This is a genomic window from Halorubellus salinus (assembly GCF_020567525.1).
Taxonomy (GTDB): domain Archaea; phylum Halobacteriota; class Halobacteria; order Halobacteriales; family Natrialbaceae; genus Halorubellus; species Halorubellus salinus.
In genome coordinates this window covers 391,933-766,718 of record NZ_JAJCVI010000002.1, presented here as the reverse complement: position 1 = coordinate 766,718, position 374,786 = coordinate 391,933, and the positions used below count along the sequence as shown (strand labels likewise).

At 68.8% G+C, this 374,786-nt stretch carries 385 protein-coding genes, 6 tRNA genes and 1 pseudogene (1 of these 392 running past the window's edge); 217 read left to right on the top strand and 175 right to left on the bottom strand.

The window, feature by feature from the left end; all coding sequences use genetic code 11:
• Window positions 1–286 (top strand): DUF7519 family protein (locus LI336_RS08355; RefSeq protein WP_227132648.1); only part of this gene is annotated, 286 nt, incomplete at its 5' end.
• A 102-nt stretch (window positions 287–388) separates the two neighbouring features.
• Window positions 389–1,099, top strand: a complete 711-nt coding sequence (locus LI336_RS08350) for a phosphoribosyltransferase family protein (protein WP_227132647.1) — start codon at window positions 389–391, stop codon at window positions 1,097–1,099.
• 36 nt (window positions 1,100–1,135) lie between these two features.
• Here the strand turns inward: LI336_RS08350 and LI336_RS08345 are convergent, their stop codons facing one another.
• On the bottom strand, window positions 1,136–3,121 hold the full coding sequence (locus tag LI336_RS08345; protein ID WP_227132646.1) for a DEAD/DEAH box helicase: 1,986 nt from the start codon (window positions 3,119–3,121) through the stop codon (window positions 1,136–1,138).
• A gap of 95 nt (window positions 3,122–3,216) precedes the next feature.
• Here LI336_RS08345 and LI336_RS08340 point away from each other — a divergent pair, with 95 nt between their 5' ends.
• The 4 genes from LI336_RS08340 (at window position 3,217) to LI336_RS08325 (ending at window position 7,521) form a co-directional block, all read left to right on the top strand.
• Window positions 3,217–3,966 (top strand): YqjF family protein, encoded by a 750-nt coding sequence (locus tag LI336_RS08340; RefSeq protein WP_227132645.1) that lies wholly within the window; start codon window positions 3,217–3,219, stop codon window positions 3,964–3,966.
• A 250-nt stretch (window positions 3,967–4,216) separates the two neighbouring features.
• Window positions 4,217–5,653 (top strand): NCS2 family permease, encoded by a 1,437-nt coding sequence (locus tag LI336_RS08335; protein ID WP_227132644.1) that lies wholly within the window; start codon window positions 4,217–4,219, stop codon window positions 5,651–5,653.
• A gap of 84 nt (window positions 5,654–5,737) precedes the next feature.
• A complete protein-coding gene (locus tag LI336_RS08330) occupies window positions 5,738–7,162 on the top strand; it encodes an arylsulfotransferase family protein (RefSeq protein WP_227132643.1) in 1,425 nt (474 codons plus the stop codon).
• A 104-nt stretch (window positions 7,163–7,266) separates the two neighbouring features.
• The gene (locus LI336_RS08325; protein WP_227132642.1) at window positions 7,267–7,521 is read left to right on the top strand and encodes a glutaredoxin family protein; all 255 of its coding nucleotides are present in this window, start codon (window positions 7,267–7,269) and stop codon (window positions 7,519–7,521) included.
• Between the two features lie 111 nt (window positions 7,522–7,632).
• Here LI336_RS08325 and LI336_RS08320 read toward each other — a convergent pair whose 3' ends face one another.
• On the bottom strand, window positions 7,633–8,616 hold the full coding sequence (locus LI336_RS08320; RefSeq protein WP_227132641.1) for a transcriptional regulator: 984 nt from the start codon (window positions 8,614–8,616) through the stop codon (window positions 7,633–7,635).
• Window positions 8,617–8,799: 183 nt separating this feature from the next.
• On the opposite strand from LI336_RS08320, the gene LI336_RS08315 reads away from it, so the two are divergent.
• Window positions 8,800–10,122: a tRNA(Ile)(2)-agmatinylcytidine synthase gene (locus LI336_RS08315; protein WP_227132640.1), complete on the top strand. Its 1,323-nt coding sequence runs from the start codon at window positions 8,800–8,802 to the stop codon at window positions 10,120–10,122.
• A gap of 27 nt (window positions 10,123–10,149) precedes the next feature.
• Here LI336_RS08315 and LI336_RS08310 read toward each other — a convergent pair whose 3' ends face one another.
• The 4 genes from LI336_RS08310 to LI336_RS08295 form a co-directional block, all read right to left on the bottom strand.
• Window positions 10,150–10,479: a TfoX/Sxy family protein gene (locus LI336_RS08310; protein ID WP_227132639.1), complete on the bottom strand. Its 330-nt coding sequence runs from the start codon at window positions 10,477–10,479 to the stop codon at window positions 10,150–10,152.
• 63 nt (window positions 10,480–10,542) lie between these two features.
• The gene (locus LI336_RS08305) at window positions 10,543–11,076 is read right to left on the bottom strand and encodes an NUDIX hydrolase (protein WP_227132638.1); all 534 of its coding nucleotides are present in this window, start codon (window positions 11,074–11,076) and stop codon (window positions 10,543–10,545) included.
• Between the two features lie 37 nt (window positions 11,077–11,113).
• Window positions 11,114–12,238 carry a pyridoxal-phosphate dependent enzyme gene (locus LI336_RS08300; RefSeq protein WP_227132637.1) on the bottom strand — a complete coding sequence of 375 codons (1,125 nt, stop codon included), beginning with the start codon at window positions 12,236–12,238 and terminating at the stop codon, window positions 11,114–11,116.
• 2 nt (window positions 12,239–12,240) lie between these two features.
• Entirely contained in the window at window positions 12,241–13,197 is a 957-nt protein-coding gene (locus LI336_RS08295; protein ID WP_227132636.1) for a succinylglutamate desuccinylase/aspartoacylase family protein, read from the bottom strand.
• A gap of 142 nt (window positions 13,198–13,339) precedes the next feature.
• Here LI336_RS08295 and LI336_RS08290 point away from each other — a divergent pair, with 142 nt between their 5' ends.
• Window positions 13,340–14,305, top strand: a complete 966-nt coding sequence (locus tag LI336_RS08290; RefSeq protein WP_227132635.1) for a DUF7536 family protein — start codon at window positions 13,340–13,342, stop codon at window positions 14,303–14,305.
• 74 nt (window positions 14,306–14,379) lie between these two features.
• On the opposite strand, the gene LI336_RS08285 is transcribed toward LI336_RS08290, so the two are convergent.
• Window positions 14,380–15,696, bottom strand: coding sequence for a potassium channel family protein (locus LI336_RS08285; protein ID WP_227132634.1), 1,317 nt, complete (start codon window positions 15,694–15,696; stop codon window positions 14,380–14,382).
• Window positions 15,697–15,865: 169 nt separating this feature from the next.
• On the opposite strand from LI336_RS08285, the gene citZ reads away from it, so the two are divergent.
• The 6 genes from citZ (at window position 15,866) to LI336_RS08255 (ending at window position 20,928) form a co-directional block, all read left to right on the top strand.
• Entirely contained in the window at window positions 15,866–17,002 is a 1,137-nt protein-coding gene (gene citZ / locus LI336_RS08280; protein WP_227132633.1) for a citrate synthase, read from the top strand.
• A 213-nt stretch (window positions 17,003–17,215) separates the two neighbouring features.
• Entirely contained in the window at window positions 17,216–17,674 is a 459-nt protein-coding gene (locus LI336_RS08275) for a pyridoxamine 5'-phosphate oxidase family protein (RefSeq protein ID WP_227132632.1), read from the top strand.
• A gap of 212 nt (window positions 17,675–17,886) precedes the next feature.
• Window positions 17,887–18,267, top strand: coding sequence for an IS200/IS605-like element ISHla16 family transposase (gene tnpA, locus LI336_RS08270; RefSeq protein WP_227132631.1), 381 nt, complete (start codon window positions 17,887–17,889; stop codon window positions 18,265–18,267).
• Window positions 18,264–19,538: an RNA-guided endonuclease InsQ/TnpB family protein gene (locus tag LI336_RS08265; protein WP_227132629.1), complete on the top strand. Its 1,275-nt coding sequence runs from the start codon at window positions 18,264–18,266 to the stop codon at window positions 19,536–19,538. Before tnpA ends, LI336_RS08265 begins: the two co-directional genes overlap by 4 nt.
• 539 nt (window positions 19,539–20,077) lie before the next feature.
• A complete protein-coding gene (locus tag LI336_RS08260) occupies window positions 20,078–20,473 on the top strand; it encodes an ArsR/SmtB family transcription factor (RefSeq protein WP_227132627.1) in 396 nt (131 codons plus the stop codon).
• The gene (locus LI336_RS08255) at window positions 20,470–20,928 is read left to right on the top strand and encodes an arsenate-mycothiol transferase ArsC (protein WP_227132625.1); all 459 of its coding nucleotides are present in this window, start codon (window positions 20,470–20,472) and stop codon (window positions 20,926–20,928) included. The genes LI336_RS08260 and LI336_RS08255 overlap by 4 nt, the downstream gene beginning before the upstream one ends.
• A gap of 50 nt (window positions 20,929–20,978) precedes the next feature.
• Here LI336_RS08255 and LI336_RS08250 read toward each other — a convergent pair whose 3' ends face one another.
• Window positions 20,979–21,632, bottom strand: coding sequence for a bacterio-opsin activator domain-containing protein (locus tag LI336_RS08250; protein WP_227132623.1), 654 nt, complete (start codon window positions 21,630–21,632; stop codon window positions 20,979–20,981).
• Window positions 21,633–21,861: 229 nt separating this feature from the next.
• Here LI336_RS08250 and LI336_RS08245 point away from each other — a divergent pair, with 229 nt between their 5' ends.
• Window positions 21,862–22,878 (top strand): AIR synthase family protein, encoded by a 1,017-nt coding sequence (locus LI336_RS08245; protein WP_227132621.1) that lies wholly within the window; start codon window positions 21,862–21,864, stop codon window positions 22,876–22,878.
• A gap of 75 nt (window positions 22,879–22,953) precedes the next feature.
• Complete coding sequence (thiD, locus tag LI336_RS08240) at window positions 22,954–24,381, top strand: bifunctional hydroxymethylpyrimidine kinase/phosphomethylpyrimidine kinase (RefSeq protein WP_227132620.1); 1,428 nt, start codon at window positions 22,954–22,956, stop codon at window positions 24,379–24,381.
• 21 nt (window positions 24,382–24,402) lie between these two features.
• Here thiD and LI336_RS08235 read toward each other — a convergent pair whose 3' ends face one another.
• Both LI336_RS08235 and LI336_RS08230 read right to left on the bottom strand, forming a co-directional pair.
• Complete coding sequence (locus tag LI336_RS08235; protein ID WP_227132618.1) at window positions 24,403–24,963, bottom strand: response regulator; 561 nt, start codon at window positions 24,961–24,963, stop codon at window positions 24,403–24,405.
• A 76-nt stretch (window positions 24,964–25,039) separates the two neighbouring features.
• Window positions 25,040–25,234, bottom strand: coding sequence for a hypothetical protein (locus tag LI336_RS08230; protein WP_227132616.1), 195 nt, complete (start codon window positions 25,232–25,234; stop codon window positions 25,040–25,042).
• Window positions 25,235–25,366: 132 nt separating this feature from the next.
• Between LI336_RS08230 and mutS the strand changes: the two genes are divergently transcribed.
• The 8 genes from mutS to LI336_RS08190 all read left to right on the top strand — a co-directional run bounded on the left by mutS (window position 25,367) and on the right by LI336_RS08190 (window position 39,201).
• Entirely contained in the window at window positions 25,367–28,165 is a 2,799-nt protein-coding gene (mutS, locus tag LI336_RS08225) for a DNA mismatch repair protein MutS (protein ID WP_227132614.1), read from the top strand.
• A gap of 287 nt (window positions 28,166–28,452) precedes the next feature.
• Entirely contained in the window at window positions 28,453–30,417 is a 1,965-nt protein-coding gene (locus LI336_RS08220; protein ID WP_227132613.1) for an AMP-dependent synthetase/ligase, read from the top strand.
• Window positions 30,418–30,594: 177 nt separating this feature from the next.
• Window positions 30,595–32,580: an AMP-dependent synthetase/ligase gene (locus tag LI336_RS08215; protein WP_227132612.1), complete on the top strand. Its 1,986-nt coding sequence runs from the start codon at window positions 30,595–30,597 to the stop codon at window positions 32,578–32,580.
• A 227-nt stretch (window positions 32,581–32,807) separates the two neighbouring features.
• Window positions 32,808–34,805, top strand: coding sequence for an AMP-dependent synthetase/ligase (locus LI336_RS08210; protein WP_227132611.1), 1,998 nt, complete (start codon window positions 32,808–32,810; stop codon window positions 34,803–34,805).
• A 260-nt stretch (window positions 34,806–35,065) separates the two neighbouring features.
• Window positions 35,066–37,042, top strand: coding sequence for a cation:proton antiporter domain-containing protein (locus LI336_RS08205; RefSeq protein WP_227132609.1), 1,977 nt, complete (start codon window positions 35,066–35,068; stop codon window positions 37,040–37,042).
• Window positions 37,043–37,160: 118 nt separating this feature from the next.
• Entirely contained in the window at window positions 37,161–37,511 is a 351-nt protein-coding gene (locus LI336_RS08200; protein WP_227132608.1) for a hypothetical protein, read from the top strand.
• A 69-nt stretch (window positions 37,512–37,580) separates the two neighbouring features.
• Window positions 37,581–38,816 carry a PAS domain-containing response regulator gene (locus LI336_RS08195; RefSeq protein WP_227132607.1) on the top strand — a complete coding sequence of 412 codons (1,236 nt, stop codon included), beginning with the start codon at window positions 37,581–37,583 and terminating at the stop codon, window positions 38,814–38,816.
• Window positions 38,817–38,913: 97 nt separating this feature from the next.
• Complete coding sequence (locus tag LI336_RS08190; RefSeq protein WP_227132606.1) at window positions 38,914–39,201, top strand: hypothetical protein; 288 nt, start codon at window positions 38,914–38,916, stop codon at window positions 39,199–39,201.
• A gap of 65 nt (window positions 39,202–39,266) precedes the next feature.
• Here the strand turns inward: LI336_RS08190 and LI336_RS08185 are convergent, their stop codons facing one another.
• The 4 genes from LI336_RS08185 to LI336_RS08170 form a co-directional block, all read right to left on the bottom strand.
• Complete coding sequence (locus tag LI336_RS08185; RefSeq protein WP_227132605.1) at window positions 39,267–40,745, bottom strand: carboxypeptidase M32; 1,479 nt, start codon at window positions 40,743–40,745, stop codon at window positions 39,267–39,269.
• Window positions 40,746–40,840: 95 nt separating this feature from the next.
• Window positions 40,841–41,701 carry a phosphatase PAP2 family protein gene (locus LI336_RS08180; protein WP_227132603.1) on the bottom strand — a complete coding sequence of 287 codons (861 nt, stop codon included), beginning with the start codon at window positions 41,699–41,701 and terminating at the stop codon, window positions 40,841–40,843.
• On the bottom strand, window positions 41,698–43,191 hold the full coding sequence (locus LI336_RS08175; RefSeq protein WP_227132602.1) for a YihY/virulence factor BrkB family protein: 1,494 nt from the start codon (window positions 43,189–43,191) through the stop codon (window positions 41,698–41,700). The genes LI336_RS08180 and LI336_RS08175 overlap by 4 nt, the downstream gene beginning before the upstream one ends.
• 90 nt (window positions 43,192–43,281) lie before the next feature.
• A complete protein-coding gene (locus tag LI336_RS08170) occupies window positions 43,282–44,400 on the bottom strand; it encodes a tRNA (guanine(26)-N(2))-dimethyltransferase (RefSeq protein WP_227132601.1) in 1,119 nt (372 codons plus the stop codon).
• A 156-nt stretch (window positions 44,401–44,556) separates the two neighbouring features.
• Between LI336_RS08170 and LI336_RS08165 the strand changes: the two genes are divergently transcribed.
• Window positions 44,557–45,429 (top strand): TIGR01548 family HAD-type hydrolase, encoded by an 873-nt coding sequence (locus tag LI336_RS08165; RefSeq protein ID WP_227132600.1) that lies wholly within the window; start codon window positions 44,557–44,559, stop codon window positions 45,427–45,429.
• 146 nt (window positions 45,430–45,575) lie between these two features.
• The gene (locus LI336_RS08160) at window positions 45,576–46,025 is read left to right on the top strand and encodes a hypothetical protein (RefSeq protein ID WP_227132599.1); all 450 of its coding nucleotides are present in this window, start codon (window positions 45,576–45,578) and stop codon (window positions 46,023–46,025) included.
• 271 nt (window positions 46,026–46,296) lie between these two features.
• Here LI336_RS08160 and LI336_RS08155 read toward each other — a convergent pair whose 3' ends face one another.
• Window positions 46,297–47,142 carry a response regulator gene (locus LI336_RS08155; protein WP_227132598.1) on the bottom strand — a complete coding sequence of 282 codons (846 nt, stop codon included), beginning with the start codon at window positions 47,140–47,142 and terminating at the stop codon, window positions 46,297–46,299.
• Window positions 47,143–47,328: 186 nt separating this feature from the next.
• Here LI336_RS08155 and npdG point away from each other — a divergent pair, with 186 nt between their 5' ends.
• Complete coding sequence (gene npdG / locus LI336_RS08150; protein ID WP_227132597.1) at window positions 47,329–47,997, top strand: NADPH-dependent F420 reductase; 669 nt, start codon at window positions 47,329–47,331, stop codon at window positions 47,995–47,997.
• Between the two features lie 113 nt (window positions 47,998–48,110).
• Here the strand turns inward: npdG and LI336_RS08145 are convergent, their stop codons facing one another.
• Window positions 48,111–48,380, bottom strand: a complete 270-nt coding sequence (locus tag LI336_RS08145) for a thioredoxin family protein (protein WP_227132596.1) — start codon at window positions 48,378–48,380, stop codon at window positions 48,111–48,113.
• A gap of 185 nt (window positions 48,381–48,565) precedes the next feature.
• Between LI336_RS08145 and LI336_RS08140 the strand changes: the two genes are divergently transcribed.
• From LI336_RS08140 to LI336_RS08115, 6 genes are all read left to right on the top strand, one after another.
• Complete coding sequence (locus LI336_RS08140; protein WP_227132595.1) at window positions 48,566–48,727, top strand: preprotein translocase subunit Sec61beta; 162 nt, start codon at window positions 48,566–48,568, stop codon at window positions 48,725–48,727.
• Window positions 48,728–48,830: 103 nt separating this feature from the next.
• Window positions 48,831–49,430: a pyridoxal 5'-phosphate synthase glutaminase subunit PdxT gene (pdxT, locus tag LI336_RS08135; RefSeq protein ID WP_227132594.1), complete on the top strand. Its 600-nt coding sequence runs from the start codon at window positions 48,831–48,833 to the stop codon at window positions 49,428–49,430.
• Between the two features lie 91 nt (window positions 49,431–49,521).
• Window positions 49,522–49,971 (top strand): bifunctional nuclease family protein, encoded by a 450-nt coding sequence (locus LI336_RS08130; protein WP_227132593.1) that lies wholly within the window; start codon window positions 49,522–49,524, stop codon window positions 49,969–49,971.
• Complete coding sequence (hisE, locus tag LI336_RS08125; protein WP_227132592.1) at window positions 49,968–50,309, top strand: phosphoribosyl-ATP diphosphatase; 342 nt, start codon at window positions 49,968–49,970, stop codon at window positions 50,307–50,309. The genes LI336_RS08130 and hisE overlap by 4 nt, the downstream gene beginning before the upstream one ends.
• A gap of 120 nt (window positions 50,310–50,429) precedes the next feature.
• The gene (locus LI336_RS08120) at window positions 50,430–51,536 is read left to right on the top strand and encodes an N-acetylmuramoyl-L-alanine amidase (RefSeq protein WP_227132591.1); all 1,107 of its coding nucleotides are present in this window, start codon (window positions 50,430–50,432) and stop codon (window positions 51,534–51,536) included.
• 95 nt (window positions 51,537–51,631) lie between these two features.
• A complete protein-coding gene (locus tag LI336_RS08115) occupies window positions 51,632–52,597 on the top strand; it encodes an NOG1 family protein (protein ID WP_227132590.1) in 966 nt (321 codons plus the stop codon).
• Window positions 52,598–52,683: 86 nt separating this feature from the next.
• Here the strand turns inward: LI336_RS08115 and LI336_RS08110 are convergent, their stop codons facing one another.
• Both LI336_RS08110 and LI336_RS08105 read right to left on the bottom strand, forming a co-directional pair.
• Entirely contained in the window at window positions 52,684–53,448 is a 765-nt protein-coding gene (locus LI336_RS08110; protein ID WP_227132589.1) for an SIMPL domain-containing protein, read from the bottom strand.
• 35 nt (window positions 53,449–53,483) lie between these two features.
• Window positions 53,484–54,905, bottom strand: a complete 1,422-nt coding sequence (locus LI336_RS08105) for a TIGR00341 family protein (protein WP_227132587.1) — start codon at window positions 54,903–54,905, stop codon at window positions 53,484–53,486.
• Window positions 54,906–55,236: 331 nt separating this feature from the next.
• Here LI336_RS08105 and engB point away from each other — a divergent pair, with 331 nt between their 5' ends.
• Window positions 55,237–55,854 (top strand): GTP-binding protein EngB, encoded by a 618-nt coding sequence (gene engB / locus LI336_RS08100; RefSeq protein ID WP_227132586.1) that lies wholly within the window; start codon window positions 55,237–55,239, stop codon window positions 55,852–55,854.
• Window positions 55,855–55,896: 42 nt separating this feature from the next.
• On the opposite strand, the gene LI336_RS08095 is transcribed toward engB, so the two are convergent.
• Together LI336_RS08095 and LI336_RS08090 are read right to left on the bottom strand one after the other, a co-directional pair.
• Complete coding sequence (locus tag LI336_RS08095; protein ID WP_227132585.1) at window positions 55,897–56,472, bottom strand: GNAT family N-acetyltransferase; 576 nt, start codon at window positions 56,470–56,472, stop codon at window positions 55,897–55,899.
• Between the two features lie 392 nt (window positions 56,473–56,864).
• On the bottom strand, window positions 56,865–58,217 hold the full coding sequence (locus LI336_RS08090) for an eIF2B alpha/beta/delta subunit family protein (protein WP_227132584.1): 1,353 nt from the start codon (window positions 58,215–58,217) through the stop codon (window positions 56,865–56,867).
• A gap of 56 nt (window positions 58,218–58,273) precedes the next feature.
• On the opposite strand from LI336_RS08090, the gene LI336_RS08085 reads away from it, so the two are divergent.
• From LI336_RS08085 to LI336_RS08075, 3 genes are all read left to right on the top strand, one after another.
• Window positions 58,274–58,759 (top strand): YfcE family phosphodiesterase, encoded by a 486-nt coding sequence (locus LI336_RS08085; RefSeq protein WP_227132583.1) that lies wholly within the window; start codon window positions 58,274–58,276, stop codon window positions 58,757–58,759.
• A 122-nt stretch (window positions 58,760–58,881) separates the two neighbouring features.
• On the top strand, window positions 58,882–59,640 hold the full coding sequence (locus tag LI336_RS08080; protein WP_227132582.1) for a coenzyme F420-0:L-glutamate ligase: 759 nt from the start codon (window positions 58,882–58,884) through the stop codon (window positions 59,638–59,640).
• A complete protein-coding gene (locus LI336_RS08075; RefSeq protein WP_227132581.1) occupies window positions 59,630–60,658 on the top strand; it encodes a 5,10-methylenetetrahydromethanopterin reductase in 1,029 nt (342 codons plus the stop codon). Before LI336_RS08080 ends, LI336_RS08075 begins: the two co-directional genes overlap by 11 nt.
• Window positions 60,659–60,852: 194 nt before the next feature.
• Here LI336_RS08075 and LI336_RS08070 read toward each other — a convergent pair whose 3' ends face one another.
• Window positions 60,853–61,071: a DUF8024 family protein gene (locus LI336_RS08070; RefSeq protein ID WP_227132580.1), complete on the bottom strand. Its 219-nt coding sequence runs from the start codon at window positions 61,069–61,071 to the stop codon at window positions 60,853–60,855.
• Between the two features lie 66 nt (window positions 61,072–61,137).
• Between LI336_RS08070 and LI336_RS08065 the strand changes: the two genes are divergently transcribed.
• The 6 genes from LI336_RS08065 to yciH all read left to right on the top strand — a co-directional run bounded on the left by LI336_RS08065 (window position 61,138) and on the right by yciH (window position 66,785).
• Complete coding sequence (locus LI336_RS08065; RefSeq protein ID WP_227132579.1) at window positions 61,138–61,443, top strand: DUF7573 domain-containing protein; 306 nt, start codon at window positions 61,138–61,140, stop codon at window positions 61,441–61,443.
• An 80-nt stretch (window positions 61,444–61,523) separates the two neighbouring features.
• Window positions 61,524–61,718: a cold-shock protein gene (locus tag LI336_RS08060; protein ID WP_227132578.1), complete on the top strand. Its 195-nt coding sequence runs from the start codon at window positions 61,524–61,526 to the stop codon at window positions 61,716–61,718.
• 235 nt (window positions 61,719–61,953) lie between these two features.
• Window positions 61,954–62,946: an AAA family ATPase gene (locus LI336_RS08055; protein WP_227132577.1), complete on the top strand. Its 993-nt coding sequence runs from the start codon at window positions 61,954–61,956 to the stop codon at window positions 62,944–62,946.
• Window position 62,947: 1 nt separating this feature from the next.
• Window positions 62,948–63,952 (top strand): DUF58 domain-containing protein, encoded by a 1,005-nt coding sequence (locus tag LI336_RS08050; RefSeq protein ID WP_227132576.1) that lies wholly within the window; start codon window positions 62,948–62,950, stop codon window positions 63,950–63,952.
• Between the two features lie 121 nt (window positions 63,953–64,073).
• Window positions 64,074–66,335 (top strand): transglutaminase TgpA family protein, encoded by a 2,262-nt coding sequence (locus tag LI336_RS08045; protein ID WP_227132575.1) that lies wholly within the window; start codon window positions 64,074–64,076, stop codon window positions 66,333–66,335.
• A 156-nt stretch (window positions 66,336–66,491) separates the two neighbouring features.
• Window positions 66,492–66,785, top strand: a complete 294-nt coding sequence (gene yciH, locus LI336_RS08040) for a stress response translation initiation inhibitor YciH (protein WP_166039521.1) — start codon at window positions 66,492–66,494, stop codon at window positions 66,783–66,785.
• Window positions 66,786–66,906: 121 nt separating this feature from the next.
• Here the strand turns inward: yciH and LI336_RS08035 are convergent, their stop codons facing one another.
• Window positions 66,907–67,293 carry a rhodanese-like domain-containing protein gene (locus LI336_RS08035; RefSeq protein ID WP_227132574.1) on the bottom strand — a complete coding sequence of 129 codons (387 nt, stop codon included), beginning with the start codon at window positions 67,291–67,293 and terminating at the stop codon, window positions 66,907–66,909.
• 57 nt (window positions 67,294–67,350) lie between these two features.
• Window positions 67,351–68,100 (bottom strand): helix-turn-helix domain-containing protein, encoded by a 750-nt coding sequence (locus LI336_RS08030; RefSeq protein WP_227132573.1) that lies wholly within the window; start codon window positions 68,098–68,100, stop codon window positions 67,351–67,353.
• Between the two features lie 159 nt (window positions 68,101–68,259).
• Between LI336_RS08030 and LI336_RS08025 the strand changes: the two genes are divergently transcribed.
• The 4 genes from LI336_RS08025 to LI336_RS08010 all read left to right on the top strand — a co-directional run bounded on the left by LI336_RS08025 (window position 68,260) and on the right by LI336_RS08010 (window position 71,249).
• Entirely contained in the window at window positions 68,260–69,303 is a 1,044-nt protein-coding gene (locus tag LI336_RS08025) for a transcription initiation factor IIB (protein WP_227132571.1), read from the top strand.
• 57 nt (window positions 69,304–69,360) lie between these two features.
• Complete coding sequence (locus LI336_RS08020) at window positions 69,361–69,696, top strand: thioredoxin family protein (RefSeq protein WP_227132569.1); 336 nt, start codon at window positions 69,361–69,363, stop codon at window positions 69,694–69,696.
• Window positions 69,697–69,809: 113 nt separating this feature from the next.
• Window positions 69,810–70,484: an alpha/beta hydrolase gene (locus tag LI336_RS08015; protein WP_227132568.1), complete on the top strand. Its 675-nt coding sequence runs from the start codon at window positions 69,810–69,812 to the stop codon at window positions 70,482–70,484.
• A gap of 93 nt (window positions 70,485–70,577) precedes the next feature.
• Window positions 70,578–71,249 (top strand): cob(I)yrinic acid a,c-diamide adenosyltransferase, encoded by a 672-nt coding sequence (locus tag LI336_RS08010; protein ID WP_227132567.1) that lies wholly within the window; start codon window positions 70,578–70,580, stop codon window positions 71,247–71,249.
• 30 nt (window positions 71,250–71,279) lie between these two features.
• On the opposite strand, the gene LI336_RS08005 is transcribed toward LI336_RS08010, so the two are convergent.
• A complete protein-coding gene (locus tag LI336_RS08005; RefSeq protein WP_227132566.1) occupies window positions 71,280–72,632 on the bottom strand; it encodes a phosphoribosylamine--glycine ligase in 1,353 nt (450 codons plus the stop codon).
• A gap of 141 nt (window positions 72,633–72,773) precedes the next feature.
• Between LI336_RS08005 and LI336_RS08000 the strand changes: the two genes are divergently transcribed.
• Window positions 72,774–74,030, top strand: coding sequence for a hypothetical protein (locus LI336_RS08000; RefSeq protein ID WP_227132565.1), 1,257 nt, complete (start codon window positions 72,774–72,776; stop codon window positions 74,028–74,030).
• A gap of 64 nt (window positions 74,031–74,094) precedes the next feature.
• Here LI336_RS08000 and LI336_RS07995 read toward each other — a convergent pair whose 3' ends face one another.
• From LI336_RS07995 to LI336_RS07980, 4 genes are all read right to left on the bottom strand, one after another.
• Complete coding sequence (locus LI336_RS07995) at window positions 74,095–74,661, bottom strand: DUF4112 domain-containing protein (protein ID WP_227132564.1); 567 nt, start codon at window positions 74,659–74,661, stop codon at window positions 74,095–74,097.
• Between the two features lie 64 nt (window positions 74,662–74,725).
• On the bottom strand, window positions 74,726–75,187 hold the full coding sequence (locus LI336_RS07990; protein ID WP_227132563.1) for a transporter: 462 nt from the start codon (window positions 75,185–75,187) through the stop codon (window positions 74,726–74,728).
• A gap of 26 nt (window positions 75,188–75,213) precedes the next feature.
• On the bottom strand, window positions 75,214–76,140 hold the full coding sequence (locus tag LI336_RS07985; protein WP_227132562.1) for a hypothetical protein: 927 nt from the start codon (window positions 76,138–76,140) through the stop codon (window positions 75,214–75,216).
• A 121-nt stretch (window positions 76,141–76,261) separates the two neighbouring features.
• A complete protein-coding gene (locus tag LI336_RS07980) occupies window positions 76,262–76,816 on the bottom strand; it encodes a metal-dependent hydrolase (protein ID WP_227132561.1) in 555 nt (184 codons plus the stop codon).
• Between the two features lie 239 nt (window positions 76,817–77,055).
• Here LI336_RS07980 and LI336_RS07975 point away from each other — a divergent pair, with 239 nt between their 5' ends.
• Window positions 77,056–77,298 (top strand): glutaredoxin family protein, encoded by a 243-nt coding sequence (locus LI336_RS07975; RefSeq protein ID WP_227132560.1) that lies wholly within the window; start codon window positions 77,056–77,058, stop codon window positions 77,296–77,298.
• Between the two features lie 92 nt (window positions 77,299–77,390).
• Here the strand turns inward: LI336_RS07975 and LI336_RS07970 are convergent, their stop codons facing one another.
• Window positions 77,391–78,281: a ribonucleotide-diphosphate reductase subunit beta gene (locus LI336_RS07970; protein ID WP_227132559.1), complete on the bottom strand. Its 891-nt coding sequence runs from the start codon at window positions 78,279–78,281 to the stop codon at window positions 77,391–77,393.
• A gap of 108 nt (window positions 78,282–78,389) precedes the next feature.
• Here LI336_RS07970 and LI336_RS07965 point away from each other — a divergent pair, with 108 nt between their 5' ends.
• Window positions 78,390–80,138 (top strand): MutS-related protein, encoded by a 1,749-nt coding sequence (locus tag LI336_RS07965; RefSeq protein ID WP_227132557.1) that lies wholly within the window; start codon window positions 78,390–78,392, stop codon window positions 80,136–80,138.
• A 234-nt stretch (window positions 80,139–80,372) separates the two neighbouring features.
• On the opposite strand, the gene LI336_RS07960 is transcribed toward LI336_RS07965, so the two are convergent.
• The 7 genes from LI336_RS07960 to LI336_RS07930 form a co-directional block, all read right to left on the bottom strand.
• Window positions 80,373–80,609 (bottom strand): DUF8132 family protein, encoded by a 237-nt coding sequence (locus tag LI336_RS07960; protein ID WP_227132555.1) that lies wholly within the window; start codon window positions 80,607–80,609, stop codon window positions 80,373–80,375.
• Window positions 80,610–80,828: 219 nt separating this feature from the next.
• Entirely contained in the window at window positions 80,829–81,290 is a 462-nt protein-coding gene (locus LI336_RS07955) for an Hsp20/alpha crystallin family protein (RefSeq protein WP_227132554.1), read from the bottom strand.
• Window positions 81,291–81,403: 113 nt separating this feature from the next.
• Window positions 81,404–82,816 (bottom strand): dihydrolipoyl dehydrogenase family protein, encoded by a 1,413-nt coding sequence (locus tag LI336_RS07950; RefSeq protein WP_227132552.1) that lies wholly within the window; start codon window positions 82,814–82,816, stop codon window positions 81,404–81,406.
• Between the two features lie 90 nt (window positions 82,817–82,906).
• Window positions 82,907–83,869, bottom strand: coding sequence for a bifunctional 2-dehydro-3-deoxygluconokinase/2-dehydro-3-deoxygalactonokinase (gene kdgK1 / locus LI336_RS07945; protein WP_227132550.1), 963 nt, complete (start codon window positions 83,867–83,869; stop codon window positions 82,907–82,909).
• Window positions 83,870–84,019: 150 nt separating this feature from the next.
• Window positions 84,020–85,057, bottom strand: a complete 1,038-nt coding sequence (rtcA, locus tag LI336_RS07940; RefSeq protein ID WP_227132547.1) for an RNA 3'-terminal phosphate cyclase — start codon at window positions 85,055–85,057, stop codon at window positions 84,020–84,022.
• A gap of 3 nt (window positions 85,058–85,060) precedes the next feature.
• On the bottom strand, window positions 85,061–87,280 hold the full coding sequence (gene mutL, locus LI336_RS07935; protein WP_227132544.1) for a DNA mismatch repair endonuclease MutL: 2,220 nt from the start codon (window positions 87,278–87,280) through the stop codon (window positions 85,061–85,063).
• Window positions 87,281–87,331: 51 nt separating this feature from the next.
• Window positions 87,332–87,667 carry a hypothetical protein gene (locus LI336_RS07930; protein ID WP_227132541.1) on the bottom strand — a complete coding sequence of 112 codons (336 nt, stop codon included), beginning with the start codon at window positions 87,665–87,667 and terminating at the stop codon, window positions 87,332–87,334.
• A 122-nt stretch (window positions 87,668–87,789) separates the two neighbouring features.
• Here LI336_RS07930 and LI336_RS07925 point away from each other — a divergent pair, with 122 nt between their 5' ends.
• Window positions 87,790–88,263, top strand: a complete 474-nt coding sequence (locus LI336_RS07925) for a hypothetical protein (protein ID WP_227132539.1) — start codon at window positions 87,790–87,792, stop codon at window positions 88,261–88,263.
• A 51-nt stretch (window positions 88,264–88,314) separates the two neighbouring features.
• Here the strand turns inward: LI336_RS07925 and glnA are convergent, their stop codons facing one another.
• Window positions 88,315–89,667, bottom strand: coding sequence for a type I glutamate--ammonia ligase (gene glnA / locus LI336_RS07920; RefSeq protein WP_227132537.1), 1,353 nt, complete (start codon window positions 89,665–89,667; stop codon window positions 88,315–88,317).
• A 125-nt stretch (window positions 89,668–89,792) separates the two neighbouring features.
• Between glnA and lrp the strand changes: the two genes are divergently transcribed.
• On the top strand, window positions 89,793–90,254 hold the full coding sequence (lrp, locus tag LI336_RS07915; RefSeq protein ID WP_227132535.1) for an HTH-type transcriptional regulator Lrp: 462 nt from the start codon (window positions 89,793–89,795) through the stop codon (window positions 90,252–90,254).
• A gap of 115 nt (window positions 90,255–90,369) precedes the next feature.
• Here the strand turns inward: lrp and LI336_RS07910 are convergent, their stop codons facing one another.
• The 3 genes from LI336_RS07910 to thsB form a co-directional block, all read right to left on the bottom strand.
• Entirely contained in the window at window positions 90,370–91,305 is a 936-nt protein-coding gene (locus LI336_RS07910) for a hypothetical protein (protein ID WP_227132533.1), read from the bottom strand.
• Window positions 91,302–91,766, bottom strand: coding sequence for a hypothetical protein (locus LI336_RS07905; RefSeq protein ID WP_227132532.1), 465 nt, complete (start codon window positions 91,764–91,766; stop codon window positions 91,302–91,304). Before LI336_RS07905 ends, LI336_RS07910 begins: the two co-directional genes overlap by 4 nt.
• Before the next feature lie 145 nt (window positions 91,767–91,911).
• Complete coding sequence (gene thsB / locus LI336_RS07900; protein ID WP_227132530.1) at window positions 91,912–93,579, bottom strand: thermosome subunit beta; 1,668 nt, start codon at window positions 93,577–93,579, stop codon at window positions 91,912–91,914.
• Between the two features lie 267 nt (window positions 93,580–93,846).
• Between thsB and LI336_RS07895 the strand changes: the two genes are divergently transcribed.
• Together LI336_RS07895 and LI336_RS07890 are read left to right on the top strand one after the other, a co-directional pair.
• Window positions 93,847–94,134, top strand: coding sequence for a hypothetical protein (locus LI336_RS07895; protein WP_227132528.1), 288 nt, complete (start codon window positions 93,847–93,849; stop codon window positions 94,132–94,134).
• A 177-nt stretch (window positions 94,135–94,311) separates the two neighbouring features.
• Window positions 94,312–96,129 carry an alkaline phosphatase D family protein gene (locus LI336_RS07890; protein WP_227132526.1) on the top strand — a complete coding sequence of 606 codons (1,818 nt, stop codon included), beginning with the start codon at window positions 94,312–94,314 and terminating at the stop codon, window positions 96,127–96,129.
• Window positions 96,130–96,228: 99 nt separating this feature from the next.
• Here the strand turns inward: LI336_RS07890 and LI336_RS07885 are convergent, their stop codons facing one another.
• The 8 genes from LI336_RS07885 to LI336_RS07850 form a co-directional block, all read right to left on the bottom strand.
• Complete coding sequence (locus tag LI336_RS07885) at window positions 96,229–96,981, bottom strand: SOS response-associated peptidase (protein WP_227132524.1); 753 nt, start codon at window positions 96,979–96,981, stop codon at window positions 96,229–96,231.
• A 91-nt stretch (window positions 96,982–97,072) separates the two neighbouring features.
• Window positions 97,073–98,509: a PAS domain S-box protein gene (locus LI336_RS07880; protein ID WP_227132522.1), complete on the bottom strand. Its 1,437-nt coding sequence runs from the start codon at window positions 98,507–98,509 to the stop codon at window positions 97,073–97,075.
• An 81-nt stretch (window positions 98,510–98,590) separates the two neighbouring features.
• A complete protein-coding gene (locus LI336_RS07875; protein WP_438267272.1) occupies window positions 98,591–100,009 on the bottom strand; it encodes a LamG-like jellyroll fold domain-containing protein in 1,419 nt (472 codons plus the stop codon).
• Between the two features lie 239 nt (window positions 100,010–100,248).
• Window positions 100,249–101,508: an RNA-guided endonuclease InsQ/TnpB family protein gene (locus LI336_RS07870; RefSeq protein WP_227132512.1), complete on the bottom strand. Its 1,260-nt coding sequence runs from the start codon at window positions 101,506–101,508 to the stop codon at window positions 100,249–100,251.
• A gap of 180 nt (window positions 101,509–101,688) precedes the next feature.
• A tRNA-Ser gene (locus LI336_RS07865) sits at window positions 101,689–101,770 on the bottom strand.
• 56 nt (window positions 101,771–101,826) lie between these two features.
• The gene (locus LI336_RS07860) at window positions 101,827–103,932 is read right to left on the bottom strand and encodes a PGF-CTERM sorting domain-containing protein (RefSeq protein ID WP_227132511.1); all 2,106 of its coding nucleotides are present in this window, start codon (window positions 103,930–103,932) and stop codon (window positions 101,827–101,829) included.
• Window positions 103,933–104,012: 80 nt separating this feature from the next.
• Complete coding sequence (locus LI336_RS07855) at window positions 104,013–104,210, bottom strand: DUF7981 family protein (protein WP_227132509.1); 198 nt, start codon at window positions 104,208–104,210, stop codon at window positions 104,013–104,015.
• Window positions 104,210–104,587, bottom strand: a complete 378-nt coding sequence (locus LI336_RS07850) for a Rid family detoxifying hydrolase (RefSeq protein ID WP_227132508.1) — start codon at window positions 104,585–104,587, stop codon at window positions 104,210–104,212. The genes LI336_RS07855 and LI336_RS07850 overlap by 1 nt, the downstream gene beginning before the upstream one ends.
• Window positions 104,588–104,677: 90 nt before the next feature.
• Between LI336_RS07850 and LI336_RS07845 the strand changes: the two genes are divergently transcribed.
• The 3 genes from LI336_RS07845 (at window position 104,678) to LI336_RS07835 (ending at window position 106,983) form a co-directional block, all read left to right on the top strand.
• Window positions 104,678–105,658 (top strand): hypothetical protein, encoded by a 981-nt coding sequence (locus LI336_RS07845; RefSeq protein ID WP_227132506.1) that lies wholly within the window; start codon window positions 104,678–104,680, stop codon window positions 105,656–105,658.
• A gap of 25 nt (window positions 105,659–105,683) precedes the next feature.
• Window positions 105,684–105,902 carry a hypothetical protein gene (locus LI336_RS07840; RefSeq protein WP_227132504.1) on the top strand — a complete coding sequence of 73 codons (219 nt, stop codon included), beginning with the start codon at window positions 105,684–105,686 and terminating at the stop codon, window positions 105,900–105,902.
• 145 nt (window positions 105,903–106,047) lie between these two features.
• Window positions 106,048–106,983, top strand: coding sequence for an ABC transporter substrate-binding protein (locus tag LI336_RS07835; protein ID WP_227132502.1), 936 nt, complete (start codon window positions 106,048–106,050; stop codon window positions 106,981–106,983).
• 30 nt (window positions 106,984–107,013) lie between these two features.
• Here the strand turns inward: LI336_RS07835 and LI336_RS07830 are convergent, their stop codons facing one another.
• The 3 genes from LI336_RS07830 to ubaA form a co-directional block, all read right to left on the bottom strand.
• Window positions 107,014–107,862 (bottom strand): DUF4097 family beta strand repeat-containing protein, encoded by an 849-nt coding sequence (locus LI336_RS07830; protein WP_227132501.1) that lies wholly within the window; start codon window positions 107,860–107,862, stop codon window positions 107,014–107,016.
• 99 nt (window positions 107,863–107,961) lie between these two features.
• Window positions 107,962–108,555, bottom strand: coding sequence for a methyltransferase family protein (locus LI336_RS07825; RefSeq protein ID WP_227132499.1), 594 nt, complete (start codon window positions 108,553–108,555; stop codon window positions 107,962–107,964).
• 81 nt (window positions 108,556–108,636) lie between these two features.
• The gene (gene ubaA / locus LI336_RS07820; RefSeq protein ID WP_227132497.1) at window positions 108,637–109,452 is read right to left on the bottom strand and encodes an SAMP-activating enzyme E1; all 816 of its coding nucleotides are present in this window, start codon (window positions 109,450–109,452) and stop codon (window positions 108,637–108,639) included.
• 198 nt (window positions 109,453–109,650) lie between these two features.
• Here ubaA and LI336_RS20290 point away from each other — a divergent pair, with 198 nt between their 5' ends.
• The 7 genes from LI336_RS20290 (at window position 109,651) to LI336_RS07795 (ending at window position 115,974) form a co-directional block, all read left to right on the top strand.
• Entirely contained in the window at window positions 109,651–109,827 is a 177-nt protein-coding gene (locus LI336_RS20290) for an HVO_0416 family zinc finger protein (protein ID WP_303646363.1), read from the top strand.
• Window positions 109,828–110,010: 183 nt separating this feature from the next.
• A complete protein-coding gene (locus LI336_RS20500) occupies window positions 110,011–110,169 on the top strand; it encodes a DUF7563 family protein (RefSeq protein ID WP_418934290.1) in 159 nt (52 codons plus the stop codon).
• Between the two features lie 135 nt (window positions 110,170–110,304).
• Window positions 110,305–112,161 carry a UvrD-helicase domain-containing protein gene (locus tag LI336_RS07815; RefSeq protein WP_227132495.1) on the top strand — a complete coding sequence of 619 codons (1,857 nt, stop codon included), beginning with the start codon at window positions 110,305–110,307 and terminating at the stop codon, window positions 112,159–112,161.
• 7 nt (window positions 112,162–112,168) lie between these two features.
• The gene (locus LI336_RS07810) at window positions 112,169–113,341 is read left to right on the top strand and encodes a M24 family metallopeptidase (RefSeq protein WP_227132493.1); all 1,173 of its coding nucleotides are present in this window, start codon (window positions 112,169–112,171) and stop codon (window positions 113,339–113,341) included.
• Window positions 113,342–113,477: 136 nt separating this feature from the next.
• A complete protein-coding gene (gene arsN2, locus LI336_RS07805; protein WP_227132492.1) occupies window positions 113,478–113,936 on the top strand; it encodes an arsenic resistance N-acetyltransferase ArsN2 in 459 nt (152 codons plus the stop codon).
• Window positions 113,937–114,214: 278 nt separating this feature from the next.
• On the top strand, window positions 114,215–114,706 hold the full coding sequence (locus LI336_RS07800) for a hypothetical protein (protein ID WP_227132490.1): 492 nt from the start codon (window positions 114,215–114,217) through the stop codon (window positions 114,704–114,706).
• Window positions 114,707–114,882: 176 nt separating this feature from the next.
• A complete protein-coding gene (locus LI336_RS07795) occupies window positions 114,883–115,974 on the top strand; it encodes a nucleotidyl transferase family protein (RefSeq protein ID WP_227132488.1) in 1,092 nt (363 codons plus the stop codon).
• A gap of 27 nt (window positions 115,975–116,001) precedes the next feature.
• On the opposite strand, the gene LI336_RS07790 is transcribed toward LI336_RS07795, so the two are convergent.
• On the bottom strand, window positions 116,002–116,265 hold the full coding sequence (locus tag LI336_RS07790) for a DUF7533 family protein (protein ID WP_227132486.1): 264 nt from the start codon (window positions 116,263–116,265) through the stop codon (window positions 116,002–116,004).
• A gap of 115 nt (window positions 116,266–116,380) precedes the next feature.
• Between LI336_RS07790 and LI336_RS07785 the strand changes: the two genes are divergently transcribed.
• Window positions 116,381–116,998: a riboflavin synthase gene (locus LI336_RS07785; RefSeq protein WP_227132484.1), complete on the top strand. Its 618-nt coding sequence runs from the start codon at window positions 116,381–116,383 to the stop codon at window positions 116,996–116,998.
• A 45-nt stretch (window positions 116,999–117,043) separates the two neighbouring features.
• On the opposite strand, the gene LI336_RS07780 is transcribed toward LI336_RS07785, so the two are convergent.
• Entirely contained in the window at window positions 117,044–118,174 is a 1,131-nt protein-coding gene (locus LI336_RS07780; protein WP_227132483.1) for a PrsW family intramembrane metalloprotease, read from the bottom strand.
• A gap of 186 nt (window positions 118,175–118,360) precedes the next feature.
• On the opposite strand from LI336_RS07780, the gene LI336_RS07775 reads away from it, so the two are divergent.
• From LI336_RS07775 to LI336_RS07765, 3 genes are all read left to right on the top strand, one after another.
• The gene (locus LI336_RS07775) at window positions 118,361–118,534 is read left to right on the top strand and encodes a hypothetical protein (RefSeq protein ID WP_227132481.1); all 174 of its coding nucleotides are present in this window, start codon (window positions 118,361–118,363) and stop codon (window positions 118,532–118,534) included.
• Window positions 118,535–118,707: 173 nt separating this feature from the next.
• Window positions 118,708–119,145: a DUF7532 family protein gene (locus LI336_RS07770; protein WP_227132480.1), complete on the top strand. Its 438-nt coding sequence runs from the start codon at window positions 118,708–118,710 to the stop codon at window positions 119,143–119,145.
• Window positions 119,142–120,593, top strand: coding sequence for a ribonuclease FAU-1 family protein (locus tag LI336_RS07765; RefSeq protein ID WP_227132478.1), 1,452 nt, complete (start codon window positions 119,142–119,144; stop codon window positions 120,591–120,593). The genes LI336_RS07770 and LI336_RS07765 overlap by 4 nt, the downstream gene beginning before the upstream one ends.
• A 127-nt stretch (window positions 120,594–120,720) precedes the next feature.
• Here LI336_RS07765 and LI336_RS07760 read toward each other — a convergent pair whose 3' ends face one another.
• Complete coding sequence (locus LI336_RS07760) at window positions 120,721–121,110, bottom strand: DUF5611 family protein (RefSeq protein ID WP_227132476.1); 390 nt, start codon at window positions 121,108–121,110, stop codon at window positions 120,721–120,723.
• 37 nt (window positions 121,111–121,147) lie between these two features.
• Window positions 121,148–122,323 (bottom strand): DUF7093 family protein, encoded by a 1,176-nt coding sequence (locus LI336_RS07755; protein ID WP_227132475.1) that lies wholly within the window; start codon window positions 122,321–122,323, stop codon window positions 121,148–121,150.
• Window positions 122,324–122,541: 218 nt separating this feature from the next.
• On the opposite strand from LI336_RS07755, the gene LI336_RS07750 reads away from it, so the two are divergent.
• The 3 genes from LI336_RS07750 (at window position 122,542) to LI336_RS07740 (ending at window position 124,293) form a co-directional block, all read left to right on the top strand.
• Complete coding sequence (locus LI336_RS07750) at window positions 122,542–122,751, top strand: dodecin family protein (protein WP_227132473.1); 210 nt, start codon at window positions 122,542–122,544, stop codon at window positions 122,749–122,751.
• Window positions 122,752–122,851: 100 nt separating this feature from the next.
• Window positions 122,852–124,063: a threonine ammonia-lyase gene (gene ilvA, locus LI336_RS07745; protein ID WP_227132471.1), complete on the top strand. Its 1,212-nt coding sequence runs from the start codon at window positions 122,852–122,854 to the stop codon at window positions 124,061–124,063.
• Between the two features lie 2 nt (window positions 124,064–124,065).
• Window positions 124,066–124,293 carry a hypothetical protein gene (locus LI336_RS07740; protein ID WP_227132469.1) on the top strand — a complete coding sequence of 76 codons (228 nt, stop codon included), beginning with the start codon at window positions 124,066–124,068 and terminating at the stop codon, window positions 124,291–124,293.
• Here the strand turns inward: LI336_RS07740 and LI336_RS07735 are convergent.
• From LI336_RS07735 to LI336_RS07710, 6 genes are all read right to left on the bottom strand, one after another.
• Entirely contained in the window at window positions 124,275–125,348 is a 1,074-nt protein-coding gene (locus LI336_RS07735) for a metal-dependent hydrolase (RefSeq protein WP_227132468.1), read from the bottom strand. The genes LI336_RS07740 and LI336_RS07735 overlap by 19 nt on opposite strands.
• 100 nt (window positions 125,349–125,448) lie before the next feature.
• Window positions 125,449–125,796: a hypothetical protein gene (locus LI336_RS07730; protein WP_227132466.1), complete on the bottom strand. Its 348-nt coding sequence runs from the start codon at window positions 125,794–125,796 to the stop codon at window positions 125,449–125,451.
• A gap of 28 nt (window positions 125,797–125,824) precedes the next feature.
• The gene (locus LI336_RS07725; protein WP_227132464.1) at window positions 125,825–126,775 is read right to left on the bottom strand and encodes a hypothetical protein; all 951 of its coding nucleotides are present in this window, start codon (window positions 126,773–126,775) and stop codon (window positions 125,825–125,827) included.
• Complete coding sequence (locus tag LI336_RS07720) at window positions 126,772–128,061, bottom strand: outer membrane protein assembly factor BamB family protein (protein WP_227132462.1); 1,290 nt, start codon at window positions 128,059–128,061, stop codon at window positions 126,772–126,774. The genes LI336_RS07725 and LI336_RS07720 overlap by 4 nt, the downstream gene beginning before the upstream one ends.
• A gap of 84 nt (window positions 128,062–128,145) precedes the next feature.
• The gene (locus LI336_RS07715; RefSeq protein WP_227132666.1) at window positions 128,146–129,519 is read right to left on the bottom strand and encodes an NAD-dependent succinate-semialdehyde dehydrogenase; all 1,374 of its coding nucleotides are present in this window, start codon (window positions 129,517–129,519) and stop codon (window positions 128,146–128,148) included.
• A gap of 102 nt (window positions 129,520–129,621) precedes the next feature.
• Complete coding sequence (locus LI336_RS07710; RefSeq protein ID WP_227132461.1) at window positions 129,622–131,484, bottom strand: Rieske (2Fe-2S) protein; 1,863 nt, start codon at window positions 131,482–131,484, stop codon at window positions 129,622–129,624.
• 160 nt (window positions 131,485–131,644) lie between these two features.
• On the opposite strand from LI336_RS07710, the gene LI336_RS07705 reads away from it, so the two are divergent.
• The 3 genes from LI336_RS07705 (at window position 131,645) to LI336_RS07695 (ending at window position 133,575) form a co-directional block, all read left to right on the top strand.
• Window positions 131,645–132,520 carry a redoxin domain-containing protein gene (locus LI336_RS07705; RefSeq protein ID WP_227132459.1) on the top strand — a complete coding sequence of 292 codons (876 nt, stop codon included), beginning with the start codon at window positions 131,645–131,647 and terminating at the stop codon, window positions 132,518–132,520.
• A 137-nt stretch (window positions 132,521–132,657) separates the two neighbouring features.
• Window positions 132,658–133,101: a nuclear transport factor 2 family protein gene (locus LI336_RS07700; RefSeq protein WP_227132458.1), complete on the top strand. Its 444-nt coding sequence runs from the start codon at window positions 132,658–132,660 to the stop codon at window positions 133,099–133,101.
• 147 nt (window positions 133,102–133,248) lie between these two features.
• Entirely contained in the window at window positions 133,249–133,575 is a 327-nt protein-coding gene (locus tag LI336_RS07695) for a hypothetical protein (protein WP_227132456.1), read from the top strand.
• 185 nt (window positions 133,576–133,760) lie between these two features.
• Here the strand turns inward: LI336_RS07695 and serS are convergent, their stop codons facing one another.
• Together serS and LI336_RS07685 are read right to left on the bottom strand one after the other, a co-directional pair.
• Window positions 133,761–135,143 (bottom strand): serine--tRNA ligase, encoded by a 1,383-nt coding sequence (gene serS, locus LI336_RS07690; RefSeq protein ID WP_227132454.1) that lies wholly within the window; start codon window positions 135,141–135,143, stop codon window positions 133,761–133,763.
• A gap of 123 nt (window positions 135,144–135,266) precedes the next feature.
• The gene (locus tag LI336_RS07685) at window positions 135,267–135,581 is read right to left on the bottom strand and encodes a HalOD1 output domain-containing protein (protein WP_227132452.1); all 315 of its coding nucleotides are present in this window, start codon (window positions 135,579–135,581) and stop codon (window positions 135,267–135,269) included.
• Window positions 135,582–135,798: 217 nt separating this feature from the next.
• Between LI336_RS07685 and LI336_RS07680 the strand changes: the two genes are divergently transcribed.
• On the top strand, window positions 135,799–137,214 hold the full coding sequence (locus tag LI336_RS07680; RefSeq protein ID WP_227132450.1) for an arylsulfotransferase family protein: 1,416 nt from the start codon (window positions 135,799–135,801) through the stop codon (window positions 137,212–137,214).
• 42 nt (window positions 137,215–137,256) lie between these two features.
• Here the strand turns inward: LI336_RS07680 and LI336_RS07675 are convergent, their stop codons facing one another.
• From LI336_RS07675 to LI336_RS07665, 3 genes are all read right to left on the bottom strand, one after another.
• Complete coding sequence (locus tag LI336_RS07675; protein ID WP_227132448.1) at window positions 137,257–138,081, bottom strand: MBL fold metallo-hydrolase; 825 nt, start codon at window positions 138,079–138,081, stop codon at window positions 137,257–137,259.
• A gap of 95 nt (window positions 138,082–138,176) precedes the next feature.
• The gene (locus LI336_RS07670; protein WP_227132446.1) at window positions 138,177–139,574 is read right to left on the bottom strand and encodes an ATP-binding protein; all 1,398 of its coding nucleotides are present in this window, start codon (window positions 139,572–139,574) and stop codon (window positions 138,177–138,179) included.
• Window positions 139,575–139,601: 27 nt separating this feature from the next.
• Window positions 139,602–142,358, bottom strand: a complete 2,757-nt coding sequence (locus LI336_RS07665; protein ID WP_227132444.1) for a flippase activity-associated protein Agl23 — start codon at window positions 142,356–142,358, stop codon at window positions 139,602–139,604.
• A gap of 131 nt (window positions 142,359–142,489) precedes the next feature.
• Here LI336_RS07665 and LI336_RS07660 point away from each other — a divergent pair, with 131 nt between their 5' ends.
• Together LI336_RS07660 and LI336_RS07655 are read left to right on the top strand one after the other, a co-directional pair.
• On the top strand, window positions 142,490–143,635 hold the full coding sequence (locus LI336_RS07660; protein ID WP_227132443.1) for a thiolase family protein: 1,146 nt from the start codon (window positions 142,490–142,492) through the stop codon (window positions 143,633–143,635).
• Between the two features lie 114 nt (window positions 143,636–143,749).
• Window positions 143,750–144,400 (top strand): hypothetical protein, encoded by a 651-nt coding sequence (locus LI336_RS07655; RefSeq protein WP_227132441.1) that lies wholly within the window; start codon window positions 143,750–143,752, stop codon window positions 144,398–144,400.
• A gap of 45 nt (window positions 144,401–144,445) precedes the next feature.
• Here LI336_RS07655 and LI336_RS07650 read toward each other — a convergent pair whose 3' ends face one another.
• Both LI336_RS07650 and LI336_RS07645 read right to left on the bottom strand, forming a co-directional pair.
• Window positions 144,446–145,354, bottom strand: a complete 909-nt coding sequence (locus LI336_RS07650) for an NADP-dependent phosphogluconate dehydrogenase (RefSeq protein WP_227132439.1) — start codon at window positions 145,352–145,354, stop codon at window positions 144,446–144,448.
• 135 nt (window positions 145,355–145,489) lie between these two features.
• Window positions 145,490–145,654 carry a DUF7331 family protein gene (locus LI336_RS07645; RefSeq protein WP_227132437.1) on the bottom strand — a complete coding sequence of 55 codons (165 nt, stop codon included), beginning with the start codon at window positions 145,652–145,654 and terminating at the stop codon, window positions 145,490–145,492.
• 113 nt (window positions 145,655–145,767) lie between these two features.
• Between LI336_RS07645 and LI336_RS07640 the strand changes: the two genes are divergently transcribed.
• A complete protein-coding gene (locus LI336_RS07640) occupies window positions 145,768–146,205 on the top strand; it encodes a PaaI family thioesterase (RefSeq protein ID WP_227132436.1) in 438 nt (145 codons plus the stop codon).
• A gap of 108 nt (window positions 146,206–146,313) precedes the next feature.
• A complete protein-coding gene (locus tag LI336_RS07635; protein ID WP_227132434.1) occupies window positions 146,314–146,703 on the top strand; it encodes a DUF6199 family natural product biosynthesis protein in 390 nt (129 codons plus the stop codon).
• 122 nt (window positions 146,704–146,825) lie between these two features.
• Here the strand turns inward: LI336_RS07635 and pepF are convergent, their stop codons facing one another.
• A complete protein-coding gene (gene pepF, locus LI336_RS07630; RefSeq protein ID WP_227132432.1) occupies window positions 146,826–148,616 on the bottom strand; it encodes an oligoendopeptidase F in 1,791 nt (596 codons plus the stop codon).
• Window positions 148,617–148,731: 115 nt separating this feature from the next.
• Between pepF and LI336_RS07625 the strand changes: the two genes are divergently transcribed.
• Entirely contained in the window at window positions 148,732–150,060 is a 1,329-nt protein-coding gene (locus tag LI336_RS07625) for a M28 family peptidase (protein ID WP_227132430.1), read from the top strand.
• Between the two features lie 28 nt (window positions 150,061–150,088).
• Here the strand turns inward: LI336_RS07625 and LI336_RS07620 are convergent, their stop codons facing one another.
• On the bottom strand, window positions 150,089–150,316 hold the full coding sequence (locus LI336_RS07620) for a hypothetical protein (RefSeq protein ID WP_227132429.1): 228 nt from the start codon (window positions 150,314–150,316) through the stop codon (window positions 150,089–150,091).
• Between the two features lie 110 nt (window positions 150,317–150,426).
• Entirely contained in the window at window positions 150,427–151,269 is an 843-nt protein-coding gene (gene truA, locus LI336_RS07615) for a tRNA pseudouridine(38-40) synthase TruA (RefSeq protein WP_227132427.1), read from the bottom strand.
• Window positions 151,270–151,564: 295 nt separating this feature from the next.
• On the opposite strand from truA, the gene LI336_RS07610 reads away from it, so the two are divergent.
• Complete coding sequence (locus LI336_RS07610; RefSeq protein ID WP_227132425.1) at window positions 151,565–152,047, top strand: hypothetical protein; 483 nt, start codon at window positions 151,565–151,567, stop codon at window positions 152,045–152,047.
• Here the strand turns inward: LI336_RS07610 and hisS are convergent, their stop codons facing one another.
• From hisS to LI336_RS07585, 5 genes are all read right to left on the bottom strand, one after another.
• Window positions 152,048–153,352, bottom strand: a complete 1,305-nt coding sequence (gene hisS, locus LI336_RS07605) for a histidine--tRNA ligase (protein ID WP_227132423.1) — start codon at window positions 153,350–153,352, stop codon at window positions 152,048–152,050.
• A gap of 145 nt (window positions 153,353–153,497) precedes the next feature.
• Window positions 153,498–154,088, bottom strand: coding sequence for a DUF7411 family protein (locus tag LI336_RS07600; RefSeq protein ID WP_227132421.1), 591 nt, complete (start codon window positions 154,086–154,088; stop codon window positions 153,498–153,500).
• Window positions 154,089–154,436 (bottom strand): DNA-binding protein, encoded by a 348-nt coding sequence (locus LI336_RS07595; protein ID WP_227132419.1) that lies wholly within the window; start codon window positions 154,434–154,436, stop codon window positions 154,089–154,091.
• 67 nt (window positions 154,437–154,503) lie between these two features.
• Window positions 154,504–154,959, bottom strand: coding sequence for a 30S ribosomal protein S19e (locus LI336_RS07590; RefSeq protein ID WP_227132418.1), 456 nt, complete (start codon window positions 154,957–154,959; stop codon window positions 154,504–154,506).
• A gap of 106 nt (window positions 154,960–155,065) precedes the next feature.
• Window positions 155,066–156,100, bottom strand: coding sequence for a lysylphosphatidylglycerol synthase transmembrane domain-containing protein (locus LI336_RS07585; RefSeq protein WP_227132416.1), 1,035 nt, complete (start codon window positions 156,098–156,100; stop codon window positions 155,066–155,068).
• A gap of 163 nt (window positions 156,101–156,263) precedes the next feature.
• Between LI336_RS07585 and thiL the strand changes: the two genes are divergently transcribed.
• Complete coding sequence (gene thiL / locus LI336_RS07580; protein WP_227132414.1) at window positions 156,264–157,163, top strand: thiamine-phosphate kinase; 900 nt, start codon at window positions 156,264–156,266, stop codon at window positions 157,161–157,163.
• Window positions 157,164–157,238: 75 nt separating this feature from the next.
• Here thiL and LI336_RS07575 read toward each other — a convergent pair whose 3' ends face one another.
• Complete coding sequence (locus tag LI336_RS07575; RefSeq protein WP_227132413.1) at window positions 157,239–158,405, bottom strand: site-2 protease family protein; 1,167 nt, start codon at window positions 158,403–158,405, stop codon at window positions 157,239–157,241.
• A gap of 185 nt (window positions 158,406–158,590) precedes the next feature.
• On the bottom strand, window positions 158,591–158,839 hold the full coding sequence (locus LI336_RS07570; protein ID WP_227132412.1) for a DUF7123 family protein: 249 nt from the start codon (window positions 158,837–158,839) through the stop codon (window positions 158,591–158,593).
• Between the two features lie 476 nt (window positions 158,840–159,315).
• Here LI336_RS07570 and pyrH point away from each other — a divergent pair, with 476 nt between their 5' ends.
• Both pyrH and lysS read left to right on the top strand, forming a co-directional pair.
• Window positions 159,316–160,032, top strand: a complete 717-nt coding sequence (gene pyrH / locus LI336_RS07565; RefSeq protein ID WP_227132410.1) for a UMP kinase — start codon at window positions 159,316–159,318, stop codon at window positions 160,030–160,032.
• A 147-nt stretch (window positions 160,033–160,179) separates the two neighbouring features.
• Window positions 160,180–161,868 (top strand): lysine--tRNA ligase, encoded by a 1,689-nt coding sequence (gene lysS / locus LI336_RS07560; RefSeq protein ID WP_368408354.1) that lies wholly within the window; start codon window positions 160,180–160,182, stop codon window positions 161,866–161,868.
• Between the two features lie 4 nt (window positions 161,869–161,872).
• On the opposite strand, the gene LI336_RS07555 is transcribed toward lysS, so the two are convergent.
• The 5 genes from LI336_RS07555 to LI336_RS07535 all read right to left on the bottom strand — a co-directional run bounded on the left by LI336_RS07555 (window position 161,873) and on the right by LI336_RS07535 (window position 165,889).
• Entirely contained in the window at window positions 161,873–162,403 is a 531-nt protein-coding gene (locus LI336_RS07555) for a DUF367 family protein (protein ID WP_227132408.1), read from the bottom strand.
• 68 nt (window positions 162,404–162,471) lie between these two features.
• Window positions 162,472–162,903: a hypothetical protein gene (locus tag LI336_RS07550; protein ID WP_227132407.1), complete on the bottom strand. Its 432-nt coding sequence runs from the start codon at window positions 162,901–162,903 to the stop codon at window positions 162,472–162,474.
• 87 nt (window positions 162,904–162,990) lie between these two features.
• On the bottom strand, window positions 162,991–164,535 hold the full coding sequence (locus LI336_RS20375; RefSeq protein WP_368408353.1) for a DUF5787 family protein: 1,545 nt from the start codon (window positions 164,533–164,535) through the stop codon (window positions 162,991–162,993).
• A gap of 57 nt (window positions 164,536–164,592) precedes the next feature.
• Window positions 164,593–164,853 carry a hypothetical protein gene (locus tag LI336_RS07540; protein ID WP_227132405.1) on the bottom strand — a complete coding sequence of 87 codons (261 nt, stop codon included), beginning with the start codon at window positions 164,851–164,853 and terminating at the stop codon, window positions 164,593–164,595.
• A 160-nt stretch (window positions 164,854–165,013) separates the two neighbouring features.
• Window positions 165,014–165,889: a DUF7351 domain-containing protein gene (locus LI336_RS07535; protein ID WP_227132404.1), complete on the bottom strand. Its 876-nt coding sequence runs from the start codon at window positions 165,887–165,889 to the stop codon at window positions 165,014–165,016.
• Between the two features lie 171 nt (window positions 165,890–166,060).
• On the opposite strand from LI336_RS07535, the gene LI336_RS07530 reads away from it, so the two are divergent.
• The 6 genes from LI336_RS07530 to LI336_RS07505 all read left to right on the top strand — a co-directional run bounded on the left by LI336_RS07530 (window position 166,061) and on the right by LI336_RS07505 (window position 171,051).
• Window positions 166,061–167,902 carry an SLC13 family permease gene (locus LI336_RS07530; protein WP_227132402.1) on the top strand — a complete coding sequence of 614 codons (1,842 nt, stop codon included), beginning with the start codon at window positions 166,061–166,063 and terminating at the stop codon, window positions 167,900–167,902.
• A 181-nt stretch (window positions 167,903–168,083) separates the two neighbouring features.
• A complete protein-coding gene (locus tag LI336_RS07525; protein WP_227132400.1) occupies window positions 168,084–169,319 on the top strand; it encodes a translation initiation factor IF-2 subunit gamma in 1,236 nt (411 codons plus the stop codon).
• A 7-nt stretch (window positions 169,320–169,326) separates the two neighbouring features.
• Window positions 169,327–169,707: a type II toxin-antitoxin system VapC family toxin gene (locus LI336_RS07520; RefSeq protein ID WP_227132398.1), complete on the top strand. Its 381-nt coding sequence runs from the start codon at window positions 169,327–169,329 to the stop codon at window positions 169,705–169,707.
• A gap of 2 nt (window positions 169,708–169,709) precedes the next feature.
• Window positions 169,710–170,279 (top strand): DNA-directed RNA polymerase, encoded by a 570-nt coding sequence (locus LI336_RS07515; protein ID WP_227132396.1) that lies wholly within the window; start codon window positions 169,710–169,712, stop codon window positions 170,277–170,279.
• Window positions 170,280–170,477, top strand: a complete 198-nt coding sequence (spt4, locus tag LI336_RS07510; RefSeq protein ID WP_227132394.1) for a transcription elongation factor subunit Spt4 — start codon at window positions 170,280–170,282, stop codon at window positions 170,475–170,477.
• A gap of 10 nt (window positions 170,478–170,487) precedes the next feature.
• Window positions 170,488–171,051 carry a GTP-dependent dephospho-CoA kinase family protein gene (locus tag LI336_RS07505; protein WP_227132392.1) on the top strand — a complete coding sequence of 188 codons (564 nt, stop codon included), beginning with the start codon at window positions 170,488–170,490 and terminating at the stop codon, window positions 171,049–171,051.
• Window positions 171,052–171,203: 152 nt separating this feature from the next.
• Here LI336_RS07505 and LI336_RS07500 read toward each other — a convergent pair whose 3' ends face one another.
• A complete protein-coding gene (locus tag LI336_RS07500) occupies window positions 171,204–173,786 on the bottom strand; it encodes a methyl-accepting chemotaxis protein (protein WP_227132390.1) in 2,583 nt (860 codons plus the stop codon).
• 145 nt (window positions 173,787–173,931) lie between these two features.
• On the opposite strand from LI336_RS07500, the gene LI336_RS07495 reads away from it, so the two are divergent.
• The 4 genes from LI336_RS07495 (at window position 173,932) to LI336_RS07480 (ending at window position 176,610) form a co-directional block, all read left to right on the top strand.
• Window positions 173,932–174,237, top strand: a complete 306-nt coding sequence (locus LI336_RS07495) for a 30S ribosomal protein S24e (protein ID WP_227132388.1) — start codon at window positions 173,932–173,934, stop codon at window positions 174,235–174,237.
• Window positions 174,238–174,241: 4 nt separating this feature from the next.
• Window positions 174,242–174,376 (top strand): 30S ribosomal protein S27ae, encoded by a 135-nt coding sequence (locus LI336_RS07490; protein ID WP_227132387.1) that lies wholly within the window; start codon window positions 174,242–174,244, stop codon window positions 174,374–174,376.
• A 161-nt stretch (window positions 174,377–174,537) separates the two neighbouring features.
• On the top strand, window positions 174,538–176,205 hold the full coding sequence (locus LI336_RS07485; RefSeq protein WP_264475286.1) for a bifunctional N(6)-L-threonylcarbamoyladenine synthase/serine/threonine protein kinase: 1,668 nt from the start codon (window positions 174,538–174,540) through the stop codon (window positions 176,203–176,205).
• Between the two features lie 132 nt (window positions 176,206–176,337).
• Window positions 176,338–176,610: a DUF5808 domain-containing protein gene (locus tag LI336_RS07480; protein ID WP_227132385.1), complete on the top strand. Its 273-nt coding sequence runs from the start codon at window positions 176,338–176,340 to the stop codon at window positions 176,608–176,610.
• 24 nt (window positions 176,611–176,634) lie between these two features.
• On the opposite strand, the gene LI336_RS07475 is transcribed toward LI336_RS07480, so the two are convergent.
• Window positions 176,635–178,263, bottom strand: a complete 1,629-nt coding sequence (locus LI336_RS07475; protein ID WP_227132662.1) for an NADH-quinone oxidoreductase subunit D — start codon at window positions 178,261–178,263, stop codon at window positions 176,635–176,637.
• 182 nt (window positions 178,264–178,445) lie between these two features.
• On the opposite strand from LI336_RS07475, the gene LI336_RS20370 reads away from it, so the two are divergent.
• The 4 genes from LI336_RS20370 to LI336_RS07455 all read left to right on the top strand — a co-directional run bounded on the left by LI336_RS20370 (window position 178,446) and on the right by LI336_RS07455 (window position 181,218).
• Window positions 178,446–179,099 (top strand): helix-turn-helix domain-containing protein, encoded by a 654-nt coding sequence (locus tag LI336_RS20370; RefSeq protein WP_227132383.1) that lies wholly within the window; start codon window positions 178,446–178,448, stop codon window positions 179,097–179,099.
• A 104-nt stretch (window positions 179,100–179,203) separates the two neighbouring features.
• Complete coding sequence (gene rdgB / locus LI336_RS07465) at window positions 179,204–179,779, top strand: RdgB/HAM1 family non-canonical purine NTP pyrophosphatase (protein ID WP_227132381.1); 576 nt, start codon at window positions 179,204–179,206, stop codon at window positions 179,777–179,779.
• 387 nt (window positions 179,780–180,166) lie between these two features.
• Window positions 180,167–180,943, top strand: coding sequence for an SDR family NAD(P)-dependent oxidoreductase (locus LI336_RS07460; protein ID WP_227132379.1), 777 nt, complete (start codon window positions 180,167–180,169; stop codon window positions 180,941–180,943).
• Between the two features lie 71 nt (window positions 180,944–181,014).
• The gene (locus LI336_RS07455; protein ID WP_227132377.1) at window positions 181,015–181,218 is read left to right on the top strand and encodes a hypothetical protein; all 204 of its coding nucleotides are present in this window, start codon (window positions 181,015–181,017) and stop codon (window positions 181,216–181,218) included.
• On the opposite strand, the gene LI336_RS07450 is transcribed toward LI336_RS07455, so the two are convergent.
• The 3 genes from LI336_RS07450 to LI336_RS07440 all read right to left on the bottom strand — a co-directional run bounded on the left by LI336_RS07450 (window position 181,215) and on the right by LI336_RS07440 (window position 183,688).
• A complete protein-coding gene (locus tag LI336_RS07450) occupies window positions 181,215–181,685 on the bottom strand; it encodes a DUF7384 family protein (protein WP_227132375.1) in 471 nt (156 codons plus the stop codon). The two genes, LI336_RS07455 and LI336_RS07450, sit on opposite strands and share 4 nt — an antisense overlap.
• Window positions 181,686–181,830: 145 nt before the next feature.
• Window positions 181,831–182,718 (bottom strand): dihydrodipicolinate synthase family protein, encoded by an 888-nt coding sequence (locus LI336_RS07445; RefSeq protein ID WP_227132374.1) that lies wholly within the window; start codon window positions 182,716–182,718, stop codon window positions 181,831–181,833.
• Window positions 182,719–183,028: 310 nt separating this feature from the next.
• Entirely contained in the window at window positions 183,029–183,688 is a 660-nt protein-coding gene (locus LI336_RS07440) for a potassium channel family protein (RefSeq protein WP_227132372.1), read from the bottom strand.
• 177 nt (window positions 183,689–183,865) lie between these two features.
• Between LI336_RS07440 and pan2 the strand changes: the two genes are divergently transcribed.
• From pan2 to LI336_RS07375, 13 genes are all read left to right on the top strand, one after another.
• On the top strand, window positions 183,866–185,107 hold the full coding sequence (pan2, locus tag LI336_RS07435; RefSeq protein ID WP_227132370.1) for a proteasome-activating nucleotidase Pan2: 1,242 nt from the start codon (window positions 183,866–183,868) through the stop codon (window positions 185,105–185,107).
• A 161-nt stretch (window positions 185,108–185,268) separates the two neighbouring features.
• Window positions 185,269–185,802 carry an amino acid-binding protein gene (locus tag LI336_RS07430; RefSeq protein ID WP_227132369.1) on the top strand — a complete coding sequence of 178 codons (534 nt, stop codon included), beginning with the start codon at window positions 185,269–185,271 and terminating at the stop codon, window positions 185,800–185,802.
• Window positions 185,799–186,749, top strand: a complete 951-nt coding sequence (locus tag LI336_RS07425) for a homoserine dehydrogenase (protein ID WP_227132368.1) — start codon at window positions 185,799–185,801, stop codon at window positions 186,747–186,749. The genes LI336_RS07430 and LI336_RS07425 overlap by 4 nt, the downstream gene beginning before the upstream one ends.
• Window positions 186,750–187,036: 287 nt before the next feature.
• Window positions 187,037–188,302, top strand: a complete 1,266-nt coding sequence (gene tuf / locus LI336_RS07420; protein WP_227132366.1) for a translation elongation factor EF-1 subunit alpha — start codon at window positions 187,037–187,039, stop codon at window positions 188,300–188,302.
• A gap of 3 nt (window positions 188,303–188,305) precedes the next feature.
• Window positions 188,306–188,614, top strand: coding sequence for a 30S ribosomal protein S10 (gene rpsJ / locus LI336_RS07415; RefSeq protein WP_227132365.1), 309 nt, complete (start codon window positions 188,306–188,308; stop codon window positions 188,612–188,614).
• 96 nt (window positions 188,615–188,710) lie between these two features.
• Window positions 188,711–189,343: a rhomboid family intramembrane serine protease gene (locus tag LI336_RS07410; RefSeq protein WP_227132363.1), complete on the top strand. Its 633-nt coding sequence runs from the start codon at window positions 188,711–188,713 to the stop codon at window positions 189,341–189,343.
• A gap of 30 nt (window positions 189,344–189,373) precedes the next feature.
• Window positions 189,374–189,445, top strand: a tRNA-Ala gene (locus tag LI336_RS07405).
• Between the two features lie 174 nt (window positions 189,446–189,619).
• A complete protein-coding gene (locus LI336_RS07400; protein ID WP_227132361.1) occupies window positions 189,620–189,955 on the top strand; it encodes a DUF6166 domain-containing protein in 336 nt (111 codons plus the stop codon).
• Entirely contained in the window at window positions 189,952–190,542 is a 591-nt protein-coding gene (locus tag LI336_RS07395; protein ID WP_227132359.1) for a hypothetical protein, read from the top strand. Before LI336_RS07400 ends, LI336_RS07395 begins: the two co-directional genes overlap by 4 nt.
• A complete protein-coding gene (locus LI336_RS07390; RefSeq protein WP_227132357.1) occupies window positions 190,539–191,033 on the top strand; it encodes a PD-(D/E)XK family putative nuclease in 495 nt (164 codons plus the stop codon). The genes LI336_RS07395 and LI336_RS07390 overlap by 4 nt, the downstream gene beginning before the upstream one ends.
• Complete coding sequence (locus tag LI336_RS07385) at window positions 191,033–191,401, top strand: hypothetical protein (protein ID WP_227132356.1); 369 nt, start codon at window positions 191,033–191,035, stop codon at window positions 191,399–191,401. The genes LI336_RS07390 and LI336_RS07385 overlap by 1 nt, the downstream gene beginning before the upstream one ends.
• A complete protein-coding gene (locus LI336_RS07380) occupies window positions 191,398–193,098 on the top strand; it encodes a hypothetical protein (RefSeq protein ID WP_227132355.1) in 1,701 nt (566 codons plus the stop codon). Before LI336_RS07385 ends, LI336_RS07380 begins: the two co-directional genes overlap by 4 nt.
• A gap of 460 nt (window positions 193,099–193,558) precedes the next feature.
• Window positions 193,559–193,804 carry an SgrR family transcriptional regulator gene (locus tag LI336_RS07375; protein WP_227132354.1) on the top strand — a complete coding sequence of 82 codons (246 nt, stop codon included), beginning with the start codon at window positions 193,559–193,561 and terminating at the stop codon, window positions 193,802–193,804.
• A gap of 973 nt (window positions 193,805–194,777) precedes the next feature.
• Here LI336_RS07375 and LI336_RS07370 read toward each other — a convergent pair.
• From LI336_RS07370 to LI336_RS07290, 17 genes are all read right to left on the bottom strand, one after another.
• Window positions 194,778–197,150, bottom strand: coding sequence for a hypothetical protein (locus LI336_RS07370; protein ID WP_227132352.1), 2,373 nt, complete (start codon window positions 197,148–197,150; stop codon window positions 194,778–194,780).
• A complete protein-coding gene (locus LI336_RS20365; RefSeq protein WP_227132351.1) occupies window positions 197,147–197,506 on the bottom strand; it encodes a helix-hairpin-helix domain-containing protein in 360 nt (119 codons plus the stop codon). The genes LI336_RS07370 and LI336_RS20365 overlap by 4 nt, the downstream gene beginning before the upstream one ends.
• Window positions 197,499–197,762 (bottom strand): hypothetical protein, encoded by a 264-nt coding sequence (locus LI336_RS07360; protein ID WP_227132348.1) that lies wholly within the window; start codon window positions 197,760–197,762, stop codon window positions 197,499–197,501. The genes LI336_RS20365 and LI336_RS07360 overlap by 8 nt, the downstream gene beginning before the upstream one ends.
• On the bottom strand, window positions 197,759–199,573 hold the full coding sequence (locus LI336_RS07355; protein WP_227132347.1) for a hypothetical protein: 1,815 nt from the start codon (window positions 199,571–199,573) through the stop codon (window positions 197,759–197,761). Before LI336_RS07355 ends, LI336_RS07360 begins: the two co-directional genes overlap by 4 nt.
• Window positions 199,573–200,895, bottom strand: a complete 1,323-nt coding sequence (locus tag LI336_RS07350) for a hypothetical protein (RefSeq protein ID WP_227132345.1) — start codon at window positions 200,893–200,895, stop codon at window positions 199,573–199,575. The genes LI336_RS07355 and LI336_RS07350 overlap by 1 nt, the downstream gene beginning before the upstream one ends.
• Window positions 200,892–201,905 carry a hypothetical protein gene (locus LI336_RS07345; RefSeq protein WP_227132343.1) on the bottom strand — a complete coding sequence of 338 codons (1,014 nt, stop codon included), beginning with the start codon at window positions 201,903–201,905 and terminating at the stop codon, window positions 200,892–200,894. Before LI336_RS07345 ends, LI336_RS07350 begins: the two co-directional genes overlap by 4 nt.
• Entirely contained in the window at window positions 201,902–202,459 is a 558-nt protein-coding gene (locus LI336_RS07340) for a hypothetical protein (RefSeq protein ID WP_227132342.1), read from the bottom strand. Before LI336_RS07340 ends, LI336_RS07345 begins: the two co-directional genes overlap by 4 nt.
• Complete coding sequence (locus tag LI336_RS07335) at window positions 202,456–202,746, bottom strand: hypothetical protein (RefSeq protein ID WP_227132340.1); 291 nt, start codon at window positions 202,744–202,746, stop codon at window positions 202,456–202,458. The genes LI336_RS07340 and LI336_RS07335 overlap by 4 nt, the downstream gene beginning before the upstream one ends.
• 87 nt (window positions 202,747–202,833) lie before the next feature.
• Window positions 202,834–203,097: a hypothetical protein gene (locus tag LI336_RS07330; protein WP_227132339.1), complete on the bottom strand. Its 264-nt coding sequence runs from the start codon at window positions 203,095–203,097 to the stop codon at window positions 202,834–202,836.
• Window positions 203,094–203,312 carry an amino acid transporter gene (locus LI336_RS07325; protein ID WP_227132337.1) on the bottom strand — a complete coding sequence of 73 codons (219 nt, stop codon included), beginning with the start codon at window positions 203,310–203,312 and terminating at the stop codon, window positions 203,094–203,096. Before LI336_RS07325 ends, LI336_RS07330 begins: the two co-directional genes overlap by 4 nt.
• The gene (locus tag LI336_RS07320) at window positions 203,309–204,211 is read right to left on the bottom strand and encodes a hypothetical protein (protein ID WP_227132335.1); all 903 of its coding nucleotides are present in this window, start codon (window positions 204,209–204,211) and stop codon (window positions 203,309–203,311) included. Before LI336_RS07320 ends, LI336_RS07325 begins: the two co-directional genes overlap by 4 nt.
• Window positions 204,196–204,600 (bottom strand): hypothetical protein, encoded by a 405-nt coding sequence (locus LI336_RS07315; protein WP_227132333.1) that lies wholly within the window; start codon window positions 204,598–204,600, stop codon window positions 204,196–204,198. The genes LI336_RS07320 and LI336_RS07315 overlap by 16 nt, the downstream gene beginning before the upstream one ends.
• Entirely contained in the window at window positions 204,590–205,315 is a 726-nt protein-coding gene (locus LI336_RS07310) for a hypothetical protein (protein WP_227132332.1), read from the bottom strand. Before LI336_RS07310 ends, LI336_RS07315 begins: the two co-directional genes overlap by 11 nt.
• 14 nt (window positions 205,316–205,329) lie before the next feature.
• Window positions 205,330–206,328 carry a hypothetical protein gene (locus tag LI336_RS07305; protein ID WP_227132330.1) on the bottom strand — a complete coding sequence of 333 codons (999 nt, stop codon included), beginning with the start codon at window positions 206,326–206,328 and terminating at the stop codon, window positions 205,330–205,332.
• A 131-nt stretch (window positions 206,329–206,459) separates the two neighbouring features.
• The gene (locus LI336_RS07300) at window positions 206,460–207,218 is read right to left on the bottom strand and encodes a hypothetical protein (protein WP_227132328.1); all 759 of its coding nucleotides are present in this window, start codon (window positions 207,216–207,218) and stop codon (window positions 206,460–206,462) included.
• Window positions 207,215–208,798, bottom strand: coding sequence for a S8 family serine peptidase (locus tag LI336_RS07295; RefSeq protein ID WP_227132326.1), 1,584 nt, complete (start codon window positions 208,796–208,798; stop codon window positions 207,215–207,217). Before LI336_RS07295 ends, LI336_RS07300 begins: the two co-directional genes overlap by 4 nt.
• Window positions 208,795–212,967 carry a S24/S26 family peptidase gene (locus tag LI336_RS07290; protein ID WP_227132325.1) on the bottom strand — a complete coding sequence of 1,391 codons (4,173 nt, stop codon included), beginning with the start codon at window positions 212,965–212,967 and terminating at the stop codon, window positions 208,795–208,797. Before LI336_RS07290 ends, LI336_RS07295 begins: the two co-directional genes overlap by 4 nt.
• Before the next feature lie 218 nt (window positions 212,968–213,185).
• Here LI336_RS07290 and LI336_RS07285 point away from each other — a divergent pair, with 218 nt between their 5' ends.
• Window positions 213,186–213,383 (top strand): DUF1905 domain-containing protein, encoded by a 198-nt coding sequence (locus LI336_RS07285; RefSeq protein WP_227132323.1) that lies wholly within the window; start codon window positions 213,186–213,188, stop codon window positions 213,381–213,383.
• Here LI336_RS07285 and LI336_RS07280 read toward each other — a convergent pair.
• Together LI336_RS07280 and LI336_RS07275 are read right to left on the bottom strand one after the other, a co-directional pair.
• Window positions 213,380–213,877, bottom strand: a complete 498-nt coding sequence (locus LI336_RS07280) for a hypothetical protein (protein WP_227132321.1) — start codon at window positions 213,875–213,877, stop codon at window positions 213,380–213,382. The genes LI336_RS07285 and LI336_RS07280 overlap by 4 nt on opposite strands.
• A 139-nt stretch (window positions 213,878–214,016) precedes the next feature.
• Window positions 214,017–214,652, bottom strand: a complete 636-nt coding sequence (locus tag LI336_RS07275; protein WP_227132319.1) for a DUF4145 domain-containing protein — start codon at window positions 214,650–214,652, stop codon at window positions 214,017–214,019.
• Window positions 214,653–214,794: 142 nt separating this feature from the next.
• Here LI336_RS07275 and LI336_RS07270 point away from each other — a divergent pair, with 142 nt between their 5' ends.
• Together LI336_RS07270 and LI336_RS07265 are read left to right on the top strand one after the other, a co-directional pair.
• Window positions 214,795–215,208 (top strand): hypothetical protein, encoded by a 414-nt coding sequence (locus LI336_RS07270; protein WP_227132318.1) that lies wholly within the window; start codon window positions 214,795–214,797, stop codon window positions 215,206–215,208.
• Window positions 215,209–215,394: 186 nt separating this feature from the next.
• On the top strand, window positions 215,395–215,997 hold the full coding sequence (locus LI336_RS07265) for a site-specific integrase (protein WP_227132316.1): 603 nt from the start codon (window positions 215,395–215,397) through the stop codon (window positions 215,995–215,997).
• Window positions 215,998–216,088: 91 nt separating this feature from the next.
• Here the strand turns inward: LI336_RS07265 and LI336_RS07260 are convergent, their stop codons facing one another.
• The 4 genes from LI336_RS07260 to LI336_RS07245 form a co-directional block, all read right to left on the bottom strand.
• On the bottom strand, window positions 216,089–216,565 hold the full coding sequence (locus LI336_RS07260) for a type IV pilin domain-containing protein (protein ID WP_227132315.1): 477 nt from the start codon (window positions 216,563–216,565) through the stop codon (window positions 216,089–216,091).
• A gap of 66 nt (window positions 216,566–216,631) precedes the next feature.
• On the bottom strand, window positions 216,632–217,075 hold the full coding sequence (locus tag LI336_RS07255) for a type IV pilin domain-containing protein (RefSeq protein ID WP_227132313.1): 444 nt from the start codon (window positions 217,073–217,075) through the stop codon (window positions 216,632–216,634).
• Window positions 217,075–217,482, bottom strand: coding sequence for a type IV pilin domain-containing protein (locus LI336_RS07250; protein WP_227132312.1), 408 nt, complete (start codon window positions 217,480–217,482; stop codon window positions 217,075–217,077). The genes LI336_RS07255 and LI336_RS07250 overlap by 1 nt, the downstream gene beginning before the upstream one ends.
• 18 nt (window positions 217,483–217,500) lie before the next feature.
• Window positions 217,501–217,887, bottom strand: a complete 387-nt coding sequence (locus tag LI336_RS07245) for a type IV pilin domain-containing protein (protein WP_227132310.1) — start codon at window positions 217,885–217,887, stop codon at window positions 217,501–217,503.
• 407 nt (window positions 217,888–218,294) lie between these two features.
• Here LI336_RS07245 and LI336_RS07240 point away from each other — a divergent pair, with 407 nt between their 5' ends.
• The 4 genes from LI336_RS07240 to LI336_RS07225 all read left to right on the top strand — a co-directional run bounded on the left by LI336_RS07240 (window position 218,295) and on the right by LI336_RS07225 (window position 221,708).
• Window positions 218,295–219,146, top strand: a complete 852-nt coding sequence (locus LI336_RS07240) for a sister chromatid cohesion protein PDS5 (RefSeq protein WP_227132308.1) — start codon at window positions 218,295–218,297, stop codon at window positions 219,144–219,146.
• Window positions 219,147–219,262: 116 nt separating this feature from the next.
• The gene (locus LI336_RS07235; RefSeq protein WP_227132307.1) at window positions 219,263–220,267 is read left to right on the top strand and encodes a Cdc6/Cdc18 family protein; all 1,005 of its coding nucleotides are present in this window, start codon (window positions 219,263–219,265) and stop codon (window positions 220,265–220,267) included.
• Between the two features lie 429 nt (window positions 220,268–220,696).
• A complete protein-coding gene (locus LI336_RS07230) occupies window positions 220,697–221,263 on the top strand; it encodes a winged helix-turn-helix transcriptional regulator (protein ID WP_227132305.1) in 567 nt (188 codons plus the stop codon).
• 175 nt (window positions 221,264–221,438) lie between these two features.
• Window positions 221,439–221,708, top strand: coding sequence for a hypothetical protein (locus LI336_RS07225; protein WP_227132303.1), 270 nt, complete (start codon window positions 221,439–221,441; stop codon window positions 221,706–221,708).
• Between the two features lie 3 nt (window positions 221,709–221,711).
• On the opposite strand, the gene LI336_RS07220 is transcribed toward LI336_RS07225, so the two are convergent.
• Window positions 221,712–221,990, bottom strand: coding sequence for a winged helix-turn-helix domain-containing protein (locus LI336_RS07220; protein ID WP_497007369.1), 279 nt, complete (start codon window positions 221,988–221,990; stop codon window positions 221,712–221,714).
• Window positions 221,991–222,229: 239 nt separating this feature from the next.
• On the opposite strand from LI336_RS07220, the gene LI336_RS07215 reads away from it, so the two are divergent.
• From LI336_RS07215 to LI336_RS07145, 15 genes are all read left to right on the top strand, one after another.
• Window positions 222,230–222,679, top strand: a complete 450-nt coding sequence (locus tag LI336_RS07215) for a hypothetical protein (protein ID WP_227132300.1) — start codon at window positions 222,230–222,232, stop codon at window positions 222,677–222,679.
• Window positions 222,676–222,894: a hypothetical protein gene (locus LI336_RS07210; protein WP_227132298.1), complete on the top strand. Its 219-nt coding sequence runs from the start codon at window positions 222,676–222,678 to the stop codon at window positions 222,892–222,894. Before LI336_RS07215 ends, LI336_RS07210 begins: the two co-directional genes overlap by 4 nt.
• Window positions 222,891–223,148, top strand: a complete 258-nt coding sequence (locus LI336_RS07205; protein ID WP_227132297.1) for a hypothetical protein — start codon at window positions 222,891–222,893, stop codon at window positions 223,146–223,148. The genes LI336_RS07210 and LI336_RS07205 overlap by 4 nt, the downstream gene beginning before the upstream one ends.
• Entirely contained in the window at window positions 223,145–223,525 is a 381-nt protein-coding gene (locus LI336_RS07200; protein ID WP_227132295.1) for a hypothetical protein, read from the top strand. The genes LI336_RS07205 and LI336_RS07200 overlap by 4 nt, the downstream gene beginning before the upstream one ends.
• Window positions 223,522–223,989, top strand: a complete 468-nt coding sequence (locus LI336_RS07195; protein WP_227132293.1) for a hypothetical protein — start codon at window positions 223,522–223,524, stop codon at window positions 223,987–223,989. Before LI336_RS07200 ends, LI336_RS07195 begins: the two co-directional genes overlap by 4 nt.
• The gene (locus LI336_RS07190) at window positions 223,979–224,173 is read left to right on the top strand and encodes a hypothetical protein (protein ID WP_227132292.1); all 195 of its coding nucleotides are present in this window, start codon (window positions 223,979–223,981) and stop codon (window positions 224,171–224,173) included. The genes LI336_RS07195 and LI336_RS07190 overlap by 11 nt, the downstream gene beginning before the upstream one ends.
• Complete coding sequence (locus tag LI336_RS07185) at window positions 224,170–224,685, top strand: sigma-70 RNA polymerase sigma factor region 4 domain-containing protein (protein ID WP_227132290.1); 516 nt, start codon at window positions 224,170–224,172, stop codon at window positions 224,683–224,685. Before LI336_RS07190 ends, LI336_RS07185 begins: the two co-directional genes overlap by 4 nt.
• Window positions 224,682–225,290, top strand: coding sequence for a J domain-containing protein (locus LI336_RS07180; RefSeq protein ID WP_227132289.1), 609 nt, complete (start codon window positions 224,682–224,684; stop codon window positions 225,288–225,290). Before LI336_RS07185 ends, LI336_RS07180 begins: the two co-directional genes overlap by 4 nt.
• Before the next feature lie 68 nt (window positions 225,291–225,358).
• The gene (locus LI336_RS07175; RefSeq protein ID WP_264475330.1) at window positions 225,359–226,354 is read left to right on the top strand and encodes a tyrosine-type recombinase/integrase; all 996 of its coding nucleotides are present in this window, start codon (window positions 225,359–225,361) and stop codon (window positions 226,352–226,354) included.
• A 619-nt stretch (window positions 226,355–226,973) separates the two neighbouring features.
• Window positions 226,974–228,749 carry an L-lactate permease gene (locus LI336_RS07170; RefSeq protein ID WP_227132285.1) on the top strand — a complete coding sequence of 592 codons (1,776 nt, stop codon included), beginning with the start codon at window positions 226,974–226,976 and terminating at the stop codon, window positions 228,747–228,749.
• Between the two features lie 168 nt (window positions 228,750–228,917).
• Window positions 228,918–229,427 (top strand): LUD domain-containing protein, encoded by a 510-nt coding sequence (locus LI336_RS07165; RefSeq protein ID WP_227132283.1) that lies wholly within the window; start codon window positions 228,918–228,920, stop codon window positions 229,425–229,427.
• Window positions 229,424–231,631, top strand: coding sequence for an LUD domain-containing protein (locus LI336_RS07160; RefSeq protein WP_227132281.1), 2,208 nt, complete (start codon window positions 229,424–229,426; stop codon window positions 231,629–231,631). The genes LI336_RS07165 and LI336_RS07160 overlap by 4 nt, the downstream gene beginning before the upstream one ends.
• A complete protein-coding gene (locus tag LI336_RS07155) occupies window positions 231,628–234,675 on the top strand; it encodes an FAD-binding and (Fe-S)-binding domain-containing protein (RefSeq protein WP_227132279.1) in 3,048 nt (1,015 codons plus the stop codon). The genes LI336_RS07160 and LI336_RS07155 overlap by 4 nt, the downstream gene beginning before the upstream one ends.
• Window positions 234,676–234,969: 294 nt before the next feature.
• Window positions 234,970–235,557, top strand: a complete 588-nt coding sequence (locus tag LI336_RS07150; RefSeq protein ID WP_227132277.1) for a mechanosensitive ion channel family protein — start codon at window positions 234,970–234,972, stop codon at window positions 235,555–235,557.
• A 69-nt stretch (window positions 235,558–235,626) separates the two neighbouring features.
• A complete protein-coding gene (locus tag LI336_RS07145; RefSeq protein ID WP_227132275.1) occupies window positions 235,627–236,388 on the top strand; it encodes a CehA/McbA family metallohydrolase in 762 nt (253 codons plus the stop codon).
• 139 nt (window positions 236,389–236,527) lie between these two features.
• On the opposite strand, the gene LI336_RS07140 is transcribed toward LI336_RS07145, so the two are convergent.
• From LI336_RS07140 to kynU, 5 genes are all read right to left on the bottom strand, one after another.
• On the bottom strand, window positions 236,528–237,667 hold the full coding sequence (locus LI336_RS07140) for a hypothetical protein (protein ID WP_227132273.1): 1,140 nt from the start codon (window positions 237,665–237,667) through the stop codon (window positions 236,528–236,530).
• 74 nt (window positions 237,668–237,741) lie between these two features.
• Window positions 237,742–238,590 carry an SDR family oxidoreductase gene (locus LI336_RS07135; protein WP_227132271.1) on the bottom strand — a complete coding sequence of 283 codons (849 nt, stop codon included), beginning with the start codon at window positions 238,588–238,590 and terminating at the stop codon, window positions 237,742–237,744.
• A gap of 123 nt (window positions 238,591–238,713) precedes the next feature.
• Window positions 238,714–240,018, bottom strand: coding sequence for an RNB domain-containing ribonuclease (locus LI336_RS07130; protein WP_227132269.1), 1,305 nt, complete (start codon window positions 240,016–240,018; stop codon window positions 238,714–238,716).
• A 180-nt stretch (window positions 240,019–240,198) separates the two neighbouring features.
• A complete protein-coding gene (locus LI336_RS07125) occupies window positions 240,199–241,359 on the bottom strand; it encodes a PAS domain-containing response regulator (protein ID WP_227132267.1) in 1,161 nt (386 codons plus the stop codon).
• A 164-nt stretch (window positions 241,360–241,523) separates the two neighbouring features.
• A complete protein-coding gene (gene kynU, locus LI336_RS07120; RefSeq protein WP_227132265.1) occupies window positions 241,524–242,816 on the bottom strand; it encodes a kynureninase in 1,293 nt (430 codons plus the stop codon).
• Window positions 242,817–242,935: 119 nt separating this feature from the next.
• Between kynU and LI336_RS07115 the strand changes: the two genes are divergently transcribed.
• Window positions 242,936–243,961 carry an alpha/beta hydrolase gene (locus tag LI336_RS07115; protein WP_227132263.1) on the top strand — a complete coding sequence of 342 codons (1,026 nt, stop codon included), beginning with the start codon at window positions 242,936–242,938 and terminating at the stop codon, window positions 243,959–243,961.
• Between the two features lie 145 nt (window positions 243,962–244,106).
• The gene (locus LI336_RS07110; protein WP_227132261.1) at window positions 244,107–245,270 is read left to right on the top strand and encodes a PrnB family protein; all 1,164 of its coding nucleotides are present in this window, start codon (window positions 244,107–244,109) and stop codon (window positions 245,268–245,270) included.
• A 6-nt stretch (window positions 245,271–245,276) separates the two neighbouring features.
• Here the strand turns inward: LI336_RS07110 and LI336_RS07105 are convergent, their stop codons facing one another.
• Complete coding sequence (locus LI336_RS07105; RefSeq protein ID WP_227132260.1) at window positions 245,277–245,597, bottom strand: hypothetical protein; 321 nt, start codon at window positions 245,595–245,597, stop codon at window positions 245,277–245,279.
• 81 nt (window positions 245,598–245,678) lie between these two features.
• Complete coding sequence (locus LI336_RS07100; protein ID WP_227132258.1) at window positions 245,679–245,975, bottom strand: DUF7562 family protein; 297 nt, start codon at window positions 245,973–245,975, stop codon at window positions 245,679–245,681.
• Between the two features lie 132 nt (window positions 245,976–246,107).
• On the opposite strand from LI336_RS07100, the gene LI336_RS07095 reads away from it, so the two are divergent.
• Window positions 246,108–246,587, top strand: coding sequence for an RNA-binding protein (locus LI336_RS07095; protein ID WP_227132257.1), 480 nt, complete (start codon window positions 246,108–246,110; stop codon window positions 246,585–246,587).
• 38 nt (window positions 246,588–246,625) lie between these two features.
• Here the strand turns inward: LI336_RS07095 and LI336_RS07090 are convergent, their stop codons facing one another.
• A complete protein-coding gene (locus LI336_RS07090; protein ID WP_227132255.1) occupies window positions 246,626–247,339 on the bottom strand; it encodes a DUF1028 domain-containing protein in 714 nt (237 codons plus the stop codon).
• A gap of 89 nt (window positions 247,340–247,428) precedes the next feature.
• The gene (locus tag LI336_RS07085; protein WP_227132253.1) at window positions 247,429–247,836 is read right to left on the bottom strand and encodes a DUF7994 family protein; all 408 of its coding nucleotides are present in this window, start codon (window positions 247,834–247,836) and stop codon (window positions 247,429–247,431) included.
• Window positions 247,837–248,038: 202 nt separating this feature from the next.
• Here LI336_RS07085 and LI336_RS07080 point away from each other — a divergent pair, with 202 nt between their 5' ends.
• The gene (locus tag LI336_RS07080; protein ID WP_227132251.1) at window positions 248,039–248,401 is read left to right on the top strand and encodes a cell division protein SepF; all 363 of its coding nucleotides are present in this window, start codon (window positions 248,039–248,041) and stop codon (window positions 248,399–248,401) included.
• Window positions 248,402–248,482: 81 nt separating this feature from the next.
• On the opposite strand, the gene LI336_RS07075 is transcribed toward LI336_RS07080, so the two are convergent.
• The 7 genes from LI336_RS07075 to LI336_RS07045 form a co-directional block, all read right to left on the bottom strand.
• Entirely contained in the window at window positions 248,483–248,860 is a 378-nt protein-coding gene (locus tag LI336_RS07075; protein WP_227132249.1) for a NifU family protein, read from the bottom strand.
• Between the two features lie 122 nt (window positions 248,861–248,982).
• A complete protein-coding gene (locus tag LI336_RS07070; RefSeq protein WP_227132247.1) occupies window positions 248,983–250,515 on the bottom strand; it encodes an LVIVD repeat-containing protein in 1,533 nt (510 codons plus the stop codon).
• Between the two features lie 147 nt (window positions 250,516–250,662).
• On the bottom strand, window positions 250,663–252,201 hold the full coding sequence (locus LI336_RS07065) for an LVIVD repeat-containing protein (protein ID WP_227132245.1): 1,539 nt from the start codon (window positions 252,199–252,201) through the stop codon (window positions 250,663–250,665).
• 99 nt (window positions 252,202–252,300) lie between these two features.
• Window positions 252,301–253,278 carry an ROK family protein gene (locus LI336_RS07060; RefSeq protein ID WP_227132244.1) on the bottom strand — a complete coding sequence of 326 codons (978 nt, stop codon included), beginning with the start codon at window positions 253,276–253,278 and terminating at the stop codon, window positions 252,301–252,303.
• A gap of 161 nt (window positions 253,279–253,439) precedes the next feature.
• On the bottom strand, window positions 253,440–254,120 hold the full coding sequence (locus LI336_RS07055; RefSeq protein ID WP_227132242.1) for a TIGR00266 family protein: 681 nt from the start codon (window positions 254,118–254,120) through the stop codon (window positions 253,440–253,442).
• 111 nt (window positions 254,121–254,231) lie between these two features.
• Window positions 254,232–254,975, bottom strand: a complete 744-nt coding sequence (locus LI336_RS07050; RefSeq protein ID WP_227132240.1) for a TIGR00266 family protein — start codon at window positions 254,973–254,975, stop codon at window positions 254,232–254,234.
• Window positions 254,976–255,064: 89 nt separating this feature from the next.
• Window positions 255,065–255,511, bottom strand: coding sequence for a universal stress protein (locus tag LI336_RS07045; protein ID WP_227132239.1), 447 nt, complete (start codon window positions 255,509–255,511; stop codon window positions 255,065–255,067).
• 184 nt (window positions 255,512–255,695) lie between these two features.
• On the opposite strand from LI336_RS07045, the gene LI336_RS07040 reads away from it, so the two are divergent.
• A complete protein-coding gene (locus tag LI336_RS07040) occupies window positions 255,696–257,951 on the top strand; it encodes a PAS domain S-box protein (RefSeq protein ID WP_227132232.1) in 2,256 nt (751 codons plus the stop codon).
• A 20-nt stretch (window positions 257,952–257,971) separates the two neighbouring features.
• Here LI336_RS07040 and LI336_RS07035 read toward each other — a convergent pair whose 3' ends face one another.
• Window positions 257,972–258,553: an LURP-one-related/scramblase family protein gene (locus LI336_RS07035; RefSeq protein ID WP_227132230.1), complete on the bottom strand. Its 582-nt coding sequence runs from the start codon at window positions 258,551–258,553 to the stop codon at window positions 257,972–257,974.
• A 117-nt stretch (window positions 258,554–258,670) separates the two neighbouring features.
• Between LI336_RS07035 and uvrA the strand changes: the two genes are divergently transcribed.
• The 5 genes from uvrA (at window position 258,671) to LI336_RS07010 (ending at window position 265,680) form a co-directional block, all read left to right on the top strand.
• The gene (gene uvrA / locus LI336_RS07030; protein WP_227132229.1) at window positions 258,671–261,694 is read left to right on the top strand and encodes an excinuclease ABC subunit UvrA; all 3,024 of its coding nucleotides are present in this window, start codon (window positions 258,671–258,673) and stop codon (window positions 261,692–261,694) included.
• Window positions 261,695–262,034: 340 nt separating this feature from the next.
• Window positions 262,035–262,523, top strand: coding sequence for a type IV pilin domain-containing protein (locus LI336_RS07025; RefSeq protein WP_227132227.1), 489 nt, complete (start codon window positions 262,035–262,037; stop codon window positions 262,521–262,523).
• A 66-nt stretch (window positions 262,524–262,589) separates the two neighbouring features.
• Window positions 262,590–263,630, top strand: coding sequence for a beta propeller repeat protein (locus LI336_RS07020; RefSeq protein ID WP_227132226.1), 1,041 nt, complete (start codon window positions 262,590–262,592; stop codon window positions 263,628–263,630).
• 59 nt (window positions 263,631–263,689) lie between these two features.
• The gene (locus tag LI336_RS07015) at window positions 263,690–264,781 is read left to right on the top strand and encodes a geranylgeranyl reductase family protein (protein WP_227132224.1); all 1,092 of its coding nucleotides are present in this window, start codon (window positions 263,690–263,692) and stop codon (window positions 264,779–264,781) included.
• A 2-nt stretch (window positions 264,782–264,783) separates the two neighbouring features.
• Window positions 264,784–265,680: a metallophosphoesterase gene (locus tag LI336_RS07010; RefSeq protein WP_227132222.1), complete on the top strand. Its 897-nt coding sequence runs from the start codon at window positions 264,784–264,786 to the stop codon at window positions 265,678–265,680.
• A gap of 52 nt (window positions 265,681–265,732) precedes the next feature.
• Here the strand turns inward: LI336_RS07010 and LI336_RS07005 are convergent, their stop codons facing one another.
• From LI336_RS07005 to LI336_RS06975, 7 genes are all read right to left on the bottom strand, one after another.
• Window positions 265,733–268,729, bottom strand: a complete 2,997-nt coding sequence (locus tag LI336_RS07005; protein WP_227132220.1) for a PAS domain S-box protein — start codon at window positions 268,727–268,729, stop codon at window positions 265,733–265,735.
• The gene (locus tag LI336_RS07000) at window positions 268,722–270,170 is read right to left on the bottom strand and encodes an ATPase domain-containing protein (RefSeq protein WP_227132219.1); all 1,449 of its coding nucleotides are present in this window, start codon (window positions 270,168–270,170) and stop codon (window positions 268,722–268,724) included. The genes LI336_RS07005 and LI336_RS07000 overlap by 8 nt, the downstream gene beginning before the upstream one ends.
• Window positions 270,171–270,306: 136 nt before the next feature.
• A complete protein-coding gene (gene ygfZ / locus LI336_RS06995) occupies window positions 270,307–271,449 on the bottom strand; it encodes a CAF17-like 4Fe-4S cluster assembly/insertion protein YgfZ (RefSeq protein WP_227132217.1) in 1,143 nt (380 codons plus the stop codon).
• Window positions 271,450–271,546: 97 nt separating this feature from the next.
• Complete coding sequence (locus LI336_RS06990) at window positions 271,547–271,840, bottom strand: DUF6432 family protein (RefSeq protein ID WP_227132215.1); 294 nt, start codon at window positions 271,838–271,840, stop codon at window positions 271,547–271,549.
• A gap of 54 nt (window positions 271,841–271,894) precedes the next feature.
• Window positions 271,895–272,245, bottom strand: coding sequence for a DUF8060 family membrane protein (locus tag LI336_RS06985; RefSeq protein WP_227132213.1), 351 nt, complete (start codon window positions 272,243–272,245; stop codon window positions 271,895–271,897).
• Complete coding sequence (locus LI336_RS20360) at window positions 272,242–273,267, bottom strand: DUF7490 domain-containing protein (RefSeq protein ID WP_227132210.1); 1,026 nt, start codon at window positions 273,265–273,267, stop codon at window positions 272,242–272,244. The genes LI336_RS06985 and LI336_RS20360 overlap by 4 nt, the downstream gene beginning before the upstream one ends.
• 87 nt (window positions 273,268–273,354) lie before the next feature.
• Complete coding sequence (locus LI336_RS06975) at window positions 273,355–274,932, bottom strand: MATE family efflux transporter (RefSeq protein WP_227132208.1); 1,578 nt, start codon at window positions 274,930–274,932, stop codon at window positions 273,355–273,357.
• A 54-nt stretch (window positions 274,933–274,986) separates the two neighbouring features.
• Here LI336_RS06975 and LI336_RS06970 point away from each other — a divergent pair, with 54 nt between their 5' ends.
• The 6 genes from LI336_RS06970 to LI336_RS06945 all read left to right on the top strand — a co-directional run bounded on the left by LI336_RS06970 (window position 274,987) and on the right by LI336_RS06945 (window position 279,557).
• Window positions 274,987–275,385: a gamma-glutamylcyclotransferase family protein gene (locus LI336_RS06970; protein ID WP_368408362.1), complete on the top strand. Its 399-nt coding sequence runs from the start codon at window positions 274,987–274,989 to the stop codon at window positions 275,383–275,385.
• A 364-nt stretch (window positions 275,386–275,749) separates the two neighbouring features.
• Window positions 275,750–276,664: an MBL fold metallo-hydrolase gene (locus tag LI336_RS06965; RefSeq protein WP_227132204.1), complete on the top strand. Its 915-nt coding sequence runs from the start codon at window positions 275,750–275,752 to the stop codon at window positions 276,662–276,664.
• Between the two features lie 213 nt (window positions 276,665–276,877).
• Entirely contained in the window at window positions 276,878–277,417 is a 540-nt protein-coding gene (locus tag LI336_RS06960) for a universal stress protein (protein WP_227132202.1), read from the top strand.
• Between the two features lie 2 nt (window positions 277,418–277,419).
• Window positions 277,420–277,950, top strand: a complete 531-nt coding sequence (locus tag LI336_RS06955) for a GNAT family N-acetyltransferase (RefSeq protein ID WP_227132200.1) — start codon at window positions 277,420–277,422, stop codon at window positions 277,948–277,950.
• A 69-nt stretch (window positions 277,951–278,019) separates the two neighbouring features.
• On the top strand, window positions 278,020–278,829 hold the full coding sequence (locus tag LI336_RS06950; protein ID WP_227132198.1) for an N-acyl homoserine lactonase family protein: 810 nt from the start codon (window positions 278,020–278,022) through the stop codon (window positions 278,827–278,829).
• Window positions 278,830–279,017: 188 nt separating this feature from the next.
• A complete protein-coding gene (locus LI336_RS06945; protein ID WP_227132196.1) occupies window positions 279,018–279,557 on the top strand; it encodes a 2'-5' RNA ligase family protein in 540 nt (179 codons plus the stop codon).
• A gap of 25 nt (window positions 279,558–279,582) precedes the next feature.
• On the opposite strand, the gene LI336_RS06940 is transcribed toward LI336_RS06945, so the two are convergent.
• Both LI336_RS06940 and LI336_RS06935 read right to left on the bottom strand, forming a co-directional pair.
• The gene (locus LI336_RS06940) at window positions 279,583–281,124 is read right to left on the bottom strand and encodes a hypothetical protein (protein ID WP_227132194.1); all 1,542 of its coding nucleotides are present in this window, start codon (window positions 281,122–281,124) and stop codon (window positions 279,583–279,585) included.
• On the bottom strand, window positions 281,117–281,965 hold the full coding sequence (locus LI336_RS06935) for an ABC transporter ATP-binding protein (RefSeq protein ID WP_227132192.1): 849 nt from the start codon (window positions 281,963–281,965) through the stop codon (window positions 281,117–281,119). The genes LI336_RS06940 and LI336_RS06935 overlap by 8 nt, the downstream gene beginning before the upstream one ends.
• A gap of 186 nt (window positions 281,966–282,151) precedes the next feature.
• Here LI336_RS06935 and LI336_RS06930 point away from each other — a divergent pair, with 186 nt between their 5' ends.
• Window positions 282,152–282,733 (top strand): 2Fe-2S iron-sulfur cluster-binding protein, encoded by a 582-nt coding sequence (locus tag LI336_RS06930; protein WP_227132190.1) that lies wholly within the window; start codon window positions 282,152–282,154, stop codon window positions 282,731–282,733.
• A gap of 35 nt (window positions 282,734–282,768) precedes the next feature.
• Here LI336_RS06930 and LI336_RS06925 read toward each other — a convergent pair whose 3' ends face one another.
• A complete protein-coding gene (locus tag LI336_RS06925) occupies window positions 282,769–283,047 on the bottom strand; it encodes a hypothetical protein (protein WP_227132189.1) in 279 nt (92 codons plus the stop codon).
• 159 nt (window positions 283,048–283,206) lie between these two features.
• Between LI336_RS06925 and LI336_RS06920 the strand changes: the two genes are divergently transcribed.
• The 6 genes from LI336_RS06920 to LI336_RS06895 all read left to right on the top strand — a co-directional run bounded on the left by LI336_RS06920 (window position 283,207) and on the right by LI336_RS06895 (window position 287,652).
• Window positions 283,207–284,649, top strand: a complete 1,443-nt coding sequence (locus LI336_RS06920) for an MATE family efflux transporter (RefSeq protein ID WP_227132661.1) — start codon at window positions 283,207–283,209, stop codon at window positions 284,647–284,649.
• 46 nt (window positions 284,650–284,695) lie between these two features.
• A tRNA-Arg gene (locus tag LI336_RS06915) sits at window positions 284,696–284,768 on the top strand.
• A gap of 214 nt (window positions 284,769–284,982) precedes the next feature.
• Window positions 284,983–285,447 carry an SRPBCC domain-containing protein gene (locus tag LI336_RS06910; protein ID WP_227132187.1) on the top strand — a complete coding sequence of 155 codons (465 nt, stop codon included), beginning with the start codon at window positions 284,983–284,985 and terminating at the stop codon, window positions 285,445–285,447.
• 126 nt (window positions 285,448–285,573) lie between these two features.
• A complete protein-coding gene (locus LI336_RS06905) occupies window positions 285,574–286,542 on the top strand; it encodes a DUF7351 domain-containing protein (RefSeq protein WP_227132185.1) in 969 nt (322 codons plus the stop codon).
• A gap of 133 nt (window positions 286,543–286,675) precedes the next feature.
• Complete coding sequence (locus LI336_RS06900; RefSeq protein WP_227132184.1) at window positions 286,676–287,119, top strand: cupin domain-containing protein; 444 nt, start codon at window positions 286,676–286,678, stop codon at window positions 287,117–287,119.
• Window positions 287,120–287,124: 5 nt separating this feature from the next.
• A complete protein-coding gene (locus LI336_RS06895) occupies window positions 287,125–287,652 on the top strand; it encodes an ester cyclase (RefSeq protein ID WP_227132182.1) in 528 nt (175 codons plus the stop codon).
• Between the two features lie 41 nt (window positions 287,653–287,693).
• Here LI336_RS06895 and LI336_RS06890 read toward each other — a convergent pair whose 3' ends face one another.
• Window positions 287,694–288,629 carry an EamA family transporter gene (locus tag LI336_RS06890; protein WP_227132180.1) on the bottom strand — a complete coding sequence of 312 codons (936 nt, stop codon included), beginning with the start codon at window positions 288,627–288,629 and terminating at the stop codon, window positions 287,694–287,696.
• Between the two features lie 234 nt (window positions 288,630–288,863).
• Here LI336_RS06890 and LI336_RS06885 point away from each other — a divergent pair, with 234 nt between their 5' ends.
• The 4 genes and pseudogenes from LI336_RS06885 (at window position 288,864) to LI336_RS06870 (ending at window position 292,244) form a co-directional block, all read left to right on the top strand.
• Window positions 288,864–289,856 carry a hypothetical protein gene (locus LI336_RS06885; RefSeq protein ID WP_227132178.1) on the top strand — a complete coding sequence of 331 codons (993 nt, stop codon included), beginning with the start codon at window positions 288,864–288,866 and terminating at the stop codon, window positions 289,854–289,856.
• A gap of 365 nt (window positions 289,857–290,221) precedes the next feature.
• Window positions 290,222–290,779, top strand: a pseudogene (locus LI336_RS20355) (helix-turn-helix domain-containing protein); the annotation flags it as partial.
• A 140-nt stretch (window positions 290,780–290,919) separates the two neighbouring features.
• Window positions 290,920–291,318 (top strand): CHY zinc finger protein, encoded by a 399-nt coding sequence (locus LI336_RS06875; RefSeq protein WP_227132176.1) that lies wholly within the window; start codon window positions 290,920–290,922, stop codon window positions 291,316–291,318.
• A 146-nt stretch (window positions 291,319–291,464) separates the two neighbouring features.
• Window positions 291,465–292,244 carry a hypothetical protein gene (locus tag LI336_RS06870; RefSeq protein WP_227132174.1) on the top strand — a complete coding sequence of 260 codons (780 nt, stop codon included), beginning with the start codon at window positions 291,465–291,467 and terminating at the stop codon, window positions 292,242–292,244.
• A gap of 24 nt (window positions 292,245–292,268) precedes the next feature.
• Here the strand turns inward: LI336_RS06870 and LI336_RS06865 are convergent, their stop codons facing one another.
• Complete coding sequence (locus tag LI336_RS06865) at window positions 292,269–292,763, bottom strand: deoxyuridine 5'-triphosphate nucleotidohydrolase (RefSeq protein WP_227132172.1); 495 nt, start codon at window positions 292,761–292,763, stop codon at window positions 292,269–292,271.
• A 121-nt stretch (window positions 292,764–292,884) separates the two neighbouring features.
• The gene (locus LI336_RS06860; RefSeq protein WP_227132171.1) at window positions 292,885–293,160 is read right to left on the bottom strand and encodes a hypothetical protein; all 276 of its coding nucleotides are present in this window, start codon (window positions 293,158–293,160) and stop codon (window positions 292,885–292,887) included.
• Window positions 293,161–293,468: 308 nt separating this feature from the next.
• Between LI336_RS06860 and LI336_RS06855 the strand changes: the two genes are divergently transcribed.
• The 7 genes from LI336_RS06855 to LI336_RS06825 all read left to right on the top strand — a co-directional run bounded on the left by LI336_RS06855 (window position 293,469) and on the right by LI336_RS06825 (window position 299,379).
• Window positions 293,469–295,445, top strand: coding sequence for an aconitate hydratase (locus LI336_RS06855; protein WP_227132169.1), 1,977 nt, complete (start codon window positions 293,469–293,471; stop codon window positions 295,443–295,445).
• A 153-nt stretch (window positions 295,446–295,598) separates the two neighbouring features.
• Complete coding sequence (locus LI336_RS06850; protein WP_227132167.1) at window positions 295,599–296,210, top strand: TetR/AcrR family transcriptional regulator; 612 nt, start codon at window positions 295,599–295,601, stop codon at window positions 296,208–296,210.
• On the top strand, window positions 296,207–297,268 hold the full coding sequence (locus LI336_RS06845) for a proline racemase family protein (RefSeq protein WP_227132165.1): 1,062 nt from the start codon (window positions 296,207–296,209) through the stop codon (window positions 297,266–297,268). Before LI336_RS06850 ends, LI336_RS06845 begins: the two co-directional genes overlap by 4 nt.
• Before the next feature lie 58 nt (window positions 297,269–297,326).
• The gene (locus LI336_RS06840; RefSeq protein WP_227132163.1) at window positions 297,327–297,833 is read left to right on the top strand and encodes an HPP family protein; all 507 of its coding nucleotides are present in this window, start codon (window positions 297,327–297,329) and stop codon (window positions 297,831–297,833) included.
• Window positions 297,834–297,859: 26 nt separating this feature from the next.
• Window positions 297,860–298,384, top strand: coding sequence for a ribosomal protein S18-alanine N-acetyltransferase (gene rimI / locus LI336_RS06835; RefSeq protein ID WP_227132162.1), 525 nt, complete (start codon window positions 297,860–297,862; stop codon window positions 298,382–298,384).
• Between the two features lie 74 nt (window positions 298,385–298,458).
• Window positions 298,459–298,941: a DUF5810 domain-containing protein gene (locus LI336_RS06830; RefSeq protein ID WP_227132160.1), complete on the top strand. Its 483-nt coding sequence runs from the start codon at window positions 298,459–298,461 to the stop codon at window positions 298,939–298,941.
• A 24-nt stretch (window positions 298,942–298,965) separates the two neighbouring features.
• Window positions 298,966–299,379: a DUF5809 family protein gene (locus tag LI336_RS06825; RefSeq protein WP_227132158.1), complete on the top strand. Its 414-nt coding sequence runs from the start codon at window positions 298,966–298,968 to the stop codon at window positions 299,377–299,379.
• 26 nt (window positions 299,380–299,405) lie between these two features.
• Here LI336_RS06825 and hisH read toward each other — a convergent pair whose 3' ends face one another.
• Window positions 299,406–300,077, bottom strand: coding sequence for an imidazole glycerol phosphate synthase subunit HisH (hisH, locus tag LI336_RS06820; protein WP_227132156.1), 672 nt, complete (start codon window positions 300,075–300,077; stop codon window positions 299,406–299,408).
• Window positions 300,078–300,322: 245 nt separating this feature from the next.
• Between hisH and LI336_RS06815 the strand changes: the two genes are divergently transcribed.
• The 4 genes from LI336_RS06815 to LI336_RS06800 all read left to right on the top strand — a co-directional run bounded on the left by LI336_RS06815 (window position 300,323) and on the right by LI336_RS06800 (window position 305,662).
• The gene (locus LI336_RS06815) at window positions 300,323–302,599 is read left to right on the top strand and encodes a PKD domain-containing protein (RefSeq protein ID WP_227132154.1); all 2,277 of its coding nucleotides are present in this window, start codon (window positions 300,323–300,325) and stop codon (window positions 302,597–302,599) included.
• Window positions 302,600–302,845: 246 nt separating this feature from the next.
• A complete protein-coding gene (locus LI336_RS06810) occupies window positions 302,846–303,814 on the top strand; it encodes a substrate-binding domain-containing protein (RefSeq protein WP_227132152.1) in 969 nt (322 codons plus the stop codon).
• A 61-nt stretch (window positions 303,815–303,875) separates the two neighbouring features.
• On the top strand, window positions 303,876–304,631 hold the full coding sequence (locus LI336_RS06805) for a phosphonate ABC transporter ATP-binding protein (RefSeq protein WP_227132150.1): 756 nt from the start codon (window positions 303,876–303,878) through the stop codon (window positions 304,629–304,631).
• Window positions 304,628–305,662, top strand: coding sequence for a PhnE/PtxC family ABC transporter permease (locus LI336_RS06800; protein ID WP_227132148.1), 1,035 nt, complete (start codon window positions 304,628–304,630; stop codon window positions 305,660–305,662). Before LI336_RS06805 ends, LI336_RS06800 begins: the two co-directional genes overlap by 4 nt.
• A gap of 1 nt (window position 305,663) precedes the next feature.
• On the opposite strand, the gene LI336_RS06795 is transcribed toward LI336_RS06800, so the two are convergent.
• The 3 genes from LI336_RS06795 to LI336_RS06785 all read right to left on the bottom strand — a co-directional run bounded on the left by LI336_RS06795 (window position 305,664) and on the right by LI336_RS06785 (window position 307,117).
• Window positions 305,664–306,278, bottom strand: coding sequence for a uracil-DNA glycosylase (locus tag LI336_RS06795; RefSeq protein WP_227132146.1), 615 nt, complete (start codon window positions 306,276–306,278; stop codon window positions 305,664–305,666).
• A gap of 81 nt (window positions 306,279–306,359) precedes the next feature.
• Window positions 306,360–306,944 (bottom strand): endonuclease dU, encoded by a 585-nt coding sequence (locus LI336_RS06790; RefSeq protein WP_227132144.1) that lies wholly within the window; start codon window positions 306,942–306,944, stop codon window positions 306,360–306,362.
• Window positions 306,941–307,117, bottom strand: coding sequence for a DUF5786 family protein (locus LI336_RS06785; protein ID WP_227132143.1), 177 nt, complete (start codon window positions 307,115–307,117; stop codon window positions 306,941–306,943). The genes LI336_RS06790 and LI336_RS06785 overlap by 4 nt, the downstream gene beginning before the upstream one ends.
• A gap of 107 nt (window positions 307,118–307,224) precedes the next feature.
• On the opposite strand from LI336_RS06785, the gene LI336_RS06780 reads away from it, so the two are divergent.
• Window positions 307,225–307,839 (top strand): MBL fold metallo-hydrolase, encoded by a 615-nt coding sequence (locus tag LI336_RS06780; RefSeq protein ID WP_227132142.1) that lies wholly within the window; start codon window positions 307,225–307,227, stop codon window positions 307,837–307,839.
• 81 nt (window positions 307,840–307,920) lie between these two features.
• Here the strand turns inward: LI336_RS06780 and LI336_RS06775 are convergent, their stop codons facing one another.
• A complete protein-coding gene (locus LI336_RS06775) occupies window positions 307,921–308,070 on the bottom strand; it encodes a 50S ribosomal protein L40e (RefSeq protein WP_227132140.1) in 150 nt (49 codons plus the stop codon).
• A 263-nt stretch (window positions 308,071–308,333) separates the two neighbouring features.
• Here LI336_RS06775 and LI336_RS06770 point away from each other — a divergent pair, with 263 nt between their 5' ends.
• Complete coding sequence (locus LI336_RS06770) at window positions 308,334–310,118, top strand: site-2 protease family protein (RefSeq protein ID WP_227132138.1); 1,785 nt, start codon at window positions 308,334–308,336, stop codon at window positions 310,116–310,118.
• 144 nt (window positions 310,119–310,262) lie between these two features.
• Here LI336_RS06770 and LI336_RS06765 read toward each other — a convergent pair whose 3' ends face one another.
• Together LI336_RS06765 and LI336_RS06760 are read right to left on the bottom strand one after the other, a co-directional pair.
• A complete protein-coding gene (locus LI336_RS06765; protein WP_227132136.1) occupies window positions 310,263–311,864 on the bottom strand; it encodes a PGF-CTERM sorting domain-containing protein in 1,602 nt (533 codons plus the stop codon).
• Window positions 311,865–311,939: 75 nt separating this feature from the next.
• On the bottom strand, window positions 311,940–312,464 hold the full coding sequence (locus tag LI336_RS06760; RefSeq protein ID WP_227132128.1) for a PadR family transcriptional regulator: 525 nt from the start codon (window positions 312,462–312,464) through the stop codon (window positions 311,940–311,942).
• A 126-nt stretch (window positions 312,465–312,590) separates the two neighbouring features.
• Here LI336_RS06760 and LI336_RS06755 point away from each other — a divergent pair, with 126 nt between their 5' ends.
• The gene (locus LI336_RS06755) at window positions 312,591–314,141 is read left to right on the top strand and encodes a heme-binding protein (protein WP_227132127.1); all 1,551 of its coding nucleotides are present in this window, start codon (window positions 312,591–312,593) and stop codon (window positions 314,139–314,141) included.
• A gap of 64 nt (window positions 314,142–314,205) precedes the next feature.
• Here LI336_RS06755 and LI336_RS06750 read toward each other — a convergent pair whose 3' ends face one another.
• From LI336_RS06750 to LI336_RS06735, 4 genes are all read right to left on the bottom strand, one after another.
• Entirely contained in the window at window positions 314,206–315,114 is a 909-nt protein-coding gene (locus LI336_RS06750) for a hypothetical protein (protein ID WP_227132125.1), read from the bottom strand.
• 679 nt (window positions 315,115–315,793) lie between these two features.
• Complete coding sequence (locus LI336_RS06745) at window positions 315,794–316,852, bottom strand: aldo/keto reductase (protein WP_227132124.1); 1,059 nt, start codon at window positions 316,850–316,852, stop codon at window positions 315,794–315,796.
• Between the two features lie 84 nt (window positions 316,853–316,936).
• Window positions 316,937–317,389 (bottom strand): hypothetical protein, encoded by a 453-nt coding sequence (locus LI336_RS06740; protein WP_227132123.1) that lies wholly within the window; start codon window positions 317,387–317,389, stop codon window positions 316,937–316,939.
• Between the two features lie 112 nt (window positions 317,390–317,501).
• Window positions 317,502–317,915, bottom strand: a complete 414-nt coding sequence (locus tag LI336_RS06735; protein ID WP_227132121.1) for a hypothetical protein — start codon at window positions 317,913–317,915, stop codon at window positions 317,502–317,504.
• A 114-nt stretch (window positions 317,916–318,029) separates the two neighbouring features.
• On the opposite strand from LI336_RS06735, the gene LI336_RS06730 reads away from it, so the two are divergent.
• The 3 genes from LI336_RS06730 (at window position 318,030) to LI336_RS06720 (ending at window position 319,885) form a co-directional block, all read left to right on the top strand.
• Window positions 318,030–318,938 carry an acyltransferase gene (locus tag LI336_RS06730; protein ID WP_227132119.1) on the top strand — a complete coding sequence of 303 codons (909 nt, stop codon included), beginning with the start codon at window positions 318,030–318,032 and terminating at the stop codon, window positions 318,936–318,938.
• A gap of 212 nt (window positions 318,939–319,150) precedes the next feature.
• Window positions 319,151–319,462: a DUF7577 domain-containing protein gene (locus LI336_RS06725; RefSeq protein ID WP_227132118.1), complete on the top strand. Its 312-nt coding sequence runs from the start codon at window positions 319,151–319,153 to the stop codon at window positions 319,460–319,462.
• 267 nt (window positions 319,463–319,729) lie between these two features.
• Window positions 319,730–319,885 (top strand): DUF7331 family protein, encoded by a 156-nt coding sequence (locus tag LI336_RS06720; protein ID WP_227132116.1) that lies wholly within the window; start codon window positions 319,730–319,732, stop codon window positions 319,883–319,885.
• Window positions 319,886–320,649: 764 nt separating this feature from the next.
• Here LI336_RS06720 and LI336_RS06715 read toward each other — a convergent pair.
• Window positions 320,650–320,720: transfer RNA gene (locus tag LI336_RS06715), tRNA-Gly, on the bottom strand.
• Between the two features lie 135 nt (window positions 320,721–320,855).
• On the opposite strand from LI336_RS06715, the gene LI336_RS06710 reads away from it, so the two are divergent.
• A complete protein-coding gene (locus tag LI336_RS06710; RefSeq protein ID WP_227132115.1) occupies window positions 320,856–321,653 on the top strand; it encodes an NAD+ synthase in 798 nt (265 codons plus the stop codon).
• A gap of 48 nt (window positions 321,654–321,701) precedes the next feature.
• Here the strand turns inward: LI336_RS06710 and LI336_RS06705 are convergent, their stop codons facing one another.
• Both LI336_RS06705 and LI336_RS06700 read right to left on the bottom strand, forming a co-directional pair.
• Window positions 321,702–322,457: a hypothetical protein gene (locus tag LI336_RS06705; protein WP_227132113.1), complete on the bottom strand. Its 756-nt coding sequence runs from the start codon at window positions 322,455–322,457 to the stop codon at window positions 321,702–321,704.
• A gap of 81 nt (window positions 322,458–322,538) precedes the next feature.
• On the bottom strand, window positions 322,539–323,243 hold the full coding sequence (locus LI336_RS06700) for an enoyl-CoA hydratase/isomerase family protein (protein ID WP_227132111.1): 705 nt from the start codon (window positions 323,241–323,243) through the stop codon (window positions 322,539–322,541).
• Window positions 323,244–323,304: 61 nt separating this feature from the next.
• Here LI336_RS06700 and LI336_RS06695 point away from each other — a divergent pair, with 61 nt between their 5' ends.
• The 3 genes from LI336_RS06695 to LI336_RS06685 all read left to right on the top strand — a co-directional run bounded on the left by LI336_RS06695 (window position 323,305) and on the right by LI336_RS06685 (window position 325,478).
• Window positions 323,305–323,988, top strand: coding sequence for a DUF7114 family protein (locus LI336_RS06695; protein ID WP_227132109.1), 684 nt, complete (start codon window positions 323,305–323,307; stop codon window positions 323,986–323,988).
• A gap of 56 nt (window positions 323,989–324,044) precedes the next feature.
• Window positions 324,045–324,116: transfer RNA gene (locus tag LI336_RS06690), tRNA-Thr, on the top strand.
• Window positions 324,117–324,221: 105 nt separating this feature from the next.
• A complete protein-coding gene (locus LI336_RS06685) occupies window positions 324,222–325,478 on the top strand; it encodes an RNA-guided endonuclease InsQ/TnpB family protein (RefSeq protein WP_227132108.1) in 1,257 nt (418 codons plus the stop codon).
• Window positions 325,479–325,549: 71 nt separating this feature from the next.
• On the opposite strand, the gene LI336_RS06680 is transcribed toward LI336_RS06685, so the two are convergent.
• Entirely contained in the window at window positions 325,550–326,623 is a 1,074-nt protein-coding gene (locus tag LI336_RS06680; protein WP_227132106.1) for a succinylglutamate desuccinylase/aspartoacylase family protein, read from the bottom strand.
• Window positions 326,624–326,726: 103 nt separating this feature from the next.
• Here LI336_RS06680 and LI336_RS20100 point away from each other — a divergent pair, with 103 nt between their 5' ends.
• The 3 genes from LI336_RS20100 to LI336_RS06670 all read left to right on the top strand — a co-directional run bounded on the left by LI336_RS20100 (window position 326,727) and on the right by LI336_RS06670 (window position 329,199).
• The gene (locus LI336_RS20100; protein ID WP_264475283.1) at window positions 326,727–326,852 is read left to right on the top strand and encodes a hypothetical protein; all 126 of its coding nucleotides are present in this window, start codon (window positions 326,727–326,729) and stop codon (window positions 326,850–326,852) included.
• A gap of 83 nt (window positions 326,853–326,935) precedes the next feature.
• Window positions 326,936–328,453 carry an Hvo_1808 family surface protein gene (locus tag LI336_RS06675; RefSeq protein ID WP_227132104.1) on the top strand — a complete coding sequence of 506 codons (1,518 nt, stop codon included), beginning with the start codon at window positions 326,936–326,938 and terminating at the stop codon, window positions 328,451–328,453.
• A 155-nt stretch (window positions 328,454–328,608) separates the two neighbouring features.
• Window positions 328,609–329,199, top strand: a complete 591-nt coding sequence (locus tag LI336_RS06670; protein ID WP_227132097.1) for a 50S ribosomal protein L15e — start codon at window positions 328,609–328,611, stop codon at window positions 329,197–329,199.
• Between the two features lie 114 nt (window positions 329,200–329,313).
• Here LI336_RS06670 and LI336_RS06665 read toward each other — a convergent pair whose 3' ends face one another.
• Window positions 329,314–329,874, bottom strand: coding sequence for a hypothetical protein (locus tag LI336_RS06665; RefSeq protein WP_227132096.1), 561 nt, complete (start codon window positions 329,872–329,874; stop codon window positions 329,314–329,316).
• Between the two features lie 121 nt (window positions 329,875–329,995).
• Between LI336_RS06665 and LI336_RS06660 the strand changes: the two genes are divergently transcribed.
• A complete protein-coding gene (locus LI336_RS06660; protein WP_227132094.1) occupies window positions 329,996–330,865 on the top strand; it encodes a DMT family transporter in 870 nt (289 codons plus the stop codon).
• A 13-nt stretch (window positions 330,866–330,878) separates the two neighbouring features.
• On the opposite strand, the gene LI336_RS06655 is transcribed toward LI336_RS06660, so the two are convergent.
• The 3 genes from LI336_RS06655 to LI336_RS06645 all read right to left on the bottom strand — a co-directional run bounded on the left by LI336_RS06655 (window position 330,879) and on the right by LI336_RS06645 (window position 332,371).
• On the bottom strand, window positions 330,879–331,352 hold the full coding sequence (locus tag LI336_RS06655; RefSeq protein WP_227132092.1) for a luciferase domain-containing protein: 474 nt from the start codon (window positions 331,350–331,352) through the stop codon (window positions 330,879–330,881).
• Window positions 331,353–331,442: 90 nt separating this feature from the next.
• Entirely contained in the window at window positions 331,443–331,988 is a 546-nt protein-coding gene (locus LI336_RS06650; RefSeq protein ID WP_227132090.1) for an NUDIX hydrolase, read from the bottom strand.
• A complete protein-coding gene (locus LI336_RS06645) occupies window positions 331,985–332,371 on the bottom strand; it encodes a hypothetical protein (protein WP_227132088.1) in 387 nt (128 codons plus the stop codon). The genes LI336_RS06650 and LI336_RS06645 overlap by 4 nt, the downstream gene beginning before the upstream one ends.
• A gap of 274 nt (window positions 332,372–332,645) precedes the next feature.
• Here LI336_RS06645 and psmA point away from each other — a divergent pair, with 274 nt between their 5' ends.
• The 4 genes from psmA to LI336_RS06625 all read left to right on the top strand — a co-directional run bounded on the left by psmA (window position 332,646) and on the right by LI336_RS06625 (window position 338,214).
• Window positions 332,646–333,404: an archaeal proteasome endopeptidase complex subunit alpha gene (gene psmA, locus LI336_RS06640; protein WP_227132087.1), complete on the top strand. Its 759-nt coding sequence runs from the start codon at window positions 332,646–332,648 to the stop codon at window positions 333,402–333,404.
• A complete protein-coding gene (locus LI336_RS06635; protein ID WP_368408352.1) occupies window positions 333,401–334,090 on the top strand; it encodes an Ntn hydrolase family protein in 690 nt (229 codons plus the stop codon). The genes psmA and LI336_RS06635 overlap by 4 nt, the downstream gene beginning before the upstream one ends.
• Window positions 334,091–334,218: 128 nt before the next feature.
• Entirely contained in the window at window positions 334,219–334,905 is a 687-nt protein-coding gene (locus LI336_RS06630; protein WP_227132085.1) for an MBL fold metallo-hydrolase, read from the top strand.
• A 90-nt stretch (window positions 334,906–334,995) separates the two neighbouring features.
• Complete coding sequence (locus LI336_RS06625) at window positions 334,996–338,214, top strand: PAS domain-containing protein (protein ID WP_227132083.1); 3,219 nt, start codon at window positions 334,996–334,998, stop codon at window positions 338,212–338,214.
• A 59-nt stretch (window positions 338,215–338,273) separates the two neighbouring features.
• On the opposite strand, the gene LI336_RS06620 is transcribed toward LI336_RS06625, so the two are convergent.
• Both LI336_RS06620 and LI336_RS06615 read right to left on the bottom strand, forming a co-directional pair.
• On the bottom strand, window positions 338,274–339,620 hold the full coding sequence (locus LI336_RS06620) for an MFS transporter (RefSeq protein ID WP_227132082.1): 1,347 nt from the start codon (window positions 339,618–339,620) through the stop codon (window positions 338,274–338,276).
• 130 nt (window positions 339,621–339,750) lie between these two features.
• Window positions 339,751–341,004, bottom strand: coding sequence for a trans-sulfuration enzyme family protein (locus LI336_RS06615; RefSeq protein ID WP_227132081.1), 1,254 nt, complete (start codon window positions 341,002–341,004; stop codon window positions 339,751–339,753).
• A 204-nt stretch (window positions 341,005–341,208) separates the two neighbouring features.
• On the opposite strand from LI336_RS06615, the gene LI336_RS06610 reads away from it, so the two are divergent.
• The 6 genes from LI336_RS06610 to LI336_RS06585 all read left to right on the top strand — a co-directional run bounded on the left by LI336_RS06610 (window position 341,209) and on the right by LI336_RS06585 (window position 346,927).
• On the top strand, window positions 341,209–342,564 hold the full coding sequence (locus LI336_RS06610; protein WP_227132079.1) for an MFS transporter: 1,356 nt from the start codon (window positions 341,209–341,211) through the stop codon (window positions 342,562–342,564).
• Entirely contained in the window at window positions 342,561–343,442 is an 882-nt protein-coding gene (locus tag LI336_RS06605; protein ID WP_227132077.1) for a polymer-forming cytoskeletal protein, read from the top strand. The genes LI336_RS06610 and LI336_RS06605 overlap by 4 nt, the downstream gene beginning before the upstream one ends.
• A gap of 246 nt (window positions 343,443–343,688) precedes the next feature.
• Window positions 343,689–344,768 carry a metal ABC transporter substrate-binding protein gene (locus tag LI336_RS06600; protein WP_227132075.1) on the top strand — a complete coding sequence of 360 codons (1,080 nt, stop codon included), beginning with the start codon at window positions 343,689–343,691 and terminating at the stop codon, window positions 344,766–344,768.
• Window positions 344,765–345,589, top strand: coding sequence for a metal ABC transporter ATP-binding protein (locus LI336_RS06595; protein WP_227132074.1), 825 nt, complete (start codon window positions 344,765–344,767; stop codon window positions 345,587–345,589). The genes LI336_RS06600 and LI336_RS06595 overlap by 4 nt, the downstream gene beginning before the upstream one ends.
• Window positions 345,590–345,726: 137 nt before the next feature.
• On the top strand, window positions 345,727–346,644 hold the full coding sequence (locus LI336_RS06590) for a metal ABC transporter permease (RefSeq protein WP_368408361.1): 918 nt from the start codon (window positions 345,727–345,729) through the stop codon (window positions 346,642–346,644).
• A 112-nt stretch (window positions 346,645–346,756) separates the two neighbouring features.
• Complete coding sequence (locus LI336_RS06585; protein WP_227132070.1) at window positions 346,757–346,927, top strand: hypothetical protein; 171 nt, start codon at window positions 346,757–346,759, stop codon at window positions 346,925–346,927.
• 512 nt (window positions 346,928–347,439) lie between these two features.
• On the opposite strand, the gene LI336_RS06580 is transcribed toward LI336_RS06585, so the two are convergent.
• The gene (locus LI336_RS06580; protein ID WP_227132068.1) at window positions 347,440–348,348 is read right to left on the bottom strand and encodes an RIO1 family regulatory kinase/ATPase domain-containing protein; all 909 of its coding nucleotides are present in this window, start codon (window positions 348,346–348,348) and stop codon (window positions 347,440–347,442) included.
• A gap of 38 nt (window positions 348,349–348,386) precedes the next feature.
• Entirely contained in the window at window positions 348,387–348,902 is a 516-nt protein-coding gene (locus LI336_RS20350) for a BBE domain-containing protein (protein WP_227132066.1), read from the bottom strand.
• Here LI336_RS20350 and LI336_RS06570 point away from each other — a divergent pair.
• Window positions 348,844–349,539, top strand: a complete 696-nt coding sequence (locus LI336_RS06570) for an SDR family NAD(P)-dependent oxidoreductase (RefSeq protein ID WP_227132064.1) — start codon at window positions 348,844–348,846, stop codon at window positions 349,537–349,539. The genes LI336_RS20350 and LI336_RS06570 overlap by 59 nt on opposite strands.
• 40 nt (window positions 349,540–349,579) lie before the next feature.
• Here LI336_RS06570 and LI336_RS06565 read toward each other — a convergent pair whose 3' ends face one another.
• Window positions 349,580–350,344 carry an MBL fold metallo-hydrolase gene (locus tag LI336_RS06565; protein ID WP_227132063.1) on the bottom strand — a complete coding sequence of 255 codons (765 nt, stop codon included), beginning with the start codon at window positions 350,342–350,344 and terminating at the stop codon, window positions 349,580–349,582.
• Window positions 350,345–350,476: 132 nt separating this feature from the next.
• On the opposite strand from LI336_RS06565, the gene LI336_RS06560 reads away from it, so the two are divergent.
• A complete protein-coding gene (locus tag LI336_RS06560; RefSeq protein WP_227132062.1) occupies window positions 350,477–350,674 on the top strand; it encodes a hypothetical protein in 198 nt (65 codons plus the stop codon).
• 149 nt (window positions 350,675–350,823) lie between these two features.
• On the opposite strand, the gene LI336_RS06555 is transcribed toward LI336_RS06560, so the two are convergent.
• Window positions 350,824–351,114: a DUF8101 family protein gene (locus LI336_RS06555; protein ID WP_227132060.1), complete on the bottom strand. Its 291-nt coding sequence runs from the start codon at window positions 351,112–351,114 to the stop codon at window positions 350,824–350,826.
• Window positions 351,115–351,252: 138 nt separating this feature from the next.
• Between LI336_RS06555 and LI336_RS06550 the strand changes: the two genes are divergently transcribed.
• The 6 genes from LI336_RS06550 to LI336_RS06525 all read left to right on the top strand — a co-directional run bounded on the left by LI336_RS06550 (window position 351,253) and on the right by LI336_RS06525 (window position 357,340).
• Complete coding sequence (locus LI336_RS06550) at window positions 351,253–352,089, top strand: lipoate--protein ligase family protein (RefSeq protein WP_227132059.1); 837 nt, start codon at window positions 351,253–351,255, stop codon at window positions 352,087–352,089.
• Window positions 352,090–352,161: 72 nt separating this feature from the next.
• Window positions 352,162–353,073: a deoxyribonuclease IV gene (locus LI336_RS06545; RefSeq protein ID WP_227132058.1), complete on the top strand. Its 912-nt coding sequence runs from the start codon at window positions 352,162–352,164 to the stop codon at window positions 353,071–353,073.
• A gap of 190 nt (window positions 353,074–353,263) precedes the next feature.
• Window positions 353,264–354,334 (top strand): hypothetical protein, encoded by a 1,071-nt coding sequence (locus LI336_RS06540; RefSeq protein ID WP_227132056.1) that lies wholly within the window; start codon window positions 353,264–353,266, stop codon window positions 354,332–354,334.
• A gap of 81 nt (window positions 354,335–354,415) precedes the next feature.
• The gene (locus LI336_RS06535; RefSeq protein WP_227132054.1) at window positions 354,416–355,219 is read left to right on the top strand and encodes a class I SAM-dependent methyltransferase; all 804 of its coding nucleotides are present in this window, start codon (window positions 354,416–354,418) and stop codon (window positions 355,217–355,219) included.
• A 96-nt stretch (window positions 355,220–355,315) separates the two neighbouring features.
• Window positions 355,316–356,179 carry an ArsR/SmtB family transcription factor gene (locus LI336_RS06530; RefSeq protein ID WP_227132053.1) on the top strand — a complete coding sequence of 288 codons (864 nt, stop codon included), beginning with the start codon at window positions 355,316–355,318 and terminating at the stop codon, window positions 356,177–356,179.
• Between the two features lie 63 nt (window positions 356,180–356,242).
• On the top strand, window positions 356,243–357,340 hold the full coding sequence (locus tag LI336_RS06525; RefSeq protein ID WP_227132051.1) for an aminopeptidase: 1,098 nt from the start codon (window positions 356,243–356,245) through the stop codon (window positions 357,338–357,340).
• Window positions 357,341–357,540: 200 nt separating this feature from the next.
• On the opposite strand, the gene LI336_RS06520 is transcribed toward LI336_RS06525, so the two are convergent.
• Window positions 357,541–358,191, bottom strand: a complete 651-nt coding sequence (locus tag LI336_RS06520; RefSeq protein WP_227132049.1) for a DUF7095 family protein — start codon at window positions 358,189–358,191, stop codon at window positions 357,541–357,543.
• Between the two features lie 100 nt (window positions 358,192–358,291).
• On the bottom strand, window positions 358,292–358,747 hold the full coding sequence (locus tag LI336_RS06515) for a DUF4442 domain-containing protein (protein WP_227132047.1): 456 nt from the start codon (window positions 358,745–358,747) through the stop codon (window positions 358,292–358,294).
• Between the two features lie 119 nt (window positions 358,748–358,866).
• Between LI336_RS06515 and LI336_RS06510 the strand changes: the two genes are divergently transcribed.
• A complete protein-coding gene (locus LI336_RS06510; protein WP_227132046.1) occupies window positions 358,867–360,204 on the top strand; it encodes a zinc metalloprotease in 1,338 nt (445 codons plus the stop codon).
• Between the two features lie 182 nt (window positions 360,205–360,386).
• Here LI336_RS06510 and LI336_RS06505 read toward each other — a convergent pair.
• A tRNA-Tyr gene (locus tag LI336_RS06505) sits at window positions 360,387–360,460 on the bottom strand.
• A 177-nt stretch (window positions 360,461–360,637) separates the two neighbouring features.
• Between LI336_RS06505 and LI336_RS06500 the strand changes: the two genes are divergently transcribed.
• The 3 genes from LI336_RS06500 to ftsZ all read left to right on the top strand — a co-directional run bounded on the left by LI336_RS06500 (window position 360,638) and on the right by ftsZ (window position 362,857).
• Complete coding sequence (locus tag LI336_RS06500) at window positions 360,638–361,237, top strand: double zinc ribbon domain-containing protein (RefSeq protein ID WP_227132044.1); 600 nt, start codon at window positions 360,638–360,640, stop codon at window positions 361,235–361,237.
• 232 nt (window positions 361,238–361,469) lie between these two features.
• Window positions 361,470–361,643, top strand: coding sequence for a transcriptional regulator CdrS (gene cdrS, locus LI336_RS06495; RefSeq protein ID WP_227132043.1), 174 nt, complete (start codon window positions 361,470–361,472; stop codon window positions 361,641–361,643).
• Window positions 361,644–361,645: 2 nt separating this feature from the next.
• Complete coding sequence (ftsZ, locus tag LI336_RS06490; protein ID WP_227132042.1) at window positions 361,646–362,857, top strand: cell division protein FtsZ; 1,212 nt, start codon at window positions 361,646–361,648, stop codon at window positions 362,855–362,857.
• A 159-nt stretch (window positions 362,858–363,016) separates the two neighbouring features.
• On the opposite strand, the gene ncsA is transcribed toward ftsZ, so the two are convergent.
• Complete coding sequence (gene ncsA, locus LI336_RS06485; RefSeq protein ID WP_227132040.1) at window positions 363,017–364,021, bottom strand: tRNA 2-thiolation protein NcsA; 1,005 nt, start codon at window positions 364,019–364,021, stop codon at window positions 363,017–363,019.
• Window positions 364,022–364,296: 275 nt separating this feature from the next.
• Between ncsA and LI336_RS06480 the strand changes: the two genes are divergently transcribed.
• Genes LI336_RS06480 through LI336_RS06450 form a run of 7 tightly spaced genes read left to right on the top strand, consistent with a single transcriptional unit; the run spans window position 364,297 to window position 370,270 of the window.
• A complete protein-coding gene (locus tag LI336_RS06480) occupies window positions 364,297–364,977 on the top strand; it encodes an HAD family hydrolase (RefSeq protein ID WP_227132038.1) in 681 nt (226 codons plus the stop codon).
• Window positions 364,974–365,909 (top strand): adenosylcobinamide-phosphate synthase CbiB, encoded by a 936-nt coding sequence (gene cbiB / locus LI336_RS06475; protein WP_227132036.1) that lies wholly within the window; start codon window positions 364,974–364,976, stop codon window positions 365,907–365,909. Before LI336_RS06480 ends, cbiB begins: the two co-directional genes overlap by 4 nt.
• A complete protein-coding gene (locus tag LI336_RS06470) occupies window positions 365,906–366,742 on the top strand; it encodes an adenosylcobinamide-GDP ribazoletransferase (protein ID WP_227132035.1) in 837 nt (278 codons plus the stop codon). Before cbiB ends, LI336_RS06470 begins: the two co-directional genes overlap by 4 nt.
• Entirely contained in the window at window positions 366,742–367,341 is a 600-nt protein-coding gene (locus tag LI336_RS06465; protein ID WP_227132659.1) for an NTP transferase domain-containing protein, read from the top strand. Before LI336_RS06470 ends, LI336_RS06465 begins: the two co-directional genes overlap by 1 nt.
• Window positions 367,338–368,369, top strand: coding sequence for a nicotinate-nucleotide--dimethylbenzimidazole phosphoribosyltransferase (locus LI336_RS06460; RefSeq protein WP_227132033.1), 1,032 nt, complete (start codon window positions 367,338–367,340; stop codon window positions 368,367–368,369). Before LI336_RS06465 ends, LI336_RS06460 begins: the two co-directional genes overlap by 4 nt.
• 27 nt (window positions 368,370–368,396) lie before the next feature.
• Entirely contained in the window at window positions 368,397–369,467 is a 1,071-nt protein-coding gene (locus LI336_RS06455; RefSeq protein ID WP_227132032.1) for a threonine-phosphate decarboxylase, read from the top strand.
• Complete coding sequence (locus tag LI336_RS06450) at window positions 369,464–370,270, top strand: adenosylcobinamide amidohydrolase (protein ID WP_368408351.1); 807 nt, start codon at window positions 369,464–369,466, stop codon at window positions 370,268–370,270. Before LI336_RS06455 ends, LI336_RS06450 begins: the two co-directional genes overlap by 4 nt.
• 63 nt (window positions 370,271–370,333) lie before the next feature.
• On the opposite strand, the gene LI336_RS06445 is transcribed toward LI336_RS06450, so the two are convergent.
• On the bottom strand, window positions 370,334–370,786 hold the full coding sequence (locus LI336_RS06445; protein ID WP_227132030.1) for a hypothetical protein: 453 nt from the start codon (window positions 370,784–370,786) through the stop codon (window positions 370,334–370,336).
• Window positions 370,780–371,433, bottom strand: a complete 654-nt coding sequence (locus LI336_RS06440) for a SatD family protein (RefSeq protein WP_227132028.1) — start codon at window positions 371,431–371,433, stop codon at window positions 370,780–370,782. The genes LI336_RS06445 and LI336_RS06440 overlap by 7 nt, the downstream gene beginning before the upstream one ends.
• A gap of 452 nt (window positions 371,434–371,885) precedes the next feature.
• Between LI336_RS06440 and minD the strand changes: the two genes are divergently transcribed.
• The 3 genes from minD to LI336_RS06425 all read left to right on the top strand — a co-directional run bounded on the left by minD (window position 371,886) and on the right by LI336_RS06425 (window position 374,102).
• The gene (gene minD, locus LI336_RS06435; protein WP_227132026.1) at window positions 371,886–372,662 is read left to right on the top strand and encodes a cell division ATPase MinD; all 777 of its coding nucleotides are present in this window, start codon (window positions 371,886–371,888) and stop codon (window positions 372,660–372,662) included.
• Window positions 372,659–373,204 carry a DUF8054 family protein gene (locus tag LI336_RS06430; protein WP_227132025.1) on the top strand — a complete coding sequence of 182 codons (546 nt, stop codon included), beginning with the start codon at window positions 372,659–372,661 and terminating at the stop codon, window positions 373,202–373,204. Before minD ends, LI336_RS06430 begins: the two co-directional genes overlap by 4 nt.
• Before the next feature lie 136 nt (window positions 373,205–373,340).
• Window positions 373,341–374,102: a histidine kinase gene (locus LI336_RS06425; protein WP_227132023.1), complete on the top strand. Its 762-nt coding sequence runs from the start codon at window positions 373,341–373,343 to the stop codon at window positions 374,100–374,102.
• Between the two features lie 38 nt (window positions 374,103–374,140).
• Here LI336_RS06425 and LI336_RS06420 read toward each other — a convergent pair whose 3' ends face one another.
• A complete protein-coding gene (locus LI336_RS06420; protein WP_227132021.1) occupies window positions 374,141–374,737 on the bottom strand; it encodes a hypothetical protein in 597 nt (198 codons plus the stop codon).
• Between the two features lie 16 nt (window positions 374,738–374,753).
• Window positions 374,754–374,786 carry the 3' portion of a DUF3179 domain-containing protein gene (locus tag LI336_RS06415; RefSeq protein WP_368408350.1) on the bottom strand. Its footprint extends 1,548 nt past the window's final position, so the window shows 33 of its 1,581 coding nt (coding positions 1,549–1,581); its start codon lies off the right edge, out of view; the stop codon is at window positions 374,754–374,756.

Genomic DNA, 374,786 nt, shown 5'->3' with positions numbered 1-374,786 from the left:
CGCGGGACTCGGCGGCGCGGCGCCGGTCGCGACGGCGCTGGGCGCGTGGGGCGCGCTCGTCGCGTGGGACGCCGCGTCGTACGCGCTCGCGGTCGACCAAGCGGTCGGGACGGCAGCGGACCGCGGGGTCGCCCTCGCGCACGTCCGGGACGCGACGCTCGTCGGCGCCGTCGGGCTCGCGGTCGCCGCCGCCGCGTTCCTCGCGGGCGCCGGCGGGACGCCCGTCGTCGCCGTCGTCGCCGTCGTCGCCGCCGTCGCGCTCGTCCTCGCGCTCGTCCTCGACTGAGTCTGGCCGTCGCCAACCAGCCACCGCTCCTGCACGGACGTGCGTACAGTCCTCGCTCTCCGATTCGATGTATTCATAGTTGTGCAACCGCGCATATCGGCCATGAATCGAGCAGAGAAGGCCGCACTCCAGCTTCGCGCGGTCTCCGTCCTCCGGATGCTCAAGGAGACCCGCACGTACGACGAGCTCGCGGCCCTTACGGACCTGCCCGCCGGCGACCTGAACCGGTACGTGAACGGGCACGTCCTCCCGAGCGCCGACCGCGCCCGCGAGGTCGTCGAGGGCGTCGGCCGCGACGAACTCGCCGCCGAACTCGAGGAGCGCGTGCGCGTCGACGACGAGGGCTACGTCGACAACTCCGCCGCCGTCTTCGACCAGTCGTTCCTCGACCTCGCCGCGCCCGTCGCCGCCGACGCGTTCGACTTCGAAGCGCCCGACGTCGTCCTCACGGCCGCCACCGACGGCATCACGCTCGCCGCCGCGATGGCGAGCTACTTCGGCGCCCGGTGCGCGTACGCGAAGAAGACGAAAGAGACCGCCGTCGAGGACTTCGTCGAGGCGCGCCAGCGCCTCCAGTCCGGCATCGAACTCACCTACTACCTCCCCGAGCGCGCGCTCGACGACGGCGACTCCGTGCTCGTTGTCGACGACCTCATCCGGAGCGGCGAGACCCAGGAGCTCCTCCTCGACATCGCGCACACCGCCGGCGCGGACGTCGTCGGCGTGTTCGCGCTCATCGCCGTCGGCGACGACGGCGTCGACCGCGCCCGCGACCACACGGACGCACCCGTCGGCGCCCTCACGCAGTTCTGACCGCGAACGCCCGCGCCGCGAGCGCGAGCGGTCGAGTCAGACGTCGACGGCGACGAGTTCGTCGCGCGTCTCGCGGATGACGGCGGCGACGTTCGAGAGGTCGGCGTCGACGTGCTCGGTGAGGCTCTCGGTCGCGGTCAGCAGCCACTCCGCGCGCTCGACCGAGCGGCGGACGTCACCGGGCTCGACGCCGTACTGCTCGCTGAGCGACTCCACGTCCATCCCGTCGGCGACGTCCTCCAGGAGAAGCGCGGTCTTCAGCGAGTCCAACCACGCCTGGTAGTCGCCGTCGAAGTCCATCACGTCCCGCGCGAGCTCGTCGCGCCGGCGCATCGCCGCGTCGCTCACCTGCCCCGCCTCGTCGTCGCGGACGTACACCGTCGGCATGTCCCGCGTATCGCAGACCAGTTCGAGCACGGTGAGCGCGGTGACGTGGGGGAGCGTCGACGCGCGCTCCAGGGCCTCCACGACGCTCGCCCCGGTGACGGGGTCGACGTACACGCGCGACACGAGGTCGCCGAGCGGCGTCGCACGGACCGACTGGCCCTCGCGCGCCAGCATCCCGACCGCGTCCAGGTACGTCAACACCTCGTCGACGACGTCGTCGATACCGCCGTCCTCGCCGTCGTCGACTTCCCCCCCGGCGTCGCCGTCGCCCGTCTCACCGCCGTCGCCGTCGACGCCCTCGCGCCGCTGGTGCGCGTAGAACGTCTCGTCGAGCAGCTCCAGGATGGCCGCCCGCGAGTCCGCGAACCCGCTCGCGACGCTCGCGAGGACGTGCGTGCGGAGCGCGCGCTGACTCCGGAGCTTCGACCGCACCGGTTCTGGCTCCGCGTCGACGTAGCGCTCGCGGACGTCGTCGACCTCGTGACTCTCCGCGACGACGACCGCTTCCCCGTAGGGGTCGAGGTGTGGACGGCCCGCACGCCCGAACATCTGGTGGACCTCGAGCACGGACAGCGGCTCCATCTCCGAGCCGTTCCAGCGCTCGTGGTCGCGCACCACGACGCGGCGCGCGGGGACGTTCACGCCCGCCGCGAGCGTCGGCGTCGCGACGATGACCTTCAGGTCGCGGTCGCGGAACGCGCGCTCGACGACCCGGCGTTGCTCGCTCGCCAGGCCCGCGTGGTGGAACGCGACGCCGTGGGCGACACAGCGCGCCAGCTCCACGCCCGTCGCGGTGCGGGCCGTCGACTGCAGTTCCTCCGCGACGTCCGCGGGCGTCGCGTAGAACTCGTCGACGAGCGTGCTCGCGAGGTCCTGTGCGCCGCGGCGCGAGTTCACGAACACGAGGCACTGGCCGTCCTCGCCCTCGACGACGTCCGACGCGAGCGCCCGCGCCGCCCCCCGGTCGCCCGCGGGCACCCGTCGGACCTCGCCGTCCGAGAAGCGCATCGCGTCGTCGGCGTACACGCCCGTCTTCAGGTCCACGGGCCGCCAGTCCGACGCGACGAGTGCCGCGTCCAGCCAGTCCGCGATCGCTCGCGCGTTCCCGACGGTCGCCGACAGCCCGACGAGCTGGACGTCCGGCGTCAACCGGCGGAGCTTCGCGATGGTGACCTCGAGCGTCGGGCCGCGTCCCTCGGCGTCGAGGAGGTGTATCTCGTCGACGACGACACAGGAGAGCGCCGCCACCCAGTTCGCGCCGTTCCGGATGGCGGAGTCGACCTTCTCGCTGGTCGCCACCACGACGTCGTGCTCGGCGAGGTCCTCGTCGGTCGCGTCGAAGTCACCGGTCGCCATCCCGACGCTCACCCCCGGGAGCGCGTCGAACTCCTCGAACTTCTCGGTCGCGAGCGCGCGAAGCGGCACCACGTACAGGGCGGGGCCGTCCGCTGTCAGCATCGCGAGTTCCGCGACGAGCGTCTTCCCGCTCGCCGTCGGGATCGCCGCGAGCACGCGCTCGCCGTCGCAGACGCCCGCCTCGACGGCCGCGACCTGCGTCGGGTACAGCTCCTCGACGCCCTGGGACTCGAAGTGCGCGACGAACTTGTCGTCCAGTGGGAGGTCGGCGACGTCCATCTGCCAGCGATTTCGGCGCCACCACGTATAAATAATCGTCCGAGCCGGGTTCGACGAGCGGCCTCCTTACGGGCCTCCGGCCCGTACCGTCGACCATGTTCCCCGACCTACCGGTGGCGATGGGGTGGCGGAACCTCGCGTTCCTGAACTATCCGGTGGAGCCGGCCGTCGTCGACGAACGCCTCCCGGACGCGCTCGCCGTGGACACGTACGACGGCGACGCGTGGCTGTCGGTGGTGCCGTTCACGAACGTCGCGGTCCGCCCGAAGGGCCTCCCGCGCCAGCTCGGGTTCGCGCTCCCCGAACTGAACCTGCGGACGTACGTCCGGCGCACCGAGGAGGACGGTGGCGGCGCGCCCGGCGTCTACTTCTACAGTCTCGACGCGGACGGCGACCTCGGCGTCGCCGCCGCACGGGCCTTCCATCACCTCCCGTACTACCGTGCGAACATCTCGCTGGACGAGGCCGACGGTGGCGGCGTCCACTTCGCGTCCCGACGCACGCATCCCGGCGCTCGGCCCGTGAACTTCGACGCGACGTACCGCCCGACGAGCGAGCCCGCGGCGGGCCTCGGCGGCGACCCCGAGGACGCGCTCGACGCTCGGCCCGGGACGCTCGCGGAGTTCCTCACCGAGCGCTACCGGTACTACACCGAGACGCCCGGCGGCGAACTGCGCTCTGCGGGCATCCAGCACCCGCGCTGGCCGCTCGCGACCGTCGAGGTCGACGTCCGCGAGAACCAGGTGTTCGAGGCGAACGGCTTCCCCGTCCCCGACCGCGAGGGCCCGCACTACTACAGTCCCGGCGTCGACGTGACCGCCACCGGCAGCAGGCGCGTGGACTGACTCGGAGCAGCGACCGGTGCGTGGATTGACCGGGTGCTCGGCGTGGTACCGTCGTGCTCGTCGCGCCGCGGGACCGAACCAGTCTCCGGCGGGACGTGGGATTGACCGCTGCTGATACTTCGGATTCCTCAGACAGGTCTCGGAACGGAATCTGTCAGAAACCACTTTCTATCCACGTTCGTGGATAGAGACGCCGATTCTCAATCGAAAGCATTTAAGATAATGGTCTTGAGTTGGTCGAACGTGAATCATGGCTCTGGGTGAAAGCATCGCCGCGTACTTTGGCTTCGACGACCACGGTACAGACTACACGACCGAACTCCTGGCGGGCTTGACGACGTTCCTCACGATGAGCTACATCATCATCGTGAACCCACTCGTCCTCTCCGCCGCCATCACGCCCGACAAACTCGGCGTCGCGGACGGCATGCACATCCCCCTCCTCGCAGTGACGACGATCCTCTCCGCCGTCGCCGCGATGCTCGTCATGGGCGTCTACGCGAACCGACCGTTCGGCCTCGCCTCGGGCATGGGCCTGAACGCGTTCTTCGTCACCGTCGTCCTCTCCCCCGCACTCGGGATCACGTGGCAGACCGCACTCGCCGCGGTCTTCCTCGAAGGCATCCTCTTCATCCTCCTCACCGCCGTCGGCGCTCGCGAGTACGTCATCAACCTCTTCCCCGAACCCGTCAAAGCCGGCGTCGGCCCGGGTATCGGGCTGTTCCTCGCCATCATCGGCCTCCAGTTCATGCGGATCACCGCACAGGACGCCGTCGACATCCTCACGTTCAACCCCATCCTCGCCCAGGACCCCGTCGCCGTCGTCTCCATCCTCGGTATCCTCCTCACGTTCGTCCTCTACGCCCGCGGCACCCGCGGGTCGATCGTCCTCGGCATCGCCGGCACTGCCGTCCTCGGATACGCCGCCGCCGCACTCGGCTTCGAACCCGCGCCCAACGAGGTCGGCCAGTTCTACACGCTCGCCGAACAAGCCCTCGCCCCCGGCATCAGCAGTATCACGTACGACGCCGCAGCGTACGACATCTCGCCGCTCGTCGGCGCGTTCCTCACCGGCTTCACTGACGTCTCCGGCCTCACGTTCGCGATGGTGCTGTTCACGTTCTTCTTCGTCGACTTCTTCGACACCGCCGGCACGCTCGTCGGCCTCTCGCGCGCCGCCGACATGACCGACGAAGACGGCGAAGTCCCCGACATCGACGAACCCCTCATGGCCGACGCGGTCGGGACCACCGTCGGCGGCATCCTCGGGACCTCGACCGTCACGACGTTCATCGAATCCTCGACCGGGATCGAGGAAGGCGGCCGCACCGGCTTCACGACGCTCGTCGTCGCCGGCCTCTTCCTCCTCACGCTCCCGTTCATCCCGCTCCTCTCGGCGCTCCCGGCGTACGCACCCTACGTCGCGTTCATGATCGTCGCCGTGTTCATGTTCCGGAACGTCACCGACATCGACTGGAGCGACAACGCACACGCGATTCCCGGCGCGCTCACCATCGCGCTCATGCCGCTCACGCACTCGATCGCCACCGGCATCGCCGCCGGCCTCCTCACGTACCCGCTCGTCAAGACCGCTCAGGGCGAGGCTGACGACGTCCAGGTCGGCCAGTGGCTGCTCGCCATCGCGGTCGTCGTCTACTACGTCGTCCGCACGAACACGCTCGCCTGAACCCGCTCCCGTCGTCGGTTCTTCCCCCAGCACCGTCACCGGATACCACGAGGCTTATACCGACCGTCCCGTTTCCTACGTCTAATGTCCGTCCGCTCCGCTCTCGTGGACGCGCCACGTCGCCACAAGCTCAGGGCGCTCCTCGCCGTCGTCGTCCTGGCGCTCGTGGTCGGCGCCGGCGTCACGAGCGCGAACTACGAGCCCCCCGAACTCGAGGCCGGAACCGTCGAAAGCGAAGCGAACGGCACCACGTACGTCGCCGTGCAAGGCTTCCACTTCGACGGCGAAGGCAACCGGAAGAAGCCCGCGCGACTCGTCGCGTTCGACGAACGCGCCAGCACGAAGTGGGTGTACGACGGCGGCGAGAGCGTCTCGTGGTTCTACGACGTCGACCCGCTCCCGAACGGGAACCTCCTCGCCGTCAACACCAAACCCGGGAAGACGCTCGTCTACGAGTTCGACCCGAACACCAGGGAGCGCGTCTGGCAGGAGACCCTGAACATCACGGACACGCACGACGTCGACCTCATCAACGGCGACCAGCTCCTCGTCGCGCACCTCCGTGCGAGCGAAGGGTCGACGAGCGACGAAGGCGCGTTCATCTACAACCTCACCACCGACGAACGCACGTGGGAGTGGGACTTCGCCGACCACTACCCCGCCAGCACCGACGACGGCATCTCGAACACCGGCGACTGGTCGCACGTCAACGACATCGACAAGATCGCGCCCGGCGAGTACATGCTCTCCCCGCGGAACTTCGACCAGGTCATCGTCGTGAACAAGTCCACGAAGAACGTCACGATGCGCCTCGGGGCCGACGGGAACCACGAGATCATGGACGAACAGCACAACCCGACGTACCTCGAGAGCGAGAACGGCACCCCGACGATCCTCGTCGCCGACTCCGAGAACGACCGCGTCGTCGAGTACGCGTGCGAGTCCCGGTACGCGAATGGCACCTGCGACTGGAATCAGGTGTGGGAGGTCGGGAACGGCCAGTTCGACTGGCCGCGGGACGCCGACCGCCTCCCGAACGGGAACACGCTCGTCGTCGACACCCAGAACCATCGCGTCGTCGAGGTGACGCCGTCCGGCGAGATCGTCTGGGAGACGCTCGCACCGTGGGCGCCGTACGACGTGGAACGTGCCGCGTACGGCGACGAGGCGATGGACGCGTCCCGCCCCACCATCCGCGACATGGGCGCGAGCGGGTCGTACCAGCTCTCGGGGAGTGCGGGCCTCGTCCCCGGCACGGGCGGGTCGCTGAGCTTCTCGGACTGGGTGACGCGAACGTTCGGTGAACTCCCGGTCGTCGGCGGCGGGGCGAACGCGTTCGCCGACCAGTGGGACGTCGTCTCCGAGTGGGTGCGTCCCGTCTGGCTCGACCCGTGGGCGTTCGTCGCCCTCGCCGTCGCCGGCATCCTCGCCGTCGCGTGGACCGTCGGCGAACTCGCGTACTGGCAGCGCGCCCGCCTCGCCCGCATCCGCGACCGCGTCGCGAACTGACTCCTGAATCGCGTCGCGAGCCGCGACCACCGAGCCCGTCGCTCCTGCACGATACGTGCACGCGACCACGCTCCTCTTGTCCCCGGAACTCGTTCCCTCGACCGATGACACTCGAACTCTACGAACTCCCGGGCTGTCCGTACTGCGCGAAGGTGATCTCGAAGCTCGACGAACTCGGCCTCGAGTACGAATCCCACGAGGTCCCGAGTTCGCACGCAAAGCGCGACGAGGTGAAGGCCGTCAGCGGCCAGACGGGCGTTCCCGTGCTCGTCGACACCGAACACGACGTCGAGGGGATGCCGGAATCCGACGACATCGTCGCGTACCTCGAGAAGACCTACGGCGACGCCGCCGCCTGAGGCGCCGACCACCGCGTTCTCACCGAGTCGATTCGCGCGACAGCTACCGCTCTCGCCCACGTCCCTGCATCGAACAACGAGAGACGCCAGAACCAGCTTCGAGCGGGCGAGTCAGGCGGGTTCCTCGACGTCGGAGCGCTCCCGGATGATGTCCCGGAGCGTCTCCGCGTCGTCGACGTCCTCGACCTCGTCCATCTCGATGATCGCGGTGCCATCGACGCTCTCGCGCTTGGACCGGTCGACGAAGTACACCGACCGCGTCCGCGTCACGTTCCCGATCGAGGCCATGATGCGAGCGCGCTTCTCCGCGGTCCGATTGAACTCGCTGTGACCCGTGAGGACCGTCGACTCCGCGTCGCCACGACCCCTGCCTTCCTCGTCCTCGCTCACGGCCTTGAACGGCGCACGGAGCGTCGGATGCACGCTGAACCCGGCACGACGCAGGACCGCGACGACGGGTGCGTCGTCCGGGTCCGCTTCCGGGTCCTCCGGCATCGGGTCCGCCTCCCGGACCTCCTCGGCTCCCTCCATCACGTCGACCGGCGCCGTCAACGGTGCGTCGAACAACTCCTCCAATCGCTGCGCGATCTCCACGCTCGCGTTCATCCCGTCCTCGTACTTCGAGACCGTGCGTCGCGACACGCCGAGCTCTTTGGCGAGCTGGCCGAGACTCATCTCCGCCTCCTGGCGTTCGTTCGCGAGCAAGTCACCGTCCAACGTCACGTACAACCCACCTGGTGCGGCGTAGATGAGCGGCGGGATGCCGTCGACGAACAACTGGACGGCGGTGTCCGGCGAGATGACGGGGACGCCGTGCCGGAAGTACGTCACGTCCGGCTTCAGGTCCTCGTCGCGCGTCCGTAACCCGACGACGATTGGCGTCGCGTCCAGGTACGTGCCGAGGCGACGCAGTTCCGCGCCCGTCGCGGCGTCCAGCGCGTCCACGTTCGCGAGCACCTTCACCAGGAGGATCTCCTCGCCGCGGCGGGCGACCAGGTCGAAGCTCTTGGGGCGAACCGCGCACCGGTCGCTCACGACGAACCCGGCGTCGCCGAGCATCGCGGTGATGTTCCCCAGTAGTGCCTCCCGGGACATACCCACACGTAAGCTGGCGATGCCATATATGCGTTGTGACGCGCGCAGACGCGTCCAGTCGGGCGATTCACCGATCCCCCCGGCGAATCACTTAAGTAGTATCGTGGTGGGGCGCGAGCCGGTCGATGGTCGACGCAGCCAGCCCGAAACGGGTTTGTCGGGGCGAGGCCGTACGGTCTCCCGATGACGGTCGTTGGCGTCGACGACACCGACTCGCGAGTGAGCGGGATGTGCACGACGTACGTCGCGCACTCGATAGCGGCCGCGCTCCGCGACCGCGGTCACGACGTCGACCGCGTCGTGCTCGCCCGCCTGAACCCGGCGGTCCGACACAAGACGCGAGGGAACGCGGCGCTCGCGGTGCATACCGACGCGCCGGTCGCGGTCGCTCGCGGCGTCGCGAGCGACGTCGTGGACGACTGTGCGCGGGTGGACGCTCCGGAGACGAACCCGGGACTCGTCGTCGCCGCCGGCGACCCAGGTGACCGCGATGCGGTCCCGGACGCGGTCGGGGCGTTCGCGGCGGACGCGGTCCGCGAGCTCCACGACCCGGCGGACGCGCGGGCGCTGGCGGCGGACTGCGGGTTCGCGGTCGAGTCCTGGGGCGACGGACAGGGCGTCGTCGGCGCGCTCGCGGCGGTCGGTGCGTCGCGGGCGTTCGACGACTGGACGACCGAGCACATCGCGTACCGCGAGCGCGACCGCTGGGGGACCGACCGCGACGTGGACGCCGAGGCGTTGTTCGCGGCCGCCGACCGCGCGTACCCCGACGCGTGGGATACCGTCGACCGCGAGACCGGCGACCTCGTGTGCGTTCCACGGACGCCCTGCCCCATCCTGCTCGCGGTCCGCGGGGACGACGCCAGTGCCTGCAGTCGGGTGGTCGACGACACCACCGCTGCGGCCGGGACGGAGCCCGTCCGGTCGCGCGAGACGTTCGTCACGAACCAGGGAACGGACGCGCACCTCCGGACGGGAACGTCCCTCGCCGACCTTCGGGACGACCGCGCGTACCGCGTCGACGCCGTCGTCGCGAGCGACCCGGAGACGCGCCGCGGCGGGCACGTCTTCGTCGGGCTCGCCGGCGCAGACGCTGCCGTGGGCACTGGCGACGACGAGTCGGTCGTCCGCGAGGCGGCGGCGTTCGAGCCGACGAAGCACTTTCGCGACCGCGTGCGCTCGCTCGTTCCAGGCGACCGCGTCACGGTCTGCGGCGAGGTTGGCGACGGAACGCTGAAGCTCGAGAAGTTCGCGCTCCGCGAGCGCGTGGAGACCGAACCCGCGACGCCGGACTGCCCCGAGTGCGGGCGGTCGATGAAGTCCGCGGGCCGCGACCAGGGCTATCGCTGCCGGGACTGCTCGACGAGCGCGCCCGGGAAGGTCGAGGTGCCGCTCGAACGCGACCTCGAACGCGGCTGGTACGAGGTGCCGCCGTGCGCGCGCCGCCACCTCTCGAAACCACTCGTCAGGGGCGGGTTCGACGCGCTCACGCACCCCGAGCGCTGACCCGAGCGGGTCGGATGCGGCCGTCGGCTACTTCGCCGGAAGGGATTCCGCGTGCGCCAGACACCGGTCCACCCACGATCCGAGGGCGTCGTCGCTCGCGATCCCGGGCGGGTCCACGAACACCATCCCGGTCATCGGTCGCCCCGTGAAGTCCATCTCGCGAGCGTGCGGTTCCGCGAGCGCGTCGTCGTACGCGTCCGCGCCGACGCGAGCCACGAACGCGTCGTCGGCGACCCCGCAGACCACGTTGCCCTCGAGCATGAACGCGATACCGCCGAACAGCTCCTTCTCGGTGAGTCCGTGGCGGTCGCCGAGCGTCTCCCGGACCCGGTGCGCGAGCCCGTCGTCGTACGTCATGCAGGAACTGACGCGCTACGGACCTAACCCTTGCTCGCAGCACACCGATCGGCCGCGGCCGGGCTACTCGCCGGTGACGTGCGTCCAGGCGCGCTCGAACCGCTCGTCGTGTGGGTCGTGGAAGACGTGGTCGCTGGCCGCGAACTCCTCGGGCGTGAACCAGCCGACCGCCTGGACCTCGTGGCCGGCATGAGGCGTCCCGGTCGCGTGACGAGCGTGGACGGCGTACCCGACGGAGACGACGTGCTTCCCGTCGAACGGCGTCGCGGTGAACGTCCCGAGTAGTTCGACGGCGTCGGGGTCGACGCGGACGCCCGTCTCCTCCTCGAGTTCGCGAGTCCCCGCGACCGCCGGGGTCTCCTCGACCTCCATGTAGCCGCCGGGAACCACCCACTCGCCGACGCCCGGTTCGATGGCACGCTGCGCGAGGAGCACCCCGCGGTCGGGGTCGACGACGGCGACGCCCGCGCCCGGGACGGGGTTCCGCCACTCGACGCGGTCACAGCCCTCGCAGTACTTGCGGTCGCGGCCGTCGACGTGCCTGGTGTCGAGTTCGATGCCACAGCGCGGACAGTACGTCGCTTCGTAGGTCATCATCGATGAAAGTCGGGAGGGCTTCGAGCGAGGGCGGGATTCAGAGGGTCTTCAGGCCGCTGCCGGTGAGCGGAACGACGACGTCGTGGTCGGCGTGAAGGACGTCCGCGTCCTGGAGTTTCCTGAGGGCAGCGGGCGCGACGGCGCACGTCGGTTCGACGTAGAAGCCGTCGCGGTGGAGGTCGTCGAGCGTGTTCTCGACGATGTTCTCGCCGAGTGCGATGGCGTCACCGCCCGAGGACTCGATCGCGTGCTGGATCTCGTCCATCCGCGCCGGCTCGCGGATCTGGATGCCGTCCGCGATCTCGTTCGGAGCTTCGGGTTCGTCCTCGCCGTGCACCTCGGTCGTCCCGAGTTCGCCGTGGCGCGCCTCCACGACGGGCGCGTACCCCGCAGCTTGCGCGGCGAACAGCGGCGGGACGTCGTCGATGATACCCGCTTCCGCGAGCACGTCGAACCCGCGGTACGCACCGAGGAGGAGCGTGCCGTGGCCGCACGGGAGGACGACCGCGTCCGGCGCCTCCCAGTCGCGCTGCGCGACGACCTCGAGCGCGAACGTCATCGTGCCCGCGTAGAACGCCGGGTTCCACGCGTGACTCGCGTACCAGCCGTCGCCGTCCTCGACCGCGTCGATCGCGGCCGCCGTGACGTCCTCGCGACTTCCCTCCACGCGAACCGGGCGCGCACCGGCGCGCTGGATCGCCATCAGCTTCGACTGCTTCACGTCCGCCGGCACGTAGATGTCCGCCTCGATGCCGGCGCGAGCGGCGTACGTCGCGATCGCCGCGCCCGCGTTCCCCGAGGAGTCCTCGACGACCTTCTCGACGCCGAGGTCGACGGCGCGCGACAGCGTCGTCGTCGCCCCACGGTCCTTGAACGACCCGGAAGGGAACAGGTACTCGAGCTTGAAGTCCGCGCCCCAGTCGGGCGCGTCGACGAGCGGCGTGAACCCTTCGTCGAAGCTCACGCGACGTTCGACGGGCATGAACTCGTGGAACGTCCACAGCCCCCGGCGCGTATCCAGTTGCGATACCGGGAGCGGGTCGCCGCCGGGCACCGGCTGGTCGGCGAGGTCCAGAGCGTGCCCGCACGAGCACCGCCACGGTTCGTCGACGTCGGCGTCGTACGTCGCGTCACAGCTCGGACAGATGAGGTCGCGTACCATAGCTAGTAGGAGTCGATGTCGGTGCCGACCGAGCAGACGTACTCGCCGGACGCCACCTGCGGGAGGCGTCGCGTCCGCCAGAACACGCCGGCGGAGTCGGCGGTCACTTCGGCCTTCCGCGTCCCGAACGGGTCGGTGACGGTGAACAACCGGTCGCCCCTGGAGACGTCCTCGCCGAGGTCGACGTGGAAGTCGACGAGCCCGCCCGCGGGCGACCCGTACTGGTCGAAGCTCTTCGCGCGCGTCTGCGTCGCCTGTTCGGCGGTGCCCTCGAGGAAGTCGTAGTAGTGGAGGACGTTGAACACGCCGTCGACCCCGACCCGGATCGACTCCTCGTCGAACCCGACGCTCCCGCCGAGCTCCGGGTCGATGGTCGGAACGCCCTCGTCGGGCGCGGCACGCGCCAGCTGGCCGTCCGGCCCCTTCTGGTCGAGGATGTGGCCGGCGCCGAACACCTTCGCGAGCTCCAGGCACTTCTGGTGGAGGCGATGTCGTCGCCCGCAACGCACCCGGGCTTCGTTTATCATCCGACTCGTCGACCCCTGGTGGAGGTCGAGCACGAGGTCCGCGTCGCGAGCGACGTCGAACGTCGCCGCGGCGATGCGTTCGCTCGAGGACCCCTCGGTGTCGCCGGGGTACGCGCGATTCATCTTCGTATCGTCGATGGGGTTCCGGTGTTTCGAAACCTGGAACGCGTGATAGTTCACGATGCCGACGATACGTATCTCGCCCGCGAGCTCGCTCGGGTCGACTCGGGGGACGACCTCGCGGAGGACGCCGACGCCGTTGAGTTCGTCGCCGTCGCTCGCCGCTTGCATGTAGAGCGTTCGTCCGTCGTCGGCGCCGTTGATGACGCAGACCGGGAGCCCGATGGGGCTCCCGTCTCGCGTCTCGCCGACGGTCAACCGCCCGGTGTCGACCTCGCCCGGGCCGGCCGTCGCGCTGCCCAGCGTCGTCATTACCGGAACGGAGCGCCCGACGTGCCTTTATTGTTCGGATGCACGGGGGTGACGGGAGAACCGGAGGCCGTGACGTCCCGCGGCCGCCGCGTCGCGCTCGGGAATCGTCGGGGCTTTGTGCGCGCCACCCGTATCGTCGCGCGTGTCAGACGCTTCGTCGACGTCGCCGGACGCCGAGGAGCCCGCCGCGAGCGACGGCGGGACGGGCGCGGTCGACGACCGCCCCGAGCGACCGCCGAGTGCGCGACTCGTCGACGCGCTCGGCGTCGTCGACCACGCCAAGCGCGGGCTCGCGGTCGGCCTCGCGCTCGCAGCGGTCGTGTTCGGGTTCTTCGTCGTCCTCCCGCTCGTCGACCCTGGGACGCCGGCGCGCGCCGAGTCCCCGGTGCTGTACGTCGCGCTCGCGTTCGTCGTCGCGACCGCTGCGACGCTCCTCGTCGCGAGCGCGCTCGCGGTTCGCGCGGTTGCCGGTCGCGTCATGGACTACGCGAAGTGGACGCGCCGCGGCGCCATCGTCGCCGCCATCGGGGGTGCGTGGTGGTCGCTCACCGGCGCGCTCGCGCTCGCCGTGACCGCCGACGTCGCCCCCGCGAGCGTCGAGACGGTCGTCCTCGCGACGCTCCCGCTCCCCGTGCTCGCGCTCGCCCTCGGCGCGTGGAGCGCGCTCGCTCGCGTCGGCGGCACCGGCGGGAACGGAACCGACTCGTTCGACCACGTCCTCGCACGACCACGGGTCGCGAACGCCGGCGCCGTCCTCGCACTCGCCGGCGCCGCCCTCGTTCACGTCGCCACGTTCCTCGAAACGGACGCGTTCCTCGCCGCGACAGCCCCCGGCGCGACCAGCCTCTTCGCCGTCGGGACGGTCGTGCTCGCGGTCGGCACCGCCGTCCTCGCCGACTCGCTCGCCCGACACGCCGACCTCGGCACGCTCGCGGCCGGCGCCGGGACGCTCGCGGGCATCGCCGGCGGGCTCGTCATCGCTGCAACGGTCACCGTGACCGCGGCCGTCGCCGCGTTCGGCGCGCTCGTCGTCCTCGGCGTCGCCTGGCTCCTCCTCGGCGTCGCCGTCGCCCGCGACCCCGGCACCTACCCCGAACGCCCCGTCTGAGACTCGAAACCCGCTCAGTAATCCAGCAGACAGAAACGGCCGCCTGGGGGCGGCCGTACGCTCGACGGAGTCCGTCAGTCCACTTCCAGAGATTCGTCGCCAGCGAGCGCTGCGAGTCGCTCCGCGCCCGCCCGCGTCCCCTTCGCGACGAACACGTCGCCGGTGTGGAGCCTCGTCTTCGGGCCCGGTGACGGCTCCCACTCGCCGCCGTCCTCGTCCCGGTGCCTGACCGCGACGACGCGCATCCCCGTCTCCGTCGCGACCTCGCGCTCGCCGAGCGTAGCCCCCGCGAGCGCGCTGTCCGGCGCGACCTCGAGGCGGACGACGACCTCGTCGCTCTCGAACACCGCCTCCGCGACCACCGGATGCGTGCCCAGTCCACGAAGGACGCCCTCCGCGATCTCCAGCGCCGCGTCGCTGATGACCTCCGTCGACCCCGCGAGATGCACGAGCCCGCGGAGCGACACCGGGTCGTCGACCCTGGCAGCGGCGCGCAGCGTCCACGCCTCGAACCGCGACTCCAGCGCGTCGACCTCCGCCTCCAGCTCCGAGACCTCCTCCGCGAGGTCCGCGCTATCGTAGAGGACCGCGCCGTACGCGAGGTCCACCGCGACCTCGCTCACGTTCTTCATCAGGACGATGGCGTCCACCGCCCGCTCCAGATCGTCGATACCGGCCTCGACGTCCGCCGGCGGCTCGTAGGGCTCGCCCGACGCGGTCTCCGACACCGCCGCCACCTGGTCGTCCGGCCCCCGGAGCACGAGCACGTCCCCGGTCTGGAGGACGGTATCGCGGTCGGGATTCAGGAGCCAGTCGCCGCGACCCGGCGGGCGCTCCGCAGCCTCCCGCGTCGTGGACGCTGCCTCGTCGTTCCCGCCCGCTCGCCCCGTCGACGGCCCGTCGTTCTCGTGCGCTCGCCCACCGCCACGTCGGATGGCGATGATGCGCACGCCCGTCTCCGTCTCAAGGTTCACGTCCGCGAGCGACCGCCCCGCGTACCGCGAATCGGCGACCAGGTCCGTGCGCGCCACCGTCTCCACCGCCTCCGGGAGCACCGACCGGAGCGCGTCCGGCAACCCGATCTCCTCGAGGACGACCTTCGCGATGTCTCCCGCGGCGTCACTGATCTTCTCGGTCGCGCCGACGACCGCGAGCACGGGCGCGAGCGCCTCCGCGTCCTCCGGACTCCGCGCCGCGACGAGCAAGCTCATCCGCGCTCGCATCTGGAGGACGTCCATCCGGTCCTCGAGCGCGAGCACCTCCTCCGCGACCGCTGGACTCCCGAACAGGACCGCCGAGTACGACAGGTCGATCATGAGCTCGGCGGTGTCCTTCATCTCCGCGAGCACCGCCTTCACGCTCACCGGTTCGTACTCGACGCTCCCCGTCATACCTGGACCAACGCCGGGCCGCGAAAAAAGCGTTCGCCCGCGTCCCACGGTCGACGACCGCGGCGAACGACGAGAACTGGATTCGTAGTGAAACGCCGAACAACCGACTTCGCGGGGCTTACGTCGTGAACGACAACCCTTTTCGGCCACCCCCGTCAAGCTTCACGGTATGTCTGACGACCTGAAGAAGGGGCTGGAGGGCGTCCTGGTCGCTGAATCGGCGCTGAGTTTCATCGACGGCGACGAAGGACGACTCATCTACCGCGGGTACGAGATCGAGGATCTCGCTCGCGGCGCCAGCTACGAGGAAGTCCTCTACCTCCTCTGGCACGGGGAGCTCCCGAATCGGGAGCAGTACGACGAGTTCCGTGATACGATGGCCGCGGAGCGCCACGTGGACGACGGCGTCATCGACACCGTCCGCGAGCTCGCCGAGCAGGACGAGGAGCCGATGGCGGCCCTTCGCACAGGCGTCTCGCAGCTCTCCGCGTACGACCCGGACGCGGCCGCGGACCCGACGGACCGCGAGGCGAACCTCCGGAAGGGTCGGCGCATCACCGCGAAGATCCCGACCATCCTCGCGGCGTACGACCGCGTGCGGAACGGCGAAGACGTCGTGGAGCCGCGCGAGGACCTCTCTCACGCCGCGAACTTCCTCTACATGCTGAACGGCGAGGAGCCCAACGACGTGCTCGCGGAGACGTTCGACATGGCGCTCGTCCTGCACGCCGACCACGGCCTGAACGCGTCGACGTTCACGTCGATGGTCATCTCGTCGACGCTCGCGGACCTGCATTCGTCGATCACGGGCGGTATCGGCGCGCTCTCCGGGAGCCTGCACGGTGGCGCGAACCAGGACGTCATGGAGGCGCTCCTGGAACTCGACGACACGGACATGGAGCCCGTGGAGTGGGTCGAGCACCTCCTCGACGAAGGCCGTCGCGTCCCCGGGTTCGGGCATCGCGTGTACAACGTGAAGGATCCGCGCGCGAAGATCCTCGGCGAGCGCTCGAAGGAGCTCGGTGAGGCGGCGGGCGACCTGAAGTGGTACGAGTACTCGACGAGCATCGAGGAGTACATCATGGACGAGAAGGGTCTGGCGCCGAACGTCGACTTCTACTCGAGTTCGACGTACTACCAGATGGGTATCCCCATCGACATCTACACGCCCATCTTCGTGATGAGTCGCGTCGGCGGCTGGATTGCGCACGTCCTCGAACAGTACGAGGACAACCGCCTCATCCGGCCGCGCGCTCGCTACGTCGGCAGCGAGCACGAGGACTTCGTGGCACTCGACGAACGGTAACCGACTCGACGAGCATACGGCCGCCGCCAGGCGGCCGTTTCTGGTCGTGTGGTGCTGACGCGGTGCTGATGCGGTGGTGCGGTGCTGTTCTGCTGGTCTGGTTCTGTTCTGGAGCGGTGCGGTGGCGTTTCTTCGTGGGTTGGTATCGGTGGTGGTTCTCGCGCGGTGGGTTCGTGGGGTGGTGCTATGGTCGTGGCGGGCGTAGTGTTCGGTATGAGGAACGTCGAGTTCGTGTACACGCTCGGGATGGACGAGGCGGAGGTCGAAGAGTACCTGTCGCGAGCGGAGACGGGCGTGCTGTCGCTCGCGAGGGACGACGAGGCGTACGGGGTGCCGGTGCACGTGCACTTCGACGGCGAGGACGTGTTCGTTCGGCTCGGCGAGCGCGAGGGGAGCGAGAAGCTGGAGTTCCTGGAGGCGACGGCGTCCGCGTCGCTGGTGGTGTACGATGCGGGCGAGGAGGAGTCCTGGAGCGTGTTGCTCCGCGGTGAGTTGGTTCGGGAGGGCGAGGCGTCGGCGACGGCGATCAACGAGCGGTTCGGGCCGATGCGCATCTTCGGTGAGACCGTGCAGGACCTCGACGCGGCGCTGTACCGGTTCGACGCGGAGAGCGTGACGGGCCGCCGGACGTCGCTCGATAGCGCGACCGAGGTCGTCGACCCCGAGGAGTGACCGACTGATCGCGAGGGACGACCGACGGAGCGGCCGAACCGGTGCTGTCGGCTGCCACCGACCAGCGGGTTTACCCGTCACGGAAAGTTCGAGGCAAAAGCCTCGCCCTTCAGGGCGGGGATGAAGCCGACCAACAGTATTCAACCACGACGACAGCACAGACGGGGTTCCAACGCAGTCTTTAAGCCGACCAACCTTGATAGTATGCATAGATGGTAAAGAGTACCCGTCACGCGAAATACGAACTCTACTACCACATAGTGTTCGTGCCGAAGTATCGACGTTCGCACCTGACGGGGAAGACGAAGGAACGTCTCGAAACCATCTTCGCGGAAATCTGTGAGGACAAAGACCTCGAACTGGCCGAGTCCGAGGTCATGCCCGACCACGTACACCTGTTCATCGGGAGTCCACCGAAGAACGCCCCATCCCTCATCGTCAACTGGGTCAAGGGTATCTCCGCCCGCAAGTACAACCAACGGTACGACGACCGCGTGAAGTGGACTCGCTCCTACTACGTCGGTACGGCGGGAAGCGCATCGAAAGGCGCTGTCGAACAGTACATCGCTGAACAGGAAGGTGACGACGAATGAAGCGCGTCAACACCTTCGAGGTCGTTCCACAGACCGAGAACGACAAAGAGTGCCTCCTACGGCTACTCGACGCCTCCGCCTCGCTGTGGAACGAGTTGACCTACGAACGTCGTCAGAACTACTTCGGTGACGGCGACGTGTGGGACACCTCCGAATACCGTGGACAGTACAACGGCGTCGTCGGTAGCGCGACCGTCCAACAGGTCACGCGCAAGAACAGCGAAGCGTGGCGGTCGTTCTTCGCCCTCACGGAGAAAGGCGAGGACGCCAACCCGCCGTCGTACTGGGGCAACGAGGAGGACGGACGCGAACTCCGTACCTACATCCGAAACAACCAGTACACGATTCAGTGGAGCACGCGAAGCCGTCTCGAAATCCCCGTCGGGCAAGAACTGAAAGACGAATACGGACTCGGCTACCACGAACGACTCCGCCTCGAAGTCCAAGGCAACCCGAAGTGGGACGGCAAACAGGGTCGTCTGGAACTCGAATACGACGAGGTCAGCGACACGTTCAGGGCTTTCCAACCAGTCACCGTCCCTGATTCTCGACTGGACTCACCACTGGCTTCGGAAGAAGCCGCCCTCGACGTTGGCGCAAACAATCTCGTCGCGTGTTCCACGACCACTGGGAACCAGTATCTCTACGACGGTCGGGAGTTGTTCGGACAGTTCCGCGAGACAACAGACGAGATCGCCCGCCTCCAGTCGAAACTCCGTGAGGGACGCTACAGTTCCAAGCGGATTCGGCGGCTGTACCGACAGCGGACGAAGCGTCGTGACCACGCACAGAACGCGCTGGTACGCGACCTCGTTGAACGACTGTACGACGAGGGAGTGGCAACGGTGTACGTGGGCGACTTGACCGACGTGCTGGAAACGCACTGGTCGATGCGAGTGAACGAGAAGACGCATAACTTCTGGGCGTTCAAGAAGTTCAGCGACCGTCTCGCGTGTGTCTGTGAGGAGTACGGCATCTCCCTCGAAGTTGAGTCGGAAGCGTGGACGAGTCAGACGTGTCCCGAGTGTGGCGACCACGAGAAGACGGTTCGCCACGGAGATACGCTGACGTGTCCATGCGGATTCGAGGGTCACGCCGACCTCACGGCGTCAGAGACGTTCCTTCGTGAAAACAGCGATACGGAAGTCAGGCCGATGGCACGGCCCGTGGGATTCGAGTGGGACGACCACAACTGGTCGGGGAAACCACACCCTCACGAAAGTCCCAAAGAAGTGCGCACAAACCCGCAAGTTGCCTCCGTGGGTCGGTAGCCGAACCCCCAACGGAGGAATCCTCGCGCTTTAGCGCGGGGAGGATGTCAAATAGGCGTAAACCTCCGCGGTCGCTGTGCGGTTGCGGTAGCGGTCGCGGTGGCGGTGCGGTCCTGGAGAAGCGTCCGGCGGCCGTCGGTTCACCGGGTCGAGCCGTGCGGGACCGGAGGGGCCGCTGGCAGTCGGCGCGGAGCGCCGGCGACTGGGGTCGCCGCAGCGCCCGCAGGGCGCGAGGTGACCCTCCGCAGGAGAAAGACGGTTAGTCTGCGCCGCTGGATTCGCGCCAGCCGCAGTGCGTGCAGTGTGTGGACCCGCCCGTGTGGTTGGTGGGGTGGGTACATCGGAGACACGTCATTGGTTGCTTCACCTCCTTCGAGTGGGGGAGGCGACGTCGGGGCTTGAGGGTTGCGGGAGTCTGCGTGGCAGTGGCTCGGGGGTTTCGTGGTGGTTTGGGTGTCTGGTGGTGGTGGTCTGAAAGGTGGTTGTGTTGGTCGTGGGGAACCGATATCTTGATTGAACGTCTGTGCAAGTGTTCGGGTATGGCGTCGAACAGATTGGAGCGGTTCGTGGCGGCGACCGACGACGAGTGTTGTCCGGCGGACGTCGAGGAACGTCGTCGCGAACTGTCGGGGTTCGCGGCGACGGCGGACGAGCGGTCGCGGGCACGGGACCTCGACGTGCTCCGGACGCTCGCGGACGATACGCGGTACCGCATCGTCCGCATCCTCGAGGCGGCGGGCGAGGAGCTGTGCGTCTGCGAGTTCGCGCCGTTCCTCTCGGTGAGCGAGAGCGCGGTGAGTCACGCCCTCGGTGACCTGACGACGGCGGGCCTGCTCGACCGCCGGAAGGAGGGCCGGTGGCGGTACTACGGGACGACCGAGCGTGCGACGGCGCTGTTGTCGGCGCTGGACGCGACTGCGGAGGGCGCGCGATGAGCGACGGATCGGTCGAAAGCGACGCGTCGGCGGGTCGAACGACGGTGGGGTTCGTGTGCGTGCAGAACGCTGGCCGGAGCCAGATGGCGACCGCGTTCGCGGAGCGCGAACTCGCGGAGCGCGAACTCGACGGCGACGTCGATATCGTCACCGGTGGGACCGACCCCGCAGAGCACGTGCACGACGTCGTCGTGGACGTCATGGCGGACGTCGGCATCGACCTCGCCGACCGCACGCCCAGGGAGGTGACGTTCGACGAGATCCAGGCGTGCGACTACGTCGTCACGATGGGGTGTGCGGCCGAGGACGTCTGTCCGGCGTCGTGGGCGGGCGAGAACCGCGACTGGGGACTGGACGACCCGGACGACGCGACGCGCGAGGAAGCGGTCGCGATCCGCGACGAGATCGCCGCGCGGGTCGCGGCGCTGTTCGACGAACTCGCGGCCGCGAACTGAGCCGAGATCGGATCGTCGAGGGCGGCGCGTGCTCGGCGACCGCCCCCTCGCTATCGTTCCGGGATGTTCAGCGCGTTCCGCGTGAGCGTCTCGACGCCACGACGGATGCGTTCGGACACCGCCTGGTCGCTGATGCCCAGTAACGCCCCGAGGTCCGCGGTCGTGATGCCACGTGGGACGCGGAAGTACCCGGTCTCGACGGCGGTGACGAGTGCGTCCACCTGCGCGGTCGTCAACCCGAAGTCGGGGTCCGTCGATTCCGCTGCGGTGTAGACGCGACCGACCTCGAGCGGGATGCCGGCGTCCGTGGTCGTTCGCTGGAAGTCAGCGAGCAGCGCGGTGGACGGGAACCGGAGCCGGAACCGCCAGCGGCCGTTTCGCGCGCTCGCGGCGAGCACCTGTCCCTCGTGCTCGACGAGGAGTTCGAGGATGTCGTCGACGGCGTCCTCGGTCCAGGTGATGCGGTAGAGGTCGCCCTCGTCCTCGTCGGGGACGTGCACGACGCCCTCGACCGCGGGGTTCGCGGCGAGCGTCTCGGCGAACACCCCCGGGTCGGCTTCGCCGCGAACGCGACAGTACGGGAACAACCCGTCGTCGAGCGGGACGATGCGCTCCAGGTCGACGGTCGACCCGTGCGAGACGGCGAGCGCCCGACCGACGACGAAGTCGTCGCCGCCGGCCGTGAACTCTGCGATGACGCTCATGGCTAGAGGGAGGGTGCGTGACGTGATACGTATTGCCCCTCAGGGGGCGAGAACCGACCTCGAACGGGCGAAATCGGCTACGAGTGCCTTGGCGGGACGGGATGGGGCGGGAGCGGGACGGGATGGGACGGGAGCGGGGCGGGATGGGACGGGAGCGGGACTGGATGAGACGGAAGCGGGGTGGGGTGGGAATCGCCACGGCTATCGGGGCGCCGACGCGAGTACGAGCATGGACCTCGGGAAGGTCGACCGCGATTTCCTCGATGCGCACGTCCTCGACCACCTCGGTGCGTCGCGCGACGACGTCGCGCTCGGCCCGAAACACGGCGTGGACTTCGGTGTGCTCGACGTCGACGGGACGGCGCTGGTCGCCGCGACGGACCCCGTGTCGATACTGCCCGCGCTCGGCTGGGAGCGCGCCGCGGCGTTCGCGCTCTCCATCGTCCTCGCTGACGTGGCTGTTTCCGGCATTCCGCCGAGTCACCTCGCGATATCGTTCTCACTGCCGCCGGAGATGACCGACGAGGCGTTCGCGGCGGTCTGGGAGACGGTCGACGCGGAGTGCCGAGACCTCGGCGTGAGCGTCCTCACGGGACATACCGCGCGCTACGGCGGTTGTTCGTTCCCGTGGGTCGGAGCGGCGACCGCGATGGCGGTCGGCGAGCACGACGACGTCGTCCGCCCTGACGGCGCTCGCCCCGGCGACCGCGTGCTCGTGACGAACGGCCCGGCGGCGGAGGCGACGGGTCTCCTCACGACGCTGTACCCGGAGGGGTTCGAACTCGACGAGACGACGCTCGCGGCAGCGCAGTCGCGGCTCGACGACGCGTCGTGCGTCCGCGAAGCCCTTCGGCTTGCGGCGGCGACGGACGTGCACGCGATGCACGACGCCACCGAGGGCGGCCTCGCCGGCGCGCTGAACGAGGTGGCGGCGGGCGCTGGCGTCCGCATCGACGTCGACCGCGACCGCGTCCCGCTCATGCCCGGCGTCGAGGCGACGTGCCGCGAACTCGACGTCGACCCGTGGGCGTGTACGTCCGCGGGAACGCTCGTCGCGACCGTCCCCCCAGGCGTTGTGGACGACGCGCTCGCGGCGCTCCGCGACGAGGGCGCGACCGCCGCGGCGATCGGACGCGTCAGCGACGGCGCTGGCGTCTACGTGGACGGCGACCGCCTCGAACATCCGGACGTGGACCCGTCCTGGGCGGCGTTCGAGGCGCTGGCGGCCGAGTACGGCGACGCCTGACGCTCCGGCACCAGCGACGACGGGTCGTCCAGCGAGACCGACAACGACAAGGTGGTACTACTTGGTGGTTATCGTATGCGTGAGCCTGCACCAGTCACACGTCCGGTCGCGTTGACCGTCGCCGGTAGCGACTCCGGTGGCGGCGCTGGCGTCCAGGCGGACCTCCAGACGTTCGCCGCGCACGACGTCCACGGCACGAGCGCCATCACGGCCGCGACCGCCCAGCACACGCGCGGCGTGGACTCGACGCACGTCCTCCCGCCCGACGAGGTCGCCGGCCAGGTCGACGCCGTCACCGACGACTTCGCGGTCGCCGCGGCGAAGACCGGGATGCTCGCGACCGCCGACGTCGTCGAGACCGTCCACGACCGGCTCGCCGACGTGTCCGCGCCCGTCGTCGTCGACCCCGTGATGGTCGCGACCAGCGGCGACCGCCTCCTCGACCGCGCCGCCGAACGCGCGTACGACGACCTGCTCGCGGACGCCACGCTCGCCACGCCGAACGTCGACGAGGCCGCGGTGCTCGCGGACCGCGACGTCGACAGCGTCGCCGACGCCCGCGACGCCGCCGTCGCCATCCGCGACACCGGCGTCGACGCCGTCCTCGTCACCGGCGGCCACCTCGACGAGAGCGACGACACGGCGGACCGAGCCGACACCGTCACCGACGTCCTCGTCGCCGACGACGACGTCTACACGTTCGAGCATCCACGAGTCGCGGACGCCGCCACCCACGGTTCCGGGTGCACGCTCTCCGCCGCCATCACCGCCAACCTCGCACGCGACAGCCCCGTCACCGGCGAAGGCACCCGGAACGACACCGACGACGGCGTCCAGACGAGCGCGCTCGTCGACGCGGTCGAAGACGCGACCGACCTCATGGAGCGCGCCGTCCGGTACCATCACGACGTCGGCGAGGGCCCAGGTAGCGTCCAGCATCTCGTCGACGCACGCACCAGCAGGGACGTCACCCGGGTCGCTCGCGACGTCTCCCGCGTCGTCGCCGCACTCGAGAACGCGACCGCTCCCGTCCCGGAACTCCTCCCCGAGGTCGGCACGAACGTCGTCGGCGCCCCACCGCACGCCGACCGCGTCGCCGACACCGTCGCCGTCGACGGCCGACTCGCGACCACCCACAGCGGCGTCCGCGCGACCGGCGGCGTCCGCCCCGGCGCCTCCAGTCACGTCGCGCGGTTCCTCCTCGCCGCCCGCGAACACCACCCCGAACTCCGGTACGCCGTCAACGTCCGCTACGACGACCGCGTCGCCGACGCGCTCGAGGACCTCGACTGGCCCGTCAGCGCGTACGACCGCCGCGACGAACCCGCCGACGCCCCCGGCACGATGGACTGGGGCGCCCACCAGGCGTACTCCAGGGACGACGACCGGCCCGTCGCCGTCGTCGACCGCGGCGCTCACGGCAAGGAACCGATGACGAAACTCGCAACCGAGACGCCCGACGCGCTCGTCGACCGACTCACCGCGCTCGCAGCGCGACGCTGACCCGCCGATAGCAGCGACGACTCACGCGCGCGGGATCGCTCGGAACGCCCGTGCGACGTCGTCGAACTCCTCCAGGGCCGCCTCGAGGTCCTCGCGGAGCGCCGCCTCCCGCGTCTTCAACTCGCCGTACGCGTCACGATCCACGAGGTCGCGTTCGGCCGCTGTCGCCTCCAGCACGCCGAGTTTCGCGACGACGCTCATGTACTCCGTGAGCCGGTCGTCGTACGCCTGCGCCTCCAGTTGCTGGTCGACCACGTCGAGCAGGACGTCCGTCTCGACGGGCTTGCAGAGGTAATCGTCGAACGGGAGCTTCAGGACGTCCATCTCCGGGTCGACCGCCGTCACCATCACGACGCGACAGTTCACGCGCGCCGCCTTCACCTCGCGGAGCACCTCGTCCCCCGTCTTGTCGGGCATCCGTCGGTCCAGGAGCACGACGTCGACGTCGTCGTCGACGAGTTCCAGCGCCTCCTCGCCACCGTACGCCGTCCGTGTCTCGTGCCGGCGTCCCACCACCCGCGAGAACATGTCGGCCAGCCGGACTTCGTCGTCGACGACGAGCACGCACGCGTCCTCAGTCATGTACGAGCGACGTACAGGGCCACTAACCATGAACTACACGGCAGCTATTTATAAGTAAACGCGGGGTGGGTGGGGTTCAGAGTCCGATCGACGCGAGCACGAACGTGGTCACCACCAGACAGATTCCGAGTGCCCCACCCATCAGGAACGAGATGCCGACCTCCACGCGGAACACCACGCCGAGCGCCGGCGTCGCCAGGAACGCCACCACGAAGTACGCGAGGGCGCGAATCAGCCGATTCCGGTCGTGGTCGTTCCCACCGCGAGCCATACCCCGAACCGGTGCTCGCACCCGAGTTAACTCTTGTGACCCCCCTCGACCCGGACCCAGAACCGACTCGAATCGACGACCACGTTCCACGGAACGGAGCGGTTTTACGCCCGGCGGAACTCAGGGACGCGTATGCCAGCGGCGACGGGAATCGTCGGCGAGTTCCTCGCACTCAAGGAGGAGGCCGACGCGGACGTGCTCGCGATGCAGGTCGGTGACTTCTACGAGTTCTTCGGCGACGACGCGGAACTCGTCGCGGACGAACTCGACCTGAAGACCAGCGAGAAGTCCAGCCAGGGCGGGTCGTACCCGATGGCTGGCGTCCCCGTCGCCGACCTCACGCCGTACCTCAAGGGCCTCGTCGAACGCGGCTACCGGGTCGCGGTCGCCGACCAGCACGACGGCCCCGACGGTCCCGAACGCGCCATCACGCGCGTCGTCACACCAGGGACGCTCCTCGAGACCACGGACGCGGACGCGCGCTACCTCGCCGCCATCGTCGACGACGGCGACGCGTACGGCCTCGCGTTCGCGGACGTCACCACCGGCCAGTTCGTCGTCACCAGCACTGACGACGTCGACGCCGCGCTCTCGGAATGCTACCGGTTCGACCCTGCCGAGGTCATCCCCGGACCCGCCGTCAGAGACGACGACGCGCTCGACCGCCTCCGCGAGCACACCGACGCCAGACTGACGCTCCACGACGACGACGCGTTCGCACCCGGCAGAGCGACCCACGTCGCGCGCGAGCACTTCGGCCGGGAGACGTTCGAGAGCGTCGGCGCGACCGACGCCGCCGTCCGCGCCGCCGGCGCCGTCCTCGCGTACGTCGACGCGACCGACGCCGGCGTCCTCGCCTCCATGACGCGAGTGCGGACGCTCGCCGACGACGACCGCGTCACGCTCGACGCCACCACCCAGCGCAACCTGGAACTCACCGAGACGATGCAGGGCGGAAGCGAAGGGTCGCTGCTCGCGACCGTCGACCACACCGTCACGAGCGCCGGCCGCCGCCTGCTCGCCGCGTGGCTCCAGCGGCCGCGTCGCGACGTCGACGCCCTCCGCGACCGCCAGGCCGCCGTGGACGCACTCGCCACCGCCGCGCTCGCACGCGACGGGCTCCGCGAACACCTCGGGGACGCGTACGACCTGGAACGACTCGCGTCGAAGGCCACGAGCGGGAGCGCCGACCCACGGGACCTCGCTCGCGTCCGGGACACGCTCGCGCTCGTGCCCGTCGTCCACGACCGCATCGCGGAGGACCCGACGCTCGCCGACAGCCCGCTCGCGACCGTCCTCGACGGCGACACGCGCGAACCCGCCGCCGAACTCCACGCCGAACTCGACGCCGCACTCGTCGACGACCCACCACAGACCACGACCCAGGGCGGCATCTTCGCGCGCGGCTACGACGACGCCGTCGACGACGCTCGCGACCGCCACGAGGCCGCCCAGGAGTACTTCGACACGCTCGAAGCCACGGTCAAACGCGAGACGGGGCTCACGCACGTCACCGTCGACCGGAACAAGACCGACGGCTGGTACGTGCAGGTCGGGAAGAGCGAAGCCGACGGGATGCCGGAGCGATTCCGCGAGGTGAAGACCCTGAAGAACTCGCGGCGGTTCGTCACCGACGAACTCGAGGAACGCGAGCGCGACCTCCTGCAGCTCGAGGACCGCCGGAGTGACCTGGAACGCGAACGCTTCGAGACCCTTCGCGAGGACGTCGCGGACCACGCGGCACTTCTGCAGGACGTCGGGCGAGCGTTCGCGCGCGTCGACGCGTTCGCGAGCTTCGCCGAGCACGCCGTCGCGAACGACTGGACGCGCCCCGAGCTGACGACCGCGGACGTCCTCGACGTCGACGCCGGCCGACACCCCGTCGTCGAGCAGACCACGGAGTTCGTCCCGAACGACGTCCACCTCGACAGTGATCGACGGTTCGCGGTCGTCACCGGCCCGAACATGAGCGGGAAGTCGACGTACATGCGCCAGACCGCGCTCGTCGTGCTGCTCGCGCAGGTCGGGAGTTTCGTCCCGGCGGACGCGGCGACGGTCGGCGTCGTCGACGGCGTCTTCACGCGCGTCGGCGCGCTCGACGAACTTGCACAGGGCCGGTCGACGTTCATGGTCGAGATGACCGAGCTCGCGAACATCCTCCACACCGCGACCGAGGACTCGCTCGTCATCCTCGACGAGGTCGGCCGCGGCACGGCGACGTACGACGGCATCAGTATCGCGTGGGCGGCGACGGAGTACCTCCACAACGAGGTGCGCGCGAAGACGCTGTTCGCGACGCACTACCACGAGCTGACGACGCTCGCCGACCACCTCGAGCGCGTCGTGAACGTGCACGTCGCGGCGGACGAACGCGACGGCGACGTGACGTTCCTCCGTACCGTTCGCGAGGGGCCGACGGACCGCTCGTACGGTGTGCACGTCGCGGACCTGGCTGGCGTTCCGAGTCCGGTGGTCGACCGGTCCCGGGAGGTCCTCGATCGGCTGCGCGAGGACGAGGCCATCGAGGCGCGTGGGAGCGACAGCGGGTCGGGTAGGGGTACCCAGCAGGTCGTGTTCGACCTCGAGAGTGGGAGTCTCCGTGCGAGCGACGACGGTGACGGTGCAGGGTCGGCGTCCGCGGACGGCGGGGCGACAGGCGCGGACGGGAGTGGCGCCGACGCGGACGGGAGTGGCGCCGACGCGGACGGGAGTGGTGCCGACGCGGACCATGGACGCGACGGCGTCGACGAAGCCGTCGAACGGGCCGCTACCGACCGTGGCGACGAGGAACTGTCCGAGCGCGAGCGCGAGGTGCTCGCGGAGCTCGCCGACGTGGACGTGGCGGCGACGGCACCGGTCGAGCTGTTGTCTCGCGTGCAGGCGTGGCAGGAGCGGTTGGACGACGACGAGTCACGGGCGGACGAGGAGTAGCGGCTGGACGACGGGTCGCGAGCGGACGAGGAGTAGTTGCCGCTGCGGATGGCTCTGGGGGCCTGCGGGCGACGCTGCGTGGCGTTGTTCGCGCGTCGAGTCGTCGCGCTGGCCCGGGGTGGGCGTCGAGGGTCACGTTCGTTCACCTCGCGGCAGGGGGTGGGTCGACGCGCGGCGACTGGTCAGGGCACGCTCGCGTTGGCCGCGGCTTCCGACTTGAAGCCCCGGTGCGTAAACGGTCGTTCGGTTCAGGGGTTTTATCGTACCTGGGTGGATAATCGTGTGGTATGGACTGGCGGGACGCGGAGATGGAGTACGAGGACGAGGTCATCGGAGAGACGAACCTCGCACGATTGTTCGAAGATAGTGCCCAACGGAACGCGAACCGGCCCGCCCAGATGTACAAGGGCGGCGTCTACGACCGTGCGATGACGCAGTCGGTACTGCCGGGGGCGCCGGACGGCGAATTCCGTGCGATCAGCTACGAGGACATGCGGACGATCGTCGCGCATTTCGCGACCGGGTTCCGCGAACTCGGCGTCGAGCCGAGCGACCGCGTCGGGTTGTTCTCGCACACTCGCATGGAGTGGGCGCAGTGCGACTTCGCGCTCCTGTCGGCGGGCGCTGTCGTCACGACCGTGTACGCTGGGTCGTCGAAGAGCCAGGTACAGTACCTGCTTTCGGACCCGGACGCGACGTCGGTCGTCGTCGAGAACGAGGACATGCTCCAGCGCGTGCTCGCGGTCGAGGACGACCTCGACCTCGAGTTCATCGTGTCGATGAGCACGCTCGAGGAGCGCCGGCATCAGCGTCGGGACGACATCTACACGATCGACGAGGTCCACGACCTCGGGGCGAAGCACTTCGACGAGGACGCGTACCTGGAGTGGGTCGACGAACGCGACGTCGACGACCTCGCGAGTCTCATCTACACGAGCGGGACGACCGGACAACCGAAGGGCGTCCAGCTCACGCACGGGAACTTCCGGTCGAACGTGAACATGATCCGGAAGCGGTTCGGGCCGCGCCCGGACCGCGAGGGCCAGCCGAGCATCGACGCGAACACGCGCGCCGTCTCGTACCTGCCGCTCGCGCACGTCTTCGAGCGACTGGCGGGGCACTTCCTGATGTTCGGGTCCGGTGCGTGCGTGGCGTACGCGGAGAACCCGGACACGCTCCAGGAGGACTTCTCGCTCGTGTCGCCGACGGCGGCGACGAGCGTCCCGCGCGTCTACGAGAAGATCTACGACGCCATCCGCGAGCAGGCGACGGAGTCGAGCGTGAAGGAACGCATCTTCAACTGGGCGACGGACGTGGGCGTCGAGTATCATACGACCGACGACCCCGGGTTCGCGTTACGTGCGAAGGCGAGCGTCGCGGACCGACTCGTGTTCCAGCAGGTCCGGGATGCGCTCGGCGGGAACATCGAGATGCTCATCTCGGGTGGGGGGAGTCTCTCCGCGGAGCTGTGTGCGCTCTATCACGGGATGGGCCTCCCGATCCTGGAGGGGTACGGGTTGACGGAGACGGCGCCGGTGCTGACGGTGAATCCGCCCGAGCAACCCGAGATCGGAACGATCGGGTATCCGCTCCCGGGCGTGGACTTGCAGGTGGACGAGGACGCGGTCGAGCAGGCGCCGTTCGCTGACGACCCCGGCGAGGTCGGCGAACTGCTGGCGCGAGGGCCGAACGTCACGGAGGGCTACTGGAACAAGCCCGAGGAGACGGATGCGGCGTTCACGCCCGCGGAGGACGGCGGTGACGACTGGTTCCGTACCGGCGACGTCGTGCATCGGCGCGAGGACGGGTTCGTGGAGTTCCGCGAGCGCTCGAAGCAGATCCTCGTGTTGTCGACGGGGAAGAACGTGGCGCCGGCGCCCATCGAGGACGCGTTCGCGTCGAGTCAGGTCGTCGAGCAGTGCATGGTCGTCGGAGACGGTGAGAAGTTCGTCGGCGCGTTGATGGTGCCGAACTTCGAGTACCTCCGCGAGCAGGCGGCCGACGACGACGTGACGTTGCCCGAGGCGGACGCGGCGGCGGCCGAGCACGAGTACGTCCGGGACTGGATCTCCGAGGAGGTCGACCGCGTGAACCCGGACTTCGAGTCCTACGAGCAGATCAAGCGGTTCCGCGTGATCGACGAGGAGTTCACGGAGGAGAACGACATGTTGACGCCGACGATGAAGAAGAAGCGCCGGAACATCCTGGAGCGCTACGCGGACGCGGTCGCGTCGATGTACGCCGAGGACTGACGTCGTCGCGCTGCGCCGGTGCACGAGGGTCTGGCGTCGTCGGGCTGATACCTCTCGTGGGCGGGTGTGAACCGTGCGAGGCGGCCGTCGGTGGGGGTCGTCCTCGCCCGGTCGCGTGTGACGTCGTGTCACTCCACGGCTACAATCCTTTTTGATGCGCCTCCCGTCGACCATGCCATGGATTGGCATGAAGCAGAGCGAGTTCACGACGGGGAGCACGTTCGGATGGAGACGCTCGCGGAGATGTTCGAACGGTCCGCTGGCCGGAACCTGTCGGACCCGGCCCAGAAGTACAAGGGTGGGGTGTACGAGCGGTCGCTCGCGAACGCGGACGTGGTCGATGCTGCCCCAGACGGCGAGTACGCGACGCTCTCCTACGAGGAGATGCGTGACGTCGTTCGGTCGCTCGCCGCGGGGTTCCGTTCACTCGGACTGGAACCGGGACAGCGCGTCGGGATGTTCGCGGACACCCGCATGGAGTGGGCGCAGTGCGACCTCGCGCTCCTCGCTGCCGGCGGCGTGGTGACGACCGTGTACAAGTCGTCGTCGCCCGAGCAGGTCCGCTACCTGCTCTCGGACTCGGGGGCGTCCGGCGTTGTCGTGGAGAACCAGGAACTCCTCGAGCGCGTACTGGAGGTCTCGGACTCGCTCGACGTCCGGTTCGTCGTCTCGCTCGACGAGTTACCCGCGGAGTACGACGACCGGGACGGCGTCTACGAGCTCGCGGACGTCTACGAGGAGGGCCGCGAGCGGTTCGACGAGGCCGAGTACCAGTCGTGGCTGGACGACCGCGACATCGACGACCTCGCGAGTCTCGTGTACACGAGCGGGACGACGGGCCCGCCGAAGGGCGTGAAGCTCACGCACCGGAACTTCCGCGCGAACGTCAACCAGATGGTGACGCGATACGGGCCGCGACCGGACAAACCGGATTCGGTCCCACAGGTCCGGCCGGACTCGGTCTCCATCTCCTTCCTCCCGCTCGCGCACGTCCTCGAACGGCACGCCGGCCACTTCTTCATGTACAACCTCGGTGCGTGCGTCGGGTTCGCGGAGAGTCCGGACACCCTCAAGGAGGACTTCCCGAAGCTCGAGCCGACGGTCGCCAACAGCGTGCCGCGCGTCTACGAGAAGCTCTACGACGGCATCCGCGAGCAGGCGCGCGAGTCGGCGTTGAAGGAACGCATCTTCGAGTGGGCGACGGACGTCTCCCGCGAGGTGTACCGCACCGAGCGGCCGGGCGTCGGCCTCCAGTTCAAGTACTGGCTCGCGGACAAGCTCGTGTTCCAGCAGATAAAGCAGGGGCTCGGCGGGAACATCGAGGCGCTGTTGTCGGGTGGTGGGACGTTGAGCGACGACCTCAACCAGCTCTATCACGGGATGGGGTTGAACATCCTGGAGGCGTACGGGTTGACGGAGGCGGCGCCGGCGGTTGCGGCGAACCCCGCGGAGGACGTCAAGATCGGGACGATCGGGCCGGCGATCGTCGACCAGGAGTACCAGATCGACAAGTCGGTGGTGCCGGAGGGCGAGTTCGACGACGCGCTCGGGCAGACGGGAGAGCTCCTCATCCGCGGAGCGAACGTCACGGACGGGTACTGGAACAAGCCCGCGGAGACCGAGGAGGCGTTCACGCCCGCCGAGGACGACGGCGACGACTGGTTCCGTACCGGGGACATCGTGACGGAGCGACCGGACGACTACCTCGTGTTCCGCGAGCGCGCGAAGCAACTCGTGGTGTTGTCGACGGGGAAGAACGTGGCGCCGGCACCCATCGAGGACGCGTTCGTGGCGTCGGAGGTCGTCGAGCAGTGCATGGTCGTCGGGGACCAGCGGAAGTTCGTGTCGGCGCTGCTCGTGATTTCGCCGGCGGGCGTCCGCGAGGTCGCGTCGCGGGCGGGCGTGGACGTTCCCGCGGACCCGGCGGAGATGGTGTCGGACGAGACGGTCCGCGGGCTCGTGCAGGACGCTGTCGACGAGGTGAACGAGCGCTTCGAGGCCCACGAGACGATCAAGGACTTCCGGCTCGTCGCCGAGGAGTTCACGGAGGACAACGACCTGTTGACGCCGACGTTGAAGAAGAAGCGCCGGAACATCCAGGAGCGCTACGAGGACCTCGTCGAGGAGATGTACGCGGACGAGGAGGCGCGCGTCGAGGCCTGAACGGGTCGTCGCTCTGCGGCGTGAGTTGGTTCGCGCGACGGGGTCCGCGACGACGGCCGCTTGCTGGGTCGGTGCGTGCTCGTCCACGGTGCGATTCGGCGACCTTGCTCACGAAGGGAACTGATGGGTGTTGTGGCCGTCGACGCCCGCGTGCGATTTCTTTCGGCCTTGGTGGCCGGTAACAAGGGGTATGATTTATCGGGTTTCGGCTTTTTCTTCGACCGAACATGAGTTGGGCGGAGGCAGAGCGAACGTTCACGGACGAGCTGGTGGGGATGAATACGCTCGCGGAGATGTTCGACGAGACGGCGACGCGGCAACCGGACCGGCCCGCACAGCGGTACAAGGGTGGGGTGTACGACCGGTCGCTCGCGAACACGGACGCGGTCGACGCGGCTCCCGACGACGAGTACGCGACGCTCTCCTACGAGGAGATGCACGACGTCGTCCAGTCGCTCGCCGCGGGATTCCGCGCGCTCGGCGTCGAGAGCGGGCAGCGCGTCGGGCTGTTCGCGGACACCCGCATGGAGTGGGCGCAGTGCGACTTCGCGCTCCTGTCGGCGGGCGCGGTCGTCACGACCGTGTACAAGTCGTCGTCGTCCGCGCAGGTCCGCTACCTGCTCGACGACCCGAGCGCGGCCGGCGTCGTCGTCGAGAACGCGGCCCTCGTGGAGCGCGTGCTCGAGGTCTCGGACTCGCTCGACGTCCGGTTCGTCGTCTCGCTCGACGAACTGCCCGCGGAGTACGACGACCAGGACGGCGTCTACGAGCTCGCGGACGTCTACGAACAAGGGCGGCGACGGTTCGACGAGGCCGAGTACCAGTCGTGGCTGGACGAGACCGACGTCGACGACCTCGCGAGTCTCGTGTACACGAGCGGGACGACCGGGCAACCGAAGGGCGTGAAGCTCACGCACCGGAACTTCCGCGCGAACGTCAACCAGACGTACAAGCGGTACGGACCGCGCGACGACAAGGGCGCCGAGTACCCGGTCGTCGACAACGAGACGCGGACGGTCTCGTACCTGCCGCTCGCGCACGTCTTCGAGCGACTCACCGGGCACTTCCTCCAGTTCGGTGCCGGGGCGTGCGTGGCGTACGCCGAGAGCGTCGACACGCTGAAGGAGGACTTCCAGGCGGTCGAACCGACGACGGCGACGAGCGTTCCGCGCGTCTACGAGAAGATCTACGACGCCATCCGCGAGCAAGCCCAGGAGTCCGGGTTCAAGGAGCGCATATTCAACTGGGCGACGGACGTCTCCAGGGACTACTACCGGTCGGACCGTCCGGGAACGGGCCTCAGGCTGCGGTACTGGCTCGCGGACAAGCTCGTGTTCAGTGACGTCCGGCAGGCGCTCGGCGGGAACATCAACTACCTCATCTCGGGTGGGGGGACGTTGAGCGAGGAGCTGTGTACGCTCTATCACGGGATGGGGCTCCCGATCTACGAGGGGTACGGGTTGACGGAGGCGGCGCCGGTCGTCTCCTCGAACCCGCCGGAGGACCCGAAGATCGGGACGATCGGACCGCCGCTCCCGGGCGTGGAGACGAGGATCGATACGAGCGTCGTTCCGGAGGACGAGTCCGTGGACGCGCTCGGCGAGATCGGGGAGTTGCTCGTGCGCGGTGACAACGTCACCGACGGGTACTGGAACAAGCCCGGGGAGACCGAGGAGGCGTTCACGGCCGCCGAGGACGGTGGCGACGACTGGTTCCGGACGGGTGACATCGTCCAGCAGCGACCGGACGACTACCTCGTGTTCCGCGAGCGTGCGAAGCAGATCCTCGTGTTGTCGACGGGGAAGAACGTGGCGCCGGCACCCATCGAGGACGCGTTCGCGTCGAGTCAGGTCGTCGAGCAGGTGATGGTGACGGGCGACGGTGAGAAGTTCATCGGGGCGCTCGTCGTGCCGAACTTCGAGTTCCTCCGCGACGCCGCCGAGCGCGAGGGCGTCGACGTCCCCGAGGACCCCGAGGCGATGGTGGCTCACGAGCGCGTTGTCGAGGTCGTCCAGGAGGAGGTCGACGAGGTGAACGAGCGCTTCGAGAAGCACGAGCAGATCAAGGAGTTCCGGCTCGTCACCGAGGAGTTCACGGAGGACAACGACCTGTTGACGCCGACGATGAAGAAGAAGCGCCGGAACATCGAGAGCCGGTACGAGGCGCTCGTCGGCGAGATCTACGGCGAGCGCGACCGGCAGACCCAGGCTGCGGCGGACGACTGACCGGGGCTCCGGTGAAGCGGGCGCGGGCGAGACGTGTGCGTTCCTGCTCCTGGTGCCGTCCGGATGGGGTGGGGCGATGCGTCGGGAGGCCTCGGATGCAGCGCTAACCCGTCGCACGGTCAATTTTGCCGGTGCAACCGGCCGAACGTCAGCCAGGAACGCCAACTTCTGAAAGAATTGGACGAACGTACAGAAAAACCGACTATCGTTGCGTCCGCAAACGACCCCTTTAAGGGTTCGGCGCTGTTCGTGCCCGATACATGCTCGGCCTCGAGATCGCGCCGGTGCTCGCCACGGGCAGCGACGGCGTGAACCTCCTGACGTTCGTCGCCCTCATCGTCGCACTCGGCGTCGGCTCGCAGGTCCTCGGCGCGCGCTTTCGCGTCCCCAGCGTCCTCTTTCTCATCACCGCCGGCATCGTCGTCGGGCCGTCCGGCCTCGGACTCATCACGCTCGACACGTTCGGCGGCGCCGGGCCACTCTCGACCATCGTCGGCCTCGCGGTCGCCATCATCGTCTTCGAGGGCGCGTTCCACCTGAAGATCGATAAACTCCGGGAAGCGCCGACTGCGACCCTGCGATTGGTGACCGTCGGCGCCGTCATCGCGTTCGTCGGCACCGGCATCGCCGTGCACTTCCTGCTCGGCGCATCGTGGACGATCTCGTTCCTCATCGGGTCCCTCCTGGTGGCGACCGGCCCCACCGTCATCACGCCCATCCTCGCGGTCGTCCCGGTGCGCGACCGCGTCGCCGCGGCCCTGGAGACCGAAGGCATCGTGAACGACGTCAGCGCCGCCATCATGGCGGTCGTCATCTTCGAGACGCTCCGGCTCGACGCCCCGACCGCCACCGACTACGTCAGACTGTTCGCGGAACGCCTCGGAACCGGCATCCTCGTTGGTCTCGTCGTCGCAGCGGTCCTCTACTACCTCATCCGGTACGTCGACCTGTCGCCGGACAACGCGCCGCAGAACGCGCGCCTGCTCACCATCGCCGGCGCCATCGTCGCGTTCGCCGTCGCGAACCAGATCTTCACCGAAGCGGGAGTCGCCGCGGTCGCGACCGCCGGCCTCGTCCTCGGGAACGCCGACCTCCCATACGAGGCACAGATAGAGGAGTTCAAGGGCGACGTGACGCTGCTCGTGCTGTCGTTCGTGTTCATCGCGCTCGCAGCGCTCCTCGACTTCGACCAGTTGTTCGCACTCGGTTGGCAGGGGCTCGCGGTCGTCGTCATCGTCGCGCTCGTCCTCCGGCCGCTGCTCGTGTTCGCGTCGACGACCGGCGACCGGCTCTCTTTCAGCGAGCGGATGTTCGTCAGTCTCGTCGGCCCGCGCGGCATCATCCCGGCGTCCGTCGCGACGCTGTTCGCGCTCGAACTCGAGAGTCTCGCCAGCGAGACGCGGGAAGCCGCCGAAGCCGCTTCGGGCGCCGAAGCACAGGCGCTCGCACAGGAAGCCGACGCGCTCCTGGCGAGCTCCGACATCCTCGTCGGCACCGTCTTCCTCGTCATCCTCATGACCGTCGTCTTCGAAGGCGGTCTCGCCAGACAGATCGCGGAATACCTAGATGTGATACCAATGCGTGTACTCGTCGTTGGAGGTGGTAAGGTGGGTCGTTCGCTCGCCGAACGCCTCGAAGACCGTGGAGAGAACGTCGTCCTCATCGAGAACGACGAACAGATCGTCGAAGTCGCGCGAGAAGAGGGGTTCACCGTCCACAGGGGTGACGGGACCGACACCGACGTCCTGCGGGCGGCGGGCGCGGAGAACGCGAAGATCGTCGTGGCGGCGACCGGCGACGACGACGTGAACCTGCTGGTCGCCCAGCTCGCGGACTCGAAGTTCGACACCGAGAAGGTGCTCGCTCGCGCGAACAACCCGGAGAACGTCGAAGCGTTCGAGGACCTCGGCGTCCGCACCATCTCGTCGACGATGGCGACCGCGTGGGCGCTCGACAACCAGATCGAGCGGCCGGCGCTCGCGAACTGGATGACGCACATCGGTGACAACGGCGACGTCCAGGAGGTCCAGGTCACGAGCGAGAAACTCGCCGGGCGGACCGTCCGCGAGGTCGGGCCGGAGCTCCCCGACGGCTGTCTCATCGCGCTCGTCGAGCGCGACGGGGAGACCGAGGTGCCGAGCGCTGACTTCACGCTCCAGCGGGGCGATTCGATAACGCTCCTGGGCCGGCGCGAGGGCGTCCGCGAGGCGATGTCGGTCTGCAACCCCAGCGATTGACTGCGACGTCGCGGGCTGCCAGCCAGCCCTCGTTCCGCGGAGGTGTCGGCCGACCGAACCGTACTTGCCGGTGGACGGCGTACGAGCGGAGTGTGAGTGACCGCGTCGGGTGGTCGTCGTGACGAATCCGTTCGAGGAGTGGCGACGCGACCTCGAAGCGGCCGGCGAGCTGACCCCGGACGTCGTCGGACGGCTCGTGGACGTGCACGGCGACCGCGGGCAGCGCGCCATCGAAGCGGTCAGCGAAGGCCGCGTGAAGGAGTACCGGGACTTCGTCGTGGTCGTCGGGCACCGCGAGGAGTACGTCGTCGAGGGCGATGGCTGCACGTGCAAGGACGCGGAGTACAACCTCGACCCGGCGGACCCGACCGAGCGCTGCTGGCACGCGCTCGCCGCCGTCATCGCCGACGCCATCGACGCGACGGAGTACCACGACATGTGGTACTCCGAGGTCCGCGAGTTCCTCTAGGTCGCCGCCTCGACGACGAGATCTGTCCGGACAGAACACTTACACGGTTCCTCGCTCAATCTCACCGCGATGACCGTTGGTGTCGAGCGCAACCGGGGCGGTGACGTCCGCGTGTTGCACGCCGAGGACGACCCCCAACTCGGCGCGCTCGCCGGAGAGTTCCTGGAACGCGAGGGTGAACTGGCCGTGACGCACGTCGAGGACGCACCGACTGCACTCGAGCGGCTCGCGGCGGAGGACTTCGAGTGCATCGTCAGCGACTACGACATGCCGGGGATGACCGGTATCGAGTTCCTCGACGCCGTCCGCGAGGACCACCCGGACTTGCCGTTCATCCTCTTCACGGGGAAGGGGAGCGAGGAGGTTGCGAGCGACGCCATCTCGAAGGGCGTCACGGATTACCTCCAGAAGGAGACGGGAACCGAGCAGTACGAGGTCCTCGCGAACCGCATCGAGAACGCGGTCGACGGGTACCGCACGGAGCGAGAGCTAGAGCGGCGCGTGAAGCAACTCCGCGAGAGCGAGCGACGGTTCCGGACGCTCGTCTCGAACCTCCCGGGGATGGTGTATCGCTGTGAGAACGAGCGCGGGTGGCCGATGACGTTCGTGAGCGACGGCGCGGTGGAACTCACGGGGTACACGCCCGACGAGTTGACGTCGGACGCCGTGGACTGGGGCGAGGACGTGCTCGTCGACGCGAACCGCGACGAACTCTGGGAGGCCGTGCAGGCGGCGCTCGACGCGCGCGAGCCGTTCCAGGTGGAGTACGAGCTCCGGACGGCCGACGGCGAGTCGAAGTGGGTGTGGGAGCGCGGCCGCGGGGTGTTCGAGAACGACGAGCTGCTGGCGCTCGAGGGGTTCATCACGGACGTGACGGACGAACGACGCCTCCGCGAGGACCTGCGACGCGAACGCGACCTCACTCGGCAGCTCGTCGAGACGAGTCCCGTCGGGATCATGGTCCACGAGCTCGACGGGACGTACCACCTCGTCAACGACCGCGTCCTGGAGATCTTCGACACGGCCCGGGAGGCGGTGATGGGTCGGACGTACGACGACGACGAGTGGGAGCTTCGAACGCCAGACGGCGACCCGCTCCCCGAGGCCGAGCACGGGTTCGCGAAGCTCAAGGCCAAAGCCGAGGGGACGAGTCCGAGCGACGACGTTCGCCTGACGAACCTCATGCATTCGGTGGTCCGCGACGACGGCGAGCGCCTGCTCGTCTCCGTGAACGGCGCGCCGCTGTACGACGACGACGACGAACTGGAACTGCTCGTGTTCACCATCCAGGTCGTCGACGAGTGACGAGCCGACGACGAAACCGGTCGTCGACGCGGAACGTAGTCCAGCGACTCGCCCCCGCCACGTGGTTTTTAGGCTCCGGGCTGCGTGACCAGTCGCCGTGAACAGGTACCAGGTGCTCGGTGGGGCGCTAGCGCTCGCAGCCGTCGCGAACCTCGCACTCGCTCTCGCGAACCTACTCGACCCGGCGGGGTCGCTCGCGTTCGCGGCGTCGGAGGCTACGGGTGCGGTGATGCTCGCGGTCGTCGCCGTCCAGGTGGGCACGGGCCACGAGCACACCGACTGGGCGGCGTCGCCGTTCGGCGAGCATGGCCCAGAGATCGTCGCGGTCGTCGTCGGCGCGAGCGGCCTGCTCTTGCTCGCGGTCGGCGTCGGGCGACTCCTGTAGGTCCAGGGTTGGCGACGGTCACGGCGCCGCGTCGAATCGCGTCGTGACGTCGAATCGCGTCGTGGCTAGAGGTCGTAGAGGTCGGTGTACTTCTCGGTGACGTAGTCGAGGAAGTACTCGGCGGTAAGTGGTTCGCCGGTGGCTTCCTCGACGAGTTCGGGCGTCGTGTACCGACGGCCGTGCTGGTGGACGTGCTCGGTGAGCCAGTCGTGGATGGGTTCGAGGTCGCCGTCGCGGACGAGCGCGTCGACGAGGAGGTCCTCGCGCATCGCGTGGTCGATCTGGGCGGCGAGCACGCTCCCGACCGTGTAGTTCTGGAAGCCCGCGAACCCGTAGCTCCAGTGGATGTCCTGCAGGCAGCCCTCGGCGTCGGTGTCGGGGACGACGCCGAGGTAGTCGTCCATCTTCTCGTTCCACACGTGCGGTATCTCGTCGACCGCGAGGTCGCCGTCGACGAACGCGCGGTCGATCTCCGAGCGCAGGATGATGTGCATGTGGTACGTGAGTTCGTCCGCTTCGACCCGTATCAGGTTGTCCGGGCGGACCTTGTTCGCGGCCTCGTAGAGCTCGCGCGCGGAGACGTCGTCGTGCCGGGGGAAGTGCTCGACGAACCGGTCGCGGTTCGCGTCCCAGAACGCCTTCGTGCGACCGACGTGGTTCTCGTAGAACCGACTCTGGGACTCGTGGACGCCCGACGAGCGCGGTTCGCCGAGTGGCGTGGCGTACGCGTCGTCGCGGAGTCCGAGCTGGTAGGTCGCGTGCCCGAACTCGTGGACGGTCGCGGTGAGCGCGTCCAGAGGTTCGTCGTCGCTGTACCGCGTCGTGATGCGGGCGTCGTACTGCGTCCCGGACATGAACGGATGCGGTGCCTCGTCGAGACGGCCGCGGTCCCAGTCGTACCCGAGGAAGTCGAGGACGTCCCGCGAGAGCGCTTCCTGTGTCTCGTGGTCGTACTCGCCGTCGAACGGCCACGCGACGGTGGCGTCGCTCTCGCGGATGTCCTCGATGAGGGGGACGAGTCCCCCGCGGAGTTCGTCGAACACGGTCTCGACGCGTTCGAGGGGGAGGTACGGTTCGCCGTCCTCGAACATGACCTCGTACGCGGGCTTGTCGGGGTCGATGTGTGCGGCCCGCTCGCGATGCAGTTCCTTCAGGTCGACCAGCGAGTCCGCGAACGCGTCGAAGTCGCCGTCGCGCTTCGCGGCCTGCCAGGTCTCCTGGGCCTCGCTCTGCAACTGGGTGAGGTCGTCGACGAGGTCGCTCGGCACCTCCGCGTTCCGCTCGTAGTCGCGACGGATCTCGCGGACGACCGCGCGCTCGGCGTCGTCGAGCTCGGACTCGTCGACGTCGTCGAGTAGTCGCCCGGTCTCGTCGTCCGTGAAGTGCTCGTGACGGACCGCGGACAGCGCCGCGGACTGCTCGGCGCGCGCGGGCGTCCCGCCTTCGGGCATCGTCACCTGCTGGTCCCAGTTCAGGAGCATCGCGGCGTTCCCGAGGTTCGAGTACCGTCGGTACCGGTCGAGGAGGTCGTCGTACGCGCTCATGCGAGAACCAGCGCCATCCAGCCGCATCGTCGTTTGGGTAGCGGCACCACGCAACGCACGCCGTCGTCGGTGCGTTCAGCCGCCGACGACCGCGCCTAGCGTTCGAGGTCGTCGAACGCGGGCACGGCGATGGCCGCGCTCACCGCGACGACGCTGACGACGAACGCGAGCACTGGCGTGATGCCGAAGACGAGCAGTGGCGTCGCGGTGAGTGCGCCGATGCCGACGGCGACGAGCGCGCGCTCGGCGGTCCCGACCGAGAGCGTCCACGGCTCTTCGGGGAGGTCGACGCTCAGCCACATGAGGCCGACGGCGACGACCACGCCCGCGGCGGCGAGCACCTCCGGCGTCCCGGGGAGGACGGCGGCCGAGAGGAGGGCGCCGACGCTCCCGACCGCGAGCGCGCCCTTCGGCGCCTCCAGCCAGCCGTCCGCGAGTCGGGCGGCGCCGATGACGACCGCGGCGAGCGCGATGCCGCCCGCGACGTCCGCGAGGTAGTGCACGGCGAGGAACAACCGGGAGCCGCCGACGAGCGCGACCATGACCGCGGCGACGGCGAGCCACTTCCGGCGGTTCTCGGCGTCCATCGCGGCGCCGCCGTACGCGGCCGCGGCGATGGTCGTGTGCCCGCTCGGGAACCCGGACTCGTCGGTGTCGAGCAAGCTCTCGTATATCGCGTCGAACGGCGCCGGCACCGTCGAGACGGGCGCGCGCAGTTCCGCGGGCGGCCGGGGGAGCGCGAACAGGTGCTTGAGCGCGAGCATCGCCGCGAACGCCGTCGCCACCACTATCGCGAGGCGCATCCCTGCCTCCCGGTTTCGGAACCAGTACCGGCCGAGGACGAGCGCGACGACGATAGGTGCCTCCGCGAGCGTCGTCGCGAGCAGGACGACCGGGAGCGCCCACGGCGGGACGAGGCCGGCGAGGAACTCCGCGACGCCGACGCTCCGCGTCATGACCGCCAGTCGCCGATGGCGTCCCGCAGCCGTCCCGGCGCACGGACGGCGTTCACGCCGAGGCCGACGAGCAGCATGAGGACGTAGAGGCCGAGCGTCGACAGCCAGATGACTATCATCGCGAAGATCGCCCAGCCGTCGCCGAGGTACGGCGTGTAGAACGCGCCGATGGTCATCACGGTCCCGTACAGGAGGACGAGGTACGGTCCCCAGCCGCGGGCCTTCCCGCGGCGGACGCGCCGGCGGACGTACCGCTTCAGGTCGCGTTCGATCTCGTCCCGGTGGAGGGTGCGGTCGTCGACGTCGTCCTCGAAGGACTCGAGCTCCTGCCGGAGCTCCTCGATCTCCTCGCGTAACGCCTCGGGGTCGGACTCGTCGTCATCGTCGTCGTCGGACGCGCTCCCGCCGGACGAACCGGGTGCGTCCCCGCCGGGTGCGCTGGACGGCACGTCGTCGGACGCACCCGGCTCGCCCTCGTCGGAATCGCTGGACGGCGCGTCGTCGGATTCGCCGGACGCGTCGGCCGCTCCGGTGTCGACTGCGTCCGAGTCCGTGGCCGTGGACGACGCGTCGTGGTCGTCACTCGCCTCGCCGTCCCGGGAGTCGTCGCGGTCGTCGTCCCCCATTGCTGGTTCGGTGTGTCGCAAGCCCGCACTTTGAAGGTGCCGGTCGACGGTCGCGGAGACGTCCGATTCGACCGCGGGGAGCGTCCTGCCCGCGAGCACGGCGTTGACGGCGGCGCCGACGAGGAGGAGTATCGAGCCGACGTAGAGCCACGTGACGACGACCAGGGCCGCGCCGAGGACGCCCCAGACCGCGAAGCTCTCCGCGTTCTGGGCGTACAACCGGAAGAGCCCGGAGAACGCGGTCCAGCCGACGGCCGCGAGGAGCGCGCCTGGTACCGCCTCGGTGTACTCGACGTCGACGTCCGGGAACAGGTAGTAAAGCGGGTAGAACGCGGCGGCGAGCACGAACACCTCGACGAGGAACCCGGCGCGTTCCAGGTACGGGATGTCGACGAACGCGAGCGTGGCGACGAGCGCGACGCTCGCCCCGATGGCGACGCCGACGGCGGCGAGCGCGACGATACCGTCGACTATCGCGTCGAGGAACCCGGGCGTGCCGTCGTTCCCGTAGACGAGCGAGAACGCGGTGTCGAGCCCGCGGAACACCTTCAGGGAGCTCCAGAGGAGTGCGACGACCCCGACGAGCGTCGCACTGCCGCGTCCCGTGGTGGTGGTGAGCGTCGACAGGAGGACGTCCTGGCTCGCGGGCGTCAGGACGCTCCCGAGGACGGCGACGAGGTCGGTCGCGAGTGCGTCCCCGCCGAGGACGCTCGCGACGACCGCGGTCAGGACGACGAGCGGGACGACGGAGGCGAACGCGTAGTACGCGATGGCGGCGGCGAGGAACGTGATCTGCTCGCTGCGAGCGAGCGCGATCGTCGCCCGGCCGACGCCGACGGTCCGACTGATTCCTACCGAGAGCACGTGAGAGCGTTCGCCGACGACGGGGAAAAGCGTCCGCCCGACGTGACGGGGGCTCGCCGGACGGCTCGGTTGCTCGGGATTCCGGCGTGGTCAGGGGCCGAGGTCGCTCGTCGCGTCTCGCATCGCGTCGATGCTCGCGGTCGTCTTGAACGTCGTGCCGCCGTAGTGCGCGGGGCTGGCGTCGTGGCCGGCGTCACGGACGGCGTCGAGGAAGTCGTCCATCGCGGGCGCGCCGACGCCCCACTGCTTGCAGAGGCGGTGCTGGTCGTAGTGACTCGGTTCGTCGAGTTCGCGTTCGAGCGTCGCACAGAGCTCGCGGGCGTTCTCGGCGGTCCCCATGTCGTCGGTGACGCGGTCGCGGACGGTCGCGGCGAACTCGCGGTCGACGTACGCGTCCAGCCAGAGCGGGCCGGCGGCGGAGATGCGGTTGCTCTCGCAGCGCGGACACTGCTCGGGTGGGTCCGCGACGAGGCCGCGGGAGGACTCGCGGTAGAGGCAGTCCTCGCAGTGATAGAGGTAGCCCTGGGCGTCCTGCACGCTCCGGTTCGCGGCCGAGGCCTTGTGCGTGCAGTCGAGGTACGTGCGGACGTAGTGGCTGGTGGCGTGCGTGAAGAGGGGGTCGACGCCGACGTCGAACCGCCCGGCGGTTCGCGCGAGCGCACCCAGCAAGATGCGCAGGCCCATCTCGGCGTGGTAGTCGGTGTTCCGGGGGACCGCGCTGTACGAGCGGACGCCGGAGTCGAAGTGCGCGCCGCACAGCGGCGCGGTGTCGGTCGCGGTGATGCAGACGAGGTCCCGGGTGTTGGCGAACGCCGCGTCCGCGAACGGCATCGGCGACCCGAACGGGTCGACGTCGACGACGTCGAAGTACTCGTCCCACAGCAAGGCGTTCACGTCGCGTTCGACGACGCGGCCGTCGAGGCCGTTCCGCGCGAGGTTCGACCGGGCGAGCTCGACCGCCTCGGGGTCGACGTCCGTGCAGGTCACGTCCCAGCCCTGTGCTGCCGCCCGAGCGCCCCTGATACCGGTCGCGGTCATCGCGTCCAGGTACGTCTCCGCGCGCTCCTCGCGCTCGCGGTACGCGTCGAGGACCGCGACGGTGAGGTCGCGATTCAGTTCCTGCACGGGATTGAAGAACACCGCGTCCGTCTTCCCCTCCCCTTCCTGTTCGGGTACCTCGACCGTCACCGCACCCTCCGTGACCTCCATGCCCGACACCTGACCGTGGACGCGCAAAAGGAATCCGGAGTGAACTGGTCGCACGAGCAGCCGGCGACCGCGAGGTCGCCGGTTCGCCGTTGCGGGGCGTGGGAGGCAAGGAGCCGAGTCGGGACGCTCTTGGGCTCGCCCCACGTCGGGCCGCGTATGGACGTTGACGCGGTCGTGCTGGACGTGGACGGCGTACTCGTGGACGTCGCCGACTCGTACCGGCGCGCCATCGTCGAGAGCATCGAGACGGTGTACGGTCGCACCATCAGGAAGGCGGACATCCAGGCGTTCAAGGACGCTGGTGGGTTCAACAACGACTGGGAGCTCACGGACGCCGCGGCGCTGTTCGTGCTCGCGAAGGGCGAGGGGTTCGCGCCCGGTATCGACGCGTACACGGACCGCATCGCCGCCGAGGGCGGTGGCGTGGACGCGGCCGAGCGCGTCGTGCGCGCGGAACTGGGCGGGAACGCGACCGAGCGCGTGCGCCGCGACTGGGACCGCGAGCGCCTCCGGGACGTCTTCCAGCAGCTCTACCTCGGCGCGGACCTCTATCGCGGCATCGAGGACGCCGAACCGGACCCCGATATCGCGGGCGACGGCTTCATCCACGACGAACCCGTGCTCGCGTCCCCGGCGACGGTCGACGAGCTGACGCGCCGGTTCGACGTCGGCGTCGTCACCGGTCGACCCGCGGCGGAGGCCGAGATCGCGCTGGACCGCGTCGGCCTCGACATCCCGCTGAAGCACCGGTTCACGATGGACGACTGGGAGGAGGGGAAACCGCATCCGTACGCGCTCACGACGCTCGCCGACCGCTTCGCCGCGGACTCGATCGCCTTCGTCGGCGACACGCTCGACGACGTCGAGACCGCGGTGAACGCCGCCGACGCGGACCCGAACCGCGACTACCACGGTATCGGCGTCCTCACCGGCGGCCTCACCGGCGACGCCGGCCGCCGGAAGTACGAGAACGCGGGGGCGAGCGCCGTCCTCGACTCCATCGAGGACCTCCCCGGGTTCCTCGACTGACGCTCCCCGGGTCCTCGACCGACGCTCCTCGCGTTCCTCGACCGACGCTCCCTGTGTCCACGACTGGCCTTCGCGTTGGCTCCGTCGGGCCGATACATCTCAACCACAAGACAAGATTTAGGCCGCCGTGGTCGGTAGGGACGCGCATGCCGGAGTCCTCCACCAGCACCGTCGCGCCCACCTCGCGCGTCGACCGCGTCCTCGGGGCGCTCGTCACGTTCGCGGGCGGCGCCGTCGTCGGGTTCGTGCTCGCGGTCGTCCTCGCCCCGGACGCGACCGCGACCTCGTTCGTCGTCCCGCTCGTGGTCGCCGCCCTCGCCGGCGCCCTCGCCACCGGCGTCCTCGTGTTCGCCGGCGGCTACGACCGCCTGCTCGTCCCCGTCGAAGGACGACGCTGGGCGGTCGAACTCGCGTTCGCGCTCGCGCTCGTCACCGCCGCCATCGGTCTCGCGGACGTCGCCGACGTCGCCAGCGACCTCGTCGTCGCCGGGATCGTCGTGTGCTCGCTCCTCGGGACGCGCTGGCTCGGCAACGCTGTCGCCGACGCCCGCGGCTGGTACGACCGCGACGCCTACTACCGGACCCAGGACGGCTGACCGCGACCGACCGCTCGCGCTGGCGGCCGCGGACCCACCCACGGCCCGACCGCATCGGTCGTCGAGACGAGACGATTGCTGTGTCGTCCTCGGGCGAGTTCTCGCGTGCAGTTCGCGTCCGACGCCGCGCCCGTCCCGCTTGCAGTTCGCGTCCGACCCCGCCCCCGTCCCGCTCGGGGCGACGCTCACGTTCCTCGCGACGAGCGCTCTCGGTGCAGTCGACGGGACGACGCTCGCCCCCGACGCCGACGCGGAGTAGCGCCCGGGAGCGCTAGAACTTGCGGGGTGGGCGCGCGATGCGCGACTGGAGCTGGCGGAACTGGCTGGTCGCGGTGTCGAGTTCCTTCGAGAGCGCCGCGACCGCGCGCTTCGCGGCGTGCTCGTCGGTGGTGTCCGCGAGGAACACGGAGACGCCGTCCTCGCTCGGGTACGCGGCGACCTCGAACCAGCGGTCCTCCGCCGGGTACTCGAACTCGAACGTCGCCGGTTCCTGCGCCTCGCGAGCCGCCTCGACGCGCTCGCGGAACTCGCCGTCGAGCCCCGGGAGCACGAACCACGCCTCCTCGCCGACGACGTCGTCCTCGACGACGTCGAGCAGTTCCTCCACGCGGTCGTTCACGTACGTGACCTCCCACTCGCGGCCGAGACCGAGGAACGCCTCGTTGATGCGTTCGTAGACCTCCCGGACGCGGCGGTCGGCGTCGCGCGCCGCCTCGTCGGCACGACGGCGGTCGACGAGCGAGAGGACGCGGTTCCCCAGCAGCGCGACCGTGCTCTCGTCAGCGCCCTTCTGGAGGTAGTCCGTGACGCCCGCGCTGATCGCGTCCGCGGCGATCTCCTCGCTCCCGTGGCCGGTGAAGAAGACGACGGGAACGTGCGGGTCGGCGACGCGGATGCGCTTCAGGAGGTCCAGGCCGTCGTCGCCCGGCATCCGATAGTCGGTGACGATGCAGTCGACGTCGTCGTCGAGCGCGTCGATGGCGTCGTCGACGCTCGTCGTCGTCTCGACGTGCAGGCGGTCGAACTCGCGTTCGAGCCGCGTCTGCACGAGTTCGAGGATCCGTTCGTCGTCGTCGACGTGCAGCACGTGTACGGCCGGGCTTCGGGGGGATTCCATGACGAACGTACACCTCCTACCAGCATAAACTAGTACTGTAGGTGTCATCTACTGGGAGGTAGTCGCCGAATACTGACACCGGCGACCAGGCTCGACACCGTCGCCTCGCTGCCAGCAGCGACCAGATCTTTCGACAGGACGACCGTGTTCCAAACGCTTAATCGCACGCCACACGCACGATGACGCATGCGAATCGCACTACTCGGCGGTACCGGCGACATCGGGCAAGGGCTCGCGCTCCGCTGGGCGTACGACACCGACCACGAGGTCATCATCGGCTCGCGTGACCCCGAGAAGGCGCGAGCGAAAGCCGAGGAGTACGAGACCGAACTCGACTCGCGCGGCCGCGAGGTGTCGGTGAAGGGGTTCGAGAACGCGATGGCGGCCGACCGCGCGGACGTCGTCGTGCTCGCCGTCCCGCCGTACCACGTCGGCGATACGGTCGACGCCGTCGCCGACAAACTCGACGCCGAGACCGTCCTCGTCTCCCCGGCGGTCGGGATGAAGGGCGACGAGGACGGCATGCACTATCACGCGCCGAGTGCGGGGAGCGTCACCGCGCTCGCCGCGCGCGCCGCCCCCGACGACGTCCCCGTCGTCGGCGCGTTCCACAACCTCAGCGCCGACCGCCTCGCGAACCTCGACGTCGACCTCGACCTGGACACGCTACTGGTCGGCGACGACCCCGACGCGAAGGACACCGTCTCCCAGCTCGCCGCCGCCATCGAGGGACTCCGACCGCTCGACGCCGGCCCCATCGCGAACGCGAGCGAGGTCGAATCGGTGACGCCACTCGTCATCAACATCGCCCGCCACAACGACGGCATGCACGACGTCGGCGTCAAGTTCCAGTAGACACCTGCTGCGACCACTCTGCGGCCGACCCAGCCACCGCGACCGTTCCAGGGAAGCCGACCCAGCGCGGTCGCTCGCGACCGTCGAAGAACGAAGGGAACTGGTGACGTCGCTTACGCGCCGGCCTGCTCGAGGGCGTCCTCGAGGTCCTCGCGCTGCGTGACGCCGACGAACCGCTCGACGATGCCGTCGTCGTTCTCGACGACGAGCGTCGGGAGCGACCGAACCTGGTACTCGTTCGCGACGTCCTGCTCCTCGTCGACGTTCACCTTCTCGACCTGGAAGCGGCCCTCCCAGTCCGCCTCGAGCTCATCGAGGATGGGGTCCTGGGTCTTGCAGGGGCCACACCAGTCCGCGTAGAAGTCCTTGAGTGTCACCGTCATCGTGTCGATGCGAACTTGCCCACCGGACCGGTTAAGGGTTTGGTTGACGGGTGGTCGCCTCGTCCAGCCGACCACGGAGACCCGCCGCTCGTTGCCCGATCGCGGTCGAACGCGACGCGACTCACGCGAATCACGCGAATTCGCGGGTCGAAAGGTTTAGTGGGTCGCGCCGCCGAGAGACGTCTATGAGCAGTGGTCAGAACTCCGGCGGCCTGATGTCCAGTGCGGGCCTCGTCCGGTACTTCGACGCCGAGGACCGTAACGCAATCCGCATCGACCCCCGTACCGTCGTCGCCATCGGCGCGCTCTTCGGCGTCTTCGTGCTCGTCCTGTCGGCCGCACTCTGAAGCAGGGCCGTTCTCGTCGGCCGCACTCTGACGCGGACGCCGGCTCGAATCGCCCGCGGACGGATGCCGTCCGTTTTTGTTCTCACGTCGCCTAGCGTCGGTCATGACACTGATTGCGGGCGTCGTCGCCGTCCAGGGCGACGTCTCCGAGCACGCCGACGCCATCCGGCGCGCGGGCCGCGCGCACGGCGAGGACGTGGTCGTCCACGAGATACGCCAGTCCGGGACCGTCCCCGAGTGCGACGTCCTCCTGCTCCCGGGCGGCGAGTCGACCGCCATCTCGCGACTCCTCCACGACGAAGGTATCGCGCCGGAGATCGTCGCGCACGTCGACGCCGGGAAGCCACTGCTGGCGACGTGCGCGGGCCTCATCGTCGCGTCCCGGGACGCGAAGGACGACCGCGTCGACGAACTCGGGGTCCTCGACGTCTCCGTCGACCGGAACGCGTTCGGCCGCCAGAAGGACAGCTTCGAGGCACCCCTGGACGTCGCAGGGCTCGACGACCCGTTCCCCGCGGTGTTCATCCGTGCGCCCGTCATCGACGCGGTCGGCGACGACGTCGACGTGCTCGCGTCCTGGGACGACAACCCCGTCGCCGTGAGACAGGGCGCGGTCGTCGGGACGAGCTTCCATCCCGAGCTGACGACCGACTCGCGCATCCACGACCTCGCGTTCTTCGACTCGGTCGCGGTCGACGCCTGACCGGCGCACGCTCCCGTCGACGACCACCGTCTCGAAGCGAGACCCGCCCCGAGTAGGTGTGTTTTTCCCGCTGGCGAGCGACCGAACGGCTATGCATGCGACGATTGACTCGGTTCGCGTGGCAGCGACCCACGACGGGCCGGCACCAGTGGTCCTCCTCGCGGTCGACGACCGGGACGACGTCGTCCCCATCTTCGTCGGCGGCGAGGAGGCGCTCGCCATCGCCCGCGGGATGGACGCGACCGACATCGGGCGACCGCTCACGCACGACCTCCTGCTCGACGTCATGGAGGAACTCGGCGGGCGCGTCGAGAAGGTCGTCGTCAGTCGCGTGGAGGACAAGACGTACATCGCGGACCTCCACCTGGCGACGCCCCGCGGCGAGACGATCGTCGATGCGCGCCCGAGCGACTGCTTGGCGCTGGCTGCGCGCACGAACGTCCCCATCGAGATGACCGAAGCCGTCTTCGAGAGCGGCCGGAGCGACCCCGCGGAGTTCGACGAGTTCGACGACGTCCGCGAGGTGACCGACTACCCATGACCGACCCCGACGCCGACGACGCCGAGGTGGGCGAGGAGACCGCGGGGGAGTCCGCGGACGAGATCCTCGAGGAGCTGTTCGCGGTCATCGAGGACCGCAAGCGCGAGCTTCCCGAGGACTCGTACACGGCGTCGCTGTTCACGCACGAGAAGGGCGAGAACGCGGTCCTGGAGAAGCTCGGCGAGGAGACGACGGAGCTCGTGCTCGCCGCGAAGGACGACGACCACGACGAGATGGCTCACGAGAGCGCGGACATCGTCTACCACCTGCTCGTGCTGCTCGCGATGAAGGACGTCCCGCTGGACGCGCTCCGCGAGGAGCTGGCGTCGCGCCGGTAACGACCGCCACCGACGGACACACGGGCCACAACCGTTGGTGATAGCTATTGGAAACTGCCTTGTCGTTGCTCGCGGTTCAACAAGCTTCAACAATCCGTCCTCGGTATGCGTTCGCGTCCCATGAACGGGTCTCGACGAGACATCCTCCGCGCGACCGGCACCGGACTGGGCGCCCTCGCACTCGGCGGCCTCGCGACCACCACCAGCGCAGCGACCGACCCCACCGACGACTGGCGGCCCGCCGACGACAGCAACTTCGAGTACGCGGACCGTACGGCAGGCGACGTCCGCTGGATCGTCGTCCACACCATCGAAGGAAGCGACGGGAGCGCCATCAACTGGTTCCAGAACCCCGACGCGAACGTCTCCAGTCACTACGTCGTCGGGAACCAACCCGGACAGATAACGAAGATGGTGCGCCTCGACGACGTCGCGTGGACGCAGGGCAACGGCCCCTACAACGACACCGGCGTCTCCATCGAACTCGAAGGGTACGCCGACGAGACCGAGTTCAGCGACGCCATCTACCAGCAGACCGCCGACATCATCCAGTACGTCTGTGACGCGTACGACGTCCCCGCCCAGCACCCGACGTACGACCTCGCGCCCTGTAGCGCGTACGACGGCGAGGGCGGCGTCATCGGGCACGAACAGGTGCCGTCGCCGTACGACTGCGACCAGGTCACCGGCGGGAAACAGGACCCAGGCAGCACGTTCGACTGGGACTACCTCATGTCGCTCGTCGACGACGGCGACAGCGGCGGTGGCGGCAGCGACCCGACGTTCACCGACGGCGACGTCGTCCACAACACGGCCGACCTCAACACGCGCGAACAACCCGGCACCGACGCCGCGCTCGTCGACACCATCCCCGCCGAATCCCCCGCGGAAATCGTGAACGGGCCCGTCGACGAGGACGGCTACACGTGGTGGGGGCTGCACTGGCAGGACCAGGACGTCTGGGGGTGGTCGGTCGAACAGTACCTCGACGCCGGCACCCCCCAGGAGTTCGTCATGGACGAACTCGTCGAGACCACCGCCGACGTCTACGTCCGCGAACAACCCGGACTCGACGCCACCGCGATCAAGGTAATGCCCGCGGACACCGACGGCCAGGTCGTGAACGGACCCGTCGACGAGGACGGCTACACGTGGTGGGGCGTCCACTTCACCGACGGCGAGGACCTCTGGGCGTGGTGCCCCGGCGAGTTCCTCGACAGTCGCTGACGCCTCGACACCGACCGACTCGCAGGTACGCCGCGGCGTGACACGCCCACGCCCCGATAGACGCGTTTTTACGTCCTAGTCGTGTACGCTTGGACATGATTTTCGAGAACCTCCCCACGACACCACGGTCGGAGGAACTCATCGACAAGGCGTTCTCGCGGGCGGCGCGCTCCGGACGCGCGAAGTCCGGACTGGAGGCCCAGCAGTCGATGCTGACGACCGCGTCGAACATCCTCTCGGACAACCTGGAGAACGTCGTCACCGCGTGGCCGGACTTCTCCACCATCGACCCGTTCTACTACGAGCTCGCGGACGCCATCGTCGACGTCGACGCGGTCCGCAAGAGCCTGAACGAGGTGACGTGGGCGAGTCGGAAGACCGCGGAGATCCGCGACGAGTACCAGTCGAAGCTCCGGAAGACCGACACGGACACCGCACGCAAGCACCGGAAGCAAGCGTTCGCGCGGATGGCGGACGTCGTCGAGGAGATCGAGGACGACCTCCTCCGTCTCGGTGCGGCGCGCGACGACCTGAAGACGCTCCCCGACATCGATCCGGACGAGCCCGCGATCGTCGTCGCCGGCTACCCGAACGTCGGGAAGTCCTCGTTCGTGAACGCCGTCACGGCCGCTCGCGGCGAGACCGCGAGCTATCCGTTCACGACCAAAGGCATCGGCGTCGGGCACTTCAAGCGCGGCCACCTCCGCTACCAGATCGTGGACACGCCCGGGTTGCTCGACCGACCGGAGGACGAACGGAACGACATCGAAGCGCAGGCGGTGTCGGCACTCACGCACCTCGGCGACTGCGTGTTGTTCATCGTGGACGCGAGCGCGGACTGTGGGTACCCGCTCGAATCCCAGCTCGAACTCCTCCACGAGGTCGAATCGCGGTTCGACGACGTTCCCGTCCTCACGATCTGTAACAAGAGCGACCGGTCGACGGACGTGGACGCGGACGCGTACATGAGCATCACCGAGGACGAGAACGTCGACGCCGTCCTCGACATGGCGGTGGACGTCATCGACTACGAGCCCGAACTTCCCTTCGACGAGAACTGACCGCGGCCGACTGCCGCTTCGACGAGAACTGACCGCGGCCGACTGCTGACTCCCGACTGCTTTTCTCGAGCGTGGGTGCCCGGTAGCTACTCGTACGTGTAAGCGACGGTGACGGTCGCGGTGACGGTGACGTCACCGGGTTCGAACGTGGTTGCTGCGCCGTCGGCGCCGGCGTCCTCGGCGTACCCGCGGTAGTACGGCGTCGCGTCGACGTTCGTGGTGCTCGCCCCGGCGAGCCCGTCGATGGTGACACCGGCGGCTGCGGCGAGGACGTCCGCGTCGGCGCGCGCACTCTCCATCGCCGCCGCAAGCGCGTCACTCCGGAGGTCGGCGCGGGCCGCGTCACTGAGCGTGAACGTGACGCCGTGCACGCGACTCGCGCCGCCATCGACGACCGCGTCGACGACCGCACCCGCAGCGTCGACCGCGGTCGTCTCGACGCGGAACGACTGCGTGGCCTGGTAGCCGACGATCTCGCGCGACTCCCGCGAGTAATCGTAGCGCGGCGACAGGTGATAGCCGGCGTTCTCGAGCGTCACGTCGACGGCTTGACCGTCGCGGTCGACGACGTCGTCGAGCGCGGCACGGAGCCCGTCAGCGTCCGCCGCCGTTGCACGGGCAGCCGCCTCGGCGGTGTCGCCCTCGCCGACGACGGCGACGTGGACGACGACGAGGTCCGGTGCGGCGGTGACGCTCGCGGTCGAACGCACGTCGATACTGTTCGTCGCCACGCCGTCACTCCCCGCGAGTGCGGGCGTCGCGTCGTTCGACGTACTGGCGAGCGAACCGAGGCAGCCCGCGGTCGCGACGACGAACGCCACCGCAAGCACCTGTAGAACTCGTTGATGCATACCCTCCGTACGCTCGCCGTCGAGATGAACCTACGTCACCGTGAAACCGCGATTTCACCTAACTGAGGTGCGTGTACGGTTGGTTCTGCCGAGCGCGTGACGGTGGCGTGGTCGGGTGTCGCCACGGACGCGGTTCCCGACGCGTCGACCCGGGGCGCGCGCTGGGTCTCCACGAACCTGACCTCGACCGTGACGCCGTTCGCTTCGCCCGCGATGGCGGCGCGGACGTCCGCCGCGAGCCCCGGATAGCTGGCGTCTGGCGGCACCGATACCGTCACCACCACGTGCTCCGGCATCGGGTCCGTGGGCTGCTCCCAGAGCCGGTCGGTCTCGGTCGTCTCCAGGTCGACGAGACGAACGCGGTCGTAGGCGTCCTCGTCGAGGACGCGCTCGACGTCGTCGCGGACGTCCTGTTCGGCGATGGCGGTCGCGTACGAGACGTACGTCGTCCCACCGAGGAACACGGACAGGAGGACGATCGCGGAGAGGAGGACGCCGATGCGGAACAGCGTCGCGGTCCGCGCCTGGTCGCGACGCAGCCAGTTGTCCGGCCGGTACCCCGAGTACCAGAGCGTCGACATCGCCGCGAGGTTAATCGAGAGGACGTTCACGGCGACGAGCACGCTCGCGCCGAGGACGACGACGGGGAGCCCCCACGCGATACCGATCCCGATGACGGCGGTCGGTGGGACGAGCGCGACCGCGATCATGACGCCGACGAGGCTCGCGGACACGCCCGACCGCAGCGACACCGCGCCGGCGATACCGGCACCGAGGGCGACCGCGAGCGACAGGAAGTCCGGCGTGAGCCGCGAGGACACCTGCTCGATGGTCGTCGGGTCCAGTCCCGGTGGCACGAAGTGCACGGTCTTCACGAACCACGCGAACGCCGCTGCGGCGCCGATTGCGACCGCGAACCCGAGTATCTGGAGTTTCAGTCCACGACCGAACAGCGCTTCGTCGTCGATGACGCTCCCGACCGCGGTCGCCATCGCCGGCCCGATGAGCGGCGCGATCACCATCGACCCGACGACGACCGCCGGCGAGTTCAGGAGGATACCGGCGGTCGCGATGACGACGCTCACGACCGTCATCAGGACGTACGTCGTGAACGTCGGCGCGAGGTCCTGGGCGCGCGACGCGAGTTCCTCGCGCGCGATGCGGTCCCCGGTCGTGTCCTCGTCCGCCTCGTATCGTGCTTCGAGCGCCTCGAACTTCTTCGAGAGCACGGTCTCCGCGTCGACGACGACCGTGTAGGACTCGCGCTCCAGGCCCGCTTCCCGTAGCGATTCGAGCACGGGCTCGACCGCGGCTTGCGGGAGCGGGAACGACACGACGGCGGTGTACTCGCGGCCGCTGGTCTCGTCGGTGACGGCGTAATCGATGCCCTCGTCGTCGAGCACGCCGAGGACCGTCTCGCGTTTCCCGGCCGGCACCATCACTTGGACGAGTCGCACGAGTCACGCGACGCGACCCGCGGAGAAATATGTCGGGGGTCCTCCTCGACCGAACCGGGCGCCCTGGTCGGTTTCTCGCGTCGTCGCTCGACGCGCCGCGTCGTTGACCGGGCGCGTTGCTGGCGGCTGGGCGTCGTGGCGAGCAGGTGGCACGCTCCGCGCCCCGGTGCTGTGCCACGCTCCCGCCTCGGGCGACCGGGGTCGACTCACGGCACGCCCCGGCGGTCGCCGCGCCTTCGTACTTGAACGCTCGGTCGCCAGCGCGGACCCGCTCGGTCGGACGACGAGCGCAACGAGTCATGCTTTTCCCCGTCGGTCGGGTACGAGTGGTATGTTCGAGACGCGTCCCGACCGTTCGGACGAGGTCGTCCTCGTCGGCCGGTCGAACGTCGGGAAGTCAACGCTGATGCGGGAGATAACGGGCCACACGTTCGATACCGGCCAGAAGCCGGGGGTGACGCGAGAGCCGAATCACTACGACTGGGCCGGTGACGACTTCGTGCTCACGGACCTTCCCGGGTTCGGGTTCATGTCCGGCGTCCACGAGGACCACCGCGAGCAGATCAAGGACGACATCGTCGCGTACCTCGAGGAGAACGCGGCGAACTTCCTCGTCGCGGTCATCGTCGTCGACGGGAAGAGCGTCGTCGACATCATCGACCGCCACAGCGGCGAGGACGAGATCCCCTACGTCGTGGAGATGTTCTACGTCCTCGAGGACCTCGGCGTCCCGACCGTGGTCGCGGTGAACAAGATGGACAAGGTCGACGACGACGAGGAACGCCTGAACGACCTCTGTGACCGCCTCGGGTTGTTCCCGCCGTGGCAGCAGTGGCAGGACACGATCGCGCCCATCACCGCCAAGCGCGGGCAGATTCAGCCGCTGAACGACGCCGTTCGCACGCACCTTCACGAAGCCAAGCGCGACGACCTCTTCAAGTTCTTCTGACGGTCGTCCGGTCGATGCCGCCGCTCCTGGCTGGCGTCGCGCTCACCGGGACGTCGCCCGGGCCTCCGCGGACTGGACGCTCGCCACCTCGGGTTCGAGCGACTTCTCCATCACGCGGACGTCGAGCGTCGCGGTCACGCCGTTACCCGTCGTTTCGAACGACGTCGACCCGGTGACGGCGTAGTCGTGGTGCTCGTAGAAGCCGACCGCGTTCAGGGAGGACGCGACCGAGAGCGATTCGAGCCCGTCGTCGCGAGCACGCGCTTCGAGCTGCGAGAGGAGCATGGAGCCGACGCCTTCGCCGGCGTACGTCGGACTGACGTACACCGCCGCGACCTCGCCCGCGTCGACGTCCAGGTGCGCGAACCCGGCGACGTCGCCCTCGCCACCGCCCGGGGAGCGCTCGACGCGCGGGCCGCGTGTCACGTCCGGCGACGTCACCGCGACCACGAACACCGAGTCCGCGTCAGCGAGGTCGTAGTCGCAGTGACAGCGGTCGCCCGCCCACGCCTTCGCCGTCTCCTCGTCGTACGCTTCGGCGCCGAGTTCGCGCGCCGACCGCCGATGCAGGTTCGCGACAGCGCCACGGTCCAGGTCCGTCATGCGTCGTACGTTCATACCCACACGAAGAACACCCCTACAAGAACCAGCGGCGGTCCTGCAGGTCGCGACTGTCACACCTGTCGAACCACTCGGAATCACGCGACGCGAACGCCGTCGCTCGCGGTCGGTCGGAATGGCGGCTCGGGTGAAAATCCCTCGTCAGACGGGGCTCGGTGGGGGTAACGCTTCGTCACTGCCGCCACCAGTACGTTCACGCGGCGGCGTCTTGCGCGTTTCGACTCGCCGTCGACGCCCGCAGCAATCCGACGCGCGCAGTCGCCCAACGCCCGACCCGTGCGTTCAAGTCGGATGCCGCGGCGACGAACGACGTGCCCTGACCGGCGTCGTGCGACGGCCTCGCGAAACCCGACGACGTCCCGTCGCACGAACCCGCCGCGAACCGACCGCTACCGTCGGTTCGCCGTCGACGCGTCGTCGTTGTCCGCCCCCTCCCTGGCAGCAGCCGCGTTCTCGCCGGCGTCGTCCGCATCCACGCTGTCGCCGTCCCACGCCGCGAGCGCCGCGAGTTCGTCCGCGACGTCGCGCACGTCGCTCGGGTCCAGCTCGCCGCGTTCGGTGACGACCGCGTCCACGAGGTGCGCGGGCGTCACGTCGAACGTCGGGTTCGTCACGTCCAGCGGCGCCGACCCGTCGTAGACCGCCGACCGCCGCCCTGACTCGAGGTTCACCGTGTCGTCAGTGCGGACCTTGTCCGTCGCGCACGTCACGAAGAACGGCACCTCCTCGTGGGCCGCCGCGACCGCCGCCAGTCGCGTCCCGGTCTTGTTCACGACGCGACCGTCCGCGAGCACCGCGTCCGCGCCGACGAGCACGCAGTCCACGTCCGCGGTCGCGAGCACGTGCCCGATGGCGGCGTCCGTGTGCAGGGTCGTCGGTGCGTCCGCGAGCAGTCGCTCCGCGACACCGACGCCCTCGTTCCCCGGCCGGGACTCCGCGACGAACACTTCGGTCGGGGCCGCGTCCTGGAGCGCACGAACGACCGTTCCCGAGCGCGAGAGCGTCAGGACCGTTCGGTCACCGACGAGTGCCGCGGCGCGTTCGGCCGCCTCGACGTCCACGCGGACCGCGCGGTTGATGCCGTCCATCGCCGCCGTCTCCAGGCTCGCCGCGTCCGCGTCCGCGGTCGCCATCGCGCGGTTCACACGGTTCTCGAGGACCGCCATGCTCGGGCGCGCTCGCCGCAGTCGTCGCGCCAGGTCGCGGACCTCGTCCGTCGCTGCGTCCGCCGACGCGCCTTCGGCACGCAGGACGCCCGCACGGTCGCGGAGCACCTCCAGTGCACGAACCGACAGCGCCGCCGCGCCGTGTTCGTCGTCGGCCGTGACCGAACGGACCGACGGTGCGACGCGCTCGTACGCCGCCCACAGGCCGGGCACGCAGTCACGGTGGAGCATCTCGGTCGCGTGCACCCACTCGCAGGTGTCGTGCTCCTCGCTCACGGTGACGTCGCGGTCGTCGACGTCGAACAGGTACGGGTGCACGACCCAGTGCGTGTCGAGGTCGTCGTCGCGAACGTCGACGGTCGACCCGGTACGCACCAGATCGACGGCGTCGGTCTCGAACCCGGCCTCCTCGTGGAGTTCGACGAGCACCTGTTCGTCCGGGTCGCCTTCGGCGTACCCCGAGATGCCGCCCCACCGTTCGGTGTACGTCCCGACGTGCTCGCTGCGTCGACACAGCAGGACGTGGCCGTCGTGCCTGACGAACGCGGTGACGACGTGGGTCTCCTCGTCGGTCATACGCGCTCGTTCGACCGCCCCGGGGAACTTAGTTCCGACTCGCCGTACCCTCGCGTATGCGACTCGTCGTCTTCGGCGACACGCACGTGCCGTCTCGCGCGAGCAGCATCCCCGAGTGGGTCGCGGACGTCGTCCGTGACGCCGACCACGTCGTCCACACGGGCGACTTCGACGCGGAATCCTCGTACCAGGCGGTCCGCGAGCTGGTGCCGGACGTGACCGCGGTCGCGGGGAACATGGACCCTGCGAGTCTCGGTCTCCCGGACGTCGAGGTGTTCGAGCGCGAGGGCGTCCGGTTCGCGGTCACGCACGGGACCGGTCCAGTGGCGTCCTACCGTGAGCGCGTCGTCGACGTCGGCCGCGAGCACGACGCGGACGTCGTCCTTTCGGGGCACACGCACGAGGTCCTCGACGAGACCGTCGACGGGATCCGCCTCCTGAACCCGGGGAGTGCGACCGGGGCGGCGCCGGCGACGCGCACGACGTGCTACGAGCTCGACGTCGCGGACGGGAGCGTGGACGCGACGCTCCACGAGCGCTGACGGGCGAGCGCGGCACGACGACGATGAGACCGTCGAGCGCGGCACGACGACGATGCGGCCGTCCCGTGGATAGCTCGTCCGGTACCGGTTGGCCTTTGAGGGCGGCTCCCGGACGCTCGTGCATGGAACTGCTGTCGGTCCCGGACGTCCCGGAGGTCCGTGAGGGCGACGACCTCGCGGCGCTCGTCGACGCGCGCTTCGACCTGGCGCCGGACGACGTGGTCGTGGTGGCGTCGACGGTCGTGTCGAAGGTCGAGGGACGCGTCGCGGACCTCGCGGAGTACCCGGCGGGGCCGCGTGCTCGCGAGATCGCCGACCGGCTCGCGGACCTGACGGGCGAGGAGAAGGACCCGCGGTTCGCGCAGGCGGTGCTCGAGGAGTCGACGGAGCTCCTGATGGAGGCGCCGTTCCTCCTGACGGAGACGCGGTTCGGGCACGTGGGCGTGAACGCGGGCATCGACCGGTCGAACGTCCCCACTGGCGACGTCCTCCTGTTACCGGAGCGGCCGGACGAAAGTGCGGCTCGCATCCGCGATGGGCTGGAACACGAGAACCCCGTGGTGGTGACGGATACGAGCGGACGGCCGTTCCGGCACGGACAGACCGGGGTCGCGCTCGGGTACGCGGGGATGCCGGCGAGTCGGGACTACCGCGGGGAGACGGACCGCGACGGGCACGAACTCGAGGTGACGGTGCAGTGCGTCGTCGACGAGCTCGCGGCGGCGGCGAACCTCGTCTGCGGGGAAGCGGACGCGGGGACGCCGGTGACGGTCGTGCGCGACTGGGACTTCGGCGACCTGGACGGGAGCGAGAACCTCTATCGGTCGGTCGACTCTGACTTCGTCCGGCAGGCCTTGCGGGGGTGGGAGTATGACGGGTGACGGTGACGCGGAGGACGGTATCGTGGGGAGCGACGACGTCCGGTTCGGTGTCGAGGTGACGCCCGAGCATCCTCTCGAAGACCTCGTCGGGTTCGCGGAGACGGCGGAAGCGTCCGGGTTCGACGCGGTGTTCGCGTCGAGTCACTACAACAACCGCGACCCGTTCGTCGCACTGTCCCGGATGGCTGGGGCGACCGAGCGCGTTCGCCTCGGGCCGGGCGTCGTGAACCCCTACGAGACGCATCCGGTGACGCAGGCGTCTCGTGTGGCGACGCTCGCGGAGGCGAGTGCCGGCCGCGGGATGTACGGACTCGGCGCGGGCGACCGGTCGACGCTCGCGAACCTCGGCGTCGACCAGGACCGGCCGCTCCGGCGCGTCCTGGAGTCGTTCAAGGTCGCCCAGGACCTGTTCGACGGCGAGCGCGTCGAGCACGACGGAACGTTCGTCGCGGACGGTGCGCGATTGAACTACGAGCCGCCGGGCGAGGTTCCGGTGTTCGTGGGCGCGCAGGGCCCGCACATGACGCGGATGGCGGCGAAGCACGCCGACGGCGTGCTCTACAACGGGTCGCATCCGCGGGACGTCGCGTGGGCGGCCGACCGCGTCGCGGAGGGTCGCGAGGAGCGCCCCGAGGCGTACGGTGACGTGTCGTTCCTGGCGTACGCGAGCGTGAGCGTTGCCGAGGACGAGACGGCGGCACGCGAGGCGGCTCGAATCCCGGTCGCGTTCATCGTCGGTGGTGCGCCGCCGCCGGTGCTCGACCGTCACGGTATCGACCAGGACCGTGCGGTGTCCGTCGGCGACGCGGTCTCGGCTGGCGAGTTCGGGGATGCGGGAGCGGCCGTGACGGACGCGATGCTGGACGCGTTCTGTATCGCAGGGACGCCAGCGACCGTCGCCGACCGCTTCGACGCCATCCTCGACCACGCGGACGGCATCGTCGCCGCGGCGCCACTCGGCCCGGACGTCGAAGCCGCGATCGAGTTGAGCGCCGAAGCGCTCGACCGCGCGCGGTGACCGTCGTCGACGGGATTACGGGCGCGCGCGCGGCTGCTGGCGTCGTCGGTGAGCGTGCGCTCGGGGCTGCTGGCGTCGTCGGTGAGCGTGCGCTCGGGGCTGCTGGCGTCGTCGGTGAGTGCGAGGAGAGCGTGACCCGTGCCGGTGACGTGGTCGTCAGCAGTCGGTCGTCCGGGCTTCGCGCTTCGTCGCGGTCAGTTCGCGCCCGGGGGTGGGGACTGCGAGAAGCTGTCGCCGAGTGCGTCGAGGATGCTGCCGAGGACGAGTGCGCCGAAGGCGAGGGATGCCCCTGCGGTGATGAGGCCACCGATCGCGACGAGTGCGGCCGATATCGGGTCGACGCTCGCGGCGGTCCCGAACGACTCCACGGCGGTCTGCAGTTCGGACACGAGCCAGAACGTTCCGTTGCTCATACTCGATGCTTCGAGCGCGGGTACTTGTCCGTTGCGCTCAAGACCCGGCCGCTCCTGGAACGTGATATGACCGAGGACGCTTCTATCGACGAGTTCGTCGACCGCGATGCGGCGGACGCGACCGACGCCGACGCTGCCGACGACGACGCCGTCGACGAACGGACTGCCGACGCTGACGCGTCGAGTGACGGAACCGAGTCGGGTGATGGAACCGAGTCGACCGTCGACGAGCGCGTGGCGTCGGCGTCACCGGCGGCGTCGACGTCGCGGTTCGAACCGGACGGTGCGGCGTGTGCGTCGTGCGGCGAGGTCGTCGAGCGGCTGTGGCTCGCCGACGGCGACGACGTCTGCGAAGCGTGCAAACCCTGGTAGAACGGTCGCTTCGACCGCGGAAACCGCGGAATCTCCCTCGTGACAACCTTTATGCTTGCCAACGTCCTTCATGGAAGCGTATGCCAACAGGTACGGTCGACTTCTTCAACGACACGGGCGGTTACGGCTTCATCGACACCGAGGACGCGGACGAGGACGTCTTCTTCCACATGGAGGACATCGGCGGCCCCGACCTCGAAGAGGGACAGGAGGTAGAGTTCGACATCGTGCAGGCCGACAAGGGCCCGCGCGCCGAGAACCTCACGCGCCTCTAATCGCAGGATAGCTTCGGACAAACGAAATTTTGTGTCCCCGGCAACGTTACATGGCAGCGACCGCTACACACTGGCAGTACGTGGTGTGTCACGCTCGGGCACGGGGCGCGCGGATTCGACCGTCGGTAGCGTCGGCGACGCCCAACTGTCGCGAGGGTCGGACGCACTGCGACGGGATTGACCGCCCTCCAGGTCGGTTGCCGGTTCTCACACCGGTGCTGTCAGACGATAATTCATGACGGACGCTAACACTCCAGATGCGACGCCACAGTCGAGTCGCCCAGAAACAGCCCCGGAATCGCTCCCGATCGAGGAAGCCGCGCAGGTCAGTCGGGACGTCATCTCGAACGTCGAGGACGTCATCGTCGGGCATCACGACGAGATCGAGCACGTCGTCACGGCGATGCTCGGTCGCGGGCACGTCCTCCTCGAGGACGTCCCGGGCGTCGGGAAGACGATGCTCGCGAGGGCGCTCGCGGCGTCCATCGAGTGCTCGTTCAAACGCGTCCAGTTCACGCCGGACCTCCTGCCGTCGGACATCACGGGCGTGAACGTCTTCAACCAGAAGACCCGCGAGTTCGAGTTCCAGAAGGGGCCGGTGTTCGCGAACGTCGTCCTCGGCGACGAGATCAATCGCGCGCCGCCGAAGACCCAGAGCGCGCTCCTGGAGGCGATGGAGGAACAGCAGGTGACGGTCGACGGGACGACGCGGATGCTCCCGCAGCCGTTCACGGTCATCGCGACCCAGAACTCCGTGGAACCCAATCGCACCTACGAGTTGCCGCTCGCGGAGGTCGACCGCTTCATGAAGAAGTTGCACCTCGGGTATCCGGACGCGGCCGAGGAGTCGGAGGTCGTCGCGCGCGCCGTCGGCCATCACCCCATCGAGTCGTTGACGTCGGTCACTGATACCGAGACCATCCGGCGGGCGCGCGAGACCGTCGCGAACGTCACGGTGAAGGAAGCGGTCCGCGAGTACGGGACGCGACTCGCGGCGTACACGCGCGAGAACGCGAAACTCGGCGTGTCACCGCGTGGCACCATCGCGTTGATGCGGGCGGCGCAGGCGCGAGCGGTCGTCCGTGGTCGCGGGTACGTGACGCCCGAGGACGTGCAGACGGAGGCGCCGCGCGTGCTCAGTCACCGCATCCGCCTGTCCGCGAGTGGCCCGCAGGACCAGGGCGAGCAGGTGGTGGCGGACGCCATCGAGACGGTGCCGGTCGAGTAAGATGCGGTTGACTCGACGCGGGAAGGCGGCGCTCGGCGTGGTCGTTCTCGGCGTGCTCGCGTCGTTCGTGTTCGGCGCGCAAGCGCTCGGCGTCATCGTCATCCCGGTCCTGGTGGCGGTCGTCGGTGCGGCCGTCCAGGTGCGGCGTGCGGGCCGGCCCGAGGTGACGCGCCGCGTTCCCGACCCGGGGTTCATCGACGAGACGAAGCAGGTGACGTTGTCGTTCGACGTCGGGTCGCCGGTCGCGGCGACCGTCGAGGACGACGCGGACGCCGGCCTCGAACTCGACGGTGCGTACTTCGAGGCGACGCTCGGGACGCGTTCCCTCGCGTACGACGTGACGTACCGCGACCGCGGCGAGCACGACCTCGGGCCGCTCTCGGTCCGTATCGTCGACGTCCTGGGGCTCGCGGAGGCCGAGCACCGGTACGGGCATCGCGACAGCGTGCTCGTGTATCCGCGCGTGTACGCGCTGACGGGGTCGACGCGGCACGAACTCAACCTCCTGCCGGAGGGCGGGTTCGAGCACAACCGCGAGGAGTTCGACAGTCTCCGCGAGTACGACCGCGGGGATTCGCTGCGTGACGTGCACTGGAAGTCCAGTGCGAAGCGCGCGGCGAACGACCTCGTCGTGAAGCAGTTCGTGAGCGAGGAGGACGTCGGCGACGTCCACATCGCGTGCGAGAGCGCGGACGGCTGGGACGACCACGTCGCGGAGGCGACCGCGAGCATCGCGCTCTACCTCCTCGATTCGGGCATCCGCGTCGGCCTGTCGGCGCCGAACGGCGAACTGGAGGCCGACGCGGGCGCGGACCAGCGGGAGGCGCTCCTGTCGTTGCTCGCGACCGTCGGGCCGGGGAAGGTCCCCGACGAGCATCGGGCGCGCGCGAACGTCGTCGTCACGGGCAGCGAGTCCACGGGCGTTCGCGTCGAGATGGCGGACCGCGAGGTCCCGTTCTCGTCGTTCGTCCGCGACGCACCGGCTCGCGAGGAGGTGCGAGCATGAGTACTCCCGACTACTCAGGTTCGCGAGGAGGTGCGGGCACGCGTACTCCCGACTGCTCCGGTTCGCGAGGAGGTGCGGGCACGCGTACCCCTGACTGCTCCGGTCACCGGGAGGTGTCCGTATGAGTACCGTCGACCGGCTCGGGGCGCGGTTCGCGTCCGACGCGGAGAGCGACTCGAGTCGCTTCCGCGTGCTCGCGCTCGCGGGCGTCACCGGTATCACGGCGACGTACCTCGCGGTCCTCTTCGAGTTGACGTCGGTGCCGTCGGTCGGTGGGACGCCGGAGCTGGCGGCGGTCGTCCTCGGTGCGTTCGCTGGCGGGTACGCGCTCTCGCGAACGGTCGGCGAGCGCGTCGCCGCCATCCTCACCGTCGTGCTCGTGTTCGCGGGCGGACTCGCGTACCTGCTCGCGACGCCGCTCGGCGTGGTGTCGCTGACGACCCGTGGCGGCCAGATACTCACCGACGCGTTCGCGCTCCTCACGGGGTGGCGCGTCCTGAAGCTCGTCGAACCGACCGTGTGGATCCTCGGGTTCGCGCCCGCGCCGGTGTTCATCACGACGTACCTCGCGCTCCGGCGGCGGTACGTCGCCGCGGTCGGCGTCGCCGGCCTCGCGCTCGCCGTCCTCATCATGACCGGCGACGCACCGGTCCTGCTGGGTCGCGTCCCGCTGTTGTTCGGTGCGGTCGCGGGCATCGCGGCGGTCGGGTTCGGCGAACTCGAGAAGCGCGGTGGGACGCTCAAGCAGGTGGACGTGCTCGTGCTGCTGTTCGCGGCGATGCTCGTCATCTCTTCGGTGCCCGTCCTCCCCGGGAGCCCGCTGCTGTTGCCGCGCGCGGGCGGGGAGGGCGCGGCGACCGTCGAGGGGAGTCTGACCGCGGAGACCGGGCGCGCGCCGATCGTCGGGTCCATCCGGCTGTCGCCGGAGGTCCGGTTCAAGGTCGAGGCCGACCAGGGCCAGTACTGGCGGGTGGCGACGTACGACCGCTTCACGGGCCAGACGTGGTTGCGGAGCGGCGAGTCACGGGACTACTCGCCGAGCTTGCTCGACGAACCACCCGGTGAGACGACGCGGGTGAGTCAGACGTTCGAGGTGCTCGCGCCGGCGAAGGTGATGCCGGCGGCGAACCAGCCCGTGGAGGTCCGCGGGGACGTCCGCGAGTTCACGAAGGTCACGCTCAACGGCGGCATCCAGTCCGACGTCCGGTTCCGCGAGGGCGACCGGTACAGCGTCGTCAGCGCGGTGCCGACCGCGGACGAGGAGACGCTGCGCGCGACCGGGACCGAGTACCCCTCGCGCGTCGAGAACCGCTACACGGAAGCCCAGGGGCTCTCCGAGACGTTCACGGAGCGGACCGAGCGCATCGTGTCCCAGGCGGACGCCCAGAACCCCTACGAGACCGCGGTCGCCATCGAGGACTGGCTGGAGGGGAACCGCGAGTACTCGCTGGACACGGACCGCCCGAGCGGGAACATCGCCGAGAAGTTCCTCCTGGAGATGGAGCAGGGGTACTGTACGTACTACGCGACGACGATGGTCATGATGCTCCGGAGTCAGGGTATCCCGGCGCGGTTCGCGGTCGGGTACACGCCCGGCCAGCAGGTCGACGACAACGAGTGGCTCGTCCGCGGGTCGGACTCGCACGCGTGGGTCGAGGTGTACTTCGAGGACGTCGGCTGGGTGAAGTTCGATCCGACGCCGGCCGGCCCGCGGCAGGAAGCGGAGGTCGAACGCATCGAGGATGCTCGCGAGGACGGTGACGAGAACGTCGACGTCGGCGACAGCGAGCAGGCGCCGTTGACGACGACGACGCCGTCGACGACGCCGTCGCCGAACGCGACGGACGTGAACCGCTCGGAGCAGACGTTCCGGAACCCGAACCTCGGTGGGACGACGGCCGCTGGTGGCGGGAACTTCACGCTGGAGACGGGCGGGGCGACGACGAACGGCAGCGACGGTGGCGACGAAGGTAGCGGTGGCGGGCCGATCCCACCGGAGACGCTGTTCGTCGCGTTCGTCGCGCTCATCGGGCTCGCCGCGGGCGCGCACCGCTCGGGGGCGACCGACCGCGCGCTCCGCACGGCGAAGATCCACTGGCACGGCGGGCGCGTCGACCCGGAGACCGACGTCAGGCGCGCCGTCGAACGCCTGGAGCTCCTGCTGGAGCGTCATTACCGGCCGCGGCACGTCGACGAGTCCCCGCCGGCGTACATCGAGGCGTTGACGCGCGCCGGTCTCGACGACGAGGTGACTCGCGTCGGCGAGCTCTACGAGCACGCGGTGTACGGGAACGGCGTCAACGAGGCGGAGGCGGACGAGGTCGTCGCGCTCGTCGACGACACCGTGCGAGCGCACACGCCACTGCTCCGGCGACTCCGCTAGCGCCCGAACGCGGTCGTTCGCGCCGTCGCCGTGACCAGTGGTGCTTTATGCCGGCGAACCCCCGGGAAACGCGCCGACACGACCGGGTTCGAGTTTTATTCGGGTCCGGGAGTCCCGATAGTGTTTAATATGGCGACGCCGTAACTTCGAATCGTAATGTCGGAAGTCTGCTCGACGTGCGGGCTCCCCGAGGAACTCTGCGTCTGCGAGGACGTGGCCAAGGGAGATACGGAGATAACCATCCGCATTGACGAGCGCAGATACGGGAAAGAGGTAACGGTCATCGAAGGGTTCGAATCGAAGGACGTCGACATCGACTCCCTCTCGTCGGACCTGAAGTCCAAGTTCGCCTGTGGCGGGACCGTCGAGGACGGCCACATCGAACTCCAGGGGAACCACTCGGGCCGCATCGAGGACTTCCTCCGCGACCGCGGGTTCAACGTCGCCTGACCTCCCTCTCCTCGGTTCGTTCACCACTCGCGAGCGACGGCGTCGTCGGTCGCGTTCGGTGCGTCGCCGGTCGCGTTCGGTGCGTGGTCGTCGAGTGCTGGCGTGAACGCGAGCGACAGCGTCAGAAGGGAGCGCTGGGGCCGTCGGTGGATTCACCGCCGGCGTCGGCGGATCTGCCGTTGCCGTCGGTGGTGCCGGTGGCGAACTCGCCGTCGTACGCGGTGAGGCCGCCGGCCATGCTCTCGACGGGGGCGTCGACGCCCTCGTAGGACGCGATGAGGCGTGCGGCCTGCACGCTCGACTTGCCGTGCGGGCAGACGGTGACGACGCGGTCGGCGTCGGGGAGTGCCTCGACGGCGTTCGTGAGCTCCGGAAGTGGAACGTTCCGCGACCCCGGGATGTGCCCGCGGGCGTAGCTCGACGGGTTCCTGATGTCGACGATGCAGAGGTCGACGTCGTCGTCGGCGGTGAGTTCTTCGACGTCCTCGGGAGCGACTTCGCCGTCCATTCGTGGAGGTGCTTGGGTCGGGGTGGTGTTAAGGAGCGCGCTCTCTCCCTGGGGTCCTCAGGGTGCGCGTTCCGGAACCTCGTCGTCGACGTCGAGGCAGCCTTCGGTGAACTCGGTGGCGAGCCAGGTTTCGGCGTTCTGGAGGCGGTACTGGAGCGTCGAACGTGGGATGCCGGCGTCCTCGGCGACCTCGGCGAGCGTGCACTCGCGGGGGGTCTGGTAGTAGCCGGCGTCGACCGCGGCTTCGAGGGCGGCGCGTTGCTCGTAGGGGAGTTCGTCGCGGTCGTCGTCGCCGTCGCCCCAGTGGGTGGGGTCGCCGGTCTGACTGAGGGAGATGCCGATGGTGTCGGGGAACGACTCGCGGACGTGGTCGAACAGTTCGCCAGCGCCGGTGCCGTCGCGCGTGAGGATGCGCCAGACGTACTCGTTCCCGCGACGGCGCGTCTCGAAGACGAGGCCGGGGCCGAGGTGTTCGCTCGCGGGGTAGGGGAGCGCGGGGCAGGCGTCGATTCCCTGGCGGTACGTGTAGACCGTGGCGGTCGTCGGACTGGTCTCGAGGAGTTCGTGTTCGCGGTAGGAGTCGCAGGCGCCTTCGGGGCACTCGTTGCAGCGGTTCGCGTCGAGGACGAGCTCCTCGAGGGCGTCGATGGCGTGCTCGGGACCGGAAAAGCGGTCGATGCGCCACATGTCCTCGCCGACGACGTTGCAGGCGACCGAGCGCGCGATGGCCTCGGGGTGGTCGATGAAGACGTCCGCGATGGGGTCGACGCCGCGGTCGTACTCGATCGTGAAGACGTACTCTCTCACGCCCGGCAGTTTGGCATATGCCAACCTAACTGTTTCGCCGGTGGTTATTTAAGGGCGTATAATCGCGTGACTTGAGCGGTAAGTCTCTCACTCCCCCGACGAGTTCGTTTGGCGTATGCCGAACGAACCTATTCGGGGCTGTCCGAGAAACGAGTGTGTATGACGACCCAACGCTTCAGCACTCGACGCTCGCGAGCGGACGAGAGCCCGACGCGGACGCGACCCGGCACACGCGCCCGGGACAACGAGGCCGACGAAGCCGACGAACGCGAGCACGAGCACGACGAGAGCGTGACGACGTGCCCCGAGTGCAGCGGGCACCTCGCGGTCGACGAGGAACGCGGGGAGACCGTCTGCGAGGACTGCGGGCTCGTCGTCAGCGAGGACGAGGTCGACCGCGGCCCCGAGTGGCGCGCGTTCGACGCCAGCGAGAAGGACCAGAAGTCCCGCGTCGGCGCGCCGACGACGAAGATGATGCACGACGACGGCCTGTCGACGACCATCGGCTGGCAGAACAAGGACGCGTACGGCAACAGTCTCTCCGCGCAGAAGCGAAAGCAGATGCAGCGCCTGCGGACGTGGGACGAGCGCTTCCGCACCCGCGACAGCCAGGAACGCAACCTCAAGCAGGCCCTCGGCGAGATCGACCGGATGGCGTCGGCGCTCGGCCTCCCGAAGAACGTCCGCGAGACCGCGAGCGTCGTCTACCGGCGCGCGCTCGAGGACGGCCTCCTGCCCGGCCGTAGCATCGAGGGCGTCGCCACCGCGAGCCTGCACGCCGCCGCCCGCCAGGCCGGGTCGCCCCGCACCGTCGACGAGATGACGCGCGTCTCGCGCGTCGACGAACAGGAGTTCACGCGTACGTACCGCTACATCGTCCGCGAACTCTCGCTGGAGGTCCAGCCCGCGGACCCCGCGAGTTACCTGCCGCGGTTCGCGAGCGACCTCGACGCGCCCGACGCCGTCGAACGTCGCGCCCGCGAGCTCGTCGAGACCGCGAAACGCGAGGCCGTGCACTCCGGGAAGTCCCCGGTCGGTATCGCTGCCGCCGCCATCTACGCCGCCGGCCTCCTGGAGGACGCCGACCTCACGCAGCGCGAGGTCGGCGACGCCGCCGACGTCAGCGAGGTCACCATCCGCGACCGCTACCGCGAACTCCTCCGCACCGCCCAGAACGCCCGGCAGGGCCAGGCCGCGGACTGACGCGCTCCTCGCCTCCGGGCCGTGGATTGAAACGCTCTCACCACGTATCAAGTTCCGATGAGTGACACGCAGAAGCCCACGTATCTCGCCGACGAAGCCGAACTCGACGCGTTCCTCGCCGAGCACGACCGCGTGCTGCTGGAAGCCTACACGGACGGCTGCGGTATCTGCGCGTCCATGGAGCCGGTGCTCGGGAACGTCGCCCGTGCGACCGACGTCGCGGTGGCGCTCGTCAACCCGCGCGACGACCCGCCGCTCGTCGAGCGCCTGAACGTCACGAGCGTCCCGTTGCTCGTGTACTACGAGGACGGCGAGCCCGTCCGCCGGGTCGCCGATGGGTTCCAGTCCGCCGACGCCGTCCTCGAGTTCGTCGACGAACCCGCCGCCGCCTGACCGCGTCGGCCAACGAGGCGGTCGTCCCTGGCCGGGAGCCAACCGGCTAAACCGCTCGCACACGTACCTCGGGGTATGACACGGACGCAGTTCAGGACCGGGGAGCGAGCGCGATGAGCGGTCTGAATCCCCACAGTGGCGACGATCCGCACGGCGACCAGCCGGTCGCGACCGCGGGCGCGGACCTCGCGGACGCGACCGCGGCCGTCGTCTGCGCGCACGGGCGGGGCGCGACCGCGCAGTCGATGCTCCAGCTCACCGGGCAGCTCGGGTTCGACGACGTCGCGTCCCTCGCGCCACAGGCCGCGGGTCGGACGTGGTACCCGAACCCGTTCACGGCGCCGCGCGACTCGAACCAGCCGGGGCTCGACTCCGCGCTCGCGAAGCTCGACGCCGTCGTCGGAGACGCCGTCGACGCGGTCGGCCGCGAGCACGTCGTCGTCCTCGGGTTCTCGCAGGGCGCGTGCCTCGCGAGCGAGTACGTCGCGAGCAACGCCGCCCGCTACGGCGGCCTCGTCGTCTTCAGCGGCGGCCTCATCGGTCCCGACGTCGACGTCGACCAGTACGCGACCGGCGGCGACGACCCGCTCGCGGCGACGCCCGCGTTCCTCGGGTGCGACGCGAACGACCCGCACATCGACCGCGAGCGCGTCCACGAGACCACCGAGGTCCTCCGCGCGCTCGGCGCCGAGGTCGACGAACGCATCTACGACGGCATCGGGCACGGCGTCGTCGAGGACGAACTCGACGCCGCCATCGCTATCGTCGACGCCGCACGCGAGCCCTGAGCGATCGTACGCGAGCACTGACTGGCGGTCGGGCGGACCGCGCGCCGGAGCGAACCCCGTGGACTGAAGCGACCCGCGGCCGTCGGTCGAGTCATGAGCGACGACGACGCCTCCACCCGGGACGACGACGCCCCCATCACGCCCGCCCCCATCGAGCCCGCCGCGCCCGAGGCCTTCGGCCGCACGCAGGTCTGGTGGGGTGACGGGAAGGGAAAGACCACCGCCGCGCTCGGCATGGGCTTTCGCGCCGCCGGCCACGGCTACCGCGTGCACCTCTGCCAGTTCATGAAAGGCGGCGCCGCGAGCGTCGAGGACGTCCGCGGCGAGTACAACGCCATCCACGCCATGCCCGGCTTCACGTACGAGCACTCCGGGCACTACGGCTGGCACGCGATGAACGACGGTACCGAAGACGTCGACCACGAAGCCCGCGCGCAAGCCGGCCTCGAGCGCGTCCACGAGCTCCTCGACGCCGCCCACGACGCCGACCTCACCACGCCCTTCGACCTCGACGCGCCCGCCGACGACGGCGTCCACATGCTCGTCCTGGACGAGCTCTGCTACGCCGCGAACCGCGACCTCGTCGCCCCCGACGACGTCGCCGCCCTCGTCGGCTCGAAGCCGGACGGGCTCGAACTCGTCCTCACCGGCGGCCACGAGGAGCCGACGTACGTCACCGACGTCGCGGACCTCGTCACGAACGTCCGCAAACAGCAACATCCGTTCGACGACGGCGTCCGCGCCCGCAAAGGAACCGAATTCTGACGGCCGACCCAACCGGGTCGTGAGCGAGCGTCACTGCGGCCCGAGGTAGCCCCACGCGTGCAGGCGGTCGCCCTCGCCGTCGATCCAGCGTTCGCCGATGTCGTCGCGATAGTACAGGTTCGGGACGAGGACGTCCTCGACGCGACCGTAGCACTGCTCGCGCGCCGCCCCCATCGTCTCGCCCATCCCGGTGACGACGAGCGGCATCCCGGTCTCGCCGGCGACCCGCCACTCGCCGTCGACGTCCGCGGTCGGCTTCCCGTCCGGCGTCACGCGCTTCGCGTCCTCGATGTGCACGCCTTCGGGCGGTCGACCGTCCTCGGTGTCGAACACGAGCGCGGCGTTCCGCGAACTCTCGTCGTACGTCTTCTGGTCGTCGAACGGGAACGGCGGCAGCACCACGCGCACTGCGACTTGGAACCCGCGATGGACCGTCGGCTCGGGACGCCTGCCGTGCGCGAGGTCGAAGAGGAACCCGCCACTCCCCGAGAGCAGGGACTCCTCCTGGAGCGCGATCGTCGGATACCCGAACCGCGGCGTGAACTCCAGGGGGTAGACGCCCTCGTCGGTCGCGATACAGTTCAGGTCGATACTCCCGACGTACCCCTCCGCTGCGAGCCAGTCCTCGAGCTTCCCGAGGGTCTCCTCGAAGAGACGGTTCCGGCCCGCCCAGAACATCGCCGTCCCCATCTCGCCCGTCGACGGCCCGACGTTCCCCGGGAACAGCTTCTTGTGCTCGAAGTTGAAGTTGATCGGGTCGACGAACTCGCTGCCGTCGAAGAACCCGCAGACGGCGACCTCGACGCCGTCGATGCGGCGTTGCAGCTGGAAGCCCTTCATGCGGTGGCCCCACGCGGACTCGTACGCTTCGAGGACGTCGACGACGTCGCTCCCGTCTCGCTCCCGGCCGACGTACACGAGTCGCTTGACGTTCTGGACCTCGCCGAGGGGCTTGACGACGTACGGCGCCGGGTTCGACCGGACGTGCTCGATGGCGTCGTCGAAGTTCGTGAACTCGCGGTGCTCGACCGTCTCGATACCGGCTTCCTCGAGGACCGACATCGCGTACCCGCGGTCCTCCTCGAGGCGGTCGGTCGCGGGCGTTCCGCCGACGACGGCGTGACCGTCGGCGCGCAGCTTCTCGGCGAGCGCGCCAGTGCCGACCTCGTCGCCGACCCAGATGTCGTCGAACACGACGACGTCCGCCCAGTCCACCTCGGCGCGCCAGTCGTCGACCTTCTCCACGAACCCGTCCGCGATGTCGCGGTCCACGTCGTGCTCGACGTAGTACTTCACGTCGTGTCCCTCCCGACCGACCTGCCACGCGAGGTCGCCACAGAGCGCGGCATCGAGCGAGCAGAACAGGAAGTTCCTCGAAGGCATACCGCGCCGGTACTCCCGGCCGGGACAAAAGCGTTCACGCGGTCGGTCCGGACGCTGCAGCATTCTCGCGGTCGGTCTGCACGCCGCGACCGCGTCGCTCGATGCGAAATTTCTTCCTTCGCGCTCGGGTCGGTTCGAACGATGGGACTCCCGCTTCGGCGCGTTCCCGCGTTCGGCGTCGACGTCGTCGCGCTCGCGGCGGTCGTCGTCCACCCGTTCCCGCTGTACGTCGTGCTCGCGGCGTACTGGCTCGACCTGCTGGCCAGCCTCGTTCGCATGGGTGTCGAGACGGCGGTTGCCGCGCCACGGGAGACGTACTCGCCGACGGTGCCGCCCGCGGTCCACCGGAACGGTGACCCGGGCGCGTTCCGGTTCCTGACGCCGAAGCTCGGTCGGCTTCGCCCGGCGAGCTGGCTGCCGTCGGTCGCGCCCGGGAACGTCGCGCCGACGCTCGCGGCCGGCCTCGCCGCGGCGACTGCCGGCATCGCCGTCGCGGTCGCCGGGACGGTCGTCGACCCGCCGTTCTCGGTGCTATCGTGGCCGACGAACGGCGTCCTCGCCGCCGGCGCGCTCGCGGTCGCGGTGAAGCACGGCGTCGTCCTCCGTCGGTTCCTCTCGGTGGCGCGCGTTCCGGCGGACCGGACCCTCCGACTCGGGCCGTGGCTCGGGTCCGTCCTGTTGGCGCTCCCGGTCGTCGCCGTGGACGCCGTTCACGCCGACGCCGGGTTCGACCCCACGACGGGGTTCGCGGCGCTCGCGGTCGTGATCGTCGCTGGCCGGGTCGCGGTCGAACTGCGGCGGGACGCCAGGACGACCCGGACCGAGCCGTTCCGGCTCCCCGACGCCACGGGACGACCGGTCGAGCGGTTCCAGGTCGACCGACGCGCCGTCCGGATCGCCGGCCTGCTCGACGGGGTCGTTCCCCGACTGGACCGTGGCGTCCTCAACGTCACCTCTCGACTCCTCGCCGTCCTCGTCCTGGCGTCGGCCGGCTTCCTCGCGGCTGGTGCGCTCGGCCGCTCGCCAGCGGGCGCGGCCGGCGTCGCCGTCACCGCCGCCCTCGCCGTCACCGCGACCACGTTCGGGCTCGCCGGCGTCGTGCACTTCGACCTCGCGTTCGGCGCGACCGAGTACCACCTCTACGACGACGAACTCGTCGCGTACGACCGGCGGCTCGACGCCGTCCAGTGGCGCGCGTCGTTCGACGAGGTTCGGGGTGTCAGCGTCGAGGACGGGTTCTGGCGGGCGCCGCCCGGGACGGACGCGGCCACGGTCACGCTCGACCGCACCGATCTCGACACCGACGCGTCCCCGTACGGGTTCTCCCGGCAGACGCTCGCGTACGTCGACCGCCCCGAGCGCGTCGCTGACCGACTGCGGCACGCGATAGCGGACTGACGCGGGTGAGCGACCCCCGCGGCGACGCGACGGCGCGGACGCCCCACCACCCGAATCGACGGAACTACTCCGCGTGCTCGTCCTCGACCTCGATGGGTATCTTCACCGGCCCGTCGCCGTCGTCCGCGTGCGACTCGTCGGGCGTCGCCGCGTCCACGACGTCCTCGGTCGCGTCCGCCGCCCCCTCGAGCGCGTCCGCCGCCGCGTCCTCGACGCTCGCGAACACCGTCTCCGACGCGCCGTCCGCGAGGTCGTCGAGCGCGAGTGCGAGGTTCCGCCGGTTCGACTTGAACACGACGTCCACGACCGTCCCGACGTACGGAATCGCGCCACCCGCGACGTCTATCGTGACGTTCGCGAGCATCTCCACGAGCGTCCCGTAGGACACCCCGAGACGCGCGGACTCCAGCACGATGTACATCGACACGCCCGCCGCGACGACGTCACCGACGCCCGGGAGGACGCCGAGCACCGGGTCCGCGCCCACGCGGAAGTCGGTTCCCGGGAGACGCACCGCGTCGTCCATCACCTTCGCGACGAGACGCATCCGGTCGACCGCCGCCTCGTCGACACCATCCGGTACTGGGCCGTCGTAGGGCTCCTCGAACGGGTCGCGCTCGTCACCAGTCATATTCTGACCTATGGCATCACGACACAAGAAGACACGGCCCAAGAACCGGTCGCCGAACGCTCGCTCAGAACAACGCCGGCGCGAACCGGATGAGGACCGCATCGACCAACAGCAGAACGCCGACGAGCGTCGCCGCGCGCAGCACCGCCGTCGCGCGCTTCGCGGGCGTCCGAACCTTCAGATCCTCGGCGCCCTCGAGCACTCTGGACGCACCGACCTCGACGAGTCCCGTCAACGCCACCCACAGCACCACCATCCCGAGGACGAGATGCCCGCTCGTCGACGACAACAGCGACCGCTCGTACTCGGCCAGCGATATCATGTACCCACCCGAGAGCAGCAGGAGGACCGATGCGAGCCGCGACCCGACCTGGAGCCGCTGCGTGAACCGTTCCAGTGGCGCTGCGTTCAACGACCCCTCCCGAGCGAGCGGGAGCACACCGAACGCGAAGAACGACACCGACCCCACCCACATCGCCGCGACGACCAGATGGATCGTGCGAACGACGACTTCGACCATAACCATGCGGATACCGTCCGCCCGCCGACCGGTTAATCCTTCTCCTCTACGGCAGCCGCACACGCCCCGCATAGCAACTCGATGGTCGACGACGCCGACCCGATGACGGTCTCCAGGTCGTCGACGTCGTGGTACGCTTCACAGCGCTCGCAGCGCGCCGTCGGCGCCGCCTCGTCGGCGAGCAACGAATCGACCGTGACCTCGTCCGTCGGCGAGTCGAACGCCGCTTCCGGGTCGAGGTCGCTCGCCGGCTGTGCGGGCGTCGCCGGCGGTCCGTCCGTGAGCGCGGGCGGCGCGTCGTCGTCGAACAGCGGGGAATCCGGGCCGTCGAGGTCCGTCTCGACGGTCGACGACGCGTCGTGGTCGCTCTCGTCGCCCGCGGACGCCGCCTCCTCGACGGTCGCGAGCGCCTCGCTGAAGAACTCGCCAGCGAGGTCGTCCGGGAGGCCAGTGTTCCCGTAGAGGGCCGTGACGAGTTGCTCGCGGAGCTCGTCGGGAGCCAGTCCCTCGCGCTCCCCGACGACGTGTAGCGCATCGGCTTCGCGAGCGTCCGCGTCCGGCATCCCCTCCGGGTTCCGAACGTACCGGTCGACGACCGCGGTCAGGCGCCCTGCGACCGTCGAATCCGCACTCCAGCGCGTCGGGAACGCCGCGTCGATGTTCGCGCGGCGTTCGTCGCGCAACTCGGCCACGACGCCCGTCGGGGACGCCAGTTCCGTCGTCGGATCCACCGCATCGTCCTCGTCGGGTACGCTGGGACGGTCGACGCGGTCGAGTGCGGTCTCTCCCGGGACGTCGAGACGACCGGCCGCGATGTCGCAGAGCACGCTCAGGCTCTCCTGCATCGACGAGGAGTCGTATCCCCGACACTCCGCGTAGACGTTGTCGATGCGGTCGGCGAGTGCCGCGGGAATCCGCACCTCGACGAACCCCTCGGCCCGGTCCTCTCGCTGTGCCATTGGAGAAACCATCGCACCCCAACCCCATAAATTTCACTCATCTGCTGGCGCGTTTTAATTTCTGAGGTCCGGTTCGTTGGAGATACACCCTGCGTACGAAAGCAACCCACCGATGTCGGCGCTACTGGAGGTACCGTTCCTCGAGGGCCGGCAGTCGCTTGCGAACGAGCACGTACCCCACCGACACCGCGACGCCCGCGAGCACGGCCTCTCGAATCCAGCCGTCGAACACGACCCACCCCGGGACCGCGAACGTCACCGCGACCGCCAGGTCCTCGGGCGCCCCGTCGTACCGCACGTACCGTCGCGGTGCCGCCCAACGCCCTTGCGTGTGCAGGAACACGCCACGTTCGTCCTGCGCCAGCCACGGCCGCGCCTCCGTCCCGCCACCGAAGACGTCGCTCGCCGAGTGCACCGCTGCGGACACCAGGAACCCCGCCACGCCCACGGTCACCGGGAGCGTCGCCGTCGCCGCGACCACCACCGCGAGCACTGCGAGTACCGCGTAGTACTCCGGGAAGTGCAGGGTCTTCCGGTGCTCCGCGAGGAGGTCGAGGTCCGGGAACACCCCACCGGCGAGCGCACCCGCTGCGGCGGCCGTCGCGTACTCCCCACCTGCCGCGGCGTACGCGCTCGCCAACGCCAACCCGACGAACGCGTGCGTCGTCGCCATCATCGTCCCTACGTACCCGGTTCAGCCTCAAAACGTCGTCGTCGACACCGGGCGTCGAACCACCCACGTAGTCAAGTACGAAGCCGCGGCCAACGCCACCGTCACCTGACGACAGCGACGCGACGGTCGAGGCGGGAGCCCGGGCCGCCGTCGCGTCACACCCCACGGCCCGGCTGCTCGCCCCATACCGACGCAGCAACAGGACCCCCAGACCCTTCTACGACCAAGACCTAAACGGACGCGTGACGCGAACGCTCTACCAGCTCGACGGCTGCCCGTGGTGCGAGAAGGTCGCGGACCGCATGGACGAACTCGACCTCGACTACGACAGCGTCTGGGTCGACGCCATGCACTCCGCTCGCAACGAGGTCAAGCGCGTCTCCGGCCAGCGCGCCGTCCCCGTCCTCGTCGACGACGCCCACGGCGTCACGATGAACGAATCCGCGAACATCCTCGAGTACCTCGATACCACGTACGGCGAGTAACCGGCCGACCCAGCCGCGTGACCGGCCGACGCCGTCCAGGGAGCTCCAGCTGTCTCACCCGGACGGGGGTCAGCGTTCCGGACGACGGTCAGTCACCCGTCGAGTTCGGTCAACGTCTCCACGTCCGGCACGTCCTTCGCCGCGTCCACGATCTGCGCCATGCGCTCGGCGTGCTTCTCGGCGGCGTACGACGCGAGGTCCTCCCCTCCCATCGCGACCGCGTTGTCGTCCACCGCCGTCGACACCGCGTCCTGGACGAGCATCGCGAGCTCACCGGTCAATTGGTGCAGGAGCGACGGCGACACCGCGCCCGCGGCGACCAGGTCCTTCAGCTTCCGCATCCCGAACCCGACGTGGCGGCCCTCGTCGCTCCGGATCCGCGAGAACCCCTCGACGAGCCCCGGGAGCTCCGGGAGTCCCTCGACGTCGCCACTGAACGACGTCTGGACGCCGTAGTAGCCCGTCTGCGCGAGGATGCCCTCGACCGTGAGGTGATAGTGACAGTACGCTCGCGCCCGGTTCTCGGGGGTGTCGTCGTCGAGGAGTTGCGCCATCGCCGCCTCGTTGCGCTCGAAGAGCTCGTCGTACGCGTCGTTGAACCACGCCGGGTCCCGGGGGTCAGAGCGCTCCAGCCCGCGGCGGTCTTCGGCTTCGTGGACGACGCGCGTCCAGTACCGGTGGAAGAACTCCGCGTGCTTGGCTTCCTCGTAGAGCTGGGTCGTCACGAACAGCTGGTCGTTGACGTCCTCGAGGACGACGGCGAGCGGCGACAGGTCCTCGGTGACCGCCTCCTCGCCCGCGCCGAACAGCGCGAGCGTCCGGCGGAGCGAGTCGAACGCCCCCGCGTCGAGGTCGGCGATGCGGTCGACGTCCGCGTCGAGGTCGACGTCCACGGGGTCCCAGTGGCGGGACACGGCGTTCCGATAGTACCGGAAGGAACTCGCGTCCTCGTCGATGCCCGCCGGTAGTGCATCCTCGGTCATACGTGACGGTTGGCGCGCTCGCGAAATCAATCCCCTGGGCTGCCGTCCTCGGGGGTGTGGTGGGACGGTTGCGGGGTTTTGATTACGTCGCGCTCGCAGGCTTGGGGTATGCGACTGGAGGAGTACTGGGGGGTCGGCCCGAAGACGCGGGCGTTGCTCGTGGAGGAACTGGGCGTCGACGCGGCGATCGACGCCATCGAAACCGGGGACGTGAGGGCGCTCGTGGACGCGGGCGTGCCGCGCGGACGAGCGACGCGCATCCTTCGACGAGCGACCGGTGGGTCGGGGATGGACGTGCTCGCGACCAGCGACGCGCGCGAGGTGTACAAGGACCTGCTGTCGGTCGCCGGGTCGTTCGCGTTGACGGCGCGGGCGGCGGACGCCATCCACGTGCTGACGCCGCTCGCCGACCGGGACGGGATGCGGGACCGGCTCGCGGACGTGGAGGCGGCACGCGCGTCCTGGGAGGCGCTGTCGGACGACGACCGGGAGGCGGTGGTGGCGGCGTTCGACGCGTACGACGACGCTGACGGTGGAGAGAAGGCGAGCGTCGAGGCGGCGATCGCGCTCCTCGACGCGGACGTCGTCGAGGACGACGGCGTGTTCGCGCCGCTCTCGGGACTGGACCGCGACGCGCTCGTGGACGCGTCGCGAGCGCTCGGCGCGCTCCGCGAGGGCCACGTCGCGAACGGGGCGGACGACCGCCTCGACGACCTTCGCGAGCAGGTTGCCGCGGTCGAGACGCTGGAGGCGAACGCGGGGTCGGTCGTCGAGGCCATCCGCGGGGACGGTGCGCGGACTGCTGGTGGGTTCCAGGACGCGTTCGTCGACCACGTCTGCGCGGAGACCGGCGTGGAAGCGACGACGGTCCGGGACGCGGCACCCGAGGAGGCGCGGGACGCGACGGACTTCGTCAACGAGGCGCTGCGGGTGCTCTCGACGGACCGACGGGAGGCGGTCGCGGAGCGCGAACGCGAGGTCCGCGTGGCGCTCCAGGGCGCGGTCGCGGACGCACGCGAGGACGTCGACGCCGCCGTGTCGGCGGTCGACGACGTGGCGTTCGAGCTGTCGCTCGCGCGGTTCGCGGCGGCGTTCGACCTGACCGCCCCCGAGTTCGTGACGGACGCGGTCGCGGTCGAGGGTGCGCGGAACCTGACGCTCGCTGCGAACGACGGGGAGTCGGTGCAGCCGGTCCGGTACGCGCTCGGCGAGCACGACCTCGGGGCGCCACCGGGCCGCGAGCGCGTGAGCGTGCTCACCGGGGCGAACTCCGGCGGGAAGACGACGCTCCTGGAGACGCTCTGCCAGGTCGTCCTGCTCGCACACATGGGGTTACCGGTGCCCGCGGACCGTGCTGCGGTCGGCCAGTTCGATTCGGTGGTGTTCCACCGGCGGCACGCGAGCTTCAACGCGGGCGTCCTCGAGTCGACGCTCCGGAACGTCGTCCCGCCGTTGACCGCGGAGGGTCGGACGCTGATGCTCGTCGACGAGTTCGAGGCGATCACGGAACCGGGGAGTGCCGCGGACCTCCTGCACGGTCTGGTGACGTTGACGGTGGAGAAGGCGGCGCTGGGGACGTTCGTGACGCATCTCGCCGACGACCTGGAGCCGCTCCCGGAGACGGCGCGCGTGGACGGTATCTTCGCGGAGGGATTGACGCCGGAACTGGAGCTGGAGGTGGATTATCAGCCGCGGTTCGGGCAGGTCGGACGGTCGACGCCGGAGTTCATCGTGTCGCGGCTGGTGGCGAACGCGGACGACCGGTCGGAGCGCGCCGGGTTCGAGACGCTCGCGGAGGCTGTGGGGCACGAGGTCGTGCAGCGAACGCTCGCCGACGCACGGTGGAGCGAGTCCTAGGGGCGAGGTACTGTCGTCGTCGAGGATGGGGGGTCGTCGTGGGGTCGTCCACGACGGTCCGGGGGAAGGTGTGAGTTCCCGGTTGGTGTGGGTTTTCGATTGGTGTGGGTGTGGACCCGGTTGGGTCCGGTCCGCGTGAGGGTTCGGATGGGGGTGGTGGGTCGACGGGGTCGGGGCGGTCGTCCTGTGTCTGGCCGTCACCGGTCAGATCTGCTTGTTGCTGGTCGGTATCGGTCAGGTCTTCTTGTTGCTGATGATGACGCGGTCGGTGCTTCCGCGATGGTGGATGAGCGAACTGAGGCCGCTACGGAGCAGCACGAGTCCGACGAGCAGGAGCGCGATCGCGCCGAGCAGGTACTCGGTCTCCGGGAGGCCGGTCCCGAGGAACGGTCCTTTCATCAGGAACCACGAGGCGATGCTGGTGGTGAGCAGTCCAATCGTGCCGAGACAGGCGCCGAATTTCCGACCCATATCAGCAATGGTGATTAGCAAGATTACTAAAGGTATCTAATATTTCCTTACCAATCGGTTACGTACATTAAAAGCGTTAGCGGGTCGAAGATTTAAGTCTCGGAACAGAAATGGGCGGGTCCGGTCCTCGTTCCCGAGACTCGTCGGGCGCCGAGGGTCGACCCGCGGTCCGAAGCGACCGTACCGAGGCGTCCCAACTCGACGCCGGGGTGAACGTCTCTAGCGGATGTCGATGTCGTGGCCGAGGGCGTGTTCGCCCTCGAGCATCGGGAGGGTGACCTCGAGGACGCCGTTGTGGTAGGACGCCTCGATACCCTCGACGTCGATCTCGCCGGGGATGGCGACCGTCTCGTTCGTGCTGCGCGAGTGACGGACGTACGACGTCTCGGACTCCTCGCTGATCTCCGTGACGGCGGAGATCTTGAGGTGACCGTCCAGGTAGACGAGGTCGATCTCGTCCTTCTCGAACCCGGGGAGGTCCATGACGAACACGTACCTGTCGTCCTCCTCGTGGAGGTTCGTCATGTGCTCGATGCCGTCGGTCGTGCGGCCCTCGAGCATGGGACTCGTGCGGCCCTCGAGCATGGGTGTGCGGTCACCGAACGCGCGGTCCATCCACATGCCGTCGAACATTCGGTCCATCTCCTCGAACATCCGGCTCATTTCGTCGAAGTTTCGCATTTGTAATCACCACCACGTACGTCGTGTGAGGAGATAAAGACGTAGCGAGACGGACTAACACGGCGCTAGACGCGCTGGAACGGCCGTATCGGTTTCTGGCTATCTGGGGGTTGTCATTCGCCGATCGCGGCGCTCGCGTCCCGGACGAGGCCGTCGAGGATCTCGGGCGTCGTCGGATGGTACGCGCGATCCGGTATCTCGCGGACGTCCAGTTCCATCTCGACGGCGAGTTGCATCGGCTTCGCCATGACGTCGGCGTGATAGTGCAGGCCCTGGTAGCCGAGGACGGTCCCGTCGTCGGCGTCGACGACGAGGCTCGCGCGCCCCTCGGGGACGTCCTTCGTCTCGAACACGCCGTCGTCGCTCGCTTCCCGCGTCACGTGAACGTAGTCGATGCCAGCCGCTTGCGCGCTCGCCTCCGAGTGCCCGACTCGCGCGTAGGGATACACGCCGAGCGCGGAGAACACGACGTGATGGTGGACGTTCTCGTACGGTTCGATGGCGTCGTGGTCGCCGCGGTCGTGCGCGAGGAGGTTCTCGGCCGCCTGGAAGCCCTGTTCCTTCGCCACGTGGAGGATGGGTTCCCTCCCGTTGACGTCGCCGACGACGAACACGCGGTCGTCCTCGCGTGCCTGCATCGTCTCGCGCACCCAGTCCCGACCGGGGTCGAGGCTCGTACGTTCGAGGCCGAGGCCGTCGACGTTCGGGCGGCGGCCCGTGAACAGGAACAGTTCCTCGGCCTCGACGACGTCCGGGTCGCCGTGCTCGTCGGAGACGTGGAGGCGGACGCCGCCGTCGTCGGTCGACTCGACGCGCTCCTCGTACGTGTGCCGGCGGACGTCGACGTCCCACTCGCGCTCGTAGACCTCGAGGAGGTCGTCGCCGAACGCGGGGTCGGCCTCGTCGAGCGGGCGCGCGTCGTGCTCGACGACGGTGAGGTCGGTGCCGCCGGCCTCGGCGATGTACGGCACGAGCTCCAGGCCGACGTACCCGAACCCCATGACGACGCCGGAGTCCGGGAGCGAGCGTGCGTCGAGGACGTCCTTGCTTCCCATGTAGTCGACGTCGTCCATCCCGGGGAGGTCGGGGACGTTCAGCGCGGAACCGGTGGCGACGACGACGTAGTCGGGTTCGATCCGCTCGTCGCCGACCGCGAGGACGCGGTCGTCGACGAACCGCGCGGTCTCGTGGTGGAAGGTCACGTCGTCGCGCTCGGCGATGTCGTGGATCGCGCCGCGGCGGTGTTCGGCGAACCCGAGGACGTGGTCGTCCTTCGTGTCGACGACCGCGTCGAGGTCGACGTCGGGGAGGTCGCCGTCGAGTCGATGGTCGTGTCGCGCCTGGAAGCGATGCGCGCCCGCGGAGATGACCTCCTTCGACGGCATGCAGCCGCGGAGGATGCAGAGCCCACCACCGGGCTCGCCGTCGTCGACGAGCGTCAACTCCACCCCTGGTTCGTCGGCGAGCGCGCCGGCGACGGCGGCGCCCGCACTCCCGTACGCACCCACGATAGCGACGTGTGTCATGGCGGGCACTCTGCGGGCGAGCCTGATAGGCGTTCGCCCGCCGTGTACCGAACGTGCACGAAGAACAGCTGCGAGCGGCGGCGCCGGAGCTTACCGCGAGATGGCTTCGCCGCCCTCGTTGACGACCGCGTCGACCTCGGGTTTCGTGACGGTCGCGACGTCGCCGGGGATGGTGCGTTTGAGTGCCGCCGTCGCGGCCGCGTACTGCAGTGCCTTCTGGATGTCCGCACCGGAGAGGCGCTGCGCGAGGAACGCACCCGCGAACGCGTCGCCGGTTCCGACCGCGTCCACGGTATCGGTCTCGAACGCCGGCTGCTCGTGGATGACGTTGTCGTTCCACGCGAGCGCGCCCTGGTCGCCGCGCGTCACGACGACCGTCTTGAAGTCGAACTCGCTCGCGAGGTGGTGTGCGAGCTGGGTCGCGTCGCCCTCGTAGTTCAGGATGGCTTTCGCGTCCTTCAGCGCGATGATGAGGACGTCCACGACCTGGAAGAACTGCGTCACGGTCTTCCGGGCCTCCTCGGGCGACCAGAGCTTCGAGCGATAGTTCACGTCGAACGCCGTCATCGTCCCCGCCTGCTGGGCGGCGTCCAGGAGCGTCGCCGCGGTCTCCCGCAACTGCGGGCTGAGCGCGGGCGTGATACCGGTCGTGTAGAACGCCTGTGCTTGCCGGATGCGGTCCACGTCCAGCTCGTCGGGCGTCGCCGTCGTCACCGCGGCGTTCTCGCGGTCGTACACGACGTTCGACCCGCGCGGCCGCCCGGCGGACTCCAGGTAGTACGTGCCCTGTCGGACGTCGTCGTCGTCGGTCCACACGACGTCCGTGTTGATGCCGTACTGTCGGAGGCCGCCGTCGACGCGATGCCCGAGCGCGGTGTTCGGGAGCTTCGACATCCACGTCGTCACTGCGCCGAGGCGTTCGGCCGCGATGGCGGTGTTCGATTCCGCGCCGGCCGCCCGCACCTCGAACTCGCGAGCGGTCTCCAGTCGTTCGTCGTTCGGTGGCGAGAGCCGGAGCATCGTCTCGCCGAACGTCACGAGGTCGTCGCTCATCGCACCACCCCAGGGGAGCGTACGCCAGTCATATCCCTACCAATGGAAGGCACCGGTATAAGTCTCCCCCGCGGCGCAAGCGTTCGCGAGAGCGTCAGCCGGCGAGGTGACTGCCGTCCGCTGGTCGTGGTCGGTGGCCGTCCTGTGGCGTTACTCGCCGACGAGGACGCCGTCCTCGACGTGGACGTCGTAGCCGAACTCGCGAGCGACCGCGCAGTTCGTCCGGACGTGGTCCGTGACGGCCGCGGGGCGGACGCGACCGCCGGCGAGTGCGAGCGGAAGGACGAGCTGGTCCGCGGCGTAGGCGTCGACGACCGGGGGTGCGCGAGGGCCGCCTGCGTGCGGGCTCGTCCGTTCCTGTTCGACGAACGCGAGCGCGTCCGCTGCAGCGTCCGCGCCGACGTCCTCGGCTGGCTTCCCGGGTTCGCCGAGCGCACTGAAGCCCGCGACGGTGTGCTCGTACGCGAGGGCGACGAGGACGCTCGCGCCCGTGGACGGCGACTCGACCGTCCGCGGGTTCGTCGCGGTGACGTCGACGTTTTCCGCGTCGAGTTCGTCGACCGCGGCGTCGACGAGTCGCTCGGCGACGTCGGCGTCAGCGAGGTCGCGCGACGCGACCGCTTCGACGCGCGCCCCCTCGAACGCGCCACGGGCGTCGAACGCGACGCGCGCCGTCGTCTCTGGCTCGACGCGGAGCGTCGCCTCGCCACCGCCGCGAGGGTAGAACCCGTGCCGGGAGACGTCGACGCTCGCGCGCCAGCCGACTCGGTCCGCGAGCGGGAGGCGGACGTGCCGGTAGTAGTCGACGGTCGGCGACCACGCGACGTCCGTCCCGCCGGTCACCGTCAGCTCGATGGGGTCGTCGACGACGACGCCGAGCGGGAGGACGGTCTCGAACACGAGCGTCGCCGCGCCCGCGGTCCCCACGTCGACCGCGACCGTGCCGCCCGCGGGCTCGCCGGGGTCGAGGACGACGGTCTCGCTCCCGAGTTCGGCGCCGTCGACGTCCGCGTCGCACACTTCGGCGGCCGCGTCGACGCACGCGAGATGCTGGTGCTTCAGCCCTGGATTCGGGCGGTCACCGCGGACGTCCTCGACGGTGACCGCGTCGCCGGTGATGGCCGCGAGCGAGAGCGCCGACCGGAGTATCTGGCCGCCGCCCACGCTCCCGTCTATCGTCACCCCCATCGGTCAGAGCTCGCGGCGGCCGGCGTGGCCCGGGTAGTCGCGCTCGAAGCGGTCCTCGAGGTCGCCGTGGTCGATGCGGACGACGGTCGGGCGACCGTGCGGGCACGCGAACGGGTTCTCGCAGTCGTCGAGCGCCGCCAGCAACTCGACGACGGACCCTTCGGTCAGGCTCGTGTTCGCGGTGACCGAGGGATAGCACGCGAGGTCGGCGACGAACGCGTCCGCGAGCGCGTCGACGGTCGCCGCGCCGTCGTCGTCGCTCGCGACGAACCCGGAGAGGACGTCCCGGACGTCGCCGGGGTCGAGCGTCTCGTCGAACACCGCGGGCACCGTCGTCACCGTCACCTCCCTGTCGTCGGTGCGTTCCGCGTGGAATCCGAGCGTCGCGAGCGCCTCGCGGTACGCGGGGAACGCCTCGGCCTCGCCCGCGGTCAGCTCCAGGGTCACGGGTTCGGCGAGCGCTTGCGCGGTCGCGTCCGCCTCGAACGCCGCCCGCAGGCGCTCGTAGTTCACGCGCTCGTCCGCCGCGTGCTGGTCGACGAGCACGAGCCCGTCGTCGGTCTCCGCGACGAGGTACGTGTCGCGGTACTGGCCGAGGACGCGCATCGACGGCAACCGGTCGTACTCGCCGTCGGGCGTCGCCGTCTCGCCCGTCAGCGTCCGCTGCTCGACTGCGCCACCGAACCGCCCGTCGGCGTCGCCACCGCTCGCAGAGCGGCCGTCGGCGTCGGAGCGCGGACCGTCGCCGCTGGCGCGGTGCTCGCCCGCTGCCGGCGACGACCCGCCTGCTGTCGACGACGCCCCGCTCGCTGTCGGCGTCGACGTGCTCGACTCGGTCTCGGCGCGCTCGTTCGAGGCCGACGAGTCACTGCCCGCGTCCGTGGTGCTCGCCGAACCGACAGTACCGCTGGTCGACGCCGAATCCTCGGGCCCAGCGGTGGACGCGGACCCGGCGTCTGCCACCGGGTCCCGATCCGCGTGCGCCTCGCCGGACGACCGGTCGCGCGTCGTGTCGTCGTCCACCGGCGCGGACGCGTCCGGAGCGACCGTGCCAGCGGTCGCGTCGTCGCCGGGGGTCGCGTCGCCGCCTTCGACGTCCTTGCTCGCCGCGTCGGCGTCGCCTGCTTCGTCGTCGAGGTCACTCGCGGTCGTCGGTTCGACCGCCGCCTCCGGTCGCTTCGAGCGGCCGCGCGGCGCCGACGATCGGACGAGGCCGGCGTCGAGCAGCGTCTCCTCGACCGCGGCGCGCACCTGGCGCTTCATCGCCGCCTCGTCCGCGAACCGGACCTCCATCTTCCGCGGATGGACGTTCACGTCCACGTCGCCCGCGGGCACGTCGAGGAAGAGCGCGGTGAACGGGTAGCGGTCGGCGTCCAGTTGCCCGCCGTACGCCTCGATGACCGCCTCGCGGACCGCGCTCGCCGAGACCGCGCGTCCGTTCACGAACACCGAGACGTACTCGCGCGCACTCCGGTTCGTCTCCGGGTCCGACACGAGCCCGTGGACGTCGTCGAGCGGTCCCTCCGGGATGTCCACGTCGTCGACCGCGTGCATCGCCTCCGCGACCTCCCGCCCGTACACCGCCATCACGGTCGCGAGCCGGTCCCCGCGCCCGGGCGTCGCGAACACCTCGCGGCCGTCGTGCTCGAGGGACACCGCGACCTCGGGGTTCGCGAGCGCGTACGACCGCACCACGCGGTTGACGTGCGCGAACTCCGTCGGCGTCGTCTTCAGGTACTTCTCGCGAGCCGGCGTGTTGTAGAAGAGGTCCACGACCTCGATGGTCGTCCCCGCCGGACACCCGACCTCGCTCACGGACTCGACCTCGCCGCCCGCGTAGACGAGCTCGGTCCCCGTCTCCGCGTCGTGCGGGCGCGTCCGGATGGTCATCCGCGACACCGCACCGATGGTGTGCAGGGCCTCGCCGCGGAACCCGAGCGTCGACACGCCCGCCTCCAGGTCGTCGACGTCCCGTATCTTGCTCGTCGTGTGCTCGCGGACCGACGCGCGGACGTCCGCCTCCGTCATCCCGTGCCCGTCGTCGCGCACCGTCACGCCCCCCGTGCCGCCGTCCTCGACGGCGACCGCGACGCGGGACGCGCCCGCATCCAGCGCGTTCTCGACGAGCTCCTTCACCACCGACGCCGGACGCTCGACGACCTCCCCGGCCGCGATGCGCTCGACGGTCTTCGCGTCGAGCTCGCGGATGTCCGTCCCTGTCATGTCCGGGTCGACGGGCGGCGGCGTCAAACGCGTGACGGTCGATTGGCCTGATTACCGGCCGTCGTCGTCGAGGAGTTCGCGTGCGATGCGGTCGCGGTCGGCCATCGCGCCGTCCACGGCGCCGGCCGGGAACGGCCCAACGCCGAGCGAGCCCAGGCGCTCCGTGCGCGCCGACCAGACCGCCGAAAGCGCCACCGTGCTCCCGGGTTCGACGGCCGGGAGGTACTCGGCGGGCATCGAGACCGCGCCGTCCTCGACCACGTGCAGCGTCCGCAGTCCCTCGTAGGCGCTCCGTGCGTCCGCGTCGAGGTCGCTCGGCCAGAACTGCGGGACGAGCACGACCCGGTCGCCGTCCCGTTCGACCCTGAACGTCGCCTCCGTGTCCATACGGCACGCTAGCGACTCAGCGCGCTAAACGTTGACGAATAACGTGATTGGATGGCGGTGAGCCGCTCGCAGTCGGTGCCCCGTCCGTCAACCGGATACCGCTCGCGAGCGAACCAACCGGTATGCAACCATCAGTCGCCCCAGTAGGCTTCGAGGTCCCGCTCCGGTTCCTCCTCGGGGTCGGTGCCGCCGTCGTCGCGACGCTCGCGATGGACGCCGTCATGGCGCGTCGCCCCGAAGGCACCACGCCACCGACCGTCGCCAGCGGCGTCCTCACCGACCGCCACCCCGACCACGCCCCCGACCGGCTCGCGACCGTCGTCCACTACCTCGCCGGCGCCCTCAGCGGCGCGCTCTACGTCTGGCTGCTGTACGCGACCGAGGCCGCGTTCGACGCCGACGGCGCCCTCGTCACCGCCGTCGCCGCGGTCGTCCTCCTCGCCCTCATGGTCGGGTTCTTCGCCGTCGTCGTCCTCCCGCGTTCGCGCATCCAGCGCGGCCGCGTCGCCGCCGTCCGCCGGGACTGGACGGTCGCCGCGGGAGCGTACGTCCTCGTCCTCGCGCCGCTCGTCGCGCTCGCGAGCACGCTCCTCTAAGGGAGTCGTCGTCGTCGTCCGCGAAAAAACGAACCGTGACCGCGGGTCGCCTCAGAACGTCTCGAGGTAGCGGTCCTTCTCCCACTCGGAGACGGAGACGCGGTAGTCGTTGAACTCCGAGCGCTTCGCCTCCAGGAACTTCTCCGTGACGTGCTCGCCGAGCGCGTTCTGGACGACCTCGTCCGCCTCGAGCGCGTCGAGCGCCTCGCCGAGGTTCGTCGGGAGCGTGTCGATGCCGTACTCCTCGCGCTTGGCCTCGTCGAACTCGTAGATGTTCTCGCGGACCGGGTCGTCGCACTCCATGCCCTGCTCGATGCCGTCGAGACCGGCGTGGATGAGCGCCGCGAACGCGAGATACGGGTTACACGACGGGTCCGGGAAGCGCGCCTCGATACGCGAAGCCGCGGGGACGCGCGCCGCCGGCTTCCGGATGAGCGCCGAGCGGTTCCGGTCGGACCACGCCACGTACACCGGCGCCTCGTAGCCCGGCACCAGGCGCTTGTAGGAGTTCACGGTCGGGTTCGCGACCGCCGCGATGGCGGGTGCGTGCTCGAGGATACCCGCCGTGAACTGCTTGGCGGTCTCGCTCAGGTCGAACTCGTCGTCGCCGTCGTGGAACGCGTTCTCGCCGTCCTGGAACAGCGAGAAGTGCGTGTGCATCCCGCTGCCGTTGATGCGCGCGATGGGCTTGGGCATGAACGTCGCGTGCAGGTCGTGCTCGGCCGCGATCGCGCGGACGACCGACCGGAACGTCGCGACGTTGTCAGCCGTGGACAGCGCGTCGTCGTACGTGAAGTTGATCTCGTGCTGGCCCTGCGCGACCTCGTGGTGGCTCGCCTCGATCTCGAACCCCATTGATTCGAGGCCGAAGATGATGTCCCGACGGACGTCCTGCGCGAGGTCCTTCGGCGCGAGGTCGAAGTACCCGCCGGCGTCGTTCGTCTTCGTCGTGGCTCGACCGTCCTCGTCCTCCTCGAACAGGAAGAACTCCGGTTCCGGTGCGGCGTTCACCGTGTACCCGAGGTCCTCGGCGCGCTCCATCGCGTCCTTCAGGACGCCGCGCGGGTCGCCCGAGAACGGCTCGCCCGTGGACGTGTCGATGACGTCGCAGATGAGGCGCGCGGCGCCACCGTCCTCCTTGGAGCGCCACGGCAGCACGGCGAACGTCTCCGGGTCGGGGTCCAGGCGCATGTCGGACTCCTGAATGCGAACGAAGCCGTTGATGGAGGACCCGTCGAAGTAGATGCCCTCCGTGAACGCCTTCTCCGCCTGGCGTGCCGGGACGGACACGTTCTTGACGGTCCCCAGGATGTCCGTGAACTGCAGACGCAGGAAGTCGATGTTCTCTTCGTCGATGGTCTCCAGCACCGCTTCCTCCTTCTCGGAGAGGTTGCCGCTTGTCATCTTATGCTCGCTTCGACAAACTACTTCCAGTACAAAAACCTTAGTGCTGTAAGCAAACTTTCGTCCATCTCGCACCGACTGTACGTTCGTAAAGTTCTAAACCCTCCGGGGCGCACGTTGGGGCAATGACCTACGAAAATCTCGACGCGAAGCTAGTGAATGCACTTCTCGGCGATGGCCGCGCGAGCCTCCGGTCGCTCGCCGAGGACCTCGACGTCTCCGTGACCACCGTCTCGAACCACCTCAGCGACCTCGAGGACCAGGGCGTCATCCGCGGGTACACGCCCATCGTCGACTACGACGAACTCGGATACGACGTGACGGCGTTCATCCAACTGAAGGTCGAGGGCAGCGCGCTCCCCGACATCACCGAGCGCCTGAAGGGCCACAAGCAGATGACCTCCGTCTACGAGGTCACCGGCGACTACGACGTCGTCGCCGTCGGGAAGTTCACCGACACCGACGGCATGAACGCCCAGATCAAGGAACTCCTCACCGACCCCGACATCAACGAGTCGAACACGAGCGTCGTCCTCAACACCGTCAACGAGAACGAACAGTTCACGCTCGACATCGAAGAGGAGTAACACGGCTCGCACGAGCATACGCCGGCCGCCAGGCCGGCGTTTCTCGTTGGAATCGCCTCACGAGCAGTCGGTGACGGCGAGGTCGTCGTCTCGTCGTTCGCTCCGACCCGTGGGGTTAGTAGTAGAAGAAGTCCCGCCAGAGTTCCTTGAGCGTCGGTGGCCCGACGCCTTCGGGTCGTTCGAGGTCGACTGTCCCGTACTCGCTGAACTCGGTGACGACGACGTAGTGCCGTGTTCGTTCGACGTCCTCGTACTCGCCGTCGGCCGTCTCGACGGTGACCTCGTACGTCGCGACCCGGTGCTCGACCATCCGCGTCACGCGCCCGGACTCCTTGTCGACGAACACGCGGATGGAACTCCCCTCGTGGACGTCGCGTGCGTAGAACATCTGTCGCGTCTCGTAGTACTCCTCGTGGTCGTCGATGCCGAGGACGAGCGTCGATGCGTTCTCGCTGACGACCCGCCAGTCAGCGTCGCTCGCACCCTGGAGGAAGACGTTCCCGCCGTATGCGAACTCCCACACGTTATCGGGCGACGACGCCGAGAACGCACCTCCACGGAACGGCGGGCTTGGGTCTTCGAACTCGCGGGAACCGAGCGAGCTTCCCTCCGGGTAATTGGCGCCGATCTCGGCGCGGCCGTCTGTGACGTAGTACTTCCCAGGCAGGACGGCGAGTGGGAACCAATACGGAGTGTACGACCGCTCCCATCGCTTCGCGTACGACCCCGTCCAGACGCGTTGCCCGAAGAACTGGCGATCCGAGTAGTCGTAGAGGTACTCGTACGCGAACAGGGGACGTCGCTCGCTCTCGTTCTGAACGTGAACGCGCGTGACGGTGCGGTGGTCGACGTGCTGGAACGCCTCGTTCGCGGTCGCGATCATCTGCCCGGGTTCGGCATCGGGCGAGATACGGTGCTCGGCGGGCGGTCCGTGGACGTCAGCGATGCGGACGTACCCGACGACGCTCCCGGTGACGAGGAGCACCCCGAGGTATGCCGCGACGAGCGTCCGCCAGCGAACGTCGGCGTCGAGGAGCCACCGCCATTTCACCGGAGACCACCGGATTCCACTGACTGCGAGTCCGCTACTGTCCCGAACTCCCGACTCCCGTACACGCCGCTCGGATTCCCGTCGGGGTCCCACGCGGTAACACTCACCTCACCTGGTGGGCCGTCCACGTCGATCTCCAGTGAATCGCCCGGCTCCAGCGGGAACGACTGCTTCGGTTCGGCTGGCATTCGTTTTGGAAGGTCGGCCACCGAAACCCACACGACGTTCGGACGACCGGACATGGTCACGGCGACTCGACCGACGTTCTCCGGCGTCACCGTCGTCCCCATGTCGACCACGCACCGAAGCGTCTCCGCCGCGTCGTCGTACGAGAGGTCGACGTGCAGCTGCGGTCCAGTCGCGAGGTTCGTCGTCGGGGCCGCGCGGTCACGAGGGAACGCCGCACAGCCACCGAGCGCGCTCGCGCCGAGCGCGGCCAACACTCGTCGTCGCGTCGACATACCTCGAACCCCTCACTCGCTCTTGAAAAACATATTCGCTGCACGGAGCCACGGCTCAGCGCTTCGGCGTCCGAAAGAAGAAAACGGCGTGTTCTGAGTCAGTACGTCGGCCGAGTGGTGGGGTGTGAAGTTACCTGACCGGAGTTCACATCGCGCCGCCCATGCCACCCATGCCGCCCATGCCGCCCATGCCGCCGCCAGCGCCGCCTTCGTCGTCGCCCTTGTCCGTCGACAGGTCGCCGGCGGAGATGATGTCGTCGATTTTGAGGACGAGGTTCGCGGCCTCGGTGGCAGACGTCAGCGCCTGCTCCTTCGCGTGCGCGGGCTCGACGACGCCGGACTCGAACGTGTCCTCGACGTCGCCGCTGAAGACGTTCAGGCCGGCGCGGTGCTGGCCGTTCTCGTGTGCCGCGCGGAGCTCGACGAGCGTGTCGATGCTGTCGAGACCGGCGTTCTCGGCGAGGACGCGCGGGATGAGTTCGAGCGCGTCCGCGAACGCTTCCACGGCGAGCTGCTCGCGTCCCTCGACGGAGTCGGCGTAATCGCGGAGGCGGTTCGCGACCTCGACCTCGATTGCGCCACCGCCGGCGACGACGCGGCCGTCGCGGACGGTCGACGCGACGACGTCCAGCGCGTCCGTGACGCCACGCTCGAGTTCGTCGACGACGTGCTGCGTGGAGCCGCGGAGGAGGAGCGTCACGCCGTGTGCGTTCTCGTCGCCCGTGACGTAGAACAGCTCGTCGGCGTCGTCGCGGTCGACGTCGGCGTGCCCGATGTCAGCCGGGTCGACGTCGTCGAGGTCGCTGACGACCGCACCGTCGACGATCTCGGAGAGGAACTCCATGTCGGACTTCTTCACGCGACGGACGGCGAGGATGCCTTCCTTCGCGAGGTAGTGCTGGGCCATGTCGTCGATGCCCTTCTGGCAGAAGACGACGTCAGCGCCCGTGTCGATGATCTGCTCGACCTTCTGCTTGAGCTGGGCTTCCTCCTGCTCGATGAACTGCTGGAGCTGGCTCGGGTCCGTGACGTTGACCTCGGTGTCGACGTTCGCCTCCTCGACCTCGACGGCCTCGTTGAGGAGGAGGACGTCCGCGTCACCGACGCTCTTGGGCATGTCGTCGTGAACGGGGTCCTTGTCGATGACGGCGCCCTTGAGGAGGTCGCTCTCGCTCGCGGAGCGGCCCGTCTGCGTCTCGATCTTCAGGAAGTCCATGTCGACGAGCGTCTCGTCACCCTCGGTGTCGACGGCGACCTGCTGGATGGCGTCGACGATGAGCCGGCCGAGGTGCTCCTTGTCGAGTTCCGCGCCCTTGCCGGTCATGGACGTCTCGGCGACCTTCTGGAGGAGCGCCTCGTCGTCGGGTTCGACGTGCTCTGCGATGTCGTCGACCTCGGTACGAGCCTGCTGGCTCGCGAGGTGGAAGCCCTTGATGATGGCCGTCGGGTGGATGTCCTGCTCGAGGAGGTCCTGGGCGTTCTTGAGGAGTTCGCCCGCGACTGCGACGGCGGTCGTGGTGCCGTCACCGGCCTCGTCCTCCTGCGTTTCGGCGACCTCGATGATCATCTCGGCCGTCGGGTTGTCGATGTCCATCTCCTTGAGGATGGTGACGCCGTCGTTCGTGATGGTGACGTCGCCCATCGAGTCGACGAGCATCTTGTCCATCCCTTTCGGGCCGAGTGTGGAGCGGACGGCCTCCGCGACGGCGCGAGCCGCGGAGATGTTGTACTCCTGCGCGTCCTTGTCCTTGACGCGCTGGGATTCGTCCGACATTACGATCATGGGCTGGCCTTGGGCCATTCGCTGACTCATTGTACCCGAATCTATGATTGTGATTCGTAATAAAGGTTGCACATACGATTTCTGCCATCAACTCCGGCTGTTCGTGAGTGACGATGTAAAACGCAGTACGGTGGCGGTATACGTAGGTTAGTGTGTCGAGTGTTACCAAGCTTCGAGACGTGCCGATGGCGTCCGTATCCGGTAGTTTAAGTACTCCTGTCGCGGGTGTCGTGCGACCCCGAAGATCCGCGAGCCACACGACAGGCGACGACCCGACGCCCAGCAACGACGACGAGGATGCGACCGACAGCGACGACGCGGACGAGACCAGTCGTCGTCGACTTCCCCGGCGACTGGGACGCCGAAGTCGTCGAGGACCTCGCGATGGACAACGACGAGCACATCCAGTTCCTGAACTCCCTCGACCACGGCTACGCGGTCGTCGAGTTCACGCGCGACGAGGCGCGCTACGCCGCGTGGGGCGTCGACGTCGAGGAGAACAGCGATGCCACCGAGCGCGAGAACCCCGCCGAGTCCACGACCTCCGACGGCGAGGCCGAACTCGTCGAGCACTACGAACTCTAGTCCGGTAACTCGTAACGACCGCCTGACCGACGTCTCGTCGAGGAGGGCGTTGCGGGCGGTCCGGCGGCGCTGTCTGCGTATACGGGCGCGTTTCCGTTCGACAGTCACCGCTTGTCGGGTCCCGTGCGCGAACAAACCAGTCGATAACTATCTCGCTGGCGTGCCACGCCAGACGCGATGGACCCAGGGACCGGCTGTGGCGACGAGGATACGGGGACCGGCCGCGGCGACGAGGATCGGACCACGGCGTCGGCGGACGACGGGGTGTGGTCGTCTGATGGGCGCGGTGGGCGACGTCGATTTCTCAGGTCGGTCGCGGCCGCGACGGTCGGCGGTGGCCTCGCGGCGATCCTCGGCAATCGCGACATCGTCCAGCCGGTCGCTGCGGCCGACCTCGCCCGGCGCGAGGCGGGCACGCTCGACGTGGACGCGAGCACCGACACGGACGCCGTGTTCCCGCAGTCCGTGATGAGTGGCGGGCCGACGCCCTCGGGCGCCATCGTCTGGACGCGCCTCTCGCCCGCGGCCGCAGCGCGCAACGGGACGCTCGTGTGCCAGGTCGCGTCCGACCCGGACTTCGACGACGCCGTCGTCTCGAGGGTCGTTCCCGACGGCCGGTTCTCCGCACGCCACGACCACGTCGTTCAGGTCGACCTCGACGGCGAACTCGCCGCGGACTCGTACTACTACTACCGGTTCGTGTACGACGGCACGCCGACGCGAACTGGGCGACTGCGGACGCTCCCGGAACCAGACGCGACCCCCGACTCGCTCAGGGTCGCCGTCGTCTCCTGTCAGGACTACCAGAACGGGTACTACGGTGCGTTCCACCACATCGCCGAGGAGGACGTCGACTACGTCCTGCACCTCGGGGACTTCATCTACGAGTCCGCGAACGGTCAGTACACGACGCCCGGACGGCGCGTGCCCGACGACCGCGCCCTGTCGCTCCCGAGCGGCCGACCGCTCGCCGAGACCCTCGACGACTTCCGGTACCTCTACAACCAGTACAAGCGCGACCGGTTCCTCCAATCGACGCTCGAACGACACACGCTCGTCGCGGGCTGGGACGACCACGAGATCGGGAACAACCGCTACTGGGACTACGTGACGGACGCACCGGTGCTGCCCGCCAAACGCCGCGGGAGAGACCCCGAGTTCGCGATGGATCTCACCGCGAACGGCATCCAGGCGTGGGTCGAGCACATGCCGATGCGCGTCGACTACGACCCGGACGCCGACCACCTCCACGACCAGCTCCGGCTCTGGCGGCGCGTCCAGTTCGGTGACCTCGTCGACCTCGCGGTCACCGACGAGCGCCTGTTCCGCGACGGCCCGCCGTGTGAGGAAGGTCGCGTCGTCTGGTGTTTCGAAGAGGATGCACGAGGGCGAACGATGCTCGGTCGCGAACAGCGACGCTGGTGGAAGGAGTGGACCGCGAACTCGACGGCGACGTGGACGGTCTGGCTGAACGAGGTCCTGACGATGCCACTCACGCAGGGCGAGGGCTGGAACCAGATAGAGTTCCTCCACGACGCCTGGGACGGCTTCCAGCACGAACGTCACCGGCTCATGCGGCACCTCCGCCGGCGCGGCCCGCGGAACTTCGTGACGCTCACGGGCGACCTCCACTGCGCGATGGCCGGCGTCCAGCACGCGCACTACGGCGAGTTCGGGCGCGGCGACCGCGGCCCGCGCGTCGGCGTGGAGTTCCTCGCGCCCGCCGTGAGCAGCACGAACGCCGCGGACGTCTTCAGCGACCGCTCGTGGTGGGACCGGACGGACCTCCACGACCTCGTTCGCGAGGAGAACGAGCACCTGTCGTTCGTGAACTGGCACGAACACGGCTACGCCGTCGTCGAGTTCACCGACGCGGAAGCCACCTACACGGCGTACGCGGTCGACGCCAGCGAGAACAGTCCCGACGCAACCCGCCGCGAACTCGCCACGTACGTCGTCCCCGACGGCCGCCCGAAACTCAGACGGCGGTCGTGAACGCCAGTCGCGTGGCGGTCGTGAACGCCAGTCGCGTGGCGGTCGTGAACGCCAGTCGCGTCGCGCTCCCGCTCCGGGCCCCGGGACGCCCGGGCGGGGTCAGACGTCGACGGCCTCCAGCAGCCCTGGGGACTCGTTCCCCGGGTCGTTGACGGCGGTCGATACCGGGTACGAGCGCATCGCGCCGTCGTACGGTTCCAGGAGCGCTTGCGCCTCGTCGGGGTCGCCGTGGAGCCACGTCGTCTCGTCCTCGCGGTCGAGGACGACGGCCATGCGATGATGGAGGTCGGCGACGACGTCGTTCGGTTCAGTCGTCAGGACGGTGAAGGACTCGACGCGCCGCCGCCGGTCGTCGTCGCCGTCGGCGCCGAACGCGGCGAGACTCGACTGCGCGACCTCGCCCTCCCAGACCTCGTAGAGGCCGGCCATCGCGAACACGGACTCGTCGGCGAGCGTGACGCGGTACGGTTGCTTCCCGCCGCCGCGCTCGACCCACTCGTAGAAGCCGTCCGCGGGGACGAGGCAGCGCCGACGCTCGAAGGCGTCGCGGAACGACCGCTTCTCGCGGACCGTCTCCGAGCGCGCGTTGATGGGGCGGTTCGCGTCGTCGGGTTCGCCCACCCACGACGGCACCAGTCCCCACTCGGCGAACGCGAACTCGCGTCCTCGGTCGCCCGCGTCCCGAACGTCCTCGGGCGCGTGCTCGGGGTCGACGTCGACGCCCGTCCGGACGACGGGCAGGGACTGTCGCGGTGCCGCGTTGTACCGCTTCTCGTAGTCGTCCGGAACCTGCACGCCGAAGCGCTCCGCGAGGTCGCCGGCCTCGACCGTCAGCGTGTATCGACCACACATACTCCCCCGTTCGGTCGGCGCGTGCATATGCGCACCGTCGCCGAACCCGCGAGTCCCCGGCACTGACGCGAATCCCCGGCACTGGCGGTGCTCACGCGCGGCGGTCGTCCTCGTCCGCGAGCGGCAGTCGCACGACGACGACCGTCCCCTCGGGGCCAGTGTCGACCGTGACCGTCCCACCCTCGTCCTCGACGAGCCAGTTCACGAGCCAGAGCCCGAGGCCGTCGCTGTGACTCAGCGGCGTCTCCGCGGTCGCGTCGAACACCTCGCGCTCGTGCTCCGGGATGCCCGGGCCGTCGTCGTGTACCTCGACGACCGCCCACGGCCCGCCGTCCCTGGGATGCTCCTCGCGCGCGACGACGTCCACCCGTTGCGTGTCGCCCTCGTTGTGCTCGGCCGCGTTCTCCAGGACGTTCTCGAACACGAACGGGACGCGGTCGCTCACCGACACCCAGAGCGCGTTCGGCGCGAACGTCGAGAACGTCGCGTCGTACGTGTCCTCGAGGTCGTCGACGGTCCGCCGGAGGTGCGCGCCGAGGTCGAACGGCTTCTTCGTCACGTCCGTCTCGAACGCGCGCTCCAGTTCGCGAGCGCGCTCCCCGAGCGCCACCAGGTCGTGGGCCGCCTCCGCGATCTCGTCGGCCGCCGAGAGGTGGTCCGGGAGCGTCTCCGCGTACCCCGCGACGATGTTCGCCGTCGTCCGGATGTCGTGCCGGAGCACGCGGTTCAGGACCGACAACTGCTCGGCCTGCCGGCGGAGCTCGCGCTCACGGCGCTCCCGACCGGAGACGTCCCGGCCGACGCCACAGAACCCGATGACGTCCCCGTCCGCGTCCGTGAGTCGCGTCCCCGTCAACTCGTAGGGCGCCGCGTCGCCCGTGGCGGTCTCCAGGTCGACCTCCACCGTCGCCGCACCCGTCTCCAGGATGACTGCGATGGCGCGCGCGATTCGTTCGCGGTCCGCGTTCACCACGAAATCCGGCGCCGGACGCCCCTCGAGCTCCGCGTCCGAGAGTCCCGTGACGTCCGCGAACGCCGAGTTCCAGTACCGACACCGCCCCGTCTCGTCGAACACGTAGAACGCGTCCATCATCGAGTCCAGCGCCTGCTCGAAGAACTCCTCGGCCTTCCCGAGCGCACGCCGAGAGCCCGCGTACTCGACCGCACGATGCACGCGATGCGCGAGCACGTCGCCAGCGTCAGCGCGCGTCACGTCCACGACCTCGTCGGCGCCAGCGGCGAGCGCGTCCGCGACCGCCCCGTCGCCACCGTGCGTGACGACGACCACGGGAACCCGCTTGGCGACCTCGTCGACCGCGTCGACGAACCCCGAGAGCGACGCAGTCGGCGGGTCCGAGCCGACGACGACGCAGTCGACGACGCCGACCGCGGCCGCCGTCACCACCGCGTCCACGTCCGCGACCGCGTTCACGTCGAACGCGGGAAGCAACCCGGAGACGTCCACGCCGACGGCGCAGACGCTCGCGCCACCGGTCGCTCCATCGTCCGAGGCGAACTCGCGGAACACGACACGTACCTCGACCTACGGCGTAAAAAGCGCTTGCAGCAGGACAGTTCTCGATACGCGACCACGGGAGATGGCAGCCGGTCAGCGCGACGCCGGCCCGCGGGACGGCGCGGTCGTCCGGTAGAGACCCTCGACCGCGTCGGCGTCGAGCGCGGCGTCGTAGAACCGGACGTCCGCGAGCTGCCCCTCGAAATCGGGCGTGTGAACGCCCTGGTCGCGGTCGACGTAGTGATAGCCGACCGCCGCACCGATGGGGTCGAGCGCGACCGGATACGAGTCCCTGGTCTCGCCGACGACCTCGCCGTCGACGTAGAGACGCGCGGTCTCACCGTCGACGACGTACGCGACGTGCTGCCAGGCGTCCACGGTCAGCGTGCTCGCAGGGACGCTCACCGCCGCACGCGCCCGCTCCGCGTCGCGGTCGTAAAGCTGCCCGAAGAACCGCTCGCGCCGCAACGCCAGCGCGAGGTCGTCCCACTTCACGACGACCTGCCACGTCGAGAGCGACCCCGTCGGCCGCACCCAGCACGCGACCGTCGCCGCACCCTCCGCGCCGAACGCCGGCGTCCGCAACCGCCCGCCGTCGACCGCATACCCCGCACCGAGGAGGGACCCGCTCGCCGGCTCGCCCTCACCCAGGTCCGCCGGCGCCGTCGCGGCCGCAGCGCGCTCACCGAGCACCGGCCCCGACCCATCGACGCCCGCGAACGACGACGTCTCCGGGAGGTCCCGGACGTCCTCCGTCCGGTCGGTCGCCCTCGCCGCACACGCATCCACGCACTCGTCCGCCCACGCGAGCGCCTCGTCGCTCTCGTTCCGCAGAACCGCGTGCGGCCGACCGTCGTCGTACACGACCAGTTGCGCCACCCGATGGGTCCCGAGGTCACTCACGAACAACGCGAACTCCGGCACCGCCGCAGTCCCGACCGACGCCCCACCATCCACCACCATCCCATGCAACCACCCCGAGTACGACTCCACGAGCGCGTCGAACAACGCCTCCGAACACACCAACTCCACCGTCGTCTCCCCCTCGACCGCCTGCGCGTACAGCACCTCCAAGTGCTCCACGCTCGACACGTCCGGCACGACCGCTCGAACCGACGACGCACGCTCGAACGCCGCACGCACCCCCGCCCGCACGTCGAACCCCGCCACGTCCCCCACCAACGCACGATCCGCTCCCCGGAGGAACGCCACCGACAACGGCGACTCCTTCCACAACGGCTCCAGCGCCGCCGCCGACCGCTCCAACGCCGTCGCCGACCGCTCGCACTCGAGCACGATATCCAGCGCCAACACCCCCGTCACCGTCGTCTCGAACGACCCATTCAACCGCCGGATCAACCCCTTCGACGCCAACTCCTTCGTCGCCCGATCCACCGTCGACCGCGACGACCCCACACGATCCACCAGCGCACGCTTATCGAACGGCCCATCACGCAACAGATCCAGCACGTCAGCCCGCCGCTTCGCCACCTCCAATACCGACTCGGTCATCCGTTACCCACCCCGACCACGTGTGCGCAGATAGACCTATCGGCCCCATGAACAACAGACCGCACCGCCGCCCGGTCGTATAACTCGAATCCCACTCAACACCCAACAAAAACGAACCCCACACACCGACGACCCGACCTCCCCTCGCATCCTCCCACCGACACACCCATCGCTCCTCGCTCGACTGCTGCGGTAGAAACGCCAGGACAGGGATATCAACGACCCCATCGGGCCCGCTGTTACCCTGGTGGGTTCGCTTCTTGCCGATGAGGCTTGTCCGTGAACTCGGCCTCGAACCCTTCCGGGTGGGGAATGAATCCGTCGCTTGGCGTCATCGTTCCAGACTTCAGGGCGAGTTGACTGTCGCCCGTCCGTCGAGACGACTGTTGGCCTCGACGGACGTACCGCAAGCCGATATTCTTCGCTGCATTGTAATCCGCGTTCGCCTCAGAACCGCATTTCTGACAACAGAACTCGGTGCGAGTCGGTCGATTCTCGCCGGCAGTGAACCCACACTCACAACACCGTTTCGACGTGTAGGATGCACCGACTTGCTTCACGGTAATACCGGCTTGTTCGGCCTTGTAATCCACTTTCTCGTAGAGCTCCGAGAACGCCCACTTGTGTCCCCAAGCCGCATTCGTATTCTCTCGGATTTCGGTCAGGTCCTCGAACACGATGAGGTCACAGTCGTACCGGATGGCCTCTGCGACGAGTCCGTTCGCCACCTCGTGCATTCTTCCACGTATGTGTCGGAGCTGTCGGCCGCTAGCCTCTCGGAGCGTTCGATGAGCGCTCCGGGTCCCTGTTCGCTGGAGTCCGCCGCGAGTCTTCTCGAACTGGCGGAGCCTGTGGTTCAAGTTTCGACCGGAGAAGAACCGAGCCGTGCTGGTAACGGCGATGTTCTCGACGCCGAGGTCCACCCCGAGAACCGTCCCGTCCTCGGCAGTGTCACGTTCAGCGTCTGTCTTCGGGCGTCGAAGTCCGAGATGCAGCAGTACGGTATCGTCATTCCCGATTGTAAGCGTACTCTCGGTCGCTTGCCACTCCTCAGAGTCAAGATATTGTTGCTGATAGCCCTCGTCGATCTCCGGAAGCACCAATTCACACCGAACGCGGCTCTCTGTAGTCGATAGCGAGACTGTCTCGTCGTCGAAAAGCGTCATCGTTCGGGTATCGTACGTCACCGTAGGGGCGGTGAAAGTAGGTTTGCTAACGCTCTCCCCTTCGCCCCGACGTTCGATGCAGCCAGTGATTGCTTGGGCAGCTTGATGAGTGGCGAGAACCGCGTGTTGACTCCCGAGGCTGGTTTGTTCGCGTACGTCGTCGTACGCGAGTGGCTGGACGTCACTCTTTGCGTTACATACGTTCCATGCCTTGTCGGTGGCGATCTGACAAACACGCTTCCACTCAGAAATCGTCTCTTCGAGAAGGTCGCGTTGCTCGTCGGAAACCGCCAATCGAGTGATTACCGTCCGACGAACGTAGTTGCCCGCCACGACTTCAATGTGTGTCTAAATATACTTATATCAAACGTATTAGGTGGAATAAAAGCAGTCGGCTGCTTACCCACTCGCGTCGCTCGTTCTGCTCCCTGATTCAAATCCCTGCCATCGAACGCTTCTATCGCAGCGACTCGCTCGTCGCTGTCGCTCCTCGCTCGATTGCTGCGGTAGAAGCGCCAGGACAGGGATTCGAACCCTGAATCCCGAATGGGAACACGCTTTCCAGGCGTGCGCCTTACCGTTCGGCCATCCTGGCTCCGTTCGAGGATACCGGACTCGGTAATTTAAGGGCTTTGTTTCCGCTTCGGGCGGTTAGCGGGTCCGGCGGGATGCCACCAGTGCGAGCGTCAGGAGGACGGCGAGTGCGGTCGTGGCGCCGAACCCGGGCGTCGGGCCGTCGTCGCTCGGGGTCGAGGCGGTGGTCGTCCGCGGGCGGGTCGGGTTCGGGTCCTCGCCGTCGACGAGCCCGTCGTCGTCGGTGTCCGCGGCCGTCGGGTCGGTCGCGCCGTCGACCTCGGTGGCGTCGTCGAGCCCGTCGCCGTCGGTGTCCGCGGCCGTCGGGTCGGTCGCGCCGTCGACCTCGGTGGCGTCGTCGAGCCCGTCGCCGTCGGTGTCCGCGACGGTCGGGTCGGTGCCGGCCTGGAGTTCCGCGCCGTCGTCCAGTCCGTCACCGTCGGTGTCCGCGACCGTCGCGTTCGTTCCGGTCGTGACTTCGCGGCCGTCGGCGAGGCCGTCGTCGTCCGTATCGCGAACGGAGGGGTCGGTGCCGGCCTGGAGTTCCGCGCTGTCGTTCAGCCCGTCGTCGTCCGTGTCTGCGAGCGTCCCGTTCAACGTGGAGTCGTAGCGCTCGGTTCCGTCGTCGAGGCCGTCGCCGTCGGTGTCCGCGACCGTCGGGTCCGTCTCGCCGAACACCAGTTCCGCGCGGTCCGAGACGCCGTCGTCGTCCGTGTCCGATTCGACCGGACTCGTCCCGGTGGCGACCTCGCGGCCGTCGTCGAGGCCGTCGCCGTCCGTGTCCGCGTCGAACGGGTCCAGCCAGCGCGCCTTCTCGACGGACTCGTTCGCGCCATCGTTGTCGGCGTCGCGGTCCGATGGTGCGGGCGTCAGCCACCCGGACCTGTACGCGACACCCGGTGCTGCGTCCGTCGTCACGTGGCGGTCGAGCCACGGGTCGAACGACGTGCCTGCGACGCGCTCGACCATCTCCTGGAACTCCCCGTAGGTCACCTCGCCGTCGTGGCGGTTCACGAGGTAGAGGACGTCAGCGACCGTCCGGTTCCCGTCGGTCGCGAGCCGGACCTTCCGGTCGAGTGCCGCGAGCACGCGACGGCCCTTCGTGTACGTCGCCGTCCCCCAGCCCGTCGCGTCCGGGTTCGCGAGCACGACGTCGTTCCCGTGGTCCGTCGCCACGTGGTCGTAGAACCCCTCGAACGACAGCGACCCCTGGCGGTACGACGCGAGCGCGGCGTAGTACTCCGCACTCCCCTCGGTGAGCCATGCGACGCGCTCGTCGAGCTGCCATCGTTGCCGCGTGTGGACGTACTCGTGCACCCAGACGTTGTGCGCGTCGCCCGCTTCGGCGTCCTCGTGCACCCACGCGACGTCGGTCCAGAACGCCTGACCGCCACCGCGGATCGGGTCGGGTGCGGCGAACAGCGTCATCGTCCCCTCGCGGTCGCCGATCGAGAGGTTCTGCGCCGCGGCCTCGACGGTCGCCCGAACCGCCGGCACGTCCACGGACGTCCGGGACGGCACCACGAGCCTGACCGTCTCGCCGCCCGCGGCCCAGGACTCGACGGTCGCCGCGCCGAAGTAGAGGATGCCGTCGCTCGCCACGCCGGTTCGGAAGAACGACGCGTTCGCCGTCGTCCGTGGGTCCGACGCGTTCGCGACGGGCGTCGGGTGGTTCCCGGTGTCGGTCCGGTACGTCGTCTCCAGGGGCGCGTAGACGAGCGCCCAGTCGTCGCGCTCGACGAAGTCGTACCCGGTCTCGCGGCGGTCGGTCGTCGGCACGCGTAGCGTCACGCTCGGCGTCCCGACCTCGCCCGATTCGGGGAACGTGTCCCACGCGTACTCGCAGTCGTAGTCCCCGGCGTAGTGGTACATGTGGTCGCTCTCGACGAGCTCGACGCCGTCGCGCTGCACGTTCACGCAGAGCTCCTCGACGGACTCGTGCACCTCGAACGCGTACGTGACCTCGACGAAGCTCTCGTTCGCAGGGGTCCGCCGGTACGTGACGGTCTGTTCGACCAGCGGCGTCGACTCGTTCCCTGGTCGGTCCACGGTATCGACCGACGGACCACCCGCTGACGGCGAGCTCGCGTTCGCGCCGGCAGCGGCAGCGCCGCCGGCGACGGCACCGAGCGGCGTTGCGACGACGAGCAGGACGACGAAAGAGACGAGGGCAGCGCTTCTCACTCGGTGACAGATTCGCGTTCGCGTGGAAAACGTTGTGGCTGCCGACGAGCGATGCGGGCGGTCGCCGCGGGTCCAGTTCGCTACTCGCGGGAACGGAGTCTGCGTTCCCCGACGTAGCTCGCGCCCGTCGCGACGACGCCGACCACGACGGCGACGCCGACGGCGGGGAGGAGCCCGATGCCGGTGTTCCCGAGGAGGACGTACCCCTGGTGGAGGACGAGGAACGTGAGCGCGGCGACGGCACCCCAGAGGAGTGCGGACTTCGTCCGCGCGTCCATCACTCGGAGGCGATGACCTCGATCTCGACGCCGACGCCCTTCGGGAGCGCGCCAGCCTGGACCGCCGAGCGCGCCGGCGGGTTGTCGACGAAGTACTCCTTGTACGCGGCGTTCATCTCGTCGAAGTCGTCGATGTCCGCGAGGAACACGGTCGCCTTGAGGACGTCCTCCATGGTGAGACCCTCCTCTTCGAGGATGCCCTGGACGTTCTCGAGGCTCTGACGGGTCTGCGTCGTGATGTCCTCGTCGTCGAGGAGTTCGCCGTCGGGCGTCATCGGGATCTGGCCGGCGGTGAACACGAGGTCGCCGTTCGTCGTCGCCTGACTGTACGCGCCGACCGCTTCCGGTGCGTCGTCCGTGCTGATGATGCGCTTCATGCGCGAGACCACTCCCGGACGCCTCTTAAAGACTGGCGGGTCGTCGCCGGTTCCCGCCCGCTTTTGGGTTCGTGGGGCGGACGCGAGGACATGGACGGACGTCGCGCGGTCGCTGGTGGGGTCGCGCTCGCGGTCGGCGTGGCGCTCGCCGCGGTCGGTCGGCGTCGCATGGCGGCGGCGCGCGTCGACGACGTCCCGCTGGCTCGCGTCCGCTCGCGCGGTCGCGTCGGCGCGGACTTCCACGAGCGGTCGGGGCTCGCGGGCGACCGCGTCGGCGGCGAGCTGGACGACCTGGACGCGTTCGCTCGCGACGGCTTCGATATCTCGCGGGTCGCGCCCGCAGTCCGGCGGTTCTACGAGCGCACGAGCGAGTACCGGATGACCGTCAGCGCCGAGTGGCATCGCCCGTTCCGCGCAGGGGCGGCGCTCGCTGCGCCGGTGACGAGCGCCGTCGAACAGCTGAACCTCCCCGGTCCCCGCGAGCGTGGTCGCGTCCGCGTGGTCGAGAGCGACCTGTACGCGTTCGACGAGGACGCCGCCGCTGCAGCGGACGTGGTCGACCCGCGCGAGGACACGCGATTCTGGATTCGAACGGACGTCGACACCGGCGAGGCGGTGTTCGTCGCCGTCTACGGGTCGCACGTCCACGACGGCCGGCGGTACGTGAACGTCGCGGTCCCGCTCCCTGGCGGAACGCTCTCGACCGTCCTCGAACCGCGAGCGCTCGCGCTCGCCGACCGCGACGCCGTCGGCGTCGACCTGACGACGCGCGCACCGGGCCATCCGGGGCTGTTCTGGTCGACCAGGAACGCGGACTACCGGCTCCCGGCCCACCAGCGGTTCCGCGTGTGGCCAGCGGACGCCGGCCCGGAATCGGCCGACCGAGGAATCGGTGACAGGGCCGCGCCGGGCGTCGACCGCGCGGCAGCGCTCCCCGTCGACCGCGGCTTCGGCGGCGAGCATGGACGGGACGGTGACCGCGCGGACGCAGTCGTCGCGACCCACGAGATGTGCTTGTGGGATCGCACGTTCCTCACCGTCCGGTACGGGGCAGCGCGACGAGGAGACTGATAAGCACGCGCTCGCTACGGGGCGTATGGCAGAGTCGTCATCGGATTCGCCCGAGCGCGCCGGTGAGTCCCCGCTCTCCCGGGTGCGCGCCGCGAAGGCCGAGCGCGCCGACGAGCGCCTGCTCACCGGCCCGAAGCTCATCCTGTTCGGTATCCACGTCAGCCTCGTCGGCGTCGTCCTCCCCGACCTCTGGCCGCTCGTCGTCGCGGGCCTCGCGTTCAGCGTCATCGGCCTGACGCGATGACGCACTCCGCGAGGCAGTCGGCCTGACGCGGTGACGCACTCCGCGAGGCAGTCGGCCTGACGCGGTGACGCGGCGGCACGCTGGCGTTGATCCCGGGGACGTGCGAACGCGTGGCGTTTTGTGACTCCACGTCCAAATCGCGGGCATGAACGTCGTGTCGTTGCTGCCGTCGGCGACGGAGATACTGTACGCCGTGGGGGTCGAGCCCGTCGGCGTCAGTCACGAGTGCGACTATCCACCCGAGGCAGCGGAGCTGCCGGCGGTGAACTACGCGAACGTCGACCCGGAGGCCGACAGCGCCGAGATCAACGCGCAGGTCGCCGAGGCGGAATCGTCGGGCGAGGGCGTCTACGGCATCCGCGTGGACGTCCTCGACGACCTGGACCCGGACGTCGTGGTGACGCAGGGTATCTGTGACGTGTGCGCGGTCGATTCGGTGCTGGTGGAGGACGCCGTCGAGCGCATCGACGCGAACCCCGAGGTCGTGACGACCGACCCGCATCGGCTCGAGGACGTCGTCGGTGACGTCGAGCGCGTCGGCGCGGCGGTCGGTCGCGAGGCCGAGGCCCGCGAGGTCGCAACGGGGCTCCGCGAGCGCGTCGAGGGAGTCCGCGAGCGCGTCGCGACCCACTGCGAGGAGACGGACAAGGAGCGTCCGCGCGTCGCCATCTTCGACTGGCTCGACCCCGTGATGGTCGCGGGGCACTGGATGCCGGACGTGGTCGAGGCGGCGGGTGGCAAGTACGGGATGGTCGACCCCGGCGAATCGGCGCGGCCACGCGAGTTCGAGGAGGTCCGCGAGTACGACCCGGAGGTCGCCATCGCGGCACCCTGCGGGTTCGGGCTCGACCAGACCGCACGCGACCTGGACGCGCTCACCGGGCACGACGGCTGGAGTGACCTCACCGCGGTCGAGTCAGGGCGGACGTGGGCGCTCGACGGCCACCACTACGCGAACCGGCCCGGCCCGCGTATCGTCGACACCGTCGAGCACGTCGCCGCGATGCTCTGGCCGGACGCGTTCGACGCCCCACCGCGCGACGCGGCGCGCCCGCTCGCTGAACTACGTGCGGAGGCCTGAACGGACGGCAAGCCGGGCGAGCCGGTGACGTCAGTACGCTTCGAGGCGGACGTCGCCGTTCCCGGTGCGTGCGGTGATGCGGTGGGTGCCGTCGCCGATGCGACCCCGGACGTGCCGGCGCTCGTCGACGTCCGCGTCGACCGCGACGTCGACGACGCGGACGCGGCCGTTGTCGGTCGAGAGGTCGACGCGTGCAGCGAGCGCGGGGTCGACCCTGACGGTGACGTCGCCGTTCCCCGAGCGGAGCGTCGCGTCGCGGTCGAGCGCGACCAGGTCGACGAGGACGTCGCCGTTCCCCGTCCTCGCCTCCGCGACGCCGCGAGTCGCGCTCGCGGTGACGTCGCCGTTCTCGGACTCCAGGCTGACGACGCCGTCGACGCTCGACGCCGCGACGTCGCCGTTCCGCGAGGACGCGTGGACGTCGCCCGCGACGCCGGAGACGTGGACGCGCCCGTTCGCGGTTTCGACGCGGTCGACGCGGACCCCGGCGGGGACGCGGACCTCGACGTCGTGGCTGACGCGTCCGCCGAGGAACCCGTCGCGCTCCGCTCGCGCGTGAATCACGTACCGGTCGTTCTCGATGGCGGTCTCGACGGGCGCGCTGTCCAGCGGGTTCCCGAGGCCGTTCGACGCGACGGTCGACCGCACCTTCACGCGGTCGAGGCTGTCGTCGGCGAGCACGCGCACGTCGCCGTTCTCGGCGACGACGCGAAGCGAGCGACCCTCGGGGACGGCGTACAGCGCCGACTTCGAGCCGTTCGAGATACCGGCGCTCGTCGAGATGCACCCGGCGAGCGCGACCGCGCCGATGGTCGCGGTTCCGGCGAGGAAGCGCCGGCGGTCGATGGAACTGGAGGTGTGAGGTGCACGGGGACTCATGCGCGGGAATACGCGTGCCAAGGAGATAATCTCGTACTGACACTCGCGAGCACGGGACGCGCCGGGCGGTCGCTGCTGTCGGTCGCGAGGACGGGTCGGTCAGTCGCGGAGCGTCGCGACGGCGCGCGTGACCGACTGCAGGCCGACGAAGCGGGGGACGCGCTCGCGGTATGCGAGGTACGCCTCGCCGTAGGTCTCGCGGAGCCAGGGCTCCTCGACGACGGCCTGCAGCAGCATGAACGCGGTCGCGCCAGCGGCGAGGGCGGCGACGAGCGTCGAGTTCGAGAGCACGGCGAGCGAGGCGAAGAAGACGAGGTACGCGAGGTTCTGGGGGTTCCGCGAGTACCGGTAGAGGCCGTCGGTCTGCAACTCGTCTGCCTGGCCCTTCGTCGCGTCTCCACCGAGGTCCTTCCCGGACTTGAGGAGGAGCGCGACGCCGGCGACGAGCAAGAGGGCGCCCGGGGCGTCCCGAGCGACGCCCGACACCGGGAGCCAGGTGCCGCCCCAGTCGAGTGCGGTCGTCGCGAGGAACGCGAGGAGGAACGTCCGCGAGAACGTCACGTACAGCTTGAACTTGCGGTCGTCGTCGCCTGGTGGCCAGAGCCTGACGTCCGAGACGAACGTCACCACCATGATCGCGAACAGTGCGAGGACGCACGCGCCACCGACAGCGAACGCGACGAGCTCGAGCATCGGTTCCGGGCACAAAGTGTTGGAATTTAAAACTTCTGGTGGGCCGGGGGACGGCTCGTCGGAAACCGCCGAGAGACGCGCTCACTCGGAGACGACGCAGGTCTCCTGGTAGGTCTGGCTCGCGACGGAGTCGACGGGGTCGTCGCCGCAGACCGGACAGTCGGGGTTCGCGCGGTAGGGGACCTCGTCGGCCGAGAGGTCGGCGGCGTCGTACGTGAACATCCGCCCGTGGAGGGGGTCGCCGATGCCGGTGACGAGCTTGACGGCCTCGGTCGCCTGCACGGCACCGATGGTGCCGGGGAGGACGCCAAGGACGCCCGTCGTCGCGCAGTCAGGGACCGTTCCGGGCTCGGGGGGTTCGGGGAACAGGCATCGGTAACAGGGTGCACCGCCCGCCGGAACCGTCGTCGCCTGGCCCTCGAACTTGTAGATTGCACCGTGACAGAGCGGCGTGTCCGCGAGGACGCACGCGTCGTTCAGGAGGTACCGCGTCGCGAAGTTGTCGCTCGCGTCCACGACCACGTCGTGGTCGTCGACCAGGTCCGAGACGGTGTCGCGGTCGACCCTGGTCTGGTGGGTGTCGACGGCGACGTCCGGATTGAGGGCCTCGACGAACTCGCGGGCGCTGTCGACCTTCGGGCGGCCGACGTCGGCGTCCGCGTGGACGACCTGCCGCTGGAGGTTCGAGCGCTCCACGACGTCGTCGTCCGCGATACCGAGCCGCCCGACGCCGGCGGCGGCGAGGTACTGGAGGACGGGTGCGCCGAGCCCACCGGCGCCGACGACGAGGACGCTCGCGTCGAGCAGCGCCGCCTGCCCGCCGGGTCCGACCTCGTCCATGATGACGTGCCGGGAGTACCGGTCGAGCTGCGTCGCGTCCAGGTTCAGGTCGCTCACGGTCGGGGATACCGCACGGAGGAACTTACGTCCGCGGGTCCGCCGTCGTCGAACCACGCTCGGGCGCTGCCCGTGGGCGGTTTCCGCTCGGGCGCTGCCTGTGGGTGGTTCCCCGGTGGTTGTCGACTCCCTGCCGATTCGTCTCGCGAACTGTCGTAGGAGCATACTTTATATGCCTGCCATGCGTTACCGTGACATATGGCGTCCGCACCCGATACCGGTGACGACGTGTTCGACCAATTCCTCGAGAACCGCGGTCACGAGACGGAACCGGTAGGGTGGGAACGAAACTATAACAAGCTCCAGTGCCCAGAGTGCATGGCGCTCCACGACGACGGTGCCGCCGCGTGCAGCGTCTGCAGCTGGGAGCCCTGACTGAGCAAGCCAGGACCGCGTCCGAACCGATTTTCCCAGGGCGACGGGGGCGGAACGAACCGACCCTAATCCCGCGTCCTCGCCCGATTCCACTGGTGGTAACTGGTGGCTATTGCGCCAGCCTACCACGAGCGGCGGTACCATTAATACAGATTATTCCCCTACAGGAAGATGGAGTTCCAAATGCCGGAATGTCAAAACTGCGGGTCCTTCGTCACGGATGCATACGCCCGGGTGTTCACACCTCGGGGCGTCGAGAACCCCCGAGTATGCCCGGACTGCAAGGACAAGATCCGCGACGGTAGCGACGTGCGCGAAGCCCGCTCTCCGCGCAACAACTAGCATCGTCCAGGGACAGCCCCGTATCGCTCGTCGACCGACCCCGGGACCTTCTCCTCGTCCGGCATCTAGCGACGCGTTGACCCCACTCCACCGAACCCACGGTCCTTATGAACGTTCGGGCCCAGTGTGGGTACAATGACCGACTCGGACGCGACACTCACCCGACTGTTCGGTGGTCCCGGCAGCGGGAAGACGACCGCCCTCCTCGACAAGGTCGAAGGCATCCTCGAAGACGACGACGTCGAATTCCGCGACATCCTCGTGGTCTCCTACACGCGTGCCGCCGCCGCCGAGATCCGCGAACGGCTCGCCGAACGACTCGACGAGAACCCGCGAGCGCTCCAGGGGAACGTCTGCACGATGCACGCGAAAGCGTACGACCTCCTGAACCTCTCCCGGGGCGACGTCGTCGGCGAGGACGACAAGGAGGAGTTCTGCGACGACTTCGGCCTCGAGTTCGAGGACGAGTACGGCGGTGCCGGACGACGGACCGCGCGGTCGACGACCATCGGGAACAAGATCATCGCGACCAGTCAGTGGCTGCAGCGCACGAACCGCGACGTCGCCGACTGGTACGACGTCCCCTTCCAGTGGAACGAGGAGGAGGTACGGCTTCCGCCCGAGATCGACCCGAACGCGCAGGAGGGTAACAAGTACACGCCGACGTGGCCGAGCGACGACGACCGCATCGACGTCCCCGACGCCATCCGCGGGTGGCGGTCGTACAAGGGCGAGCACGGCGTCATCGGGTTCGCGGACATGCTCGAACGCGTCAAACAGCGGTCGTTGCTCCCGAACGTCGAGTACCTCGTCATCGACGAGTTCCAGGACATCACGAAGCTCCAGCACGAGGTGTACGAGGAGTGGAAACCGCACATGACGGGAATCCTCATCGCGGGCGACGACGACCAGGTCGTGTACGCGTGGCAGGGCGCGGACCCGGACCTCTTGCTCGAAGCGGACCCGGACGAGGACGTCATCCTCCCGAACTCGTATCGCCTTCCCTCGAACGTCCTGAACGTCGTGAACCGCGAGATCCGACACATCTCGAAGCGCCAGGACAAGGACCTGAAGCCCCGGAAGGAGGGCGGTGTCGTCGAGGCGGTGCAGCGGCCGTCGATGCTCGACCTCGTCCGGAACGTCCGGCGGACGGTCGACGAGACGATGGACGACGACGACCCCGAGACGGTGATGCTCCTGTTCCGGGCGCGCTACCAGATGTTCCAGTTCATCGACGAGTTCATCACGGAGGGCATTCCCTTCAAGTGCCTCACTGATCAGCGGATGTGGACGGACCGCCTCGACGACTACGTGACCGCGGTCGAGCGCGTCGACGAGGGCGAGTCCGTCAACGGCCTGCAGGCGCGGCGGCTCGCGGACATGCTTCAGGACTCGGCGTTCGGGACGAACGAGCGCGACGACCTCTTCGATACGATCGACGAGATGGAGGAGGAGGCGGGCGTGGAGGACCTGACGAACCTGGACGTCCCCGTGGACGTCGTGAAGGATCACGCGCCGTTCATGCCGGGGCCGGCGTCGGCGTCGGACATGGTGCGGAAGGTGACGTCGTTCCAGAAGAAGACGATGAAGGCGTACTTCGCGAGCCCGGACTACCACGGGCTGCCCCGCGACACGGTTCGTCTGGGGACGATCCACTCGGCGAAGGGTCGCGAGGCCGACCACGTGTTCGTGGCGACGGACCTCACGGAGAAGGTCGTCGAGCAGATGGCGGCGACCGCGGACCCCGAGGAGGTCCCGGGTGGGCGCGAGTTCACGAAGACGACGAGTCCGGTCCCGATGTTGACGGACAACGAACGCCGCGTGTTCTACGTCGGGATGTCGCGTGCTCGCGAACGCCTCGTGCTCCTCGAGAACCTCGTCGACGGAGCGCCGACGCTCCCCATCGACGTGCTCCTGAACAACGAGCCGACGGGTGCGGAACTCGAGGAGCTCATCGCGCAGGCCAAGGAGCCGATGGAGGCTGCGGACTAGGCGAGCGATGAGTGGGGACGTCGGCGGGCCGTCGTTGGCGGTCGATTACGCGCCGGTTCGCGAGGCGCTCGCGGACCGTGCGGCGACGGCGTTCGTGCACGTGGGGTCGAGCGACGACGCCGTCCTGCGGTATCTGGCGCGTGCGAGTGACCTCGACGGCGAGCTCGCGGTGTGCGTGACGCCCGAGCAGGCGATGCTGTTCGCGCCCGAGGCGCCCGACGGGGCGCGCAAGGCGTTCCCGGGTGACCGCGTGCTGCCTGGTGGTGGCGAGATTCCGACGGGCGAGCGCGTGGCCGTCGCCCTGGAGGACCTCGGTCGCGAGGGGACGGTGCTCGCGCCGCGGTCGATACCGCACGACGCGGCGCTCTACCTGGAGGGCCGTGGGTTCGAGGTGGCGTCGACGTCGGTCGTCGAGGACGCACGCGTCGCGAAGACCGACGCCGAACGGCTTCGCGTGCGGAGCGTGCAGATGGCTGCGGACGCCGCGGTCGAGCGCGCTCGCGCGGTCCTGCGCGAGAGCGAACGTCACGGCGACGACGGGCACGGTCACGGCGACGACGGGCACGGTCGTGACACCGTGGACCCGGCGGACGATCACCTCGCTTTCGAGGGGATGGCGTTGACGACGGAGCGGTTGCGGCGCGAGGTCGCCGCCGAACTCGCGGGTGCGGGCGTCGACCCGGGGGTGGTCGCGGTCGGTGCGGGCGTGGATGCGACGCCGCGGTCGGACGCGGCACTCCGCCCGGCCGAACCGGTCGTGGTCGCGCTCGCGCCGCGGGACCGCGACGGCTACCACGGGCGGGTCGTTCGGACGCTCGTCGTGGACGGCGACGGCGGGTGGACGCGGCGCGCGCAACTCGCCGCGGACGGTGGCGTCGACGCGGCGCTCGCGGAACTCGAACCGGGCGTCGACCTCGCCGCGGTCGAGCGCGAGGGCGCCGCGGAGTTGACCGCGTACGGGTTCGACGACCCGAAGAGTACGTTCGACGCGCACGGCGTCGGGCTGGCGCGACGCGAACGCCCACGCGACGCCGAGGCGTCGGTTCCAGAGGGGGCCGTCGTGGCGCTCGACGCGACCGTCGACGGGCCGGATGGCGTGGTGCGAGTTGCGGACCTCGCGGTCGTCACCGACGACGGCGGCGAGCGCGTCGGGACCGCGGACCGGTCGCTCGTTCCTTGAGGCGTCGGGACCGCGGACCGGTCGCTCGTTCCTTGAGGCGTCGGGACCGCGGACCGGTCGCTCGTTCCCTGACGCTCGGTCCTGGAGCGCTCCTCGCTGGGAAGCGCTTACCGTGGTCGTGGTCGTACGTCGAGTCATGAGCGAGCGCGCTGTCGACCTGGAACGTGCGACCGGCGACCGACTCGCGGACGTCGAGGCGCTCCTCGCGGCGAACGACCTGCCCGTCGCGGACGTCCACGACGGGACGGCCGAGTTCTACGCGGCGTTCGACGACGGCGACGCGGTCGGGTTCGGTGGGCTGGAGGTCCACGACGACGCCGCCTTGCTTCGGTCGGTCGTCGTCCGCGACGCGGTGCGGGGACGGGGCTACGGGACCGCTATCTGTGACGCGCTCGAACGCGAGGCTCGCGAGCGCGGCGTCGAAACGGTCTCCCTCCTCACGACCACCGCGGCGTCCTTCTTCGGTGCCCGGGGCTACGACGACGTGGACCGTCGCGACGCGCCCGCGGCGCTCCGGGAGACTGCCGAGTTCGCCGACCTCTGTCCGGCGTCGGCGACGTGCATGCGGAAGCGTCTGGATGGCTGCATCGAGTGACGGTTCGAGGACGTGCCCCTCGACGAGACGTGGGGCGTCGTACGACGCGGTCGCGACGAGACGCGACTCGGCAGCCCGCTCCCGGGCGCGAACTGGCGTCTGCTTTCCACGCCGACGTTGACCTGGCGAACGTTTTGAATGCGGCCGTCGTAGGTGCACTCGTGCCCGATCCGATCTGTCGTCGCCGGCTCCTCGCGGGGCTCGCCGCCAGTTCGTCCCTTCTCGCGGGGTGTTCGTCGCCGTCGGACCCGACCGAGACCGACCCCGCGAGTGCATCCATGACCCGGTCGACGACGACTGGTGGAGTCGAATGGACGACCGACCCGGCGTCGACGACGACTGGCCGGACGGACAGGGTCAGCATCTCCTGGAGCGTGCAGAACGACGTCTCCACGGACTACCGAGCGCTCTTCGCGACGCTTCCGGGCGCGGTTCGCGCGTTCGACGTCACGTACCTCGACGGCCGGACCAGTCGGATTCCGAAGGACTCGCTCGGTGCTCTCTCCGGCGCGGACCTGGAAGGGGCGGCGGTCGTCCAACCGGTCGGTGACGACGTCACCAGCACGCTCGTCGACGTCGCCGCTGGGGCTTCCAAAGCAGGCGTGTTCGAGGACGTGCCGAGCACGAGCGACGTGATGTACGCCGTCACGCCGGTCGACGAACGGGTTCGAACCCTCGGGTTGACGACGTGCAGCGTTCGCGTGCTGTCGGCGGTCGACGTGCTCCTCGAGGCGGAGGACGTGACCATCCGAACGACCTGCGTGGACTGACCACGGGAACGGATCCGCGGCCATCGAACCATCTGTCGTTCCAGTTCTGGGACGGAGGAAGTGAGGTGCCTACGTCGTGCGTTCGACGCCGACCAGGTCGTTTCGCTCGCTCGCGATTGTGCATCGGTACCTAGTCACAGAGTAACACTTTACTGACAGGTGGGGCGATTCGTCGTATGGCCTCGCTCGAGGACCACTACGACGCCCTCCGCGCCCGGGACCGCTACGAGCCAGTCGACGACCACGCCAGCGAGGGGCTGGCACTCGGCGACCTCCCACCCGCCGAGGTCCACCGCCGGTTCGTCGTCGGCGAGGACGCTCGCGCGTTCGCGAACGACGCCGGGACTGACGGCGTCTGCACGTTCGGCGTGAGCGTCACGGGCCCGCCGCACGTCGGGACGCTCGGCCAGATGCAGACCGCGCTCGCCCTCCAGCGCGCCGGCTTCGACGTCCAGTTCGTCGTCGCCGACTTCGAGCCCTACAGCACCCAGGGGTACGCGCTCGACGTCGTCCGCGAGCGCGCCCGACGGTTCGTCGCGTTCGTCGAATCGCTCGGGTTCGACCACGACCGCGGCCGACTCCGCACCCAGTACGGTGCCGAAGACGTCGCACACACCGCGTACCACCTCTCGCGGTACGCCGACCCCGAGCGCGACGTGGACGCGTTCGAGCTCGAGGACACCGCGTGGGAGCGCGCGAACCGCGACGCGTACGACGACGCCGGCGTCGACGCCACCGCACTCGGCGAGAGCGACCTCCCCATCGAGTGGGAACCCAGCCGGTTCACGCGCCGCATGGACGGCTTCCTGATGGTCGCCGACATGCTCCACCCGCTCGTGAAGGACGGCGCTCCCGCGAACTGCATCGTCATGGGCGCCGACGAGCGCGCCCTCCGCCCGATGGTCGACGGCGTCCACGACCGCTGCGGTACCGACGGCACGCTCCACGCACTCTACACTCGCCTGATTCCGGGCCTCGACGACTGCCCGAAACTCTCGCGGCGCCTTCCCGAGTCGCGGTTCACGCTCGCGGCCGACCCCGAAGACGTCCGCGCCGCCGTCCGCGGCGAGCCCGACGCGCCCTGGACGGTCGGCGACGACGTCGTCGTCGAGATGATGCGACTCGCGAGCGCCGCGAACGCCGAGCAGGTCGCCGCGTGGCGGCGCGCCCGCGACGAGGACGACGACGCGTGGCGGGCCGCGAGAGCCGCGTTCGCGAACGAACTCGCGGGCTACGCTCGCGACTGGCAGGCGACCGCAAAGAACTAGGTCGGCTCGCGGTGCCCGCGTTCGCCGTCAGGTGTCTACGTCGTTCGCGTCCGCGTCCTCGTCGGGGTCTTTCGCGACGAACCCGACGACCTTCGCGACGGCGAGTCCCGGGACGTCGTGGGGCGTCGTGACGTACTTCTCGACGAGCAAGATCATCACGCTCACCGCGATCAGGATCGGCCCCCACGTCGTCTCGCCGCGGAGCGTCATGTCGACCCCTGCGAGCGCGATGGGGGCGGCGATGACGATCGCGGTCGCGAACGACAGTTGCTCGACGATGGAACGCGCCATTTGCCGTCCGTACTGGTTCGGCGAGTAAAAGCACGCCGGGACGTCGCCGGTCTCGACCATCCGCGCGACGACCGCGACCGACACCGCTATGCGGCGGTCGAGCCAACCCGCAGGCATGTTCACGGGTATCGTCGAGGAGACCGGCGAGGTCGTCGACGTCGCGGTCACCGAGGACGGGCGCCGGCTCACCATCGCCGGCGACGTCGTCCTCGAGGACGTCGCGCACGGTGCGAGCATCGCGGTGTCGGGCGTCTGCCTGACCGTCGAGGCGTTCGACGACGAGACGTTCGAGGTGTTCCTCGCCGAGGAGACCGTCGCGAAGACGTACCTCGGCGACGTCGACGTCGGCGACGTCGTCAACCTGGAGCGCGCGATGCCGGCCGACGGCCGGTTCGACGGGCACCTCGTCCAGGGGCACGTCGACGCGGTCGCCACGGTCACGAACGTCGACTCCACGGGGGGCGAGGACTGGTTCTTCGAGTTCGAACTCCCCGCGCGGTACGCGGACTACGTCGTCGAGAAGGGCTCCATCACGCTCGACGGCATCAGCCTCACCATCGCCGACCTCCAGCGCGGGCGCGGCGACGCCGGGCCGCGCGTCACGGTCGCCATCGTCCCGACGACGTACGACGTGACGACGCTCTCCGAGAAGGGAGTGGGCGACCCCGTCCACCTCGAGGTGGACGTCGTCGGGAAGTACGTCGCGTCGATGCTCGACGGCTACCAGGACTGACCGGCGCGGGCCGCCGTCGAGTGCTCGACCCACCCAGCAGTCGCGTCACCAGCCGTCGCCGTCCTCGCCGGTCGACCCCCATCCGGCGTCAGTGTCGGTGTCGGTGTCGGCGTGCTGAGCGGACTGCGCGCGCTCGGCGCCCGGCGCGATGGGGTCGTCGCTCGTACTCGGGTCGATCTCGGTCGCGTCGACCGGGGCGTCGGGGTCGAAGGTACGGCCGGCGTCGACGCGATCGTACGCGTCGCGGTAGTTGTACAGCTTCACGACGAGGAAGCCGCCGGCGACGCCGTCGAACGCGACGACGTAGATGACGAACGCGACGACGGGGCCGACGCCGAGGAGCCCGCCGACGACCGCGGGCGCGAACCCGATGGTGAGGTTGTAGAGCGCGTGGAAGCCCGCGGCGATGAGGAGACCTTTGACGACGACGGCGCCGCGGTGCTCGTCGACGAACTTCGCGAGCCCGAGGTAGTAGCCGGCGATCGCGGAGTAGATGACGTGCCCGGGGCCGGCGAGCGCGCGACGTTGGGCGATGTCGATCGCCTGGTCGACGACGACGCCCGACGTGGTCGCCTGCTGGACGAACCCGGTGACGTAGATGGCGTTCTCGATGGTCGCGAACCCGAGGCCGGCGACGGCGCCGTAGACAGCGCCGTCGACGACGGAGTCGAACCGGCCGTCGCGGTACGCGTAGAACCGGACGGCGAGCAACTTCACGAGCTCTTCGCCGGGGGCGACGATGAGGAGGAAGTACCCGACGACGCCGAGCCCGCCGAGGGCCGCGAACAGCGGTTCGGCGGCGGTGTTGACGATGGCGGCGAAGCTCGCGAACACGAACGCGAGCGCGAACGTCGCCGCGATGAGGTCGAGTGGTTCCTTCGTCGTGACGTCTGCGACGTAGACGTAGGCGGCGAGCGCGAGCGCGGGGACGGCGGAGAGCGCGGCGAACAGCGCGACGACGGGGAGCCGCGGGGTGCCGATGCTGCTCGCGAAGAGGATGACGAGCGTGAACAGCACGGCGGTGGCGAGGACGAGCCCGCGGACCGCGGGGAAGATGCGTTCGTAGACCCCGACCGCGAACCGGTCGAGTCGCGTGCGAGGCTCCCAGGTCGCTATCTCCTGCAGGTCCTCGTCGTCGCCCGCGGCACGCTCGACCGGATCCCGACCCCGTTTCATGCTCCCGACTAGACACAGGCACGTCCTAAGCGTTGTCCCGTCGTGTGCTGCTGGCGCCCCGGTCCCCGCTGGCGTGGGTCGAATCGTGGTGCCACCAGCAGGCCCTTAGATGACCTTGTATGCTATTAGCTACCACAAGTTGTTTAAGGAGGGGATTCATAAGGAACGAAGAGCCAACGTATGCCAATGACAGACGAGGACAACAGCAACCTTCTCTTCCCGGGACTCCCCACACCCGAGGACGAGAACGACCGAAAACGCGTACCCACACTCTCGAACCGACCAGCAACCGACGACGACGCCGACGGCGCCTCTCATTCTCTGCGCTCCGCTTCCTTCGCCGCCGCTGCCGACGACTGACCACAGCGAGGAGATTCCGTACGCAGACCGACGCTCACGTCCAGGGACGCTCACGCCGACCGACGGGCAGATCCAGCGACGCGACCAGCGCCCGCCCCGGGGACCACCCGTCGACCGCGACCGGGCGCACGGAGACGAGTGATTTCTTACCGGCGACCCCCGAACGGTCGGGCATGCACTTCGACCAGCGCACGCAGACCGCGCTCCGCGAGGTCGGCCTCGACACCGACGACCTCCAGGCCGCGAGCGAGCGCGTCGCGGCACTCGTCGACGAGACCGCGACCGAGCTCGGCGCGTTCTTCGACGCGCACGACGTCGTCTACTCCGACATGGACATGGCCCACAGCGCGAGCGAGCACCCCGAGCACGCCGTCGAGTACTGCGACGTCACGACTCACGCCGCGGAGATGCGCGGCTGGCTCCGGTTCGAGACGTGGGGCGCGTACGTCGAGGACGGCCGCGTGCTCGAACGTGCCGACACCGAAGCGACCGCGGCGTCGGGCGACGCTGCCGCGGACGGTGCGGGCGACCCGCTCGTGGTGGAGCTGTCGCTCGGCCCGAGCGTCCACGAGCGCGTGCGGTTCGCGCCGACGCGGGAGGCGCTCGAATGAAGGCGCGCGTCCGTGGCATCTACACGACCGCCGTCACCCAGCGACTGCTCGACGCCGACCACGACGTCGTGCAGGCGTCGCCGCCGATCCGCGAGCGCTTCGACCGCGAGTTCGGGTTCGCGCCCGCGGACGTCGCCGCGTCGACGACCGCGGACCGCCAGGGCGTCGGACTCTCGGGCAACCCCGACGCCGTCGCCGCGCTCCGCGAGGACCTCGCTGGCGTGGCCGTGGACGCGCTCTCGTGGGACGACCCCGCGCCCGAGGGTGCGGTGTTCCTCGCGCCCGTCACGGACGCTCTCGGGAGCGGTGCGGTCGTCGACCTCGGCGACCGCGAGGCGTTCCTGCCGTTCGACGACGCCGACGGCTACGTCGAAGACGGAGACGTCCGGCGCGTGCAGGTCGTCGACGCGACGCCACCGTGGGGCGACGACCGCCCGGAGGTCGCCGAGGCGCTCTCGGTCCGCGGTGGCCTCGTCGCGCTCGACCGGGCGCGCTCGGGCGTCAGCGCGAACGTCCGCGGCGAGCGCGCGACCGAACTCGTCCGCACCACCGAACTCCTCCAGTCCGAGTCGCCCGACGGCTGGGGCGTCCGCTGGCAGCGCGCCGCCGCCGACGCCGACATGAGCGCGCTCGGGGACGCGCTCGACGCCGCCAGCGACCGCGCTCGGGCACTCGACGCGCTCCCGGACGGCGACCCGGACGACGCACCCGTCCGCCTCGACACCCGCCTCGAGGACGTTCCCGCGGCCGCGACGGCGTGGGTGTGGTTCGGGCGCGAGTCCCGGTTCGCGCTCGACGACGACCGGCGCGCGGTCGCGACGACGATGCCCGGCCATCATCGCGTCAAGGCCGGCAGTGCGAGCGCGAGCGACGCCGTCGACTTCGCGGAGGGCGTGCTCGCACACGCGGGCGATGGCGCGTGGGCGGACGCCGACGGGACCGACGACCTGCCGTTCGCGGCGGTCGCTGACGCGTTCGGGCCGCGCGACGGCGGGACGCTGACCATCGAGCACGGGAAACCGGAGGGACAGCGCTACACGCTCGGCCGCGGCCGCATCACCGCGTTCGACGCGAGCGCCGGGAAGCTCACGGTCGAACGCGACATGACCGGCGGCGGGACGTACGACGCCCTCGGCACGCGCCGCGAGGAAGGGGACGTCGCCATCACGAAACTCACCGAAGGGAAGTGGTGGTACCCGACGGTCTACCGGAGCGACGAGGGCGAGACGAAGGGGACGTACGTGAACGTCTGCACGCCCGTCGAACTGTTCCCGGACGGCGCGCGCTACGTGGACCTCCACGTCGACGTCGTCAGGCACGCCGACGGGGCCGTCGAGCGCGTCGACGACGACGAACTCGACGCCGCCGTCGACGCCGGGCACGTCCCGCCCGCGCTCGCCGACCGCGCACGCACCGTCGCCAGATCCGTCGAGAAGGCACTTCGCTGACCCCACCGGTCGCACGAGCGTTCGGCGTCCGCGAGGACGCCGGTTCTGAGGCGACTGGTCGGTCGCGTGGCTACGCGAGCGGAGAGAGAACGAATGAGGGTGGCGTCTCGGGCGTCGACGTCGTGATTCAGGCGTCGACGTCGTGATCGGGGTCGTCCTCGACGGAGCGCTTCAGGGAATCGCGGCGAGCCTTCGCGTCGCGACCGGTCGCGTCGAGGAGGAACTCGTTCTTCGCGGACACGGCTTCCTCCGCGGCTTCGAGCTCCTCGGGGGAGAGCTCCGTCGGGTCGCGTTCCTTGAACGAGACGGCGAGCTTGTCCTTCTTCGAGCCGTACTCGACGGCGCCGACGACGATGCGCTCGAACACGGGATTCGACGGTTCGCCGACGACGAACAGGTCGCTGCCCTTGAACTCCTCCGTGCCGGTGATGGGGCCGAACATCTCTTCGACGGTTCCTTCGAGGTCCGGGATTCGTTCCTCGAGGTACTCGCCACGACGCATCTTGTACTCCTTCATGGAAGGCACATTGGCGGGCGGTGGTTTACCTGTTTCGTCACTCGTCGGGGTTGCTCAGGTAGCCCTTCCGGCACTCGGGGCAGATGTCGCCCGCGCGCAGGCTCGTCCGGTCGGCGCTCTCGGCGTTCTGGCAGTTCGGACAGACGAGTTCCCCGGTCCGCGAATGGCGCTGGCCCGGTGGTGCGGTCGACCCGGCGGACTTGATCCCGCTCGGTGAATCCGACGTCGGTTCCGGTTGGGCTTGCTCTCGGGCGGCGTCGTCGTCGATGAACTCCGCGTCGTAGCCGTCGTCCTCCTCGTCCGCGGCGGCGGCGTCCTGGAACTGGCCGGTGGTCCCGTCGCCCGCACCGGCCTCGGCGCCGGAGACGTCCGCACTCGGCGTGCTCGCGCTCGCACCGTCGGGGCCGTCGGGCCACTCGCCGTGCTCGCGGTCGTCGTCCACGCCGTCGTCGCCGTCGTCGTCGTCGAGGACGACGCCGTCGTCGTCCGCGACCGCGGTCTCGTCGGCGGCCTCGGGCGCGTCCGGCGCGTCGTCACCGGGCGTCTCGGCCGGCCCGTCGCCCATCGTTCCGGGTGCCGCGTCGCCGTGCGGGTCCGGCGCGGCGTCGGCGACGGGTTCCTCGGCGTCGGCGACCGCGTCCTCGACGGCGGCGACGTCGGCGTCGTCCTCCGCGTCGTCGATGAAGACCGCGTCGTCGACCGGCGGTTCGTCGTCGTCGGCCGCGTCGGCAGCGGTCTCGTCGTCGGCCGCGTCGCCGGCGGTCTCGGCGTCAGCGGTCGCGTCGGCGGCGTCGCCCTCGGTCGACTCGGCGTCGGCGCCGAGTATCTCGGCCGCACCGGCTTCCGCGGGCGCGTCGTCGTGCGCCGCCGCACCGTCGTCCGCGTCGGCGTCGTCGGCAGCCGCGTCCGCCTCTCCCTCGGCGTCGACGTCGGCCGCGTCGGCCGCGGGTTCGGCCGTCGCGTCGTCGTCCGCTGCGGGCGCGTCGGTGCCGTCTCGCGTCGGCTCCGGCGCTCGCTCCGCCGGCGCCTCGTCGTCGTCGGCCGCGAGCGTCGTCACCTCCGTGTTCTCGCTGATGAGGTTCCGGTCGTCACAGCGCGCACATACCTCGTACTCGCGGACCGTCAACACCACCTCGCTGCCCTGTTCGTCGCGATCGCGCTCTATCTCGCTCTCGCCCCAGTCGTGGCCGATGAGCGAACACCTGAGACCCATTGCGCTACCGTTCCCCGTGCGAGCGTAAAAGGCTAGTGCAACCCGGGGTGCGCGACGGCGTCCTCGCTCCCCGACGTCCCCGCTCCCCTCAACTAACGACCACATACCGCTTGACCACATCCCGCTGTGCGACCCGGAGCATACCGTCCGTGGCTGCGACCCTACTCGCGTCGGGTCGCGTGCATACCAAAGCGGGCTCGCGTCCAAGGTCCCCTCGCATGACCGCAGTCAAGATAATCAAGGTGCTCGGAACGTCGACCGAATCCTGGGAGGACGCCGCCGCCGAAGCGCTCGCGCAGGCCAACGAGTCCGTCGAGAACATCAGCGGCATCGAAGTGGAGGACTGGACGGCGAACGTCGAGGACGGCCACATCACGGAGTACAAGACGACCGTCGAGGTCGCGTTCCCCGTCCACCACCAGCCCTGACCGCGCCAGGGTTCCGTCGCGACGCGCCGGGTCCCTCCTGAGCGGTCCACGGTTCGCTCGCCCCGAAAACGATTAGCGGGCGGGACGGGAACCTCGTGGCATGATAGAACTCGCGGACGTGGAGGAAGCCCTGGAGCGGGTCAGGGAGACGTCGCGGCACACACCCATCGAGTACTCGCACACGTTCTCGGACATGACCGGTGCGGAGGTCCACCTGAAGATGGAGAACTTCCAGCGCACCGGGTCGTTCAAGATTCGCGGGGCGACGAACCGCATCATGACGCTCCCCCAGGAGGCCAGGGACAAGGGCGTCGTCACGGCGAGCGCGGGCAACCACGCGCAGGGCGTGGCGCTCGCCGCCTCCCGTTCGGGCGTCGACTCGAAGATCGTGATGCCGGAGTACGCGCCCATCTCGAAGATCAACGCCACCCAGAGCTACGGCGCGGAGGTCGTGCTGCACGGCGCGGACTACAACGAGGCGGCCGACCACGCACACGAGATCGAGGCGGCGGAGGACCGGACGTACGTGCACGCGTTCGACGACCCGTACGTGATGGCTGGCCAGGGCACCATCGGCCTGGAGATCATCGAGGACCTCCCCGAGGTCGAGACCGTCCTGGTCCCGATCGGTGGCGGCGGCCTCATCTCGGGCGTCGCGACCGCGATCAAGGGCCGGAACCCCGACGTCCGCATCGTCGGCGTGCAGGCCGAGGGCGCCAGTAGCGTCGCGCAGAGCCTCCAGAAGGGCGAGATATTCGAGCGCGACAGCGTCGACACCATCGCGGACGGTATCGCCACGCGCCGCGTCGGCGACGCGCCGTTCGAGGTCATCCGCGAGCGCGTCGACGAGGTCGTCACCGTCAGCGACCCCGAGATCGCGATGGCGCTCACGTACGTCCTGGAACGCGGGAAGACGCTCGTCGAGGGCGCGGGCGCGGCCCCGCTCGCGGCGCTCCTCTTCGAGAAGTTCGACTTCGAGGAAGGCGAGGTCATCGTCCCCGCGATGTGCGGCGGGAACATCGACCTGAACACGCTCACGACCGTCATCATGCGCGGCCTCGTCGCCACCGGTCGGTACGTGAAGATACGGACCGTCCTTCGAGATCGTCCTGGGAGCCTCCAGGACCTCCTGGAGGTCATCACCGCGAAGAAGGCGAACATCTACGCCATCCAGCACGACCGCACGAGCCGCCAGATCGGGATGGCCGACACCGAGGTCGAGATCGACCTCGAGACCCGCGGGCACGACCACGTCGAGGAGCTCATCGACGCCATCCGCGACGCGGGCTACGAGGTCGAGGTCCTGGTCTAGCCGTGGTTTCGGTTCGTCCGCGCGTCGTCGCCGTGGCGGCGATGGCGCTCGCTGGCGCGGTCCTCGTCCAGCAGTCGTTCGAGCACGCGCTCTGTATCGGGACCGGGCAGTGTTCGCCGAACCTCCTGTTCGCGCTCCCCGGCGTCGGTCTGGAGGCGGGTGCGGTGTGGCTCGCGTACGTGGCGTGGTGGGCCGGCGACGATGCGTCCGGTCAGGCGACGACGAGGTAGCCGACGGCGTACGCGGCGAGCGCGAGTGCGACGGCTGCGACGGCGGTGGCGAGCGCGCGGGCGGCGCGGTCGCGGTCGAGTGGTGGTGCAGTCGGGCGGCCGCCGTCCGCGGCGACCGGTCGGGGCGCGGCGGCCCGTAGCGCTGCGTGGCCGCGAGCGACGAGGCGACGTGCGGTTGCGGCGAGCCCCGGGCTGGCGGCGACGACGCCGACGGCGAGGACAGAGAACACGAAGTGATAGGAGACGTCGAGCGTCGGCGCCGGGAGCGCGAGCGCGGCGAGTCCGCCGGCGACGCCGGCGAGCGCGCGCGGCGACGGTCGCACCGACCGCCCCGCGAGGTCGCCGTAGACGACGATTGCGAGCGCGATGACGGCGAGTTCGAGCGCGAACGCGCCGAGGAGGTGCAGCGTCGGGTCGGTCGAGAGCGCGACGCGGGCGTCGAGCGCGCGGGCGTCGAGCGGCCAGAGGAGCGCGGGCGGCTCGCCCGTGAACACGTCCCCGAAGGGATGGGAGGCGAGGCCGACGAGCGCGAGCGCGACCGTCTCGCGTGCGCCGAGCGTGGTCCCGTAGCGGACGACGGCGGCGACGCCGACGCCGGCGGCGACGAACGCCGCGAACACGAACAGTCCGAGTGCGCCGTGGACGACGGTGGCGACCGCGGCGAGCACGGTGAGGAGCGCGAGTCCCGCGCCCGCTGCGGTGCTGGCGCGCCGCCCGCGGTGCACGAGGAGCGCGAACCCGACGGCGGCGACGGGCGCGACGACGAGCGAGTGCGTCATCGACCGGTGAACGACCGTGGACGCCGCCCAGAACGCGCCCGTCACCGCGAACACGCCGTCGCCGCCGACGCCGGCACCGGCGGCCACGGCGAGCGCGACGTCGAGGACGCCCGTCGCGGCGTACGCCATGTCCGCGTCCGGGACCGCCGCGAACGCGCCCGCTATCGCACCGAGGACGAGCGCGCGCCGTCGGTCAACGGTCGCGAACGCGCGGCTGGCGACGGCGGCGACCACCGCGAACGCGACCAGCGAGTGCCCGACGAACAATTCGCGCATCGTACGTGGCGCGAGCGAATAAGCGACTCGCTCCCCGTGCGAGACGCTCGCACGCTATCGGCGTGACGCGCCGCGCCGCGCCAACGCCAGCGCTACGCGGTCAGAGGAAGGCGACGGCGAGCACGACGAGGCCGCCGAGGACGATGACCGCGCCGCCGCGCTGCAACTGGGTGGCGGTACCGTCGTCGGCGCTCCCCGCGACGTCCGTCGCGTGACTGATCTGCGCGCCACCGAAGAGGACGATGAACGTCCCGACGATGGCGGCCTGCACGTCGAACGCGGTGTCCAGGCCGACCGCGGGCGCGGAGACGTCCGTGAGTTCGGCGGCGACGATGGCGACGAGGAAGACCGCGGCGAGCGCGAGCTTCCCGCGAGCGCCCGAGAGCGCGGTCGCGGCGTCCATCGCGCTCTCGTCGCCGTTCGTCGCGCCGGCCTCGGAGTCTGTCATGCTCGATGCTCGCGTCGGCGCGGGCAAGTCAGTTTCCGTTTCGCCGCTTCCCGTCGTCGGCGCGCCCTTCGCGCCACTGCCCGCGTTCCTCGCTGCGTCGGTCGCGTTCCTCGCTGCGTCGGTCGCGTTCCTCGCGCGCCTCTACGGCGTAGATGGTGGCCGCGACCGCGCCGATGGCGCCCGCGAACGTGTAGCTGAGCGCGGTGCCGAGCGCGAACAGCGGGTCACTCGGCGAGATGGCGGCGACGGACCCGGCGTCCGCGAGGATGGCGCCGAACGTCCCGGCGCCGAGCACGGACAGGAAGCAGCCGAACGCTCGACCGCGCGTCAGCGCGTACGCCTCGCTCGCCGCGTCGAGCGGCGACCGGTCGAGCGCGGCGAGCGCGGGCGCCGGGAACAGGCGCGCCGACAGCCAGAGGCCGACGAGGAGGAGCGGTGCGACCGCCGCTGGGAACGCCTCGACGAGCCACACCGAGGCGTGCCAGGCGGCCGCGACCGCGGCGACGTACGTCGTCGTCGCGAGCACGCGGTCGACGGTCACCTCGCGCTTCGCCGCCCGCGCGACCGTCCACGTCGTCGCCACACCCGCTGCGAGCGGCCCGACGGCACCGAGGACGACCGTCGCCAGCAGCCACCACGGCTGCAGTCCGACGAGCGCGCCCGGCGTGACCATCGTGACGCGCGTTCCGCTCGGGTACGCGAGGAACGAGAACGACAGCCCACCCCCGACGACGTTCGGGGTCGCGTTCCCGACCGGGTCGAGGATGCGCGCCACGTCCGCGACCGCGACCACGGCCGCGGCGAGCGCGAACGCGAACAGGAGCACCGGTCGTCGCGACACGACGCCGAACGCGCGCCGGACCGGCTTCGACGGGTCCGGACCACGGGGGTCGTCGCCGTCGCCCCGCTCGTCGTCTGGGTCCGACCCACCTCGGGCGTCGCGCTCGCGTTGCTCGCGAACCGCCTCCGTGACCGTCATCGCGACCCCTCCAGGCAGACGAACGTGTTGCCGGCGACGGCGTAGAGGCGACCGTCGGCGACGACCGGCGGGCCGACCTCCCACGCCTCCCGAGGGCGGAACTCCCATGCCGTCCGACCGGTCGCAGCCTGCAGCGCCACCAGTTCACCGCCTTCGGTCGGGACGAACGCGAGGTCGCCCGCAGCCGCGACGTGTCGCGGGTCGGTCGGGTCGAGCGCGCGCTTCCAGACGCGCGCGCCCGTCTCGCGGTCGAAGCCGTGAACCGCCCGGTACCCCGGCAGGACGACGGTGTCGTCGGTCACGGTCGGGACGGACTTGCTCGTCTCGACGTCCACGCGCTCGCCGTCGCTCGTCCGCCAGCGAACGCCGCCGTCGGTCGCGTCCAGCGCCGTGATGCCACGACCGTCGTTCACGAAGACGGTGCCGTCGGTCGCGGCGACGCCCGCCGTGTGACGAGAGACGACGTCGCCGCCCTCGTGCGTCCAGACGCGTTCGCCAGTCGACAGGTCGTACGCGCCGACGTCCATCCAGTGCTCGGCGACGTACAGGTGCTCGTCCACCGCGAAGAACCGCGCGCCGCGTTCGTCCGCGGCCCGCCAGCGCTCCCGGCCGCTCGCCGCGTCCCGCGAGACCACCGCACCCTCGGCGCTCGCGTGGTAGACGACGCCGTCGGCGGCGACGGGCGTCCTTCCCGCGACGGTCTCGCCGCCGCCGAGCAGCCCGCCGGCGAACGGGCCAGTGTCCTCGTCGCCGACGTGCCAGCGTTCCGCGACGCGCTCCCCGACACGGGTGTCGACGCCACCGGCCGCGTCGAGGCCGAGGACGACGCGGTCGCCGCCGGCGACGAGCGTCGGCGTCCGGTAGCCGTCGGCGGCCGCGACCGCCAGCCCCACCCGGGTTGGGTGGAGCGCGAACCGCTCGCTGCCGTCCGCTCGGCCGAGTCCGAGGAGACCGTCGTTCGGGGCGACGACGAGGTCGTCGTACGCGACCGGCTGACGTGGCAGCGGCCAGTGCCCGGGGAGGTCGGTCCGCCACGCGACCGCGAGGTCGCCGCGCGGTGGGTTCGCGTCCGCGCGGTGGTTCGTCCGGCCGGCGTCGTACCCCTGCATCGGCCAGGGCGCGTCGGTCACGTCGGTCGTCGTTCCGGTCCCGAGACAGCCGGCGAGGCCCGCGGCCGTCGCGCTCGCGGCCGCACCGACGAGCGCGCGCCGGGAGACGGTTCGCTCGCGCGACTGTGCTGACGAACGCGACGACGCGGCCGCTTCGGGGGGAGGGCTCGGGGGCATACGCCGGCGTTCGCCCCGCCACAGAAAGTGTCTTGCGTTCGACCTGTCGGGTCGTGCCGGTGGTCGTCGGGGCGTCGAGAGCGCTCAGTCCTGCGCGTTCTGGACCCAGACCGTCTTCTCGTTCAGGAACTCCTTGATGCCGTGTGCGGCGAGTTCGCGCCCGTACCCGGAGTCCTTGATGCCGCCGAAGGGGACGCGCGGGTCGGACTTCGTGAGCTCGTTCACGAACGTACACCCCGCCTCGATCTCGCGAGCGATGCGTTCGCCGCGTTCGAGGTCGTCCGTCCAGACGCTCGCGCCGAGCCCGAGCGTCGAGTCGTTCGCCAGGTCGATCGCGTCGCGCTCGCTGTCGACGCGGAACACCGCCGCGACCGGCCCGAACGTCTCCTCGCACGCCGCCGCCGCGTCCGGCGGCACGTCAGTCAGCACCGTCGGCGGGTAGTAGTAGCCCTCGCGGTCGAGGGGCTCCCCGCCGCACTCCACGGTCGCACCGTCTCTCACGGAGCGCTCGACCTGGTCGTGGAGCTCCGCCATGAGGTCCTCGCGCGCCTGCGGGCCGACGTCCGTCGCCTCGTCGGTCGGATCGCCGACCGTCTGGGCCTCCATCTCGGCGACGAACTGCTCGACGAACTCGTCGTAGACCGCGTCGTGGACGATGAACCGCTTCGCCGCGATACAGGACTGCCCCGAGTTCAGGAGTCGCGCCGTCACGCCCGTCTCCACGGCCGCGTCGATGTCCGCGTCGTCGAGCACGACGAACGGGTCGGCGCCACCGAGTTCGAGCACCGTCTTCTTCAGCTCCCGGCCGGCGGTCTCGGCCACGGCACGACCGGCGGACTCGCTCCCCGTCAGCGTCACCGCGCGAACGCGCTCGTCCTCGATGACCGCGTTCGCCTCCGAGCCCGAGACGAGGAGCGTCTGGAAGCACGCCTGGGGGAACCCGGCCTCGCGGAACACCTCCGCGATGGCCTGCGCGCACCCGGGGACGTTCGACGCGTGCTTCAGGACGCCGACGTTCCCCGCGACGAGGTTCGGCGCGGCGAACCGGAACACCTGCCAGAACGGGTAGTTCCACGGCATCACCGCCATCACCACGCCCAGGGGTTCGTGGACGACCTTCGCCTCCGCCTCCGGCGGACTCGGCAGCGTCTCGTCCTGGAGGTACGACTGCGCGTGCTCGGCGTAGTGCTCGCACACCCACGCGCACTTCTCGACCTCGCTCCGCGCGCCCGTGATGGGTTTCCCCATCTCCTCGGTCATCAACTGGGCGTACTCCTCTTCGTTCTCGCGGAGCACGTCCGCTGCGTTCGCCAGCAGCTCGCAGCGCTCGTGCATCGGGACCTCGCGCCAGGACAGATAGCGCTCGTGGGCGGCCCCGAGCAGCTCGTCGACCTCCGCGTCCGTGTGGGTGTCGACGGTCTCGATGTGCTCGCCCGTCGCCGGATTCACGCGTTCCATCGCCATACGCCGACTTCGACAGCCCGCGGCAAGTAGATTCCCCCGGCGGCGATTTCCGGGCCGATACTCGAGCGGTCCGATGGTGAGGTGACCGCCAGCCGGTCAGTCCTCGTGGATGGATTCGCCGCGCAGCAGGCGGCTGGCGATGGTGAACGTCTGCTCGGCCTCGCGTCGCGTGGGGGTGTGAGCGGCGAGGTAGCGCGCGGCCGCGACCGCCGCGGTGCGCTCGCGTTCGCTCGGCAGTCCGTCGGGACGGTCGCCGGCGCGCTCGCGGGCTGCGTGGAACTGTGCGTGCGCGGCCTCGTACGCCTGGAGCGCGTGGAAGCCGGCGTCCTCGCGCAGCAGCGCGCCGCCGAGCGTCGACCAGAGCTCGCGGGGGTCGTCGGCGACGGCGAGCACGGCGGCGGCCTCGCGGCCGGCGTCGTTCACCGCGCCCTCGCGGTCGAAGCACTCCAGGAGCGCGTCGCGGTGCGTGGCTGCGTCCTGGAGGTCGACGTCGCCGGATGCGGGGTCGGGCACCGGCGCGGGTGGACTGTTCAGGAACCTATCGAGGTACACGCTGAACGCGCCGTCGAGCACGCCCCGGTAGAGCTCCGTGGGTTCGACCCTGCCTGCGGCCTGCTGGACGGCGTTCGCGTACGTGAACGTGTGATGGACGGTGTTCCAGTCGCCGAACTCGTTCGTCGTCCCGAACCGCGCCACCCTGGTGGCGGCGGCGCTCGCGACCTCGTGCGCGAGCGCCTCCACGGTCGCGCCGTCGCTGACCGCGTCCCGGACGGCGTCGACGACGCCGTGCGGGTCGTCCCCCAGGAGCGCGTCCTGGAAGCCCCGCGGCGGCGTCCAGTCCGGGTCGCGCTCGCCCGCCGCGAGCCGCGGCAGGTCGGCCTCGAAGGCCTCGCGCATCGCCGCGAGGTCCTCGGGCTGGCGCCACTCCGAGCCCTCCTCCGCGCGCTCGGCGTCCGTGAAGCGCGTGACGAGGCTCGCCAGCACGTCCGCGGCGTCCGCGGGCTCGACCGCCATCGCCCCGCCGTCGGCGGCGTCGCCGTCCCGGTCGCGCCCGTCGCCCGCGGTCGCGTCCGCGTCGGGCCAGTCGAGGTGGTCGAGCGTCTCCACGGCCTTGTTCGTCATGTCGAAGGAGTGCCCAGAGTCGAGGTACGCGTGGTCGGTCGCCGCGGCGTACAGCATCGACTCCACGGCCTCGCGGTCGCAGGTCTCGACCGCGGTCCGGAGGACGCGCTCCGCGCCGTCCGCGTCCCGTACCTCGACGGTCTCCCGGAACCACTCCGCGAGGCGCTCGGCGGAGACGCCGTCGACGTCGAACGCCGGCTGGTCGAAGCGCGGCGGTTCGCCCGCGCAGTCGCTCGCGACGTGCCGGAGGCCCGTGTACGTCGCGCGCTTCCGGTCCTCGCCGTCGAGTACCGGGAGGGCGTTCGTCAACGCGGCGAGGATGGTGAGCCCGCTACTCCAGCCGTCCTCGCGGTACCGCGTCCCGAACGCGACGCCGCGCTCGGCGACGTCGACCGGGTCGACGCCCGCGTCCGCGAGTCCGACCGCGCTCTTCGCGACCACGAGCCGGAGGTTCTCCTGCAAGCCCGTGTCGAGGCGGTCGCGCCAGTGCGCGGCCGGGTCGCGGTCGCGCTCCGGGTTCGGGTGGACGTACACGTCGCCGTCGCGGACCTCGACCGGGTACGTCGCGACGTCGTCAGCCCACGGGTCGAACGTGTCGCCACACGACAACTCGAAGCGCGCGTGATGCCAGTGACACGTCAGCACGCCGTCCTCGACGCTCCCGTCGCTCAGGGGGAACCCCATGTGCGGACAGCGGTTGTCGACCGCACGCACCTCGCCCTCGTGGTGGAACAGCGCGATTGCGGTGCCTCGCGCCGTGAACAGTTCCCGGCCCGCGTCCTCGAGGTCGGCGAGACTGGTCGCCCGCACGAACCCGTCGCCGTCGCTCGTTGCCATACCACACGATTCGGTCGCCGCGAACAAGAGCGTTCCCTGAACTCGATTACACCAACGGACCCGACCCCGGCGACCGCGGCGACGGCACGCACCGCCTCGACGACCCCGCTCGCTTCGCTGGGCACGATACCTAAGTACGGGCCGCGCATACGACGCCGTAATGCTCACCGAGGGAACCGAGGCACCCGCATTTGCGCTCCCCGGCTACCACGACGGCGAGACCGGCGAGTTCGCACTCGACGACTACGTCGGCAACGACGTCGTCGTCCTCGCGTTCTACCCGATGGACTTCAGTCCCGGCTGCACCGAGGAACTGTGTAGCCTCCGGGACATCGACCTCCTGACGCTCATGGACGACGTCACAATCCTCGGGATCTCCGGGGACTCCGTGCACAGCCACCGCGCGTTCGCCGAGGCGAACGCCCTCGAGTTCCCGCTGTTGACCGACTCCATCGGCGAGGTCGCCGCGGAGTACGGCGTCCGCCACGACGAACTCGACGGCCACCTCCACGTCCCCAAGCGCGCGCTGTTCGTCGTCGACGACCGCGGCCGGATCGCGTACGCCTGGAGCACCGACGACCCGATGACCCAGCCCGACCTCGACGCCGTCCGGAACGCCATCGACGCCATCCAGGACGACCGCACCGCCGCCGAACGCTACGGCCGCGGCTACCAGCACTACACGTACGGCCGCTCGGAGTTCGAGAACGCACTGGGCGCGTACGACCGCGAGAACTGGCTGGACGCCGTCGCCGCGTTCGAGGAGGCCGTCGCGTACTTCGACTCCGCCGGCGGCGCGTTCGACTCCGCGCGCCGGTTCGCGGAGACCGAGCGCGTCCAGGACGCCGCCACCACCGCTCGCGACGCGAGCGACGACTTCCGGCAGGCCGCCGCGTGGTTCGCGAGCGCCGCCGAACACCGCGTCGAAGGGAAGGTCGGCGTCGCCGACGAGTACCACGAGGACGCCCAGCGCCCCCACGAGTCCGCGCGCCAGGTCGGCGAACTCGTCGAGCCCGACGCCCTCGTGTTCGACTGACGGCACCCGGTTCGACTGCGGCCCTCGCGTTCGGCGACGGCATCGCGGCCCTCGTCGACGCACTCGCCCGCGCTCCCGGCGCCCGCTTGCGGTCGCGCACCGAGTGCTTTTCAATCCAGGGCGAGAACCGGAGAAACATGGACGCCGAGGCGACGGTCCGCTCGTACTACGCGTGCCTCGACGACGCGCGCTACGACGACCTCCGGGACGTGCTCGCACCCGGGTTCACGCAGCGACGCCCCGACCGCACGTTCGACGGCCGCGACGCGTTCTGCTCGTTCATGACCGAGAACCGACCGCACAGCGACACCACGCACGACCTCGACGGCGTGTTCGTCGAACCACCGACCGACGACCGCCCGCACGGCGGTCGACCCGAACGCGACGGGACCGGTCGCTCGACCGCCGGCGACGGCGCGGACCCGAGCGGCGAGTGGACGCCGACCGCCGGGGACGAAGCCGAGACCGTCCTCGCGCGCGGGACCGTCGTCCGCGAGAACGGCGACGTCATCGTCCGGTTCGTCGACTGCTTCGACGTCCTCGCCGACCGCATCGTCGCCCTCGACACGTACACGCGATAGCGCAGTCCGGCTCCCGAACGAGTCGGTCGCGGTGTCCGCCTGTTCGAACTCGTGGCCGTCGGACGCTGGGGCGACCGCTCCCAGAGGCGCACCGGAGACGCCGCCACCCAGCAAGCCAGTGATACGCCGTGAGGCCCTATCTGGGGTATGAAGACCATCGTGACCGAACGAGACGAACTCATGCTCGCGCGGTTCGAGAGCGACGACCGAGTGTTCGAGGTGAACTTCGACTCGATCGAACCGACCGACGTGACGCTCCGGTTCCTGCGGGACGACGAGCGCGTCGGGAGCATCTACAACGACGACGGGACCGACCGAACGATGGCGCGGTTGACCACGGCCCGCGAGGGAACGGACTTCATCGGCGTCGAGGTGCCGAAGGAGTTCGTCGCCGACGTGCTCGATGCCGCCATCGAAGCCGGTCGGGTCACCGACGAAGCCGCCGCCGACGGGTACCGGATCCGCGTGCTGTAAGTGAGACTCTCAGGTCCGACGTCGTTCGACGAGTCGTCGAGGACCGGCGATAGCGCCGGTCACTCGCTCTGCGCAACCGGTCGCTGCAGGGGCTTGCTGTCCGCCACCTTGCGTCCGGACGGCGACGCGATAGCGGTGCCCGCGCGTCGGAGTCGACGAGGTTCGGTCGCGTCCGTGGCGCAACCTCACTCGCGGTCGCCGGCGCCGAGCGCGCTCTCGCCGACCGGACTGTGGCCCTCGATAGTCTCCTGGCCGCCCATGTAGTCCCGGAGCGGTTCGGGCACCTCGACGGTGCCGTCGTCGTTCTGGTAGTACTCGAGGATGGCGACCATCACGCGCGGCAGCGCGACGCCCGACCCGTTCAGCGTGTGGAGGTACTCCGCCGATTCGTGGCGCTCCGGGCGGTACTGGATGCCGGCGCGGCGCGCCTGGAAGTCCTCGAAGTTCGAGACACTCGAGACCTCCAGCCACCGGCCGCCCTCCTCGGGGCCGTCCTCCATGTCGTCGCCGGGCGCCCACACCTCGACGTCGTACTTCTTCGCCTGCGTGAACCCCATGTCGCCCGTACACATGTCGAGCACGCGGTACGGAAGCCCGAGGCGTTCGAGCACCTCGGTCGCCTCGTCGAGCAGGCCCTCCAGGCGCTCGTACGATTCGTCGGGGCGCACGAAGTTCACGAGCTCGACCTTGTTGAACTGGTGAACGCGCACGTACCCACGCGTCTCCGTGCCGTGCTCACCGGCCTCGCGTCGGAAGTTCGGCGAGTACGCCTGGTACTTCAGCGGGAGGTCGTCGTCGAGCAGTATCTCGTCGCGGTGCATGTTCGTCACCGGGACCTCCGCGGTCGGGAGCAGCCAGAGGTCGTCGTCGTCGTACTCGTCGTCCTGGCGGGCGCCGACCCGGTACGCGTCCTCGTCGAACTTCGGGAGCTGCCCGGTGCCGCGCATCGACGCCGAGTTCACCGGGACCGGCGGCAGGACGTCCTGGTACTCCTGCTCGCGGTGCACGTCCAACATGAACTGCACGAGCGCCATCTCCAGGCGCGCCCCGTCGCCTTTGACGAACTGGAACCCGCCACCCGTGACCTTCGCCCCACGCTCGAAGTCGAGGACGTCCAGGTCCTCGCCGAGGTCGTAATGCGGCACGACGTCCTCGGGGAGGTCCCGGAGGTCCTCGAACCCCCACCGGTACCGGGTCTCGTTGTCCGACTCGTCCGCGCCCGTGTGCACGCTCTCGTGCGGGACGTTCGGCACCTCGAGCAGGCGCTCGTGGAGCTCCGCCTCGAGCTCGTCGGCGCGCTCCTCGACGGCTTCCAGTTCGTCCTTCAGTTCCTGCGAGCGCTCGATGGCCTCCTGGGCCTCCTCCTCGTTCCCGTCCTGTTTCAACTGGCCGATGGACCGACTGACCTCGTTGCGCTGATGCCGGAGGTCGTCGCCCTCCGCCTTCAGCTCGCGCCACTCCGCGTCGATCTCGAGGATCTCGTCCACGTCCACGTCCGTGACGCCCTTCCGTTCGACGGCGTCTCTGACCTCGTCGGGGTTCTCGCGTACGTACTGCCGGCTGAGCATTCTTGCCCGACGGTTCGACTGGCCCGCGGAAAATCGTATCGGAACCGTGGTCACGCGTGTCATGGCGTGACGCGGTACTCGGGTGGCGTTCCACGGTCGCCACGACCGCACCCGTCGCCGGCCTCAGCCGACGTTCACGGGTTCGGCGACGACCGTCCCCGTGCCCTCGACGGTCACGTGTCGGTCCTCGAACGTGAACGAGACGACGACCGCCGTACAATCCCGGGGACCGTCCGGGTCCGACACGAGCCTGTCGAGTGCATCCGGGTCGACGGCGGAGTACAGCGGTTCGACGTCCGTCGCCGCCACGTCCAGTGCGCTCGAGACGACCTCGACGACCGCGGACGACGGGTTCGTCTCCGCCCAATCGAACGTCCGCTGGGCCGTCGTCTCCTCGTGACCACCCCCCTCCCGTGATGGTCGCTGCTCCTCATCCATACCACAGGATTTCCGAAGCACGACTTTAGCTTTCCGGACGACGTGAGTACGTCTAGACGCCCCGACACGCTCGAAGAGCGCACCGAGCGCGAACTCGGGGGGTGCAACGACCGATTCGCTCGAACCGCGGAACGGGACTGAACCAGTCGCCGGGACGGCCGGAGCGCGCCACGCGTGGGACAAGACTGATGTAAAGCGCCGGTAACCGGATTGGTGTATGCGTCGTCGCTCCGTCATCGTCGCGTTGTGTTGTCTCTGCGTCGCCGCACCGGTCGTCCTCACCGCGTCCGCCGCGACCGTAGCGCCGACGACGTCGGTCACGCCCGACGCCCCGAACCCCTGCGTGGGCACGATGGAGCGCGCCGCGAACGGACTCACCGTCGTCAGCGTCCAGGGGATGCGGTTCGGCGACGACGGCGGGAAGCGCAAGGCACGCCTCGTCGCACTCGGGCCACGCGGCGAGATCGAGTGGGTGCATCACCGCCAGGGGAACGTCTGGGGGTACGACGTCGACCCCCTGGAGGACGGGACGCTGTTCGTCACCGCGACGACGAACCTCGACGACGGCGACGATCGCGGCGAGACCGTCTTCTACAAGCTCGACCCGGAGACGGGCGACGTCGTCTGGGAGGAGACCGCGGACTTCCTCGACACGCACGACGCCGACCTCGTCTCGGACACCGAGATACTCGTCGCGAACATGCGCGCCACCGAGGGCGTCGACGGGAACCGCGACCGCTTGCTGGTGTACAACCGGACGACCGACGAGATCACGTGGCAGTGGCAGTTCCGCGACCACTACAGCCGCGAGGCGGACGTCGGCGGGAACTACAGCGAGGACTGGACGCACGTGAACGACGTCGACGCCGTCAACGAGACGCACTACCTCGCGAGCCCGCGGAACTTCGACATGGTCGTCCTCGTCAACCGGACGAGCGGCGAGGTCGTGTGGGAGCTCGGCGAGCCGAACAGCGGGGACGTGATGCTGAAACAGCACAACCCGGTGTACTACGAGAGCGAGAACGGGACGCCGACGGTCGTCGTCGCGGACTCGGAGAACAACCGCATCGTCGAGTACGCGCGCCGCGACGGCGACTGGCAGCGGACGTGGCGCGTCGGGAACTCGTCGTCGCTGTCGTGGCCGCGGGACGCGGACCGCCTCCCGAACGGGAACACGCTCGTCGGCGACTCCAGCAACAACCGCGTCTTGGAGGTGACGCCCGACGGCGAAGTCGTCTGGGAGGTGTACACGCCGTGGCTCGTGTACGACGTCGAACGCGTCCCCTACGGCGACGAGGCCGGCGGGCCGACCATCGCGGACCAGGACGCCACGGGGCGCGCCCGCATCACCGGCGACGCCGACTTCGACGCCGCCCGGCAGGAGCGCTGCGCCGCCCACATCTCGAACGCCACGCGATTCAGCGCCCTCGGCGGGGACGGCGACGGCGGCATCGTCGGTGACGTCTTCGGCGGCGGAAACGACGACGAGGATGGCTCCGGTGGCGACGGCGACGGCGACTCGACGGACGACGGCGGAAGCGGCGCGCTCGCGGGCGGGTTCGGTATCGCTCTGTCGCTCGGCGTCCTCGCGGTGACGGTCGTCGCGGGCGTCGCCCTCCGCAGACGCGGCTGACAGTCGTCGTGCTCCAGCGACGCGCCTGCCCGGCGTCGTCGCTCAGAGGTCGTACGTCTCGCCGTCGACCGCGATTGGCTCCTCGAACGCCTCGTCGGCGGGGTAGAAGTGTGCAGCGTGGACGACGCGCGTCTCGGTGGCGTCGAGGTCGTCGGCGAGTGCGAGCGCCCCCTCTCTCGTCATGTGCTTCGTGCCGAACGTCCGGTACGTACCGTCTGGTGCCTCGTGCTTCCCGCCGAGCGGATGGTGCTCGCAGAGCGCGGCCGGGACGATGCCGTCAGCGAGCAGGAGGTCCGGGTCGCGTAGCGCGTCCAGCGAGTCCTCGGGGATGCCATAGCTCGTGTCGCCCGATAGCGAGAGCTTCGCACCGGTCGCGGGGTCCTCGACGACGAGCCCGTAACACACGAGCGGCGGATGGTCGACGGGGACGAGCGTCACCTCGAATCCACAGGTCTCGACCGTCTCGAACGGCGCCGTGGGGTGCGCGGTGACGGTGTCGAGGTAGTCGTACTTCCGCGCCACCGTTCCGGCGACGCTCTCACCCGTCTTCGGGTCCGTCTCGTCGGCCGCGTACACGTCCAGGCTGTCGAGCAGCCGGTACGCGTTCCCGAGGCCGTCCAGGTGGTCGAAGTGGACGTGCGTGACGACCGCAGCGTCCGGGAGGTCGACGTCGTTCTTCAGGAACTGATAGCGGAAGTCCGGGCTCGCGTCGATCAGGAGCGACTCGCCGGTGCGGGGGTTGTGGGCGTGCACCGAGAACCGCGTGCGTTCGACGCCGCGCTCGACCGCCTCCTGGCACGTCTCGCACTCGCATCCCGGCGTCGGCGTCCCCGTCGTATCGCCCGTCCCGAGCAACGTCACCTGCATCGCATCACCCTACAGGACGCGGCCGGAAAAGTCGTCGCGTCCCGGGTCGCTCGCTCGCGCCCGAGTTGACCGTCGTCGTCGCAGTACGAACGCACTCAGTCGTCGTGGTCGTGGTCGTGCGCGTGGTCGTCGTGGTCGTGGTCGTGGTCGTGCCCGCCGTCGGTCGCGCCCGGCGTCCCGCCCGCGATGAGCGCGTCCCCGTCGCCGTCCATCATGTCGAGGTTCTTCAGGTTGTCCCGCTCCTCGAACTCCTCGACCGCGTCCACGAGGTCCTGCTGGGTGAGCGTCGTCCGCTCCTCCGTGAGCGCCGACAGCACCGCCTCCCGCATCACGAGCCGGAGGTCGCTGCCCGTGAGTCCCTCCGTGATGTCCGCGATGGCGTCCGGTTCGAACTCGTCGATGTCCATCGCGTGCGTGATGAGCCGCAGGATGTCCGACCGCATCCCGCGGTCGGGCTTCGGGAAGTTCACGATCTCGTCGAACCGCCGCCACGCCGCCGAATCCAGGTCGTCCGGGTGGTTCGTCGCCCCGATGAGCAGCACGTCGTCGTCGATGAGCGACATGTCGTCGATGCTCTTCAGGAGCGTGTTCACCGCGCGCTTGATCGCTGCGTGCTCGTCCCCGCCGCGGGTCTTCGCGACGAAGTCGAACTCGTCCATGAACAGGATACACGGCGACAACCGCTTCGCCACCTCGAACGTCTTCTCGACGTTCTTCGCCGTCTCCCCGAGGTACTGGCTCGTGATCATCGAGAGCTTCACCTCGACGAACGGCAGATCCAGCGAGTGCGCGAGCCCACGCGCCGTACTCGTCTTCCCCGTCCCCGGCGGCCCGACGAACAGGAGCTTCCCGATCTCGCGCAGTCCGATCCTCGCGAGGTAATCCCGGTGCTCGATGGCCTTCACGATCTTCTGAATCTCGTCCTCCTGCTCCTGCGTGAGGACGAGGTCGTCAAGAGTCATGTCGATCTCCTCGGGCGCACGGATGTCCACGAGGTCGAGCATGTCCTCCTCGTCCTCGTCGTCCGAGTCGAAGTACTCGTCGAGCAACGAGTCGATCCAGACGCGGTCGGCCTGGATGGGGCGGTTCGCCTCGCGGGCGGACTCGTAGTCCACGTTCGCGAACGCGTCCACGTCGAACGACCCGTCCGCGCCGTACGCGTACGCCAACACGGGGTTCGTGTGGACGCGCTCGGCGTCCGCGTTCTCGGCGTACCACTCGACGGCCATGCTCGTGTCCGCGAGCGAGATGGAGCCCGAGAACTCGTCGCGCTCCGTGAACATCAACCCCGAGATGGCGTCCCAGGGATGGTCCGTGCTCGCGGCGGCGCGCGCCGTCGCGTTCGTCACCGACACGGGGCGTTTGACCTCCCCGTCGCTATAGAAGACACGCCGGTACCGCGGCGGCAAGTCGTTCTCGTCCAGCGACCGTTCCTCGTTGTAGACGTGCGCCGTCAACAACAGTTCGACGACCGAGAGCGCCGCGTTGCTCATTCCCCGCGACGTACGAGCGGAACGCGTTTAAGACCGTCGAAGCGGTCGTCGCGTTGCCGTCGCTCGCGGCGTCGACGCTCTCGAACGCGCCGACGGCGCCAGCATCGCGGCGGACTCGACGGCCGAGACCGCCTGCAGGCCGGTCGCGGCCGGTGAGCGTGCGGCCAGGTCAGTGACAGCCGTCGTATCGGCGACCGCGGGCGCCGTCGCGTTCACGCGCTCTATCGGTCCCGGGGACGGGTCCAGTGGCGGGTCGTCCGTCGACTCGTCGGGGTTCTCGCGGACGTAGAACAGGATGGGGCGCGAGTAATCGCCGTCCGGGTCGTCGCCGTATCGCTGGTGGACGACGCGATCGTAGCCGTTCTCGACGAGCCACTCGTGGAGCTCCTCGCCGCCGTCCTTCGGGACCTTCGGGCCCTCGTTCTGGCCGAGCGCGACGACGACCGGCGGCCGCGTCTCGTTGAGCACCTGGCCGTCGTCCGTGTCGCTGTACACGAAGTGCTCGCCGGTCTGGTTCGCGTCGTACTGGTACATCTCCATGTACCACATCCAGACGCGCCGGTCGTAGTACGGACCCGGTGCCGGCGGCTGCGAGAGCCCGGTCTCGTCCGCGATCGCGAACTTGTCACCCCAGAAGAGGACGTCCACGTCGCCCGCACCACCTCTCGTCATCCCGAGTTCGCGCACGCGGTCGAGCGTCGGTTTCGCGTCCGTCGACGGCTGCGCGTACTGGATGATCTTGTTGTCCGGCGCCTGCGAGTTCACGTAGACCTGGTCGGTGACGGCGAACCCCATCCAGCCGACGACCGACAGCAGGAGGACGACCGCGAGCGCGACGCCGACGCCGTCGTCGAGCGTGAACGACTGCACGCCCCACCGGATGACGATCGCGAGCCCGACCGCCGCGGGGATGGCGAGGGGCACGATGGCGTGCGCGGTCGCCCACCCGGCCTGGATGTCGGTCGCGATCGGGTACCCGAGGACGCTCACGAACCCCCAGTAGCTCGCGAGCGCGACGAGGTCCCGCGGCCCACCGTCGCCGTAGCGGTCGACGAGGAACCCGACGACCGCGAACGCGGACACGACGAGCGCGCCCGCTATCATCACCTCGACGTAGTGCTTGAGGAACGCGGTGTAGGAGTGCTCGTGGCCGCCCCAGATGCGCGTGAACTCCTGCCAGCTCCCGACGAGGGACTCCTCGACGACGAGCCGGAACTCGGTGGTGTCGCCCGCGAGCAACCCGTCGAGCGACGAGTACAACCCCATCTCGCCGGTGGTGTCCTTGCGGACGTCCGGCGGCCCGCCACCGCCGACCTTCATGTAGCCGCCGCCGCGTGGCGCGTAGAAGAACACGATGACGGCGAGGAACTCGAGGACGGCGGTGACGGCGACGACGGCGGCGGTCCAGTTCACCGCGACCCAGTTCCACGGTCGCGTCCGGTCGGGGCTGGTGGCGTCGTCGTCCGGCGTCGCCCGGTCGGGATTCCACGCACCCTGGACGGCGGCCGGCAGGCGCGTGACGCGGACGGGGAGCAGCCAGCGGGCGTACGCGACCACCGTCCGGAACGGCCCCCGGTCGGCGTCGCCCTGGGCCGCGACGAACATCCGGTGGTCGAGCAGGAGCGCGGCCGCGCCCAGCCAGCACGCCGCGTACAGCAGGCCGTTCTCCTTCGTCGTCATGCCGAGCGCGAACGCGCCGACGCTCCCGTACACGTACCGGTACCGGCGCGTGTCGTAGTACCGGACCGCGAGCCCGGCGGCGAGCAGCATGAACGCGGCGAGCGGGACGTCGTTCCGCATGAACCGCGAGTAGTACACGAGCACGGGGTTCAGCGTGAGGAGGAAGCCGAGTGCGAGCACCTCGCTGTCCCGGAGGTGTTCGCGGAACAACCACGCCGTCAGCGGGAGGAGCGCGCCGACGACGGCGACGACGAGCCGGGACGTGAAGTCCGACGGGCCGAGGAACTCGAACACCCACCTGTTGGCGTGGAAGAGGAACGGCCCGTGGACGATGGCGCGGTACTCCCAGACGCCGGATTCGAGGTAGCGGATGATCCAGTACCCGACCCGGCCCTCGTCCTGGTGGGCGACGCGCGCACCGAGGTTCAGGAACCGCAGCACGAACCCCGCGACGGTCATCGCGACGAGCGACGCCAGCACCGTCGTCGAGGTGTCCGGGAACGGCGTCCGCCGGTTCGCCGCCGCCAACAACCCCGCGTCGTCCGACGCGAGCTCGTCGCCAGCGGTGTCGTCCGCCGACGCATCGTCGACGGCGTGGTCGTCGCGCGCTTCGTCCGCGGACTGGTCGGCGCGCGCTTCGTCCGCGGACTGGTCGGCGCGCGCTTCGTCCGCGGACTGGTCGTCGTGCGTCTCGTCGGTGGTAGAGTCGTCGACGCCGGCATCGGTCGACGTGGCCTCGACGGCGCCGCCGAACTCGAACTCGCCGCCCTCGTCACCGTCGGACGAGCTACCGACCTCTTCATCTGGTTGCTGGTCGTGGTCGGCGGGATCGTCTGGTTGCTGGTCGTGGTCGGCGGGATCGTCTGGTTGCTGGTCGTGGTCGGCGGGATCGTCTGGTTGCTGGTCGTGGTCGGCGGGATCGTCTGGTTGCTGGTCGTGGTCGGCGGAACCGTCTCCTGCCGTGTCGTCTCCCGCTGGCTGCTCGTCTTCGCCAGTGGCGTGGTCGACCGCGTCGTCGCCACCGCCGCCGTCGTCGGGCGGACTGCGGTCGGTTCGCGTAGGGTCCTCGTCGGAATCGGAGGGCTCCGAGGACTCGTCGGTCATTGTTCTCGGAGAATCCGTGCGGGGGTAAACGCTTTTTGCTATCCGTTCTCTCGCGTCGGGCGCGTAAACTCCGCGCTCCGGCGCCCGGAGTTCTGCAGTGTTTTATCACGAAGCACGTCCACTGTACCCGCATGGAACCACAGACACCCGTCATCGCGGCTGCGTACCGGACACCGCAGGGCAAGAAGGACGGCGTCTACTCGGAGATCCGCGGCGAGGACCTCTCGGTCCCGCTCATCAACAAGATCCTCGACGAGAACGACCTCGACGGGGAGGACGTCGACGACCTCATGTGGGGGTGCGCCCAGCAGCGAGGCGAGCAGGACAACAACATCGCTCGCGTCATCGCGCTCATGAGCGACCTCGGTGAGAGCGTGCCCGCGACCACGATCAACCGCTGGTGTGCGTCCTCGATGCAGTCCGTCATCTCCGCGAGCGACGCCGTCGCCGCCGGGAACCGCGACGCCGTCATCGCCGGCGGGTTCGAGCACATGACGAACGTCCCCATGGAGGGCGGGATGGACGGCCGGAGCTTCCACCCCGACTTCCAGGAGATGTACAACATGATCGAGCTCCAGATGGGGATGACCGCGGAGAAGGTCGCCGACGAGTACGACATCTCCCGGGAAGCCCAGGACCGCTACGCGGCCCAGAGCCAGCAGCGCGCCGCCGCCGCGACCGAGGAAGGCCGGTTCGACGACGAGATCGTCCCCATCGAGACGCCCGAGGGCGAGGTCACGAAGGACGAGGGCATCCGACCGGGGACGGACTTCGAGACGCTCCAGGGCCTCCCGACGGTGTTCATGGAGGACGTCACCGCGGGGAACTCCAGTCAGATCAGTGACGGTGCCGCGGCGACGCTCGTCACGAGCAAGGCGTTCGCGGAGGAGCACGACCTCGAGATCCTCGCGGAGGTCGGCGCGAACAACGTCGCGGGCGTCGACCCGACCGTGATGGGTATCGGGCCGGTCCCCGCGACGCGCGGCCTCCTCGAGCGCAACGGGCGCGACATCGACGACTACGACCTCGTCGAACTGAACGAGGCGTTCGCGTCCCAGACCGTGTACGCTCGCGAGGAACTCGGTATCGACGAGGACATCTTCAACGTGAACGGCGGGGCCATCGCCATCGGGCATCCGCTCGGCGCCTCCGGCGCGCGTCTCCCCGTGACGCTCATCCACGAACTCCGCAAGCGCGGGGGCGGCCGCGGCCTCGCCACGCTCTGCGTCGGGTTCGGCCAGGGTGCAGCGATCGAGTTCGACGTGAACGGCGCGTAAGCGAGCTTCCGCGTTCGGTTTTTGATCCGTCTTCTCAAGCGGTCCGCGGGGAGAGGAGCCAGCCGCTGGCTCCGCTTTCCGAAGGTGCATACGCGTTCGCTCGAAGCGTCTGGTATGCCGAGTCGACGCGCGGTGCTTGGGGCGGGTTCGCTCGCGGCTGCTAGCGGGCTGGCGGGGTGTTCGGTGCTGGAGTCGAGTCCGGGGGAGCCGGCGCGGTTCGGGCGTGGGGCGACGGCGCCCGCGGACCCGGAGCTGGTGGCGCTCGACGACGCTCGCGTGGGCGACCAACCGCGGGGGCGCATGGAGTCCTCGACGGCGGCGTTCGAGCGGTCGGATGGCCGGCTCGTGGTCGTGAGCTTCCATCGCGTGCAGGCCGGTGCGAGCGCGTTCGGGTCGGACTGGCGGTACGTGAACGTCCGCGGCGAGCACGACTGGCGCGACGTCGCCGGGTCCGTCACCGCGTCGGAGACGAACATGACGACGGTCGACGCGGACAGCCCGGACGCGGCGTTCCGACTCGTGAGCGAAACGAGCGACCGGACGCGAGCGTGGCGCGTCCGCCTCCCGGAACCGTCCAGTCAGGCGGTCGCGTACCGGTTCCGGACGACGTTCGAACCGGCGGACCCGCTCGATGATGGCGACGCGCTCGCCTCAATCCGCGGTCGCACGAAGCTCACCGACGGAAGCCTCCTCGGTGGTTCGACGCAGCTGGATGCGACGCTCGAACTCGTCTACGGCGACACGACCGTCGAAGGAAGCGAGTGACCGCGAGCGAGGGCGAGTGACTGCGAGTCGGGTGACCGGCGGCGATTACGCGCCGTCGGTGCGCGGGACGTCGTGGCGGCCGAAGCCGTACCGGAGGCGGTTCGCGAGCCGGCGCGAGAACTTCCCGGGGGCTTCGGCGCGCGAGTCGAAGCGCTCACCGAGCGCCTCGTAGATGAGCGGGACCGCGACCTCCTGCTCGAGGGCCTCCTGGACCGTCCACGTCCCGGTCGAACCGCCCTCGATGCGGTCCGCGACGGTGCCGAGGTCGTTCCCCTCTTCCCTGAACGCCTCCTCGCAGAGTTCGAGGAGCCACGATCGGATGACCGCGCCGTTGTTCCACGTGCGAGCGACCGACTCGAGGTCGAGGTCGTACCGACCGTTCGCCAGGAGCTCGAACCCCTCGCCGTACGTCTGCATGAGCGCGTACTCGACGCCGTTGTGCACCATCTTCACGTAGTGCCCGCTGCCGGCGGGCCCCATGCGGTCGTGGCCGTCCGGGCCGGTCGCGACCGCATCGAAGACGGGAACGAGTTCGTCGTACGCCCACTCGGGGCCACCGACCATCAGCGAGAACCCGAGGTCCGCCCCCGCGGGACCGCCCGAGGTCCCGCAGTCGAGGTACGCCGCGTCGGTCGACTCCGCGCGTCGCACCGAGTCCTCGAAGTACGAGTTCCCGCCGTCGACGACGACGTCGTCGCCGTCGACGTGCGGTTCGAGGTCGTCGAGGGCGGCGTCGACCGCGTCGCCCGCGGGCACCATCAACCAGATTCGTTTGTCCTCGCCGAGGCGGTCCGCGAGGTCGACGACGGATCCGGCTGGTTCGGCGCCCGCGTCCGCCGCGTCCGCGACCGCGTGCTCGTCCAGGTCGAACGCGACCACGTCGTGGCCCGCGTCCAGTGTCCGGTCGACGACGATGCGCCCCATCCGACCGAGGCCGATGACGCCCAGTTGCATGCGTCGGCGTGCGCGGAGCGGACAGGTAGTGATTCCGGTCGCCGACCGACGACTCGAGCGAGAAGTGAGTGCGACTCGGGAGCGGGTCGACACGAACCCGACGGCCTCTCACACGACCCGCGATGGGTTCGAACGCTAGCGGAGTTCGGTCAGGCAGGTCGCGTCCGCGGCCTGAATCCACGCGTCCTCGTCTTCCGCGTCGAACACGACGAGGTCGCCGTCGTCGGTTTCTATCGCCGTGTAGCGCTCGGGAACCGGCGGGTCGTCTATCGCGTCGGGCTTGTGGACGTCTGCTCCCATTGTAGTTGCCTCGGCCACACGTTCGGAAGGTGCGGCATTATCTGCCATCCCTAACCTGATAGGATGATGGGAACACACAACGCGTTTGGGGTTGGAGGGATTCAGGGTGTGATATGGACTTGGCGGACATCATGTCCCAGATCCCGTACTGTCGTCACCTCGGCATCGAGGTCACCGCGGCCGAGGACGGCCACGCCGAAGGCGAACTCGCGTTCGACGACCACCACTCGTCGGTCCCCGGGAGCGACGTCGCACACGGCGCCGTCGTCCACGGGCTCGCCGACACCGTCGCCGGCGCCGCCGTCATCTCGCTCCACCACAAACCCACGCCCACCGTCGACATCCGATTCGACCACCTCGCGCCCGCTCGCGGCGACCTCCACGCCGAAGCCGAGGTCAAGAAGGACGGCGACACCGTCGCCGTCGCCGACGTCGAGATAACGCACGACGACACGCTCGTCGCAACCGCCCGCGGCACGTTCAAGACCGCTGGCGACAGCGACGGGTCCGCCTGGAGCGGCAGCCGAAACCTCACCAACGACACCGACTGAATCGACCGTCGTCGAACCGTCAACGACGTCGCGTGAATCAACTGCCGTCGAGTCAGCGCCAACGTCGGAAGGCACGGGCTTTTGGTCGCCCGCCCCGAACGTTCGTGTATGCTCGGTAACCCGAAGCTCCGGAAGGTCGCGTCACTCGGAACGGTCGCCGTCGGCGTCGTCACGCTCGTCGCCCCGAAGAAAGCCGCCATCCTCGGCGACAAACTCTCGCTCGCCTCGCGCTACGAGGACCTCGGCGACGGCGAGTTCACGCCCCGCGACTGGTACGTCGACGCGACGCGCGCCAGCGGCGCCGGCATGATCGCCGCCGGCCTCACCGGATTCCTCCTCGCAGCGAGCGCCGAGACCGCATCCGACGCGGACCGCACCGACGACGCCGACGAGGAAGCGGAAGCCCTCTCCGAGGACGACGAATCCGACGACGTCGAGGCGAGCGACGACCCCGTCGAGATCGACCTCGAGGACGCCGACGACCACAACGACGACTGACCGCCATCCCTTGTTGGCTCGCGGCGACGCAACGCCACGTCGACAACGACGCCCCTCTCGGTAGTCGTCGACGACGAACCCAGCGAAAAGAGCCGTCTCGATACTCCTAGTGCCCCAGCCGGTCAGATCAGGGTCGCCATCTCGTCGAGGTAGTCGTCGTAGACGTCGAGCGCGGACTGGATCGGGTCGCTCGTCGACATGTCCACGCCCGCGCCCTGCAGGAGTTTGAGCGGGTACTCGCGGGAGCCCTTCGAGAGGAACTCGCGGTACCGTTCCGCCGCCTCCTCGTCACCCTCCAGGATCTGCTGGCTGAGCGCCACCGCCGCCGAGATACCCGTCGCGTACTGGTAGACGTAGTACGCGCGATAGAAGTGCGGGATGCGCATCCACTCGCGCTCGATGTGGTCGTCGACGTTCGCCGGCTCGTAGAACTCGCGCTTCAGGTCGCCGTAGATCTCGTCGAGCGCGTCCGGCGTGATCGCCTCGCCGTCCTCCGCCAACTGGTGGGCCTGATGCTCGAAGTCCGCGAACATCGTCTGCCGGTAGAGCGTCGACCGCACCCGCTCCAGGTACTCGTTCAGGACGTGCCGGCGGAACTCGGGGTCCTCCACGGTCTCCAGGAGGTGATGCGTGAGGAGCGTCTCGTTCACCGTCGACGCCACCTCCGCCACGAAGATCTCGTAACTCGAATACACGTACGGCTGCGCATCCTTCGTGTACTCCGAGTGCATCGAGTGCCCGAGCTCGTGCGCGAGCGTGTACATCGACGCGATGTCGTCCTGGTAGTTCATCATGATGAACGGCTGCGTGTCGTACGTCCCACTGGAGAACGCACCCGCTCGCTTCCCCTCGTTCTCGTAGACGTCCACCCACCGCGACTCCAGGCCCTCCGCGACCCGCGACTGGTACTCCTCGCCGAGGACGCCGAGCGAGTCGACGACGTACTCCGTCGCCTCCTCGTACTCGACGTCCGGACTCTCGGACTCCGTCATCGGCATGTAGACGTCCCACATCTCCAGTTCGTCCACACCGAGCACCTCGGCCTTCAACTCGCTGTGCCGGTGGAGCTTGTCGAGATTCTCTCGAACGGTCTCCACGAGATTGTCGTACACCTCAACGGGGACGTTCGGGCCGTCCATCGCCGCTTCGCGAGCCGTCTCGTAGTGCCGGACGCGTGCCTCCTTCACGTCCGCCTTCACGGAGTTCTTGTACGCCGTCCCGACCGCGTTCCGGACGTCAGCCCACTCGTCGTAGAACTCCTCGTGGACCGTCTGCCGGAACTCGCGGTCCTGATTCTTGAGGAGCGTCGTGAAGTTCGACTGCGTGATCTCCACGGCGTCACCGTCGGGCTTCTCGACGGTCGGGAACTCCATGTCCGCGTTCGCGAGCATACTGTACACGTCCCCGCTCCCGTGCGTGACCTCCCCGAGCTCCGCGAGTACCTCCTCGACCTCCGCCGAGCGGGTATGCGGTTTCGTCCGCAGGACGTCGTCGAGATAGTGCTCGTACTGCTCCAGGCCATCGGTCGACTCGACCATCGCCGACACCTCGTCGCGACTCGCACTCTGGATCTCCGGTTCGATGAACGACGCCGCCGACTGCGCGTCCGACGCCAGCGACTGCGAGCGCGCCGACAACGCCTGGTACTGCTGGTTCGTCGTGTCCTCCGACGAGCGCATCTGCGCGTAGTTCGCGACCTTCGCGACCTCCCGCATCACGTCGTCGCGCGTCTCCAGCGTCTCCAGGAGCGTCTCGCCGTCGTCGACGACCGACCCCTCGTACGCCGCCAGGTCCTCCAGTCGTTCACTCACGTCCTCGAAGGCGGCCTCCCACTCGTCGTCGGAGGCGTAGATGCTCTCGAGGTCCCACTTGTACTCCTCGTCGATCTCGGATCGTTCTGGGACCGAACTCATGGCCCGCTCTTGGCCATAGCTTCAGGTAAGCGTTGCCACTCACCACGACCTTGCCCCTACGCGGGCGTGCTGGCCGGGGCCGAACTGGTTTACGCTCGCGGCCGTAGGCCGGGGCATGGACCTCGATACCGCGCTCGGTGCGACGTGGCGCGACGACGAACCCCGTCGGTTCCTGCGACGCCTCTGCGAGCTCGACGACCGGATGGCCGGTCATCCCGGCGAAGCGCGTGCCGCTGCCCTCGTCGCCGATGCGTTCCGGGACGCTGACGTCCGCGACGTCGACCGCGAGTCGTTCCCGCTCACGGCCTGGACGCGCGGCGACACGACGCTCCGCGTCACCGACCCCGTCGACCGCGAGTTCGACGCGCTCGCGCTCCCGTACTCGCCGACTGCGAGCGTCGACGGCCCGCTCGTCGACGTCGGGCACGGCACGCACGCGGAGATCGCGGACGCCGACCTCGACGGCGCGATCGCACTCGCCCGCACGGACTCTCCCGCTGACGGCCGGTTCGTGCACCGGATGGAGTCGTTCGGGCACGCCATCGACGCCGGCGCCGACGCGTTCCTGTTCCGGAACCACGTCGACGGCCAGCTCCCGCCGACGGGGTCGCTCCGGTTCGACGAACCAGCGGCCGCACCCGGCGTCGGCGTCTCGAAGGAGACGGGCGCGTGGCTCGCGGAGTACGCCGACCGCGACGCGACGCTCGAACTCGACGTGAACGCGACGATGGACGACGGCGAGAGCGAGTTCGTCCACGGCGTCCTCGGTCCCGACGACGCGAACCGCGAGGTCGTGGTGCTCGCGCACTTCGACGCGCACGACGTCGCGGAGGGAGCGCTCGACAACGGCTGCGGGATCGCCGTCGTCGTCGCACTCGCTCGCACGCTCGGCCGGCTCGACGCAGCAGACGTGCTCGATGCTCGCGTCCGCGTCGCCGGCGTCGGCGCCGAAGAGGTCGGCCTCCTCGGCGGCACGGCGCTCGCGGACGCACTCGAGCTCGACGACGTGCACGCGGTCGTGAACGTTGACGGCGCCGGCCGCCACCGGAACCTCGTCGCGATGCCGCACGGAAGCGACGACCTCGCGGACGCGGTCGACGCCGTCGCCGACGCCGTCGACCACCCCGTTCGGACGGACGCGGACCCGCACCCGTGGAGCGACCACTGGCCGTTCCTCCGCGAGCGCGTTCCCGCGATACAGCTACACAGTGACTCCGGCGAGCGCGGCCGCGGCTGGGGACACACCGCCGCCGACACGTTCGACAAGACCGACTCCCGTGTCGTCCGCGAGCACGCGATGCTCGCCACGCTCCTCGTGCGCGAGGTCGCGGAGAACGACGTCGAGCGCGTCGACGAGGACGCACTCAGGGACGCGATGGTCGACCAGGACTTCGACGCCGGCATGCGCGCCGCCGGCATCTGGCCGACGAACTGGGAGCACTGACTCGGTCCGGGACGAGGTGACGCGACGGTCAGCTCGAGGACGGCCCGGCGGCGCGTCCGAACATCCGCCGGTGGACGCGCCGGAGCGTCGTCGAGGCTCGATAGTCGTACCAGACGGCGAGGAGGAAGACGAGCGCTGCCGCTTCTGGCCACTCGGCGGTGAGGACGACGTAGAGCGCGTGGACGACCAGGGCCGCGTAGGCGACGCGCCCGGCGACGCGCACCACCCGTCGCGCCGCGGACGAGGACTCGACCATGCCATCGCTACGCGAGGGAGCGACATAAGTCCAATCGCTATCACGTCGCACTCTCGCCGGTGGACGCCCGGTTCAGCGTGGACTGTCGTCGGTATCGGCGGGCGGCCGGTTCAGCGTGGACTGTCGTCGGTATCGGCGGATGGCGCATCGACGCCGTCCCGGAGCGCGCTGGTGACGCGAGCTCGTGAGACGGCGGTGGCGTGCGCGGACTCGAAGACGGTGGTGGCGCTCGTTGCGGCCTCGTCGTCGCGCTCGAACGCGACCTCGGGGTAGGTCGCGTCGACGAGCACGAGCGGCTCGGGTGGGGCGGGCCCGACGCGCTCGTGGTCGGGGAGCGGTTCGGTTGCGAGCGCGCGGTCGACGGCGTCGAGGTCGCGGTCGCCGGTCGCGACGCTCCGGACGAGCGCGACGAGCCGGCGCACGAGCTCCCAGAGGAACCCGTCGGCGCGAACGTGCACGCGGAGGACGTCGCCCTCGCGAACGACGGTCGCCGTCTCGACGGTCCGCGTCGTGTCGTCGTCGCTCGCCGCGGTCAGGTCCGCGAAGTCGTGGGTGCCTTCGAGCTTCGCGAGTGCCGCGGCTGCGCGGTCGACGTCGGCGGTCGGCGCGTACAGGTGGTAGTCGTACGCGCGGCTCGTCGCGTGATGGGTCGCGTGGAACGCGTCGTGGACGTCGGCACTCGCCCACGCGCGGACGTGCTCGGGGAGTTCGCCGTTGAACGCGCGGGGCGTCAGCCAGTCCGGGCACTCGAACGCGACGGTCTGCGTTATCGCGGACACGCCGGCGTCCGTGCGGCCCGCTGCCGCGTATCCGTCGGGCGCGCCGGCGTCGGCCGCGAGCACGCCGAGGCCGCGGAGCGCGTCGAAGATGGCGTCCTCGACGGTCGGCACGTTCGGCTGGCGCTGGAAGCCGTGGTACGGGCGACCGTCGTAGGCGACGCGGAACGCTCGCATGCCAGCGGCTACGCGACTCGGGGAGAAGTGCGCTACGGACCGCGGTGTCCCCGTCTACTGCTGGGGGGCTGACTGGCGACGCCGCACCGAGCCCGCTCCCTGCCGGTCACGCGAGGGGGCACGTGCTGGGTCGATCGCCGCGGGACGCTGGCGTCGCGCTGGTCGTCGGGCGCGCCCCGCGATGGGTCGTCACGGCACGCCGACCGTCGCCGCGGCCTCGTACTTGAACCGTCGCGTGGCGTCGTCGTGGTCGATCGGCGACACGCTTACCCGCGCGCCGGGCGACTACCGCGCCATGACGGAGTACTCGGGCGAGGAGGTCGCCGACCTCGTCGGCGCGAACCTCGCCGACCGACTCGCGCTCGACGACGGCCCGTACACGGACGCGGACCTGGACGCGCTCACCGACGCGCTCGGCGAGGGCGCGGAACTCGCGGACAGGGTCGCCGAGGGCGACGTTGCCGCGCTCGCGACCCTGTTGAGTCCAGCGTTCCTGCAAGCGAACTCGGAGTTCGAGTCGTTCGCGGACTTCCTCGGCGCGAGTCCGTGGGCGCGCTCGAACGTCGACGCCGCGTTCGCCGGTCGCCGCGACGGCGACGACGCCGACCCCGCGGCCGCGACCACGAGCTCGTTCCTCTCCCGGACGACAGCGTTCCGGACGCCCGGCGAGATGGTCCAGGCGGCGGTCGTCTACCGGTGCCGTGCCGCACTCGACGAAGGCGAAGCCGAATCGGAAGAAGAAGGCGGTGACGCGGCCGCGAGCGGCGAGGACGCGTAGTCAGGCGTAGTCGTCGTACGTCGGTCGCGTGCGGTCCCCGGGGAACTCGTCGACGGCCGCGGTCGTCTGGTCGCCGCTGTCCATGTCCTTGATCGTGACCTCGTCGTTCTCGAGGTCCTGCTCGCCGACGATGACGACGGTGTCGGCGTTGATGGAGTCCGCGTACCCCATCTGTGCGCCGAAGCTCCGCCCGGAGACGTCCGTCTCGACGACGTGACCCGCGGCGCGGAGGTCGCGCGCGACTCTCGCGGCGACGGGGCGCGTGTCGCCGACCTGGAGGACGTAGTAGTCCGTCGCGAGTTCCTCCTCGGGCCAGACGCCGGCGCGCTGGAGGAGGAGGGGAAGCGTGGAGTTCATCACGCCGGGTGCGACGCCGACCGCGGGCGTCGGCTGGCCGCCGAAGTCCTCGATGAGGTCGTCGTAGCGGCCGCCGCCGAACACGGAGCGGCCGACCTCGCCCGCGCTGTCGAAGCACTCGAACACCACGCCAGTGTAGTAGTCGAGGCCGCGAGCGGTCGTCAGCGACAGGTCGCAGTACTCGCGGACGCCGAAGTCCTCGGCCGCGTCGAGGACCGCGCGAAGGTTGTCCACCGCAGGTTCGACCGCGTCGCTGAATGCGACGAGTTCGTCGAGGTCGTCCTCGCCCGCGACGAGGAGGTCGTCGAACTGGCGGGCGTCGTCGTAGCTCAGGCCCGCGTCGGCGAGCAACCCGAGGTACTCGTTCTCCTCGACTTTCGCGCGCTTGTCGACCGCACGGATCGCCTCGCGCGTGTCGACGTCGTCGCCGTACTCCGAGAGGAGCGTCCCGAGGACGTCGCGGTGGGAGACGCGGAACTCGAAGTCCGCAGCGTCGAGGCCGAGGTCGACGAGCGCGTCCGCCGCGAACGCGAGGATCTCCGCGTCCGCGTCCGGCTCGCTCGACCCGAAGATGTCGACGTTCGTCTGGTAGAACTCGCGGAAACGCCCCTGCTGGACGGCCTCGTATCGCCAGAACGGCCGCGTCGACATCCACTTGATCGGCTTCGAGAGCTCCTGTTGCTTCGCGACGACCATCCGCGCGACCGTCGGCGTCAACTCGGGCGCGAGCGTCACCATCCGCCCGCCCTTGTCCTCGAACGCGTACAGCTCGTCGACGATTTCGTCACCGGACTTGTCCGTCCACATCTCCGCACGCTCGAGTCGCGGGGTCTCTACCTCCCGGAACCCGTACCGGCGCGCCGCCCCTTCGACGGTATCGATGACCTCCCTGTGGGCGGCCATCTCACGGGGATAGAAGTCCTTGAACCCCTTCAGTCCATCATACATACCCGAGGCTTCGCGAGTCCGTCCCTCCAACCTTTCGCTTGCCGACGCACGCCACGAACCCGAGCGTCCACCGAGCGTTCGTCGAGCGTCCACCGAGCGTTCGTCGAGTGCACGCCGAGCGTGGCTGAGCGCGCCGAAGGACGCCCTATCGTGGCCCTTCGACGTACGTCTGGTCGTGCGCCGGGAACACCTCGGCGACCGCGCCCTCGCCGTGTTCCTCGCGGAGCAGCACCCGCAACTCGGCCTCGTAGTCAGCGCGCGGGATGTCCTCGCTCGGGCCGACCGTCACCGAGAGCGCGGAGTCGACGAGCCGGTCGACCGCGCCACGACCGAACCCCGAGAGCGGCGAGATGTAGTCCACGTCGTGGCGATCCTCGAGGCTCTGCGCTTGCGCACGCGACACCGTCGGCACGCGGTCGTCGCGGCGCGTCCCGTCCGCGATCGCGTCGAACCCTTCCGCGGCCAGGCGCTCGAGCGCGTGCTCGTGGACCGCCTGGATGCCGTTCCGCGGGAACCCATCCGCGACCATCTTCTCGACCGCATCGCGCGCCGCAGCCTCGTCGAGCTCGATGCGTTCGTGCGCGAACCCGACCGACTCGGCTGCCGCTTTCGCGTGCTCCCAGTCGTCGGTCACGCCGAAGTGACCGGTGACGAGCGTCACGTCGTAGAAGTCGTCGAGCAACAGTGCGGCGAGCGTCGAATCCTTCCCACCGCTGTAGAGCAACCCGAGCTCCATCTACCGCCGACGCACGTTGAAGCTCTTCTCGTCGGGCTTGAGTTCCTTCAGGAGCGCCTTCATCTTCTCCTCGTCTATCTTCCCACCGATCTGCCCGCGCTGCGCGAGCGCGAGAATCTGCTGTTCGGCCTGCTCGCCGAACTCAGGCTTGCTCATCTTCACCGAGTTCAGGCGCTTTCGCGCCCCGTCCGTGAGGTGCTGGCGGAGCAACGCCTTCTTCTGGGCCTCGGCCTCCTGCTGGCGGGCCTCCTGCGCCTCGCTATCGCCCTCCTGGGCCTGCTTGCGCTCGCGGAGCTCCTGCATCTTCTCCTCGCGTAGCTTCTCGAGGTCGTCCTGGCTGTCGCTCATACGAACGCTTTGGTGCGTCGGCGAAAAAACGGTTTCGGGACTCGACACGCCAGCCCCGACGACCTGCTTACGCGTACTTCTCGAGTTCCGGACGGTCGAGGTCCTGCATGACCTGGCCGGCCGTGTCGTCCAGCAAGCTGCGGCCCGCGGGCGTGATGGCGCGACCCTGGCCTTCGCGCGTCTGGATGAGGTCCTCGTCCTCGAGCTGCTGGAGGAGCGTCCGGATGACCTTCTTCGAGCCGTCCTCGCGGTGCGTGCCGGAGACGCCGTAGCGGTTCGTGCCGGCCTTCGAGCCGCCGTACATCGTCGACAGGCGCTCGATACCGATGGGTTCGTTGTCGGCGACCTTCCGGAGGAGGCTGGCGCCGCGGGTGGCCCAGAAGTCCTCCTGTTCGGGGGGCAGCTCCTTGCTGTTCCCGGTCTTCGTGACGATCATCCATTCCGGTTCCTCGAGTCGGTCCGAGAGGTCGTCGGCGAGCGCCTCGATGAGCGCGTCCGCCGGGACGTCGTACATCGTCGTCATTGCCGGTTCGTACCCCCGCGCTGCCTAAAAGTCCATCGTATTCGATAGCCGCGGCGACGCGCTCGAACCCGGCGTGTTCGGCGGTGAACGGCCGCGAGACGTGGTGCTAGTCGGCTCGCGCGGAGAGTGCGGCGACGGAGCCGCCGCCGACGAGCAACGGGAGCCAGTACGTCGCGGCGCGATGCAGGAGGACGGCAGCGGCGACGGCTCCGCTTCCGAGCGCGGGGAGGACGGGCGTCAGCACGAAGATGAGGACGGCTTCGATGCCGCCGAGGCCGCCGGGGAGCGGGGTGACGCCGGCGAGACTGCCGAGGGGGATGGCGAGCATCGCGGCGGCGACGACGTTCACGGCGGCCACGTCACTGACCGCGTACAGCGATAGCGACAGCGACGTGATGGAGAACGCCCACCCGAGCGCGGACAGACTGAGCGCGCTCGCGAGGTTCTGGCGGTCGGTCGCGACGCGCTCGATGGCGTGGAAGAACCCCTCGATGCGGCGTTCGATGACGTCGACCTTGACGCGCGAGACGACGGGGAGGCGTGCGGTCACGCGACCGAGGATGGGTGCGAGCCCGCGGACGAGCCGGTGCTCTATCGCGTACCGGTTCCGCCACCCGAGGACGGCGGCGGCGGCGAGCGCGACGGCGAGCGCGGCGACCGCGGTGGCGACGAACACGAGCCGGTCGTTGAACGCGATGGTGACCGCGTAGTACCCGACCGCGAGCAACGCGAACCCGATGGAGGGAACGAAGTTCAGGCCGTCGACGCTCGCGATGGCGGCGAGCGCGGTCTCGTACTCGGTGTCGGCTTCGCGCGAGATGAACAGCGCGCTCACGGGTTCCCCGCCGGCTTGCCCGAACGGCGTGACGTTGTTCGCGAACGTCGCCGCCGAGAACACGACGAACGACTGGACTCGCGACAGCGAGAGGCCGAGGCTCGCGAGGACGGCGCGGAGCGCGAGCCCCCACGACGCGAGCCAGCAGGCGGCGGCGGCGACGATGAGTGCGAGCATGCTCGGTGGTGCGTTCGTCACTCGCGTGAGCACCTCGTCGACGCCGACGAACCACAGGAGACCGACGAGGACCAGGGCCGCGCCGAGGAACCCGGCGGCGATGGCGCGACCGTCGACGTCCTCGAACATACACGAGCCGACGACCGCACTCGGTTTGAACCCACCGCCTCGCAACGACGGTGCGGGCGGACCGTCGACGGCCCTGGGGTCCGTCGGTGGCGTCGAGCCGGAGCCGGCGGCGCTGGGGCTCGGTATCGCGTCGCTTTTGTCGATTCGACCGCAATTCGAGGGCATGGACGAACGGGCGGCACTCGACCTGGTCGGTGGCCTGGTCGGGCGTGCCGGGGACGATGCCGCGGTCGTCGACGGGACCGTGGTGACGACGGACATGCTCCACGAGTCGACGGACTTCCCGGCGGGGACGACGCGGTACACGGCGGGCTGGCGGGCGGTCGGCGCGTCGCTCTCGGACGTCGCCGCGATGGGCGCGACGGCGACCGCCGCCGTCGCCGTGTACGGCGCGCCAGCGTTCGACGCTGCGGAACTCGAGGCGTTCCTCTCGGGCGCTCGCGACGTCTGCGAGCGCGTCGACGCGGAGTACGTCGGCGGTGACCTCGACGGCCACGACGAGTTCACGGTCGCGTCGACGGCACTCGGCGAGATCGACGACCCCGTCACTCGCTCGGGCGCGAACGCAGGCGACGTCGTCTGCGTCACCGGCGGCCTCGGCCGGTCGGCGGCGGCGCTCCGGGCGTTCGACGCGGGCGACGTCGACCGCGCGAACGAGCTCTTCCAGTTCACGCCCCGCGTCGCCGCCGGCCGCGCCCTCGCCCCGTACGCGACCGCGATGATGGACTCCAGCGACGGCCTCGCACGGTCACTCCACCAGCTCGCCGCCGCGAGCGACTGCACGGTCGACGTCGACGAGGCAGCCGTCCCCGCGGTCGACGCCGTCGCCGACTACGCGACCGACGACGCGGACGCTCGCGAGATGACCGTCTTCTTCGGCGAGGACTTCGAACTCGTCTGCACGCTCCCCGAGCGCGACGTCGCGGCCGCACGCGACGCGTGCCCGGTCGACCTCACCGTCGTCGGCGACGTCGCGGCCGCGGCCGCCGACGCAGGCGGCGACGCAGCCGTCACCGCAGGCGGGGATGCCCTCCCGGACCGCGGGTTCACGCACGGGGACTGACCGGCGACTGGCGTCCACGCGGCGACCAGCTTCCACGGGGAGACCGGCGTCCGCGGCCCGCACCGAGTCGCCCGGTCAGGTCGTCGAGACGAGCACGGGAACCGGCATGAAGCACGCGGCGCCGAGCACGAACGTGAGCGCGGCGAGCGCGAGGCGTCGCGAATCCAGGGGTTCGTCGCGAACCGGTTCGGCGGTGCCGGCGCGTCCGACGACGAGCGCGAGCACGCCCCAGAACACCCAGACGGCGACCGCCTGGAACGCGATGTTCTCGAAGTAGTGGAGGTAGCCCGCGAGCCCGAACAACCCCACGGGGACGACCGCGGCGAGCGTCGACTGGTTCTCGCCGAAGACGGCGCGCGTGATGTGGCCGCCGTCGAGCTGCCCGACCGGGATGAGGTTCAGGACGGTGACGAACGCACCCACCCAGCCGCCGATGACGACCGGGTTCACGTTCAGCGCCTGCCCGTACTGGAGTGGCTGTCCGGTCAGCCACGAGAGCGCGTGCATCAGCGGCGGGAACCCGAGACTGATGGTGATGGTTCCCTCGGCCCCGATGACGGTGGGGTCGACGGGGATCGGCTGGAGGAACAACCCGATGGTCGTCACGACGATCGTCGCGACGAGTCCCGCGAGCGGGCCGCTCGCGCCGATGTCGAACAGGGCCTTCCGGTCGGGCATCCGGCCCTTCATCCGGATGACGGCACCCATCGTCCCGATGAGACTCGGGAACGGGATGAAGTACGGGAGGCTCGCGTTCACGCGATGATAGCGACTCGCGACGTAGTGGCCGAGCTCGTGGGTCATCAGGACGCCCATCACGGCCGCGGAGAACGGCCACGCCGTCGTCACCGCCTTCCAGGGGTTCGCGACCGGGTCGATGAGGTACCACTGCGCGCCGACGAACAGCGTCGTGACGACCGTCGCGAGGAACAGCGCGACGTTCTTCCAGGGAACGCCCTCGATTCCGTAGGATTGCTCGGTCGCGACGAGCACGTACCGGCCGGCCTCGACCGTCAACTCGACCTCGTGGTCGTGCTCGTGGAACACCTCCCAGATGTCGCGGACGACGGCCTCCGGACTGCCGAGGGGCTCGCCGTAGTACCGCACCTCGTCGTCGACGACCTGCGTCTCGTACGTGTGGAACTGGTCGTCGAATGCTGCGGGGTCGGGCGCGCCGGCCGGTGCGGACGGCCGTCCGTCTGCTGGCGAGTTCGCGGACCAAGCGGGGTCACCGGGCTGCATCTATCCGTCGCTATGGCGTGGTCGCGTAAAAACCCACGGCGCCCCGTGGGAGTGGCCGTCGTCGACGGGGCAGCGGGTGGGTGAGTGAACGTCGGTGTTGGTGTGGGGGAGGGGTACGGGGACCGGCGGGGACCAGGTCCGCGCGGGAGTGACCGATGCGACTCGGACGTCGTGGCGTCGCCCGCTCAGGCGGGTTCGACGCGCCACGTGGTCGCGCTCGTGTACGACCACTTCTCTATCTCGAGGTCCTCTGCGGCGTCGGTGAGCTTGACCATCAGCGCACCGATCTCCTTGGGGGAGAGACCGACCTCGTCGGCGATGAACTTCGACTTGAAGTACATCTCGCCGTCCGCGGCCTTCTCGCGCAGGTACTCGGTCAGGCGGGCTTCCTTGCTCGGCGCGTCGTCCGTGGAGGGTTGGGTAGTTGCGCTCATTGTGAGTTCGCCTCGCTCATCGCTATCACCGGGAGGATGTTATAAAGGGCAGTCCCTTCGGTTCGTTTAGTGTTTTTTCGAGTCATCTCGTGTTCATTTCACGTTTCGCGCCGATTTGCCGTCGTTTCACGAAGCGCTTAGAGGAGCTTAGACGTTTTAGAACCGCTTCTAACTCTTCTAAATCAGCACCTACCGCGGCCAGCGGGATGTCTGCGTAATGGAAGCTATCGGGACGGAAGCCACTGGTTTCGCTCCCGAACGCGCCGAACGAATCTCGCTCGCGCACCCGACGGTGGCGCGCACAGACGGTCGGTCGACCGTCCCGACCGCCCGTTCGATGCGGTCGTCCGACACCTGTCGTCGGTCGTCGTAACGTGAACGCTCGCGACAGGAAAGCCCACGCCCAAACCACTGCGGCGTCCGTCGCACGCGAGTTGGCAACCCTTATGAACGCCACCGGGGTATGCGGGTGTAACATGAAGGTAGTCGTCTCCATCGGCGGAAGCGTCCTCGCGCCCGACCTCGACGCCCCGCGCGTGGCAGCGTACGCGGACGTCGTTCGGACGCTCGTCGACGACGGATGCCAGGTCGCGGCCGTCGTCGGCGGCGGCGGCGTCGCCCGCGAGTACATCGGGGCAGCCCGCGACCTCGGCGCGAACGAGATCGAACTCGACCAGCTCGGCATCGACGTCACGCGCCTGAACGCGCGCCTCCTCATCGCCGCGCTCGGTGACGACGTCGCCAACGCACCCGCCACCGACTACGAGGAAGCGGGCGAGGTCCTCCGGAACGGCGACGTCTGCGTGATGGGTGGCGTCACGCCCGCCCAGACCACGGACGCGGTGTCCGCCGCCGTCGCGGAATACGTGGGTGCGGACCTCCTCGTGTACGCCACCTCCGTCCCCGGCGTGTACTCCGCGGACCCGAACGAGGACGACGACGCCGAACAGTACCCCGAACTCTCCGCCGCCGACCTCGTCGACGTCATCGCCGGCCTGGAGATGAACGCCGGCTCCTCGGCGCCCGTCGACCTCCTCGCCGCGAAGATCATCCAGCGCGCCGGCACGCGCACCATCGTCCTCGACGGTACCGACCCCGAGCGCGTCCTCGACGCCGTCCGCTACGGCGAACACGAGGGCACCGACGTCGTCCCCGACGGCGCCGGCGACCAGCTCACGTACTGGGCCGAGTAGCGCGCCCGTCGCTCTCCGTCCGTTCCACTTCTTCGTCCGGTTTTCATCGTCGAATCCAGCCTGCTTTCGGTAGTTGACAACCCTTAAGAACGGTTCGACCGGACGTTCTCGTATGATTCGACCCCTCGTAGCGGCCGGTGGTGCGTCGTGAGCGACGACGCCATCAGCCCGTACACGCTGAGCACTGACGACGGCGATGACCGCCGGCACGCCTTCTGGGCGGACCACGTCGCGGACGCCGTCCTCGACCGCGACCCCGACGAGCCCATCGTCGTCAAGGGCGGTATCTCGCCGTCGGGCGTCCCGCACCTCGGGAACATGAACGAGGTGATGCGCGGGTACTTCGTCGCCGAAGTGCTCCGCGAACGCGGCTACGAGGTCCGCCAGGTGTTCACGAGCGACGACCGGGATCCCTTGCGGAAGCTCCCGCGGAAGCTCGCGGACCTGGAGGGCAACCTCGTCGACCTCGGGGACGTCGACGCGGGCGCGCTCGGCCGGAACCTCGGGCATCCCTACACCGCGATCCCGGACCCGTTCGGGTGCTGTGATTCGTACGGCGCGCACTTCTCGAACCTCATCCAGTCCGGCGCCGACGCGCTCGGCGTCCCGATCGAGCTCGCCTCGAACACCGACCTCTACGAGGACGGCGACTTCGAGGCGGTCACCCGGTTCGTCCTCGAGCACGTCGACGAGGCTCGCGAGGTGCTGCGCGAGTACCAGGACAAGATCGACGACGACTACGTCCCCTTCAATCCCATCTGCAGCGAGTGCGGGAAGGTCACGGAGACCGTGACCGCCATCCGCGCGAGCGAGGGCGAGGTCGACTACGAGTGCACGGACATGGAGGCCGGCGACCAGGTCATCTCGGGCTGCGGGCACGCGGGCACCGCGACGCTCCGCGAGGGCAAACTCCCGTGGCGCCTCGAGTGGCCCGCGCAGTGGCAGGTCCTGGGCGTGGACTTCGAACCGTTCGGGAAGGACCACGCGGAAGGGTCGTGGCCGAGCGGCGACGACGTCGCCCGGAACCTGCTGGGGAACGAACCGCCGGTCCCGATGGTGTACGAGTGGTTCACGCTCGACGGCGAACCCTTCAGTTCGAGCGAGGGCCACGTCGTCCTCGTCGACGACGTCCTCGACCTGCTGGAACCCGAGGTCCTCCGACATTTCTTCGCGAAGAACCCGAAGAAGGCGCGGGACTTCCCGCTGTCCCGCCTCGACCAGCTCGTCGACGAGTTCGACCGCTTCGAGGCCGTCTACTACGGCGAGGTCGAGGCGAGCGAGGACGAGCGCGAGCGCGCCGAGCGCGTGTATCCGTTCCTCGTCGACCACCTCGACCCCGGTACCGCACCCGCCGACGCGCCCGTCGAGGAACGCCCGACGAGGATCCCGTACACGTTCGCGGCGGTCCTCGGGATGTTCCCCGACCACGACGTGCGCGTCGAGCACGCCGTCAAGCAAGGGCACCTCCCCGAGGACCCGAGCGACGCGGTCGTCGACCGCGCGTTCGAGCGCGTCGAGCGAGCGCGCACCTGGGCGAGCCGGCAGGACAACGAGTACAACTACACCGTCCTCGAGGACCTCCCGGACGTCGACTTCGACGCCGAGACCGAAGCCGCGCTCGACGACCTCGCGGACTTCGTCGCCGCCGGCCACGACGGCGAGGCCATCCAGGGCGAGATCTACGAGACCGCGAAGGACAACGGACTACCCATCGGCGACTTCTTCGGTGCGGGCTACGAGCTGTTCTTCGGCGAAGCGGAGGGCCCGCAGCTCGGGCAGTTCCTCGGGAAGCTGGAGCAGGAGTTCGTCGTGCAGCGCCTCCGGCGCGAGGCCTGAGCGGCTAGCGCTCGTCGCGGTCGCCGTCGTCGCCGTCGTGCTCGTCGTCGACGAGGTAGTCGTCCTGGACGGCGACGACCTCCTTCGAGTTCTCGCAGGCGGCGTACCTATCGAGGGGTTCGGCGTTGAGTTCGAGGAACGTCTCGCCCCACGTGAACTTCGCGAGGATGCGTTCGGCGTGCTCGGGGTCGCCGAGGATGTGGAGGCCGGCAGCGAGTGCTTCGACGGTCGTGAGCTGGAAGGCGTTCCCGTAGTTCACGGGGTTCGCGGCGACGAGGAACGGGAGCGCGCGGTGGTCGCCGGGGAGGCTGAACATCGCCTCGCCGGCGCTCTCCCACGAGCAGTCCAGGGCGACGAGGTTCGCGGCGTCCGCGTCCGCCGGCGACAGCGCGACCTCGGCGTGCGGGTTCAGGACGACGCCGTACGGCGTCGCGCGGTCGGAGCGATGGAGTTCGGCGAGGTCGAAGCGCTCGAGCTTGCGCGCCGTGCACTTCTTCGGGTCGTCGTCGCCCTCGTACCGCACGTGCAGGTCCACGATTGCCTGGTCGTTCGCGGCGGGCGAGTAAAAGGCGCTCGTTCGTTCGCGTGGTGCGTGGTGGCCGGTCAGTCGCCGCCCTCGGCGAGGTCGTCGTAGAGCGCGTGGACGTCGACGAGTGCGACGTCGTGCTCGGCGATGGTGGCGAGGTGGTCGTCGCGCGACCCGTGCGTCGGGTGGGCGTCGAGCGCGTCGAAGACGTCCCCGAGGAACGCTTCGAGCGCGGTCGTGAGTGCGCCGTAGGTCGTCTCGACGCGGCCGCCGTGGAGGTCGACGTGCACGCTGTCGCCGCGCTCGGTGAGGTCGTACCCGAGGAACTGCGGGTGCCTGGTGCGCTCGCGGCTCGCGCAGTCGTAGAGCCGGAGGAGCTGGTGGAAGGACCCGTACGTGTGGACGACGGCGTCGTCGTCCGCGTGAACGGTGAACTCGACGTGGTCCGAGGGGCCGAGGGCGGCGGTGTCCCAGCCGCCAGCGACGTCCCGGAGTTCGAACGCGATCATACCGGACGAGAGGGTCTCCGCGTCAAGAACGGTTGTGGTTCCGGTCGCGTGCGTCGTCGATTGCACCGCAGGGGTGGCTGCTCGCGGTCACTCGAAGGCGTCGAGGCCGCTCTGGCGCGTGCGGCGGCCGTCGGGGTCGCGAACCCAGGCGCCGTGGGCGTCGCGTTCGGCGGCGAGGTCGACGTCGGGCGCGTCGGTGGGCCGGTGCCCGGGGCAGTCGACGCCGCAGTCGCGGGCGGGGTCGACGACGCGGTCGTGGTACGCACAGTAGGGAAGCGCCGCGTGGTCGGCGACGGCGCTGGCGTCGGGCGTGACGCGCTCGCACCCGGGGAGGTCGTACGTCCGCCAGCCCTTCCCGTACGCGCGCTCGGCGAGCCGCCTCCTCGCGCCGCGCTTCTCGTCGGCGTCGACGACCGCGACGTCGGTCCTCGCGGGCTGCTCGTCGAGCAGTTCGACGCCCGAGTCCTCCACGGCGAGCGGTTCGGGCTCGCGGACGACCTCCAGCGCGTCCGACTCGGGGTGGTAGCGCCAGACGCCGACCTCGCTCGGGATGCGGTTCAGGTGCGCGCCCGTGACGTGGCTCTCGGTCGCGAGCACGACTTCGTCGACGAGCGCGAGACTGACGTCGAGGCGCAGCTGGCGTTCCAGGGCGCCGGGCGTGCCGAGGTCGGGCTTGTTCTCGACGGCGAGCACGCGCCCGAACCAGTCGTCGGGATACCTGGCGGTCTGGCGGAGGTACTCGCGGCTCCCGCGGCGCTCGCGCTCGAAGAACCCGCGGTCGACGCACGCGTCCGCGATCCGGCGGGCGTTCTCGTCGCGGAGGCCGTCGGGGAGGGCGTCGCGCCACGGGCGAGCGCGCCCGGGGCCGGCGGGACCGCGGATGGCTGGGTCGGGGATGCGTCGCTCGGTGATCGCGGCGCGCTCGTCTAATCCCGGACCAGGTTCGACGTGCACGACGTCGAGCACGCGGTTCCCGGGCGCGTGCACGCCGCCGCCGAGCTGGCGGGCGAGCACGCCGTCGCGCTCGCGCTCCAGATGGGCGCACAGCGACAGTTCGAACCCGTACTCGGACACGCTCGCATCCAGGCGCTGAGCGGGCAAAAGCGTCTTGCTCGCGGCGGCGTCAGGTCGCGTCCGCGGTGGACTCGAACGCCCACTGGCCGTCGGTCGAGTGGATCGTGAGGGAGGTGCCGTCCGAGGACGCGCGGACGCGCTGGTGGACCTGGACCGCGTTGAAGTTCTCGCGCGTGGCCGGACGTTGTAGCAGCCGATGGACTCGCCGTCGTCGGCCCACGCGGGCGAGCAGACGCCGACGAGGTACTGGAGGTCGTCGTACTCGCGTTCGAGGTCGGCGTGGAGGGCGTCGGAGACGACCGGTCTGCGGGGGTCGTCGAAGCGCTCGACCCACCGGTCGTCGTGCTGAGTGAGTTCGGGTGGCTCGGAGTCGGGGGACCCGGCGAGCCTGACGCTGACGACGTACTCGTCGCTCCCGTCCTCGTTGTCGGCGTCGATTCCGAATATCGACTTCAGTTGGACGTACCCCTCGACGCCGCGGTCGAGGACGCTACAACCGGCGAGGCCGACCGCGGTCGCTGCGCCGACGCCGCGGAGCATGGCTCGTCTGGAGGGCACTGGAAAGAGCGGACGGTGGCGCGAGTGAAAGTCTTTTGCTGTGGACGAACCGGTCGTCTAGATGCTCGCGCCGACGGCGGCGACGAACGCGATGGGGAGGGCGACCGCGCCGACGACGAGTGCGGCGACGGCGAGCATCCCGAGGACGACGGCGACGGCGGGGACGTTGGCTGCGGCGAGCACGACGACGGCCAGCACGGCGAGGACGGCGACGACGAGTGCGGCGGCGCGGCCGAGCACCTCCAGCGAGGAGGGTGCAGGGCGACGGGGGATGTCGAGGGCGTTCCGGGGTTCGTGGGAGTGGTGGTGGGAGTTCATCTTCACCCTATCGTAGCACCCACGACGACATAAGGGTAATCTGAATTACATTTCTGTAGGCGTTCGTACTGAAATCTCGTTCAGTACCCTCGGACCGGAGCGACCGAGGCCAGGAACACCGGACAGTTGGACGACAGCGCCCCGATCGACGCCGTCGACGTCAGTCGCGGTCGACGTCGACCGTCTGGAGGTCCTCGTCGAGCGTCACGCGCATCGTCTCGTCGTCGAGCGAGATCTCCACGGCGACGCGAAGCGGGTCCTCGCTCGCCAGCGTCGTGTGGTGGTCGGAGACGCACCACGGGAGCTGCCAGTACGGCGTCCCGTTCAGATCGACGCCGTGCTCGCGGTGGAACGTCACCACGTCCGACTGGTCGAGGAGGACGAGCCCGACCGCCGAACACAGCGAGTGCCCGCACTGCGCGCACTCGTGCTCCACGCGGAGGTCCGCGCCCAGACAGCAGTCGCCGCCGCGCTCCACCTCGCTGTGCATCCGCCCGTTGCACTCCGGACACACGCCGTCCGCGGCGAGACAGTGCAGGTGGCGGACGCGCTGGTCGAACGCCGCCATCACCTCCTCGCGAGAGCGATCCGCGAGCCCGCCAGGCGGGAACGCGTACTCGCCGTGCGCGTGCCCGCAGTCCGGACACGCGACCGCGATGGTCTCGTCGACGTACTCGGCGACGAGCGTCGCCCCGCACGCGACGCACTCGCCGTCGATCTCGAACGCCTCCCACTCCGGGTCGTGCGTGAACTCGCCCGCCAGGAGCGCGCGAACGACCGCCTTCCCCGCGTACTTCAGCTCGTAGCCGTCGTCGCCACCCGCGACGAACTGCCCGGCGAGCTCCTGGAGGTGGTAGTTGAACTGCGCACTGTCCCGGACGCCGACCGCCTCGCGAAGCCGCGAGAACCGGACGACGTCCGCGTCCGCCTGCCAGAGCGCCTCGAGGATGGCGAGGCGCGTCTCGTTCCCCACGACCGAGAACGCCTTCGCGGGCTCGACGCAGTCCTCGCACTCCGTGATGCTGGCACGACTCATACGAACGAATCCGACCGCATCGGCCCTAAACGTTCGCTAAAACGAGCTTTGGTAGGGTTACTGTCACTTCTGCCGTGGGTGCGGTGGCTGTCGACGCGTCGGCGGGCCCACCTGACGCCGAGGTCCACCTGACGCCGAGTTATATCACGCACCCCCGCGAACCCGACGGCAATGGCTGCACTCAGCACGGGCGCCATCGTCGTGTTCGTCGTCGTCGCGCTCGCGCTCATCGCGTTCGTCACCGAGGTCGTCCCGCCCGACGTCACCGCCCTCGGCGTCCTCGTCTCCCTTGCACTCCTCGAACCCTGGACGCGCGTCACGCCCGAACAAGCCGTCGCCGGGTTCGCGAGCCCCGCGACGCTCACCATCCTCGCGATGTACGTCCTCAGCGAAGCCGTCCAACGCACCGGCGTCGTCGACTACCTCGGCGTCCTCATGGCGCGCTGGACGCGCGGCGACGAACGCCGGACGCTCCTCGCCACCGTCGCCGCCACCACGCCACTCGCCGGCGTCGTCAACAACACGCCCGTCGTCGCCGTCTTCATCCCGATGATCACCGACCTCGCCGAGGACGCGCACCTCTCCCCGAGCAAGCTCCTCCTCCCGCTCAGTTACGCGAGCATGCTCGGCGGCACGCTCACGCTCGTCGGGACCGCCGGGAACGTCCTCGCGAGCGACATCGCGGTCGACCTCACCGCCGCCGGCGTCATGGACCACGGCCCCATCGGGATGTTCGAACTGACGCCCGTCGGCCTCCTCGTGTGCGCGGTCGGCGGCGCGTACCTCCTCACCGTCGGCCGTCGCCTCGTCCCAGAACGCATCGAGCCCTCCGAGGACCTCGTCGACGTCTACGAACTCGAACGCTACCTCGGCGTCGCCGTCGTCCGCGAGGACTCCGCGCTCGTCGGCACCCAGGTCGACGAACGCTTCGGTGACCTGGAAGCACACGTCGACGTCATCCAGTTCGAACGCAACGGCGAGGTCGTCGTCGCCGCCGAGACCGACCGCGCGCTCGCCGCCGGCGACGTCCTCACGCTCCAGGGAAGCCGCCAGGAACGCAACCGGTTCACGACCGAGTACGGCCTCCGCGAACTCCCGCGCGAGGTCGTCGAAGCCGAAGACCTCGCCGCCCCGTGGACGGCGAGCACGCTCTATGAGGCCGTCGTCCCCACCGACTCGACGTTCGTCGGCCGCACCCCGCTCGACATCGGGTTCCGGAACCGCTTCGACGCGACCGTCATCGCCATCCGCCGCGGGAGCGATGTCCGCCACGAAGGCCTCCGGGACGCCGAACTCCGCGCGGGCGACACCCTCCTCATGCACGCGAGCGACGGCGCCGCCGACCACCTCCAGGACCGCGGGAGCCTCCTCGTCACCAAGGGCCTGTTCGCGGACGCGTTCGCTCGCGAGTTCCCCGACCTCCACTCGAAGACGCCGCTCGCACTCCTCGCACTCGGCGGTGCCGTCCTCGCCGCCGCAGTCACGTCGTTCCCGATCTACCTCACCGCACTCGCCGGCTGCCTGCTCGCGTTCGCCACGCGAACCATCGACCCCGCAGCCGGCTACGACGCCGTCTCCTGGAACGTCATCTTCCTCCTCGCGGGCGTCCTCCCGCTCGCCACCGCACTCGAAGCGACCGGCGGCGCCGCCTGGCTCGCGGCGACCGTCGGCGCCACCATCGGCGGCCTCCCCGCGCTCGCCGTCATCGCCGCGTTCTACCTCCTCACCGGCCTGCTCGCGAACGTCGTCACGCCCGTCGCCAGCATCGTCCTCCTCGGCCCCATCGCCGCCCGCACCGCCGTCGACCTCGGCCACGACCCGTTCGCCGCCCTGCTCGCCGTCACGTTCGCCGGCTCCACCGCGTTCATGACGCCGATCGGCTACCAGACGAACCTCATGGTGTACGGCCCCGGCGGCTACAAGTTCACCGACTACGCTCGCGTCGGCGCCCCACTCCAGCTCCTGCTCGCCGCCGTCACCACGCTCGGCATCGCCGCATGGTTCGGCGTGTAACCGAGACGCAGCCACGTGGGTTCGGCGTGTAGTCGTTCCACGCTCCACGCACCGGTTCCAGCGTACACGACCGTGCACGTAACCCGACGCTACCGGCGCCGCGACGCCTCGCGCGCGAAATCAGGAACGGTGGGTTTATCAAGCGCACAAGGGTAGTCGTATCCAAGATTCCTCTTTGAAGATGTCAGGAACACACCGACAACCGGAGGTGAACATCGGACTCGTCGGCCACGTCGACCACGGCAAGACGACGCTCGTGCAGGCGCTCAGTGGCGAGTGGACCGACCAGCACTCCGAGGAGATGAAGCGCGGTATCTCCATCCGACTCGGGTACGCGGACGCAACGTTCCGCCGATGCCCGGAGTGCGACGACACCGAAGCGTTCACCGTCGAGGAGACCTGCCCCGAGCACGACGTCGAGACCGACGTCCTCCGCACCGTCTCGTTCGTGGACGCCCCCGGTCACGAGACGCTGATGGCGACGATGCTCTCCGGCGCCGCGATCATGGACGGCGCCGTCCTCGTCGTCTCCGCGACCGAGGACGTCCCGCAAGCACAGACCGAAGAGCACCTGATGGCGCTCGACATCATCGGGATCGAGAACATCGTCATCGCGCAGAACAAGGTCGACCTCGTCGACGCCGAGCGAGCGCGCGACAACTACGAGCAGATCCAGGAGTTCGTCGAGGGCACCGTCGCCGAGGGCGCACCCGTCGTCCCCATCAGCGCGCAGCAGGACGTCAACACGGACGTCCTCATCGAGACCATCGAGCGCGAGATTCCGACGCCGGAACGCGACCCGGACGCGGACCCGCTCCTGCACTGCGCGCGGAGCTTCGACATCAACCGCCCCGGTACCACGTGGGAGGACCTCCTGGGTGGCGTCGTCGGCGGGAGTCTCGTCCGCGGGCGCTTCGAACCCGAGGACGACATCGAGATCAAGCCCGGGCGCGAGGTCGAAGAGGGCGGGCAGACCGAGTACCGCCCCATCGAGACCTCGATCCGCTCGCTCCAGGCCGGCGGTACGAGCGTGGACGAGGTCTTGCCCGGAGGCCTGCTCGGCGTCGGCACCGGCCTCGACCCGGCGCTCACGAAGGGCGACGCGCTCGCCGGCCAGCTCGCCGGCGAACCCGGTTCGCTCCCGCCCGTCTGGGACTCGTTCACGATGTCCGTCGACCTGCTCGACCGCGTCGTCGGCGACGACATGACCGAGGTCGAACCCATCAACACCGGTGAACCGCTCATGCTCACCGTCGGCACCGCCACCACGGTCGGCGCGGTCACGTCGGCGCGCGACGGCGAGTGCGAAGTGAACCTCAAACGCCCCGTCTGTTCGGAGACGGGCGCGAAGATAGCCATCAACCGCCGCGTCGGCGCGCGCTGGCGGCTCATCGGCGTCGGGACCCTCGACGGGTGACGGACCGATGCGCGTGGCGCTCGACACCAGTGCACTCATGATGCCGGTCGAACTCGACGTCAGGCTGTTCGACGAACTCGACCGCGTGGTCGAGGACGCCCAGCCGGTCGTCCCGGAGGCGGTCGTCGAGGAACTCCGAAAGCTCGCCGACGGCGGCGGGCTGGAGGGCACTGCGGCGTCGGTCGGATACGACCTCGCCGTCGAGCGCGCAACGCGCGTGGACACCACCGAATCGTACGCGGACGACGCGCTCGTCGAACTCGCCACCGAAGGCCGAGTCGACGCCGTCGTCACGAACGACCAACCGCTCCGGGACCGCGTCTTGGACGCGAGCGTTCCGGTAATAGCATTACGCGGCACGAACAAACTGGATATCACTCGACCATAGCGATGTACAAGAAGGTCAGGCTCAAGGATACGGTAGAGGTCCCCCCGAAGGAGCTCGCGGACGTCAGTCCGGAGCTCGTCAAGCGATTGCTGCAGGACAAACTCGAGGGGCGAATGGACGAAGACGTCGGGAGCGTCGTCTCGGTCGTGAACGTTCACGACATCGGGACGGGTGCGGTGCTGCCGAACCGCCCGGGCGTGTACTACGAGGCGGAGTTCGACGCGGTGACGTTCGACCCGCAGATGCAGGAGGTCGTCGACGGGACGGTCGTGGAGGTCGTGGAGTTCGGCGCGTTCGTCGGGATCGGTCCCGTCGACGGCCTGCTGCACGTCTCCCAGATCAGCGACGAGTACCTCGCGTACGACGGCGAGAACCAGCAGCTCGCGTCCAGCGAGTCGAATCGGACGCTCGGCGTCGAGGACGCGATCCGGGCGCGTATCGTGACGAAGAGCATCGACGAGCGGAATCCGCGCGACTCCAAGATCGGGTTGACGGCGAAGCAGCCGGGGCTCGGGAAGCACGGCTGGTTGGCCGAGGACCGGCAGGGTCGCGAGGCGGAGGCGGGTGATTAGATGGCGAACGATCGCCTCGTCTGCCGCGAGTGTCATCGCGTCGTCGACCCGGACGCGAACCAGTGTCCGAGCTGTGGGTCGACGTCGCTGTCGGAGGACTGGGCGGGCTACGTCGTCATCGCGCACCCGGAGACCTCGATGATCGCGGAGGAGATGGAGGTCACGGAAGCGGGCGCGTACGCGTTGAAGGTCCGATAGGGTGACTGGTGTGGGAGACGACGACGCTGCGGTGACTGCGGGCGACGTGCTGGTGACGCTCCCGGAGTCGCTTCGGTCGGCGTTCAAGGAGCCGTTCGGGCCCGTGGAGACGGACGCGGACGCGCTCCTGGCGGACGTCGACGGCCCGTTGATTGCGGTGGGCGATATCGTGACGTATCACTTCCTGCAGGCGGGTCGGGAACCGGACGTGGCGGTCGTGGACGAGCACACGAAGCGCGAACTCGTGGACGACGCGGTCCGCGATGCGGTCGTGGACCCGGACGTGACGGTCTCGAATCCGGCTGGCGCGCTCTCGAACGCGCTCGTTCGTGCGCTCGGTGACGCGGTCGCGGCCGACGAGCCGACGACGGTGTTCGTCGACGGCGAGGAGGACCTGGCGGTGCTGCCGGCGGTGATGGTCGCGCCGGTCGGGGCGAGCGTCGTGTACGGCCAGCCCGACGCTGGCATGGTGCACGTGCCCGTGACCGAGGAGAATAAGGCGGAGTTCCGCGCGCTCATCGACCGCATGGACGGCGACCTCGACGCGTTCTGGGCGGCGGTCGACGACGCCTGAGCAGAGCGTTTCTTCGACGCTCGTGAACCCGACTAGCGGTCGCGCTGTCGAGTCGGTCGTCGGTCGTGGCGGGTGACGGTCGTCGGTCGTGGTAGGTGACGGTTCTCGGACGTTCGACCGGGAAGAACGAGGTCTGGGACGAGACCGCGCGGTCAGTCGTCGAACGTGAACGGCTCGTCGTCGTCGGACTCGTCGCCGTCGGACGAGCCGTCGGTGTCGGCCGACGTGTCACCGTCGGCGTCGCTCGCGCCACCGGTATCCGAGGTGGTGCTCGCGTTCGAGTCGTCCGGCGACGCGCCCTCGGCATCCTCGGCGTCGAACGCGTCGAACTCGGGTTCGTCGAGCGCCCCGGCCGACTCGTCGGCTGGCGGCGTCTGGCCCTGCGCGTGCTCCTCGAACGCGCTCGCGACCGTCTCGTCGTCGAACGTGACGTCGTCCTCGGGTTCGGCGGCGGTATCGAACCGGTCCAGCGCCGCCGAGAGCCGCGACGCCTGCTCGCTCAGCGAACTCGCCGAGTTCGACACCTCCGTCAGCGCCGTCGTCTGCTCCTCGGCGGCGGCGGCGACGTTCTCCGCCTCCGCGGTCGTCTCCTCGCTGATCGTCGCGGCGTCGTCGACCATCGCGACGACCTCCTCCGTGCTCGCCGCCTGCTGTTCGGTCGCCGCCGAGATCTCCTGCACGCCGTCGTTCGTCTCCGCGGCGTACTCCGCGATCTCGTCGAGCGCCCCGGCGGCGTCCCGGACGCTCTGGGTGTGCTCGGCGACGCGGTCCGCGGTCTGCTGGACCTCGCCCGCGGTGTGCTCGGTCTGGTCCTGGATGCGCTCCAGGCGCGCCTCGATGTCCTCCGCGGCGTCCTTCGTCTCGCTCGCGAGCTCCTTGACCTCCTGCGCGACGACCGCGAACCCCTCGTCGCCGTCACCGCTCGCGTCTGCCGACCCACGAGACGCCTCGATGTTCGCGTTCAGCGCGAGCATGTTCGTCTCCTTCGCGATGTCGCCGATGAACTCGATGAGCTCGTCGATCTCGCTCATCTCGCTCTCCAGGTCCTCGATCGCCGCCACCGCGCTCTCGGACTCGCTCTCCAGCTCCGCCATCCCCTCGATGGCCGCCTCGGCAGCGTCACGACCCTCGCGGCCCGTCTCGGCGGTGCGTTCGGCGAGGTCCGCGACCTCGTTCGAGGACGCCGCGATCTCCTCGGTCGTCGTCGAGAGCTGCTCCATCTCGCCGCTGACGGACTGCAGGCTCTCGTTCTGGCGTTCCGCGCCATCGGAGATCTCCTGGATGGACTCCGTGACCTGCTGGCTCGCCGAGCGAACCTCCTCGCTGGAGGCGGTGACCTCCTCGCTGGCGGTCGCGACCTCGCTCGCGAACGCCTTCACCTCCGCCGTCGTCGCCTCGATCTCGGCGACCATCTCGTTGAACTCGACGGCGATCGACGCCATCGCGTCGCTCTCGGACTCGGGGTTCATGCGCTCGGTGAGGTCCCCGTCGGCGCACGCCTGCATGACCTCGCTGTACTCGTCGGCCTTCTGTTCCAGGTGTTCGTTCGTCCGCTCGGCCTCCGCTCGCGCGTCCTCGGCGGCCTCCCGCGCGGTCCGGGCCTCGCGTATCTGGTCGCGGAGCGCGTCCCGCATCGACGCGAACCCGACGTACAGCTGGCCGATGGCGTCGATGCGGTGCGTCTCGAAGTCGACGTTCAGGTCGCCCTCCTCCATGCGTTCGGCCTTCCGACGCAGGTCGTCGATGGACTGCGCGGTGTTCCGACCGAGCACGAGCCCGACGACGCCGATGAGGACGACGATGCCGGCCGTGACGAGCAACCCGTACTGCTGGACCTGCTTCACGAACCCGAACGCGGTCCCGGTCGGTTCGTGCACGACCACCACCCAGTCCGTGCCTTCGACCGGCGAGTACCCCGCGAGGTACGTCTCGCGCGGCAACTGGTAGCCGTCATCGCCGACGAGGACGCCGGACGCCGGCCCGGTGACGACGGACTGCGAGAACCCGGCTGATTCCGCGGTCGACTTGACGTACTGGTCCGCTCGTGGGGCGTCGTACGTCGTGAGGTACTTCCCGGTCCCCTCCTCGGATTCGCTGTCGAAGACGATCCGCTTCTCGGGGTCGATGACGACGACGGCGCCGTTCTCCGTCGAACCCTTGAGGTCCGCGGCGACGGTGCCGGCGTCCATCGTCACGAGGATGGCGTGGTCGCCGTCGGGCGTCGCGGCGGCGTACGTCATCGCCTCCACGCTGTTGCGTTCGTACGCGCCGTAGAACCCGCCGCCGTCCGCGGTCGCGACGCGCCGCAGGCGCTCGGTGTCCGTGACGTCGAGTTCGGACAGCGACCGGTTCTCGGCGCGACGCGTCGACACGACGACCTCGCTCTCGCGGAGGTCGACGTAGTCGAGACGGTAGATGCCGGGTCTGTCCGTGCGGTTCTCGAACAACGCCTCGATCTCCGCGAGTTCGCCGCGTCGCACGGCGAGGGTCCCCGAGAGGTGACTGGCGAGGCGTCCGTTCCGCTCGTTCCAGGTCGCGAGCTTCGCCGACTCCTGCCTGGAGATCTGCTCGTACTCCGCTTTCGCGCCCGCTTCGACCTCGTCCTGTACCTGCGTGGTCGCGGCGACGCCGATGCCCGCGACGACCACGCCGAGGCAGAGCAGGACGATGCCGAACTTGAGTGCGTACCGTCGTCGGATGGCGTCCGGGACGACACGCCGCAGTGGACCGAACATACCCGGGGACTCTCCGCGAGTGTGATAAAACCAATGGCAATGGTACTCGACCATGAATAAATAAGGCATCTGTCGGGTGCTGTCGGTTGGGCACTTCGAAATTCTTTTAGGGGTTTCGAGGGGTAGTTACGGTAACTGAGATACCATGGACGTCGAAATCCTCTCTGAAGAGGACAACCCGATGTTGCACCGCACGGACGTCACGTTCGAAGTCGTCCACGACGAAGCCACGCCCTCGCGCCTCTCCGTCCGCGACAGCCTCGCGGCGAAGCTGAACAAGGACGCCGACGAGGTCGTCGTCCGCGAGCTCGACACGAAGTTCGGGATGCGCAAGACCGTCGGCTACGCGAAGGTCTACGAGACGGCCGAGGACGCCCAAGACGTCGAACAGGAACACATGCTCGACCGGAACGCCATCACGGGCGAGGACGCGGAAGCGGAGGAGGCCTGATAGCATGCCCGCACACGAGTTCTACGACGACGACGGCGAGCACACGCGCGAACAGTGCCCGCGCTGCGGCGACACGTTCCTCGGCGACTACGGCGACCGACTGCACTGCGGCAAGTGCAGTTACACCGAGTGGCAGTAACGCCGCTGCGAGTACCCGAACACCCGTTCTTTCGACGCGACAGTCGACCAGCCACTGCGTCGTTCAGCGACCGCGTCGTGACCTGGGCGTCGCGTGACGTTCCCCGGCGGACGCGGACCGAAGTCGTCTTTTCGCTGGCTGGCCGAGTCGAGGGCAGGTAGATGGCCGACGCAGGGGACGTAGTGGACGGCGGCGTGACGCGGGACGGCGAACCCGTGCGCGTGCTCGGTATCGAGGGGACGGCGTGGTGTGCGAGCGCCGCGGTGTACGACGGCGCGCGCGACGACTTCCGCATCCACTCGGCGGCGTACGAGCCCGAGAGCGGCGGCATCCATCCGCGGGAGGCCGCCGAGCACATGCAGGAGGCGGTGCCGAGCGTCGTCGAGGCGGCGCTCGCGGACGCTCGCGACCGGCACGACGGCGACGGGTCGGCGGTGGACGCGGTCGCGTTCTCGCGCGGGCCCGGCCTCGGGCCGTGCCTCCGCATCGTCGGTACCGCGGCGCGAGCGCTCGCGCAGGCGCTCGACGTCCCGCTCGTCGGCGCGAACCACATGGTCGCGCACCTCGAGATCGGCCGGCATCGCTCCGGGTTCGACTCGCCCGTCTGTCTGAACGCGAGCGGTGCGAACGCGCACCTGCTCGGGTACCGCGACGGTCGGTACCGCGTGCTCGGGGAGACGATGGACACCGGCGTCGGGAACGCCATCGACAAGTTCACGCGCCACGTCGGCTGGAGTCACCCCGGCGGCCCGAAGGTCGAAGCGCACGCGACCGACGGCGAGTACGTCGACCTGCCGTACGTCGTGAAGGGCATGGACTTCTCGTTCTCCGGCATCATGAGCGCCGCGAAACAAGCAGCCGACGACGGCGTCCCCGTCGAGGACGTCTGCCGTGGACTGGAGGAGACCATCTTCGCGATGCTCGCGGAGGTCACCGAGCGCGCACTCAGCTTGACGGGGAGCGACGAACTCGTCCTCGGCGGCGGCGTCGCACAGAACGCGCGCCTCAAACGGATGCTCGAGGAGATGTGTGACGCCCGCGGCGCGCACTTCTACGCGCCCGAACCGCGATTCCTCCGGGACAACGCCGGGATGATCGCGCTGCTCGGTGCGAAGATGTACGCTGCGGGCGACACGCTCGCCATCGAGGACTCGAACGTGGACGCGAACTTCCGTCCGGACGAGGTCCCGGTGACGTGGCGCGAACCCGACGAGGACGTCGCTATCGCACCCGAGTCCGGGACCGAGGTCCGCGGTGCGGAGGCGGTCGTCGACGTCGGCGACGTCGTCACGAAACGACGCGTCCCGAAGGCGTACCGGCATCCCGAACTCGACCGTCGACTCCGCGAGACCAGGACGCGCAGCGAGGCACGACTCACGCACGCCGCGCGCGCCGCGGGCGTCCCGACCCCCGTCGTCCGCGAGGTCGACGACGACGAGGGGACGCTCGTCTTCGAGCACGTCGGCGACCGCGACCTCGCCCGCGCACTCACCCCCGAGCGCGTGCGAGCCGTCGGCGCGCACCTCGCAGCACTCCACGACGCCGGGTTCGTGCACGGCGACCCGACCACGCGGAACGTGCGCGTGACTGGCGAGGGCAATGGAGTCGGTGACGACCGCGTGTTCCTGATCGACTTCGGGCTCGGGTACCACACCGAGCAGGTCGAGGACCACGCGATGGACCTCCACGTCTTCGACCAGAGTCTCGTCGGCACCGCGAACGACCCCGCGCCACTCCGCGCCGCGCTCCGCGAGGGCTACGCCGCCGTCGGCGACGACCGCGTCCTCGACCAGCTCGAAGCCGTCGAGGGTCGCGGCCGCTACCAGTGACCACCCCGTCGAGTACCGACCTCGCGGCCGACGGATTCGCGGACCAGCACGTCGCGTCGAGCCCCCCGGGGCGACGGCGTCCGTGGTTGGGAGACGGCAACGTTGATAAGTCGACCGCCCGTATCCTTTCGTATGTCCGACAAGCCCAGCAGCGGCGAGGTCTTCGGTATCCCGTACAACTTCGAACGCCCGAGCATCAGCCGCATGCTCAAGTCCTACTGGCAGCCCGGTGACGGGATGCTCGTCGAGAAACCGTTCGGCATCGGGTACACGCTGAACCTCGCGAACTGGCGGTCGTGGGTCGCGCTCGCGGTCGTCGGCGCGCTCCTCTGGAACGAGCGCGGCGGGAGCGACGACGACGCGGCAAGCGACGAGGACCCCGTCGAAGTCGTCGTCGAGGACTGACCGCGCCCGGGCCGTTCTTTCCTTCTAGCGGTCGACTTCGCCCATGATGGTGTCGAGGCTGCCGAGCGTCGCGACCAGGTCCGGGACGTACTCGCCCTCGGCCATCTCCGGGAGCGCCTGCAGGTTCGAGAAGCACGGGCTCCGTATCTTGAACCGGGCCGGTTTGTCCGTGCCGTCGCTCCGCAGGTAGATGCCGAGTTCGCCCTTCGCGCCCTCGACCGCGCGGTACACCTCGCGGTCGCGTTCGGGCTTCAGCGTCCGCGGGACGTTCGACTGGACGACGCGCTCGTCGTCGGGCCAGTCCTCGAGGACGTCGACGCACTGGCGGACGATGCGCGCGGACTGTTCGACCTCCTGCATCCGACAGAGCACGCGCGCCAGGTTGTCGCCGTCGGGTTCGGTGACGACGTCCCAGTCGAGCTCGTCGTAGTACCCGTACGGGTCGTCCCTGCGGAGGTCGTAGTCGACGCCCGAACCGCGAGCGACCGGGCCCGTGCAGCCGTACGTCTTCGCGGTCTCGGCGTCGAGCACGCCGGTCCCCATCGTGCGCGTCTGGAAGATCTCGTTGGACGCCAGGAGGTCGTAGTACTCGCGCATCGCGGCGGGGAGCGTGTCGAGTTCGTCACGGACCTGGTCGAAGAACGCCTCGCGGGGCTGCGGGAGGTCCCACGCGACGCCGCCGACGCGGAAGTAGTTGAACATCATCCGCTGACCCGTCAACTCCTCCAGCAAGCCGAGTGCCTTCTCGCGGTCGCGGATACCGTACTGGAAGACCGCGGTGAACTCGCCGAAGACGTCGAGCGCGTACGTCGCGACCGCGAGCATGTGCGAGGCGATCCGGCAGAGTTCCGCGCCCATCGTCCGGATGACCTGCGCGTACTCCGGGACGTCGATCTCGGCGAGGTCCTCGATGGCTCGCGCGTACGCCCACTCGTTGAGGAGGCCCGCCGAGGCCCAGTCCCACCGGTCGGGGTACGGCATGATCTGGTGGCGGTACGTCCCGGACTGGCACATCTGTTCCTCGCAGCGGTGGATGTAGCCGATGTCGGGGTCGACGTCGACGACCGTCTCCCCGTCGAGCACCGTCTCGACGTGCAGGACGCCGTGCGTCGAGGGATGATGCGGGCCGATGTTGAGGAACATCGTCTCCCGGCCGACCTCACCACCTCCCGAATCCGTGCCGCCGCGCGCGTCGTCGGCGATCGGGTTCGCGTGCGCTTCGAGCGTGACGACCTGCGGGCGGTCCTGGTCGAAGTCCTCGCGCAGCGGATGGCCTTGCCACGTCTCCGGGAGGAGGATGCGTCGCAGGTCGGGGTGGTCGTCGTACTCGATACCGAGGAGGTCGTACGCCTCGCGTTCGTGCCAGTCGCACGTGCGGAACGCGCTCGCGGCGCTCTCGGTACGTGGCGACTCGCGCGTCGTCGGCACGACCACGCTCGCCTCGCGCTGCGGGTCGTCGTAGTCCCGGAGGTGATAGATCGTCTCGAAGCGGTCCGCGTACTCCTGGGCGGTGACGCACGCACAGTGGTCGAGCCCCAGGTCGTCCCGTAGCGCCGCGACCGCCTCGGCGACCGTGTCCGGGCGAACGACGACCGCGGGCGCGTTCACGTGGTCGTCGCGACCGACCGCGAGCTCGCCGAGCGCGGCCTCCATCGCCGCGACCGTCGGCCCCGCGTCACCGCTCGACGCTCGCTCCCGTAGGACGGTCTCGCTCACGACCGAGCACCCCCGTCGAATCGACAGTGTCGCATGGTCGAACCCACGCAGGGCCGACGCACGATTCCACCGTCTCAGCCACTAGAGGATTTAAGTCGGGCGTCCGGAATCGATTGGACGTGAAGTACCTCCGGCTCACGCTCGACCTGCCCGGGGACGCCATCCACCCGATGCACGCGTTCGTCTGCGAGCACGGCGGCTACGCCGACTACCGCCTCATCCACTGGAACTACCACGGTCCGGACGCGAACACGCTCCTCTTCCATGTTCGCGGCGACCGCGAGCCCTACGCCGACCGCCTCGCGGACCTCGACCGTATTCGGACGTTCGAGCTCGCACCCATCACCGAGGACGCGTTCTACGTCTACGTCGAGGAGTCGCCCGCCGACGTCGACGCGTCCCTCCTCGACGCACTCGACGGGAACGACGTCGTCGCCGTACCACCCGTCGCGTACCACACCGACCGCACGATGTCACTCGGCGTCGTCGGCGCCCCCGACGTCCTCCGCGCCGTCCTCGACGGCGTCCCGGACCGCATCGACGTCACCGTCGACCAGATCGGCGACGACCCACCCGGCGACCCCGAGGTCGGCGTCGACCTCACCACCCGCCAGCGCGACGCCGTCCGCGCCGCACAGCGCATGGGCTACTACGAGGTGCCGCGCGACGCCGGCGTCGACGACGTCGCCGACGCCATCGACTGTGCGCCCGGGACCGCCGCCGAACATCTCCGACGCGCCGAGAGCCGTATCCTCGGGAACCTCGACGTCTGACGTCCCGACCGCCGCGAGCGACGAGCCGCCGGACGACGAACAGCCCATCACCGCAACGACCGCGGACCGACGCCTCCTTACCGACCGGGGCCGCTCACTCGCGTATGCCCATCCGATTCGTCACGAGCAACGAGGGGAAGGCCGACGAGGCCCGCGAATACCTCGACGACGTCGAACGCGTCGACTACGACTACACCGAGATCCAGGGCGACCTCGAGACGGTCGCCGCGGCGGGGGCCCGCGACGCGTTCGAGGCACTCGGCGGCGTCGACCCCGTGCTCGTCGACGACGCCGGCCTGTTCGTACGCGCACTCGACGGGTTCCCGGGCCCGTACTCGTCGTACGTCGAGGACACCCTCGGCGTCGACCGCGTCTGGCGGCTCTGCGAGGCCGAGGACGACCGGCGCGCGCACTTCCGGACCGTCCTCGCGTACGCGCACCGCCCCGAGGAAGACGGCGACGTCCAGGTGGAGACGTTCGAAGGGAGCGTCCCCGGGACCATCGTCGCCCCGCGCGGCGACGGCGGGTTCGGGTACGACCCCATCTTCGAGCACGACGGGACGACGATGGCGGAGATGAGTACCGCCGAGAAGAACGCCGTCAGCCACCGCGGTCGCGCACTCGCGACGTTCGCCGACTGGCTCGCCGGCGAACCCGCCCAACGGAAAGGCGCCCAGTAACGGCAACGCCCACACTCACGTTAGCGTCCAGTAACGGCAACGCCCACACTCACGTTAGCGTCCAGTAACGGCAACGCCCACACTCACGTTAGCGTCCAGTAACGGCAACGCCCACACTCACGTTAGCGTCCAGTAACCGCCACCCCCACACCCACACTTTTCACTGAAGCCGCGGCGACGACCAGCGTGCCCTGACCGTTCGCGGTCCGCGAGCCCGCGCCGTAATCGACGTCCGTCTCGCGCGACCACCACAGCTCGACCCGCGAGCGCACCGCGTGGCGACCGGCGCGCTCGCGACGGCCGTCGTTGCACGCCCCTCTCGCCACACCAGACCGCTCCCGGGCAGAGAGCGGAGCGGTTAACGTCCCGGCGCCCTCGACTCCGGACGTGAAGGACACAGCCCTCGTCACCGGTGCCTCCGGCGGCATCGGTCGCGCGCTCGCCCGCCAGTTCGCTCGCCACGGTCACGACGTCGTCCTCGTCGCCCGCAGCGAGGACGCGCTCGCCGACGCCGCCACCGAGTTCGAGGACCGGTACGGCGTCACCGCCACCACCATCGTCCACGACCTCGACCAACCGCACGCCGCCGACGCACTCTACGACGACGTCGAAGACCGCGACCTCGACGTCGGCATCCTCGTGAACAACGTCGGCATCGGGACGTACGGCGAGTTCCACGACGCCAATATCGGCGCCGAACGCACCCAGCTGCGACTGAACGTCGAGACGCTCGTCGTCCTCACCCGCCTGTTCCTCGCGGACTTCCGCGAGCGCGACCGCGGGAAGGTCCTGAACGTCGGGAGCACCGCCGGGTTCGTCCCCGGCCCGAAGATGGCCGGCTACTACGCGTCGAAGGCGTACGTGAACTCGTTCAGCGAAGCGCTCGCCGTCGAGAACCGCGACACCGGCGTGGACGTCAGCGTCCTGTGTCCCGGCCCCGTGGACACCGAGTTCCAGGAGCGCGCGGACATGACCGACTCCGTCATCGGGTCGATGTTCATGAACGACCCCGAATCCGTCGCCGCCGCCGGCTACCGCGGCCTCCTCGCCGGCGACACCATCATCCTCCCGGGGTTCATGAGCAAGGCGACGTACTACGGCGAACGCATCACGCCCCGTCCCATCCTCCGACGCGTCGTCGAACGCATCAACGGCGACCGGTAGCGAACCAGCGGAACCCGACCCTCGCCACCTCGGGCGGTATCGTTTTGACGCGTCCGACTGCCAAACAGCGTATGTCGGAGTCGCAACTCGAAGCCGTCGGCGTCGAGCGAGTGGCAGGAACGATCACCGTGCTCTCGGAACTCGTCGTCGCCGCCGTCGTCCTCTGGGTGTTCGCGGACGACGTCGTCATGCTCGGCGCGGGCGCGCTGTGGGTGCTCGTGTCCGCACCGCTGCTGTACGTCGCGCTCGCGAAGGCGTTCCGCGAGAGCGTCTAGGCGCGCGGGTCCCGGTCCGGCCCCGGGTAGTCGTCGTCGAACTCGACCGCGTAGAGGCTCGCGGCGTCGAACAGTCGCGCGAACGCGTCCGGTGGCCTGACCGAGAGCTTCGCGTGCGGTTGCACGCTCATCCCCACGTGGACGCTCCCGAGCGCGTCGTCGAACGACAGGAGGTGCGCGGCCTCGCCGTGCACCGCGGACGCGAGCCCCGGATGGTCGCCGGGGTCGTGCTCGACGCGCTCGGTCGCGGCGGCGGCGCGTTCGCGCCACGCGGCCGCGAGCGCGTCGTCGGCGAGTGCCGCGACGACCGCCTCGGCGTCGTCCAGGAGCTGGTCGCTCGCGACGAGCGTCAGCCACGAGTGCGAGCGAACGTGGTCGAGCGCGTCCCGGCTCGCGCCACCGACGAGGACGTCCGCGGCGAGGACGTCCGCGTCCGCGACGATCCGGGTCGGTGACGCGTCAGGCATCGTCGCCCTCTCGGTGCTCGCGGAGCGCCTCGCGGACGTCCGCGTCGGTCACGTCCATGTCGGCCGTTGCGTCGAACAGTTCGCCCCAGGTCATGCGTCGACGTTCACGGTCCCGGTCAAAGAACGCGCCGGTCGCGGCTCCGCCTCACTCTGCGGCCGCGTCGGCGAGTGCGTCGTCGACGAGCGCGTCCAGTTCCGCGCGAACGTCGTCGGCGACGGGTTCGAACGGCCGGCGCGGGTAGCCGGCGGCGTAGTCGCGCGAACGCATCGCCGCCTTCAGTCCCGGGACGCCGTACTCGGCGGTCACCGCGCGGTTCAACTCCACGAGGTCCCGGTTGAGCGAGCGTGCGGCGGCGTCGTCTCCGTTCGCGTGCCGGTCGTAGACCTCCGAGGCGAGGTCGGGGGCGACGTTCGCGAGCGCGAGCACGCCACCGGTCGCGCCGGCGTCCAGGCCGGCGGCGTACACGCTCCCGGACCCGACGAGGACGTCGAAGTCCGCGTTCGCGGTGAGCGAGACGTACCGCTGGAGGGTCTCCAGGTCACCACTGGAGTCCTTGATGCCGTGGACGTTCTCGTGCGTCGCGAGCGACTGCACCGTCCGTGGCGGTAGCGTCGTCCCCGTGTACTTCGGGACGCTGTAGAGGTAGACCGGTATCGGGCTCGCGTCCGCGATGCGCTCGTAGTGCGTCGCGATCGCGCTCGCGTCGTGCTGATGGTAGAACGGGGAGACGACGAGTGCCGCGTCCGCGCCGACGTCCGCGGCCGTCTGCGTCTGCTCGACGGTCATGCGCTCGCTCGGATGCCCGGTCCCGGCGACGACGGGCACGGTCGCGGCGTCTGCGACGACCTCGGTCACGCGCGTTCGCTCGGCGACGTCGAGGTGGACGGCTTCGCCGTTCGACCCGCACGGAACCACGAAGTCGACGCCTGCGGCCTCGACGGTCTCGACGAGCGACCGCAACGCCGCTTCGTCCACGTCCCCCGACTCGTCGAACGGTGTCACGAGCGGCAATCCAGTCCCTGAGACGTACATACGCTCGACTGTGGGGGCCATCGGGAAAAACGCTCCCGTCACACCTCCGTCGGCCGGCCGTCTGACGGGCATTTATTGAATCCCGGTCGCATGAGAGTGATGGGCGCGCATCCGGCCTCAGTTCCCATCCGAATCCATCGCGCGCCCGTCGCTGTCTCTCTCCCTTTGGGTACCGACGTGGGGTCGCACGACGACGGAACCCCTGCGGTTCCTTTCGGTCGACGACTCGCAAACGGAGGTCGAGAGTGACGACGACCGAGGGTGACGAAGAGAGAGCGTGACGACGACCGAGAGTGCGACGACGGGGGAGTCAGGCTGCTGCGTGGAAGCTCTCGCGGACGGCGTCGACGCCGTCCTGGTCGACGACGACCGCGACGCGGTCGCCGGCTTCGAGTTCGACCGTCGGAAGTGGAATGGTAAGTGGTTCGTCCGCGCCGCCGTGCGCGTACACGCGCGCTTCCTCGGGGAGGTCGACGTTCACGAGGCGTTCACCGACGAGCGGCGAGTCCGCGTCGACCGTGAACACCGAGAACCGGAGTTGCTCGGTGATGTCCGCGAGGACGTTGAAGTCACCGCCGAGCATCGCGGTCTTCGCGCCCGCCGCGCCCAGGCGTTCGGGGTAGATTATCTCGTCGACGTCCTTGGCGTACTTCTCGTAGATGTCCTCGCGGTAGTCCTCGTCGATGCGGAGGACGGTGCGTGCACCGTGGTGTTTCCCGACCATGCACGCGGCGAAGTTCACGTTCAGGTCCGGCGTGAGTGCGCCGATTGCGTCCGCGCTCGCGATACCAGCCTCCTCGAGGATGGCCTCCTCCTGGCCGTCGCCCTCGACCACCGTGTACCCCGCGTCGCGGGCGCGCTCGGCGCGCTCGTGGTCGTTGTCGACGACGACGACGTCGTGGTCTTCCTCGCTGAGGATGCGGGACGTTCGCTTGCCGACGCGACCGTACCCCACGATAACGAACTTCATGGGCTCGGATACGCGGCCATCGGATAAAAAGCCCTGTCCCCGACCGCCCACGACCCGGCGCGAGTTGCGAGCCGAGGCCGTGATATCGGGCGATTCGACGCGGTCTCTTGATGGCTGTCGTCCGGCGTGCGCTAACCCAAAGGTCCTTTTACGACCGTCGCATACGACCGACAACGAATGTCCCGGAGTCCCTCATTGCCCGACCGTCCCAGGCTCGACCTCGACCAGGACATGTCGGACGAGGAACGCCTCGAGGCGCTTCGAGAGCACTTCGTGGAGATCACGGACGTCCACGAGCAGCTCTCGAGTCAACTCGAGACCGCCGACGAGCGGCGCGAGGAACTGAAAGACGAAGTCGACCACACCGAACGCGAGAACGAGGCGCTGAAGACGTCGTCGCTGTACATCGCGACCGTCGAGGAGGTCGCGGAGGACGAACAGGAGGCGGTCGTCAAGCAGCACGGGAACAACCAGGAGGTCCTCACCGACGTCTCGCGGCGGATGGCGGACGAACTGCAGGCCGGTGACCGCGTCGCGGTCAACGACTCCTTCAGCGTGCAGACCATCCTCTCGGGCGAGACGGACGCTCGCGCACAGGCGATGGAGGTCGACGCGAGCCCGGACGTCGTCTACGACGACATCGGCGGCATCGAGGAACAGATCCGGGAGGTCCGGGAGGCCGTCGAGGAGCCGCTCGTGAACCCCGCTCAGTTCGATACCGTCGGCATCGACCCGCCGAGCGGCGTCCTCCTCTATGGCCCGCCGGGGACGGGGAAGACGATGCTCGCGAAAGCCGTTGCGAACGAGACGGACGCGACGTTCATCAAGATGGCCGGGAGCGAGCTCGTCCGGAAGTTCATCGGCGAGGGATCGCGGCTCGTCCGCGACCTCTTCGAGCTCGCCGAGGAGCGCGAACCCGCCATCATCTTCATCGACGAGATCGACGCCATCGCCGCGAAGCGCACGGAGTCCAAGACCAGCGGTGACGCGGAGGTCCAGCGGACGATGATGCAGCTGTTGAGCGAGATGGACGGGTTCGAGGCGCGCGGGAACGTCCGCATCATCGCGGCGACGAACCGCTTCGACATGCTCGACCGCGCCATCCTTCGCCCGGGGCGGTTCGACCGCCTCATCGAGGTGCCGGAGCCGGACGCCGAAGGCCGGAAGCGCATCTTCGAGATCCACACGCAGAACATGAACGTCGCCGACGACGTGGACTTCGAGGCGCTCGCCGCGGAGACCGAGGGGTACTCGGGCGCGGAGATCGAGAGCATGACCACGGAAGCCGGGATGTTCGCGATCCGGGACGAACGCACCGAGGTCCGGACGGCGGACTTCGAGGAAGCGATCGAGAAACTCGAGAACGAGGACTCCGGGACGCCCGTTCCGAGCGCCGGCTACACGGCGTACCACTACTGACGACGACAGCGGTCTCCTCCTCTTGGCGGCAGCAGTCGGCTGCACTGGCGTATCAGCGCGCTGGTGAGCGGCGAGACTTGTGCGTGGCTGAAGGCTTATACGAGAGAACGCGATTGGTTCCTGCATGGACGACCGACGGAACCGACAGGGAGGTGGCTCGGGTGGCCGCTGACGTGGACGCGGCGGTGCGAGCGTACACGGTCCGGCTGGAGCTCGTCGACGAACCCGGCGAGTTGCTGCGGGCGCTGGAACCGATCTCGGAGAACGGCGGGAATCTGCTCTCGATCTACCACGAGCGCGGGAACCTCACACCGCGCGGGAACATCCCCGTCGAGGTCGACCTCGAGTGCCGCCCGGACCGGTTCGACGTCGTCGTCGACGCGCTCCGGGATGCGGGCGTCACCGTCATCCAGGCCGGCGAGGACGCGTACACCGAGCAGGTGACGGTGCTGCTCGTCGGGCACCTCGTCGACACCGACCTCTCCGATACGCTCTCGCGCGTGGAAGCGTGCTCGGCCGCGTCAGTCACCGACCTCTCGCTGGACGCGCCCGAGGGGACCGACGACGTGTCGAGTGCGCGCGTGCATCTGGCGGTCGAGTCCGACGGCGTCGTCGAGGCCCTGGAGACGGTCCGGGCGGTCGCCGAGGAGAAGGACCTGCAGGTCGTGGAACCGCTCGTGGAGGGGTCGGCGTGAAGCTCGCGGTCATGGGCGCGGGTGCGGTCGGTCGGTCGGTCGTCGCGCTCGCGGGCGAACACGGACACGACGTGGTCGCGGTCGCGGACTCGCAGACCGCGGTCGTCGACGACGACGGCCTGGACGCCCAGGCGGTCCTGAACCGGAAGTCCGAACGTGGCTCCGTCGGCGACGCGGACCCCGGAGCGGCGCTCGACGCCGAGTACGACGTGCTCGTCGAGGCGACGCCGACGACGCTCGACGACGCCGAACCCGGGTTCGGCCACGTCGCTCGCGCGCTCGAACGCGACAGGGACGTCGTGCTCGCGAACAAGGGCCCGGTCGCGGAACGCTACGCGGACGTCGCGGACCTGGAAGCCGAGAGCGCGGGGCGCGTCCGGTTCGAGGCGACCGTCGCCGGCGCCATCCCCGTCCTCGGCACGATCGAGGACTACGGGCGCTCGCAGGTCACGGCAGCGAAGGGCATCTTCAACGGGACCGCGAACTTCGTGCTGTCGCGGATGGCGGCCGAAGGCCTCTCCTACGAGCACGTGCTCGCCGAAGCGCAGGACCTCGGCGTCGCGGAGGCCGACCCGACGTTCGACGTCGACGGCACCGACGCCGCACTCAAGTGCGTCATCCTCGCGAACGTCCTCGCGGACGGCGACGCGACGTACACGCTCGACGACGCCGACGTCGAAGGCATCCGGTCGATTCCTCCGAGTGCGCTCGACCTCGCCGCCGAAGACGGTCGAACGGTGCGTCTCGTCGGCGAGGCGACGGCCGAGGGCGCGCGCGTCGGGCCGCGACTCGTCCCCGAGAGCGGGCCACTCGCTGTCACCGGCACCCAGAACGTCGTGCAGCTCGACACCGACGCCGCCGGTGCGCTCGAACTCGGCGGTCGCGGCGCCGGCGGCGACGAGACCGCGAGCGCCGTCCTCGCCGACGTCCGTCGACTCGAAGACTGACCACGAGGGCGGTGGTCGGCCCGCGGTCACACCGCTCGCTGCTCGGTCGCCTTGGGCGACGATACTGGTTCCAGTGCAGCTTCGGCTGTTCGGTTCCGCTCCAGTTCGCGTGCGCGCCACCAGCTCGTATCCGGACCGGACGTCGGTCTCGGAAACCCGTCCATGCGTGACATTGACAACACCAAACCGCCCGAGGGCGGCGGGGTCTCGGGTAGCGCGTATCGAAATCGTTTTAACCGTTTCTGCCGAAAGGATTCCACACAGCGCCTCTGCGCGTGAGACAACCAATGAGCGACCAACACCAGAACCTGGCCATCATCGGCCACGTCGACCACGGGAAGAGCACACTGGTCGGGCGACTCCTCTTCGAGACGGGGAGCGTACCCGAGCACGTCATCGAGCAGCACCGCGAGGAAGCGGAAGAGAAGGGCAAGGGCGGCTTCGAGTTCGCCTACGTCATGGACAACCTCGCCGAAGAGCGCGAGCGCGGTGTCACCATCGACATCGCCCACCAGGAATTCAGCACCGACGAGTACGAGTTCACCATCGTCGACTGTCCTGGCCACCGCGACTTCGTCAAGAACATGATCACGGGCGCGTCCCAGGCTGACAACGCCGTCCTCGTCGTCGCCGCAGACGACGGCGTTGCGCCCCAGACCCAGGAGCACGTCTTCCTGGCGCGCACCCTCGGCATCGGCGAGCTCATCGTCGGTGTCAACAAGATGGACCTCGTCGACTACGGCGAGACCAAGTACAAAGAGGTCAAGAGCGAGGTCACCGACCTCCTCAATCAGGTCCAGTTCAACACGGACGACGCCGAGTTCATCCCGATCTCCGCGTTCGAAGGCGACAACATCGCCGAGCGTTCGGACAACACGGAATGGTACGACGGCGAGATCCTCATCGAGGCTCTCAACAACCTGCCGGAGCCGGAGCCGCCGACGGACGCGCCGCTCCGCCTCCCCATCCAGGACGTCTACACCATCTCCGGTATCGGTACCGTCCCCGTCGGGCGTATCGAGACGGGTATCATGAACATCGGCGACAACGTCAGCTTCCAGCCGAGTGACGTCGGTGGCGAGGTCAAGACCATCGAGATGCACCACGAGGAAGTCCCCAAGGCGGAGCCGGGTGACAACGTCGGGTTCAACGTCCGTGGCATCGGCAAGGACGACATCCGTCGCGGTGACGTCTGTGGTCCCGCCGAGAGCCCGCCGAGCGTCGCGGAGACGTTCCAGGCGCAGATCGTCGTCATGCAGCACCCCTCGGTCATCACGGCCGGGTACACGCCGGTCTTCCACGCCCACACGGCGCAGGTCGCGTGTACCATCGAGAGCCTCGACAAGAAGATGGACCCCTCGTCTGGCGAGGTCGCGGAGGAGAACCCCGACTTCATCCAGACCGGCGACGCAGCGGTCGTCACCGTGCGCCCGCAGAAGCCCCTCAGCATCGAGCCGTCCTCGGAGATCCCCGAGCTCGGTTCGTTCGCGGTCCGCGACATGGGTCAGACCATCGCGGCCGGGAAGGTCCTGTCCGTCGAGAACCGCGAGTAATCCATGCAGCAGGCTCGCGTTCGACTCGCCGGGACGAGCCCCGACGACCTCGACGACATCTGCGACGACGTCCGCGACATCGCGGAGAAGACGGGCGTGTCGCTGTCGGGGCCGATTCCGCTGCCGACGAAGACGCTGGAGGTTCCCTCGCGGAAGTCCCCGGACGGTGAGGGGACGGCGACGTGGGAGCACTGGGAGATGCGCGTCCACAAGCGTCTCATCGACCTGGACGCGGACGAGCGTGCGCTCCGCCAGCTGATGCGGATTCAGGTTCCGAACGACGTCAGCATCGAGATCGTTCTCGAGGACTAGGCGTCTCTCTCGCGCACGGCTTCTTTCACTCTCCTCAACACTGAAGAGCCGCGAGACCGACTAGCGGCGTGTATGGGTCTTCGTGGTAGTCCGACCGTGGATACGCTCGTCGCGTTCGCGGTGGTGTTCGTCTTCCAGCAGGTCACGGTCCTGTTCGAGCTCGCGCTCGGGCTCGGGCAGTTGTACCAGACGTTGTTCGTGCTGGGAGCGCCGGTGACGCTCCGGCCGTGGACGGTGTTCACGAGCGTGTACGCGCACGCTGGCGTCGGGCATCTCGTGTCGAACACGATCGCGCTCGTGCTCGTCGGGTTCGTCCTGGAGCGCTACACGACCCGCTGGCGGTTCCACGCGTTCTTCGTCGTCACGGGCGCGCTCGCCGGCCTCACGCAGGTGTGGTTCGGCGGGCTCCTCAACGGACTCGCCGGCGACCCCGTCGTCGGGAACGCCGTCCTCGGCGCCAGCGGCGCCGTCCTCGCGCTCTACGGGTACGTCCTCGGCGGGAACCGCCTCACCACCGCCATCGCCGACCGCCTCAACGCCGGCGCCGGCATCGAATGGCTCCTCGCACTCACCATCGCCCTCGTCCTCACGTGGATGACCGCCAGCCCCGGCGTCGCCCTCATCGCGCACTTCACCGGCATCCTCCTCGGGCTCGCCGCCGGCCGCCTCGACGCCCTCCAACCCCCGCCAAACACCCACACGGACCAGCGAAACGCAAGCTACAAATAAGCACCACCCAGTACCATTAGACGCGTTCGAGGGCTCGTAGATCAGAGGTAGATCGCTTCCTTCGCAAGGAAGAGGCCCTGGGTTCAAATCCCAGCGAGTCCATAGCGGTTTCGGACTTCTGGCGAACTATCCGGAAAACACCAGCGTAGCGTGCTGCTTCGGCAACCTTCTTCGAGTCGGTGCCCGTAAGATACCGTCGAAAAATCGAAGGAGTACCCACATCGTTGCGGCGTCGACGCCGTCACGCGATTCCTTCGCTGAATCGGGGGTGGTCGCGTGACCCGTTACCACGGGCTCGGCGGCCGCAACGTCTTCGTTCTTGACAAGGACGGAGAACGTCGCGCACTCAACAAGCGCCCCGATCTCCTCGACCAGCCCTCGACCCAGTTCGACTGGCAAGATGGAGAGCAAGGAACGGGCCACCTCGCGCTTGCACTCCTCGCCCACGCCGTCGACGATGACACCGCACGCGAACTGCACCACCAGTTCGAGCAAGACGTCGTCGCCCACCTGCCCGCCTCCTGGTCGCTCACCCGCGAGGAGATCCTCGCCTGGGTCGCGCTCCAGCAGGAGGACCTCGAGGCCGGCGAGGACCGGGGGGCCGTCGCATGAGCGGCACCGAACAGTCGGGACAGGCCCGGCACACGCTCACCGACCGCCCCGGCGTCCTCGAGGACGTCCGGTGCGACCACCGCGGCCAGCTCCCCCAGGACCCGCCACCGGTCTTCACGAAGGCCTGCACGGAGTCCGCCGCGTTCGGTGTCCCGAACCCGAACGGCTACGGGCAGTGCCTCGCGCTCTGCTCCTGGCACCTCGCACGGTACCTCGACGCGTTCCCCGACACCGCCGAGCAGCTACGCGAGCGCTTCGACGACCTCGACGACCACCTACCGGACACGGCCTGGACTAGCCTCGACGATCTCCCGCCGACGACCGACGTCGACGGCAAGAACGAGCGCTGGCCGCTGTTCGCGTTCGACCAGCGCGGCCACGCGTACTACGCCGACTGTGTCGAGGACCCGGGCCAGGTCGCGGTCTACGCGCCAGGCGAATGGGAGCTTTACGACGAGTGGTACAACGTCCCGGCCGGCGCTTCCACCCGCGACGTCGCGAACAACATCGCGGACGCGCACGGTCTCGCAGCACTCACCACCGACGTCGTTGATCAGTGTCGCTCCTCCGGGGGTGGTTCGCGGTGAGCACCGCCACCGGCGCGAAGGCGCAGGCGAAGATCGTCGGCGAGGACCTCGAGTGGCTCGTCTCCCGCGCCGTCGACGGCCTTGCGCTCGTCGACGAGACCGACGCCCCACACGACGCCGTCGCTGACCAGTTGCTCACGCCCACGGCAGTCCTTCCGTTCGGGAGCGTCTGCCTCCTCGAGGCCGGCACGCCTGTCGAGATCAAAGCCTGCCGGTTACAGACCAGCAACGGCGAGCACTCCACGACCCCGGGACGGTGGTTCTTCAAGGGCCGTGACGACGGCCAGCACCACCACCTCCTCGAGCGGGGTGGGGCCTACCTGCTCGCCGTCTATCGGGAGACCCCCGATGGTCGCGAGGTCGTCCAGATGCTCCTCCTGCCGGCGAGCATCGTCGACGAACTCCTCGCAGGCTCCTGGTACGGTACCGGCCGGAGCGAGGGCTACGTCGCGAAACTCAGCTGGCGGACCATCTTGGAGGATGCGGACTGATGCCCTCGCCGTCGACGGAGCTCGAGGGCGTCCAGGAGCTCCCACGTTCGCCGTCTCGCGACAACTACTCGTACGGCTGCGAGGTCACTGACGAGCTCGTCCAGGAGCGTGACCACCTCCACCGCTGCGAGTGCGACACGCACCACGGCGTCTGCGACGAGTGCGGGTACAAGATCACCGTCGGCCCGTCCGGCACCGAGTACGGCCATGCTCGAGCGACGAACCGCGGGCCTGACGAGAACGGCGTCCGTCGTGACTGCACGCACCGGCCGCTCGAGTGCAACTCGGGTGAGCCACAGGCCTGGGACGGGTACGACCAGGACGACTGGAACTCGACCACGGCCGCCAGCGAGGGTGGTCGCGCGTGAGCGACGACTGGGACCACCCCGAGAGTGGCTCGAAAGCCCGCCCCCAGCGCATCGTCCAGGCCATCAACAAGAAGCTCGCCAGCGTCGGAATCTATGGCGAGCACCGCACCGGCGACGCGAACCGCACCCTCGACTGGAACAACCCCGACCACCGCCAGAAGGTCCGCGACAAGTTCGCGAAGAACGCCGGTGAGACCGCACAGAGCCAGGAGGCCATCCTCCCCGCCTTCGGTCCTCGAGGCCGCGGCCAGAACGCACGCGACGACTGCGGCAACCCCCACCCGTTCCTCTGTACCAGCTGCGCTAACACCGTCGAGTTCGGCCGCACCTGCTCCCAGAGCGTCTGCGCCCGCTGCGGCGTCGCCTGGGTCCGCGACGCAGCGATCAAGAAGGCCGCGAAGGTGAAACGCGTCCGAACGGAGAAGTACAAGCGCTCTCCCGACGACGTCAACCAGTACGAGCACCACGGCGTCATCAACGCCCCGCTCTCCTGGTACTACGACCTCGCCGCCGCCGGCCTTGATATGGAGGAGGCCCAGGAGGTCACTCGCGAGATCGTGAAGGACGTCCTCGACGAGCTCCGACTCCAGGGAGTCCTCCTCCGGCACTCCTATCGCGGCGCCGACCCCGACGGCTCAATCTCCTCCGAGCACGTCAACGACCTCGGCGCCTGGAAGGAGCGCCTCAACTCCGACCGCGACTGGTACGGCGACGTCCGCGACGAACTCGCGTGGAAGCCCCACTATCACTGTATCGTCGTCGGCGACAAGATGAAAACCCGACCCGAGGAGAACGAGGACGTCGGGCTCTCCGAGCACGTCGAGGCCGAAACCGGCTGGGTGATCCACCGCATCGAGGACGACGACGGTGTTTCCCTCGAGGACGACGGCGCCATGTGCCGCGCCCTCATGTACTCGCTCTCCCACGCCGACATTCACGTCCACGACGGCGGGAACAACCAGAGTCAGGTCTGGGAGGTCGGCGCCTTCAAGGGAGACCGCGTTCGCTCCTCGAGCGCGCTCGCCTCCCGCCCGCACGACCTCGAATGGGCGGACGCACACGTTCGTGCCCACTCGAACCGTATCCTCGGACTCCGCAGCGGGAGCACCGACTGCGGCGCCTCGATTCCCGCCGTCGACGACCCCGACGAGCTCGCCGAGAAGGTCGTCGACGAGCTCGCCCAGCAGATGTTCGACGAGATCTGGCCCCAGCACGAACGCGGCGACGTCCAGACCGACCGCGTCCTCGAACAGATCAGCGCCGGCAACCTTCGCGTCTCGACCTCCTCGAACACCGGCGGCGGCTACGACGTCACCGTGACCGACGCCGACGGCAACCGCCTCGACGACAACGCCGGGACGCTCCCCGATCTCGCCACCGACCCGTTCCGCTACCCCGAGGCCAGCGGCGAGCTCCGCACCGTCCTCCGGAACGACGACGACCGCGACGACCAGGACGACTGCGGCGACGAGTGCGAACTCGATCACGACCACGACGACCAGCACTCCGACGAGCCCGCCCAGTGCGACGGCGAGCTCGTCCCGCTCGAGGAGGCTCGCGCCCGCGGCCTCTTCGACGACACGGACTGGCTCGCGTCCGCGACGTTCGCTGCTGACGCGATCGCCGCGAACGAGCAGTACCCGGACGACCTCCGGACCTTTGGAGAGCCGCCCGGGAAGGCCGTCGGTGCCGGGTAACTCCGGCGCCACACTCTGACCCCGTTCGAGCCCGGTTCCCAGCTACTTCTCTCCCGTTCGCACCCTATTCTGACCTCCCGTCGACGACTCGATAGCGGTCGCGCCGGCGATCGACGCCCTCGAGGCCGGCTGCGGCCGGGTCCGACCCCCCTGTTCGGCCGGCGCGCGGGCAGGATGAGTATGAACCGCGGTCGATTTTCGCTAGCGCGAAAATCTCCACGGCTCCCTTCGGGAGCCTCACCGCCCCGCAGACCGGCTGACACGCCACTACACGCAACCTCCCATACAGTATACGGTAAGTGCGAAGGAAAGGCCGCGAAACGTGACTGTTTGCCCACATCTTCCGCGTGTTCGCCCGTGTTGGACGCTCTCGTCCACGTTTTCCCGCTGGCACCGTTCCCTACCCCCAGCGCTGGAACTTTGCGGAACATTTATTCCACTTTAGAGCATTAATTCCATTATGCCGAAGCACACGACCAGAGACCAGCTCTGGACGATTGCACTCAAGCGAACCCACCGCGACCACGGACTGATCTCCTCCGACGAACTTGCCGAGATAGTCGGCTGCTCCGAACGAACCGCTCGCGACGTCCTTAAGACGATGGTAGAGAACGACCTCCTCTTCCTCGAAAAGAAGGGACGCAGCACACGGTACAAGCGGAACCCGCACATGGAGGACCCGGAGTACGTGCGATTAGAAATATAAATCAGTAACTATCGACACGCAATAATATTTTCTTTGAGGTGGCCTGATATACAGAACGTATTTGTTTACGCATCATACGTAGCTGCCGAGAACCGATGAACCTATTATATAAAGGCCTATACGGCAAAATTATAAGTGAACTCAATAATCATTCGTATTTATGGTCTCGTTTGATGGGAAGACCAAGAGTTCGTGTGCTATTTGTGGTACTTCAATGGGCAAGAGCCATAATCCGAAAAAATTCTGTTCATCCTGTACTGGCAAGAACCATTGCCCGAGTTGCTACTCAACTAGTTATACATCTGAGAAGGAGGGCGGTGTTTTCGGGATTGGTGGCAGCAAAGTCTATACGTGTAAAGACTGTGGCAACGAGTTCGAAAAAAACAAAGCCAGAAATGACTCCTCCTCAGCCTCCTCAGGTGGAGTCTCGTGCAGTAGGTGCGGGAAGACGCGCCAATCCAGTGAACGTGGCGGAGGGAATCAGCCCACTAGCTGGACCTGTTCAGACTGTACCAGACGGAACCGTTCTCCACGAACCTAGGGTTTTTCAAGCCTTGTTAATGAACCTCATTCGAATTCTTCACTGACATCTTCGGAAGGTCCAAATTTTCATTTAAAGAGAGATATTAGGATGGCGAATGGAACTCGTCTCAAATATCTCGGTGTATCCATTGGTGGTTGTGAGAATAAGTGGATATCACCCTCAAAGCTTGAAAGTCAAGTAAGCATCTGACCTCGTACAACCCCGACGCCATCTTCGTAATTCTATTCTTAATCTTCAGGGGTCACGTGTGGCTCGCGTCGTATAGAGTATCAAATAAGGTACGCGCGATTCTATGAGTGATTGTTGTCTATGTTCAACTGACCTACCCTCACCCCGCCCCAGCGTCACCGATACCCTCCGATAATCCAGACCAGGACAACCCTCCAGCGACGAAAACACCACTGTATCACCGTTCGGACTCGGTGGGCGTCACAGTTCCTCGAAAACAGACTGCCAGCTGACCTCAAGCGCCCTCCGACCGACTGGTGTCAGATGGTACTTCCCGCCCTCCTTCTCGATCGCCTGCTCCAGCTGCGTCTCCTCCACCGCCCAGTTCTTGATCGAGGAGTATCCCACGCCAGTCAGGTCAGCCATGTCCTGATACGTACCGACCTCGTTATCCCGAACCGCTCGGAGGACGCGACACATCTTCTCGATCGTCCGCTCCTTCCGATTCGTCCAGTCACGCAGTACGCCGTCGATACCGTGTTTCGTCAGGACCTCGTTCTCCTCTCGCTCCTCCGCCTCTGACGTCGACATGAGCTGTATCTCCCGCTGCTCGTTCGCCGCCTTGACCGGCGCCAGCCGCAGGTCCTCTGGGACGTCGTGCTCGCGACGCTCCTTGAGGACGTCCAGGAGGGCCTCCTCGGAGACGTCCCCGTCGACCTCGACGCCCAGGGCCTCGAGGTCCGACGGCAGGAGATACCACTCCTGGCGCTCCGGCGGCGCATCCCTACGCACGCCATCCTGGTCGACGAACTCCTCCGCGTCGTGGTGCCAGCGCTCCGCGGTCGACGTCGCGCCGTGCTGGACGCGGAACCCCATCGCGAGCCCGTAGCGGTCAAGCCACTCCATGTCTCCCAGCCCAAGCGCGCACCGCGGGCCCCGCCAGTTGATCGGGTACGTCTTGCCCTCGGGCTCCATCAACATCCCCCAGCCCGTGGGGAACGACTTGAGCTGTTGGCGCTGCTCATAGCTAAAGTCGAACCCGGCGTTCTCGAGGACCGAAATCTTCTCCTCGCCCATCTTCAGCAAGACCTTGATGGGCATATTCCCACGAATCGGCAGGTAGACGTCCCGAAGGTATTGCGTGGAGCCGATGAGGAGAATCCGTCGCGACCCGCCCTGACTCGAGAGCGTCAGCAGCGTCTGCCGGAGCGACTTGACGATATGGCTGTACTTCGTGCGGTTCAGCGTCGACGGTGCAAGCTCCTTGATCTCCCGGAGTCCGACCGCCACCCGCGGCAGGTTCGGGTGCTCGTCCCGCTCGTACGAGATCAGGCGCAGCCAGACGTTCTCGATCAGATACTTCAGGTGCTCCTCGCCGTCCGGCAAGAAGTTCGAGTTCAGGACCGCGACGTGCTCCTGGTCCGCGAGGACCTCCCGCATTTCGAGGTTCGTCTCTGCTCCCGCGTCGGCGAGCAGTCCCTCGCTCGCTAGCAGCATGAGGCTCTTGGCGCAGTCTTCGAGGACCTGGTCCTCGCCCATTTCGTACGTGCGAGTGTGGCTCTCCGCGCTCGCCTCCGACCCCTCGACGGCCTCCGTCACCGTGACCTCCGCGGTCGTCTCCTCCGCGTACTTCTCCAGGAGCCGAATCAGCTCGTCGACGTTCCCAGCGCACCGCTCCAGCGCGTGCTTGATACGGTCCTGGGTCTCACCCTCTTGCTTCACGCCTGAGAGCTGCGTGACGATTTCCGGCGTCAGCGAATCCACGCCGATTGTGAACGGGACGTGATTCTTCGGGAGCTCGTCCGGCAGCCCGACGGCCGGGACGTACACCTTCGTCGGGTATCCCGTCGGCGTCTGGTTGAACTGCGAGAGACTCTCCTTAATGGCGTCCTCGTCGTTTGGGCAAGCGACCATCGGCGTCTCGTTCCGGCCGTCGTCGTGGAGCGAGACCCACTTGTACCCGTGCTCGTCCTTGAGGTTCCCAGCGATAGCGCACAGGAGCGCGTCCTTCCCCTCGCGCGGGTTCGCGATAATCAGGATGTGCTCACAGTCGACGTGCTCGATCTCGGTCGCTCGCTTCTCGAGCTTCGACGTCGACGACGCCGACACCCGGACGCGCCCGATCGGCGTCGGCTCTCCGTCGACCGGAGACCGCGCTCCCTTGACCTGGAGCTTCGACATCTGAACCGGCGCCATACGCGTCTTGTCCGTCGCCGAGTGCTGCGTCCCCAGCGCTATCGAAACCCGCACGTAAACCTCGAACTCCTGGCGCCGCGGCCACTCCCCGAGGTCGTCGTCCTCCCGAGCACGCTCTCGCTGGCTCGCGAACCGTCGATACAGCAGCTTGTACTTGTCCTTGAGGCCGCTGTACCCAGGCGCGAGGACGTCCGCCACCCGCTCGTCCGCGTCGAGCGCCCGCTGGATTTCGTCCAGGAGCTCGTCCGGGTCCGTGTCGGTCTCCCCGACGAACGCCGACTCCGTCGCCCGCATGAGCTCGCGGATATGCGCCTCCCGCTCGCGTTCAATCTGCCATTCGAGCTCGCGGCGCCGCTTCGCGAGCAGGTTCTCGACCGCGACTCCTGCGTCCGTCGTGTCGTCCGGCTGTATATCAGCGTATACGTCGTTCTCGTTCATCGTGACAAGCGTGACTTGATAGCTTCCGCGCGCTGCTCGCCGACGTCGGGAATCGACCGGAGCTCCTCGAGGTCAGCCTCGCGCAGCTCCTCGAGCGACCCGTACCGCTCCGCGAGGTATCGCGAGAGCGTCTCCCCGACGCCCGGAATCGGCTCGACCGCCGCCCGAATCCGCTCCGACTCGTCGTCGACGACGACCTCCAGCCGCCGCTCGAACTCGTCCTGGGAGATCTCGTCGTTCACCCAGCGCCTTTTCAGCGCCTCGACCTCGTCCGGCTCCCGCCACTCCTGGACCCACTCGACCGCCGTCAGCAGCACGGCGCCGGAGACGACCGCGGCCGCGAGCCACTCACTCACCGCCGAACACCTCCAGGAACTCGTCGCGACAGTCCTCCGAGCAGAACGTCGACCGCGGCCGCCGGCCCGACGCCGACGCGTTCGCGATCGGGCTCGACGTGTCCGCCGCCGTCGGCTTCCCCTCCGGCTCCGCTATCGCGGCGCCGCACGTCCGGCACTCGTTCCGGCTCACCCAGAACAGCCCGTGCTCGTTCTCGTCGACGGCCTCCTCATCGGCTCCGGCGAGTGCCGCCAGCCGCGCGACCAACCCGATCATGCTTCACCCCGCTGGTGGCCGAAGTTCCCCGTGAGCATGGGCTCCTCCTCGAGGACGTCGTCCACCGACGGGAGCTCGTACAGCGGGTCCCACGTCGCGTAGTTCCCGAACTGGTTCGAGAACTGCGCGCGAATCGTCCCGAACTCCGGCGGAATCGGGTCGCCGCGGTGCCTGACCGCCGTCACGGTCTCGTCGCCGTCCTCCTCGAGCGCGATCTCCTGCTCGACGAGCGCCGCCGGCACCAGGTCGCGGTACGCCTCCCGAACCAGCGCCGGGTCGTGACCCATCCCACGCTTCCCCGGGAGCAGCGTCCGCGCCTCTATGTCGTACTCCACGACGTCCTCGATCACCTTCGCCTTCGGAACCAGCCCCGTCTCCGACGCCTCCACCGACTCCATGAGCCGCTCCATGACCAGCTTGCGCTCCTGGTCGCGGAACGCGTGGAGGTCCGGCTTCATCCCACGAATCTGCTCCGCCTGCTTCTCGAGCACCGACGGAGACGGGTCCAGCCCCGACAGGAGCTCGACCGCTCGATGCGCGACCTCGTCCGCGAACTCCTCCCGGTCGTCGTGAACGTAGACGTCACCCGCCAGCCACGCGTACTGGAGCGTCCGCTCCGGAACCTCGACCTCCTTGACGAGAATCGCCGCGTCACGCCAGTCCACCGGCTCCTCCTCGCGGCGCAGCGCTTCCAGGCGCTTCGACCGCTTCCGCGACTGCCGCAGGTAGTACAGGAGGCCGACCAGCACGCCGACCGCGAACAGCGGCGGGTACAGGAACGGCTTGATCCAGAACTGCGCCACAATCAGCAGCCCGACGATCGTCACCAGCCCCGGGACCGCGAACTGCCAGACCAGCCGGTCGAAGTTCACCGCCGTCGCGACGTCCAGCTTCAGGAGCTTCCACTCCTCGAGCCACTCGTCGCGACCCGACTCGTCCTCGACGTCGTCGACGTCCTCCGACGTCGCCGGCGCCGGCCCGCGCCCGAAGAACGCCCGCAGCGCCGACCGGATACCCGTGACCTCCTGCGTCTCGACGTCCTCGACCTCGCGAGCGTCCTCCTCCGCGACAAGTTCAGCTTGCCGCCGCCGCTCGCTCGTCGCGAGCGTCTCGAGGACCTCGTCCTGAAGCTCGAGGTTCGCCTCCGCCTCCTCCAGGAGCTGGTCGACGTCGCCGCGCGACCCCGGCACGTCCGCCGTTGCATCGTCCAGCGCTGCGTCGAGCTCGCGCGACCGGTCCTCGAGCGCTCCGAGCACGACGTCCAGGTGCTCGTCGCGAACGTCCAGCGCCGGCCCCAGCTCGCCGTGCTCGATGAGGTCGTCCTCCGCGGTCGGCTCCGCGAACAGCTCCTCGCGGAGCTTCATGCGGTCGTCGTCGGCGCCGTCCAGCGCCGCCAGCACGCGCTCCCGAATCGACTCCCGGTCGTCCTCGTCGGTCGCGATCACACGCGTCGACCCGTCCGGCTCCTTCGCCTCCGCAGCCAGCCGACGCACCGACCGCGTCGCGTACCCCGTCACGTCCGCCGCCTGCTCCGCATACCGCCGGTCGCGGTACAAGAGCACGCCCCGGAATATGAACGCCAGCAGCAGCACGTACGTCCAGGTGTTCGTCGCAAGCTCAAGCACCGGCCGCAGGTAGCCCGTCGAGGTCGTCGTCGCGCTCTCCAGGCCGCTCTGTGCCGCCAGCCACACGCCCGCCGTCGCGACCACGAGCGTCACCGCGAACCCCGCCACGACCACGCGCTTCTTCAACCGACTCGGGTCCCCGATCGCCACACGCTTCACGCGGTCGAGGAGGCCTCCGAGCCGCATTAGTCGTCACCTCCGGCGACGGCGCCGCCGGCGTTCGAGGTCGTCGTCCCCGCGTACTGCGAGACGTCCCGGCTCTCGTCGAGCTCGTCCAGGAGCTCCCCGCACCGCCGGTACGCGTCCTCGTAGTGGTGCGCCATCCCGTACTTCGTGATCATCCGGTGCAGCGCCTTCTGGCCGTGCGAGAGCGCTATCTCCGGCGACGACAGACGCTCCGGTCGACACACCGCCTCTATCCAACCGCTCTCGATCGTGTCCGCCTCGAGGTTCTCCACGCCGCCGACCTTCACGATCTCGCCGTCCCGACGCACCGGCACGCCGTCGCGGAACAACTCCGCGAGCCCGTACGTCGTGTCGACCTCGAACGCGTCGCTCCAGTAGATCTCGCCCATCTCCCGGACGCCGTCGAGCTCCCGGAGCTTCTCGTCCGCCGCCGACTGCTGCTGCTTCCGGTACTCTATCCAGAGCCGCTCGCGCAGCTGCTCGCTTTTGCCCGTCGCGTTCGTCAGAATCTCGAGCACCTGGCGGTTGTTCCGCAGCAGGTACACCGCCAGCAGCGCCATGATACCGAGCACCAGCGCGATACCCAGCGGGTTCGCCACGATCGAGACCAGCGACGCGAACAGCCGCGCCGCCTGCTTCGTCAGCAGGTGATCCAAGAGCTCCGCCTTCTCCTTCGTGGCCTCGTAATAGTTCTCCAGACCGTCCGGAGACCGCTCGAACCCGGACTCCTCCGCGTCTGACAGCATATCCTGAATCGCCGGGCGGTACTTCTTCATGCTCGCCGCGCCCGTGCTGATCGACGTCCGCTCCGCGTACAGCTCGACGCTGCGACTCGAGTCGTCCGCGAACCATATCTGGAGGTTGTACAAGCTCTGCTTGCCCACCGGCGCCGCGTCGTCAGCGTACTGGACGCGAACCGTCTGACCGCCCTCGAGCACCGACGCCTTCGCGCCGTCCTGCTGGATCGCCACCTGCTCGACCGGCTCGCTGACCGAGAACAGCGCGAACGGCCCGCTGGTGTTGAACGTCTCGCCCTGGCTCGCGACCGTCGTCTTCTGGACGTCGCTCTCCAGGTTCACCGGCAGGATACGCGCCGTCTCCGCGATCTCCGGCCGACTCTCACCGCCGCTCGTCTCGTTCTCCGGCGGCGCCGTCGTCGTGGTCGTCGTGTTGTTCGGCGACAGGTCAGGCGTCACAACTGGTCCGCTGACCGCCTCCGGCGCCGACGTCGCCGCCTGGGTCGCGGGAGTCGCTGCGGCCGCTCCCACGCCCGCCAGCAGCACGCACGCCACCGCCAGCAGCGCGACCAGTCGCCGCGTCATGCTCCCGCCTCCTTGCCGTTCGCCTTCTCGTCAGCCGGCTGCTGGCCGTTCGTTCGCTCCGTCGTGTCCTCGACCTCGACCCGCATCGACGACATTTCCTTGAACCGGCTGAAGTCCTCGAGGAGGTCCTCGCGGTCGCGGTACTCGTTGTTCTCGATCTTCTTCTCCATGCTGCGAATCTGTTTCTGTAGGTGCGCGTTCGTCGCTTTCGTCGCGTTCAGCGACGCGTCCTTTCGCTTCTTCTCCTCCCGGAGCTCCACCGCCCGCTCGCTCGACAGGCTCGACGGCGAGGAGTACGTGACGTCCGCGCTCGAGGTCGCGCCCTCGAGCACGATGTCGCCCTGCTCCTGGGTCCGGACGTGATACCCGTGGTCGCCCGGCACCTCCTTGCCGTGGTCCGGGACCTGGTGCGTCACGACGTCGTCCAGCGGCTTCTCGCCGCCGCGGAGTCGTCGGTCCTCGCCGACCTGGCGGAACCGCCAGAACAGCCCCAGGAGACGCGAGTCCGCGACCTCCTGGACGTACGTCCGCCCGCCGTGGTTCTTCACGGCCGTCCGTGCGTACGGAACGCGCTCGATCAGGTCGCGAGCGCCCTTGCGCTCGTACTCGACCGTCAGGTACGCGATCTGCGAGTCGAACCAGGCCTTCAGCTTCACGCCGCCGGCGACGCCGACGAGCGCGATCGCCGCGAACCGGACCTCGCCCGTCAGGTACTTCGACGCCGGCGCTCCCGTCCGCATCACGTCCCACGCGCCGTACCCGACCAGAACCGCCAGCAGCACGCACGACCCCACGAACATCTTGTACGGCCCGCTCCAGGAGCGCGCTCGCTTCCGGAACGGTATTGAGAAGTCCTGCGAACCCGAGCTCTCCTCGAGCTCCTGGCGCTCCTCCTGGCTCTCCTCGTTCGTGTCCGGCGCGAAGAACCCCTTCTTCGCCAGCCAGATCATGCTCCCCACGACCAGCACGACCACCGCCAGCCCGACCGCGACCTCCGTGACCGCGCTCACTGCTCGCCACCTCCGACAGCGAGCGCCGTCGCGTCGTCCTCGAGCTCGACGTCCTCGCCGGCCGTCGCGTGGAGGAGGTCCTCTGCCTTCGACTGGAGTCGCTGACCGCGCTCGAGGAGCGCTCGGTGGTCGTTATCCCACGACTCCAGGAACGCCGGAATCCGGTGGCAGTCGACGTCGCGCGCCTGCTGCTCGAACACGCGCCGCGCCTCCTGCTCGCTTTCGGCCTCCTCGAGCTTCCGCGTCCGCCAGCGCTGCTCGGTGCGGTCCGTGACGACCGGGCAAGCAGCGCCGTAGTGCGGGCAACCCTCGCACGCGTCAGGGAACGCGTCCTCGCCGCGCGACACCGCCGGCGAGTTGTACATGGGCTGCCCGTCCAGCAGCGCGTTCAGCTTCTCCTCGACGAACTGGCGAGCCGTGTCCGCCTCGCTCTGCGCGAGACTCTCCTCTATCCAGTCGCCGATACGCTCCCGGAGCGCGTCGTCGTCGACGTACATCCGGTAATCTCGAAGCTCGCGACGCAGCTCCGCGAGCTCGCCGACGTCGCGACTCACGACTCCGCCCTCCCGTCGACGTCGTCGACGTCCTCGAGGGTCTGCTGGATCTCCTTCGTGGTCCGCTCGATCTCGAGGTCCGTCAGGTCGTCGTCGACCTCGAGAGTCGCCGGCGTCACGACCACCGCCTGGCGCTCGCACGTCGTCTCGACGATCTGGAGCCGGACGTTCTGCCCAGCGCGGAACGGCCACGCCGAATCGCCGGCGAGCGCCTTCTTCACGTACAGGCGGTGGTAGTCGCCGTTTCCGTTGACGTCCTCGAGGGTCGCGGTCGCGTCAGCCGCCATAGACGGACCTCCGCGTAGTTTTGGTAACGTGTTTGGAAAGCCGGTAACGGGTTGTGGTATCATGGTTGAGTAGCATCGTAAGAGGGGTTAGTTGGCGATTTTCGCTCGCAGTCGTTTCTGAGTCTTTGCGCCCTTCGACAGGAACACGTACAGGAACAGCGCCACGACGATCATCCCGACAATCTGGAACCCGCCGAGAATCAGGAACGTCCCCGACAGGACCCAGAACGCACTCGAGACCGTCGCGAAACCGTCGTACCATGCTCCTGCGCCGCCCGAGTGATTGAGGTACGCCCAGGCGCCGACACCGATCGCGACGAACAGCGCCACGATCGAGAGCGTCAGGCTCACTGGCGCCCACCTCCACGGTTCCGAACCTGTGCCGCTGCGCCGCGCTCGCCGGTCCTCCGCGCCTTCTCGACCTGGAGGATGTACCGACCGAAGTACGCGCCCACGACCCAGACGCCGGCCAGAACGAGGCCAGCAACCCAGCCCGCAGGCGTCAGCGCGACAGGTGCGAGAATCACCAGCGCGACCGCGCCGACGACGTAGTTGAACGCGCTCACGCCACCACCTCCGTCGGCGAGACCGCGAACGGAAGCGCGTCCCAGACGACTCCCCAGCCGCTCGCGTACGACTCCGCACTGTGCTGCGCGCGCTCGAAGAACGTCGGCTCCGCCGTGAACGACACGCTCGCGTTATCCTCCACGGCGCCGTTCGAGAAGTGGAACGTCACGCTCGAGGACGATTCGGTGTAGTACACCGGCGCGTCCGCGTTCTGCTCCACCGGCTGCGTCTCCCCGTTCACGCTGTACGTCGCGTGCCAGGAGTCGATTCGCGTCCCGTTCTTCGACTCCAGCGGGACCGTGATACGGCTCGAACCGTTCGTCGGCTGGATGGTGTACTGGCGCTGCTCGAGCTTCGAGTCGCCAGCCAGGAACGACGTCACCGACGAGAAAAGGCCTTGGCTCTCCCGCTTCGCCTCGCCCGTCCACGCCAGCGACGTGACCCGCGCCTGACTCGGCGCGAACAGCGCGCTCTCGCCCGGCTCCAGGACGAACTCGACGCTGGTGTAGACCTCGCCGCTCGTCAGGTTCTGCGCCGCTCGCCACGACGCGGTCGCGTTCCCGTTCTGGCCCTCGATCTCTCCGAGGTCAGCTGCGGAGACGACCTCCGGCGAGATCTCCACGCGGTACCGCACGCAGTACCCGTTCGGGTTCGAGGCGTGGAGTCGCACGAATCCCGTGACGTCCTCGAGGCGCGTCTGCGTGTTCTCCACCGTCGATGTCGCCTCGCCCGTCTCGTTCACGGTCGCTATCGCCGCGTCCGTCCGGTACGCGTCGTGCGTCACGGTCTGGTTGCAAGACGAGCTTGCCGCCGCCGTCGACGTCGGCGCCGTCGCGACCAGCCCGCCGACGACCGCGAGCGCCACCACGACGCCCACCATGATCAGTCGCGCTCCCATAGTGGTACGTCCCGGTCTTTGTACAGGCCGACGCGCCGGCCCGCCTTCTTGTGGTACTTGTTCGCCACCGGAATCAGCCGCAGGAAGTTGTACGCGAACAGGAGCGCCCCGATCGCGATCAGGACCAGCCCGACGCCACTCCAGGACGTCAGCACGCCGAAGATCATGATTGTCACCGACGACGTCATGCCCGCGGCCTGCGAGTCCCGGCCAGCCGCCCGAGCCGTCAGCGACAGGCCTTCCGAAATCAGCCCGACGAGGCCGTCCGGAAGCGTGTTGTCGAGCGTGAACTTCGACAGGGACTGGCGCGTGTTCGAGAGCGTCCCGGAGGCCTGGTCGCGCGCCTCGGCACCGACCTCCCGGAGCTTCTTCGCGCGCTTACCCGGCATACGCCACCCCCTTCGACGTCGTCACGTTCGCGGACCCGCAGGAGCCCGTGCTCGAATAGAGCGACGTCTCGACGTCCTGGCCGTACTTCCCGCGGAGCTCCGCGAGATAGCTCGTCGTCACCGACTCGTTCGGCGCCGCGTACTCGTCGACGAACGACTCCAGCTCGCTCGGAGCGCGCTTCGCCGCGTAGCCGCAGAGCTCGACGTCGTCCGTCGGCGTTCGGTTCGTCGACGACACCATGCGCGTCGAGACCGACCCGTTCGACGCGTTCGCCAGGACGAACCGCGTCGTCGACTCCCCGTCGACGAGCACTGTCAGCGCCACCGTCTTGTTCGACGTCCAGTCGCGACGCGAGCTCGCGTACTCCGCGAGCGTCTCGTTGTTCGCGTTCCACGTCTCCTGGAGCGCGTTCGCCTTCGCCGACGCGGTCGGCTCGCTGCTCGAGGAGACCCCGAGCGCGTCAGCCACCCCACCCGGGAGGCTGAAGGCCCACCACTGGAGCCGCTGACGCTCGCCTTCCGCGTACGACAGGCCGGTCTCGACGCCCGAGAGCGCCCAGTCCGACGTCGACTGGTTCGCCGCCGGTCCTTCGAGGACGTCCCCGAGGACCGTCTCCGTCTGCTGACCGGCCGCGACCGTGCTCGAGACCGCCACAGTTACCCCCGTAACCGCGGCCGCGAGCACGATCACCACCGTCAGCGTCTCAAGTTCCACTTGCTCTCACCTCGTTAGAGCGGCCAGAGCGTTCCGAGCGCGTCCCACATCCCGAAGCTCGACCAGGTCGCGCCGAACCCGTAGCCGTCGCCGCCGCTCGAGCGAACCGACAGCTGCGAGATCGACTCGTACTCCTCGCCCGGCGAGACCTCCAGCCGGTCGGCGTCGGCGTTGTAGACGACGGTCGTCCCGTTCACGTCGTCCGGTGCCTCGTTCATGTACACCTTCTGCGGGACGCCGTTCACGAACATCGTCATGCCCGTGATCCAGTCGCCGTTCTCGTAGCCTTCAGCCGCGTTCGCGTACGCTCCCTGCGTCGACTCGTTCTCGAGCGACAGGTACACGTCCGACTGCGTGCCGTTGATCGTGGTGTAACCCGTGACCGTCGCGACGTCCGGCGCGTCGCTCTCGTTCGTCGACTCCGAACCGAACGAGAGCATCCCCGCGAGCCCGCTGAAGAACCCGCCGCTCGAGGAGTCGAACTCCGCCGAGTCCGCGATCACGTTCGTCAGCGCCGACGCGTCCGTACCGGACGAGTCCGCGACGACCATGTACGCGTCCTCGCTCGCGTTCGCCGCCGTGTTGAACTCGACCTCCGTCTCGTCGACGACGTCGCCGCTCGAGTTGTAGATCGTCGCGTTGTAGGTCGCACCGTTCGAGTCACGCGGGAGCTCCGGGAGCTCGCCGTACGAGACGTTGAACGAGTAGTGACCGTTCGTCGCGTCGACCGTGTCCGGGCTGGAGTTGGTGTAGGCGACGTAGTCCAGGCCCTTCGTGGCGGGCGTCAGCTCGAGCGTCAGGTTCTCGTTCTCCGCGCCGTCGGTCTCGAGGTAGATCGTCTCGCTCGCGTTACCCCAGTCCGCCGTCTCCGTGTTCGTTGCGCCGCTCCAGTCGCTCTCGCTCGTCGTGTCCGTCGTCTCCGTGTCCCAGGTGCCTGCCGCTGCTGCGCCGAGTCCGGCCGCCCCGGAAACGGCGACGAGCACCGCCATCAGGACCGCAATCTTCCGATTCATGTGTTGGATTTGTGTTGTGTTTTGGTAGGTCAGTCAGCGCACGTTCCCCCTCCGCCAGCCGCCTCGAGCGTCGGGCGGTGGGAGCGGCGGCGGTATCCACCGGACGCGCCCGACGCGCCGCCACGCTCGCACTACCATAGCGGCACCCCGTCCAGGTCCGACGTCGCCCGCGCGTCGGAGAGTCCCAGGTTGAACCAGAACGCGTTCCAAACCGTCTCGAACGAGTGCCGCGCCTCCTCGCGCCACCACGACCCGCGGCCCATCATGGCCCACGGGTCGTACGGCTGCGAGACCGCGAGCTCCTCGTCCATCCCGTTCGCGAGCCAGTCCTCGATCTTCGCCAGCAGCGAGTTGACCTCCGGCCGCTCGCCCGCGAGCGAGCCGCTGTACAGGTAGTAGTGGTGATAGTTCGGGTCGACCCGCAGCACCGGCCGCTTCTTGTCCGCGGTCGCGAACTCCAGCTGGTCGCGGAACGCGTAGCCGCGGAACCAGTGATACGCCGCGTAGTCCACCCGCTCGGTCGTCTCGGTGGCCGCGTCGTACCAGACTATCCAGGGTTCGTGGTCGAGATAGTGCGAGTCGTACTCCGTCTGACCCTCCTGGTACGGGTACCGCGTGAACCCGTACACCGCGTTCAGGCCACTCCCCGCCTTCTCCGCGTGGAGCGCCCAGACGCCGTACGGCCGCGGCTCGACGCCCTGGAGGACGAACTCCGGCTGGTACTCCTGGATCTTCGCCTTGTCGTACGAGAGCGTCACGTCCGACGGCGTCGACCGCTCGACGTCCGCGCTCGCGACCGAACTCGTCGTCGCGCCTGCGACTGCTAGCGAGCCCGCGACTGTGGCAGCAGCCGCGAGCACGTCCCGCCGCGACGCGTCGCTCGACGTCATCCCAGGAGCGTCCCCCAGAACCCGGTCGAGAGCGCACGATTCGCCGAGTCACGCTGACGCGCCGGGTCGTTCCGCGCGTCCTCCTGTTTCTCGTCGGGCTCGACGTCGTCGACGAGCAGCTCCGAGTCCAGGCGCCCGGCGCCGACCTCCGTCACGCCAGCCTGCTCGAGCGGCTCCGCGTGGTCCTCGAGGTACTGCTTCAGCTTCGCCGGCTCGCCCTCAAGGCCCGGCTTCGCCTGGAGCGTCACCGCGATCTGCCCGGAGACGACCGGCGTCGCCATGCTCGTCCCCGAGAGCGTCACGTTCCCGTCAGCCACCCGCGCCGTGATCGACATTCCCGGCGCCCCGACCGTCGGGTTCTTCCCCGTCCGCTCGTCCGGCCCGACGTTCGAGAAGTACGCGCTCTCGCTCTCGTTGAGCTTGCGTGAGTCCGTCGCTGCGACCGTCACGACCGGCTCCTGGCCCGCCGGCGACGCCAGGTATCGGTACGTCATGCGCGAGTTGCCAGCGGCCACGACGACCGCCGAGACGCTCTCGTTCTCCAGCGCCTCCTCGATCTCCGCGTTCAGTCGCTCGCTCGGGACCGCACTCCCGAGGCTCATGCTGATCACGTCCGCGTCCGCCTCGCTCGCAGCCCACTCGATTCCCTCCGCTATGTCCGCCGTCGACCCGCTCCCGTCGTCGGCCAGGACCTTCACCGGAATCAGCGTCGCCTTCGGCGCGATACCGGTCGCGTTCGCGCTCGAGCCGTTCGCCGCGATCATCGTCGCCACCCAGCTCCCGTGGTTGCTCGAGGAGCCGTCGGCCACGATCTCGTAGTCCGCCGCCGTCGCGTTCGCCGGGTCCGTGATGTTGACCGTCTCTCCCGTGATCGCGTTGTACGCCAGCGGCACGCGGTCCTCGTGGAGGTCCTCGCTGTAGTCCAGGCCCGTGTCCAGGACCGCGACCCGCACGCCGTCGCCCTCGACGGAGACCTGGTCGTCGTCGACGGCCGCTCGCACGTCGTCGAGACCGCTCCGGTTGATCTCGTCGCTCCACGCGGCGCCGTCAGCCGAGAGCGACCCGCCACTGACGAGCTTCGCCCACCCGAGGCCGTCCGGCTTCTCCCACGCGCTCGACTCCTCGAGCGCCGGCTCGCGAATCGGGTCGATTGCCGTCCGCCGATTCACGCCGACCGTCTCGACGTAGTCCTGCGCGACGAGCGTCTCCGAGCCCGTCAGCGTCGAGAGCACGCCCACGCGGAGGACCTCGTCCGCTGGCGCGCTGACGACGAACCAGCGCCCGTCCGCGCCGGCCTCGCGTATCTCGCGCTCCTCGCTCCCGTTCGTCCACGACTCGAGCTTGCTCGCGCCCTGGTCGTCGACCTGGACGAGCCACCCCGGCAGGTCGCCCGCTCCGTACCGCTGGACGTCCGACGGCGCCGTCCAGCCCGAAAGCCAGCCGACGTCGTTCGCGACCGACGGCGAGAGCTTCGCCGACGTCGTCGACCCGGAGGCCGCTGCGACCGGCGTTGCGATCGTCGCCGTCACCATAACGAGCGCGAGCAGCACGCTCGCGAGCGTCCGCACCCGAGAGCTCATGCGACCACCTCCTCGAGCGCGACCGCGTCAGGCGCTGGCGTCGCGACGTCCGCACTCCCAGCAAGCATGGCTTGCCCCGACGTCGTCGCCGGCGCCGGAACAGGCACCGTCGGCGCGAACGAGACCGAGAGCGAGAAGCCCTGGATGAACTGCGCGAACCCGTGCGAGATCTGCGCGAGCAGGCCAGCGTCGTTCTGCTTCTGGAGCGTCAGGTCGCCCGTGTCGTCCGTGAACGTCTTGATGACCAGCTGGTCGCTCTGGATGTTCGCCTGCCCCCAGCTCCCGCCGTCGTTGCTGACCGCCTGCCCGTTCCGCCAGAGCAAGAGGTTCCCCGACGGCGCCGCCATGTGAACCGTCACTGGGACGTGCTGCGTCACCGACTCCTCGTTCTCGCCGCGCACGAACTTCACAGAGACCGTCGAGTCTCCCGGCGTCGAGAGCTCCTCCAGGTGGACGCTGACCTCGCTCGGCACGCCGTCGCCGTTCGGGAGCTGCGCCGTCACCTGGACGCGCTCGCGAGCGTTCTCCGTCGACACCTCCGCCCGCTCGAACTCCGCAGAGGTCAGCACGTACTCGCCGACCGGCGACTCCTTCACCGAGAGCGTCGGCGGCGCGTCGACCTCGCGACCGACCGCCTTGATACGCACCGGGATCTCTACCGTCGAGCCCCCGGTCGTCTCCGCGGTAATCTGTGCCGTATGCACGCCCGCGCCGGCGGTCGTGAACGCGAAGGAACTCCCGTTCTCGACCGGTCCCGTCCCGATCGTCGAGCCGTCCGGCCCCAGCACGCTGACGTTCGTGATCTGCTTCCAGGAGCCGCGCTCCGACGGCGACACGCGCACCGTCACGTTCTCCTTCGGCCCAGGGTTCACCGTCGACAGGCTGATACTGTCGATCGACGGCAGCTCGCCCGAGAAGCTCGGGTTCTTCACGACCTCGCTCGAGGTCGCCCAGCCCTCGCTCGAGGCCGCCATGAGCTCGAACTGCACGCTCGCCGGGTCACTGTCGCCCAGCGGGAACTCGCTGACGCGCACGACGTCGCCCTGACCCGGGAGCGTTCCCTCGTCGACGGCGACGTACTTCGACGGCACCGATCGCGTCGTCCCGTTCGCGTAGTGCGCCAGCACGCTCACGTTCGCGCTATCCAGCGCGCCCGGGAGCGTCCACGCGAGCGAGACGTTATCCGACTGCGCCGAGACCTCCGGCTCGTCGATACTCACCGTCGACTCCAGCTCCGCGATCGCCTGCCGGAGCGCCCCGACCTCCTCGCGGAGCTCCTCCTTCGTCTTGTCGGCGTCGCGAATCTGGACGCGCACCTTCTCGACGGTCGTGTTCCGCTGCTCCGCGAGCAGCTTCTCGAACCACGACCGCAGCTCCTCGTTCGCCGCCGTGATGTTCTTGAGCTTCTCGCGCGTCTCGTTCAGGCGCTCGCGGGTCGCGTTCCAGCGGTCCTGGAGCGCCGGCGGCAGATCGCCGTACGTCAGGTTCGACAGGAACCAGTCACGCAGCTGCGACCGGTTCGCCGTGATTCCCGGGTCCGCGTACTTCGGAATGTCCGTCTTGTAGACCTCGAGCGTCACGTTCGACGCCGGCACGTCCTCGCGGACCTCGCCCGCCGGCAAGTAGAACGCCGGCACGACGTCGTCCAGGTCCGCCTCAGAGGTCAAGTTCGCGTCTGCCCGCGTGAGGTCGTGGTGCGACACCACGAACGGCTCCTCCTCCTCGACGTCGACCGTCGCTCGCGAAATGTTCATCGTGTTATAATACTCGCGAATGTCCGCCCGCGTCGCGTTCGACGGGTCCATCCCCGCCGGGACCTTGTACGCGGTCGCGCTGACCGTCTGGACGTTCGACGGCAGAGACACGCTGAACGAGCCGTTCTCGCTCGTCACGACCGTCTCCGCGACGAACTTACTCGAGTTGAACCGCTCGCGCATCTGCTTCGCGTGCTTCCGGAGCTCGTCCTCGCGGTTCAGCAGCTTCTTCGAGATCTCCGCCGCGATCTCGTTCGGGTCCCCCGCGACGATAGTGTACGAGACGCTCGAGTTCTTCACCGAAACCTCGTAGAACCCCGGCGAGAGCTCCACCGTCGCGTACGAGTGCGTGCTCGTCGCCACGACCCCGACCTGGTACTCCTGCGAGAGCGGAATCGTCTCCGTCTTCAGCCCGTCGCCCGCCGGGTCCAGGTGCGTCAACTGGATCGGGCTATCTGTCGTCTTCCCGCGCAGGTCGGCGTTCACTTCGCTCTCGATCAGCGAGGACTTCGTCGGGTCCCACGACGACAAGACGACCGGCTGGTTCGCCGGTACTTCGACCAGCGGGTCCCCGAGGCTCGTCGTGTCCTCCCACTTCTCGAGCCCCCAGTCCGCTTTCGAGTGAACAGCCGGGTACTCGCTGCTGACGTCACCGAACAAGCCACCCGACCCCGTCAGCGAGACGTCCGAGTCCCACTGCGGCGGCTTCGCGTTCCGCGCCTGCTCGAGCAGATTGTCCGCCCGCTCCTCCAAGCTCGCCGCGTTCTGGAGCGTGATCTGTGAGTGATCCACGCCGGCCACGCGCACCGTACAATTCGCGCACGGCGCTCCCTCGGTTGTCTTAACGACCCCAGAGAACTCATTACCGCCTTTAGATCCGGCACTTGTCTCTATTCGCGTAAGATAGCTGACGTCCTCACTTTGAACGCTGAAAGACTGCTTAGTGGTTCCGTCGGAGCTGTACCGTAGAACATCCCCATCGACGTCCCCAGCCCAGAAATACCCATCCTCGAACATCACGGCCCTCGGTTGAGAGCTTAAACTCTCGTTTTCAACCTTACTACCCGTATCAGCATCCAGGAAAGAGATTCCGCTAGTGTGAGGCGCTGCTACTAAGTCACCGTTACTCGCAACCGCGTTCGGGGTGCTCGAGTCAAGAGACCCGTCACCACCACCCGCAGACCACTCCTCCGTTCCCGTAGAGAGGTTGAATTTTTTAACGACATTGGCATTTTGCTGTATCCAATAGACCGCGTTTTCGTCCTCGTATATTCGAGTGTTCCCTGGCGCTTTGTCGTCGTCTGTTCCGTACGCTTTCCATTCAATATCGCGGGTCGACTTGTTGAAAAGATAGAAGTTGTCAACAGTCCCGACCGCGATATAGTTCTCCGAGGCACGGATTGAATCCGCATATGGCCCGCCAATTCCTTTATCTACACTCCAGGCGACAGATAAGTTATCAGACCAAACTTTACCGACCACACCGTTCCCACCGACTATTATATAAGAATCATCGGAAGGATTGCTCGTCACCGACGCAACTGACGAGAAAGTACCCGACAAGTCCTTAGAATCAACTTGATTACCGGTCGAAATATTAATTTGATTGACTACAGCAGTCGAGAAATAATTATCTGGAACAAGAGCCTTCCCGTCAGCAGCCCCGACCGACTCCAGTCCAGACCCGGACGACACAGTATCCTCGGAGGTAGCTGTTCCACCAGAGAAGTTGAGCCAGTTATACCCACCCGATTCAAGCGCGGAAAGCACATCCAGTTCGCTGAATTGCTCTTTCGCGCTTGTAACGTCTGACGCGTTCGTTTGCTGGCGATCAATGGAGTCACTCCCCATTCCAGCCGCCGGCATCACAACCAAACCGCCCACAGTAGACAAGACAACGAGCACGGCAAGTGACACATTCAGCGCACCGCTCGACCGGAATAATCTCGTACCCATCCCGCGGAATAACGAGAGAACCGCAACGAGAGACGCCATCACCGCTCCAAGCGAAACGATACCGACAGTCCTCAGCGTATCAATCTGAACCGAAAACACGGGAACGCCGACGACGTCGGCCGCGCCAACTGGTTCAGCGATCATCGCCGCTTGGTCCGTTCGCGGGTTCGCGTCGCCCTTCGTAATCCAGCCCTCGCTCGTCTCGTCGACAATTCGGTGATACAGGTACGTGTCGCCGGTCTCGAACACGATCGGGTCGCCGACCGACGGCTCGACGTCGATGTACAGGTACGCCTGCTTGCCGTCGTGACCCATCGAGTCGCCCGTCGCGATTGCCGTTCCGACTGGCGAGCCCGAGCCCGGCCCGGCCGCGATCACGCCGACGGTCGCGACGACCGCGAGCGTTGCGACCAGGAGCGCCGCGAGCTCGCCTCGAGTCCACTCCCGAACGCTCCTCATTTCCGCGTCCCCCCGCGAGAAAGCGAGTTGTTACCGACTGCTTGAACCATACAGTCGCTCTGCTACGCTTTTCCAAAAGATTTAGCAAAGTTCTGATAATTACAGCACAGAACTACGTTACCGTGGTCACGGAAGTATCCCACACTCCCCACGAAGTCAGTAGAGAATCAGTTATTCAAATTCGAACACTTATCACGGACCTCAAACCACACGCTACCATGGCGACCAACCGACCCACCAAGAAACCGTACTTCGACCGGAGCATCTTCCCCACCGGCGGCGGCGGAGCAGCCGTCGGAATCCCCGCAGAAGTCCGTCGCGACCAGGACCTCGAACCGGGGAAGGACGGCGACACCGTCGACCTTGAATACGACCGAAAAGAAGCTACATTAACGATTTTCTTCGATACTGACTAATTCCGGAGAGACTTCGGTCCACCAAGGGCAAAGAACGCTACGACAAGGATTAGTATCATAAATATACCCAGATACAAATCTGTCGGCTTTGGCGCTGTCATCACACTTTCTGCTGCCTGAACGAGCGCAGCAGCACCTAGAATCACTGTGAAATCGGCCACTCGGTCGTTCGCATTTGCTTGTTCTTCCTGAATCTCATACTGGTCCTCGGTCATTTCCCGCTCATGTGCCACCTCGAAACCTGTCGGCGTCAATTGCACTCGACGACCGGATTCACCCGCTCCATAATTAACGAGGTTGTTCTTATACAGTCGATCCAGAATCCGTTCCATCTCGGATTCACTTATCGAGTCACCGGGGTCTGAAAACTCGTTTGCCAGTTGCCTACGAAGCTCCTCAGGAGTGTCTTCTACATCGCCCTCTAAATCCGACTCAAATAGCCCACCACTCTCGTACAGATATTCAAGCAGTTCTGCCCACTCGTGGTTCGTCATAATGATATTGTTCCACATGAATACTTCAATTTCGCCTTTATACAGGAGCGCGAATCCACCTCCTGAAATCGAAGAGCATCCCCGATATATTTCAACAAGTCTACCAACGATAGCCTGCAGATTAGACTCGGCTTATCGATTACTGATCTCGTTGGTCGATACCTTCTTTTTTATTTTCCGGGATTTCTGAATATGCTTGCTCAATCACCCGTTCTTGCGAAATCGTCACGTAGACTATCGTATTCACCAAGTCGAAAAGCCTGAGAGCTGTATCCTTATCATCTGGGCCATATATTTCCCCAGCATGTACGTAATCGTTACCTGTAACTCGAACTGAATCTAAGGCTTTTTGTATTCGACTGTCAATTCGACCTTGTTCAACAAGCTCCCCGATATTTTGATAGAGACTATCATTACTCTCATCGAGCAATTGGTTAGTGAGCTTCTCCATAGATAGGCGTAGAAGTGCTGCGGCAGCTCTTGGAGAATCTTCGACAACCTTTCTTGCCTCAATGAAGTCCTCTTTAACGTCGTCTGGCATATCCGATACTGGCTTCGGTGCGGAGGATGATTTTGGATATACAAGTTCTCCATCAATCCAGATTGAGTAATTTTTACACCGTTCACAGCGACTCAGATTTCCATCCATGATTTGTATGAATCCAGGATGGTCGATTGCAGATATCAGCTCTCCCCACTTTTGTTCCGCAAATGAACTGCAGAATGGGCAATTGAAACCGTCTTTTCCCACTTCAGGTTCCACGTAGCTGGACATAATTTGATATTATATGCAAGGTTTTTAATCATAACGAGTCTCATGGAGCATCTCATTTCCGACGTTTTAAACGTGCAAAGCTGTCATGTTGGGTTCCAAGTGGTGTCACATTTATCAGTAATCAAGTTTCAATAAACAGAGTGTGAATATCGCTGGCTACGAATTCAAAGAAGTCACCACTGGTACAGAGGAACTACCGTCGAAAGCCGTTGGAGTGTACGTAGTTGTCTGTGTGATCTCGGGGCGACCACATTGCGTGTTATATATTGGCACTTCCGAGGGAGGAGTTCGAGCTGACGTGACGCCTTCCGGGAACCTACAACATACCTTAGAGACGCATAAGAAACGAGACTGCTGGGAAGAGAATGCACACGGTGAAATTGGATACTTCATCAAATCAGTAACCGACGACGAGCGCCGAACTGCCATCCGGAATGAGCTCCAGTGGAAGTTCATCACACCCTGTGGTGTCGACCCCTGGGATGCTCCCCAGACTGGTGACGACTGGGAGGAATACCGCGAAAGTTTCGGCCCGCGTGGCTCAGAGTCCATTTGAGATTGCTTCCTGGCATTGATGCTGTGTCCGTGTACTCAACAGGTTAGTCTACGCTTCGCCTTTGTAGAGAAGCGTGCAACGCCGCGCCGCCCGTTCGCGTGAACCCGCCGAGAATCGGCGTCTGAGTACGAGCGTCGGTCGGGTGAGAACCGATTTACTGCACGCTTCTCTTGAGGAACGTGTAACATGAGAACCGAGCGGAACCGGGACGCCTCCTGGAACGTCTGGATGACCCGCGACGAGTACGCGGAGATCCCGCGCAATGCGCACTCCGACCTCGCCGAGGTCGCGATCCGGTTGATGGGTGACTGCGGGCTCCGCGTCGCGGAGGTCCTCGACGTGACGCCCGGTGATATCTCGCGGCGGAGCGGCGGTCGCAGCTGGAAGCTCGAGGTCGTCGCCGGGAAGGACACCAGCGGCGAGTACGACCAGGGAAAGCATCGCGAGACCTGGCTTCCGCGCGACCTCGAGGCGCGCATCAACCGCCTCGTCCAGGACGGCGTCGACGACTCCGAGCCGGTGGTCGACCGCTCGAAGCGCACCGTCCAGAACTGGGTCGAACGCGCCTGCAAGCGAGCTGCCGTCGAGACCGGCGACGACGACTATCGACGCGTGTCGACGCACGATCTCCGTCGCTGCTGGGCGCACCATCTCCTCGTCGAGGAAGGCGTCAGCCCGCGAATCGTCATGGCACTCGGCGGCTGGGACTCCTACGACGCGATCGAACCGTACCTCGCAGCGCCGACCGAGGAGAACATCAACGACAGCATGTCCGCGGTCGACCTCTGACCGGATTTCGTCATTGACTTCTCTGCAACTTTATCAGTGGGACGAACTATGTGAGCTTGGTATTTTCTGACCTAAAAATTGGGTCAGCTGGTTAGTCCATCGTTCCCGAACCCAGGACCTGCGACTTCTGGCCGTTGTTCCAGAGGACTACAATTTCATCTCCGGACTGGAAGCCGTCCGCTACCGTTTCTCGAATCCCAAGCGTGTCCCCTGACTTGATTTTCGCGTTTGACCACGTCTGTCCATCATACGTGGTGAACGAACCCTTCGGCCCAGACCCCTGCCAGATTGTTGCCGACTCGTTTTCGATGGTAACGTACGATGCCTTGACCGCATCACCTCCGAGAATCGTAACGTCGACTGTGTCATACGTATCTCCACCTACGGTCGTCGTTCCCCACTCCGTTTCAACCGACGCTGTTGGCGTCTTCTTGGTTGACTCCTCCGCTATACCAAGCGCAAACGTTCCCACCGCTGCTGCGAGAACGACTGTTACAGCCACCATCAGAACAACACCGATAGTGGAAGATACAGCATTCGAATCCGTGAGTAATTTTTTAAGTTGCATCTCTCTCCCCTTGTTCGCATACCGGTTCTTGAAGCGTACCTTCGGGAAAAGGAATTGTAGACTCGTTTAACTGACGTCGTATTGCGAGAGGATGTTCGTGCTATCGCTCGAAGGCGACTCCCAGACCAGCGAAATCGTATCGTCAACGGCTGCATCCGTGGTCTTGAGCTGGGTTCCAGCAGTTACTGTAGTAGAACAGCCTGCCCCTCCCAGCTTTAGATTATTCCCATCTATCTCATCTCCGCCTTGATGAGTAACTGCCACATCAATACTTCCACCACCACTCGAAGACCCACAGTCCTCATTGGCCGAGATGGGAGTGCCACTGCCTGAAGTATCTGATTGAGTCCATTCCCAACTCGCTTGAGGGACCTGGTCTTGGCTACCTCCGATACCGAGAACAAACGCGCCAATCACGGCTGCGAGGATGACGGTGATTGCTACCATCAGGATTACGCCGATGACTGGCGACACCGCATCCTCTTCCGTGAAGAGACTATTCAGATTCATTAGAGCGAGCCCTCTCCAATCACGTTCGTATCGTCGCTGGAGGGCGATTTCCAGATTACTTGGACGTCACCGTTATTGGTCACGCCAGAGGATAGAGTTTCACCAGCTTGCCAGCTTGAGTCCGTGTCACTCATATCCCCGTCGTCAAATCCTTCAGCGCTATCACTGCCGGATACGATTTTGATCTGTCCGACGTCGATGCTGTCTCCACCTTGGTGGGTGACTTCAATCCCACTATTGTCCGCGAATGTGAAGCTAGCCTGCGGGGCCTGTTCTTGGCTGCCACCGATACCGAGTACGAACGCGCCAATCACGGCTGCAAGGATGACAGTGATTGCCACCATGAGAATAACCCCGATGACTGGCGAAACCGCATCCTCGTCCGAGAGTAAGTTTTTGAGTTTCATTGTGTATCTATTATATGATTATTTCGAGAGTTCGCCGATAACGTTGGTATCATCGGAACTCGGCGACTTCCAGACGATGGTCACTTCACTGCAGGTATCAGTATTAGTTACCACTTCATCGCCTGCGGTGATACTGGTGCTAGTTGAATGAGTAGCGGCCCCACCACAGTCATCATTCGTGCTGAGCTGGGTTCCGTCTATCTTATCGCCACCGTTGTGAAGAATGGCGGTACCGTCGCTATTCCACTGGAAGCTAGCCTGGGGGGCTGTTTCTTGACTACCGCCAATGCCGAGGACGAACGCGCCGATCACGGCCGCGAGGATGACGGTGATTGCCACCATCAGGATGACGCCGATGACCGGCGACACTGCCTCGTCGTCCGTGAAGAGGTTGTTTACTTTCATTGTTGTTTTCCCACACCGGCGAACGGGTTCACCCACCGTGCCGATGTTGAATATGCGATTAGAAGCTACTTACTTAATCCCATCGGCCAACAGTTGGTTTTGGCGACTGGATAGCGTGTCTGGAAATTGGTATAGCACAGCTTTCAGACTGTCAATGGCGGCTTGAAACACCTTTTATGCCATTGCTGTCTGGCGTTATTTCTTTTGAAACAAGACAATCTCCAGAAGCTTAAATAATCTGTTCTCTTCTCCACGAAGCAAACTCTTCCCCCATACATTTAAGTATAGAATGGACGGAAGTGGGTGAAGATTCAGACCGCGCGCCCCACTGAGGCTCACGCGGTCCGGCGTGGGTTGAGCCCTACAACAAGGCTCACTTTATGCCATCAGGCCCTGACGTCAAAACGTTGCCGACCACGATGCCCTCGATAATCTCTCCATACGCACTCGCTTCCACCTACCCACGGAACGGTGAACTCGAAGCTTGGTCACGCGTACAGGAGTACCGCCGAGTCCAAGATTACTGTGCGGACCACCCCGAAGAGGGCAGTCACGCTGTCTCAACTGCCCTCGAACTCCCCCGAAGCCGCATCCGACCTTGGATCGACGGCGACGCGAAGCCAGAACCAATCCGCGCGATCGACACCGCACGCGACCTCGGTTGGCTCGACGTCGACGTCGACACAGAAGGCGGTCACGCATGGACGCGACTCATTGCCTGGATTTATGCCGGGGGTAGTCTCGCTGCCGATACCTACCAGCCTCGGTTCTACGCGCGCACTGACCAGCGCAAACAGTTCGTAAAATCCGAGATGGATATTCTCGCTTCCGCACTTTCCGACGTCGGGGCCAGCTACCGTATCATCAAGCGCACAGAGAAAGCCCCTGAGGAGATGTATGGCGACGAGCGCGTGAACGAGATCGTCGTCCGCGAGAACGCCACGCTCCTCGGCAGGTGCTTTGCCGCGGCTGGTGCACACGTCGGTGCGAAGACCCATGAAGAGCCCTCCGGTCTCCCAGAATGGCTATTCGATGCGTCGCCAGAAACTCGAGCTGCATGGTGTCGGGTCTATTTGCTGAACCGCGGTACGTTTCGAGAACGCGAACCTGCTTGGGCGATGAAAGAAGAACGCGCAGACTCCTACCACGAAGACGTCAAACGTCTCTTTACTGCTCTCACACACCCGGAGGTCGTCTCTCGAAGCGGACACACAATCTTCCTCCACAGTCGAGCGCTCGACGCACTCCTCGACTACTGACGTCAGTCGGTATAATCGAATATCTATTTCGGCGTTCGATTTTGGAAAAGAATCCCATTTTCACTTTCACTCCGGGTGGCTCGCCCTGAAGTACCTTCTTTGGAAAAACAAGTCGTATGATTCAGAACGGGCGGGCGCTCCGCCAGGAGCACGTCCCGAGCGAGCTCGTACACCGCGACGGGGAGATCGACGCGCTCACCGCGGCGCTAGGTGGTGGTCGTAGTAATCTGTTCGAGGACGTCATCGTCACTGGTCCCTCCGGTGCTGGCAAGACGTCGACGACGCGGTACGTCCTGCGGAAGCTCGAGGAGGCGAGACTTGATGTCGAGACTGGGTTCGTGGACTGTATCGGTGCGAACTCGAGCACGGGTGCGCTTGCTGGGCTCGTTCGTGCGTCCGACCGGAGCGCGCCTCTGGACCCGCGAGCGAACGCGCGGACGGTCCTGATCGAGCGGCTTCGCGATATGGACAAGGAGTTCGTCGCCGTCCTGGACGAGGCGGACGTCCTCGAGGACAAGCAGATTATCCAGGCGCTCTACAGTGTGCCGAACGTGACGACCGCGCTGGTCTGCGTGAACTACGACGACCTCCTCATCAACTGCGACAGCCGCATCCAGAATCGAATCCGGACGTTCCGGCACGTCGAATTCGACTCGTACGGCGACGACCAGCTCGCCGATATCCTCTCGAAGCGCGCCGAGGTCGGGCTCGTACGCGGCTCCATCGACGAGGAGACTATCTGGTACATCGCGGATCAGGCCGCCGGCGACGCACGGCTCGCCATCGCGATACTTCGACGCGCTGCGAAACAGTGCTCGGACCTCCGCGAGGACGAGATTACGACCGACGTCGTCGACGACGTCGCCGACGCAGCTCGAAACGAAATTGCGTCTCGGTATATCGAGAAGCTCTCCACGGACCAGCGCATCCTCTACGAGGTCCTTCGTCAGCAAGGACCAATTCAGGCGGGCAATTTGTATGTGGAGTACCGCGACCGCGCGACTGACCCGAAGGCCGACCGGACGCTGCGGAGCTATCTCAACTCCATGGAGCGGGAAGGACTCGTTGTTCAAACTGGAGGAGGACGGTACACCAAATACGACACGGACGGGGGAGCGTAGGTCCCGTTCAACCCCTTACTCGATTCCCAGAACTGCCGCTACGATTGCGGCTACTAACAATATCGCGATAACGCCAGCCGAGAGCCAAGAAAACGCCGCTGTTGAGGCCAGCGCCGATTGTACATCAAGAGCCACAGTAGCGAGTGGACCGGCTATGAAAATCAGGACGACCACGCCGACGATTATTTGGGGACCACTCTGTGCTCTACACTCATCCATCCGAAAGGACTGATTCTTTCCCCGATTAGTCGAGGGGCGAGCTTCGTTCGTATCTGACATCGCATCCAAGAATAGCTGCCAGAGGAGTAAATAATGGAAACACCGTTCAGAGCCTCCAATACCCGGGTTTATGGGTTTCAATGGGGGTGTTGATGAGCATCAACCCGGGTTCTGAAAGTTTTTGTGTTCACTTGTGTTACACATATCGTGATGGGGCTGCCTGAACAGTTCGAGGACGAGTTTGACGAAAAGGGGGAGAAGTTCTTCGAGATTGCAGAGATTCTCTTCCAAGCTCACAATCGACAATATACTCAGAGTGAGCTGGCTGAGCGGATAGATCGCTCTAATCAGACGGTAAGCAACCACACACAAGAGATGGTGAATAGCGGCTGGTTAGAACGAAAGGACGACCAGACCACCTTCGCCTGGAACACAGGGGTCCATCACCCCTCGGCCACCGAAGGTACTACCGCAATCAAGAGTTTCTATGTTGACCTTTGGGGTGTCATCAGAGAGCATTCGAAGACTGCACCCGGAACCTTTGCGCTGTTGGGCTTCGTGATGATACAGGCTTCTATCGTTCTATTTGCATTCTATATCGGCTTCTCGTTGCACATTACGCAAACCTCGACTGTACCTCCATTGTTGTATGTCGCAATCGGGCTGGGTTCCTTCCTCACGGGAGTTCTGGTGACTTTTCTTTCGCCGATCCAAGCCATCGTGAACGGGTTTGCACTCAGAGTCTTACCCGATGATCTGTTCCAGAGAGAAAAATAGGAGCTGAAAGCACAAGCATTCAATTTGCTTTGTTGAACCGGCAGACAACTGGCTGCCGCTTGAATCCCGGGGTTCACCAGCCTTAGGCGCAGTAAATTGGGGACTGAATGATAAACCCAGTCAAGTGGCAAGCTCGCTCTGCTGTTGAAGGGTTGTCTGTGGAAAGGGATGGTGTATGCCACGCACTGCGAAGATCGAGACCTGGTCGGGGGAGACGGTCCGGGTCGAGATCGAGGATGGGCGGCAGTATCGGAAGCGCGTCGAGCTTTCGTACGATGACAGGACGGTCGTGTACGGGGTGCTGCGTGATCTGGGCGAGCCAGTTGCGGAGTTCGTCGCGAGCTACCAGGAGGGTTCGCTCGAGGGTATCGGGGGCGATTCGGTTCATCCGGAGTGGGCGGAGTCGACTCTGGGCGAGCTCGATATCACGGAGGTCCGCGCGTGATCGTTATTCGTCGTCTTCGAGTTCGGAGACGTCGAGCTCGCCAGCGAGGTACGCGCGACCGCGGTCTGAGAGCTGGTACACGGAAGCAGTTTCGTCGAAGTACTCGACGAGTCCATGGTCGAGAAGATCAGCCAGATGTTCCTGCACCGTGGTCCGCGCATAATCGGTGTTGTCAGCAAGCAGCCGCGGAGTTAGGACCAATTCCTCATTGCCCTCATTCTCGAGGCGCTCCAAAATCGCTCTATCCGCTGGAGTCATCCAATCGGCGAGACGAGGGCGCATTCGCCCAATCTGATTCAGCGAGGCTATTCATAGTTTCTGGAACTTTACAACTTCGAGCAGTACTCAATGTTATTCGTAGAGTACTCTGGGTAAGTTATAACTACCCTCCCGTCTACTGTCGGTGTGACGCGAGCTTTCACGCGGACCCGACGCTCATCGTGCGTGGGTCCTCAGAAATGCGGGCCCCGATGCTGCAACATCGGGCCCGCGTGGGCTCCGTCGAACCAGGCGACGAAGCCATGTCAGACGAGGAAACGCAGGGGTTTGAAGCCCTTGCATCGAACCGAGCCGAACCGACCGACCAGCCAGTTCTCTGTGACGGCGGCACACCGGAGACCGTCGACTGTACCACCTGCGGAGCGACCGCGCGCCGGATTACCTGGGGCGCGACCGCCTGCACGTGCTACCGATGCACCGAGTGTCACGCTGGCGGCCACATCGCCCCGGACGACACCCGACAGGGTGGCGTCTTTCAGGAGCTCGACAACCTCCACACGCGCCTTCTCAACGGCGGGAGTCGCGTGATGACCGACGGCGGTCTGGTCACTGATGCGGACCCGGAGTGTCCGAGCTGCGATGCGAGCGACTGGGATGAGAACGGTCAGCTGACGTGCGGCGACTGCGGGTACACGCCTCGCGCGTCCGTTCGCGAGCATATTCGCGCGGCCCTCGGAGGTGAGGAGGCGTGAACGTCGACGCGAACCGCGACCAGGAGCGCGTCACGGTCCTCGTCGAGCACGACGACGTCACCGTGATCGCGACCGCGCAGCGCGACGTCGACGACGCCGATCTCCTGGAGGCGCTCTCGCTCGCCGACGAGCAACTCGAGCACGGCCTCGCGGTCCCCGTCGATGACGCACGGCGACGCGGCCGCCAGCACGCCGCCGACGGAGGGCGAGCATGAAGGGCGGATTCGGCGTCACGAACTGCTGTCCGCACTGCGACGCCGCCGCGAGCGCGCTCTACAAGCGCACGCCAGGCTCCGAGGCGAATCGGACCGTCGACCCCGACAAGGACTGGTTCTGCCGCGACTGCGGGACCGCCTTCGACGACCCAGACGAGCGCGAGCGACGGACGCCCGCTAACACCGGCGGCGGCGACCTCGCGAGCAAACTCGAGAGCATGGACCCGGCAGACCTCGGAGGTGGCGAGGCGTGAGCATCGACGCCGACGCCGCCGAACCGATTCCCGAGTTCGCACCCGAGGACCTCCACCAGGAGTATCGGCTTCTGAACCTCGCGAAGTACGCGAGCATCCTCGGCGCGACCGTCTGGGTCACCTACACCGAGACTATCGGCCGACGCGAGCGCACCGCGGAGTTCGAGGTCGTCGACCAGCAGCGGGCCACCGGCGGCCCGTTCCGCTTCCGCGCGCTCGAGCTCGACCCGCTCGTCGACGACGAGGACGTCCTACACACCTGTACGCTCCACGTGTACTCACACCTGAAGAAGCACCATGAAGGCGCGCAGTTCCCGAAGGCCGTCGGCCACGCGACCGACGTCCGCGTCCGACTCGACGGAGGTGGGGACGCGTGAACCACATCGTCCGCAACTACGGCGACGACCCGAACCCGCGGAAGGTCGCCGCCGAGGAGGTCGCCGACCTCGACGTCCGCGCTGGCCGGGTCGCACGCTACCGCGACGGCTGCGAGCTCTCGCTCGAACCGGGCGAGGACGCACCCGACACCTGCCCCGGCGAAGGCTGCGACGCCGGACTCTCCGGCATCCTCGTCCCCGACGGTGGACTCACTGCCTGGCGGGAGCGCCCGAACACTGTTCCGGGCGGCGAAGGGCTCCCACCTTCCGACCACGAGGGCGAGAACACCTGGCTGTTCACCTGCGTCGAGTGCGGGCGTCGCTGGGTCGACCCGACCGCTCCCGTCACCAGCTGCGCCTGCGGTGGGGACGTCGTCGCGCACCAGTTCGAGCACGACGAGTATCGACGGCTCCGCTGGTACGACGACCCCCGGAGTCCGGAGGTGATCGACCATGCGGAGTGACGACCGCGAGGAGTCGCCGTGGTACTGCCCGGACTGCGCGCACTGGGTGGGCTGGAAGCGCTCGACGTGCAGCTGCGGACGCGGGGAACCCTGGCGCCCGCTCCGCTGGAACGACGTCCAGAAACCGTCGTTCGAGGTCACGCTCGGAGACCGCCTGAAGGCGAAGGTCGGGTGGTACGTATGAGCGCGACCGTCGAGATCGCGGAGCTCCCCGAGCCGTTCCTCGAGGAGTACGTGGAGACCCTCCCGGCGAAGCAGCAGCGGGACTTCCGCGCGGTCGTCCTCGAGGGTAAGGCGCAGGCCGACCAGGCCCGCGAACGCGGCGTCTCGCAGGCGACGGTCAGCATCAATCTCTCCAAGGCGCACGAACGCCTCCAGGAGGTCGCCGAGGAGCGCTCGCCGACTGCTGACGACCGCGCATGGAAGCTAGACGTCGTCGAGTGCGTCCGCTGCCGTGGCTCCGGGAAGCACGTCGAGTGCCACGACGACCTCTGTTACTCGCGCGGGTTCTGCTCGCACGGGAACAACACCTGCGCGCTGTGCAGCGGCGTCGGCCGCGTCACGAAGCGCCTCACCGACCGCTGGCATGCTCGCGGCTCCTTCGAGTCCGTCGAGGCCACCGACTACGACCTCCATCTTCAGGGGACGCTCCAGGAGGTTGCACGCCAGCGTCACGGTCGCGAGGTGGAAGCATGACGGACGGCGTCGACTGGCCGCCAGGCTTCGAGCGGACCGACGCGAGCTCGCGACGGAAGTACCACGGTGGGTTCGAGGTCTCTCGACGAGCCGCCTTCGACTCCATCCTCGAAGAGCTCGAGAAGATGGACGCGTACAACGTCGAGGTGCAGACGAACGCGCCACACACCGCCGCAAAGTCGCACCAGCCGTACAAGGACCGAGACCCGGAGGACCCCGCGGTCGTGGTGTACTTCGAGCGCGACGGCGACCGCTACGCAGTTCCGTGCGACCGCTGGAACAACCTCCGGGACAACGCGAGAGCGATCGCGAAGTACCTCGAGGCCAAGCGCGCGATCGAACGCTACGGCGTCAGCACGGTCGACACCGAGATGAGCACGCAGGCGCTCCCCAGCGGCGAGGAGGAGGTCATCGTCGCCGACGACGGTTCTCGGAAGGAACCGCACGAGGTTCTGGGCGTTCGCGAGGACGCACCTGATGCGGTAGTCCGCGGCGCCGCGCGCTCACTCAAGGCGGACGCTCACCCAGACAAGGGTGGCAGTCGCGAGGAGTTCCAGCGCGTGCAGGACGCAGAACAGGCGATGCTCGAAGGAGGCGAGTCGTGACGGACGACTCCGAACTCGCGGATCGGGTCGACCGTCTCCTTGAGGAGGTCGAGGACGACCTCCAGCCGATGACGCCCGACGAGGGCGTCAGTCGGTTCCTGGACGAGCGCGCCGGCGAGGTCCGGGAGTCGACCTGGCAGAACGACCAGACGCGCCTCGAGCACTTCCTGGAGTGGTGCGACGAGGCCGGAGTCGAGAACCTCAACGAGCTCACCGGCCGACGACTCAGCGAGTTCGTCACCTGGCGACGCAAGCAGGTTGCGCCGATCACGCTCCAGAAACAGCTATCGAGCGTTCGGATGGCGCTCCGTCGGTGGGCCGACCAGGAGGCAGTTCCGGAGGGAATCGCGGAGAAACTCCATTCGCCCGAGCTCCCCGATGGAGCCGAATCCCGCGACTCGTTCCTCAGCGCGGAGCGTGCCCACGAGGTTCTCGATTACTACGAGAACTTCGAGTACGCCGGCAAGGAGCACGCGCTCCTCGGTCTCCTCTGGCGGACCGGGATGCGTCGCGGCGCCGCGCACTCACTCGACGAGAACGACCTATATCGGGAAGAGCACGCGGTCCGCGTCGAGCACCGGCCCGAGTCCGGCACGAAACTCAAGAACGGGGACGGCGGGTCGCGATGGGTCTACCTCGGACCTCGCTGGACGAGGATCCTCGAGGACTACCTGGAACATCCGAACCGCCCCAGCGGCCGGGACGATCACGGCCGGCTCCCGTTCTTCCAGAAATCCGGTGGCGGCCGCCCGAGCCCCCAGACTCTCTCCAAATGGGTCGTCCGGGCGCTCCATCCCTGCTCGTACACGGGCGAGTGCCCACACGACCGCACCCAGGAGAGCTGCGACGCTCGAGGACGGGACGCGAACTTCTCGGCCTGTCCGAGCTCCGTGACGCCCCACGACGTCCGTCGAGGAGCGATCACCCACCACCTCAACGAGAACGTTACACCGGAGACCGTGAGCGAGCGGATGGACGTCAGCCTCGACGTCCTGTACCGGCACTACGACGCGCGTACCGAGCGGGAGAAGATGGCGGTTCGCCGCGACCAATTACCAGACTAAAACAATGAGAAAACTACAAGAAAGCGTCGGGTTTCGTGGAAAAACTTCCCAGCGAGTCCACTATTCTGCGCCGCGAACAAGACGGCGAGTGACAGCGAGGCGTCCGTGAGCGGTGCAAATCGTAGCCGACGCTGGGATTTGAAGCCCTACCAGTCGCGCGCAGCGAACGCAGTGAGCGAGCACGTCTGGTTTCGGGTTCAAATCTCCCCGTGAGTCCATTCCTGCCGCTCGTTTCACTCGCGACAGTCACGGGCTCGCTGTAGTCCCCCTCGCTCGCTGTTCACGGCTTCGCCGTTCGCATTCGCGGGACTCGCTACGCTCGCCCCGCGCACCGCTCGCTCGTGGGACTCCCAGCGTGTTCTCGACGCGTGGAACCGCCTGCAGTCAGTGCTGGCGCGGTCCTGTCTCGTAGTGCCGCTTCGGTGGGCGGTGGCGTGGAGGGGTCGACGACCAACGGTGGCCTTGTATTTCCATGCACCATGGAAGTGTCAAAATAGTAGCTTAAAGTATAAGCCACCATCACTAAAAATTCTGCCTATGCGATTAGGTGGTAACACCATCGATCGGGGGCACCGGACGGGTCAAGCGAGCGAGCACGAGTTCTGCGTGGTGGGGTCGAATGGTTGACGTAGGCCTCGTCGGGCTGGCGCTGGCACCGCTCGCGGTGATCGCGGTGCTGATGGTCGTCTTCATCCAGCCGGCGACCCGGACGATGCCCATCGCGTGGCTGGTGGCAGTGGGTGCGGCGTTCGTCGGCTGGAACATGTCGCCGACACTGATCGCCGCGGCGTCGATCAGGGGCGCGATGACGGCCACCCGGATACTGATCATCGTCTTCGGCGCGATCCTGTTGCTGTACACGCTGAAGCAATCGGGCGCGTTCGAGGTCATCAACGCCGGCTTCTCGTCGCTGAGCGGCGACCGGCGCGTCCAGTCGATCCTGCTAGTGTTCCTGATGGGGTCTTTCATCGAGGGTGCCGCGGGCTTCGGCACGCCCGCCGCGATCGTCGGTCCGCTCCTGGTCGGGCTGGGGTGGCCGCCGATGGCCGCCGTCGTCGTCGCGCTGACCGGGAACATCCTGGCGATCACGTTCGGCGCCGTCGGCACGCCACTGATCATCGGGCTGCGCGACGTCGTCTTCGCGGAAGGAACCGACGCGGCCGCCGAGATCACCGCTTCGGGAAGCGGCTTCGAGACCGTCGGCGCGTACGTCGCCCAGGTCGGCGTCTGGGCGGCAGTCATCCACGCCATCGTCGGAATCGCGATCCCGTTCATCGGTATCGCGCTGATGACGCGGTTCTTCGGCGAGGAGCGGTCCCTCCAGCCCGCCATCGAGATGATCCCGCTGTGCCTGTACGCGTGGGCGGCGTTCGTGATCCCGTACCTCGCGACCGCGTACTTCCTGGGGCCGACGTTCCCGGCGCTGCTGGGCGCCCTGATCGGGCTGTTCGTCGTCGCGGCGACGGTTCGGGCGGGCTACTTCGCGCCCGCGCCCGAGAACGAGTGGGACTTCGGGCCGCGCGACAGCTGGCCGGACCACTGGGTCGGCACCATCGAGCCCGGCGCCGGCGTCTCGAGCGAGAGCGGAGAGGAGACCGTCGCGGCCGACGGCGGCACCACGTCGTTCGAGGACATGCACTCGCAGGACATGTCGCTGGGCGTCGCGTGGCTGCCGTACATCCTCGTCGCGATCGCGCTGGTCGTGACCCGCGTCGTCGGACCGATCACCGATGCGTTGCTGTCCGTTCAGCTCTCGTGGAACGAGATCCTCGGCACGCCGTTCGGTGAGAGCATCGAGTTGCTGTACCTGCCCGGGACGCTGTTCGTCGGGATCGCCGTCGTCACGTACGCGCTCCACGGCATGAACGGCCGGCAAATCAAGGACTCCTGGACGGAAGCGATCACGAACATCGCGCCGGCAGTCGTCGCCCTGTGGTTCGCGGTCGCGACCGTCATGGTCATGCAGCGCACCAACGCGGGCGTCGTGCTCGACTCCGCCAGTGCCAGCGCCGGGATGCTCCAGGTCCTGTCGCAGTTGACCGTCGACGTCACCGGCGGGGCGTTCCCGTTCTTCTCGGGCTTCATCGGCGCGTTCGGCGCGTTCATCGCCGGCTCGAACACCGTCAGCGACATCCTGTTCGGCCTGTTCCAGTACGAGGCCGCACAGTCCGTCGGTGCCCCGACCCAGATCGTGGTCGGGGCGCAGGCCGTCGGTGGCGCCATCGGGAACCTCATCTCGATCCACAACGTCGTCGCTGCCCTCACCGTCGTCGGTCTGATCGGCGAGGAGGGTCGCGTCATCCGAATCGAACTGATACCGGTCCTCTACTACGGAGCGGCCACCGGTCTCTTGACGCTCCTGTTCGCGTACGTCGTCATCCCTGCTGGGCTCTAGCCACCTCTCGGTCTTCGGGATACGAGGCAGCGTTCGGCAGCGCACGAGTCGGGCGGTCGCCGGGCGAGCACGTCGACGGACGACGCGGTTCGAGTTCGGGGGGCGCTCAGGGCGAAGCTATAGATGCGCACTATCCAAACACAAACCAAGGACGATGAAGGGTTCACAATGTCAGGGAAGGACGTAGCGCTGTACGACCAGTTCGCCTCGGAAGCACGGAGTTACGGGGTGGAACTCACGGAGGCGTCGCCAGGGGCGGTCGCCGACGCGATTGCGGACGCGATCGAGCCACCCGCGATCGGCACGCCGCTCCCGTGGGACGACGTGGAGCTGCCCGACTGCGTCGAGACGAACCCGACGCCGGCGGACGTCGAGGGAGCGGTTACGGGCGTGACCGGCGCGTCGCTCGCCATCGCCGACTACGGGAGCGTCGTGCTCGAGATGACGGCGGCGGGTAGCGAACCGGTCAGCCTGTTCAACGACCTGCACGTCGCCGTCCTCCGCGAATCGGACCTCGTTCCCGACATGGCGGCGGCCTTCGAGTGGTTCGGCGAACGGGCGCGCGAGTCGCGTGGCTCCGCGATCGTCGCGACCGGTCCCTCGGCCACCGCCGACATGGGTGCGCTCGTCCAGGGAGCACACGGCCCGGAAGCGGTCGAGGTGATCGTCGTCTCATGAGTTCGAAACGCGACTCGAAGGCGGCCCACATCCGTCACATCATGGAGACGGAAGGGGAGGCCGTCGGAACCAACACGCGCGGGTTCAACGCGGGACGGTACGAGTCCGTCGCGAAACTCGAGGACTACGAGGCGCTCAAGGAGGAGGCGCGCGCGATCAAGGCGGACGCCATCGAGCGCCTGCCCGAACTCGTCGAGGAACTCACCGAGACCGTGGCGGAAAACGGCGGCACGGTGTACGTCGCCGACGACGCCGCCGACGCCAACCAGTACATCGCCGAGGTCTGCGCGGAAAACGAGGCCGATCGGCTCGTGAAGAGCAAGTCGATGACCAGCGAGGAGATCGAGGTCAACGAACGGCTCGAACGCGACGGCGTCGACGTCGTCGAGACCGATCTGGGCGAGTGGGTGCTCCAGGTCGCCGACGAGGCACCCAGTCACATCGTCGCCCCGGCGATCCACAAGTCCCGGGCGGCGATCGCCGACCTGTTCAACGAGCAGTTCGACCCCGAGACGGAGTTGGAGACCGCCGAAGAGCTGACGTCGTTCGCTCGCGAGCGACTCGGCGAGCTGATCCAGGACGCCGACGTCGGCATGACGGGTGCGAACTTCGTCACCGCGGACTCGGGCACGATGGCGCTCGTGACGAGCGAGGGCAACGCCCGCAAGACGGTGGCCGTCCCGGAGACCCAGGTCGCCGTGGCGGGCGTCGAGAAGATCGTGCCGAGCGTCGAGGACCTCCAGCCGTTCGTCGAACTCATCGGTCGGTCGGGGACGGGACAGGACATCACGAGCTACGTCTCGCTGCTGACGCCGCCCGTGGACTCGCCGACCGTCGACTTCGACGACCCGGACACGCCGATCGCCGAAGGCGACACGGACCGCGAGTTCCACCTGGTCCTGATCGACAACGGACGGATGGCGATGCGCGAGGACGAGGACCTCCGGGAGACGCTGTACTGCATCCGGTGTTCGGCGTGCTCGAACACGTGTGCGAACTTCCAGTCCGTCGGCGGGCACGCGTTCGGCGGCGAGACGTACTCGGGTGGGATCGCGACCGGCTGGGAGGCGGGCGTTCACGGACTGGACTCGGCGGCGGCGTTCAACGACCTCTGTACCGGCTGCTCGCGATGCGTCGAGGCGTGTCCGGTCGGGATCGACATCCCGTGGATCAACACGGTCGTTCGCGACCGGATCAACACCGAGGACGACCCGCCGGTGTCGTTCCTCGTCGACGGCCTCACTCCGGATGCGGAGACGTCCGGCCCGGGGCTGCAGAAGCGGTTGTTCGGGAACTTCGAGCTGCTCGCGAAGCTGGGGAGCACCTTCGCGCCGCTGTCGAACTGGGTGGCGAACGCCGGCCCGGTCTCGCGGGCGCTGGAGGCGGCCGCCGGCGTCGCCCACGAGCGCGACCTCCCCGAGTTCCAGCGGACGACGTTCCGCGAGTGGTTCGAGGCCCGCGAGGCGGTCCCGCCGGTCGACCCCGACCGGAAGGTCGTCCTCTACCCCGACCTGTACACGAACTACATGCAGGTCGACCGCGGGAAGGCGGCCGTCAGGGCGCTCGAAGCGCTGGACGTGGAGGTGCTCGTCCCCTCGGTCCCCGGCGCGGGCCGCGCGCCGCTCTCCCAGGGGATGATCGATACCGCGCGGGACAAGGCCGAGCGCGTGGCGGCGACGCTCGGTCCGTACGTCGACGCCGGCTACGACGTCGTGGTCGTCGAGCCGAGCGACCTCGCGATGTTCCGCGGCGACTACGAGCGACTGTTGCCTCCCGAGTCCTTCGAACCGCTCGCGGAGAACAGCTACGAGATCCTCGAGTACGTGTACGGACTGCTCGCCAACGGCGCGGACGCGGACGCACTGAACGTCACGGACGGGGAGACGGTGGCGTACCACTCTCACTGCCAGCAGCGGACGATGGGACTCGAGGAGTACAGCACCGCGGTCCTCGACTCCTGCGGCTACGACGTGACGACGAGCGACGTCGAGTGCTGCGGGATGGCTGGCTCGTTCGGGTACAAAGAACAGTACTACGAACTCGCGATGGACGTCGGTTCGAACCTCGAGGACCAGCTCCGGGACGCCGACTGCGATCACGTGATCGCGAGTGGGACCTCCTGCACCGACCAGATCGGGGACCTGCTCGGGGAGGAGCCGACGCACGTGATCGAACTCGTCGCACCTGACGGAGGGAACGCATGAGCGATACAGCACGAACTGACCCACGGGAACCGGCGGCGGACGCTCGAAGCAACTACGACCACGAGGGCGGCGAGGTCGAACGACCGGATCTGCTCGCCGACCTCGACGCGCTCGTCGACGGCGACGTCCGCTTCGATACGTACACTCGAAACCTGTACGCGACGGACGCGAGCGCCTACCAGCAACTGCCGATCGGCGTGGTCGCGCCGACCTCGACCGCGGACGTCGAGGCAGTGATGACGTACTGCGCGGACGAGGAGATCCCGGTCCTGCCTCGCGGCGGCGGGACGAGCCTCGCGGGGCAAGCCGTCAACGAGGCGGTGGTCCTCGACTTCAAGAAGGAACTGGATGCCGTCCTCGACGTCGACCCGGACGGACGGACGGTGCGGGCGCAACCGGGGATCACGCTCGCGCGACTCAACGACACCCTCGAACCGCACGGCCTGAAGTACGCGCCGGACCCGGCGTGGGGCGACAAGAGCGTCCTCGGCGGCTGCATCGGCAACAACACCACCGGCGCGCACTCGCTGAAGTACGAGAAGGCCGACGGCTACCTCGAGGCGGTCGAGGTCGTCCTCGCGGACGGCACGGTGACGACCTTCGGCTGGATGGACGTCGAGGAACTTCACGACCGCGCGGCGGCCGTCGACCCCGACGACCCGCTCGAAGAACAGATCTACGCGTCGGTTTCGCGGATCCTCCGGGAGAAGGCGGACGAGATCGAGGCGCGGTATCCCGACCTCACCAGGAACGTCTCGGGGTACAACCTCGACAAGCTCCTGGAGGACGTCGAGGAACGCGGCGAGGTCAACGTCGGCCGGCTCATGGCCGGGAGCGAGGGCACGCTGGCCGTCGTCACCGAGGCCGAGGTGTCCCTGGAGCCGATCCCCGAGGAGACCGTCGTCGTCCTGCTCACCTACGACGAGATGCTCGACGCGATGCGGGACGTCGCGCCGATCCTCGAACACGACCCCTCCGCCGTCGAGGTGATGGACGACGTCCTGCTGGACCTGGCCCGGGACACGGCGGAGTTCTCCGAGCTGGTCGGCACGCTCCCCGACGGAACGAACTCGACCCTGCTGGTGGAGTTCTACGCGGAGACCGTCGAGGAAGGCAAGCGGAAGGTGGCGGACCTGCTCGCCGACCGCCTGCCGGGGTACGAACCGGAGACGGGGCTCGACGCGTCCGGCGGTGGCGTCGCGACGACGACAGACGACGAACCCTACGCCGTCGACGCCCTGGAAGCGTACGACGACGAACGGCAGTCGCGGTTCTGGAAGATGCGCAAGGCCGGGCTTCCGATCCTCCTGTCTCGGACCGGGGACGACAAGCACTGGCCGTTCGTCGAGGACACCGCGGTCCCGGCGGAGAACCTGCCGGAGTACGTCGCGGACGTCCAGGCGCTGTTCGACGAACACGACACGTTCGCCTCCTACTACGCGCACGCCGGCCCGGGCGTCCTGCACATCCGCCCCTTGCTGAACTTGAAGACCGAGGAGGGGATCGAGACGATGAACGAGATCTCCGACGCCCTGACCGACCTCGTCATCGAGTACGGCGGGTCGGTGAGCGGCGAGCACGGCGACGGCCGCGCGCGAACGAAGTGGAACCGGAAACTCTACGGCGACGAACTCTGGGGGGCGTTCGAGGAGCTCAAGTCCACGTTCGACCCGGACCACCTCCTGAACCCGGGCAACATCTGCGGGGAGTTCCAGCCCGACGAGAACCTGCGGTACGACCCGGACTACGCCTTCGACGCCGGGTTCGAGCCGACGATGAACTGGGAGAACGAGAACGGCTTCCAGGGGATGGTCGAGCTCTGCCACGGCTGTGCGGGCTGTACGGGTCACCAGGACACCACGGGCGGGGTCATGTGCCCGACGTACCGGGCCACCCAGCAGGAGGAGATCACGTCGACCCGGGGCCGGGCGAACATGCTCCGCCGCGCGATGGACGGGGAACTCCCCGACGACCCCACCGACGAGGAGTTCGTCGACGAGGTGCTCGACCTCTGCATCGGCTGCAAGGGCTGCAAGCGCGACTGCCCGAGCGGCGTCGACATGGCCAAGCTCAAAGCCGAGGTCAAACACGAGTACCACCAGGAGGCGGGCGTGCCGCTCCGCGATCGACTGTTCGCGAACGTGGAGACGCTGTACTCGCTGGGTAGCACCTTCGCGCCGCTCTCGAACCTCGCGCTCAAACTGCCGGGAACGGGACTCCTGGCGGAGAAGACCCTCGGTATCGCCCGCGAGCGCGACCTCCCGACGTTCGAACGCGAGACGCTACAGAAGTGGGATCGGTCGCGCACACCCGCGGTTCCGGCGTCGGACGCCGACCGGAAGGCGCTGGTGTTGGCCGATCCGTACACCAACTACACCCAGCCCGAGGTCGGCAAGGCCGCCGTCGCGGCGCTCGAAGCGGCCGGCGTCCACGTCGAGGTCCCGCAGGACGTCGGGGACAGCGGCCGGCCGGCGCACTCCAAGAGCATGCTCGACCGCGCCCGTCGGACCGTCCGCGAGAACGTCGAGACGCTCGCGCCCCGGGTCCGCGAGGGCTGGGACGTCGTCAGCGTCGAACCGTCCGACGCGGTGATGTACCAGAACGACGCGCTGGATCTGCTCTCCGGCGAGGACGTCGAACGAGTCGCCGCCAACAGCTACGGCGTGATGGAGTACATCGACGTGTTCGACCTCGACGAGGCGCTCGCGTTCGACTCGCCCGGGGAGACGCTCACGTATCACGGGCACTGCCAGCAGACCGCGGTCAAGAAGGACCACCACGCCGTCGCGGTCCTCGAGCGGGCGGGCTACGAGGTCGACGACCTCGACTCGACGTGCTGCGGGATGGCCGGGTCCTTCGGGTACGAGGCCGAACACTACTCGATGAGCAAAGCCATCGGGAGACTCCTGTTCGACCGCGTCGACGACTCCCCCGGCGAGGAAGTCGTCGCACCCGGCACCTCCTGTCGATCACAGCTGCTCGAGCACGAGAACCAGCACGGCAAACCGCCTCACCCGATCCAGAAACTCGCCGACGCCCTCTGAACCCGCGGGTGCGGGCCGCGACCGGGTTCGGGGCGGCCGCTCGAGGGGGCCCGCGTGCACGCAGGCAGCGCGGAGGTCGCTGTAGGCGTCCCAGCCCTCGGAGTGCTCGGTAGCGACGTCGCTCGCGGGACTCGGCAGGTCGTCGCCTGACGCGTTCTCGCTCGTCGTGCTACCGACTTCGGCGGGCGGTCGACCAGTCGTTTCCTCGCGCCGGCACCCGTCCGTTCGCGCCGGCACCCGTCCGTTCGCGCCGGCACCCGTACCTTTTCCAGCGGGGGGCGTGTACGCCGGGGCATGCTCTTGCAGTCCGAGCCGGAGCCAGTGGGCGTGGAGGCGGTGATCCGCGAGTTCGTGACCGGGATCCTGACTGCGATCCCGAAGGTCGCACTCGGCGTGCTGTTCCTGGCGATCGCGTACGTCGTGATCAAGGTCGTCGTCGCGGTGGTGCGGTCGTTCCTCGAGCGCGTGTACCCGGAGAGCCAGCAGCTCGTCGTGGACCTGTGGGTGGCGCTCGTCGGCGTGTTCCTGTGGTTCGGCGCGGCGCTCGCGCTCCTGAACGTCGTCGGGCTCGGTGACGTCGCGGCGAGTCTCGGGACGGCGAGCGGGTTCGTGGGGCTCGGCGTGGCGTACGCGTTGAAGGAGATGATCGCGGATACGGTCGCGGGCGTGTACCTGCTGCGGGACCCGGACTTCAACGAGGGCGACGTGGTGGAGTCCGCGAGCGTCACCGGCGAGATCGTCGACATCGACCTCCGGAAGACGCGACTGCGGGCGGAGGACGGCGACCTCGTGGTGGTCGCGAACCGGGACGTCGAGAAGAAGTGGCGTCAGGACTCGGTCGGCCCGAAGAGCGCGTCGAGCGAGCACGCGGTCGGGGACTGACCCGCCAGTCTCGTGGGGTGGGGTTTGGGAGAAGGTTCACGTCGGTCGGGAGCGAACGACGAGTAACTGATGGCTGGGGACCGAACGCTGTTGTCGCTGGACTTGCACGTGCACTCGTCGCTGTCGTACGACGGCCACGAGCCCGTGGAGCTGCTGCTGGAGCACGCGAGCGACATCGGCCTGGACGGTATCGTGGTGACCGACCACGACCGCATCGCCGCGAGTCTCGAAGCCGCGGAGCTCGCGCCCGAGTTCGGGCTCGTCGGCATCCCTGGCGTGGAGGTGTCGACCGCGGACGGCCACCTGCTCGCGGTCGGCGTCGAGGAGCGGCCGGCGCGCGGCATGAGCTACCGCGAGACCGTCGAGCGCGTCCGCGAACTCGGTGGGGCGGCGGTGGTGCCGCATCCGTTCCAGCGCACCAGGCACGGCGTCCGGCGGCGGGTGCTCGACGAGACGCGCGTCGACGCGGTCGAGGTCTACAACTCGATGCTGTTCACGGGCTGGCGGAACCGGCGCGCGCGCCGGTACGCGGCGTCGTACGGGTACGGGGCGGTCGCGGGCAGCGACGCGCACTACCTCCCGAACGTCGGCCGGGCGTACACGGAGGTCGCGGTGGACGCCGCGAGCGTCGCGGACGTCTCCGTCCAGCAGGTCGTCGAAGCGCTCTCGAACGGCGACACGAGCGTCGTCGGCCGGCGGACGCCCATCTCGAAGTCCACGGTCCAGTACGGGAAGGGCGCCCTCCGGAAGAGCCTCTACGAGTTCACGTCGCGCGCGCCACTCCTCCCGTCGGTACCGCGGTCCATCGCCGAGTACCGGACCGACCAGTAACCACGGGCGTCGTCGTGGCGTTCCGGCCGGCCCGGGGGTCGCTGCGTTCTCGTATCGTCAGGGAGCGATGCGGGCGTTCTCGACGAAGCCGAACGCGGGCTTCGCGCGGTGGTGCTGGTCCACAGACCAGGCAAGTCAGTTAGTGGTCCGGTCGGTCGTGGACGGCGGCGTCAGCCGCGGCGACGGCTCGCGTCGCCCAGTCGCGGTCGTGGGCGCGGCGGGCATCGGTCGAGGAGAACCGGACGACGCCGTCGTCGTCGACGAGCAACGCTTCGCGGTCGCCGCCAGCGGTCACGTCCACTATCGTCCTCGCGTCGTCCGTGGCCGTCGTCGCGTCGCTCGGTCCGGTCTCGGCTTCGTCCTCGGCGGATGGGTTCGGTCCGCGGTGGACCGTGCAGTCGAACGCGTCGAGGGGCGGCGGGTGCACGACGGGGTCGACGACTGGCGGCCCGTCTCCGCTCGCTCCCGGTCCGGTTTCCTGCGACCCGGCGATGGACGGCCACGGCGATGCCGGGTCGGTGAGGGCATCGTACTGCTCCGGGAGTGCGTCCTCGAGGGCGTCGGCCGCGTCGACGAACCACTCCGCTGGCGGTCCCGCGGCCGCGTCGCGACGGTAGGACTCCGACACGGGCGCCACCGCGACGGCACCGTCGCGGTCGACGACCTCGAACGCCGCACGCTCGCCCGCCCCGTCGACCATCGCCCGACGCTCGGCGGCGTCCACGTCCACGACCGAGAACGGCCCCGGGAGCGACGCGTCGAACGCGTCGTCGCCGTCGTCTCGCGGTCGCGTCAGCGCGTAGCGCTCCCGGAACGCGGGTGCGTCGCCGAACGGACTCCCCGGGAGGTCGCTCGCGCGTTCGCGGAGCGCGGTCGAAGGGGTCGCGCGCACCCCGCTCCGGACCGGGTCGAGGTCACGGTCCGTCTCCGCGGCCAGCCCGGGTGCGACGACGTCCGCCCACCACGCCCGCGCCGACAACCGCCCGCAGCGCGCGATCGGCCGGACGTCGAGCAGGAGGTCGTCGACGCACGCGTCCGGGTTCGCCGCGAGGTACGAGTCCGCGCGCTCGATGGCCTCCCACTCGCCCTCGTCGAACGCCCGGCCGTCCGCCACGACCACCCCGGCCGCCTGCGTGCTCGGATGCGCCTGCACTCCCGACCGCGTCCGCGCGTACGGGTCGACGTCGCGGACCGTCTCGCTCACGTCCGCGACGAAGCGCACGAGCCCGAGCACCACGAGGGCGACCAGGACGGACGCGACGAACGAATGACTCGCCATCGAGCCCGGAATTCGTGTCGCATATAAAATACGTTTTGGGTTCGGGCGCGTCCCCGAATCTGTCGGTCGACGCCTCAGTACGACCGCTCGTAGTCGGGGTCGAACATCTGCGCGGACGTCGGCGCCGGGTCGCCCTCCGTGAGGTTGTACTCGCTGAAGTCCTCGACGCCAGCCTCCACGAGCAGTTCCTCGTCGTAGAACGCGTTCCCCGTGCACTCCGCGGGGTCACGCTTCAGTATCTCGAGGACGGCGTCGCTCACGACGTCGGGCGTCCGCCAGTCGTCCTCGGTGCCGAGCCCGAAGTACCGCGTCGCGCGCGTGTCGATGGCGGTCGCCGGCCAGAAGCTGTTACAGCCGACGTCGTACCCGCCGAGTTCGGTCGCGAGACTCAGCGTCACGAAGCTCATCCCGAGCTTCGACCACGCGTACGGCGCCTTCCCCGGCGACCGGTCGGTCGTCACCGGCGGCGCGTTCGTCAGGATCCAGCTCGAGTCCTGCTCCTTGAGGTGCGGGATGAACGCGCGCGAGACGAGCGTCGTCCCGCGGACGTTCACGTCCGTCATCAGGTCGAAGCGATTCGCGGGCAGGTCCTCGACGTTCGCGAGCTGGATCGCGCTCGCGTTGTTGATGACGATGTCTATCTCGCCGAACTCGTCGATGGCCTCCTCGACGGCGGCCTCGACTTCGTCCTCGTCGCGGACGTTCAACTGGATGGCGTGCGCGTCCACGCCCTTCGCCTCGCACTCCTCGGCGGTCTTGTGGATGGTGCCCTCTAAATCACTGTCAGTATCGTCGACGGTCTTCCCCGTGGAGACGATGTTCGCGCCGGCGTCGGCGAGCGCGAGCGCGATCGCCTTCCCGATACCGCGAGTCGTCCCGGTGATGAACGCGGTCGACCCGCTCAGGTCTGGTGCAGTCGGCATACTCCCCTCCACGCGTCGAAGGGTTGTGGTTGTTCGGGAACTCGCGATGCAACCGAAAACAGTTCCCGAGGCGCCAGCGCACTCGCGAGCGCGAACGAGGGCGTCCTCGTGCGTCGCTGGGACTCAGTACCCGCTGACGTCCGCGTCCTCGGCGTCCTCGACGACCTCGAGCCCGCGGTTGTTGACGGCGTTCGCGTCGAGACCGACCTCGGAGAGGAACTGTTTGTACTCGCGCTCGCACGTTTCGGCGTCCTTCTGTTTGTCCGACGCGCGCTTACAGAGCGCTTGCAGGTCCTCGGGGACGTCGTTCGTGTACACGATCCAGTGATTGATGAGGTCGCTGAGTCGCCGAATGGGGCTCGTGAAGTGCCCGTAGATGTCGAAGTTCAGCGCGTGATGGCCGCCGAAGGGGTCGCTCATGTACTTCGCGCGCGGCATCACCTTCATCACCGCCCACTGGATGTTGTCCAGGTGTCGCGACGGGGCGTCCTCCAGCGTCGCGTTCACCGCTTTCCGCGGGTCGTCCCAGCTCCCGCCGGGGATGGAGACGCCATCGAGGTCCTGGATCTCGACGAGCGCCTTGTCCCACTCGTCGGGCGTCGGCTGCGGGTGCACGCGGTACATCGCCTCCACGCCGCGATTCCACATGAGTTCGTGCGTGACGGCCTTGTTCGCTTTCAGCATGCACTCCTCGATGATGGTGTGTGCGCGGTCCCGGCGCGGGTTCAGGACGAGCGACCCGTCCTCCTTGCGCTGCTCGTGGAGCTGGTCGGCGAGCTCGAACACCATCTGGTTCTCCTCGTGGAGGTCGCTGTCGGGGTCGTCCAGGCGCTTCTCTGCCTGCGAGTACGTGAGGCGTTCGTCGCTCTCGATGACGGACTTGTAGATGTCTATCTCCTCGTACCCGAGGTTCTCCTTGTCGAGCTCCATCTCGACGGTGTGGGCGAGGCGGTCCTCGTTCGGGACGAGCGAGCACACGGTCTCCGCGAGCGTCGGCGGGAGCATGTGCATCGTGTACGCCGGGAGGTAGACGGTGTTCGACCGTTCGACGGCTTCGGCCCACATCTTCGACTCGGGGTGGACGTAGTGCGTGACGTCCGCGATGTGCACCCAGAGCGTGTACGAGTCCTCGTTCTCGCGGATACTGAGCGCGTCGTCGAAGTCCTGGGCGTCGATTGGGTCGGTCGTCCACGTCGTCAGGTCGCGCAGGTCCTCGCGCTCGTCGAGCTCGTCCTGGATCTCCTGCTGGACGCCCTCGGTGCGCTCCTCGGCCTCCTCGATGACCTCCGGCGGGAACTCGTCGCGGATCTCGAACTTCTCGAAGAGGTCCTCGCGCTTGTTCTCCAGGTGTCGCGCGAGTTCCTCGTCTATCTTCACCGGGCCCTGGCCCTCGGCGGTCCCGGCCTCGGCCTGCGCGTTGTCGCTCATGGCACCGGCTACGCGGGTGGGGCAGGAAAACGTGTCGACAGGCGTCGCGACGCGCCGAAGGCGCGAGCGACGTCGTCCTCGACTCCGGAAGACGTCTGCGGGGCGGTGGTGTGGAGTGTCGCGACGCGCCGCGGGCGCGACCGACGTCGTTCGTGGGCGAGAGAGGAGTTGTGCGCGTCGTTACCCGGACGTGGTGTGGAGGCGGGTTGCGGTGCCGTCGGGGGTGTCGTCGGGGGTGGGGAGTGCCGTGAGGTCTGCTTGGCAGTGGATGGGGTCGCCGTTGCGGGGGGTGATGTCGACGTCGATGGTGCGTTTGGGGTGTGCGTCGGCGGTGTCGGTCTCTGCGCGTGCGGTGAGTGCTTGGTCGACGGCGTCGAGGGTCCGGTCGTCGGTGACGAGGGTGGCGTCGCTGGCGAGGAGGTCCTCGCGCTCGTACCCGACGAGGTCGGTGAACGCGGCGTTGACGTACGTGAAGCGGCTGTCGGCGTCGAGTGCGTACACGGGGTCGTCGAAGGCGTCGAGGATGGTCTCGGGGTACCGGTGGTCGACGTCGTCGCGTCGCGCGACGTCGGGCCCTCGGGTCGTCGACGCGTCGCGGATGGTGCAGACGAGTTCGCCGTGCTCGGTCGCGGAGACGACGTGGTCCTCCGGGAACGTCGACCCGTCCGCTCTGAGGCCGGTGGTCTCGCCCTCCCAGTAGCCGTCGCGGTCGACGGTCGGGAGGATGACGTCCTCGGCGAACGGTATCTCGTCGTCGACGTAGATGAGCGACCAGTGCTCGCCGAGCATCTCCGCGGGCGTGTACCCGTAGAGGTCGGCGTACGCGTCGTTGACGTACACGAACTCGCCGTCGGTGTCGAGGATACTGATGCCTTCGCGAGCGCGTTCGATGGCGGCGAGCTGGCGGCGGCGCGCGGTCGTCGCGCGATAGTGCTCGATGGCGTTCGTGAGGCGGTTCGCGAGGAGCGCGTACTGGTCTGTCCCGGTCTCCTTCTGGAGGTAGTCGGTCACGCCGGCGGAGATGGCGGCGCTCGCGACCTCCTCGCTTCCCTTCCCCGTGTAGAGGATGAACGGGAGGTCCGGGTCGTGCTCGCGGACGGACTGGAGGAACTCGATGCCGTTCGTGTTCGGCATCTCGTAGTCGGAGATGATGCCGTCGACGTCGTGCTCGTCGAGGTACTCGCAGCCGTCGGCCGCATCGGTCACGACCTCGACGTGGAAGCGGTCGTTCTCTCGCTGCAGGAACTCGGCGGCGAGCTCGGCGATGGCCGGGTCGTCGTCCACGTGGAGGACGTGGTATCCGTCCGCTACTGTCGCCCGACCCCCGTTGTCCCCACTCATTCGGGTTCAGAGGCACCGAGTCGTAATATACGTGCTGGCGTGTCGCATCGGTCGCTGGCGTGTCAGCGACTACGAGTCCGGCACTCGCGGCCTCCAACGGGAGGTGGCTTTCGATGGCGGATCCCCGACTGTCGGCGACGCCGGACTGCGAGTCGGCCGCGTCGTTACGTCACGCCGCCGGTCTGTCGGTCGTAGGACTCGTACTCGCCGGTCTCGATGACGTCGGCGAATATCTCGACGACGTCGTGGACGTCCTCGAAGCTCGTGTACAGTGGGGCGGGGGCGACGCGGACGACGTTCGGTTGGCGGAAGTCGGTGACGACGCCGTGGTTGCGGAGCGCTTCGCTGATGCGGTAGGCTTCGTCGTGTTCGAGGGCGACGTGGCCGCCGCGACGGTCGGGGTCGCGGGGCGTCCCGACGTCGACGTCGTGTTCGGCGAGGTGGTCGTCGGCGAAGTCGACGAGGAACTCGGTGAGTGCGACGGACTTCTCGCGGATGGCGTCGATGCCGGCGTCGTGGACGACGTCGAGCGCGCCGTCGAGCGGTGCCGCCGAGAGCACGGGGACGGTCCCGACCTGGTGGCGGCCGGCGTGCGGTGCCGGGTCGAAGTCGAGCGCCATGTCGAACATGGTCTCCTTGTCGTTCCCCCACCAGCCCGCGAGCGCCGGCTCGACGTCGTGGTGGCGCTCGTGGACGTACAGGCCCGCGATGGCGCCGGGGCCGGCGTTCAGGTACTTGTAGCTACACCAGACCGCGAAGTCCACGCCGACGTCGTGGCAGTCGTGGGGGACGACGCCGACAGAGTGCGCGAGGTCGAAGCCCGCGAACGCGCCGTGCTCGTGCGCCGCTTCCGTGATGTGTTCGACGTCGAGGAGCTGGCCGCTCCGGTAGAGGACGCTCGGCATGAACACGATGCCGACGTCCTCGTTCTCGATGGCGTCGACGACCGCGTCCGCGGTGATGGTGCGGCCGTCCGCGGATTCGACGCGATGGAGGTGCTCGTCGGGGTCGAACCCGCGCTGGCGGAGCTGGGCGGCCATCGCGTAGTGGTCCGTCGGGAAGTCGAGGTCGTTCGCGAGAATTCCTGGTGGTTGGTCGTCGTCGCGCGCGTCGAGGAACGACCCGATCAGCTTGTGGATGTTCACGGTCGTCGAGTCCGCGACGACGACCTCGTCGTCGTGCGCGCCGACGAGCGGCGCGAGCTTCGCGCCGATGCGTTCGCCGTAGTGGAACCACTCGGGGTCGGAGTCAGTCCACCCGCGGATGCCGAGCTCGCGCCACTCGCCGACGGCGTTCTCGAGGCTGTCCGCGGCGTCCGTGGAGATGGGGCCGAGCGAGTTCCCGTCCATGTAGTACTCGTCGGGGACGTCGAAGCGCTCGCTGAACTCGGCGAGTTCGTCGTCGGCGTCGTGGTCCCGGGCGCGTTCGAGCGCGCTCGCGGCGTCGGAGTCGTCCATACTGGCGAGCACGGCGGGCGGGCACGTACCGATTTCGGTGGGCGCGCTCGCCGGCCCGGATGCCAGGGGGCTGCGTCGACGGCGGTGGGTTTAGGTCGTCGCCGGGCGACGCGACGCGTATGACAGACGCCGAGGGCGGGGAGCTGGACGCGGAGTTCGCGGCGCTCGTCGAGTCGTTCGCGGAGACCGGATTGCCGCCGTGGCACTCGATGGCGGTCGACGCCGCCCGTCGCCTGGAGGACGAACTGTTCGGCGCGGGCGACGGCCCCGAGATGACGACCGTCCGCGAGTTCGCGGTGGACGGCCCCGGCGACGGTACCGGATCGGCCGTCGGCATCCCGGTTCGTGCGTACCGGCCGACGGCCCGCCAGCAGCGCGACGCCGGGGTCGAGGGCGACCCGGGCGTGCTCGTGTTCGCGCACGGTGGCGTGTTCGTCCTCGGGACGCTCGACTCCGCGGACGACGTCTGTCGGGAACTCGCGGCGCGCACGGGTCGCGTCGTGCTCTCCGTCGACTACCGGCTGGCGCCCGAGCATCCGTTCCCGGCGGCGGTCGACGACGCGTTCGCGGTCGTCGAGTGGGCGCGCGAGTACGCCGACGCGTTCGGCGCGGACACCGACCGGGTCGGGGTCGCCGGAACGAGCGCCGGCGGCGGTATCGCGGCCGCGACCGCGCTCCGCGCCGGCCACGCGAGCGTCGACCTCGACGTCCAGGTCCTGCTGTACCCGATGCTGTCCGCCGAGAGCGCCTTCGACGGCCCGAGCACGCCGACGGACCGCGACCGGCGGGCGTCCTACGCGGAGCACGACGACGCGGCGCTGCTCTCGACGGCGGACGTCGCCTGGGGGTGGCGCAAGTACCTCCGGAGTCCCGTCGACGCACACAACCCGTTCGCCGTCCCGCTCGGTGCGCCCGAGGACTTGCTCGCGGACGCACCGCCGGCGGTCGTCGCCACCGCCGGCGTCGACGTCCTCCGCGACGAGGCCGCCGCGTACGTCGACGCGCTCGCCGACGCCGGCGTCCCGGTCACGCACGCGCACTACCCGACGCTCGCCCACGGCTTCTGTAGCGTCGTCGACGACGTCGCCCTCGCCGCCGACGCGTTCGACGAGGTCGCCGACGCGGTCGACGACCACGTGCGCTGACCTGGCTGTGAGCGCCCGCAACCGCGGCACACCGGCAGATGCGCCCCTCGACGTACGGACCTGCACGCTACGCGTCCCTTCTGGTGGTTCTCGCACGGACGTCGCCGGGAAGTTTGATTGACCCCATCCGTCCTATGTGTGGAGTATGAACCCAGAACCCGGGTCGGTGCCGGACCCGCGAGCGCACGGCGTCAGTCGCGCCCGCGGGTTCCTCCCGGACGACGACCCGCTCGTCTCGTTCAGCGACGACCCAGTCCCGCCCGGTGCCGCCGACGTCCTCGACGCACTGGACGCACTCGCCGACGCCCTCCCCGAGCACCTCGCGGACGGCACGCTCCGCGACCGAACGCGCGCACTCGACCCCATCGACCCCGCGGTCGTCGACGACCTCACCCACCGCCAGGTCGTCCGCCTCCGCCAGGTCACGGGGTTCCTCGCCAGCGCCCACGTCCACGCCATCGACGCCGACCCCGTCGACTCGATCCCGTCAGGGCTCGCGGTCGGCCTCTACGAGGCCAGCGACCGCCTCGAGCAGAAACCGATGCTCGCGTACGACACCCAGGGCCTCCACAACTGGCACCTCCGGGACGCCAGCGACGGGTTCGCGGTCGACAACGTCGACGCCGTCGTCTCGTTCACCGACCTCGACGACGAACGCTGGTTCTACGCCGTCCACGTCGCCATCGAGGCCGCCGCCGGTCGCGCGCTCGTCGCCGCCGGCGACGCCTACCGGGGCGTCCACGACGACGACCGCGCGCTCGTCGAGGCCGCGTGCCGCGAGATCGCGGAGTCCCTCGGCGAGTGCACGCGCATCATGCAGCGCATGACCGAAGGGAACGACCCCGCGGTGTTCGCGACCGACTACCGCCCGTACTTCGACGGGTTCGACGACGTCGTCTACGAGGGCGTCGACGCCCTCGACGGCCCGCAATCGTACCGCGGCGGCTCGGGTGCCCAGAGCAGCGTCCTCCCCGCGCTCGACGGCGCGCTCGACGTCGACCACGCCGCGACCAGCCTCCTCGACCACCTCCGGGACATGCGCGCGTACATGCCGCCCGAGCACCGCGCGCTCGTCGCCGACTTCGAGGCCGCCACCGGCCTCCGCGACTACGTCGCCGACAGCGACCCGGCGCTCGTCGACGCGTACGACGACGCCATCGACGCGCTCCACGACTTCCGGAAGATACACCTCTCGCAGGTCGTCCAGTACATCGTCGCCGCCACCGGCGACGCCACCGGCACCGGCGGCACCGACTTCATGCAGTTCCTCGGGACGATGCGAAACGAGACCGCGGACAGCCGGTTGTAGCGAGTGCTACGTGCAGGGTTGCCAGCGCGGGTCCGCGGACATCGCGGGGAGCACGTCGTCGAGCTCGGCGCGCGCAGCACCGTAGAAGCGCTCGCGGCCCGCGGGCGTGCGGACGCGGAGGACGACGGTGTGCTCGGTGACGTCGAACGCGGCGAGCGCCCAGCCGCCGGTCGTGTACTCGAACGCGGCGATACGGGTCGCGTCGTCGTCGATGACGCGCGAGCCGAGGTCGTGACTGAGTCGCGACCGCGGTGTCAGACCGACCGGGAACACGGGCGGTAACTGCGGTCTGTCCGGACCTCCGCTCCGGCGTCCGTGCGTGGTCATACCACTCGATGTGGAGCATCCACGAAAAACGACACGGTGTCCGCGCCGCGGCCGGTCGGCGCATCGCCGCGAGCACCGACGTTACTCCTCGACTCTCCCGTAGCGCTCGTGGACCGTCTCGACGTACGCCGCGAGGAACTCGTCGTCGGACAGCCCCTCGCCGGCGCCGAGGTCCACGAGCAGGGCCTCGAGTTCGTCGCGGGGCTGATGGCACTCGCGTCGGAAACACGGCTTGCAGAGGTACTCGAACGCCTTCCCGTTGCGCTCCCAGCGGTCCCCGTGCTTGTCGTACTCGCGTGCGTCGTCCCGCGACACCTCCGTCCCGCAGGCGACGCACGCAACCGGGTCGCTCCCCGAACTACTCCCTGACCGCCACATACGCGAATCGACGGTGCCCCGGAACTTGTACTTTCTCCCGGTGTTTCGAATCGCGCAACGCGGCGACACTCGCGCACTCACCAACGCCGCGAGACGCGTCCTTTAAGCCGGTCCCTGTCGAGGGATTCTCGTATGGAAGTCAAGTCCCGGCATCACCTGCGGAGCGACGACGTACGCGAGGTCGAGGACGCGGTCAGTGACGCGCTCGGCGTCGACCTGGACGGCGACGCGTACGAGCTCGTCGAGATCGAGGACAGCGAGTTCGACGTCGTGCTCGTCGACGGCGAACCCGACGTCGTCTACGTCGAGGACGAACCGTTCCTGACCGTCTCGGGCGCGAACGAGCATCCGCCGGCGACGCGCGTCGTCACGGTGGACGCGGGCGCCATCTCGTTCGTCTCGAACGGCGCGGACGTCATGCGGCCCGGTATCGTCGAGGCGGACGACGCCATCAGCGAGGGCGAACTCGTCGCCATCGCCGAGGAGTCCCACGGGAAGGTGCTCGCCATCGGGCGTGCGCTCGTCGACGGTTCGGACATGGTCGGCAGCGAGGGCAAGGTCGTCGAGAGCATCCATCACGTCGGCGACGACCTCTACGAGTTCGACGTCTGAGCGCGCTCGAATCTACTCCTCTGCGGCGTCGATGCTAACTACTCTTCGGCGGCGTCCATGTCGTCGTCCTCGTAGGCGTCGCCGTACTTCTCCAGTGCCGCCTCGTAGCCCTGTTTCGCGTACTCGTAGGTCTCGCGGAGGTCAGCGAGCGGCGTCTCCGTGGCGTCGACGCGGAGGTCGTCGTAGTACGGTTCCGGCTCGCGGTCCTCGGTCGTCGCGACCTTCAGCGCGGCGGATTGGACGGTGAGGTCCTCGCGCTTGTCGCCGCCTTCCTCGTGCCCGGCTTCGAGCGCGTCGACGAGCCGGAGCGCGAGCGGGCGGTCGTCGCCGCGGGTGCCCTCGTAGACGTCGCTCGTCGCTTCGAGCACCTCGGGGCCAGTGAGGAGGTTCCCCGCGACCGTGTGGTTCTCGCCGACGACGTCGTCGTAGTGGTCCATGCACTCGTCGCCGCTGAACGCGAACTCGCCGTCGCGGCCGACGCCGTGGAGCTGTCGCGCCTCGGCGTTGTCGTCCGCGTTCAACAGCGCCTGGAGCGCGTCCTCGACCCCCAGGCCGTCGTCGAGGTACTCGACGCCCTTCCGGCCGAGGCGCTCGTTCACGAGGCTCTGGGTCGCGACCGCACCGTGCTCGGAGACGAACGGGCACATCGTCCCGACGCCCGGCAACCGGGTCGTCACCGCCACGCCGAACCGCGTCTGCTCGTCGCCGTCGTCGTCCTCGTACGTCTCGCGAACGCAGATGCTGAACGTCATGTCGGGTGGTACCGAACCGAGCCTCAAAAGCGTGCGTCCCGCGGCAGCGCGAACGCGGCCGTCGGTGTCGCTCGGCGACCGCGTCGACCTCAGAGCGCGAGGACGCGCTCGACGTCCCCCGTTATCTCGTAGTGCCGGCCGTCGCGAGCGACCTCCAGCCCGAAGAACCCCAGGCAGACGGCGGTGGTGAGCCCGCAGGCGAACATGAGGTAGTCCACGTCGGTCGCGGTCCCGGCGAGGACGTCCGGCGCGTACAGGAGCGGGAGCGTGGCAGCGGCGACCGCGTACGACGCGCCGAGGAGGTGCCGCCAGGACACCGCGACGACGCCGAGGTCGACGCTCGCGACGGTGGCGCCGAGCACCGCGAGCACGCCCGAGACGACGAGCAGGGCCACCAGCGGCGACGCGACCAACCCGGCCGGACCGAACAGGCCGACGAACGCGACCGCGACCGCGATCTCGAGGAGGCCGAAGTAGACGAAGCGGGACTGTCGCATACTCGATACGATTCCGGCCGGCGGCAAAGTCCTTTCCCCACGCCGCACTGACGCCGGACTGACGGATCACGCATTGACGGACCACGCACCGACGGATTCCACGCCGGGCGGCGATACCGCCAGTGCATCGCTCCCGCTCGCACCGCCAGGTTTCGACCGACCACAGCAAGAACTATACGGTTGCCGTCGGACCTACTCCGGTATGGGCTTCATGAGCAAGATCCTCGGCGGCCGCGACGAACGCAGCACCGAGGACTACGTGGAACTCGACGTCGGCGACTTCGACGCCGCTGCCTCCGACGGCGCCGCGATGCAGGTGCATATCGCGGAGGTCGACGGGCAGGCCGACGCCATCGATATCAAGGACGCCGTGTACGACGGCGACCTCGTCATCGCGGACATCACGCGACTCCGCACCGAGGACCGCACCGTCGAACACATCGTCGACGAACTCCGACAGGTCGCCGACGAGGTCGGCGGCGACATCGTCCAGAAGGGGGACGACCAGCTCATCGTCACCCCGACGGGCGTGAAGATCAGTCGCGAGAAGCTCGGCCGGGACTGACCGACTGACTGACTGACTGACCGCGTCGCTCGTTCTCTCTGGCGCGCTTGGATCCGTCGACGAGCGACGGCGCTCGAGTCCTCAGAAGGAATCCTTGCCGGGGTTCGAGGAACCCCAGTCGCCGCGGCCGCCCTCGGTTCGGTCGACGCCCATGATGGACTCGGCCTGGTCGACGCCGAGGCTCTCGCCGGCGTCGGGGACGCGGACGGTGACGTCCTCTATCTCCTCCCACGTGAGGAGTTCCGCTTCGATGTTCCCGGTGGTGATGTTCGCGACGTCGCAGCCCTTGCAGCCGCCGCCGAGTTCCACGATGACCTCGCCGGTCTCGGGGTTGGCCTCGCGGACGGCGCTCGTGCCGCCGTGCATCTGGATGATGGGCATCTGCTTCGTGAGCCACGTCTCGACGCGCTCCCGGAGCGCCTCCTCGGTCGCGTCGGCGTCGGTCGCGTCCGTACTCATTGACTCTGGGTAGCCTGCGCGCGAGGATAACGTTTGGGTATCAGTCGCACGATCCGTCTGGAACGACCGTGATAGACCGGGCGTCTCGGCGGTCTCGCGAACGCGCCCTTGGCGCCCACGCTTCAGGCGTCGTCGTCGCGACCGCGCAGCAGGCGGCTCGCGCCGACGCCGAGCCCGGCGAGTGCGGCGAGCACGCCGAACCCGGGCGTCGACCCGCTCGCGTCGTCCTCGGTGGTCGTCGGCTCCTCGTCTGGCATCGCCGTCGTCGGTTCGGCCGTCGTCGGCTCCGTGGTCGTGGGCGTCGTCGTCGGTTGCGTGGTCGTCGCCGGCGCTCGCGCCTCCAGTTCCTCGCGAGTCCACGCGACCTCGCTCGGCTTCTCCGCCATCTCGCCGGCGACGTCCGGGAACGTCAACAGTCCAGGGGTGGCTTTCGCGCTCATCGCCGACGACGCGTAACTGGATGCGACGAAGAACTCGCCGGGGACCGCGAGTTGCGCGGTCCAGAACGCGCGCTCGGTCGGCGACGCCCACCACGCGAGGCGCTCGGGGTTCGCGGGGTCGCTCACGTCGTGCACGCTCACGCCACCCTGGTACCACGACGCGTACAACCTGCCGTTCCGGAGGTCGAAGTTGTGGCTCGTCGTCCACGTCCCGCCACGGTACGCGTTGCTCTCCGACACCGGCGGGTCGACGTGCCCGACGCGCTCGGGGTTCGCGGGGTCGCTGATGTCGTAGAACGTGATGCCCGATGGACCACCCGAGTCGTCGTTCGGGTCGAGGTCCCAGGACTCCCCGCCCTCGGCCATCAGCGACGCGTCCTCGTTCACCGTCACGTAGTGGGCGTTCCCGCCCGGTTCGACGTACGCGGACTGCGTGAGTTCCTGGTTCTCCTCGAGCGTGTACTCGCCGACGCGCGAGACGAACGTCGGGTTCGCGGGGTCGCTCACGTCGACGACGAACACGCCGGCGTCCCAGTACGCGCAGTACGCGACCCCGTCCTGGACGGAGAGGTCGTGGAGCGGCGCGTTCCTGGGGCGCGCCCAGTCCTCGTTCCAGTCCCCGGGCTCCCACGTCGCGAGGCGCTCGAAGGCGTCCCCGGAGACGTCGACGATGTCGATCTCGAGACTGAAACTCGTCGTGAGGTACGCGACGCCGTCGACGAGCGCGGCGTTGTGGATGCCGTGCTCTGGCGTCGCGAACCAATCACCGACCTGCGTCGGGTTCGCGGGGTCGCTGACGTCGTAGAGGTAGAACCCACGTGGCCCGCCGCCCTGCGCCGCGGTCGGCACGAGCAACTGGCCGTCGTCGTACTTCACGTCCAGGACCTCGCGGACGTTCTCGCCGTCCGGACTCTGGATGCCCGCCGCCTCGCCGACGACCGTCGGGTTCGCTGGGTCGGAGACGTCCACGCTCACGAACCCACTCCCGACCGCGACGAACGCCGTCTCGCCGTCCGGCGTCACCACGGCCTCGGCAGCCCCGTCGATGTCGACCTGTCCGCGCGGCGCGTACGCCACGCTCGACGCCGGAGCGGTCCCGGTAGTCGCTCCCGCGTCGCTCGCGCCCGCCGTCGTTCCGAGCGCCGCCACCGCCGTCGCGCTCGCGCCAGCGCGCAGGACGTCGCGCCGCCGCAGGGACCAGGGGTCGTGTTCCATGCACACGAACAACGGAGCGTCGAGGATAAGACTGTCTACCCGCAGGTGGAAGAAACAGCGTCGCGTTCGACGGAACCGACGGACGCCACGCGAGTGGTCGTCGGGACCCGTCGTACGCCCCGGTCGGTCACCGAGACCCGGGGTGCGTTACTCCTCGCCGTCCTCGTCGGCGTTCGACAGGAGGCGTGCGGCGCCGAGTCCGAGGCCGCCCGCTGCGGCGAGCGCACCGAACCCGGGCGTCGACCCGCTGGACTCCGTCGTCGCCTCCGAGGTCGGCATCTCTGTGGTCGGCATCTCGGTGGTCGGCATCTCCGTCGCCTCCGAGGTCGGCATCTCCGTTGGCTCGGTCGTCGTCGGTTCCGTCGTCGTGGGCTCGGTCGTCGTACTCTCGGTCTCGATGTACTGCGACCAGTCGATATCTGTGACGAGCCCCGTCTCCTCCGGCGGCGTGAACGCACCCGGCGGGTCCGCCATCTCGCCGGCCTTCGTGGAGAACGTCATCACGCTCCCCTGCATGTTCCCGGCGACGAAGAAGTCGCGGTCGCCCGCGACCTTCGCGCCCCAGAACATCGTCTCGCTGGGTTTGCGCCACCACGCGAGGCGCTCGGGGTTCGCGGGGTCGCTCACGTCGTGCACCATCACGCCGCCGTAGTACCACGAGGAGAACAGGCGGTCGCCGCGGATCGAGAAGTTGTGACTCGTCGTGAACTGTCCGCCCCGAGTCTCGTCCTCAGCGCCCGGCGGGTGGATGGTCGCGAGCTCCTTCGGGTTCGCCTTCTCGGAGATGTCGAACACCGTGATCCCGCTCGAACCGCGCTTGTCGTCGTTCGGGTCCGCGTCCCAGGACTCCGCGCCCTTGTAGAGGTAGTCCCCGTCCGGGCTCGGTCGGACGTAGTGGCTGTTCCCCGGCGGCTGGAGGCCGACCGCGCCGAGGCTCTCCCGGGGGACCTGCGAGAGCTTGTCCGCGGGGAGTCCGCCGGCGCGTCCGAGCACCGTCGGGTCCTGCTTGTCGCTGACGTCGACCATGAACGTCCCGGCGTCCCACTGCGCGAGGTACATGACGTCGTCCTGCACGTAGAGGTCGTGACAGGACCGCAGGAAGCCGTGGACGTCGCTCCACTTGTCGTCGTGGTCGACGATGGAGAACGAGTTCACGACCTCGAACTCGTCGCCGCTCGTGTCCACCATCTTCGCGCCCTCGTACTCGAAGTCCGAGATGGTGAGGTACGCGTAGCCGTCCGCGAAGAAGCTGTTGTGGATCGGGTGATCGACCTCGAGGACGTCGAGGCGCTCGGGGTTCGCGGGGTCGCTGATGTCGTAGAGGAGCGCGGCCTTCACGACCGCTCCTCGCGGCGACCCGTTCGGGCCGGTGACGAGGAGGCGGTCGCCGTCAATCTTGACGTCCGCGATCATCTGCATCGGGCCGTCCTCGTTATTCTGGAGGAGCGCGCCGCGTTCGGCGGCGATGCTCGGAGAGGCGGGGTCGGTGACGTCGACGATGGCGAAGCCCTTCCCGGCGGCGACGGCGGCGTACTTGCCGTCGCCGGTCGTCGCGACCTCCTGGGTGCCGTCGACGGCGACCTCGCCTTTCGGGGCGTACGATGCCTCGTCTGCGCTCGCGACCCCGCCGAGGCCGGCGAGGGCGAGCGCGCCAGCGCTCGAACGGAGGACCTGTCTGCGTCGCATACCAACACACCAGACCGCAGTATAGTTAAAAGATAGCGAATGTATGACGTTGATTTTAGTAACTGTGCGGGATGGTGACGTGACTCGTTGCGCGGGCGGTCAGGCGGTGAGGTGCTTCCGGTCGCCGGTGCCCTCGGTCATCGCGCTGGCGAGGGCGCCCTTCACGACGACGTCGTCGCCGAGCGTCGTCAGCTGGATGTCGGGGACGTTCGTCATCACCATCTCGGCGACGCGGTCGCGGATGGGGTCGAGGACGCGCTCGGTGTTGTGGAGCGCGACCGCGCCACCGACGAACACGACGAGGGGCGCGAACGAATGCACGAGGTTCGTGACGCCGATGGCGTTCCAGTGCGCGAGCTGGTCGACGACGTGCGCGGCGAACGCGTCGTCGTCGGCGTGCTCGAAGACGTCGGCGGCGGAGAAGTCGGGATCCTCTAGCGGGAGCGCGGTGTCGACGGTCGGGTCGTCCTCGGCGAGCAATCGCGCGTACCCGGGGATGTTCTCGCCAGAGCAGTACGCCTCCCAGTGGCCGTCCTTCCCGCAGCCACACGTCATGCGGCCTTCCGGGTCGACGACGTAGTGCCCGACCTCGCCGGCGTTCCCGTCCCAGCCGGCGACGACGCGACCGTCGACGCAGACGCCCGCTCCGATACCCGAGGATATCGTGAGGTACGCCATGTCGTCGGGGTTCCGGTTCGAGTGGAAGCGTTCGCCGATGACGCCCGCGGCGGTGTCGTTGTGGAGGTAGACGCGGTCGCTGTCGACGAGCTGCCCGATGGGCCCGGCGAGCGGGATGCGGTCGATGGTGTCGGGGAGGTTCGCCGGGTCCTCGACGCTCCCTTCGGCGAGGTCGAGCGGCCCGATGGACCCGATGCCGCAGGCGTCGACGGCCGTCGGCGCGACGCCGGCGTCGGCGCACGCGCCGCGGAGCGCGTCGAGGACGGCTTCGGTGACGGCGATGCCGGTCGGTCCGCGCGGTGTTCCTCGACGATTCGACCCGACGACGCGTCCTTCGGCGTCGCCCACGACGGCCCGGATGTTCGTGGCGCCCAGGTCGACGCCCGCGTACGTGGCCATTCTCGTTCGAGTCACCGAGCCCCGCGCACTTAACGCTGTAGCATTTACTCGATGTCGAGTTTCGGGGTGGGCGTCGGGGTGGCCGAGTCCTCCATCGTCGCCGAGTCGTCGTCGGGTCGTCGTCGGGTGGTCGCCGAGTCGTCGTCGGGTGGTCGTCGCCGCTAGTTGCTGTTGTTCGTCGAGGGGAGCTGCGGGATGAGCCACGAGAGGAACGCGTCCTGGCTCCGCGTCTGCAGCCACACGCGCCCCGGCCCCTGGAACTCCGCGACGAGGCCCTCGCCGGAGAACAGCGTCGACTTCAGGCCGCCGACGCGCGTGACGTCCCAGTTCACGCCACCTTCGAACGCGACGATGTGGCCGGTGTCGACGACGAACCGCTCGCCGGCCGCGAGCCCGCGCTCCTCGACCGCGCCGTAGCTCGACATGAACACCGGGCCGGTCCCGGTGAGCTCGAGGAGGAACAGGCCTTCGCCGCCGAAGAACGACCGGCCGCCGCCGAACTTCGTGTCCACGTCGATCTCGGGCGTCGCCGCGAGGTACGACCCGCTCTGGACGAACAGGGTCCCGTCGAGGTCGTACTGCGTGATGTCGCCGGGGAGCGGCGGCGCGAGCGTCACCGACCCCGGCGACTCCGCGGTGAACGTGTTCCGGAAGAACGACTCGCCGCCGAGCACGGACCGCTTCAGGTTCTTCATCAACCCGCCGCCGCCGCGGTTCGTCTCGATGGCGATCCCGTCCTCGTGGGACACCATCGCGCCGGCTTCCGCCATGATGGTCTCGCTCTGGTTCAGGTCGATTTCGACGGCGGCGAACGACGGCCGGTTCCGTATCTCGTACTCCATACCAGTCTCATACGATGATTGACAATATAAGCGTTCACTGCCAGCTGTTGGCCCGGCGCACGCTGCCACCCGACCGATTCGAGGTCGTCCAGTGTCCACCGACGGTGGCGCTCAGATGTTCCCGCCGCGGCCGCCACCGCCGAAGTCCCCGCCACCCATCTCGAACGAGATGCCGCCGTCGCTCGTCTCGCGCGTCGGCAGATGCGGGACGAGCCACGAGAGGAACGCGTCCTGACTCCGCGTCTGCAGCCACACCGTCCCGGGCCCCTCCATGTCGCAGACCAGCCCCTCGCCGGAGAACAGCGTCGACTTCAGGCCGCCGACCTTCCGCACGTTCCAGTTCACGGACTCCTCGAACGCGACGATGTGGCCCGTGTCGACCGTGAACCCCTCGCCGTCGCGCAACGCCTTCCGTTCGACCGCGCCGTAACTCGACATGAACAGCTCGCCCAGTCCCGAGCACTTCAGGAGGAACAGCCCCTCGCCGCCGAAGAACGTCCGACCGCCGCCGAACTTCGCGTCCACGTCGATCTCGGGCGACGCCGCGAGGTACGACCCGCTCTGGAGGTACACCGTCCCGTCGAGGTCGTACTGGACGACGTCGCCGGGGAGCGGCGGGGCGAACGTCACCGACCCCGGCGCGTCCGCGGTGAACGTGTTCCGGAAGAACGACTCGCCGCCGAGGATGGAGCGCTTCAGGTTCTTCATCAACCCGCCACCACCGCGGTCCGTCCGGATGCTGATGCCGTCCGAGTGCGAGACCATCGAACCGGCCTCCGCCATCACGCTCTCGCCCTGGCTCAGGTCGATCTCGACGGCGGCGAACGACGGTCGGTTCCGTATCTCGTGGTCCATACCGCCCGCTTCGATACCGAACCATGTAAAACGCTGACACGGTGGGTGTCGCCCGTCGACGACGCCCGTCGACAACGACCGGCCGTCGTTCAGCTCGTGCCGGCACGGACGAACGTCACCGGACAGGGCGCCGAGAGCATCACGGACTGCGCGGTCGACCCGAACACCGCCTTCCCCGTCGGCGAACGGTCGCGGCCGGCGACGAACACGCGGTCCGCGTCGACGTCCTCCGCCGCTGCGACGATCGCGTCCGACTTGTTCCCGACGCGACCGCGAACCTCGTACGCCACGTCGGCGTCGTCGAACGCAGCGGTCAGGTCGCGAACGGTCTTCTGGCGGCGAGCGGTCGCCGTCGGGCTGGCGTCGGACTGGTCGAGTCGCTCGCGGACTCCCTCGAAGTCGTCCTCCTCGAAGACGTGCAAGAGCACCACGCGAGCGCCGGTCGGTACGGCGACGTCGGTGACGGCCGTCGCGAGCGCGTCGAGCCGGTCCGCGTCTCCCGGGCCGACCGCCACGAGTAGCGTTGAGAGCGTCATGCACCTCGACTCGGACGGCACGAACATAATTCTGGTGGAGCATTTACTCGCAGCCGGAGCAATCCACGGGACCCGCGTGAGGCGCGGGGACGAAGCGCCGACCCGACCGACTCGTTCCACCGAACCCGCCGTCGGCGGCAGACACTTTCATAGTCACGCCCCCGCCTAGGGACATCCGACGCGGATGAGCGCGCAGACCGCAGTCCTCTACGTGCAAGGGGACGACGACCCCACCCGGCACGCCCTCACCGACCGTGAGGACCTCCTGGTGTACACCGCCGCCACGCAATCCGAAGCCAACGACGTCCTCGGCTCCGCACGCGTCGACTGCATCGTCTGCCCGCACGCCCGCTCGGACGGCCCGAGCGGTCGACGCCTCCTGGAACGCCTCACCACCAGCCACCCCGGCGTCCCCGCCATCCTCACCAGTCGCGACCCCGACGACGACCTCGCCGCCGCCGTCGCCGCCGGCGCCGCAACCGAATACCTCCCACTCGGCATCTGGGCCGACCCGGCAGCGCGCCTCGGTGAACGCATCACCCATCACGCCGACGCACGCGTCACCAGCCCCAACGACCAGACGCTCGGCGGCCTGCTCGCCACCGCCCGCGAACTCATGACCACGCGCCGACCAGCGTCCATCGCCAGCGTCGTCACCGACGCCGCCGTCGACATCCTCAGCTTCGAACGCGCGAGCGTCTGGCTCGTCGAGGACGTCACCGCACTCGCCGCCGTCCACGACGCCTACGACGACCCCCGAACCCTCGCGCTCGCCGCCGCCCGCCCCGACGACCACGACTGGCAGTCCACGTACGACGCCGGCGAAGAACCGGTCGGGCGCGTCTACGAGAACGGCGAACCGACCGTCATCGAGCACGACGACTGCGCGCTCATGTTCTTCCCGCTCGGCGACCACGGCGTCCTCGCCGTCGGCGCCGACGGCGTCGACGCCATCGACGACGCCGACGTCCAACTCGCCGAGATACTCGCCGCGAACGCCGCCGCCGGCGTCGACCGCGCCCGCCGCGAACAGACCCTGTCGCTCTACCAGACCGTCGTCGACAACGTCCGCGAGATGATGTACGTCCTCGACGAGCGCGGCCGCATCGTCCTCGCGAGCGACGAGGTCGTCGACGCCTCCGGCTACGACCGCGAGGACGTCCTCGGCGCGCACGTCTCCCGGTTCTTCCCCGACGACGGCCTCGAACGCGGCACCGAACTCATCGCCGACCTCCTCGAAGAGGACGACCCGAACGCCACGCGCACGTACCGCGCCGACGCCCTCACCGCCGACGGCGACCCCATCCCCGCCGAGATCGAGCTCTCCGTCCTGCGCGACGACGACGGCAGCTACCAGGGCACCATCGGCGCGATACGCGACATCAGCGACCTGCTCGCCGCCGAAGCCGAACGCGACCGGGAACGCGACCGCTTCCGGTCGCTGTTCGAGCACCTCCCCGACCCCGTCATCGACTCCAGCTTCCAGGACGGCGAACCAGTCATCGACTCCGTCAACCCCGCGTTCGAGCGCGTGTTCGGGCACGACGAGACCGACGTCGTCGGCACGCCCGTGAACGACGTCCTCGTCCCGAACGAGGACGACGACGAGCTCGCGGACGAACTCGACGCTCGCGCGCTCGCCGACGAGAACGTCAGCGCCGAGATAACGCGGTCGACCGCCGACGGCGACCGCCACTTCCTCTTCCGTGGCATCCCGTACCACGTCGACGGCGACGACGTGCACGCGTTCGGTATCTACACCGACATCACCGACCAGTACGACCGCGAACAGCACCTCCAGGTCCTCCATCGCGTCCTCCGGCACAACCTCCGCACCGACATGGGCATCGTCACCGGCTACCTCGACCAGCTCGCGGAGGACCTCGAGGACCCCGACGCCGTCGGCATCCTCAGGCACGTCATCGGTCGCGCCGAGGACGCCGCCGCACTCGCCGACAAGGTCCACCAGCTCGAACAGGTCATCCGGAAGGACTCCACGTTCACGACCGGCCCGACGAACGTCGCCGACCACGTGCGGTCGCTCGCCGACCGACTCCGCGACACGTACCCCGATGCCACCATCACCACGGACGCACCCGCGGAAGCGATCGCGAACGCCGACGAACGCCTCGACCTCGCCGTCGAGAACCTCGTCGAGAACGCCGTCGAGCACGCCCAACGCCCCGACCCCGTCGTCGAGGTGCTCGTCGAACCGAACGCGGCCGGCGGCGTCGACATCGTCGTCGCCGACAACGGCCCCGGCATCCCCGACCACGAACGCGACCTCCTCACCGGCGACCGGTCCGTGTCGCGCGTCGAACACGGCGAAGGCCTCGGGCTCTGGGTCGTCTCCTGGGTCGCGCGGTCGCTCGGCGGCACCGTCTCCTTCGGCGACCCCGACGCCGGCAGCGAGGTCGTCCTCGAACTCCGCGCGCCCTGACTCGCGAAGAACGCGCCGGTTCAGTTCCCCTGGATGGCGTCGATGACCATCGCCGCCGCGATAACGGGTTCCTTCGGGACGTCGCTCGCGTCGTCAATGTGGACCTCGTAGCGGTCCTTCAGCGAGAACTGGCCCTCGATACTCCCGACGTGGTCGCCGTCGCGGTCCGTTATCTCGTACTTGTGCGGGATCAACCCGCCGAACGGCAGGAAGTTCCGAGCGAGCGTGACGAGCGCGCCACGCGAGTTGATCTCCGCGAGCTTCGCCTCCGTCCGCGCGTCCCGGATCTTCCACGTGTCCTGGAGGATGCTGTAGTCGTTGTCGAGGATGACGAGGTCCTCGCCCGTCTGCGCGTCCGTCAACACGTAGTTACCCGCGACGTCGATGATGCCACCGGCCTTCACGGTGAACACCTCGTTCCCGTCCGCGTCCACGAACGGGAACTCCTCCTTCATCTTGAACATCTTCTGTTTCCCGCGGATGAGGACGTTCCCGCGGGAATCCATCGCCTTGTACTTGTTCCGGATGAACGCCTGCTCGACGGTGTAGTGGTCGTCCACGAGGTCCAATCCCTGGATGTCGTACGTGCGGTCTGTGTCCATACCGACCATTGCCCGAGTAACCAACTTAAATCGATGGACGTGGTGACCGGACGCGGAACCCCACCGCATCGAACGCAACCGACAACCCTTCACTGGTGCAGTCACTGTCTACCGCCAATGACAAAGGAGTACATCGAGGTCCGCGGCGCGGAAGAACACAACCTCAAGGACATCGATGTCGAGATCCCCCGCGAGCAGTTCAACGTCGTCACCGGGCTCTCCGGGAGTGGGAAGTCCTCGCTCGCGTTCGAGACCGTGTACGCCGAAGGGCAACGTCGGTACATCGAGTCGCTGTCGGCGTACGCGCGGAACTTCCTCGGCCAGATGGACAAACCCCAGGTCGAGACCGTCGAAGGCCTGAGTCCCGCGATCAGCATCGACCAGAAGGCCGCGGCGAACAACCCGCGGTCCACGGTCGGGACCGTCACGGAACTCCACGACTACCTCCGCTTGCTGTACGCGAGAGTCGGAATCCCGCACTGTCCCGAGTGCGGTCGCGAGGTCGGCGAACAGAGCGCCCAGGAGATGGTGAGCCGCATCATGGAACTCCCCGAAGGGACGAAGGCGAAGCTCTGCGCGCCCGTCGTCCGCGACCAGAAGGGCGCGTTCGAGGACGAGTTCGACCGGCTCGTCGCCGACGGCTACGCCAGGGTGGAGGTCGACGGGGAACCGTACGACCTCACGATGGACCGCCCGGACCTCGACGAGAACTACGACCACACCATCGACGTCGTCGTCGACCGCATCAAGGTCAGCACCGACGAGCGACCGCGCATCACGGACTCCGTCGAAACGGTCCTGGAGGAAGCCGACGGCGTCGTGAAGGTCGTCGTCCCCGATCCCCCGGAGGGCGCGGCGGAAGCGCTCGGCGGGTCCGCGGCCCGCTCCACGGGCGCACTCGGTGACGCTAGCGACGACACCGAGGACGCCGGCGGCGACGACCGGCTCGTCGTGGAACTCAGCGAAGCGCTCGCGTGCACGCACTGCGGCATCGACATCCCCGAGATCGAGACGCGGTCGTTCTCGTTCAACTCGCCCCACGGTGCGTGCCCCGAGTGCGAAGGCATCGGCGAGACGAAGGAGGTCAGTGAATCTCGCGTCGTCGTCGACCCCACGAAACCGCTCAAGCACGTGTTCGAGGCGTGGAGCTACAACCGGTCGTACTACCAGACGCGCCTCGACGCGGTCGCCGAACACTTCGGCGTCTCGCTGTCCACGCCGTTCGAGGACCTCGACGACGACGTCCAGCAGGCGTTCCTCTACGGCACCAGCGAGGAGGTGGTGTTCAAGCGCCAGACGAAGAACGGCACGCGCCGGAAGGAGAAGCGCTTCGAGGGCGTCATCCCGAACCTCGAACGCCGCTACCTCGAGACGGACTCGGACTCCACGCGCGACCACATCGAGGACTACATGAGCGTCACCGAGTGTCCCGCCTGTGACGGGTCCCGACTCAAGCCCGCGAGTCGTGCGGTGCTCGTCGACGGGACGAGCATCGCGGACGTGAACCGACTCAGCATCGGGGACGCGCTCGCGCACTTCGAGGGCGTCGAGGCGAACCTGAACGAGCGCGAGACGAAGATCGCCGAGGAGATCCTCAAGGAGATCCGGGCGCGCCTCGGGTTCATGACCGAGGTCGGGCTCGAGTACCTCACGCTCGACCGCGAAGCCGCGACCCTGTCGGGCGGCGAAAGCCAGCGCATCCGGCTCGCGACGCAGATCGGGAGCGGGCTCGTCGGCGTCCTCTACGTGCTCGACGAACCGAGTATCGGCCTGCATCAGCGCGACAACGACCGCCTCCTGAACACGCTCGAGGAACTCCGCGACCTCGGGAACACGCTCATCGTCGTCGAGCACGACGAGGAGACGATGCGGCGCGCCGACCACGTCATCGACATGGGGCCCGGCCCCGGGAAGCGCGGCGGTGAAGTGGTCGCGCAGGGCGACTACGACGACATCGTCGGCACGGAGAACTCGACCACCGGCGACTTCCTCGCCGGCCGCAAACAGATTCCCGTACCGGCACAGCGCCGGAGCGCGGAGGCGTTCCTCACCATCGAGGGAGCGCGCCAGCACAACCTCAAGGACCTCGACGTCGACCTCCCGCTCGGGTCGTTCACCGCGATCACGGGCGTCTCCGGGTCCGGGAAGTCGACGCTCATGCACGACGTCCTCTACAAGGGCCTCGCTCGGCGCATGAACGACAACACGAGCGTGAATCCCGGCGAGCACGACGACATCACGGGCATCGAGGACGTGGAGACGGTGCGGCTCATCGACCAGAGCCCCATCGGGCGGACGCCGCGGTCGAACCCGGCGACGTACACGGGCGTGTTCGACTACATCCGCGAGCTGTTCGCGGAGACGAAGCTCTCGAAGCAACGCGGCTACGAGAAGGGCCGGTTCTCGTTCAACGTGAAGGGCGGGCGCTGCGAGGAGTGCGGCGGCCAGGGGACCGTGAAGATCGAGATGAACTTCCTCAGTGACGTCTACGTGCCCTGCGAAGCCTGTGACGGCGCGCGGTACAACGACGCGACGCTCGACGTGACCTACAAGGACGCCACGATCGCGGACGTCCTCGACATGAGCGTCGACGAGGCGTACGACTTCTTCGAGTCCTCCGGGCGGCTCCGGCGGCGCCTGAAGCTCCTGAAGGACGTCGGCCTCGGCTACATGCGGCTCGGGCAGCCATCGACGACGCTCTCAGGTGGGGAAGCCCAGCGCATCAAGCTCGCGGAGGAGCTCGGGAAGAAGGACTCCGGGAACACCCTCTATCTGCTCGACGAGCCGACGACGGGCCTGCATTCTGCGGACGAGAAGAAGCTCATCGACGTCCTGCATCGACTCGTCGACAACGACAACACGGTCGTGGTCATCGAGCACGAGCTCGACCTCGTGAAGAACGCGGACCACGTCGTCGACCTCGGCCCCGAGGGCGGCGAGAACGGCGGCGAGCTCGTCGCGGCGGGGACGCCGGAGGAGCTGGCGCGCACGGACGCGTCGCACACGGGCCGCTATCTCCGGGACCTATTGCCGGCGGTCGAGGCGGAGGGGCCGCGCGGCGAGCGCGTCGAGCCGGAGACGCGCGACATGGACCACGCGGACGACGACGAGGTCGAGGCGGCGCCGGCGACCGACGACTGAGCGGCGAGCAGGCCGCTGGCGAGATGGGAGGGCGAGCAGGCGGCGCTGGGTGGTCCCGGGCGGTGCGCCGCGCTCCCGTCGTGGCCGCGCCGGGGTCGTGGTCAGTGGATGCCGCGGTTCGCCGCGGGTTCGTACTTGAACGTTCGGAGCGACGGCGATGGGTCTGGGGCGACGGCGGCGCCCTCGCCCGGATTACGAAAACCCGATTGAGTTCTCAGGCAGTCTTTCCCGTCCGGATTTCGTTGCCACCCGGGTTTTAATTCCGAATATTCGGTAGCTATATTAACGATGCGTTCGTGTGCTCTATCGAACGGACGAAAAACCGTCCAGTGCATCGACCATGGAACTCGGGGGCCTGCTCGCGGACGACGACGCGGTATCGCCAGTCATCGGCGTGATACTGATGGTCGGTATCACGGTCACGATGGCCGCGGTCGTCGGCGTGTTCGTGCTCGGCGCGAGCACGACGACGTCCGTGCCCGACGTCTCCCTTCGGTACGACGCCCAGGAAGGGTCGACGGACGGCTGGGGTGATTCGGGCGACAGCGTCGAGCGGTTCGTCATCGAGCACGACGGCGGGGACGACATCGACCTGGCGCGCGTCACCGTCCAGTACGCAGGGACGGACGTGAGCAGCGGGACGTTGTCCTGGATGACGTCCACACCGCCGAGCGGGGACGACGTCTGGCGCCCGGGCGAGGAGTGGGTGCTCGAGGACTCGAACCCTGGCGCTAGCGGTGACTTCGCGAGCGACCAGCAGGTGCTCGTGCTCTGGACGACGCCGGACGGGTCCGCCTCGCAGATCCTCGCGAACGGCGACCTCCCCTGACCGGCGGTTCGTCGACGGGTCGCCCGCAGCGCGGCGCTTTTCCGGTCGCGTCTCGTGAGTCGTGGTATGCTGTATCTCGCGACCGACCGTCGCGTGGCGGTCGTCGACCCGACGGGGCCAGTGGTCGAGGAGGCGTTCGTCCTTGGGGTGGACGCGGGTGAGGACATCGAGTCCGACGTCGTCCGCGTGGAGTCCGTGGCGGCGTCGCCGGCGCGTCCGGGGCGAGCGTTCGTCGGGACGGCGGGCGCGGGGGTGTATCGGACGACGGACGGCGGCGGGTCCTGGTCGCGCGTCGCGCTCGGGCCGGCCGCGGACGGCGCCGATGCGTCGCACGTGACGGCGGTCGCGGTGGCGCCGTGGGACGCGGACGTGGTGTTCGCGGGGACGGAGCCGTCGCGCGTCTACCGGTCGACCGACGGCGGCGAGTCCTTCCAGCACCTGCCGGGACTGGTCGAACTCCCGTCGAGCGACGAGTGGGCGTTCCCGCCGCGGCCACACACGCATCACGTGCGGTGGCTGGAGCCGGACCCGCACCGCGAGGGGCGCGTGCTGGTCGCGGTGGAGGCGGGTGCGCTCGTCGTGCTGGACGTCGCGGACGGGACGGCGTCGTTCCGCGAGCGACCGCCGGGGGCGCGACGGGACACGCACGCGATGGCGACCCATCCTGCCGCCGTGGGGCGCGTGTACGCCGCCGCGGGTGACGGGTACGCCGAGAGCGCGCGTCACGGCGACGCGTGGGACCACCCGCAGGACGGCCTCGAGCATCGGTACTGCTGGAGCGTCGCGGTCGACCCCGCGAACCCGGACGTGCGCCTCGTGAGCGCTGCGACGGGAGCCCGAAGTGCGCACTCGCCGGCGACCGCGGACACCCACGTGTACCGGAAGCGCGGCGACGAGCCCTGGGAGCGCGCGATGGACGGTCTCCCCGAACCGACGGGGACGACGCGCCCCGTGCTCGCCGCCGGCGACGACGCGGGCGCGTTCTACGCCGTCTCGAACCGCGGGCTGTACCGGACGACCGACGCGGGCGACGCGTGGACGCGCCTCGACGTCGACCTCCCCTTCGAGGAGGGTGGCGGGACCGCGCGCGGACTGGTGGCCGTCTGAAGCGTTCGGCGGCGCGTGCAACCGGGAAGGATTTACTGCTCGCCTCGCTGTCATCGTGTATGTACGATTTCGTCGTCGTCGGCGTCGGTCCTGCCGGAGCGCGGTTCTCGCGGCGCGCGGCCGACGCCGGGTACGACGTGCTCGCGCTCGAACAGGGCCGGCTCGGCGAGCCGCTCGCGTGTTCGGGTCACGTCTCCGGGGACGTCTGGCAGTACGCCGGTGAGGGCGCTCGCGAGGAACTCCTCCAGAACGAGGTGTACGGCGCGCGGTTCCACGTCGACGGCCCGGGGAGCGACTTCGAGGACTTCTACAAGACCGAGGTCGTGTCGAACGTCATCGACCGCGTCGGCCTCGACCGCCACCTCGCCGAGTTGGCGCGCGAGGCTGGCGCCGAGGTCCGCGAGGAACACACCGTGACGAACGTCGACGAGGGCGACGAGTCGGTGACCGTGACGGTCCGCGGCCCGGACGGCGTCGCGGACGTCGAGGCGAAGATGGTCGCGGGCTGTGACGGCCCGACGTCGCGAGTGCGCCGGGACCTCGACCTCCCGGAGCCGGACGAGCTCCTGCACGGCGTCCTCGGGTTCAGCGACGAGGTCGACCACGGCGACCGCGTCGACGTCCACCTGACGATGCCGGAGTTCTTCGCGTGGCGCATCCCGCGCGGCGACGCCGGCGTCGAGTACGGACTCGCCGCCTCGCCGGGTCCGGACGTGAACGAGCTGTTCGACGACCTCGTCGGCGCGACGGGATACGACGTCGACGTCGCGAAGCGCTGCTCGGGCCTCATCCCGGTCGGGCCGGCGGACTCGGTGACGAGCCACCGCGGGTTCCTCGTCGGGGACGCGGCCGCGCAGACGAAGCCGTTCACGGGCGGTGGCATCCTCTACGGGATGCGGAGCGCGGACCACGCCGCCCGCGAGATCGAGCCCGACCGACCGGGAACGCTCGGTGCGTACGAGGCGGCGTGGCGCGACGAGCTCGCAACCGAGATCCGCCTCGGGCACTGGATCCGGCGCGCGTACTCGCTCCCCGAACCCGTCCAGCGCGTCGGCCTGAAGGCGTTCTCCGGCGAGATCGGCGTGCACATGGACCGGCCGACGAGCGTGTTCTCGCGCGAGCACCTCGCGAGCTGGCTCGGGCGGTCGTGACGATGCCGGACGCTGCTGGCTCGCCGCGGGACACCGTGGTCGCGCTCGCCAACGACGAGCGGTCCCCGCCGACGGTGCTCTCGCTGTCGGACGTCCACGGCTACTACGACTCGTTCGCGTCGGCGCTCTCGCTCCCCGGCGACCACCCCGAGTTCGCGGCGCTCGTCGAGCGTGACGCCGACGGCGACCTCCACTGGGCGGGCGGTCGCGACGGCCGCGAGTACGTCCTCGTCGCGAACGGCGACCTCGTCGACCGCGGGGGCGACAGCGCGCGCGTCGTCGAGACCGTCCGACGGCTCCAGCGCGAGGCGCCTGACGGACACGTCCGGTACCACTGTGGGAACCACGAGCAGTTCGTGCTCGCGGGCGGCGTCGGGTCGACCGACTGGTACTGCGACCGCGTCGACGACGCGACCCGGCGGTCGTTCTTCGACGCGGTCGCCGACGGCGACCTCGCGGTCGCGTACGACGGCTACTCGTACACGTACAGTCACGCTGGTGCGGCCGACGGTCTCGACCCGGCGCGAGCGAACGACGCGTTCCAGCGGATAGCGGCGTCGGTCGCGGACGTCGTCGGCACGGACGCCGACGCGTATCGGACGTTCGAGCGCGCGTTCGACGACGAATGGGTGAGTCGCGCCGGCAGCGACCACCCGAAAGGATCGGACGCCGGGCCGCTCTGGCTCAGCTGGGAGCACCTGCCCGCGGACGCCCCCGAGCAGGTCGTCGGGCACACGCCACACGAGCGCGTGACGCGGAAGGGGAACGTCGTCTGCGAGGACGTCACGAAGAAGAACGTCGGCGAGCGCGGCGGCGAAGCGATGACCGTGGAGACCCCGGGCGCGTTCCGGGTCCTCGAACGCGAGCGCGACGGGAGCGCGCGAGTCCGCGACGTCTGAGACGGCGCTCCCGCCGGGCGATGGCGCGGTCAGTCGACGCCGGGGCGCCGTCTCACTCCTCGGGGCCGTCTTCGGTGGCGACCGGGAGCACGAACGTGACGAGGTTCCCCTCCGGCGTGCAGTCGAACGTGAGCCGCCCACCGAACGACGTCGCGGTCCAGCGGACGAGCCAGAGGCCGAGCCCGCTCGCGTGCTCGAGGGGCGTCTCCACGTCGGACTCGAGCACCGCGACCTCCTGCTCGGGGATCAGGGGTGCGTCGTCGGCGACGACGACGCGCGCCTCGTCGCCGTTCCGACTCACCGTCACGCGCACCGACGCGTTCGGGTCGGGATTGTGGAGGACCGCGTTCTCGACGAGCTCGGTGAGTGCCAGTTCGACCGCTTCGTTGCCGCGCACCGACAGCGAGTCGTCCACGTCGAGTTCGCACGCGATCGACGCCCGCTCGTTCGCGGCCGCGACGGCCGCGACCACCTCGTCGAGGACCGCGCAGATGTCGACGGTCTCCCGCGACGAGTGCGCGTCCTCGAGCGCCTGCTGGAACGCCCGCGCCTTGTTCGCGATCGCGAGGACGTCGGACGCGGCCTCCTCGACCGCCGCCACGGACTCGCGGACTGCCTCGTCCTCGTGGTCCCGGAGTTCGCTCGTGCGGCCGGTGACGACGTTCAGGTTGTTCCGGAGGTTGTGCCGGAGGACGCGGTCGAGGACCGCGAGCCGCTGCTCGTTGTCCTTGAACTCGGTGAGGTCGCGGATGACGCCGACGGTCCCGCCGAAGTCCTCGCCGGGGAGCGGCGCGATGGCGACCTCGCAGTCGCGCTGGTCGCCGTACCGCGTCACGACGTCGACGTCGACCGTCTCCCTGCCCGACTGCTTCGAGAGGAGGTCACCGATGACGCGCTCGCACGCCGCCACGTCCGCCTCCGAGAAGATGGTTCGTGCGTGCTCGCCGACGACGTCGTCCCGCTCGTACCCGGTGAGGTCGACGAACGCGTCGTTCACGCTCGTGAAGTAGCCGTCCTCGTCGAGCGTGTAGATCGGGTCGCCAGCGGTCTGGACGATGGTCTCGTAGCGTTCGAGTTCGCGCTTGCGTTCGCGCTGGCTGGTGACGTCCCGGAAGTAAAGCGTCAGGCCGTCGTCGCTCGGGTACGCCGTCACCTCGAACCAGCGCTCGAGTTCGTCGTAGTACGCCTCGAACGTCCGCGAGTCGCCGGTCTCGAGCGCCTCGTGGTACTCCGTCCAGAACGTCCCGCCGACCTCCTCCGGGAACGCCTCCCAGAGGTTCCTGCCTTGCAGCTCCGCGGCGGTGTAGGGAAGCAGCGACTCCGCTTGCTTGTTCACGAACGTGATGTCGTAGTCCGTGTCGAGCGCGATGAACCCGTCCTTGATGCGTTCGAGCGTGTTCTCCAGGTCCGCGGTGGTCGCGGCGAGCTCGGCCTCGCGTTCGGCGCGGTCGAGCGCGACCGTGACGTGGTCGGCGAACGCGTGCCCGGCGTCCCGCACCGCTTGCGTGTACTCGCGGTCCGGGTCGGCGGCGCCGATGAGGCCGTGGTCGCCGAGCGAGAACACGAGCCCGGTCTCCGCGTCCGTCTCGTGGTCCGTGACCGGGACCTCGGTGACGTTCGCCCGCTCGACGAACGCCGCCCAGTCCCTCGACCCGGGTTCGAGCGGTTGGGCCTCGTCCACGCCGGCAACTGCGACCGGTTCCAGGCGCGTCCGGTCGTCGTTCGGGAACCAGCAGGCGACGACGTCCAGCTCGAGGATGTCCCGGAGGGACTCGACTGCGGACTCCGCGACGTCGGTCGGCGTTCGCGCACCCTGCAATCGTTCGGTCGCCGCGTGCAGGTGCTCGAACAACCGCATCCGCTCGCGGCGCTCGGTGACGTCCCGCTGGAACCCCAGGAAGTGCGTGACCGTGCCGTCGCCGTCCGTGACGGGCATGATGTCGAGTTCGTTCCAGAACGGCGTCCCGTCCACGCGGTAGTTCCGTATCGTCACCGACACGGGCGCGCCGACCTCGATGGCCGCGCGGATCTCGTCGACGACCGCCGAGTCGGTGGCTTCGCCCTGGAGGAACCGACAGTTCCGGCCGAGCGCGGCGTCGCGGTCGTACCCGGTGACCTCGCAGAACTCGTCGTTGACGTACACGAGCGGGAGGTCATCGGCGTTCGCGTCCGCGATACAGATGCCGACGCGGGCTTCGCCGACCGCGCGCTCGAACACGCGGAGGCGTTCGATGCGCGTCTCCCGCTCGGTGACGTCCTGCGCGAGCACCTGCGTCGTCTCGTCGTCGACGACGTCCGCCGAGAGTTCGACGATGCGGTCGCCCGAACGGTCAGCCGTGACGTTGTCCGACGCGTTCGCGCTCTCGACGGCGAGGTCGTACTGGAAGCGGACCGTCGCCGTCGACGGACCGTCGACCGCCAGCAACGACGCGACCGCGTCGCGGTCCGCGGGCCGCACGAACGTCGCGAACGACCGGCCGGCGACCGCCGTGGCGCCCACGCCGACGAGCGACCCGGCGCGCTCGTTCGCGTACGTCACCGTCCCGGCGTCGTCCAGCACGAACAACCCGACGGGGAGGAGTTCGACGAGGCGCTCGTACTCGCGCGAACGCTCTCGGAGTTGCTCGGCGAGCACTCGCGCCCGGAGGAGGCTGTCGACGCGACGCTTCAGCGACGGCGTCCGCAGCGGCGTCTCCAGGACGTCGTCGACGACCTCGAGCACCTGGTCCGTACTGGCCGCGATGCGCTCCCCGCGCGAGCCTTCGGCGACGAGCAGGCACGGCGTGAACACCGCAGACGCGGTCTTGAGGCGCTCTATCTGGGGTGCGGCGGTTCGGAGCGCGCCCGCGTCGACGACGTACAGGTCGCCGTCCGGCGGCAGGTCGTCGGGCGACGCCACCCGGACGTCGTACGCCTCGTCGGTGAACCACGACTTGAGCGACCGGCGGACGCCAGCGTCCGCGACGCCGACGACGACCGTCGACGCGTCCGTCGTCAGCCAGGCGTCGTCGGCGTTCGACGTCGACCGGTCGCTCGAGCCATCACTCATCTTCGCTCGACCACTCCGGCATCCCCGACAGGATACCCCGGAGGTCCCTGAGGGGGTCGCCGATGACGATCCCGGACGGCGTTATCGCGAACTCGCGGAGCGTCCGCTCGAAGTCGCTGGAGCGCTTCTTCAGCACGCCGATCGCCTTCCGGAGCTCGCCGCGGTGTTCGAGGTACCGGAGGAAGACGATGTTGTCCGCGAGGTAACTGATGCGTTCGCTCGTCGGCTCGAAGTCGCCCGTGACGGTGTGGACGTCGTCGGTCAACAGGACGGTGACGCCCATCCCGCGGAGGTACCGGCAGAGCGCGTGGAGCTCCCGGACGAGGTCGTCGTCCGCGCCACGGATGGCCGTCCGGTACCCCGCGATACCGTCGATGAGGACGACGCGCGCGCCGCGCTCCTCGACCTCCTCGCAGACGCCCGCGGCGAACTCGTCGGGCGACACCGCGAGCGCCTCCACGGGCTCGACGGCGAGCGCGTCGTCGTCGAGCATCGCCGAGACCGGCATCCCGATGGCCTCCGCGCGATGCCCGAACGTGTGCTCGTCCTCCTCGAAGAGGTACGCGACCGACCGTCCGTCGCGCGCGGCCGCCGCCACCGCGACCTGGGTCGCGGTCGTCGTCTTCCCGACGCCGGTCGCGCCGCTGATGACGGTGACGGTCCCTGGCGCGATACCGCCGCCGAGGAGGTCGTCGAGCGCGTCGACGTTCGTGGACTCCATCCGCGCGTCGAACTCGCGGCCTCCGTCGTCGGGAACGAGCTTCTGGTACACGTGCATGCCGTCGTCGTCGATGGTGACGGTGTGCGCGCCCGACTGGAACGAACCGCCGCGGTGCTTGCGGACGCGGACCGTCCGGCCCTTGCGTTCGCTGGACAGCTCGATGCTGCCGTCGGCGACGAACTCCAGGTCCTCGTCGGGCGACGCCGTCGTCGGTTGCGTCGAGAACAGGAGCGTGGCGTCGGCGTCGCGGACGTACGACGTGAACGCGCCGACCTCCTCGTAGAACGCGCTGTCGTCCGCGGTGAACTGACGGAGTCGCGACAGCGGGTCGACGAACACCCGGTCGGGGTCGTGCGCTTCGACGGCGTCGCGGATGCCTTCCGAGAGCGACGGGCCGCGCTCCCCCGGTGCGAACACGTCGTACGCGCCGCCGTCCCCGAACCGGTCGGCGTCCGGACTGAAGTCGAAGACGTGGACGTCGGTGAGATCGATGCCGACGCTCGCCGCGTTCGCCCGGAGGTTCTCGGTGGATTCCTCGAGGGAGACGAACAGCGAGCTGCCGGCGTCGTCCGCGGTGAGGAAGTGCTCGCCGAGGATGGTCTTCCCCATCCCGGGGCCGCCGCGCAGGAGGTACGCTCGGTTCGGGACCAGGCCGCCTTCGAGAACGTCGTCGAGCCCCTCGACCCCCGTGGAGAGGCGCGTGGTGGGGGTGGTAGACATACGTGAAATCTAGATACCGCGATAGATAAACTTGCTCACCGGTCTCGACCGTTCAAATCCACCGACTGCGGTTCGGCTGGCCCCTGCGGTCGCGCTGGCGGTTCCGACCGCCGCGCGAGCGGGAACGCGGCGGTCTTCAATCGTAGGTCGGGAGTCGCGCGGACCGGTCGCTGCCCTCGACGAACGGGAGGGCGACGACCTCGCCGTCGACGACCGCGTCCGACTCGGCACGCTCGCTCGCCTCGTCGCCGTCGCCACCGGCGACCTCGACCGTGACGCGCCCCGCGTCGGAATCGTAGGGCACGAGCGCGAACGCGATACCGGCCTCGCGGTGCGGACTCCACGCGGCCCGCGTCACCTCGCCGACCGCGTCCTCGTCGACGCTGACGGTCGCCCCCGCACCCGGGAGCGCGTCGTCGTCCGCGACGCCCGGGAGTTCGACGCCGACGAGTCGCCGCGACGGCTGGCCGACGTTCTCGACGCGCGCCACCGTCTCCTGCCCGACGAAACACCCCTTCTCGTAGTCCACGCCGTTCCGGACGCCGGTGACGTTCGGCACCCGGCCGTCGAGTTCCGTCTGGAACAGCGGCGTCCCGGCTTCGAGCGTCAACGTCTCCCAGGCCGCGTACCCGAACGGCGTCGCGTTGTTCCCGTGATGGAGGAGCGTCTCCCACACCCGCTCGGCCGCACTCGCGGCACAGACGACATCGAAGCCCTCCTCGCCCGCGAGCCCGTCGTTCCGGACGACGGTCACGCCCGCGTCGCTCATCGACCCGCGAACGAACGTCAACGGTTCCGCTGGCGTCCCCGCGCCGTTCAGGACGCTCGCGACCTTCTCGGTCGCCTTCGGGCCGTGCACGCCGAACACCGCGAACTCGTCGCTCGCGCGCTCGACGTCGACGTCCTGCACGAACGTCCGCGAATCCCACTCCTCCGCGAGCCACCCCGCCTGCCCCGGCGGCGTGAAACACAGCAACCGGCCGTCGGCCTCGTACACGTACATGTCCGTGCGAACGCGGCCCTCCGGCGACAACAGGAGCGCGTACGCGCCCTCGCCGTCCTCGCGCGGCACGACGTTCGTCACCGCGTCGTTCACGAACTCCCGGCGGTCGCTCCCCGACACCGTCACCACGCCGTACGCCGCGTCGAACGCGCCGACGACGTGCCGAACCGCCATCGCCGTCCGCGCCGGCCGCCCGTAATCCCGGACGACGCGCCGACCCCCTCGCTCGACGAACGTCGCCCCGTGAGCCTCGTGCACGTCATCGATGATGGTCATGTGGAGGCGTGGACGCCCGAACGGCAAAACCAGTACGGTCCCGGCGCGCGCAGTGACGCGACTCGCGCCCACGCCGCGGAACGGACGGCCTCGCCACTCAGAACGGGAGTTTGTCGCGGAGCGCGTCGAACAGCGACGGCTCGTCGTCCTCCGGGTCCTCCGGGACGACGCGCGGATCGGGTTTCAGGAGCGTCTGCCCGCCGGACCGGTCGACCTCGATGAGGTCGTCGTCCTTCAACTCGGTCAGCGCCGGCTCTATCTCGTCGATTCCGGCGTCGACGTGCGACCGCAGTTCGAAGACGGTCATCCCCTCCTCCCCACGTTCGACCAGGGCGTCGAGCACCGAGACCGACACGTCGTCGCGGTCACGGAACTCCCGCTTCGCTCTCATCACCCCGTAGTTCGGCGGGAGGGACTTTGACCCTTGCCCCGAATCCGGTAGGGGTTACCGGAGGTTCCGGGAGAGCGAGACGATGCCAGCGAGCGCGCTCGCGAGCACCGCGAGCGCGAACGCCGCCTGCAGCGCCGGCTCGTACTTCCGGCTCGCCCAGATGGTGATGAGTCGCGTCACGTTCGTGTAGAACGAGAACAGCGTCGCGACGGCGACGAGCACGAGCACGACGAGCGCCAGCCACTGCAGGCGCTCGTAGAGGTCGCCGCCGAAGAACCCGCTCCGGGAGCGCCCGCGAGACTCGCGGTCGTCGCGCTCCGCGACGTCGTCTCGGCGGTCGATCGAGTCGTCGTCCACGTGGCTGTTCCGCGTCGAGTCGGTCGTCGTGGTGGAATCGTCGGTCATTGTCTTGCCCTCGCGGTGAGTGCGGCGGCGACGAGCGCGACGACGGCGACGGCGACGCCGAACCCTGGCGAGCCGCCGGAACCGCCGGACTCCGTCATCGGCGTCTCCGTGGGTTCCTCGCCTTCGGAGTCCGTCGACTCGAAGTCGCTCGCCTGGAAGCCGTCGTCGTCACCGCTGGTGTTCTCGTCCACCCGAAGGCCGGTGCCGGGTGCGAGGTTCGCGGTGGAGCGCGCGGTCGCGACGACCGTGCCGTCGCGCCACAGGACCGCGTCCAGGTAGTAGTTGTAGTCGTCCGGGACGACGAGTTCGCCGGTCGGCTGGACGGTCTTCCCGCTCCCGACCGCGCCGACCTGGACGGTCGTCCGGTCGGCGACGACGTTCGAGCCGTTCTGGCGCGCCGTCAGCACGAGTTCGAGGTCGTCGACGGTCCCGTCGCCGGTGTTCGTCAGGTACGTCGACACCGACAGCGTCGACCGGTTGTCCTCCACGGCGTCGATGGTGTACTCGATGACGGGTAGCCCCGCGTCGAACTCCTGGAACTGGAGGGGCGTGTCGCGGTAGTCGGGCGTGAGCGTGCCGACGCCGTCGACGTCGCGGACGCCCGTCTCGACGCGCGTGCCGTTCACGTACACGATGGCTTGCACGTCGTAGCCGCCCTGACGAGCGACCGTCAGCGCGCCCTCGCGACTCCGCGTGACGTCGCCGTCGAGCGTGCCATACGAGAGGCGCTGGGTCGCCGAGACGAACCCGGTGTCGTGGTCGACGGCGCGCAGGAGGACGGTGACGTTCCTCGCGGGACCACCGCGCTGCGCGACGAACGGTCGGACGCGGAGGGTGGCGTTCTCGCCGCCGACGTCACCGGGCGCGATCGTCATCTCGACGACGTCGACGAGCGGAGGCCGCTCGGGGCGGTCGGGCGTGTCCTCGGGCGGGTCGAGCGCGCCGGGGACGCCCACGGCGACGCCGACGCCGAGGACGACCGCGAGCGCGACCACGCCGAGGAGGAGGGACTCGGTTCGCACGTCACCGACATTCGAGAGAAACTACAAGTGTCTTGTGTGCTTCGTGTCGCCGACGAAATCAAGTGGCCGCCGGGTCGTGCGCGCCACTCAGTCGTCGCTGGCACTCCCGCGTTCGCGCAACATGTCGCTCGCTCGACGCGCCCAGTCGCCGCGCCAGAACCCGAGCGTCACGATGGTCGCAGCGCTCGCGTAGTGGAGGACGACGCCCGCGAGGATGCCGGGGACGCCCCAGCCGAGTGAAACGCTCGCGACGTACGAGAACCCGAGGTAGAACGCGAGGAGGCTGACGATCCGCGCGACCAGTGGCGTGCGCGTGTCGCTCGCGCCCTGGAGGGCGCCGGAGACGACGACGAACGAGACCAAGAAGGGCGCGGCGACGCCGAACGTCCGCGTGAACGCCACCGCGTTCGGGACGGTACCGGGGTCGCTCGTGAAGAACCCGACGAGCGTCGGCGCGAACGCGAAGATGAGCGCGCCCGCCGTGCCGACGGTGACGAGTCCGAGCGTCGCGGTCGCCCACCCGTTCTCGCGCGCCGCCGCCGCATCGCCTTCGCCGAGGGCCTGCCCGACGACGACGCTCGCCGCGACGTTGAACCCCCGGGAGAGCGGCCCCGTCACCTGCTGGTAGATGCGGAGGCCGATCTGGTACGCGGCGTTCACGTCCGTCCCGAACGACAGCAGGAGCGCGTTGAACGGGAAGTTCGCGAGCGTGTTCGAGAGCCCCTCGACGATCCGCGGCGCGGAGACGGCGACGAGCTGGCGGCCGACGACGGTCGACCGCGGGCGGACGAACCCGACGTCCGTCGTCGAGGACGCGATGAGGCCGGCGAGGACGACGGCGATGAAGACGTTCCCGCCGGCGGTGGCGACGCCGACGCCGACGACGCGATAGCTCGGCACGCCGAACAGCCCGAGGCCGAGGACGAGCGAACCAACGATGTTGAGGAGGTTCCCGGTGACGTTCACGACCATCGGCGTGCGCGTGTCCCCGGTTCCCTGGAGTGCGCGCGCCGCGGTGAGGCCGACGATGCGGGCGGGTGCGGTCGCGAAGATGATGGCGAGGTACGCGCCGCCGACGCGCGCCACATCGTCGGGCGCACCGAGCAGCGAGATGGCCGGCTCCGCGAACAGGAGGCCGAACGCGACGAAGGGGATGCCAGCGAGAAACGAGATGAGGACGGCCTGCGTCACGGCCTCGTCGCGGTTCAGGGCCGCCTTCGCGACCGCGTCCGACTCCGTGGCTGTGGTCGACTCCGTCTCGTCGCCCTCGTCACCCCACTCCTCGTCGGTCCCCCACCTGTCGTCGGCGTCCACGGCCGGTTCGTCGTCCGCGTCCGCGGTCGCGTCGCCGCCCGTGGGCCCGTCGCCGTCCGAACCTCCCTCGCCGTCGTCGTCGTCGTCCGCGTCGTCGCTCCCGCCGCTGACCGCACCGGTGTCCTGGCTGGAGAGCGCGATGGCGCCGCCGCCGAGCCCGAGGCCGACGCGGAGCGGGAACCGCGCGTAGAGGTCCGCGAGCCCGATGGCGGCGACCGCGGCCGGCGAGAACGCGGCGGTGACGAACACGTCCGTGGTCCGCATCCCGGTGCGCACCGTCTGCTCGACGGAGATCGGCCAGGAGAGCGTGGCGACGCGCTTCCAGACGCGTCTCGTCCGCCGCCAGTCCATGCTCACAGTCGAACGGGCGCGGGTTTCAGGGTGGCGGAACCCGAAGTCCGCGTCGTGCACGTCTTCGTCTACGGGACGCTCACCGACCCCGACCGCGTCGACGAGGTACTCGCGGCTCGCACGTGGTCGTTCGTCGGCGACGCGACCCTGCGCGGGCTCCGCCGCGTCGACGGCCGGTACCCGACGCTCGCGCCCGGCGGCGAGGTCGACGGCCGCCTCCTCGAGACGGACGCCGTCGACGCCCTGGACGCGTACGAGGGCGTCGCTCGCGGCCTGTACGTCCGCGTGGACGTCCCGACGGCCGGCTTCGAGGACGGCACCGCAGCCGTGTACGTCGGCGACCCCGACCGGCTCGACGTCACCGAGTCGGTCGCGTGGCCCGGCGACGACGACCTCGGCGCGCGCGTCCGCCGGTACGTCGACGCGAACGACGTCAGCATCGTCCCCCGATGACCATCGACCACGCCACTCGACGCCAGCGGCCCTCGCCATCCGATGTCCACCCCCGGTACGGTCCGGCAGACGAGCGTCGAACTAGCGTCTGACGCCGACTCGAACCCGACGCAGCCGGGCGATTATACTTCCACTCCGGTTGGATGGGGTTTATGTATCTCCCCCTCCCTCTTCAGGTTGCATACGGGGTGCACACGCTCCCCGATGTTTCCCCTTTGGTACCACGAACCCGCGAGCGACAGCGCCGTCGACCCGCTGTTGCGACCAATCGAGTAGCTGCCGCGACCAATCGAGCAGCTGCCGCGACCGACCGAGCAGCTGCCGCGACCGACCGACTTTTGCCCCGTCCCCGCAGGCTTCCTGTATGACACGAGGCGACGTCACCGAAGTCACGACGGGGGAGTGCACGGACCTCTACCACGTCGACACCGGGATGTACGACGTGGACGCCTACGGCGCGGTCTACCTGCTCGACGCCGACGAGCCCGCGCTCGTCGACACCGGTATCGGCACGCACTACGACCGCGTCCTCGACTTGCTCGACCACGCCGGCGTCGCGCCCGAGGACGTCGCGTACGTCGTGCCGACGCACGTCCACCTCGACCACGCCGGCGGCGCCGGGTTCCTCGCGCAGGAATGCGAGAACGCGACCGTCGCCGTCCACGCGAACGGTGCACGCCACCTCGTCGACCCGACGCGACTCTGGGAGGGCACGAAGTCCGCGGTCGGCGACCAGTTCGAGTTCTACACCGAACCCGAGCCCGTCCCCGAGGACCGCGTCCGCGAACTCGAAGACGGCGACGTCCTCGACCTCGGCAATCACGAACTCCGCGCGCACCACGCCCCCGGGCACGCCCCCCACCAGCACGTCTTCCACGACCCCGCGAACGACGCCGTCTTCACCGCGGACGCCGCCGGCATCTACGTCCCCGCCATCGACGAGGTCCGCGAGACCACGCCCCCACCGCAGTTCGACCTCGAGGGGGCGCTCCGGGACGTCGAGACCATCGCGAGCCTCGACCCGTCCACGCTCCTGTACGCGCACTTCGGCGCGCAACCGACCGCCGACCGCCTCGAACGCTACGAGGCACGGCTCACGGACTGGGTCGCCGCCGTCGAGCGCGCCGAGCAGGAACTCGGCGATGCCGACGCGGTCGTCGAGCACTTCGTCGAGACCACCGAGATGGACGACGTCTGGGGCGAACGGAAGGCGAGCGCGGAGACCGCGATGAACGTCCGCGGCGTCCTCACGTACCTCGACCGCAAGCGCGACGACTGACCGCGAAAGCAGAGAATACGACAATACGAACGCCTTCGCGTCTCGTTCTGGACGTACGTTCTCCCTGGTTCGTTCTGGCGTGGTGTTCTAGGTGTATAATCCTCTGGTGGTGTGGTTATGGGCAGGCGTTATCCGTGTCCGCGAGCGAGAACTGGACAGGATGAACCCACGCATCGATGGACCACCGACCGAACCACCCGAGGAGGCCCGCGGATGACCGAGTCGAAGCGCCCCGCCGCCGCAGGCTCGGACGACCTCGGCGTCGCGAGCGACGTCCGCGCACGCCGCGACCGACACGAGACCGTCCTGCTGCCCGTCGGCTACGGCGACGCCGAGCGCGTCGAGACGCTCGCGAGCACCGCCGCAGAGGTCGCCGGCATGATGGAGACCACCGTCCGCGTCCTCCACGTCTTCACCGAGGACCGGTACGCGGACGTCCGCGACCGACTGAACTACCACGAGGACGAGCGCCCCGAACCCGACGAACTCGTCGGTCGCGTCGCACCCGTCCGCGACGTCGTCGGCCGCCTCGAGGAACCGCTGCGCGCATGGGGAACGACCATGGACGTCGACGCGCGCGTCGGCGACGATGTCGCCGGCGAGATCGTCGCCGCGGCCGACGCCGTCGACGCCAAGCGCGTCCTCGTCGGCGGCCGACGACGCAGCCCGACCGGGAAGGTCGTCTTCGGGAGTACCGCCCAGCGAGTCGCACTGAACGCACCGTGCCCGGTGACGTTCGTCAGGGACGACTGACGATGTCCAGCGAACCCATCCACGGTCCCGCTCGGGGCGACGATTCGCGCCCCGACGACGCAGTCCTCGACCAGGTCGTGGACGACGTCGGCCGCGGTATCACGTTCGAGCGGTACCGGCCCGAGCGGTACGGCGACGTCCTCGACATGTACGCCGACTTCGCGCCGAAGCACCGCGCACAGGGACTCCCGCCATCCACCGACGCCGGCCGCACCGAGTGGCTCTCGGTCGTCCTCGACGAACTGTCGGTGCTCGCGGTCCACGACGACGCGGTCGTCGGGCACGCCGTCCTCGTCAGCGACGACGCCGGCGAGCACGAACTCGGCGTGTTCGTCCACCAGGACCACCAGGACGCCGGCGTCGGCACCGCGCTGCTCGACGCGACGTTCGCACACGCTCGTTCGCTCGGCGTCACGGACGTCTGGCTCACCGTCGCCCGGTCGAACTACCGCGCCCGGCACGTCTACGACCGCCTCGGGTTCGTCGAGGACGGGAGCAGCGGTCGGAGCGTCCGCTACTCGCGACGGCTGTAGCGAGCCCCGGACAGGAGCGCCGTCGTGGCATTGGCCCAACTTAAGCCGGCGGCGGCCCTACGTTTCTGTGTGACCGCAGACCGCCTGTACACGCTGAACACGGGACACTGGACGTTCGACTTCTCGATGGCCGTACAGATGACGAACCTCGGCGAACCGTACGCCGGCACGTGCCCGGTGTACCTCGTCGAGCACCCCGAGGGTACCGTCCTCTTCGACACCGGGCTCTCCTACGAGATGAAGGCGAACCCGACCGAGTACGGCCCCGACGGTGCGCCGCACATGGCGGAGTTCGTCGACGCCATCGAGATGGACGAATCCCAGCGCGTCGAACACCTCCTCGAGGACGTCGGCTACCAGCCCGCGGACGTGGACGTCGTCGTGATGAGTCACCTCCACACCGACCACGCCGGGAACCTCGACGTGTTCGTCGACGCCGGCTGCGAGGTCGTCGTCCAGAAGGACGAGCTCCGGTACGCGTGGGCGCCCGATGGCGTCCAGCGGCTGTTCTACCTCACCGGCGACCTCCTCCCGCTCCGTCGACTCGACGCGAACGTCACCGTCATCGACGGCGAGTACGACGTCTTCGGTGACGGGAGCGTCGTCGCGTTCCCGACGCCCGGCCACAGTCCCGGCCACCAGAGCCTCCAGCTCGAACTCCCCGACGCCGGTACGGTCGTCCTCGCCGCGGACGCCGCGAACCACCGCCAGGGGTACGAGGAGGAACTCGCCGCGTCGTTCGCGTGGAGCCTCGAAGCGAGCGTCGACTCCATCCGCGACGTCAAACACCGCGAACGGATCCACGACGCCGACGTCTACGTCCACCACGACCCCGACGACATCGGCAGCCTCCCCGAACCACCGGAAGCGCTCGAATGAGCGCCGACGCTCCGAGGGAGCGTCGTTCCGGGGGTTGCCTGTGCGTCTCTCGCTAGCCGTTACGGGGGGTTGCCTGTGCGTCTCTCGCTAGCCGTTACGTTCACGAACCCCCACGCGCAAGGTCAACCAGTACTGGCCGTGAAACGCACGCCAACCCGCGAGCGGACGCCGAGGACGCCACTCGACCGATGAGCGACATGCACTCCGCCGTCATCTCGACGCTCCCCGACGAGCACCACCAGCGCGTCCTCGACGTCTGGGACGACCTCGCCGACGAGTTCGACCTGAACCCGGCGGGCGAACTCCCGCCACCGCACATCTCCTATCACGTCGCGGAACGCTACGACCCCGCGACCGTCGAATCGCGGCTGCACTCCGTCGCCGCCGACACCGAACCCTTCACCGTGTACACGGGCGGCGTCGGCGTGTTCACCGCCGCGCCCGTCGTCTACCTCCCGCTCGCCCGGTCGCCCGCGCTCGCCTCCCTCCACGACTCGCTGTGGAACCGCCTCACGGAGTTCGCCGAGCACGCGGACTCGTACTATCACCCCGACCGGTGGTTCCCGCACGTCACGCTCGCGTACTACAGCCTCGAACGCGACCAGCTCGGGGACGTCGTCGAGTACCTCGGGGAACGCGAGTTCGCGTGGGAGATGGACATAAACGACGTCGCGCACCTGGAAGCGACGGAGGACGAGATGCACATCCGCTCGCGCGTCGAGTTCTGACCGGCTGCTCCTGCTCGCTGCTAGCTCAGTCGTCGATCGTGAGCGCGGCGTATCGCTTCGCGACGTGCCGGTACGCGACCCAGCCGAGCGTGGCGAGGAGGAGGACGTCGGCGGCGAGGAGCGCACGCCCGATGGCGGCGTCGAGCGCGACGAGGCCGCCCATCCCGAACGCCGCGGCGAGGAACGCGATCGGCGTGTAGACGAGGACGGCAGCCTGCGTCGGCGCTTCGGTGTCGCCGGCCGCTGCGGCGCCGGCGGAAGGGATCACGAATCCGACTGCGGTGGAGAGGACGGCACCGAACGCGGCGACGAGGACGCCCCACGCGACCGTCAGGGCCGTCGCGGTCGCGCCGAGCCCGGTCGCGTACGCGAGCGGCGGGACGAGGAAGACGAGCGTCGGGAGGGCGGCGAGGACGCCGGCGAACGCGTAGCCGCGGGCGACGCTCGCACCGGCGACGGGCGTCGTCAGGAGCGCCGGGAGCGCGTCACCTTCCAGCGCGAGCGGGTTCAGCGTGAGCGTCAACCCGGCGCTCACGCCCGCGAACCCGGCGACGAGCACGGGGAGCGCACCGGCGGTCCCGGGCGGGTCCTGTATCAGGACGGCGGCGAGCATGAACGCGGGGACGACGAGCTGGAAGAGCGTCCGCGGGTTCCGGAGCATCCGGAGCCACGCTCGCGTCGCCACCGCGCGCGTCGGCCGGCGCGTCACGGGCCGCGCGAGGTCGACGACCGCGACGACGACGCGACCGCCGCGCGTGGTCCCGGAGCCGCCGGTGTCGTCGCCGTCGAACCAGACGTTCCGCGCCGCACGCAACCCGCCCCAGGCGAGCAGGGGTATCGAGGCGACGCCGCCGCCGAGCGCCACGGCCGCCAGTAGCGGGTCGCCGTCGTCGAACGCGAGGAGGAACGCGTCCGCGAGGAACGCCGGCGGGAGCGCTCGCGCCGCCGGCCCGAGGACGTCCGGGCGCAGGAGTGCGAGGACGACGAGCAAGAGGACGGGCGCGAATATCGCTCGCGGATACCTCGCGAACCCCGGCGTCCGTCGCGCGAGCGGGTGCGCCGCGAGGCCGGCCGCGAACCCGGCGACGACCGCGGTCCCGACGCCCACGAGCACCACCGTCATCCCGAGAACGGCCGCCAGAACGGGTGCGCTCGCCGTCACCGCGACGCGCAGCACGCCCAAGCCGACGAACGCGAGGAACACGAACGCCGACTCCACGGCAGTCACCGCGAGCACGCCGACGACCGTCGCTCGCACCCCGGCGCTCAACACGAGTTCCGAGCCCGCGGTCACGTCGTCGAGCGACCGCGGCGCACTCATCGCGACCGTCGCCGCGACGAACGCCCACAGCCCCATCGCCGCCAACCGCGTCCCAGAGACCGACGGCGACCCACCCGGCGCGAGCACGCCATCCCCACCGAAGAACCCCACCCAGGCGACGCCGAGCACGAGCGTGCGCGCCACCACCGTCCGCGGATGCGCCCGCAACCGCCGCATCGTACACCGCAGGTCGACGCGAGCGATCGCCGCCGCGTCCCCCAACCACCGCCAGCGCCGCTCAGGCACCGTCGCGACCTCCATCGCGCCGCTCGTCGCCGTCAGCGCCCGCGACGCGCGCGCCGTCGTTGCTGCCCGGCACCTGCCCACCGTCGGTGCCGTCGACGTCCGCCGCGTCGTCCGGCGTCGTCACGTCCATGAACGCCGACTCCAGCGTCCGCTCCCCGCCCGCCGCGCGCGACTTCAACGCCGCCGGCGACCCCTCCGCGACGAGTTCGCCGTCGAAGAGGACGCCCACCTCGTCCGCGAGCTCGTCGACGACCGACAGCACGTGCGTCGACAGGAACACCGTCATGTCCTGCGCCGCCAGGTCCGCGATGGTCTCCCGCATCGTCCGCGCCGCCCGCGGGTCCAGGCCGCTCGTCGGCTCGTCGAAGAACACCACCTCGGGCTCGTGCAGCACCGACTGTATGACGCCGAGCTTCTGGCGCATCCCCGTCGAGTACCCGCCGACGCGCCGGTCCGCCGCGTCCGCGAGGTCGAAGCGCGAGAGGAGCGCGTCGACGCGCTCGCCGGCGACGTCGTCGGGCAGGTCACGCAACCCAGCGACGTACGACAACTGCTCGCGCCCCGTCAACTCGTCGTACACCGGCGGCTCCTCCGGCAGATACCCCAGGTGCTCGGTCACCGCCGCGCGGTCCGTGACGGACTCGCCCGCGACCGTCGCCGACCCCGACGTCGGCGTCGTCAACGTCGTCAACATCCGCATCGTCGTCGTCTTCCCCGCCCCGTTCGGCCCCAGGAACCCGTAGACGGTCCCACGCTCCACCGCCAGCGAGACGTCCCGGACCGCGACCGTCTCCCCGTAGCGCTTCCCGAGGCCGTCCGCGTCGATTGCGAGGTCGGTCACTACCCGACCGCTAGCCACCACGACGCCTTGAACCCCCCGTCCAGGTCACTCACGGAGCCCCCCTCGCGACGCTCGCCGTCGGTGCACCACGGCCGTCGCAGGAGGCGCCGAACCACCCGACAGTCGGTCCCCGACGGCGAGAACAATCACAAGTGAGTTAAACCAGGTCTCCTAATCCGCCTACACATGGCAGTCAGCACTGTGGGCCTCGGAATCGGGGTGACCCTCGCGGTCATCGCCGTCGTCCTGCACTACGCTCGCGGGACCGGCTGGACCGCGAACGAGGACATCTCCCAAGAGGTCCTCGAACACCGCGCCGAGACCGTGCCCGAGACGGACTTCGCCGAACCGATGAACCGCTCCATCGGCGGCGGCGGCGTCGCCGCCATCGGTGGCGCGGGCGAAGCCGGCGGGGAACTCGCCGAAGGCGAGGCCGAGGAGGACACCTCCAGTCCCGCCGACATCCCCGAAGACGAGATCGAGTACTTCGACATCGAGTACACGAAGGAAGGCGAGACCATCGAGGTCGCGAACAACGAGACGCTACTGGAAGCCGGCGAAGACGAAGGCTGGGACCTCCCCTACGCCTGCCGGCAGGGACAGTGCGTCTCCTGCGCCGGCCACGTCCAGGGCGGCGACTCGCGTGACTTCGTCGAGCACGACGACCAGGAGATGCTCGACGACCCCGAACTCGAGGACGGCTACGTCCTCACGTGCGTCGCCTACCCGCGTGATTCCTTCACGCTCGAGACGAACGAGACGCCCTGACTCGGTCGCTGCGCGCTTTCTCTCTCCACGCCTGCTCACTCGACAGCGACCGCTTGGAACCCGCTATCGACGGGGAGCCCGGTCACGACCAGCGCCGCGTAGGCCGTCATCGCCAGCGCGAGGACAGCTAGCGTCGTCGTCGCGACCGCACCTCGGTCCTCATCCGAACCGTACCAGTCGTAGCACCGGTACCAGAGGAACGCCGCAGTGAACGGCGCCGCGTACAGGAACACCACCGACCCCGCACTGAGGAGCACGTATCCCGCGAGCGCCTGTACCGACCCACCTACCCGGTACTCGCCAAACACTGACACGAGCGACCCGTCACCACGAGCCCACTACTGTCTTTCCGTCGACGTTCCTTCCAGCACGACCACGACGTATCAACAGGTTCAAGCGCTCCAGTTTCGTTTCGAAACGTAGTGAGCTCCTCCAGCGACGACACCATCACGGAGGGCGGGCTCGTCCGACCGATGATCCGGTTGGCGTGGCCCATCGTCACCATCCAGCTCCTCCAGGTCGCGTACAACGTCGCCGACACGTTCTGGCTCGGGCGCTTCAGCGCCGACGCCGTCGGCGCGATGAGCATCGGGTTCCCCATCATCTTCCTCCTCATCAGCGTCGCCGGCGGGTTCACCGCCGCCGGCGCCATCCTCGTCGCCCAATACACGGGCGCCGACAGCGAAGGGTCCGCGGGCACTGTCGCCGGCCAGACCCTCGGATTCGTCACCCTCCTTGCACTCGCCCTCTCCGCACTCGGCTACCTCTTCACGGGCGACCTCCTCGCCCTCCTCCCCAGCCAAGCCGACACCACCGCGCAAGTCATCCCGCTCGCCGCCGCCTACATGGAAGTGTTCTTCCTCGGACTCCCCTTCCTCTTCGGGTTCTTCGTGTTCTCCGCACTCATGCGCGGCTACGGCGACACCCAGACGCCGATGCGCGTCATGTTCCTCTCCGTCGCCCTCAACGTCGTCCTCGACCCCATCCTCATCTTCGGGTGGGACGCCGCACTCGTCCCCGGCCTCGGCATCCGCGGCGCCGCCCTCGCCACCATCATCTCCCGCGGCGCCGCGAGCGTCCTCGGCATCTACATCCTCTTCTTCACGCACAAAGGCCCCGACGTCGCCATCAGCGACCTCCGCCTGAAAATCGAACACGTCAGCGAGATCGTCCGCATCGGCGTCCCCAGCGCGCTCGAACAATCCGCGAGCGCCGCCGCCATGCTCACCCTCACCGCGATGGTCGTCACGTTCGCCCCCGCCGTCGTCGCTGCCTACGGCCTCGGGAACCGCCTCGTCTCCGTCATCTTCCTCCCCGCCATGGGCCTCGGCAGAGCGACGAACACCATGGTCGGCCAGAACCTCGGCGCCGACCAAGCCGACCGCGCCGAACGCGCCGTCTGGATCGCCGCGAAAGCATCCGCCGGCGTCATGGTCGTCGCCGCCATCGTCGCCGCCGTCTTCCCCGAACCCATCGTCGGCGTCTTCATGGCCACCGGCACCGACAAAGCCGCCGAAACCGTCGCCCTCGGAAGCCAATACCTCCGCATCCGCAGCGTCGAATTCGCGTTCATCGGCGTCCTCCAAGTCCTCCTGGGTGCATTCCGCGGCGCCGGCGACACCAAGACAGCGATGGGCTTCAGCATCGTCGCCCTCTGGCTCGGCCGCGTCCCCACCGTCGCCTACCTCGCCCTCGGCGTCATCACCCTCGGCCCACTCACCATCCCACTCCTCGACATCAGCCTCGGCCCACTCGTCATCCAAGCCCTCGACATGGGCCCCGAAGGCATCTGGATCGGGATGGCCATGGGGAACATCCTCGGCGCCATCGCCGCCGCCGCCTACTTCACCCGCGGCACCTGGAAATCCACCGTCATCGACGACACCCCCAACCCCACCACCGACGGCGGCGAATAACCACGAACGCAACCGTTATACACCCAACCACGCAACGAACACCCGAGGGCCCGTAGCTCAGTGGACAGAGTGCTTGGTTCCGGACCAAGATGTCGCGGGTTCAAATCCCGTCGGGTCCGCTTCGTTCTCACTGCGTTCGAACTCGCGAGCGCGACGTAGTTCCGTTCGCTCCCTGCTCACGTCTTCGCTTCGCGTTCGTGGAACTCGCTTCGCTCGCTCCGCGTTCCGCTCGCGGGACTCCTGCCGGGTCCGGTTCGTGTTCGGTGTGGCGAGTGGCGTTGTTTGGCTCGCCGAGAGCGCTAGTTTAGGCTGCTGGGACGCGTCTCTGTGGTGATGAAGCAACTTGAGCGTGGAACCGAGATTGATGCGTCGCCGATGGCAGTTTGGGAGGTGCTCGTGGATTTCGAGTCGTACCCGGAGTGGAATCCGTTCGTGACGGCGTTGTCGGGGGAGCGAGTCGAGGGCGAGCGGCTTCGGGCGCGAATCGTGCCGCCGGAGGGACGAGCGATGACGTTCAAACCTCGAGTGACGGACGTAGTCGAGGGCGAGCACTTCGGGTGGCTCGGTCGCCTCTTCGTTCCTGGACTCTTCGACGGGCATCACGAGTTCCTCCTCGAGGAGACCGAGGACGGCCGAACGCGGTTCGTGCAGCGAGAGTCGTTCTCGGGCGTGCTCGTGGGGCTACTCTTGGACGAGGCGGACGTGCTCGCGGGGTTCGATGCGATGAACGAAGCGTTGAAGCAGCGCGTCGAGCATGGAGCGGCGACGGTGTCGTCGCCGAATGAGATGGCGAGGTGAGGCGTCGACGATCCAGCAGCGTGGAGTCGCCGGAGGGGTGTCCGACGTCGGTAGCGGGCGTTCTCATCGGGGCGTCGGTGTCCGTGCGCAGTCTCACTTATACCTCGCGGCGTGGTTGTATGTAACATGGCAGAGCGTGTGTTCCAGGCGAGCGACGATGCGGCTGGGTTGACGCCGGAGGCTGCGTTCGCGGTGCTCGGCGACGAGACGCGCTTGAACGTCGTGCGGGTGCTGTGGAGTGCCGGTGCCAGCCACGAGTACGACGACGTCGACGATACGGCGTCGACGATGCCGTACTCCGAGCTCCGGCGTCGCGTCGGCGTCGAGGACAACGGTCGCTTCAACTATCACCTGTCGAAGCTCGTGCCGCATTTCGTGCGGAAGACCGACGACGGGTATCGGTTGAGTGGGGGTGGAAAGCGGATTGCACGAGCGGTCGTCGCCATCGCTGGAGCGCACGACGCGGAGCTTCCTGGCGTGGTGGGGACGGCGTGCCCGGTCTGCGGTGGGGTGGTGGAAGCGTCGTACGAGGACCAGTGGCTGCGGTTCGCGTGCACGCAGTGCGACGGGTTGTTCGGGGATGCGGCGCCGAATGGCACGCTCCTGAACGCGCCGTTCCCGGCGCCGGGGCTCGCCGAGCGGACGGCCGACGACGCGCTCGCGACGGAACTGTACCGGTGCACGTCGGACCTCACGGACATGATGCAGGGCGTCTGCCCGGAGTGCGCGAGCGCGGCTCGGGGCACGCTCGTGGTGTGTGACGGCCACGACCCTGCTCCCGGGGAGCCGTGTGAGGCGTGCGGGACGCCGTTCGTGGCGTGGGGCGACCTCCGGTGCGGGACGTGTCAGTTCGCGAAGCGACTGCCGGTCGAGCTGTGCGTGCTGGCGCTCGCACCGGCGATCGGGTTCCTCTACGAACGGGGGACGAACGTGCTCGCGCCCTCGCTCGACGACCTGTTCGACCTCGTCCAGACGCGCGTTCGGACGACCGTCACCGACGACCCGCGTCGCGCGGTGACGACCATCGACGGCGGCGACGAGGTGCTGACGGTGCGGTTGGACGACTACCTCACTGTCGTCGACGTCTCCCGGTAGCGCTGCGCTGGCCATCGGCCTGAGCTCTGCCGATCGGTCGACTCGCTGGGAGGACGGGCGTTCTCCTGGCAGACTGAGAGAAACATCATTCTCCAGATAGTTATGCTCTCGCACGCCGTCTCTACGGTCGATCATGCAAACAAACGCGGCGCTGAAGAAGATCGATCTCGGCGAACTCGAACTCGTCCGCACCTCCCAGGTGGACACGGCGATGGACGCCAGCGTGAGCTTCCCGTTCTCGCGGACGTTCCCGGCGACGACCGGCCTCGAACTCGAGGGCGGCCACAACGTCGTCTACTTCGAGCTCGCACCTGGCGCGGAACTCGGCACGCACACGGACAGCCCCGAGGAACTCGTCGTCTGCCTCGATGGCGACGACATCGAGGCGTGGGTCGGGGACGAACGCGCTCGCATCGAGACGAACGACCTCGTCGTCGTCCCGCCGATGGCACCCCACGGCTTCCGGAACGCCGGCACGGAGACCGCCCGGTTCCTGGGCTGCTTCTCGGACGCGACCGTCGTCTCGGAGTTCGAGGCGCCCGTCGAGCCACTCGGAGAAACGGTGCTCCGGACGTGACAGTGATGCCCTCGACCACCCGGTCGACCAGTGAGGCGACGCCCTCGACCGACACGGCAGCGATCGCTCGAGCGTACGTCGGGATGTGGAACGAGCGAGACGACGCGGCGATCCCCGACCTCGTCTCGGAGTCGTTCGTGATGTACGACCCTGGCATCCCCGAGAAGGACGTCCCAGGGCCGAAGGGGGAGGCGCACGGACGCGAGGGCCTCGAACGGTTCATGGCGACGATGACCACGACGTTCCCGGACTTCCAGGTCGAGATACTCGACATGGTCACCGACGACGCGCTCGCGATGTACGAGGTCCGGTTGACGATGACTCACGACGGTCCGCTCGGCCGCATCCCACCGACCGGGCGACGCGTCGAGCTCCGCGGAGCCTCGATTCTCCGTATCGAGGACGGCCTCGTCCAGGAGCACCGGTTCCACACGGACATGACCGAGGCGGCCGACCAGCTGGGACTGTCGTTCCCAGCCATCCTCGGGCAGTTGCCGAGACTCCTCGTCGGCGCGCTCCGACCGCGCCGCTAGCCCGCGCCGTTACCGTGGGTCGCGAGCACGCTGTCGCGTGCTCAGGCACCGGCGGCGACGACGGCGTCCAGTAACGCGGGGCCGCCCGTGACGAGTGCGGCGCCGAGGACGACGAGGAGGACGCCGGCGACGACGCCTTTGGTGACGCGTTCGAGGTCGCGGAGCCAGATGGCGGAGAACACGATGGTGAAGAGGGGTGCGGTGGCGACGAGGGGGTCGACGACGGCGATGCGGCCCTCGGGGGCGGCGAGTGCGGTGAACATGCTGAGGAGGGCGACGGCGGTGATGGTGCCGCTGGCGGCGAACACGATGTACGTGCGTGGTGGTTTCTGGAGGACGTCGCGACGGCCGGTGGCGGCGAGGAACGCGGCGAGTGCGACGAGTGCGGATATCTCGTTGATGGCGACGGCTTCGAGCGCGCTGGCGTCGCCGAGCTGGAGGCCGTAGCGGCGGGCGACGTTCCCGACGGCGAACGCGGCGGCGGCGGCGAGCGGGACGAGGAGGTCGCGTGGCTGCCAGCCGTCGAGGTCGCCGCCTTTGGCGACGGCGAGGACGCCGAGGCCGACGACGAGGACGGCGATCCCGACCGCGGTCGGGGCCGAAAGTGGTTCGCCGATGAAGCCGACGGCGAGCGCGGTGGCGAACAGTGGTCGTGCGGAGAGGACGGCGCTCGAGATGCTGGCGCCGACGCGCTGGTTGCCGGCGAAGATGGCGATGCGGCCGAGCGCGGTGCCGGTGGCGCCGGCGAGCGCGAACACGGCGAGTGTCTCTATGGAGATGCCGCCGAACGGCGTCGGTTCGAGGAGGGCGATGGCGGCGAGGTAGATGGTCGAGTCCGCGAGTACGACGACGAGCGACGCCTGCAGGGGCGTGCCGCCGTCGGAGAGCGCGCGCTTCTCGATGACGGGCGTGAACCCCCAGAGGACCGCTGGAAGCAGCGAGAGTGCGATGACGTCGAGCGGTGCGGAGAGCGCCACGCGTGGTGGTGTGCGCGGGAGCGATATAACCGGCGGGGAAGCGGGTAGCGTGGCGAGGGAATGGGAAGCGGGTAGCGTGGCGAGGGAATGGGAAGCGCGTGACGTGGCGAGTGCGAGTCGCCGGTGGGCGTCTCGACGCGACGGCGAGCGTGCGAGTCCGCGCCGTCGGCTGGGCGCGAGGGGCGCGCACGGCCGCTAGCCACTTATCGGAACCCGCCGTATCGGCGTGGGTGTATGACGGTGCTGTCGCCAGCGGCCCGGGAGCGACTCGCCGCCATCAGGGCCGCCGGGTCGCTGTCCGCGCTGTGCGACGTGGTGGACGCCGCGGACGACCACGAGGCGTACTTCGCGGCGAAGGACGCGTGGCGTCAGCTCCGCGGCCGGGAACTCGACGCGGTCAGTGACGCCGTCGAGACGGGCGAGCGCGTGCCGGGGGCGACGGTCCGCGTCGGCGAGCGGACCGTGCACGTCCACGGCATCACGCACGCGGACACGACCGCCGAGCGCGAGTACCTCCGCGAGCACGTCCACGAGTTCCTCGACGCGGGCGCCACCGTGTACTGCGAGCAGGGCATCCGCGGGATGTACTTCCAGGACGTCCCGGGAGCGTGTGCGATGGACGACTATCGATGGGCGCTCCGCGAATGCCAGCGGCGCGGCATCGAGTCGCACGTCGACGGCGACCCGTTCGACTCGCTCACGGAGGACGTCGGGGACCTCGCCGCGCAGTTCCAGGCGGCTGCGTTCTCGCTCGTCGACGCGAGCGGCGACCGGTTCGGGCGGCGGTTCGAGCGCGCGGTCGGGAGCGTCGCGAGCGAGTTCTTCCGGAGTCACGCCGACCACGCGACCGGCTCGGACTTCGCGTCGTTCCGCCTGCGCGAACGCGCCGCCGAGGCCCCAAGCGAGCTCTGGCGACTCCAGCGGTACTACGAGTGCGCGTTCCTCCCGCAACCGCTCGAACGCGAGTGGCTGCGGCGCCACGACCCCGAACTCGAATTCGTGACGCACGCCCGGAACGCACGGATGGCCGACTACGTGGTCGCCCACGCCGACGGGACGCAGCCGAACTCGGGTCCTGTCGCCGACGAACCGTCGGCCAAGGAGCGCGAGTTCGGCGACGTTCACCTCGTGGTCGGCGCGGCGCACCAGCCCGGCGTCCGGTACTACCTGGAGCGCCATCGCGACGACGACCGGCGCGTCGGGTCGTTCGACGTCGTCCTCGACTGACCCCGTCGACACTCCCTGGGGAAAGACGGTGCTCGCGCGCACCCGGCCGAGAACGACCCGTAAGGCCATCTGTCCGGGCCGTGGACGGAGATGGCTCGAATCGCGGGACGATGGAACGCATCGGAACGGCTGCGAGACGCGCCCTCGGACCGCATCCTGGTGGGGTCCTCCCTTCGAGACCGATACGTGGGAAGCAGGTTCCGGCAGTACTTGCATTCACTGCCGGCCCCCGGAAACACGCCCGAACCTGCATATGCAGGCAGTACCGATATAAAGTGCCGGATTAGAAACGTGAATGGATTTGAAGACCTTGATTGATACGGGGGAATATACGATGTACATCTCGACACCTGCGAAAGCATAGGATGTTCGTACAGTTCCATCTCGACTCCCAGGCCCTGTCGACAGCGCTAGAGCACGCGCCGGGGATGAACGTGGCAGTCCAGCACGTGCACGCCTCGTCCTCGATACCGCTCCGGAGTGTCTTCTGGGCCTCGGAGGGCGAGTTCGAGCCGTTCGAGACCGGACTCGGCGTCGACGACACCGTTACCGGCTCGCGATTGATCGCCGAGAACGGCGACGAACGCCTCTACCGCGTGCACTACGCGGCAGACCAGCCGGACGTCGACATCTACGAGGCGGCGATCGACGCGGACGGCGTCTTCCTGAAAGGGGAGACGGACGGTGACGGTTGGACGGTGAAGATGCTGTTCCCGAGCCGGGACGCGTTCAACGAGTTCCGGGAGGCGTGCGCCGAAGTCGACCTGACCGTCGACGTCGACTCGATCTACAGCAAGCCGTTCTCGGGGTCCGGCGACGAGATAGCGCTCACGGACCCGCAGCGAGATCTGTTGACGCGGGCGGTCCAGGTCGGTTACTTCGACATCCCGCGGGAGACGACCCTGCAGGAGCTCGGTCAACAGATGAACATCTCCGGGCAGGCGGCGTCCGAACGCCTGCGTCGCGGGATGGAGACGCTCATCCGTGAGACGGTGACGGAGGAGACGCTCGCCGAGGAGGAGAACAGCAATACGCAGGCTGCCGGCGCCCGGATTCGAGAGTCATGGACGAGGACGCTGCCGCCCCAGCGGCCGACGAGTTACCCGCTACTCGCGAGGGTGGCGACAGCACCAGCGCCGTCGACGGTGTCACGGTGTTCGGCGTCGCGGTGGACGAGGCGACGCGATGCGCGCACTACGACACGGACCGCGACGTCGTCGCGATACGGTTCGCGTGCTGCGAGCAGTTCTATCCGTGTCACGCGTGCCACGACGCGGTCGCGGACCACGACGCGACGTGCTGGCCGCGCGAGCGCTTCGACGAGCCAGCGGTGCTCTGTGGCGCCTGCGCGTCGGTCCTCTCGGTAACGACCTACCTCGACGCGGACCACGCGTGCCCGGAGTGCGGGCACGCGTTCAACCCCGGGTGTGCGGCGCACGCCGACCGGTACTTCGACGTGTAGGCCGAGTACGTCGCCGCATTCGCGCGGTTCGACGGCGCCTCGCGCGCTTCGTCCTGCCCGGTTCGACGTGACACTCGGCGCGACCCTCGCGGTCGGCCGCGGACCAAAAAGGTCGTAACCACCCCCATGCTAGGCTCGGGCAACTGATGTCCGGCTCCACGCACGCTCGCGTCGCTCTCGCGCTCGTCCTCGCCGTCTCCCTCGCCGGGTGCGGGGCCACGAACCTCCCGTTCCTCGGCGACGACGCCGCCGACGACGGGCAGGCCGAGGCCATCGCCACCGACGCCGTCTCCGAGATGCAGTCGGTGTCCGCGTACAACTTCACGATGACGCAGGTCGTCGCGTTCGGCCAGAACGAGGTGAACATGACCGCCGACGGCACCGTGAACCACACGAGCGAACGCCTCTACATGGCGGTCACCGAGTCCGTCCTGACGAACACCACGCGCTCGAAGGAGTTCACGGACGTGTACGTCGTCGACGACACGCGCTGCTGGCGCGACTCGAGTACGGACTCGGGCTGGAACTCGACGACCGTCTCCGGCGCCTGGAACCAGGGCCTCTCCGTCGAGTCCCAGGGCGAACTCCTGAACGCCACCGGCACCACCGCAGCCCTCCTCGAGAACCAGACGATCCGCGGCGAGACCGCGTACGTCGTCGAGATACACCCGAACGTGAACGCGCTCAAGCGCGTCGTCGCGAACGACTCCAGCGTCGACCTCGGGGAGGTCACCGTCCGGAACGCGACGGTCACCCAGTACGTCTCGCAGGACGACCGCCAGCTCCTCCGGACGACGATGCACGTCACGTTCGTCCAGCAGGGCCGCACGACGACCGTCGACTTCGAGATGAACTACAGCGACTACGACGACGTCGGCCAGATCGAGATCCCCGAGACCGAGGACGGGAACGCCGTCTGCCCGTAGACGCCACTGCTTCTAGGCCCTGACTCAGAGGTTCTCGCCCTGATACGTGCCGTCGTACTCGCCGTCGTGCTCCGCCTCAGCGAGCACGAGCTGCGCGACCCGCGCACCCTCGACGAGTTCGACGTCGTGATGCACCTGCAGGAGGCCCTCCCCTTTCCCCGTGTAGCCGGCGTCCCACACCGCGGTGTTCAGCATGCACGAGTTCCGCATGAGCGACGACCGCGGGTACACGAACCCGACGTGTCCCTCGGGAATCGAGATGGTCTCGCCGTACCGGACGACGTACGACCCCTCCTCGAGGTAGTACGTGCCGGCGTCGTCGAGCCCGTCGCCGCCGTCACCGACCTGCTCGGGCTCGCGCGCCTGGCGCTCGCCGATCTCCTTCCCTTCGCGGCCGATGCGGCCCGGTTCGCGCTGCTCGAACACCGCCTCCAGGGTGAGGTCGACGCCGTTGGGCTGGCGCTGGTCCTCTCGCGTCGGTTCCACGTGCGATGCGACGAACGACCCGGCTCTGTACATGTCCGGGAGGTCCCAGCCGAGCGGAATGTAGTTTGCGAGATACGCCGACGACGCCCACTCGCTCGCCCGTCGCGTCGGCCGTCTGTCAGCGGTCGTGCGCGTGCGCTGTGTGGTCCGTCTGTCAGCGGTCGAGGAGTCGCGGGTAGTTCACGTACAGCCAGCCGTGTGCGACGGCGGCGACCGTGACGAACGCGATGCCCCCGATCGAGGGGAGCGTGACGCCTCGGCTGACCGCTCGCATCTGTCCGTCCGGCGGGGACCCGTCGACCACCCACGAGGGGTCGCCGAACAGCAACGGGGCGACGACGAAGACGTACAGGAGCGTGCCGAGAACGATGCTCGCGGCGAGGCCAGCGATGTAGGACCGCACCGACACGGGAGCGGTGCTCTCCGTCATCTATCGTCAACGGTTCGCAAGCTGTCGAAATCAATCTTGCGCGACGCCGCTCCGGGTTCGACGCGAGACGCCGCCAGCCGTCTGTGCGTTCGACGCGAGACGCCCCGGCTTTCGGCGAGACCGTCGGAATACGCCACGGAAGTCGGACACGCGACCGACCGCAGTCCGCTCCCGCGCCCGAGGTGAACGCACGTCCACTTCGCTGGCAAGATTCGCACGAATCGAGTGGGGGCGACCTCGGTTCTGCATGGTTTTCCCCCATCTATCTCGCGGGTTTTAAGGTCGGTCGTCGCGGATGTTTGGACGCTATGGGACAGACACTTACCGAGAAAATCCTCGACGACCACCTCGTCGAGGGAGAGCTCGAGACCGGCGAGGAAATCGGGATCGAGATCGACCAGGTCCTCACGCAGGACACCACGGGGACCATGGTCTGGCTTCAGTTCGAGGCGATGGGACTGGACGAGGTCCAGACGGAGATCGCGGCGCAGTACTGCGACCACCAGACGTACCAGTTCGACTTCAAGAACACGGACGACCACCGCTTCCTCCGGTCCGCGGCAGGCACGTACGGTGCGCACTTCTCGCGCCCCGGTAACGGCATCTGTCACAACGTCCACAAGGAGAACTTCGCCGCACCCGGCAAGACGATGCTCGGGTCGGACTCGCACACGCCCACGCCCGGTGGGCTCGGCGAGCTCGCGATCGGCGCCGGCGGTATCGACGTGACGGTCGCCATGGGTGGCGCGCCGTACTACATCGAGATGCCGGAGGTCGTGAACGTCCGACTCGAAGGCGAACTGCCCGCGTGGGCGACCGCGAAGGACGTCATCCTCGAGATGCTCCGACGCCTCACCGTCAAGGGCGGCGTCGGGAAGGTACTCGAGTACACGGGTCCCGGCGTGGAGACCCTGAGCGTCCCCGAGCGCACCACCATCACGAACATGGGCACGGAGCTCGGTGCGACGTCCTCAATCTTCCCGACGGACGACGCGACGAAGGACTACCTCGCGCGCCAGGACCGCGAGGAGGACTTCGTCGAGATCGGCCCCGACGAGGACGCCGACTACGACGACGAGATCGTCGTCGACCTTTCCGACATCGAGCCGCTCATCGCGGAGCCGTCGATGCCGGACAACATCGTCCCCGTCCGCGAGGTCGAGGGCGTCGACGTCAGTCAGGTCATGATCGGGTCCTGTACGAACGGTGCGTACAGCGACATCCTGCCCGCGGCGAAGATGCTGGAGGGCCGCGAGGTCGACATGAAGACCGAGATGATCGTCGCACCCGGGAGCAAGCAGGCGAGCGAGATGCTCGCGCGCGACGGCTGGGTCGCCGAGATGATGGCGGCCGGCGTCAACTTCTCCGAGGCGACGTGTGGTGCCTGTATCGGCATCGGTCACGTCCCCGCCAGCGACTCCGTGTCGCTCCGGACGTTCAACCGGAACTTCGAGGGTCGCTCCGGTATCGACGACGACTCCGTCTACCTGTGCTCGCCGGAGGTCGCCACCGCGGCGGCGATCAAGGGCGAGATCGTGGACCCGCGCGACCTCGCCGACGAGCTCGGCGACCTCGAGGACCCCGGCTTCGAGCTCCCCGACCAGTACGACGGCTCGAAGACGGACCTCATCGCGCCCGACGAGGCCGTCGACGACGAGCTCGTGAAGGGCCCGAACATCAAGGACGTCCCGCTGAAGGACGAGCTCGACGCCGAGCTCACTGGTGAGAACCTCCTGAAGATGGGGGACAACATCACGACCGACCACATCACGCCCGCGAACGCCGACGCGCTGATGTACCGGTCGAACATCCCCGAGTACTCGAAGTTCACGCTCACGCGGATCGACGAGACGTTCCCCGAGCGCGCCGAGGCCGCCGACGGTGGCGTCCTCGTCGCCGGCGAGAACTACGGGCAGGGTTCCTCTCGCGAGCACGCGGCGATGTGCCCGATGTACCTGGGTATCGACGCGGTGTTCGCGCAGAGCTTCGCGCGCATCCACAAGGCGAACCTGTTCAACTTCGGTATCGCGCCGTTCCGCATCGACGCGGAGGACTACGAGAAGATCGAGCAGGGCGACGAACTGACGGTCGTCGACGACATCCGCGACGGCGTCGAGTCCGGCCAGGAGGAGTTCACGGTCAGCGTGAACGACGACTGGGAGTTCACGGCGAACCTGGACGCGTCCCAGCGCGAGCGCGACATGCTCGCGGTCGGCGGGAAGCTCCCGTGGACGAAGCAGCGCGCCGGCGACGGTGCGAGCGGCGCGTCCCCGGCTGACGACTGAGCGGTCGTCGAACGCGATATCTCTCCTCTCTCTTTCAACCCGTCGCGAGCACCTGCTGTCGGTCGCGTACAAAGTGCACCGTGGGCCGGGGCGGGTGGCGTGGCTCCTGATGCGGCGGGAAGCTTGAAGGCCCCGACTGACTAGTCGGTCAGTATGAGCGAGACGTACGCCGACGACGAGTCCGAGGCCGTCCAGCAGATCATGCGCGGGACGTTCGAGGCGCTCTGCGAGCGCGGGTACGCGGACCTCCGCATGGTCGACATCGCGGACCGTACGGACCTCTCGAAGTCGACGCTGCACTATCACTTCGACTCGAAGCACGACCTCCTCGTGGCGTTCCTCGAGTTCCTCTACGACGACTTCGAGTCCGAGCTCGCGAGCATCGCCGGCGACGACCCCGGCGAGCGTCTGCGGGAGGTCGTCCGAACCGTCTACCACGGCGACGACGACGGTCGGGAGGAACTCCGCGTCGCGATACTCGAGATAGAGAGTCAGGCGCCGTACGACGACGCGTTCCAGGACGCGCTCAGGCGGTTCGACCGCCTCCTGCACGACGTCGTCCGGTCGAACGTCGAGGAGGGCAAGGAAACCGGGCAGTTCCGGCAGGACGTGGACGCGGACGCGGTCGCGACGTTCGTCGCCACGGCGCTCACGGGCGCGCACAACCGCCGCGTGAGTCTCGGCGTGGACACGAGCGACGTGGAGACGCTGCTGCTCGACTACCTCGAGGAACGCTTGCTGGAAGCGGAGGAGTCGGACGGATGAACTGGGACGCTTCGCTCCCCGAGGCGTGGTCGCGAGTCGAGACGATAGACGCCCACGCCGCCGGGGAACCGCTCCGCGTCGTCGTCGACGGGTTCCCCGCCCTCGACGGCGACACCATCCTGGCGCGACGACGCGACCTGGAGGCGAGCCACGACGACCTACGGACCGCGCTCGTGCTGGAACCGCGCGGGCACGCCGACATGTACGCCGCCATCCTCACCGACGCGGTGACGTCCGAGGGCGACGTCGGCGTGCTGTTCGCGCACAACGACGGCTACAGCACGATGTGCGGGCACGGTATCGTCGCGCTCGGCGTCGTCCTCGTCGAGACCGGGATGGTCGACGCGAGCGTCCCCGAGACGACCATCGGGTTCGACACGCCCGCGGGCCTCGTGACCGCGACCGCGACGGTCGAGCGGGCGGACGGGGGTGACGGCCGCGACCGCGACGGCCCCCGCGTCACCTCGGTGTCGTTCGAGAACGTCCCGTCGTTCGTGCACGCGCTTGACGAACCCGTCGACGTCCCGGGGTACGGCGAGGTCACGGTCGACGTCGCCTACGGCGGCGCGTTCTACGCGTACTGCGACGTCGACGGGTTCGACCTCGAACTGACGCCGGGCAACGGCGACGCCTTGCGGCGCGCGGGGATGGCGGTCAAGCGCGCGGTCGCAGACGCGGTCGACCTCCATCACCCGAAGGCCGACGACCTCGAGTACGTCTACGGCACCATCTTCCGCGGGCCGGCTCGCGGCGACGACGCGGACTCGCGGAACGTCTGCGTGTTCGCGGACGGCCAGATAGACCGGTCGCCGACCGGCACGGGCGTGAGCGGTCGGCTCGCCATCCAGCACGCCCGCGGCGCGCTCGACGTCGGCGACGCGTTCGTCGTCGAGAGCATCCTCGGCACGACGTTCACCGGCGGGGTCGCCGCGACGACGACCGTCGGCGATCTGGACGCGGTCGTCCCGCGCGTCACCGGGAGCGCGCACGTCACGGGCCGCAACGAGTTCGTCCGCGACCCCACCGACCCGCTCCGCGACGGCTTCCGCGTGGACTGACTCGACTGGTCGACCGAGAGCGTCACGCTGAAACCCGCGGCACCGCTCGGCTGGGTCAATGACGGGCGGGTCGGCGGGTGCGCGAACGCTCGAACTGGCGCGGAGCGCTCGCGCCGGCGTGCTCCTGCTCGTGTCGACCGCGGCCGCCTTCGTCTCGGGCGTCCCGCTCGTGTTCCCGAGCCTCGGGCCGTCGGCGTACGTGCTCGCGACCGCCGACGACCCGCCAGCTGGTCGGGTGGTCCTCGGCGGGCACGCGGTCGGCGTCGTCGCCGGCGCGCTCTCGTACCACGCGCTCGCCGGCGGACACGTCGTCACGACCGCGGTACCGCCGGGTACGCTCGCGACAGTCCGCCTTGGCGTCGCGGGCGCGCTCGCCGTGGCCGCCACCACGTTCGGGATGCGCGCCCTCGGCGTCTCGCACGCCCCGGCGTGCGCGACGACGCTCATCGTCTCGCTCGGCCTCCTCACGACCGCACTCCAGCTCGCGGGCGTCGTCGCGTCCGTCGGCGCACTCCTCGCCGCCGACGCTGCCATCGACCGGGTCGGCGGGGACCCCGAGAATTGATACGCGAGCGCGACCAATCGAGAGGCGTGACGACGACTGCCCCTCTCCCCGACGACGGTCGGTCGCGGATCCGGCCCGCGGAGCGCGCGGACCTCCTCGCCATCTACCGCATCGAGAAGGCGTCGTTCCCGCAGCCGTGGCCCTACGAGGTGTTCGACCGGTTCCTCGACGACCCCGGGTTCCTCGTCGCCGAGGAGGGCGACGCGGTCGTCGGGTACGTCGTCGCGGACGTCGTCCCGAACCACGGGCGTGCGTTCGGGCACGTCAAGGACCTCGCGGTCCACCCCGAGCGCCGCGGCCATGGCTACGGTCGGCGGTTGCTCGCACATGCACTGACGCGACTCGCGGAGGGCGACGCGACGAGCGTGAAGCTCGAGGTCCGCGAGGGCAACGACGCCGCCATCTACCTCTACGAGGACTTCGGGTTCCAGACGCTCCGGCGCGTCGGCGGCTACTACGAGGACGGCACGGACGCGTTCGTGATGGTGCGCGGCCTCGACGACTGGGGACGACGCGACCGCGACTACGGCGCGACCGACGGCGTGGACTGACCGCGGCGTCGACGACGTGGATCGGCAACGCGAGTCCCGAACCCCTTTGTCCGCGTAGCGCTTGCTCCTAGCCAATGGCGTACCGTTGTCCGGTGTGCGACAACCCCGAGACCGACGCGGAGCATCTCGCCAACCACCTCGCGTTCACCGCGGTCATCCGCGGGGACGGCCACGAGTCGTGGCTGGACGAGCACGTCCCCGACTGGGGCGACGACGACCCCGAGTCGCTCGCGCCGAAGGTCGCGGAGGCGGTCCCCGAGGTCGAGGTCCCTGAGTTCGAGGGCGACGACCACGCGAGCCACGACCACGGCGGGCGACTGGAGGACGAACTCGCCCAGCAGGGCGGGCATCGCGGCCCGGGCGCCGGTGGGATGGGCGAGAGCGCGGGTGCACCTGCCGGTGGCCGCGGCGACCTGACCGAGGACGCAGCGGGCGTGATGCAGGAAGCCCAGCGACTCACCGAGCAGATGTACGGGCTCGACGAGGACGGCGACGGCGACGAGTCCACTGCCTCCGACGCGGACGCGGACGAGGACGCTGCAAGCGAAAGCGAGTAGTTCCCGACGCCGGAACCCTCGCGTATGGACGTCGAAGGGAGGCTGTCGCCCGAGACCGAGTGGGCGGCGCGCGAGGCGTACGAGGCCGTCGGGCCGACCGCCCAGCTCGTCGTGAAGGAGGTCGCGAAGGCGATGGCGTTCGACCGCGAGGAGTACCGCGAGCGCGTCACCGGCGACGTCGTCGAGACCGCGCGCGACGTCTTGTTCGCCGCGGAACTCGAGGTCCGCGTCGGCTCGCGCGACGAGTACGAGGCGTGGCGCGAGGGGTTCGAGGGCGAGGTGAGCGAGCGCGGGAGCGAGAACGTGGACTCTGTCGCGTGGCACGTCGCGCCGTTCGCGGACGCCGCGGTCGCGGCGACGTTCCAGGCCGAACGCGACGCTGCCGTCGGCACGCTCCGCCGGCAGGCGTACGGCGAGATATACAAGGCGCGCTTCTGACGGCCGATATCGACCAGCTGACCCTCTCAGCCGTCGACGCAGAGGTCGACGAAGTTCCGGAGGATGCGGAGCCCGGTCTCGCCGGACTTCTCGGGGTGGAACTGGGTGCCGAAGACGGTGCCGTCCTCGTTGGCGACGACGCTCGCGAAGTCGTGCCCGTAGTCGGTGGTGGCGACGACCGCGTGCTCGTCGTCGGGCACCGCGTAGTACGAGTGCACGAAGTACGCGTGCTCGCCGTCGACGCCGTCGACGATGGGGTGCTCGCGCTGCACGTCGAGCTCGTTCCAGCCCATGTGCGGGACGGTGAGGTCGGTCGCGAACCGCTCGTTCGTGCCCGGGATGAGGTCGAGGCCTTTCGCGTCGCCCTGCCCGGCCTTCTCGGCTTCCTCGCTCGACGTGAGGAGCATCTGCATCCCGAGGCAGATACCGAACAGGGGCGTGTCGGATTCGGCGACCTCGCGGAGCGTGTCGCGGAACGGCCCGGCGTTCTCCATGCCTTCGCCGAACGCACCGACGCCCGGGAGGACGACGCCGTCCGCGCTCGAGATCGCGTCGACGTCGTCGGTGATGGTGACCGCCGCACCGGCGCGCTCCAGGCCGCGCGTGACGCTGCGGAGGTTCCCGAGCCCGTAGTCGACGACGACGACGTCGGCGACGGCGGCGTCCGTGCGGTCTGCGCTCGCGGACTGCTGGCTCATACGGCAGTGTCGGTGCCGGCGACTCATACTGGTTTCCCATCCGGCCCCATCTGCCGTGACGCCACCGAGAGCAGTACCGTTGGAGATTTCCGAACCGGATGCTCGAAGCGTGTGCTCGGCGAATCCACCGCTATCGTCGTTTCGACTGCCGTCATCCAAATACTCTCGAATTATTTACGTTAATTCCTAAGACTATATATCGGATACAGAAGACTTTAATTAAAGTCGCCTCTCATCGTAGGACGATGCGTCGACGACGCTTCATCGAACTCACCGCGGCGACCGCCCTCGCAGGGTCGGCGTCCGCGCAGGCCGGGCACCGATCCGCATCCACCATCACACGACTCCGATTCCACTCGTCGGGCTCGTTCTACCACGCCGACGGCGGCCCGCTCACGGACGACGCGTTCGTCCCCGTGTGGGCCGAGGACACCGCGACCAACGACGACGCCGACTACAACTACGACGCCTTCGAGTACTGGGACTCCCGCCGGATTCCCCTCGTGGCGGTCGACGAGGGCGTCGTCGCGTTCGGCTCCACGCTCGTCGACGACGACGCGCTCACCGGCGAGTACGACAACGTCCAGTTCCTCCTCAACGTGTGGAACGCCGAGGTCGGGTCCGGCACCGTCCTCTGGGACGAATCCAACGGCCAGTACTGGACGCTCGACGAGTTCAGCGAGTTCGAAGCCGCCGCCGAGAAAGAGGGCTTCGACGTCCAGGCCACCCAGAACCTCCACAACGACCTCGCCGAGGCCGACGCCGCGGTCATCACCGCCCCCGGCGAGTACCTCACCGACGGCGAACTCGACGCGCTCGCCGCGTTCGTCGCCGACGGCGGGACGCTGTTCCTCCACGACCAGTCCGACTACAACGACTACGACGCCACCCAGCGACTCGACGAGATCTGCTATCGACTCGGGACCGTCTTCCAGTTCAACGACGACCAGGTGTACGACGACGACCAGAACGCCGGCGCGAACTACCAGCCGACGACCGGCGTCTTCGTCACCGACTTCCCGTACTTCGACGGCGGCGACGGCGGCGGTGATGGTGACGGGAACGAGGCGCCGACGGCGAGCGCGAGCGTCGACGACGCGACCGTCGCGCCAGGGACGAGCGTCTCCTTCGACGGCACCGGCTCGACGGACGCCGACGGTTCGGTCGCGAGCTACGACTGGACGTTCGGCGACGGCGCGACCGCGACCGGCGCCACGCCCACGCACACCTACGACACCACGGGGAGCTACGACGCGACGCTCACCGTCACCGACGACGACGGCGCGACCGACACCGCCACCGTCACCGTCACGGTCGAGGACGGGTCGCCGGACACGACCACCGTCACCATCGACTCGCTGAGCGACGGCGACACGTTCGACGTCCAGTTCGACGACGGCTCCACGGAGAGCATCCGCGTGCTCGGCATCGACACCGCCGAGAAAGCCCAGAACCAGGACGCCGAACGCCCCCCGGAGTGGGAGGGCATCGACTCGCTCGACTACCTCGCGACGTGGGGCGAGGAAGGCACGCAGTACGCCGAGGACGCGTTCGACGTCGGCGACACCGTCGAGATATTCTACGACGACAACGAAGGCAAGACCGACCCGTTCGGTCGCCTGCTCGCGTACGTGAAGTACGACGCGACCGGCGACGGCTCCCGGGACACGCTCTACAACGAGCAGATCGTCGAGGACGGGTACGCTCGCGTCTACGGCTCCAGTCTCGCGAAGCACGACGCGTTCCTCGCCGCCGAGCAGGCCGCGCGCTCGAACGACCTCGGTATCTGGGCGAACTCGGACCCGGACGCCTCCAGCGAGATCCGCGACAGCCCCGTGAGCGAACTGTTCTTCCCGCAGGCCGCCGCGGTCACGAGCAGCGACGGCCCGCTCTCGTCGAGTCGCGTCCCCGTGACGGACGCCGGGGGCGCGAACGCACTCGTCGGCGTGGACGCGGCGAACAACGTCGCGATGGTCGGCGGCCTCGTCATCGACGAGACTTACGAGGCCGAGGAAGGGTACGCGGTCGACACGAGCGACTACGGGAACTTCCCGTTCCTCATGAACCTCGTCGACTCCCTCGCAGATTCGACTGCCGGCACCGTCCTCATCGACGGTGGCCACGGCCAGTTCGGGTCCGACGCCGCGCTCTCCAGCGAGGACGCCGCGTACTACCAGCGCTACCTCGAGGGGCAGGACGTCGGGTTCGAGCAACGCAACGACCTCGCGAACGCCGACCTCTCCGCGGGTCGTGCGCTCGTCGTCACCACGCCCGCGAGCGGGTTCACGAGCGCCGAGGTCGACGCCGTCCAGTCGTTCGCGGCGAACGGCGGTGCCGTCGTCCTCGTGGGTGCCGCCAACGGCGACGCGACCGCGCTCGACGACCTCGCGAGCGCGCTGGGCAGCGACCTCCGCCTCGGATCGGCGGTCACCGACTACGCGAACAACCTGAACGGCGACGACGCCATCCCGGTCACCTCGAACTTCGACACCACGTTCGACCTGTTCGGCCCCTACAGCTGAGCACTCTATAGTCGAGAGGAGACGCTCGCGAACGCCGTCGTGTCGTCGAGGCGAAATGCACGACGGAACCGGGACGACTTCCGAATCTGTTCTCAGACGCCACGACTGGTTCCCATCCGTATCGTCTAAGCCGCGTCCTGCTTTAACATGAGAGCTAACCGAGTTCTATTTTTTGTCCTACATAGTTCTACATAGAACGATTAGGAAAACTTAAGGTCGTAATCAAGAACTATGAATTGATTCGCAATGGCAAGTCGACGCGATTTCCTCAAGGCGACAGGCACGGCAGGAGCACTCGGGCTCACGAGCACGGCAGGCTGTCTCGGTAGCTTCGGCAGCCAGCCGTACAACGACGGCACGGTCCAGTTCATGATGAGCCCGACCGAGCCCCAGAACTACATGATGAAGCAGTACGGTCCCATGCGGGACCACATCGAGAGCTCGCTCGACAACGCCGACGTCGAGCTCCAGTACGCCTCGAACTACTCCGCGGTCCTCCAGGGTCTGGGCTCCGGGTCCGCCGACATCGCCGAGACCGGTCCGTTCGCGGCCGCACTCGGCGTGAAGTCCGACGACGCCGAGATCGCGCTCCAGCGCAAAGCCTACGGCGGCTGGAAGTACACGAGCGTCATCGTCACGCGCGAGGACTCCGACATCGAGAGCCTCAGCGACCTCAAGGGCAAGACGATCGCGTTCGCGGACATCACGTCCGCGTCCGGTTCGCTGTACCCGCTCTGGATGCTGAAGGAGGAAGGCCTCGAGATCGGCGAGGCACCGACCTCGGACAACGGCGCCGACTTCACGGGCACGTGGTCCGGGCACGCGGAAGCGTTCAAGACGCTCCAGGACGGCCAGGCCGACGCGGCCGGCGTCGGGAAGTTCATCACGCAGGGCGACGACGGCTACGTCGACGGCGTCCGTCCCGTCGCGGACTACATGGAGGACTACAACGAGAACGGGATCCCGCGCGCCCCGATGGTGACGAGCCCCGAGCTCTCCGACGAGAACAAGGAGCAGCTCGTCAGCGCCATCTCGAACGCGCCCGACGAGGCGTACCTCGGCGCGAACGGCAAGCCGAACTCCGAGACCGGCGAGGACGCGACCGAGGACGACCTCTGGTTCTCCGGCGTTCGCCCCGCGAGCCTCGAGACGTACCAGCCGGTCATCGACGTCGCGAACTCCCTGGGCCTCAGCACGGACCTCCTCGACGGATAACCGATTCGTCCGCCGAGTCGAGTCCGAAAGCAACTAACCGTTCTTCACGAATTATTTGCCAATGCCAGCGATCACAGTAGAGAACCTGACAAAGCGTTACGGGGATACCGTGGCGCTCGAGGACGCCTCGTTCACCATCCCGGAGGGCGAGTTCGTCGTGCTCCTCGGGCCATCGGGCGCAGGGAAATCGACCCTGCTACGCATCCTGAACGGCCTCACCGAGCCGACCGAGGGCGGCGTCTACATGGGCGACCGGAAGCTCAGTGGACGACGCAGCGACATCGGCATGGTGTTCCAGATGCACTACCTCGTCGAGTCGATGAGCGCGTACAAGAACGCCCTGACGGGCGCACTCAGCCGCGAGGACCTCCTCCGGAGTCTCCTGACGTGGTACGACACGCCGGACAAGGTCGCAGCGCTCGAAGCGCTCGACACCGTCGGGCTGCTGGACGAAGCCCAGCAGCGAGCGGGGTCGATGTCCGGCGGCCAGAAACAGCGCGTCGGCATCGCTCGCGCGCTCGTCCAGCAACCGGACCTGATGCTCGCCGACGAACCCGTCGCGAGCCTCGACCCGAAGGCCGCGGAGGAAGTGATGGGGTACATGCGTGACGCGGCGAAGGAACGCACCCTCACGACCATCGCGAGCCTCCACCAGGTCGGGCTCGCGCGCGAGTTCGGCGAACGCTACATCGGGCTGCGCGACGGTCGCGTCGTCTTCGACGGCGGGAAGGACGACCTGACGATGGACGTCGTCGACGAGATATACTACGAGGAGGACGAGGAAGCGTCCGCGGCAACCCAGGAGGCGATACAATGAGCGAGGAGAGCGCGTCCGTCGACATGCGTGGCACGCAAGCGGAGACGACCCAGCGCGTCAAGGACCGACTGATGCAGATAGAGCGCGCGCAACGCATCCGTCGGTTCCTCATGGTCGGTCTCGTCGTCGGGGTGCTCGGCGCGACCGGTGCGGGCCTCACGTACCTCGGGTTCACGGTCGCAGCGGTCGTCCGCCAGTTCCCGGTGTTCCTCGACAACATGTTCAACTTCGCGACGCCGGACTTCCGGTTCTTCACGCTGTACTCCTCGGAGCAGCAGCTCAGCGGCTGGAACGGGCTCTTCCAGAGCCTCCTCAACCCCGGGTCGCTCGTCGACGCCATCATGCAGCGCAACGAGGGGACGAGCATCGTCGGTGCGAGCGTCGTCACCATCATCGTCGGCCTCACCGGCACCGTCGTCGGGTTCCCGCTCGCGCTGTTCTTCGGCGTGCTCGGGAGCGAGCGCGTGACGCCGTTCCCGTTCAACTTCCTGTTCCGCGGGACGATGAGTACCATCCGCGCCATCCCCGCGATCGTCTGGGTGCTGTTCTACATCCCCGTGTTCGGGCCGACGCCGCTCTCGGCGATGTTCGCCATCGCGACCGACACCATCGGGAACATGGGGCGGCTGTTCACGGACGAACTCGAGGAGGTCGAGGAAGGCCCCATCGAGGCGATCTCGTCGACGGGCGCGAACCGCTCGCAGGTCATCGGCTTCGGGATGCTCTCGCAGGTGTTCTCGTCGTTCATCGCGTGGGCGCTGTACATCACGGAGATCAACGTCCGCATCGCCATCTCGCTGGGTGTCGTCGGCGCGGGCGGACTCGGTCAGTACATCAAGGGTCAGCTCGCGCAGCTCGCGTTCAGTCGCGCGGCGGCTGGCATCTTCATGGTCATCGTCATCGTCATCAGCGTCGAGCTGTTCTCCTCGCGGCTGCGGTCGCGACTCCGTCCGGAGGAGGATACCGGTGACGGGTTCTTCGCTGCGGTGAAGCGGTTGTTCGACGGCGATCGCTGGCTCGGTCGGTCCTAACTCAGAACTCGCCGAGGCGGGACTGCCCGCCGCTTCCTTCCGTTTCGACGCCCGCGAGCGCCGCGGCTTCGGCGATGGCGTCGGTGAACGTGTCGCGTTGACTGCGGTCGTAGAGCGTCGCCGCGGGGTGGACGCTCAGGACGACGCGGAACTGGCGGTCGCCGACGCGGACGTCGTGGACGTCGCCGGCTTCGTTCGTGATGGCGACGTCGCGTTCGAGGAGGTGCTGGCTCGGGACCTTCCCGAGGGTCACGACGACGTCGGGGTCGACCGCGTCGAGTTCGCGTTCGAGGTGGTCGCGGCAGTTCGCGAGCTCTTCGGTCTTCGGGTCGCGGTTGTCCGGTGGCCGACAGCGGACGCAGTTCGTGATGCGGACGTCCTCGCGGAGGAGGCCGACGTCGCCGAGTGCGTCGTCGAGGACGTCCCCCGATCGGCCGACGAACGGCTCGCCTCGTTCGTCCTCGTTCGCACCTGGCGCTTCGCCCACGAAGCACAGCGAGGCGTCGTCGGGCCCGACGCCGTTGACGATCCGTGACCGCGAGTCACAGAGGTCCGGGCAGCGCGTGCAGGCGGTGACGGTCGCGCCGTCGAACGCGACCGCGTCGTCGTCGCTCATGTGCACACCGCGGTGGGGAACGCTCCTAACGGTTTCGTCCGCGAGCGCTCGGGCCGCTCCGGGAGGCGGTGACGGCGCAGGCTACCGGTCGTTCCGGAGGGCGTCGCCGGCGCGCGCGACCTCGCGGGCGACGCGCACCGGTTCCGGCCGGCCGCCCTCGTGCGTGAACGCGCGGACGACCTCGGCCGCGTGCTCGTCGCCGATGCCGACCGCGCGGACGTAGACGACGTCGTCGCGGCCCTCGTCACGGTCGTCGTCGCTGGCGACCCGTACGGAGTGGCGTGCCGGGAGCGCCCGGTACGCGTCGAGGCGCGCGTCGAGTGCGTCCCCGTCGAACGCGTCGCGGAGCGCCGGTTCGAGGCTCTCGCTGCCCTCGAACGTCACCGCGAGGACCGGCCGGTCCAGGCGCTCGTGGAGCGCGTCGAGGTCGAGGAGGTTGTACCACGCGAGCGCCACGCCCGCGACCACGACGTAGCGCGCGTCCGGTCGGCCGAGGGCTTCGACGACGTCACCGACGCCGTCGGTCGCGTCGCTCCCACCGACCGTACAGCGCCCGAAAGAAACGGATTCGACGGCTCTGTCGCGTCGTACGACCACGCCCGCGAGGGTGCTCGCGTCGCCGGTGTAGGACTCGGCGACCCCCACCGCGCGCGCCCCCGTCTTCACGTCTCGTCTTTGATGTCCTGCAAGCGATCGAGGAGTTCGTCGTTCGATGCCCCGTTCTCGAAGTCGACCTCACCGTCGTGGTCCGTATCACGGCCGTCGACGGTATCCTCGTCCAGGTCTGTGTCGATTTCCTGAGAGCCCTGCTCGGACTCGTCGTAACTCCCAAAACCCATACGTGTGAAACAATACCGTGCAGGGTCAAAAGCGTCACGGGCGATTCGTCAGTTTCCAAACGCGTGGCGCGTCAGGCTTTAGTAATCGACCGTCCGTCCGTACGCATGTGACAGTACATACGGTGACGGCGGACGCGGAGACGTTCACGTGCAACGCCTATCTCTCGACGGGCGACGTGACGGCGCTCGTGGACGCTGGCGCGTACGACGGCGTCGTCGACGCGGTCCGCGAGCACGTCGACGACGTCGACGTCGTCTACCTCACGCACCAGCACGGCGACCACGTCGCGCAACTGGACGCGGTCGTCGACGCGTTCGACCCGGACGTCTACGCGTACGCCGAGCACGAGCATCGGACGCACGCCCTCGACGACGGGGACACCGTCCCCATCGGCGACGAGGACTTCGAGGTCGTCTACACGCCAGGGCACGCGAGCGACCACGTCTCGTTCGTCTCCGAGACGACACTGTACTCGGGTGACGTGGTCGTGCACGACGACGGCGCGTTCGACTACGGGAGCTTCGGGCGCACCGACTACGCGGGCCAGAGCCGCGAGCGCCTCATCGAGAGCATCCAGCACCTCCTCGACCGGTTCCCCGACACCGTCGAGCACATGTACGCCGGCCACGGGAGCGAGTTCCACGGCGACGTCCGGGACGTCGTCGAGACCGCGCTCGCTCGCGCCGAGAAACGCGAACCGAAGTACCCCGACGAGGCCTGAGCGCAGCGCGTCGTCGAACGACCGGCCACAGCGTCGTCACTCGCGAACGAGCAAGTGATGCGGAAGAAAGCGACTCGCGGATCAGGCTGCGCGCGCTTCCTTCGCCTTCGGGCGAAGGTTCTTGTACCCGCACTTCCGGCAGCGCTTCGCTTCCTTGGAGTTCCGGGCGTTACATCGCATGCAGATCATCTTCTCGAGGTTCCGCGCTTCTGCTTCCTTGAAACTGGCCATACCGTCCCTCTCGCCCCAGCGCTGTTAAACGTTTCCGAGTTGCGCCGCGAGCCACGCTGAACGCGACGACTGGCCGCCACCGTCGCCCGGCGCTCGCGTCGAGACGCACGGCCCACGACGGGGTGCGTCGTCGCGAGCGCAACCGACGAAGGTGTACGTCGCCGCGAGCGCAACCGAGTTCGGTCCCGCGACTGCGCCCGAGTGCACCCCCACGAGATGGGGTAACCAAAGCCATTTGCCCGCCCGTCCCCCAGAGACGAGTGATGGTCTCCACGCTGCAGTGGGTGCTGTTCGGGCTCGCAGTCTACTGGCTCGCTGTCATCTACGCGAACCGGAACGGGCTCCTCCCGTCGTTCGTCGGGACGAGCGGGCCGATCCTCACCCTGCACACGAAGCGCGGGCGGGTGTTCCTGAACTGGCTCGCCGGCCCGAAGCGGTTCTGGCGTGCCTGGGCGAACGTCGGCGTCGGTATCGCGCTCGTCGTCATGATCGGGTCGTTCGTCGCACTCGTGTTCGCCGCACTCAACGTCGTCCAGGACCCCGCCCAGCAGACGGTCAGTAACCCGAAGAACTTCCTCGTCATCCCCGGCGTCAACGACTTCCTCCCGCTGTCGGCCGCGCCCGGTATCGTGTTCGGGCTCGCGGTCGGCCTCATCGTCCACGAGGGCGGGCACGGCCTCCTCTCACGCGTCGAAGACATCGAGATCGAGTCCATGGGGCTCGCCCTCCTCGCCATCCTCCCCATCGGCGCGTTCGTCGAACCGAACGAGAAACAGCGCCGCGAGCGGACGCGTGGCGCGCAGACGCGGATGTTCGCCGCGGGCGTCACGAACAACTTCGCGGTGACGGTCGTCGCGTACGCGCTCCTGTTCGGCCCCATCATCGCGTCGCTGTCGGTCGCACCGGGCGCGGCGGTCGCCGGGGCGTTCCCGGGGTCGCCCGCTGCGCAAGCGGACATCGGCGAAGGCGACCGCATCACGGCGTTCGACGGCGCCGTCGTCGAGTCGAACGCGGACGTCTCCGCGATGCTCGCGAACACCACCGCGGAGACCGTCGAGGTCGAGATCGACGGGGAGCGCACCGAGCGCGTGGAACGAACCGTCCTCGTCACGCAGTCCGTGCGTGGTGGTCCAGCCGCGGTCGCACCGGAGGATACGATAACCGCGATCAACGGGACGGCGATCAGTACCACCGCCGGGTTCTACGACGCCGTCGAGGCGTCCCCCGGGCCGGTGAACGCGACCGTCGAACGCGCGAACGGGACGGTCGCGAACACCGAGTTCGTCGCCGGTGCGTACGTCCGCGTGCTCGACGGTGACCCGTTCGCCGCCGGTGGCGCGCCCGCGGGCGAGATGATCGTCGTCACCGCGGTCGACGGTGAGCGGGTCGTCGACACGCGCGAACTCGTCCGGTACGTCGAGAACCAGGACCCGGGCACGACCGTCTCCATCACCGCGTACCACGACGGTGCTCGCGAGACCTACGAGGTCGAACTCGGCGCGCAGAACGGCGGCGGATTCCTCGGCGTCCAGCCCGTGTTCGGGACGACCGGGCTCGTCGTCACTGACTTCGGCGTGCAGCTGTATCCCGCCGAGAACTACCTCGGCGCGCTCGGCGGCGGCGGCCCCGGTGACACTGGCCTCGTCCAGTGGTTCTTCGGGACGATGATCGGGACGCTCGTCCTCCCGTTCGCGAGCGCGTTCGGCGCGTTCAACCTCCCGCTGAACTTCGCTGGCTTCCAGGGCCCGATAACGAACTTCTACGTCGCGAGCGGCGGCCCGCTCTCGGCCCTCGGCGCCGACGCGCTGTTCGTGCTCGCGAACCTCGCGTTCTGGACCGGGTGGATCAACGTCCAGCTCGGGTTCTTCAACTGCATCCCGGCGTTCCCGCTCGACGGCGGTCACATCCTCCGCACGAGCACGGAAGCCATCATCTCGCGGCTCCCGATCGACCCGAAGCGCCGGCACGTCCGGTACGTCACGACGAGCGTCGGCGTCACGATGCTCGTCTGCCTGCTCGCGATGGTCGTCGTCCCCAGCCTCCTCTGACCGCGCGACGCCTCGGGAGTCCTCTGCGCCGGCGACCGTCGAACTGGTTCTCGCGCTGGTTCTCACCCTCTCAGCGGCCCGTCCCCGAGTCCGTCCGAAAAGCGTCGAGCCGTCCCAGTGTCGGCCGCTCGAAGGGGACGTTTGTCAGTCGCGCGTCCGTGCGAGCAGTGCGACGGCAGCGAGTGCGACGACAGCGACCGCGAGCCCGAACCCGGGCATCCCGTTCGCGTCGTCGGACGCGCCGGCCGTGCCGTCGTCGGTCGTCCCGGTTCCAGTCCTCGTCGCCGTCGTCGTGGTACCGGCCGCGCTGGTCGGGGTCGTCGTCGACGAAGTCGTCGTGCCCAGTTCCGTCCCGTCGACGACTTCGACCGCGAACGTGGTGCTCGCATCGGCGGCGACGAAGCGGTAGCGTGCCGTCCCGACTGCCTCGGCGCTGAGCGGGACGATCACCGTCTCGGTCGCTCCAGCCGCGACGTCGAGGGATTCGGTCGTGACGTTCTCGCCGTCGTGAACCACGCGGACGGTCGTCGTCACGTCGACGCCCCCGGTGTTCTCGACGGCGACCGCGGCCTGGAACTCGTCTCCGACGTCGACGATGTCCGGGGCGTCGACGTGGCCGAGTTCGATGGCCGGCGAATCGCTCTGGTTCGCGTCCGTCACGGCGACCGCGACGTCGACCTCCGACGCAGCCGTTCCGTTGCCGGCGTACAGCGACAGCGTGTACTCGCCGTCGACGTCGACGTCGCCGACGTCGCCGTCGGGCCGCCGTCGGGTCGCGTCGACGAGCGTCGTCCCGTTGCCGGCGGCGAGTGCAGCGTCGGCGGTCTGGTTCGCGGTCGCGTTCCACGCGAGGACGGCGCGGCCGTCGCCGTCGGAGTCGGCGAGAGTCGCGACGAACGACACCGGTTCGTCCTCGCTCCCGACGACGACGGTCGCGCGGTCGGTGCGTCCGTCGAGTTCGACCGGTACGCGAACCACACCGGCGTCGGATGCGGGGTTCACCGTCCGGGGGAACCAGGCGTCGACGATCGGGACAGACTCGACGGTCACGGTCGCGTTCGCACTGGCGGTGGCGTCGACCGGCGTGAACGCGAGCGTCGCGTTGCCCGCGGTGACGCGGGAGAAGTTCGCTGTCAGTTCGGCGGTCGACGAGACCCCGGAGAGGACGACCGCGTCGCTGGTGGCGTCGCTGTCGGTGTCGACGGACTCGCCGCGGCCGAGGACGCGCCGGAGCGTCGACCCGTCGAGGTCGGCGCTGGTGACGGCGAGGTCGTACCCGCCCCGGTTCGACCGGAGCGAGACGTTCGTCGTCGTAGCTCCTTGCTCGCCGGTGTTTCGCACGGTAGACGCGTCCAGCGTGACGTCGAGCGTCTGCGCGCGAAGCCGGAAGGAGACGGTTCGAGCGCTCCCGTCGGCGACGAGCCGGTACCGGCCGGCCTCCGCGCCCGCCGTGTGCACGCGGACGTGGTCGTCCTCCACGGGAACGTCCGCGACGAACACCCACTCGCCGTCCTCCCTGTGCTGGAGTTCGACGGCGTCGACGCGCCAGCGGTCGTCGACGAGCGTCTGGCCGACCCAGTAGACGCCGCCGTCCTCGATGGTCGCGTCGGGCGCGGCCGACGCGGCGCCGGTCGACGTCCGGCCCTCAGGGGGTGCGCTCGTCGCCGCGGCCGTGCCAAGCGATGCGACGGCCGTCAGCGCGACGAGCGCGACGACCAGCCACGTTCGTGCTCGACTGGAGGGCATCGCCTCGGACGTCATCGCGAACTGATAAAAACCTCGTGGACCCGCAGGTGACTGGCCCTCTGAACGTCGGCGGCGCTACTCGTCGTCGCGGTCGACGCCGTGCGCGTCGTAGAACTCGTCGGGGGTCGCGTCCACGCGCTCGAAGTCACCGAAGTAGTGGTCGTGGTGTCGGATCATCTGCTCGACGATCCACGCCGAGAAGTCCTCGTCGAAGTGCCACTCGCCGTCGAGCGCCGGCACCTCGAACCGGTCGTCGCACGAGAACGCGACGTAGACGTGATAGAACCCGAGGATGACGTCCGCGAACTCCTTGGCCTTCTTCGCGGATTCCTCCCGTCGCCGCGCGAGCTCCTCGACGCCGTCGTCGGTAAGCTCGAAGTACTTCCGGTCGGGCTCGTCCTCGCGCTCGATCCGCTGCGCCCACCCCTCGTCCTCGAACTTGTACAATATCGGGTACACCGACCCGTACGATGGCTCCCAGTGGCCGCCGCTGATGTCCGTTATCTCCTTGAGTATCTCGTACCCGTACCGTGGTTTCTCCGCGAGGAGTTCCAGGACGATGTACGCGATGAGCCCCTTCGGCGGGCCGCTCTTACGCATCTTGTAAATATCTTCCGTGGCGGTCGTGAAAGGGTTTCGATACTCGGAGTCCGTTGCCGCTGCCGGCGTCGCCGTCCCCGACCCGAGACCGACACGGCCTTTTGGACGCCCCCCGAAGCCGCGAGCATGAAGCAACGCGAACCGCCGCTCACGGCGGAAGGGTCGTACGTACTGCACGACTTCCGGACGGTGGACTGGGACGCCTGGCGGGAGGCACCCGAGCACGAGCGCGAGCGCGCACTCGAGGAGGGCGAGGACTTCCTCGTGCACCGCGAGCACGCCGCCCGGAGCGAGGACGGCGAGTCCGCGCTCTACTCGGTGATGGGTCACAAGGCGGACCTCCTCTTCCTGCACTTGCGGCCGACGATGGCGGACCTCGACCGCATCGAGCGGTCGTTCGAGGACACCGCGCTCGCGGCGTTCACCGAACGCACGACGAGTTACGTCTCGGTCACGGAGGCGTCGGGGTACGGCGAGCAGACGCGCGAGTACCTCGCGGGCGAGACCGACGAGGACGCCGCCATCGGCGACTACATCGACGACCGTCTCCACCCGGAGATTCCCGACAGCGAGTTCGTCTCGTTCTACCCGATGAGCAAGCGCCGCCAACCCGAGCAGAACTGGTACGATACGCCGTACGACGACCGTGCCGAGCACATCATGCGCCACGCCGACATCGGCCGGGACTACGCGGGGAAGGTCGACCAGATGATCTGCTCGTCCGTCGGCATGGACGACCACGAGTGGGGCATCACGCTCTGGGCGGACGACCTCTCGAACGTGAAGGACCTCCTGAACGAGATGCGGTTCGACCCGTCGACGTCGCAGTTCGCGGAGTTCGGCGACTTCCTCGTCGGCCGGCAGTTCCCGCCCGCGGACCTCGCGGCGTTCTTCGCGGGCGAGAACATCCCCGTTCCCGAGGGCGAGCGCGACACCGGCGACGCCGAAGGCAACCATCACGACCACGCTCACGGCGACGACGACCACCACGCCCACGGCGAGGACGGCCATCACCACGGTGACGACGACGACGAGCATCACCATGGCGACGACGAGGCCGCCCACGGCGACGACGCCGGCGGGCCGCCAGTGGACGTGCGCGACGAACTCGAGGCCGAGGGCGTGTACGGCGGCCAGCCCCACGGGGAGGACGTGTACGCGGTCGTCCTCTACTCGGAGGCGGACGTCGACGAGCTCTACGAGGAGATGGACGGCCTACGCGGGAACTTCGAGCACTACGACCGCCACGTGAAGACCGCGGTCTACGAGAACCCCGATGGCCCGCACGCGGTCGCGAGCGTCTGGGAGGCCCAGGACGCCGCCGACACCGCGAGCGGGTTCCTCACCGACCTCCCCGGTATCGTCCGGCAGGCGGGCGACGACGCCGACGCCGACACGTGGGGGACGATGGGGATGTTCTACACGACCAAGCCCGAGAAACGCGAGGACTTCGTCGACAAGTTCGAGACCGTCGGCGGCGTGCTCGCCGACATGGACGGGCACGTCAAGACTGACCTGCTCGCGAACGTCGAGGACGAGAACGACATGTTCATCGCGTCACGCTGGCAGTCCCGCGACGACGCGATGGCGTTCTTCCGCTCGGACGCCTTCAGCGACACCGTCGACTGGGGACGCGACGTCCTCGCCGACCGACCACGGCACGTCTTTCTGGCGTGAACTGACCGCAGCAGCATACGGCGACCGCCAGGTCGCCGTTTCTGTTTGGGTTCGTGCGTCGTCGTCAGGCGCTCCCGACGTAGAAGTCGTACGCGCCGGTGGCTTCGGTGCCGGTGACCTCGACGACGCGGCCGTTCGTCGATATCTCGACGTCCTGGAACTCGTCGAACGTGTCGTCGGCGTCCACCCAGTCCTCGATGTCGCCGTCGTCGATGTCGGACGCCTCGTTGAATACGCGGACGAACGTCGTCTCGATGCCGTCGTCGACGAGCACGGAGTCGATACCGCGCGCGACCTCGCCTGCGAAGTCGCCGTCGTCGGTGTCGGTCGACTCCACCTCGTCGTACGTCCGCATGGACTGGATGGCGCTGTCGCCGAACGCGTCCGTGAGCGCTTTGAAGTCCTCGTTGTCGGCGGCGTAGCTCTCGGCGTCACCGGCGTTCACGTCGAGGATGCCTTCGAGGACTGCTTCGGCGTTGTCCGCGCTCCCGAAGATTCCCGTCGAGCGCGCGACGACGACCTCGCTGCTCCCGATGCCGACCGCGGCGTCCTCGTCCGGGCCGACGTACACGTCGTAGTTCTTGTACGCGTCCTCGTCGCTGAACTCCTCGGCTTCGAGCGTCGACGCCACGTCGTCGGCTTCGAAGTCCGCAGCGAGGACGGCGTTCTTCCCGAACGCCAGCTGGGCGTCCGTCGTCCCGAACTCGAACCCGACGAGGTCGCGCGCGGAACTGCCGAACGACCGCATCGCGTCGTAGACGTCGTCGTCGAAGTTCGCCGCGCGCTCGGCGATCGCCGAGGGCTTGTACCGCAGTGACAGGTAGTGGTCGACGTCGCCGACCGTCCCCGGCTGGTAGAGCCACTGCGTCTCGCTCGCACCCCCGGACCCGCCGAGGATGCTCGAACAACCCGCTAGGGCGACCGCACCGGACGCCGCAGCGACCTTCAACAATGAACGCCGTGTTCGTGTCATGCCACAACCGAGTGGCCTTGGTTACATAGGTCCTCCGCCAAAGTTGTATTGCACAAACAGTTGACTGGAACGCGTTCACGTATCACATCGACACGCCCACAGTCGGAACTCGCGGGCGTCATCGACACGTCACTACTCGGGACTCGCTTGCGCCATCGGTCCGTCGAGAGTCGGGACTCGCGGGCTTGAGCGTTCGACGGACGACGAGACGGCATCGGCAAGCAACCGACGGGCGGCGCTATCGCTCGCTGTAGGATTGGGTTGGTCGCACCGAAAGAATCCGATGAAGCCGGCCGCGAAAGCGGCCGGCCTCGGACCGTAGATGGGTGGGTGGGTGGGTGGGTGGAACCGGCCTGACGTGGGTGGGTGGGTGGGTGGTGTCGGCCGGTGGATTCGGTGGTGCGGTTGTCGACGTCTGCACGAGTGCACCCGGTACGACGGAACCGACTGGCGTCGGCCTCCCCCCTCGTATGGTGTGCGTGTGCGGACAGGCCCTGGCGGCTCGATGTGGGGACGAGCGCCAACGGGCACTCCATGCTACGACGGTATCCCATATCAGTATAGGCTGCCTAAACGAGCCGTAAGGAGTGCTTACGGATGTCGGACGGGCGGTTCGATGCCGTCGACCCGGCCGTCTTCTGGACGCCTGTCCAGTACTCGGGGGTGTGGGGGCGTCGCCTCAGTCGCCCGCGACGTGCTTGTCCAGGCCGGCGCGCTCGATGTCCTCGCCGTCGACGGACGACCGGAGGCTGTCCATGCCGTCGTCGCGATCGAGCTCGAAGCCGTTCGCCTGGAGTTCGCGAACGCGCTCGTACTCCTCGGCCGACAGCGGCGGGACGTCGCTCGCCGCCGCCCACGCGTCGATGTCCTCGCGCGTGCGGAACGTCGGCGTCACCGTCGCCACCGCGTCGTGATAGAGGAGGTACTGGAGCGTCCCCTGGGCCATCGTTCGCTCGCCGTCGCCCTCCAGGAACCGGAGTGCCTCGACCTTCTCGAACCCCGTCTCGAACCACGCGTCCGGCCGGTACGCGCGATGGTCGCCCTCGCCCGGCGGATTCTCGGGCGTGATCTGCTCGTTCAGCAGTCCAGATGAGTGCGGGACGCGCGGAACCAGACTCGTCTCGCTCCCGGTCTCCTCGATGACCTCCAGGAACCGGTCGCCGATCTCGGGCTCCAGAGCGTTCCAGACGAGCTGGACGGAATCGAACTCCTCGCGGATCGCCTTCTCGCCCTCCGCGAGCCACCCGATGCTCGGCCCGAGCGCGATACCGATCGCGTCCGCACGACCGCTCTCCCTGACCTCGTCGAGCCACTCGAGGACGTCCGCGTCTATCTCCTCGACGTTCGCGTTGTGCAACTGGAGGAGTTCGACCTTCTCGAACCCGAGCCGGTCGAGACTCTGCTCGAGTGCGTCGTCGAGGTACTCGGGGTGCATCTCCTTCGGGAGTTCGCCGTGCCCGGCCTGCGGGTTGTTGTAGAAGTCGTACCCGATCTTCGTCGCGACGGATACCTCGTCGCGGACGTCCGCGAGCGCGTCGCCGACGAGCTCCTCGCTGTGGCCGTGCCCGTACACGTCGCCGGTGTCGAAGTACGTGATACCCTGGTCGAACGCGTAGCGGAGCATCTCCTTGGCCTCCTCGTCAGTACGGTCGCCCCACCAGTCGGTGCCGACCGTCCACGCGCCGAACCCGATCTCGGACACGTCGACGCCCGCTGCGCCGAGTTCGCGGTAGTGCATACGCCGGCCTAGGGACGCCCGGCACTTAGCGGGTGTGCTTCGTCGCCATCGACTGAGAAGCGAACCGACGGCTGGACCGGACCGTCACCCGACGTCGACGCGTATCGGCTCGTCGCCGTCGGTCGTCCGCGCGCGCCCGCACTGCTCGCCGTCGCAACCGACCACCACGGACAGGGGTGTGCGTTCGGAGATACCTCGTTCCGGGACCACGACGACGCGGATCGGTTCGCCGACCGCGTCGTACCCCTCGGCGTCGATGTCGTCGGGAAGGACGTAGGACCGACTGCCGAGCGCGCGGTCGACCGAGATGCTCACGCGCATCCCCTCGGTGCTTCGGAAGGAGACGGTCCCGGACCAGACGACGGTGTCGGCGTCGACGCTCACGCGCACCGAGTCGTACGTGTCATCGCCGAAGACGCCCAAGGCCCCCGTGCACCCTGCGCCGGCCGTCGCGACCAACGTCGCGCCCGCAGCGACGACGCCTCTACGGGTCGCATTCACGTCGCCCGCTCGCCGACCCGTGCCGCCTGTGCCCATACGGCACGCAAGTTTTGCGGGGAGTTCTTAAACCTTCGCACCTCGCTACGGTCCCCCGCTCCTGTCCCACGACCGACTCCCCGGTGTCAACCGCACGACCGACTCCCCGATGTCACTCCAGGGTGAGGGTGATGGCGTCGTCGAGCCCGGTGACGGTCCCGGACGCGAGCTCGGCATCGTCCGTCGAGAGCGACGCCGAGAGCGGGTTCGCCGGGTCGTGACCGGCCATCGGCGCTGCGACGAACTCGACCGGCGTGTACAGCTCGGTGACGCGGTCGTGTACCTCGAAGTCGGCGGGCGCGAGGTAGTCGACGTCACCGAGTCCGTACAGGTCCTCCCAGCGTTCGGTGGCGTCGACGTCGCGGAACCCGAGCGTCCCCACCCAGAGCGACCCCGGGCCGGTGACCGACACCGATAGCCGCTCGAAGCGTCGAGGTCGCCTGCTCGCGAGCGTCCCCGAGAGCGCCGGGAACGACGCCGCCGCCGCGGCCAACCCGGCCAGCGCCGACCGACGAGAGTACGTCATATGCTAGCAAGGCACTGTATTGGCATGAGTCCTTGGCCGCACGAAGACGATGGCGGGACGACGCGTCCTTCGCACAACCAAACGGGTATCAGGGCCGACCGCCAACTGGCGAGCATGACGAAACGGCACGTCACGCTTCCCGGGGGCGCCGAAGCCGGCGTCCGGGCGTTCATCGAGGACGTCGACGAGCGACTCCGCGGCGACGACGAGTCCACGTGCGAGGTCGTCGAGGACGTCCTCGTCGACCTCCACGGCGACCGCGACGCATACGAGCGCTGGCAGAACGACGCGGACGTCTCGCCCGCAGAACGCGTCCGCCTCCAGGGATACGACCCCTGCAACACGACCCTCGAGTCCGAGTACTACGCCGAGAAGGACGAGGAGACGTTCGAGACCTCCAAGCACCTCCAGTGGCTCTGGCGGCAGTTCGACGCGACGCCGATGGCGGACAACGTCGAGTTCGCGCTCCGGTTCCGCGCGATGCTCGCCGACCACCTCTTCGAGGAGTGCGGCGACGGCTGCCGGTTCTTCAAGGGCATCACGTTCACGTACGGCCACAACATCACGGTCGGGGACAACGTCGTCGTCCACGACGACGTCCACCTCGACGACCGCGGGAAGCTCACGATCGGCGACCGCGTCTCCATCAGCGACGACGCCCACATCTACAGTCACGACCACGACGTCGTCGACCAGACCGCGGTCGAGAACTACCACACCATCATCGAGGACGACGCCCGCATCACGTACGACACGATGGTTCGCGCCGGCTGCAAGATAGGCGAGAACGCGGTCGTCGGCGCGAAAGCCGCCGTCTCCAGCGACGTCCCCGCGCACCACGTCGCGGTCGGGTCGCCCGCCAAGAGCGTGAAGGTCAAGCCCGGCTGGGAGTCCGTCGCCGAACCGCTCGAGGACGCGAACGTGAACCGGCAGGCAGAACGCCGCATCGAGTACGAGCTCGACGACGACGTCGACGTCTTCGACGAGTTCCGCCGCGACCTCACGCCACCCGGCGACCGCTGACGACGCCACCTCCCCGTCCCTTCTTGCCCCGTCCGGTCCTGCCTCGGTCCCATCCTATCCCGTCGTTCCCCGTCCCGGACGCCTCTTTCTCCTCCGCGCGCTCGTCTTCGAGTGAGCCTCGGTCGTCTACTTCGGCGTCGCGTCGTCCGAACTCGCGCGCAGGTGCACCCGCCAGCGACAACAATCAAGTGCTATGCGAACAACTAGCACATATGGTCGAGGTCTGGAGCTGGATAATCGGCTACGTCATCCTGTTCGCGGTCGTCCAGCTTGCCATCTACGCGTACTACGTGCGCCGCGGGGAGGGCAACCCGCAGGCGAGCGCCATCGGCGACCCCGAAGAATACGCGCGCGCCGGCGACCGCGTCCACCGGAACCACGTCGACGAGGACGACCTCGACGACGCCCTCCCACCGGCACGCCCGACCGAGGAGGCGTTCCGCGCGTGCCCGCACTGCGGCACCGCCAACGAAAACGTCGGCACCATCAAGTACTGCCGTAACTGCACGCGTTCGCTCGGCTGACCCCCGACACCGCTCGAACCGGACGCCCCATCCACCACTCGACCCACCAGCCTGCCCACTCCGTCAGCCCGCTCACTCCGTCAGCCCGTGCACTCTGCCAGCCTGTGCACTCCGCCAGCGCGCTCGCGTTGCGCTCGACTCCCACCAGTCGACCCTGGACCACCCCCGGCCACACCAACACGACCCGTGGCCGTCATGCTTTTATCGACGCGCTCACCCGGCCAGCAAGCATAAGACCGACCGAACTATATCCTGCATCGAACCCGGATGCAGTCACAGGAAAACGAAGATGCCGACCGCTACGTCGGCCGTGAAACCGTCGAAGGAATGGTCATCTACGACCGCGAGAACCTGGACGCCTGGATCGAATCCGACACCACGCGACCAGTCGAAGACGGACTCGAACGGCGCGACGAAGCCTGAAACCCCAGGGGTGGGGTGGGTACAGCGACGCAATCGGTCGTCGACGCGAACGCACGCACCGGCGACCCCGCTCACATACGACCGCCAGCGAGCGACCGCACCAACCTACCGATACCCGTACTGGCGCCACTCCGGTTCCAACGCGAACGCCACCAGCGCCACGCACAACACCAGCACGCCCACACTGTACAACGCATACCGGACACTCCGGAACACCACCACCGCCGCCAACGCCACCCCCACCAACAACCAGAACCCCACCACGGCCCGAACCACGACACTAAACCGCATCCCGACCACCCCCACCGGCAAGCCGACTTTCCACCCTACGACCCGTCCACGCGCCACCGACCGACCCCCGACACATACCAGTACCCGACCACGCTCACACATTTCGTTACCAGACGCCTACCACGAACCCCGCTCGCGTACCACCCACCGAAAACACTCCATACCAGCCGAAGCCAACCACCTCACTCGACTCACTCCCACAGCCTCCCGAACGAACCCGCTCGTCGCTACCGTTCCTCGGTTCCTGTGAGAGAGAAGAACGCCGTCCGGGATACCCGTGAGCGAAGCGAACGGGAAGTCGGACGGCGTACGACCGAAGCGAGTGCGCCGTCCGGGAATTGAACCGATGTGAGACGGTCCTGCTCGCTACGCTGCGCGGGCTGCGACTCACAGGATTCAATTCCCGTTGCTGCACTTCTCCGGAACGAACTCGCTCGTCGCCGCCGCTCCTCGCTCGCTGTGTTCCGGAGAAGTGCGCCGTCCGGGAATTGAACCCGGGCTAGTGGCTTGGGAAGCCACTGTCCTACCACTGGACCAACGGCGCTCGCATCCGTCGATTCCTGCCGCTTGCACTTGAACGTAGCGCTTCGTGGCCGCCGAGCGACCGGGAACTGGACGCACGTCCATCGTTCCTGCGCCATGGAACCGTATTTGTCGATGCAATCCCTACCGACGCGTGATGCTCGACCTGCGATTCTCCGACGACGAACTCCGCGAACGACGCGACCACATCGAGACGTTCATCCAGGACGTCGTCGCCGACGCCGGCGCCGACGGCGCCGTCCTCGGGCTCTCCGGCGGCGTCGACTCCACGACCACCGCGTACCTCGCCGCGAGCGCGCTCGGCACCGAGAACCTCCGTGGGCTCGTCCTCCCCGCCGAAGTATCGAGCGACGGTAACATGAGTGACGCCGAACGCGTCGCCGAGGACCTCGGCATCGAGTACGACGTCGTCGAGATCGAGCCGATCGTGGACGCGCTCGTCGACGCCGTCCCCGGGAGCGACCGCGACCAGACCGCCGTCGGGAACACTCGTGCACGCGTCCGCGGTGTCATCAACTACTACGTCGCGAACGAGGAGAACCGCGTCGTGCTCGGCACCGGGAACCGCGCCGAAGCCCTCACCGGCTACTACACGAAGTACGGCGACCAGGCCGTCGACTGCAACCCCATCGGGAACCTCTACAAGCAGCAGGTCCGCCAGCTCGCGAAACACCTCGGCGCGCCCGAGGACCTCGCGGAGAAGCAAGCGACCGCCGAACTCTGGGCGGACCAGACCGACGAGGACGAACTCGGCCTCGACTACGACACCATCGACGCCATCCTCGCGCTCCACGTCGACGGCGACCTCTCACCTGCCGCGACCGAACGCGCGCTCGACGTCGACCGCGACGCCGTCACCGAAGTCCGCGAGCTCTACGAGGCAAGCAAGCACAAGCGCGCGATGCCGCCAGCGCCCGCCGACCCGACGCCCTGAACGCGACGGGCGACCCGACCACTTCCAGAAGCAGAACTCGTCGGCGCGTCAGGCGAGCGCGCTCGCGTTCGTCGTCGTCCCGTTCGTCGAGCCGCCAGCGGGTGCTTCCACGCGAACCGAAACGCTATCGCCGTCCTGGAGGACGTACGTCTCCGGCGCCACCGGCTCGCCGTTGACCTCGTACACGACCGTGGCGTTCGTCACGACCGTCCACCCGTCGGGCCCCTGTGCGTTCGACCCCCGCCGGTAGACGACGCCGTCGTACGCGAACGACGTGTTCGTGACACCGAACGCGGTCGCCTCCAGCGCGTACTCGACCGTCACGCCGGTGGCGTGCACGTGCCAGCGTCGCTCCCCTGCCTCGAAGTGGAACGCACGCATCTCGCGCGGATGCTGGAACTCGGGGCGCCGGAAGTCTATCTGCTGTCCGTCGACGTTCACGCTGATCGGACCGTGCTCGTGAGCGGACCCGATGCTGTACGGCCGATACACCTCGTCGCTCCCCGCCGGCCCGAGCTGGTGTCCGGGCGGGTTCGGCGCCGGCCCGAGTTCGCCGAGCTCGCTCGCGCTCGCGCTCCCACCTCCCCCGATGGTGAGCGTGTACAGGATGACGGCGAGCAGGAGCGCGCCGACGGCGATACCGGCGACGAGCAGGGGCGTCGACGGCCCACTCTCGCCGCCACCGAGTTCGTCCAGTCGCCGTCGCTCTATCGGCCCCATCTCGCCCGGGTGCTCGTCGCCGAGGTGCCTGAGGTACGCGGCCTCGTCCTCGAACGTCTCCGAGCAGTGCTCGCAGTCTGTCACGCCCCAACGTCGGCGTTCGCGCACTACGACTCTTTCGGACGAGTACACGCTCCCCGACACACCGCCGGAGAGTCGACCCCGTCAGTCCTCGTCCCGAGCGGCCGCGATGTCGGCGGCGTGACTCGCGACGAGGTCCGCGAACGCCTCGACCTCCCTGGCCTCCTGGCTCGCCACGTCGTCGCGGTCGCGCATCCGTCGCTTCAACGCCTCGAGCGCATCCGGCGGGTGCGCCGCGATCTCCTCGGCGACCGCACGCGGGTCGTCGACGACGCGCGACACAAGCCCCATCCTGTGTGCGTCGGTCGCGTCGACGCTCCGCCCGGAGAGCGCGAGGTCCATCGCGTCGCCCTCCCCACAGATACGCGCCAGGCGCGCCGTCCCACCCCACGCGCCGAACAACCCGAGGGAGACACCGGGTTCCGCGAACGACGCCGCCGGCGTCGCCACCCGGACGTCACAGCCGAGCGCGAGCTCCACGCCACCACCCCGCGCCGGACCGTCGATTCCGGCGACGACGACCGCGTCCGTCGACTCGAACGCACGCACCACGCGCTGCCCGCGCGCCGCCAGGTCCCGCGCCCCCTCGCGGTCCAACCCCGACACGACGTCCAGGTCCGCGCCCGCACAGAACGCCGGCCCCACGCCGTGGAGGTACAGCACGGGCGCCGTCACCTGCCGCGCCGCATCCGCCAGCACGTCCAGGTCCGTCGGTCGAAGCGCGTTCCGCCGGTCCGGACGGTCGATGCTCACCACGCAGACGTCCCCGTCGCGGTCGACTCGAATCACACCACCGCGGACGTCCGTCGTTTCCAAAGGTCTTTGCGTGTCCCGTTGCTACCTACGCGCGATGGACGAGGCTGCAACGTGTCGCTCGGCCGCCGTGGACGCCGTCGAGGACGTCTACCCGGCGCGCCTCCGCGACGACATCGTCGCACACGTCGACGATGGCTCGCTCGCCCCCGGGACGCTCGCACTCCGATGCGCGCGCGCCGTCGACGACACCGTCGACCTGGACGCCATCGGGAACCGCGCCGCCGGCGTCCAGCTCATCTACGACGGGCTCCGCCTCACCCGCACGCTCGCGCACACAGAACCCTGGCAGGACGTCGACGACCAGACACAACCGAACCTCGACATCCTCGCCGCCGACGTCCTCGTCTCCCGCGGATTCTACCTCCTCGCCCGGACGGACGCCGCCGGCCGCGCCGTCGAGACCGTCCGCACGTTCGGCCGCGAACAGACCGAACGCCGCGACGCCGCGGACGACCCGACGCGCGACCCGAGCGAGCACGACCGGACGCTCGAACGCGACGTCCTCGAACTCGCCGCGCTCGCCGGCACCACCGCCGCCGGCGGCACCCCGACGCCCGAACTGTACGCCGTCGTCGCGGACTGCATCAGCCACGTCACCGACGACGGCTTCCCGCACGAACTAGACTTCCTCCCGACCGTCGCCGACCTCCACGCCACGGTTCCCCCGGAGGAGCCGACCGCGGACGACGGCGTCCCCCAGTCCGCGGGCGATTCGTAGCCGCGAATCGAAACCCATTAAAACAACTCCCGACAAGAAGGGGATGCACCCACCGCGCCTGGGTAGCTTAGCGGTAAAGCGCGTCCTTGGTAAGGACGAGACCGCGGGTTCAATTCCCGCCTCAGGCTCTTCCTTCCGGTATATCGTTCTCACAAAGTACCGGTGTGGTTCTGAAGGACGCTTGACTCGCCACATCCAAAATAATTTCAACCTATATAATCTGAGAATTATGTGTGGCGGACGGCTACGCTCGACGGACTGCGATAACCAGACTCTCGATCACCGACGAGCAACAGGAGGTCCTAGAAGCCACGATATCCGAGTGGAAACAGGGCTGTCAACTGGCGACTGATCTGGCCTGGCACCGTTGCCACGCGAAGCGCGAGGTCCAATCGATTGCATACGACGCGATTCGAGAAGAGACCGAACTCGGCAGCCAGCACGCGGTGCTGGCGACTCACCGTGCAGCAGAAGCGATAGCCGGATGCGTCGAACGACGACGGAAGGGGAAGTCCACGAGTAAACCACGGTTCACCGCACCGACGGTTCCCTACGACGACCGGTCGATGACGCTCTTCGACGACGGAACGGTCTCGCTCGCGACGGTTGGAGACCGCATCAGGTGTCCGCTCGCACTTCCCGACGACGAGGACGGCTACCAGTGGCAGTTCCTCGACGCGGAGGAGTGGTCGCTGACGGAGAGTACGCTCAAGGCGCGTGACGGCTCGTACTTCCTCCACCTGGGCTTTCGACGGCGTCGAGACGAGGCAGTGCAAACGACCGCCGAGGACGGGACGGTCCTCGGGGTCGACCTTGGAATAGAGAACCTCGCGGTAACCAGCACCGCCCGTTTCGTGGACGGCCGCGAACTCACCCACCGCCTTCGCGAGTTCGAGCGGACGCGCGCCGGACTTCAGCGGACCGGCACACGGAGTGCACACCGGACCCTGGAGCAAGCGAGTGGTCGGCAACTCCGATACGTCCGAGATTTCATCCACAATGCAGCGAAGGAACTCGTCGACGAAGCCAGGCGGTACGATTGCGACCGTATCGCGTTCGAGGATCTTACCGAGATTCGGTCGCGAACCCGGGCTGCGTGGGGCCACCGATGGGCGTTCGAGGCGCTCTACGAATACGTCGAGTACAAAACACGAGCAGCAGCAATCACTGTCGAACGGGTCGAACCATCGAACACGTCACGTCGCTGCGCGGAGTGCGGGTTCACGGCTAGAACGAACCGACGCTCACGTGACGGCTTCTGCTGTCGAGAGTGCGGTGCAACAGCGAACGCGGATTACAACGCAGCGAAGAACATCGGAATGCGAAGTGTCCGTCGGGGCCAACAGTCGTCTCGACGGACGGGCGACGGTCGACTCGCCCTGAAGTCCGGAACGGTGACGCCGAACGGCGGATTCACCGCCTACCCAGACGGGTTCGAGGCCGAGTTCACGGACAAGTCCTCTCCATCGAAGGTGGCGTCTATCGACTGAGAGAACGGGGAGGATAGTCGATATTCCGGCCTAGCTTCCGATTCGCTCTCTAGTGGGTAGTACTCTCGCTCTCATTCGGCGGCCTCGTCGTCGGCCATCCAGCGTTGGCCGTACGAGCGGTAGCCGTCGAACTCGCCCTGGCTGATCTGGCGTTCGATCTCCTCGCGGGTGTCGACGTCGATGCGGACGAGGTGGCAGATTGGGTGGCCGGGGAGGGCGACGGGGTTCTCGAGGACGCCGACGATGAGGACGGTGAAGGGTGCGTCGACGACGTGTTCTTCGTGCTTGAAGTGGTCGGTGATGGTGCAGATGGCGTCGCCTTCGTGGACGAGCGGGTCGGGGCCCCATTGCATGTCGACGAGGCCGCCGGTGTCGGCGCGGAGCCAGCGTGTCTCCTCGCTCGGCCCCATGACCTTCCGCCAGGCGGGTGTGGTGGTGGTGCCGTCCGGGAGGACGTCGTCCTCGGTGAGGACGCTCTCGACGCCGCCGAGGGCTTTCTCGATGAGTGCTGGTTGGAAGCGGTGGGCCTTCCCCATCTCGACGGTGGGCGTGGGGATGCCGTCGCGGGTGGCGACGCCGCGGAGGGAGCGTTCGTCGCCTTCGCCGGCGAGGAAGACGTTCGCGCCGAAGGCGTCCGCGAGCCGTTGGACGTCGGGGTCGTCGACGTCGGCGCGGGCGTGGTACATCGTGGTGCGGTTCCGGGTGGACGTGTGGAAGTCGAGGCCGATGTCGCACTGCGAGACGAACCGCTGGTAGATGCGGTGGGTCATGCGTTCGGCGGTGTTCGATCGTTCCTTCCCGGGGAACGACCGGTTGAGGTCCTGGTCGTAGATGGGGAGGTATCGCTGTTGTGCCTGGTAGCCGGGGACGTTCACGACGTGGAGGCAGACGAGCGTGCCGTGGACGTCGCTGGGGTGGTAGCGGTCGATGACCTCCTGGAGGACCTTGACGCCGTTGAGTTCGTCGCCGTGGATGGCGGCGGTCATGAACACGCGCGGGCCGTCCGCGTCGCCGTTGATGACGGTGACGGGGACCTCGACGGGGTCGCCGAGGGAGGATCCGTCGACCTCGTAGCGGAACTGCTGTTCCTGGTCGGACGGCGCTACGGCGTCGAACCGGAACGGTCCGGGGCCGTCGCCTGGCATACGTGGTCGTCTAGCGGTGACCGTCTCTCTGTTGGTGTCCGTGATACGTGGAGCCAAGTGGTTTGGCGGTGGCTCCAGGGGGTCTCGTCGGGTAGTGACTGGTATGCGAGCGTCGACCGCCGCCATCGCGTTCGGTGTCGCACTGTTCGCACTCCCCATCCCCGGGACGTTCGTGACGGGAGCGCTCGTGATACTCGCCGGCGTCGCCGCGCGATACCTCGGCTCGTAGCAGTCTCTCGCTGGCGTCGACGCCGGCGACTGGCACGCGTCGCCCGGGGTACTTTTGTCCGCGAGTCCCCGACGTAGGGGTAGATGCGAACGAGAGTCGTCCTTGTCGTCGTCGCGGTGGTCGCGATGGTCGGGCTCGCTGGCTGTACGCTGTCGGCGTTCCAGGAACCGACGGCGACGACGAGCGACTCGGAGGCCGCGCCCGCGCCCGACGACGGCGGCGCGCTCGCGGACCCGGACGAGGACGTGAAGGGCTGGGAGAACGGCGTCTGGTACAACGAGTCGCTCGCGGTCACGCCCGGGGACGGGTTGAACGAGAGCGAGCTCGCGGCGGTCGTGAACCGGAGCATGGCGCGCGTGGAGTACGTGCGGAACGTCGAGTTCGACCGGCGCGTGCCGGTGTCGATACTGTCGCGCGAGGAGTACCGCGACCGCCAGAGCGGCGGCGGTGGTGGTGGTGACGAGGCCGCAGCGACCAGGGAGGCGGTGCGCCTCGAGGCGCTGTTCCTCGTCGGCGAATCCACGGACGCGCAGGAGGAGCAGGCGGCGACGCGCTCGGCGAGCGTGCAGGGGTTCTACTCGCCGAGCGCGGACGAGATAACGATCGTCGCGCCGTCGTCGACGCCGACGGTCGACGAGGTGACGCTCGCGCACGAGCTCGTGCACGCCTACCAGTTCCGGGGGAACCTCGACGTGCGGTTCCCGCGGGACCCGACGCGCGACGAGCGCCGGGCGCTCGTCGCGCTCATCGAGGGTGACGCGAACTTCGTCGACCGGAAGGTCCGGACGCGTTGCGGGGGCGAGTGGACGTGCGTCGGCCACGAGAGTGCGGACGCGTCGACGAGCGACGACGGGACGACTGCGGGAGACGACGAGGCAGGCGGCGACGACGGTAGTGGGGCTGCTGCGGCGCCGCGCCCGAACATGGGACTGTACCTGTTGTCGTACTTCCCGTACGCGGAGGGCGAGCGGTACGTCGCGGCGGCGAAGGAACGCGGCGGGTGGGCGGCCGTGAACGCGCTCTACAGCGACCCGGCGGCGTCCAGCGAGCAGGTGATCCACCGGAACGACGACGCCGTGGAGTCGGTGTCGGTCCCCGACCGGAGTTCGAGCGAGTGGTCGCGGGTCGGCGACGGCGGTGTGGTCGCGGGCGAGGCGGACGTGGCGACGATGTTCGCGGCGACGCTGTACGACGACGTCGAGGGGAGTCTCGTCTCGCGCGAGCAGTTCCTCACGGACGACGGCCCGGTCCCGATTACGTACGGCCTCCCGCCGAGTGCCGGGTGGGCTGGTGATTCGCTGTACGCGTACGAGCGCGACGACGGCGACGCGGGGTACGTGTGGCGGCTGCGGTTCGACGACGACGCGGAGGCCCGGGAGTTCGCGCGGGCGTACCGCGACCTCCTCCGGTACCGTGGCGCGGACGCGGGCGACGACGGGGTGTTCGTGATATCGGACGGGCCGTACGCGGACGCGTTCTACGTCGACGTGTCGGGGTCGCGGGTCACCATCGTGAACGCCCCGGCGGTCGAGGACCTCGGGGACGTCCACGAACCGGCGAGTCAGCGCGTCGCGCCGGCCGACGCCCGTGCGAGGCTCTAGCGGGCGGCGCGCGGTTCCGAAACCCTTTATGCGACGACGCGGGAAGTTCGACCAACTCGCTGGTCGACGGGCACCAGCGGGCACCTGTCAACGACAGGTCATCGGAATGTGGTCCCATCCGGGACTGAACCGGCAAACGCCCGTGGTGATAGACCATGGCACGAAGTTTCTACTCGCACATCAAGGAAGCGTGGCGGGATCCCAGCGACGGGAAGCTCGCCGAACTGCAGTGGCAGCGAAAGCAAGAGTGGCGCGACCAAGGCGCCATCGAGCGCGTCGAGCGACCGACGCGTCTGGACAAGGCCCGCGAACTCGGCTACAAGGCCAAGCAGGGCGTCGTCGTGGCGCGCGTCAGCGTCCGCAAGGGGACGGCGCGGAAGTCCCGACACAAGAAGGGGCGTCGTTCGAAGCGCCAGGGCGTGAACCGGATCGGACGCCGGAAGAACATCCAGCGCATCGCCGAGGAGCGAGCGTCGCGGAAGTTCAAGAACCTCCGCGTGCTGAACTCCTACTGGGTTGGCGAGGACGGCTCGCAGAAGTGGCACGAGATCATCCTCGTGGACCCCGAGCATCCCGCCATCGAGAACGACGACGACCTCTCGTGGATCACGGAGAGCCAGCACCAGTCGCGTGCGTTCCGTGGCCTCACGAGCGCCGGCACGCAGAACCGCGGGCTCACGTTCAAGGGCAAGGGTACCGAACACACCCGTCCCTCGAACAACGGCGGCCAGGGTCGCGCGAAGTAACCTCGCAGCGACGGACGACCGCGGACTCGATTCCTTCATTCTTTCGCGTTCGGTAGTGGAAGCGCTCGTCAGCGTGCGCGTTCGCCGGCGTGATGCGGCGGGTTCGGGGGCGTCTCAGAGCAGCGTCGCGAGTTCGTCGCGGGACGCGAGGAGCCGGTTCGTGGTTGCGTAGTGTTCGCGACCGACGTCCGTGGCGTCGATCCGGTCCTTCCAGGGGAACCGGTCGCGGTCGAGGTCGTCGAGGATGGCGAGGACGCTGTCGACGTAGTCGACGGTTGCCGTCGCGAGGGTGGCTGTGCGGAGGTGGTAGTCGCGCTCGCCGATGGGGTCGCCGAGGTTGTCGGTCGTCTCCAGGTGGAGGTCGCGTTCGTCGACGAAGTCGAGCGACCAGTGGACGCTCGTACAGCCCGGGTCCGAGCACGTGCACTGGAACGGGTAGCCCCTGGCGGTCCCGTCCGCGACCAGGGTCCGGAGGAGGCGGCGTAGCGTCCGCACGGTCCCGAGGAGGTCGGCGCTCGCCGGGAGGCGTCGGTGGTCGACGGGGTCGCCATCGACGATGACCGCGACGGTGCCGTGGACGCTCGCGGCGTAGGGGCGGCCGCGGAGGTCGCCGTCGACGAGGTGCGCATCGTCGACGCGGAGCGTGAGTTCGTCGACGTGTCGTCCGTCCGGCATGGTGAGTGGGTCGCTTTCGTCACTGGTAGTCCTAGCGGTGTCTCGCTAGCACTCCCCAGATGGACCCATACGGAATGAACATAGCGGGGCTTTTCCCTGTGGTCTCGATAGGGTCGCGTAGATGAGTTCGGTGGGTATTGCGCTGGCGCTCGCTGGCGCGGTCGTGTTCGGGACGTACGTGTTCCTCGTGAAGTACCGGTTCGCGCACTACCCGGACTCGGTGTACGTGGTGAGCGTGTACGCGATCGCGACCGTACTGTACGCGCCGGTCGCGGCGGCGAGCGGTGCGACGATACCGACGGACCCGTACACGCTCGCGGTCCTCGTGGGCGTGAACGCGCTCGGCGGCGTCGCCATCCTCGCGTTCTTCCGTGCGCTCACGCTCGGCGACGTCTCGTACGTCGCGCCGGTGAGCAAGGTCGTGCCGTTGTTCGTGCTCCCGATCGAACTCGCGCTCCTCCCCGGCACCGACCTCGGGACGCTCCAGGTCGTGGGCGTGCTCGTCGTGACGGTCGCGCTCTACCTCGCGAACTACCAGGGCGACCTCGTGACGCCGCTCCGGCGCGCAGTGACGCTCCGGCCCGGCCAGCTCGCGCTCGCGTCCGCGGCGACGTTCGGCGTCGTCGACGTCGGGAAACGCCACCTGATGAGCGACCTCGGCGTCGACCCCGCGACGTTCGTCCTCGCGCTGTTTCCCGTGGTCGCGGTCATGTTCGCACCGCTCGCGTACCGCCAGTGGCCAGCGGACGTCGCGGTCCGCAGTGACCTGGGCGCGCTCGCTGGACTCGCGGTGCTCGTCGCGGTCGCCCAGCACGTCGTCGCGCTCGCGTTCGTCGAGCTGGCCGCGAGCGTCGCCTCCCCGCTCGTGAACGCGCAAGCGATCGTCGCGGTCGTCCTCGGTGGCATCGTCCTGAAGGAACCGCGCTTCGGCGCGCGACTCGCGGCCGCGACGCTCGCGGTCGGCGGCGTCGCACTCATCGCCCTCGGGTGAGTACCGACCGCGGTCAGGCCACGAGTCCGAGGTTCCGCGCTCGCTGCCGGTAGCGGTCGGCCACGAGCGCTGGTGCGTCGAGCGCGTCGAGTTCCGCGTCGAGGTCGACGGACGCGAGCGCACGCCGCCCGGTCTGCGTGCGCGAGAGCGTGATGGCGGTCGCCAGGTAGGAGAGCCGGAGGAGCCACACGGCGCCGTCGACGTCCCCCGGGTCGCGGATGCGGTACGACGTCCACCCGGACTCCGGGTGAACGGAATGGGTGCCCGTGCGACCAGCGGCGACGAGGGCGTCGCGGACGCTCCGATTGTAGTTGACGTCGAGGAGTCCGGACCGGTGAACGTGCCCGAACTCGCGCGTTCCGAGGAAGAACGCCGTCCCGCCGAAGGGATGCTCGCGGACGATCACGCCCGGCCACGCCTCGACCGGTGTCACGACCAGCGCGGTGGCGGCCGCTAGCTGACTCGCCGCGGACTCGTCTCGAATCATGCTAACAATACGCGTCCGAAGGATTTGACGCTCGCGGTCAGACACGCCGCCACGCGCTCGCGGTCAGCGCAGGGCGCCCCGCGCTCGCTGTCAGAGCAAGCCGTCTTCCTTCGCGAGCAACAGCGCTTCGAGCGTCGCGTCGTTCGTCGGCGGTTCGCGCGCCACGTCGATGGCGTCCGCGACCGGGACCGACCGCACCTCGATGAACTCGTTGCTGTCGAGTTCGCGCTCGCACGGCGTCAACCCCTCCGCGAACACGTACCCGCGGCGATGACGGAGCAAGCCCGTCGAGCACCAGACCTCCTGGAGTAGCGACGTGCCGGCAGGGTCGAACCCGGTCTCCTCCTGGAGTTCGCGAGCGCCCGCGGTCGTGTACGATTCGCCGTCCTCGACGATACCCGCCGGCAACTCGAGCTGGGTCTGGCGGATCGTCGGCCGGTACTGCTCGACGAACACGACCTCCTCGCCCGTCGACGCCACCACGACGACCGCGTCCGGTAGCTCCGCCCAGTAGTAGTCCTTCTCCGAGCCGTCCGGTTGCTCGACGCGGTCACGGCCGCCCGTGTACCACGGCGTCTCGTACTCCGCGACGGACTCTCGAACCGGCCACTCGCCAGCGGGGAGGTCTCGACTCATCCGTCCCCACGAACGATCTCCAGCCGATAGACCGTTCCGTTGTACGTCACGTACGCCACGTCGCCCTCGACCGCGTTCGGGACGCGCGTCGCGACCGCGCCGAACTCGTCGAACGGCGAGTGACTGAACGACTCCTTCACGCCGAACGGCCCCTCGTAGTACGACCCGGACGTCCCGTCGGCGACCGCCTCGGTCACGTACGGGAACCGTCGTTCGCTCACGTCCGTCGCGTCGTACGTCGCGCCGTCGAACGTCGACGCGTTCCCGACGTCGGTCGCCTGCACGCGATAGGGGTCGCCGCTCTTGAGGAGGCTCGGGAGTGCGCCGACGGCGAGCCCGAGGACCACGAGCACGACGAGCACCAGGATGTACCGCTGTCGCATACGCCGACGTTAGGGGGTCGCGTTGAAACGTCCACCGGACGAGGCGGCCGCCGGGGGCGGCGCTCGCCGGGTCGCCACGAGCCAGGGTCGTCGACGCCCAGAACCGGGACAGGGAACGGAGAACGCCAGCGGTGTTGCCCGGGACGGAGTTTTTAAAGGTCGTGGGGTCCAAAGACCGGGTACGATGGACGAGCTCGGAGTCCAGACGGCCGGCTGATGGCTTACAGAAAGTACTTCCGAACCCGTCCACTTACCTCAGGTTACGGAACCTCCCATGCAAGGACAAAATCAACAGCAGGCGTACGACCGCGGGATCACTATCTTCTCGCCGGACGGACGTCTCTATCAGGTCGAGTACGCACGCGAAGCCGTCAAGCGTGGCTCCGCGAGCGTCGGTATCCGCACCCCGGACGGTGTGGTGCTCGCGGCGGAACGACGCACGCGGTCGCCGCTCATGGAGCGCGACAGCGTCGAGAAACTCCACAAGATCGACGATCACGTCGGTATCGCGAGCGCGGGGCACGTCGCTGACGCCCGCCAGCTCATCGACGTCGCTCGTCGCCAGAGCCAGGTGAACCAGCTCCGGTACGGCGAGCCCGTCGGCGTGGAGACGCTGACGAAGCACGTCACGGACCACATCCAGCAGTACACGCAGACGGGCGGTGCGCGTCCGTTCGGCGTCGCGCTGCTCGTCGGTGGCGTCGAGAACGACGGGACACCGCGGCTCTACGAGACGGATCCCTCTGGGACGCCCTACGAGTGGAAGGCGGTTGCCATCGGCGGGAACCGCGAGGACATCCAGCGGCGTCTCGAGGAGGAGTACGACGACGCGCTGAGTCTCGGCGAGGGCGTCGACCTCGCGCTCGAGTCGCTCGCGGAGGCGACCGAGGACGGCTTCCCGGCGGAAGGCATCGCGGTGTCGACCGTGCCGACGGAGACCGGGAGCGTCGAATCGCTTTCGACCGACGAGATCGGCGAGCGCCTCGAGGCGCTCGACCTCCTCGCCGAGGAAGACGAGGGTGATGCAGAATGATGGACGCTGACAACCCCTACGACCCCGAGATCGCGCCGAGCGACTGGGGCGAGCACGCCGGAGAGGACCAGGAGAACGTGAACAAGACCGGGACGACGACGGTCGGTATCGCCACCGACGCCGGCGTCGTCATCGCGACCGACCGCCGCGCCAGCCTCGCTGGCCGGTTCGTCTCGAACAAGAAGGTCGTGAAGGTCGAGGAGATCCACCCGAGCGCGGCGATGACGCTCGTCGGGAGCGTCGGTGGCGCGCAGTCGTTCATCTCGAGCCTCCGCGCGGAGGTCAACCTCTACGAGGCGCGTCGCGGCGAGGAGATGAGCATGACGGCGCTGTCGACGCTCGCGGGGAACTTCGCGCGCGGCGGCCCGTACTTCGCGATCAACCCGATCCTGGGTGGCGTGGACGAGGACGGCAGTCACGTCTTCTCCATCGACCCGGCGGGTGGCGTGATGAAGGACGACTACACCGTCACCGGCAGCGGGATGCAGGTCGCGTACGGGTACCTCGAGCAGTCCTGGCACGACGACATGTCGATGAGCGAGGCGAAGCAGGCGGCCGCGAAGGCGGTCATCTCGGCCGCGGAGCGCGACACCGGGTCCGGGAACGGGCTCGTCCTCTGCGAGGTCACGGAAGGCGACGTCTCCATCACGGAGTACGACGACTTCCCGAACCCCGAAGAGGTCTAGGCGGCCACTTCGATCCTTCCGGTTTCGACGTTCGACAGCGACGGCGCTGGCGTTGCGGTACGCGGTCGACGTGGGGTCGCGTGGTCGTTGGGGCGGTGCTTTTGTCGGCGGAGCGGGTGGATGTGTGTATGAGTCGGGAACTGGCGGCCGGCGTGTGGGTGATGGAGGGGCGGGCGTCGTCGGTGTTCCTCGTGGAGGACGGTGACGACCTCGTGCTCGTGGACGCGGGCGTGCCGTGGGACGCCGGGACCATCCGCGAGGGCGTGCGCGACGCGGGGTTCGGCCTCGGGGACGTGGACCGGGTGCTGGTGACGCACTACGACGTCGACCACGTCGGTGCGCTCGCGCGCCTCGACGACGAGCTCGACGCGACGGTGTACGCGAGCGACACGGACGGTCGCATCCTGACCGGCGAACGGAAGCCGCCGTTGCGTGGCGCGAAGGCGGTGTTGACGCGGTTCGTGTCGGTGCCGCTCGTCGAACGCCCGGACCTCGAGGTCAGGTTCGTCGGCGAGGGCGATACGGTCGGGTCGTTCGAGACGTTCGAGACGCCCGGACACACGCCCGGGCACCTGTGTTTCGTGAGCGAACGCCTCGGCGTCGCGCTCCTGGGTGACCTCGTCAGCGGGAACGCGGACGGGTCGCTCGGGCGCGTCCCGTGGGTGTTCGACGGGAACCGGCGTCGGGCCGGTCAGAGCATCCGCGAGCTCGCGGCCCGCGCCCCGGCGTTCGAGGTGGCGTGCATGGGGCACGGCGAACCGCTCGCCGCGGGCGGTCGTGACGCACTCGCCGACCTCGCCGCGCGAGTCGCCTGACGGCGCCGGGGTCGACGGGCGGTGTCGACGCCGCCAGCGGTCGGTTTAGGGCGTGGATTTTTGCCCGTCGGCCTCCCGATTTTCCGACGAATGCCGGAGTCACACGGTATCGTCTGCACGGGGACGGGGGCTGGTGCAGTTGCGGCGACGCTCGCAGCGTCGGACGTCGACGTCGAACACGTCGACGGCGTCGAGACGGCCATCGAGCGCGCGCAGACGGGCGGTGGCGTGGTGCTCGCTGTCGACGCGGAGACCAACCCGTCGGTCGTCGGTCGCGTCCGCGAGCGACTGCCGACGTCACCGGTCGTCGTCGTCGCGAGCGCGGTCGACGGGGCGCTCGCGAGCGCGGCCGTCGACGCGAACGTCACCGCGTTCTGCACGGTCGACGACGACGTCGCCGGCACCGTCGAGCGCGCGTTCGAACCGGCGAGCGCGACCGCACCGGTCCCGGGTGCGGAGCGCGATGCGGCGGCGACCGCCGAGCCGGCACCTGCGGCGAGCGAACGGACGACGGACGACGAGCCACGGTTCGGTGACGGGACGCCACCGGGACCGGGGGCCGCGTCGGACGACTGGCGCGGGCACGTCGTCGACCGGCTGTTCGAGACGAGCCCGGACCGACTCGTCGTCGTCGCCGCCGACGGCACGGTCGTTCGCGCGAACGACCGGGCGCGCGAGGCGTTCGCGATATCGATCGGGGAGACGAGCACGGGCGACGTCGACGTCTACGACACCGACGGCGAGTTCGTCGCGCCGGAGGCGCGCCCGTGGGCGAGCGTGTTCCGGACCGGCGAGGCGTCCTACGGCCACCAGTTCCGCGTCGACCCCGTCGACGGCGAGTCGGCGTGGTACGTCGTCGACGTCGTCCCGCTCGGCGACGACCCTGCGGCGGCGTTCGCGTCGTTCCGGGACGTCACCGACGACGAACGGGCGCGCGAGCGCCTCCGGAAGCGCAAGGACGAACTCGTCGCCGAACTCGACGAGACCCTGGAGCGCGTGACGGACGCGTTCTTCGCGCTCGACGACGAGTTCCGGTTCACGTACGTCAACGAGACGGCGGGCGAACTCATCGACGTCGACCCGGACGCCGTGAAGGGCGAGTCCATCTGGGAGGCGTTCCCGCAAGCGGTCGGCACGACGTTCGAGGAGCAGTACCGGTCGGCGATGCGCGAACAGGAGTCGGTGGCGTTCGAGGAGTACTTTCCGCCGCTGTCGACGTGGTTCGCGGTGCGCGCGTACCCGAGCCAGTCCGGGCTGTCGGTGTACTTCCAGGACGTCACGGACCGCAAGCACCGCGAGGAAGCGCTCAACGAGCGACTCGCCCAGCAGGAGGTCGTCTCCGAGCTGAGTCGGGAGGCCATCGAGCGCGCGGACGTCGACGGGTTCCTCCGGCAGGCGACCGAACGCACCGCGGAGACCCTCGGCGCGTCGAGCGCGTCCCTCCTGGAGTTCGGTGACGGCGGCCCGGAGAGCGAGGCGCGCGTTCGCGCGAGCGTCGGCGAAGCCGACGCCGTCGAAGGCACCGTCGACGTCCAGCCGACGGGCGTGCACGACCGCGAGGACCCCGCGGTCGTCGCCGCGGAGGTCGGTGCGAACGACGCGCCGTGGGGCGAACTCGTCGTCACGGTCGCGGACCCCGAGGCGGTCTCCGCGGACGACCGTCGGTTCGTGCGGTCGGTCTCGAACGTCGTCGCCTCGGCCATCGACCGGAAGCGCCGGGAGCGGACGCTCGCCACGAAGAACGAGCGCCTCGCCGCCCTCGACCAGTTGTCGCGAGTGGTGCGGGACATCAACCGCGAGCTCTCGGGGTACTCGAGTCGCGAGGAGATCGAGCGCGTCGTCTGCGAGCGCCTCGCGAACGCGTCGAGCTACGAGTTCGCGTGGATCGGCGACGCGGACCACGACGGCGACGTGTACGTGCGGACGGAGGCGGGCGTCGACGGCGTCCTCGACGGACGCGACCTGTCGCTCGCGGACGGGGCGACGAACCCGCCGGCGGCGACCGCGCTCCACGAGGACGCGCTCGCGGCGACCCAGGACGTCCGCACGGACCACGTCGACGACGACTGGCGCGCGCACGCCGAGGCCGAAGGCTACCGGTCGTCGGTCGCGGTCCCGCTCGTGCACGAGGACGAGACGTTCGGCGTCCTCTCGATCTACGCGGACCGCCCGCACGCGTTCGACGGCCGGGAGCGTCGCGTCGTCGAACAGCTCGGCGAGGTCGTCGGGCTCGCCATCGCGCTGGCGGAACGCGACCGCGAGCTCCGCGAGCGCGAACGCCAGTACCGGACGCTCGCGGAGAACGTCCCGAACGCGACCGTGACGATGTTCGACACGGCGTGCGCGTACGTCACGGTCGCCGGGTCGCTCTACGAGGACGTCCTCGGCGTCGACGAGGACGCGCTCGTCGGCCGTCCACCCAGCGAGGTCGAGGAACTCCCCGAGCCGGTCCGCGAGACGCTGTGTGCCGCCCACGAGGACGCGCTCGCCGGCGACCTCGTCGAGCGCGAGGTCGCGGTCGACGACCGCACGCTCGTCGTTCGCGCCATCCCGGTCCGCGACGAGGGCTCCATCACGGGCGGCATCTCGCTCGCGCAGGACGTCACCGAACGCCGGGAGCGTCGCGCGCAACTCGAACACGAACGCGAACGCCTCGAGTACGTCAACCGCCTCCTCCGACACAACCTCCTGAACAGCTTGAACGTCGCGCACGCGCGAACGGACATGCTCGAGGGTCACGTCGACGCGGCCGTCGAAGGCCACCTGGAGACGGCGTCGTCGCGACTCGACGAGATGATCGACTTCGTGGAGACGATGCGGTCGCTCATGCACATCCTCGTCGCGGACGACCACGACAGCGAACCGATCGCGCTCGACGCGGTCCTCGACAGCGAGATCGCGAAGCTCGAGGGCGCGTTCGACGTGGCCGTCGACGCCGAGGGGTTGCCGGCGGTCGCGGTCGCGGCGGACGAACTCCTCCCGGAGGTGTTCGAGAACCTCCTCGTGAACGCCGTCCAGCACAACGACGCGACCCACCCCGAGGTGTTCGTCGACGTCGCGGTCGACGAGGCGGCGGACACCGCGACGGTGTACGTCGCCGACAACGGGTCTGGCGTCGACGAGTCGATGCGCGACGACCTCTTCCGGAAGGGCGAGAAGGGCTTCGACTCGCCCGGGACCGGGTTCGGGCTCTACCTCGTCCGGGAGACCGTGGACGCGTACGGCGGTGACGTGGCGCTCGTCGACGACGAGCACTCGGGGGCGACGTTCGCGGTGACGCTCCCGCTCGCGGACGGGACCACGGCTTGACGCTCCCGCTCGCGGACGAGACCGCGGGCTGACGCTCAACTGCTCTCGAAAAGTCCGTTCTACCAGCTCGTGAGGGCGTCTGCGCCCTGCGTGTACCAGAGTGCGGCGAGGAACAGCGCGACGCCGACGAGCGCGCTCGCACCGCCGACGTAGAACACCGACGCGTACCCGACCTGCTCGGTGAGGACGCCGCCGGCGAGCGGTGCGAGGACGCTCCCGGGCCGCCAGACGAGTTCGCGGATGCCGAAGCTGGAGGCGACGCCGTCGCCGTCGCTGCCCTCGTCCGCGAACAGCGCCATGCTCGCGGGCTCGCGGAACGAGTCGGCGACGCCGAGCAGGCCGTTCAGCCCCACGAGCACGACGAAGGATTCACCGGGACGCCCGAGGAGGTCCTCGACGAGGCCTTCGACGACGGCGGCGTCGACGACGAGCGCGACGCCGGGGAGTTCGGCGACGGCACGTCCGAGCGCGGGCAGCGCGGGGGCGGAGATGGCGGCGCCGACGTCCGGCGCGAACGGGACCGCGAGCGCGACGAGGCCGTACGCGCCGCCGCCCGCGGCGACGAACATCGCGCGCCCGAACCGGTCCGAGAGCTGGCCGGTGTAGGGTTGACAGATCATGTTCGTGAAGCGTTCGGCGCCGTAGACGACGCTCACCGCGAACGCCGCGAACCCGAGGCCGCCCTGGACGGCCTCGACGCCCGCGTACAGGAGCACCCACGTGCGGACGAGCGTCACCGCGACCGCGTACGGCGCGCGGAAGCCGGTCAACGTCAGGATGCGCGCGTTCACCGCGAGGTCCGTGAACGGGAACCCCTCGACGCGCGAGGTGTCGGGCGCGAGCACGAACACGACGCCCGCCATCGCGACCGACAGCAGCCCGACGATGACGGTGTAGACGACGCCGAACCCGTAGACGTCGTAGAGGATGCCCGAGAGGCCGCCGCCGAGGATGCCGGCGAGGAGCCGCCACGAGTTCGCCTTCCCGATGAACTGGGCGGTGTCGGTCGGCGGCGAGCGGTCGCCGACGAGCGCGAGCGACAGGAGTCCGGAGCCGGTGACGGCGGCACCCTGGATGGCGCGCACGCCGACGAACGCCCACTCGCCGCCGCCGTACACGTCGAGCGCGGCGAACCCGACGTACGCGAGCACGCCGAGTGCGAGCACGCCCACGAGGACGTTCCGTTTGTCGCGTGCGTCACCGAGGTACGCGATGGGGACGACCGCGACCGTCTGCGCGATGGCGAACCCGCTCGTGAACAGGCCGAGCATCAACCCGGACGGGTCGTACTGGTTGACGTACGTCGCCAGCAGGACGGCGAGCGTCGCGAACCCGAACCCGGTCGCGAACCGCGTGAGGTAGAGGACGGGGAACTGCAGGTGCGTGCGGTCGAGGCCGAGGGTCACGGTCTCCCTCGCCACGCCCGCCCCGAAACGGTTTCGTTCTCGATCGGCGATGCCGCCGACAGGGGGCGGCGTCCTCGCCCCGGCGGTTCAGTCGGCGGGGGCGGGCGTGGTCTCGAAGGTACTGACTGGGTCAGTCGTCGGCGGTGGGCGTGGTCTCGAACTCGGCGCCGTCGACCATCGCTTCGAACCCGCGGTCGAGGTCCACCATGAGGTCGTCGACGTGCTCGACGCCGACGCTCGCGCGGACGAGCGTGTCCGTGATGCCCAGTGCCTCGCGTTCCTCGGGCGCGAGCGGTTCGTGGGTCATGCCCGCGGGGAGTTCGACGAGCGACTCGACGCCGCCCAGCGAGACGGCGAGCGTGAACTCCTCGAGCGCTTCGAGGAACCGCTTCGCGTCCTCGATGCCGCCCGCGAGCTCGAAGCTCAGCACGCCACCGTACCCGCTCATCTGCTCGGTCGCGAGGTCGTGCTGGGGGTGGGATTCGAGCCCGGGGTAGTGGACGGCGTCGACGAGGTCGTGGGCTTCGAGGTACTCGGCGACCGCCATCGCGTTCGCCTCGTGGCGGTCCATCCGCATCGGGAGGGTCTTCGTCCCGCGCAGCAGGAGGTAGCTGTCGAACGGCGAGAGCATGTCGCCGACGCCGACGGTCTGGAGGAACTCGACCTCCTCGGCGAGCACGTCGTGGTCCGTGACGAGCGCACCGCCGACCGAATCCGAGTGCCCATTCAGGTACTTCGTCGTGGAGTGCGCGACCGCGTCCGCGCCCAGTTCGAGGGGGTTCTGGAAGTACGGACTCATGAACGTGTTGTCGACGCCGAACAGGGCGTCGGCGTCGTCGGCGATCTCGGCGATGGCGGCGACGTCGCACATGTTCATCGTCGGGTTCGTCGGCGTCTCCATCCAGACGACCGTGGTCGCGTCCGTGACGGCGGCGGCGACGTTCGCGGCGTCGGTGGCGTCGACGAAGTCGACGTCGACGTGCAGGCGGCTCGCGAAGACGTCCTCGAGCATCCGACGGGTGCCGGCGTAGAGGTCGTCGAACGCGACGACGTGGTCGCCGGGTTCGACGGCGGCGAGGAGGAACGTGAAGATGGCGGCGGTCCCCGAGGAGAACGCGTACCCGTACTCGCCGCCTTCGAGGGCGGCGAGGCGTTGTTCGACGGCGTGACGAGTCGGGTTCGAGAGCCGCGAGTAGACGAAGTCGCCCTTGCTCGGGTCGAGGTCCTCGAGGGACATCTCGGTGTCCAGGCCGGGGAGCGCGTACGTCGACGCGAGGTGGATGGGCGAGACGACGTCGCCCGTCATCGGGTCGCCGGGCGTCGCGCGTTCGCCGTGCGTGACCGAGAGCGTCTCGAACTTCGGTGAGTTGTCCCCGTGGTCCATACGTGATACTCGCCGTCACTCGCGAAAAAACCTTTCATAGGTTTGTAATATTGGTCCCGGGACAATATTCTGTTAGGTAATACTGCAGGAACCTGGACATCTCTCCACCGATGGGGTCCTCGAAGTGGGACCGCTCGCGACCCCCGCAGGCAACGGCTGGCGCGCTCCATCTTTTTGTCCGCGGGCATCGACACCGAACGTACGATGCGTCTCTGGACGTTCCTCCGCGACCGCGAGTGGTCGACGCTCGCCGGCTACGCGCTCTTCGTCGCCCTGATGACCGCCGGCTACTACTACAACATCACGTTCGTCCAGCTCGGGCTCATCGACCTCGGGACCCGACTCGTCGGCCTCCCGGAGACGACCGTCTCGCTCTGGATGGGCGTCCTCGCGCTCTGCACGTTCGCCGCCGCCGTCGCAACCGGCGTCGCCATGGACCGCCGCGGGTGGAGCACGAACCTCCGCACGAAACTCCGACTCCTCCTCGCCGTCGTCTGCGTCCAGTTCGTCCTGACGGTCGTCGCCCCGCACGTCCGGACCGCGCCCGGCTTCGGCGCGTGGATTCTCGCCGGCTCGGCCGCACTCGGCGTCGGCTTCCCGGTCTCGTTCGCGCTCGCGATCGACACCATCCCCGTCCCCGACCGCGGGTACGTCGCCGCCGCCATCACTGCCATCACGTACGGGCTCGCGAACGCCATCCCGCTCGACTGGAACGTCGTCGTCTTCAGCCAGCTCATGACCGTCGCGATGGCGCCCGGTATCGTCGTCCTCGGCGTCCTCGCCAGCGGCCGCGTCGACGCCGTCGAACGCGTCCTCGACGACCTCGAAGCGCAGCAGGACGCGTTCGGCCGCGGGCGCTTCAACCACCCCGACCCCGTCCGCACCCGCAGTCTCGCGTTCGTCGCGCCGCTGGTCCTGATGTTCGGCGTCTTCTTCGTCGACAGCCTCGGGTTCCTCCGCATCATCGAGACGCCCACGCTCCTCCTCACCTCCTGGCAGTCCCCACAGCTCTCCACGCGCCTCCTCATCGCCGGCGCGCACGTCGTCGGCGCGGCTGCCGCGGGCGTCCTCTACGTGAACTTCAGTCGGAACGCCGTCTTCCTCTGGATCTTCGCGCTGTTCGCGCTCTCGCACGTCCTCTACACGACCGAACTCCGGCTCGCCGCGGTGTTCCCGACGACCGCGGGCACCCCGAGTCTCCTGAACCCGCTGCTGTACGCGGTCGCCGTCTCCTTCTACACCACGATGAACTTCGCGCTCTGGCCGGACCTCGCCACCGTCGACACCATCGGCACCCACAGCGCGCTCGGCATCGGGCTCGCCGGTTGGGTCGCCACGTTCGCCAGCACCGCGGTCGCGCTCTACCTCGCGCACGCCGAGGTCACGCTCCTCACGCACCTCAACCTCGTGAACGCGCTCGCACTCCTGCTCCTGTTCGGCCTCGCGGTCGGCGCGTACGCGAAGCGCATGCACGCCATCGCGCGGTCGAAGCGCGGCCCTCGCGACGCCGACCGCGTCCCCGAGGACTCGGCGGGGAGCGCCGCGGAGGGAGAGCGATGAGCGTCACGGACGTCCTCCCGCTGCTCGTCGTCGTCCTCCTCCTGATCGGCGCGAGCGGCGCCGACCCGGACGCCATGCACGTCGTCTTCGAGGGAGCCCGGGACGCCGACGCGGTCGTCGCTGGAGGTGCGACGGACCCCATCGTCGTCGCCGGCGGGACCGTGACGGTCCCGGCGAACGCAACGGTCGGCAGCCCGGTCTACGTCATCGGCGGGACGGCGGTCGTCGAGGGGACGGTCGACGCCGAGGTCACGGTCCTCGCGGGGAACCTCAGCGTCCTCGACGATGCCGCGATAACGGGCGACCTCCGGTCGTTCGGCGGGACGACCACGGTCGCCGCCCGAGCGAGCGTCCCGCGTCGCACGACCGTCGACGTCGCACCCCGGGAGCGCACGCTCGCCGAACGCCTCGGGTTCCTCGCGATGCAGGCGCTCGCGCTCGCCGCGCTCGCCTTCCTGCTCGCCCGACGTGCGCCCGACGCGCTCGCGACCGTCGGCGACGCGATGACCGGGCACGCGCTCGTCTCCGGCGTCGTCGGCGCACTCGCCGGGGTCACCCTCCTCGTCGGGTTCGTCGCGATGGCGTTCACCGTCGTCCTCGTCCCCGTCAGCGTCCTCGGCGTCGTCGGCGAACTCCTCGTCCTCCTCTACGCGCTCGCCGCCGCCGGCGCCCGACTCGGCCGCGCGCTCCCCATCGACCGGCCGGACGTCGCGGCCGCTGCCGGCGCAGCACTCCTCGTCGTCGCGCTCGACCTCCTCGACGCTATCCCCGTCGTGGGCGCACTCGCCACCCTCACCGTCGTGAGCGTCGGCTTCGGCGCGGTCCTCGTCACGTACTTCGGCTGGCAGGCGTTCGAACCGGCGGACATCCCGGGCTGACCGGCGTCCCGGCGTCCGCGATATCGACGCTCGAGCGCGACGACCGACCCAGGGCCGAGCGTTCCTGACCGGGCTTTTGCCGAGCGTTCCTGACCGGGCTTTCGCCGAGAGCGACCGCGTCGCGAGTGACTGCCGGCCCGGAGTTTCACGGACGAAACCGCGACACGGGCACGAGTTTAGACTCGTCTAATTCTATACTTTGATGGAAAGTACTATATCCTAGTCGAGGTCTACAATTACTCGACAATGACCGATTCGACGGACGACCGACCGCGACTCTCTCGACGCGGCACCCTCGCAGCGACCGCAGGACTCCTCTCGAGCGGCCTCGCCGGCTGCCTCGACAGCATCGGCAGCGCGAACAACTCGCCCGGGAACGGAACCGACGGCGCGAACGGCGACGGCCCCGTCGTCGTCGCCTCCTTCTTCAGCTTCTACGACTTCGCGCGGAACGTCGTCGACGGCACCCCCATCCAGGTCGAGAACCTCGTCCCCACCGGCCTCCACGGTCACGGCTGGGAGCCGAACGCGAGCGTCACGAAGGACATCATCGAAGCCGACGCGTTCCTCCACGTCGGCCCCGGCTTCCAGCCCTGGGCCGACCGCGCCATCCAGACGCTCAAGGACGACGACGTCGACACCAAACTCATCAACGCCCGGAAAGGCGTCGAACTCGTCGACCTCGCCGCCTCGCTCGACCCCGACGAGGAAGGCGTCGGCCAACAGAAGGGCAAGGACCCGCACTTCTGGCTCGACCCCGACCGCGCGAAGACGTCCATCGACAACATCACCGAGGGCCTCGTCGAACTCGCGCCCGAGCACGAGGACGCGCTCCGCGAGAACGCCACGACGTACAAGGACGAGACCATCACGCAGATAGACGATGACTACCAGGCGATCTTCGACGCCGCCGACCGCGACGTCGTCCAGCTCGCCGCGCACAACGCCTTCCAATACATCGGCGTGAAGTACGACGTCACCATGCGCCCGCTCGTCACGAACCTCGCCGCGAGCGGCGACGTCAAACCCTCGGACATCGCGGACGCGAAACGAGTCATCGACGAGAACGACATCAAGTACATCGCGAACGGCGTCTTCGAGTCCCGCAAACCCGCGAAGCAACTCCTCGCCGAAACGCAGGTCGAGGCGTACTTTCCCGTGACGCCGTACGCCGGCGTCCGCAAGGAGTGGGTCGAGGAGAACTGGGGGTACGAGGAGATCGCGTACAACATCAACATGCCCACGTTCGAGGTCGTCCTCGGGAACGACGCGCCCGAGAACGTCGGCCCCGACGGCTGGGCCGAGGAGTGGACTAACTTCGAATGAGTGCGAACCAGTCACCCCCCACGACCACGGCCGACGACGACACCGAGACCGACCACGACCACCGCGACGACGCCGCACCGTCGACCGACGCCGTCGTCGAACTCACCGACGTCGACTTCGGGTACACGTCCACGCCAGTCGTCGAGGACATCTCGCTGCGCATCGACGCCGGCGAGTACGTCGCCGTCGTCGGCCCGAACGGCTCCGGGAAGTCGACGCTCATGAAGCTCATGCTCGGCCTCCTCCGTCCCGACGCCGGGAGCGCCAGCATCTTCGGCGAACCCTCGCATCGGTTCGACGACGGCTCGCGGATCGGGTACGTCGCCCAGCACGCGAGCGCGTCCAAGGAGATGCCGATCACGGTCCGCGAGGTCGTGAAGATGGGGCGGTTCCCGCACGTCGGCTTCGGCCGCCTCGGCAACGAGGACTGGGCGATCGTCCACGACGCGCTCGAGACCGTCGGGATGAGCGCGTTCGCCGACCGTCGCGTCACGCAACTCTCGGGCGGACAGCGCCAGCGTGCGTTCATCGCCCGCGCGCTGGCGAGCGAAGCCGACCTCCTCGTCCTCGACGAACCGACCGTCGGCGTCGACGTCGAATCCGTCGAAGCGTTCTACGACCTCCTGGACTCCCTGAACGGCGCCGGCATCACCGTCCTCCTCATCGAGCACGACCTCGGCGCCGTCACCGAGCACGCCGACCGCGTCGTCTGCCTGAACCGCGAGATCTACTTCGACGGCCCGACCGACGAGTTCGTCGAGAGCGACGCACTCGCTCGCGCGTTCGGCACCGCCGCGAACTTCCTGGGTGGTGACGCATGACCGCGCTCGGCCTCGCGCTCCTCACCAGCGACCCCAGCACTCCGCTGTTCACCGGCGACCACGGCATCCCGCTCCTCACTGGCGAAGGCGGGATACTCGCCCCACTCTACTGGTTCCTCGACCTCTGGTCGGGACTCATGTCGTGGCTCGCCGGCGCAACCGGCCTGGAACTCCTCCAGTACGGCTTCATGCATCGCGCGATACTCGTCGGGCTCTGCATCGGCGTGATGGCGCCACTCATCGGGACGTTCCTCGTGCACCGCCAGCTCGCACTCATCGGGGACGCGCTCGCACACACCGGGTTCGCCGGCGTCGCCGTCGGCCTGTTCCTGAACGCCGTCCTCGACCTCGGTATCTCGCCGTACCTCTCTGCGGTCGTCGTCGCGATGATCGCCGCCCTGTTCATCGAACTCATCTCCGAAGCGACCGACGCGTACAACGACGTCTCGATGGCGATCGTGCTCTCCACCGGGTTCGCGCTCGGCACCACGCTCATCAGTATCAACGCGGGCGGGCTCGCCGTCGGCGTCAACCAGTTCCTGTTCGGGAACCTGTCGACGGTGTCCGCGGAGAGCGCCGTCATCCTCCTCGTCCTCTTCGCGGTCGTCGTCGGCGTCGTCGGCCTCACCCGGAACCAGCTCCTGTACGTCACGTTCGACGAGACCGCAGCAGCCGTCTCCGGGCTCTCCGTGAGCTGGTACAACCGCATCATGGTGATGCTCACCGCGATGGTCGTCGTCGGCGCGATGCAGATCATGGGCGTCATCCTCGTCGCAGCGATGCTCGTCGTCCCCGTCGCCGGCGCCGCCCAGGTGTCCCGGAGCTTCAACGAGTCGCTGCTCGTCTCCGTCGTCCTCGCGGAACTCGCCGTCATCCTCGGCATCGGTGCGTCCTACTACGGCGAGGCGACCGCGGGCGGCGTCATCGTCCTCATCGCGGTCGCCATCTACGTCGCCGCGGTCGTCATCGGGAAGCTCCAGACCGCGTACGGCGAGGAGTCGACGCCCGAGATGGGGAGCATCAACGTCGACGAGAGCGACTCCTTCGGCGACTGAGTCGGCCGTCGCCCAGTCGCGACCGCCCCGGGGAGTCGTCGCCGTCGCTCCCTGCAGTCGTCGCGGCGACCTCTTCGTCCTGGGCGCGCTTCTCGCCGCACCCATCTCGGCGATGACGCTCGCCATCGCCGCCGGCGACGCGATCGCGCTCACGCCGCTCGCCGCCACGCTCTCGTTCGCACCCGTGCCCGTGGTCGCGGGACTCGCGGTCGCGTACCTCCGAGCGATGGGACCCCGGCCGTCGCGGAGCGGACGTCGCGACGACGGCCCGCGCACGGCCTGAACCCGCCAGCACGACTTCGATGGTCGCGCCCGCCGTGTCCCGACGATAGAACCCCGAATCCGGGCGCGAGATGCCTTCTCGATACCGTCCGCGACGGGGGCGCCACGCCACCGACCAGACATTTGCTATCGCGGAATATAGTTTATCAGGCGTCGGTCGACCGTCGACGTCCCCGTCGAACAGCCCATCAGGCGGGGGAGAACGCACGCAACGGCCGCGTCGCGCACCTCGCGACCGAACCCACCGGCCCGCGCTGCAACCTGTTCGGCCGGCACCGAAGCACGGCAATAGAACCGGAACACAGTACGTGCACGACAGCGAGCGGACGGCCGGTCTCTCTCCGAACCGATGCGAGGTCGCCCCAGACAGCGGGCTGACGGCCGGTCGGTCCCGATGCGACGACGGCCACCACCCGGACGCGTCGAGCGACCGAACGCTCGCCTGACCCCTGGGGTGACGACCACAGCAGTCGCTCGACGAGTGCCTCGATCGACCGAGGAGGAAGTGTCGCCTCAGGCCGCGTGGTCGCGCACGGTCTCGAACTCGCTGGCGACGAGCGCGTCGACGACGGCCTCCCGGTCCAGGTCGGGGACGTCGCTCGGGTACTTCCGCTGGAAGTACCCCACGATGTTGTCCACGTCGCGCGCGAGGAACTCGCGGGCGTTCTCGTGACTCGACGCCACGGCCTGCGGCCAGTCGAACACCGTCACGCCGCTCTCCGCGAGGAAGACGTTGTACTCGCTCATGTCCGCGTGCACGAACCCGGCGTCGTACGCCGTCGCCATCTCCCGGAGGACCAGGTCGAGCACGCCCACGACCTGCTCGGGTTCGACGCGCGTTCGCGCGAGTTCGACGCCCTCCATCTTCTCCATGACGATCGCGTGCCGGTTGTGGTCGACCGGCCGCGGCACCGAGACGTCGGGATACAGGGTCTCCAGGCGCTCGTACTCGCGTTCAGCTGCTTTCCGGGCGGTGTACAGCCACGAGACGTGGTCGCGGTCGCTCGTGTAATCGCGCTCCTTCATCACCTCGCGGAAGTTCGTGTACCCCTCGCGGTGGTACTTGAGCGCCATCGGCTTGTACGACTGGACCTCGTACACGTCCGATTCCTTGCCGACGCCGAGACTCGACCCGAACCCCTGGACGGTGTCGCGTTCCGCGAACGTGTGGAGCGCGAGCGCGTCGTAGCCCTCGGGCGTGAGCTTGTAGCCCTCGTACTGGATCGTCTTCCGCTGGATGAGGTCGCGGTCCAGGCAGCGGTCCAGGCGGTAGTCGACGTTCTCCGCCGTCAGCCCGGAGAAGTCCGGGAGCTTCCCGCGTTGCACCCACTCCGAGAACCGCATCCCCTGCTCGACGCCCGACAGGAGGTTGAAGTCCTCCTGTTCGAGGTCGACCATCATCGGCGCGACGTTCTGGACCATCGACCGAGCGTAGTCGGGCGACGCGGAAAAGCCTCCCGTCACGCACCACCGAGATAAGCCATAAACCAGTAATCGCGATACAGAAAGTGGTGGTGTGGGTGAACGAGGGTCCACGGATGGGGTCCGTTCGCGGGGTCGACGTCGAGGTCGTTCGCGAACACGTTCTCGGGGTCGTAGTCGGCTTTGAGTTCGTGGAGGCGGTCGACGTTGTCGCCGTCGCCATCCGTGCGCGCTCCGCGTCGTCGTCGGGGTCCACCCCGGTGGCCTCGACGGCGAGCAGGAACTCGGGTCGCGGAACCCGAACGCGGCGCGTTCGGCGGACGGACTCGTCGACGACGGGACTGTGGATGCTTGGGGAGGCGTCCGGATGGACCCTCTGGAGACGCGCTCGGAGAGCGTATCTCTGCACTGACGGGTACTCTCCGGAATACTGGCCGCCTATCCCCTGAATACGGCGGCCTCAGGGTTATGACCGTTCGCGCCCTCCGGTGTGGTATGAACGTCGACCTCCACGAGTCGCTGTCCGGCCAGACCGCGCTCGTGACCGGTGCCAACCGAGGTATCGGCGCCGAGATCGCCGCGAGACTCGTCGACCTGGGGGCGACCGTGTACGCCGGTGCGCGCGACCCGGAGACGGTGACGGCCACGCATCAGGAGCCGGTCGAGTTGGACGTCACCGACATGTCGCAGGTTGCCGGCGCGATGGAACGCCTCCGAGCGGAGTCCGGGCGACTGGACGTGCTCGTGAACAACGCGGGCGTCTACGGCCCGCAGGGCCAGTACGGGGACGTCGACACGGCGGCTATCGACCGGACGCTCCGCACGAACCTGCTCGGGCCGATGCTCGTGACGCGGTACGCGCTCCCGTTGCTCGTGAGCGACGACCGCTCGGGGGCGCGCGTGGTGAACGTCTCCAGTGGCTCCGGGCAGTTCGCGGAGGGTATCGACGACTCGCACCTGCCCTACGGCGTGTCGAAGGCGGGATTGAACGCGTTCACGCAGGGGCTCGCGCGACAGTATCCGTCGCTGTACGTGAACGCGGCGTGTCCGGGATGGGTTCGCACCGACATGGGCGGCGAGCACGCGCCGCGGAGCGTCGCGGCGGGCGCGGAGACGCCGGTGTTCCTCGCGCGGCTCCGCGATGGGCCGAGCGGGCGACTGTGGCGCGACGAGGAACTACAGCCCTGGTGACGGCGGCGGCGTCGACCGCGAGTGACCCTCGCCGCGGCGCTCAGACCTCGAACGTCTCGAAGTCGGTGCCGAGCTCGTAGCCTTGGTCGGCGACGTCGGCGGCGATGGTGGCGGTGTTCCGTGCGAGCAGGCCCTCGTTGAGGTGGACGAGGACGGTGCGGTGGGCGGCGGCGTCGGCGACCGGGTCCTCGTGGGGCGCGAGGTCGTCGAGCAAGTGCGGGGCGACGACGCTCGTCGCTTCGAGGATGGCGAGGTCGGCGTCGCGGTAGCGGTCACCGCCGGGCATGTCGGGGCACCACGTCCTGAAGTCGGGCGCGTAGACGACCGCGGCATCGTCGGTCTCGATGCGGAACGCGAGCGTGTCGAACGCGGGTCGGTCGTGACGCACCGGAATGGGGGTGACGGTCGCGTCGCCGACGGTGACGGGGTCGCCGTGCGCGAGGTCGTGCTCGTCGAACCGGCCGTCGAGGTACGGTTTCTCGCGGTGGAAGTGCTCGGCAGCGGTCGGCGTCCGGTAGAGCTCGTCGGCGACGACGTCGGCGCGCGCCGCGAGCGAGAGGTCGTCGATGCCACCGACGTGGTCGTGGTGCCAGTGGGTGACGAACGTCGCGTCGAGGCTACGGACGCCGCGGTCGCGGACGCCCTCGTGGAAGTCCGGCGGCACGTCGAACAGCAGCGTCGCAGCGTCGGTCTCGACGAGCAGGCCGGGGCGACGGCGTCGCGCCGCGGCGCCGGCGTCGTCGAGGTCTCGGAACGGCGCGGGGACGCCGGTCACGTCGCCGGTGCCGAGGAGGGTGCATCGCATGGTCGCGTCGTCGACAGTTCCCGACATATGCCTGTTGGTCGGTGCGCCCTCGCGTGCCACGCCGACCCATACAGGTTAGGCCGAGTCGTGATTTGGGGTCGGTTGTTCCCTCTGAGTACGGAGGAATCACCAATGTCGAAATCCCAGTCGGGAGCGGACTACGGTGCACTGTTCGAGAAGGTGACCGGCGAGACGGAGGTCGTCGACGAACAGGACGCCGAGGAAGCAAACGGCGAACGCGAGGTCGACGACGACCTCTCCGAGTACCTCGACGAGGCCACGCGCGAGGACGGCCTCGACGAGGCGGTCGCCGAACCCGACACCGAGTAGCGCCGCCCACCTCCCACCGCTGCGGAGCGCAGTCATCCCACACCACTTCATCCCATCTTCGGTCGCTCGAAACGTCGAGCGACCGCCATCGGACCGTACTCGCCTCTCGGAGTCAGTGCGCACAATCGGACCGTACTCGCCTCTCGGAGTCAGTGCGGGCTGTCGTCTCGATCGAGCAGGTCGTGCATCGACTCCAGGTAGGCGATGGCGGCGGCGTCGTCGCCGGTGTCCAGCCGGTCGGCGACGGCGTCACAGCCGTGCAGGAGGCGGTCCTTCAGGTCGCTCTCGGCGAGCTTGTTCGCGACGACGCGCGAGACCGTGTCGAGGGACGCTCGCGCCGTGGCGTCGTCCTCGGGGAGCGCGTCGGCGGCCGCGGCGAGGAGCTGGGTGAGCGTGTCGTGGACGTCCGGCGGGATGTCGTCGGCGCGTCGGTCGGTCATCTGGCTGGCCGTGGGGAGGGACGCGACCGTGGTAGGGGTTCGGCTCGCGGAACCGGTCGCGTCCGGGACGTGCGGGCTACTGGCTCCCGCCGGTGGCGAGTCCAAACCCCTATGCTGAGGGTGGGCGAACCCGCTGGTATGGGTTCGGTCGCGGACGCCGAGTGGCGGTTGATACGCGAGGAAGCGCACGACGGAGCGACGAACATGGCGCTCGATGAGGTCGCGGCACGCACCGCCGTCGAGGACGGCGTCCGCACCGTCAGGGTGTACCGCTGGGAGCCGAGTTGCCTCTCGATGGGGTACCGGCAGGTCGCCGACAGCGTCGACTGGGCGTTCTGCGAGCGCGAAGGTATCGACGTGACGCGCCGCCAGACCGGCGGTGGCGGCATCTATCACGACAGCTACGCGGACGTCTCCTACAGCATCGTCGCTCCCGCCGACGAGCTACCGGGTGACCTCATGGAGTGCTACGAGTTGCTCTGCGAGCCCGTGCTCGACGCCATCCGGAGCGTCGGCGTGGACGCGGACTTCGCCGACCGGGAGTATCCGAGCATCCACGAGCCGGCGTGCTACCTGCGGGGCATCCACCCCGCACACGACGTGTTCGCGTACGAGGACGGCCCCGACGGCGACCGTCGCGGTCGGAAGCTCTCCGGGAACGCCCAGTACCGCCAGCGGGACGCCGTCATCCAGCACGGCTCCATCTCGTACGACCACGCGCTCGAGAACCACCTCGGCGTCTTCGCGGACCACGACGTCACGCCCGAGCGGTTCCGCGAGCGCGTGACGAGCGTCCACGAGCAAGCCGGCGTCGACCGCGAGGCCTTCGTCACCGCGCTCGAGGACCACCTCGCCGACTGGTGCGACGCCAGCGAGGGCGCGTGGCGCGACGACGAACTCGCCGCCGCACGCGACCTCGCCGACGAGAAGTACGCGAACGACGCGTGGGTTCGCGACCGAGACGCTACGCGGTGACGCGCGAGCGAACCGCCCGAAACGCCGGCCGGTTCCGAAGCCACTTTGACCCGTTGTCGCGTCGCTCCGGGCATGCTCAAGGTAGGTGCGCACGTCTCGACGGGCCAGCACTGGGTCGAGGACGGCAACTCGGAGTACGCGTTCACGCGGAAGAGCAAGCGCGCGGACGACGGTATCGAGGTGACGGTGAACAACCAGCGCGTCATCGGTGGGAACTGCGGGCAGATATTCACGCACTCGCCGCAGGTCTGGGACCACGGGACGCTCGAGGACGCCGAGGCGGACGCGTTCCGCGAGCAGACGAGCGCGCACCTCCCGGGGCCGTGGGTCATCCACTCGTCGTACCTCGTGAACCTCTGCACGCCCAAGGACGACCTCAGAGCGAAGTCCATCGATTCGATGCAGCAGGAGGTCGACGCCGCCGACCGCCTCGGTATCGAGTACGTGAACGTCCACCTGGGCGCGCACACCGGCGCGGGCGTCGAAGGCGGCATCGAGAACGCCGCGAGCGCGCTCGACGAACTCGAGATCCCCGACGGCGTGACGGTCCTCATCGAGTCCGACGCGGGAAGCGGGACGAAGCTCGGCGGGCAGTTCGAGCACCTCGCGAGCGTCCTCGAACAGAGCGACCAGGACCTCGACGTCTGCCTCGACACCGCGCACACGTTCGCCGCGGGCTACGACCTCTCGAGCGCCGACGCCGTCGCGGAGACCATGGCGGAGTTCGACGGCGTCGTCGGGTTCGAGCACCTCGAGTGCGTGCACCTGAACGACTCGAAGCACGCGTGCGGGACGAACAAGGACGAGCACGCCCATGTCGGCGAGGGCGAGATCGGCGAGGCGGGGATGCGCGCGTTCGTCAACCACGACGCCATCGTCGACCAAGAGATCCCGCTCGTCCTGGAGACGCCGACCGAGGACGGCAAGTCCTTCACGTGGAACGTCGAACGCGTCCGCGAACTCCGCGACGACTACGACGCCTGAGGCCCACGGCGGGTCCCCAAGCGACATCGCGGTCGTGAGGTGGGTTCGCGAAGCGCGTTCGAGAGACGGGATTGCGAGGCGCGGTCGCGAGCCGTGTCCGTGAGGTGGCTTCGACCGTGCTGGTGTCCGGGCGAAAGCGTCATCGAAGCTAGCTGGAGGGTCTTTGTGCGTCCGCGCGGAACGTCGTTGCATGAGCGACGGGAGTCTCGGCCCGGGCGCGCAGGCGGTCGTCGTGCTCGCCGTGTTGGCGGCGTTCGCGCTCGCGACGACCGCAGCGGTCGTCGCCGTCGGCGTCGGCCCCATCACGGACGCGGTCCCTGCGTCCTCGGAGTCGGTGCCCGACCAACCGGGCGCGGTCGTCGGCGACGACGGGTCGTCGAAGACGACCGTCACCGGGCGGGTGCGAGCGACCGACGGGACGGTGGCGGGGAACGCGACGGTCGTGCTGGCGCGTCACCCCGAACCGCTGTTCTCGAAGGCGACGCCGAGCGAGCTCGCGGCGGTCGTCGACGACGAGACGAGCACCGACCTCACGGTCGTCGAGGCTCGCGCGAACGGCTCGTTCGCGGGGACGGTGCCGGCCGGAGAGTACGACGTCGTCGCGCTCCGTGATGGGAACGTGAGCGCGGTCCGGACGGTGAATGCGACCGCGGGCGGCGGCCCGGTCGCGACCGGCGACCTCGCGTTGCGCGCCGACCGCAAGATGACCTACGAGGCGAGTGACTCGACGGTCGAACCCGGCGAGAACGCGACGGTGACGGTCGCGGTGTACAACCGCGACGACGACCCGGCGTCGCTGTCGGTGTCGTACTTCCCGACGCCGCAGGGGTGGCGGGTCGTCGACTACCGCGGGTCGGCGGACCGCGTGAACGAGACGACGCGGACGTTCCACTTCGAGAACGTCTCCGCTGGCGCGTGGGCGCGCGCGGAACTGGTCGTGCAGGCGCCCGCGAACGCGACGCGCGGCGAGCGGACGGCGTTCGGTGCGACCGCGAGTGCGCGCGAACCCGGACCCGGCGGTGAGTTCGTCGTGACGTGGCGTGGACGCGCGAACGTCTCCGTTCCCGCGAACGAGACCACCTCGGTCACGCGGACGCCCGGTAGCGTCGACGACGCGACCGAGGGGACCGGGACGGCGGGCGACGAGACGACGACGCGACCCGACCTCCCCGGCCAGCCCCTTCCCGGGTTCGCGCTCGCGCTCGCACTCGCCGCGACGACGCTCGTCGTCGCCGCGTTCGCCGCCCGCCAGCAGGCCTGACCGGCGGCGTTGGCAGCCCTCCGGTCGCCGTCGTCGCGCGGGACCGACTCGCTTTTCCCGAGCGCTCCCGGACGTGGACGCGTGCGACGCTTCGACGAATCGTACCTCGAAGAGACGCGGCGGGGAATGTGGGCGGACTCGACGAGCGCGCTCGCCGCGCTCGACCTCCCCGGCCGCGAGCGCGTGCTCGACGTCGGCTGCGGGACCGGCGAGTTCTCCAGGGTACTCGCCGCGGAGACGCCCGGCGAGGTCGTCGGCTGCGACGCCGACCCTGCGCTGCTCGCGGTCGCCCGCGAACACGTCCCCGTCGTCGCCGGTGACGCGACGCGACTCCCCGTCCGCGACGACGCGTTCGACCTCGTCGCGTGCCAGGCGCTCCTCGTGAACCTCCCGGACCCGAGCGCCGCCGTCCGCGAGTTCGCGCGTGCGTCGAGCGACCTCGTCGCGGTCGTCGAACCCGACAACGCCGCGGTCACCGTCGACTCCACCGTCGACCGCGAACCCGGCCTCGCCCGTGCCGCCAGAGCCGCCTACATCGCGGGGTCGACCGTCGACCCCGCGCTCGGCGCGGACGCCGCCGACGTCCTCCGCGACGCCGGCCTCGTCGACGTCACCACGGCTCGCTACGACCACACGCGCACCATCGAGCCGCCGTACGACGACGCCGACCTCGAAGCGGTCGCGCGGAAAGCCAGCGGCGCCGGCCTCGCGAGCGACGCGGCGAGCCTCCGGCACGTGCTCTCGGACCGCGAGTACGACGACCTCCGCGAGAACTGGCGCGAGATGGGGCGCGAAGCCGTCGCGCAGGCCGCCGACGGCGACTACCGGCGCGTCGAGACCGTTCCGTTCCACGTCACCGTCGGTCGCATCCCCGACGACGACTGAGCGGGCGGCGCGGTGACCAGGTTCGGTGGTCGCGACGACCCGGCGCGGCCGTCGCCAGCACGGAGGTTTTTATCCTCGTACCGCCACCGGGCGAGCATGGTCGAGGACACCGACAGCATCTCCGACGCGTTCGCCGCGCTCGGCGACGAGACGCGCGTCGCGATCCTCGAAGCGCTCGTCGACGCCCGGCGCGAGGCCCCCGAGAACCCCGGGCTGTCGTTCTCCGAACTCCGCGAGCGCGTCGGCGTCGCGGACTCCGGCCGGTTCAACTACCACCTCGGGAAGCTCCGCGAGCGCTTCGTCGAGGAGACCGTCGACGGCTACGAGTTGACGAACGCCGGCTGCGATATCGTCGGCGCCATCCTCGCGGGGACGTACGACACGCACGTCGAACTCGAGCCCGAACCGGTCGCGGACACCTGTCCGATGTGCGGGACGGCGCTCGTCGCGGAGTACGCCGACGGTGGCCTGTCCGTCGACTGCGAGAACGACCACACGGTGCTGTCGACGCCCGTCCCGCCCGCGTCCGCGACGAACCGGTCGATGAGCGAGCTCGTGGACTTCGCGACTCGAACCGTCTACTCGATGTTCGACCTCCTCGCGGGCGGCATCTGCACGGAGTGCTACGGGCGCGTCGACCGCGAGATACGGGCGGTACCGGACGGCGAACTCGTCGACTACGTGTACCGGACGGCGTGCGAGCGCTGCGGGTTCGTGACGACGTCCGCGGCCGCGGCGGCGGTGCTCCGCGAGCCCGCGTTCGTCTCGTTCTGTCACGACCAGGGCGTCGACGTCGACGCGCACCTCCCGTGGACGCTCCCCGGGATGACCGACGGCGGCGGCGTCGAGCGCGTGAGCGCGGACCCGCCGCGCTACGAGTTGCGAGTCGAACGCGACGACGACGCGCTCTCGATGACGCTCGACGGCGAAGGCGAGGTCCTCGACGCCACCCGGGCGTGAAATCATTCAGACAGAAACGCGCTTCTGGAAACCCTTAACTCGGGGACGTGAGACCGGTTCGGTATGGACCCACGCATCGAGCAGCACGCCGAAGTGATAGTCGAACACTCGACGACGGTCGAGGCGGACGACAACGTCCGGATCGTCGCCCCGTCGGCCGCCGAGGACCTCGTCGTCGCACTCGCCGAGAAACTCGGCGAGAAGGGCGCGAACCCCGCGTACCACCTGCGAAGCCAGCGTGCGTCGCGAGCGTACATGCGCGCCGCGGACGAGGACTCGTTCTCGCTCGCCGAGCACCGACTCGCGGAGATGGAGGAGACGGACGTCGTCGTCATCGTCCGGGGCGACGAGAACACGAAGGAGACGAGCGACGTCGACCCGGCGAAGGTCCAGGCCGCGTCGAAGGCGCACAAACCCATCTCGGAGGCTCGCATGGAGACGCGCTGGGTCGGGACGCAGTATCCGGCGCCGGGGAACGCGCAGGACGCCGAGATGAGCACGGACGCCTACGAGGACTTCGTGTACGACGCCGTGAACAAGGACTGGGACGCCCAGCGCGAGCACCAGGCGCAGATGGTCGACGTCCTCGACCCCGCCGACCAGGTCCGCATCGTCTCCGGCGATACCACCGACGTCACGATGAGCGTCGACGGGATGGTGACCGCGAACGACTACGGCGAACTGAACCTCCCCGGCGGCGAGGTGTACACCGCACCACGGCCGGACAGCGTCGAGGGCGAAGTCCTGTTCGACATGCCGCTCATGGCGCAGGGCCGCGAGATACAGGACGCCCACCTCGTCTTCGAGGGTGGCGAGGTTGTCGACTACTCGGCCGCGAAGAACGAGGACGTCCTCGGCGCGGTGCTTGACACCGACGACGGTGCACGTCGCCTCGGCGAGCTCGGCATCGGGATGAACCGCGACATCGACCAGTTCACGTACAACATGCTGTTCGACGAGAAGATGGGCGACACCGTCCACATGGCCATCGGGAAGGCCATCGAGCACACCGTCCCCGACGGCGAACCACTCAACGAGTCCGCGACGCACATGGACATGATCGTCGACATGAGCGAGGACTCGTTCATCGAGGTCGACGGCGAGATCGTCCAACGCAACGGCACGTTCCGGTTCGAGGACGGATTCGAAGACGAGGCCTGAGCGGAGTCGAACCTCGACCTTCCTTGACGTCCTCCCTGGCGCGAGTGCAGCGAGCGCCGACGGCCGAAAGTTCAAGTCAGAACCCCCGGCTAACGCGGCCGATGCGCTGACCAGCGGTCGCGTCGGTCCAGACGGGTGCGCGGTGCGCCGACGCGACGACGACGCACGCACCGCCTGCTCGCCCACCGCTCCAGGGATCGCTAGACGACGTCGCCGCGCACCGTCGCGCCCTCCTGGTCCTCGCGCCACGCGTGCAGGTCCTGGGCCGCCGTCTCCGCCGCGTCGCCGTCGAGCCCGAGCATCTCGAGCGACCGCGAGAGCGTCGGGAGCGCGAGCTCGCCCTCGCGGAGCTTCCGCATCGCCTCGTCGCTCCGCTGGCCCTCGGCGTACAGGCAGACGCCGCGCGGGTCGAGGAGCTGCGTCCAGTCGCCGCGCGTCTTCGCGCCCTCGAGGCGCTGCGTGACGTTGTCCTCGAAGCTCGCGTTACACACCTCGAGATGGATGGGTTCGTCCTCGGCCAGCAGGTGCGCGGCGAGGCACTGCTCGGGGGCCGCGTGCCCGTTCGCGTTCGCCCGAACCAGGTCCGGGTGTTCCTCCGCCCACTCCGCACGGACGGTCTGCCCGACGCCCTGCACGCCGAGCTCGCGCTCGAACTCGGCGGCGCGGTCGCTGTCGCCACGCATCAGGATGTCCTTCGTCACGTACACGTCCAGCCGGTCGACCGGGTCGAGGCCGAGTGCGACGTCGCCGTACACCCACACCTCGCGGACCGGGACCGGCATCGTCTCCGACTCGACCGCGTCCACGATCGCGGCGACGCGGTCCAGCGCGTCGTCCCGTGAGAGACTCATGTCGAACGATAACGCGGCCACGGTCAAAACCAGCCCGCTTCAGGACGCCACCCGCACCGCCCGTGCCGCCCTCGACGCCCGAGCACGCGGACGTTCGCCGTCAGCGCTTCGAGACGTGCACGACGTTCTCGACGGTCGCGTGCACGACGCCGTCGGCGTCGACGACGTCGACCTCGTACGCGCGATTCACGGGACCGTCGGCGTCGACCGCGCGCTTCACCGACGCGATCTCGTCGTCCGAGAGCTCGAACTTCGCGTACAGGTCGGTCCTCCCGGGTCGCTTGAAGTCGATGGACGCCTCCGTGTCCCACACCGCGTACGTGGACTCGTCGAGGTTCTTGATGAGGAGCATCGCGTGCATCGGGTCGCACGCCCCGTAGATGCTCCCGCCGAACGTCGTCCCCATGTAGTTCTTCGTCCGCCACGAATAGGGAATCTCGACGCGGATCTCCTGCCAGTCCTCGCGGATGTACCGGACGCGACCGCCCGTTCCGCGGTAGACGGGGAACAGGTTGAACTTCAATCGCGCCAACCGCGTCCGCCAGGACTCGCTCATGGCTGCGTTCACGACCGACGGTATCGTGAACGCTGTGGAACTGCGCGCGCACCGCGACGCGTTCCTCGCAGTGCCGTCGCGCGAAAGGACTAATCGCCTGCCACGCCAACGTGACGCACGTGCGTTCCCGTCGTTCACTCGCCGTCCTCCTCGCCGGCGTCGCCGTCGTCGCGCTAGCGGTCGGCGCAGCCGCGGTACTCGGTGACCTCGACGACGACGCCGTCAGCTCGCTCGACGAACTCCGCGCCGGCACCGACCCGCTCGTCGCGGACACCGACGCCGACGGGTTGCCCGACGGCGCCGAACGCGACGCGGGGACGAACGCCACCGACGCGGACAGCGACGGCGACGGCCTGGAGGACGGCCGCGAGGTCGACGTCGGCACCGACCCGCTCGCCGTGGACACCGACGACGACGGCCTGGAGGACGCCCGCGAAGCGGACGCCCTCGGCACCGACGCCACCGTCGCAGACACAGACGACGACGGGCTCGAAGACGGCCGCGAGGTCGACGCCGGCACCGACCCGCTCGCCGCGGACACCGACGACGACGGGCTCGGTGACGGCGCCGAAGTCACCGAGTACGGCTCGTCACCGACGAACCCGGACACGGACGACGACGACCTCCGCGACGGCCGCGAAGCACGCGAACTCGGCACCGACCCGACGACGAACGACACCGACGGCGACCGACTCCCGGACGCCGTCGAACTCGACGTGTACGACACCGACCCGACGTCGTCGGACACCGACGACGACGGCCTCGAAGACGGCGTCGAAGCCGCCGACAGCGGCCCGCTCGCCGCCGCCGACCCGCTCTCCCGCGACGTCTTCGTCGAACTCGACTACATGCGCGGCGAACGCCCGAACGCGACCGCGATCGCACTCGTCGTCGACGAGTACGCGACCGCACCCATCACGAACCCCGACGGCACCACCGGCATCTCGCTGCACGTCGTCCTCGACGACGCCATCCCGCGCGAACCCGAGACGAACGAACTCGACAGTATCCGCCTCCGCCTCTCGTACTTCGACAACGAAACCCGCGGCTATCACCACGCGATGGTCGTCCGAGACGCCCGCCTCGCCGGCGACCGCGTCGCCGGCTTCGCGACCACCGGCCACCTCGTCTTCCAGACCCGCGACCGCGACGGCCACCCGTACACGACCCACGAGCAGGCGCACGTCCTCATGCACGAACTCGGGCACGCACTCGGCCTCTCCAACGCCCGCTACGAAGGCATCGACTCGTACGACGTCCCGCACGACCGCTACGAGAGCGTCATGAACTACAACGCCCCCTGGGACACCCTCGGCTACAGCACCGGTGCCCCCTTCGACGACTGGGCGTACCTCGAAACCAACATGTACGGCCCACCAGCACTCACCGTCAACCTCCCCGTCCCAGCCATCGCAACGAGCACGAGCGACATCACGACGAACGCCACCACAGGCTGAACGAACGACGTCACTCGACCACGAATCGACTCCAGGAGAAGTCCGCCCTCCCCGACTTTGAACTCGGTCGCTCCCACCCGCTCACTTCGCTCGCTCGTCTCCCACTCCCTGCTCAAATCGGGTCGGTTGCACGTACTTCCCGCTCACCGGTCTCCCTTCGGTCGACGGTTCGCGAAAAGTAGTCCGCCCTCCCCGATTTGAACGGGGGACAAGTCGATCTACAGTCGACTGCTCTACCAGTCTGAGCTAAGGGCGGGCAATCGCATTCAGTGCTTGGTTCGTGGGTAGATATAAGGGTTTTCTTTCGTGGTGCCTTCGGGGGGCGATTACGTGTCACGGCGCGGTGGTCGCTGGGCGTCGTCGATGCGAGTGTGACGGGTGTCTGACGGTGAGGAAAGTTGAAATACGATGATTGTGTTTGGGTTGGTGTTAGATGAGTAAGATTACCGTTCGCGCGGACGACGACCTGGTCGCGGAACTCGAGGCGATGGACGCCTCGAAGAGTCAGGTCGTTCGTGAGGCGTTACGCGCGTACCTCGAGGACGTAAACGCGGGCGGTGAGCGCCTCGCGGACGGAGACGTCATCGAGGATGCTGATGGTGGCTCGGTTGGGGGTGCGGATGCGGAGACGCTTGACGGGCTCGTTCGCGAGCACGTGGACGAGGTGGTTCGCGAGCGCGTGGATGCAACCCTTGCCGACCGCGGGTTCGGTGTTCGTCCGCAACCGCAGGACGTGAACGTGACGGTCGCGGTCGAGGGGGCGGTGTCCGACGAGGCGGGTTCGGCGTCGGATGAGACCGCCGAAGCGACCGCGGACGAAGCTGCGGGCGTGAAGTCGTCGTCGGACGACGACGGGTCGTGTGCGCAGTGCGGGGAGGCGTTGGACGGCGAGCACGTGTACTGTCCGAACTGCGGGGAGAAGGCGTCTCGTCGGGCGTTCTGCGAGTGCGGGGACGAGGTGCGGTCGGACTGGGCGTTCTGCCCGGGGTGTGGCCGTCGGACGCCGGCTGCGGACGTCCTCGATTCGGGGTAAACGCCGTAAACGACGAGTAGGGCGGCCCTGTGGCCGCTCTACGAAAAACGCGAAATATGTCGGCGATAGTTTTATTACGTATGACACAGTGCATACAGTCGCGTAAGACGGTCGTCTTACAGGCCGAGTCCGGGGACGCTGAACGGACCGCCCTACGGGGGTTTCGCCGTGTAAGACAAATTGCGTGTGACTCTCACGCGTGCCGTCTTACCCAAAGGGGAAATTACGAACCATGGAGCGTGTGACACTGCGCATTCCGAAACAGCAGATCGAGGAGGTCGAACAGATGGTGGAGACCGGCGAGTTTCCGAACCGGTCGGAAGCGATTCGCTCCGCCGTCCGTGAAATGCTAAACGAACAAGGTGACCGCGCCGAGAAAGGCGGTCGCAGCTGGGCGAAGGTGTGACGATGCAGGACATAGTCCAAGAAGCCCTCGAGAACGAGGAACAAGAGAAGAAGAAGCAGCAGAAGATCGACGGAGACGACTTCGGCGATCCCCGCATCGTCATCGTTGGCGCTGGCGGCGCCGGCAACAACACAGTCAATCGCCTGTACAACATCGGCGTCGAAGGCGCGGAGACGATCGCGATCAACACGGACAAACAGCACCTGAAGATGATCGAGGCCGACACCAAGATCCTCGTGGGGAAGTCCCTCACGAACGGACTCGGTGCCGGTGGCGACCCGTCGATGGGCGAGCGCGCCACGGAGATGGCGCAGGGCACGATCAAGGAGGTCCTCGGTGAGGCGGACCTCGTGTTCGTGACCGCCGGCATGGGTGGTGGCACCGGGACCGGTGCCGCGCCCGTGGTCTCGAAGATCGCGAAGGAGCAAGGCGCGATCGTCGTCGGCATGGTGTCGACGCCGTTCAACGTGGAGCGTGCGCGGACGGTGAAGGCCGAGGAAGGCCTGGAGAAGCTCCGCGAGGAAGCTGACTCCATCATCGTCCTCGACAACAATCGACTGCTGGATTACGTCCCGAACCTCCCGATCGGGAAGGCGTTCTCCGTGATGGACCAGATCATCGCGGAGACCGTCAAGGGGATCTCGGAGACGATCACGCAGCCGTCGCTCATCAACTTGGACTACGCGGACATGACGAGCATCATGAACCAGGGCGGTGTGGCCGTGATGCTCGTCGGTGAGACCCAGGACAAGAACAAGACGCGCGAAGTGGTGAACGACGCGATGAACCATCCGCTGCTGGACGTGGACTACCGCGGTGCGAGCGGTGGGCTCGTGCACATCACGGGTGGCCCGGACCTGACGCTGAAAGAGGCCGAAGGTATCGCGGACAACATCACGGAGCGTCTGGAGGCGAGCGCGAACGTCATCTGGGGTGCGCGCATCCAGGAGAACTACAAGGGCAAGGTTCGCGTGATGGCGATCATGACGGGCGTGCAGTCCGCGCAGGTGCTCGGCCCGAGCACGCAGAAGCAAGCGAACAAGTCCCGGCAGGCTATCGACGGCGTCGACGGCGTCGGTGGCGGTCAGGAGACGGAGTTCGATGCGAGCCAGAACGTCAACGGCGACGGGTCGTTCGGCGGACAGTCTGGCGCGCAGAGCGACGGCGGTCGGAGCGAGGTCGAGCGGAACAACGGCCTGGACGTCATCCGCTGACGGCGCGGTTGCGGTGACCGACCCTCTGGTCGGTCGGTGCCGTCGGTGGTCGTCCAGGATCAGTCCTTCTCTCCGTTTCAATCGGCGAGCAGCGCCTCTCTCGATTGCTCGGTCCACTCTCGTCGGTCGTCGTCCCTAGACCGACACGAAGGGTTGCCGTCAGGCGTCGAGTGCGTCCAGTAACTGGCACTTCCGACAGACCGCTCTCGTCGTGGTGCTCCCGCAGCGCTCGCACTCGCCGAGGTCGGCTTCGTCCCGCGAGTCGTCGGCGTCGGAGTGATACTCGCTGGCGACGATACCCGCGAGTTCCTCGTAGCCCGCGAGGATACTGTGCCTGGTCCCCGGGTGGTTCTCCTCGAGCCCGTGGAGTAACTGCTGTATCTCGCCGCGGTACGCTTCGCTCGCGTGCGGGCACTCCGTGATGTGCGCGGGGAGGTCCCGGAGGTGACAGTAGAGCGCGACCTCCTTCTCGGGGACGTCCCGGAGCGGTTTCGCGCGCGGCACGAAGTGCTCCTGGTCCTCGCGACTCGGCGCACCGTCGCCATCGGCGCGTTCGTCGAACGGCCCGAGGCTCGCGTCGAAGTGCTTCGCGATCTGCGCGACGTCGCCCTCGAGGAAGTTCATGAGCGCGGTCTGGGCCTCGTCGTCGAGATTGTGGCCCGTCAGGAGCTTGTCAGCGCCGAACTCGTCGGCGTACGACTCCAGGAGGTCGCGTCGGAACACCCCGCAGTACGCGCACGGCGCCATCCCCTCCGGGTCGTCCTCGACGACGTCGTCCATCTCCACGCCGAACTCCTCGGCGTACGACACGACCTCGTGCCGGATGTCGAGGTCCTCTGTGAGCTCCAGACACGCGTCCACGCTCTCGTCGCGATACCCCTCGATCCCCTCGTGGATCGTCAACGCCACCAGCTCGATGCGCGGGTCCGCCTCGAACGTCTCGTGCAGGATCTGCGTGAGCGCAACCGAATCCTTCCCACCCGACAACCCGACGACCCACGTCTCCGGGTCCTCCGGCGTCGCATCACGCGGCACGAGGTTGTCCTCGCGAACGCGCCGCCGCACGCGCCGCTCCACGGACTCCACGAAGTGCGCGTCACACAGGTGTGCCCCGGAGTACGCCGCATGCATCACCGCATCCCGCCCGCACTTCGAACACTCCATTCCCCTGCAGGTACCGCACCCGCCCGGAAACGGGTTTCGTTCCGCACGCTCCCAGCGAACCGACCCGCCGAACCGGCGGCCTGGGGGCCGCCGGACGCTGGTGGAGTCCGCAATAACGACCGTAGACAGGAACCGGCGGCCTGGGGGCCGCCGGACGCTGGTGGAGTCCGTCGACACCGCACCGTAGACAGGAACCGGCGGCCTGGGGGCCGCCGGACGCTGGTGGAGTCCGCAACTCCGTCATATTCAAGTCTGTTTTCGCTGAGTCAAACGTAGTGGCAGTATCGTTCGACCTGTTCGGGACGCTCGTCGACGTCACGCGCCCGGATGATCCCGCAGCGGCGGTTGCGCGCGAGCTTCGCGCTCGCGACGTCGACGTCCCCGAGGACTGGGGGGAGGCGTACCGCGAGGTGCACGTGGACGCGCCCGAGGGGGCGGAGGTGCCGTTGCCGGCGCACGTCGCTCGTGCGCTCGCGAGTCGGGGCGTGGCCGCGCCCGGGAACGCGCCGCGGCGCGCGGTCGTCGCCGCGTTCGACCCCGACGTCACGGTGCGCCGGAGTGCGCGCGACGCGGTCGCGGCGGCGAGCGAGCACGGCCCGATAGCGGTGTGCTCGAACTGTTCGGTCCCGGGACTCGTCCGGAAGACGCTCGTTCGCGCGGAGCTACGCGACGCGTTCGACGTTGTCGTCGCGAGCGCCGCGTGTGGCTGGCGGAAGCCCGACGAACGGATCTTCGAGCGCGTCGCGGACGCACTCGAGTGCGAGCCGAACGCGCTCGTGCACGTCGGTGACTCGGACGCGGACGCCGGCGTCGAGCGCGTCGGCGGGTCGTTCGTGGACGTCCGCGACGTCGCAGCGGCGGAGCTCGCGGACGTCGTCGCGTCGTTCGCCGCGTCGACCGCGGCGGCCGACGACGGCGCGGCGAACGGGACCGACCGGACGGAGGGGTCGCGGTGAGCGCACTCGGCGCGCTCGTCGTGGCCGCGGCGGCAGGGCTGGACGCGGCGGTCGGCGAACCTCCGAACCGACTGCATCCCGTCGCGTGGTTCGGGCGCGTCGTCGCGCTCGCGGACCGCGAGTGGGCGAACCCGGGCGCCGCGGGCGCCGCGGTCGCGGTCGTCCTCCCGCTCGCCGCCGCGGCGGCGGTCGCGGGCGTCGTGCTCGCGGTCGGATACCTCAGCCCGTGGCTGTCCGTCCTCGCCACCGTGCTATGGCTGTTCGCGACGACGAGCCGGCGGATGCTTCTGGGGCTCGCTCGGGACGTCGTCGCGGCGACCGACCACGACCTCGCCGCGGCCCGCGAGGACCTCCTGGGGCTCGCGGGCCGGGACGCGAGCGCGCTCTCGCCGGCGCAGGTGCGGTCCGCGGCCGTCGAGTCCGCCGCGGAGAACCTCGCCGACGGCCTCGTCGCGCCCCTCGTCGCGTTCGTCGTCGCGCTCCCGCTCGGTATCGCGGCGGGCTCGGGGGCGGCGGCGTGGGTGAAGGCCGTGAACACGCTCGACTCGATGCTCGGCTATCCGAACAACCCGCACGGGACCGCGAGCGCGCGCCTCGACGACGCCGTGATGTGGGTGCCCGCGCGGCTCGCTGCAGGGCTGCTCGCGTTCGCCGGCGGTCGCCCGGACGCGCTCGGTCGCGCCCGCGAGTGGCTCGCTGGCGTGCCGTCGCCGAACTCCGGGTGGCCGATGGGTACGCTCGCTGCGACGGTCGACGTCCGCCTCGAGAAACCCGGCGTGTACGTCCTCAATCCCGACGCGCCGCTCCCGCCGACGCCGATAGCGGAGCGCGCGCTCGCGGTCGTCGACCGCGCCGGCTGGCTCGCCGTCGCCACCGCTGCCGCGTTCGCGCTCGCCGTCCCGACGCCCGCGGAGGTGCTCGCACTCCCATGAGCGGTACGGACGCGACGCCGGGGCGCGCTCGGACGGCGGTCAGGAGTGCCGCGGGCGCGCTCGGGTTCCTGACGCGCGTCCCCGTCGGCCGGAGCGAGGCGGCGTGGGCGGCGTTCACCGCCACGCCAGCGGCCGCGGTCGTCCCCGGGTACGTCGTCGGCGCGCTCGCGGCGGTCGTCGTCGCCGCGCCGGTCGCGGCCGCACCCGACCTGCCCGTGGCGTCGGTCGCGTTCGCGTACGTCCTCGCGGTGTACGCGCTCGTCGGCGTCAACAACCTCGACGGCGTCGCGGACTGCGGGGACGCGATGGTCGTCCACGGCGACCGCGACCGCCGACGCGAGGTGCTCGCGGACACGACGACGGGCGTCGGCGCGCTCGCCACCGTCTCCCTGGTCGTCGTCGGCCTCGCGCTCGGGGCGGTCGCGGTCGCCGGCACGCGCCCGGTCGTCGCTCTCGCGGTCGTCCTCGCGGCCGAGGTCGGCGCGCGCGTCGGCCTCGCCGCGCTCGCCGCGCTCGGCTCTGCGCCCCACGACGGCCTCGGGAGCGCACTCACCGACGACGCGGGCGTCGGAACCGCGGTCCTCGCGCTCGCGCTCGCCGTCCCCGCGGTCGCGTGGCCGCTCCTCGCCAGTCCCTCGACCGGCGCCTCGTCCGGCGCCGTCCAGGTGGCCGCAGCGGGGGCGTTCGCTGGCGCGCTCGCCGGGACTACCGTCGTCGGCGCGTGGGCGGGTCGTCGCCTCGGCGGCCCGAACGGCGACGTCTTCGGGGCGGCGACCGAGGTCGCGCGCGTCGCGGGACTCCACGTGGGGGTGCTAGCGTGGACGCTCTCGTGATGTGCGGCGGCCGCGGGACGCGCCTCGACGCCGACGTCGAGAAGCCGCTGTTCGCGGTCGGTGGGCGCGCGATGGTCGACCGCGTCGTCGACGCGCTCGCCGCGGCCGACGGCGTCGACGACGTGCACGCCGCAGTGTCGCCGCGGACGCCGCGGACGCGCGAGCACCTCGCCGCCCGCGAGGACGTCGCCATCGTGGACACGCCCGGCGACGGCTACGTCGCGGACCTCGACGCCGCACTCGACGTGGTCGGTCGCCCCGCGGTGACCGCCGCCGCGGACCTGCCGTTGCTCGCGCCCGAGCACGTCGACCGCGCGCTCGCCGCCCGCGAGGACGCCACGGACCCGACCGGCTCGCTGTCGGTGTACGTCCCGGTCTCGCTCAAGGAACGCCTGGGTGCGAGCATCGACACCGCGTTCGACGGGCTCGCACCGACGGGCCTGAATATCGTCGCCCCCGGAGGAGAGAACATGCATGCAAGCTACGACGCTCGACTGGCCGTGAACGTGAACCGACTCGGGGACGCCGACCTCGCCGCCGCGCTCGCCCCCCGCGACTCGCCCGCTGGCGCGAGCGACGCCTCGGGGGGCGACCGATGAGGCTCGTGCTCGCCGCCGGGTCGACGGAGACCGCGCGCATCGAGGGGTTGAGCGCCGCGGGCGCGGACCCGGAGGCGATGGCGTACACGCCGAGCGCGGACGCCGAGGTCCTCGCGTACGGTGACGTCGTCCGCACGCCGTCCGTGCCGGTGTCGCCCACGGGGACGCCGACGCCCGCGATCGTGACGCGTGCCGGCCAGGAGGTCGTCGGGTTCGACGTGACGGTCGTCGACGCGGGCCTCGCCGAGCCGACTGGTGCGCCGACTGTCTCGGTCGGTGCACGTCCCGGCGAGGACGTCCGCGAGGCCGACCCGGTGCCGACCGCGCCCGGGGCGTTCCTCGCGGCACGGGACGTCGGCCGGTCGCTCCCGGACGACCATCTCGTGCTCGCCGAGACGGTCCCGGGTGGGACGACGACCGCGCTCGGCGTCCTGCGCGCACTCGGCGAGGACGCCGCGGTGTCGTCGTCGCTCCCGACGAACCCCATCGAGCGCAAGCGCGAGGTCGTCGCGGACGGCCTGGCGGCGAGCGGGCTCGACGCCGGTGACTGCGAGAACGACCCGCGGGAGGCGGTGCGGCGGATGGGCGACCCGGTGCTCGCGACGCTCGCCGGGGTCGCGACGGGCGCGCTCGCCGCGGGGAAGCGCGTGACGCTCGCGGGCGGCACCCAGCAACTCGCGGTCGCCGCGCTCGCCCGGCACGACGGCGCGACCGGCCCGCTCGACGTCGCGACGACGACGTACGTCGCGGACGACGACGCGGTCGCGTTCCGCGAGACCGCACGCCGCCTGGACTGCGAGCCGACCGTGACGGACCCGCAGTTCGACCGCGCGCACGTCGGATTCGGTGGGTACGTCGGCGGGGAAGCGAAGGAGGGCGTCGGCATGGGTGGCGCGCTCGCGCTCGCGAACGCCACCGGCGAGCTCGCGGCGGTCCGCGAACGGGCGGGCGAGCTCTACGACCGCCTCGTCGACGCCGGCGTCGACGGGTCGACGGACGCGGGATCGAACGCGGGGGACGCGCCGTGAGGACGTCGACGAGCGGGGTGCGTTCGCGTGCGCCCTGACGCGGTCGATGCGGCCGAACGCGTCCCCCACGGCGGGACGCGCGACCGGGACCTCTTCGAGTTCTCCGCGAACGTCAACCCGGAGCGGCCCGACGGCGTCCGCGCGGCCTACGAGCGCGCGCTCGACGACGCGACCCGGTACCCCGACGACGCATACCCCGCGTTCCGGGACGCGGCAGCTGACTACGTCGATCGGGCGACCGACCGCGGAATCGCCCGCGAGCACGTCGTCCCGACGCCCGGTGGGCTCGCCGCGCTCCGGTCGACGTTCGCGACGACGCTCGAACCCGGCGACCGCGTCGTCGTGCCGGCGCCGTCGTTCGGCGAGTACGCCCGCGAAGCCGACCTGCAGGGTGCGACGGTCGACCGCGTCCCCCACGACGCGGTCGTCGACCTCGACGCGGACGCGCTCGCAGACGCTCGCATGGTGGTCGCGTGCAACCCGAACAACCCGACCGGAGACGCGTACGACCACGACGCGCTGCGCGCGCTCGCCGCACGCTGCCGGGACGCCGGAACGACGCTCGTCGTCGACGAGGCGTTCCTCGGGTTCACCGACGAGCCGTCGCTCGCCGGCGAACCGGGCGTCGTCGTCGCGCGCTCGCTCACGAAGCTGTTCGGGCTCCCCGGCCTCCGCGCGGGGTTCGCGGTCGCCACGGGTCGAGCACGCGACCGGCTCCGTACCGCCCGCCGCACGTGGAACCTCGGTGCGCCCGCGGCCGCGGTCGGCGCGCACTGTCTCCGCGACCACGCGTTCGTCGCCGCGACCCGCGACCGCGTCGCCACCGAGCGCGACCGCATCCGGACCGGGCTCCCCGACGGCGTCCGCGCGTACGACGACGTCGCCGACCGCGACGGCGTCGCCCCGTTCGTCCTTTTGGACGTCAGCGACACCGGCCACGCGGTCGCGGACCTCGTCGACGCGTGCCGGGAGCGCGGCGTCGCCGTCCGCGACGCGACGACGTTCCGCGGGCTCGACGCGCACGTCCGCATCGCCGTCCGCACACCCGACGAGAACGACGAACTCCTGCGCGTGCTCGCCGAGGTGCTTGGCACGTGACTGGCGACGGGCTCCCGGAGCCGACCGCCGAGGCGCCGTTCTTCGCGGCGACGCGCCGCGAGGACGTCATCGAGTTCGCACGCCCCGGGACGGAGTGGCTGTCGACGGGCTGGCGCGGCGGGCGGACGCGAGCGGACGCCGCGTACTCGTGTACGGTGCCCGAGGACTGGCGCTGCGACGACCTCGCGGGATTCGTCGACGACCGGCTCCGCGAGCGCGGCGTCGCGGCCGAGCGCGTCGCCGCCGCGGCTCGCGGCGACGCCCCAGTCCTCCTCACCGGGGTCGCGTCCCGGCACGCTCGCGGCGCGCGCCTTGGTCCCGTCGAGGCGTACGCGACCGCGGGCGTCTCCAACCCGGCCGCGCTCCCCACCGACCCCGACGCGCTCCACGAGCCCGGGAGTGCGAGCGGTTCCGACGACGGCCTCCCGGACGGCGAGTACGTGCCGGGGACGGTGAACGTCGTCGTCGGCACGACCCGCGACCTCGCGCCGGGCGCGCTCGCGAACCTCGTCGCGATCGCCGCCGAAGCCCGCGCGACGACGCTGCTTTCCCGCGTCGGCGTCCCGGGAACGACGAGCGACGCGGTCGTCGCCGCCTGCGACCCCGACGGCGAACCCGCGGCGTTCTCCGGGAGTGCGACCCGCGTCGGCGCCGCCGCCCGCGCCTGCGTCCGCGACGCCATCGCCGCGGCGCTCGATGCGCGGTACGGCGACGCCACCGACTCTCCACCCCCCTCGGTCGCGGACGCCCGGTACGGCGTCACCACGGACTCGCGAGCGACCGTCTTCCCGGTCGAGGAGTGAGGTCCCGAGCGACCAGTGACGGCGCGGTCAGAACGGCGCCGGCCCGGCAGATGGCGAGTGCGGTCAGAACGGCGACGGCCCGAAGACGGCGAGCGCGGCGACGCCGACGAGGAGGCTGTACGTGAAGTTGGCGACGCTCCCGGTGAGGTAGTACGTCGTGTTCTCGGAGTCCATGTCCTGCCAGCGGACGATGGACTTCGCGGTGAACACGAGCCCGAGCGCGGTGTACGCGCCGGTGAGGACGAGCGTCAGGACGAGTGCGTTCTCGACCTTCCCGATGGCGCGGCCGGTGTCGGCGTCGCCGGCGTCGCTGTCGGTGCCGGCGAACCGGAGCGCCCAGCGGACGACGTACCCGCTGGTCGCCCAGAGGAACGCGCCGGCGGCAGCGAACCCACCGTACCGCTGGAGGGGGACGCCCGAGAGGTCGAGTGGCCACGCGGTCCACGCGAGCGCCGCGAACACCGCGAGCGACGCGACGAGGAGCGTGCCGCGGGCGAAGCGCCAGGTCGCTACCACGCGCCGTCACCTCCGACGGCCGCGAACGCCGCTTGGAGCGTGTCCTCGACCGCGTAGACGGTCGTGGCGCGCGTCCGGTCGAGCGTCTTCGAGACCATCTGGACGGAGACGTCGAACGCGTCGGCGACCGCGGTCATCGTGTCCGCGTCGCGGTACGCGGTGACGAACGACCGCTGGCGTGGCGTCCACGTGCTCGTCCACAGCGAGAGCAGGTCGAGCTGGTCGCCGAGGACGGCGGCGAAGACGTCCGGGACGTCCGCGAGCGAGACGCGGACGTAGCGGTCGTGGTCCGCGGCGGCCTGGAGGCATTCGTCGGCGCGGTGGAACGCGGGGCCGTCCATCGCGGCGACGGCGTCCGCGTCCGGGGCGACGTCGACGACGTCCCACGCCAGGCCGACGCGGAGTTCGATGGGGTGGAGGTGTTCGACGAGCGCGCGCAGCGCCGGGACGACCGCGCCGGGGTCGTCGAGGACGCCACCGACCTCGTCGACGCCCTTGAGGACGGCGAACGGTGCGACGACGGCGTCGCCGGCGGCGTCGGTCGCGGCGGCGACCGCGGCTTCGAGCGTCTCGCGGACGTCCTCGCGGTCGTCGAGGTTCCGGGAGTCGACGACGTCGCCGAGGACGACGCAACGACGGACTGTCATCGCCCGGAACCTCAACCCCGAATGGGTTAAAAGCACTCTTTCAACCAGAAGAGGTTGACTCTTCTGGCGTGTGCGTCGCCGGACTGCGACGCGAGCGTCCTGATGCCGGCGCCCGGGACCCTCCGACGCGCCGGCACGGTACTGGTGGCGTTCCGGGCGGGGTGGTGGTGGCGTTATGGGAGAGGGAGCGGTGGCGTTGGGTTACCGTGCGTGCTCGGATTCAGCGATGACCGTTGGTTGAATAATCAAGCCCCGGCCATAAACTATAGGTCCCCGTGGATAGTGATTTCGCCCAGTCGAGGGGTGGACTCTCGACGTGTCACACGGTCCGTTCGAGACGGAGCGGCCGGCTTCCCCCCTTTGCCGGCCGTTCTCCCGTCGACCCCGAGGGTGGGGTCGCCTTTCTTTCGCGTACCGAAACCGCTTAGCAACTCCGCGAGCGACGACGACGCATGGTCGAAGCCATCGCCGTCGCGAGCGGGAAGGGCGGCACCGGGAAGACGACCGCCACGGTCGCGCTCGGCATGGCGCTCGCCGACGACGGCTACGACGTCACCGTCGTCGACGCCGACACCGGCCTCGCGAACCTCCTCTTCCACGCCGGCCTCGACGACGCACCCGTCACGCTCCACGACCTCCTCCTCGGCGACCGCGACGTCACCGTCGCGGACGCCACGTACGAACGCTTCGGGATGCACGTCGTCCCCTGTGGGACCGACCTCGGCGACTTCGAGGCCGCCGACCCCCAGCGACTCCGGGACGTCGTCGCCGACCTCGCCGCCGACACCGACGTCATCCTGCTCGACTCGCCCGCCGCACTCGGGTCGAAGTCCGCCGTCCTCCCCGTCGTCCTCGCCGACCGCATCGTCGTCGTCCTCCAACCGACGATCCCCGCGCTCAGCGACGGCCTGAAGGTCCACGAGTACGCGCAAGCGTACGGCACGGATACCGCGGGCGTCCTCTACAATCGCGTGCACGACCCCGACGACGTCGACGCCGTCCGCGAGCAGACCGAACGGTACTTCGACGCGCCCGTCCTCGCGAGCGTCCCCGCCGCCGACGTCGTCCGCGAGGCGCGCGCTGACGGCGAACCGCTGGTCGCGCACGCCCCCGACTCGCCGGCCGCCGAGGCGTTCCGGACGGCCGCGTCGCGCCTCGACCCCGAAGCCGGCGACGAGGACGCGGTCGCCGACCGGTTCGCGAGCGCCGTCGTCCCCGACCGACCATGAAACTCCCGGAGGGGGACGTCGTCGCGTCGCGCGTCCTCGACGACCACGAGCGCGCGCTCCGCGCTGCGTTCGACGAACGACTCACGGGCTACCTCGTGCTCGAACCGAGCGCGACGCTCCTCCTCGACGACGACGGCGCGGGCGTCCTCACCGTCCGCGACGGCGTCCCCGTCCTCGCCTCGCACACGGGCACGGAGCGCGGTGGCGCGGACGCGCTCGCGGACCTCGCCGGCCCCGGCCCCGTGAAGGCCGAGCGTCGCGCGGTCGACCCCACCGACCTCGCTGCCGTGCACGACGCGGACGGCGCGGACGCGCTCGCGGTCGCCCCCGGCGAACCGGCGCGCGTCCTCACCGGCGACCGCGACCTCGCCGCCGCCGCCCGCGACCGCGCCCCCGACGACCACCCCGGGCACGACGCCGGCGACGACCCCCTCGAATCGTTCCTCGAGAACGAGAATCGCGTCGAGCAACTCCGCGAGGACGCCCGCGCCGAGGCCGAACGCCGCGCCGAAGAGTGGGGGTTCGTCGACGAGCTCTCCTGACCGCGCCGGCGCCGAAAACTGGCCACGAGCGGTCCCGGCAGCATCGACGCTCGAACCGTCCCCGAGCGCTCCCGCCGGTATCGAGGTTCGAACCGGCGGCAAGGTACTTGTGAATCCACGCCGTCGTTCGTACCGAATGCAACTGGCGGACTTCGTCGACGAACTCGAGACCCCGAGCGTCTCCCTCACCGTCGTGAACGTGAGCGGGCCCGGGAACGAGCACGTCACGGGGATGTTCGAGGACCTCTTCGATCGGCAGCAGATCGCGGTGGAGACCGCCGTCGCGAACGCCGAGTCGGAGAACCTCGTCGTGCTCACGAAGGACGGCGAGCGCGTCGCGGAGTCCGAACTCGGCGACGTCGGCGACGCCGTCCTGTTCGTGAACTCGGACGTCTACATCACGGGGTCTCGCGAGCTCGAGGACGTCGAGACGCCCGCGGTCCTCGCGGAACTCACGGACGTCCCGTTCCACGCGACTGGCTACCCGTCGACGCGCAAGGAGAAGTTCCTCCTCATCGAGATCTCGCGGTTCATCGAGGCGCTCGCGTACCGCGAGGGCGCCGGCCGACTGCACTCGGGGTTCCAGCAGCTCTCGCGCATCGACGACGAGAAGGGGACGAAGACGGTGTACGAGACGCTCGCGGCGACCGACCTCGACACGCACGTCTACGGGATCGGCGACTGGGAGCCCGCCGGGTCGCTGTCCGCGCACTCGGACCATCCGGACCTGGACGCGGTCTGGTTCGTGGTGTTCGTTCCACCGAACGATTCGGACGCGGATCACGCGGCGCTCGTGTGCGTCGAGGACGACGACGGCCACTGGCGCGGGTTCTGGACGTTCGACCGCGAGCGCGTCGAACGCATCGAAGCGTACGTCGTCGACGCGTACCAGTCCTGAGACCCTGGTTCGGGCGGCTATCTCCCCCGAAATCCGGTTCAGACGGCTATCTTCCCGGCGACGTACGCGAGGCTCGCGAGGAGGCTGAGGGCGCCGAGGGGGACGAGCCACGCGAACAGCGACACGAGCGCGCCGCTTGCGGTGACGCCGACGGCGAGGAGGACGACGGGCCCGCAGCACGCGGTCCCGGAGAGGAGCGCGGGGACGGCGGCGAGCACGCCCGCGCCGGTGTCGATGCCGCACGCGGCCGGTTGGACGACGGCGAGGTACGTGAGCGCGAGGTTCGCGCCGACGAGCGCGGCGAGCGTCGCGCCGAGGAGGAGGTCACCGGGCGCGAGCAGCACCCTGGCGAGCCCGAGGTCGACGAGCGCGAGCGGTTCGAAACTCGCCGGGCCGGTCCGCGCGAGGAGCTTCGAGAGCGGGTCGCTGGCGACGACGACGTCGAACCCGACCGCGCGGCCGACCGAGAGGGCACCGGACGCGACCATGTACACGAGGAGGTAGACGAGCGTGCCGCCCCCGAACGCGAGGCGGGCGTCGCGACGCGACCGGACGAGCCCGAGCGCGCGCCGGGTGCGCCCCGCGACGCGGCGGGCACGTCGCGGCACCGACCGCGTCGCCGTCGCCTCGCTCATACTGATCGTACCTCGTTCATCGCGCGCGCACCTCGCTTGGGGACGTGGC

Excerpts from the sequence above, each read along its gene's own strand:
- LI336_RS06565 (WP_227132063.1), bottom strand. The coding sequence starts at position 350,344 with ATGCGATGCACCCTCCTCGGCACCGGCGACGTGACCGGCGTCCCCGCG.
- LI336_RS06635 (WP_368408352.1), top strand. The coding sequence starts at position 333,401 with ATGATGGACGCTGACAACCCCTACGACCCCGAGATCGCGCCGAGCGAC.
- LI336_RS07500 (WP_227132390.1), bottom strand. The coding sequence starts at position 173,786 with ATGTTCGGTCCACTGCGGCGTGTCGTCCCGGACGCCATCCGACGACGG.
- citZ (WP_227132633.1), top strand. The coding sequence starts at position 15,866 with ATGTCTGACGACCTGAAGAAGGGGCTGGAGGGCGTCCTGGTCGCTGAA.
- LI336_RS07050 (WP_227132240.1), bottom strand. The coding sequence starts at position 254,975 with ATGGACCACGAGATACGGAACCGACCGTCGTTCGCCGCCGTCGAGATC.
- LI336_RS07115 (WP_227132263.1), top strand. The coding sequence starts at position 242,936 with ATGACAGACGCCGAGGGCGGGGAGCTGGACGCGGAGTTCGCGGCGCTC.
- LI336_RS06605 (WP_227132077.1), top strand. The coding sequence starts at position 342,561 with ATGAGCGTCACGGACGTCCTCCCGCTGCTCGTCGTCGTCCTCCTCCTG.
- LI336_RS06420 (WP_227132021.1), bottom strand. The coding sequence starts at position 374,737 with ATGAGCGAGGCGACGGCGACGCGGTCGGTGCCGCGACGTGCCCGCCGC.
- LI336_RS06665 (WP_227132096.1), bottom strand. The coding sequence starts at position 329,874 with ATGCCGGACGGACGACACGTCGACGAACTCACGCTCCGCGTCGACGAT.
- LI336_RS06440 (WP_227132028.1), bottom strand. The coding sequence starts at position 371,433 with ATGACAGTCCGTCGTTGCGTCGTCCTCGGCGACGTCGTCGACTCCCGG.
- LI336_RS07280 (WP_227132321.1), bottom strand. The coding sequence starts at position 213,877 with ATGACGAACCACGAGTGGGCAGAACTGCTTGAATATCTGTACGAGAGT.
- LI336_RS08160 (WP_227132599.1), top strand. The coding sequence starts at position 45,576 with ATGCCGGAGTCCTCCACCAGCACCGTCGCGCCCACCTCGCGCGTCGAC.
- LI336_RS07495 (WP_227132388.1), top strand. The coding sequence starts at position 173,932 with ATGGACGTCGAAATCCTCTCTGAAGAGGACAACCCGATGTTGCACCGC.
- LI336_RS06885 (WP_227132178.1), top strand. The coding sequence starts at position 288,864 with ATGACGGTGCTGTCGCCAGCGGCCCGGGAGCGACTCGCCGCCATCAGG.
- LI336_RS08050 (WP_227132576.1), top strand. The coding sequence starts at position 62,948 with ATGCGGTTGACTCGACGCGGGAAGGCGGCGCTCGGCGTGGTCGTTCTC.
- LI336_RS07735 (WP_227132468.1), bottom strand. The coding sequence starts at position 125,348 with ATGCGCGAATTGTTCGTCGGGCACTCGCTGGTCGCGTTCGCGGTGGTC.
- LI336_RS07190 (WP_227132292.1), top strand. The coding sequence starts at position 223,979 with ATGCGGAGTGACGACCGCGAGGAGTCGCCGTGGTACTGCCCGGACTGC.
- LI336_RS08035 (WP_227132574.1), bottom strand. The coding sequence starts at position 67,293 with ATGGACGGCGAAGTCGCTCCCGAGGACGTCGAAGAACTCACCGCCGAC.
- LI336_RS06920 (WP_227132661.1), top strand. The coding sequence starts at position 283,207 with ATGATCCGGTTGGCGTGGCCCATCGTCACCATCCAGCTCCTCCAGGTC.
- LI336_RS07905 (WP_227132532.1), bottom strand. The coding sequence starts at position 91,766 with ATGTCGACGCGACGACGAGTGTTGGCCGCGCTCGGCGCGAGCGCGCTC.
- LI336_RS07215 (WP_227132300.1), top strand. The coding sequence starts at position 222,230 with ATGTCAGACGAGGAAACGCAGGGGTTTGAAGCCCTTGCATCGAACCGA.
- LI336_RS07835 (WP_227132502.1), top strand. The coding sequence starts at position 106,048 with ATGAACGTCGTGTCGTTGCTGCCGTCGGCGACGGAGATACTGTACGCC.
- LI336_RS07985 (WP_227132562.1), bottom strand. The coding sequence starts at position 76,140 with ATGGCACAGCGAGAGGACCGGGCCGAGGGGTTCGTCGAGGTGCGGATT.
- LI336_RS06430 (WP_227132025.1), top strand. The coding sequence starts at position 372,659 with ATGAAACTCCCGGAGGGGGACGTCGTCGCGTCGCGCGTCCTCGACGAC.
- LI336_RS07010 (WP_227132222.1), top strand. The coding sequence starts at position 264,784 with ATGCCGGACGCTGCTGGCTCGCCGCGGGACACCGTGGTCGCGCTCGCC.
- LI336_RS08155 (WP_227132598.1), bottom strand. The coding sequence starts at position 47,142 with ATGGAATCCCCCCGAAGCCCGGCCGTACACGTGCTGCACGTCGACGAC.
- LI336_RS08145 (WP_227132596.1), bottom strand. The coding sequence starts at position 48,380 with ATGACGGTGACACTCAAGGACTTCTACGCGGACTGGTGTGGCCCCTGC.
- mutS (WP_227132614.1), top strand. The coding sequence starts at position 25,367 with ATGCCAGCGGCGACGGGAATCGTCGGCGAGTTCCTCGCACTCAAGGAG.
- LI336_RS07680 (WP_227132450.1), top strand. The coding sequence starts at position 135,799 with ATGCGTCGTCGCTCCGTCATCGTCGCGTTGTGTTGTCTCTGCGTCGCC.
- LI336_RS07675 (WP_227132448.1), bottom strand. The coding sequence starts at position 138,081 with ATGCAGGTGACGTTGCTCGGGACGGGCGATACGACGGGGACGCCGACG.
- LI336_RS07020 (WP_227132226.1), top strand. The coding sequence starts at position 262,590 with ATGCTGTATCTCGCGACCGACCGTCGCGTGGCGGTCGTCGACCCGACG.
- LI336_RS07125 (WP_227132267.1), bottom strand. The coding sequence starts at position 241,359 with ATGAGTGGGGACAACGGGGGTCGGGCGACAGTAGCGGACGGATACCAC.
- LI336_RS06590 (WP_368408361.1), top strand. The coding sequence starts at position 345,727 with ATGTCGTGGCTCGCCGGCGCAACCGGCCTGGAACTCCTCCAGTACGGC.
- LI336_RS06530 (WP_227132053.1), top strand. The coding sequence starts at position 355,316 with ATGGTCGAGGACACCGACAGCATCTCCGACGCGTTCGCCGCGCTCGGC.
- LI336_RS06650 (WP_227132090.1), bottom strand. The coding sequence starts at position 331,988 with ATGAGTCGAGACCTCCCCGCTGGCGAGTGGCCGGTTCGAGAGTCCGTC.
- LI336_RS08120 (WP_227132591.1), top strand. The coding sequence starts at position 50,430 with ATGAACGGGTCTCGACGAGACATCCTCCGCGCGACCGGCACCGGACTG.
- LI336_RS08330 (WP_227132643.1), top strand. The coding sequence starts at position 5,738 with ATGTCCGTCCGCTCCGCTCTCGTGGACGCGCCACGTCGCCACAAGCTC.
- LI336_RS07760 (WP_227132476.1), bottom strand. The coding sequence starts at position 121,110 with ATGAAGGAGTACAAGATGCGTCGTGGCGAGTACCTCGAGGAACGAATC.
- LI336_RS07100 (WP_227132258.1), bottom strand. The coding sequence starts at position 245,975 with ATGTGGCGGTCAGGGAGTAGTTCGGGGAGCGACCCGGTTGCGTGCGTC.
- LI336_RS20100 (WP_264475283.1), top strand. The coding sequence starts at position 326,727 with ATGCGAGCGTCGACCGCCGCCATCGCGTTCGGTGTCGCACTGTTCGCA.
- LI336_RS08345 (WP_227132646.1), bottom strand. The coding sequence starts at position 3,121 with ATGGACGTCGCCGACCTCCCACTGGACGACAAGTTCGTCGCGCACTTC.
- LI336_RS07230 (WP_227132305.1), top strand. The coding sequence starts at position 220,697 with ATGGGGCTGCCTGAACAGTTCGAGGACGAGTTTGACGAAAAGGGGGAG.
- LI336_RS06615 (WP_227132081.1), bottom strand. The coding sequence starts at position 341,004 with ATGGACCACGGGGACAACTCACCGAAGTTCGAGACGCTCTCGGTCACG.
- glnA (WP_227132537.1), bottom strand. The coding sequence starts at position 89,667 with ATGACAAGCGGCAACCTCTCCGAGAAGGAGGAAGCGGTGCTGGAGACC.
- LI336_RS07980 (WP_227132561.1), bottom strand. The coding sequence starts at position 76,816 with ATGATGGCGACGACGCACGCGTTCGTCGGGTTGGCGTTGGCGAGCGCG.
- LI336_RS08310 (WP_227132639.1), bottom strand. The coding sequence starts at position 10,479 with ATGACGTACGACGACGGGCTCGCGCACCGGGTCCGGGAGACGCTCGGC.
- LI336_RS06725 (WP_227132118.1), top strand. The coding sequence starts at position 319,151 with ATGGTCGAGGTCTGGAGCTGGATAATCGGCTACGTCATCCTGTTCGCG.
- LI336_RS06910 (WP_227132187.1), top strand. The coding sequence starts at position 284,983 with ATGAAGCAACTTGAGCGTGGAACCGAGATTGATGCGTCGCCGATGGCA.
- LI336_RS06745 (WP_227132124.1), bottom strand. The coding sequence starts at position 316,852 with ATGCACTACCGCGAACTCGGCGCAGCGGGCGTCGACGTGTCCGAGATC.
- LI336_RS07770 (WP_227132480.1), top strand. The coding sequence starts at position 118,708 with ATGCACTTCGACCAGCGCACGCAGACCGCGCTCCGCGAGGTCGGCCTC.
- LI336_RS07775 (WP_227132481.1), top strand. The coding sequence starts at position 118,361 with ATGACAGACGAGGACAACAGCAACCTTCTCTTCCCGGGACTCCCCACA.
- LI336_RS08350 (WP_227132647.1), top strand. The coding sequence starts at position 389 with ATGAATCGAGCAGAGAAGGCCGCACTCCAGCTTCGCGCGGTCTCCGTC.
- LI336_RS08085 (WP_227132583.1), top strand. The coding sequence starts at position 58,274 with ATGCGACTCGTCGTCTTCGGCGACACGCACGTGCCGTCTCGCGCGAGC.
- thsB (WP_227132530.1), bottom strand. The coding sequence starts at position 93,579 with ATGAGTCAGCGAATGGCCCAAGGCCAGCCCATGATCGTAATGTCGGAC.
- LI336_RS07455 (WP_227132377.1), top strand. The coding sequence starts at position 181,015 with ATGTCGGAGTCGCAACTCGAAGCCGTCGGCGTCGAGCGAGTGGCAGGA.
- LI336_RS07800 (WP_227132490.1), top strand. The coding sequence starts at position 114,215 with ATGACCCGGTCGACGACGACTGGTGGAGTCGAATGGACGACCGACCCG.
- LI336_RS06730 (WP_227132119.1), top strand. The coding sequence starts at position 318,030 with ATGACGAAACGGCACGTCACGCTTCCCGGGGGCGCCGAAGCCGGCGTC.
- LI336_RS07895 (WP_227132528.1), top strand. The coding sequence starts at position 93,847 with ATGCGACCGACAGCGACGACGCGGACGAGACCAGTCGTCGTCGACTTC.
- LI336_RS08305 (WP_227132638.1), bottom strand. The coding sequence starts at position 11,076 with ATGATGACCTACGAAGCGACGTACTGTCCGCGCTGTGGCATCGAACTC.
- LI336_RS07095 (WP_227132257.1), top strand. The coding sequence starts at position 246,108 with ATGGAAGTCAAGTCCCGGCATCACCTGCGGAGCGACGACGTACGCGAG.
- LI336_RS06560 (WP_227132062.1), top strand. The coding sequence starts at position 350,477 with ATGTCGAAATCCCAGTCGGGAGCGGACTACGGTGCACTGTTCGAGAAG.
- pyrH (WP_227132410.1), top strand. The coding sequence starts at position 159,316 with ATGAAGGTAGTCGTCTCCATCGGCGGAAGCGTCCTCGCGCCCGACCTC.
- psmA (WP_227132087.1), top strand. The coding sequence starts at position 332,646 with ATGCAAGGACAAAATCAACAGCAGGCGTACGACCGCGGGATCACTATC.
- LI336_RS07815 (WP_227132495.1), top strand. The coding sequence starts at position 110,305 with ATGACCGACTCGGACGCGACACTCACCCGACTGTTCGGTGGTCCCGGC.
- LI336_RS07385 (WP_227132356.1), top strand. The coding sequence starts at position 191,033 with ATGCCCTCGCCGTCGACGGAGCTCGAGGGCGTCCAGGAGCTCCCACGT.
- LI336_RS08185 (WP_227132605.1), bottom strand. The coding sequence starts at position 40,745 with ATGAGCGCGTACGACGACCTCCTCGACCGGTACCGACGGTACTCGAAC.
- LI336_RS07250 (WP_227132312.1), bottom strand. The coding sequence starts at position 217,482 with ATGAAACTCAAAAACTTACTCTCGGACGAGGATGCGGTTTCGCCAGTC.
- LI336_RS07585 (WP_227132416.1), bottom strand. The coding sequence starts at position 156,100 with ATGTTCGAGGACGTCGACGGTCGCGCCATCGCCGCCGGGTTCCTCGGC.
- LI336_RS07850 (WP_227132508.1), bottom strand. The coding sequence starts at position 104,587 with ATGAAGCGCATCATCAGCACGGACGACGCACCGGAAGCGGTCGGCGCG.
- LI336_RS06785 (WP_227132143.1), bottom strand. The coding sequence starts at position 307,117 with ATGGGTTTTGGGAGTTACGACGAGTCCGAGCAGGGCTCTCAGGAAATC.
- LI336_RS07150 (WP_227132277.1), top strand. The coding sequence starts at position 234,970 with ATGCTCTTGCAGTCCGAGCCGGAGCCAGTGGGCGTGGAGGCGGTGATC.
- LI336_RS07670 (WP_227132446.1), bottom strand. The coding sequence starts at position 139,574 with ATGAGCAACGCGGCGCTCTCGGTCGTCGAACTGTTGTTGACGGCGCAC.
- rdgB (WP_227132381.1), top strand. The coding sequence starts at position 179,204 with ATGCCCATCCGATTCGTCACGAGCAACGAGGGGAAGGCCGACGAGGCC.
- LI336_RS08140 (WP_227132595.1), top strand. The coding sequence starts at position 48,566 with ATGAGCAGTGGTCAGAACTCCGGCGGCCTGATGTCCAGTGCGGGCCTC.
- LI336_RS07660 (WP_227132443.1), top strand. The coding sequence starts at position 142,490 with ATGGAACCACAGACACCCGTCATCGCGGCTGCGTACCGGACACCGCAG.
- LI336_RS08215 (WP_227132612.1), top strand. The coding sequence starts at position 30,595 with ATGGATTGGCATGAAGCAGAGCGAGTTCACGACGGGGAGCACGTTCGG.
- LI336_RS07750 (WP_227132473.1), top strand. The coding sequence starts at position 122,542 with ATGACCGCAGTCAAGATAATCAAGGTGCTCGGAACGTCGACCGAATCC.
- LI336_RS06760 (WP_227132128.1), bottom strand. The coding sequence starts at position 312,464 with ATGCGTAAGAGCGGCCCGCCGAAGGGGCTCATCGCGTACATCGTCCTG.
- LI336_RS07000 (WP_227132219.1), bottom strand. The coding sequence starts at position 270,170 with ATGTCTACCACCCCCACCACGCGCCTCTCCACGGGGGTCGAGGGGCTC.
- LI336_RS07780 (WP_227132483.1), bottom strand. The coding sequence starts at position 118,174 with ATGAAACGGGGTCGGGATCCGGTCGAGCGTGCCGCGGGCGACGACGAG.
- uvrA (WP_227132229.1), top strand. The coding sequence starts at position 258,671 with ATGACAAAGGAGTACATCGAGGTCCGCGGCGCGGAAGAACACAACCTC.
- LI336_RS08020 (WP_227132569.1), top strand. The coding sequence starts at position 69,361 with ATGAGTGACACGCAGAAGCCCACGTATCTCGCCGACGAAGCCGAACTC.
- LI336_RS08075 (WP_227132581.1), top strand. The coding sequence starts at position 59,630 with ATGACGGGTGACGGTGACGCGGAGGACGGTATCGTGGGGAGCGACGAC.
- LI336_RS07300 (WP_227132328.1), bottom strand. The coding sequence starts at position 207,218 with ATGACGTCGAGCGACGCGTCGCGGCGGGACGTGCTCGCGGCTGCTGCC.
- thiD (WP_227132620.1), top strand. The coding sequence starts at position 22,954 with ATGCGTGAGCCTGCACCAGTCACACGTCCGGTCGCGTTGACCGTCGCC.
- LI336_RS07625 (WP_227132430.1), top strand. The coding sequence starts at position 148,732 with ATGGACCTCGATACCGCGCTCGGTGCGACGTGGCGCGACGACGAACCC.
- spt4 (WP_227132394.1), top strand. The coding sequence starts at position 170,280 with ATGGCGAACGATCGCCTCGTCTGCCGCGAGTGTCATCGCGTCGTCGAC.
- arsN2 (WP_227132492.1), top strand. The coding sequence starts at position 113,478 with ATGAGCGAGCGCGCTGTCGACCTGGAACGTGCGACCGGCGACCGACTC.
- LI336_RS07925 (WP_227132539.1), top strand. The coding sequence starts at position 87,790 with ATGCAACCATCAGTCGCCCCAGTAGGCTTCGAGGTCCCGCTCCGGTTC.
- LI336_RS07930 (WP_227132541.1), bottom strand. The coding sequence starts at position 87,667 with ATGGACACGGAGGCGACGTTCAGGGTCGAACGGGACGGCGACCGGGTC.
- rpsJ (WP_227132365.1), top strand. The coding sequence starts at position 188,306 with ATGCAGCAGGCTCGCGTTCGACTCGCCGGGACGAGCCCCGACGACCTC.
- tuf (WP_227132366.1), top strand. The coding sequence starts at position 187,037 with ATGAGCGACCAACACCAGAACCTGGCCATCATCGGCCACGTCGACCAC.
- LI336_RS07725 (WP_227132464.1), bottom strand. The coding sequence starts at position 126,775 with ATGACGGTCACGGAGGCGGTTCGCGAGCAACGCGAGCGCGACGCCCGA.
- LI336_RS07515 (WP_227132396.1), top strand. The coding sequence starts at position 169,710 with ATGTACAAGAAGGTCAGGCTCAAGGATACGGTAGAGGTCCCCCCGAAG.
- LI336_RS06850 (WP_227132167.1), top strand. The coding sequence starts at position 295,599 with ATGAGCGAGACGTACGCCGACGACGAGTCCGAGGCCGTCCAGCAGATC.
- LI336_RS06800 (WP_227132148.1), top strand. The coding sequence starts at position 304,628 with ATGAGCGAGGAGAGCGCGTCCGTCGACATGCGTGGCACGCAAGCGGAG.
- LI336_RS07450 (WP_227132375.1), bottom strand. The coding sequence starts at position 181,685 with ATGCCTGACGCGTCACCGACCCGGATCGTCGCGGACGCGGACGTCCTC.
- LI336_RS07075 (WP_227132249.1), bottom strand. The coding sequence starts at position 248,860 with ATGAGTACGGACGCGACCGACGCCGACGCGACCGAGGAGGCGCTCCGG.
- LI336_RS08285 (WP_227132634.1), bottom strand. The coding sequence starts at position 15,696 with ATGACGGGGAGCGTCGAGTACGAACCGGTGAGCGTGAAGGCGGTGCTC.
- LI336_RS06600 (WP_227132075.1), top strand. The coding sequence starts at position 343,689 with ATGACCGATTCGACGGACGACCGACCGCGACTCTCTCGACGCGGCACC.
- LI336_RS07855 (WP_227132509.1), bottom strand. The coding sequence starts at position 104,210 with ATGGACGCGCGGACGAAGTCCGCACTCCTCTGGGGTGCCGTCGCCGCG.
- LI336_RS06795 (WP_227132146.1), bottom strand. The coding sequence starts at position 306,278 with ATGAGCGACGACGACGCGGTCGCGTTCGACGGCGCGACCGTCACCGCC.
- LI336_RS07535 (WP_227132404.1), bottom strand. The coding sequence starts at position 165,889 with ATGAGTCGTGCCAGCATCACGGAGTGCGAGGACTGCGTCGAGCCCGCG.
- LI336_RS06755 (WP_227132127.1), top strand. The coding sequence starts at position 312,591 with ATGAAGCAACGCGAACCGCCGCTCACGGCGGAAGGGTCGTACGTACTG.
- LI336_RS06805 (WP_227132150.1), top strand. The coding sequence starts at position 303,876 with ATGCCAGCGATCACAGTAGAGAACCTGACAAAGCGTTACGGGGATACC.
- LI336_RS08090 (WP_227132584.1), bottom strand. The coding sequence starts at position 58,217 with ATGACCGACGAGGAGACCCACGTCGTCACCGCGTTCGTCAGGCACGAC.
- LI336_RS08110 (WP_227132589.1), bottom strand. The coding sequence starts at position 53,448 with ATGCATCAACGAGTTCTACAGGTGCTTGCGGTGGCGTTCGTCGTCGCG.
- LI336_RS07355 (WP_227132347.1), bottom strand. The coding sequence starts at position 199,573 with ATGCGGCTCGGAGGCCTCCTCGACCGCGTGAAGCGTGTGGCGATCGGG.
- LI336_RS07395 (WP_227132359.1), top strand. The coding sequence starts at position 189,952 with ATGAGCGGCACCGAACAGTCGGGACAGGCCCGGCACACGCTCACCGAC.
- LI336_RS06905 (WP_227132185.1), top strand. The coding sequence starts at position 285,574 with ATGGCAGAGCGTGTGTTCCAGGCGAGCGACGATGCGGCTGGGTTGACG.
- LI336_RS07550 (WP_227132407.1), bottom strand. The coding sequence starts at position 162,903 with ATGATCGCGTTCGAACTCCGGGACGTCGCTGGCGGCTGGGACACCGCC.
- LI336_RS07600 (WP_227132421.1), bottom strand. The coding sequence starts at position 154,088 with ATGGAGCTCGGGTTGCTCTACAGCGGTGGGAAGGATTCGACGCTCGCC.
- LI336_RS07650 (WP_227132439.1), bottom strand. The coding sequence starts at position 145,354 with ATGCAACTGGGCGTCATCGGCCTCGGTCGGATGGGGCGCATCGTCGTC.
- LI336_RS07205 (WP_227132297.1), top strand. The coding sequence starts at position 222,891 with ATGAAGGGCGGATTCGGCGTCACGAACTGCTGTCCGCACTGCGACGCC.
- LI336_RS20500 (WP_418934290.1), top strand. The coding sequence starts at position 110,011 with ATGCCGGAATGTCAAAACTGCGGGTCCTTCGTCACGGATGCATACGCC.
- LI336_RS07165 (WP_227132283.1), top strand. The coding sequence starts at position 228,918 with ATGTCAGGGAAGGACGTAGCGCTGTACGACCAGTTCGCCTCGGAAGCA.
- LI336_RS06895 (WP_227132182.1), top strand. The coding sequence starts at position 287,125 with ATGCCCTCGACCACCCGGTCGACCAGTGAGGCGACGCCCTCGACCGAC.
- LI336_RS07275 (WP_227132319.1), bottom strand. The coding sequence starts at position 214,652 with ATGTCCAGCTACGTGGAACCTGAAGTGGGAAAAGACGGTTTCAATTGC.
- lrp (WP_227132535.1), top strand. The coding sequence starts at position 89,793 with ATGACCTACGAAAATCTCGACGCGAAGCTAGTGAATGCACTTCTCGGC.
- LI336_RS08260 (WP_227132627.1), top strand. The coding sequence starts at position 20,078 with ATGGCGTCGAACAGATTGGAGCGGTTCGTGGCGGCGACCGACGACGAG.
- LI336_RS08005 (WP_227132566.1), bottom strand. The coding sequence starts at position 72,632 with ATGCCTTCGAGGAACTTCCTGTTCTGCTCGCTCGATGCCGCGCTCTGT.
- LI336_RS06990 (WP_227132215.1), bottom strand. The coding sequence starts at position 271,840 with ATGAGAGCGAAGCGGGAGTTCCGTGACCGCGACGACGTGTCGGTCTCG.
- LI336_RS07530 (WP_227132402.1), top strand. The coding sequence starts at position 166,061 with ATGGCTGCACTCAGCACGGGCGCCATCGTCGTGTTCGTCGTCGTCGCG.
- LI336_RS20290 (WP_303646363.1), top strand. The coding sequence starts at position 109,651 with ATGGCGTCCGCACCCGATACCGGTGACGACGTGTTCGACCAATTCCTC.
- LI336_RS07370 (WP_227132352.1), bottom strand. The coding sequence starts at position 197,150 with ATGAACGAGAACGACGTATACGCTGATATACAGCCGGACGACACGACG.
- LI336_RS07135 (WP_227132271.1), bottom strand. The coding sequence starts at position 238,590 with ATGCCGACTGCACCAGACCTGAGCGGGTCGACCGCGTTCATCACCGGG.
- LI336_RS07685 (WP_227132452.1), bottom strand. The coding sequence starts at position 135,581 with ATGGATGAGGAGCAGCGACCATCACGGGAGGGGGGTGGTCACGAGGAG.
- LI336_RS07170 (WP_227132285.1), top strand. The coding sequence starts at position 226,974 with ATGGTTGACGTAGGCCTCGTCGGGCTGGCGCTGGCACCGCTCGCGGTG.
- LI336_RS06520 (WP_227132049.1), bottom strand. The coding sequence starts at position 358,191 with ATGAGTCTCTCACGGGACGACGCGCTGGACCGCGTCGCCGCGATCGTG.
- LI336_RS08230 (WP_227132616.1), bottom strand. The coding sequence starts at position 25,234 with ATGGCTCGCGGTGGGAACGACCACGACCGGAATCGGCTGATTCGCGCC.
- LI336_RS07970 (WP_227132559.1), bottom strand. The coding sequence starts at position 78,281 with ATGACCGAGGATGCACTACCGGCGGGCATCGACGAGGACGCGAGTTCC.
- LI336_RS07105 (WP_227132260.1), bottom strand. The coding sequence starts at position 245,597 with ATGACCACGCACGGACGCCGGAGCGGAGGTCCGGACAGACCGCAGTTA.
- LI336_RS07875 (WP_438267272.1), bottom strand. The coding sequence starts at position 100,009 with ATGACCGAGTCGGTATTGGAGGTGGCGAAGCGGCGGGCTGACGTGCTG.
- LI336_RS07590 (WP_227132418.1), bottom strand. The coding sequence starts at position 154,959 with ATGACGACGATGTACGACGTCCCGGCGGACGCGCTCATCGAGGCGCTC.
- LI336_RS06540 (WP_227132056.1), top strand. The coding sequence starts at position 353,264 with ATGAGCGACGGGAGTCTCGGCCCGGGCGCGCAGGCGGTCGTCGTGCTC.
- LI336_RS06660 (WP_227132094.1), top strand. The coding sequence starts at position 329,996 with ATGAGTTCGGTGGGTATTGCGCTGGCGCTCGCTGGCGCGGTCGTGTTC.
- LI336_RS08130 (WP_227132593.1), top strand. The coding sequence starts at position 49,522 with ATGCATGCGACGATTGACTCGGTTCGCGTGGCAGCGACCCACGACGGG.
- LI336_RS07755 (WP_227132475.1), bottom strand. The coding sequence starts at position 122,323 with ATGGGTCTCAGGTGTTCGCTCATCGGCCACGACTGGGGCGAGAGCGAG.
- LI336_RS07570 (WP_227132412.1), bottom strand. The coding sequence starts at position 158,839 with ATGAGCGCAACTACCCAACCCTCCACGGACGACGCGCCGAGCAAGGAA.
- LI336_RS07225 (WP_227132303.1), top strand. The coding sequence starts at position 221,439 with ATGCCACGCACTGCGAAGATCGAGACCTGGTCGGGGGAGACGGTCCGG.
- LI336_RS08220 (WP_227132613.1), top strand. The coding sequence starts at position 28,453 with ATGGACTGGCGGGACGCGGAGATGGAGTACGAGGACGAGGTCATCGGA.
- LI336_RS07705 (WP_227132459.1), top strand. The coding sequence starts at position 131,645 with ATGCTCACCGAGGGAACCGAGGCACCCGCATTTGCGCTCCCCGGCTAC.
- LI336_RS07040 (WP_227132232.1), top strand. The coding sequence starts at position 255,696 with ATGAGCGCGCAGACCGCAGTCCTCTACGTGCAAGGGGACGACGACCCC.
- ncsA (WP_227132040.1), bottom strand. The coding sequence starts at position 364,021 with ATGGAGTGTTCGAAGTGCGGGCGGGATGCGGTGATGCATGCGGCGTAC.
- LI336_RS08315 (WP_227132640.1), top strand. The coding sequence starts at position 8,800 with ATGACGGTCGTTGGCGTCGACGACACCGACTCGCGAGTGAGCGGGATG.
- LI336_RS08025 (WP_227132571.1), top strand. The coding sequence starts at position 68,260 with ATGACGACCCAACGCTTCAGCACTCGACGCTCGCGAGCGGACGAGAGC.
- LI336_RS08275 (WP_227132632.1), top strand. The coding sequence starts at position 17,216 with ATGAGGAACGTCGAGTTCGTGTACACGCTCGGGATGGACGAGGCGGAG.
- LI336_RS07055 (WP_227132242.1), bottom strand. The coding sequence starts at position 254,120 with ATGGAGTACGAGATACGGAACCGGCCGTCGTTCGCCGCCGTCGAAATC.
- thiL (WP_227132414.1), top strand. The coding sequence starts at position 156,264 with ATGGACGAACGGGCGGCACTCGACCTGGTCGGTGGCCTGGTCGGGCGT.
- LI336_RS08235 (WP_227132618.1), bottom strand. The coding sequence starts at position 24,963 with ATGACTGAGGACGCGTGCGTGCTCGTCGTCGACGACGAAGTCCGGCTG.
- LI336_RS07315 (WP_227132333.1), bottom strand. The coding sequence starts at position 204,600 with ATGCCGGGTAAGCGCGCGAAGAAGCTCCGGGAGGTCGGTGCCGAGGCG.
- LI336_RS07475 (WP_227132662.1), bottom strand. The coding sequence starts at position 178,263 with ATGGAGGCCGCGCTCGGCGAGCTCGCGGTCGGTCGCGACGACCACGTG.
- LI336_RS07960 (WP_227132555.1), bottom strand. The coding sequence starts at position 80,609 with ATGGGTCGGAAATTCGGCGCCTGTCTCGGCACGATTGGACTGCTCACC.
- LI336_RS08065 (WP_227132579.1), top strand. The coding sequence starts at position 61,138 with ATGACCGAGGACGCTTCTATCGACGAGTTCGTCGACCGCGATGCGGCG.
- truA (WP_227132427.1), bottom strand. The coding sequence starts at position 151,269 with ATGCGAGCGTTCCGCGTCGCCTACGACGGTCGCCCGTACCACGGCTTC.
- LI336_RS07350 (WP_227132345.1), bottom strand. The coding sequence starts at position 200,895 with ATGACGCGGCGACTGGTCGCGCTGCTGGCGGTGGCGTGCGTGCTGCTG.
- LI336_RS06855 (WP_227132169.1), top strand. The coding sequence starts at position 293,469 with ATGGGACAGACACTTACCGAGAAAATCCTCGACGACCACCTCGTCGAG.
- LI336_RS07025 (WP_227132227.1), top strand. The coding sequence starts at position 262,035 with ATGGAACTCGGGGGCCTGCTCGCGGACGACGACGCGGTATCGCCAGTC.
- kdgK1 (WP_227132550.1), bottom strand. The coding sequence starts at position 83,869 with ATGAGCGACGACCTCGTGACGTTCGGCGAGACGATGCTCCGGCTCTCG.
- LI336_RS06830 (WP_227132160.1), top strand. The coding sequence starts at position 298,459 with ATGGCGTACCGTTGTCCGGTGTGCGACAACCCCGAGACCGACGCGGAG.
- LI336_RS07235 (WP_227132307.1), top strand. The coding sequence starts at position 219,263 with ATGATTCAGAACGGGCGGGCGCTCCGCCAGGAGCACGTCCCGAGCGAG.
- LI336_RS07185 (WP_227132290.1), top strand. The coding sequence starts at position 224,170 with ATGAGCGCGACCGTCGAGATCGCGGAGCTCCCCGAGCCGTTCCTCGAG.
- LI336_RS06775 (WP_227132140.1), bottom strand. The coding sequence starts at position 308,070 with ATGGCCAGTTTCAAGGAAGCAGAAGCGCGGAACCTCGAGAAGATGATC.
- LI336_RS07790 (WP_227132486.1), bottom strand. The coding sequence starts at position 116,265 with ATGGCGCGTTCCATCGTCGAGCAACTGTCGTTCGCGACCGCGATCGTC.
- pepF (WP_227132432.1), bottom strand. The coding sequence starts at position 148,616 with ATGAGTTCGGTCCCAGAACGATCCGAGATCGACGAGGAGTACAAGTGG.
- LI336_RS07640 (WP_227132436.1), top strand. The coding sequence starts at position 145,768 with ATGGACTTGGCGGACATCATGTCCCAGATCCCGTACTGTCGTCACCTC.
- LI336_RS06670 (WP_227132097.1), top strand. The coding sequence starts at position 328,609 with ATGGCACGAAGTTTCTACTCGCACATCAAGGAAGCGTGGCGGGATCCC.
- LI336_RS07445 (WP_227132374.1), bottom strand. The coding sequence starts at position 182,718 with ATGTACGTCTCAGGGACTGGATTGCCGCTCGTGACACCGTTCGACGAG.
- LI336_RS06570 (WP_227132064.1), top strand. The coding sequence starts at position 348,844 with ATGAACGTCGACCTCCACGAGTCGCTGTCCGGCCAGACCGCGCTCGTG.
- hisS (WP_227132423.1), bottom strand. The coding sequence starts at position 153,352 with ATGTATGATGGACTGAAGGGGTTCAAGGACTTCTATCCCCGTGAGATG.
- LI336_RS07720 (WP_227132462.1), bottom strand. The coding sequence starts at position 128,061 with ATGCCCCCGAGCCCTCCCCCCGAAGCGGCCGCGTCGTCGCGTTCGTCA.
- LI336_RS08205 (WP_227132609.1), top strand. The coding sequence starts at position 35,066 with ATGCTCGGCCTCGAGATCGCGCCGGTGCTCGCCACGGGCAGCGACGGC.
- LI336_RS08055 (WP_227132577.1), top strand. The coding sequence starts at position 61,954 with ATGACGGACGCTAACACTCCAGATGCGACGCCACAGTCGAGTCGCCCA.
- LI336_RS08325 (WP_227132642.1), top strand. The coding sequence starts at position 7,267 with ATGACACTCGAACTCTACGAACTCCCGGGCTGTCCGTACTGCGCGAAG.
- LI336_RS07180 (WP_227132289.1), top strand. The coding sequence starts at position 224,682 with ATGACGGACGGCGTCGACTGGCCGCCAGGCTTCGAGCGGACCGACGCG.
- LI336_RS08115 (WP_227132590.1), top strand. The coding sequence starts at position 51,632 with ATGATTTTCGAGAACCTCCCCACGACACCACGGTCGGAGGAACTCATC.
- LI336_RS07070 (WP_227132247.1), bottom strand. The coding sequence starts at position 250,515 with ATGGAACACGACCCCTGGTCCCTGCGGCGGCGCGACGTCCTGCGCGCT.
- LI336_RS07785 (WP_227132484.1), top strand. The coding sequence starts at position 116,381 with ATGTTCACGGGTATCGTCGAGGAGACCGGCGAGGTCGTCGACGTCGCG.
- LI336_RS07015 (WP_227132224.1), top strand. The coding sequence starts at position 263,690 with ATGTACGATTTCGTCGTCGTCGGCGTCGGTCCTGCCGGAGCGCGGTTC.
- LI336_RS06815 (WP_227132154.1), top strand. The coding sequence starts at position 300,323 with ATGCGTCGACGACGCTTCATCGAACTCACCGCGGCGACCGCCCTCGCA.
- minD (WP_227132026.1), top strand. The coding sequence starts at position 371,886 with ATGGTCGAAGCCATCGCCGTCGCGAGCGGGAAGGGCGGCACCGGGAAG.
- LI336_RS07285 (WP_227132323.1), top strand. The coding sequence starts at position 213,186 with ATGGCGACCAACCGACCCACCAAGAAACCGTACTTCGACCGGAGCATC.
- LI336_RS06645 (WP_227132088.1), bottom strand. The coding sequence starts at position 332,371 with ATGCGACAGCGGTACATCCTGGTGCTCGTCGTGCTCGTGGTCCTCGGG.
- LI336_RS07730 (WP_227132466.1), bottom strand. The coding sequence starts at position 125,796 with ATGACAGACTCCGAGGCCGGCGCGACGAACGGCGACGAGAGCGCGATG.
- LI336_RS08070 (WP_227132580.1), bottom strand. The coding sequence starts at position 61,071 with ATGAGCAACGGAACGTTCTGGCTCGTGTCCGAACTGCAGACCGCCGTG.
- LI336_RS08210 (WP_227132611.1), top strand. The coding sequence starts at position 32,808 with ATGAGTTGGGCGGAGGCAGAGCGAACGTTCACGGACGAGCTGGTGGGG.
- LI336_RS06585 (WP_227132070.1), top strand. The coding sequence starts at position 346,757 with ATGACGCTCGCCATCGCCGCCGGCGACGCGATCGCGCTCACGCCGCTC.
- LI336_RS06845 (WP_227132165.1), top strand. The coding sequence starts at position 296,207 with ATGAACTGGGACGCTTCGCTCCCCGAGGCGTGGTCGCGAGTCGAGACG.
- LI336_RS06720 (WP_227132116.1), top strand. The coding sequence starts at position 319,730 with ATGCAGTCACAGGAAAACGAAGATGCCGACCGCTACGTCGGCCGTGAA.
- LI336_RS06810 (WP_227132152.1), top strand. The coding sequence starts at position 302,846 with ATGGCAAGTCGACGCGATTTCCTCAAGGCGACAGGCACGGCAGGAGCA.
- LI336_RS08265 (WP_227132629.1), top strand. The coding sequence starts at position 18,264 with ATGAAGCGCGTCAACACCTTCGAGGTCGTTCCACAGACCGAGAACGAC.
- LI336_RS08335 (WP_227132644.1), top strand. The coding sequence starts at position 4,217 with ATGGCTCTGGGTGAAAGCATCGCCGCGTACTTTGGCTTCGACGACCAC.
- LI336_RS07795 (WP_227132488.1), top strand. The coding sequence starts at position 114,883 with ATGGCCTCGCTCGAGGACCACTACGACGCCCTCCGCGCCCGGGACCGC.
- LI336_RS08180 (WP_227132603.1), bottom strand. The coding sequence starts at position 41,701 with ATGACGCGGAGCGTCGGCGTCGCGGAGTTCCTCGCCGGCCTCGTCCCG.
- LI336_RS08170 (WP_227132601.1), bottom strand. The coding sequence starts at position 44,400 with ATGGAGGTCACGGAGGGTGCGGTGACGGTCGAGGTACCCGAACAGGAA.
- LI336_RS07525 (WP_227132400.1), top strand. The coding sequence starts at position 168,084 with ATGTCAGGAACACACCGACAACCGGAGGTGAACATCGGACTCGTCGGC.
- LI336_RS08015 (WP_227132568.1), top strand. The coding sequence starts at position 69,810 with ATGAGCGGTCTGAATCCCCACAGTGGCGACGATCCGCACGGCGACCAG.
- LI336_RS07765 (WP_227132478.1), top strand. The coding sequence starts at position 119,142 with ATGAAGGCGCGCGTCCGTGGCATCTACACGACCGCCGTCACCCAGCGA.
- LI336_RS08060 (WP_227132578.1), top strand. The coding sequence starts at position 61,524 with ATGCCAACAGGTACGGTCGACTTCTTCAACGACACGGGCGGTTACGGC.
- LI336_RS06860 (WP_227132171.1), bottom strand. The coding sequence starts at position 293,160 with ATGACGGAGAGCACCGCTCCCGTGTCGGTGCGGTCCTACATCGCTGGC.
- LI336_RS07700 (WP_227132458.1), top strand. The coding sequence starts at position 132,658 with ATGGACGCCGAGGCGACGGTCCGCTCGTACTACGCGTGCCTCGACGAC.
- LI336_RS07090 (WP_227132255.1), bottom strand. The coding sequence starts at position 247,339 with ATGACGTTCAGCATCTGCGTTCGCGAGACGTACGAGGACGACGACGGC.
- LI336_RS08095 (WP_227132585.1), bottom strand. The coding sequence starts at position 56,472 with ATGAACGTACGACGCATGACGGACCTGGACCGTGGCGCTGTCGCGAAC.
- LI336_RS07005 (WP_227132220.1), bottom strand. The coding sequence starts at position 268,729 with ATGAGTGATGGCTCGAGCGACCGGTCGACGTCGAACGCCGACGACGCC.
- LI336_RS07825 (WP_227132499.1), bottom strand. The coding sequence starts at position 108,555 with ATGCTCGAGCTCGTCGCGTTCGCTGTCGGTGGCGCGTGCGTCCTCGCA.
- LI336_RS06525 (WP_227132051.1), top strand. The coding sequence starts at position 356,243 with ATGGACCCACGCATCGAGCAGCACGCCGAAGTGATAGTCGAACACTCG.
- LI336_RS07140 (WP_227132273.1), bottom strand. The coding sequence starts at position 237,667 with ATGGCGAGTCATTCGTTCGTCGCGTCCGTCCTGGTCGCCCTCGTGGTG.
- serS (WP_227132454.1), bottom strand. The coding sequence starts at position 135,143 with ATGCTCAGCCGGCAGTACGTACGCGAGAACCCCGACGAGGTCAGAGAC.
- LI336_RS08295 (WP_227132636.1), bottom strand. The coding sequence starts at position 13,197 with ATGACGACGCTGGGCAGCGCGACGGCCGGCCCGGGCGAGGTCGACACC.
- LI336_RS06500 (WP_227132044.1), top strand. The coding sequence starts at position 360,638 with ATGAGTAAGATTACCGTTCGCGCGGACGACGACCTGGTCGCGGAACTC.
- LI336_RS07665 (WP_227132444.1), bottom strand. The coding sequence starts at position 142,358 with ATGACCGACGAGTCCTCGGAGCCCTCCGATTCCGACGAGGACCCTACG.
- LI336_RS07480 (WP_227132385.1), top strand. The coding sequence starts at position 176,338 with ATGTCCGACAAGCCCAGCAGCGGCGAGGTCTTCGGTATCCCGTACAAC.
- LI336_RS06900 (WP_227132184.1), top strand. The coding sequence starts at position 286,676 with ATGCAAACAAACGCGGCGCTGAAGAAGATCGATCTCGGCGAACTCGAA.
- LI336_RS08165 (WP_227132600.1), top strand. The coding sequence starts at position 44,557 with ATGGACGTTGACGCGGTCGTGCTGGACGTGGACGGCGTACTCGTGGAC.
- LI336_RS07220 (WP_497007369.1), bottom strand. The coding sequence starts at position 221,990 with ATGCGCCCTCGTCTCGCCGATTGGATGACTCCAGCGGATAGAGCGATT.
- LI336_RS07715 (WP_227132666.1), bottom strand. The coding sequence starts at position 129,519 with ATGGAACGCGTGAATCCGGCGACGGGCGAGCACATCGAGACCGTCGAC.
- LI336_RS07885 (WP_227132524.1), bottom strand. The coding sequence starts at position 96,981 with ATGTGTGGTCGATACACGCTGACGGTCGAGGCCGGCGACCTCGCGGAG.
- LI336_RS06965 (WP_227132204.1), top strand. The coding sequence starts at position 275,750 with ATGACACGAGGCGACGTCACCGAAGTCACGACGGGGGAGTGCACGGAC.
- LI336_RS07695 (WP_227132456.1), top strand. The coding sequence starts at position 133,249 with ATGAAGACCATCGTGACCGAACGAGACGAACTCATGCTCGCGCGGTTC.
- LI336_RS06735 (WP_227132121.1), bottom strand. The coding sequence starts at position 317,915 with ATGACGTACTCTCGTCGGTCGGCGCTGGCCGGGTTGGCCGCGGCGGCG.
- LI336_RS06515 (WP_227132047.1), bottom strand. The coding sequence starts at position 358,747 with ATGAGCGAGTCCTGGCGGACGCGGTTGGCGCGATTGAAGTTCAACCTG.
- LI336_RS07035 (WP_227132230.1), bottom strand. The coding sequence starts at position 258,553 with ATGGACACAGACCGCACGTACGACATCCAGGGATTGGACCTCGTGGAC.
- LI336_RS07360 (WP_227132348.1), bottom strand. The coding sequence starts at position 197,762 with ATGATCGGGTTGGTCGCGCGGCTGGCGGCACTCGCCGGAGCCGATGAG.
- LI336_RS07320 (WP_227132335.1), bottom strand. The coding sequence starts at position 204,211 with ATGGGAGCGCGACTGATCATGGTGGGCGTCGTGGTGGCGCTCGCGGTC.
- kynU (WP_227132265.1), bottom strand. The coding sequence starts at position 242,816 with ATGGACGACTCCGACGCCGCGAGCGCGCTCGAACGCGCCCGGGACCAC.
- LI336_RS07255 (WP_227132313.1), bottom strand. The coding sequence starts at position 217,075 with ATGAATCTGAATAGTCTCTTCACGGAAGAGGATGCGGTGTCGCCAGTC.
- LI336_RS07245 (WP_227132310.1), bottom strand. The coding sequence starts at position 217,887 with ATGAAAGTAAACAACCTCTTCACGGACGACGAGGCAGTGTCGCCGGTC.
- LI336_RS07490 (WP_227132387.1), top strand. The coding sequence starts at position 174,242 with ATGCCCGCACACGAGTTCTACGACGACGACGGCGAGCACACGCGCGAA.
- LI336_RS07990 (WP_227132563.1), bottom strand. The coding sequence starts at position 75,187 with ATGGTTATGGTCGAAGTCGTCGTTCGCACGATCCATCTGGTCGTCGCG.
- LI336_RS07305 (WP_227132330.1), bottom strand. The coding sequence starts at position 206,328 with ATGAATCGGAAGATTGCGGTCCTGATGGCGGTGCTCGTCGCCGTTTCC.
- LI336_RS08340 (WP_227132645.1), top strand. The coding sequence starts at position 3,217 with ATGTTCCCCGACCTACCGGTGGCGATGGGGTGGCGGAACCTCGCGTTC.
- LI336_RS07950 (WP_227132552.1), bottom strand. The coding sequence starts at position 82,816 with ATGACACACGTCGCTATCGTGGGTGCGTACGGGAGTGCGGGCGCCGCC.
- hisE (WP_227132592.1), top strand. The coding sequence starts at position 49,968 with ATGACCGACCCCGACGCCGACGACGCCGAGGTGGGCGAGGAGACCGCG.
- LI336_RS06930 (WP_227132190.1), top strand. The coding sequence starts at position 282,152 with ATGGCAGTCAGCACTGTGGGCCTCGGAATCGGGGTGACCCTCGCGGTC.
- LI336_RS08245 (WP_227132621.1), top strand. The coding sequence starts at position 21,862 with ATGGACCTCGGGAAGGTCGACCGCGATTTCCTCGATGCGCACGTCCTC.
- LI336_RS07575 (WP_227132413.1), bottom strand. The coding sequence starts at position 158,405 with ATGCAGCCCGGTGACCCCGCTTGGTCCGCGAACTCGCCAGCAGACGGA.
- LI336_RS06595 (WP_227132074.1), top strand. The coding sequence starts at position 344,765 with ATGAGTGCGAACCAGTCACCCCCCACGACCACGGCCGACGACGACACC.
- LI336_RS07810 (WP_227132493.1), top strand. The coding sequence starts at position 112,169 with ATGAGTGGGGACGTCGGCGGGCCGTCGTTGGCGGTCGATTACGCGCCG.
- LI336_RS07485 (WP_264475286.1), top strand. The coding sequence starts at position 174,538 with ATGGCCGACGCAGGGGACGTAGTGGACGGCGGCGTGACGCGGGACGGC.
- LI336_RS07635 (WP_227132434.1), top strand. The coding sequence starts at position 146,314 with ATGCTCGGTAACCCGAAGCTCCGGAAGGTCGCGTCACTCGGAACGGTC.
- LI336_RS07265 (WP_227132316.1), top strand. The coding sequence starts at position 215,395 with ATGAGAACCGAGCGGAACCGGGACGCCTCCTGGAACGTCTGGATGACC.
- LI336_RS07710 (WP_227132461.1), bottom strand. The coding sequence starts at position 131,484 with ATGGCAACGAGCGACGGCGACGGGTTCGTGCGGGCGACCAGTCTCGCC.
- LI336_RS07540 (WP_227132405.1), bottom strand. The coding sequence starts at position 164,853 with ATGAACTCCCACCACCACTCCCACGAACCCCGGAACGCCCTCGACATC.
- LI336_RS06875 (WP_227132176.1), top strand. The coding sequence starts at position 290,920 with ATGGACGAGGACGCTGCCGCCCCAGCGGCCGACGAGTTACCCGCTACT.
- LI336_RS06655 (WP_227132092.1), bottom strand. The coding sequence starts at position 331,352 with ATGATTCGAGACGAGTCCGCGGCGAGTCAGCTAGCGGCCGCCACCGCG.
- LI336_RS07375 (WP_227132354.1), top strand. The coding sequence starts at position 193,559 with ATGCCGAAGCACACGACCAGAGACCAGCTCTGGACGATTGCACTCAAG.
- LI336_RS06945 (WP_227132196.1), top strand. The coding sequence starts at position 279,018 with ATGAGCGACATGCACTCCGCCGTCATCTCGACGCTCCCCGACGAGCAC.
- LI336_RS07995 (WP_227132564.1), bottom strand. The coding sequence starts at position 74,661 with ATGACTGGTGACGAGCGCGACCCGTTCGAGGAGCCCTACGACGGCCCA.
- LI336_RS07610 (WP_227132425.1), top strand. The coding sequence starts at position 151,565 with ATGACGGAGTACTCGGGCGAGGAGGTCGCCGACCTCGTCGGCGCGAAC.
- LI336_RS06750 (WP_227132125.1), bottom strand. The coding sequence starts at position 315,114 with ATGACACGAACACGGCGTTCATTGTTGAAGGTCGCTGCGGCGTCCGGT.
- cdrS (WP_227132043.1), top strand. The coding sequence starts at position 361,470 with ATGGAGCGTGTGACACTGCGCATTCCGAAACAGCAGATCGAGGAGGTC.
- LI336_RS06625 (WP_227132083.1), top strand. The coding sequence starts at position 334,996 with ATGCCGGAGTCACACGGTATCGTCTGCACGGGGACGGGGGCTGGTGCA.
- LI336_RS06555 (WP_227132060.1), bottom strand. The coding sequence starts at position 351,114 with ATGACCGACCGACGCGCCGACGACATCCCGCCGGACGTCCACGACACG.
- LI336_RS08300 (WP_227132637.1), bottom strand. The coding sequence starts at position 12,238 with ATGGTACGCGACCTCATCTGTCCGAGCTGTGACGCGACGTACGACGCC.
- LI336_RS06610 (WP_227132079.1), top strand. The coding sequence starts at position 341,209 with ATGCGTCTCTGGACGTTCCTCCGCGACCGCGAGTGGTCGACGCTCGCC.
- LI336_RS07045 (WP_227132239.1), bottom strand. The coding sequence starts at position 255,511 with ATGACGCTCTCAACGCTACTCGTGGCGGTCGGCCCGGGAGACGCGGAC.
- ftsZ (WP_227132042.1), top strand. The coding sequence starts at position 361,646 with ATGCAGGACATAGTCCAAGAAGCCCTCGAGAACGAGGAACAAGAGAAG.
- LI336_RS07890 (WP_227132526.1), top strand. The coding sequence starts at position 94,312 with ATGGACCCAGGGACCGGCTGTGGCGACGAGGATACGGGGACCGGCCGC.
- LI336_RS07290 (WP_227132325.1), bottom strand. The coding sequence starts at position 212,967 with ATGAGGAGCGTTCGGGAGTGGACTCGAGGCGAGCTCGCGGCGCTCCTG.
- LI336_RS07520 (WP_227132398.1), top strand. The coding sequence starts at position 169,327 with ATGCGCGTGGCGCTCGACACCAGTGCACTCATGATGCCGGTCGAACTC.
- LI336_RS07595 (WP_227132419.1), bottom strand. The coding sequence starts at position 154,436 with ATGAGCGACAGCCAGGACGACCTCGAGAAGCTACGCGAGGAGAAGATG.
- LI336_RS07110 (WP_227132261.1), top strand. The coding sequence starts at position 244,107 with ATGAACCCAGAACCCGGGTCGGTGCCGGACCCGCGAGCGCACGGCGTC.
- LI336_RS07065 (WP_227132245.1), bottom strand. The coding sequence starts at position 252,201 with ATGCGACGCAGACAGGTCCTCCGTTCGAGCGCTGGCGCGCTCGCCCTC.
- LI336_RS06955 (WP_227132200.1), top strand. The coding sequence starts at position 277,420 with ATGTCCAGCGAACCCATCCACGGTCCCGCTCGGGGCGACGATTCGCGC.
- LI336_RS08045 (WP_227132575.1), top strand. The coding sequence starts at position 64,074 with ATGAGTACCGTCGACCGGCTCGGGGCGCGGTTCGCGTCCGACGCGGAG.
- LI336_RS06460 (WP_227132033.1), top strand. The coding sequence starts at position 367,338 with ATGAGGCTCGTGCTCGCCGCCGGGTCGACGGAGACCGCGCGCATCGAG.
- LI336_RS07845 (WP_227132506.1), top strand. The coding sequence starts at position 104,678 with ATGGACGGACGTCGCGCGGTCGCTGGTGGGGTCGCGCTCGCGGTCGGC.
- LI336_RS06470 (WP_227132035.1), top strand. The coding sequence starts at position 365,906 with ATGAGCGGTACGGACGCGACGCCGGGGCGCGCTCGGACGGCGGTCAGG.
- LI336_RS06870 (WP_227132174.1), top strand. The coding sequence starts at position 291,465 with ATGTCCGGCTCCACGCACGCTCGCGTCGCTCTCGCGCTCGTCCTCGCC.
- LI336_RS06770 (WP_227132138.1), top strand. The coding sequence starts at position 308,334 with ATGGTCTCCACGCTGCAGTGGGTGCTGTTCGGGCTCGCAGTCTACTGG.
- LI336_RS07130 (WP_227132269.1), bottom strand. The coding sequence starts at position 240,018 with ATGAGCGACAACGCGCAGGCCGAGGCCGGGACCGCCGAGGGCCAGGGC.
- LI336_RS06840 (WP_227132163.1), top strand. The coding sequence starts at position 297,327 with ATGACGGGCGGGTCGGCGGGTGCGCGAACGCTCGAACTGGCGCGGAGC.
- LI336_RS07175 (WP_264475330.1), top strand. The coding sequence starts at position 225,359 with ATGACGCCCGACGAGGGCGTCAGTCGGTTCCTGGACGAGCGCGCCGGC.
- ygfZ (WP_227132217.1), bottom strand. The coding sequence starts at position 271,449 with ATGACCATCATCGATGACGTGCACGAGGCTCACGGGGCGACGTTCGTC.
- LI336_RS06975 (WP_227132208.1), bottom strand. The coding sequence starts at position 274,932 with ATGGACTGGCGGCGGACGAGACGCGTCTGGAAGCGCGTCGCCACGCTC.
- tnpA (WP_227132631.1), top strand. The coding sequence starts at position 17,887 with ATGGTAAAGAGTACCCGTCACGCGAAATACGAACTCTACTACCACATA.
- hisH (WP_227132156.1), bottom strand. The coding sequence starts at position 300,077 with ATGAGCCAGCAGTCCGCGAGCGCAGACCGCACGGACGCCGCCGTCGCC.
- LI336_RS06580 (WP_227132068.1), bottom strand. The coding sequence starts at position 348,348 with ATGGTCCAGAACGTCGCGCCGATGATGGTCGACCTCGAACAGGAGGAC.
- LI336_RS06550 (WP_227132059.1), top strand. The coding sequence starts at position 351,253 with ATGGGTTCGGTCGCGGACGCCGAGTGGCGGTTGATACGCGAGGAAGCG.
- LI336_RS06675 (WP_227132104.1), top strand. The coding sequence starts at position 326,936 with ATGCGAACGAGAGTCGTCCTTGTCGTCGTCGCGGTGGTCGCGATGGTC.
- LI336_RS06765 (WP_227132136.1), bottom strand. The coding sequence starts at position 311,864 with ATGCCCTCCAGTCGAGCACGAACGTGGCTGGTCGTCGCGCTCGTCGCG.
- LI336_RS07155 (WP_227132279.1), top strand. The coding sequence starts at position 231,628 with ATGAGCGATACAGCACGAACTGACCCACGGGAACCGGCGGCGGACGCT.
- npdG (WP_227132597.1), top strand. The coding sequence starts at position 47,329 with ATGCGAATCGCACTACTCGGCGGTACCGGCGACATCGGGCAAGGGCTC.
- LI336_RS06695 (WP_227132109.1), top strand. The coding sequence starts at position 323,305 with ATGGACGAGGCTGCAACGTGTCGCTCGGCCGCCGTGGACGCCGTCGAG.
- LI336_RS06710 (WP_227132115.1), top strand. The coding sequence starts at position 320,856 with ATGCTCGACCTGCGATTCTCCGACGACGAACTCCGCGAACGACGCGAC.
- LI336_RS07260 (WP_227132315.1), bottom strand. The coding sequence starts at position 216,565 with ATGCAACTTAAAAAATTACTCACGGATTCGAATGCTGTATCTTCCACT.
- LI336_RS07085 (WP_227132253.1), bottom strand. The coding sequence starts at position 247,836 with ATGCGACAGTCCCGCTTCGTCTACTTCGGCCTCCTCGAGATCGCGGTC.
- LI336_RS07145 (WP_227132275.1), top strand. The coding sequence starts at position 235,627 with ATGGCTGGGGACCGAACGCTGTTGTCGCTGGACTTGCACGTGCACTCG.
- rtcA (WP_227132547.1), bottom strand. The coding sequence starts at position 85,057 with ATGGGGGTGACGATAGACGGGAGCGTGGGCGGCGGCCAGATACTCCGG.
- LI336_RS07840 (WP_227132504.1), top strand. The coding sequence starts at position 105,684 with ATGGCAGAGTCGTCATCGGATTCGCCCGAGCGCGCCGGTGAGTCCCCG.
- yciH (WP_166039521.1), top strand. The coding sequence starts at position 66,492 with ATGTCGGAAGTCTGCTCGACGTGCGGGCTCCCCGAGGAACTCTGCGTC.
- pdxT (WP_227132594.1), top strand. The coding sequence starts at position 48,831 with ATGACACTGATTGCGGGCGTCGTCGCCGTCCAGGGCGACGTCTCCGAG.
- LI336_RS08000 (WP_227132565.1), top strand. The coding sequence starts at position 72,774 with ATGGGACTCCCGCTTCGGCGCGTTCCCGCGTTCGGCGTCGACGTCGTC.
- LI336_RS07645 (WP_227132437.1), bottom strand. The coding sequence starts at position 145,654 with ATGGGAGCAGACGTCCACAAGCCCGACGCGATAGACGACCCGCCGGTT.
- LI336_RS06425 (WP_227132023.1), top strand. The coding sequence starts at position 373,341 with ATGCAACTGGCGGACTTCGTCGACGAACTCGAGACCCCGAGCGTCTCC.
- LI336_RS08250 (WP_227132623.1), bottom strand. The coding sequence starts at position 21,632 with ATGAGCGTCATCGCAGAGTTCACGGCCGGCGGCGACGACTTCGTCGTC.
- LI336_RS07965 (WP_227132557.1), top strand. The coding sequence starts at position 78,390 with ATGCGACTGGAGGAGTACTGGGGGGTCGGCCCGAAGACGCGGGCGTTG.
- LI336_RS08320 (WP_227132641.1), bottom strand. The coding sequence starts at position 8,616 with ATGTCCCGGGAGGCACTACTGGGGAACATCACCGCGATGCTCGGCGAC.
- ilvA (WP_227132471.1), top strand. The coding sequence starts at position 122,852 with ATGATAGAACTCGCGGACGTGGAGGAAGCCCTGGAGCGGGTCAGGGAG.
- engB (WP_227132586.1), top strand. The coding sequence starts at position 55,237 with ATGTTCGAGACGCGTCCCGACCGTTCGGACGAGGTCGTCCTCGTCGGC.
- LI336_RS08010 (WP_227132567.1), top strand. The coding sequence starts at position 70,578 with ATGAGCGACGACGACGCCTCCACCCGGGACGACGACGCCCCCATCACG.
- LI336_RS08080 (WP_227132582.1), top strand. The coding sequence starts at position 58,882 with ATGGAACTGCTGTCGGTCCCGGACGTCCCGGAGGTCCGTGAGGGCGAC.
- LI336_RS06545 (WP_227132058.1), top strand. The coding sequence starts at position 352,162 with ATGCTCAAGGTAGGTGCGCACGTCTCGACGGGCCAGCACTGGGTCGAG.
- LI336_RS06630 (WP_227132085.1), top strand. The coding sequence starts at position 334,219 with ATGAGTCGGGAACTGGCGGCCGGCGTGTGGGTGATGGAGGGGCGGGCG.
- LI336_RS07160 (WP_227132281.1), top strand. The coding sequence starts at position 229,424 with ATGAGTTCGAAACGCGACTCGAAGGCGGCCCACATCCGTCACATCATG.
- LI336_RS07655 (WP_227132441.1), top strand. The coding sequence starts at position 143,750 with ATGCCGAGTCGACGCGCGGTGCTTGGGGCGGGTTCGCTCGCGGCTGCT.
- LI336_RS06740 (WP_227132123.1), bottom strand. The coding sequence starts at position 317,389 with ATGGGCACAGGCGGCACGGGTCGGCGAGCGGGCGACGTGAATGCGACC.
- LI336_RS07335 (WP_227132340.1), bottom strand. The coding sequence starts at position 202,746 with ATGGCGGCTGACGCGACCGCGACCCTCGAGGACGTCAACGGAAACGGC.
- LI336_RS06825 (WP_227132158.1), top strand. The coding sequence starts at position 298,966 with ATGGACGTCGAAGGGAGGCTGTCGCCCGAGACCGAGTGGGCGGCGCGC.
- LI336_RS08255 (WP_227132625.1), top strand. The coding sequence starts at position 20,470 with ATGAGCGACGGATCGGTCGAAAGCGACGCGTCGGCGGGTCGAACGACG.
- LI336_RS07620 (WP_227132429.1), bottom strand. The coding sequence starts at position 150,316 with ATGGTCGAGTCCTCGTCCGCGGCGCGACGGGTGGTGCGCGTCGCCGGG.
- LI336_RS06865 (WP_227132172.1), bottom strand. The coding sequence starts at position 292,763 with ATGTACAGAGCCGGGTCGTTCGTCGCATCGCACGTGGAACCGACGCGA.
- LI336_RS07955 (WP_227132554.1), bottom strand. The coding sequence starts at position 81,290 with ATGCGAAACTTCGACGAAATGAGCCGGATGTTCGAGGAGATGGACCGA.
- LI336_RS07440 (WP_227132372.1), bottom strand. The coding sequence starts at position 183,688 with ATGAAGTTCGTTATCGTGGGGTACGGTCGCGTCGGCAAGCGAACGTCC.
- LI336_RS07830 (WP_227132501.1), bottom strand. The coding sequence starts at position 107,862 with ATGAGTCCCCGTGCACCTCACACCTCCAGTTCCATCGACCGCCGGCGC.
- LI336_RS06960 (WP_227132202.1), top strand. The coding sequence starts at position 276,878 with ATGACCGAGTCGAAGCGCCCCGCCGCCGCAGGCTCGGACGACCTCGGC.
- LI336_RS06465 (WP_227132659.1), top strand. The coding sequence starts at position 366,742 with ATGTGCGGCGGCCGCGGGACGCGCCTCGACGCCGACGTCGAGAAGCCG.
- LI336_RS07080 (WP_227132251.1), top strand. The coding sequence starts at position 248,039 with ATGGGCTTCATGAGCAAGATCCTCGGCGGCCGCGACGAACGCAGCACC.
- LI336_RS07295 (WP_227132326.1), bottom strand. The coding sequence starts at position 208,798 with ATGAGCTCTCGGGTGCGGACGCTCGCGAGCGTGCTGCTCGCGCTCGTT.
- pan2 (WP_227132370.1), top strand. The coding sequence starts at position 183,866 with ATGTCCCGGAGTCCCTCATTGCCCGACCGTCCCAGGCTCGACCTCGAC.
- mutL (WP_227132544.1), bottom strand. The coding sequence starts at position 87,280 with ATGACAGGGACGGACATCCGCGAGCTCGACGCGAAGACCGTCGAGCGC.
- LI336_RS06680 (WP_227132106.1), bottom strand. The coding sequence starts at position 326,623 with ATGCCAGGCGACGGCCCCGGACCGTTCCGGTTCGACGCCGTAGCGCCG.
- LI336_RS07060 (WP_227132244.1), bottom strand. The coding sequence starts at position 253,278 with ATGGCCACGTACGCGGGCGTCGACCTGGGCGCCACGAACATCCGGGCC.
- LI336_RS06985 (WP_227132213.1), bottom strand. The coding sequence starts at position 272,245 with ATGACCGACGATTCCACCACGACGACCGACTCGACGCGGAACAGCCAC.
- LI336_RS08195 (WP_227132607.1), top strand. The coding sequence starts at position 37,581 with ATGACCGTTGGTGTCGAGCGCAACCGGGGCGGTGACGTCCGCGTGTTG.